Source organism: Affinundibacterium danionis, assembly GCF_042432465.1.
GTDB classification, from domain to species: Bacteria; Pseudomonadota; Gammaproteobacteria; order Burkholderiales; family Burkholderiaceae_D; genus Undibacterium; species Undibacterium danionis.
The window spans coordinates 1-326322 of the sequence record NZ_JBHLXJ010000015.1 but is presented as its reverse complement, the minus strand read 5'-3'; the positions used below and the strand labels follow the sequence as shown (position 1 = coordinate 326322).

The window sequence follows — 326322 nt, the reverse complement described above, 5'->3', positions numbered from 1 at the left end:
ACTCGTCGCTGGAAAACCAAAGATGATCGCTATCATTGCTTGTATGAGAAAGCTTCTTTCTTTGGCTTTCGCTATTTTAAAATCCAAGACCCCATTTAATCCCGAATTCGCTTGACGGACGAGACAGTATCTACATGGCTTCTTAGTGGCCACCCAACATGGTTACTTGCTGCTCGATCTAAAGTCTTCGAGTTTCGCAACCAATTCTTTCATATCGTTTGGAATTTCTGATATGTTGAATTCATCAATAATTTGTATATCTGTGAGATTCACAGATAGCTCGGTTTGAACTACTTCTCGAAGTCTACGTAAGACCGTTTTTCCTGGGCAGATTCCAAGACGCGAATCTAATGAAGCCCATTTTTGTTCAAATTCTTGAATTGCTTTTTTGCTCAATATGCTTGGGTCAATGCCTGAGCTTTTGTTAAAATTTATGCGCTTTGCGACATATTGCGATTGTGCGTCTATACGTTCATCTTCTGTAATATTTATGAGATATTCTTCAATTGTTTTTGTCTGACTAAGTGATTTACCTGTGCGCTTTGCTTTTTGATCAATTTGTTTTTGTAGTGTCCGTTGTAGCACTTGGGTATTTAACAGATAGTTTTCCATTTCTTTATGTCTAAGAATATGAGCATCTGTTAATTCATTTTTCAGTTCATTTCGGATTTTTTCTATTTCTTCTTCGCAGAAATAGTCTCTGTCATAGATGGCAAAAATCTTTAGATTTGCGTCTATTGTTTTTTTTGCGCCCCATGCAAACGATTTAATTTTCTCCCAAGATGTGAACCCACCTGATTCGAAGGCAGTAAGGTCGTTTCCCGTAGATAGATCGTCGTTTCCGAGTACCTTCGCGAATCGTCTAACGGTTTTGAAATCATCAAATCCTTCGACGAATACTATCTTCTTCGTTCGTGCGAGATGGGCTAAGGTAACGTTTTGAGCAGACCCTATTGCGGATAAGGCTAGCTGCATTCCTTCAACATCGCGTAATCTTTGAGCAGAATTCTTACCTTTTTGAATAAGTAATATTTCAGCGGGATCGGCTTCTCCAATTATTTCTACAGAATGAGTTGCTAACAAAACATCTGCGTCAAGTCCTCGTAATATCGAGAGTAGTTGCCGTTGTACGTCAGGATGCAAGTATATTTCGGGCTCATCAATCGCAAGCACTGTTGATTTCGAGGCTCGTGAAATATGTGTCAAGAGTTGACACCAGATTTGAAAGCCGAAACCAGACCAGAATATTTCTCTATCTATCCTGTTTTCGGCGACAAACATGCAAAGCTCAGACTCACGCAAACCTACTTTTACTTCTGGAGGCTTGATCTTCATGCCAGGCCATGAATTTGATACCATTTGCTCAAATAAGTCCCACCCATCTGAGAAATGATGCCAGTAATTTCTGAAGTGTCGGCTAGCGCGATGTGTGTTAAGCGCAGATTTAATAGTGTCTTCGTTTACGAATAATTCTCTATATTCTAACGGTCCAAGGACTGGGACAACCTGAATAGTTATTGGGAAGGCAGTTTTAAATCTGCTAACAGTTGTAATTGGTTGCCCCTCACATTCCCAAAACAGAGTGCATCCACCATCGTTAGGGAAAAAGAGTGATAATTTATTCTTGTTAGAAAATCTGAAATCAATCTGACTGTCCTCTGAGTTGTAATCAGTTGCTACATTCTCAAGCGAGATGCTTAACTGTGATAGAGAGATATGATGGCCAAAACCTAAACTGTTGTTAGGTAATGTTACTCGCTCTGCATTTTTGGAACGAGCTCGTTTGAGAGCCACTTCCAGAATTCGGAGTGCACTTATGATAGTTGATTTTCCCGCGTTGTTTGGCCCGACTAATATGTTGATGTCTTGTAGCGAAATTGTAAAATTCCGGAGAGATTTGAAGTTTGTGAATTTGATACTTATAAGTTTTACGTCGCTCACACCGCTTGCTCCCTTTGTATATAGCACCAGCCATCGTATATTCGAACAACAAAAAGAGCTTAACGTGATAATTAAGAAAAGACAATTTTTTCGATAATTTGAAAACTATAAAATATTTAATTGTGACTAATGCTGTTTAGCTTTTTAGTACACATAAATTGATAGATGAGTAGCTCATAAAAATATCAAGCCATGTAAAAAAGGGCGATCCAAAGTCGCCCTTCCCCCTTCAAACTCAAACCGGAAAAATCAGAACCGCACATTCCCCGGCGTACGAGGAAACGGAATCACATCGCGCACATTACCCACACCAGTGATGTAGGAAACAGCACGTTCAAAACCTAAACCAAAACCTGCGTGTGGCACTGTGCCGTAGCGGCGCAGGTCGCGGTACCAGTAGTACGGTTCTTTCGCTAAGCCGACTTCTTCCATGCGAGCGTCTAATACGTCTAAACGTTCTTCGCGTTGTGAGCCGCCGATGATTTCGCCTATGCCTGGGGCTAAGATGTCCATCGCTGCTACCGTTTTGCCGTCGTCGTTCATGCGCATGTAGAAAGACTTGATGTCCTTAGGATAGTTTTGCAGAACCACTGGGCCGTTGACGTGTTTTTCGGCGAGGTAGCGTTCGTGTTCGGATTGCAGATCGGTGCCCCATGACACTGGGTATTCGAATTTTTGACCGCAGTTTTGCAAGATGTTGACCGCTTCGGTGTAGTCCATACGCACGAATGGTTTGGCGATCATGTTTTCTAATTTGGCGATCACGCCTTTTTCCACGCGTTCTTCGAAGAAGGCCATATCATCAGCGCGTTCGTTCAAGACGGCGGTGAAGACATATTTCAACATCGCTTCGGCGAGGTCGGCATTCTGTTTGAGATCTGCGAAAGCGACTTCGGGTTCTATCATCCAGAACTCAGCCAAGTGACGGCTGGTGTTGGAGTTTTCTGCGCGGAAGGTTGGACCGAAAGTGTAGACCTTGGACAATGCCATGCAATAGGTTTCTACGTTCAATTGGCCAGACACTGTCAAGAAGGTTTCTTTACCGAAGAAATCTTTGCTGAAATCTGGCTTGCCTTCTGGTGTTTTGGGGAAGTTCATCATATCCAAAGTGGATACGCGGAACATTTCGCCAGCGCCTTCGCAATCGGATGCAGTCAAGATCGGTGTGTTGACCCAGAAGAAGTCTTGCTCATGGAAGAAGCGGTGGATGGCTTGCGCAATCGAGTGACGGGTACGTGCTACCGCGCCCATGATGTTAGTACGCGCGCGCAAGTGAGCGTTCTCACGTAAGAATTCCATGCTGTGCGGTTTGGGTTGAATCGGGTAGGTGTCTGGGTCTTCGACCAAGCCAAATACCTGCACGCTCTCAGCTTGCATCTCGAAACTTTGACCACCGCCTTGGGATGGCACGACCATACCGGTTGCTGCAAAGGAGGCGCCTGCGGTCAGGTGCAACACTTCGCTTTCGTAATTGCTTAATGTATTGGGCACGACGATTTGCAAAGTACCGAAGCAAGAGCCGTCGGTTAATGCCAAGAAGGACACGCCTGCTTTGGAATCACGGCGGGTGCGTACCCAACCTTGGACTGTGACACTGTTGTCGCTCGGGGCTTTACCATTGAGGACGTCTTTAACGCTGAAAGTTGCCATAAATTATTTCTCCATTTTTGATGCGAGAATTTCCCAAAAACTCATGTGAGGCGATGCGCATTGTTGGGGCACATGTTTGCTCCCTCATTTCTAATTGAAATTTTTAGAAATTCTCGAGTGGCGCACATGATAACGGTTTGTGATGCACCCGTAAAACCAATTTGCGCAAAAGCGCACGTGCTTTATATTTTTTCTGCCGTGATCGTCGGTGTTTTTGATGAATTTTTGAGCAATGTGCATAAAAAGTATTGCTCAAAAACTTAGTTGGAAGCCAGATTAAGGCATCATCATGAGGCGCGCAGGCAATCGACAATCTTCATACGAGAAGCGCGCCAAGCGGGAATAAATCCACCAATAAAGCCCATGCTTAAAGAAAAGATGAGAGTTTTGATAATGATTTCGCCGTTTAATTTGAATTGAAACGCAAGCTCGCTGAAGGTCTGAAAATTGGTGGTAGAAATATCTACCGCCTGCATCCAAGACGCTGCAAATAGGCCAATTAGACCACCGACTAGCGATAGTAATAAAGATTCAGAAAGAAAAGCGACTAACACAGCGCTGCGCCGGAAACCTAAGGCACGTAAGCTTCCGATTTCGCCAACGCGTTGCGCGACAGCCGCAAACATGGTGATCATCGCGCCGACTATGGCACCAATAGAAAAGATAACTGATAGACTCAAACCTAATATGCGTATGAATGTGGCGAGCGCTTCGCTTTGTTCTGCGTAGAATTGAATCTCCGGTTTGGCGTCAATTTGTAAGCGGGGATCGTTAGCAATCGCAGTTTGTAAAGCCGACGCTGCGTTCGCATCATTTAAGCGAAAAACGATAGTTGAGTAGGCATTGCGTCGAAAGGCTGCCATCATTTGTTCGTTGTCGCCCCAGATTTCGCTATCAAATCCTGTTTTGCCAGAGTCGAAGATTCCGACCACGACCCAGTCGCGCTGCGCAAAATGCAGGGTTTCTCCCAAACCGGTACCGCGAAAACCTTGCGACACCGAGCGTCCCGCGATAATTTCGGAAGTGCCAGGGCGGAACATGCGACCTTCTAACATCTTCACTTGTGGGCGTAACTCTAATCCTAAGGCGGAGGTGCCACGCAAAGTCACATTACTGGGCTTGCCATTACTACGCTTAGGTAAATTATTTAAAACAACCGGCTCTTTACTCAGCAGTGCCTTGCCTTCTCTATTTGTTGCGATGCCTGGCAGGCTTTCGATAATTGCGGCTTGATCTCTGGCGATACCGCTATTAATTTCTGCGCCTGAGCCTTTGCGTAACACTAAAATATTATCGGGTTGTCCGGTCGCGACTAAGGTTGCTCGTATGCCTTCACTCATCATCAAGACCACGGTGAATACAAAGATGACGAGCGCCATGCCGCCCGCGGTGAGCAGGGTGGTGACGCGGCGCACCCACAGGTTTCTGGCGACGTAGGAAAAGGGGATAGCTTTCATGCTACATGCCTTAATCCGTTGACGATGTCGATACGACTCATCTTCCATGCAGGCCACGCCGCCGCGACGACGCCGACTATGCTACTGGCGAGAATTTGCAATAGCATCGTGGTCTGTGATACGGCAAACACGGGAAACAAACTGCCAACCGATTTGGCGAATGCCGCAGCAATCGGTAGTGTGAGTAAAATGCCAGCTCCACCACCTAGTAAAGCAATCACTAGGCTTTCGCCAAACAATAGTTTCACGACGAAGCTGGGGGCAAAGCCTAATGCCTTGAGCGTGGCATATTCGGCTAAGCGCTCGCGTGCGGTCATGGTCATGGTGTTCGCCATTACCGCCATGATAATGATGATGATCACATAGCTGACAGCATTGACGGCAACCAAGATTGCCTCGCTCATAGACACGAAACCTAATTGAAATGCTTTTTCGGTCTCGCTTAACGTCTCTGCCAAGGAATTTTTAAATTGTGCATCGATACGCTCGGACACTAGAGGGGCGTTGTTAGGATCATCGATGCGCACTACATAGACGCCGACGTAATCGGCATTGCGCTTAAATCGCTTGCGATTTGATTCGGCTAATAATTGCCAGTGAAATAGAAATTGTGATTCATCGGTTTTTGCATCGACCCCATCCCAGATACCGCGTAAAGTGAAAGTCCAAGTGCCTGGGAAGATCGTGCCGCGTAAGGGAATTTGATCGCCAATTTTCCAGCCATATTGATTGGCCAGTTTGCGTCCTACGATAGCGCCTTGTCGGTCTAAGATGAAGGCTTTTTTCTCCTCATCTTTTAAAACATATTCGGGATAGAGCGCCAAATAACTGGCGGGTTCGACCGCGAATTGTGGGAAGAAATTACGCTCGGTAATATACACGCCACCAAACCAATTAGACCAACTGACGCCGGTCACACCTTCTACATTTCTGAGTCGGTCGGCGTAACTTAAAGGTAGTGGAAAGGTCAGTGAAATGGAATTGCGAGTGATCAATCTGACGCTAGAAGTACCATCCACGCCCGCATACCAAGCGTCAATAATGGTGCGTAACAGCCCATAGGCGCAAATGGCGACGATGAGTCCTACCATCGTTAAGATCGTGCGTAATTTATGCCGAAAAGCGTTCTTGAGTAGTAGGCGCAGGATGAACATAGCGTTTTGATTTCTTAATGTGAAGACGCCGTTGCTAACGCGTCGTCCGCAACCAATAGACCTTTTTCTAGATGCACTAAGCGTCTTGCCCGTGATGCTGCTTTGGGATCGTGAGTGACCATGATGATGGTTTTGCCTAAGCTGCGATGTAGTTCATCCAGTAAATTAAGAATTTCTTCGGCGGTGACTCTGTCTAAATCACCGGTTGGTTCATCGGCCACAATTAAAGTTGGATCAGTCACCAAAGCGCGTGCAATCGCAACGCGTTGTTGTTGACCGCCAGAGAGTTCGTTGGGGTAGTGATCCATGCGGTCGCTGAGTTTGACCATTTCCAATGCTGCGCTGACATGGGCGTGGCGCTGTTTCTTAGATAAATTGGTGAGTAGTAAAGGCAGCTCTACGTTTTCAAATGCCGTGAGTACCGGCATCAAATTGTAGAACTGAAAAATAAAGCCCACGTTCGCCGCACGCCAATCGGCTAACTGTCCTTCGCTGAGATTGGCGATATTGACGCCAGCGATTTCTATTGTGCCAGCCGTTGGTTTATCGATACCAGCAATGAGGTTAAGTAGGGTACTTTTACCAGAGCCACTGGGGCCCATCAGTGCTAAAAATTCGGCACTTTGGATATCCAGATCGACGCCTTCTAATACCGGAATGACTTGTCCTCCGCGGGTGTAAGATTTGTCCAAGCCACGTATGCGGATGATAGGCGTCGCATCTTTGTTGCTAGCGCTGTCGCCATGATTGTCTACAGAGGCGGTTACCATAGAATTATTTTCATTCATTGCAATCTGACTCATTTGCTGACAACGCTGATTTTTTTACCGGCTTCGAGTTTTTCGCTAGGCATCAAGACTAATTTATCACCTGATTGCAGGGCACCAGTGACTTCCTGATTGTCGCCAATTTTTCTCGCTAGATTCACGGCGATCATTTCTACCGTATCGTCTTTAATTTTAAAAACCACTTTCTTGCCACCACGATCGACCACGGTTTTAGGATTGATTGCTAATACCGGCTTTTGGTCGGCATCGCTGGCCGCTTGTGACAAGATCGTCACCTTGGCACTCATCTCCGGCAGGATGCGCGGATCGAGTTTTTCAAAACGAATTTTGGTCATGACTGTGGCTTTGGCTCTATCGACTGTGGGCACGATGCTGACCACGTTGCCGCGAAAGCGAGTATCCGGTAGGGCGTCTAAAGTGACTTCAACAGGTTGGCCGATTTTTGCTTTGGCGAGATTACTTTCCGAGACATCGGCTTCGACTTCTAAGGTGCTCATGTCGGCCATGGTGACGACCGCACCTTGACTGCCCGCTGCGCTGGAAAACGGCGTGATGATATCGCCGACGTTAGCATTTTTAACCAAGACCACGCCATCAAAAGGGGCGCGGATTTCGGTGAAATCTTGATTCACTTGTTGGACTTTCAGTTGAGCTTTAGCGACGGCGACGGCTGCTTGTGCAGAAATCATCGCTGCTTTCGCGGCATTGAAACGCTTGTTTGCAGCGTCTAACGCCTGACTAGAGATAAATCCTTGAGTGCTTAAACCTTGGCTACGTTTGAGATCGGATTCGGCATTCACGACTTCGACATTGGCTTGCGCTACGCCTGCTTCTGCTTGTCGTATGCTCGCTTGTACCGCCACTAGCGCAGCCTGTATATCGCTCGCATCTAGTTTAGCAATGATTTCACCTTGCTTGACCACGCTGCCTTCGCGCACATTGAGCCAGACTAATCTACCCGTCGCTTTGCTGGCGACTGCCGCTCTTCTTTGCGCGACCACATAGCCGGATGCTGTGAGCTGGGCATATTGTTGAGAGGGATAAGTGGTGATAACGGAGCTGGCTTGAACCTCTAATTTGTCAGGCTTGAGCAGCACACCTAGTATCACTGCAATAAGCAGAAGAATGACTATCCAGCGCCCATAAGCGCGTGATTTTTTTGCAGCGGGATTCGCGTTGCGATTGATCTTCAGTTGTTGTAACGAAGAGGTGTTGGAGTTGGGCGTGGTAGGCGTAGTCATTTTTTTTTGCACTTTAGCGTAGAGCATTCGTGATAGAAAATTTTAGTGTGCCAATTCTGAAGCTGCCAGTGGAAAATAGTCTGGAAACTATGACTCGCAATGAATCGCAATGAATCGCAATGACTCGCGCCCGCAACAAGAAAGCACAAAAAACAGAACTAGAAAATAGCACTGGAAAACAGAACTGAAAAACAGAAAAAATATAGCGCGACCAAATGAGTTGATTAAATCGACTGCAAACTTTACTACAAAAAGTCTAGATTTATGATGGGTTCTTCATGAAAAACAAAATTACTGAATAGACGAGGTACAATTTGTGTTATTTAAATGAATATCAAATGAGTATTTAATGTCCGTCTATTTCTAGGGTTTATGTTGGGACTTGGCGTCAAAGCGGCTGTTTTTCTTGTGAATTAAGGGGCGTTTATCTATGTTGTAGTGACGGCTTATTAAAACAATGCATGATACTGGCTGTGCATCTGATAGAGCCTCAGAGTGATTGTCAGCGTAGTTCAATGAAGTCAAAAAAAGCAAAAAATAGAAAACTGGGGGAAATATGAAACTAACTGCATCGGCTTTGCCGTTGCCATTTGGCGCGCAATATCTCAAATACACAGAACGAAGCCAAGTACGGCGTTGGCTATTGAATGGCTTGTCCTTGCTGGTGTTTATCGCCTATCTGATGTGGTCAAATTTGGTACAGGCGCAAACGATTTTAAATTCCGGTGCGACAGTGAATGTGACGATGACGCAGGGGCAATCGTTTTCACAAAATTTTGAAGGTACCGGTACCCAAGATAATGTCTATACCATTTCGGGGGCTTTGCCTCCGGGTATCGGCACAAGCACGATCCCAAAGCCGCCGCCAGCCACGAATGGGCACGAACTAATACTATCGGGTACGCCCACCTCGGCAGGTAGTTATTCTTTTACGGTGAATGTCAGCGCGACCTTTTTTTCTGTCCCAATACTGTATACCACCACGATTAATGTCACCGTTGTGTCGGCAGCGCCGGTCGCCAGTAATTCGACCAAAACAGTTGTGCAGAGTAGCAGTGGGAATAGCATCACGCCCGTTACCTCAGGTAGCGTGACCAGCATTTCGATTGCGAGTACACCATCGCACGGCGTGGCGAGTGTCAGTGGTTTGAATCTTATTTATACGCCCTCTAGCGGCTACCTTGGATCCGATACGATCAGTTATCAAGCGACCGGGCCTGGGGGGACTTCATCTATCGCGACCATTTCTATCAACGTCGTTGAACCACCGCCGAGTCTAGAGTCGGGCAATGTGCGCGTGAGTGCGAATACTACTTTGAATTTAATTACGCCTGCTATCACAGGCAATGCAACGAGTTTGAGTATTGTCGGCACACCCGCGCATGGTGTGGTGACTGTGAATGGATTGGATTTGTTTTACACGCCAAATAGAGATTATGTTGGCGCAGATCAAGTCAGTTTATATGTTGTGGGTGCGGCGGGCTCGTCTAATGTAGCGACGCTGAATATTCAAGTCTTAGATGATCTTCCTAAACTGACCAGCAGCGCTGTCACGGTCAATACCGATAGCAGCACTTATCCCATCACAATAACACCGACCGTGAGCGGGAACGTCAGTAGTATCGCGATTCAAACCCCTCCCTCGCATGGTGTAGCTACTGTGAGTGGACTGGGAATTCGTTATACGCCGCAACCAGGATATGTGGGTGTCGACACCTTGAGCGTGGTGGCGATCGGGGTCGGTGGGACTTCGGCGCCAGCCTCGATCACGATTAATGTCGTTGCCGTCGCCCCCGTTTTGAGCGCCACTAATGTACAAGTCGTAGCCAATAGCACCTCGAATCTCATTGCGCCCAAAATAGTAGGGCTAGCCACTCAGATTAATATAGTGAATGGCGTCAGCCACGGTAGCGTGGTGCAACGAGGGACAGATTTGTTGTATACGCCGACGGCAGCTTATGTCGGAAGCGATGCCTTGACCATTACTGCGAGTGGGCCAGGCGGTGTTTCGAATACGGTAACGATCGCGATTGAAGTACAAGCGATGAATGGCACTGTGAATAGCGTCGTCGTGCAGGCGAATAGCGCGGCGAATCCTTTGCCTGTGGCGGCTTTGGCTGGCGCGCTCAGCCTCAGTCTCAGCACGCCGGCGGCGCATGGCGTCGTGACTGTGAATGGGATGAGTTTGAGCTATGTACCTGCGACTAATTACGTGGGGAATGATAGCGTTAGCTATTCTGTACTAGGTAGTAATGGTAGTTTCGCTTCGGCTACGATTAATATTTCCGTTGTGGCAGCTGCACCAGTAGCAAAAAACATGAGCCTAACAGTGGAGACCGGACGTAGTGCCAGTGTTGATCTCGCCAGTTTGATTTCTGGACCTGTTTTTTCCGGGCTAACAATTAATTTGAATAGCCCGCCTGTACATGGTGCGGCAAGTCTGAATGAAACGCGAATCACTTATACGCCAGCGCCTGGTTATATTGGTCCTGATAGTTTGAGTTTTACCGCTACCGCAATTGGTGGCGTTTCTAATACTGCTCAATTAGTCATCACGGTCGTGCCGCGTCCTGATCCATCAAAAGATCCTGGCGTGTTGGCGGTGGTTAGTGCCAATGCGGCAGCCGTACGTCATTTTGAACAAACTCAGATCGAACACTTTAATGGCAGGATGTTGGAGTTGGCTTCCCAAGCTGGTAGTTCAAAAAATGAGGGGAACAAAGAGCGCAAAACAGAGTGCGGACCGCTTGCGATGTGGGTGTCGGGTATGAATAGTGTAGGTAGTTATCGCAGCGCGAATGGTTTGAAATATACGACTATGGGGTTTAGTGCAGGTGCGGATCGTTGCTTCGGTGGTGGTCAAACACATATTGGCTTTGGCCTTGGTTATGCGCGCGACCATAGCGAATTTGAGCGTAATCCTTCGTTTGTGACAGCAACGGCGAATTCCGCAGCAAGTTATCTGACGACACAATTATTTCCATCTATGCGTTTTTCGTTTATGTTGGGTGTGAATCAAATTGATGATCGTTTTGGTCGTCAAGATGGGAATGATTTGTCGCTCGCTTTCGGACAATGGAAAGGCACTCAGATGATTAGCTCAGGCGCGATTAGTAGCGACCTTAGTTTTAGTAAGATTATGGTGATACCGTATGTGCGTTTGGATATGACCAAATTGAAGTTGGATCCATTTTCAGAAACTGGCGCGGGTGCGTATCTTTTGCATTACCACGGACAGACGATGTTGAGTCAACGTAGCACTATCGGTTTTAATAGCGAGATGAAAGTTGCCACACCTTGGGGTGAATTGATCCCGCGTTTAAAGATGGAATATCAACGCGATTTTGCCCGTCGCGATAGTTTAAAAATAAATTATATTGATGCGCCTGATGCGATTTATCTGGTGCCTTCCAATGACATCGATAGACGTTTGCTGTTGCTCTCTTTAGGCGCGGATATGATGTGGAAGAATGGCATCGTCACGATTTTTAATTACACTCATAGTGACGCCAATGGTGGAAATAAAGCGAACCGTTTTAATGTACGCTTTTCTTACCAATACTAGAGCCTTGGGTGGCTTGATATGATGAAATGAGTTAGCTTCAAGGGATTAAATGTAGCTAACTCAGTTTTTCATCTTTTTGACTTGTCTATTGTCTGCTAGTTACTCAGCAGACCTGCTGGCGGCGCGCTTAATGTTTAAGTTCGCTGACTGAAACCACGCCATCGACTAAGGTTGAGGCAGTAAATAGCTGAGCGCAATCAACTTGATCGAAGCTGTAATGCTTGCCACAGAAGTCGCAATTAATATCGAGTTTGTCTAGCTCTGCGATCGCAGTTTTGACTTCGTCTTCGCCTAACATTTTCAGCATATTTCCCACTTTTTCACGCGTACAATTGCAGTGGAATTCTGGGTGTTGCAAATCAAAAACGCGCAAGGTTTCTTCCCAGAATAGACGAGTCATTAAGGTATTGATGTCGGTATCTAATAGCTCTTGCTGTTTCACGGTACTACCTAAAATGACGGCACGATTCCAAGCTTCAGTCTCATCTTCGACACTTGATTCAGTACCGCCTATCTTCGGCAATTTTTGCAGTAGTAAGCCTCGTGACACTTGGCTATCTGAGGCCAGCCACAGTTTAGTGTCTAGCTGCTCGGAACGCATCATATAATTCTCAATAACGGTTGCAATAGATTCACCGTCTAAAGGTACGATACCCTGATAGGCTTGTTGTCCCGGCAATTTGTCATTTGGATCTAAAGTAATGACAAAACGGCCTTGGCCATGGCGATGTACGAGATCACTTAAAGTCGCATCATCCGCAATCTCAACATCAGGAGCTAATTTAGCGGTTGCGCGCAAACGTAATTGCGCATCACATTCGACGACTAATAGTCGCACCGGACCATCGCCATGAATTTGCATGACCATGGTGCCATTGAATTTCAAATTAGCGCTGAGCAGTGCCGATGCTGCCAGCAATTCACCTAGAATGGTTTGCACGGCTTTAGGATAATCTTGGTGCGATAAAATTTCGCGCCAAGTATTGGGTAGCTCGACCAGCTCACCGCGTACTCCGGCATGCTCAAACATAAATTTTTGTAGATTGTCTTTCACTGTGTTTCCTTGTCTTTTTGTGATGTGCTATATCACGATTGGCTTACTGCTTATTCTTTGTCGATACGCTTTAATTGTGTTTTGTATTCTTGCGCACGGCGTACATAATTTCGGGTGTTGGCTTGCATCTGCGCGATGGCTTCATCGCTGAGCGTGCGAACTACTTTGGCGGGTGAACCAACGATCAACGAGTTATCAGGAAACTCTTTTCCCTCGGTCACCAGAGCGCCTGCACCGACTAAACAATTCTTTCCTATCTTGGCACCATTCAAAATCACCGCCTGTATGCCGATCAGACTACCTTCGCCGACGCTACAGCCGTGCAGCATCGCTTGATGGCCGACTGTTACATTCTTGCTGATGGTAAGAGGAAAACCGGGGTCAGTATGTAAAACGCAAGATTCTTGTAAGTTGCTGTTTTCACCAATATGAATTAATTCATTGTCACCACGAATCACGCTGCCGAACCAAACGCTGGCTAAGGCATCAATTTTTACTTTGCCTATAATTTGGGCGCTATCGGTGATGTAAGCACTGGGATCGATGTCAGGTGCGATGTCGCCTAATTGGTAGATTGCCATATTGCTTCCTATGAAACTTCTAAGAGGAGAGGCGTAAATGCCGTAAAATAGTGATCTTGAAATAAACCGACATTTTACCGCCCTCCGCATGATTTCACCGACCTCACCCGAATTTTCTTCTCAGGATAATCAGACTATCGATCACATCGAATTGCCATCTGAGGTGCGGCTAGCTGCCTTGGCGTGCTTAACCAAAGCCGATGCGCGCAGTAAAGCTGCCGCCGTACAAGCATTAAGGCAAGCCTATTTGGCACAACAATTAAGCCTTAATCTGAGTGTCCAATTGCTTGCGCCAACCGATATTCCTGGGCGCCCATTGAGGCCGGAATTGGTGCCGCCACTCGGTGTAAAACGTAGAGCAATGAATACCGTCGAAGGTCGCGCGACTCTAATTCACGCGTTGGCACATATAGAGTTTAATGCTATTAATCTCGCCTTAGATGCCGTGTGGCGTTTCCCTGATATGCCAGAAGCTTATTACAGCGACTGGCTGCAGGTCGCGCAAGAAGAGGCTTACCACTTTAGTTTGTTGGCTGATCATTTAGTCACATTAGGCTATGAATACGGCGACTTTCCTGCGCATAATAGCTTGTGGGAATTGGCCGAGCGGACTCAGGATGATGTGCTGTCGCGCATGGCGCTGGTGCCTCGCACCATGGAGGCTCGCGGGCTTGATGCCACGCCAGCCTTGCGCGCCAAGATTGCGCAAGCGGGCGATCAGGCTGCTGCCGAGATTTTGGATATTATTTTGCGCGATGAAATCGGGCACGTCGCGATAGGAAATCGGTGGTTTGCGTATCTGTGTGAGCAACGCCAATTAGAGCCTATTGCCTGTTTTGCGCAATTGGCCGCGCGGTTTAGAGCGCCAACTTTACGCGCACCATTTAATGTAGAAGCGCGTCTTGCTGCAGGATTTACGCCACAAGAATTGAACGCGATGAATATTAGTTAGTTTGTCTTGATCGTATGCTTGCACCGAAACGGAAGCATAAGTGGAACCGAAAGCAGAAGCAGAAAAGGATAATTAGAATGTCTCCACAAAAGAGTGCTTTTAGATTGTCAATTGGGTCGTCAGATGCCGTTCTGGTTACAGTGCCAAATACAGCTCCAAATACAGCCCCAAATACAGCGCTGAATCATAGGGCTTCTCAGATGATGGCATCTATAAAAAAAATCGGACGCAGGCTTTTTTTAATCACTGCTTTGGGCGCGACATTATTGACGCAAACTAGTTGTGGCTTATTTTCTAAACCGCCAGCGCCTGTGCCTGCCGTAGAACGAGTCTTGAAAAAGAAAGTCGTGATGACGGGATTTGCTGTCAATGTTGCTGCGCAAGTGCAAGATCTCGACGATATTGCCCAAGGCTTTCCGCGTGAAATGCTAAGTCGACTGGAGCGCAGCGGTAGCTACATTGTGCGTCAATCACCAAATCTATTGTCCTTCGACTTAAAGCAAACCGCACCCACTGCAAAAATGGTGCAGCAAGTGGCGGCTGAAAATGATGCGCAATTTGTGATTTCAGGTGAAATTAGAAATGCTGGTATCCGCAGCGATAAACAATTCTTCGGTTTGTGGGAGAGTCGGAGTCGTCATATTGAAGTTGAGTTTAGTATTTATGATGGCTTGAGTGGTGCTTTCTTAAGTCGTCATCTCTTATACCGTCCAGCCGAAGATGATGCAAAAGTAGGGCGCGATAAGCCGTTTGGGAGTGTGGCGTTTTATGCGACTAGTTTTGGTAAGGCGGTTGACGCTGTGATTGAAGAATCGGTTGCTTGGATACGTAAGGATTTGGCGCCATTTCCTCTCATGGCGAAGATTATTAAGATCAAAGATCAACAAATAATTTTTGATGCCGGTCTCAGTTCCAACATCATCGTCGGCGATCAGGCATTGGTGGTATCGGATTACGATCAGTTGCCGACTTTAGGTTTAAGTGCGCAACAAGCGCGTCCTCTACAGTACGGCATTCCACAAGCCAGCATGGGAAAAATTAAGATTGTGCAAGTGCAATTGCCATTTGCTGTCGGAGAATTAGTCGACGAGCAAAGCGGCAAAGCGGTACAAGTGAAGGTCGGTGATTTCGTGAGATTTGATACGGCTGGCTATTAGTTGTATTAGTTGTTATTGACCTCTAAGGAACCTTGAAAGCGGTAAGCTAAATCAGCATTGCTGGCCTCATTGGCAGCAAACAGCGTAGTCTGCAAAAAAATCGAAGAGCACAAGATTTATTGAAAAATAGATCTTGTGCTTTTTTGTTTTAAAAAGCGGGTCAAACAACAAAATGCTGCAATAGCGTATAATAATCGAACGATCGTTCTATTTTTATATTTAGGTCAACATTATGAAATCAAGCCAATCTGAATTCGTCTCCTTGCGCGGGTTAAATATGCACATACGTCATTGGGGAGATCCTGATGCACCTTTGTTATTCATGGTGCATGGCTGGATGGACGTGGCGGCTTCATTTCAATTTGTGGTTGATTGTTTGGCGCGCGATTGGCATGTGATTGCCCCTGATTGGCGCGGTTTTGGTTTGACTGAATACCCTAAGGTGGAGAGTTATTGGTTTCCTGACTATGTGGCTGACTTAGACGCGATTTTGCAGCACTATTCGCCAGATCAGCCTGTCAATTTGTTGGGACACAGCATGGGGGGGAATATTGCGATGATTTATGCAGGTGTTCGTCCCGAGCGTATCGCTAAACTGATTAATCTAGAAGGTTTTGGGATGCCAATGACGCAAGCTAAACAAGCACCAGGGCGCTATAAAAAATGGTTAGAAGAATTACGTGAAGTGCCGACTCTGCGTACTTATGCGAGTTTGGAAGAAGTGGCGGGGCGCTTGCAAAAAACGAATCCTCGCTTACCCAATGAGCGTGCAGCGTTTTTAGCGCAACATTGGTCTAAACAAAACTCTGATGGCGCGTGGGAATTATTAGCCGATCCAGCGCACAAAAATTCTAGTCCTATCTTGTATCACGTCGATGAAGTATTGGAATGCTGGCAAAACATCGCAGCACCTGTGTTGTGGGTTGAGGCTAATGATACCGATATCTGGCGCATGATAGGCTCGAAAGAACAGGCACGTATCGAGATCGACCGACGTATGAAATTTATTCCTTCAATGCGAACTGAAATCGTGATGGATGCTGGACATATGTTGCATCATGATCAGCCCGAAGTCTTAGCCGGATTGATAGAAAATTTCTTGGCAGAGTAGGGGCGCGTCGAGTTAGAAAATGAAAAGCATGAACTAAAAAGTTCATGCTTTTTTGTTTTTAATGCTTGAATTTTTTAATTTAAATCGCTTAACTGATTCTGGTGGGAAAAACAGTGTTTTGTAGGGGATCGTACAACATATTTTTAATGGCGTGAGTGAGTCACAAAACTTTATTGCTATACTGGGTAGCGTATGTTTAATGTTTCTTAATTCCTACCAAAATTTCATATAAAAATTATGGCTGATTTGATCCCGCTCATTAAAAATGGTGATAGCGCACACCGCGTCGATATCGTGATTGTTGCTGAAGGATATACCCAAGCTGAACGAGCTAAGTTTATTGCGGATGCCCAAGTCTTTTTGGATAGTTTTTTGGGGGACAGCAATGCGCGTCTCAATGCCCCATTTTCTAATTACAAAAAATTCTTTAACGCTTCAGCGCTATTCTTTGCTTCGGCTGAATCGGGTACCGATCAACCGAATAAATCGATTTCAGTTAATACCTATTTTAATTCTACTCAACATGGTGCCGATGGGCGTTTGCTGTACGGTGATACCTATGCGGTAGAAAATGAAGTGGCTAAAGTATTCGCAAGAAATGAGCGCGAACTGATTATTGTTTTGGTAAATACGCCTTTGTATGGTGGTGCTGGCGGAACCATTGCTTGGGCCTCGGCCGGGAATGCACTGGCTTCTGAGTTAGCGCTGCATGAGATTGGTCACAGTTACGCGGGCTTACAAGATGAGTATGTCGATGCCGAAGTCGCGAAATCTTTTCCTACCACTAATCAGAGTTTCTTAGACAGTCCGCATGTGACCGATTCCTTGAGTCGTATTCCTTGGAAAGACTGGATAGGTTATATGGATGAACTGGGTACTGTGGGTACTTACGAGGGCGGATATTATCGCGCCACAGGTATTTGGCGGGCGACGCAAAATTCTAAGATGTTATATCTGAATCAGCCATTTAGCGCACCAGAAAAAGAAGCGTTTGCCTTGCAATATTATTCCAATTTGGGTGACTATTTGACGGTCAGTAGTATTGCACCCGGCATTTATGCGGCCAATACACCGGATGCGAGTTTGTTCTCTTTTAATTGGAAATTCGATGGTAAGGATCTGCCTAAAGGCGGTGCAATTTATGACGCTTATGCCAATGGGGGGTATGCGGTCGGTAATAAGCTATCGGTGGTAACGACCGACAATACGGGATTGATTCGTAAAAATATCGCGCAGACTAGTCAGACCGAACAAATTAATATCACCAGTGCGCTTAAAGATAATAGCGCGTTGCTCAGCTACGCTGTGGCAAGTACTGATGCAGGCTCGATACTGCGATTTGGCGATGCTGACAATCAGATTACGATCAAAGACGCCAGTTTGCCGAATGTGTATTTAGATGGTGGTAAGGGTAATGATAGTTTGAAATTGGGCTTTAATTTAAATAGTGCGTCTAATTTTAAAATTCAGGAGATTGCGGGTAGCACCTTTACACTCAAGCAGCAGGATGGTTCTTTGCTCGCCACCTATCAGATCGAGAGCTTGAAATTTGATAATTTTATCGTCAATACCAAAGTCCACGCGAACGCGCAAACCATTAGTAAGTCAGCGTTAGATACCTTGCTCGATATTTACGTCGCTTATTTCAATCGAGTGCCGGATGCCGATGGTTTAAATTATTGGATTGATAGTTATAAGTCGGGTATGGGGCTTGCGAAAATCAGCGAAGCTTTCTTTTATGCTGCTGCAGAAAAATCTGCTCAGACGGGTTACACCTTAGATCTAAGTAATACCGATTTAATTAATAAAATCTATGTCAATGCCCTAGGCAGACATGACGGCGCTGACACCGCTGGACTTAATTATTGGTTGAATGATTTATCTACTGGCGTATTCACTCGCGGCTCTATGGTGCTAGCGATTGTGGCGGGTGCACATCAAGAAACGGGTGAGTGGAAATGGGTTGCCGATTTATTGGATAATAAAATTCAGGTCGCTCACAAATTTGCAGTGGATTGGGGTCTCAATTACAGCACACCCGAAGAGTCAATTCTTAAAACCATGCAGATCGCTTCTCTGGTGACACCGACCGATACGACGGCAGCCATTCAACTGATAGGTATTGCTGAAGGGCAAATTCAGTTTATGTAAGGCGAGCTATTTTGTTTTTGAGTAGAGCATTCGAATCGCGGTATTTCGTGGTCTATACATGCCGAATAGACTGAACTCTTAAAAAAACAGATCCAGATAAAAGCGGCATTAGATAAGACAAGATAGGCGCAGCGCAGAGAAAATAATAATTCTCTGCGCTTTTTTATTTGCGCTGGAACTTTTTGTCGGGTTCAAAGGAATAGTTATATGAAGTCACTATTTTAAAAAACGCACAAAGCATGGATGATTTAATTTCTGATGTCGAATTACTACGACAAATGCGTCAAGGCGATAAAGCGGCCTTTACTACATTGTATCGCCGTCACCATGCTGTTTTGTACCGCTATGCGATTCTGCGTTGTGGTTCACCCGGTATCGCCGCCGATATAGTGCAAGATGTTTTTGTGGGATTGTTGACTGAGCAGTTTAAATACGATGCATTGAAGGGACCGTTAGTTTACTTTTTATTCGGCGTTGCCCGCAATTTGGCGATGAAGCATGACAGTGCTCTGCAAAAAACGACGAATACGACTAGCACCAATAGTCTTCTTGATGATGAAGACGAGGATGAGGTGTTCGACACAATTTGTGACGATGCCGCACCTTTAGAACGTTTACTGCATAAGCAAATGGCCGAAGATTTGCGACAAGGAATTGCTTGCCTAGCACCACATTATCGTGATGTGTTGATACTGTATGAAATACATGACATGTCCTATCTAGAGATTGCGGATATCTGTCAGATCAACGTAGGCACCGTGCGTTCTCGTTTGTCGCGCGCCCGTCAGGCCTTGGCAGAGCGTTTAAGCTCGCATCGAGACAACATAGTGAGTGCCGCTCAACGCGCTTGAGTAGATAGATAAAACTGAATAATGAACGGAAATAGTAATGACAAATTTTGATGAAATTGAGCGAGTGTTAAGGCCGCATAAAGAGGCTCTGAAGACGGAGCTAGAAAGTTGGCAAACACCTTTGGCTGTAGAGCAGAACTTGCTCGCTGCCTTTGAACAGCAATTTCCTAAACGTCCTTGGTATCGACGTTGGCCAGTGCTTAATTGGGAGTTTGGAGGCGGTTTGTGTGCCGGTCTGTTGGTGTTGGTCTTGCTGCTCAATCAAACTTCACTATGGCAATTAATTCCCGGGCGAGAGCTAGCCTCAAGTGGAAGTCTGACGACTGGCTCGCAGATTAAGTCACAGTTCAACGGAGGAGACGGAGCGTACGACATGTATGAGGACATACCTTTCATGGCCTTGTACTCAGGAGAAGAAATTTTGCAACAAGACGAGATGCGCATTGTTCAAGCGCAGATTCCCAACGCGGTATTGGCGAGTATGGGGGTGACTGTGAATCCGGAAGTTGCCAATCAAAGTGCGAAAGCGGAGGTATTGATAGGAGCGAATGATGAATTTCTGGCGGTGAGATTTTTACCCAATTAGAGCAAATCTCGCAAGGGACTTAAGGGACTTTGGTAGTAGGTAACAAGATAGCGAAATAAACTCAGTGACATAAACTCAGTGATATAAACAAACCACAAGGATGATACGACCATGAAAAAGCAAATAATGAGCGCAGCAATTTTAACTGTCATGTTGACAGCCAATCTTCAATCCACTGTGCAGGCGGCGACTTATTCCGATACGCCGACAAGTAAAGTGGCTGTTGGAGAAACCACGATGGCAATGTTGAGCTTAGTCTCGGACGATCAAGATAAGGTGGCGGGGGATAGTCGAAAAATGGATATTGAACGTCAGGCCATTATTCGTCGATCGAACGGGCTGCCAGATGTGATTGTGAATAGCCCTGTCCATGGTATGAGCTTCTTCCGTGTTTCTGGTAAGGCGGTAAAAAATGCACCTTATACGGCTGAAGTGATTTCTGAAAGTCAGCAAAAACTAGGCGATGGCAATGTGATCTCCAATAAGACTAGCAGCTTAACCTATCGTGATAGTCAAGGACGGACTCGCGAAGAAATCCGCGACGCAAAAGGTGAGCTACGTGAAATCATTATTAATGATCCCGCAGAAGGTCATATTATTTTAAATCCTAAAACCAAAGTCGCGACTAAGTTAATGGGGCGCTCTACGATGGCATCCCGAATGGGGAGCGAATCACTAAAATTAGTGACAGAAAATATCTCTCGCTCTAAAGATGGCAAAGATGTGGTGGAATTGAAATTATCTGCCGGAGACGCTAAAGACGGCGAGCGTCATGTGATAGTACGTCGAGTAGAAAAGGCCAGTGGCGATGTTAAAGCGACTGATCAAGAGAAAACACTGACGGTGGATGTGCGCGGACCAGAACATGCTCGTCAGGCCGAAATCTTTATGTCGGGTTCTGCCATGTCAGGCGCGGGTGTGACTGGTCTTGTTAATGTGTTCGGTGATGCCAAATGGGCCAATAAGCGTCAAACTAAAACCTTGGGTAATAAAGATTTTGATGGTATTAAAGCCGAAGGTAAGCAAACGAGTTTTGAGATTCCTGCTGGTGAAATAGGCAATGCAAATCCTATCGTTGTGATGGATGAAACTTGGTTCTCACCTGATTTGCAAATCACAGTGTATTCAAAACACAGTGACCCACGCTCAGGTGACAAAGTTTATCGTTTGAATAATATCAAACGCGAAGAAGTCGCTGCTAATATGTTTTCTATCCCCGCCGACTACAAATTACGCGATATCGCTAAAGATATTAAAGATCTCAAGGAAATTAAGGATATCAAAGAAATCCGCGTGAAACGTGAGGATAAAAAAGAGAAAGAGTAATGAACTGAGCTTCAATAATTTGTTGGTAATGCAAGTGGCTGTTTATACCAACATCATATATAAATGGATAAGCCAGCCTATGCTAATTGATAGCGTAGGCTGGCTTTTTTATTGCTAAATTATCCGCTGCCGCAGCAAATCCGAGGTTAACTGTTAAACTCTACTTTTGTCTCGATTTTTGCAGGTAATTTTAGCGATGAATACACCAAAAACCTTGGGTTTTACCACCACCATTTTGCACAACGACCGTCAAAAAACGATAGAGCACGGTTCTCCTCATAAACCTATTCATACTTCCGTGACTTATGGCTACCAGAATGCGCGGGATCTGGCGGAAGTATTTCAAGGCAAACAATCTGGTTATCGTTATGGACGTCAGGGCAATCCTACCGTTTCAGCGTTGGAAGATAAGCTAACGAAAATGGAGCAGGGCCTTGCTAGTATTTGTTTCGCCACCGGTATGGCGGCAATAGGCGCGGTGTTTCAGGGTTTGCTGCGCCAAGGCGATCATCTGGTGTCTTCGCGGTTTTTGTTCGGCAATACCAATAGCGTATGGCAAACCTGTGCTGAGCAAGGCATGGAATTATCCTTGGTGGATGCCACCGATGTCGCCAATGTGGCTGTCGCCATTAAACCCAATACTCGTATGGTGTTTGTAGAAACCATCGCCAATCCACGCACGCAAATCGCCGATTTAAAGCGCATAGGTGATATATGTCGGGAGCGTGGCATCTTGTTCGTGGTCGACAATACGATGACCTCACCTTACTTGTTTCAACCGAAAGCTGTGGGAGCTGGTTTGGTGATTAACTCCTTGACCAAATCAATCGCGGGTCATGGCAATGTCTTGGGCGGCGCAATTACTGATACTGGCTTATTTGATTGGGCTAGCTATCCGCATATAGCAGCTAATTTCCGTAAGCAAGCACCAGCTCAGCAAGGTATGGCGCAATTGCGCGCTAAAGCTTTACGTGATTTTGGCGCGTCGTTGGCACCTGATGCTGCGCATCAAATCGCGGTCGGCGCTGAGACTTTAGCATTGCGTATGGAACGTGAGAGCTTGAATGCTCTAGCTCTGGCGCAGATGTTAGAAGCCGACCCTCGTGTCGCCGTGGTACATTATCCGGGCTTAGCTTCGCATCCTCAACATGCACTGGCGACTGAGTTGTTCCGTGCTTACGGTGCTTTATTTAGTTTTGAATTGAAGCCAGAAATTGATTGTTTTGATTATTTGAATCGCTTGAAGCTGGCGATCAATGCGACCCATTTGGGCGATACCCGTACTTTGGTGATCCCGGTAGCTCACACCATTTTCTTTGAAATGGGCGCGGAGCGTCGTGCCGAAATGGGAATTGCGGATTCTTTGATTCGGGTATCGGTAGGGATAGAAGATACTAGCGATTTATTACATGATTTTGCACAGGCATTAGGCTGATTCTTTCAAGCCCCCAACCCATTATCAGGAGTCTCATGTTTTCTAGCATTTTGTCACTCTCTTTAAAAATGACGCAACGCGATTGGCGCGCTGGAGAGCTGCGTTTTCTCCTAGTCGCTTTAATGGTGGCGGTGGCGTCCTTGTCGTCGGTTGGTTTTTTTGTCGACCGCTTGCGCAATGGTTTGAACCGCGATGCACATCAGGTTTTGGCTTCTGATTTATTAGTCAGCTCAGCACAAGCCTTGAATCCAGAATGGAAAAATAAGGCGCAGCACGCCGGCTTGCAAGTGGCGGAGACCGTGGTATTTCCTAGTATGGCCCTGTCTAGTGGGCAATCGAGTGTGCAACCGAGTGGACAATCGGGGGGAGCAGCGAGTGGCAATGAGATGGGTATGGCAAAGTTGGTGACCTTAAAAGCGGTTACTAATAATTATCCTTTGCGCGGTAAGTTGAAATTGAATCAAGCGGATAAAGAAGTCGCGACAGACGAAACACCAAAACGCGGCACAGCATGGATAGATCCTGCTTTGTTTGGTAGTTTAAAAGTCGCGATGGGAGATCCGATTACTTTGGGTGAACAGCAATTCACGGTAGCCGCCAGTATTGCTTCAGAACCTGATCGTGGCTCTGGCTTTTTGAGCTTCTCGCCACGCGTCATGATAGCCATGGACGATCTGGCAGCGACTAAATTAATTCAAGATGGTTCGCGTGTGACTTATCGTTTGTTATTGGCTGGTGATAAAGTAAGCATCAAAGAATTTCAAACTTTCTTAGAGCAAGAAATTAAAACAAAAAGCCTGAAAGGCGTGCGCTTGGAAACCATAGAAAGTGGTAACGAGCAAATGCGCACTACCTTAGACAGAGCAGAGCAATTTTTGTCTATGGTGAGTATGTTGTCTGCCATGTTGGCTGCGGTCGCAGTTGCGATGGCGGCTCGTCGTTTTATGCTTCGCCATATTGATGCTTGCGCCATGTTGCGTTGTCTTGGTTTGACGCAAAACCAAGTGACGGTGATGTATCTGTTTGAATTTTTAATGTTGGGTGTTGCCGGCAGTATTGCTGGTGTGGCTTTGGGTTTTGCTGGGCATTATGTGTTGTTGGAATGGCTGGGTAAATTAGTGACCAATGATTTGCCACCAGCGAGTTTTTTACCGGCTTTACAAGGATTGGCGATTGGTATTTTGTTGCTGATAGGTTTTGCCATGCCACCGATTTTGCAGCTACGCAATGTGCCGCATAACCGCGTTATACGACGTGAGCAAGACGCACCGCAGGCATTGACTTTGGCGACTTATGGTTTGGGCTTGGCGGTGTTTGTTGGTTTGTTGTTGTGGCAAACCGGTGATCTTAAAGTGGGATTGATGGTGGCGGCTGGATTTTTGATTGGCATGCTCAGTTTTGCTTTGGTCGCTAGGGTCTGCATCATGGGTTTAAAGCGTCTGCGTAATGTGTTTAATCATTCAGCATGGCGTTTTGCGATCACTGCATTGCAACGTCGTCCTGGCGCGACCGTGGTGCAAGTGGTGGCACTGTCTTTGGGGTTAATGGCCTTGCTGCTGTTGACTGTAGTACGTAGTGATTTGATCGCGGCTTGGAAGCAATCGACGCCAGCCGATGCGCCGAATCATTTTGTGATTAACATTCAGCCTGAGCAAAAAAACGAGATCGCTAAACGTTTAGAGAATTTTGCACAGCCAAAAATTTATCCCATGATACGTGGACGTTTAATTGAGGTGAACGGCAATGTTTTGAAGCCCGATAGTTATCAGGATGAGCGTGCAAATGGCTTGGTCGAGCGTGAATTTAATTTGTCCACGATGACGGATTTACCTTATTTGAATAAGATCGTCGCCGGTGAGTGGTATCAAGATACTAGCGCTACGGAACCAGAAGCCTCGGTGGAAGAAGGCTTAGCGAAAACTTTGAAACTCCAGCTAGGCGACAAGATGACGTTTGATATTGCCGGACAAAAAATGACGGCAAAGATTACCAGCTTGCGCAAATTAGATTGGGGTTCTATGCGAGTCAATTTCTTTGTGGTGATTAACCCCAAAGCGATGCAAAACATGCCGCAAACTTTCATCACGGCTTTCCGCGTGCCAGATACGAATAAACAGTTTGCCAATCAACTGACTTTGGATTTTCCTAACTTGACGGTGATGGATGTCGGTGCGATTTTGAAGCAGTTGCAGGACGTGTTGGATCAAGTCATTACGGCGGTTGAATTTTTGTTTTTATTCACCTTGGTTTCTGGCATCTTGGTTTTGTATGCCGCCTTAGCCGGATCGCAGGATTTGCGGATGCGTGAAGCCGCTTTGTTACGCGCATTGGGGGCAACCCGCCAACAACTGTCGCAAGCGCAGTGGATAGAGTTTTTATTGGTTGGTAGTGTTGCTGGCGCATTGGCTGCGAGCGGTGCTTCCGCTATCGGTTGGGCATTGGCGACTTATTCTTTCAAATTCGCTTGGAGTTTTTCATCGTTGGTGTGGGGCGCTGGTGTTGTGGTTGGCGCAGCCTGCGCTTTGATAGGCGGTTGGTTGGGTTTGCGTAATGTCTTGAAACAGCCGCCTTTACTGTCGCTGCGCAATAGTTAGATGGAATAGTGGAGCTGAATAACAGCACACTTACCAAGTGAAAATACTGAATAAATTGAACGAGTAAAACAGCCTTATGGAATTAGAAGAAGAGAAATCAAATCTCTACGCCTTGATCGGCGGTGCAGATAAATTACGTGAAATGGTGGATCGGTTTTATGATTTGATGCAATTGGAAGCGGAGTTTGCAGGCATCAACGCCATGCATCCACAGCCGAATGACAGCTCGCGTGACAAGTTGTTTTGGTTTTTATCCGGTTGGATGGGCGGGCCGAATTTGTACATAGAACAATTCGGACATCCCCGTTTGCGCGCCCGCCATTTGCCCTACAAAATCGGTGTGGCAGAACGTGATCAATGGTTACGATGCATGGCGTGGGCGATGCAAGATGTTGGGATTGAAGAAGGCTTACAAGAGCATCTGATGAGTTCTTTTTATCAAACGGCCGATTGGATGCGGAATACACCCGGATGATATAACTGAATATGAACTAAGACATATGAACTAAAAAAATGATTATCTATAAAGCTCAAATTCTATGACCACAACAGAAATTCTCCTACTAGCAAGTATTGCGTTCGTTGCACTACTCCAAATCTTTATCTTGTTGCGCAAGCAAAGCGGTGGAGATGCACAATTGCAAGCGTCGCAGATGCTATTGACCCAGTTACAAACATTGCAAACACAGTCACAACAAGCACAAGAACGAACAGAGCGTAGTTTGCGCGAGCAAGTGCAATCGACTGCGCAAGCGACGCGTCAGGAGTTGAGCGGGAATTTTACTCAATTTCAACAAACCCTAGCGGCCCAGCTCACTAGTGTCGCTACCTTGCAGAACAATCAAATTGATACTTTCTCACAGCAGTTGGTGAAACTCAATGAGACCAATGCGCAACAGTTAGAGCAAATGCGTCAGGCATTGACAGTGCAAGGCCAAACCGCACGCGAAGAACAAAGTTTAAGTTTGAAACGCTTCGCTGATACCTTGAATCAAACCTTGAGCAGTATGACCGAATCGAATGCCCAACGCATGTTGGAAATTCGTTCTACTTTAGAGCAAAAAATTCAGCAATTACAAGCGGACAATGCCGGTAAGTTAGAAGAAATGCGTAAGACCGTAGATGAAAAATTACATGCGACTTTGGAACAACGTCTAGGTGAATCTTTTAAACAGGTTTCAGATCGACTAGAAAAAGTACATCAAGGTTTGGGTGAAATGCAGCAGCTAGCCATCGGTGTCGGTGACTTAAAGCGCGTGCTGACCAATGTTAAAACGCGCGGTACTTGGGGTGAAGTGCAATTAGAGATGGTGTTGGAGCAAATGCTGACGCCAGAACAATATGCGAAAAACGTCGAGACCGTGCCGAATAGTGGCGAACGCGTTGAGTTTGCGATTAAATTGCCAGGCAAAGACGATGAGCGCGCACCAGTCTGGATGCCGATTGATGCCAAATTCCCGAAAGAACAATATGAGCGTCTACTCGAAGCAGCAGAGCGCGCCGATGCCGATGGCGTGGCGCAAGCGGGTAAGGAATTAGAGCGCATGATTCGCAACGAAGCGAAGACCATCGCAGAGAAATATTTGTCGCCACCCCTGACCACCGACTTTGCGATTCTTTTCTTACCAACAGAAGGTTTATATGCGGAAGTGATGCGTCGTCCTGGCTTAGCCGATGAATTACAACGCTTGCATCGCGTGACGATCTCCGGCCCGTCAACCTTATCCGCTTTGCTCAACAGCTTGCAAATGGGCTTCAGAACTTTAGTTTTAGAAAAACGTTCATCTGAAGTATGGCAAGTCTTAGGCGCGGTCAAAACTGAGTTTAGTAAATTCGGTGACGTGTTAACGGCCACCAAAAATGCTTTGGTCAAAGCCGCCGATAATATCGATAAAGCCGAAGTGCGCACTCGCCAAATGACACGCAAACTTAAACTGGTCGAAGCCTTACCGACCGATACTGCACAGAGTTTATTGGGATTGGACGAGGGAGGAGATGAGGGCGATGCGTGATGCATCGTTTTGCATCTCTTATGTTTCGTTAGTGTTTCGCTTGATCCTCGTTTGTACAAGGTGGGTAATGTGAGTGCGCATTACCCACTTATAAAAACACCCTCATTTCTATAATGCCGTTCTTTAAGTTAATAAGTTCAAAGAATGTCGTTCCCGCGAAGGCGGGAATCTAGTGTCGTAAAAGCCTAAAGACACTAGATCCCTGCCTACGCAGGGATGACACCTCAAATTTTTGAGCTTAACTGAACGGCATTACCTTCAGTTCTACGTCTTTTAGCCCCATAGCCCAGGCTTATTCACCATCAAATAAAACACTCCCAGCATCGCCACAAATGCGGGATAACCTAAGATTTTCCAATAGCGCGCATATTGCCAATAAAGGGCGGGCAATGCACTTTGCTCGACACTTGCAGAGTGCGCTAATCTTTGCATTTTGATTTGTAGCCAAACGACCGGTAGCCAACAGCATCCAGCGAATAGATAGAGTGCGATTGATACTAAGAGCCATGGAGAAGTGAGTGGCCAGCCTGCGAGATGCGCCAACAGTATCCCGCTAATCGGTTGAATGATGACTGCGGGCGTTGTGAAACTCCAATCGGCAATAACGACCAGTCGCGTCACCGTGGCGATTGCTTCTATGTTCTTGCTACGATTGATAAAGAAGAGATAAAAAGCAGACCCAAAGCCTGTGCCAACTAGTAGTACCGAAGAGATAATGTGTAAGGTTTTTACCAGTAAATAGGTGTTCATTTTGCGCTCGCTTTCAAAGTCGATGGTTGACCACCTGTATCTTTAGCGATCAGAACAAATAGGATCGCTAGGATGGGAAGATTTTTCAGTATCGGAGCAAAAGGATGGGCGAGAAATTCTGGTAAGCACAGAATAATGATGATTGAATAGATCAGTATTAAAACCATTTGCGCTAGCCACAATAATCGATTCGGATAGCACAGTGTGGCGATACCGAGTACCACATCGATGCAACTCGCCAGATACAAAGCGGTGTTCGCTAATGCACCATGCAAACCGACTTGAGCCAGTAGTTGCAGACTATCTTCTCGCGGATAAATCCAGAGTGAAATCACCGCAGTGCTGATCCACAGAAATGCCAGTACCAAACGAAATAGCAGATGAGACCAATCGCTAATTGCAACCGCCGCAAGTAGCGCTGCCTCGCGCTGATTGAACCAAGCATCAACACCGCGCGGTGCTTGTTGTAGAAAGTGGGTGAAGGGCTTGCTGTCGGCGACATTCCCTTGTTCCAACATACTTAAGGTTTCTGGTGCAAAGACTTTTTGTGGCAAATATTGCGCGAGTTTGGCGCTGATGCGCATGATGCTGATTGGTATTGGAACGAATAAAGCGGGCGCTAACTGCATCGCGTCACGGTAGTGCTGAAGCATAGCGCGGTAGCTCATCGCCACCGGTCCTACTGCGCAAATAATTTGATGTGGCAGTGCTGTGTTCGCCGCCAGCTGCGTTAGCCATGTGCATGCGCATAAACAGAGATCATCAATATGGACCGGTTGCAATGCTTGTTGACCCGCACCAGGTAAAGCGATCACAGGGAGGCTGGCGAGACGTCGAAATAGCTGACTACTAGCACCATCGATACCAACGATCAGCGATGGACGCAGTATCAGATGGGGCGTGTTTAATTGGCTCAAATAGTGATCCGCAGCATGCTTGGTTCGCAGATAGTCGCTGATAACATAAGAATCTGAATTACTGGATGCAGGCTTGACATCATCCGGCCCTAAGGCGGAGATTTGTACTATCGCTTTTACACCTATATTGTGCGCCGCTTGGAATAAGGCGATGGGTGCTGCTTGATGCAATGCCGAGAATGGCGCTTGCGTTGATTGTGTGAGAATGCCGACCGCATTAATCACGACATCGATCTTGCCTAGCGCGTGCAAACGTTTTTCCCAAATTTCAGGTCTGATATCTTGACTGTAATCGATCAATAATTCGCGCCGCTGTTCTGCCACATTGTCACTGAAATGATGAACGCCGTGAATTAGCGTATGGCCCGCTTGTTCTAAAGCTCGGCTGAGATGGCGGCCGATAAAACCATGTGCGCCGCAGAGTAGAATTTTCATAGTGGTTTCCTCGTGGGGAAGATGAGTGCCGATAAGAGCCGATGCGCTTAGATGCCTTTACGTGGATCAGCTGTGTCGTTCTCAATTACTGTTTTTTATCTGGGAGATGGCAGGCACCGTCTTTGCACGATTGGCTTTGTTGTTCGGCTCGCCGTGCAGCGCGGTCAGCGGCGATTTTGAATAGAAAACCGGAAAAGCGATTGGATAGACGGTAGCGATTGCGTGCGACATGTACGTAAGCCCAATCGAACAGTGGTTTGAGTAGAGGCAGCGCGGTTGGCGCGGTGATCCAGCCTAATCCTACTGCGCCATAGGCAAGTCGAAACACTTCGACACCTTTTGCCATGCTGCCATCAGGGCGCACCGCGTGAATGATGTCCATCATTTCTTTTTTGCTGGCAGGATAAGGGCTGTCATCAAAGTCTTCTGCCGATACATCAATGAAACGTAATAAGTCCTGATCGTTGCGTGCTCTGAGATTATCGATTTCTAATTTGCAGAGTGGGCATGATTCATCATAAAGCAGGGTAAGAGGATAGTTGTTCATGATATTTCCTTGGTGTGTGAGTCAGAATGAAGTTTTGTTGTCAAAGTTTTATAGCGTCAATTTCGCCACTGGTTCGTCGCTACTTTGTAATTTACTCATAGTCGATAATTTGCTTTGTTTCTGTAATTTCTGTCGTTACAGAAATATCTATTTAAAAAAACGCGCATCATCATTCCTGTTGATGCGCTTGTTTTTTATCTTACTTATCTTCTCCGCGCACAAACTGCTGCACCTTGGCACCCATTTTGAGTAATTTCATCAAGGTACTAGGTTCTAAGCGCAGCATCTCATCAGTCCAACTTGTGAGCGTTTTCATCAGCGCTAAAGTTTCTGCGATGCGGGCTTTGCTGGCGCGATCTTCTTGATTGATGTCGGGGCTATCTAAACAGGCTTGTAAAGTCGCAATGGTGGGGTTCAATTCACGTTCCTTGCGTTCGCGCACTACTGTGCGGAATAATTCCCAAACATCCAGCGATGTCTCAAAATGAGCGCGCCTATCTCCCATCACGTGCGCAATTTTTACCAAATTCCAGTTTTGTAATTCTTTCAGTGAGTTCGACACATTGGAGCGAGCCACGCCCAAGGTATCGGCAATTTCTTCTGCGGTGAGCGGTGTACCGACGATATAGAGCAGAGCATGAATCTGGCTAACGGTGCGATTCACGCCCCACATGGTGCCCATTTCGCCCCAGTGCAGGATAAATTTTTGTTTGACAGGTGTAAGTTCCATGTACGTAGTGTAGGTATTTCTCAAATTTCTGTCAAGACAGAAATTTATTTTGACCTCGGTTCATGCAAGCAGCACCTTAGTAGCACTGCTATTAAGTTAAGGACTGAAAACCCCTCAACGCCGAGACGCAAAGGCGCGGAGGCGCGCGGAGAAAACCTTGAAGCGTCCTAGCTTCTTCTCTTTTCGTTTTTTCGACGTCTCAGCGCCTCTGCGTTGAGGAGTTTTGTTCTTAACTTAATGGTAGTGCTTATTAGTGCTTACTAGTGCTTAGTATGTGTTGGCTAGATGGTTGATGAGAAAATTTTTTAACGAGCGCAAACGAGGTGATTTTTGATCCGTTACAAATTCTTTCAATTGTCGAATCTTTTTTGCATTGCAATCGAAATTTCGACTGTGTTATTCTTCGCACTTCTTTTTTTCAGCGAGTTCACTGTGGATAGTTATAGTAGTCGATCTTTTATTGACTTGATTCTGGCAAGCTAAACACAGTCTTCTGTTGCTACTTGCCAGTCCTTGGCAGGTAGATGAAAGCCGCTCCGGCTTTTTCTCTTCCCTTTTTTTGTACCTAAATTTTTTATTTAGTCATTTGGCTTTGTGCAGATTTGCTGCACTCGAAGTCGCTTGTCGTCGTAAAAAATAAGTCTGACTTATGTTACTCCAGCGTTTGCCTAGTTCCGGCATAGCACTGGTTCGGCGGTGGTATGACATAAGCGTAGGGAGTTTTTATGTTTGAATTATTTAACCCGCAAAAGTCACTACGTGTTTTGCAGGAAAAAGGCCCTAACCGTTGGGATTGGGCTTTATTGCCTATCGTGTTAGCGATCATTGTGGCGTTCGGCTTTGCGGCCATGCAGATGAGTCGCCCCTTTGTCGTTGGCGAATTGCAGACGATTTCACTTGAGCCTGTTTATTTGCCGTATTACTTATTGCGTACCATGCTGCGCATGTTTACGGCTTTGGCATGTTCGTTATTGTTTAGCTTCGTATTCGCGGCGATTGCCGTGAAGTATAAAGCGGCCGAGCGCGTCATGATTCCTTCTTTGGATATTTTACAGTCGGTACCGATTCTAGGCTTTCAAGCGATTGCGATTGCGCCTTTTATTGCCTTGTTTTCTGGTGACTTACTGGGCGTAGAGTGCGCCGCTATTTTCGCTATCTTCACCTCGCAAGCGTGGAATATGGCATTTAGTTTGTATCAATCTATGCGTAGTGTGCCGGCCGAACTGAGCGAGGCGGCTAGTATTTTTCATCTATCTGCATGGCAGCGATTTTGGCGTTTGGAATTGCCCTTTTCGATGCCAGGATTACTGTGGAATATGATGATGTCGATGTCGGGTGGTTGGTTTTTTTTGGTCGCGGCCGAAGCCATTTCTGTGGCTGGGCAAGATATTAAATTACCTGGCATAGGTTCTTATATCGCGGTGGCGATTGATGCCAAGAATGGCTGGGCAATTGCGTGGGCGATTTTGGCTATGTTGGGTGGGATCATCGTGTATGACCAATTATTCTTCCGCCCTTTATTGGCATGGGCAGACAAATTTCGTTTTGAAGAGTCACAAGGTGATACGGCACAGCAATCGTGGTTGTTGGATTGGTTGCGTAATAGTTCGTGGGTTCGTCATTGCTCTTCTGCGTTCTGGCGGCGACTGAGTATGGCTTTATCGTGGTTTGCATTATCTTATGATGGCCGCTCTCCACGTGCTCAGCAGCATCCTCGTTCAATGCTGTGGGGCAAGCTCTGGAATGCTGGATTGTTGTTGTGCGCGCTGTTGGTGAGCTACCGTTTAGTCGTTTTTATTCATAGTGATGTGGGATGGCGGGAAGTCGGTCATGTATTTGTACTTGGCATGATTACCTTGTTGCGGGTCATGGTTTTGATCGCATTGGCCTCATTAATTTGGGTGCCCTTGTCAGTTTGGATAGGTTTGCGTCCACGTTATTCGCAAAGAGTGCAGGCAGTGGCACAGTTTTTAGCCGCGTTTCCTGTGAATTTGATGTTTCCTGTCGTTGTGTTTGCGATGTTGAGTTGGGATTTGAGTCCTAATATTTGGCTCAGTCCTCTGATGGTGTTTGGTACGCAGTGGTACATCTTATTTAATGTCGTGTCGGGCGCGGCTGCCATTCCTAATGAGTTACGTTTGGCCGCTGATAACTTGGGTGTGAAGGGTTGGCTGAAATGGCGGCGCGTGTATTTGCCTGCTATTTTTCCTAGCTATATCACGGGGGCGATTACGGCTAGTGGTGGCTCTTGGAACGCGAGTATCGTGGCTGAATATGTGACCTGGGGAAAGACCACCTTAATTGCTGACGGCCTTGGTAGCTACATTAAACAAATGACAGAGGCCGGCGATTTTCATCGTATTGCCTTGGGTGTCAGTGTGATGTGTATTTTCGTGATGCTACTGAATCGTTTTTTCTGGCGCAAATTATATCTACTCGCTGATGAGCGAGGTTCTTGATATTTTCATTGCATATTTTCACCTTAAATTTTACCGAGCTTAGTGGATCACTTGGACTGCTGCTAGCAATAACACTAGCACTAACACTGGTAATAAGACGTAAGCTCGAGTGCAAATAGACACAGACCTTCAGTAGGAGTTAGTTATGACGCAGAAGCAATTAATCGAATTAAAAGGAGTTTCTAAGTCCTTTAAAGCAGCAGACGGTAGTGCACGTTTGATCTTGGATCAAGTTGATTTTAGTTTGCAAGAACGAGAGATCGTCGCGCTGTTAGGTAAATCAGGTTCAGGCAAATCGACATTATTAAGAATTATGGCGGGATTAATTTCTGCTGATAAAGGCCAAATGACTTATCGCGATCAGGCCATTTATGGCCCAGTTACTGGGATCGCGATGGTGTTTCAATCGTTTGCTTTGTTCCCTTGGTTAACCGTGCAACAAAATGTGGAGTTAGGTTTAGAGGCACAGGGCGTTCCTGCTGCCGAGCGTGAACAGCGCGCCGATGCGGTCCTGGAATTGATAGGATTGGCGGGATTCGGTGGTGCCTTACCGCGCGAATTGTCGGGCGGTATGAAGCAGAGGGTGGGCATTGCCCGGGCTTTGGTGACCAATCCTGATGTGCTATTGATGGACGAAGCGTTCTCTGCTTTGGATGTCTTGACGGGTGAAACATTACGCAATGATATGTTGGAGTTGTGGCAGCACGCCAAGATATCAACTAAGGGAATTTTGGTGGTGTCGCACAATATTGAAGAAGCGGTCATGATGGCTGATCGTGTGATTATCTTGGGTAATGATCCTGGGCGTGTGCGTTGTGAGGTGAAAATCGATTTGCCACGGCCACGCGATGTGGATTCTTTGGAAGTGCGCACTCTCATCGATGAGATTTATGGTTTGATGACGATGCGTCATACCCACGAAGCGGTGACAGGTGAAGGTGCTCATCATCTTGGATATCGTTTGCCGGATACCGATGTTAGTCGAATCGAAGGGGTACTCGATTTGCTGGCGGATACGCCATTTAATGGTCGCGCTGATTTGCCGCAATTGGCGGCGGAGACCGAGTTGTCTGATGAAGAATTATTCCCAACCTATGAGGCCTTGAGTTTGTTGGGCTTAGCGTTGGTGGAGAAAGGTGACATCAGTTTGACTCCGCTCGGGGCGCATTATGTGGCTGCCGATCAGGCGAATAAACAAGAACTGTTTGGCCAGCAATTATTGTTACACGTGCCTTTGGCTGCGCACATACGCCGCAATTTAGAAGCTGAGTTGAGCGGTAGTCTCGCCGAGGTACCTTTGCTGGAATTGTTAGAAGAGTTTATGAAAGAAGATGAAGCTAAACGCGTGTTGGAAATCGCGATTGAATGGGGACGCTATGGCGCTGTTTATGAATATGACTACCATACCGGTCGTTTGACTCTGCCTGCAATGGATGATGAAGATTGAATATTAGGGCCGGTGCTGCTCTGGTTCAGGTTAAGGCTTCGGCGTTCTAGCTAATCCAACGAGCTTGTTAGCCAATTATTTGCAGTGATCGGTGGCGGCTTGATAGGCGACCACGAATAGAGACAAAATACTTCCACCTTGACGCAGACAATCTGGTTTTGCCGCTCGATTGGCAGCGTCTTGAAATTTTTCGTATTTGCTGTTGGGCGTGGTAATGAGCGTTTTGTTATTCGCTTCGGCCATTTTTTGAATATCGGATTTGCTGGCCTCGTAAGCGGCACGCACTGCTGCGCTATTCGGCTTGCCGTTGGTCATCAGATTGGTCAGGTTGGTGCCACGATGTTCAGCACCTAGGGTGGCGTCTTTTGTCGTATTTTTTGTGGCAGGGGCTGCGAGTGGATCAGTGACATTTGACTCTGCTATGTCTTTGTCTGGCTCTTTGTTTGTGATGGTTAACGGTGGAGTAGTGGTCGCTATATTTGCTGTATCCGTTTGCCGTGTTTTTGCTTTGGCAGGATCACGCGTACTCGATTTAGCTTGGGCTGCTTTGTTGGTAGGTGAAGTCGCAGCGACTTGTTCCGAGTTCGCCTGGTTGACGATCTTTGATGGTGCGATCCAAGTCAGTATGAATTCTCTCGAATGCGTCAATCCATCGTTAAGCAATGTATGGGTAAATTGCTGATTAAATTGGGCAAGGAAAGTTAAAGAAATCAGTACCGCAGCACAGGAAGCGAAGGCGCGCTGTCCCTTGGTTTGTGCTTGCCAATTGCTTGAGCTAATGCGCAAAATATCAGACATGGTGAGATCGTTGTAAGGAAGACTAATTCAAAAGCATAGACGTAAATTCTTAAACGGGCAGATAGTAACATTGGGTACTATCGGATGCCACGCATAGTATCGTAATCTGGGTAAGGTGAAATTTTTACTTGCTTTTGAGTGCGCTAGGTAGAGGGAGTTTAGGCGGCATAAATCCGGTATTGGTTTTTACCTGATTTCTTGGCTTGATACATGGCTTCATCGGCTTGCGACATGAGTTCATTATGATCAAAGTCGGGTGTGCTACATAGTGTGATACCTACACTTGCTCCTATATGAATCGTATCGGCGTTTTCGAAAGACATGGATTGTGCCGCTGAGCTAACGATTTTATCAGCGATACTTTTGAGCTTATCTAATTGATCTATGTCTTTGAGTATCACAATAAATTCGTCGCCGCCGACTCTGGCGATAAAATCAGATTTTCTGACGATTTTGCTTAGTAGTTGGCTGAAATGGCATAGCACTTTATCGCCAACATCATGGCCGAATTGGTCATTCACTTCTTTAAAACCATCCAGATCTATCATCAATAGATAGAAACTGCCGAGTAGGCCGCCATGCATTTCGAAGTGTATCCTGGCCATGGCTTTTTCAAATCCTAGTCGATTCGCAATGCCAGTTAAGTGATCGGTAACGGCTAATTGCGTGACTGATTCTTCAATTTGTTTGCGCTCGGTGATGTCGTTGACTAGTCCTTGCAGCACGCCATTCTCGACTGCGCTGAGGACGAGGTTAATCCATTTTTTTTGTTTGGGGGCGCCGACTTCAATTAAGAAATCTTCGGAGGCGATTTGTTCTGCGTAAGTCGCATTTTCTAGCATCCCTTGTAAACGTAAAGCGTAGTCGCTTAAGTTATTGAGCAAGCTGTGTTTAATCTGCGTGGGCTCGGCATCAAGCCTAATGGCGAATAAACGGCTATAAGCGGGATTGGATGAGATGACTTCACCATTGGATTTGAGTAAAAAAATACCTGTCTCTGAATTTTCAAAAATGGCCTGGAATTTTTTTTCACCTATCTGATGCTGTATCCGTAATTCGCGTTCATCTTCCAATAAATTAAATAACTTAGAGAACAGCGTATTTACGTCTCTGACCAGTTGTCCGATTTCATCGCGTTCATTACCTGCAGGAAGTGGCAAGCTGGCGTTAGCATCCGGCGGTAAATGATGGAGTCGGTCTGAGATTGTTTTAATGGGACGTGTGATGAGAAACATGACCACAAAAACCACGGCACCGGCCATGATGAGGGCTTGCAGTAGCAGGAGATAGGTCGTGACGCTGGCTTTGTTATTGATTTGCCCGCGAATAAACGCTAGATCAGGCAATAGTTCTATTTGACATACTGCTTCTTTAGGGTTGAAAGGAGAGTAAATAGGGCGCTGAATAAAGAGTTTGGACTTGTCACCTAGACGCAGTAGGCCATGATCTTGTACTCGCTTATTTTTGTGTAATTCGGTGAGTGTTTGCTGTTCAGAATAAATTTTGACGCTGGCCACATCTTCATTTTTTAAGAGACCTTGTGCTACTTCTTTTGCTAGATTGGCGTCGAATAAATAGCACGCGATACTGACCGTACTTTCGACGGTGCTAAGCAAAGTATGCATGCGATTTTTGACCAATTCTTGCTCAGTATTCGCCTCCCAATAATAGGTAAAGGCAGCAAAGATGCCGCCGATAAACAGCGTAATGCCCAAAACGATCGCGCTACTGCGAACAACAATGCTGGTGCGAAGCAGATTGAGCATAATAGGATTGGGCTTAAATGGAAACGAGCATCACGAACGTAGCGGGTCAAACACGATTTTGACACGCTTATCGATTTTTTTCCGGTCTATGTAAGCGATGGCGCCAGGCCGGCTGATAACAATGTCCATCGCTTCTTCCTGATTAGCGACTTGTTTTGGTGGCGAGCCTTGACCTGAAAACATGAGTCTAGCCCAGTAAGAGCTGATTTCAGATAATTCTTTGTTTACCATTACATTATAAAAGTGGGCTTTTTCTGTGATGGGATTCTCTAAATCTAAAGGGATGGCGTTGATCCCTGACGCTAGTTTTCGATTGCGCCCCATATACACATTGATGACTTCATCTTTACTCATCTTCTCAATACCCGATTGTAAGTTGGCTATGACGACAAAATCGTTCCCAGCCGCAGCCGTACTGGCATAGGACGCCAGGTGCAATGCGGAGAGCAGGATGATTAATCGTCGTTGTCGGTGCATAGTATGAACGTCCAGTGTCGCTCAGTTAAAAATAAAGTTGAAAGTACAAGTGATGATATTGGCCTTGCCGTTCCATGTTGCTTGCGCTGCTCTGACTAATCCTCTTTGTGTAGCATCTAAATGATCAAATTGAACTTTGATATCGCTGCTATTGCTGAGGCTGTAACGCAGTCCGAGTGACTGCGTGCTTTGTTCACTGAGCGTGCTGCTTGATACGCTTTGTACGGCAGCATTTATCCGGTCAAATTGAGCATTTATACCACTCGGTAAGCTATTGCCTAAGGTTCGATAATCCATAGGTTTGGTTTTTGCTAGGGTGACATAGGGAGTCCATTCTTTATGGCGATAACCCACAGTAATAAAGGCACTCTGGTTAGAGTTAAATCCTAGCGATTCTGATTTGAGACGGCTATACATTAGTTGTGCTTGCAAAGGCCCTTGGTCGTACACTAGTCCAGCAGATAAATAGCGGACTCGTTTTTCTTTGAATGACAAATCGTGGGCAAGCTGTGGCAGGCTAGGATTGATGGCAATTAGTTGTGGTGAATTGAGTGCCGCAAATAAAGGTAATAGTGACAGTAATTCATTTTTGAATCTGAGATTAGTTAAGCCTACTCTTGCGAGCCAATGCTGAGATTGAAATTCTAAATGTCCGCCAAAAATCCTAGACCCTTTTAAAGAAAAGAAATTGTCTGGCGCATCGACTAGCACTTGCTCTTGCGCTTGTCCGCTAAAGAATTTTATTTTTGTTTGCGTCGTTTCCGTATTGAATTTATATACAGCGTCGGCGCCATCAATATAAGAAATAATCAGATTGCCAAAATAATCTACCGGCGGTCTTACCCATAAGTAAGAGTAGCCCACATTGCGAGAATCGGCCAAAGGATATACATCAAATCCCAATCGACCACCGCGTAAATCGAGATTGTCGCCGGGTGAGTATTTGACGAAGAGCCAGCTTAATTCGGGGCGAAACCCTCGATAGCTACGGCGCGCTACGACCTGCGCAGTTGCTTCCAGATTATCTATGATGGGGGCGGATAATTGCAGACCCAGTAGCGAGTCTAGCCCTAGGTCGATGCGGCGACTGGCACCGACTCCTGTGGTCTGTAACAAGTCTCGGATGTAGTCAAAATTTCGACTGGTATTGTAGGTGACGCCTAAGGTTCCAAAGCCGCTAAATTTGAAAGGCGTATCTTGGCTGGCTTTGGATTCAGTTTTAGATTCGGCTCTAGATTCGGCTTGGTTTTCAGTCTTAGCGCGAGCCGTAAATGAACCCGTAAGCCCTAAAAATAAGAGACTGGGAATGCATAGCCGTAGAAAAAAATCCTTCATAGGACCTCATTCTGAACTGAGTACTTAGTGATTGATAGCGTTTCGCCAATGAAGTGTCCAAGTGTCTCAATCCATATTACACAGGTGCAATACGGCTTGCAATCCCTAATTTCTTTGTCGTGATTGAATACGACAGAGTCATCGGTTTTACTGCTTTTTTACTGTTTTTGGGCTGCTTTTGGTGTGCTTTTGGTGTGCTTTGTTATAGCCCCTCGGCTGTCTTTTGGCACGCTTCGCGTTTAGATGTTAAGCCTGATTTTCATCACTCACTTGTAAGATCAGTTTGCCAAAATTTTTACCTTCAAACAGCATCATTAAGGCCTGGGGGAAATTCTCTAAACCTTGAACGATGTCTTCGCGGGTATGAAATTTACCTTCTGACATCCAGTTACTCATTGCCTGTACCGCTTCTGGATAGCGCTGTACGTAATCAAACACGACTATGCCTTCCATGCGGGCACGATTGACCAGTAGTGACAGGTAGTTAGCGGGGCCTTTAATTTCGGAGGTGTTGTTGTATTGTGAGATCGCACCGCAGATGATAATACGTGCTTTGCGGTTGATACGAGTGAGCACAATATCTAAAATCTCGCCCCCAACATTGTCGAAATAAACATCAATGCCATTTGGGCAGTGCTGTTTAAGGCCGTCTTTTACTGAGGTGTTTTTGTAGTCTATGCAAGCATCAAAACCTAATTCATTGACGACAAAATCGCACTTGTCTTGACCGCCTGCGATGCCGACCACACGGCAACCGAGTTGTTTAGCAACTTGTCCCACCGTTTGCCCGACCGCACCGGCCGCCCCAGATACCACGATGGTCTCGCCGGCTTTCGGCTGTCCTACATCCAACAAACCAAAGTAAGCCGTCATACCTGGCATGCCTAAGGCGTTTAAATATTTGGGGAGAGGGGCGAGCTTGGGATCAACTTTGTAAAATCCCGCATAGGGATTATCAGCCATACCTTGCCAATACTCTTGCACGCCAACACTGCCAGACACATAATCACCCACTTGAAAACGATCTGACTGTGATGCAATTATTTGACCAATACCGCCTGCGCGCATCACTTCGTTGATTTCTACTGGACGTATATAGGATTTGCCACCGTTCATCCAACCGCGCATGGCAGGATCAATTGAGAGATACAAGGTTTTAACTAGGATCTCGCCAGACTTTAATTCGGTGACTGCTTCTTCCGTTGATAACCAATCACTCTCTTTGGGAAAACCTACAGGACGGGAGGCTAAGCGTATTTGGTGATTAGTCAATGTAGCCAGTGGCGCAGGTGTAGAAATAGACATAGAAGCATCTCCAAAAGTAAACACGGTTGATCTCAGGACAGAAATCCTCAAGTGCGCTGACTATACATGAATAAGAACGACTGTGCTTTTATTTTGCATTCGCGATCATTCGCACATAAAAATGGCTTGAACATGAGACAATGTTTCTTTGGTTTAAGGACTTATGCGAAATCGTTCCAGCTAGGCGTGCCGACGAAGACAGTGCTTTAGCACGGGAAGTCGGCAGCAACGACGCTGAGGCGGTTTTGTGTAAGTCCGATGGTTTATGCCTTATTTGCTATTGTATAAACACCACAATTAAATTTTGACTGAATTTTATGCATCCAGAATACATCTTGACTTTATCTTGCCCGGATCAACGCGGCATTGTGCATAGCGTTTCCGGTTTTTTGGCGACTCACGGTTGCAATATTATTGACTCGGCGCAATACGGCGACGCCCATTCCCATTTGTTTTTCATGCGTGTGCATTTTTCTCTAGATGATGCAGGAATCAGTGATCAAAGTTTGCGCGCAGAGTTTGCGGAAGTCGCACAGAGTTGGAAAATGGAATGGCAATTGCATGATGCGCACCATAAGCCCGCCGTGGTGTTGATGGTGTCAAAGATAGGGCATTGTCTGAATGATTTATTATTCCGTTACAAAAGTGGATTATTGCCGGTTGAGATTAAGGCGATTATTTCCAATCACACGGATTTTTATCAATTAGCCGCTAGCTACAATATTCCTTTTCATCATTTACCTTTAGCGACAGGGGCGAGTGCGGAAGCAAAAGCTGCGCAGGAACGTAAAGTCTTGGAGGTGATAGACGGGCACCAAGCCGAATTGGTGGTGTTAGCCCGCTATATGCAGATACTCTCGAACGAGATGTGCCAGGCATTGAGTGGTCGTGCCATCAATATTCATCATTCATTTTTACCTAGCTTTAAAGGGGCGAAACCTTATTATCAGGCGCACGATCGCGGTGTGAAGTTGATCGGGGCGACCGCGCATTTTGTGACGGGCGACTTGGATGAAGGCCCTATCATCGAGCAAGATGTAGAGCGCGTGGATCATGCCATGGACCCAGAAAAACTGACTGCGATAGGACGTGATGTCGAATGTGTGGTTTTGGCGCGCGCTGTCAACTATTTCGTAGAGCATCGCATACTTTTAAACGGTCATAAAACCGTGGTATTTAAATAAAACTGAGTAGGCTTGTATGGGCTTCCATAGACTTTAGCAGATACCAAGGATTTAAATAAATTTACCTAAAACTTAGAAACAGCAATGGCACTTAAATCAACAATTTATAAAGCAGAACTGAACATTTCCGATATGGATCGTGGCTATTACGCCGATCATAGTTTAACTATTGCACGTCATCCTTCGGAAACCGACGAGCGCATGATGATGCGGGTGGTCGCATTTGCGATTCATGCATCTGAACGATTAGCGTTTGGCAAAGGTATTTCAGACACCGAAGAGCCCGATTTTTGGGAAAAAGATTACACCGATGCGATATTGTTATGGGGCGAAGTAGGGCAACCTGATGACCGTCGCTTACTTAAGGCATGTGGGCGTGCTGAGAAAGTAGTGGTGTATAGTTTTGCTCATGCTAGTAGCATCTGGTGGAAACAAATTAATAGTCGTCTAGATCGTGCTAAAAATTTGTGTGTAAAAAATATTGCTTCCGAAACCAGTCAAGAATTAGCCAAGATGGCGCAACGGACGATGCAGTTGCAGTGCACCATACAAGATGGGCAAATTTGGATGTCAGCGGGCGATCAATCGGTGCAGATTGATTTAGAGGTTTTTAAAGAGTTTGGCTGAGATCGTGGAGTTGTCGTAAATTAGTACGCATTTGCGCCTCTCTATTTCATTGTTATTCAAATCGTGCTTACAATGCGCTATAAGACATTAGGCATCGGACATCAGACTGCACTAGGCAAATGTATGAATGGAACTAAGTCAGACCTAGGCTGGTCTATTTTTGATAAAGTCGCCGTAATAAACAAATAAACAGATAAATACACAAATAAGTAAATAGCTTTACCACCTCAACGTGTGATGTGAATTCGCTAGCTTAGTTTGCTGATCGCATCACTTATCCTTACGGTTATACCGGATAGGCAGATAGATGAGACGCTACAGTATTTTTTTGAGTGCTGTGTTTTTTCGATTCTGCCTAGTCGTGCGTAGTCAATTTTCGTATTTCCTATTTCGATTCCTATTGTGTAGCGTACTTCTGTTTCTACAGAGCGGCACAGCGGCGTGGGCTGATTCCATTCAATCTCTACGTTTTAGTCATCTAACCCAAGAGCATGGTTTGCCCAGTAGCAGTGTCATGAGCATGCTGCAAGATAAGCAGGGCTTTATGTGGCTGGGAACGGCGAATGGCTTGGCTCGCTATGATGGCCGTCAAATTAAAACATTTGACTACGAAGAAAAAAATCCAACAACGATTAGTAATCCTTTAGTAACTGCTTTACTCGAAGACGATGATGCGGTGCTGTGGATAGGCACACGCTCAGGTTTTGACCGTCTTGATTTGCGTACCGAAACCGTGCAACGCCAAGCCATCCCGCAAGACTTAAGTCTGCAAAATCGACGTGTCAGTGGCATCGTGGCTGGCATTGATAAGAAATTGTGGATCGCTATGTACGGTGGTCTGTATTTATTTGATACTCAGACCCGTCAATTTACGCTTTGGAAGTCTAGCGACACCCGTTTGCAAGGGCGGATTTTTGCCTTGATTAGTGATGGCCGCGGTGGCGTTTGGCTAGGTCAGGGAAATCAAGTTGCGCATATTGATCAGCGAGCACAGTTGGATTTGGTTTTTAGTACGATGGACAATGTGACGGCTATGGAGAACAGTCCGGTTGATTTGCAAGTTCGTAGTTTGGCTTTTGATTCCCAGCAGAGATTGTGGGTGGGTATGGAGAGCGATTTACAAGTTTGGCACGTAGATCAAAAAACACCACGGCGTGATCCTTTGCGTCATCAGTTTGAATTGGACGCTATCGTGGTGCGCAGCATCGTACGAGATAGTGATGGTGCGATGTGGATAGGGCAAGGTGGGCAGAGTGGGATTAGTAAATGGGTCAATGGCACGACAAAGTTGACTCGCTATACTCATAGCCGAGCTATTCCTAGCAGCCTCAATTCGGGTGCAGTGCAAAGTATCATTCAAGATAGTAATGGTAGCTTGTGGATAGGAACCAGTGATGGTGGTGCAGCTCAGGCAGATTTACGCAGCAAACGTTTTAGTTTGTATTTAAATGAGTCGGTAGGCGATAAAAATTTAGCTTCACCGGTCGCGATGGCGATTAGTTTTATGTCAGATCATCAGGCGTGGGTCGGCACCTATAGTAATGGCTTAGTGCGTTTAAATCTCGATACCGGTGAGGTGAAAAAAATCCCGGAAAGCCAAATGCCATTGTCGAAAATTAAAACACAATTACTGGCGCCTGATGGCAAGCTTTGGGTTGGCGGTGATGGTGGGCTTTTTGTCTATGACAGCCAACGTCAGTTGACGCAAGAAATCGCATTGAATAATCAATTGGCCGCAGGTGCGTCGATTAGTTCCTTGGTAATCGATCAAAATGGTGATTTATGGGCGGGCAGCGCCTTGGGTTTATATCGTATTAAAAATGCTTTGGGACGTGATGTCGGTGCCGTGTATCCGGTTAAGAGTTATCGCAGCGATAGTCAGCTCGCTGGCGCACTGGGACATGATGTCGTTGATAGTTTGTTAGTCGATGACAAAGGCAAGCTCTGGGTAGGAACCAAAGGGGGATTGTACTTGTGGCAGCCGCTGACGGAGAATTTCCTCGCGGTGATACGTCCGGATAAACTAATACCGCACCCCGATAAATTGGCGATACAGGCCATGCGCCAAGATCGTCAAAAACGGATTTGGCTGGCGACCGAAATCGGGCTGTTCGACATGACCGAGTACCAAGGTGAATGGTATGTACGTTCATGGTCGCATGTAAAGAATATGCCGCAAGGCGGTTTCGATTCTGTACAAGATGCGGTAAATGGTGAGATATGGTTAGGTAACGATTTAGGCTTAACGCGTTTGGTTCCAGAACAAAACACCGCACGGTTTTATCCTGCACTAACACATTTTGGCGCAGGTATTAATTTTGGCGCTAGTGCGCGTGGCCCTGACGGTAGTTTGTATTTTGGGACCAAGGGCTTGATCCGATTTTTGCCTGAAGAGCTGCGTGATAATTTACGCGCTCCCAAAGTTGTTTTGAGTGACATTCTCATTTTTAATCGTTCATTGCATGCGCAGGGTGCGACAAAAAATACATCGAGTCCAAGTGAGAATAAAAAAGCCGACGACACCGAAAGCTATTGGCGTCAATTGCTAAACAAACTAAGTGGACGAAATCCTGAACAGACCAGTCTAGAAGAAATCGGTGTTTCAGGTGCCTTACATCTCGCGCGACACATCAAACTCACGCATAAACATGCGATGGTCAGTTTTCAGCTATCTGCATTACAGTATTTTAATCGCAATCAAAATCGCTATGCTTGGAAATTAGAAGGCTCAGATCTCGACTGGATTGATGGTCTAGGTGAGCAAGGAACCGCTACTTACACTAATTTAAATCCCGGTCATTATCAATTATTTGCCAGGGCGGCCAATCCTGATGGCGTATGGAGCGACAGTACATTGTTGTTAGAGGTCGAAGTGCTCCCGCCATTTTGGCGTACTTGGTGGTGGTACACCATGCTCATGTTGATAGCGAGTGCAGCGATTTTTATGATGTACCGTTTACGTATGAAAAGTTTTAACGCTAATCAAATTTATCTTGAGCAGGAAGTCGCGGCGCGTACTAGTGAAGCGGTAGAACAAAGAGAGATTGCGGAGCGGGCAAAACAAGATATTGCGCTGTTGAGTGCCATGGGGCGCGAGATTACCGCGAGTTTGGATTCCTCCATGATTCAACAAGTGTTGTATCAAAATGTGAGCAAATTGATAGGTTCCATGTCGTTTGGTATAGGTATGCTGGATTGGGATAAGCGGCAAATTGAATTTCGCTTTGTGGTCGCAGAGGGGAAGACCGTGACCGCTTACCAACGTAGTCTGGATGCGCAAGAACAACCCGCATCATGCTGTGTTTTGAGTGCCAAAGAAATTAAAATTGATGAGTATCCGATTGATAGTCGAGAGTTTGAGTCCTTCGACTTATTTTATCTGGATGGCAGTAAAGTACCGCCAGCAAGATCAGGCATCTTCGCTCCTATGATAGTGAAATCAAAAGTCATTGGTCTCTTATGTCTGCAAAGTGAACGCAGCCACGCATTTACTTCACGCGATCTCGATATTCTTCGAACCCTGGCTGCCTATGCCGCAATCGCTTTTGATAACGCCGAGGCCTATCAATATCTGCAAATGACCCAGGCCAAATTAGTGGAGCAAGAAAAACTGGCCGCCCTAGGTTCTCTAGTAGCAGGCGTGGCGCATGAATTGAATACACCGTTGGGTAACAGCTTACTGACTGCTAGCACCATGCAAGAAATGAGTAGTAAATTTTTGGCAGAAGTCGAGACCGGTAAAATGCGTCGTTCTAGCCTCGATGTATTTGCCCGCGCCACTGAAACCTCTAGCACGCTGCTAGTTCGTAATTTATCGACTGCATCGGATTTGATTACTAGTTTTAAGCAGATTGCGGTTGATCAAACTTCAGATCAACGGCGACAATTTAATTTAAGAACGGTGAGTGAAGAAATTGCCTTGACGATGTCGAATCGGATAAAACGAGAAGAACACGAATTGAAAATTGATATGCCCGAAGTGATATTGATGGATAGCTATCCTGGACCGTATGGGCAAGTGCTGAGCAATATGATCATGAATGCGATTATCCATGCATTTGATGGGCGCAAGCACGGTGTGATGAACTTGAAGGCAGAATTTATCAACGACAAACAGGTGCAGATTATATTTAGTGATAATGGGCGCGGCGTGAGTGAGTTGAATTTGAATAAAATATTCGATCCTTTTTTTACCACCCGTTTAGGGCAAGGTGGTAGTGGCCTCGGCCTACACATTTGTTACAACATCGTTAGTTCGGTATTGGGGGGAAGTATAGAGGTGCGCAGCACGGAAGGACGCGGCACCAGTTTTGACATCATCTTGCCTTTGACCGCGCCACAGCGCTAGGATCACTTCCATTAAGTTGAGGATATAAAATTGTAGGGCGGGTGAAACTCGCGCCGCCAGCCCACCGAGCACCTAAGCAGCGCGGGTTTCACCCGCCCTACGAGATAGCTTAACTTAATGGCAGTGAGCGTCAGGATGGGGGAAATAAAACCTATCTTTAAATATTCGGATAAAATTCATATCTATCTAAATTTTACCTATCAAGCCGCGATACCGCTCGCATCAAAATAACCCTCAAACAAAATAGAGCTCAAATAACGTTCGCCAGAGTCTGGTAAAACAACAACGATGGTTTTACCTGCATTCTCAGGTAATTTGGCTAAACGCACCGCAACTGCAGTCGCCGCACCACAAGAGATACCCGCTAAAATGCCTTCCTCTTTCGCCAAACGTTGGGCATATTCGACCGCTTCTTCATTGCTCACTTGTTCGATTAGATCGACTAAAGACAAATCTAAAACATCCGGTACAAAACCGGCACCAATACCCTGAATCTTATGCGGCGCTGGTTTGATCTCTTGACCGTTACGTTTTTGCGTTAACACCGGACTGGCGGTCGGTTCTACTGCAACGGTTTGAATAGCTTTACCTTGAACTTGTTTGATGTAACGAGATACGCCCGTAATGGTACCGCCGGTGCCTACGCCAGATACAAAGATATCGACTTGACCTTCAGTATCGGTCCAAATTTCTGGCCCCGTAGTCTTTTCATGAATCGCGGGATTGGCTGGATTTTTAAATTGTTGTAACAAGACATAACGCTCAGGATCACTGGCGCGAATTTCTTCTGCCTTAGCGATAGCGCCATTCATACCTTTGGCACCTTCCGTTAAAATCAATTTTGCACCATAAGCGACCAATAATTTGCGGCGCTCTATGCTCATTGTCTCAGGCATAGTTAAGGTTAAAGGAATACCTTTGGCCGCAGCGACAAAGGCCAGAGCGATACCGGTATTGCCACTAGTGGGTTCGATCAATTCTTTACCCGGCCCGAGTAAGCCTCGCGCTTCCGCATCTGCCACCATCGCCGCACCAATTCGACATTTCACCGAATAGGCAGGATTACGACCTTCAATCTTCGCCAACACAGTCGCCCCAGCACCGTCAGTAATACGGTTCAATTTCACTAAAGGCGTACGACCGATAGAGTCGGCATTATTTTGATAAATAGGCATAAATTCCTCTTTGTAAGAAGTATCCGAGAAGGATTGTGACGATAGCGTAATGGTACGCAAATTCAAAAGAATATAAGCTCATATTCTTATATGGATTTGTTGTGTTTGGAGTTGAATAAAGAAGGAGAGTGTAGTTTTTGCTCTATAAACGATGTTAAAGATTATTTGAATTATTACTAGAATTTGGCTTTTTGTGAGATATTATTATGTATTCATGTTTGGATAATTAAATCAGGGAGTCTATATGGCATCGAGTGATTTTCAAGTCTCAGGCAAAAATGCAAAAGCACTTTTTACGTTGAAGCTCCATCGAGGTGACGGGATGTGTCTCATAGCGATGAATTGGAAGGTAGGAAAGCCGCCAGACAATTTTGTCGGCTTTGCTATTGAATCAAGGGCACCTGGCACCGATGCTTTCTTTCCTTTAAATAATCGCCTCAGCTTCGAAAATGCGGGAAGTGGTGGTAGTAAACTTCAACTATCGACACTCATTTCACCGATTCAAAAATTCCGGTGGATACATTTTCCTAGAAACGCCAATTTATTAGGTGAATTCACTTATCGAGTGACGCCTGTTTTTATGGATGAGGATGATAGGCTTAGCCAAGGAACACCTCAGGAAGCTAACATCGAATTACGACGAGAAACCTATCAAGGGCAGTTAAATGTCACTTTCACGAGAGGTTTCGTTTCTTCCCAAGCTTTTGTGGATCGATTTGAGAAATTCGGTGAAATTCAAACGCTCATTCCCTCCAAGGCTAAGGAAGGATTAACCTTTAAAGCTACGCATCCTAAGAGAGAAGAGGCGCTTGCCTGGATGGGCTTTGAGGCCCGAGAAACTATTCTTGAACTACTCGACCAAGCCATCTTGGAAGGCGCTGAGGTGCGGGTTGTCGCTTATGATTTGAGCGAACCGGAAGTGGTTGGCAGATTGGTTAAGCTTAAAAAGAAACTGCGTATTATTATTGATGATAGTAAGGAGCATGGAGAAGACGATTCTGGAGAGACTCAATCAGCGGAACGTCTGCTAAAGTCGGCGGGCGCGGCGAACGTAAAGCGTCAACACATGAAGAGCTTACAGCACAATAAGATGATTATTGTTAATGGTCCTAAGACCAAGAAGGTGGTTTTTGGATCTACGAATTTGAGTTGGCGCGGTTTCTATATTCAGGCGAACAATGCGCTCGTTATAGAGGGGAAAAAACCAGTTACTCTGGCTCTTGCTGCATTCGATAATTATTATGATAAAGAAGCTACATTCCAAGATACCGATTCCGCTGAGATGATGGATCTTGGTTTGAAAAATATTGATGCTAAGGTAGCTTTTTCGCCACACTCTAAATCAAATAGTTTGCTGCAAGCTATCGGTGAAGACATTAGTTCAACTACGTCTAGTCTTTTTTATTCATTGGCGTTTTTGTCGATTACGCCTGGAATTATAAAAGAGACGATTCGGGATGTTTCAGCGAGAGCGGGTATCTTCGTCTACGGTATTGCGGACAAAAAAGTAGGAGGGATAGATCTGCAAATGCCAAATGGCAATATTGCCCCCGTCTTCTCTTCGGCACTTGATAAAAATATCCCACTTCCGTTCAGTAAAGAACCTACAGGAGGTGGAGGAAATCGCATGCACCATAAGTTCGTGGTGATTGACTTCGATAAGCCTAGCGCGCGTGTCTATCTCGGCTCTTACAATTTTTCTTCACCAGCGGATCAAAAAAATGGCGAAAATCTGGTAGTGATCCGTGACCGTCGCGTCGCGGTATCCTACACCGTTGAGGCTTTGCGATTATTTGATCATTATCACTTTCGTGTTGCCCAGAAAGAGGCAAAGCAGGCTAAAAAAATATTACAGCTTCGTAAGCCTCCTCGTCAGATTGGAGAGAAACCGTGGTTTGAGCAGAGCTACAGCGATCCTCGAAAAATCCGTGATCGTGAGTTGTTTGCTTAGATGAAGTGCTTATTCTTTAGTTTGTCATAAGAAGATGGGAAAAGGCTTTTACGATGAATTGTTTTGTTTGCTTCGAGTATCATCACTTGCGAAGAACTTTGTTTTGAATTAAAAGATTTTTAAAAAATGCCACAACCAGAAATCCTAATCCAACACCCTCTAATTATCCCCATGGCAACGCACGTTGCCTTAGCCGCATTTCTCTATGTCTTACTCACTATTGCACGTGCCCCGACAATCTGGGGCGTGGGTTGCCGCTCTGATGGTGGCAATCCGTGGGCGAAATTTGAGCCTCGTATTAGTGCTAACTTATCGAATCAGTTTGAATGGCCTTTGCTGTTTTATGCAGCATGTTTGTTGCTGGTTCAAGTACCTGTTATTTCGTATTCACTAGTCTTATCGTGGATTTTTGTTATGGGTAGAATGTTACATAGTTTGGTTCAAATATTGACTACCAATGTTCGGCTGCGGGGATTGATTTTTACTATAAATTTTCTTGCGGTTCTTGGGCTTTGGGGGACTATTGTTTCTCGTTCAGTCTGAGCTGTTTGCTTTACCTACAAAGTAATCAGTATTGTGCTTGCTATCGTTATCCACATGAACAACTCAGTTTGACGAAAAAACGGTGCGCACAACTCCCCTTTATTTAAGACTTGTTCTTAAGTATCTGTAGTGGCGACTAGCTACCATTTAGCCTATTCTATTTTACAGGCAGTAATTCAAACCGTTGCCGGGTATTTTTTTCTACGGCTTTACGCGAATACAGCAAAGGGAAGTAATCACCTTTGGCCCATGATTCTGCTAGATCTCGGTAGTGCGGGCTGCGTGGATCTCCCGATTGTCCGGGCGCGTTAATGGCGCGTGAATTATCCCAATTGCCTACATCGACCACGACGCGAAATGAAGGGCCATTTAGCTGCATAAAGTCTTGTAGGCGGTAGCTAGACTGATTGACCGTATTCGCGCTTCCGCCGCGTGGTAGATTGCCAATATCGAATTGAACGCTGGTATCGGCGTCAACCATCGCTGACATCGCATGTTTGAATGAGGTTTTTTGTAGCGCACCCCAACGCCAGTTTTTACTGTCTTTGCCTTGTAGGCGCTCTAAACCTTGATAGGCTATGCTTAAGCTGTTTAGCAGTAAGTTGTCACGTGTGGCACGCGCGATTTGTGCTGTGATTCCAAACTGAGCCGGAAATTTTTCAGTGCTGTCGAGATGTTGCAGCATGCGGGTCATGTCGGGCATGCTGGTGACTAATCCAGCCTGGCCTCCTAACATTATATTTTTGTAGGCAGGCGCTAGCGTTTGTGTCAGCCAGACTTGGAATAATGCGGCTGCGGCTGAATCGGCATGTTCGAAGTAATCCCAGTCTTTGAAAACTGCCAGCGCTTTTTGTTGCGTTGTATCTGCTGTATTCAAGCGATTCACTAGAGTCACTAAACGTTTTGCAGGCGATGAGAAAACATCATTTTGCAAACGCATAGAGTCTTCAATAGAGATTTTTTTATCTTGTCCTAAGACTTCGGCGATCCGTAAGTAGCGCGCTGGTAGCGGCCATTCAAAACCGAGTTTGCGTTCTTGTTGCGGATAGTCTTTGGGGAGATTCATCTCGTTGGCTGATGCGAACCAACCGGATTTTGGGTTGTAGCTAAATGGCAGCTTGTCACCGGATAAAAATCCCGACCATTCGTAGCGACCGTCGCCCGGCACAGGCATCAGCCCATCCCAGTTGGGACGTATTGGTGCCATCCCACCGGGAACCCAACCGATATTGCCTTTGGTATCGGCATAGACCTGATTTTCGGTCGGTGCCCCCCAGTGCAACATAGCTTTTTTAAATTGTGCAAAATTATGGGCACGCATGTAATCGACGCTGCCAAAGTAGGGAGCCATGCCTGCTTGTAACCATGCGGTGCGGACTGCAAAGGCACGATTTTTATCGGACTCGATATAGATGATTGGGCCATGCCGCGTAAAAGAGAGCGTAGCTTGATGTTCAGCTTGTCCTTTGACTTTAAAACTTTCACTACGTTGGATGAAGTTTTCCCATTTTCCTTGGTATTGATATTGCTGCGGATTGTTAGGATTGAGCTGGTACACATATAAGTCTTCCTGATCAATTGCCATAATCGTCAGGCCAAATGCAATGCTGCCATTGTGACCGATGGAGATACCTGGCAGGGCTGGCTCGCCAGCACCGATGACATTCAGGCCAGGGGCACTTAAATGGGTGATATACCGAAGTGAAGGCGTAGAATAGGCGCGGTGTGGATCATTCGCCATGATGGCGCGTCCTGTACTAGATTTGCTAGGAGCTATGACCCAGTTGTTACTGCCTTCTTGCGTTTCCTGATCCGCCACATAGTCTTGCATGCTGAATGTTGTCGGCAGAGTGGTTTGACTCACACGTTTGCTATTGGCATCAAATGTGACATTTTGGGTTGCCAGTGTAAATTGACGCAAAACATCGTCGGGGAGACAAGGATCTAAACCTTCAGGTACGGTGGTCTTCCAGCCATGACTTAAACTTTGTCTGACTTCATCGAGTGCCAGATTGTCAGTGCAGGCCAGTCTGGCACGCGCGACTTCCGAAGTCAGATTGCGGGTCAATCCATGACTACGTATCCGCACCACATCTTCGGCTTGCCATTTTGCAGGTTGATATTGCATGAATTTGAATTCTGGCGGCATTGCTTCAGGATTCTTGCTTAGGTAGTCAATATAGGCATTAATTCCCTCCACAAAACGCTTACTTAAAGCCTGTGCCTGGGCGCCATAGGCGGCCCATTCTTGTCGCATATCGCCTTGGTATAAGAAAGCTCGAGCGGCTTTATCTTGTTCCAAATAGGCAGGGCCAAACACTTCGGCGAGTTGTCCCAGACCGCGTCTACGCCATAAATCAATTTGGAATAAACGATCTCGGGCAACATTAAATCCTTGCGCAAAAAAGAGGTCGGCTTCGTTCTCTGCATAAATATGCGGGACGCCCCATTGATCAACCAAAATTTGCGCTCGGTTTTGTAATCCTGTTAGTTGCCAGCTTTGTTGGACACCTATTTTTGCAGGGCCATTTTGCGCACTGGATAGCTGCGGCGTCAATGTCAATAATAGCGAGAAACTTAAGCTTAGCTTGGCAATCGCCTTGATTTTGAATAGTTCTTTGCTCGCAGCTAGTGTGTGTGATCTTGGCATGATGTCTGTTCTTTTGCGCTTTGTTGCAATGCGTTAAGTGATTTTTTTGATGGTTGTTGAGTGCGGTGGATCAAGCGATGATTTGACTTTATTTAGGGAGTATAAGCGCAAATAAAATGATTTCACTCCTTGATTTATGCAGTTCGTCGCAAGAGCTTTGTTTTTGGCTAAGAGGGAGCGTAGCATCTGAGGCTGCTAAATGTTTCTCATGTATTTAACGCTGATTAAATACGATTGTTTTTCAAACCAAAATAAGACTGTACCAATCTGGCCGTTCTGGTCATGGAGAAGAGGGGAAAAATGGAACACACATTCGATAACAAGGCGGGTTTTCCCGCCGATGCGCCAAGTGCAAACTTTGTTCCGGTGGCCGCCAGTGAACGGATACAAGCCTTGGATGTAGTCAGGGGATTCGCCTTAATCGGCATCTTCTTTATGAACATCGAGTATTTCAATCGATCGTTTTTGGATTTTGGTACGGGCATACCACCTGGTGTGCAAGGCATTGATTGGCTCGCAACTTACTTCGTTAATTACTTTGTTGCGGGTAAGTTTTGGACGATCTTTTCGCTGCTGTTTGGTATGGGCTTTGCGGTAATGTTAAGCCGTGCTGAGGAGACTGATCGTCCCTTCATTAAGCCTTATATACGCCGCATTATCGCGCTGGCGATTTTTGGATTCTTGCATAATGTCATGCTGTGGTATGGCGATATTCTACTGAGCTACGCGTTCACTGCTGGCGGTTTGTTGATCGTCTTGTTTGGTCGTTGGAAGTGGATATTACTGAGCATTGCTGGCCTAGTTGGTTTTTGCTTCATTCCAGGCTTGAGTTCCTTCGGCACAGTGGTTGCAGGTATCGCCTATATGGGGTTGATTGGTTTGTTTATTCGTAATGAAAAACAGGTCACAGTGTTTGGCAAACAAATACCACTGTTTTCTGTTTTGTTTCTAGTTGCTGGAATTCTAGTGAGCTTTACTGCTTTGGCTTGTTGGCTGGTTCCTAGCATGAAAGAGGGACGTAGTCCTATGACGGCGATGGCGGTTGCATTCTTATCGATAGCGTTCTTATCGGCTTATTTTCATCAACCAGTGTCCGCGCGATTGTGGCGTGCGGGTGTCCTGATTTATTGCTTGCCGTTCTTGATTGGTACTGTCTTTGGCATCATCGCTTATCAACAACCTATCAAGAGCGTATTTAATTCACCTGAGGCGGTTCAGCTCGCAGCACAAAAAGCGAAAACCAAAGCTGAGGAAGAGCTAAGCAAGAAGGCGGGGAATTCTGAAGCTAAATCAGCATCGAAAGTAGAGGCTAAAAAGGACGATCCTAAAGTAGTCAAAACTGAGGACCAAAAGAAAATAGAACGCGATGCAGACTCGATTAACAATATTCAAGAGAATAAAAAGAAAATTGCTGAGGACGTTGAAGTACTAAGCCATGGCAGTTATCTGGATACGGTCAAGCAACGTTTTAATCGTCTGATGGACGGACCATTTAATCCAGCTGGTATGGCATTCGAAGCCATCGCCTTATTCTTACTTGGTTTGTGGTTTGTGCGTGCCAAGATTATTACCAAAGCGGCTGAGCATTTACCTTTGTTCCGTCAGATTGCGATTTTTGGTTTGCCTATCGGATGGGGGCTAAGCGTATTGGCGAGTAGCATTGCAGTGAGCCATGTATCGGGTGTCTCCGGTGATGGTTGGCAGTTGTCTCAGATGCTTTTGAACTTGGGTAATTTGCCAACTTGTCTGGCCTATCTCAGTATCGTGGTCTTGATGTTACATAGTAATTCTGTGTTTTCTAAAATTAAAGCGTTGGCACCTTTTGGACGCATGGCATTGACTAATTACTTAATGCAGTCGCTGGTGCAAGCGAGTTTCTTTTATGGTTGGGGATTAGGGCATTTTGGTCTAGGTCGCGCTCAGCAATTAGGTTTTGCCGTCTGTGTGATTTGCTTACAAGTTTTGTTCAGTCATTGGTGGTTGGCTCGTTTCCGTTACGGTCCTTTGGAATGGGTATGGCGTGTAGTGACTTACTGGCAAATTCCCGCGATGAGAATTAGTCAGCCAGCTATGCAAGCACAAATGGGGTAATAAATAATTTAATTACTGAGATTAACTGAGTTAGTTTTCTTAAGTATATTGGCTTTACCATTTTGTAAGGCATAATGATAAAAGCGCTTTGATGCAGATCGAAGCGCTTTTTCAATTGGAAATTGGTTTGCTTACTTGTTGAAGCGAGGAAAGAATATGCAAAACGACGAGATACACGTCAGTAGCGAAAATCATTTAGTACCAGCGGCCAGCCTCGCTGTGCCAACAGTACTAGCACCCGTCACAGAAAAAGAACGGATTGCGGTGCTTGATGTGATTCGTGGCTTTGCGCTCATCGGTATTTTCTTGATGAATATAGAGTTCTTTAATCGTGCAGTGGGTGAATTGGGGGAAGGCATGCCCGCAGGATTGACTGGATTAAACTGGTTGGCGAGTTATGTGATTGCGTATTTTGTTGCCGGAAAGTTTTGGACGATATTCTCGCTGTTGTTCGGTATGGGTTTTGCGCTGATGCTGACACGTACTGAGACTAAGGGGCAGAATTTTCTGCAACCTTATTTGCGTCGTTTGTTCGCCTTGGCAATCTTTGGTTTGCTGCACCATATTTTGATATGGCCAGGTGATATTTTATTTAGCTATGCTATCGCTGCTGCTGGTCTGCTATTGATCTTGTTTGGCAAATTACGTTGGATCTTTCTTGCTGCGCTCTTGCTAGTTTTATGCGCAATGATTCCCTTGCTTAATCAAGTCGGTGCTATCGCGATGGCTTTGACTTTACTGGCTGGCATCGCCTTTTTATTGCGTACTGAAACTACGGTGAAGTTTTTTGGAAAAAACCTACCTATCACCGCGGTGGTGCTTTGCATTATGGGTGGAATTACATTGTTATTGAGCTTAGGTGGATTTCTCATTCCGACCATGAAAATTTTACGTGGTGCAATTTTTTCAGCAGGATTTTTCTTTTTACTCGCATTCATATTGGCGCGTTCATTTCAACCCAAAGAAGATCGCCCTTGGAAAATAGGCAGTTTGTTGTACTGCACTTTGTTTATTTCTATGATTATTGGTGGCGCATTTGAGTATTGGGGGGGTAAGGAAATATCTACGGCGGTGAATAAGGCTAAGCCGAAAAGCGAACATGTCGTCGCTGCTTCCGCTACCTCCGCTACTGGGGATAGTTCACAGGCAGCAAGCGCCAGCATTCCCTTAGCGTCAAGTGAAACAGCTAAACGTAAAGCAGAGACAGCAGAGCAAAAGAAAAAGGAGCTGGAGCGAGAGAAAAAGAAAGAGGCTGATAATAAGTTGGAAGTAGAGATTCTAACTAAAGGAACTTATCTCCAAGCGATGCAATTCCGAGCCAAGGAGTTTGCTGAAAATTGGGCGAACGTGACGATTTTTAGTGTCTTGATCAATTGTATGTTTTTGATTGGCTTTTGGTTTGTGCGCTCTGGCATTATGGATAATACGCAAGCGCATCTGCCTTTGTTTAGAAAGCTAGCCTTGTTCGGTTTGCCTGTTGGAATAAGTTTGGGAATTGCGGGTAGTTTGATCACAACCGCGCCTGTTAAAGGATTGGAAAACGATCCGTTTACTTTGGCCACTGGGCTGCTGTATTTAGGAAATCTACCTGCCTGCTTAGGCTATGTTAGTGTTTTGGTGTTGATGTTTAATAGCGCGGGGGTACTGGCTAAAGTGAAGGTGCTGGCGCCGTATGGCCGTATGGCGCTCACCAATTATTTGTCGCAATCGATTATTTGCTCGGCAGTTTTTTATAGTTACGGTCTGGGTTACTACGGTATGCAGCGAGCGCATCAAGTGGTATTCGTTTTGATCGTCGTTATTTTGCAGTTGATGTTTAGCCACTGGTGGTTGAGTAAATTCCGTTACGGACCTATGGAATGGTTGTGGCGTGCGGTGACGTATTGGAAACTGCCTGCGTTTAAAGTTTAAGCTGCGTTTAAATTTAAATAAAGTAAAAAAGCAAAAGGGCTTATTTGAATCCAAATAAGCCCTTTTGCTATAGTTCCAGAGTAAAAAATATTTACAGAACTTTACGCAACCAATTCCCTATATCAATAATTTCTTGTGGCGATACCGAGTGTTGCATCCAGTAATCATGCCATTCAATGGAATAGCCGAGGCTGAGCAAGAGATCCCGTGACTGTTGTGCGCGTTGGATAGGAATCACAGGATCACTCGTTCCATGTACTAAAAAGATGGGGGTGTCTTGATTTGCAGCGTGACGCTCTGTAGCGACTTTCTCCGCCAAGGGCACATAGCCAGACAAGCCCATGATGCCTGCTAATTTTTGTGGATGACGTAAACCCGTTTGCAAACTCATGGCACAGCCTTGTGAAAAACCAGCCAGAATGATTTTGTCAGTGGGAATGCCACGTGCATTTTCACGCGCGATCAAGGCATTGATTTGTTGTTGCGATTGACGCAAGCCGGTTTCATCTTCGCGTTTATTAATGTCGGTACCAGCGGCAGCAATATCGTACCAAGCGCGCATGATATAGCCACCATTTAAGGTGACGGGAATTTGCGGCGCATTTGGGAAGACAAAGCGAATCGTTGGGCAATCGCTCAGATCGAGTTCTTTGACGATAGGTACAAAGTCATTGGCGTCTGCGCCCAAGCCATGCATCCAGATAACGGCGGCAGTTGGATTGGCACCACTTTCGATTTCTATGGTTTCTAAGAGTTGAGTCGTCATAATTCGCTATTCAATTGTCTATTCAGTCGTTTTTACGCGCAACGCGGATTTTGGTCGAAATACTTTACAGACTGCATCATGCGTCTCGACATAGGGACCACCAATCAAGTCTATGCAATAAGGAACTGCCGCAAAAATACCCGCGACTAGCTGCTTGCCTTCTGCATCTTTTAAACCTTCTAAAGTTTCTTTAATCGACTTTGGCTGACCGGGTAAATTTAAAATTAATGCCGCGTGGTCGGGCGTCTCGCGTATCACGGCAACTTGGCGCGATAGGATCGCGGTCGGCACAAATTGCAAACTGATCTGGCGCATTTGCTCACCAAAACCCGGCATTTCCTTGGTCGCTACCGCTAAGGTCGCTTCTGGTGTGACATCGCGTCGCGCTGGGCCTGTACCGCCCGTGGTGATCACTAAGTCACAGCGCGCGTTATCCACCAAGTCAATTAAAGCTTGTTCGATATAAGGTCGTTCATCGGGAATCAAGCGCGTTTCCATTTCCCATGCGGTACTCAGTGCGGCTCCGAACCAAGTTTGTAATGCAGGCAATCCTTGATCTTGATAGACGCCGCTGGAGGCACGGTCAGAAATTGAAACGAGTCCTATACGCAGTGGTCGATCCAAGTCGATGGAATGCGCTAAATTAGTTGTTGTCATCTTCCGAATCTTCGTCGTTTTCTGCATCTGCGTCTGATGCATGAGCGGCTTTGTTTTTGTTTTGAATTTCTTTCAGAATCTGAAAGATTTCGCGATAGGCTTTAGGTGGTTTGTTTTCCGCTTGCTCTTTACGTGCATTGCGAATCAAGGTGCGCAAATGCTGTACGTCGAGATCGGGATTTTCCTCCAATAGCTCGGTGAGGGCTTCGTCTTTTGCCAGCAATTTTTCGCGTTTGCGTTCGAGTGAATGCATGGCGGCCGTTTCGGATTTGGAAGCACCTTTCCAGCTATCGATGGTTTTCTGAATCAGTGCAACTTCTTCTTCATCCAAAGTACGCATTTTTTTGCCGACGAATTGCATTTGACGGCGGCGACCTTCGTGGTTGGTAATCGTTTGACATTCGAGAATGGCATCACGCACATCTTCAGGCATTGGAACACGTTTAACTCGATCGCGCGGTGCATCAACTAATTCTTGTCCAAGTTTCTGTAGCGCCGTCATTTGGCGTTTGAGCTCGGATTTGGATGGACGGTCGTATTCTGGTTCAAACTCGTTGGACTGATAGCCGCAAGAGCCTCGATTCGGATTTGGCATTGGTAAATCTTCTATAAACTTATTGAGGAGGGTAGGAACAGGTCATTACTGACCCATCCCCCCCTAAGAACCGTGCTTGCGACTTTCATCGCACACGGCTCAAGCCTATTATAAAATTTCCTAAAAAGGAAACGCTATATTACGAAGTTCCCTATAAGGGAACCGGCTTTACTACTTTCAAACTCTTGCTATGCACTTGGGCATGGCAGTTGGGATGCAATAATACTCGATTCCCTAGGGCATCAGAACCTCCATGCACACGATATTCTATGTGATGGTCATGCCAGCCTGTTGCTTTGGTCATCTTGCACTTGCATACAGCACAAAGTCCGCCCTGATCAATGTACATACGAATAAATTGCTTTTTGTGACGCATATTTTCCAACATACGTTCTTGTTGCAACTGTTCGCCATACATTTCCCATTCGGGGTCAAAAGGGTTATACGCCCCTTTAATTTTCTTATGCCGCTTAATCTCTGTACCCGACAACTGATACAGATCTTTTAGTCCTTTACTGCCATCTTCGTTTACTACAGGAACTGCAAACATCCAATTTCGTTCGCCAACTGTATGGAAATATTTTTCCTTGATCCAGTCAATGTTCTTATTCGAATGTCGCCGTTTTGACCACCGCCATAGAGCCTTAAATATTAAGTTCTCTACACGGCTGTACGTTGCCTTGGCTACTACAGGGCTGTGATATTGCGCCCAACCTCGTAGTATTGGATTAAGCAAGTCTATCAACTCTTCCTGCTTAATCTCTTTATGTGTACTGATTATTTCCTTCACTTTGCGATAAAACGTTTGCACGTTTTTCTTGCTCGGTTTGATGAGTAGTTTTCCCTGATATTTTCGGAAATTCCACCCCAGAAAATCAAAGCCTTGATCTATGTGAACAATGCGCGTCTTTTCCTCAGAAAGTCGTAATCCTCGAACTGCAAGGAAATTTTCTATCCAAGGCTTAATTTCGTTTTCCAGTACCTCTTTCGAGCTTCCTGTAATAACAAAATCATCCGCATACCGAACTACATTTACTTTTAGCTTACTAGTTACCGTCACACCCAACTTTTTACCTAAGTAACTAGTCAGGCCTGACTCCAAACCATTCAGTGTCACATTCGCCAATGTGGGAGAAATAATTCCCCCTTGCGGCGTACCAGCTTCTGTCTCCTGAAACTGACTTTGATAAATCAAGCCAGACTTTAACCATTTTTGAAGAACTGATTTATCCATAGGGACATTCTCAGTCAACCATCCATGATTAATGTTATCGAAACAGCCTGCTATATCTGCTTCCAATACCCAAGGAGCCGAAGTTTTCTTGGATAAAGAGACAAATAGTTGGGACATTGCATCTGCTGTTGAACGATTGCTCCTGAATCCATAAGAATTCGGATCGCTCGTCGATTCAGATACAGGTTCCAACGCTAACAAAAATAAAGCCTGCATAGCCCGATCTCGCATAGTGGGTATCCCTAAGGGGCGTTTTTTCCCATTTGCTTTCGGTATATAGATTCTTCGCAAGGGCAAAGGTCTATATCCACGCTGCTGCATCCTGCTAACTGCTAACCATTTCGTTTCAGGTGACTCCCACAGCTCACCATCTACACCTGCCGTGCGTTTACCTTGATTTTCAGTAACACGCTTCACCGCCAACAACTTCGCGGATAGCGTGCGGGTCAACATTCGTTGCAGGGCTTTCACCTTGCGCCATTTGCCTTCCCGTGTTGCCTTCGCAATTCGTATCTGCATCCCTTTCACATTCCGTTCAACCCGACGCCAACTTACATCGTGCCAGTCTTGCGGTACATGAGAGAGCGCAGACACATCCGTATGGATATGCACTTTCATGCTGCTTTCCTCCTTGTAAATTGAAATTAGAACTTCAATTTCCCAAGTGAAAACTCATAACGCTCCTTGTGGGAGCGTCCATAGCTCCCACAAGTAAAAATATCCGTTCGGTAAGTACCATATCTTGATACTTACCCTTCATCTCATCCAAGACAAAGGGTTGGTCAGCCGTCTTGCGACGATAGACCAGATAGAAGTCTGCCCGCTTTCGCGTGGAATGATGTTTCAATCCCTATCCGAATCATTACAACTCGGCATTCGCTTTCTCTATCCTCCCATGCCCACACCGCCTACAGTGTTCCTTACGGTTCACCTGCCCGACTACAACAACTTGGGCGACGATTTGGGTTTTCCACGTTCCTTACTTATCACACGACTGGGTTAGGGTCTGTCTTTTCTCCGATGGTCTGATGACGACGTATCCTGAGTCGCTAACAGGATATCCGACCATGCACCTTTTGGTTAATGCCTAACAGCAGTTTTGGCATATCCATAGTTACGAAGTTTAACGACAATTCACATATGTTACCCATACCAGCCAGCCTAGCCTCTCAACCCCGTCACTGCTAGGAGTTTCCATGTTTTACCTCACGATAAAGCATGCCCATCACTGGGGAGATACATTGTCAGGAGAGCTTCACACGCCGCCGTTACCAGCAACGCATGTCTCCGTAGGCTACTGTTAGCCGTATAACAGGTTCACTATTCAACAAGTCTTGCAACTGGCTGAATCGAACAATGATAAATAAAGCTTTTGCCCCTTTTTTTAATCACGAAGGGCATCGTGTCGCACAACGACTGCTATGATACTCTCTTTATCCTTTCAGCTAAAGAAACAGAAGCTATGTCTAAACCAGTTTTTACCCATACTCAGGATCAATTTAAACAAATTACCCAGGATATGTTGCGCATTGCTCGTGACAAAGGGGCAACAGATGCAGCGGTAGAAGTCAGTGAAGGTGGTGGTTTGTCGATTAGTGTGCGTAAAGGCAAAGTCGAAACGATAGAGCAGAATCGTGACAAAGGCATAGGAATCACGGTTTATGTCGGTAAGAAGCGCGGAAATGCCAGCACTTCTGATTTTTCTGCTAAGTCTTTGCAAGATACGGTTGAGGCCGCTTATAACATCGCTCGCTTTACGGCCGAAGATGATTGCGCTGGTTTGCCAGATGCCGAGATGTTAGAAATGCATCCGCAAGATTTGAAATTATTCCATCCTTGGTTAGTCACCGCGGAAGAGGCTATCGATCTAGCATGCCGCACCGAAGCTGCAGCTTACGCGGTGGATAAACGCATTACGAATTGTGAAGGCGCTAGCGTGCATGCTCAGCAGTCGCATTTTGTGGCAGCTAACTCTCGTGGTTTTGTGGGCGGTTATCCGTTTTCCCGTCACACGATTTCGGTGGCGCCGATCGCGGGCAAAGGTTCTAAGATGCAGCGTGACGACTGGTATAGCTCGCATCGTAATCATAAAAAAATCGCCACGCCAGAAGCAATTGGTGGCTACGCAGCAGAACGTGCATTGGCACGTTTGAATGCTCGTACGATTGACACTCGTAAGTGTCCGGTTTTATTCGAAGCACCTTTGGCGGCAGGTTTGTTGGGGGCTTTTGTACAAGCCGTTTCTGGTGGCGCTTTGTATCGCAAATCGAGCTTCTTACTCGATACCTTAGGAAAGCAAATTTTCCCGAATCATATTCAAGTTTTAGAAGATCCGCACGTATTAGGCGCGGTGGGCTCTTCACCATTCGATGATGAGGGAGTCAAAACTTTAAAGCGTGATGTGGTAACGAATGGCGTATTGAACGGCTATTTCTTGTCGACTTATTCGGCGCGTAAATTAGGTATGCAAACAACCGGTAATGCGGGTGGTTCTCATAATCTAAATCTGACTTCAAACTTGACTAAGCGCAGTGATCATTTTGCGCAAATGTTAAAGAAAATGGGAACCGGTTTGTTAGTGACTGAATTGATGGGGCAGGGCGTGAATTATGTGACGGGCGATTATTCCCGTGGCGCTTCTGGCTTTTGGGTGGAGAACGGTGTGATTCAATATCCGGTTGAGGAAATCACGATTGCGGGCAATATGCGTGACATGTTTCAGCAAATAGTCGCGGTTGGGAATGATACTTTGACGCGTGGCACTAAGACTACCGGTTCGATTTTGATAGAAAGTATGACAGTTGCTGGTAGTTAGTTGGCGTACTGAGTATTGGTAGCGTGATTTATTTGAGTTTGTCCCGGGCTTTAGCCTTTAGCCTTTCTTTATCTTTTAAACCTAAACTTAAAAAACGGAGATTGCATGGAACGTCGTTCATTTTTAAAAAAAGCAGCGGTTGGCAGTGTTGCGGGTGCTACAGGTGCAATGACTGCCCCAAGTCTGGCTGCCGAGTTACCGACGCTCAACTGGCGTTTGGCATCGAGTTTTCCTAAAAACCTCGATACCATTTATGGCGCAGCAGAGACATTTTGCCATCGTATTAAAGAATTGACCGACGGGAAGTTCAACATTCGTCCTTACGCGGCGCCTGAAATCGTCCCATTTAATGCTGTTTTAGATGCAGTGAAAGACGGTACGGTTGAAATCGGGCATACCGCCTCTTACTACTATTACGGTAAAGACGCGACATTCGCTTTTGATTGCGCAGTGCCATTTGGTATGACTTCCCGTCAGCAAACTGCCTGGATGATGCATGGCAATGGTATGAAGTTGATGCGTGAATTTTTTGCTGAGCACAATGTAGTGAATTTCTTAGGTGGTAATACTGGTACGCAAATGGGCGGTTGGTTTCGTAAAGAAATTAAAAGTCCAGAGGATCTCAAAGGTTTGAAATTTCGTGTAGGCGGTTTTGCAGGTAAAGTCTTGGCAAAATTAGGCACGATTCCAGTCCAAGTTGCTGGTGGTGAGATTTATACCTCCCTAGAAAAAGGGGCGATTGATGCCGCCGAATGGGTAGGGCCTTACGATGATGAAAAGCTAGGCTTTAATAAAGTCGCTAAGGTTTATCATTATCCAGGTTGGTGGGAAGGTGGCGCCCAGCTTTCTTTTTATGTTGGTAAAAAGGAGTGGGATAAATTGCCTAAGCTGTATCAAGCCGCCATTGAAACTGCGAGCTTAGAGGCACACATTAATATGCAGGCTAAGTATGACGCACGCAATCCATCAGCCTTAGCTCGTCTAATACAAGATAAAACCATTTTGAAACCTTTTCCGCAGTCAGTGATGGAAGCTTGCTTTAATGCTGCGCAAGAGACCTTTACGGAAGAGGCTGCTAAGAATCCTAAGTTTAATAAAGTGTATACCGATTGGGTGGCGTTCCGTAACAATCAAAGTCAATGGTTTAATGTGGCGGAACAATCATTTGCGCGTTTTAATATGGCGCGTAAGCTGAAGTAAGTTCGAGTCAATGATCGCCTATTTTTTTAATTTGCGTTGTAGGTCATGTCTTAATTTATTTGGTGAGCTATTTGGCTACTCATAGAACATGTGCAGGCGTTGCTTGGGTATCGCGCATTTCGTCTACACCACCTTCTTTTGGCAAATCAAACGACGATGCTGGTGTGTCATCGATAGGCGTACTGATGTCCAGTTGAATTTCTTCTTTTTTGGCTTCTACACTATCGGTTGATACCAATTGAGGGAACGCGATGATCAGGCCCACCATAATAATTTGTATTAGTACAAATGGTATCGCGCCCCAATAAATATCGCTGGTGCGTATCGCTTTGGGCGCGACGGAGCGTAAATAAAATAGTGCAAAGCCGAATGGCGGGTGCATAAACGAGGTTTGCATATTCACACCTAGCAGTACACCGAACCAGATCAAGTTAATCCCCAATTTTTCGGCAACGGGTCCCACCAAAGGTACCAAAATAAATGCCAATTCGAAGAAATCGAGGAAGAAGGCCAGTACGAAAAACAGAATGTTAACCACAATTAAAAAGCCGATTTGACCGCCCGGCAGACCGGTTAATAAATGCTCCACCCACAGGTCGCCGTTGATGCCGCGAAATACTAAGGAAAAGACGGTAGAACCAATCAGGATGAACATTACGAAACACGATAGGCGTGTGGTTGAGTCTAGTGCTTGCTTGGTCAATTTGAGATTGAGCCTGCCATTCAGTAAGGCCAGTAAAATCGCACCGCAGGCTCCCATGCCACCACCTTCAGTAGGGGTAGCGATGCCTAAGAAGATTGTTCCTAAAACTAAGAAAATTAAAGCGAGTGGAGGAATTAAAACGAAAACTACTTGTTCTGCCATGCGCGACAGTAAACCGATTTTAAATTTACGATTGATAAACGCGAGTACGAATGCGAAACCGATGCCTATCGTAGCGGAGTAAATACTGAGTGTGTCTGTGGCGATATCCGGATGTTTGCTTTGATAATAGCGGGCAAAGGCAAAGCTGGCGGCGCTTGCTGCGCACAACAATAAACTCAGTGAAATAACACCACTGTCGCCGTTGGCTTGACGTAAATTACGTGCTTCCATTGGCAGTGCAGGTACCCACTTGGGACGCACGATTGATAGCGTAAAAATGTAGAGAGCATACATCGCCGTTAATACTAATCCTGGCAAAAATGCGGCTTGATACATATCACCGACGGAGCGTCCCAATTGATCGGCCATGACAATCAATACCAAAGAGGGCGGAATGATTTGGGCTAAAGTACCTGAGGCTGCGATCACACCTGAAGCCACTTTTTTGTCGTAACCATACTTGAGCATAATTGGTAGCGAGATTAAGCCCATGGAGATGACCGAAGCCGCTACCACACCCGTAGTCGCTGCTAATAGTGCACCCACAAAAATCACAGCGTAGGCCACACCACCGCGTAATGGGCCAAATAATTGACCTATGGTGTCAAGCAAATCCTCGGCCATACCAGATCGTTCCAGTATCAAGCCCATGAATGTAAAGAAGGGGATGGCGAGTAGCGTGTCATTCGACATAATCCCGAAGATACGGCTAGGAATCGCCTGCATGAGTTCCGGTTTTAATAAGCCTAATTCTATGCCGATAAAACCGAAAACTAATCCATTGGCGGCTAATGCAAACGCAACTGGAAAGCCCGATAGTAGAAAAATCACTAGGGCGGCGAACATGATAGGCGCCATATTGGCAATCAGAAAGGCTGTCATCGCGGTCTCTTCTTTTATTGTATTTGATTGGCTTCTTTGATCGCCGCGATTTCATCTTCCGGCGTGACCACTTGCTTTTCAAAGGCACTCGCTTCGAGCAGCCCGCGCAGAAATCCTATGCGTTTGATTATTTCTGAAAAACCTTGCAGCAGTAAGAGCAAAAATCCCACCGGAATTAATAGCTTAGCTGGCCATACGATTAAGCCGCCGGCATTACTCGACATTTCTTGATTTTGTATTGAATGCCAGGCGTAAGGAACGCCCAAGTAGAGTATGAGTGCAGTGACGGGAAGGAGAAACAAGAGGAAGCCGAATAAGTCTATCCAGACTTGGGTGCGCTGAGAAAAGCGTCCTGTAATGACGTCGATCCGAACATGTTCATTGCGGCGCAAGGTATAAGGCGCGCCAAGTAGAAATACCGCAGCAAAGAGATACCATTGAATCTCTAACCAGCCATTTGAACTATTATTGAAACCATAGCGTACTAAGGCATTACCACTGCATATTAATACCGCTACTAATAATGCCCAGCCAACTGCCTGACCAATTAGCTCATTGAGTGCATCAATTTTTTTTGAAATAGATAGTAATGCCTGCATGTTTTGTCCCCATTGTAGGCGTTGTCGCTTGTTGGTTTTTTTATGTTAGTGATGAATACCTAAGGTGCATAGATCGGCCATGATTGCTTCAACTCATGTGCTTAGACCCATGCGGCTCGATTTATGCACCTCAATTTACGCACTTGCTAGTGCGTCGTTTTTGCTTCGTAATTAATTGATCAGTGTGCTAATTGAGGTTTAACGAGCAGCAATTTGTTCTCGTAATCGAGCAATTGCCAACCGCACTTGATTAGGTGCCGTGCCGCCAATGTGGTCACGAGCTGCAACTGAGCCTTCTAGCGTCAGGACTTGGAAGACGTCAGCTTCAATCAATCCTGAGAAAGCTTGTAAATCACTGAGACTCATATCACTTAAGTCGCAGGCTTTCTCAACACAAGTGCGCACTGCTAGGGCGACTGCTTCATGCGCATCGCGGAATGGTAAACCTTTTTTCACCAGATAATCGGCCAAATCGGTGGCAGTCGCATAGCCCTGTAATGCTGCGGCGCGCATCGCTTCCGGTTTTACCGTGATGCCAGTCGCCATATCGGCAAAAATGCGCAGGGTATCAATGACGGTATCAGCGGTATCGAATAAGGGTTCTTTGTCTTCTTGATTGTCTTTGTTATAGGCTAATGGCTGGCCTTTCATCAAAGTGAGTAAAGCAATCAAATTACCATTAACGCGCCCCGTTTTCCCACGTGCTAGTTCAGGCACATCTGGGTTTTTCTTTTGCGGCATGATAGACGAACCTGTGCAGAAACGATCCGCAATATCGATAAAGCCTACACGTGGGCTCATCCAAATAATGAGTTCTTCTGACATACGCGAGATGTGCGTCATGATCAGTGAAGCTGCTGCACAAAACTCGATAGCGAAATCGCGATCCGACACTGCATCCAATGAGTTATGGCAAACATCGTCAAAACCTAAAGTGCGAGCCACACGTTGACGATCAATCGGGAACGTGGTGCCAGCCAAGGCGGCTGCACCAAGCGGCAGCCGATTAACGCGTTTGCGGCAATCTGCTAAACGCTCTGCGTCGCGACCAAACATTTCTACATAGGCCAAAATGTGGTGACCGAAGGTGATTGGTTGCGCCACTTGCATGTGCGTGAAACCTGGCAATATTGTGTCGCTGTGTTTTTCTGCTAAATCCAACAAGGCCAAACGGAAGGCTGCCAATAATTCTAAAATGGTGTCAATCGCGGCGCGCATATATAGGCGGATGTCGGTCGCGACTTGATCGTTACGTGAGCGACCTGTATGCAAGCGTTTGCCTGCATCGCCGACTAACTCTGTCAGACGTTTTTCTATGTTTAGATGGACATCTTCTAAATCCAATAACCACTCGAATTTGCCCGCTTCAATTTCCGCACTAATCTGCGCCATGCCACGTTGAATGTCGGCGTAGTCTTGGCTGGAAATAATATTCTGCGCTTCTAACATTTCCGCATGCGCTAACGATCCTTGTATATCAAAAGCAGCCATACGATTGTCAAAAAATACCGAAGCGGTGTAACGTTTCACCAAATCAGAGACAGGTTCTGAGAAGCGTGCTGACCAAGCCTCGCTTTTTTTGGAAAATTGTGATGTCATAGTGAAATAAATTAAGATAAAAAGTGAAACTACAGAGTAAAAACATAAACTTAAATGCAAAATAAAGCGCAAAGCAAAACGCAAAGTAAAAGTGCCGACAACAAGCATTTAATTTCACCACTGTCGCCATGGGCGCTTTTGGCGCACTTATGTACTTAATTGTTTGCTAAATTATTTAATTCATTAGCTGCGTAGCGAATTGCCAAAATTTTGTGATTTTGTCTTAGTCCGCGAGTTGTTGCGATGTCTTGTTTGCCAGTGTTACTTTGTAGTGTAAAAACGCCGCAGATTATACCGCGAGTCGCTTCTGCTTAAACGATTTTTGCTGATTTTTGCCTTAAGTTCGTTCAAGTTGATGTGATTTGTTTTGTTTTTATCGGCGCTGAGTTTGTTTTGTAGATGTTAATTATATGCGCCAAATGCGTGTCCGATTTTATATGGAGTGTGATGAATAAGCCCATAGTGCCAACTAAGCAGGAACGGCCGCAGGAAATTTTGATTCCAGATTACTGTAACTTAGGTATTTTGATTCGCGTTTTGGTCGCGGTGAATCTCCTCGTTTTGCTAGCTCTGTTAGCACGTGGTCAAGGTTTTGCTTTGAATTTCCAAGATTTTATTGATACTTCTATGCTAATCGAGCTGATTAGCTTGTTATCTCTGAGTATTTTGTGTGGATTTCGGCGCTTACTAGAAAAACAAAGTGCCGCGAATTGGATGCAGCGAGTCGTGTGCGGGGCAATACCCGCTATCGTTTGTTTTTTTGTTTTGACTCTGCTGATGGATATAGACTGGTTTGCCTTTAGCTTTCCGAATATACATCTGGGTTTGTCTATGCTCTTGTGCTTTTTAATGGGGCTGGGTTTTCAACATTACTTTGAACTCCGTACGCGAGCTTTCTCACCTGCTTTAGGTGAGGCACGTTTACAAGCTTTGCAAGCACGAATTCGGCCACATTTCTTGTTTAACAGTCTTAACGCAGTATTGTCTCTAATTCGGGCCGATCCGCGCCGCGCAGAAAATGCATTGGAAGATCTGGCTGATCTATTTCGAGTGCTCATGCGAGACACGAGAGATATGAGTACCTTACAAGAGGAAATTACGTTGTGCCAACAATATCTGGCGATAGAAAAAATTCGTTTGGGCGACAGATTGTCTATCGAATGGCAATTAAATAATTTAAGCACACTCGATCTTAGTAATACAAAAGTTCCCTCTCTGCTACTGCAGCCTTTATTGGAAAACGCCGTGCATTACGGCGTAGAGCCCGTGACCAATCCAGCGCCTATCCAGGTGTTCGTGCAAAAAAGCTTGGATAAAATTGAAATTAAAGTAATAAACGACTATCATCCCCATGCGCAATTGCCTTCTGGAAATCACATGGCTTTGGAGAATATTCGTCAAAGATTAACGCTGCTCTACGATATTGAAGCGCAGCTGCACCATGAGATTGTCGACGCTCGATTTGAAGTGAAATTATTATTTCCAGAAAGAACTTAAATGTGACGACCATGAATCGACCCACTATTTTAATTGTTGACGACGAAGCGCCAGCTAGGGCGCGTATGACAACCTTGATTTCTGATATCCAAGATACTTGCCCTTGTGAATTGGTAGGTGAGGCAGCGGACGGACAGACGGCGTTGGATACCTTAGTCGATAAGCAACCCGATATAGTTTTACTCGATGTGCAGATGCCAGGTATGAATGGCATAGAATTGGCTCAGCATATTGCGCATGCCAAGTTGCCTCATCCACCTTCCGTGATTTTTGTTACTGCCTACGATGATTACGCATTAAAGGCATTTGAAGTACATGCGATGGACTACTTGCTCAAACCGGTACGTGCTACACGACTAGATGAGGCGTTGCGCCGGGTTTTGCAACTACGCGCGCAGACAGCGGTCCAGCCTATGCAGGCAATTTCGGGGCAGGGGCAAACCAGTTTTTCAGATGCATTAAAGCCGATTGCAAAAACACGCCAAAATTTTTCTGTATTAGAAAAAAATCGGGTGTTATTGATTCCTATCCGCGACGTGCTTTTTTTAAAAGCGGAGCAAAAATATGTCACGATACAAACCAGAACACGAGCCTATTTAACCGAGGAATCTTTGGTGTCGATAGAAGCCGAGTTGGGTGAAGTCTTCGTGCGCGCGCATAGAAATGCTTTGGTGGCACGTGATGCGATAGTCGGGGTTGAGCGTGCAGTTCAGACGATTGATGTTGAGCAAGAAGGGGAGAAGAGTTCCGATTCCTGGCAAGTGATCGTGAGAGATTCGTCGGAACGATTACCTATTTCCCGCAGACAATGGCCAGTCATTAAGGCGATCGTGAGGTAGGCTTGAGTGACTTGAGATGTGGGCTTGGCTGAGTTAGAGCTTGCTCAAGTACGGAATAAGCGCGAAATAAGCACTGATCAAGCGCACCCGTCGCCTCATTGAGTTTGTAAGTATAGAGATACATTAGTCAGATAGAGCTAGATGCGAACATGGAAGCGAGGGCAACATGCAAGCGGAGTTAAGTTCGGGTGACGAGTTGAGCATCCAAGAAAGCCGGGACAAGATACGCATCAATCAGATGGGTGTGAAACTCTTGTACGGCATAGCCTTGGTTGGTATGACCATCTGCCTGCTGGCACTTATTTTCAATTCCTATTTTAGTCGAGGTCAAGGGAATGGCGGCGCGGTTGCGGGTGTTTTTGTGACTGGGAGTATTCTCTTTTTGTTACGCCAGCAAAAAGTGAAATTTGCCTTGATTGCCATCTTATGGGGTTTTGCCCTAATTCCTATTTGTTTTGGGTTCTGGACTTTTGGTTTCAGTGCGCCGGGGATTATTTGTGTCCCTATCTCGGTGATGGCTGCCAGTTGGGCTTTATCCTTGCGTCACGCGGTCGTCATGACTTTGAGTGCCTGTGGTGCCTGCATTGTTTTTTATCTCCTCATTTCACGTGGCTTGTTGCATCCGGTTGAGCCCAACTTGTTGGTGCGCATGATTATTTTGGTTGGGCTAATTGTTGTTGCTTTTTTATTGGGTTTGGTCGGGGTAAGAATTTTGCGGGTCGAATTTGACCGAGTACGCGATTTGGCGAGATCCTTGGAAATCAAAGCTCAGGCATTAAGTCAATCTGAGGCCTCATTTTCTGCCTTGTTTTTGTCTAACCCATTACCATCAATTTCTGGAGATAGTGACGGTCATGTTTTAGGTGTGAATCACGCTTTTATCAGTGGTTTTGGTTTTTCGCGAGAGCAGCTGTTAGGGCGTACGGTAGCTAGTTTGAATATCTTCGAAGATGAGGCAGAACGGCGCATTATTGCGCGCCAGACTTTGGGTAAAGGTATCGTTGGTTATCCAGTGGCAATGCGTTTGGCGCATGGAGAAATTCGTCAATTTCTGGTTAGTACGGCGGCTTTTGAGTCCACTGCTGGCTGGCGTTTTGTGGCACTATTCTTAGACCAAACAGATCGCTTATCGGCAGAAAAAGCCCAGCATGTTTTGAACGCTGAATTGGAACAACGGGTTGCAACACGCACTGCTGAGTTAAGTGAGGCTCTGATCAGTTTGAAATGTACTCAGAGTGATTTGGTGCAGTCTGAGAAGTTAGCTTCGCTAGGCTCTATGGTGGCGGGTATCGCGCATGAGTTAAATACGCCAGTGGGAAATGCTTTGATGGTTGCCAGCACTTTGGCAGATCAGCAAGCGTTATTTGAGACTGGCTTGGAGCATAGTTTGTCACGCTCTTCGCTGAATCATTTTTTACTTTCAGTGCGTGAGTCCGCCGATATTTTAGACAGAAATCTGCGCCGTACTGCTGATTTGATTAATAGTTTTAAGCAGGTGGCCGTAGATCAGACGAGTGAGCAAAGGCGAAAATTTAATTTGTATGAGGTGGCTCATGAAGTCTTGGTGACCTTAAATCCCAGTCTGCGCAAGACCACACATCATTTGACCAATGAAGTGCCGCTCGATATTCAACTAGATAGTTTCCCTGGTCCTTTGGAACAAGTTCTGATGAATCTGACGACCAATGCACTGCGTCATGCTTTTGAGGGGCGACAAGAAGGACAAATGCGTTTGAGCGCGGCCTTGTTGCCTAATCAGTGGGTGCGCATCGTTTTCTCAGACAATGGGCTGGGAATTTCTGAGCAACATTTGCAGAAAATATTTGATCCCTTCTTTACCACCAAACTCGGGCAGGGCGGTTCAGGCTTAGGTTTAAGCATAGTCTACAACATCGTAACAGCCATGTTGGGCGGAAGAATCGAGGTGGCCAGTGAGCTTGGGAAGGGCACAACATTTACTCTAGAGATTCCGCTCACCGCCAGCGTGGAGCCAGCGGTTAATTTGGCCAATTAAGCTTTGCTTAAAGAAGGAAACGCGGACTGCTTAGCAAGCTGCGTGATTGACGGTAACCACATGAATTGCTAATCCACCCAACGAGGTTTCTTTGTACTTGGCTTGCATGTCATAGCCTGTAACGCGCATGGTTTCGATGACTTGATCGAGACTGACATGATGCGTGCCGTCGCTCTTTAAGGCTAATGATGCCGCCGTAATCGCTTTCACCGCGCCCATGCCATTGCGTTCGATACAAGGAATTTGCACCAAGCCACCAATCGGGTCGCAAGTCATGCCTAGATGATGCTCAATGCCGATTTCAGCAGCTGATTCGATTTGTTCATTGCTACCACCTAGCGCCGCCGTCAAGCCTGCCGCTGCCATGGCGCACGCAACACCGACTTCACCCTGACAACCAATTTCTGCGCCAGAGATCGAGGCGTTTTTCTTACACAGCATACCGATTGCCGCTGCGACTAACATGAAATCACGAATTCCTTTGACGGGATCGCTAGGGTGACAATCTTGTGAATAGTATTTGATGATGGCTGGAATAATCCCTGCTGCACCGTTGGTTGGTGCCGTGACGACACGACCGCCAGCGGCATTTTCTTCATTGACTGCCATCGCATACAAACTCACTTTATGCATGCCATCGTGCGGCAAACTATTGTGTGTTTCATTGGCGGTGAGCCAGAGTTTTGCAGCTCTACGTTGTACATGCAAACCACCTGGTAACTCGCCAGTGATTTTCAAACCGCGCTGTATGCAAGAGTTCATCACATCCCAGATTTTGTCTAGGCCTGCATCTAGCTCGACTTCGCTACAATGACTCAGTTCGTTTGCACGCAATAAAGCTGCCAACGATAATCCAGTTGCTTTACCATGCGCCAGTAATTCAGCCATGGTGCCAAATGGATAGGGAACACTCACGGATGGTGTGCTTACCGTATTTGCGTTGTTGTTCAGTTCTTCTTCGGTGTAGATGAAGCCGCCGCCAGTTGAATAAAATGTTTGGTTATGGGTACTACCATCCTGACGAGTGAGGGTGAAGCTTAATCCGTTTGGGTGACCTGGCAATACTTCCTTTTTGTGCCACAGTACATCGTCCAGAATATCGAAGTCGACTTTGACTTGACCTAACAAGTGCATGACGCCCGATTGGGCTAGTTCTGCTAGTTTAGCTTCGACGGTATCGGGAGCGACGTCTTGCGGCGTTTCTCCCATCAAGCCAAGTAGTACCGCTTTGTCAGTGGCATGACCCAGACCTGTTAATGCAAGTGAACCATATAGAGCCACTTGCACTTTGCGTGCTTGATCTAAGTTTGGACATTCCAGCAAAAAACGACGCGCTGCAATCATCGGACCAACAGTATGAGAGCTCGATGGGCCAACACCAATTTTAAACAGATCAAACACACGCATATCCATGCCAATATTCCTTATTTTGAGACCATAGTAGTCAAGCTTTTATCGATGAAACGATCTCTAATTAGAACAAACCACATGATGCCGTTTACTCTAATTAATTGGCGATTTTCACGTTCTTTAACATGTCCGTTACCAATGCAGGGAGATCGATTTCTGCCTTCCAGCCCCAATCTTGATAAGCGGCCTCATCATTCAAACTTTGTGGCCAACTTGCCGCGATTGCCTGGCGGCTATCCGGGGCGTAGTGTACCTGAAAGTTTGGTAGGTTTTTAGTGATTTCACTTGTGAGTTCTTGTGGGTTAAAGCTCATACCACTGACGTTATAAGACGAACGGATTTTGATGTTTTCGGTAGGTGCTTCCATCAAACTAATCGTCGCACGAATCGCATCAGGCATGTAGATCATTGGCAGTGATTGTTGCGCTTCGAGGAAGCATGAATAGACTTCGCCCTTCAAGGCAGAATGGAAAATTGCGATCGCATAATCGGTCGTGCCGCCACCTGGAGGCGACTTGTAGCTGATGATGCCAGGGTAGCGAATACTGCGCACATCAACATTATATTTCTGGAAGTAATATTCACACAGGCGTTCACCAGCTAACTTGCTGATGCCATAAATAGTGTTCGGGTCCATCACCGTGTATTGCGGCGTGTTAACAGCTTCGGTGTTAGGACCGAAAGCGGCGATGGAGGATGGCCAGAAAACTTTGAGTGGTTTGCCCGCTTCACCGCGAATACGTGCTAGTTCGAGAATATTCAACAAGCCATCCATGTTCAATGTCCAGGCTTTCAATGGCGCTTTTTCACCGGTAGCAGACAATAGAGCTGCTAGTTGATAGACTTGGGTGATGTTGTACTTGTCGTGAATTTCGGCAAGGCGATCGGCGTTTAACACATCAACTACTTCATAGATTTTTGCGCCGTACAAACTGGTAGGACTAATGTCCGCAGCAATCACGTTTTCCGCGCCATGTTTAGCGGCTAAAGCATCGACTAATTCGCTACCGATTTGGCCGTTTGCACCGATAACTAAAATTCTTTCCATTTTATTTCCTTACTATTCTTACTATTCGATTGACTGTTTTATTGCCGCAGAGATGTAGCAGTGATTTTTAGAGATTTACTTAATTAAACCCAACTCACGACCTGCTTGCGCAAACGCGGCGAGTGCAGTTTGCAATTGTTCTTTGGTGTGTGCCGCCGATAATTGCACGCGGACACGCGCTTGTCCCATCGGTACAACTGGATAAAAGAAACCAGTAACAAAAACGCCGAGTTCGTACATGCGCGCGGCAAATTTTTGTGCGACTGGTGCATCAAATAACATCACCGGCACCACCGGGTGTGTACCAGGCTTGATGGTGAACCCAAGCGCTTGGATTTCTTGACGGAAGAAAGCCGTGTTTTCATGCAGACGATCACGCAATTCAGTCGACTTCGATAAGCGTTCTAATACTGCTAAGGACGCACCAGCAATGGAGGGAGCCAGCGTATTCGAGAACAGGTATGGACGTGATTTTTGACGCAAGGTATCAATGACTTCTTTACGCGCAGCGGTAAAACCGCCCATCGCACCACCCAAAGCTTTACCTAAGGTACCAGTAATAATATCGATGCGACCCATGACGTTGTGATGTTCATGCGTACCACGACCGGTTTTACCAAGGAAGCCAGATGCGTGGCATTCGTCGATCATTACTAAGGCATCATATTTGTCTGCCAGATCGCAAATCTTATCGAGCTGGGCAATTGTGCCGTCCATGGAGAACGCGCCATCAGTGACGATGATGCGATGGCGTTTATCGGCTGCCGCTTGTAATTGTTTTTCCAGATCCGCCATATCATTGTGGGTATAACGGAAACGTGCCGCTTTACACAAACGTATACCATCAATGATGGAAGCGTGGTTCAAGGCATCAGAAATGATCGCATCGTTTTCATCGAACAAAGGTTCGAATACACCGCCATTCGCATCAAATGCTGCTGCATACAAAATCGTGTCTTCCATTCCCAGAAAATCTGCAATCGCACGTTCAAGTTGTTTGTGTACAGTTTGCGTACCGCAGATGAAACGCACCGACGATAAGCCATAACCGTATTGCTCGGTGGCTTTGATCGATGCTTGCACAGTTGCTTCATCACCCGATAAGCCCAGATAGTTATTTGCACACAGATTGATGAGCTGACGACCGTCATCGCATTGCACCAAGGAACCTTGACGCGATGAAATCACACGTTCTGGTTTGTACAAGCCTTGTTCACGCAAGCTATCCAGATTGCTGGCTAAACCTGTAAAAAATGAATTCTTCTTGGCGCTCATGTTTGTCTCCTGAAAGGAAGGGGGCTTCTGGTATGATGGAAAAATTGGAATTTTCGTGTTCAATCTCACCTATATTGAAAATTCCAAAAATCTACTGATTTATTTAAATATTCAATATATCGAACTAAAATTCAATATAACGAATATTATCTATGCTAATTTGATTTTGCAAGCGAAACTATGAAAAAAGTGATTGCACCTGTGACAACCCCTGCAACGCCGCCTGAAGTTGGCGCCACCTTACAGCGTTTACGGCTGGATCGAGGCTTAACTTTGGAAGACTTATCTCGTACCGCGGGCGTATCGAAGTCCATGCTATCGCAGATTGAAAGAGAAAAAGCGAATCCCACCATTGCCGTGGCTTGGCGCTTGGCGAATGCGCTGGGCATAGGGATAGCTGAATTGCTAACGGCAGAAGTCCCCAAAGTAGATTTAATTCGTATGTTGGAGCCGCATGAAACACCGACTTTGCCCGGCGAGCATGCAGGCTATGTCTTAAAAATACTTGGCCCCATGGAGTTGGCCGGACGCTTTGAGTGGTATGAGTTGGTACTGGCGGCCGGCGGCGCATTGATTTCGAATGCCCACGATCCGGGTACCTCGGAGCATCTCACTTTAATTAGCGGCAGCATAGAAGTGGAAGTCGATGGTCACAAGAAAAAACTTAAAATCGGCGGCACCGCACGCTACGAAGCAGATCGCTCGCACGCTATACGCAACATCGGCAAGACCGAAGCTAAAGCCTTGATGGTGGTGATTCATCGCTAATCTTGGGTGCGCTTAATGTATTCCAATAAGTTTTTCCAATAAGTTTTTTCAATAAGTTATTCCAATAAGTTGTCCTAATGTGCCGCTAGTAGGGCGCTAATTTTTCGCTACCTGGTAATGCCGAAATGATTTCTCTTGCAGTTGCTTCGAGTTGACGGAAATCATCAGAAATTACGCCTAGCCAATCAATGTAACGTTGGATTTGGCGGCGTGTTGAGTAGATGTGGATAGAATCTCTCCCCATCAAAGAGGAAACCATTTGAGCCGCTTCGATTGCCTTTGTAGGAAAATCATCAGGACGTATTTCACTTAGCTGCGGTATGAGCGGCGCCATTAAATATAATTCGGCTAAATAGCCATACGACCATGCTCGGCTATTATTCTCTTGGCTTGTAATGGCGTTCTTAATTCTTACTTCTGCCATCAACCAAAATGCCAGTAAATCATGTGGTGCGACAGTTTTTATCGGCGTGGCGTCGGGCACAGAACTGAGTAGCAGAGTCAGTGATAAATATTGTACTTGCGCCCAGACACTGTCTTTATCTAATTGATCCGCTTTCCAATAACGCTCCCTAGCGAGATCCAAATCATGTAGCACTTGATTCTTGTCTTCTTCGCTCGCGTTGTGCCAATCAGATAGGGCGTGGAAGCGTAATTGGGCTTCCCGTTTTTGTGTGCTGGCCAATTGTCCTTGTATCTGGGCTTCTTGATCTGGATTACTATCAATTAAGCTGAGTAATCTTTGTTTGGCGTTAACGATTTGTTTTTTCGCCGCATTTAAATTGTCGGCAAATACGCCAGCCGTGTTTCTCTCTGCCCGTCGGCTTTGTGCCATATACATATGCAATACACGGTCAGCATTACGTAGTGCGGCATCAATAGCGCGATTGGCCTGCGCGATACTGGCTTCTAGTAATTGTTGATCGAAGTCGGGTGGGAGTGAGGTATAAGCGGTGATGCTAGCCCAGTCGTGGGTTTCTTGAAAGAAGGAATGCAGACGCCGACGTAAGCCAACTAAAAGTTTGCGCGGATCTTCACCCCATAGCAGACCTGAATATAAGTCTTGTACCATGGTGACTGAACCACCAAATGAGAGCGGAAATTGGCTAGCAATCACCATGGGAATACCTGCATCGTGTAGTGCATGCGCGATGCTGGCGCCGACACCTGCAACACTCCCTACATTCCCGCCGTTACAGCTAGCCAGCGTGACCACGGCAGGGCGATTGAAATTACCCGGTTCTGATTGATGCGGCGTACGCAAAATGGTCGCCAGACGTTCACCCGAAACCACTTCGCGACCATTTTCAGCATTGTCAGAATGAAAGGCTAAACCAAAGCGTTGGTCATACTCAGTATCGAGACTCACGCCGTGCGCGAGGATATGAATGTGAGTGTAATTGCCAGACGCGCAGGCTTGTTCCAACGCTTGTACGCTGGCGTTGCTGATGACACCTAAATGCTCCGCGACTACTCGGGCGCGCTCTTCGCTGGACATATCATCCGCAAGTGCTAGCCATGGTGTAATTGCTTGCCGTAATGCGAGTAAATGGGCTTGTGCTGGTACGGCTTCTAGACCGGGAGGCGATGCGAATACAAAAAGAATTTTTGGGCGCTTAGGCCAAATTAAGCATTCTTCAGGAACGCGGCGGGTTTCGCGCGTGATACATATCGGTGCCTGAGGTTGTAAGGATAAATATTGTCCGGCACCGGGAAAGCCACTAGGTGCTAAGGCGAGTTCGAAAGGCAGTAGTGCTAATTCTGACGACGATAAAATCAACCGTAAATGCGTCACGTTGTCTGCCGTGTTTTGGGTGTCAGTGCAGTGACGATTGAGGTTGGCCGTCAGCCCCGGAATTTTAGCAAATAAATCACCCATCATGCGGGCGGTATCGCTTAACTGAAACCCGCGCGACTCTTGGCTCAGAATATAGCTCAAGGCCCGCAAGCGATACATCATCTGATTATGTTCCGAGGGTATCTGAAACGAGACGGCCGAATGATTTTCGCAAAGCGCCAAATAGTCGGTCAGTGGGGAGAGCAACTGATTGTGTGCGGGTCCATGACGTAGTAGTTCTAAAGTTATCGTGCGCATGTAGTTGCTCCTTAAGCCATTCCTTCGTTTTATATCAGTTACTTCTCAATTGACTGTTAGCGACGGCCTTAAAGCCCGTACTCGCCACATGTCTCAATTCACCCATGACGCCATTGCCGTCGTCTACGATAGCAACCACGGTACAAAATTTGGAAATCAATCCAGGTGTTGCGTCGAGTTTTGCCATCGTTCCGTTTTTCAAGATGTCAAACAGTGCTTTGAATTTTTCTGGGCTTTGACGGGTTTCTGGTTCTATTTTTATTAGACGTGCCCAGGTACCACTATTGAAATAATAGCCGTTCCCTTTTTGTCGTTTTAAGGCGCGCTCGAGGTGGGTGTGACCTGCCACTAAAAAATCGATATTGCCTTGGATTTCTTTATCCAAACTGGTGAACGTATCGTCGCTGGCGGTCGGATCGAAGCTACGATCTTTGTCTAATTTGTCCAGCGCTTCACGTAGCACTTCGGAGGCCGGTTTATTTTTGAGCCAGTTGATAAAAGCGCCGACGCCACCGAGTTGTTCAGATTGCTGACCTTGTACTAGTTGTAAAGGATTAACGCCTTCTAATGTCTGTTGTTCAACCGCTAGCAACATATTGCTTGCGTCGTTATTGGAACTAGCGGCACTAGCTCCATTAGTTGGAAACTGACGACTGATCAGCGCCTGAGTTAAGCCCGTGGTGTTGGCGGCGGCACTTCCAGCAATAGGTGCACTTTCTCGCTCCTCTCCTAACATACCGCGTGGTTTGGAAATCTTCGTTTGTAGCCAGGACCCCGCGGCGCTGGCCAATCCAAGCACACTGTCGAGATTGCTTAATTGTTTGGGATCGCAAGCGAGTAGCGTAGGGACTACGCCTTCCGCTTCAGGTTTGAGTAGATCGACAAAAGGGTAATTCCGTTTCACCGGATTCATAACGTCGATCACCATTTTTGAACCCGCATTGGGAATCCAATTGTCAACTGGACGACCAAACTGATAGTCGCGGCTTATTTGTCTTAGCTTCTCAAAGTCAGCGGGATTCCATGCGTCGACTTCATTGCCGTGTACGCACAACACAGATTTATTACCAACGTTCGCCAAGACGCCTGAGCCATCAAATACCATGCTAAGTCGGGCACGCGAAGGTTCATGGTTGTCGGTCAAAATTTCTATCAATCGTTCGCGTACCCAAGGTAGCGTCAATTCCAAATCGTGATTGCCTAGATTGATGATGAGCTTACGGTTAGCGGTGTTTAGGAAGTTTTTGAGCTCGCTAAAAATTGGGCTGAAAGTTGGATCGTGTAAGGCAATTCGTTCCAGTTTTTTGAGCGCGCCATCCGGATCAAAATGTCTAGAAGGTGCTTCCGCCAAAAAGTCGATAAAGTCGCCATTGATCACTAAGCCGATTTGCTTATCGCTGTCGAGTTGCGTCAAATGTTGAATGAGCCAAATCATCTCTGCCTGAGAACCAAAAATCTGGAAGCCCGGTTCGCCACCAAAATGGAGATCTGAGACGATGTACAGTTGATCGAATTGTAGTGTCGGTTTCATGCTTACCTTTCAAATGTAGGACTTAGGCAAAATTACCCCCAGCTTCGTTGTTGCCGCCATTAGCTAAACTAAGGTGCTCAAGCACTGTCTTCGTCGGCACGCCTAGCTGGGACAATTTTGCCTAAGTCCTAACCTATTAACGTCATGCAAATTGGCTGAAGTCATCTCGGCTAGAAGTATTGTAAATAATTTACTTTCTTGCTAGTGCTATTTTATATTTTTGATTAGAGTGTTGTCTTTTAATCGTAAAAATATTAATAATTAAGTATTTGCAATACTAAAATAGTATTCTTGCAAAGTTGTTCTTTTTTTTACTTCGATAGTTCGGATGAACTTTTTTAAAATTTCATCTTTATATTTTGATTGACGCCACGATGAACGGAGATTGTTATGAGTAGAATTGCCTCGCCTATAGACCAAATTGCCCAGCACTACGAGGTGCTTGTGATCGGATCTGGTTATGGTGGCGGTATCGCTGCTTCGCGTATGGCACGGGCGGGTCGGCGTGTTGCATTGTTAGAGCGCGGCAAAGAAATTCTCCCTGGCGATTATCCAAATACTCTGGTTAAAGCGGCAGAACAGTTTCAATTGCATGAACCCAATGGTCATATAGGTTCACGTACTGGTTTGTTTGATTTTCACGTGAACGCACAACAAAATGTGCTGGTAGGTTGCGGCTTGGGCGGTACCTCTTTGATCAATGCCAATGTCTCATTAGAAGCCAAGCCTTACGTATTTGATGATACTCGTTGGCCACTGTCTATTCGTGAGCATCGGGATACTTTGTTGAAAGACGGTTACGCTCGTGCGCGTGAAATGCTCAAGCCGAACCCGTATCCAGAGAATGGCGCGGCGTTGACGAAAACGGCTGCGCACCAACAATCTGCCAATAAAATGGGGCAGGCGAAAGAGTTTTATCGCACGCCAATCAATGTCAATTTTGAGACGCTTCCTAATAATAAAAATCATGTCGGGGTTGAACAACTTCCTTGCAATAATTGTGGCGATTGCGTTTCTGGCTGCAATAACAAAGCAAAAAACACGACTTTGATGAACTACCTGCCTGATGCGTGGAATCATGGCGCTGAGATTTTTTGTCAGGCTGCGGTGAGTCATATAGAAAAAGCGGCAGATGGCTGGCTTGTTCACTACCAGTACGTTGGCACGGGGCGTGAAAAATTTGATGCACCGACGCAGTTCGTCAAAGCGGACATCGTCATCGTTTCGGCGGGTACTTTGGGATCAACCGAAATTATGCTGCGTTCTCAACAAAAAGGTCTGCTGCTATCTGATCAATTAGGGCTGCACTTTAGCGGTAATGGCGATATTTTAGGCTTTGGTTTTAATACCACACAAAAAATTAATGGTATAGGTTTTGGCGACAACCAGCCTCCCAATAAGCCTGCGGACCGTTTGCCAGTCGGGCCTTGTATCACCTCGGTGATTGATATGCGCGATCAAGCTAAATACGAACATCGCATGGTAATCGAAGAAGGTTCTATTCCAGGCGCGATTGGTAAGCTCATGCTGCCTATGCTATCGACTACCGCAGATTTGATGGGCAAAAATGATGCGCGTAGTTTTATGGATCGCGCAAAACAAAAAGTACGTGCATGGACTAGTTTGTGGCGTGGGCCCTATACAGGTGCGATTCAAAACACTCAGACCTATTTGATCATGAGTCATGACGACTCTAAAGGTCGGATGGTTCTCGACGCAAAGAATCAACTAAGAATCGATTGGCCTGGCGTCGGCACCGCCGAAAATGTCGAAGTTGGTAATACCCGTTTGAATGCCGCAACGAAGGCGCTGGATGGTATCTACGTCCCCAATCCTATCTGGAGTGATTTATTTAAACATGCCATCGTCTCAGTCCATCCTTTGGGGGGCTGTGTTATGGGCGAAGACGCAACGCAAGCTGTGGTCAATCATAAAGGCCAAGTGTTTTCAGGTAAGAGTGGCACTGCGGTGTATGAGAATTTATATGTGACCGATGGCTCGGTAATCCCGACTTCTTTGGCGGTCAATCCTTTACTCACTATCTCGGCTATCTCAGAGCGTGCAATGCAATTACTGGCGCAAGACCGCGGTTGGACGATAGATTACACCTTGCCATCGGCGCCAAAACGACCAGTGGTGGAAGATAAGTTGGGCATACAGTTTACCGAGACTATGACCGGATATTTTTCCACGGCCTTTACTCAAGCAGCGAGTACGAATTTGCCCGTGTATGAGCAAGCTTATCAACGTGGTAAAGCGGATGATTCCACCATGAGTTTCACCGTCACAGTGGATTCAGATGACCTAGAAAAACTGATTAGTGATCCTAAACATCCCGCAACGATGGCAGGTACTTTAACAGCACCCGCGTTATCTTCAAAACCTATGACGGTGACGCATGGTGTGTTCAATTTGTTTGAGGTTTATCCAGAACAAGTCGGTGTGCGACATATGAATTACAACATGCGCGCGATTGCTGAAGATGGCAGTAATTACTATTTCAGCGCTTTTAAGTCCGTTCCTAGTGATCATAGTCCATTCAAAATCTGGCATGACACCAGCACTCTATACGTCACGGTTTATCGAGGTAGCGATAAAACTGGCGAAGTGCTTGGCTCGGGGGTGTTGCATATACAGCCTACCGACTTCGTCAAACAAATGACGACCATGAAAGTGTCAAACGCTAAGAGTGAACAAGAACGAATAGCGGCGGTTGCCCGTTTTGGCAAATACTTTGCTGGCGTTTTGTGGGAAAACTACGGTGGCATTTTGGCTGGCAAACATGATGAGAAACCCTGAGTGCTGATTGAATATTTTTTGCCCAATAACTTTTTTCGGAGTCAGCATGTCATTGTCAGAACTGAAAAGTATTGCTGCGGGATTGGAATCGCGCCTCTTGGGATTGCAGCAAAGAGCCAAGACGGCGTTGGATAAATTAAAAACCGATGTATACGCCGATCTTTCAGAAGGCCGCGCTCAACAGGCGGCCATACTCGATCTATTAAAAAGGGCTCATCAGCAAGCGCAGAGGGCAATGCTACCCAATGCCAAACGCGAAAAAAATGAATTGCCATGGGAATTAGTGCACGGCCTAAGCGCCTTGGGTTTATTAAATGGGGCTAAGCCTCTACCCAAAACGCCAGAGGAATTCGCCACTATCGTTCGCTCCGATGGTACTTTGCTTGGATGTCGGCAATGGGAATTGCTCGATCCGCGTTGGGCAGAAGCCTTGGTGGAATGGTTAGAGCATTGGACCTGCCGTGCTCCTTTTGTGAGCAATCCCGTCGTACTGCGAGTACCCAATCAACTGCGGCTAGCCATCGTGGGCGATTGGGGTACCGGACCATTCGAAGTCAATGCAGCCTCTAGTAAAATCGCCAACTTAGTAGCGAAAGCCAAGCCTGATTTTAGTATTCATTTAGGGGATGTCTATTACGCGGGAACCAATGAGCAAGAACAAAACAATATGCGTGACTGGCCACAAGGCATGCGCGGTAGTTTTACTTTGAATTCAAATCATGAAATGTACAACGGTGCGTTCGGCTATTTTGCAGAGCTCGCGCGTAATTTTCCTTTGCAAAATGGGTGTAGTTATTTTGCCTTGGAAAATGATGATTGGTTGGTGATAGGTTTAGACACTGCTTACTTTTCTCCATGTGCGTCTATGTATATGGATGGTGTGCTCGACGCAGGACAACTAGCGTGGTTAGCCCAATTACCTAAGGATAAACGACTGTTGGTGTTGAGCCATCACGAGGGGTATTCTGCGCTAGGTGATGGTAAGACTGCTTTATATCAGCAAGTCGAACAGGCTTTGGGACGTGAACCAGATTACTGGTATTGGGGCCATTTACACAATGGTATCTGCTACCAAACGATAGGTAATTTCCGCGGACGTTGTGTCGGGCACGGTGCAATTCCTTACGGCGTTGCAAGCGAATTTCAAGGCGATGAACGTGTGGTTTGGTACGAAACCGAATTGGCAGGTGATTTTAATTATCCTGAACGTGTGTTGAACGGTTATGCCCTAATAAGTTTGGACGGCGCGGGTTTAAGTGAAACGCTGTTAGGTGAAGATGGCAGTGTGCGCTGGAAGTCATAGATCAACAGAAAATCCTAAGCGGATTCAAAAAAATTTATAAAAATCAGTCGGTATTTTAATCAAGGATGTTTTATGACGACGTCAGTGACGAACGATGCAAGAAACTATCAGGAACGTGTGATACCGTTTAATGCAGGCGATGGCTTTCCGCTTAATTTAATCAATGTCCGCCACGCTTCAGAAGCTCCCACCAAAGGTCCGGTTTTATTAGTACATGGCGCGGGCGTGAGAGCGAATATCTTTCGTGCCCCGGTTGAGACGAATATAGTTGATGCGTTAGTCGCAGAAGGTTATGACGTTTGGTTAGAAAACTGGCGCGCCAGTATCGATTTCCCAGAAAATGAATGGACGCTTGATCAGGCGGCGTTATACGATCATCCGTATGCGGTGAAGAAGATCATTGCGGAAACGGGTGTAGAGAGTATCAAGGCGATTATCCATTGTCAGGGATCAACCAGTTTTATGATGTCGGCAGTCGCAGGCTTGGTGCCAGAAGTAAATGTGATAGTGAGCAATGCTGTGTCCTTGCATCCTATTGTTCCTTCATGGTCGGCGTTTAAACTCAATTGGATGCTGCCTATGGTGGCGGCGATGACCAAGTACCTCAATCCACATTGGGGGATTGAGGCGCCTACGGTTCCCGCAAAATTCATTTCTGCACTGATTAGCCTCACCCATCATGAATGTGATAAGCCAGTCTGTAAGCAAGTGAGTTTTACCTATGGCAGCGGTTTTCCAGCCTTATGGAGCCACGAAAATTTAAATGAGGCGACTCATGGTGATTGGTTGGTTCATGAGTTTGCTGCGGTACCGCTGACTTTTTTCAAACAAATCACACGCTGTGTTCGCGCAGGACATCTTTTGTCTGCACAAAATTTCCCCGATTTACCGACTAGCTTTGTCGCTCAAGCACCTAAAACAAAAGCGCGGTTTGCGTTTTTTGCAGGCGCTGATAATTTATGTTTTTTACCTGATAGCCAGATCAAAACGCATGCTTACTTTGATGGCTTACAAAGTAATTATCATAGCCTGCATGTGTTACCCAACTACGGTCATCTTGATGTGTTTATAGGACAGCATGCCGCGCGCGATACTTTCCCCTTAATTCTCGCTGAATTAGATAAAAATTAAAAAAACTAGGAGCTATTTATGTTTGGTATTCCAAAACGCATTAAAGACTACATAGGCCGATTTGCTCTCGTCGATGGTATTCCATTTAAGTTACCAGTTGGTGCTGTGAATTCACCTGCCTTGATGGCGGTTTTTCCTATCGACGCGGAGAAAGCCAAAGATTTTTTGCCTGCAGGTATACATCCCATGCGCCTGTGGACTAAGGGATTGTTGGTGGTCACAGTGATTGATTATCGTGAAACGCCGATTGGCAAATACATAGAATACAGTATCGCAATCGCTTGTACGCATGGCGCTAAACCTGCACCACGATTGTTGCCAGCGATTTTTATGAAATGGTTTAACACGGGGCAGTACGTCGTTGATTTGCCGGTATCTTCAGAAGTATCTGTGAAAGGTGGTAAAGGTATTTGGGGTATGCCTAAACACCAAGGTCATTTGAATTTTAAAATCGACGAGCGTACCGTTAGCAGTCAATACGACTTGGATGGAAAATTGGTAACCTATGTAGAAATCGACAAACCAGCTAACACTTCGTGGCCGATCAAGATGCAAGCGTCGAATTATTGTTCGTTTCGCGGTATGTTGATGAAATCGGATATTTTTCTCAATACGAATTTTGGTTTCAATTTATTTAGTAAGGCCAAAGCGCGATTTGTGATTGGAGACCATCCTCGTTTGCAAGCGATGAAAGAACTAAATATTGGCCCAGCGATGGCGACAATTTATTTGCCATCGATTACGGCGATTTTGGATGATCGCATTGAAAGTTGGTTTCTTACTTTTGATCAATTACCTAAGAAAGCACCTGAGGGTTTTGAATCCGTTATTAATCTGACTCAAAGTGAAGCTTGGTTATCACCGCCAGACGCTCCTATTCCACCACAATAAAAATAGAGACAATTTATGGCTTTAGCACATATTCCGCAGGGCGCCGCTGGTGATCAGGTCTTGCCAGTTACCCGAGCCTTATTGCTTCCAGGTGGTGGTTTGCGTTTATCTTATGCCGCTGGTGTATTAACAGAGATTTTCGCTCGTGATTTGCGATTTCAGTTAATGGATGGAACCTCTGGAGGCTCGCTAAATTTAGCGATGTTGCTGTCCGGCTTACACGTTGAGGAAATATGCGAGCGTTGGCGAAGCCTGAAAATGCGTCATACGATTTCCTTAATGCCGCTCTTGAATTACCTATGGCCACCGCAATTTGTCGCGGCCAGTTCAGCCAAAGGTTTCAGACAAAAAGTGTATCCCCATCTCGGTATCGACTTTGAAAAAATCCGCGCAGCATCTGGCGTGCAGGGAAGTTTTAATGTCTGTAATTTTGGCAAAAAAATGAATCAACTGATCTTGCATCAAGATATGACTGAAGATTTTTTGTTGGCAGGCATGTCTTTGCCCGGTACTTTGCCACCAGTGACGATCAATGATGAAGTTTTCCTGGATTCTGGTTTTATTCAAGACGTCAATTTGCTGGATGCCGTCAAACGTGGTGCCAATGAACTATGGTTGATTTGGATTATGGGTAATATCAAACAGTACAGGAAAAATCCGATCAACTTATACGTGCAAATGTTAGAAATGAGCGCTAATGGCGCTTTGATTAAAGAGCTACTGCAAATTAAAGAAATCAATACCCGCATCGCCAACGGCGAAACCGTGTATGGACACAGTAAGCCAATTACCTTGCACATGATAAAGCCCGCGCAGCCGTTGCCGCTAGATACGGCGCTATATACAGGTAGCATCACACATACCCAATTAATCAGTATGGGGAAAGCAGACGCTAGGCGTTACTTTGATCAGTTCGAAGCACAAGGGCTGGCTTTCGAGCCTGAGATTCTTAGTATGAGCGTATAGCTGAGACTATCTGGTATGTCGCTTGTTCTGGCGCACATTCTGGATGATACTAGTGGGTGATTGTAATCTAGCCATTGAAAATTCGTCCTAAGTTTCGCAATAATTCGGTTATCGCCGAAATTTCTGCTGCATTGCAAGATATAATTAAGGGAAATTCCTACTTCCCTTATTTATCTTCACTTTATCTCTCATTCATCATCATGCATTACCTGTCTACCCGTGGTTACGCAGCATCTACTGATTCATCTGTTCAATTTTCTGAAATCTTATTAGGTGGTTTAGCGCCTGATGGTGGTTTGTACTTGCCTAAGGCTTACCCACAAGTTACGTCTGAAGAATTGAATGCTTGGCGCTCATTGAGTTATGCCGATTTGGCCTTCGAAGTCTTGCGCAAGTTTGCGACCGATATTCCAGAAGCCGATTTGAAAGCGATTACGGCCAAGACCTACACGGCAGAAGTCTATAAAAATGCACGTAAGGATGAGTCGGCTCAGGCGATTACACCTTTGCGTACTTTAGAAGAAAAAAATGGTAAGAAGCTGGTTTTGCAAGCTTTGTCGAATGGTCCAACCTTGGCATTTAAAGATATGGCGATGCAATTGCTGGGCAATTTGTTTGAGTATGCGTTGGCTAAAAATAATGCGGAGTTGAATATTTTTGGCGCGACTTCGGGTGATACTGGCAGTGCCGCTGAGTATGCTATGCGGGGCAAAAAGGGCATTCGTGTTTTTATGCTGTCACCACATAAAAAAATGAGTGCATTTCAGACAGCTCAAATGTTCAGTTTGCAAGACCCGAATATTTTCAACATCGCAGTAGACGGCGTATTTGATGATTGTCAGGATATGGTGAAAGCCGTATCGAATGACTTGGAATTTAAAAATCGTCAAAAAATTGGTACCGTTAATTCGATTAACTGGGCACGCGTGGTGGCGCAGGTGGTGTATTACTTCCGTGGTTATTTGGCCGCGACTACTAGCAATGATCAACAAGTATCTTTCACCGTGCCATCGGGTAACTTTGGTAATATCTGTGCCGGTCATATCGCGCGCATGATGGGTTTGCCGATTGCGCAATTGGTGGTGGCAACTAATGAGAACGATGTACTTGATGAGTTTTTCCGCACCGGTATATACCGCGTCCGTAAATCGGCTGAGACTTATCACACTACTAGTCCTTCCATGGATATTTCTAAGGCATCCAACTTTGAACGCTTTGTTTACGATTTGTTAGATGGCGATACGGCTCGCGTCAAAGCGCTATTTAAGAAAGTAGAAACAGAAGGGGGCTTTGATCTGTCTGGCGCGTCTGGCAGCGACGGCGATGAGTTTAATAAAATCGCCCAATTTGGTTTTGCTTCTGGTAAGTCGGTCCATGCAGATCGTTTGCAAACCATACGTCGAGTTGAAAAGGAGTATGGCATTACTGTCGATACCCATACCGCCGATGGCATTAAAGTTGCACTCGAACATTTACAAGACAATGTCACGATGATCGTATTGGAAACCGCCTTGCCAGCAAAATTCAATGAAACCATACAAGAAGCATTGGGAAGAGATGCTGAGCGTCCGTCGGGCTTTGAGAATATCGAGAGTTTGCCGCAACGTTTTGAGGTAATGGGAACCGATGTGGCAACGATGAAAGCCTTCATCGTTCAGCATACAGGGCTGTAAAAGGGCTGTAAATACGACATGATTCACAAGACGGATAGTTGACATGGCCACTATCCGTTTTTTTATTTTTATCCTGATTCGTCATATTGGTTATGACAGCAAATCGAATTTAATCAGTAGGTTCGCTATCGACCAAGTTATGCGATGCCATCGCTAGAGGAATGGTGAAATAAAACACCGAGCCTAGCCCTTCGGTGGAAGTAAATCCTATCTCGCCCCGCATTCTTTGCACCATTTCTTTGGCAATCGATAAACCCAGACCTGTCCCTCCCTTTTTGCGAGTGCTGCTGCTATCGACTTGAGAAAATTTCTTAAATAATTTGGCTTGTGCCTCTTGGGGAATGCCTTCGCCATAGTCCTGCACAGAGATTCTTAAATGCGTCGCTAATGGTTCTAGACGTATTTCAACTTTTCCCTGCGCTTTCGAGTATTTCGCCGCATTCGATAATAAATTCGAGAGTATCTGTTGCAAGCGTAGTGGATCAACCATGACCCTACAATTGGGCAGCGTATCAAGAACGAGAATCTCTACTTGGTGTTGTTTTGCAAAGCCGGAGTTACTTTCAAGTGCTTCTTTGATTAAAGGCATCAGTGCGTAGGCCTGAATGTCGAAGGACATTTGACCTGCGACTAACTTATTCATGTCGAGTATGTCGTTGATGATCAGTGCTAACTGCTGTCCGTTTTGAAGTGCAATTCGTATCATCCTACCCAAAGAATCCGGCAGGCTACCAAATACACCGCCCTCGATTAATTTTAACGATCCTATGATTGAAGTTAAGGGCGTGCGCAATTCATGACTGACGATGGAGACGAAATCGCTTTGCATTTGTTCTAATCGTTTTCTTTCGCTGATATCGCGAATCACGATAATTAATTCTGTTTCTTCTTTTTGTTCGGTGGCAGAAATACTAAATTCAATATGGATGGTATTGCCTTGCTGATCGACGACACTACTTTCAAGCCTGAGACAGGGGATTTGGCTGGCGCCGTAATCCCTTACGTCCCGCACGTAGTCATCAATTTCTTGTGCAATTTTTAGTGACTTATAGTGCTCATCGTTGAGACTTTGGCTGAGAATATCACTGTTATCGCTCAAGTCACCAAGGTGCCCAATGCCGCTAAGTAATTGAAGAAAATTCGTGTAACGGAACTCAGCGACTTGTGTCGCACTGAGCTTCCAAATTGCAATTGCCGCAGGATTGATAGAGCGTAAGTCACCATTTAATGTCGTGCTCACTATGCCTTCCGCAACATTGTCTAGTATGGTCTGCGTGTATTCGGCGCTACTATGCAATTGTCGTTCTGCGGCGATGCGACGGCTGATGTCTACTGCTTGAAGAATCCAATATTTTTTCCCTAGTTGCTCAGGCGCGATTAAGCTAATACTGAGTTGACATGACACCAAACGTCCTGTCCGGTGGCGCAAATCTAACTCGAACTGTAGGTGGGCTTGGCCTTGAGCTATCCAACGTTGTTGCAAGTTATCTATACCGAGTTTGCTGGACAATCGATGTGGTGGAACATGTAGCAAGGAATGATCATCGTAACCCAAGATGTCGCACAACATAGGATTGACGCTAATCCATTTGCCATTTTCATCTATCAATGCCATACCTTGAGGCGCTGCATTGAATACACTTAGAAACCGTTGTTGACTTTCATTCAAAGCAAAGTAAGTTTGCGTCTGGCGATGATAGGCAGCAAAAATACGGACGAGTAAGAATCCCATGAACGTAGCGAATAACCATCCTGCGGTTCTTTGTAAGTTACTGAATATATTTCCCGTTTCCTCATCTTGTAAGCTGGTGTAGAGCACTACATCACGGCCTGGGAAATTCAATTTCGTGATAACGCCATTGTTATTTTCTAATTTGTCACCACGGTTGTTCGCCTTGACTAAGGTGCCGACGTTCAGACCGGTGCTAGGCGCTAGATTGCTATAAAGGCTAACGGACGCCTCGCCATGGTCCAGATCAATGAGTGCAAAATTAAGACCCAGTGCTTGTGCTCTTTGCTTGGCTGACTGGAAGATCTGATCGGCATCGAGGATGCTGGTAATCAGCCCCCAGTAGGAGGTGTCTTCTAAGAAGACGGGAACTCGATAGGCGAGGGCTAAACCGCCTTGTTTTAATTGAAATGGCCCTACCAGTGCCGGTCGTTTGCTTGAGATGATCTTGTTGATGACAGGCCATTGTTCCGGCACATCAGGAAAATACAGTCCGATGACCGATTCATTTCCCTGAATTGGAAAAATATGTTGTATCCGATTGCCGGGTGCTAATGTGATGTTGCGGATACCTCGTTCGTTTTTTTTTAGCTGTCCCAACCAAGGATTGATCTCTTGAATTTGGTAGTTACCATTTTTTGCCTGTATGAATGCAACCAAGCCTGAAGCTAGGTGAATCGTGGCATTTAGTTCTGATTCAATAATGGCTCTGATTTCACCAGAATAGCTACTCAGTTTTTGTTGACGTATGCTGGCTTGACGACGTTGACCTTCAAAAATAATGAGTTCAGTGGCGATACCCGTGCCTAAGAAAACGATTAGAGGCAATAGCCGTCCTAATAGGCGGCGTCCCACCGATTCGTGGTCAAGAAAATGAAAAGTGGGAATTGGCATTCTTCGGTATCCCTTTGGGATCGTAATCAGTTCGCTGTGGCTTTTCTGATTCTACTTGGAATTAGGACTATTGACATGAGATTTAGCCCTTGCGCTCGCGCTCGACTTTGTTTTACTTCGCTCATTTGTCGGACTAAGCCCCGTTTTGTGCAGTTTGTCTCAAAGCGCTGCTGCTCATAAAGGCTTTCATTTAAGCTTGTCTCATCAAATTAACTGTCACGGCTTATGGAAACTTAATGAGATTTGCTGTGGCTTCTAGCAATTTATCGATACTTGTCGAGACTTATTGAGACTTAGTTATGAGGGGACACATCATGTTAGACATTATTCAGGTCGTAAAAAAATTCGGTAAAGCGGTTGCGGTGGATGATCTTAGCTTGAGCCTGTCGCGTGGCGTGGTCGGTTTGATTGGTCATAACGGTGCTGGTAAAACCTCCTTAATGCAAATGATCGCTACCTTAACCAAACCCACCAGTGGTCAGATCATTTTTCAAGGCGTGGATATTGTGAAATCGCCAGATGCGATTCGCCAACGCCTTGGTTATTTGCCGCAAGATTTTGGTGTTTATCCTAATCTTAGTGCGCTGGAGTTTATGCAATACTTTGCCGCCTTAAAAGCAGTACGTGATCCTGATCGTATCCGGCATTTATTAGAGTTGGTTAATTTGACCGAGCATGCACACCGTTCTGCTGCTACATTTTCTGGTGGTATGCGCCGACGTCTGGGGATCGCGCAAGCCTTGTTGAATGATCCTGATATTTTGATTGTGGATGAACCGACAGCTGGACTTGATCCAGAAGAGCGCCTGCGTTTTCGTAATTTGTTGGCGGAATTGGGACAGGAAAAATTAGTGCTCATGTCAACTCATATCGTGTCTGATGTTGAGAGTGTCGCGAGTGAGTTAGCTATAATGCGTGCGGGTAAATTGATAGGCTTTGGTACGCCAGAGTCTATGATAGCGCAAGCCCATGGACAGATTTGGAGTGTGCAATTAAGTAATGATGAGTATGAAAATTTGCGCCATCAAGTACAGGTACTGCATGCGCAACGACAAGGCGACATCATGCATGTGCGGATCGCACATCCACACTCTCCACATGCACGAGCTCAAATGGTCGTGCCTAATTTGGAAGACGCTTTGATGGCACAACGCTACTCTCTGCAAGAGGTGGCATGATGCGCGATACTTCATCACTCCTTGTCACCAGAGCCGTCGCTGCAACGGGTTCTATTGCATCCAATACTTCCAATGCCAGTCGGAAAATGAATTTCATCTCGCATCTGCATTTGATCCGTGTCTTATGTGCTAATGAAGTGCGCTTGCGTATGCGCCGTATCAGTAGTTTGCTGGCAGTCATCGCGATGATAGTCATTAGTTGGAGCATGATCGTTGATCCAAAAACGGGATCAAGTCTAATGTCGATTAATCATGCTCGTGTGCTCTACACCAGTTCAGCACTGGCCATGGGTAGTGCGAGTTTGCTGAGTTTTGTCTTAGCCGCGATTAGTTTTTATTTGGTACGCGGACGTATTATCGAGGACATACGTAGTGGTATCGGTGCTGTGATTGCTTCGACACCCGTCAGTAATACTTTGTTTTTATTCAGTCGCTGGCTGGGTGGTGTGGCGTATATCTTGTTGTTGATTATGGTGGCCATGTGTTCAGTGATGTTGTTACAAGTGCTACGTGGAGATGGGACGGTACAAGTTTTGATTTATCTGCAGACCTATTTGTTGGTTCTCGTACCGATGATTTTTTCTGCGGTTGGTGCGGCTATCTTGTTTGATAGTACGCCGTTTTTGATGGGTAAGGCTGGCGACGTGCTGTACTTTTTTGTATGGATTTTTCAAATTTCTTTGGTGTCAAAAATTGATGATCTGAGTGGTGGTTTTTCGTATTGGCTTATGTGGGACTTTAGCGGTTTGGTGACCACAATATTTACTTTGAAAACACATTTGATGACTAATAGTTTTTCTTTGGGAGCCAGTAGTTTTGATCCAGCTATTACGCCGATTACTTTGCCAGCGATGATGTGGACCACGGATATGATTCTGACGCGCCTTGGGAGTGCTGTGATTGCTTTGAGTGTTGTTGGTTTAGCGATCCCTTTGTTTCACCGCTTCTCACCTGATAAAGTGAAAGCATCACATGCAAAAAAACGTCGTTCTCCCTTAGAGATGTTGAATGTCTGGAGTCGTCCTTTGGCCAAGCAGGTGCATCCATTATTTTTATGGTCGGCTAAAGCTTCCGGAATGTTGGGGCAGGTCATGAGCGAGGTGGCTTTGAGCTTGGTCAGTGCACCGTTTTCTATTTTGGTGCTGATTTTGGTCATCAGTATCTCTGCGTTGATTAACTTATCTGCTTTGCCCGGTTTGGGTTTGTTTGCGGTGGCCTATTGGGGCGTGATGATGAGTGATGTCAGCACCCGCGATTATCAATCTGCGATGGAGTCGATGACGGCAGCGGGGCGTGGTGGTGCTGATTGGCGTTACATTAGACATTTTATGGCGAGCGTTACTTTGGGCTTAATGTTCGTGGGAGTGATCATATTTCGTTTAAGTTTTATTTCTCCGGTGCAGGCATTGGCTTTATTCGTCGGCATTTTGAGTATGAGTGCCGCCGCCAATTTTTTAGGAAAAACTTCTAATACGCCTAAAACCTTTATGTCTTTGTATCTGTTCACTTTATATTTGTCGACGCAAGCACCTAAAGTGCCAGTAATCGATATTTTTGGACTAAATGCTGCAGCCACTATGACGAATATTCTGCAGCAATTTGGCGTCGCTTTAGTCGTTGGTGTCGCAGGATTGTTTTATCACCGTTGGAAACTCTCGTAAAAATGAAACTTTGTTGGCGCAAGGGCGAAGTGGAGGAGAGTCGAGCAGAGTAGGGCATAGTGAAGTAAATATCGTAAAATGCAATTAATTTTAATGTTATAAGAACATTGTCTAAAAAGGTCGATGTTTGCTCACTATGTTTGAACTTCGTAAAACACCTAGAATTAATGTGACTTGGCGCGGCACAATCAACATGGACAATGCAAAACTTGTGCCTATAAAAATTATTAATGTCGGTAGCAGTGGTTTTTTGTTTTTGTGCCCTAAAGCTTTAATGGCCGATCGGGAGTATTCCTTAAGTGTGGAAATTCCAAACATCGATAAATCCTCGAGCATGCAGTATCAGGTGGACTGTGTTGTGGTACTAACGCACAGCGTCTTGAGTGGGGAACAATTCAGAATAGGTGTGAAATTCGTGAGCATCTCTAGTATGCACCGTGATTTAATCAATGCCTGGGTGTCCTTGGCCAGTAAGTTTGATCCTGATTAAGATTCTAGAGTCAAGTAAGTAATCTATCCGCCAGCTGATAGCCAGTTGAAAGCCAGCAGATGCAGGCTTTTCCTTGTCCCTATCCCGTATAAACGTTAAAATGGCCATGTTTTGGTGCTCGCGGACATAATCATGTCGGCGGTTAAACGGGAAACACCATGCAATTGCATACGTGTGCTGCCCCCGCAACGGTGTACAAACGTCTGATCTTAATTGAGATCATGTAGCTATCTTGTTAATCACTGTGCTTTGCATGGGAAGGTGTGATGGTGAGGTTTGTCAGCCCGGATACCGGCCAAGACAAGTGAAGTATGACGAACGGGAAGGTTCGGCTATGAATTCTTGGCATTGGTTTTCAAACAAAGCACGTAGTTAATATCAAGCAGACTGAGTGCAAGCTCAGCTTCCACCACTTTCCATACTTTGTATTCAAGCAGCCAACGGGGACGTCGGCAGCTTGCAACTAGCTTGGGCAATGAGCAAGCATCTCACGCCCGACTTATTTTTTTGAATTTATCATGATCCAACAATCCAAACCCCTTGTGCTCAGCCTCGCTGTGGCATCTTGCTTCATTTCCGCCCCGACTTTTGCAGGTGCTGACAATAGTAGTGATAATGCGGTAGCAGACGTATTGATTACTGCCACACGTCAAGTACAGGCTGCCAAAGATGTGCTGGCCGATAACGTCGTGATCAACGCAGAACAAATCATGAAATCCGGTGCGACCAGTATCGTCGATTTGTTGCAACAACAGCGTGGTATTGAAATTTCTCGTACTGGCGGTGCCGGCTCCGTGTCATCTATCTTTATCCGCGGCGCTGCTAACGCGCAAAGCGTGGTATTTGTGGATGGCGTGCGTATCGGCTCTTCCACTTTAGGCGGTGCGACTTGGAGCAGCATTCCTTTAAGTCAAATCGAACGTATCGAGATCGTCTATGGTCCTTTGTCCAGCTTGTATGGTGCGGATGCGATGGGTGGTGTAATTCAATTATTCACCAAAAAATCCGGCCCTAAGGCACGTACTAGTCTAAGTTTTGGTGTAGGTAGCGAAGGCTTGCGTAAATGGGAAGCGGGTGTTTTTGGTTCCTCAGAAAATGATTTTCAGTATGGATTTAATACTGCCAGAGAAAGCACTGACGGTTTCTCGGCATCCAAGCCAGGTGCAGGTACTTATACCTACAATCCAGACCGTGACGGTTATACGCAAAAAAGTTTCAATGGTAATTTGTCTTGGAAAATCGCGACAGATGTTAACGTCGGCGTGAACTTCGTTCAAAGCACCTTGGACGTGGATTTTGATGCAGGCTTAGGTTACCGAGATCGTGGTCAGCAAAAATTCGATAATATGGTGAGCTTCATTAGAACCAAGTTAGCGAGCAATTGGAATTCCAGTTTGCAATTTGCCCGTACGAATGATCGCGTATTTAGTGATGCATCCTATGGCAAGAGCCAGGCCGATACGAAGCAGAGCGGCTGGACTTGGCAGAACGATGTGAGCTTGGGCAAAGACGTTTTGCAATTTATCGTTGAAGATAGAAAAGAAGATGTGCGCACGGATACCAAGGGTCTTGGCGGCAAGCGTGATACTAGATCTTTTGCTGTCGCCTATGTTTTGAAATCCGATGCGCATCAAGCTAGCCTTAGTGCGCGTCAAGATGATAGTAGCCAATACGGCAAGCATAATACCGGTAGCCTTGCGTATGGCTATCATTTGAGTGATGTATTACGTGTGAACGCCAGCTATGGCACGAGTTTCCGCGCACCGACTTTTAATGAATTGTATTACCCAGGCTATGGTGTCGCATCGAACAAACCTGAAGTCGGCAAAAACGCTGAAATCGGTTTGTATTACGATGACGCGGTGACGCAGATCAGTGCCGTCTACTACGATAATAAAATCACCGATTTACTGGTCAACACCAGTCCTTGTCCAGTTGAAAAAGCGACTCATTTGTATGGATGTGCATTCAATGTGAATAAGGCGCGTTTGTCCGGTTTTACAGTCGGTGCATCAACTAAAGTTGCCCAATTCAATTTGCGTGCAACGGTCGACATTCAAGATCCTAAAGATGAAACGACAGGCAAGCGTTTGGCGCGTCGTGCTAAACAGCATGCGAGTTTCGGTATCGACTATCGCATGTCTGATCTGAGCTTGGGTTTAGAAACTGTTTTGTCGAATGAGCGTTTTGATGATGCGGCAAACAAAATCCGTTTAGCCGGTTATGGCATTGTGAATTTGGTCGCGACTTATCAGGTGGCAGCAAACTGGTCGATATTGGGGCGTTGGAATAACATCGCGAATAAAGACTACGAGCTCGCGAAAAATTATCGTACCCCAGGTTCAAATTTCTACTTGGGTTTGAATTACGGATTTAAGTAATAAATCAAACCAGCGAGTGCTCGTGCCTATAACAGGCTTATGACGTGCTCGCTGATCGCTTGGATAAATCGGCCTGTCATGATAAGTACGTAAAAGTAGATCTACATTAAATAGGGTTGCGATGGCAATTGCAAACGCACAGAAACGTGCCGTGTCTTTGTTAGTGGGAATGGGCTTGCTGTCACTAGCAAGTTTGATTTTTGCTTGTCTGATAGGTTCGGTGACTTTATCACTGACAGAATTATGGCAGGCGCTTGCTGATTTGATACAGGGGCAAAACAGTACACTCGCAAGTAGTGTGCTTGATCTGCGTTTGTCGCGCGCGCTTTCCGGTTTTGTGACCGGAGCCAGTTTGGCGCTAGCAGGCGTCTTGATGCAAGCTCTATTACGAAATCCTCTGGCAGATCCTTATGTGCTAGGACTCTCAGGCGGCGCATCCGTAGGCGCTTTGGCGACTATCTTATTTTTTGGATTGGGTATTTGGGTTGATGTAGCTGCATTTGGTGGTGCGACTGCGGTAGCGGTTTTATTGTTTGTCCTCGCCTATCGTGATTTGCGTGGTTCCGGTAGTTCCGAGGGAAGTGCACCTTTGTTGCTTTTGACGGGCGTTATCGTGGCTGCCGGGTGCAGCGCTTTGGTGACTTTATTTTTATCAATCGCACCAGATAGTAGTTTGCGTGGCATGGTGTTTTGGATGATAGGTGATCTGTCGAATACTCAACCGCGCTATCTATCTTGGATAATTTTGCTACTGGTGCTTGGCATGGTGATGAAACACGCCAGATCGATTAATGTCGCCGCCATGCATGCGGATAATGCGTCAACCTTGGGCATACACATCGGGCGCTTACGACAGTTACTTTTTGTGTGTGCCGCTTTGTTGACAGCGAGTGCAGTGAGCTCTGCTGGTAGTATTGGTTTTGTGGGTTTGATTATTCCTCATGCTTGTAGATTTGCTTTGGGGCCAGACCATCGTTTATTGGTGCCAGTTGCTAGTTTGGCTGGCGGAACTTTTCTGGTGATTGCGGATGCCTTAGCGCGTACCGTGGTCGCGCCGCATCAATTGCCGGTTGGTGTGATCACTGCATTAATCGGTGTGCCTGTATTTTTGATGCAATTGCATCAGTTGCGGAGACCACGATGAGTTCGCAAGCGCTATTGAAGACACAAGCTTTGACTTTGAAGGCTGGTGAGAAACTCTTATTAGCCGATCTGGATTGGCAAGTGCTTGCAGGCGAATGTTGGTGCGTGATTGGGCGTAATGGTGCTGGTAAAAGTAGCTTGTTGCGATGTCTCGCTCGATTGCGTGATAGTCAAGGTGGATGCATACAGTTAAATGGAAAAGACCTACCAAGCTGGGGTATAGAAGCGCTGGCACGCGAACGGTCTTTTTTGTCGCAATCACGAGTGGATGCTTTTGCTTATCGAGTGATCGAAACAGTGCTAAGTGCGCGCCATCCCTATCACGACACGCATTATTGGGAGTCAACACAAGACCATGCAATTGCTATACAAGCTTTGCGTTTATTGGATGTCGAGGAGTTGGCGCAACGTGATGTGCGCAGCTTATCTGGCGGTGAGAGGCAAAGAGTCGCCATCGCCGCTTTGCTAGCGCAAGATGCACGATTGATGTTGCTGGATGAACCTGCCAATGCGCTTGATCTGAGTCATCAAGTCAGCGTGATGCGCTTGTTAGCAGATGAATGCGTGGGAAAAAATAAAGCAGTGATTATGGTCAGTCATGATCTGAATTTATCCTACGGTATCGCAACGCATGCCTTATTAATGATGCCGGGCGGTGAATATCTCTCTGGCGCTAAAGAGCAAGTGATGACAGCACAGAATTTGAGCCTCTGTCTTGGACATCCTATAGAGAGTTTTGTGCATGGCGAACAAACTTTATTTTTGCCTAGCGTCAAGTAACACAAGTTGAGTAGCGCAGGTTGAGTAGCGCAGGTTGAGTAGCGCGGTGTCGATTTGAAACGAACATAGACAACGTAAAAATGAAGAATGGTGGCAGAATTCAGGAGTGATTTGTATGGCAGGTAAGCTAGTTTCAACAGGAAGTTTTGCACCGATAGTCATGGTGTCAGCGATCGCGTCTGGTCAGGGCAAAACAACGGTGACCGCCGCTTTAGCACGTCATTTACGTAATCAAGGAAAACGCGTTCGTGTTTTTAAAACGGGCGCGGACTTTATCGATCCTATGGTTTTAGCACAAGCCTGTGGTACGCCTGTATTGTCTTTGGATTTGTGGTTGTTAGGCTTGCCAGCTTGTCGTCGTTTGTTGGCGCAAGCGGCGGCCGAGTCCGACATTGTTTTGATCGAAGGTGTCATGGGTTTATATGATGGCACGCCATCGTCAGCAGATTTGGCGAATGCATTTGGAGTGCCTGTCATGGCGGTCGTTGACGCCTCTTCGATGGCGCAGACTTTAGGGGCGGTGGTACTGGGTCTGCGTGATTATGGCCCGGTCAAGATGGCTGGTGTAATTGCTAATCGCGTTGCTTCTGCTGGACATCTGCAAATGATACAGAGTGCTTTGGGGGAAATTCCTTTGCTGGCTAGTTTGCCGCGTCAGGAGAAAGTTCTGCCCGAACGACATTTAGGTTTGGTGTTGCCCGACGAAGTCGCCAACATCGATGAGTTACTCGATGAGTTGGCGGCTCAAGTGCAATTGCAAGAAGATATATGGACGAACTTGTTACCGAGTCATTTCAAGGAAGAAGAACTGCAAGCGCTGAATTCACCTGAGCTACCACGTTTGTTGGAGCATAAAGTCATTGCGATTGCGCGTGATGCTGCATTTGCTTTTCTTTATCCGGCAAATGTCACTTGTTTGCAAGAGATGGGCGCGAGCTTGGTCTATTTTTCGCCCTTAGCCGATGAAGCAATACCTGAACAGGCCGATGCGGTGTATCTACCAGGTGGTTACCCCGAATTGCATGGAAAAATTCTCAATGAGGCGCAACGATGGACTACCTCGATACGCGCTTTTCATGCTGCCCAAAAGCCCATATATGCCGAGTGTGGTGGGATGTTGAGTCTGGTAGAAAGCTTAAGCGACACCACGGATCAAACGTGGGCATTAGCCGGATTATTGCCCGGTAAAATCACCATGCAAAAGCGACTTGCGGCTCTCGGTATGCAGTCGATGAATACGCCATCAGGTGAGTTGCGTGGACATACTTTTCATTACTCTAAATTTGAAACCAGTTTCCCTGTCGCGGATTGGACTATCCGTCAGCGCGACCAACAACAGGGTGAAGCTATTTATCGCAAACAAGGCTTACACGCGTCGTATTTTCATGCTTACTTTCCGTCCAATCCAGTCGCTAGTGCCGCTTTCTTTTTGCCGCAACTGTAACAACATCAATTTCAAGTGATATCAGCATGAAAATTCAAACTCTGATGGTGCAAGGTACGACTTCGGATGCGGGTAAAAGTACCGTGGTTGCAGCGCTTTGTCGTTTGCTGCAACGTGAAGCTTGTCGTGTAGTGCCAATGAAGCCGCAAAATATGGCACTCAATAGCGCCGTGACTGAAGATGGTGGCGAAATAGGTCGAGCTCAAGCGCTGCAAGCGCAGGCCGCAGGCTTGGTGCCACATACAGACATGAATCCGATTTTGATTAAGCCCTCATCAGATACCGGTGCGCAAATTATTGTTCATGGCAAAGTGCGGGCGGATATGGATGCCCGTGATTATGACCAATATAAAACGGTGGCGATGTCAGCGGTGTTGGAATCATATGCCCGTTTGCAAGCGCAATACGAGAGCATCATTGTAGAAGGTGCGGGTAGTCCGGCAGAAGTGAATCTGCGAGCACGAGATATCGCCAATATGGGATTTGCTGAAGCCGTGGATTGCCCCGTTATTTTGGTGGCGGACATTGATCGAGGTGGTGTGTTTGCCCATTTTTTAGGGACTTTGGCTTGTCTGTCAGAGTCTGAGCAAAATCGGATTATTGGCTTTGTCATTAATCGCTTTCGTGGCGATATTAGTTTGTTGGAGCCGGGTTTGAAATGGCTAGAGCAGAAAACAGCTAAGCCTGTGCTGGCCGTTTTGCCTTACTTGCACGGACTGATGTTAGACGCAGAAGATGCGATACAAGTGAAGCAAAGTAGCACAGGTAAATTTCGTGTGATTGTGCCAGCGATTCCCCGCATCGCCAATCATACCGATTTCGATGCATTACGGGCGCACCCCGATGTTGATCTGCAATTCATAGGACCGGATCATCCGATTCCTGCTGCCGATCTGATTATTCTGCCGGGCAGTAAAAACACCCGCAATGATCTGGATTTTTTGAAACAACGTGGTTGGCAGCAAGTTTTAGAAAAACATCTGCGTTACGGCGGAAAAGTAATAGGCATTTGCGGTGGTTATCAAATGCTGGGTCAAATCGTCAGTGACCCACATGGCGTGGAAGGTAAGGCCGGCGAATCCGAAGGTTTAGGCTTGCTTGATATTACAACTGAGCTCACAAAAGAAAAACGCTTACAGCAAGTGCAAGGCGTATGTGCGTTTGGTGATATCCCTGCTGCGCGGGTTAGTGGCTACGAAATTCATATGGGTGTGACTTATGCCAGTAGTGACACATTGCCTGCGTTTATTATGAGTGAAGGCGAAAAGAGAGAGGAAGAAGGCACGCGCTCTCCAGATGATCTGATTTTAGGAACGTACTTACACGGCCTATTTGATCATCCAGAGGCCTGCCAGGCAATACTGAAATGGGCAGGTTTGCAAAGTGATGTGACTGTTGATTTGAATGCCTTGCGCGAACAGAGTATTAATCGGGTGGCGGATGCTTGCATCCCTCTATTGCAAGCTTTACGTCAATTGCCCTGATCCTCAATTCCCGTTGGTCTAGACTTGGTTTTTTCATTTTGTAATGATATGGCCTTGCCTGTTGTCATCCATCGCAATTTTTTCAGGACAAGGTATAATCCGCGCCTTAATTATTTACCCTAATTATTTGCCTTGATTCTTCGCTCCCAGGTTTCGACCACATTCATTTAAGTCTGGTAAGCGTAGTTAAATCTCATGATGCGTCGAGCTTAGGTGCTTTGTGCCAAAGGCACAGTAGTTCGTAGCGAGCGATAGATAAATGTGCGGCTAGAGTGCTTGTTTTTTGCTTTAAGTTTCATTTTTTGCTTACTTTGTTGCATTCTCATTAGGTTTTGTATCAAAGTGTTTCCTTTAGGGTATCGTGCTGAACTTTCTTGGGAAACCCTAAGTCGAAGCACCATCATTAATCATTTTTGGTATTTATATGTCTTTAGCATCAACTCAATTTCGTTTAGCTTCAATTCCTCTGGCGCTTATGTTGGCGTATGGTTCAAGTGCTATGGCACAGCAAACTACTACGGAAGTGGAGGCGAAACCAAAGCAGGCAGTGCCAGCAAAACCTGCAACGCCTGCGAAAACTGCAACGCCAGCAGCACAAGCAGCACCTGCAGCTCCAACGGCAGTACAAAAAGTTGAAATCAGCGGTGCCAAAGGTTACGACGAACGTCGTCAAGATACCGCCAGCAAGATCGTCGTTACTCAAGAAGATATCGTTCGCTATGGCGACACCAATATTGGCGATGTATTGAAGCGTCTGCCAGGTGTGACTATCGGTGGGGTACAAGGCCGTGGTGGTGCGATTCGCATGCGTGGCTTGGGCGCTGGTTATACTCAAATTATGTTGAACGGCGAACCTAGCCCTCCAGGATTCTCGCTCGATTCTTTGTCGCCAGATAATATTGAACGCATCGAAGTGATACGCGCAGCGACCGCTGAACTGAGTACGCAATCGATTGCTGGTGCAATTAATATTGTATTGAAAAAAGCGATCGTTACGGCACAACGTGAGTTGAAATTAGGTGCGAGTGAAGAAAATGGCCATTATGGTGCGAATGCTAGTTTGCAGCTGTCCGATAAGGTCGGCAAAATGTCTTATTCAGTCTCGGGAAATTTAACCCATGGCGAGTTTGGTCGTCCCGATAGCAGCACTGAGGTGCGTACCGATGTTGATCCAAATAAAAGTTATGCGCACGCAAGTAAAACAGAGAGCCAAGGGAAATTTCAATCAATTGGCATCTCACCGCGCATAAACTGGATGTTGGAAAATGGTGATGTCTTAACCTCACAGAGTTTTTTAAATGTGAATCGTTTTACGAATCGTAATGTGCAGTCGACCGTCACCAATAAGACGAATGACTATTTAATTTTGAATGAGACTTCAAATAATTCTTCCGATAGTACCTCGATCAGAACTAATCTCAATTATGTGCGTAAGCTAGCTGATAGTGCGAAATTGGATATGCGTTTTGGTGCCAACTATAACCAACGTGAAGGTGAAAACGATTCATTAGGAACGTCGATTGGTCAAACGCTTAATCGTACTTATCGCTCAGAAAGCACCGATAATGGATTCACTTACGGTGGTAAGTATACTGCACCATTTGTAGAAGATCATGCCTTGGCGGCAGGTTGGGATGGTGGCTTTAGTAAGCGCAGTGACTCATCAAAACGCAATGATGTACTGACTGGTAACGGGCCAATCAGAGCAAATAATACGGATGAAACTTACAGCGCTGACGTAAATCGCTTAGCCCTGTTCGTGCAGGATGAATGGAATTATTCCAAAGCCCTGTCTATTTACGCTGGTGTTCGTTGGGAAGGCATCGACACGACAAGTGCAGGAAGCGCTTACAAGGAAATTAAAAATCGTTCTAGTGTCTTAAGTCCGATTTTGCAGACACTGTATAAGATCCCTGGAAGTAAGAATGATCAGGTGCGATTGGGCATTACCCGTACTTACAAAGCGCCCGATACGGGACGATTGATTCCTCGCCTTTTCATCAGTTCGAATAACACGGAAACTAGCCCTGACAGTCAAGGTAATCCGAATTTGAAACCGGAATTGGCGTGGGGATTAGACGCCGGTTTTGAGCATTATTTAACTGACGGCGGAATTTTGAGCGTGAATTTCTTTATGCGCAGAATAGAGGACTTTACACTGACTACGATTGAAAAATATATCAATCAAAATGGTGAGTCTCGCTTCGTCTCTATGCCGACGAACTCTGGTTCTGCAAGTACACGTGGAGTAGAGTTTGATGCTAAATTCCCTTTACGCACATTAATCGATGACGCACCAGCAATTGATTTCCGCGCGAACTTGGCATTTAACTCATCCAAAATCAGTTCTGTGCCAGGACCGAATAATCGTCTGGACTCACAAACGCCAGTCAGTGCCAACTTTGGTATTGATTATAAATCGGACGCGTTGCCTTTGACCGTGGGTGGTAATTTGAGTTTTCAAAACGCAGGTCTGGTGCGTATATCAGGGAATCTAACTAACTACGGTATTCCTAAACGCGTTTTGGATGTGTATGCATTATGGAAATTTGATAATAAGACTAATTTACGCGTCGCTTTAGGCAATGCTTTGCATCAGGATAATATCTCCTCTAGCACTTATACTGATGCATCCGGCTCTTTGGTTCGTACTAGCAAATCACCAACTAACGTGGCGGTGCGTGTGAACTTGGAACACAAATTCTAAGTTGGAAACAAGTTCTAAGCTAAGCTAATAATAATGCCGCAGGAGAGACTAGCTCTGTTCTGCGGCATTTTTTGTTTTGACTCATTACGCAAAATGAGTGCTTGTCATTTATTCCCACGCGCGCGACACATAGGCGGTAAATGTTGCTTCTCTACGGTAGTGCGGTTTGAACCTTTAATGACCATCTTCTCTGGTGCTTCTGCATCTGCGCATACCCATGTGACGGGTACTACGGGCGCGTCTTCGATGACCGCCGGACGTAAAGTTAAAATGCGGCCTTTCAATGCGCCATTGGCTCGATTGCCGAAAGTGATGTGGATTGCGCCGTTTTCTACCGCGACGCTTTTTACTAGATTACTGACGATTTTATCGGGCACTGGGATGCCGGCGGCAGCGTTATCGACTGGCATAATTTGCTCGGTTTTCCACGCTATTGCTATCGGCGTCTTCGCCACTTCCGTTAATGGCATGGTAGATTCAATTTGTTCTCGGATGATTTTGAAGAAATAAGAAGGCAGCGCAATCGCAGCTAAGATCGCAATGATGGCGACGGCTACCATCACTTCTAGTAAAGAGAATCCAAGAATTTTTTTCATATTGTTTAGCTCGGTGTTTAGTCTGCGCACTAAAGAGTAGAAGAGTAGCTGCGATTCTAACAAGGAATTAACACCAGCAACAGAATTGTTTCTAGGATGCCGCAGCGCCTTTGAAGTGCTGGCGTTTGAGTCGGTTCCAGAGATTTTTGTCTATAGAGTTTTCGCTTAAGTGGACTATCCATCCGAGTGTGATGCCTTTATCATAGCGTTTTTCCAACCTCACAATAAGAGCAAGAGACATGAAAAAAATGAATACCGTTGTATTGATTAGCGCGCTGTATTTGATCTCAACTGCTACCTTGGCTCAGCAAATTACTCCCACCAGCGCAGTGACAGCAAAGAAAACCTTTACTATCGAAGTCGAGGCGCAGCGCACCGCTGCTAAAGATCAGGCTAGAACGAATACCTGCTGGAATTTCGCGACGGCGTCTTTTATGGAGAGTGAAGTCGTGCGTTTGGGCGGCAAATTGATTGAATTGTCTGAAGTATTTGGTGTGCGCCACGCTTATCCACTGAAAGCAGATGCTTATTTGCGCGTCCAGGGTAAAGCTACGTTTTGGGAAGGTGGTAATAATCACGACGCCATGGAAATGTTACGTCTTTACGGTGCGGTTCCTAAAGTCAATTTCACAGGTTTGAAAGAAGGCGAAACTCGTCTTGATCATGCAGAGTTGGCGTTGACGTCAAAAGCTTTTCTGGATGCGGTGATTAAAGGTGGTCGCCCAAGTAAATCTTGGCGCGCCGCGTTTAATGGCATTTTAGATGCGTACATCGGGAAACCACCTGAAAATTTTGTATTCGAAGGCAAGGTATACACACCGCAATCTTTCCGCGATCAGGTGTTAAAGTTAAAACCGGAAGACTATGTAGAAGTGACAAGCTTTAGCCACCACCCATTTTATCAACGTATGCGCCTAGAGATCCCAGACAATTGGTCGCACGATAGCCGTTATTTGAACGTACCGTTAGCAGATATGGAACGGATTATGACCAATGCTTTGACTAAGGGTTTTACTATTTCTTGGGGCGGCGATACCAGTGAAAAAGGCTTTAATGTCAAAGAAGGCTATGCGATGTTAGAAGACGAGAGCGGTGAAGTGACGCAGGCCGCTCGTCAAGAAGCTTTTGATGATTGGCGTAGTACCGACGATCACAGTATGCATATCGTCGGATTGAGCAAAGATGAAAAAGGTAATCAATTTTTCTTAACCAAGAATAGTTATGGTCGTAGTAGTGGTCCCTTCGAAGGCCATCTGCACATGAGTAAAAATTACGTCAAGATGAAGACGATTTATTTCATGGTTCACAAAGATGCTATTCCTGCGGACATTCGTAGTAAAGCTGGGATCAAGTAACTACTAAAAACTACTAAAAACCCGCACCGAAGAGCTGTATCGGCGCGGGTTTTATTTCGCACAAAGCCGTATTTTTCCTATGCGCCTTCCTCATCTTGACGCGATAACTCAAATCGCTCTTGCGTTGCCGCTTCATCGCGTTCGCCAAATGCATAGTTGGCCTCTAGCCACATGACATTAATAATACCAAAAGCCAGCGCCAGTCCTATCCCTAATATCCAGTTGAAATACCACATATAAACTCCTAATTTAAATTAATAAGCAGAGTGCTGATGCTCTACGATGTGCTGCTCATCAATCTTGCCTCGCATGACGCGGTAGATCCAAGCGGTATACATCATGATGATCGGTAAGAAGATCACGACCACCCAAAACATAATACCCAGACTCTTGTGGCTAGCGACGACATCCCACGCCGTCAAACTGCTGTTCGGATTGATAGACGACGGCATCACAAACGGAAACATGGACAAGCCTGCCGTCAGAATGATGGCCGTGACAGCAATTCCACTGGCGATAAATGCACTGACAGCGTGACGGTGTATTGTGAGAAAGACGCTGGCGAGTACGGCGCTGAAGGCAATAGTGGGTACGCACCATAACCAAGACCAATGCGAATAGTTATCTAGCCATGCACCATTCGCACGGCTGACTATTTTTGCGACAGGCATAAATGCGGAGTTGGTATCCGGCATACTCAGAATGCGGAATCCTTCTACCTGTTTGGCAATCACTAAACCACTAACCGCAAAGCAAATGACAGTCACACCCGCTGCAATGATCAAACTATGCCTAGCACGCTGTGCCAATGCACCGTTGGTTTTAGTGATCAAAAATGCCGCGCCATGCATACACAGCATCGCCACGCTCAAGACTCCTGCCAGTAAGCCAAATGGATTAAGCAATTCTATGAGGCCACCTTGATAAGCAAGTCGCATATCGCCATCGTAGTAGAACGGCACGCCGAGCAATAAATTACCAAAGGCAATGCCAAAAATCAGTGGCGGTACAAAGCCACCTACAAACAACAGCCAATCCCAAGTTGCGCGCCAACGAGTGTCTGCAATTTTGCTACGGTAATCAAAACCCACAGGGCGAAAGAATAGTGAAAATAAGAGTAGCATCAAGGCCACATAAAAACCCGAAAACGCCGCTGCGTAAGCCAGCGGCCAAGCTGCAAATAAAGCGCCGCCTGCGGCGATGAACCAGGTTTGATTGCCTTCCCAAGTTGGCCCTATGCTATTGAGCATAATGCGTCTTTCCACATCATTTTTTCCTATGATGGGTAAAAGCATACCGACGCCAAAATCGAAGCCATCCATTAAAGCAAATCCAATTAGCAGTACCGCAACGAAGCCCCACCAGATAATTTTGAGTGTTTCATAGTCAAACATACGATGTCCTTTTTTTAAAATTCAACTTTAGTATAGGCTTAACCTCTAGCCTCAGAAATAGGATCGCTGCCATTGAGTTAAGGATATAAAATTGTAGGGCGGGTGCAACCCGCGCCGCCAGCCTATCGAGTTCCTGAGCAGCGCGGGTTGCACCCGCCCTACGAGGTCGTTTAACTTAATGTCATAGAGATTTAGGATCAGCATTTCGCGCTAGCTCAAAATGATATTTCCCAGTATGCAAAGCGCTAGGTCCAAGCCGCGCATATTTGAACATCAAATACAGCTCCACAATTAAGAGCAGTGTGTAGAAAATCACAAAGCCACTTAAACTAAAATTCAGATCATTCACGGTACGCGTTGAGGCCGAAAGATGAGTGGGTAAAACGCCAGCGATCGTCCACGGTTGTCTGCCGTATTCAGCAACAAACCACCCAGTTTCTATCGCAACCCAAGGTAGGGGAATACTAAATAGCGCTAATTTAAGTAGCCAACGATGTTTGGCTAAACGACGACGAATCAAGAAGTAAAATGACACACTAAAAATGAATAAGAATAAAATTCCTAATCCCACCATCAAGCGAAATCCCAAGAATAATGGCGCCACTTTGGGGATGGAGTCGTTGGCCGCTTTGGTGATTTGTTCTGGCGTAGCGTCTACCACATTGTTCGTGTATTTTTTGAGTAGCAAGCCATAACCTAGGTCGGGCTTTAAGATGTTGAATTCGGCGCGCGCTTGTTCTAAAGCCTCACCTTTTAGCGTGCCAGCCGATGTACCTGCTTTTAGTTGGGTCAGCTTATCGTAGGCTTGCATGCCATTGATGATGCGTAGGCGATTTTCTTGTTTCAGATCTTTGATGCCGGTGACTTGGGTATCGGTAGAACGGGTCGCGATGATGCCCATCAGATAGGGGATTTTGACGGCATAGTCGGTATGTTCTTTTTCATCATTGGGCAGGCCGATGACAGTGAACGGGGCAGGTGCGGGTTCGGTATGCCATTCCGCTTCAATCGCCGCGAGTTTGACTTTATTCACCTCACCTGCGGTATAGCCAGATTCATCACCTAAAACGATGACCGAAAGAGTGGAGGCTAAACCAAATGCTGCTGCGATGGCAAAAGAGCGAATCGCAAATGCCGTGTCGCGTGCTTTGAGTAGGTAGTAAGAGGAAACGCCTAAGACAAATAAAGATGCCGCGACATAGCCCGAGGCAACGGTGTGAACGAACTTGACTTGAGCGACGGGATTGAAAATAACCTGCGTCATACTGACTAATTCCATGCGCATAGTTTCATAATTAAATTCTGCACCGACGGGATTATTCATCCAGCCGTTCGCGATTAAAATCCAAAGCGCTGATAAATTGGAACCGAGTGCGACTAAGAAAGTGACGCCAAGATGGGCTTGTTTGGATAAACGATTCCAGCCGAAGAACATCAGTCCGACGAAGCTTGATTCTAAGAAGAAAGCCATCATGCCCTCAATCGCTAAAGGCGTGCCGAAGATGTCGCCTACATAATGCGAGTAGTAAGACCAGTTGGTGCCAAATTGAAACTCTAAAGTGATGCCGGTGGTCACGCCCATCGCAAAATTAATGGCAAATAGCTTGCCCCAGAACTTAGTCATATCGCGATAAATCTCACGCCCTGTCATGACGTAGACTGATTCCATAATTACCAGTATCCACGATAAGCCGAGTGTCAGAGGGACAAATAAAAAGTGATACATCGCGGTAATCGCGAACTGTAGGCGTGATAGGTTGACGACTTCTTCTATCGGATTCATGGTATTCCTTGGTGTAATTTAAAAGGAGATCACGGAGTTTTTGGGGGAGCAGGTTGTGTTGACGAGGACAGCAGGTGTTGTTCCACCACGGGTGTCGGCAAGCGCATTTTCTTGGTGCTAGGCTGTGAGAAAAATAGCTTCCACAAAACAAAAATAGCCAGCACTTTCAGACAAAGAATCAGACTGATTTCCAACCACAGTGGAAGCCCAGTCGAGGTCTGTCTGTGCTTCGCTGTGTGAGCGATTTTTCTTAAGAGGGCTAGCATGGTCGTCTCATCGCTTTACGATTTGTTGTCTTGTTCGGCATCATCGCTGGCACCAAAACGAAACTTGTCGCGAATATCAAGCAGCTTGCCCACTTTCGAGCCCATCTTCATTAACGAAGCCAAGGTCTCTGGCGATAAACGTTGCACGTCGTCGAACCATGACGTTGATAGTTCAATTAACTGGTACATTTCACGCATACGTTCTTGCGCTAGCTTGTCTTCTTCGGACGCTGGATTCTCTAATAAAGCATCACGCAGCATTGACAAGGTTGGTTCGATTTCGCGACGACGGCGTTCTTCGAGTAAGGCTTTGAAAATATCCCAGATATCTTTGGGCGGCTCAAAATACTCACGTCGGTCACCCGGCTTGTGCATCAATTTCACTAGGCGCCAGGCTTGTAACTCCTTGAGTCCCATACTGACATTCGAGCGTGAGAAGGAGAGATGTTCTGCAATCTCGTCGGCATTTAAAGGTTTGCCCAAGACATAGAGCAGGGCATACATTTGTCCGACGGTGCGATTAATTCCCCAACGGCTACCCATTTCGCCGAAATGCAAAATGAAGCGTTGTGTGAGTGGGCTTAAGCTATCCATAGTTTCCCTTGATTTTGATTTGCTGGTGTTGTTGGTGTCGATGTTGTTTCTATTGATGTTGCTGGAATTCCCGAATTTTCACGAATTAATGAAATTATAGAAGGTTTAAAAAATCTCTGCTGGCGACGCCTCAAAATGGGATTCGGGACTGGGACTGATGAGTCAGATTGCGGTTATCAGGCTTATAATTCCGCATGCTATTTTTTGTCGCGACATCATTACTTTTGAAAGCTTAACTATGTCTAAAACAGCCTTGGTGGATGCCAATTACCGTTTTATTGCAGCGTATAACGAGGTCAATGCCAGAATTACTCAAAGGCAGCAAGCGCTGGCTTTGTACGTCACCTTGGTGGTGAGTTTATTGGCGGCGCTGGTCGCTTTGAAATCTGGCGAAGCGCGTGGTGAAGTGCCAGTGGAATGGCTGATGCTGGGCTTTCCCGTCGCCTCTTTAAGCTTGGCTTTTTTGAATTACAAGGCAGAGCGCGCCATCACTAATTTGCGCCGCTTTTTATCGGCTTTAGAACAATTGGGTGATGCGCATGAGAGTTTGCCCAGTTATAACACCCATCAAAAATGGGCAATCGGTGCCAATAAGGCACGGCGTTTTCATGACTATGCGTCTGCCGTCTTGGTTGCCGGTGGTAATTTGATCGGCCTCGGTGCTGTGGTAAAAATTTATCCACATCGAGTTGCCGACAGCTCTCTTGCTTTATGGCTGTCAATCTTGATTGCAGTCGCAGCTGTGTTAGCGATTTTGCTCAGTCCACAATGGGGATTTACGCCGGAGTTGGATGACATTCAAAAACGAGATAACTAAGTGGCTCAAGATTTTCTGAATTGGGCAAACGCAGCTACCAGCTTGTAGCCAAACACGTTGAATAAAAGCCCAGCCATGACGATCAGTGCGCCGAGGATTTGGGTTTGGTTTAAGGCTTCACCTAGAAGTATCCATGCTGAAGATAAACCCACCACTGGTACTAATAAGGTCATCGGTGCCACCACATGAGTGGGCAGGGTGGTGAGTAATTTCCCCCACAGCGTGTAGCCAATCAAACTGGCCGCACCGGATAAGTAGAGTATCGCTAACATGGAATTGAAGTCGATGTTGCGCAGGCTGCTTAGCACCACCGCGCTACCATCGATCAAACAAGACATGAGTACAAAAGGAATGATGGGAAGTAAGGCACTCCATGCCACCAGATTAAGTATGCCAACTTGCCCCATTTTTTTACTGATGATATTGCCGCATGCCCAAGATAGTGCTGCGCATAGCGTGAGTACAAATCCTGCCAGACTGACCTGACTTGCGCTCGCGTGAACACCTATGCTGGCACTGCCAAGTAAGGCCAATCCCACACTGGCCAGCAGCATGCCGAGTACATTGCTGGTTTTGAGTTTGTCGCCGAACACTAAGGCAGATAATCCTACCGTAAAGAATGCCTGGGCTTGTAATACCAAGGACGCTAATCCAGCAGGCATGCCAACGGCAATCGCAGAAAATAGAAAAGCAAATTGCGCAAAACTAATGGTTGCTGCATAGGCGATTAACCACTTGAGCTCAACTTTGGGGCGAGCTAAAAAGAAGATAGCCGGAAAAGCGACAAAGACAAAGCGCAAAGCCCCCAATAGCAAAGGTGGTATGCCTTTCAAGCCGACTTTAATCACGACAAAATTCATACCCCATAAAACAATGACGATCAGGGCGGTGAGTAAATGGCGAGGACTAAGTTGGGTTTGGCTCATAGTGATGGTAGGGCAAAAGTAGGCTGATATGGTGGATCAAACGAAGACTGAGATAGTCTAGCTGCATAGGTGCAAAGTGGGCTAAATTTTTCTATCGCATCTATTTTTTTCTGTGCTTATTTAGCCAGATTTTGTTGGCGCTTTGGTGCTTGGATGATTAGGGATTTTTGTGCGTCCCTAACGCAAGTGAGCTGGGATCATTTCTAGACCTTTGATGAAGGCTGTATGCGCTTCAGCCACTACAGGTTTCCAAATACGTGTGGTGCTGGCTGGATCCTTGTCTAGATAATTTCCGTTTTTCCTATTCTGTGCGGGACGAATGGGACGTGGTGTAAAACCACCGCCACAGTTAGGGCAAACATTGTGCAGAACCTGCTCGACGCAGTTGGTGCAGAATGTGCATTCGTAAGAGCAGATTTGGGCGTCTAAAGCATCTGGTGCTAAATCTTTGTTGCAGTGCTCGCAGTTGGGGCGTAGTGCTAACATGATGGCATCCTACTTTTGTGGGTAGGCGACAAGCTTAACATAGACTAAAACGAAGCGTGTTTTGGAGCCAACAGCGCTAGTAGAGCAGTTAGTGTATTCGGTGGTTTGTCCCGCTACGGTAGAATGGATTCATTTTAGAATTCGTACGAAATCAGTTTGAAATCGGTTCAACATTCGCCCTAAATATAAGAAAGTAATCTGACGCTATGTGGATAGACAGCCATTGCCATCTCGACGCCATTGAGTTCGGGACTCAAGCTTTACATTTAGCTGATGAGGCGGCGCGTATGGGCGTCTCTGCGATTGTGATACCTGCCGTGCATCAATCAAATTTTGCTAAAGTTCAACAACTCGCCGCGCAAAGAGCAGATTGTTTTTTTGCGTTGGGCATACATCCTATGTATGTCCCGACTTCGGCGGAGCAAGACCTGCAATTTTTGCGAGAAGAAATCGCTCGTTTGCTCAACGATACTGTGGCTGGTAAGCGTTTAGTCGCGGTCGGTGAAATTGGTTTAGATTTTTTTGTGCCTGCGCTATGTGAATCACCACTGAAAGAGAAGCAAGAGTATTTTTATAGCGAACAATTGAAAATCGCGCGAGATTTTGGTTTGCCTGTACTGTTACATGTGCGAAAATCACAAGATAAAATATTAAAATTTTTGCGACGTATCCCGGTTCAAGGCGGCATTGCACATGCTTTCAATGGCAGTGTGCAGCAAGCGCAGCATTTCATTGATCTGGGATTTAAATTGGGCTTTGGTGGCGCTATGACTTTTACCCGTGCTTTACAAATTCGGCGTCTCGCCACTGATTTACCCTTGTCCAGCATCGTATTAGAAACCGATGCGCCAGACATCGCGCCCCGCTGGTGTCATCCGGGTATCAATACGCCGGGTGAGTTGGTACAAATTGGCCACGAATTTGCCAGTTTGCGACTACTCACGTTATCCGAAGCCGCACAACAAACGAGTGCGAATGTTTTATCTGTCTTGCCACGCATGGCGGGGCAGGTCGTTTTGAGTTAGGAAATTGTGCGACTGGCGCTGATCGGTTTTGCGGTTGGAGTAGCGCTGTTACAGCAACAGGCTCAATTGCTACCGTCATGGGCGTATTTAATTGTTCCACTCTTCTTTTTGTCGCTGCTAACTTTGTCTTCGCGGCCTAGTCTGCTATCTGGCTTGCTGCGTCTGCCGCTGCTGAAAGCAGGCTTACCAATATTCTTTGCCGTGTCACTGGGGTTTGCTTGGTCAGGGCTTTATGCGCATTACTATTTAAGCGAACAACTACCTTCAGCGTTAGAAAATCGCGATCTGCAAATTACTGGTGTCATCGACAATTTACCCAACCGCGTGCCGCAGGGTGTGCGGTTTAATTTTTTGGTGGAGAAGTATCATATCAATGGCGATTTGATAGCTAAGGATGTGGCTGTATTAGATAAACTCCCTACCAAACTGAGTTTGGCTTGGTTTGACCAGCCGTCGAATCCTAATGCGGCAACTGAGCTGCGACCTGGACAGCGCTGGCAATTAACCGTGCGTTTAAAGCGACCTCATGGTAATGCTAATCCCTATGGCTTCGATTACGAGGTTTGGTTGTTGGAGCAGGGCATACGTGCAACTGGCTCTGTGCGCAATATCAACGTGAGCGCTACAGAAATTACGACATCGGCTTCACACCCAGTGCAACAAGAGTTTGTTTGGAGCCTGCACAATCTGAACCAACGCGCACGTTATCATTTGCGCGAAAAAATTATGTCTACATTAGGCGAGGCGACTTATGCAGGCGTAATTGTCGCCTTGGTGATTGGCGATCAAAGAGATATTGCGCAAAGTGATTGGCAGATTTTTAATCGTACTGGGATCGGACATTTAATTTCGATTTCTGGTTTGCATATCACGATGATCGCGGGCATTTTTGCTTCGCTGATGTATTACCTGTGGCGGCATTCTTTTTTTACACAAGCGCAATTACCCTTGCGTTCACCTGCACCCAAAGTGGCCGCACTCGCTGGTGTGGTCGCGGCTTTCTTCTACGTTGCGTTGGCCGGTTTTGGTGTGCCAGCACAGCGCACGCTTTGGATGTTGAGCGTGGTCGCCATCGCCGTTTGGAGTGGGCGCACCGCTAGTATTAGTCATATTTTGTGCATCGCATTGGGGCTGGTATTGTTGCTTGATCCGTGGGCCGTATTGTCTCCGGGTTTTTATTTGTCGTTTGCTGCAGTGGCTGTTTTGCTTTTTGTTTCTTTGGGTCGTTACACTTTCTCTATAGAGACAAAGGATGATTTGCGAGCTATGAATAAATGGCAAATCAGATGGCATGCGATTAAAGAAAAATTGCATCTCGCTGGTCGCGCTCAATATGCAGTGACGATGGGATTAGTCCCTCTAAGTTTGCTCTTATTCGCGCAGGTTTCGCTAATCAGTCCGATTGCGAATGCGATCGCTATTCCTCTAGTGAGTTTTGTGGTGACGCCTTTGGCTTTGTTGGGAAGTATTTTGCCTGCACCATTTTCTGATTATTTATTGGCCTCGGCACATGGATTAATCAACTTACTGGCGCAATTCTTAACTATTTTGAGCAGAAACGCTTGGGCAGTTTGGAGCGCACCTATTCCATCATGGTGGACGTTCACGTTAGCGATGGCGGGGATATGTTGGTTGTTGATGCCGCGTGGATGGCCTGTGCGTTTGCTGGGCTTGATCTGTTGTTTACCTTTGTTATTGCAGCCGGTCAGCGCCCCTGAATTTGGTCATATGCGAGCGACCGTGTTTGATGTAGGGCAGGGAAGTGCGGTGCTGATTGAGACCGCTAAACATCGTATGCTGTACGATACGGGGCCAGGCTTGTCAGCGGAAACTAATACGGGAACTCGCGTATTGCTCCCTTATTTTCAAGCACGCGGCATTCATCAACTCGATCAGTTAATGATTAGCCATAGTGATAATGACCATTCCGGTGGTGCGTTAAGTTTGATGCAAAATCTGGATATACCGCAAGTCACTTCATCTCTAGTTTCTACCCATGCTATCGTCTTAGCCAGTAGTCAACACCAGCGCTGTCAGGCCGGACAATCGTGGAATTGGGATGGAGTAGAATTTGAAATCTTGCATCCTGTACCAGTGATTTATACCAGTAGCAAGTGGAAGAGCAATGCACTCAGTTGTACTTTAAAAATTTCAACCAAAACACACAGCTTATTATTAGCTGGCGATGTCGAAGCAATACAAGAAGACGAATTAGTCAATAGTATTGCACCTAAGTTGAAAGCCGACGTTTTACTGGCGCCGCATCACGGCAGTGGTACGTCGTCCACCACTCCATTCTTACTCGCAGTCAAACCTGAACTCGCTTTGTTTCAAGTTGGCTATCTAAATCGTTATCAACATCCTAAACCTGAAGTAATGCAACGTTATTTGGATTTTGGAATAAAGCCTCTAAGGACGGACACAAGCGGTGCAATCACATTACAATTTGGCAGCGCTATCAAAGTCAACAACACGGCGGATGAGTATCGCAAAGACCATGCGCGATATTGGTACGGCCAATAAGGCGTAAGCGTCGCGTCATTTTTGATGAGTCACACTCAACTTTATTGTGAAGCTGTATTTATGTCCAAACCCATAGTTCATTTTTGTCACGGCAATAGTTTTCCCGCCGGGACTTATCGTCAGATGTTTGAGCAATTGCAGCCGCATTATGAAATTCATGCTTTAGACATGCATGGGCATAATCCCGATTATCCTGTGACCGCTAATTGGCCTTTTTTGGTACAAGAATTAATTGATACTTTGCAGAAAAATTACCAAGAGCCAGTGATTTTACTGGGGCATTCCTTGGGCGGTATTTTGTCCTTGATGGCAGCGAGTCGCAGACCTGATCTGGTGCGTTGCGTGTTGATGATTGATTCGCCTGTGGTTACAGGTTGGCGTTCACTCTTTGTGAAAACCTTCCGCGCTTTAGGTCTTCTGGAAAAATATTCACCCGCACAATTTTCAGTCAAACGTCGCATGCTTTGGCGCGATAAGCAAGAAGCCTTCGAACATTTTTCGTCGAAAGAGAAGTTCGCGATCTGGCCCCCCGAAGTCCTCCAAGATTATATCGATGCAGGTACGCAAGCGCATCCTGAAGGCATCAGTTTAAAATTTACCCGTGAAATAGAAACCGCAATTTACCTTACCTTACCCAGTAATTTGGGACCTATTGCGCGTCGTGGTTTACGTGTGCCTATAGGTTTTGTGGGCGGCACAGAATCAGTAGAGTGTCGTCAAGGCGGCTTGGCCGCGACACGTAAAATGTGTGCTGAGTATTTTGTGCAACTCCCAGCAGGTCACCTGCTGCCTATGGAAATGCCAGAGAAGACGGCACAAGCATGTCACGCGATGCTACAAAGATTGTTAGCAAAGTGATTGATGGAGTTGTAGAGGGAATTCTCTCTATGTCATGCGTTCGATAGAAATATTCGCGTAAAATAAACTAGGGTGCACCGCGCGCACCGATTCGGTCGGCAAAAGTGTCGAATGTGATGGTGCGCATGGCGCAAGCTAGCACTATCGTTTTCCTACTTTTTGCTTAATATTTTTCTGAATAAACAGGATCTTCCATTTGACTATGCGTACAGCCCTTACTACTTTTATCTCTTTGCTCGCCGTGGCTGCTCAAGCGCAAGCACAAGACTTTTTTCCGTCTATGCAAGAGTACCAAAAAGTGCAGACGCAAGGCCGCACTAGTGTGACGCTCGATGTGGAAAATGACAGTTTATTGTTAAATCGAGATGATGGTTTTTATACCAGTGGCAATCATATAATCGTGCGCAATATTTTTGCGACTCCACGACAAAGCATCACCTATGCTTGGCACGTCGGGCAAGATTTGTACACGGCATCGGATATTAAATTACGACCTGAACAGATTAATAAATTTGATCATCCATATGCCGCCTGGTTGTATGCCGGTATGTTTAAAGAGGTTCAAAATTCAGATGGCAGTGCAACGAAAGTTGGCTTGGATCTCGGTTGCTTAGGACCTTGTGCTGGAGGGGAATGGACGCAAACAAACTTGCATAGACTGTTTAATCAGCCTTTACCTCAAGCATGGAACACTCAATTAAAACAAGAATGGGGCGCGGTACTTCATGCAGAAGTTAGCCCTGCTTCGTGGAAGTTGAGTGCAGATTCGGATTTGGGCAGTCGATTTAAAGCACGCGTCGGTAATATTTTTACGGATGCGAAGGCTGAGGTGACATGGCGTTATGGACGATTAAATAGCAGTGTCGATACGCCAGGTAGCTTTATTTTTAGTCGCGCAGAATTAAAAATAGTTGGCTATAACGCGAGTTTGCAAGGTGGATATTTTCGTGATCAAAAGTTAGTCGTTAAGCCTAATCGCACGGTGCCTGAGATTGAATTCGGTTACCAATATAGCGGCGATACTTGGGGATTTTATGCTTCGGTTGTGCGTCGCGGCTCTGAAATAAAAGAATTGTCGAATGCGAAAGGTGCGCAGAATTTCGCTAAATTGCAAGTCAGGTATGCGATGTAGGTTTAGCTCCGTAGTTTAGTTCTGTAAGTGCACAAGGGCGCTGCGCAATGCTTGTCGCGCTCTATGCACAGAAACCATTAAATTATTTTTAGTAATACCGAGTTCTTCACAAATTTCTGCACTCTCTAGCTCCATGCAATCAGATAAAGTAAAGGCACGAGCGCTTTTAGATGGCAAGTCGTGCAAGGCGATCTCTAGTTGAGTAAAGAAATTTTTTTGCTCTAATTCCACAAGAGGATTGGATGGCGAGCACAAGCTACTCTGGGTAATGCCATAACGAATTTTAGAAAAACTTTCTTGTTCCGCGTACATGTTTGGCGTATCCGATAAATCTTCCTCAGACCAATTGCTGGTATAGCTTGCGCTGCGCAGTTTTCGACGAAAATCATCAATGATTTTGAATTTTAAAATACTGATCACATAGGTCGATAACGAGGATTTGCCAGCGTAACGGTCAGGATGTTCTAAAACAGCCAAGAGCGTTTCTTGTACTGTGTCTTCGGCGACAGCTTCATCACTAATTCTTTGCCTAGCAAAACGTAAGAGTTGCGGCCGTAAGGCTATTAATTGTTGATGTACGTTGAGGCTGATAGCCGAAGTAAGATGCTTGGACATGGTGATTTCAAAGTACGATATGCATAGGTGTTCTTGCTGATCATGCGTCTCGTCAGCAAGAACACGATTCGGTTTTAGAGAGTTATTTACTGACGATAGGGCGTTGCATAGGCGCGAGTTTGGCGACTAATCGGTTGGATATGGACGAAGGAATATCATTCTTTTCCATGGCCATCTGCAGGTCTTCCGCTAAGGCATTGAAGTGGGCATTGCTGATTCCCATGCCTTGATGAGATTCGTACATGTCGCGACCTTTGTATTGGCATGGGCCACCAGCTAGCTCACAAAATTGAGCAACGAGTAGTTCAGAAAATTCTTCTTTTTTGATTTTGGAAAAGAAGTGTGCGATGCGTTGATCCGCCAAAATCATAGGAACAAAGTCATTGACGATTTTGGTGATACCTTCTTTTTTACCTAAGCCTTGATAAATACTGTCGTCTTTGTCGATGGTTTGGGCATTTGCCGAGAAACAGGCGCACAATGCAAATCCTGCAATGGTCAAAAATTTTGCCAAGCTAGATTGAAGTAAGTTTTTCATGATCGGTTCTTTCTGTAAATTAGATGAAGTGCTTAGTAGTAAAAATGATGAAAGCAAAAAGTTTCGAAATTAAAATCCAGCTTGCAGCGAGAGGTACCAGCCACGCTGTGTCTTAGGATTGAAAATAGTGATATCGCCCAATTGCACGTAGGCGGCGGTGACTGAGAAATTCTTGGTGGGGAAGTAAGCGACAAAAACGTCTGACAAATCTTTCTCGTTATCGACGCCCAGATTGCGCGGCTTCATTCGGTATTCAGCACCGACCACTAATTTGCGATTGATCAGGTAAGCGATAGAGCCTTCTAATTGCGCTTGGTATTGGTCTTTTTTGTCACCGCCAAAACCGAGTAATCCCATTTGATTCGCTTTAGTCGCACGTAATGTGCCGTTCACTAATAGGCTTTGCGCCAAATAAATCTTGGTTGCGGACACGTAGTAGTCAACACCGCGATCGTCTTTCCCGCCCAATTGCTTCACGCTCGTTACACCTAGCGCGCCCAAACCACCGATGCGTGCATCACGTTTGTATTGCACGCCGGCGGCAATCTGCGGCATCCAGCCGGCTTGATCATAGACTGCATCGCCAGCTAATTTGACTTTAATACCGAAAATGTCTTGCTGTAAATTGAGCGCGTTTAAAGGCGCGAGGCTGCCAGTGAATTCTTGTTTAGCGAGTGAAAACTCAACACGATCCGCGATCCCAATCGCAGCACCATAGGTTTTTAAACTGTAGTCTTGTGTATTGGCCTGCGTGTAATGGATGTTTGCGCCATAGCTGTCACGTGTGCCGTAGCCAGTAATCAAAGCCCAAGGCGTTAAGCCACCGCCACCTGCACCTTCAACTTGACTGACGCCACCGGTCGCAGTCAACTTACCCATATCTGGGGTGAGTGAATCTTGAGCATGCGCAATTTGAAAGCCTAAACCTAAACTGGCGAGGAGGATGAGTTTGCTGGTTTTGTGTTTAGTGTTCTTAGTGCAGCGTGAAATACCGCCAAAAATAAAATGAGACATGGTGACTCCCTAGGTTGTGCTTATTGATAATGTTGCGCTGTGGTGCGAATACATAGTTAGGCAGACAATGCTTATTAATTCGAATTGCGCAAGCAATTGCGATTAACTAATGATTGCTGTTATTGACTTATACGAAGGGCGTTCCAGAACGGAAGCAACTATTTTCAGAAAAAGTGAAATTTTTTTGAAAATAATCAAATGTGGAATTTATTAATAGATGATGAGAGCGAGGAATTAAAAAAATCCCTACCTTCCAAGTTAGAAAGTAGGGATGTCTTGGTGAGTACTTATAAAGGTTTTATGGTCTTTGTTAGACCGTTTTCAGCCAATTGCCTTTAAATAAAATCGGTCCACTAGGTTTTTCAGGATTACCCGAACCACCTTTCGGCTCTAATGAAATCGCCAGAAGTTGCGGGGTATCGTTAGCGACGCCTTCTGGTAAATTAATTCGCAGAATTTCACCGCTTTTATCTGTCGTATTGGCTCCATTGCCTACGTTACTGGCCTGATCGACCAGACCCAAAGATCGTACCTTACCTTCTTTCGAGATGGACCAAAGTTCTAAACTCTGGTTGCTTGCTACTTGTGGTCGGTTGACGAAACGTAGTAAGACCTGACGACGTTTGCTATCACTGGAAATGATGGCGATGGGTTGGGCTTTCTCATCGGATAAAGTCGCGACATACATCTCGGCTGGCAGACCGTTGTCTTGCGGTTTGAGGACAAATAATGCGACTAAGATGAGAGCGGCACTCGCGATCATGCTAAGGCCGCGCCAAAATTTCAACTCATGTAGAAATTGAAAGACTGCTTTTTGACTTCGCTCTGCGCCGAGTTTGAGTTGCTTTTCTATATTGTTCCAGACCTGCGCCTGTGGCACTTTGGCTGTGGAAAATTCCATCATCGGCATTAAATGAGCCTGCCATTCTCTGACGATTTGTTGTAGGTGGGGATCGGTTTGTAACCAGGTATTAAAACGACGGCGTGCGCCGCCACGCAAGGTGCCGAGTACAAATTCGGCGGCTAACTTATGTTGTAGATGTTGGTTATGCTGGATGTTCATGCCAACGCTCCTTTACTTAAGCAGACTTTGAGTTTTTCGAGTCCACGACGTATCCAGCTTTTGACGGTGCCCATAGGAAGCTGCATTTGTTCTGCCACTTCGCTGTGAGATAAATCGTGGAAATACGCCAAACTCATGGCTTGTCTGTGTAGACCTTCCAAGCGCGACATGCAACGCGCTAGAGACGCGGCGTCTTGACTGAGTTCTAAGGCTTGTATAGGCGTTGCATCTTGGCTTTCCATTGCTTGCCAGACTTCGGTTTCGAATGTATCGGTATCGTAGCTGAAATTGAGGTGTTGGCCATTATTTAATTTTCGCAACAAATCAAAAGCACGGTTGCGCACTATCGTCGTCATCCATGTCATCGGTGATGCCAGACTGGCTTGATAACTGGAGGCGTTGTTCCAAATGTTGACGAAGCTTTCTTGCAAGACTTCTTCTGCCAATTCGCGTTGCTGCAAAATACGCATGACAAATCCAAACAGTTTTGGCGAGCTCACTTCATAGAGAGAGCGGAAGGCTTGAGCGTCTTGCTTGGCGACTGCTAGCAGCCAAAGATGCATTTGCGCTGGATCGAGCGCTTTGGAGGGGGTGGATGAATTTGCCAAGAGAATTCCTTTTTTTTGCCTAAGTGAGTTGATTACCAATGTGTACAAACGAATGGTGCTAAAGGGTAGGTTAGCGGTTTGTGTAAACTTATACGGCGAAGAAGGAGAATCGGATGCAAAAAGTTGAATTCAAATTATTCGTAAGATTTTATAAGATGTATAGGATGTTATAAGGGCGTTTATTTATAGTGTCGCCAAGATGTGACGATTTAAACTAATTTTTCTGGGTCATTGTGGCGGGTGTGAACCTAAATAAGCTTGAGGCTTCGCGTAAGGTCAAAGCTAAAAGTATCAAGTAGCCGCTCGATTCAAGACGCCTGCTGCAGGGCGCGCCACCAGCCGCCTGTCAGTACAAAGCGAGGGAAGTTAATCCATTGCTCCACAAGCAGGCGTGACACTGCATTCCACGCACTCGTGAATGGAATCGACGCTTGCGGCTCTTGTTTGTGTCCTATTCCTTGTAATGCAATAGAGAGTCCCATCGTCGCCAAAGAAAGCAGCGCAAATACATAGTCGCCATTGACTAGGCTATTGATCAAATAAAGATTGGCGCAGATAAATCCGGGCACGAGCACGATATGCATGACTAAATTAAGGCGTGAACGATGAAATTCGGTATAGCCTTCCCATTGCCATTGAATTAATTTGAGCATGACCTTATTCCTTTTTATGTTTTGGTTTTGCGTTTGAGTTTGTGTTTGCGGTTAAGTCCACATTCACATTCGTTCATTATTTTTACATGAATGACAGCGTACATCGAGCCTCAATTGGACAAAGCACACGGCTAATTTTAAATAACGTGACTAAATATCCAATAGTCACGAGACTCGCCTCGGACAATACGGTATTTTCTTAAATGCCCTTCGAGATGGAAACCGCATTTTTCTAAGACGCGTCGAGAGTTGATATTATTGTCTAAAACGGTGGCTTGCACTCGCTGAAATTGTCCATGTTGATGTGCCCACTGCGTGAGTGCACTACAAGCTACCGTGGCAATACCTTTGCCCCAAAATGCTGGATTTAAATCATAGGCGATTTCCACGCTTCGGTTTGGCTCTGAGATAGTATGAAAGCCGATAGTACCTATTAATTGATCATCGTGTTTGTTGGCGATCGCGAATTTGATCTGCGCACTGGGATGTGACCAATCAGGTCGGTGAATAAATTGTTGCAAGTCGGCAGGTGAAGTGACATTCCAACTGGTGCGTTGACGAATTTCGTCTAGCCGTAAATAGTCGAACCAAGTCGGTAAATCTGCCGCACACAAAGGGCGTAGTGTGACAGCAATTGCTGCACCGTCTGGTAGATGTAGTGCTGGCAAGGTTCTGTGATCAAACAACTGTTCTAACTTGGATGTGGAAGGTAAAAAGCTGCCAAGCGAATAGTGGATAAATGAGGACATGTCTGATTTCTTCGGAAGTGACTAAGCAGGGAGTTAGCTTGTAATAAGATTGTGCTTAATATTATTCATAACTAAAAATTGTACCTGTCTGGTTTGTATTGATGCGTTTGGAAGCGCCTAGTTTCCCGCTTTAGGTAAAATTGACGCTCAAATTATGCATTATTTTAATTGTCTTTAAAGAAATTTTTACTTGGCTTCGAGTAGAAAAAATCTCCTGACTCATGTGTCATCAAGGGCGCCATGAGGTATAATTCGAATTTCCCGCTTGTGCCGTTGGGCACCTTCTGCAATGACTAAGTTCGTATTCGTTACTGGGGGCGTCGTCTCCTCTCTAGGCAAAGGCATCGCTGCTGCCTCACTCGCTGCTATTCTTGAATCACGCGGCCTCAAAGTTACCATGCTCAAACTCGATCCCTATATCAATGTGGACCCGGGTACCATGAGCCCATTCCAACACGGTGAAGTGTTCGTTACAGATGACGGCGCTGAGACGGATCTGGATTTGGGTCACTACGAGCGTTTCATCTCTGCGAAGATGAAAAAAGTGAATAACTTCACCACCGGTCAAATTTATGAGTCAGTGATTCGTAAAGAACGTCGCGGTGAATATTTGGGCAAAACTGTTCAAGTTATTCCACACATTACGAATGAAATCCAAGAATACATTCATCGTGGCGCGGCTGGTTTTGACGTCGCTTTGGTCGAGATCGGTGGTACGGTTGGTGATATTGAATCCTTACCTTTCTTGGAAGCGGCTCGCCAATTGAGTTTGCGTTCAGGTAAGAATTCTGCAGCCTTCGTACATTTGACTTTGGTTCCTTATTTGGCGTCTGCTGGTGAGTTGAAAACCAAGCCAACCCAACACAGCGTACAAAAATTGCGTGAAATCGGTATCTTCCCAGATGCTTTATTGTGCCGTGCTGATCGTCGTATTCCGGATGATGAACGTGCCAAGATTTCTTTGTTCTCCAATGTGGCTGAAGAGGCCGTGATCTCAGTATGGGATGCGGACACAATCTACAAGATTCCACAAATGTTGCATGATCAAGGCTTAGACAAGATCATCTGCGATAAATTAGCATTGACACCAAAACCAGCGGATTTGGCGATGTGGGATAAGCTTATCTACGCTTTAGAAAATCCGAAAGAAGAAGTCACGATCGGCATGGTAGGAAAGTATGTCGATTTGACCGAGTCTTACAAATCGTTAACAGAAGCATTGCGTCATGCTGGCATTCATACCGAAAGCCGCGTGAATATCGAGTACGTTGATTCCGAAGAAATCGAAGCGCATGGCACCAAAGCCTTGGAAAAATACGATGCGATTCTGGTTCCAGGTGGCTTCGGTAAACGTGGCGTAGAAGGCAAAATTTTGGCAGCACGTTATGCACGTGAAAACAAGATTCCTTACCTCGGCATTTGCTTAGGTATGCAAGTCGCCTTGATTGAATATGCACGCAATAAAGCGGGCTTGGCGATGGCGAACTCGACTGAGTTTGATCTCGAAACAGAACAACCTGTGGTTGCTTTGATCAATGAATGGCAAAGCCACGATGGTAAAGTCGAATTGCGTGATGAAAACTCTGACCTCGGCGGTACCATGCGTTTAGGTGCACAGACCTGCGCGGTTCAACCAAATACTTTGGCATCCGATATTTATGGTAACGTCGTGACTGAACGTCACCGCCATCGTTATGAAGCAAATAATCATTACTTAAAACGTGTCGAAGATGCGGGCTTGGTTGTATCTGCGCGTACACCGACCGAAGATTTATGTGAAATTATTGAATTGCCGAAGAGCGTGCATCCATTCTATTTAGGTGTGCAATATCATCCTGAATTCAAATCGACACCACGCGATGGTCATCCATTATTCACCGCATTTGCAAAAGCGGCCTTGGCACACAAAGCAGCAACAAAAGCTGCTTTGGTGAACAATCAAGCGCAAGCATAAGGAGTTTGACCATGAAATTATGTGGATTTGACGTCGGTCTGGATCAGCCTTTCTTTTTGATTGCAGGTCCTTGCGTGATTGAGTCGCATCAAATGGCGATGGATACTGCAAGGGCATTGAAAGAGATTACGAGTGAGCTCGGTATTCCTTTCATTTATAAATCGTCCTTCGATAAAGCCAATCGTTCTTCCGGTACGTCGTTCCGTGGCTTAGGCATGGAAAAGGGCTTGGAGATTTTGGCGGATGTGAAGAAGCAATTGAATGTGCCTGTGCTGACTGATATTCATGAGATCGATGAAATCAAACCTGTTGCAGCGGTTGTCGATGTCTTGCAAACGCCAGCATTTTTGTGTCGTCAAACCGACTTCATTCAAGCTTGTGCGCAATCGGGCAAACCAGTGAATATCAAAAAAGGCCAATTTTTAGCACCACACGACATGATCAATGTGATCGCAAAAGCGCGCTTGGCGGCAAAGCAAGCTGGCTTGCCAGAAGATAATTTCATGGCTTGCGAACGCGGCGTGTCCTTTGGTTATAACAATCTCGTATCCGATATGCGTTCATTAGCCATCATGCGCGAAACCAATTGCCCAGTCGTATTTGATGCAACGCATTCTGTACAGTTGCCTGGTGGTCAAGGTACTTCGTCTGGTGGTCAACGTGAATTCGTGCCGGTATTGGCGCGTGCTGCAGTAGCGGTGGGTATCTCGGGTTTGTTCATGGAGACACATCCAAATCCTGCGCAAGCTATGTCTGATGGCCCGAATGCAGTCCCACTCGGACGCATGAAAGAATTGCTCGCAACCTTATTAGATTTAGATCGCATCGTTAAGAAAAACGGATTTTTAGAATCTAGTTTTAATTAAGATGAAATGCCTCGCCAAGTCAAATAGCTTTGCGGGGCAAATTTTTATCATCGGTTTCAATGTATGAATGGATGATGATCGCTGCAAAACCATACATGTGTTTTGAAGAAGAGACTCGATGCAGACCAAACGAAATACTCGAATTGTGTGCGCAGTTTCTACAAGATTAGACCCAATTGTTTGTGATGCGTCGCATCAGACTTGAAATCAATATTTTTGTCATTTGATTGTTTAGGAGAATTTGCATGAGTGCTATCGTTGATATTATCGGTCGTGAAGTAATTGATTCACGCGGCAATCCAACTGTGGAATGTGATGTGTTGTTGGAATCTGGCGTAATGGGTCGTGCTGCTGTGCCTTCAGGTGCATCAACAGGCTCTCGTGAAGCGATCGAATTGCGCGATGGTGATAAGTCCCGTTATATGGGCAAGGGCGTTTTAAAAGCCTGTGAAAACATCAATACCGAAATCGCAGAAGCGATCATGGGTTTAGATGCGAACGAACAAGCATTCTTGGATCGTACCTTGATCGACTTGGACGGTACAGAAAACAAAGCACGCTTAGGTGCAAACGCGATGTTGGCAGTGTCAATGGCAGTAGCAAAAGCGGCAGCAGAAGAAGCCGGGTTGCCTTTGTACCGTTATTTCGGTGGCTCAGGCGCAATGCAATTGCCCGTACCAATGATGAACGTGATCAACGGCGGTGCGCATGCGGATAATAATTTGGACTTGCAAGAGTTCATGATCATCCCAGTTGGCGCGCCAACTTTCCGTGAAGCGATACGCTACGGTGCTGAAGTATTCCATAGTTTGAAAAAAATCTTGCATGACAAAGGCTTGACGACAGCAGTTGGTGACGAAGGCGGTTTCGCACCTTCCGTAGAAAATCATGAAGAAGCAATTAAGTTGATCATTCAAGCGATTGAAGCGGCCGGTTACACACCAGGTACACAAATCGCCTTGGGCTTAGATTGCGCCGCGAGCGAATTCTACAAAGATGGTAAATACCATTTGGAAGGCGAAGGCTTGACTTTGTCTTCTACCGATTTCACTAACTTGTTAGCGACTTGGTGCGATAAATATCCTATCATCTCTATCGAAGACGGTATGGCTGAAGGCGATTGGGAAGGTTGGGCGATTCTGACTGAAAAACTCGGTAAGAAAGTACAGATCGTTGGTGACGACTTGTTCGTCACTAATACCAAGATTTTGAAAGAAGGCATACAAAAAGGTATCGCAAATTCTATCCTGATCAAGATCAACCAAATCGGTACTTTGACAGAAACCTTTGCTGCCATCGAAATGGCAAAGCGTGCTGGTTACACTGCCGTGATTTCACATCGTTCTGGTGAAACAGAAGACAGCACGATTGCTGACATCGCAGTCGGTACGAATGCGTTGCAAATCAAAACTGGCTCGATGTCTCGCTCTGATCGTATGGCGAAATACAATCAGTTGTTGCGTATCGAAGAAGATTTGGGCGAAATCGCTAGCTACCCAGGTCGTGATGCGTTCTACAATTTGAAGTAATAGCGTCGAGTAGCTTGAATTGTCATACCGGGTTTGACCCGGTATCCATGTAATTAGCGTCATGAGTAAAAAAAACATGGATGCCGAATCAAGTCCGGCATGACGCTAGAGCAGTAGTTTGTTCTATAGAAGTTATCGATATACTTTCTAAAAGCTGGTCTAAATTTTCTTTGAATTATTTCTCCGACCTAAGATCACATGCGTCTAATCACCATCGCATTACTAGCTCTGTTAGTCCTGATCCAGTATCCGCTGTGGTTAGGTAAAGGCGGCTGGCTGCGTGTTGGTGAATTAGATAAACAAGTGACCGCAGCGCGGGTGAAAAATGAAGGTCTAAAAGAGCGCAACGCTAAATTAGACTCCGAGGTACAAGACTTAAAAAACGGTACAGCCGCAGTCGAAGAACGCGCCCGATTTGAATTAGGGATGATCAAAAAAGACGAAATTTTTGTCCAGATTTTGGACGAAGGTAGTCAGGTCGAAAGTAAACCACAAGTCATCAAACCTGCTGCCAAGAAAAATTGATCAAATTTATTCTTTGTCTTGTCCGTAATATCTCAAGTCCTAGGACTTATTAAATAATTTAAAATGCCTGAGTTGGATGAACTCTAGTATGTAATTGAGTCTAGAGTTCCCATCACATTCTAGGGAAACAAAATGCCCTATGCTCTACATTAAAGGCGTTCAATTACTAATCATCGTAAGCACAGTTTGCACCGAAAAAAACGTCAAGAGGTTGGTCGATTTTTGTGATCCATTCGAATATTTGACACCTCGCTGGATTGATACTTTTGCCCATTTGTTTATACAGTATGTCTCACTAGTATATTGAAAAATAGCTAGTGTTCATGCGGCCTGCAAGCGTAAAAAAATTGTCTTTTTTGGGGTGTTCGGGTATCTTTTTAAAATGAAAATTAAATCATGTTAGCGCAAATTCTATGACGACACGCAGGCTTGTCATATTTGACCTTGATGAGACTTTAGTTCATGCGACTGAAACGAAATTATCGTATGAGCCCGATTTCGTGGTTGAGCCTTATTTCGTTTATTTGAGACCCTATGTCCATGAGCTTTTATCGTTTACTGCGAATCGTTTTGATGTTGCAGTCTGGTCTTCATCAAGCACAAAATATGTGATGGAGGTTACAAAGCAAATATTCGGCGAAAAGTACCCACTCAAATTTGCTTGGTCAGTCGAGAAATGTGTTCAAAAGGTCGATACGAAGACAAATGGCTATGTTTACATCAAAGATTTACGGAAAGTTCAAAGCCAAGGTTATATCGTAGAGAATATTACGATTGTTGACGATAGTCCCGAGAAAATAGTACGGCAACCTAGAAACCACTTGCTTGTGAAATCCTACCAGGGAGAATGTGATGACGTTGGCTTGATTGCGGTGCGAGAGACTCTTGAAACGTTGAGTTTGCTGTGATGCTAAGAAGGATACTACGCTAAGATGGCATTCGAAAATGACACGACAATTCGGGCAAAGTTAAAGCTTACTGATTTGCGTTCGCGTATTTCAATTGAACGTTGAGCTTAAAAAAAATAAAATGATGTCTCCACCTAACATGACTAATGACACGATCATTGCACCGATTATCTGAAGAATCCGTAAAAGATTTGCTCTTATGGGGCCGCTGCAGAGTTGGTTTCCTGTCTCAGAGTCAATCGCTCGGCACATGTATTCACTAAGCTCGTTAGGGGCGTTTACCTAAATCAATAATTTTCGCCCTTGCCATGGCCGGATTGGGATACTGAGGATGGAGCGATAAAGCTTTTTGATAAGCGAGTATCGCTTTATTTTTCAGTCCGATTTCTGCATAAAATTCACCCGAGCTATCATCTAAGTTGACATCGTCGGGATGCAGCTCTACTGCGCATACAAGGCTTTATATTCCAACTTTAACGCCTAAAAGTGTTTTTCACTTGATAGGCCGTGTTATTCAAATTTGAGTGTTGGGGCGCGGATTGATGAAAATTGAAATGACTTACCTGCAGATCATTTTAGGTCTTTATGTTTAGATAGCTTCTCACATAAATTCTTTAGATTTGGCGAGTCCTAGTAACTTCTCAAACGCAATCTCCACCTCAGCCACGCTAGGCGGTGAGCCTTTATCACCTAGATTGATGATTTTGTCCGACCAATTTCCCTCTGTTTTCCAGCGTGGTGAATCGCAGTAAATTTCTATGGTGGGTGTCTCGTACGCGGCTGCGATGTGAACTAAGCCCGTGTCAACGCCTATCACTAAGGCCGCTTTTTGCGCTAATACGGTGGCTTCTTGCATCGATAGTTTGGGTAAAACTTGTGCGTTACCCATGTGTTCTGCCATTGCTTCGGCTTCACGTTTTTCGGCTTCGCTCCCCCACGGTAGTAAGATGGGCCAGCCGGTGACTTGTAGGTCGCGTGCGGTACTGATCCAATTGTTGCGTGACCATTTTTTTGATTCTCCAGCAGTGCCATGAAAGAACACGATGTAAGGCGATGTGGGCATCCAAGTCGGGTGTAAATCGAGTTTTTGCAAACCAAAACTCGCTGGCGTATTGACTTGGTAATTCAATGCAGCAGCCGCTACTAAACGACCACGTAAAACCGCATGGGTGCGACGATCAACCGGAATACTCACATCATGAAAAATTCTGGAAATGCCTTCATAACCTGAGCCTTCCGTACCATTGGCTAAGCCGACTTTTTTACCATTGGCTGATTTACGCGCCATGCCCATGATGATGCCGGTTTTCAGCAAACCTTGTGTATCAAAAATAAAGTCGTAAGCTTCTTCACGCAAGCTGCGATAAAAATGTTTGATCTCAGCACGTGTTTCTTTATTGCCCAAACTTTTACGCCAACGTCGTTGCGCGTAGGCGATGACCTTATTCACCTTGGGTTGAAGTTTGACCAGATTCACATAGGCTTCTTCCACCACCCAATCAATTTGTGCGTCGGGGTAATACGCCTTGATGTCATCGACCATGGGCATGTTATGGAGTACATCGCCTAAAGAAGAAACACGGATGAGAAGAATTTTCACTTTGTTAGTCCATAGGATTCTGTGAATTCTCCCTTCTCCCGCAGGCGGGAGAAGGGGCGGGTGAGTCAAAGCATGCTTTGACGGTAGTTTTGCTAAGCGTATTGCCTGACTTTATCGGTCAACTGAATCGCCCTTATCCTACTCCTCTCCCGCTTGCGGGAGAGGGAATATTGCGGCTAGTTCGTCGCTTGGTACAGCAAATGATTTAGTACGGCAAAACTGCATCCGGTTTCACCGCCAGAATCGCCGCTTTTAACGCAGCCTGAATTCGTACCAAAGCTTCCGGCGTCTCTGCTTCAAAACGCATGACGATGACTGGCGTGGTGTTCGATGAGCGCGCTAATCCAAAGCCGTCCGGATATTCAACACGTAAACCATCGATATCTATGATTTCGGTCGCGCCAGGGAAATGGGCATTTTTTTGCATCTCAGCGATGATCGCAAAATTTTCGCCTTCACTTAATTTGACTTGTAACTCTGGCGTGCTGCTTGATTGCGGTAAATCTTTGAGTGTGGTGGTCATATCGGCGACTTTGCTCAGGATTTCCAATAAGCGTGCGCCTGCATACAAGCCATCATCGAAGCCATACCAGCGGTCTTTAAAGAACACATGGCCACTCATTTCGCCACCGAGCGGTGAGCCGGTTTCTTTGAGTTTGGCTTTGACCAGCGAGTGACCAGTTTTCCACATTAAGGGTTGGCCACCATGTGACCTAATCCAGCTAGACAAATGACGCGTGCATTTCACGTCATATAAAATTTGTGCACCTTTATTGCGACTTAATACATCGGCGGCGAATAACATCAATTGGCGATCTGGGTAAATGATGTGACCATCTTTGGTGACGACGCCAAGTCGATCGCCATCACCGTCAAACGCGAGACCAATTTCTGCGTCAGAATTTTGTAAGCAACGAATCAGATCTTGCAGGTTTTCCGGATGCGCAGGATCGGGATGGTGATTCGGGAAATTGCCATCGACCTCGCAGAATAACTCAGTCACTTCGCAACCCATCGCACGGTATAAGTCACCTGCGAATGCGCCTGCGACACCATTGCCGCAGTCCACCGCAATCTTGATTTTGCGTGTGAGCTTGACGTCGCTGACGATGCGTTCTAAATATGCCGCTTTGATGTCGTGAGTGCTGTAACTACCTTCGCCAACTGCGAAGTCTTTGGCGACGATACGGTCATACAAGGCGAGTATGGTATCGCCATAAATCGCTTCGCCTGCTAACACCATTTTGAAGCCGTTGTAATCAGGCGGATTATGACTACCTGTGACCATGATGCCGGAAGTCGCACCCAATACATTGGTACCAAAATACACCATCGGTGTCGCGACCACGCCAAGGTCAATTACGTTGATGCCAGTCGCTTGCAAGCCCATTGCTAAGGCAGCCGCTAATGACGGACCCGATAAGCGTCCATCACGACCGATGACGACAGTCTTCTCACCTTTGGCAAGCGCGGCACTACCGAAGGCTTGTCCAATCGCGTAGGCAACATCGGCATCTAAAGTCTTATCGATGATGCCGCGGATATCGTAGGCTTTAAAAATACTTTTGGAAAGTAGGGACATAATATTCTCAATAAAAAAAGCAAATTCTTTTAGAAGTTTCGTTGCAGAGCTGCTTACTGAAAAACTCTGCGTTCTGTATTCTCAATATTTTATTAACGCGTTCAAGTTAAACTTTACTTTCATTGGTGTCATTCCCGCGAAGAGCCTGCCCTCGAATGTAGGAGTCGGGGGCGGGAATCCAGCGGCGTAAAATTGAAAGTCGCTGGATCCCTGCCTACGCAGGGATGACACTTCGATATTTTGAGTCTAACCGGACCGAGCCTGTACTTACCACACACTTCGCGTCTAAGCTTTGTTCTTCAACTGCCAAATAAAATCTTCAATGCCGCACTGTGGTTGATATTCAACGACTAATCGTTGGATCAAACTGCGAATTTTTTCATAATCAAAATGCTGGCAAGCTTGTTCTAATTCTTCTAATGCGGCTTGGAGTTCTTCCCAAGCTAATTCGGCTTCTTGTGCACGCATGATGAGTGGATGCGTGGTGCGTTCTACATTGTCGCCAATCAGCAATTCTTCATAGAGTTTTTCACCTGGGCGTAAACCGACTTCACGGATTTCTATGCTGCCTTCTGGGTGTTCAGCGGATTTCACTTCCAAACCACACAAATGCACCATGCGGCGTGCTAAATCGATTATGCGGACCGGTTCCCCCATATCGAGCACAAATACGTCACCACCTTGCCCCATCGCACCTGCTTGCAGAACTAATTGAGCTGCTTCGGGGATAGTCATGAAGTAGCGCGTGATTTCTGCATGCGTCAAAGTAATGGGGCCGCCTTGCATAATTTGTTTGCGGAATAGGGGAACCACTGAACCAGAGGAGCCTAGTACATTACCAAAGCGCACCATACAAAATCGTGTGCCAGATTGACGACGTGCGTTGGCTTGCAAGATAAGTTCGGCCAAGCGTTTAGTCGCGCCCATCACATTGGTCGGGCGCACGGCTTTGTCTGTCGAGATTAAGACGAATTGTTTAACGCCTGCATCGATTGCTGCTTGCGCTAATTTGTAGGTGCCAAATACGTTATTGCGTATGCCTTCGATGGGATTATGTTCGACTAGCGGCACATGTTTATAGGCAGCGGCGTGATATACCGTATCAATCTGAAAGCCACGGAAAATTTTGTCTAGCTTGGCGCTATCGTGTATCGCTCCTAAAAAAGGTTTGATCTCGCAGTTCAATTGCAATTGATCGCGTAAGGCGCTTAATTCTTGCTCTATCGAATATAGCGAAAATTCTGACATTTCTAAGAGCATTAAGCTGTTGGGCTTTTGGCGCAAAATTTGGCGACATAGTTCCGAACCGATAGAGCCGCCGGCGCCACTCACTAAAACATTTTTATTGGTAATACAGGTGGCTAGTAATGCTTCATCTGGTTCCACTTGATCGCGTCCTAGCAAGTCTTCAATTTCGACATCGCGAATATCTTGCACACGTAATTCGCCATTGATTAAACTTTTGATCGACGGTGTGACTTTGACGCGTACTTTATAAGTTTCTAATTGATCGAGAATTTGTTTTTGTTTGGCTTTTGAAACGCTAGGTAAAGCAAGCAAGACTTCTTTGATGCCAAAGTGTTTCACTAGTTGAGGAATTTGTTCAACCGCATAGACTTTGATACCCGCAATGGATGAACCATGCATGGAACGATTGTCGTCAATGAAGGCGATGCAATCGAGTTCGTGTCCTGCGCGCAAAGCATTAGCGAGCTGCATGCCAGCCGTACCCGCACCATAAATGGCGATTTTGGTTGCGTTAGGATTGCGGCGTAAACCACCGAGATAAGCACGTGCCGCTAAGCGGCTGGCACCGACGTAAAGTATCGCGCCCGACCAGTAAGTAATAAATACCGCTCGTGAGATAGCATTTAGCTGCAACATAAAGTTTAGAAATGCTAATGCCAATACAGACAGTGTTACCCCAATCACGATCACGCTAACCATCTTGTGATCGATATAGCGGATCACTGCGCGATATAAACCGATTTTGATAAAGATGGGAATTGCAAATAAAGGCACGGCGCTAATGAGCCAGGCGTAGTGCTTGAGTAATTCAAGATTGATGGTGTCATAACGCAAAAAGATCGCCAAAACAAACGCCAGCGGCAAAAAAATAGCATCGACTAGGCCAGCAATAATTTGCTTATGAATACGCGGAAGATTAATTAGGGTATGCATCATGATGAGGGCGATTCAAATGGTTGGTGTTGTATTACCTATCAATGTGTAACGCCATCACGTTTAATCACTTTAAAGAAAGTGCGAAACAAAATTTGAATATCTAATACCAGCGACTGATGTTGTAAATAATAAGCATCCAACTCAACTTTTTGCGGAATCGGCAATTCATCGCGACCATTGATTTGCGCCCAGCCAGTTAAACCAGGAACGATAGTGTGAACTTGTTTCTCGGTGCGTAAGGCAATCAGATCGTCTTGATTGTAGAGTGCAGGGCGCGGGCCGACAAAACTCATATCACCCTTAATAATGCTCCACAATTGCGGTAACTCATCTAAGCTGGATTTGCGTAAAAAAGAGCCAACTGGCGTTAAGTATTGATCCGGATTGCTTAATAGATGGGTTGCTACCGCCGGTGTGTCAATTAACATCGAACGAAATTTCGGCATTTTAAAAATCTTATTGTAACGACCAACACGGTCAGACCAATAGATAATCGGGCCCTTTGATGTGAAACTCACCATCAGTGAAACAATGATGAAGGGCAGCAGCAAAATAATGGCTGCGATGAAGGCAAGGATCAAGTCGGCTAGACGTTTCATAAATTCGAATTCTCGGTTTCTATTTTTATTTATTGTTGGTCGATATTAAACTGGCAGCGCTCTCGCTTAAGCCTTGTTGCACTGAATATGGTGGATTCCACTGCATATGTGTACGCGCTTTACTACTGTCGACACGTAAAGACTGACATAAGCGATCGGCGATATTTTTTTTGCCGATCAAGTTAGCAGCCAGGCGTATCAATCCAGCGGGGAAAGGGAGTAAACGCGAGCGCACATTCAAGGCTTTGGCTGCTTCTTGTAAGAGTTCCGTGGTCGACATGTCTTTGCCATCGGAAATTAAAAAGACTTGGTTAAATGCGCGAGGATTTTGTACGCAGTGCAAAATGAAGTCGCATAAATTTTTAACGAAGACAAAACTGCGTTGATTGTGGATGCTGCCTAATGGTAATGGAATTTGCTTCTTTACCCAGATCAGTAAACTCAAAAAGTTTGCGGCGACACCTTTGCCATAAACCAAAGGCGGGCGAATAATTGTGATTGTCATACCAGTACGTTGGCCAAGCTCTATTAAGGCGGCTTCCGCTTCTTGTTTGGAAATTCCATACGGATCGCTGGCTTGTGGCTTATCGTTCTCTGTAAATGCTTGCTCTGCTTCTGTCATTTCACCATTTACTTTGACAGAACTAAGGTAGATGAATTGACTAACGCCTGCCGCCGCTGCTTGTTCCGCTAAGCGCAGAGTGCCGTATAAATTGACTTCACGAAAAGCCGCTAGTGGGTCTGTTTCGGTATCGTTCATGACGTGCACTCGCGCAGCACAATGGATCACCGTGTGTACTTGAGGCAGATGCGCTTGCCAATCGGTATTGCGGCCTATGCTGTCGATAATCGGAGCTTGAACGTCCGATGCGGCATTTTTATTTCTTACTGGGCAAATGACTTTACGATCTTGCGTTAAGGCCATTTGTAATAAGTGCGATCCGACAAAGCCGGTTGCGCCAGTGATGAGAATTTTATCTTTCATGCGGCGATCAAGTTTGGGAACGGCGAGCACTCTTCCCTGAATAGACCGCATTCAGGCGTAGATAGCGACGCAGTAAGAACTTAGAAAAACTGTGAAAGAACCAGAGTGCATGACGAGAAAAGACATTGCGGTTCTTATGTGCCGCGGTGTGAATCGCTTTTAGATCTGGGTAATAATGTACGGCTTGTTGATGATAGCGGCGCGCACGGTAGCAAATATCGACATCTTCAAAGTACATAAAATAACTAGGGTCAAAGCCTCCCAGCGCCTGATACAACTCAGGCTTAAATGCCAAAAAAGCGCCTGATGCCCATTCCACAGGCGTATCGTGCGCCGCAGCAGCGATCCTGTCTTTATCGTAAGTCTCGCTAAAAGTATTCACTAGCGGCATTTTGACGATAGATAACATGCCAGGAAAATGACGGATATTTTTATCCGGTAGGCTCATCGCCTGATCTCGATATAAGTTCAGCGTGGCGATCGCATGATCCGACTGCTGCATTTTTTCTGTCAGCGCAAATACGGTTTCGGGCGTGACGGTAATGTCAGGATTCATGACGAGAAAAATATCATTCGCTTGAAAACCGATTTTTCTTTGTATTAGATCGAATAAATAATTATTGTTCTCGCCAAAACCTAAACCGGCATCGTCGTCGGTGTAGAAAATTTGATGTTTTGAGCAATATGCTTTTAAATCTGGAGAAGGTTTATTGTCCTTGATCCAGAGAGTGAGACGAGTTTGATTCTTCTGTGAAGGCAGCAAGCCACCTAGTGAGCTGTTGATCAACAGCTTTTCATGATCATGACTGATAATGGCGACATGAATCATGTACTTGCTTTCATATTGATGGGAGAGGCTGTAAGTGGGTTAATACGAATGTAAAATTTTTATTTTTAGTCATTCTCTAAGATTGTTAGATACTCGTGCAAATGTTTTAGTCTGCTGCCAATGCGTGAGTATAATTATCTTGCTCGTCAAATTTATTTTTTTTAAACAGTAATAAGACTATTATTATAAGCGAAACGCTTATGGGGGAAGTGATCCTCGAATTCTTGGGTCATTGACTGTCCATGATTTAAGGGCGGATGCTGGTGTTTAATAAATTCTTTTTCAGAATGCTTGATCTAGAACCTAGCTTAATTGGTATTTCTTTTAAGACCATCCCGGATTCCTTTGAATGTCATTTTTGTTTGTAACCAACGATTGTTTTCCAAAAGTAACGTAAGAAAAAAACGGATGAATAATCCTTTTTTTAGGCGACTGGCCCAGACTTTGGAGACATAGGGTTTGCGGCAAAAGATCAACGTATTTCGAAAGTTGTAATATTTTCGTAGTGGCGAAGTCTTGAAATAGTGCAACGAAAATAGGCGTTTGGGCGGCGCTTCCGACATTGCATGCCCCATTTCTACTGCTGTGCAGCCAAATAAGCGGTAATTTCTATAGCGTACCCTAAAGCACCAGTCATTGTCAGTCAGGTCGATAAATAAATTCTCGTCATAGCTTAACTCGTCCTGCCATACTTTAAGCGGGATCAACATGCCAGACGTAATTAATACATCACACTCAATTAATGGGATAGAGGAATCAATAGGATGAATGACCTTGATATTTCCGCTTTCTTCTTTGAAAAAAGGGAAATAGGTCTTTGGATCTTCCCTACGGTCGAAAAAACGTGGGCCAATTGCGCCTAAGCGTGTACCTTGCTGCAGAAGTATTTGCACATGATCTAATAGTACCTGTATATAATTTTCTGGTGGCTGGCTATCTTGATCAAATGTGGCCACATAGTCAGCCCCTTTCTCTAATGCAAGTTGAAAGCCGCGATTCAGAGCATAGCCAAGACCATAATTTTTGCCTAAAATAATTCGCACGCAATTTGTCAATCCACTGTTTTCTATTGTTTCACAGCCACCATTGTCAATCAAAAAAACGCTATCGACTTGCTGGCTTAAATTGAGTAACAATGCGTCGAGGATGTATTTTTCAGGATAATACCCAACGATCACAGCTGAAATGTGCATAGATGTCTTTGATGTGAGTGGAGTTCTAATGTTTGGGTGCATTGATATATGTGCCAATAGTCAGTTGGTAAATCCTATATTTAAATATGGTGGGTCAAGTGCCTAATGCGCGTTTTCCAGCAAAATGCAAAAGTACCCAGTCTATATAAACACGAATTACCCAAGCAATTGCTGCGCCATACAGACCAAAATGTTGGGTGAAGACATACATGATGGCGATATAAATAAATAATTCGGCGATATGAAATTGAGCAGTGATTTTCGTTTTTCCCATGGAATGCAATAGAGTATAGGGGACTAACGCAATTCCGTTTATAAATGTTCCCAGTATCAAAATGAAGGCGATGATGCTGGCACTCTCTGCAAATTCGCGTGAAATCCAAAGTGAGAGAACCGGAAAGACCAGTATGGCTGCCAAAATACATAAACTAGCCATTATTTTTACCATGCGTCGGTAATTTATTTGGTAGACATCGACTAACTGTGTTGTGATTTTGCTTGATGTGAAAATGGGGAGCAGCGCGCCACAGATAGCGGTAGGTACCATTAGAACTCGCATCAAACCTTCTTGAGGGATTGCATAAACACTGAGCTTATCAGCTCCTAACATCGCGCTGATAAAAAAGCGGTCTCCAAAAACCATTAGCGGGCTAACGATGCCAGTGACAGTAACCCAAAAACCAAAGGAAAAAAGCTGAGCAAATTTTCCCTTCAGCGGCCACACTGCATTGCTATTACTATCTGTTTTTGCGAGGGGTGCTATGAAGTACGCTCGCAGTTGAACGATGCAAGCGATCATGATCACTGCTCGGGCAGACACCAAATAGAACGCGATTTTTGATAAGCTCACACCGTGGAAATGTATGGCAATTGCCGGCAATGCAAACATGCAAAGACCAAGTAGTGTTTTATAGAGATTGGATTCTTTAAATTGCCCTAAGCCTTCCATTGCGCCACGCAAACCACTTGTGAGGGTTGCTGGAATAACTCCGATAGCTGTGATTTGTAGAGCAAATTTGGTGTTTTCTTGCCATGCCGGGCTAATTTTTAACCAACTTTCTGCCAGTTTCGGGGAAAATACAAAAATGATCCCACAACCAAGTAGACCGGTTATCAGTGTCAATAGCAGGCCGGCTTTTAAGACCTCTGCAATGCTCGTGGATAAATTCTTATCACTTTCAGAAAGTATTTTGCTTACCTCGTAAGTCAAGGCTCGACCAGTGCCAAAATCAAATAGACTAAAGTAACCGATGAGAGCCCAGATTAAAGTCAATACGCCAAAACCTTCTACACCTAGTTGTTGTAAGGTGTATGGAATACAGACCGCAGCCCCGAGTAAAGGGGAACCACTTCCAATCAGATTCCAAATCGTGTTTTTTCTGAGAGACATATCAGCGAGCGGTGTCCGACAATCGTGCGGATGCCATGGCTTGTAAGCAGCTTTGTAAAGCACGATCCCAATTTTGAATGTCGATACCAAATTCTTGCCTCAACTTGTTTTTGTCGAGACAGGAGTTTTTCGGTCGCTGTGCCGGCGTTGGATAGGCTGAGCTTGGAATCCCTTGTATCTTAGGCAGCGCGGTGTTCAATAAACCGAGTTGGGCTGCGTGAGCGACGATATGCTGACTAAATTCGCACCAATTGGTAAATCCTTCCGGCGTTAAATGGTAGATGCCTTGATGGGCCTGCCACCACACGCTTGCGCTTTGTGCTTGTTGCAGTTGTAGCAGAATTTGCTTAACGACATCGCTTAAGAATAAAGTCGAACTAGGCGTGCCCCATTGATCGTGAACGATGTTGAGTTCAGTTTTTTCTTTTGCTAGACGCAAAATCGTCAATAAAAAGTTTTTACCGAAATCGGAATAAACCCAACTGGTCCGAAATATTAAGTGCGAGCATCCGCTATCGACTATCGCCTTTTCGCCCGCCAGTTTGCTGGCACCGTAAATATTGAGCGGGGCGCACGCATCGTCTTCCGTATAAGGCGTATTTTCACCATTGGCATCTGATTTCTTCCCATCAAACACGTAGTCAGTGGAAAAATGAATTAAACCTATGCCTAAATGTTTAGCTTCTCGCGCCAAAATGCGAGGTGCTTCCCCATTCACGCGATAGGCGAGTTCGCTTTCGCTTTCTGCTAGATCGACCGCGGTGTAGGCGGCGGGATTGATAATCAGATCTGGTTGACACTGTTGGATATAGGGAGCGATAGAGGCGCTATCCGATAAGTCTAGCTCTGCACGCTGTGGCGTAATGAGCTCAGCTACATCCTGTAATGTTTTCACCAAACTGCGACCAAGTTGACCACTGGTACCCGTCAACAGAATTTTCATGCGAAAACCTCGGCATCGGCTAATAATTTTCCTAGCAGATCTTTGCCCGATAGAGAAGGCGTAGCATTTTCTATTCCTTCTAACGGCCAATTGATTGCCAAGGCAGGGTCATTCCACAGCAAGCAGCGCTCATGTTCTGGCGCCCAGTAATCGGTCGTTTTGTAGAGAAATTCCGCATAGTCGCTGGTAACGATAAAACCATGCGCAAAGCCAGGCGGTATCCACATTTGACGTGAATTACTCGCGGATAAAATCGCCGAGGTCCATTTGCCAAAGTTAGGTGAGCTGCGACGCACGTCAACCGCCACATCGAATACTTCACCTGCAATCACGCGTACTAATTTTCCTTGCGCCTGTTGAATTTGATAGTGCAGTCCACGTAACACGCCTTTGGCCGAACGAGAATGATTATCTTGTACGAAATCGGTTTGAACCCCAGTGCAAGCCGCAAACGATTTGGCGTTAAAACTTTCGTAGAAAAAGCCACGTTCATCGCCAAACACTTTAGGTTCTAAAATGAGGACTTCTGGTAAATCGGTTTGAATAATATTCATGAAATCTGTTTAAAAACTTTTTTGATTGAGTAAGCGCAATAAATATTGGCCGTATTCGTTTTTCTTTAAGGGCTGTGCCAAGTTCTCTAATTGGACTGCGTCGATGTAGCCCTTGCGGAATCCAATTTCTTCCGGACAGGCGACTTTTAAGCCCTGACGTTTTTCTATCGTAGCGATGAATTGCCCTGCTTCCAAGAGTGAGTCATGCGTGCCGGTATCCAGCCATGCCATGCCACGTCCCATCAATTCCACTTTGAGTTGACCTTGTTGCAGGTAGACGTTATTCACATCGGTAATTTCTAACTCACCACGCGCTGATGGCTTGATATTGGCAGCGATATCGCAGATCTGTTGATCGTAAAAATATAAACCAGTGACAGCGTAGTTCGACTTTGGTTTGAGTGGCTTTTCTTCTATGCTCAAGGCATTACGCTGGTCGTCAAAGTCAACCACGCCATAGCGCTCAGGATCATGCACGTGATAGGCAAAAACGGTAGCGCCGTCTTGATTGCTATCTGCGCTACGCAGCATGGCTTCGAACTCATGTCCGTAGTAAATGTTGTCACCCAGGATCAAAGCAGAGGGCGAGTTACCGACAAATTCTTTACCAATAATGAAGGCTTGTGCCAAGCCATCTGGTGAGGGTTGCACTGCATAATTGAGGTTGATGCCCCATTGCGAGCCATCACCAAGTAGCTCTTGAAAACGCGGGGTATCTTGGGGTGTCGAGATAATTAGAATGTCGCGCATACCCGCTAACATCAAGGATGTCAGCGGATAGTAAATCATAGGTTTGTCGTAGATCGGTAATAATTGTTTAGAGACCGATTTGGTGACTGGATATAGGCGTGTGCCTGAGCCGCCTGCCAGAATAATGCCTTTGCGTTGAGCCATTGTCATTCCTTGTTCTTATCTTATTTTGTAATGATTAGGTTTTTTCTTGGTATTGCAAATCGATCCAGTTTTTATATTCACCAGATAATACCTGTTCAGTCCAAGCATCGTTGGCTAAGTACCAGCTCACGGTTTTGCGCAGACCGGTTTCAAATGACTCCGCAGGCTTCCAACCGAGTTCGCGTTCGATTTTGCGTGCATCAATCGCATAGCGTTTATCGTGGCCGGGTCTATCTTTTACATGGCGAATTTGATCGCGGTAGCTGCCACTGACTTTGGGCTGCAATTCGTCGAGTAAATCACAAATGCTGTGAACCACATTCATATTGGTTTTTTCATTCCAGCCGCCGATATTATAGGTCTCTCCTGGGCGACCGGCTTCCAAGACGCGGCGGATTGCAGCGCAATGATCGCTGACATAGAGCCAGTCACGTACTTGGCTACCATCGCCGTAAATAGGTAAATCTTTACCAGCCCGAGCATTCGTGATGACCAGTGGGATTAGCTTTTCTGGGAAGTGCAGTGGACCATAATTATTCGAGCAATTGCTGGTCAGTGTAGGTAGACCATAGGTGTGATGGTAAGCTCGTACTAAATGATCAGAGGCGGCTTTAGAGGCTGAATACGGGCTATTGGGTGCATAGGCCGTGGTCTCGGTGAAAGGCGGATCATTTGCCTCCAAGCTGCCATAGACTTCATCCGTCGAAACATGTAAAAAACGGAAGGCATTTTTTTCTTGCTCGGGCAATGCTTGCCAATATGCTCGGACTGATTCTAAAAGACTAAAAGTGCCGTTGACATTGGTTTCAATAAACGCCGCTGGGCCGTGAATTGAGCGATCGACATGGCTTTCTGCCGCAAAATGGACAACAGCTCGTGGTTGGTGTTCTTGTAATAAACCGCGCAATACCTCACGATTATTGATATCGGCATGAACAAAAATGTGACGAGCGTCATTTTTTAAGCTGGCAAGATTATTTAAATTGCCAGCATAGGTGAGTTTATCAACATTGATAATTGCTTCGTCGCTTTGTGCTAACCAATTTAAAACAAAATTCGCACCTATAAAACCAGCGCCACCTGTGACTAATATCATGTTGAAACCCGTTCTTGTTGATGTTTTCAATGAAAGTCCGCAATTTTACGCCACTTGGCCTGAAATTCGGCGCAGTCCTCAGGCTTTTTTGTCGTAAAAGTAATTAAATGTGTTGTCTATCGGTAATTTTTTGTCTCTAGCTTTGTGTAAGTAATGTGGGCAAGAAAGGTAAACAAATAAGGTGATTTTGAATTTTTTAGCTAAAAAAAGCATTTTTGCTCTTGAATTGCGTAATAACCACCTCATTTGTATGGGAAATGCTTGATTTTTATGGAGATTGTTAATGCAAGAGCAAGATAAACCAGTAGAAAATACTGAAACAATAGCAACTTCAATTGATATTGAAGCCTCGTCAACTAGTTCCGAGCAAAATCAGGCTGAGCCTGAAGTATTGATGGAGCCAGGTGTTTCAGCTGAGACTTTGGCGCAATTAGAAGCAAAAGTGTTGGAATTGCAGGACGCTTTCATGCGAGCTAAGGCCGAAGGTGAGAACATTCGCCGTCGCGCTCAAGAAGATATCTCAAAAGCACATAAATTTGCCATCGAAAGTTTTGCGGAATCCTTGGTGCCGGTTAAAGATAGCTTAGAGATGGGTCTAAAAGTTGAGACGCAAACGGTGGAGTCAATCAAAGAAGGCGTGGAAATGACGTTGAAACAATTAAATTCCGCGTTTGAAAAGAATCGCTTGCTGGAAATTAACCCTCAGCAAGGCGATAAGCTTGACCCAACTAAACATCAAGCCGTGTCTATGGTGCCAGCAGAGCAAGAAGCTAATACGATAGTTGCAGTATTGCAAAAAGGTTATACGATCGCGGATCGTTTGCTGCGTCCCGCTTTGGTAACCGTTGCACAGGCTAAATAAGTCAAAGTATGAAGTAAGTATATTGACTTACTTAATTTAATTGGCACGAGTGATGTTGCCAAGTTTAGATTTAAAGATCCAAGTAAAACAAAAACTAAGGCGAACAACAAAAAACAGCAAAAAATGCGTAGAAAAGCATAAAAATGCATGAAAGACGCCTTGAAATTGCAATTTTTTACCAAACATCGGAAACAGAAGGGCGCAAGATCGATAATTTCGATAAGTGCCGTTAGTTTAGATTTGGTTTTGGATTCATTTGAAATTATTTAAATATATAAATTTTTTAGGATAGGGAAAATATCATGGGAAAAATGATCGGTATTGATTTAGGTACAACTAACTCTTGCGTTGCAGTGATGGAAGGTGGCCAGCCAAAAGTAATTGAAAATGCTGAAGGCGCCCGCACCACGCCATCGATCATTGCTTATCAAGAAGATGGCGAAATTCTCGTTGGTGCTTCTGCGAAGCGTCAAGCTGTCACTAATCCAAAAAATACTTTATACGCAGTCAAACGTTTGATCGGTCGTAAGTTCGATGAAAAAGAAGTGCAAAAAGATATTAGCTTGATGCCTTTCACGATTTCCAAAGCAGATAACGGTGATGCGTGGGTGTCTGTGCGCGATAAGAAATTCGCACCGCCACAAATCTCTGCAGAAGTTTTGCGTAAAATGAAAAAGACTGCTGAGGACTACCTCGGTGAAGAAGTGACTGAAGCGGTTATTACTGTTCCAGCTTACTTTAACGATGCACAACGTCAAGCAACTAAAGATGCAGGTCGTATCGCTGGTTTGGACGTAAAACGTATCATCAACGAACCAACTGCAGCGGCATTGGCTTTCGGTCTCGACAAAAAAGAAAAAGGTGATCGCAAGATTGCGGTGTACGACTTGGGCGGTGGTACGTTCGACGTGTCCATCATTGAAATCGCTGACGTAGACGGTGAAATGCAATTCGAAGTATTGTCGACTAACGGCGATACTTTCTTGGGCGGTGAAGACTTCGACCAACGCGTGATCGATTACATCATTGATGAATTCAAGAAAATCAATGGTTTGGATTTGTCCAAAGATCCTATCGCGTTGCAACGTATTAAAGCATCTGCAGAACGCGCGAAGATTGAATTGTCTAGCTCACAGCAAACAGAAATCAATGAGCCATATATCGCGATGGCAAACGGCGCACCTGTACACTTGAACTTAAAAATCACCCGCGCAAAGTTGGAAGCTTTGGTTGAAGAGTTGATTCAAAAAACGATCGAGCCATGCCGTTTGGCGATCAAGGATGCCGGCGTAAAAACCTCTGACATCGATGACGTCATCTTGGTTGGTGGTATGACTCGTATGCCGAAAGTACAAGAACTGGTTAAAGAATACTTCGGTAAAGAACCACGTAAAGATGTGAATCCAGATGAAGCGGTTGCGGTTGGTGCAGCGATTCAAGGTTCTGTCTTGTCTGGCGATCGTAAAGACGTGTTGTTGTTGGACGTCACACCATTGTCTTTGGGTATTGAGACTTTGGGCGGCGTGATGACGAAGATGATTCAAAAGAACACGACGATTCCAACCAAGTTCAGCCAAGTGTTTTCTACTGCGGATGATAATCAACCAGCGGTGACGATTAAAGTGTTCCAAGGTGAGCGCGAAATCGCTGCACGTAACAAAGGCTTGGGCGAATTCAATTTGGAAGGTATTCCACCAGCAGCTCGCGGTACACCACAAATTGAAGTGACATTCGATATCGATGCGAACGGTATTTTGCACGTTGGCGCGAAAGACAAAGCAACTGGTAAAGAGAACAAGATCACCATTAAGGCAAACTCAGGTTTGACTGAAGAAGAAATTCAAAAAATGGTGAAAGATGCGGAATTGAATGCGGAAGAAGACAAAAAAGTCAAAGAATTGGCTGAGTCTCGCAATCAAGGTGATGCATTGGTTCACTCCACCAAGAAAGCCTTGGCCGAACACGGTGATAAGTTAGAAGCTGGTGAGAAAGAGAAAATCGAAGCAGCAATCAAAGAGTTGGAAGATGTCTTGAAATCAGGCGATAAAACTGAGATCGACACCAAGCTCGGTAACTTGTCGACAGCATCTCAGAAGTTAGGTGAAAAAGTGTACGCAGATATGCAAGCACAACAAGCGGCAGCTGGCGGTGCAGCAGGTGCGGCACCAGGTGCAGATGCTAAACCACAAGATGATGACGTAGTCGATGCTGACTTTAAAGAAGTGAAAGACAGCAAGTAATCTAGCGGAAAGTAAGTCAAAACCTCTAAAAACAGAGGTTCGGAGACACAGAGGTTCACAGAGAAAAACAGACGCTTTAATTGTTTTTCTTTGTGCCTCTGTGTCTCTGTGTTGAGAGGTTTAGAAGCTTGATAAACGCAATACTCTAATGAAAACAAGGTGTAATCGAGATGGCGAAGCGTGATTTTTACGAAATTCTGGGTGTAGCGAAAAATGCCTCAGAAGATGAAATCAAAAAAGCTTATCGTAAGATGGCGATGAAGTATCATCCGGATCGCAATCCGGATAGTAAGACAGCGGAAGAAAAATTTAAAGAGGCGAAAGAAGCCTACGAAATGCTTTCTGATTCGCAAAAACGCGAAGCTTATGATCGCTATGGTCACGCTGGTGTCGATCCTAATATGGGCGGCGGCGGTGGACACGGTGCCGGATTTGCGGATGCATTCGGCGACATTTTTGGCGATATTTTCGGCGGTGGTCGTGGTCGTAGTTCTGGCCCACAAGTTTATCGAGGCGCTGATTTGCGCTACAACTTGGAAATCACTTTAGAGCAAGCTGCGAATGGTTTTGATACCACCATCCGTGTACCAAGTTATGACGAATGTGACACTTGCCACGGTTCCGGTGCGAAACCAGGTACTTCACCAGTTACATGTACGACTTGTGGTGGTCATGGTCAGGTGCGTATGCAACAAGGATTGTTTAGTATTCAGCAAACTTGTCCTAAGTGTCACGGCACAGGCAAGATGATTACCGACCCTTGCAATCCATGTAACGGCACTGGCCGTATCAAACGCAATAAGACCTTGGAAGTGAAGATTCCCGCAGGTATCGATAACGGTATGCGGATTCGTTCATCTGGTAATGGTGAGCCGGGTATTAATGGCGGCCCACCCGGCGATCTGTATGTAGAAATCCATATCAAGCAGCATTCAGTATTCCAACGAGAAGGTGATGATTTGCATTGTGAGATTCCAATCTCCTTTGTCAAAGCAGCCTTGGGTGGGGATATCGAAGTGCCGACCTTAAGTGGTAAAGCCAGTTTTACGATTCCTGAAGGGACACAATCGGGTAAGACTTTCCGCTTGCGTAGCAAAGGCGTGAAGGGTGTGCGCTCTGGTTATGCGGGTGATTTATTCTGTCACGTGGTGATAGAAACGCCGGTAAAACTAACCGAGAAACAAAAAGATTTGTTGCGTAGTTTCGAGCAACTGACTACGGAAGGTGGTTCTAAGCACAGTCCTCAAAGCAAATCGTGGATGGATAAAGTGAAGAAGTTCTTCGAGTAAGATTAGATATGATGAACTTCAGTTGAGGAAAAAAGCGCAGATAAATTTTTATCGGCGCTTTTTTTTGTGCCTTGTTTGAGAGAAGTCTTCTACGTCAGTACAAGGTATTTTTGATGATGAGGTGATTCATCCAATTACCTTGTTTTCGTAAGGCTAAATTCGATGACTAGCTCTAAAAAAGGTAAAATGTCGCTGGTAAAAATAGCGAAGGAGCAATATGAGAGAAGTCATACGTGGAAGTGTTACCCCAGACCAGTTATTCGAGAATAATCGTAGCTGGGCAGCTGAGATCCGTAGTCGGGACGCTAATTTTTTCAAAAAGCTCGCTGAGCAACAAAGTCCTGAATATCTTTGGATAGGCTGTGCAGATAGTCGAGTTCCTGCCAACGAGTTGCTGGGTTTGTTACCTGGTGAATTGTTCGTACATCGCAATATCGCCAATTTAGTTGTGCATTCAGATTTGAACTGTTTATCAGTATTACAATTCGCAGTCGATGTGTTGAAGGTAAAACATATCATCGTTTGCGGCCATTATGGTTGCGGCGGTGTACATGCAGCACTGACTGGGCGTCGAGTTGGACTGGCTGATAATTGGCTACGCCATGTACAGGATGTTCATCAGAAGCATGAAAAATATTTGGGCGAAGTGCTGCCAGAAAAAGAACGTGTTGATCGCCTGTGTGAATTGAATGTGATAGAACAAGTGGTGAATGTCTGTCAAACCACAATTATCCAAGATGCTTGGGAACGTGGGCAATCAGTTGAAATTCATGGCTGGGTATATGGGATTCAAGACGGTTTATTAAATGAGCTGGGTATGTCGATAAATTCAGCAGAAAAGTTGGCGCCGCATTTAGAACGTAGTTTGGCGCGTTATCAATAAGCGCAATAGTTTCCGCTGCTATACTTGCTTAGTTTGCGAGAATGGCGAAAAAAAAGTGAAATAAGGTTTCCCTTATTTCACTTTTTTTATTGAATGCTAACTATAGAAAATCAATTACCGATTCTCAATTGCTTAAGCAATCCAGCGCGAAATTGATTGGCGCTCTCTTCATTAGGAATCTCGCCTGCCAATTGTTCGATTAATCCACGCAGATTGGTGGCTTTGTCGAAGTAATCGTCGCACACGATTTCAGCGATGGGTCCGATATAAACAGTCAAAGCACTTTGCACGATTTTCTTGGTTTCTGCATTAATGCTAAAACCAGCAGCAGGGGACGCAACAGGCGCCGCTGCAGCAGTGGGTGCGGCTCTTTGTATGACATCACTGGTAACACCTGATAACTTGCCTGCAGCTTGCATCAGTGTTTCGAAAATGGTCTGGTTAGACAATCCATCGCGACTGCTAGCGATTTTGATAGACTCATCAAAACGTAATCTGGCGCTTTGCATATTGCTTAGACTACTGAGTGCATCCTGACCGCGTTGACCGCGACACAAAATTGAAGCGATATCACCATTATCTAAAAAAACTTGCGCCATACGATTATTATCGCTGACTAGAAAAATGGTACCTGTGCGTCTTTGTTCACAGAGTTTTTTGATATCTTCGATGATTTCAAAAAATGGACTAAAACTTTGTTGGTTCATGATTCAATTCCTTAATCCGAACAATTATTCAGCACTCTTTTTGCGTAAGCGATCCATCGCCATTTGTATGCTGATACCCATACGTTCTATGGCCGATGCCAAAGCACCAATTTCATCGCTACGTTTTGTTTGTGGGATTTCGACATCAAATTTACCGCTGCTCAATTCGGCCGCGATGGCTGTCAATTCATTGATAGGGCGAGTCAATTGTTTACCGACGAAATAAGCAATACCGAAGACCAACGCAATTGTGATCAAAATCAAATAGCGCGCTTCAGCTTCCATTTTTTTGATTGAGGCATAAGCTTCATCGTAGTCTTGCTCAACGATCAAAGTCCAACCTTGCGGCAATTTACGTTTGAAAGTCAGCATGTTTTTGTCTGAGTCTTTGTACTGAACTGGGCGATCGCTCGCGCTGTCCATACCTAAAGCAGGGTGATTGCTGAAGTCTTGCAATGCTGTTTTCACTTTTTCTGAGCGGCCATGCGCAATCACTTTATTGCTAGGATCGAGCAAGATGGCATAGCCTGTTTCACCGAGTTTAGTATCCATAACCGCTTTGGAGACGTCTGTTAAGTTCATCACCATAACGATGATGCCAGCTAGTTCACCATGTGACTTGCGAATAGGTTCTGCTAATACGTAAGAAGGTTTGCCCGTTGTTTTGCTAAGCAGGACTTCACGTGCGATTGGCGCACCTTTCAGAATCGACTGCACATAACCACGTTCACCATAGTACGTCGTCGGTTTGTCGTCGCTACGGCCAACGTTTTCACCATTGAGACCGATGGTCAGCGAGAGAAAAGAATATTCATAAGTTTCAGTGAGTGACTTTAAAATTGGATTTTGTTTTTCTGCTTGCATCGACGTCATATCATCGATACGACCAATTTGACGCAGGGCGCGGATGTTAGTGTTATCCCAAGCTACGATACCTGTTTCGATCGTGTTAGCTGTGGCGATCATGGTGGAGGCAATATGTGCATCCATGTCACTGCGCGCTTGTTTTCCATTGACGTACCATAAGGTAATGAGGGGAATCAGTGTCACGAGTAATAGAACTAACAAAAGTTTTTGAAAGATATTGAGACCGGCTTGAGGTTTTTTCATGATGGTATTTTCAGAGTAACTAAATAGTGCCAAAAACGTTGATAGTTCAACGTAATCGAATTGGGGTTATTGCGAGAAGTTTTGTAAGATTTAAGGTTGAATAAACTTGTGTTCATAGAAGGGCTTTAGTTCTATAAGACAACATAAAGTTCATTCTTTATTCAAGGAATAAGTGCCTTAACAGTAGTTGCTAAGCGCAGATAAGCGTTTAGCTAGTTGCGCTTGTCATTGATCTCAATGAACGCTTATCGCAACTGCGAAGTGCAAAATAAATAGGCAGTTTATTTTTTGAAAGTGGCGCAATATACCAGCTTGAGGGTTTTTTTCAAGCAATATTTTGCATGAATTTGCATTAAGAATAATAAATAAGCTCGATTATGTAAATTTGGTATTTAAAAGCCTATTGATTAGAGTATTTTTAAATATTTACTATTTTAAATACTCTATATTTTTTTAATTGATACATATACTCATCTCAGCTCGAAATTATTTTCAAAAAAAGTGAAAAAAGTGACGCTATATGTCTCACTGTTTCAAGCATAATTGCGCACCACTTTTGATTCACATTTTATGCAAACTAATTCCCCGCCGACCGCGCATCCTCTTCCACTTATTTCAGCTAACACACGCATCAATGGCTTAGATACTTTGCGCGCTTGTGCAATTTTATTGGTCTTGATGTACCACTACCAAGTTTTTGTTAGTCATGAGCCTAGCTTTGGTTTTTTGAGTGAAATAGGTTGGGTCGGTGTTGATCTATTTTTTGTTTTAAGTGGCTATTTGATCGGTAATCAAATATTTGCGGGACTAAAAAGTGAGCAAGGTTTTTCGCTGAAGACTTTTTATATACGCCGCGCCTTGCGAACACTGCCTAATTTTTATGTGGTACTGGCGATTTATTTCTTGTTTCCCGCAGAAGCGGGCGGCAAAGCAGTTACACCTCTGTGGAAATTCTTAACATTCACCCAGAATTTTGATTTGAAGCCTGGATCGGCGTTTTCTCATGCTTGGTCTTTGAGTATCGAAGAGCAGTTTTATATTGCCTTGCCGTTGTTTGCTATGGTGAGCATCGCATTTCTTAAATCGGTGCGTGTCATGTGGCTGATACTATTTGGCGCCATGGCAATGGCAGCGTGCACACGTTATTTTATGTGGCAGAAAGTGGGTGATGACTATACGCAGTACTACCTACATATTTATTACTCAACTTGGTGCCGTTTTGATGAGTTACTGCCGGGCGTCGCATTAGCTTTACTGAAAAATTTTCATCCGCAGTTGTGGACGCGTTCGCTTAAATATGGTCACTATAGTTTCTTAAGTGGGCTGCTAGTTAGCGGTGTCGCCATGTATCTATTTACTTTCTATAGCTATGTGGATGGAGACGGTTTTCAGTGGTTTACGACCAGCTTTGGTTATACCTTATTGTCCACTGGATTCGCTTTGTTGACGTGGGCTGGACTCAGCCCGAATTCTTATTTATATCGCTGGCGCATCCCCGGTGCATCGGTTTTAGCGCTGTGGTCGTATGCGCTCTATTTACTGCATAAACCTTTAATGAATGTCTTGATTCGTCCATTGGAAAGCTGGGGCATATCTGTTAAATCTTGGCTTGGTATCAGCGTGATGTTTGCGCTCAGCCTGCTTGGAACTTACGTCTTATATCGTCTAGTGGAAACGCCCTTTATGCGTTTACGTGATCGTTATTTCCCCTACAAGTGAAGTAATAATTCTTTGCCTAGTTTCGCTTTAGGAAAACCATTGAACCGATTGCTTTGATGGTTTGACCCGTATTTTGATTCGAAACGACGGTGGCGATCTGGAATACTAAAAGCCCATGTCTTTTTAGATTCCACCTATGTCCTACAGCGTTGTTTGGTTCAAACGCGATTTGCGCTTGCATGATCATGCCGCTTTGTTTGAGGCGGCTTCACGCGGTCCTATCCTTTGCTTATATGATGTCGAACCAGCGTTGTGGCGGCAAGCGGATGCAGCGCGCCAGCATTTTGAATTCATCCTAGAGAGTTTGCGTGATCTCTATGTGGAATTGAAACAGCACGGAGGTCGTTTGCATGTCGTGACTGGCGATATATTGGAAGTTTTACAGGCTTTGCATGAACGAGCGCCTTTTCACAGTTTGTATGCGCATGAAGAAACCGGTAATGCTTGGACTTATCAACGTGATTTGGCGGTTGGACGATGGTGTCGTACTCAACAAATTAATTGGCTAGAGTTCCGACAATTTGGCGTGGTGCGGCGTTTGGCTGATCGTGATCATTGGAAGGCGAGTTGGGACGCTCACGTTGAGCAAAATTGCTTGCCTGTACCGGCACAATTGCAGTTCGTGGATATGCCGTGGCAAGATACGTTGCCGCCTTCTGCTGATCGACTTCATTTGCACCAAGCTGATACGCCACGTCGGCAGCGCGGTGGGCGTCAAGCTGGTCTTGCTGTATTGTCGTCTTTCTTACTTGAACGCAGTGCCTATTATCGAGGTGGAATTTCTTCCCCCTTATCAGCGCCTGATGCTTGTTCTAGGCTGTCACCCTATTTAACGTTTGGCTGTTTAAGCTTGCGTGAAGTCGTGCATGCGACAGTGCAGCGTATGGAACAACTGCATGAGGATGCTGTCATGTCGCAGCATCCGTCGGCGGCGCGTATGAAGCAGGGCTTAAATGCTTTTATCAGCCGACTATATTGGCATTGCCACTTCATTCAAAAATTGGAATCAGAACCCGAGATTGAATATCAAAATATGCATCGCGGATACGATGGCTTGCGTGAGCAGGATTGGAATGAAGCACATTTTCAAGCATTTATTCAAGGTCGTACAGGTTGGCCTATGGTCGATGCTTGTATCGCCATGTTACGTGAGACAGGTTGGATTAATTTTCGTATGCGTGCCATGTTGGTATCGGTCGCCTCCTATCCGCTGTGGTTAGATTGGCGGCGCGTTGGCACTTGGTTAGCGAGTCAATTTATCGACTATGAGCCGGGGATACATTGGAGCCAAATGCAAATGCAAGCAGGTACTACAGGCATCAATGTGCCACGCGTTTATAACCCAATTAAACAAGCGCATGATCATGATCCGAAAGGCATCTTTGTGCGACGCTGGTTGCCGGCGATGCGTAAAGTACCTGATTTGTTTTTGTTTGAACCTTGGACCATGCCTGCAGATGTCCAAGCTGCATGCGGCATACAGCTTGGACGAGAAATTCCTATTCCCGTAGTTGATCTAGATGTCGCGACACGAGAAGCAAAAGCAAAACTATTTGCAGTGCGTGGACAAGCGGAAGTGAGGGCAGCGAAGTCAGCCGTAGTCAAGAAACACGGATCACGTAATACACGTAGCGCAGGAAGTACGAAGCGCGCAGGAAATTCGACTAAACGAGTGAAACAGCAAGACACTAGAGCGACCAGCGATATCGAGCAAGTTCCTCAACTGGGGTTTGATTTCTAATTTCTCATTTTGAAAATCGGGTTCCAAGAAATCTGGTTCAAAAATCCCGATTCTTCTGATCACGCGATTTAAATCGCATTACCTCGTCGCTGCGCAAAGCTTGGTGTTTTGTTTTACGACCAGTCACCCGGCTACGCCACATTTTGAAGCTCGATGCTTTCATCGACTGACGCATTAGTCGAATCACTGCACTTTCGTTCAAGCCGAATTGACGTTGGATGGCGTCGAAAGTGGTGCGATCTTCCCACGCCATTTGTATCACTCTATCGATGGTAGCTTGATCCATAGCCGCTTGATCCATTGTTGACATCATGGTTTAGGCTTTCTTTGCCCATGCCATGCACCAGCCTTTTGCTGAGACTTGTTTATTACCTAAGGCGGCACAATTTGCCCATGCATCTGTTGCTTTGCCTTGATACAGCATGCAGTTGACGCAGTTTTTTCCAGCGGCATACGCAGGAAATTTTTTCGTGTCCACTTTGCTTGCGTCATGTTTATAGCCAAGGGCAACTGAACCGGGCGCTGCTTCATCGACGCGATTTGCTTGGGCGTTGACCTTGAGTGCGGCTCCCAAACCTAAGGCAGCAGGAACGGCTTGAATTAAAAATTGACGACGTGATTTCATCATGAATTCCTTTTTAGATAATGTAATTAATTGATTTGATTCTCGGTACTGCTTAGTTGATCAAACTTAGCGATCAATTTTTTTCGCCAATTGGCATGCGCCAAAGTGGTCGAAACTTCAGAAAGACGTGGTACAAATTATTTAACAAAGCAATTGCCCAGCGCCTTTCGAGTAAGGGTGTGATCCAGCCAAGGGCAGGTAATTGTTGCCACATCACAATAAACGCAGCCGCTCCTGATACAAGTTGTCCCGTTTCATCACGTGCGTGCAACTTGTTGAGTGCTTGTTGTCGATTGAGTTGTGTTCCTAGCTCGATTTCTTCGCAGCGGCTTGCATCTACCCATTCAATTTTGTCAGCGCCTCGCCATGTTTGGTAGGTGGCGATTTCTTTCGCACACAAGGGACATGCACCATCGAAATAAACGGTGCAAATTGGCTTTGCTGTCTGTTTTTCGTGGTGCGTATTTATTTGTGTTGGCGCGGTTTTCGTTGCTGTCATTGTTGTCGCTGCTACGTTGCGTGAGATTTTTGATAATGAATTATTGGTTCATGCTGTTTGATATAGAGTATTCCAAAACGGAAATGATGTCCAATAAGTGAACCGTTAAAACTTGTGTTATTATGATTTTATTCGGTTCAATAGCGGTTCTTTTCCGGTGTTCTGTCATTTCTTGAATCAGTTTTTTTACGATCAATTTGCTAAAAAAGTGGGTGAACGATGAATAATCAAACAGTAAAGTCGGCCGCCAATGAGGCGAATGCCACTTATCGCAGTGGTGCTGCGGCACGTTTATCAGGTGTTCCTGTGGAGACCTTGCGCGTGTGGGAGCGGCGCTATGGCGTGACAGACCCAAGTCGCTCAGAACGTGGTCAGCGGCAGTATTCATTTGAGGATGTGCGGCGTTTGGGTCTGATAAAGCAATTGGTTGATGCCGGTAATTCGATTGGTGCAGTGGCGCATCTTGATTTGCAACAGTTACTGGCGATGTTAAGCGCGGTGGCAAATTTGCCTGCGGCACAGTCGCAAGTTCAACTCAGTAATGGCATGTTGAGAATTGCGTTGGTAGGCGTGATGTTGCGCCAATCTTTGATTAATCTAGATCCAGAACAAAGTAAATTGAGCTTAGTGCAAACTGCCTTCAATCTGAAGCAGGCACCGATGCAGTTGAAGGATGTCAAAGTCGATGTGATGGTGGTTGAGCAAGGCGAATTGACTGCACCAGAGGAACAAATTCCACTCTTAGGATCGGCTCAACAAGCTTGTCAGGCAACAGCGGTACTTATTCTGTATCGATTCGCTTCTAGTGACGCGATTCGCCAGTTGCGACTTGCGGGTTTTCATGTTGCCCGCATTCCCTCAGATATGCTGGAAATAGATCATCTATGCCGCGTCGCGATGGCGCGCGCACTCACGCTTGTGGAGCAGCAAGGGCGTATGGGACGCGTGAAGAAAAATGGTGCTCGACCTGCCGATGCCGCGCGAAATAAGAAAAGCAATGTAATCCCAGCACGGTTGCTCGATGATGAACATCTAACGCATATCGCCAAATTCGCCACAAGTATTCATTGCGAATGTCCACGTCATTTAGTCGATTTGCTGCAAATGCTGACCAGTTTTGAGCGTTACAGCGCGCAATGTGAGAACCGCAATGAAGACGACGCTAGCCTACACCGTGACTTGCATTACACGGCGGCGCATGCACGTTCTGCGTTAGAGCAAGCCTTAGTGCGTGTAGCGCAGGCAGAAGGCATTCAGTATTGAAATTGAATATTCTCGAGAAAGCGCGCCATGAAAATGCGTAAAAAATCGGATCTGCCAAGCAAATTGTGCGAAGGCTGTGGATTATCTTTTGCTTGGCGTAAGAAGTGGGAAAAAGACTGGGCTTCAGTCAAGTATTGCTCTGAGCGTTGTCGTCGAGCACGGCCTAGCGTATCGGTGAAAAAATCGATGGATGTTCTCGCAATTGCTTCGGTAAAGCATATATGAAAAAACTAGTTGTTTATTGGTTTCGAAATGATCTTCGGGTTGAGGATAATCCGGCGTTGAATGCTGCTTGTGCATACGCGCAGCACACTGGAGCGCAATTGCTTCCGCTGTTTTGTCACACCTCTGCGCAAGGCACTTTGCATGTCGAACAAACGCAGTGGGGTTTTGCGCGTTTATCGGCTCATCGTCGATATTTTTTGCGCGATAGTTTGTTAGATTTACGCGAGCAGTTGCAGCAGTTTGGATTTGAATTGATGGAATTGGAAGGAGAACTAAGCGCGCAATCAGCATTTTTGGCGGCACTAGCGCAAACCTATACGCTTCAGACCATCTTTTGCGAAGATATCGCGGCACCAGAAGAGCGCGCGCAGGTAGATGCTGTGCGGGCATTGAAGATTGATGTGCAGGCGGTATGGCAATCGACAATGTACGATCCAACATCGTTCGACTTCGACATAGCGCAGATGCCAGATCAGTTCACGGCATTTCGACACAAGATAGAACACGCGGCTTATCCGATACGCCAAGTAGTGACATGTGCACTCTCTGCATCGTTCGCATTGCGTGACGCCACATTAGAAAAATTTTCTGTGCATCTGAGTAAGCAAAGCCAGACTCAACTTGACGCCCTTGATGATGTTGATACTCAAGTCATGCATGATATTCACGATGTGCGCAGTTCGTTCCCCTATTTCTTGCCCGAGTTTCGCGGCGGCAGTCGCGCTGCACATGCGCATCTAAAAAACTACTACTCTTCTGATTTACCACATTCTTATAAACAAACACGTAATCAATTACAGGGTACGCGCTTTTCGACCAAGTTTTCGCCATGGCTGGCGAGTGGTGCGCTTTCGGCACCGCAAGTAATGGCTGCATTGCGCGAGTTTGAAGCGGAGAAAGGACAAAGCGACAGCACCTACTGGATTTGGTTTGAATTGCTGTGGCGTGATTATTTTCGCTATTTGCATTGCAAGTACGGCGTGCGGCTGTATCGCGCCAGCGGTTTATCAAAACTACCCGTCGATTTGCCTGCTTTTGATGCGCAAAAATTTCAAGCGTGGACGCAATCGATGACGGGTGAGTCTTTGATTGATGCTGCCATGCGTGAGCTGACCAGTACTGGGTATTTATCGAATCGCCTGCGTCAGCAAGTCATCAGTTATTGGCTGCATGAGTTAGGTGGTGATTGGCGCGTTGCTGCTGCTTGGTTTGAATCGCAATTGCTTGATTACGATGTGTACAGCAACCAAGGAAATTGCTTGTACTTGGCGGGTTTTGGAACCGATCCTCGCGGCTATTTAGGCGGGCGTTGGTTTGATCCGAAGAAGCAAGCAAAACAGCATGATGCAGACGGAAGTTATCGAACACTTTGGAACTCACGGTAAACCAAATCATGAACAACAATCAGCAGCCAGCGCATACCTTGCGCCTGATCTTAGGCGATCAGTTAAATTCACAACACAGTTGGTTTGCGCATCAGCAAGACGATGTGTTGTACGTGATGATGGAGGTGCGTCAAGAGACGGATTATGTGCTGCATCATGCGCAAAAGATCATCGCGATCTTTGCTGGTATGCGCGAATTTGCGCGCCGTTTGCAGTTGGCAGGACATCGTGTGCATTACTTGACGATAGATGATCCAGATAATCTACATGCGATTCCCGCGAATATTGAGAAACTGGCACAAATGGTGCATGCGCAAGAATTTCAATATCAGGCGCCGGATGAGTATCGCTTGGATCAGCAATTACAAGCATTTGCGCAAACTACCGCATTGCGTTGCTATATGTTTGATAGCGAACATTTTCTAACGCAAAGAGAAGAAGCGGGCAAGATTTTTGAAGGCCGCAAAAAATGGTTGATGGAACATTTCTATCGACAAATGCGCGTCAAATATCAAGTGCTGATGACGGGGCAAGATCCCACTGGTGGTGCATGGAATTTTGATCACGATAATCGTAAAGCATGGCCAGGATTGCCGTGGGAACCAGAAGATTTTCGACCACGCCACGATCACAGTGCCTTGTGGGCGACGATACAAAATGCAGGCGTGAAAAGTTTTGGCGAGCCGAACGCCAACGCATTTGCATGGCCTTTACACCGTGACGAAGCCTTGACGCAATCGCAGGCCTTCGTGCGTTTGGCATTGCCACATTTTGGTGATTTTCAAGATGCGATGAGTAGCAAGGCATGGCGTTTATTTCACTCGTTGTTGTCGTTCGCATTAAACGTCAAGATGCTAAGCCCGCGCGAGGTGATTGCCGCGGTAGAAGCCGCGTACTCACGTGGCGAAGTATCGATTGCCGCCGCCGAGGGATACATTCGACAAATCCTCGGTTGGAGGGAATATGTGCGTGGCGTGTATTGGCATTTTATGCCCGATTATGCGCAAGAAAATGTATTTGATCATCAAGCCGAATTGCCGACGTGGTTTTGGACGGGCAAGACCAAGATGCGCTGCTTATCGCATGCGATTGGACAATCCTTACAGCAAGCGCATGCACATCACATTCAACGCCTGATGGTGATCGGCAATTTTTCGCTGCTAGCAGGTTTGCGTCCACAGCGTGTTCATGAATGGTATCTCGGCGTGTATATCGATGCATTTGAGTGGGTGGAATTGCCGAATACTTTGGGCATGAGTCAATACGCTGATGGTGGTGTGTTAGCGACTAAGCCCTATGTATCGAGCGCTGCTTACATTGATCGCATGAGCGATTATTGCAAGGGCTGTCATTACGATAAAAAGCAGCGCACCACCGAAAATGCTTGCCCGTTCAATGCGCTATATTGGGATTTTTTCTCGCGTAATGAAAAACAATTAGCGAGCAATCCACGCATCGGTATGGTGTATCCGCAGTTAAGAAAAATGAGTGCAGAAGCACGGCAGGATTTGAGCGAACGAGCGATTTATTTGCGTCAGAATTTAGATGCGCTGTGACTTTAAAAAGTGAGGTAAAAATGCATTCTCCTAATCAAGCGCAATCACAGGCAAGAGATCGCCCAGTTCAACTCAATCCCAAAAAGCTTTTGCTGACGAAATGGACAGCGGTAAAGGTCATCGCCAAGCAAAAACATTTTTTGGTCAGTCGTGTGCTGCAACCTGAAGACTTGAGTTTACCGATTACTGAAATCGAGATGGAAGCAGTTTATTCGGGTAATAAACAAATCATTGCTTGGCGAGAATTACAAGATGCCGAACGATGGAAGCAAGGTTGGCTGTGATGTGTTCTACAAACTCCTTCCCCTTCAAGGGGAAGGTTGGGATGGGGATGGGGATGGGTTTCAATGAGCGATTGACAAATTTCCTGTTCAAATCAAACCCATCCTGACCCTAGCTTGCCCCTTGAACGGGCGGAATTCCAAGTAAGAATCCCCAAATAATTTAGTTTTTATTTCGACAGAGGTCCACCCCATGCAATGTCACTCCTTCCCAGAACAATTCCGTGCATGCGTGATCGGTGCGTGCGGAGCAATCGGTGCAGCATTTGTCAGCGCCTTGCAGCACAATCCGCGCTGTGCCGACGTGGTTGCACTTCATCGAAACTCGGTTCCGCCAATCGATTTAACTGATGAAGTTAGCATACAAAGCGCGGCAGAACAGATCAAAGCACAAGGGCCGTTTCATTTGATTATTCACGCCGCTGGTATTTTGCATCAGCAGGAATTCATGCCCGAGAAAAAATTAGCGGACTTGAACATGGCGCAAATGCAAGCGACCTTTATGGTGAATACTTTTGGTCCAGCAATCGTTCTGCGACATTTTTCCAAGCTGCTCGATAAACAGCGAGGCGTGTTCGCACTGCTTTCGGCGAAGGTAGGCAGCATAGAAGACAATCGCCTCGGTGGCTGGTATAGCTATCGCGCATCGAAAGCGGCATTGAATATGATGATCAAAACTGCTGCCATAGAAATTAAACGAACCCAGCCCAACGCGATCGTCTTTGCGCTGCATCCGGGCACAGTCAACTCGGCATTATCACAGCCTTTTCGTGGTGCAGAGATTGGTCGACCTGCCGAGCAAGCAGCGCAAGAAATGTTAGAGGTGATTGATCGCTTACAAGCAGACGATCATGGGAGTTTTTTGAGTTATAAAGGAGAACGCTTGCCGTGGTAATTACTGGCTTGAAAAGTTAGAATGCGCTTACCATACTGTAATCCCACTGTAACCTCTAATTAATTCATTTTGATTCATTTAATCAAGAAAGTGAGTAGCGCATGCAAAAAATGACGATTCAACTGTGGCTGAAACGGAGCTTGTCTTTAGCGCTCATTCAGTTGCTGCTTGCCTGTGCTGCGATAGACCCGAATCACATACTCACGCGCGGATTCGGAAATAATGCCCCTGCGGCTGGCGTCGCGCTAGATAGCGACACCAAGCAACGTGCTTATGATTTTGTATGGAACCGCGTCAATGAGGCTTATGTTGATCCGAACTTGAATGGTGTGGATTGGAAAAAAGTTGGTGAAGAATATCAACCTCGTATTTTTAGCGCCCCAAGTGATGAAGCATTTTGGAAGAGTTTAGACAACATGGTGGGCGAACTGGGTGACGCGCATACCCGTGTGCTCTCAGCAAAACAATATGCTTATTTTAAAGAGAAGGCCGCTTACACCATTGGCTTAGGTGTCGCAGAATTGCAAGGCGAAGTGATTGTGACGGGCGTTGCGAAAGATTCCTCCGCTGAGAAAGCAGGCATCACTAAAGGTAATCGTCTATTAAAAATTGAAGGCGTCGATGCAAATGATTGGTGGCGCTTGCAGTTGAGTAAGGTGCGTAAAAATTCGTCTGAACGAGCGCAAGCCAAGTCAGTGAAACGCATATTGAATAGCGGTGACTTGGATGCTCCAACCGACAGCATCGCTCTACAAATAGAACGGAATGATGGCAGCACTGTGGATGTCGTTTTACAACGCACCCAATTGCCAGTTAGCGATAGTCTCAACGGGAAAATGTTGGATGAACAGATTGGCTATATCCGTATGAGTAGTTTTGATGCCAGCTTAGGCAAACAAATCGAAGCCAATTATGACAAAGTGCGCGAGGCCAAAGGTTTAATCATTGATTTACGTGGAAACGGTGGCGGCTCACTCGGTGTTTCTCTCGGCATGATGAATCAATTAGTGCAAGGAACCGTGCCGATTGGTAAACGCATTACGCGCAGCGGCAAACCGCCGGCTTTGTTTTTTGGATTAATTAGCACCGGCAAATTAGAGCTTGAATTGCGCGGAGTGAAAAATCCTTATCTTGGCTCCGTGGTCGTTTTGGTCGATGGCGACAGCGCAAGCGCGAGCGAATTTCTCGCCAGCAGCTTGCAAGCCATAGGCCGCGCCAAAGTCTTAGGTGAAACAAGCTGCGGCTGCTTGCTCGGCTATATGGGCTATGCCAATGTGCCAGGTGGCGGTGCTCTGGCGTATAGCGAAATTGACTTCGCCCCCGTTAATGGCAAACGCATAGAACGCGTCGGCGTGATCCCTGATCAACAAGTGATTTTGAACAAGATGGATTTGCGTGCAAACAAAGATGCAGGCTTAGAAGCAGCAATTCAAACTTTAAAAAACATGCAGCAAGACAGCGTCGTCAAATTGGTAAGTGCTATCGAGTAAATTGAACCAAGTGTCTTAGTACAAGCACTATCGGAAACTCCCTTCTCCCGCAAGCGGCGAGGTTGCAAATTCGGGGGCAGGGGATGAGGGCGCTTCAGCAAATGCAAACGTATTCAAGCGAGTAAACTTTAATTGCCAGCGCAGCAAAAACAAATCAATCCTCAAAACTAGCCAACTGCTGACGCTGGCGATTCACTACCAAACGCGTAACATCCGGTCGAGAATAATGTCCAGCAACATCAAAATTCTGCCGCTCGCGTCGTACTTGATTTCTATCCAAAGTCGCAATCAATAAACACTCTTGATCAATTACGGGTTCAACAACCCAACTACCATCCGGCGCAGCGATACACGAACCACCATTCGCCAAGACATCGGGGCAACGCGCCAGAATGAGATCCAGATGCGGAGTAGCCGCCGGAAAATCCTGCTTGCGCATTAAACCCGATACGGCAACACTAAAACTTCTGCCTTCCTTCGCAATAAAGCGAGTTAGGTCTTCGGTATTGCGCAAATTGCCAGGCCAAATCCCCACATGCAAATCTTCCCCTTGTGCATACAAAGCGGCACGCGATAAAGGCATCCAGTTTTCCCAACAATTCAAACCACCTACAGTAAAACCATCCAGCGCATGCGTACGCAAACCATGTCCATCACCCGCCGCCCACGTCAGGCGCTCTTCGTAAGTCGGCATCAATTTTCTATGCACCGAGCCAATCACACCATCAGCGCCGATATACACGCAAGAGCAATACACGCTGTAACCCGTGCGATCTTTCGGACGCTCCAAACAACCGAGCATGATCGCGATCTGATACTGTTTCGCCGCCGCACAAAATGCATCAAGATCACCCGCCTCAATATCCACGCCTTGCGCCACATAATGCGCATGCAAATCCTTTTGCACCTCATCATTAAAACGTGCGCCATCTGTTAGATCTAACCAAAACGGATAGCCGGGTAATAAAGTCTCACCAAAACAAACCAAGCGAGCACCTTGTTGTGCGGCTTGCCGCACGTAATCAAGCATCTTGGCGGTGGTGGCGATGCGGTTGAGCCAGACAGGGGCGATTTGGGCTAGGGCGACGGTGATTTTGTCTTGGTGATTGGTGATCATGAGAATGTTTGTGAGATAGAGTGGAAGGAGAATGTTGAATGGTGAAAGTCTCAATCTAAATTTAATCTTGATAGCCAGCTTCGCGGTGATGCCGAATCGCTAGAACAAGAATCACATCATCGATTTCTTCAAAACTGTATAGCCCAACATAGCCAGTATTGCCGCGTGAAATCACTAACTCGCGTAATTCATTTTTTATTGGGCGACCAATCAGTGGATGATGCTCCAGTAGCGAAATAGCTTCTTGAATTAAATCGACGGTTTGTAAAGCGACGTTCGGATCACCGTCGAATAAGAAATCAACGAGTCGTTCGAGATCATCAAGCGCCCGTTGTGAATAAATTATGCGCGCCATGGTTTGGCAGTGAGTTTTGTAGGCTCGACAGTTTTTTTCTTACTCGCCGCGTCCATTTTTTTCTGAATACGGTCACGCAAGTGTTGATGCACCTCATCCGCCGCATAGCCCAATCCTGACTTCAAAGTTGCAGCACGTGCGGCCTCTGCATCATTGATCAATGCAGCTTGTTTTTCTGCCGCGAGCGTCGCTTTACGAATCGCTTCCACCATAAAGGCATGTGGCGTGACACCCAAATCCATCGCAGCAGCACTCGCTTTCTGCTTGAGTTCGTCGGGTAGTTTGAGTGATGTCGTGGACATAGCAAGCCTCGGTGCTTTGAAAAATAGTAGGTAACACTAAAGTAGCACCTTTTGTTTTGATTAGCAATGTAGTTTTTTATTGCATTACTTGGATGTAAGATATTTCTGTTTTCCATCACTATCTCTTGGACATGCCCGTTGGGAGAATCCAAGCTTATGTTGATGTTGGGAATATAGCTGTCGAATGTAATAGGTTTACTCTGCTCTGATGCGTCTAGTGTGCGAGGCTCGTAATATTAAAGAAACTAATTGTTTATTTTTTTATGTTCGGGTATCTTGGTATTTTGAGAAAGTCATATTGGACATCATGAGTAAAGGCTTCCCTACTTACAGTAAAGCTGCACAAAAAGGCGACCGTGGAGTCGATTTGGTATCGCGCGTAATCAACGAGGAATTTGGTTGGCTATTTAAAAGAAATCATCAGGAGCATGATTTTGGTATTGATGCGCAAGTGGATATTATTCTTGAAGATGGAACTGTAACCGGTCAGATGATTGCCCTACAGATAAAATATGGCAAGTCATTCTTTGAAGAAAAGAACCAATGGGGATACATTTTTCGAGGCGATATTAAGCACTTTAATTATCTCGTAAATTATCCAGCGCCCGTTCTTATTGCCATTTGTCATCCTAGCTCAAAAGATATTTACTGGGTTGTTTTTAGTCCAGAAATCACGTCGAGAGCTGGTGAGAATTGGAAAATTACTATTCCGTTTGAAAATAAACTAAATGGATCAAAAAAAACAATTTTAGACTTATTGCCGCCACCTTCAAATATTCTTGAAGAAGTTCAGCATTACTGGGATGTTAACGAAGTACTTGTAACTTCGGAGCACTTTCACTTTATTATTGATCGTGATGACGTGCGGGCACTAAATACTTCGCCTATCCGGAGCTTTTTTGATCGAATAAAAGGCACGAGAGAAATTGCTGCACACTGCCAAGGGAAAGTGGAAATTAGTTTTTACGGATATGATGAAGATATTCGCGAGCTTTACGAAATTTCCGAAATGCGAAGATATGTCCCGATCTTGGTTGAAGCACTTCCAGAGTTATTTTTCTTTGCTTATACTGGAGAACGTGCTGCAACTCTGAAAACGATAGCACTATGTTTGACAAACGTAGAAATTCATTCAAGAAAGCCTGATCCAAACAATAAGATACGCGTAGAATTTACTACTATAGAAATTGCAGAATTTCTTGAGAGTCATTTCCCTGGACTAAATGAAATGACCGTATGGTTGAATATGCCACTGGAAGAGAATAGGCGTATTTCAGACGAAGTATTATGTGCTCTTGGACTCAAAGAACTGTCAAAAGATACCTAACAATTTTTTCTGGCGCTGGATAAGCCGTCGATCTACTCAGTTTTCTTTACAGTTTCTGATTATTTCGAGTTATTTGGATTTTCAGATGTGCATCCAAGGATTCAATAACTGAACCCCGGTCGATTTAAAATCATCCACGTTTCGCGTCACAACCGTCATGCCGTGCACCAATGCTGTGGCAGCGATCAAGCCGTCTCGAATGGGTTGTGGGTTGGGTACGTGGAGTTGCGCGCTGCGTCTTGCAACCGCTGTATCGATGGGGAGGATGCGATTGGCGAATGCTGGCAGCACGTGATTATTTAGCCATGATCTCAACGTGGCACCTTGCAACGAGCCGCGGCGTTCAACTAAGAGCACGCCGATTTCTAATTCTTGTATCGTGATGACGGACAGATATAAATCGCTAGTGTTGACGCTATCAGCCCACTTGGCAACATGCTCATCTGCTTTTCCAAGTCGAATTTTTCGTAACTCGGATACTACATTTGTGTCGAGGATGAACATTAAGCAAAGTCCTCAGATCGAGCAAGCTCACGCCTGGTCGGAATTTCAAATTCTATGTCTTCAACACCTGGCATTGCCAATAAGTCGGCAATTTTTTGCTGACCTTCCGTGAGGCGTTGGTAATCTTTTATGCTCAATAGAACGTGTGCTGGCGATCCACGGTCAGTGATAAATACGGGACCATTATTCGCAGCTTTTTTGGCTTCGCTCGCGTGTTGATTAAATTCACGACTTGAGAAGGTTGTAATTGTCATGGCAGCACCTCGCTTAAGGGTATGTAGGTATGTTACTACAAGTGATTTTGTCGTACAAGCAAAGAAAGCTGCGCGTTAGACGATTGCTCGCAAGAGGTTTAAAAACAATGCTCAGGCGCAGGAAAACTCTTATCCTTCACAGCCGCCACATACGCCTTAATCGCCGCATCAATATTGGTTTGACCGTCCATAAAATTCTTCACAAAACGCGCTTTGCGACCTGGGAAGACGCCGAGTAAATCGTGCATGACTAAAACTTGGCCGGAGCAATCGGGGCCTGCGCCTATGCCGATTGTGGGGATGTGTAAGAGATCGGTGACTTCTTTGGCTAATCCTGCGGGGATGGCTTCTAAGACTAATAAGCTCGCTCCGGCTTCTTGTAATAATTGCGCCTCGGCTTTGAGTAAGTCGGCGGCGGCGGTGGTTTTGCCTTGGACTTTGTAGCCACCTAATTGATGAACCGACTGTGGCGTCAAGCCTAGGTGGGCGCAGACGGGGATGGCGCGTTCGGTCAGGAATTTGATGATGGGGGCGATCCATGTACCGCCTTCGACTTTGACCATCTGTGCGCCAGCTTGTATCAATTGCACTGCGTTGTTAAATGCAGATTCAGGTGTGGCGTAGGTGCCGAATGGCATGTCGGCGATGATGAAGGCTTTGTCGTTGCCGCGTGCAACGGCGGCGGTGTGGTAGGCGACGTCATTGTTGGTGACGGGTAGGGTGGAGCTGTGACCTTGGCACACCATACCGAGCGAATCACCGATCAATAAAATCTCTACCCCGCATCGATCCATCATGGCAGCAAAGCTGGCATCGTAGCAGGTCAACATGGTGATCTTTTCGCCTTGCTCGCGCAGGGTGTTGAGTGTCGTGATGGTGACCGCTTTGCGGTCTTGTAAGTATTCAGCCACGATGTTTCCTTTGGTGTGAAGTTGATTGACTTTGAAGCCTAACTTCTAAAAATAAAATACACAGCGCCGACTAAGCATAATCCGGCCCACACGTAGTCTAACTTAAACGGCTGATTCATATAGATCATCGAAAAAGGAACAAAGACTAAGAGCGTTAAGACTTCTTGCAGAATTTTGAGTTGCGCCAAACTGTACTGAGTGTAACCGATACGATTCGCGGGGACTTGGAGTAAGTATTCAAAAAGGGCGATGCCCCAGCTAACAAATGCTGCAATATACCAAGCCTTGCTATTGAGATTTTTAAGGTGGCCATACCATGCAAAAGTCATAAAGACATTCGACAGGATTAAGAGACCAGTAGTTTGAACGATGACAGGAATTTGCATGGGCTGAGTTCGCTTAGGCTAAAGAACGCTAGAGTTTTCGTATGCCTTGATCCGCCACTGCTGGGGCAAATTGATGGGCTGCACCTTTGCCTGGGATCTGAACGAATGGATCGAGTTGTAGCAGTGGAATTAATACGAAGGCGCGTTCTGTCATGCGTGGATGTGGCACGTTTAAGTGCGGCACGTCGATGATTTGTTGACCATAAAGCAGCAAGTCGAGATCTAAGGTGCGTGGCGCGTTGCGATACGGACGTTCACGCCCGCACGACAATTCTAGGGCTTGCAAATGTTCAAGCAGGGCGAGCGCCTCTAGTTCGGTGTTGACTGCAACCACGGCATTGATATAGTCATCGCCGCTGGAGTCGATGGGAGCTGTGATAAACAGTGACGAGGCTTGCTCGAATTGTGTTTGCGGCAAACTACGGAGCTTCGCAATTGCATATTCAACCATCGCGCGTGCATCGCCGAGGTTGGCACCGATCCCGATGTAGGCAGTGATGGTCATACTGATATTCTGTAATTTATTCAGTAGTTTATTCCGTCGGCGCTGCTTTAGGCTTACCGCCGGATTGACGATGCGGGCTGCGTCGTGGGCGGCGTTTTTTTGCAGGTGCGCTCTCGGCTGATTTTGCTTTTGGTTTGATACTTAAAAGGCGCACACGTTCTTGTTCGTCGCCATTGATAAAGTCAGTCCACCATTCGCCAAGCTCGGCATCGATTTCGCCAGATGCACAACGCAGTAACAAGAAATCATAGCCAGCGCGCAGGCGATTATTCTCTAATAATTTGTAAGGCGCTTTACCTATGCGTTTTTCAAAGCGTGGTTGCATCGCCCAGATGTCGCGCATATCGGTGCCGATTTTACGCTGTAGAGCGAGCGCGTCGGTTTGGGTGTTCAAGACATCGTCAGCCGCCAAGTGCAATGCGGGGATAGGGAGTTCGCCAGAGACTTTGTAGGCTTCCCATTTTTCTAATACTTGATGCCAGAGTAATGAGGCAAATAAAAATCCTGGTGAAACGGTTTTGCCTTGCTGTACGCGTTCGTCGGTATTCGCAAGCGCTAAGGTGACGAAGCGTTCACCTAATGGTTGTTCCAACACAACATCGAGCAATGGCATTAAGCCGTGGTGCAAGCCTTCTTTGCGTAATTGCTGCAAACAAGCCATCGCATGACCGCTCATTAAGAGTTTGAGCATTTCGTCGAAGACGCGCGCGCTTGGAACATTGTTGATGAGTGGTGCCATCACTTTGATCGGCGCACGTGTATCGTCGTCAATTGTGAATTTGAGTTTGGCAGCGAAGCGAACCACGCGCAGCATGCGCACTGGATCTTCACGATAACGTAATTCTGGTACCCCGATGATGCGCAAAGTCTTTTTGCGAATATCGGCAATGCCACCGTGGTAATCCAATACCGTTTGGCTGGCGGGGTCGTAATACATAGCATTGATGGTGAAATCACGTCTTACCGCATCTTCGTGTTGTTCGCCAAACGTGTTGTCGCGCAACACGCGGCCGTGTTCGTCTTTGGGCGCTTCATGCTTGGCAGCGCCGCGGAAGGTGGTGACTTCAATCAGATCTTGTCCAAACATCACATGCACAATTTGAAAGCGACGACCAATGATGAAAGCACGGCGGAACAGGCGTTTAACTTGCTCGGGCGTAGCGTTAGTCGCGACGTCAAAATCTTTTGGTTTGACGCCAAGCAAGAGATCACGCACCGCACCGCCGACGATAAAGGCTTTGTATCCGTTGTCCTGCAAAGTCTGCGTGATGCGTATCGCGTTATTCGATACCAAGGCAGGGTCAATGCCATGTTCTTTCGCACTCAAGACTTTTGGCTTGTTTTTCTTCGCGCTGGCTTTGCCTTGATCGAGGGTGTCGTCAGGATTCTTAACGCCTAAGATTTTGCGGATAAATTTCTTAATCATGCTTCGTGCTTGTTGTCGTTACTGTTAATGTTGTTGCGCAAATAATTGCAGCGTCGGCCAGTCATTGGCTTGCGCATGGGCTAGTAAGAGTTGATTTGGATTGGTCGCGATCGGGTGCGTCACGATAGAGAGCAAAGGAATATCATTTTGAGAATCGCTGTAAAAATAACTCTTAGTAAAGTCGCTCAGTTGCTTGCCTTGCTGCGCCAGCCAAGCGTGTAAATGCGTGACTTTGCCGGGGCCAGAGGTCGGCACACCGCGCAGTTTACCAGTCAAATTGCCTTGTTCATCGAAATGTGGTTCTGCCGCCAATAAATGTTCGACGCCCAGCGCTTGTGCGATCGGTTGTGTCACGAAGCGATTAGTAGCGGTAATGATCGCGATTAAGTCGTTTTGCTCTTGATGTTGTTTGAGTAAATCAAACGCCGCTGGCAGTAGGGCAGGGTCGATGACTTCTTGCATGAATTGTGCATGATAGTCATTCAGTTGTTGACGTGAAAATTGCGCCAAAGTGCCTAGTGCAAATTCCAAATACTCGACTGGATCTAAAGTGCCAGCTTGGTATTGTGCAAAGAATTCTGCATTGCGACGACCGAATTCATCCGCATCAACAGCACCGACGCGGCATAAAAATTGGCCCCATTCGTAATCAGAGTCGATTGGTAATAAGGTGTGGTCTAAATCAAAAAGGGCGATGTTTTGCATAGATAGTTTTACTCACAAGCATTGGTCATGGGCGGATTGCTTAAATAGTTATTCCGCATGATCTCTTTGCAATAATTCACGTAATAAAGGTAGCGTAATCGGGCGCTTGGTTTCTAAGGAATAGTGATCCAGTTCGCCTAACATCGATGTTAATGAACGCATATCGCGGCGATAGTGCGTAATCAGATAGGGTAACACGCCATGCGCTAATCCTATGCCTTTTGCCTGAGCGGCGCGTTCTAAAGCATCGATCTTATCTTCATCCGATAATCCGATGACTTGATAAACTAAGCCCCAACCAAGACGGGTGCGCAAATCATCCCGCACATTCAAAATCATCGGTGGATGATTGCCTGCTGCAACAAAGAAAGCACCGTTTGCACGGGCTTCATTAAATAAAGCAAAAGCGTCGATTTGTGCCGCACCTGATAATTGATCACAATCGTCCAGCAAATAGAGATCAATTTCGGGGCTATACCAAAATTGCTCTTCAGGCGCGTCGGCGCTGATATAGCGTGTGTGTGGATCTTGTGCAATCGCATGCAGTAAATGGGTTTTGCCTGCACCCGGTTCACCCCATAAATACACGGAGCGTTCGCCATATTGACTGGCGGTACGCTCGGAGAATAAGCACAGTATTTGCGCTAATTCTGCATTTTGCCCGACCACAAACGTATCTAAAGACGGAAGGCTTTCCGCATCTAGATCAAGTAAAAGCTGTCTCATTGTCATGAAAATCGTCAAAAAAACCTGTTATTGCATCATTTAAGATTGACGATAAAAGGAACTATTTAAGTAAGAAAGTCGCAAGTTTTTCGCTGCAACCGAAATAACGGCAGAAGCCGGTAATGCGACCAGAATACCGATGAAGCCAAATAATTGGCCGAATGCCATTAAGGCAAAAATCACTGTTAGTGGATGCAGACCTATCCGTTCTCCCACTAATTTTGGCGTCAAAATAAAGGATTCTAAGGCTTGGCCGACACCATACACGATACCAACCGCGACTAAGCCATGCAAATCATTAAATTGTAAAACTGCGCTGACCAAGGCTAAAAATAAGCCTAAACCATAACCGAGGTAGGGGATAAACACCAATAATCCCGTCAAAATTCCAACTGGCAATGCCAAATCAAAACCAGCGATCGCGAGTCCTAAGGAGTAGTAAATCGCCAAAATCACCATCACCATGATTTGACCGCGCAAGTATTGTGCGAGCAATTCATCGACTTCTTTAAACCAAGTTTGCGTTTGTTTTAACCAGCGACGTGGGATGAAATTGCGCAGCCGTCCAATTAAGGCGTGCCAATCTACTAAAAGGTAAAACAAAACGATAGGGATCAAAATAAAGTTGGCCAGCATGCCCAAAACCGCGGTACCGCCAACGCGTATCGAGGACAGCACGGCTTTACCAATCACGTCACCGCTGCTGGCTAAATGATCGCTGATAATCGCTTTGATACCTTCGCTATCGATAGTGGCTTGTATCCCGAAGTCATGCAAAATCGGACCAACTAAAGTGTTAAAGCGATTTAGAAATTGTGGAATTTGATTATGTAACAGTGGAATTTGTTTTTGTAAAATCGGCACCATGATCAAGACGATAGCCAAAATACAAGCCACCACCAACAAAATCATCAGAGTCGCCGCAATCGGGCGAGGTAGGTGAATTCCTTTGATTTTGATTTTGCAGAGTTTATCGAGCCAAGGGTTGAGCACATAAGCCAAGATCGCCGCCACGATAAATGGCATCAAAATCGGGCCGAGTAAAGATAGCAAAAGAATAAAGGCGAGCGCGACACTCAGCCATGTAATAGTTTGCTTTTGATTGCTGGTCAGATTAAAGGGCATAGTCTTTTCTTGGCCTATCAAATGTTGAAACCGCGAGTTGAAACCGCTAGTTTGCCTAAAAACTAGGTAAAACCTAGGTCAATTTGTTAAAATAGCGGTTTTGGATGTGCTGAAAATCGTTTTTTCTTAAAATTAAGTGGGAAATTACGCTTAACTAATGAAGTTGAACATTCGAGTTTCTGGCAATTCCGCTATTTTACCGCCTCAAGCCCCTACTGACGAATATCCTATGAGCACAAATACTCCTGTTTCTCTTTCTTATGCCGACGCTGGTGTCGATATGGTTGCTGGCGATGCGCTGGTTGATGCGATTAAACCGTTTGCAAAACGTACTATGCGTGAAGGCGTCATGGCTGGCATCGGTGGTTTTGGTGCGATGTTTGAAGTCAGCAAAAAGTACAAAGAGCCTGTGTTGGTTTCTGGTACAGATGGTGTTGGTACCAAACTGAAATTGGCTTTTCATCTGAATCGTCATGACACTGTCGGTGTTGATTTGGTCGCTATGAGTGTTAATGACATCTTGGTACAAGGTGCAGAACCTTTATTCTTCCTTGATTACTTTGCTTGTGGCAAATTGGATGTGGCAACTGCTACCGACGTGATCAAAGGCATTGCATTTGGTTGTGAACAAGCAGGTTGCGCTTTGATCGGTGGTGAAACGGCGGAAATGCCTTCTATGTATCCTGAAGGCGAATACGATTTGGCAGGTTTCGCGGTGGGTGCGGTTGAAAAAACCAAGATTATTGACGGCAGTAAAATTGTCCCTGGTGACGTGATTTTGGGCTTGGCTTCTTCTGGTATTCATTCCAATGGTTTCTCTTTGGTGCGCAAAATCATCGAAGTCGCGAATCCTGATTTAAACGCGGATTTCCATGGCCGTAGTTTGGCAGACGCCTTGATCGCGCCAACTCGTATTTACGTCAAACCTTTATTGGCTTTGATGGCAAGCATGGAAGTTAAAGGCATGGCGCATATCACTGGCGGCGGTTTGGTAGAAAACGTACCACGCGTATTGGGCGATAAGTTGACAGCAATCTTAGATAGCAAATCTTGGGAAATGCCACCATTATTTAAATGGTTGCAACAACACGGTGGCGTAGCGGATGCAGAAATGCATCGCGTATTCAACTGCGGTATCGGTATGGTCGTGATCGTTGCGGCAGATCAAGCGGATGCCGCGATGGCGCAATTGGCTGCGGCCGGTGAAACTGTATTTAAGATTGGCTCTATTCGTGCTCGTGAAGGCGATGAACATCAGACTATCGTGGTGTAATGTAGGTCACGCTTCGTTTTAAATTTGCTATAAATAAAAACGCACTTCGATAGTGCGTTTTTTTATGGCCATTTGTTTTTGTTTACCGTTAATTTAGGGATGTAAAATTTCCCATAAATTATCCCAATCCTCAGATTTGAACGTGCCTTCGCGTTTTAAGCTAATTTGCCCATTGGCGGAAATAACAAAGTGGCTAGGGTCGCTGCTAATGGTGCCGAATCCATCCAGAGTCTCGGCATTGCCGCGCCAAATCAGCGGAAATTGCTGATTCTTAGGCACACTAGCTGCGACTATTTTGGTGTACATCTCAAAGTCAGCTTTGGTTTTATCAATATTGATGCCGATTAAGACGAAATTTTTAGCTGAATTGTCACGATAAAATTCACGCATTAGTTTTAAATCTCTAGCACACACGGTGCAGCCGCCACTATAAAAACTGACCAAGATGGTTTTGCCCGCATAGTCTTTTAAATCAATTTTTCTTCCCAAGTAATCAGCGCCACTCAGTGTTAATTTGGGGCTGGCTTTGACTTGCTGTGCCGCAGCCGGAAAGCTCGTTGTGGTATATGCGGCGAAACAAAGAAGCAAGCTCAGACAGGCTGGTAGAAAGGGTGTTCGGATTGATGTCTGCATCATACGACTCGCTAAAAGTTAATATTAAGGATAGGTTGTGCTTTGACGTGATTGTGGCTTAACTTAGTTTTAGTCGAATGAGTGCAGATAAACTTACAGATTTCGTTGAAAAAAAGCCCGGATGTTGAATCCGGGCTTTAAGTTAAGCGTTTGTAACTTTGGTGTATGACTTAATTATTCCAGTTTTGTACCTAAGTCTGCTAAGTCTGTTTTTTTACTTACGAATGCGATTGTTTCTCCAAGGATGAGGATCTGGATCAATAATGGTGCCATTGATTTGGAACGGTGCCGCCGGTACAGCAATGCCACTTGGGGCGCAAGTTCCAGACTTACTGTAACTTGCGGCGTTAGCCAACAAGCGTTCGCTTAATGAGCCTAATTCGTGTTCTAGATCATCTGTCGCTGGACAGGTCGGAGCAAAACCATTGACATATCCACCTTTGCCCGCATCGTTGATGCCGTCAAATTCAATGGCAAAATAGGCTGTCCCACAGTTATCTGTTTGTGAGAATCCATAGGGTTTGCCGCAGGTAGTGCCGCCGATAGTGATAACTTGAACGAAAGGTGATAGACCGTTGATAATCGATTCGCTGGCTGAACAAGTGCGGGCGCTGGTTAAAACAAAGACTCGCGATAAATTCAGTTGTGGTAAGTCTTGCCCAGAGCGGGATTTATTGGTAAAGAAGAACTTGCTATCAGCAGTCCAGTCGCTGTGTTTATCGTTGTATTGCAATTGTTCAAAAACACGACCTTGTGCTTTGCTACCTGCGATCATGGAAGCAACTTCGTTAGCGATATAAATATAACCACCGCCGTTGTAACGTAAATCAATCACTAGGTCGTCGATTCCTTGTTGTTTGAAGTTGCGTAAGCTATTGACCAAAGGGTCGGATGCCGTGGCGATATGATCGGTGAACACGAGGTAACCTAAACGGCGACTCTCCGCAGTGGTAATGATTTTGCTTTGGAGAACAGGCTGAGTTACAACTGTCGCTGCTTTCATCTCGACTATGCGTGTGGCGCTGGCGCCGACATCTTTGATTTCAAATCGCGTCGTTGTTTGTGAGCTGGTCGGGTATAGTGCTGCGACTTGAGCGTCGTAGCCGACTTGGCCTATTGGTGTACCATTTAGTCCAACGATCTGAGCGCCGCGCTTAATTTGTTGTAGATCGGCTGGGGAGTTAGGTTGCACATAAGTGACACGTAACTGATTATTTTGGTTGACTAGTTTGTAGCCAAAACTAACATCTTCACCAGCTTCAAAGTAGCCATCTATTTCATCTTTGGGCGCGGTAAAACTGAAGCGATCATTTTTTTTGACTAGGAGTGCATCAAAATATAATTGTGGTGTGCTGTAGTTGGCGGGAGGTACATCAACGATCTGCTTGTACCATAGATATACGTCGTTCAAATGTGCTCTGACCCAATTTTTTTCTACTGATGGCGTGCAAACGTTAGCGTAGACCGAAGGCGCACCTATCGTACTTCCTGTCGGTGTGCCTGTGCCGCTATTGTTCCCATTGCTTCCATTATTGCCGTTGCCATTGCCAGCAACTGAGCAAAGCGCACTGTTTGTGGAGCATAGATCGGCACTCGAAGAGTTACTACTTCCACCACCACCGCAGCTACTTAACAAGCCCGCAAGTAGTAAGCTGCTAAAAAGAGAGGTGGCTTTTCTGAGCTGGTATGTCATCGTCTTTACCTATATTGATTTTTTTTGTTTGTACGGGTTTGTCTGAAAAAAAACACTGAGTTTCTTCGAATCGTATTCGCATTTTATTCATGGTTTATAGGAGCTACTGTCGTGGAGCAGTATAATCCATGTTTTACGCAATGGTGTTGTTTGGTGCCTAAAAACATAATAAATTGAGCATTAAATTTATCCCGAATTCTATGGTAGAGACATATGACGCAAACACGTTGCTCTTGGGCGAATCCTGCCAACCCGCTTTACTTACACTATCACGATCACGAATGGGGCGTGCCTTGTCACGATGATTTAATTCTATTTGAGATGTTGAATCTCGAGGGCGCGCAGGCTGGATTGAGCTGGGAAACCGTGCTGAACAAACGAGAAAATTATCGTCTTGCCTTCGATCAGTGGGATGCGCAAAAGATTGCTAAGTATGATGATGCAAAGATCGAGACCTTAATGCAAAACGCGGGCATTATTCGTAATCGCCTGAAGATCCAAGCGACGATTACTAATGCTAAATCGTACTTGGCACTACGCAAAGAATTTGGCAGTCTCGATGCCTATTTATGGGCGCATGTGAATGGACGTCCAATTGTCAATCGTGGTGAGCGCATCATCACGACAGAACTGTCAGATCGAATTTCTAAAGACCTCAAAAAGCGTGGTTTTAAATTTGTTGGTTCTACCATTATCTACGCCTATATGCAGGCGATAGGTATGGTCAATGATCATGCGCCGGACTGTGCCTGGCGCACTCTTGTGTCAAAAGTAAAATAAACGATGGCAAAAAGAAATACCCAAGCAGTCACCGCTGCTCCTCAACATCCTGACGTGTTCGTTTCTGAATTTCGTGGTGTGCGCTCTTTACATTTGGCTAGTGCGATAAATAGTGATGTCAGCTGCGCGCCGATACAAGGCTCAATGCGGCTAGCCGTGCCAGATCAAATTGAACTTGAGTATGTGCAGCAAATGAATGTGTGGATGCTATTTAATATGCAGCCAAAGCACATAGTGCAACTTGGATTGGGGGCAGCAGCTTTGACAAAATTTTGTTACCAGAATTTTCCGGATGCCTTGGTCACTGCAATTGATTTAAATCCCAAAGTCATTGCAATGTGCCGCGCTCAATTTAAACTGCCTGAGGATGATGAGCGTTTGCGCGTAATTGAAATGGATGCTTTTGATTTTGTTCGCAATCCGACCCGGCGCGGCAAGATCGACGTGATACAAGTTGACTTGTATGACGCGGAAGCTGAAGGACCCGTGCTGGATAGCCCTGAGTTTTATCAGGCCTGCGCAGATTGTTTAAATGATGAGGGTATGTTGACCGTCAATTTATTTGCGAATGATGAGCAAAGAGCAAAAAATATCGCAGCGATGCAGTCTTGTTTTGATGTCGTGGTCTGGCTGCCAGAGGTGCATGATGCGAACGTTGTGGCAATAGCTTTTAAGTCCGCGCCCATGATCGATTTTGAGCAGCTGTACCAAAGAGCCGCAATCTTACGTGTTAATTACAAATTGCAAGCACCGCTCTGGGTGAACGGTTTGAAAGCGTGGATGCAGCTCGAAGATTAAGTTGAGCTTGGCCGCTCTTGTTCGCTCTTGGGTGCTATCTCGCTCAATATTATGCTTGTAAAATAACTTGGTTGCGGCCTTTGTGTTTGGCTTGGTACAAAGCGCTGTCGGCGCGATTCATGACTGCATCTAAATCTTCCAAGTACTCTAAATTTTGCTGCATTTTGCTAACACCTATACTGATGGTGAGTCGTAATTTGCCAGCGCGAGTATTAAATTCGTGCTGCTCAAATTTAGCGCGTAATCGCTCTGCAAGATCCACCGCTTGGTCAGCTTGCTCACTATCCCAGATGATAATAAACTCTTCGCCACCTAGTCGCGCTGAAATATCGCTGGGACGTAATTCTTGCATCAGTTTTTGACCTGTCTGTACCAAAATTTCATCTCCGACCGCATGTCCGTATTGATCATTGATGTTCTTAAAGTAGTCAATGTCTATCATAGCAAGACTGATTTGATGTGGCCTTTGGTCAAGCTTAGATCGTCCGGCAATCCTAGCGAATCGTGTTTGCAAACCACGACGATTTAACAGGCCGGTGAGGGCATCATATTCTGCGAGTGCCAAAATTTCTCTTCTTAATGCATCGCTGATCAGTAAAAAAATACTGAGTCCATGCGATACCAGTAATAAGATAAAAATCATGATCCAAGCGGCATTCGCTTGGTAAGCTAAACTTTTTGAACCAGCAATCGAAGGAATGACAGCATATGCCCGACTCGCGCTGATAATGACCGTCAACAAGGAGACTAATGAGCCGAACAGCAACGGAAAACCGCCTTCTCGTTTGTATTCTAGGTAGAGTGCCGATAGTGCAAAACAATGTAGGAGGGCGCTGATAGCTAATATAAAACTAAGTGACGGCCACAAAGCGGTGCCAAATTTAATCAGACAAACCGATGTGATGCTAGCTGTAAGCGTGATTAGAGTGATGATGCTAAGTTTAAGCCTTGCACCTAGGTAGCTACGAGTACCTAGAACAAATAAACTGCTTGCAATAAGTGCTCCAAGATGACCGATAAGAACCGAATTAGCATCGCCAATTACACTTGAGAGTAGCACTTTTGCTTCTTGCGAAAATGAGATTGCAAAAAAACTGCCGACCCAATACCAGAGGCCGTAACGCCCCCGAGCTTGCCATGCGCCACCCAGCATGACTAAGGCTAGTAGTAAGGCGATGTATTGATAGACATTTAATAAAGTGTAGACGTGTAGTTCGTCTGGTGCGTAGCGCATAAGTTGAAATGGTTATAGGGCTTACATAAAACTGAAACCGGCGTTCTGCCGTTCGTCTCGTCGTTGTTATGGTTGGGAGGCGGGTCTAGCACCGGCATCGTCTTCAGCTTGACACTTTGCCTGTGTAATTTTGTTTTAGCCCCGAGTAAAATATGAATTTCTGCATTGCAATATATCATAGGCCAACACCAGGATCGTGCAATTTACTTGACTTGACGCTAATGAATTTGTGAATTTTTGTTGAGATAATTCCTAGATCCTTGCGGAACTTATTTTTTTAAAAAGACTCATAATCAGCACAAAGTGCTAGCAATGAGCCAGAATAAATCGTCATGAGCTAAAGTCGTGTTTGAGGGCAGGATAGTGTAGGGCAGCTTTTAATTTGCTTGATCTAGTATTTTTAAACCAATAATTTTTAATCCAATAATGAATGATGGGATAGCTATGAATTTCAAGCCACGTTGTAAAGTTTTAGTGTCAATCTTGTTCGCGTCGAGCGCCTTATTAAGTAGCTCGATTTGGGCGCAGAAAGCCACCGTCAGCGATAAGTCGGTAGCTGCAGCAGCAACCAAAGTTGCAACTAACGTAGCAATCAAGCCAGAAATGAAAGCGACTTTGGATCGCATTTCAGCAGAATCTATGCGTGGTCATTTGACATTTTTGGCATCAGACTTACTAGAGGGACGCGATACGCCATCACGTGGTTTGGATTTGGCGGCTGAATATATCGCTGCGCAATTTCGCATCATAGGCTTGGAGCCAGCGGGTAATGAGGGCTATTTTCAGACTGCGGATTGGAATGTGTTGAAGAAAGAATTGCGTCGCCGCCCAGGTGCACCAGTACCTCCACCGGAAGCTGAGCCTACCTCACCAACGATAGTGCGCAATGTGGTCGGTGTGTTGCGTGGCTCTGATCCTATGTTAAAAGATACTTATGTGTTGGTAACTGCGCATTATGATCATATCGGTATCAAAGCGAATGCCGAGGGCGATAAAATTTTTAATGGCGCCAATGATGATGCGAGCGGCACAGTGTCTGTGATTGAGCTCGCGAAAGCCTTTGCGGGAATGAAGGAGCGCCCAAAGCGTAGTATCGTTTTTATGACTTTCTTTGGTGAAGAAAAAGGTCTAGTTGGTTCACGCTATTATGGAAAGAATCCTATTTTTCCGATAGAGAAAACGGTAGCAGGTATCAATATTGAACAAGTTGGTCGTACCGATGATTCAGAAGGTACGCAAGTGGCATCAGTGGGTGTCACAGGTTTTGACTTCTCTGAAGTCGGTGCCATCATCAAACAAGCGGGCGATAAAACGGGGATCAATGTGTGGAAGCATCCAGTCAATAGCGATAAATATTTTGGTGCTAGCGATAATCAAGCCTTGGCCGATCAAGGGATTCCAGCGCACACCATCAGCGTTGCCTATGGTTTCCCTGATTATCACGGTTTAGGTGATGAAGCGAATAAAATTGATTACGACAATATGGCAAAAGTGGATAGAGCAGTTGCATTAGCGATTGAACATATCGCCAATAGTAAAGATGCACCTAAATGGGATGAGAAAAATCCTAAGGCAGCTAAATACTTGGAAGCATGGAAGCAACGTAACGCAAGCAAATAAATTTACGGAACTGTTATTAGATTTATTGATCGAAAACGACCTGAGTGTGTTACTGCTCAGGTCGTTTTTTTATATGAGTGAAAATTGATCGAGTGTATTTGGATGGTATTTGGTTCGTACACAGTTTTTAACCTTAGTTTCAAAACAATTAAAAAGAAAAATGAAATCCACAAAAATCTCACTGCTCGCATTTGGTGTTGTACTTGCCAGCTCTACTACTTCATACGCTGCAGAGAAATCTAAAGCGTCTGACTGGCCACAAGCACGCTTCGAGCAAAATAATTATCAAACCACGAGTACGGTCGCTGATGTAGCACAGTTCATGAGTGAGTTGCAAAAGAAGGATAAATCTTTAAGTCGATATCAGCCTAAAAAAGCGCCGCTCAGCACAGAGACTGGGCAGCCATTAAATGCCTGGCGTCTCGCCGCAACTGGCAAAGATCCTTTGCGCGTTTACATCAACGCGGGTATTCATGCGGGTGAGGTAGAGGGTAAAGACGCGATGCAAATTATTCTGCGTGAGCTGGTGCAGGGTAAATACCCCGAAATTCGTCAAGCGATAGAAATTGTGACGCTCCCGACTTACAACGCAGACGGTGCTGATGCACAAGATCCGTTAAATCGCCGCCATCAACCTAATCCAGCGGGTGGCGTCGGGCCTCGTGAAAATGCGTTTGGAATAGATTTGAATCGCGACATGATGAAAGCGGCTGCTGCAAACACACGTTGGATGCTGGCGATGTACCAAGATTTTCAGCCTGCAGCTGTATTCGATTTACACACGACCAATGGTAGCTATCACGGTTTCCACATCACTTATGAACCAGCGTGGGCAACCGGTGGTGATGCTCTGCTGCAGGGACTTAATCGTAAGATGTTGACCGATGTGCGTGCAAGCATGCTGCCGCGTGGCATGCCGACCTATGATTACGGTAATTTCCGCTATAACAAAGATAAGCAGATTGATGGTTGGGAATCGGCATTTTCTACTCCTAACTTAGTTAGTAATTATCCGACCTTGCAATATGCTTTAGGCGTCTTGGTTGAGACTTATGTGTATCGCAGCTACAAAGAGCGCATAGAGGATAATCGCTTGTATGTAGTGGAATTATTGCGTTGGTTGGCGGCGAATAAGGAGCAAGTTAAACGCGAGCAACTCGCCGCAAAAACACGTTGGGCGGATCAGTGGAAAAACAATGAGGCACGCTTGCCTTTACGCACTGAAATGACTTTGGCGGAGAACTATACTTTTGAGGTAGTTGATCCTATCAAAGACGCCAATGGTCAAATCATAGGCGAGAAATCACGCACTAAAATGGAATTGCCAGCCTATGTCGCTTTCAAAGCGGTCGATGAAATCCGTGTGCCGCAAGGTTATTTGGTCGATCCAGCTTATGCCGAAAAATTACGTCCAATTTTGGAGGCGCATGGCTTGAAAGTGTTGCCCGGATCAGCGCGGCCTAAAGATCAGGCTTTGATGTATTTTCACGAAACGGAACGCAATATCGCCAAAGATACTTTCCAGGGCGTTTTTACTGCGCAAATTAAAGGACAGTGGAAAGAGCAAATGCCAGAAAAACGTGCTGGTTATGCGTGGACTAAAGAGACATTAGATAAAGCGCTGTATGTGCCTTTGAATCAGCCTCTGGGGCGCTTGGGATTTTATTTGCTTGATCCACGTAGCGGTGATGGATTGGTGTATTGGGGTTATTTGCATGCCTATTTTGCGCGGGGTAAAGGCATGTGGGGTGAGCCGCCGCGCCAACCGATTTTGGCGGTCGGTAGTGCAGCGGCCAATTACACCTCAGAGAGTGGCGTAGGAAAACCAGAGCGGGTGCAGGAGTAGTGTGTAAAATTAAAACCTCTCAATACAGAGACACGGAGGTGTAGAGAAAATTAGGAGAAAGCCGAAAAAAACGATGAATTGGGTTTTCTCTTTATACTCTGAGTCTCCGTGTTGAAAGAATTGTTTTGTTGTTCTTGGTCTCGTATTAGGTAATCATTTATTCCATGCCTTTGACGCGCTAATTTGCATAAGACAATTGACACTTTATTACTCAATAAAATGTGAAAAAAAGTGCCGCCGGCGAAAAACCACTCGCTGTTTCAGGTTATAATCGCGGCACTTGATCGGGAGAGAGCAGTCGCCAGAAGTACAGACTGCCGCCGAAGGGGCTAATACCCAACAAACTCTCAGGCAAAAGGACCGATCAGCGGGGTGGTGAAAACTCCCCTACTCTGGAGAGCGGTAGCAGTGCAAAAAGATTTCGCGCTGAACTACCCACCGAAGGTGCGACGAGAAACAATGATCGGTGAAATGATCGATAGCTTCTCGTAATCTCTCAGGTACCAGGACAGAGGGGTAAAACGAAGCAACAGCGATGCGGATAATCAGTTCGTATGCGGTTTCGTCCCTTTTTTATGTCCAATCTTGGTACTGAGGCACTCACATGACGCAAGCAACTCTAAAAGTAACTCCCTTGAACGCAGCACACCGTGCAGCCGGCGCGAAGATGGTTGATTTCGGCGGTTGGGACATGCCAGTTAATTATGGCTCCCAAATCGAAGAACATCATGCTGTGCGTACTGATGTCGGTATGTTCGACGTTTCCCACATGTGCGTAGTTGACCTCAAAGGCGAGAACGTACGCAGCTTCTTGCGCGGTTTGGTCGCCAATAATGTCGACAAATTGCAAGTCCCAGGCAAAGCGCTGTACTCAGCGATGTTAAAACCTGAAGGCACCGTGATCGATGACTTGATCATCTACTTCATGAACGAATCTTGGTTCCGCTTGGTGGTGAATGCAGGTACTGCAGAAAAAGACGTAGCGTGGATGAATGCCCACAACACCGCGACGAACGCTGGTATCACGATCACACAACGCCGTGACGGTGCCAATGCTTATGGCTTGATCGCTGTTCAAGGTCCAAATGCCCGTGCAAAAGCATGGGAAGTTTTGCCAGAAACCAAAGCGGCTAGTGCTGAAATCAAACCATTTAACGCAGTTATCGTGGAAAACACGTCCTTCGGTGAAGTGATGGTGGCACGTACAGGTTACACAGGCGAAGACGGTTTTGAAATCGCCGTTTCCGCTGAACGCATTACCGACTTGTGGAATGCCTTGGCAGCAGCTGGCGTAAAACCAGCAGGCCTTGGTGCTCGCGATACATTGCGCCTCGAAGCGGGTATGAATTTGTATGGCCAAGACATGGATGAAACAGTGAATCCATTGAATGCTGGCTTGGCTTGGACCATCGATTTGGTCGCAGAGCGTGATTTCGTCGGCAAAAAAGCATTGCAAGAACAAGGGCAAACACAACAATTCCTAGGCTTGATCTTGCGTGAAAAAGGCGGCATCTTGCGTGCACATCAAAAGGTCGTGACACCGCAAGGCGAAGGCGAAATTACCAGCGGTACTTTCAGCCCAACCATGCAAGAAGCCATCGCCTTGGCACGTCTGCCTATGGGAGTAGCGATTGGTGACACAGTGCATGTGCAGATTCGCGACAAACAATTAGCAGCAACCGTAGTGAAATTGCCATTTGTGCGTAATGGTAAGGTTTTGGTAGCGTAATGTATTCGCCAAAGAGGCACAGAGTACATAGAGATTTTTGAATTTGTCATTCCTGCGAAAGCGGGAATCCAGTGACGTAACAAGCAGAGACTCTGGATTCCTGCCTTCGCAGGAATGACATGAAAAGAAGTTTAGGCCTCTCTGCGCCCTCGCGGCAAAGATTTTATTTTTAGACATAATCAATTCAAATTTTTTTGGAGAACAACATGGCAATTCCAGCAGATCGCAAATACACAGAATCCCACGAATGGGTACGCGTAGAAGCAGACGGTACAGTGTCCGTCGGCATTACTGATTTCGCACAAGATGCATTGGGCGATATCGTTTTCGTGGACTTGCCAAAAGTTGGTGCTAGCTTAGCTGCTGGTAAAGATTGCTGCGTGATCGAATCTGTAAAAGCAGCTGGCGACGTTTACGCACCAGTGGCTGGTGAAGTTGTTGCAGTAAATGACGCAGTTGTTGATGAGCCAGCATCGATCAATTCTGGCGCATTTGACGCTTGGTTGTTCAAATTGAAGCCAGCCAATGCAGCAGATGTTGATGCACTTTTAAGCGCAGAAGCATACGCGAAAAATATCGGTTAAGTTGTTTCGAACCCCTCTCCCGCAAGCGGGAGAGGGACAGGGGTGAGGGCGGCGTTTATTTGCGGATCTTCCATTAATGTGAAGCACATGCCGTTTGATTCGATGAGCATCTCGTAAAGAATTTATCTTTCCCGAATCTCCCTCACCCTAACCCTCTCCCGCTTGCGGGAGAGGGAACTAAGTCAGAGTCACAGAAGACTGCTGTCCTCATTGTTGAATTTTGTTTTCTACACTTCCAAATACCATGACACGTACTAGCCTTTCCCAACTTGAGGCACATGATGCCTTTATCGCCCGTCATATCGGCCCATCTGAAGCAGAACAAGCTGCTATGCTCAAAGTGTTGGGCTATGCGGATCGCACGGCTTTGATCGATGCGCTCGTTCCAGCGAATATTCGTCGTAAAGACGTTTTGCCATTGGCGCAATTCACAGAAGCGAAATCTGAAACTGAAGCTTTAGCGACTTTGAAAGCCTTAGCGAGCAAGAATAAAGTGCTCAAGTCTTTCATTGGTCAGGGTTACTACAACACGCACACACCAGGCGTGATTTTGCGTAACATTTTTGAAAACCCAGCGTGGTACACGGCTTACACGCCATACCAACCAGAAATTTCTCAAGGTCGCTTAGAGGCGATTTTGAACTTCCAACAAGTCATCATGGATATGACAGGCATGGACATCGCGAATGCGTCTATGCTTGACGAAGGTACCGCCGCTGCCGAAGCGATGACTTTGATCCAACGTGTTGGTAAATCGAACTCAAACGTGTTCTACGTCGCGCATGACGTCTTGCCTCAAACACGTGAAATCATCGAAACACGCGCCAAACCTTTGGGCATCGAAGTACGTACCTTGACCGCCAACGAAGCCTTAGAAAACGACTGCTTCGGCGTACTCTTGCAATACCCAAGTGTCGATGGCGAAATCCGTGATTACCGCGAATTCGCCGCCGCCGTGCATGCAAAAGGCGCGATGGTGATCGCTGCTGCAGACTTGTTGGCATTGACTTTGATCGAAGCACCAGGTACTTGGGGTGCAGACGTGGTCGTTGGTAACAGCCAACGATTTGGTGTGCCGCTTGGTTTTGGTGGCCCACACGCAGGTTACATGGGCACGAAAGATGCATTCAAACGTTCGATGCCAGGTCGCTTGGTCGGTGTCACAGTCGATGCGCAAGGCAAACAAGCTTACCGTTTGGCATTGCAAACACGTGAACAACATATCCGCCGTGAAAAAGCGACATCGAATATTTGTACAGCACAAGTATTGTTGGCAGTGATCGCGTCGATGTACGCGGTGTATCACGGCCCAGCAGGCTTGAAACAAATTGCTGAACGCACACATCGTTTGACTGGCACCTTGGCTGCTGGTTTAAAACAAATGGGCGTTGCGATTGCAAACAGCACTTTCTTCGACACCTTGACCATCAACGTAGCAGATGCAGCAGCAGTACACGCAGCGGCACAAGCAGCGGGTTACAACTTGCGTGAAATTAGCGCGACACAAGTTGGTGTATCGCTCGACGAAACAGCAACACGTGCTGACGTCGAAGCTCTGTGGACTATCCTCGGTCAAGGCAAAGCAGCACCAGCGTTCGACGCGACTGAAGCAAGTGTTGCAGATGCCTTCCCAGCAGCATTGGCACGTACAACAAGCTACTTGACGCACCCAACTTTCAATCGCTATCACGCAGAACACGAAATGTTGCGTTACTTGCGTAGCTTGGCAGATAAAGATTTGGCTTTGGATCGCACCATGATCCCGCTCGGTTCTTGCACGATGAAGTTGAATGCAACTTCCGAAATGATTCCAGTGACATGGCCAGAATTCTCGAACATCCATCCATTCGCACCAAACGATCAAACTGTTGGTTATCGCGAAATGATCGATCAACTCGAAGCGATGTTGTGCGCGGCAACGGGTTACGATGCGGTGTCCTTGCAACCAAACGCCGGTTCACAAGGTGAATACGCTGGTTTGTTGATCATTCAGGCTTACCATCAATCGCGTGGCGATCATCACCGCAACATCGTGTTGATTCCATCGTCTGCACACGGAACTAACCCAGCATCTGCTTCGATGGTTGGCATGGAAGTTGTCGTCGTTGCGTGCGATGCAAACGGTAACGTAGACTTGGTAGACCTCAAAGCCAAAGCAGAAAAACACAGCGCCAACTTGGCAGCGGCGATGGTGACTTATCCATCGACCCACGGCGTTTTCGAAGAAGGCATCCGCGAATTGTGCGACATCATCCACGCACACGGTGGCCAAGTGTATGTTGACGGCGCGAACATGAACGCCTTGGTTGGCGTTGCAGCACCAGGTAAGTTTGGCGGCGACGTTAGTCACTTGAACTTGCACAAAACATTCTGTATTCCACACGGTGGTGGCGGACCAGGCGTAGGCCCAGTTGCAGTTGGCGCGCACCTCGCACCATTCTTGCCAAATCAACGTTCCAATGGCTATGTACGTGGCGAGAAGGGTATCTCTGCGGTCAGCGCAGCACCATTCGGTTCAGCATCGATCTTGCCGATCTCTTGGATGTACATCGCCATGATGGGCGCAGAAGGTTTGAAAGCGGCGACAGAAACAGCGATCTTGGCAGCGAACTACATTGCGAAACGTTTGGCACCACATTACCCAGTGCTGTACACAGGTCACGATGGCTTGGTAGCGCATGAATGTATTTTGGATTTGCGTCCATTGACTGATGCGACTGGCATCTCCAACGAAGACGTCGCAAAACGTTTGATGGACTTCGGCTTCCACGCACCTACGATGAGCTTCCCAGTGCCTGGCACGTTGATGATTGAGCCAACCGAGAGTGAATCTCAAGCGGAATTGGATCGCTTCATCGACGCCATGATCACGATTCGCGAAGAAATCGCAAAAGTGGCCAGCGGTGAATTCGACGCCAAAGACAATCCACTGAAGAACGCGCCACACACAGCAGAAGTCTTGGTCGCCAACGAATGGAACCACGCCTACAGCCGCGAAGTAGCAGCCTTCCCAGTACCATCTTTGCGTAAGCAAAAATACTGGGTACCAGTCGGCCGCGCAGACAACGTCTACGGCGACCGCAACTTGTTCTGTGCTTGCGTTCCTATGAGCGATTACGAGTAATATAGCTTTTGAAGTGAGTGGCTTCAAAGTCGGTACCCTCACATAGCCCAAAACGCTATGTGAGTTTGCAAAAATAAAGGACATGCAAATCGCATGTCCTTTTTTTATTTATTGAAGGTTGATCGCGTCAATGCGATTTGTACCCCTAATATATAAAACGCCACGATCCGAAATAGCAAGCGATCCACCGAAAGGATGTTCCCAAACAACTTGACGGGTTTTAATGTCAATAGCCAGTGTGATATTAGTGGAGCTGATGAATGCCAGATTATCGCTTACTACCATGTTTCTATAGTCGCGAGAAAAATTGTCTGAAGCCAGTGCGCTTGCCATCCACAATAGACTACCATTTTGCGCAGAACGTGCCTCGAGCACCGTGCCGTTGGCATTTAGAATATAGACCACATCCTTTGCATAGGCTGGAGCGCCAGAAATATTGCCTGTGACATTCCATGCGCGGGTTTGCTTGTTAAGATCAAATGCTTGCAGTCCATTACCAACCACATACGCCATATTTTTTTCAGAGAGAACCGGACTTGCACCGCCATAGCCGGCCCAAGAAAAATCAGGATTTTTGATCGTGTAGGCCAGCTTGCCATCAATTTTGTTCACCGCATGTAAGCTTCCGGACAGATAGGTGTAGGCAAAATTAGCATCCACTGCAGGTGACCAAGTGTCGTATTGCGGTAGGCCAACGTTCCATATGATTTTTTGCTCAGTTATACTATATTTACTCATTCCACCGTAGTAACCGCTTTCGGTAAAAACCTCATTGCCGTAAACGGTAGGTGCAAGGTAGGCACTCCACTGTGAGCTCATAGCAATCTTATTGAGTAAAGTGCCATTGGTCTGATCGAATACCCAGAAAAATGTATCTTCGTGACCAGTTGACGTCGCAAAAACTTTGCCTGATCCTGCTGCTGGCGCGTTGACTTTAGAAAGTGTCCCCATCGGCGTTTGCCACAAAATTTGTCCGTTAGTCTCGTTCAATGCAGTTAATGTATAGGCGCCACTTGGATAGGTGGCGCTTGTTTTAGTGAGGAAGACTGCACCATTTTCAATACTAATATCCGATAGGTAGCCTCCACCAGCTGGTGTCCAGCTCCAGCGACGTGAGAAATTGCTTGGATAAAAGCTTGCGGGTACATAATTGGTGTGTGCAGCATTGCCTTGGAATGTGCTCCAGTTACCGACCAGAGGCAAGGTCTTCAAAGGAGTTAGATTAGTATTTGAAAGCACCGTAATCTTTAAAGGGATTTGACGTGGCGATCCGTTGAATGGCCATTTGCAGTCTATAGGGTCGTCAGCGCATGTTCGTACTTCAAGTGTGCTGGTATAAATCCCTGCCTTCAATGCTGGGCTGGTTTCTAAGTTTGCGATGGTTTTAGTGTTTGATACTTTGTTGATGCTTTTTAACGTTGAGTTGCGGCCGGAGTCATAAATGCCTAAGTTAATAGCCGTATTACTAGCGCTTGGAGATTCAGCGGAAATGCTGAATTGCTTAGTCTCTCCTTCGTAAAAAGTAAAATCTAATACAATAGGATTACTGTTAATGTTTAAAGTAACTCCAGCAGTTTTCGAATTGAGCGTAAATTTATAGGGAACTAACCAAGGTGAGCCCGCCAGAGGTTGGTTACAATAATTCGGATCATCGACGCAAAGTCTAACCTCAAATTGACCCGAATATGAGCCCGGCTGCAGGTTAGGTTTTAGCAAAAAGTTGGCGCTATATTCTTGATTTGGTTTGTATTGAAATCCTATATTGGATGAGGAATTAGTAAGATTATTTTTATCGATGATGCCTATATTGAACGATTCAGGAAGGTCTTGACCCAATTTTGCGCTGATCCTGATAGGGAGAATATCGCCTTGGGTGCTATTTAGGTCAATACTTTGAGGCGATATGGTTATACGCGGAGTTGTTATTACTTTGGGCTTAACCGTGATTTTGTATGGTAAAGACCAAGGTGAGCCAGGAAAGGGCGTATTACAAACCTTAGGGTCATCTTCGCAAAGACGTACTTGTATATTCGAGTTATAAACCCCTGGTTTTAGTCCAGGGTTGCTATTCAATGTCACTCGGTATTGCATTTGCGTGATTGCCGAGATATTAGTGTAGGGGGTAATGACACCAACGTTATCTATGACGGCCACGTTGAAAGTTTTGGCGAATGTCTTGGTTGCCGTTCCTACCACATTAACTGGTAAGCTTTCACCTTCATAGACGGTAATATCTACTTGTGCTGGATTAAATGTGAGCCAGTCCCCAGCGGAGCTATTCCCAGAAGAACTATTATTTCCCCCGGAGTTTGATGTGCTTCCGCTAGGAGCATTGTTAGAGCTACCACCTCCGCCGCATCCCGACAGTAAAATTGCACAGATTAAAGTGCTAGAAACTTGTTTGAGTAATTTCATAAAATAGCTATTTTGTGTTGAAAATTTTGAAGCCGTATTATGCAGTAGAAATAATCACAAGAAGATGACAAAACTCTTAATGTGAATCAATTAATTTAGACTTTTAGTCGCTGTCAGCGTTGGAGTAAATCATTCCTAAATTGGGTGTCTTTGCTTTGCATTTGACCGAGATGGAGTGAATTGCGTTAGTTTTTATATTGAATGCTCAATCCCGCTAAGCCTTACACCTATTCGCCAGTCCGATGGCCTGCTTTGTCTCCCTTATAAATAAAGGCTCTCATGATGGGAGTCGTTTTTATTTCTTTTAACTGTAGTAAGGCTAATGATTATTTCTTTCTGGAATTAATTCATTAAATAACTACAGAACTCCAAATTTAGTTCTCCATAAATATATTTAATTTATTTAAATTTTGCCACCTGCTCAATACAGCTAAATTTTCTCTGTATTTGATTAAATCCTGCCGAAATAGCTCATGGCATGCAAATATTTTATCGATATTAAACAAATATATTAATAAGATTGATTTGTCTTTGGTGCTTTAGTCAGTCATTAAAGGAGGAAGTGACGGCGGGGCGATCAGCGATTTTTTAGATTCAACGAGTATTTTTAACGAATAGTTCGTTTGCTATCTAGGATTGCATCGCAGAGGACAAGAGAAACGCAAATGCGAGTCTAGATCTCATTGGATATCTCATTTGCGCTTGCCACAGGGCAGCTTGGTTCGTACATTTTTTGTGCGAGCAATTGGCTAGCTCATAATTAAAATAAAGGAGTCAACAAAAATGTCGATGAACCGAAATACCGTGATCGTGGCAGCGTTGCTTGCTGCTAGTGTGACAAACATGGCAAATGCCAGTGTTGTCAATAGAGGGGAGAAGTTAGAACGAACTCAAACCAGTGATGGGCATGGGCACACTTCCAAGCAATTGAAACAAGCACCGCGTCCACATGAGCCTCTAGCCTTGCCGCCAAGTGCTGAGCAGGTAAAATTTAATCTACCTGTCAGTAAACGTGATTTACAAGCATACCAAGCATCAAATAAAAATACTGCTGCATCTAAATCCAATCCATTGATGGCACCAGCACCAACGCCAGCTTGCAAAGATATGACGACGATGGCGAGTTATAGTGGTGCAGCGCTGGTCAACTATTTAGTGTCATTGCCTGATCCTGAATGTACCTACGGCTTATTTTCTCTGACCGCGGCACAAGGCACAGGTATTTACTCAGCGAGTAATCTGAATGCAGTGGCATCGCGTTTTGCACAAGAAGCGACTAACTATAACGCCAGCAATATTGCGTTGGTGAATTTAACTTTGTATTTGCGCGCTGGCTATTATCTCGCCAGTGGAAATACTATCCCCGCACCATCGTCTTCTGTCATGACCAGTTTGCGTGCGCCGATCAAGCAACTGATTGATGGCAATGTTTTATATGCCTCCAATGCTGCTTGGAGCAATACTGCCAGTGAAGTGTTTAAGCTGATCACGAATCTGAATGATGAAGCCTACTATTTACCCAGCGTAAAGAATGTGTTTGTTCGCTTCACGAACACAGCGTCCAACCCAAATGCATCGAATGGCTTGTTGCAATCATCGGCGGCGGGCGCTTTTACGGGAGCCTTAACCGTGATGTTCTATGCGCATGATAGAGCCAATGCAACCTCGATTATTCAGGATATCTCCTATCCCACAGCCTTAAATAATTTTGTGGTCAATAATAAAGCAGCATTGCTTAATACCAGTAGCACGTATCAGTTAAATGACGCGGAGAATGAAGCTTTTCGTTTTATGAAATACGCGGCTTTGTTGCCAAGTGTGAAGCCTATGGTAAAAAATCAATTAGCAACATCGAGCATGACAGGTGCTGATAGCGATCTATGGTTGAATGCCGCATCCGCGGTTGAGTATTACGACAGCGCCAATTGTGCAGAGTACGGTACCTGCAATTACAAAACGCAGCTCGCCAATATCGTATTGAAAACCAGCTATACCTGTAGCCCGACTATTAAGATTCGCGCGCAGGATATGACGACCGCGCAATTGCAAGATTCTTGCACTATTTTGGGTGCGGAAGAAGGCTATTTCCATACGATGCTGGTCTCGAATCAACAGCCAGTTGCCAATGACAATAATAAGTCTTTGGAGCTGGTCGTGTTTGACGACTATACCAACTACAGCAAATATGCAGGCGTATTGTTTGGCATTGCGACTGACAATGGCGGTATGTATCTGGAAGGTAATCCAGCCGATGTCAACAATCAGGCACGCTTTATCGCACATGAAGCGTCATGGTTGCGTCCTGCTTTTTCCGTCTGGAATTTGGAGCACGAATATGTGCATTATCTCGATGGACGTTTTGACATGGCAGGGGACTTTAACGCAGGCGTGGAGAAACCGACGATCTGGTGGATAGAAGGTGTAGCGGAGTATTTGTCACATAAAAATAATTACCAAGAAGCGATAGATGCTGCCAAAGTAGGTACTTATAAACTCAGTACCATCTTCGGTAATACTTACTCGATGTCTGATTATGTAGCGCGTGCCTATCGCTGGGGTTATATGGCAGTACGCTTTATGAATGAAAAACATCGCAGTGACGTCGATGCGATCGTGGATAAATTCCGCGTCGGTGATTACGCCGGATACCAAACCTATATGGCAAATATCGGAACTAAGTACGATGCCGAGTTTGCCGCTTGGGTACAAAGTGCCACGGTAGCAGGTGAGCCACCTTTGCCTACTTCACCCGTAGTGAGCTTGCCAGCATGTAGCTCGACTTCACAATTAGGCAAAAATTGCTCGATCAGAAATTTGTCTTCTAGCACTCAAGCTTACGCTTACATCATGGTGCCTGCAGGTACAAAAAACATGAAGCTCTACACCAATGGTGGAACTGGTGATGTGGATTTGTATGTGAAGAAAGGCAGTTACCCAACGACTAGCTCGTACGATGCCGCTTCTTTAAAAGCAGGCAACAACGAAAATGTTTTGTTTGCGTCTCCTACTGCGAATACTTGGTATTACATCGTATTGAAAGCCAAGCAGCCATTTAGCAGCGTCAATCTCAACGCTAGCTATGAATAAGTTTCCCTAGGTAGTTCGTCATTAATTAATTTGCTTGGACTCTGGTTGGCAAATTATGCGATGATTTTTCCGGGTGTGTCGTATGGCATGCCCGGGTTTTTGATGAGGAAGTTGAGGTGATAGAACTAGGAATAAAGATAAGAACAGGAGAATATATTTACATTCCTCAAAAAAACTGATTAAATTTTGTGCATAAGTATTGCCTTGTGGAAAAATATTCTTTAAAATGACGCCTGTTTCCATGTGGCAATTATGCAGCTTTGATTTCGCACTAATGTACTCATGGGCTTATTTCAATCTCTTTCCTGTGATCCTACTATGAAAAAAATCTTATTGGCAGTTGCTTTGTTGAGTTCTGTTTTTGCTGCAAATGCGGCTGACGTACCTGTCGTTGAAAAACAAACATGCGAAAAAGCGGTTTACCCAAAATCTTCTTTGATGAATGAAGAAACAGGTACTGTCATGTTGTCCATTTTGGTTGGCGCTGACGGTAACGTGGTTGATTCTAAAGTTGAACAATCTAGCGGTTCTAAGACTCTCGATAAAGCAGCGGTTAAGATTTATTCTTCCTGCAAATTCAAGCCAGCGACTAAAGATGGCAAAGCACAACAAGCTTGGGCAAAATTAGAGCACGTTTGGAGCTTGTCATAATCTGCAGTAGCATGATTTAAGTAATTTCAAAAAACGCCAGTTTAGACTGGCGTTTTTTATTGGAAGTAGCATTCGCAATCAGTAAGGCAAGTTCCAGCGTCGATATAAAAAGCTGATTACAAATAAAGGTCCGATCAAGAGAAAACGCAAATCTTCAAAAAAGGAAGGTTTTTTACCTTCGATCTTGTGGCCTATAAATTGAAAAATCCAAGCGATTACGAATACGATGATGGCAACTCGTAACACTAATTCTTGTGGCATCCACCATAGCACGCCCAACATCAGCGTCGCCATCAAGCACATCCCAAGTGCGAATCCCACTGACAAACTAAAATAATAGAGCAGGGCTAAGATACTACCCGCGACAGCAAGCAGCGGATGCAGCGCCCACAATAAGGCTAAGACCGTCCACATAATCACCGGTACGCAAATGAAATGAATGATTTCATTGTGGGGATGGCGGTGGCTCTCGGCATACTTATCGAGTAGTTGTAAGACTTTGCGTTGGTCTTGTACTTGCTCTGATGCAGGCAATGGTTGAGTATTCATTAGGTCTCCAAAGCTGCTCTTACGGCAGATGGTTGTTGGTTTGGATATCTTAGTGCATGCTCGTACCAAATGCTGCGCGGCGATAAACTAAAACAACAGATGAATTCCTCTAATTGGCTATAACAATGAGTATAGCGATGGGTTTGGCGATGGATATAGCGTCTTGCCAATCGTTCCCGTACAAATAGTAATCGGGGCGTGCGGTTTTATTTTGTTGATTGTTCGCAGCGATAAAAATAGACTACTAATGCAGTCGACAAACATTTGCTACAGAATCTAGTTTGCTATCTCTATAAATCGGCACGACGAACCTATACGCGAGACCAGTATGTTTAAAAAAATCAGAATGCCGAATACCTTTGTGCTGCTATTCACGCTACTAGCAATCTTGGCGATAGCAACTTGGTTTGTGCCTGGAGGTAAGTACGAAACGCATCTGGTGAATGGTAAGACCTTGATTGACCCCGCGTCGTTTCATTACGTTGCCAGTAATCCGCAAGGGCCGGTTGCCCTTATGATGGCACCGATTAAAGGTTTTGTTGAAGCTGCTTTAATCATAGGCTTCGTGCTAATCGTGGGCGGAGCCTTCGCTGTTTTACAAAAGACGCAAGCTATCGATTCCATGATTAAGTCAGTGGCGCAAGCACATACGCGTTCTGCTTTCGTGCGAGTTATGATCATTCCGGTGTTTGTTACTTTATTTTCTTTAGGTGGCGCTAGCTTTGGCATGGCGGAAGAAGCAATTCCTTTTGTGATGATTTTTATTCCTTTGGCGCTGGCCTTGGGGTACGACTCTATCGTTGGTGTTTCGATTCCTTTTGTCGGTTCCCAGGTCGGGTTTGCTGCCGCATTTTTGAACCCGTTTAATGTGGGTATCGCACAGGGTATCGCAGGTGTTCCAGTTTTTTCTGGGATAGGCTTTCGTTTAGTGATTTGGTTTCTTGCGACCGCTTGTACCATCATATTTTTGATGTGGTATGCCGCGCGTATCAAGAAAAATCCACAGCTAAGTCCGACCTATATGATTGATCAAATTAGGCGGCAGCAACAAGCCAGTGACGACTTATCAGAATTTAAAGGATTAACCAGAACGCATAAATTGGTGTTGTGGATGTTTGTCGCTACCTTAGCTGTGATGGTATTTGGCGTAGTCAAGTACGAATGGTTTATCAATGAAATCGCAGCGTTGTTTTTGTTCATGGCAATCGCGGTTGGTGTCGTCGGCAAGCTGAGTACCGATGAATTTGTCGACGCCTTTATCCAAGGTGCGAAAGATCTGATGACGACAGCATTGGTGATTGCTTTAGCGCGTGGCACGATGATATTGGCACGTGATGCCAACATCATCGATACCATGTTGTTTCACTTAATGCCGCTAGTTGAATCTGCCAATCCGGTATTCGCGGCGCACAAAATGTTCTTGATTCAATCAGTGATTAATTTCTTTATACATTCAGGCAGCGGACAAGCTGCGTTGACCATGCCTATCATGGCACCATTATCGGATCTAGTCGGTGTATCGCGCCAAACGGCAGTGCTAGCATTTCAATTGGGTGAGTTCACAACGCCTATGATTCCGACTTCAGGTATTACCGTTGGTGTCTTGGCGTTAGCACGTATTCCTTGGATCACGTGGGCGAAATGGATGATCCCATTGCAATTGATTTATTTTGTTTTAGCTCTGGTGATGCTGGCAATTGCTTGTCAGTTCAGTTGGTGATTGGAACTAAAAACGCCCTGAGAAAATGAATCGAACCACAAAAAATATTCAGGGCGTTTTGGCTTACTATGGAAACAAATTATTTGAGTGGATTACTTTGCGCGCTAATTTGAAATTGACTGCGCTGATACCCTAAGGTTTCTGCTTTATCCAAAATGGATTTTTGAATCTCGGAATCAAGATGTGGCGTGCGCGAGAGTATCCAAGCATATTTCCGACTGGGTTCTCCCACTAAAACCCATTGATAGTTTGGGTCCAAATCGAGTATCCAATAATTGCCATAGAACGGACGGAAAAAACTGACCCGAAGTTTGGCGTTATTACTGTTCTCGACTAATTTCGCAATGCCATTCGCTTGTTCTATGCTGCCATCTTTGGTACGGCAGCGGTTGATGACACGGATATCCTTATCGTCTAATTGGTATTCGGCCAGAGTATCGGCGATGCACATAGATTGAAAACTATTGGGAATAAACGCGACCTGATACCACTTTCCTAGATATCGATTTAACTCCACTTGTTTCACCGTTTCCATCGCGGCATAATTTTCGTTGCATGCCGTTAGTAAGCTGGCGCTGGCCACGATACAAGCCACTATCAGTTTAATTCGTAAACGAGATGTTGATGCTGTTTGCAATAATGTCTTCATTTGAGTGATGTCCTGACGATGTCTTTTAATTAGTTTATCTATCGCGCAATTTATCACAAGCCGAGGAGGTCGTTTGCAGTTTTGTCTTTGTCGCTGATTTACACAATGTTCGGTAATGATCGAAAATGTTCGGCAATGTTCGGCAATGTTCGGCAATGTTCGGCAATGTTAGGGAATGTTCGGCAATGTTAGGGAATGTTAGGCAATGATAAATATAGTCTAAGTAGGTGGTGGCACAAAAATATTTTTATACAGTTGAGGAGCAGATTGAGGAGGCTACATTAGATAGCTCAAAATAAAAAAAGGCTGACTAAAAAGTCAGCCCGAAGAGGGAGATAAATCGAAAAAATTACTGTGTTTGCAGCATGCTATTGATAACGACGGCCGTGTTGGGCACATTCTCCATTCCACCACGGGTGCTAACTGCTACGTCTTTGATTTTATCAACAACATCGAGGCCGCTAATGACTTTACCAAATACGGCATAACCGCCGCCACTGGTATCGAGCGACACATTGTCAACTACATTGATGAAGAATTGCGAGGTCGCAGAATCTAAAACGTTGGTACGTGCCATAGCGATCGTGCCACGAGTATTACTTAAGCCTGTACCAACTTCCAATTTGATCGCAGCCTGTGTCGCTGGTTGCGCTAAATCTGCAGTGAAGCCACCACCTTGAATCATAAAATTACTGATGACACGGTGAAAAATCTTGTTCACGTAAAAACCGGATTCTGCATAATTCAAGAAATTATCAACCGTGATCGGTGCTTTGGCAGGATTAAGTTCCATTACCACTGTGCCCATGTTGGTGACCATGGTGACTTGGGGTTGCACCGCGAGCGGAATGGTCACATTGCTTGCGTAAATCGAATTACCAGAACCGTCAGTGACGACAACAGGCACGGTACCTACACCGACTATTTTGCAGCTAAATGTTTTTTGAGTTGCCGTGCTACCCGTTAGCTCTGTGATCTTTAAGCAACCTGGATGCGAAAAATTGATACCAAGATCTAAGTTCTGACCTTTAACCGTGATTGTGCTGAGTTTGCGATAAACCAATTGGTCACTGGTAACTTCAGAGATACTGACTTTTTTTGCAGGCGTGGTGTTGGAATCAGAGCTAGAGCCACCGCCACATGCAGTGAGTAGAACGACGGTGCTGGCTAAAATAATAGGTAATTTCAAAAGATTCTCCGAGCTTTAGAGTGGAAGTGAAAGTATAAAGAGCAAGGTCAAGAAAGATAAGGTAATCCTGTCCTAATTTTGTAGCAAGTTGTATGAATTTGTATCAGCGCTTTGGCGATCCTGACATTTTTTTAGGATGTACTAATGCCTCGCGCGCATGAAATTTCTGTAAAGATTTGCTGATTTTTTTTATCAACAAGTCATTTTTACCTTTTACCAAGGCGAAGCGTATCCCATCTTTTAATATCGGTACCGGTAATACGCTAAATTCTTGTTCGGAAGCGGCGGGCGAGGGGGCGTCGTTGTAAAGCTTGATGGCGTTGACGATTTTCTCAACTTCTTTCGCATCCATCGAGGAGCTGGCAAAAATCATTGCATCAATTCTTTTACTCAGTAACTTTTTTAAACGTGGCGCATAGGCATCAATATCATCGTCCGTCGCAAATAATTTTCCTTTTTGCGCATCAAATTCCCCGCCATATTTCGAACCACGCACGATGCCTATCGTTTTGCCTTTAAGGTCGCTGAGTTTTGAGAATTCGAAACGACTATCGGAACGCGTCACTAACCATAGATAACGATACATTGCTGGCTCTGTAAAACTAAAGATGGCGTCGCGATCAGGTGTTTGACTTAATCCGAAAATTAAAGCTTGACCTCCTGTGGCCAGCTTGACTGCACGGTTCCAAGGATAAATCTGCAATTCAAATCTGATATTGATATCCTTTTCGATAAAGGAAAAAATCTTGGTGAATGGCTCTCCGATGGGAATGATTTCACCTTTCTCGTTTTTATTTTCGCCAAATAAAAGTGGTACTTTAGTTTGTGCATAGGCTGAACTATTGCAAATTAACAGTAAGCAAATGCAATAGAAGAAACGAGAACATAATTGGAGTAAGGGCAGGTGAAATGCCTGACGATAAACGTCAAAGCCAGCACGGGACCGTGCTTTGAAATAGCTAGTTGCACGCAGTTTACCAAGAAAGATTCTAGCAGGTGCTACACCTATGTCGCCTAGCGAAAAAAAGGATGGCAAAATCCCTGACGTAGGTAATAGTTTTCTAACTCGTGATTCTTGGTAAGGCATTGTGCTTAGATAGTCATTTGTGTTTCCATAATTCAATTATAGTGCCTTGCAGCTAGAAGGGATACGCTTATTCCATCTGAACTTTCCTATCGACTAACTTTTTTGGTGATTTTTTGGAATGTTAAAGACTTAAATTAGTCCCTCAAAAAGTATAATTTGGACCATGTCGCCAGCGTTGATATCACTGCTTTCATCCGGTAAGACGATCATGCAATTCGCTTCTGACATGGAGCGTAAAATGCCAGAACCTTGCGAACCGGTTACGCACACTTCTAATTTTCCTTCTGCATTTTTGGTGACGATGCCACGCTGATATTCGGTACGGCCTTTACGTTTTCGTATCGCTTTTTTTGATATGGCGGGAATGCTAATGAGCGATGCGGTATGAGCACCCATTAATGTTTGCAATGCTTGACGTACGAAAAAATAGAAGGTCACCATCACCGCAACCGGGTTGCCGGGTAAGCCAAATAAATACGCACTGTGATTTTGGGATCTTATTTTTCCAAAAGCCATAGGGCGCCCGGGGCGCATTCCTAAAGTCCAAAATTCGACTTCACCTAGTTTTGACATGATTTGCTTGGTGTAGTCTGCTGTGCCAACCGAAACGCCACCCGAGGTGATAATTGCATCGGCCTGTTCACAGGCGCGGCGTAGCGCTTGCTCTAATTGTTCGGGATCGTCAGCGACGACACCCATATCGATCATTTCACAGCCTAGGCTTTGTAACATGCCATATATCGTGTAACGATTGCTGTCATACACACTACCAGCGTCCAATGATTCTCCTAGCGAGCGTAGCTCGTCCCCAGTTGAGAAATAGGCGATTTTAACTTTACGTTTGACTTCGATTTGCGCTAATCCTAAGGATGCCAATAATCCTAGATCCGCTGGCGTGATACGTTTTCCTTTGCTTAATGCGATTTTGCCCAAACTCAAATCTTCGCCACGAAGACGGCGATTGTCACCTGCTCGCAAGCGATGGGTCGAAAAACGAATTTGGTCTGAGTTTGAGTTCTCAGTTGGCATGCGCTCGGTGAGCTCTTGTGGCACCACCGTATCGCAGTTATTTGGCATGACCGCACCGGTCATAATGCGGATGCATTCACCGCGCTGCACTTGCCCTAGAAATGGGTGACCCGCAAGGGCTTGGCCTACGACCGTTAAGCTCAGATCGCCATTGGTGTGCAAGGACTCGCCATTAAACGCAAAACCATCCATGGCGGAATTGTCATGTGCCGGAACATCAATCGGGGATGCGATGTCTTGCGCCAAGATTCTCTCAAAGGCAGACAGTAAGTTGACGTATTCAGATTCTTGAACAGGTTGGATAAAAGCTTGAATAATTTGCTGCGCTTGATCGACACTTAATGCATGCGCTTGGTAGTTATGCTGTTGTTGCAGAATATTTTGCAAAGAGTGGTCAATTTGCGTCGGTGTCTGGTGCGGTGTCTGCATGATATAAAGGTTTAGTCTGCAAAATTTTGATTGTAGTGCCGTAACTCTTCCAAAGTATTGATATTCCTAAAGCTTGCTGCATCTTTAAACGGCACTTCTATCATTTGCAAACTGTCATACCAAGTGGTGATTTTACGTCCACCATTTTCTAAAAAGGAGAGTAGGTGTGGAGCCAATCCGCCTTCCATTAATGCAAATACTGGTTGTGCACGCATATGCGGCGATTCTGATTCATTGTCGAGCGCTTTGACTACCGCCAGTTGAGCCTGATTGGCGATTAATGCTAACGCCAAATTTTCTACTAAATTATTGGGGAGAAAAGGCGAATCACAGGGGACACAAACTAGATAAGGCGTTTCACAGCGTAATAAACCTGCGTGTAAGCCTGCTAAGGGGCCAGCGAAATCCTTGATCTCGTCGCTGACAACGGGATACCCAAATGTGGCATAGCGTTCTAGGTCTTGATTCGCATTAATGATGATCGTGCCTACTTGCGGCTGTAGACCACGCAAGACATGGGTGAGCATAGGCTCACTTTGTAATAATTGTAGGCCTTTTTGCACTTGCCCCATGCGCGTGGCGCGACCGCCTGCGAGAACCAAACCTGTAATTTGCTGTGAGGGAATCATATGTTTGCCACAAAGACGTTAACCACCAATATACGACATTTCAATTTTTTTTCTTTGCGATAGATCGGTTTGTTGAAGGCGTAATTCTGAATAATGATCGTCCCTTGCTTGCCAGACCTTGGTGATCGTTTGACTTAATTTTTGATCGACTTGTTCTTCTGGTGACTGTCGCAGTAGAGCGCGTAAATCATATCCTTCGCTCGCAAATAAACAGGTATAAAGTTTGCCCTGAGTTGATAACCGTGCGCGACTACAACTATGACAGAAGGCTTGACTGACGCTAGAGATAAAACCAATCTCGCCTTGTTCATCACTATGTCGCCAGCGTGTGGCCGTTTCGCTGGGACTGCGTGGATCTAAGGGACTCAGTGACATGCCAGCTAGGCGTAATTTCTCTATGATGTCTGCGCTGGGCAATACTTCGTCAAGTTTCCAACCATTAGAAGCACCGACATCCATGTATTCGATAAATCGAAGTAGGTGTCCGCTGGATTTGAAATACCGTGCCATCGGAATGATTTCTTGATCGTTGGTACCTGCTTTTACGACCATATTGATTTTGATATTGTTGAATCCGGCTGCACTGGCTGCCTGAATTCCTTCTAGTACCTCGTTGACTGGAAAATCGACATCGTTCATACGTTTGAATATCGTGTCATCTAATGCGTCCAGTGATACCGTGATGCGATTTAATCCTGCTTTTTTAAGCGCCTGAGCTTTACGTGCCAATAAAGCGCCATTGGTAGTCAGAGCTAAGTCTATCTTCTCTCCGTCCACGGTGCGTAAAGTGCTGAGCATCGCAACCAGATCTTCGATGTTTTTTCTCAATAGCGGTTCGCCACCGGTTAAACGAATTTTACGAACGCCCTGAGCGACGAATATTTGAGCAATACGCAGTATCTCTTCGAAACTTAATAAATCGCTGTGCGGTAAATATGGGTAATCTTTATTAAAAATTTCCTTAGGCATGCAGTAGGTGCAGCGGAAATTACAACGATCTGTCACCGAAATGCGTAAGTCTTGCAATGGGCGTTGGCGTGCGTCGAGTAACGCCGCTCCTGCCACTCGTTCTGGTGCCGTGAATGAACTCAGATTCAAACGATTGGTCGTGGGTATGATAGGAATGATTTTTTTTGACATCACTCTTTATTTGTAGGTATAGAGGTATTGATTGTTGATGAATACTCACAGAGTAAATTTGATCGTACTACAAATATGCCGGACGCACAGAGCATATAGAATTCATGATAAGAACAGTAAGAAAAAAACCGGCGAATAAATCAACCGGTTTTTTTATTTTGCTACAAGCTAGAAGCTTAAAAACACTAAAATGGCGCTAAAAATAATTGATTAGCACCGTTATGATTTAGTATCAGTGCTTGGTTTCCACCATCACCAATGGCTCTTCTGCGACTGGTGCAACAGGCTTGCGCTCACGCCCCAGACGTACGACGGGTGCATCACTGGCGGCCGTATTGTGAGCGGCTTCTTGAGCTGCTTTTAATTTGGCTGGGTCAGTAGCTGCGAGCACCAAACCTGCGTTTGCTAGGATGGAGTTCAAATCCTCTACCGGAGCTGCTTTAGTAGCCACTGGTATTGGCGCAGGCTCGCTGGCTTGTACTTCAACTGCTGCCACTGTCGCAGCAGATACTACTGGCTCAGTGACGGATTCAGTTGCGGGCTCAGCGACAGACACGGCTACAGTTTCAACCGCTGCTGTAGTTGCAAGTGCAGGCATTGGTTCAGCAACTAAAGCTGCTGAAGCTGTCTGTGCCACAGGGGTAATGTCCGCCGCCTTTGTAACATCGTCGTTGGATAAGGTATCCACCACATCTGCTATCGTGCTTGCGACATTACTTTGAATCGCTTCGGTAGTAGAGACGATTTCGTTGATTGCGGGGGCATCGCTGATAATTGCTGGTGTCACTGGTGTCGCTGGTGCTGTGGCAACTGCTTGCAGTTCGACTGACGCTGTCTCTACTGCGCCGTGAATTGGTTCATTCACTATTGCCGTCGATGCAGGTGTTTCCGTTACAGCGACTTCAATTGACGCAGGTGCTAAATCGAAGCTTGCTTGTACTGGCGTTGTATCGATAACTGCCGTTGTCGCTGTCGCTGCTGGAGCCAGTTCTGTGTTGGCGCTATTAGCATTGTTGAGTAAGTCAACTACAGGAATGAAAGCAGGCGCTGTCTCGACTTTAGTTTCACCATTGTTTTCACTTGTGCCAGAAATAGCCTCATTGTTATCTGTGCCTGTACGATCACGACGATTGCGGTTGCGACCACCACGACGACGACGACGGCTTTCTTCCGCTTGATGGCCTTGGTCATTTTGTTCTGCACCGGTCTCCATGCCAACCGCCAGTGTAGTTACAGCATCATTCGATTCCACTTTTGCTTTATTGAGTGTTGGCGCTGTATTGACTTGGGTTGTGTTTGCAGGAGCGATAGCGTTCAGTTCTTCTGCCTTGACCTCTGCCGTGCTATTGCCATTCTCTTTGCGATTTTCGCGTTGACGTTGCTGACGTTCACGACGTGGTTCTTGTGCGTCTTTTTCTTCGCGCGGTGGACGGGCTTGCTTTGCTTGGCGTGATTGCGTGTTTGCTTCGTTCGCAACAGATTTATTTACGTCTTTTGCCGTATTGCTTGGTGCGCTCGTTGCATTTGCTGGACGATCTTCTGCATCCGCACCATTGCCGTTGCGGCCATTACGATTGTTTCCATTGCGGCCACGATTGCGTTGGCGATTGCGATCACCTTGTTTGTCGCGACCATGTTTTGGTTTTTCTTCCACTACGGGCGCTTTGCTTTCGCTAGCGCCGAAAATACTACTGAAGAATTTTGCGATGCCCGCAAATAAGCCGCCACTGGATGCTTGTTGTACTGGTGTCGAAACAGGCGCAGGTTTGCGTTCTACAATCGGCGCAGTATCTGGTGTAATACTTTTCACAACTGCTTCTTGACGTGGTTTGACGTCATCTTTTTGGCGCTTGTTGTAACCGATATCGGTATCCGCTTGTTCCGCCATAGCGTAGCTGACATGGGCTTCTTCCAAACGAGGATCGTCATGTTTCAAACGATCGAGTTTGTAATGTGGTGTTTCCAAATGTTTATTTGGAATCAAGATTGCTGTCACGCGGTGACGGTTTTCGATCTTCAGAATTTCGCCACGCTTTTCATTCAACAAGAAAGCTGCCACATCGACTGGTACTTGAACGTGGATTGCTGCTGAATTTTCCTTCATCGCTTCTTCTTGGATGATGCGTAAGACTTGCAAAGCGGAGGATTCTGTATCGCGGATGTGACCAGTGCCGTTACAACGTGGGCAAGTCACATGGCTGCCTTCAGACAGAGAAGGGCGCAGACGTTGACGCGATAATTCCATCAAACCAAAACGGGAAATTTTGCCCATTTGTACGCGAGCGCGGTCATAGCGCAATGCGTCTTTTAAGCGGGTTTCCACTTCGCGCTGGTTCTTGGCGTTCTCCATGTCGATGAAATCGATCACGATCAAACCACCCAAGTCACGCAAACGCAATTGACGTGCCACTTCTTCCGCAGCTTCGCAGTTGGTGTTGAATGCAGTTGTTTCGATATCGCCGCCGCGAGTTGCACGCGCGGAGTTAACGTCAACAGATACCAAGGCTTCCGTATGGTCAATCACAATCGCGCCGCCAGATGGTAAAGGCACGGTGCGTGAGTAGGCGGTTTCGATTTGATGTTCGATTTGAAAGCGTGAGAACAGCGGCACATCGTCGCTATAGCGTTTCACACGGTGCACCATATCGGGCATCACGTGGCTCATAAACTGCTGTGCTTGTTCGTAGATATCGTCGGTGTCGATCAGAATTTCGCCGATGTCCGGTTGGAAATAATCGCGGATCGCGCGGATCACTAAAGAGGATTCTTGATAGATCAAGAATGCGCCTTGTGCCGACTTACCAGCGCCATCAATTGCGCGCCAGAGTTGCATCAGGTAGTTTAAATCCCATTGCAATTCATCCACATTGCGACCGATACCAGCGGTACGAGCAATCACGGACATACCTTGTGGCAAATCCAATTTATCCATGGTTTCGCGCAATTCTTGACGATCTTCACCTTCAACACGGCGGGAAACACCACCACCACGTGGGTTGTTCGGCATCAAGACCAAATAGCGGCCAGCCAAAGAAATGAAGGACGTTAAAGCCGCGCCTTTATTACCGCGTTCTTCTTTTTCTACTTGAACGATGATTTCTTGACCTTCGCGTAATGCATCTTTAATCGATGAATTACGAACGTCGATACCTTCTTTGAAATAGCTGCGTGCGACTTCTTTGAATGGCAAAAAGCCGTGGCGTTCTTCGCCATAATTGACGAAACAGGCTTCTAAGGAAGGTTCAATGCGGGTGATGACCCCTTTGTAGATATTCGATTTACGGAGTTCGCGTCCAGTGGTTTCGATATCGATGTCAATCAGCTTTTGCCCATTAACAATCGCTACGCGCAACTCTTCTTGCTGCGTAGCATTAAACAGCATACGTTTCATATTTTTCTCCATGGCACTAAAGCCATATTTCACAATTGCTAGCTTGGCTGAGCAATTATGTCGTGCTTACATTGGATGTATGCGGGAGCGGAGAGTTTGAGGGGGCGGGAAATGCCACTGGCACAAAGAAATGTAAAAACAGCCGAACAAGTGATCAGCATGACGCTGGAATCATTTTCGGATGTTCGTTCAATCTTTTGTGCGCTTGGCGCGGATGGTTTTTACCTTGGGCGAGTGCACATGTCTCCGAGTATTCTGGCTTGCATTACGCCATCCTTAGAGGCGAAACAGAGTTACATCAAGCTAATAATTCTTCAGGCGATGCGCAACTTACTACAATAAATAGTGTCAAAGCGTAGGCAGTTTAAATTAACTACATCACGTATGACGAAATCGACCGGTATTTCTAAAACCATCAACCAGCAAGCCAGCGAATTTATGTCAATTCGCGTCTCTTGCCAGACTTATCCTTATATTTCAAACTTTCTGATCCAAATCGCTTTGCATTAATCCGATTGCCACAATTGGTTGCAACCTTGATCTGCGAAAAACGATGTGCATACACATCTTTTCTATCGAATTTGCAAAATGGCGAGGCCGATAGACACGCCCCTGTGTAGAATAGTCGTCTTTCTTACACATGCTGAAGCTTTATGAGCTCAAGCTTCAGGGATTATATATTCAAAATGAAGGACTTAGCGATAAAAATGGGGGCAAATTCTCAAAAACCATCGAAAAAAGATGATGGGCAGACCGCCTCCCAAACTTTTGCACAAGTGCAACTCATTACTATCACCGAAGAGGATGCGGGTCAGCGTATCGACAACTTTTTGTTGCGTATCTGCAAAGGCGTGCCAAAAAGTCATATTTATCGAATTTTGCGATCCGGCGAAGTGAGAGTTAACAAAGGTCGAATTGATCAGCTATACCGTTTAAAAGAAGGAGATATTGTACGTGTTCCGCCGACACGTATTGCAGAGAAAGACACGACGCATGTTCCGGGAGCGGAATTTGCAATTGTGTTTGAAGATAGTCATTTGTTGATTATTGATAAACCTGCAGGTGTTGCGGTGCATGGCGGTTCTGGTGTTAGTTTTGGTGTGATAGAACAATTGCGTGCTGCAAGGCCGGATGCCAAATTTTTGGAATTGGTACATCGCCTAGATCGCGAAACCTCAGGATTACTCTTGTTAGCCAAGAAACGTTCAGCCTTAGTTAATTTGCATGAGCAAATGCGCGATGGCGAAACCGATAAGCGTTACCTGACTTTGGTGGCTGGTGGTTGGAAAAATCAAAGACAGCATATTAAATTGCCATTGCATAAATATACGACAGCGGATGGCGAGCGCCGTGTCCGTGTACAAGCCGATGGTATGGAATCGCATACCGTATTTACCTTGAAGAAAAAATTTACTGATTTTGCTTTATTAGAAGCGGAACTAAAAACTGGTCGCACCCATCAGATTCGGGTGCATTTATCCGCCAGTGGTTTCGCCATTGCTGGTGATGATAAATATGGTGATTTTGCCTTGAACCGTGCGCTGTTGAAGGTAACAGAGAGCCGCGGCGCGTTGAAACGCATGTTTTTGCATGCCCATCAAATCACATTTACGCATCCTGAAACGGGCAAGCAAATGACGCTAAACGCGCCATTACCGAAGGAATGTGAAAAATTTTTGCAAAGTTTGAGCTGACGTGGGGCCAAAAGCTTAACTAAAAATCTCGGACTTATTGATAGAGAAATACAAGGAAATATGGCAAAAAGATTATTTGATTTTATTGTGTTTGATTGGGATGGTACTTTGATGGATAGCACGACCACCATCGTTAAGAGCATCCAGGCAGCGGCAAAAGATCTTTCTTTGCCGATCCCGGACGAGGGGGCTGCGGCTCATGTGATAGGCTTGTCTTTAGGCGACGCCATGCAGGCGGTTATGCCCAATGTTGATCCTAAGTATTATCCTAAAATGGCCGAGCGATATCGTTACCATTACTTGTTACGGGATCATGAATTGCCTCTGTTTCCCGGCGTGCGCGACATGCTCGCCGATTTGGCGCATCAAGGTTATTTTTTGGCGGTGGCAACAGGTAAAGGGCGCGTCGGTTTAAATCGGGCAATGAATAGTGCGAATGTGCTGGCCATGTTTGATGCCACTCGCTGTGCTGATGAAACTTTTTCCAAGCCTCATCCTGCCATGCTGCAAGAGCTGACTCGCGAGTTAGGGCAAGACATGCAGCGTACCTTGATGATAGGCGATACCACCCACGATTTGCTGATGGCCGCTAATGCTGGTGCTGCCTCAGTGGCGGTGGAGTACGGTGCGCATGACGCTCGTACTTTGGCCAGTTTGGCACCTTTATATTCTGCAAAAAATGTTTTTGAGCTACATCAATGGCTCACCGAAAATGCTTGAGGTAGTAATGACGAATATCTTTATATGTAATTCAGATGAGTTGGAAGAAGGCGGAAAAGGTATACGTTTTCCATTGATAGCAGGTGGTGATGAAGCAACTGGATTTGTCGTACGTTACGATGGTACTGCTCATGGCTACCTGAATCGTTGCGCTCATGTGCCGGTTGAATTGGATTGGACACCCGGTGAGTTTTTTGAAGGTAGTGGCTTATATATTATGTGCGCAACGCACGGCGCGATTTATGTACCAGAAACTGGTCATTGTACTGGCGGACCTTGTCGCGGTGGACGGCTACGTAAAATGCAAGTGACCGAGGTGGATGGCAAAATTTATTGGCAGCCTGATGATTACTTAGCCGCGCCAGCTGGTAGCGCAGCACTTCCTAGCTGATCTGATAATTTTGATTTTTTTAATCTTCAAAATCGTTTAGATAGTTAAAATTGTCTTTGTTTTCGCGAATGACTGACCTATATTAAAGCCGTAACTGGTTCAAAAGAGGAGGTCAATATACATAAATATTTTTGTATTTCAGACAAATGGAATTTGAGCTCCGGTGTTTATTCTTTACCGGTTATGTGTGAAGTAGAAAGTCCTTCAAATTGCGATCAAGTACCGAGTGAATCTACCTCGGTTTAGAGGCTTCTAATAAGTCTCAATGTGATAAAAACGATGGTTTCGACCATCGTTTTTCATTTCTGCTTACAATGTATTGGTTTATTTGTTTTCGCGCGCCTCTTTTCTTGGTTTTGTAATTGGATAAGGAAAATTTATTAAATTTTCTTGCGTGAAATCAAGAAAAAAAATCGTATGTCCGTTATTATGTTTTTTCCTATTATCTAGCTTGGTGCCCAGATTCTTCATGCATTTAGCATTATCCCAATTTTGTGATGTGCAGTTCTCCCGTTTTTCTCGTTTTTTGAAACGCGAAAAATGTCTGTGCTTTCATTGTGGAGAAAGTATGCGTAAAGATCGCGCTTTGATGGCGACATTTCAACAACAGCAACATCCTGTTTGTTGTCATGGTTGTTTGGCGGTTTTGCATGCGATTGAAAAGAATCATTTGGTCCAAGATTATTTGCGTTCAAAAGTCGATAGCCAACAAGGTAAAGACGGCGCATGAGTCATCATCCTCATTCATCTGCGGAAGCATTGCCTGCGATTACTCCAGATTCCTTGCAAACTGAGCTGCTGAGTGTTGCAGGAATTCGTTGTGCTGCCTGTATCCAATTGATTGAGTTTCGTGTCTCGCAATTGCCTGGCGTAGATTCCTTTCGCATTAATCCGATTTCTCAAAAAGCTCAATTGCGGTGGCATGCTTCGCAAATTAGCCTGAAAAAAATAGTACAAGCGATTATTGATTTGGGTTATGCAGCATTCCCAGCGAACCAATCTTTAAGCGAATATCAAGCAAAAGAAAAGAAATTGGCACTGTGGCGTTTGTTCGTCGCAGGCTTCGCGATGATGCAAGTCATGATGTATGCATTTCCGGCTTATCTCGTACCGGTTCCTTCACTCGATGGCGATTTGACTCCGGATTTGGATCGCTTGCTAAAAATTGCTAGTTTGATTATTACGATACCGGTCATCAGTTTTTCTTCGATTCCTTTTTTTAAAGGTGCATGGCGTGATTTGAAACATCGCCATATCGGTATGGATGTACCTGTAGCGCTCGGTATTTTGCTTAGTTTTGTCGCTAGTTGTTGGGCGACATTTTCGGGTGGCGCGGTGTATTTTGATTCCGTGATTATGTTTGTTTTTTTGTTGTTGGGCGCCCGCTTTATAGAGGATGGTGTTAAACGAAAAACCTCGGCCGCACTTTCTGTATTGACCCAAATTCATCCCACTTTGGCGCAGAAAATTTTGTCCTATCCCTCACGCGAACGTATGTACGAGTGCCGTGCTGATGAGATAGTGGTAGGCGACTATCTGCTGGTACCACCTGGTGAGCAAATTCCTTGTGATGGCGTGGTGGTCGAAGGTAATAGTGCCTGTGACGAGGCGTTGATGACGGGGGAAGCATATCCCGTTAATAAATCGCCAGGAAGTAAGCTCATTGCTGGCTCAGTCAATTTGCATAGTGCTTTGGTGGTGCAAGCTGAACGGGTAGGTAGTCAAACCCAATTGGCTAGCCTGATTGCGATGATGGAGTCTGCTACTTTAGAGAAGCCGCGTTTAGTTCAATTAGCGGATAAGCACGCCAGTCGCTTCTTAATGGTAATTTTAATCGTGGCTTTGCTGGCAGGCATAGTGTGGTGGACTATCGCACCAGATCGGGCATTGTGGATTGCGGTAAGCGTCATTGTGGTTACCTGTCCTTGCGCCTTGTCTTTAGCGACACCTGGCGTAATGTCTGCGGCGATTGGGCAATTGGCTAAATTCGGTATGTTAGTCACTCGTGGCAGCGCAATAGAAAATTTAGCGAATGTGACACATATTGTTTTTGATAAAACTGGCACATTAACGTTTGGCAAGTTGAAAGTTCTACAGCTAGATTTCCCATTTGTGCATGATGCAAAAAAAATTGCGAGCTATAAAAATTTAATAGCCCTGATGGCAAATATGTCTCTGCATCCAGTATCAAAAGCGATTGCGGACTATTTGACGGCGACTCAGGCGCAGCAAATAGTGGGAGAAGAGGGAGATAAACATTTGACGGAGTTGACCGGTAATCCAAAGGTGGAGAATCATGTCGAACACTCTGGGTCAGGTATCGAGATACATGCGAATGGCCGGATTTATCGCTTGGGGCAATTGAACTATGTGAAAGAATTGAACGCTAGTACATGGGTAATTCCATCTGCCTATGCCAATAAAACAGTCACCGTTTTTGGCGATGAGGAACAGATATTGGCTTGTTTTGTTCTGGAAGATAAGTTGCGTGATGAAGCGGTGACAGCGATCGCCGAATTACAAAAGATGGGTAAGAAAATTGTTTTACTCTCGGGTGATAGACAAGAAGTTGTCGCTGATATCGCGGCTCAATGCCATATCTCGGATTACCATGCAGGACTTAGTCCCGCCCAAAAACATCAATATATTCAAGAGTTGCAAGCGCAAGCTGCGGTCGTGGCAATGGTCGGTGACGGCATGAATGACGGTCCCGCACTTTCTTTGGCTAACGTATCGGTTGCGATGGGGCAGGGCGCTCCGATTTCACAAACGCGCAGTGATTGCTTATTGATGTCGAACCGATTAAGTGATTTGAGCTTTAGTTTGAAACTGTCGAACCAGTCGTTTAGCTTGATACGCCAAAATCTGGGTTGGGCCTTACTTTATAATGTGATCGCGATACCAGCCGCGGTGATGGGCTATCTTGAGCCTTGGCATGCTGCATTGGGTATGTCTTTGAGTTCGCTATTAGTTGTTTTGAATGGCTTGCGTGTATTGACGATGCGACCGCCAGATTACGATTTGCCTATGTCGTGATGTTGCTGGTGCTTGGTGCTGATGCATGTTGTTGCTCAGATCAATGCTATTGATCTGGAGCCCTAGCTTTGTATGCAAGTCAATTCTGAAGAAAAGCAGAGAAAGAGATTATGGAGATTTTGTATTTGTTGGTACCTGTCAGTGTTGTTTTGGTGTTTGCTATCGGAGGTGTTTTCTGGTGGGCATTACATCATAGACAATTTGAAGATTTGGACGAACCTGGGCGCAGCATTATCGACGACAAGGATAGTTGAAATAAGATAGTTGAGATCGTATGGCTGAGATCATTCGTTGCTAGCGGTCATCTTGAGATGTCGTGCCAAATCTTGGTAAGAGTTGTCGTTGTAGTCTGGCAGTAGGTATTTTGTAGCATGTTCGGCTTGAGTGAAATTACGTGCTATCGCGCGTTGATAGGCCGGATCGTAGTGTTTTAAGAGTAGTTCTTCAATCAGCTTTTTTATTTGATTTTCTTCTGCCAAGGCAGACCACTTTCGAATTTGCTCTTTGCCGTGAATTTGACTTAAACAGTCGAGTTGGGTTTTTAATAGTTGCGTATCGTAAACGAAATGCCGATAGTCTTCACTTAGCAGCGCGATTCTCTGCTCAAGTGCTAGCTGTAATTGTAGGCAGGGCGCCGAACGGATACTAGCCATCATGGCATCTGGCACTCTTAAGTTACCGATTTTTTTGCTTTCAGCTTCGACATAGATGGGTTGGTTTAAATTAAATTGAGATAAAGCCTGCCAGATATGTGTTTCAAAAGATTTTTGTGATGGCTGCTCGTCAGTCGGCAGTTTGCCTAGGACAGAACCACGGTGAAGTGCTAGTTGTTCTAGGTCTATGACTTGCGCATCTTGTTTCTTCAGTGCTTGGATTAAACGGCTTTTGCCAGTCCCTGTTTCGCCGCACAATACCTGCCAATTTGCCTGCGCCGCCAATTTAGGCAAGCTTTGGTTGACGTAGCGTCGGAAGTCTTTATAGCCGCCGTCTAATTGTTGCGCCTGCCAGCCTATTTTGCCGAAAATATGCGTCATAGCACCGCTACGATTCCCGCCACGCCAGCAATAAATGAGCGGATGCCAGTCCTTAGATTTATTCAGAAATTGCTGCTCAATATGCAGGCCAATATTTTTTGCTACCAGCGCCGCGCCGACTTTTTTTGCTTCAAAGGGACTGACTTGTTTGTAGAGAGTACCGACTCGTATTCTTTCTTCGTCGTTGAGTACAGGGCAGTTAATTGCTCCAGGAATGTGATCTTCTGCAAACTCGCCGGGACTGCGCACATCGATAATGCAGTCAAAATCAGATAAGTTCTGGTAGGCTTGTTCAAAGCTGATTAATACAGATGACTTCATTTTTTAAGCAATTTTTGTAGTGGTTGCCACACGTTTTCCATCATGGTGGGATGGGCGTGTGCCGTTAAGTGAATGCGATCTGGCTGAAATAATTCAGGCTTATCCGCTACACCTTTCAGAAAGAATGGCACCAAAGCTGAATTGGTTTCCTTGGCTAATTTGGCATACATAGAAAAGAATTTTTCTGTATAGGCTTTGCCATAGTTGGGCGGGATTTGCATCGCAACTAATAATGGTTTTGCTTTGCTTTCTTTGACCATAATCAGCATATCTCGGAAGTTTTGTTCTGAAACATTTAGATCCAAACCGCGCAGCGCATCATTGCCGCCGAGTTCAATAATGACTATGGATGGTTGATGAATTTTGAGTAGTGCGCCTAGCCGTGTTTTGCCGCCACTGCTGGTTTCTCCGCTAATACTGGCGTTGATCACTTGCATCGGTATTTTTTTGTCTTGCAACCGCTTTTCTAGAAGTGTGACCCAGCCCGTATTGCGCGCCAATCCATATTCAGCCGATAAACTATCACCGAGCACGAGTATGGTTTTTGGTGCAGAATGCGCATAGGGTGAAAATAAGCTCAGGAAAAAAGCAGATACGATTAAACTGAAAATATTCAGTGTTTTTATAAAATTTAAGCGCATAAATTCAACATGAACCTTTCTAGCAAAGCCAAGATTTCAACGACAGTTTCCGTCACCACGCAGGCAAATCCATATGCCATACAGGTGAAAAATTTGAGCAAGCGAGTTGCTGATGCGACCGGTGAACTAACTATCCTACATAATATAGAGTTTACTGCGGAAGCGGGTGAGACCTTGGCGATAGTGGGAGCATCAGGTTCCGGCAAATCTACTTTACTAGGTATTTTGGCTGGACTGGATACACCGACTGAAGGCACTGTTATATTGGGCGGCACGGATATTTTTTCTTTAGATGAAGATGGTCGTGCTTTGCTGCGTAAGAATCAGTTAGGTTTTGTGTTCCAGTCATTTCAATTGCTGATGCATTTGAATGCTTTGGAAAACGTCATGTTACCTCTGGAGTTACGCGGCGATAAAGACGCGAAAAGCAAGGCCGAGGCAATGTTGGCGAAAGTGGGCTTGGCTAGTCGTCTAAAGCATTATCCTAAGTTTCTTTCCGGCGGTGAGCAGCAAAGGGTAGCCTTAGCAAGAGCGTTTGTTACGGAGCCACCTTTATTGTTTGCTGATGAACCCACTGGCAGCTTGGACGCAGCGACTGGCGAATCGGTCATTCAATTGATGTTTGAATTAAATCGTGAACGGGGCTCCACGTTGGTATTAGTGACGCATGACCTATCGATAGCCGCACGTTGTGGCCGCACTTTGTCAATTGCTGCTGGTCGCCTGATGTAGAAGCTTGGTTGGATTGCGTGATGTTGGAGTGATCAAAAATCATGCCTTACATCTGAAAAAAATGGCTCGATTAGACTTTCAAGCGAGCCATTTTTTTGTGCTTTATTAGAAGCGATAAGTGATCACCGAGAAGATGGTGACGGGTGTTCTTTGCTGTAAGAACAGATTCTTACTAGAATCGCCCAACATATGACGTGCCGATACACCGGTCGATAAAGACCAGCTAGGGTCAATATTCCAATTCCAGCTCGTGCCTAAGCGTAGCTCAGTACGTGGTGTGTAATTCGATAAATTCAGACTGTTTGTGTTTTGAATGTACTTGTTATCGATCTGATTCCATAAATTACCACCTACATAATTTTGATTGCCCCAGTTGACGCTGAAAACGGTGGTAAGACGATGTTTTTTATTGAAAATACTGGTCGCCTTTGCGCCCACGCTTAATTGCGCGCCACGCTCATTTCCATTGCTATAGTTAAGTGAAGAGGTGAGTGCGTAGTTCGGCGTCAGTCGGTAGTTGAGATAGGCACCAGTCGTTAGTGTGGAGTTCGCAATTTTAGGAGTCTTGAAATTATCTCGAATGTAGTCGTTGCGATTGAGGTCAATATAGTCTTGCGGTGTTTCTAAATTGAAGTGAACACCATACTCTAGCTTGTCCGAATTGGAGAAGTTCAGGCTGGTTAGACTATTGTTGCTCAGATATAGCCCACGCTTCGTTTGTTTATTGGTGCTGTCAAATGCTGAAGTCATACCTACCGACTTGAAGCTCGTGACACCTACTAATTGCTTTGTGCCATCGGTATTTTTTACTGAGGTGAACTGATCTACTCCCAAATTTTGGGCCTGTGCGCTCAGTGAAATACCTAACGATGCACTTAATGAAGCATACAAAATTGTAAAACCAGCTAATTTCTTCATAATAGTGACTTTTTAAATATGCATCCAAGCGAGCGCTGCGATTCCTATACCTGCCGTGGCTACTGCGTAAGAGCCGTACTCCAGCCATTTTTTCTTAGTCAGTAATGCTATCGCCGCCAATGAAATTGCAATTTGAACTGCGGTCATAGATTGCGCCCAACGGTGATGCTGATGTAAGGCTGCCTCTGATGAAGCTTCTAATTCTACTACCTGTTTCTCAAAAGCTTCCGCTTCTTTCTTGAGATTTTCTTTCTCTTTTTTGTAACGTTCTATGTCAGATTTGTATTTTTCTGCTTCAACCCCAGGTATAGACAAGGCGAGTTCAGCTAAGTTCTGTTTATTTGACTTGGCTTGATAATGGTTCCAACTGTTGGCCGCATCCGTTTTTGTAATTGCGGCGCTGTTCTTTAACATAGCTGCTTGGTTTTGCGTAGCACCGCCTTCATAGCCAATTAAGGCGCCAACAGTAGCCATGATCGCGGTCATTACCGCGATTTTGCTGGAAAAGTTGTCATTGCTGTGTGCTGCGTGCTCGAGTTCATGGTCATGTGGGCCGTGAACGTGAAATCCGTGTCCTGACATTTTTATCCTATTTTCTTATGTAAGTAACAATTGCATAGTGTAACTGATTTGATTCTGCGACAAAATATTCCCGACTCCTTTCTTGCCAAATGACGGGATCGATTTTTGGGAAAAAAGCATCGCATTCATATTCTTGTTGGATTTCAGTCACAATCAGTTGCTGCGCAAACGCTAAAGCTTGTTGATAAATTTCTGCACCACCGATGACAAATGCATTTTGATTTGCCACTAAGGCCAAGCCATCTTCTAAGGACGTGACGGCATCGACCCCTTCATGTTGCCAATTTTGATTGCGGGTAATGACGATATTGCGACGTTTGGGGAGTGGTCGCCCAATCGAGTCAAAAGTCTTTCTGCCCATCAGAATAGGATGACCGGATGTGCTGCGCTTGAAGTGCGCTAAATCCTCTGGCAAATGCCACGGCAATTGATTATTGATGCCTATGCCATGCTTTTTATCGGTCGCAACGATGATGCTTAAATTGGGTATTGGTTCTGACATATTCTTGTAGAGATTCTATTTTTTTAAACCGCAACTGGTGCTTTGATATGCGGATGAAATTCATAATTCTCAATTTGAAAATCTTCAAATCGGTAATCGAAAATGGAGTCGGGTTTGCGTAAAATTTTCAAACTTGGTAGTGGGAAGCTGGTACGTGAAAGTTGCTCTTTGACTTGGTCTAAATGATTACTGTACAAGTGACAATCCCCACCGGTCCAAATGAAATCGCCGACTTCAAGACCAGTTTGTTGCGCCACCATATGGGTCAATAATGCGTAAGAGGCGATGTTGAAGGGGACGCCTAGGAAAATATCTGCACTACGTTGATATAGCTGACAAGACAGGCGGCCATTGGCAACATAGAATTGGAAGAATGCGTGACAGGGCGGCAGTTTCATCTGTGGAATATCGGCCACATTCCAAGCTGATACAATCAAACGACGTGAGTCTGGATTGGTTTTGATCTGTTCAATCAACTGTGCGATTTGATCTACATGGCCGCCATCAGGTAAGGGCCAACTGCGCCACTGAGAACCATACACGGGGCCCAAATTACCATTTTCGTCTGCCCATTCATCCCAGATTGAGACGCCATTGTCCTTTAGATATTTGGTGTTAGTAGAGCCTGCTAAAAACCAGATCAATTCATGAATTATGGATTTTAAATGTAGTTTCTTGGTGGTGACCAAAGGAAAACCCTTGCTCAAATCGAAGCGCATTTGATAACCAAAAACCGATAAGGTTCCTGTCCCTGTGCGGTCAGTTTTGACATTGCCATGCTGTTGCACGTAGCGCATAAAATCGAGATATTGTTGCATTTTTGGCTTTAAGTGATCGTTAAATCGATTGAATTATAGGTTGATAAATGAGTTATGTCGCATTCTGCGGTATCTGGTTTTACTTTTATTGATGTACTTTTAAGATGAAAATAAAACAGCCTCGTCACTCAAAATGGCAAGGCTGTATTATCTTAGAGTCGGCGCTTAGTATACTTAGTATAGCAGCTCGGCACACTTACTTAATAAGTAGTGCGCCGCTTAATGGTGTTGTTTATGCTGGTAAATTTTCTTCGTGATTGTCTTGGCTACCGGGGGCAACTAAGGGAATAGTCATTTCAAAGCGGGCGCCTTGATTAGGCTCGCTGGTTACTCTAATATCACCGCCCAAGACATTGGTAATAATATTAAATGTAATACTCAGACCCAGACCGCTGCCACCTTTACCAAATTTGGTGGTGAAAAACGGTTCGAAAATTCGTTTGATGATGCTGGGAGGAATGCCTTTGCCAGAGTCTTCAAAAACAATCAACACCATATCACCCTGACGTCTTGCCATACAACGCATATAACCTTGACTCATGCCGTCCAAGCCATGCACTACGGCATTGTTGACCAGATTGCTAAATACCTGACCAAGTGGCCCCGGATAGCTGTCCAGTTCGATATCATCAGGAATGTCGAGCTCAAGATTGAACGGGGTTTTTCTGAGGCTGGAATGGAGTAGGGCTGCCAGTTCTTGGAACACCACGACTAGGGTGAATTTACGACGCTGTGCGCTAGATTGATCAACTGCAACTTGTTTGAAATCGCCGACTAATTGAGCCGCTTGTTGCAAGCCGCGCATGAGTAATTTACTTGATTCTGTCGCAGCATCGACATAGTGCGACAAATCCGAGCGACGCATAGTGCCATCGGTCATGGCCTTGCCAATCAGCCGAGTTTCGTCACTTAGTGTGCTAGCAACCAATAAGCAATTGCCGAGCGGGGTATTGAGCTCATGCGCGACACCAGCAACCATAGACCCTAGCGCCGCCATACGTTCTATCCTGGCCAATTCATTTTGTGCACTATTGACACTTGCCAATGCGGCTTCTAGGTGATGGTTGGCGTTCTCTAACTCTTGCGTGCGTTGTCTGACTTTGGATTCTAGCGTGCCAGAATATTCTAGTAACTGCTGGTTTTTGATTTCTAATTCTTTGAACGATCTTTGTAGCGCTTGGCGGGTGGCTTCTAAACTCACCGCCAAATGTCCGATTTCGTCTTTACGATCAAATGCGATGACTTCGTTAAGTTCGCCATTGGCCAGTAAATCGGATTTTTCAATTAACTGTTTGATCGGTAACACTAAGCGCCATTGCAAGACGACAAAGATACACACCACCGACAATAAAAAGGAAGTCGCTGTGACAAAAATCGCGCGATAGAAGTTGGCGGTGATTTCGCCACGCATAATGTCTTCGGCGAAGGTCAATTGGACTTCCCCTATGACTTGTTCGCCATGCATAATCGGTTCGGATCTGGTACGAAATGCGCCTTTTTGACTGGCTCTGCGTGATGTAGTGATAAAAGTTTTTTTATCTGGCAGCGTGATGACGTTGATCTCAGACACATTGGGATTGGAAAATACCACTTCACTCGATAAGTTGGCGATTTCTGGTGTGATTTGCCAAACCGGTTCGCTCAGAATCACAGCGAGAATTGCTGCCGACCGTTTATGGTCGTCTTCGAGCTTTTTTAAACTGTCAGCCTCGATCGTGCGCAGTTGACTGGGGATTAATACAATGGAGGTCACCAACAAGCCGAAAAAAACTGCAAGGACAACAGCCAGTCGTAGTGTGATGCGACTAAAAATTGAGGAAATAAAAGTAGGTGTTTTCATCAATTCACCTTGTTCTTTTGTTCGCATGGAGTCAGCAACATACATCGTCTTTCGTTTTTACTCGCTGCTAACTGTTGGCATCGGCATAGCGCTAAATCAAACCTATTTCGAGGCGAATTTAAGTCGTGAGCAAGTCAGTAGTGGTTACAGGAATGCAGTGTAATTTCACTTTATGTTTATAAAGAGAAATTGTTTCTGATGGTAGAAGGTTTTATTACTTTGCACAAGTGAGCGAGCCTCACTTGTGCATAATCAAATCATACTGAGTGAAAAAACAGACAACTCAGCTAATTTGAGGCAAAAACTATACGATTATTTAAATAATTGAAAACAAATAGGAACGATACTAGGTGTCCAGCTTATCCGTTTATATTAGCTCTTAATGGTTTTCACGAGCGTGGTTGATGGTGTATTTAGGAATTTCTATCGTGATATCTTGTTCACCGAGTTTTACTTGGCAAGACAAACGCGACGTTGCTTCCAGGCCCCAGGCTGCGTCGAGCAAGTCTTCTTCATCATCTGTTGATTCATTCAGAGAATTAAATCCTTGACGCACCACCACATGGCAGGTCGTGCAGGCGCATGACATTTCGCATGCGTGTTCAATTTCGACTTCATTTTCGACTAAGGCTTCGCACAAAGATTTACCTTCTTCAACCTCAATCGTTTTCCCTGATGGGCAGAGTTGAGCGTGTGGCAGGATAGTAATGATAGGCATAATATTTTTTCTTGAAAATTATTCAAACTCGTTCAGGTTTTTGCCTGCAAGTGCGCTGCGTACACTTTGATCCATGCGACGCGCAGCAAATTCTTCAGTGCCATCTGCAAGCGCAGTAATAGCGGTTTTGATCGCTTCGTGGTCATCGCCTTGCTTGCTTAGACGTAGATTTTCGACCAAGGCTTCTATTTGTTGTAATTCATCAGCACTTAACAACTGCTTATCGCTAGCTAATGCGGATTCAATCGCCAACAATAAACGATCTGCTTCAACTTGCTCTTCGCGTAAAGCGCGAGCTTGCATATCACTTCCAGAAGAGCTGAATGAGTCTTGCAACATGCGCGCAATTTCATCGTCGCCCAGACCATACGAGGGTTTTACAACGATGGAAGATTCAACACCAGAACGCATTTCTCGCGCTGAGACTGATAACAGACCATCAGCATCGACTTGATAGGTAATGCGGATACGCGCCGCACCCGCCGCCATAGGGGGAATGCCGCGCAATTCGAATTTAGCTAAAGAGCGGCAATCGCTGACTAGTTCGCGTTCCCCTTGTACCACGTGAATTGCGAGTGCAGTTTGACCATCTTTAAATGTGGTGAATTCTTGCGCGCGTGCACAAGGAATCGTGGAATTTCTAGGAATGACCTTTTCCGACAAACCACCCATGGTTTCGATGCCGAGCGACAAAGGAATCACATCCAGCAATAACCAGTCATCACCAGCGGCCCGATTGCCTGCCAATAAGTTGGCTTGAATCGCAGCACCCAATGCGACCACTTTATCTGGATCGATATTGGCCAGTGGCGTCGTTTGGAAAAATTCACCTACCGCTTTGCGTACATGCGGCATACGGGTCGCACCACCAACTAAAACCACGCCATCGATATCATCGACCGTTAGCTTGGCATCGCGTAATACTTTGCGGCAAGGCGTGATCGTCTTGATGACGAGATTTTCGGTAATGTCGGCAAAGATATTTTTCGTGATTTGCAGATGCACTACATCGCCCGTCGATAATTTGGCGTCGATATAGGTGGATGTTTGTGTGGACAAAATTTCTTTGGCTTCACGTGCTTTGACCATCAATACGCGGGTGTCGGCGTCATTCAATAATGATAGGCCGGCTTCCTGCAAAATCCAGCAAAATAAACGATGATCAAAATCGTCGCCACCTAAGGCGGAATCGCCACCGGTGGACAATACTTCGAACACACCTTTACTCATGCGTAAAATCGAAATATCGAAAGTGCCGCCACCCAAATCATAGACGGCGTACACGCCTTCCGAACCATTGTCCAGGCCGTATGCGATTGCGGCCGCCGTTGGTTCATTCAGCAAACGTAATACATTTAAACCAGCCAGTTTCGCGGCATCTTTAGTGGCCTGACGTTGCGCGTCATCGAAGTAAGCCGGAACCGTAATGACAGCACCGACCAAATCGTCACCTAAGGCATCTTCTGCTTGCTGGCGCAAGGTGGCGAGAATTTGCGCAGAAACTTCTACTGGACTTTTGATACCGGCAACGGTTTTCAACTGCACCATACCAGGTTCATCGTGAAAATCGTAAGGCAGGTTTTCAGCATGCGCGATATCTTTTAAACCGCGCCCCATAAAACGCTTCACGGAAACGATGGTGTTTTTAGGATCGGTTGTTTGTTCTGCTTGCGCCTTGAAGCCAATGTGCGCATGGCCATTCGGTAAATATCTGACCACCGATGGTAATAATGAGCGACCTTCCTCATCGTTGAGAATTTCAGGAATACTATTGCGAACAGTCGCAACTAAGGAGTTGGTCGTTCCCAAATCAATACCCACTGCCAAGCGATGTTGATGCGGGGCGGTGGACATGCCGGGTTCTGAAATTTGCAGTAATGCCATAATTTTGTCGTGAGGAAGACGCTGAGCGTCATCGGTTTTATTAGTCTGAGGCTTGCTTAAAATCGGCTATCGCAAAGAATTGCGATAAATGACTTAGTCATCACTTAGTCATCAAATGCTGCAATATCGGCCAAGAATTTCTCTAAAAATAAACAAGCGCGAATGTCCTGTGCCGCTAACTGATAATCGCCATCCGCAATCGCCGCACCAGCACGCGCTGTTTGTGCTTTTAAGCCTGCTTGAACTTCTTTTTCCAATTGCATCATGGCGGCCATATCTTTACTTTGGCGCGCATCATCAAATGCTTCGCGCCATTCCATTTGCTGCATTAAAAAACTGGCAGGCATGCTGGTGTTAGATTCAGTTTGTAAATCCACGCCATGCAAATAGCAGAGATAGGTCGCACGTTTAAGTGGATCTCTCAAGGTTTGATACGCTTCATTGGCCTGCGTCGCCCATTGCATGGCGACGCGCTTTTCTGCATCACCAGCCTGAACAAACTTGTCGGGATGCACGGTAGATTGTACTTCACGATAGGCAGCATCGAGTTGGGCACGGTCAAGTTCAAAACTGGTCGGCAAATTGAACAGAGCGAAATGATTTTGCATGGTCATGAATGTCGTGAAATCTGCTTAAATACGGAAGCTCTCACCACAACCGCATTCGTCTTTGACGTTGGGATTGTAGAATTTGAAGCCTTCATTTAAGCCTTCGCGGGCGAAGTCTAATTCAGTACCATCGATGTAAGGCAAACTTTTTGGATCGACAAATACTTTCACACCGTGCGACTCGAAGATTTGATCTTCGTTGCCCATCTCATCGACATATTCTAATTTATACGCCATGCCAGAACATCCGGTGGTGCGAACGCCGAAGCGTAAGCCTATGCCTTTACCGCGACGCTCCATATAACGGATGACGTGTTTTGCTGCTTTTTCTGTCAGAGTAATCGCCATGATCTATCCACATTGCGCTAAAGCTGCGCGAAAAATAAGTTGAATAAAATTATTCAGCGCTATGTTTGTTTTTGTAATCGAGTACGGCTGCCTTGATCGCATCTTCTGCCAAAATTGAGCAGTGAATTTTGACCGGTGGTAAGGCTAATTCTTCCGCGATTTCGGTGTTCTTAATGCTCAATGCTTGGTCTAAAGTTTTGCCTTTGACCCATTCTGTCACCAAGGAAGAGGACGCAATCGCAGAGCCGCAACCATAAGTTTTGAACTTGGCGTCTTGAATCACACCATCTGCACCGACTTTAATCTGTAATTTCATCACGTCGCCGCAAGCAGGTGCACCAACCATGCCGGTACCAACGGAGTCATCACCTTTTTCAAATGCGCCTACATTGCGTGGATTCTCGTAGTGATCCAATACTTTTTCTGAATATGCCATGATAAAAATTCCTTTTTAAATTATTCGATTAGTGGGCGGCCCATTGAATTGTAGAGATGTCTATGCCGTCTTTGTACATATCCCAAAGCGGAGACAATTCACGCAATTTGCCGACTTTGGATTTCAATAGTTCTATCGTGAAATCGATGTCTTCTTCGGTGGTAAAGCGACCAATAGTGAAACGAATCGAGCTGTGCGCTAATTCATCGCTGCGACCTAAAGCACGCAAAACATAGGATGGTTCCAAGCTTGCAGAAGTACAAGCAGAGCCTGAAGAGACCGCAATGTCTTTAATCGCCATGATCAAGGATTCACCTTCAACATAATTGAAACTCACGTTCAAGTTATGCGGAACGCGATGATCCATGTCACCATTAATGTAAGTTTCCTCGATTTCGCCCAGGCCCTTGGCTAAGCGATCGCGCATGGCACGAATGTGTGCCAATTCGCTCGCCATTTCTTCTTTTGCAATACGGAACGCCTCGCCCATGCCAGCGATCTGGTGCGTCGGTAATGTGCCAGAGCGCAAGCCGCGTTCGTGGCCGCCACCGTGCATTTGTGCTTCCAAACGGACGCGTGGCTTGCGGCGTACATACAATGCACCAACGCCTTTTGGTCCATACGATTTGTGAGCGGAGAAAGACACTAAATCGACTTTGACTTTTTCCAAATCGATCTCTACTTTACCGGTTGCTTGTGCTGCATCGGAATGGAAGATAATGCCTTTTTCGCGGCACAATTCGCCGATTTCGGCGATAGGTTGAATCACGCCGATTTCATTGTTAACCCACATGACTGAGACCAAAATCGTATCTGGGCGAATCGCTTCTTTAAGCTGTTCGATGGTGATTAAGCCATTGTCTTGTGGTTGCAAATAAGTCGCTTCGAAACCCTGACGTTCAAGTTCACGTACCGTATCTAACACCGCTTTGTGTTCAGTCTTAACGGTAATGATGTGCTTGCCTTTACCTTTGTAAAACTGTGCCGCACCTTTCAACGCCAGATTATTACTTTCAGTAGCGCCTGAGGTCCAAATAATTTCACGTGGATCAGCATTGACCAAGGCCGCTACATGATTACGCGCTGTTTCTACCGCTGCTTCGGCATCCCAGCCATACGCGTGGCTGCGTGACGCAGGATTACCAAATTGCGCACGCAGATAAGGAATCATCACATCCGCGACGCGTGGATCGACTGGCGTCGTCGCTGAGTAATCCATGTAAATAGGGAAGTGCGGTGCTTTGAGCGTATCGATCAAAGTTTTCGTTAGAGGTACAGATGCTTGTGTGTTTGCAGCAGTCATTCAAAACTCCAAATTTTAGGAAATAGTGCGTTCGGCGTGGCCGTGGCGAACGATAACAACAGGTTTGTCTTGGGCTTTTTGCTTTTGTTGATTGACCAAGTCTTGTAAAGAAACGGAGTCGAGATAATCGACCATTTTGGCATTCAGGTTTGCCCACAAATCATGAGTCATGCAGTGAATGCCATTGTCATGATCGCTACCGTGGCAATTGCCTTTGCTGCCGCATTGCGTCGCATCGAGTGGCTCATCGACGGCAATAATGATGTCGGCAACGGTAACGTTCTGCGCTTTGCGTGCCAAATGATAGCCGCCACCTGGTCCACGTACCGATTCAACGATTTCATGGCGACGTAGCTTGCCGAACAATTGCTCAAGATAGGATAAGGAAATATCTTGGCGCTGGCTGATGCCTGCCAACGTGACTGGTCCATTGTCTTGACGTAAGGCAAGATCGATCATGGCTGTTACAGCAAATCGGCCTTTAGTAGTGAGACGCATGAGTCAATACTCCAAACTTGTTGAAATTTGTCGGAATTGCGCTTTGAATAAACTTTAATCCCGAGCATTTGACTCAAGTATAGCAAACTTGAGTAATCTTGTCAGGTACTGCCTATTTTTGCTGGATTGGCGCATGGCCTAGGGATGAGAGGGCGAATTGATCAATTCGCCCTTTGTGGAGATAGCTTTAGAAGTCAAATTGTCCCGAGATTTTATAAGTACGCGGTGCGCCTGGGAATAAATAGCCCCCCAAACTTTGCGTTACATCACGCCAATAGAATTTATTAAAAGCATTATTAATATCAAAGCGGAAGGTGCTGACTACGCCTTGAATTTGGGTGGTGTAGCGCGCTCCGAGATTGACGACGTTAAATGCAGGCACGCTGACTTTATTGTCAGGGCTAAAAGCTTTACTGCCAGAGTATTGCCAAGATGCGGTTAAGTGCGTACCAGACCAAGCAGTAGGAGCGTAATCGGTGTAAATCGTCGATTTGAAATTGGGTACATTGGTCACTCGTTTGCCTTCTATGCTGGCGTCTCCCGTATTGTTTTGACGTGCATTCAAGGCGGTGGCACTTAATCCTAACATCCAATTGCTTGCTAGATTGCCTTGCGCTGCGATTTCAAGGCCGCGATGTTCTGCTTCGCCAGCACTCACAAACATGTTTGCTGCGTTCGTGTACTCGAGTGGTTTCGTGATGCGGAAAATGGCTGCTGAAACATTCAAATCGCGATCTATCGCCGATTTGACGCCGAATTCGATTTGCTTGGATTTGCCTGCATCGAGCATTCTGTTCTCGTTGCTGGTGCCGATAGGGGCTACGCCGCCGTGTTCCAGTCCTTCGCTCAGGCTCAGATAGGTGTTGGTTGTTGGTGTCGCTTTATAGACCAGTGATACATTCGGTAAATTGTATGACTGACTAAAGTTTGGACTGCCCAACTGTGCTCTATCGACATCGAGGTGACGCAGGCCAAGGTGTAAGTCAAACTCTTGATTAAGTTTGATGATATCTTGAATGAAGGCGGACAACTCTTTGTCGGTACGGCGCAATAAGACTGGACCGGGTTTGCCGCTTGATGGCGAAACTGCCACAGGATGGAAAAGATTACTGCTGCCTGCGTAGTCATATACGTAGTCGCCGTAAGAATCGCGACGTTGTGAGTGATTCACGCCGAAAGCGATTCGGTGTTGTAGTTCGCCAGTGGCGAATTTGCCGCTGACGATGGCTTGAATACCGTGCAGTTTTTTTGATTCACCAGGACTTTGGTAATCGTAGACATCATAGTCGCCGTTCGCGCAATAGCCGGGATACAGTTCTTTGGCGCTGCAGCCGTACGGGAATGCGGTGAAATCGTCGCGCTTAAATTCGTGTAAATTAGCAGCGACTTCAGTCGTCCAATCTTGATTGATTTGGTATTCAAATCGCAGACCGAGATTGCTGTTTTTTGTGTTGACTGGTTTGACCCATTTTTGGCCGTTCAACATCATGTCGGCTTGAATGCCGCGTGGTAGTTCTGTGCCGTCAAATAATTGAAAGCCTGGAACCGAAATTTGCGACTTATGTTGATAGTCAGCGTCGATTTGAAAAAGTGCCTGTGGACTGAGTCGCCAATCAAGCGCGATGCTTGCAAATTGACGTTCGCCATCAGCACCTTTGACATATGAGCGTAGCTTTTCAATCGCGGCATTGATACGATAACCAAACTGTTTATCATCCGATTTGCCACCTAGATCAACGGTGCCATACAAAGTGCCACGTTCGCTCGCTTCCAATGTTGTTGAGCGCACTAATGAGTTTGTGGGGCGTTTTGTGACGTAATTAATGATGCCGCCGGGTGTGGTGAAGCCAGACTGCAAACCACTGATGCCTTTGAGAATTTCGAGCCGCTCTTTATTTTCTAATGGGATTGAAGCGTCACCAGGAATGGCGAACCCGTCTTTGCGATAGCTGGAGGAATTATCTAAGGTAAAGCCGCGAATAGAAAACTGCTCTGCATAGCCAACCGCATTATAGGCATCGCTAACGCTGGCGTCGAATTTCATCGCGTCGCTAGTTTGGCGTACGCGCAAATCTTGTAATTGGCTGGCGGAAAAAACATTCAATGTTGCTGGCGTGTCTTGTAGCGTATTTGCAATAAATCCACTCGCTTTGCTAGTGTCAACTTTGTTGTTGCGACTGGCGCTGACAACAACTTCTTGTAATGTTTGCTCTTGGCTTTGCGCGGACGCGTTACTGCCAACTGCAAGCAATTGTGTAATGGCGATGGTGATGAGACTAAAACGGAAACATGGATTTGACATGATCTACTCTTCTACTTGGTTGTGTCTGGGCGAGCCAAGCAAAAGAGGGCGGATGAGCGGAGTCATCTTGCGCTTCCCTTCGCTGGCATTATCCAGATCAGGTTCAAGGGACTATCTCACCCGTACATCGTCGTACAGGACCCCTAGCGAAGGCGAGACTTTAACATAAAACCGCTTTGAGGGTTTTGTGGAGGAGTATTTATTGCGCTAGAGTGAAAATGAAAAAAGCCCTGTATTTCTACAAGGCTTTTTATTTGGCTCCCCGACCTGGACTCGAACCAGGGACCTGCGGATTAACAGTCCGTCGCTCTACCGACTGAGCTATCAGGGAATAGAAGAATAAACTTCTAAAACTTTACTTCAGCAACGATGAAGTTGCTGATCTTGCGAATTCTGTGGCTCCCCGACCTGGACTCGAACCAGGGACCTGCGGATTAACAGTCCGTCGCTCTACCGACTGAGCTATCAGGGAACAGAGACAAACATTATAGGGAGCTTTCCTATTCTTGTCAAAAGTTTTTAGGTGGGTAGCGCATTTTTATGGGGGAAAGTTTTATCTGGTCTCGATTGATATGCTGAGATTTTTCTTTTGCTTCTTTCTTCTACATACCAGCTAATTGTGCCATCGAATACGCACGTATAAACTACGGTTACAGGAATACTGATAATATATACAGCTTGAAATTGTTTGTTTTAAGCTTAGCGTTTGTTTATGCGTAAAGACGAAGCATTTCTATAGCAGAGATGTAAATCCGGATCGAATCCATGTTGGGATAATAGAATTGGTTTAATTATGAGTGAGTTGCAGTCAGTTCCTTCCAGCGATAATGAAGCGAAATTTGTGAGCTTTCCAGATTCGCCGTATCAGCTATGTCAAATATTTCCACCAGCGGGTGATCAGCCGACGGCAATCGCGCAGTTGGTGGAGGGGATACAAGATGGTTTATTTTTTCAGACTTTACTTGGCGTGACAGGCTCGGGTAAGACTTACACGATGGCGAATGTGATTGCGCGTACCGGACGCCCAGCCATTATTTTTGCGCCAAACAAGACTTTAGCCGCCCAGCTCTACAGCGAGTTCAAAGAATTTTTTCCGCGCAATGCCGTCGAGTATTTTGTCAGCTACTACGATTACTACCAGCCGGAAGCTTACGTGCCTCAGCGTGATTTATTTATTGAGAAAGATTCCGCGATCAATGAACACATTGAGCAAATGCGCTTATCCTGCACCAAATCATTGATGGAGCGACGCGATGTGATTATCGTGGCGACCGTCTCTGCGATTTACGGTATTGGCAATCCCAATGAATATCACAAAATGATTTTGACCTTGCGTGCTAAGGATAAATTAAGTCAACGCGATGTGATTGCGCGTTTGATTCAGATGCAATACACGCGAAATGAAGTGGATTTTGGACGAGGCACTTTCCGTGTGCGCGGAGACACGATTGATATTTTTCCAGCGGAGCATGCTGAACTCGCGGTGCGTTTAGAAATGTTTGATGATGAAGTAGAGAGTATCGCGTTGTTTGATCCTTTGACTGGGCGCGTCAAGCAAAAAATTCCGCGCTTTACTGTGTATCCGGGTTCGCATTATGTGACGCCGCGTGAAACGGTTTTGCGGGCGATCGAAACTATTAAAGAGGAGTTGCGCGAACGCTTGGATTTCTACCGTCGCGAAAACAAATTGATTGAAGAGCAGCGCATAGAGCAGCGTACGCGGTTTGACCTAGAGATGATGGCGGAAATCGGTTTTACCAAAGGCATTGAAAATTATTCGCGCCACTTAAGTGGTGCAAAACCAGGTGAGCCTCCACCGACTTTGGTTGATTATTTACCTGCCGATGCACTGATGTTTCTTGATGAGTCACACGTACTCACAGGCCAATTAAGTGCGATGTATAACGGCGATCGTTCACGTAAAACCAACTTGGTCGATTACGGATTCCGCTTGCCGTCGGCCTTGGATAATCGACCGCTCAAATTTGAAGAATTTGAGAGCAAGATGCGGCAAACTGTGTTTGTGTCCGCGACGCCGGCAGAATACGAAAAGCAACATTCAGATCAAGTGGTGGAACAAGTGGTTCGCCCAACAGGCTTGGTCGACCCTCGTATTGAAGTTCGTCCTGCATTGACGCAGGTAGATGACTTAATGAATGAAATCACAGAACGTGTGAAGCAAAATGAACGTGTGTTAGTGACGACATTGACGAAGCGAATGTCAGAACAGTTAACCGAATTTTTGGGTGACAACGGTGTTAAAGTACGTTACTTGCACAGCGATATCGATACGGTTGAACGCGTAGAGATTTTGCGTGATTTACGACTTGGTGCGTTTGATGTGTTAGTGGGAATTAACTTGTTGCGAGAAGGTTTGGATTTGCCTGAGGTTTCTTTAGTGGCGATTTTGGATGCTGATAAAGAAGGCTTTCTGCGCTCAGAGCGGAGCTTGATCCAGACGATAGGACGTGCAGCCCGAAATCTCAATGGTACGGCGATTTTATATGCAGATCGAGTTACTGATTCTATGCGTCGAGCGATCGATGAAACTGAGCGTCGTCGTGCTAAACAGATTGCATTTAATACCGCGAACAATATTACGCCGGCAAGCATCAATAAAAAGATTAAAGATATTATTGATGGAGTATATAACCCGCAAGAAGCCCGCGATGATTTGATGGTGGCGCAAGAGCAAGCCAAGTACGAGGCGATGAGCGAGAAGCAAATTAGTAAAGAGATTAAGCGTCTAGAAAAACTAATGCTAGATCATGCGAAGAATCTCGAGTTTGAGCAAGCGGCTAAAGTACGAGATCAATTGGCGATCTTGAAAGAGCAATTATTTGGTGCTGGTGGGCATGATAATGTGACTTCAATTTTGGGGCGTTAATCAGCCAATATTTTTACTAAATTGCGAAGAATAAAAAAGCCGGATTAGTCCGGCTTTTTTACTAATTAAAACGACATGTAATGTCGATTTAACCTTCAGCGATTCGCTTCGAAATATGCGCTAAGGCTTCTTCAACCTGATCAATCAAAATTAGACACAAATCGCCTTCACCTAAAGTGGCAAGTGCAGTGTCGATCGCGATAAATTCACCATTAATTTCTTTGATATCCGTCGTACGTTTTGCGTTCTCCAAACCAGAGCGTAAGAGGGCGACGACTTCACCATCGGCACGACCACGTTGGCATTGATCTTGATACAAAATAACTTGATCAAAGGCGTTGCCGAGAATTTCGGTTTGTTGGCGAATGTCTTGATCACGACGGTCGCCCGCACCGCTAATCACGACGGAGCGGCGATTGCCTGGCATGCTTTCGACCGCTTGAACTAAGGCGGTAATCGCATCAGGATTGTGACCATAGTCAGCAATCAAAGTCGCACCGCGATAATTGAATACGTTAAAGCGTCCTGGCGCATTGTCGCTATCATTCATAAAGGACTTTAAGCCTTTGCGAATCGCATCCCAGCTAATGTTGGTTGCCCAGGCCGCAGCAACCGACGCCATCACGTTCTCAACTTGAAAGCCTATCGTACCATTGCGCGTGATCGGAATCTCAGACAAAGGAATTCGTTGAACTAATTTGCCCTCGACCGCGACTAGCTCGCCATTTTCTATGAATACGACGCGATGCCCTTGGACGCGATGTGCTGCCATGATCGCCAATTGGCTATCGGCCGCAAAGAACGTAACGGCTCCAGTGCAATTATTTGCCATGCCTGCGACGATAGGGTCGGCCGCATTTAGGACTGCTACCCCGTTGTCCGCGACGTTTTGAACAATCACTCGCTTTAATACTGCCAGATCTTCGACCGTGGTGATGTAGTTTAAGCCTAAATGGTCGCCAGAGCCGATATTGGTAACGACCGCGACTTTGCAGCGATCATAGGCGAGACCTTCTCGCAAGACACCGCCACGTGCGGTTTCAAATACCGCAGCATCGACATCAGGGTGTGATAAAACATTGCGAGCGCTACGCGGGCCGCTGCAATCGCCGCTATCAATTTGGCGACCTTCTACATAGACACCATCGGTATTGGTCATACCTGTACGTAGGCCGCTGACCGTCAATAAATGCGCAATTAAACGCACAGTGGTTGTTTTACCATTGGTACCCGTGACGGCAATAATAGGGATTCGTCCATCGTCGCCGTCTGCAAACATGGCAGAAACAATTGCCTCGCCGACCGCGCGACCTTTACCAAAGGATGGAGAGAGATGCATACGTAAGCCGGGCGCCGCATTGACTTCTACCACGCCACCATTTTGATCTTCGATTGGTTTTAAGACGCTATCGCAGACCACATCCACGCCGCAAATATCTAAACCCACCATCTGCGCCGCAGCGACTGCGCGGGCCGCAACTTCTGGATGTACATCGTCGGTGACGTCAGTGGCCGAACCGCCAGTAGAGAGATTGGCGTTGTTGCGTAACACCACTCGCGTGCCTTTGGATGGGACAGTGTCTGCGGTATAGCCTTGTTTAGCAAGACTTGCGAGCGCGATATCATCAAAGCGAATTTTGGTTAATGAAGTCGCATGACCACTACCTCGACGCGGATCTTTATTCACTTGTTCAACTAATTCACGTACAGAATGTGTGCCATCGCCGACTACTTGTGGTGGGTCGCGACGTGCTGCCGCAACCAATTTGTTGCCGATCACGAGTAAGCGGAAATCATTGCCAGGTAAATAGCGTTCTACCAAAATATCATCGCGGAATTCACTCGCGGCGATATAGCCCGCCTCTAATTGCTCACGGGTGGTCACGTTGACGGTAACGCCTTTGCCTTGATTGCCATCTTTGGGTTTAACCACCACAGGAAGACCAATTTCTTGGGCGATTTTCCACGCGTCTTCCATATCGATTGCAGTGCGTCCCAGTGGTACTGGTACACCAGCGGCATCAAGTAATTTTTTAGTCAGCTCTTTATCTTGAGCGATGGCTTCAGCGATGGCGCTGGTGCCGTCCATTTCTGCCGCTTGTATCTTGCGCTGTTTGCTCCCCCAGCCGAACGCAACCAAACTGCCACTGGTTAGGCGGCGATAAGGAATATTGCGCGCCACTGCGGCGTAGACGATAGAGCCAGTTGATGGGCCTAAACGTAATTCTTCATCAAGATCGCGCAATTGATTCAATGCTGCGGCTAAATCAAAACTAGTGTTGTCTAGCGCCGCTTTGCATAATTGTTCGGCCAACTCAAAAGCCAAGCGACCAACATCTTCTTCAGAGTATTCAACTACGACTTGAAAAATTCCCTCTTCAAGCGTTTGTGTCGAGCGGCTGAAGGTGACTGGGCAGCCTGCTTGTGCTTGTAAAGCCAGAGTTGCTAATTCAAATACGCGTGCCAAGGGGATCGCATCATCATGTCCAGTTGCTTGAAGCGGTCCAATGTCAGGGAAAAGGGCGCGCAGTCTCGCTTCAAAATTGGGTAGTTCGTTGATCGATAATTCCTCCGGTGAGCAGCGTACTATCGCTTCAACCGCGGTGTGGTGACTCCAGAGGTTAGGGCCACGTAAAGCCCTGATTCGTGAAACTTCCATAAACCTTTATCCTATCTACGGCGCAAACGCCAAAATGTCGATTATGTTGGTATTGTTTCGTCGCTGATTTTTTTCGAGCGACACTTACCATGATTTAGTATTGTTTTTTCGGCGGATTTGAATCGAAATTGCGCAATGCTGCTACGATTAAATCAGGTTCTATATCCATCGCCCAAGCGGCTGCAATCGCTGCCATAATTGCTTCAGGCTGTTCCGCTTTGCTAGCTTTCAAAGATGAGAGTGCGAGTAACTTAATCTCGTCTTTACCCGTTGCCAGCACGATTTGTTGGTCGCGTAAGAACACGGCGCGTTTGTTGTTCGCCAAATGCTTGTTCAATGCAGGATTTTGTTCGGATTTGGCAAAGTAAATAAGATCGCCGTCAGATAACTCGCCCAACTCTTCGGCGACGTCGATTTCAGCATTAATAACGGCGCAGCCTTGTGGCAGGATTACGTCAATTTGCGTCCGCATGACTTTGAACATTTGCTCGCGGTCTGTCAGGTAAAAATCAGCTAGATCTTCTACGCCGTTTAGATCAGTGACCACGCCTATCATGCATTTGTCATAGGCTAGGCCGTCAGCCAAGATCCGTTTGGCATTGGTTTCGAACACTGCGCTTTGAACGTTTCGGTTGAGGAGTAGTCGTTGGCCTGCATCCCACGATGTGCAGTCGGTCTTAACGACCTGGCGCTGATCTAGATACAAACCGTCTGCGCAAGCAACACCGGAATATTTGCCGCTGATGCTTAACATGCTGGAGATTAGGCGAGAAATCAGGCTGGTACCTTGACTGCCAGCAACGCCGACGATAGGGATGCGACCGTTATCAACGGGACCAAACAAATGTTTGATGATGGCAGAGCCTATGTCGCGTGGTTTGCCAACGGCGGGTTTCAAATGAGATAGCAAGCCCGGGCTGGCGTTGACTTCAATAATCGCACCGCGTTGTTGTTCTAATGGTTGAGAAATATCTTCGCATACCAGATCGATGCCTGCGATATCTAAGCCAATGATGCGCGTTGCTAGAGCGGCGATGCGGGCAATATCGGGATGAACTTCGTCTGTAACATCAATGGCAACATTGCCGTTGTGTTGTATCAAAACTTTTTGCGCTTCGGTTGGCACTGATGCTGCGTCCATGCCTTGACGCTTCAACTCTAAAATAATTTCAGCACTTTCATCGGGTTTGATCAAACCAAGAGGAAAGTCCTCTGTTTCACCGCGTCGCGGATCAATGTTAATTTGCTGTGCAACCAATTCTTTGATCGTCGATTTTCCATCGCCAACAATCCAAAGCGATTCACCTTTGGCGGCTGCAACCAATTCATTACCAACGACTAATAAGCGATGTTCGTTACCGGTAATGTAGCGTTCTACAATAACGCTTTTGCTATCACCTTTGCGAGCCGCTAATTCATACGCCGCGATAACTTCGGGTTCGGTCATGAGATTTAAAGTCACACCGCGACCATGATTGCCATCGTAAGGTTTGATGACTACGGGTAATCCTATATCTTGCGCTTCTTCCCAAGCTTCAGCTGCGCTTCTTCCCAAGCTGCCTTCTGGTACTGGAACACCGCAGGCTTTTAATAGTGACTTGGTCATGTCTTTGTCGCTGGCGATGCTTTCTGCAATGGCACTGGTGCGATCTGTTTCTGCTGTCCAGATGCGACGTTGCGCAATGCCGTGGCCCAGTTGTACTAGGTTGCCTTCGGTGAGGCGAATAGATGGAATATTGCGATCAGTCGCTGCGTCAACGATATGTGCGGTACTTGGACCTAGGCATAAGGAGTCAACCATGTCGCGTAATTTGAGAAGTTCTGCATCGAAGTCATAGGCAGTGTTTTCGATGAGTGCTATTAAAAGATCTCGCCCCATGCTGAGAGCGGCACGTCCGACTTGCTCTTGTCGCGTGCGAAAGGCCATCTTATACACGCCTTCGACACAGGTGGAGCGAGTTTGACCAAATCCGGTACGCATCCCCGCCATGTTTTGTAGCTCTAAGACTACATGCTCTAAAATGTGACCGACCCAAGTACCTTCTTTAAGCCGCTCTAGAAAACCACCTATCTCACCGACGCCACAGCGATGTTGCAATAGGCCAGGGAGCCGCTCTGTCAGGCGTTCATATAAACCAGGGAGTTTATTGGAGGGGAGTTCTTCGAATTCCCCTATATCTAGCCAAACTTCGATGACGGGGCGATAAGTCCAAATATTCGGTCCGCGCAAATGAGAAATACGCAGCGGAGTGATGTCTTTCTTTTTTGTAGTCATGAATGTCAATTTTTTATTGAATAATGAAATCACTATTCGCTTTACTATTTTTGGAAATGTGTATGCCCAAGATCAGGTAATAACGTTAGGTAACTCAGCTTAGCTGACAAGCCTTTGGTTGACGGTGTTAAATTAAGCAAATTGAAAATTATCTCACCAAGGCTTGCTGGTATACTTCATAGCTAATACGTTCTTACCCAATGCGAAAGTAGACATTTTCCATGATCTTGTTTCTCTTTCGACAGAATACCGTAATTTGCTGTTTCAGTCATATCGCATCACACATTCTCCCAAAGATTTATAGAAATTTGTCTATGATTAGTGTGCTGATTTATATGTGAATAACAAAAGAATGCGGTTTTTTTAATTTTTTCGCGCGTTTTCCATTTGTGCCAGAAAGCGTCTTTCGGGAGTTTGTTTGACGATGACAACAACATCACCACCAACATTAAGTATGGCTAGCCCAATGAATAATTTGCCTCAGGTATGGGCGCAAGAGTTAACTTTACAATTAAAGCAAGATGAAATTGTATTGAGTGCCGTTGAGACGGATTTGGATGCAAGCTTGAGGTTTGAGCGGGGTTTGATCGTCGTTACCAATCAACGCTTGTTGTCAAAAGCGCCTAATGAGCAAAACTGGTTGTCCTGGTCTTACACGCACGGCATACAAATGCGCCATCACGACCACGCCGGGGTGGGGCATTTGGAATTGCTGGACGAGGCGCGTTTGTTGGCGCATTGGCGTTTTACTTTAGGACAGAATTTATTAGTCATCCGTTTGATGGATAGCTTTCGTGAGCAATTGGAAGCGCATCTGACCGGTAAAACGCCTGAACGTGTTGAGCAAAATATTTGTCCTAGTTGTAAGGCTGTCTTAGAACCGGAACAAGAAGAGTGTCCGGTATGTACCAAGGTCATACATACGCCACCATCCACTTGGACTTTGTTCCGCTTGTGGCGTTTCGCTCGGCCTTACAAAGTGTCATTGGCGATTGGTTTTACCTTAATGCTGCTGGGTACCGCGGCGCATATGATTCCACGTTATTTAACTAAGCCACTCACCGACGAGGTCTTGATTCCCTATCAAAACGGTCAACATGTGGAACCTGCCTTGGTTGCTACTTACATAGGTGGATTATTTGGCGCCGCTGTATTGGCGTGGTTATTAAGCTGGGGTAAAACGTATATATTAGCCTTGGTTTCTGAGCGGATAGGTGCGGATTTGCGCACGGCGACTTACGAACATTTATTGAAACTTTCCTTGGAATATTTTGGCAGCAAACGTACTGGTGATTTGATGTCGCGTATCGGTAGTGAAAGTGATCGGATTTGCGTTTATCTGTCTCTGCATTTGCTCGACTTTGCGACCGATGTTCTGATGTTTCTCATGACTGCTGCATTCTTATTGCATATTGATACCAAGTTAGCCTTGGTCACTTTATTGCCCTTGCCCTTGATTGCTTGGGCTATCCATCTGGTGCGTGATCGCTTGCGTACTGGCTTTGAAAAAATTGATAGGGTTTGGGGTGAAGTGACCAACGTGCTTGCGGACACGATTCCAGGTATTCGTGTGGTGAAAGCCTTCGCGCAAGAGCAGCGTGAAGCGACACGCTTCCGTGATGCGAATAAGCATAATTTGGCGGTCAACGATAAACTTAATAAAGTGTGGTCTTTGTTTTCACCAATTGTTTCTTTCTTGACCGATATTGGTATTTTGGTCGTGTGGGGTTTTGGTATTTGGCAGGTGTCGCATAATGAAATTACCGTTGGTGCTTTGGTCTCTGCGGTCGCATTCATTAGTAATTTCTATGGTCGTATCGATTCCATGAGTCGCATCGTCTCAGTAACTCAAAAATCGGCTTCAGCGGCAAAACGTATCTTTGATATTCTGGATCATGTGTCCAGTGTGCCGGAGCCACAAAATCCAGTCAAAATCAAAGAAGTAAAAGGTCAAATTGAATTGCGCGAAGTCGGCTTCCGTTATGGTAATCGGGCAGTCAATCGTGGCGTGAGTTTGAATATCCAACCTGGTGAAATGATAGGCTTGGTTGGACATAGTGGTTCGGGTAAAAGCACTTTGGTGAATTTGATTTGTCGCTTCTATGATGTGGCTGAAGGTGCAATTTTGCTCGATGGTGTTGATATCCGTTCGTTTGCGGTAGCTGATTACCGCAGCAATATCGGTCTCGTATTACAAGAGCCTTTCTTGTTCTTCGGTACGATTGCAGACAATATTGCTTACGGCAAGCCACACGCCACACGGGAAGAGATTATCGCTGCCGCGCGCGCCGCTCACGCGCATGAATTTATTTTGCGCTTGCCTCAGGGTTACGATTCTATGGTCGGCGAACGTGGTCAAGGTTTGTCCGGTGGTGAACGTCAAAGGATTTCAATTGCGCGTGCCTTATTGATTGATCCACGAATTTTGATTATGGACGAGGCGACTTCATCAGTGGATTCAGAGACCGAAAAAGAAATCCAAAAAGCGTTGGATAATTTGGTCAAAGGCCGCACCACGATAGCGATTGCGCATCGTCTTTCAACTTTGCATAAAGCGGATCGTTTGGTTGTATTAGACCGAGGTGAAGTAGTCGAGGTTGGTAGTCATGATGATTTGATGGCCAAACAGGGCGCTTATTTTAAATTGTATGAAGCGCAGGCTCGTAACGCCGCAGCGTTGGCAGTCGGAGGAGAATAAAGTGACGACCCAATTTCAATTAAGACGTAATAGTTTTCAGCAGTTAGTATTAATCGATGTTGACGGTGCCGAGCATATTGATGTGCGTCCGGTACGCGCTTTTCCGATTCAGTCGCCGGACGCAGGGATTTCATTAGTTAAAGAAAATGGTGCAGAGGTGGCGTGGATAGATCATTTATCGGATTTGCCTGCGGCTGTGCGTGAATTGATTGCTGAGGAATTAGAAGGTCGTGAATTCATGCCGGAAATTTCCAAAATAGTTAGTGTCACCAGTTTTGCTACGCCTTGTACTTGGCATGTAAAAACAGATCGCGGCGACACTCAATTCGTGTTGAAGGGCGATGAAGATATTCGTCGGATTGGCAAGGAATCCTTATTAATTGCAGATAATCATGGCATACATTTTCTGATCAGGAATATGTTTGATATCGATAAGCATAGTCGCAAAATTTTGGATCGGTTTTTGTAAGCTTGCTGAATATGATTGCTCCAATCTGCGTTTGGGTTGGAGTTGATTTAGTTAAATGCCAAGGTGTAGTACTTGACCTCTTTGCCATCGTTCCAAGGTAAAACGGCACTGATTTGAAATCCCATTTTCAGTAATAAGTTTTCAGATGCGATATTGTGGAGTGAGGTAATCGCAACGAGTTGGTCGAGTCGAAGCGTATTTTTTGCCAATTCAATGATTGCTTGTCCAGCTTCGAATGCATATCCCTGACCTGCAAATTCGGGCAAGTAGGCGTAGCCAATATCAATATTGTCTAATTCTGGACGTTTAACTAAGCCACACAATCCGATTGCCTGTCCATCTGCTTTTCTTTCTACCAAATACAGACTAAACCCCATTTTTTCTTGTACCTCTTGATGGCCAGTTTGTATGGCTTGCTTAGCATCTTCTAGTGTGCGTATACCTTTATCGCGGATATTCTGGATAAAGCTCGGTTCATTGACGAGTCGCAAGTAAAATGCTGCATCATTGTCATCCATGGTGCGTAGTAGCAAGCGAGCGCTGCTCGTTATAACTTGTGAGGACAATTTGGTCTCCAGTTTGACTTTATGAATCTTGTGCTATTAGTGTGCTATTAGTGCGATCGGAGCTATTGGTACGAACGATAGGAATGCTCAAGGTACAATTTAGCATACAGATTATTTTACGATCGACTTCCTTAACTATAGATATAATAAACGATTATGAAATTAGCGACACTTAAAGATGGAACGCGTGATGGACAATTGATTGTAGTCTCGCGCGATTTGAAAACTGCGCAGATTGCAGATGGCATTGCTGCTACTTTGCAGCACGCCTTAGATGATTGGAATTTTATTGCACCTCAGTTGAATGAAGTGTACGAACGTTTGAACGCTGGCAGAGGCATTAATAGTTTCGATTTTGAACCGCAAAAATGCATGGCGCCGTTGCCACGAGCCTATCAATGGGCTGATGGTTCTTCCTATGTCAATCATGTGGAATTAGTGCGTAAAGCGCGAAATGCAGAGATGCCTGAAAGTTTTTGGCATGACCCTTTAATGTATCAAGGTGGTAGTGATGATTTTATTGGCCCTATGGATGACATCGCTTTATTGTCGGAAGAGTGGGGCATAGATTTTGAAAGTGAAATCGCAGTCGTGACCGGCGATGTACCTATGGGGGTTAAGGTGTAGCATGCGCAAGAGCATATTCGTCTGCTGATGTTGGTTAATGATGTCTCTTTGCGTAATTTAATTCCTGCAGAATTGGCAAAAGGTTTTGGATTTTTTCAATCTAAACCTGCTTCTAGCTTTTCTCCAGTGGCTGTTACGCCTGATGAGTTGGGTGATGCTTGGAAAGATGGCAAAGTACATCTGGCACTGCGTTCAACCTGGAACGACACGCTGGTCGGACAGCCGAATGCAGGTGTCGATATGGTGTTTTCTTTCCCGCAGTTAATTACTCATTTGTGCAAGACGCGCAATGCGCGCGCAGGCACGATCATAGGCTCAGGCACAGTATCAAACAAAGACCCGAGGAAGGGGTATAGCTGCATTGCAGAAAAGCGCGCTTTAGAAATGATTGCCAGTGGCGCAGCAACTACGGAATTTATGAAATTTGGCGATAAGATACGTATTGAGATGCTGGATAAAAACGGCAAATCAATTTTTGGTGCGATTGAACAAAGCGTGGTCGAATACACTAAAAACTAAAGATTCGAGGGTTTTGGCTAGCAAATTTGATTTTTTCTAGGCATTCATAGTCCGAGTCTATATACTATTCAAGTTATATAAACTGAGTAAAGTTAATTTTTATCATATAAAGAAGTGGCACGTTATTCCGATAAAGAGCTACATCGATAAAAAACTTTACTCTGACTTTAGGATCGTGCATGAATCTCCATCAATTGCGTTTCGTTCGCGAAGCGGTCAGACAGAATTTCAATCTTACCGAAGCGGCTAAGGCCTTATTCACATCACAACCGGGTGTTTCCAAGGCAATTATTGAATTGGAAGAAGAGTTAGGCGTTGATATTTTTGCTCGGCATGGCAAACGTATTCGTGGTCTAACCGAGCCTGGTCGCGCAGTGCTGAAATCAGTCGAAATGATTATGCAGGAAATCGACGGCTTAAAACGCATAGGCAAGGAGTTTGCGGCGCAGGATAGTGGTAGTTTTACGATTGCCACCACGCATACACAAGCACGTTATGCCTTGCCAAAATTGGTGCAAGCTTTCATGCAGAAATATCCTAAAGTGCGTTTGTCTCTGTTGCAAGGTAGCCCGAAACAAATTGCCGAAATGGTGATGCGCGACCAAGCTGATATTGCGATTGCTACCGAGGCGATTACTAGCGTTGATGGACTGGTATCTATGCCATGCTATCAATGGGAGCATGTGGTGGTGGTAGCCCCCGATCATCCTTTGCTAAAGTTAAAGGCGATTACTTTAGAAGATATCGCTAAATATCCACTGATTACTTACGATGCAGCGTTCGCTGGACGTAGCAAAATTGATCATGCGTTCGAGGTGCGTCACCTAAAGCCAGATGTTTTGCTGGAAGCGATTGATGCTGACGTGATTAAGACTTATGTCGAGCTAGGTATGGGCGTAGGAATTATCGCCGGCATGGCTTTTGACACTGAGCGAGATCAGAATTTGCGAGCGATCTCGGTCGGACATTTATTTGGTATGAATGTGTCGAGGGTAGCGGTCAGACAAGGTGCTTATCTGCGAACCTATATGTACACTTTTATTGAAATGCTCTCACCAGCGATGAACCGAAAATTGATCGATCAAGTCATGCAAGGTGGCAAAGATAGCTACGACCTTTAATGCTAAGCGGATACTGCGCTGGTGCTGAATTTAGCACTGATCAGTGAATAGAATAATGAAATTTACCCCGAAAGAATGAAATGAAGCGTGAAGCACTAGCTGATTATTATGCGCAATGCGCTGAGAGCTTTGATGAGAAGTATCAAGAACCTGATTTAGAAGAAGACGCCTATGCGGCGGCGGAACATATCGCGGAAGCTTTGGCGGATCGTGATGTGCTTGAGCTTGGCTGTGGTACCGGATTTTGGACTCAGCATATAGCAGAATCCGCTAACTCAGTATTGGCGACTGATATCAATGAGGCGATGCTCGATCTGGCACAAGATCATGATTATCCAGAGGATAAAGTGAATTTCGCGATTGCGGACTGGCACGATTTGCAGTTACCTGCCGATCAAAAATTTAATGCTTGTTTTGCCGCTGGAATGTGGTCACATATTCGACGCGACGAGTACGATTCGGCATTTAAGAATATTCGTAAAGCCATAGGTTCGGGCGGCTTGCTGGTATTGATTGACGATAATGTGGTTGAGGATTTTACGCCGCCAACGGCGCGTACCGATAGTGATGGCAATACTTATCAAATTCGTCAATTACCTGATGGCACCCGATTGGAAGTGATTAAAAACTTCCCCACTGATAGTTATTTAAAGAAAAAATTTGCGACGATTGCGCGTGATATTCGTGTTAGCCGTAATGAATTTTTTTGGATGTTGACTTGTGTATTGAAATAAGGATTGTTGTACCAATGACCCTGCAAATCTGTACTGAAAAAATTAGAAATAAATTAGGCCAAGACAGCAGTTTGAATGCGCGGCTTAAGTTTGATTGTGGTGACGAAGGCGTGATATTTGTCGATGCGATTGTGCGTCCGCATGTCGTTGATAATCAGAGCAGAGACGCTGATTGCACAGTTAGTTTATCGCTTGACGATTTAACTGCCTTATTGGCGGGGGAATTAAATCCTGTGAATGGATTTATGAGTGGCAAACTGAAACTTGCTGGCGATATGAGTATCGCGATGCGTTTGCAAAAAGTCGTTTGAGTGCAGGTATCCTTGAGTTATCACTACCTGCCGTGAGCCAAAAAAATCAATCTGCAAATCAATTAAATCAGAACCCTGAGCCGTTCAAGATTTGTCTGCCGCAATACGACAAAGCATTTCTGTGTGCGGCGGATGATAGCCTGTTGAGCGCAGCTTTAAAACAAGGCGTGGTGCTAGCAAATTCATGTAGAAATGGGACTTGCAGAACTTGCTTATGTCGTCTGCAAAGTGGGCAAATTGAGTATCTGATTGAATGGCCGGGACTTAGTTTTGATGAGAAAGCTGATGGTTATATTCTGCCCTGTGTAGCAAAACCTGTGAGTGATCTCGTATTGCTTGATTGGGTCTTGCATCGGGATTGAGCGTCAATTCTGAAAAAAAATAAGCGATAGCTACTAGGGTTTAGTTTAATAAAAGTTATCGGTTTTGGCTTATAGCTTAGATGGTTTCGATGACTCAGATGACTTAGGGTATTTGTGTATTTTCACATGAAGTCTTGAGGCCAGTCGTTTTATTCCAGCACGGGCTATTGGTGTTCGATTGCGGTGCAGGAGTTCCTTCCGGATTAATTTTAGCGATGCTGGTATCCCACGCTTTGACGCCATTTTGATCAAGATGCAGGCGTACCGCCCAGCCTAAGGTTTGAGCTTCATTATCTAAAGCGTCCATCATAAAATTACCGATGCTATAAATGATAGGTTTGCCTTTGTAGGTTTCTGTGTCTTGAATAACGTGCGGATGCCCGCCGATCACGGCATCTGCGCCTGCATCTATCATGATGCGAGCTAATTGACGCTGACGTTGGTTGGCGGTCATTTCGTTTTCCCAGCCCCAATGCATGAACGGAATCACGATATCGGCCTTGTATTGCTGGCGTGCGGCGTTAATGTCTCTCACGACTTGCTCATCTTCACTCCATGCGACGCCTGCTTTATGGATGTTGGCTTCAAAGCTGCGCGGCATAAATTCGTTGTAGCCGAGTAGGGCGATGCGCATGCCATTTTTTTCTATGATGTGCGGGCGATGCGCTTCACTGAGATTATTTCCGCCACCAAAGTACGCCATCTTTTGTTCTTTTAGTAGCGCTAACATTTCACTAAATGCCGTTGGGCCGTAATCGCCAGAATGATTGTTGGCTAATGATATGGCATCAAAGTGTTTTTTCAGTACAGGAATGACGCGTGGATGAGCGCGAAAGGTGAAATTTTTCTCCGCCGCTTTTCCGGTAGTAGCAACGACACATTCTAAGTTAGCGATGCGGATATCGGCACTGGCGAATATTTTTTCGAACGCAGCAAATGGATCTTCTCCTTGTTCAATCGCTTTGCCGGGCAAATCGTCTAAGACGACATCGCCTACAAATAAAATGCTGACTTGTTTAGATCTCTGCACGGAGGTCTCGGATGTTTGTGCCAAGGTGGCTGTGATCGCACCAAGGGAACAATAAAATACTATGGAGATCAGATTTTTAACGATGTTCTTCATTTTTGAGCCCGGCCTAAAAAGCACTGATATTGCATTTCACGTTCTACTTCACCCGCATATAAATGATTCAAGGGGGTTAGTGCCTTCATTTTTTTGCTAATAAGAATAGGTTTGCGATAGATGGCCTGATGTATGGGTGTATCCAGTTCGCGTCCTTGCAAGTAGGCATAGAGTTTGATGTAGTCAATTTTGCTGTTTGTACCGACCATTACCGCTTTGAAACTGAAGCGACCACCAATGTCGTGCATGGGCGCAAGATACGGATCTTGAAGAAACGAAGTATCAATTGTCTGTGTAGTACCGGCATAGCTGACCTTGCAATGCAATATCGGTGATGTATGAGAGTCGTCGGCTGAAGCGGATGATTGCAAGCCAAAGCATAAAAGTAGTGTTTGGAAGATAGTAATAATCTCTCTACCAGATTTTTGAAGGGTTTGCATGTTTTCTAGCGAAGTAGGCAAATGCGCTAGTGTAGATTTGTAAGGGTAAAAAAACCAGTCTCTTTAGTTACTTAGTGGTGCAAAGAGAAGCGCAAAGAAATGAGCAAAGAAATGTTAAGCGCGATCATGCGCCGAGATAGTCGATACATTTAAATCTTCTGCGGATTAAAAATGTCCTTAAAACACGGCTAAAACACCACGAAATTTCTTACATTCAATTTAAAATTTACTTTCTTCAGAAATTGTGAGTATAATCGGGGTCATCGTTGAGATTCTAGGTAGTAGTGCAGTATCAGTCTGTCATTTCTTGCTTGGTTGAAACGATTTATCGGGCATCTGCCCACATTAACTGAAATAGGAAATTGTAATGGCAACAGGTATTGTAAAATGGTTTAATGATTCTAAAGGTTTTGGCTTCATTACTCCTGACGAAGGCGGCGAAGATTTGTTCGCACATTTCTCAGCAATCGTTTCTCAAGGCTTCAAGTCTTTGAAAGAAAACCAACGTGTTTCTTTCGACGTGACTACTGGCCCTAAAGGCAAACAAGCTTCTAACATCCAAGCGATCTAATTTGATCGCTTTGATGACTTGTTAAAGTCTGTCTAAAAAACCCGACCTCTGGTCGGGTTTTTTTTCGCCTGTACTTTATGGATTTTAGTAAGTAAAAAATTCGCATTAAGATCTGTGTCCAAGTTTCATGTCAAAGTTGTGGCTTAAGTTGTGATCTAAGTTGTTACATAAATCATTGCTCAGTAGATATTTTTTGTTGGATTGTTGAATATACCTTCACTAGCGCTGTAAAGATAACTATACTTCTTTTGAGTTAGATCAATATTGATTTGAGGCAACTACCTTATGTTTATGAGTTGTCAATCCAGCTCCTTTTTCAACCAAAAATCCAGTCGGAGACCATTTTATGTTTAATGTCACAATCAAATTCAGATTGATTGCAACCATGATGTTTATGGGGCTTATGCTCGCCATTGGCGGTGCGATGGGTATTATTGGTGTACGTAATAGCAACTCAACGATTAATGAGTTATTCACGAACCAAATGCCCTCACTCGATGCATTGAGCGATTCTCGCATTTCTTTGCTGCGTGCCAGAACGGCAATTGACCGCTCTATTGCTCATCCTGAGGCCAGCGACCATGCAGAAAATGTCAAACGTATCGAAGGATTCTTAAAGGATTCAGAAGATCGTTGGAAGTCATATACAGCGCTGCCTGCTGATGGTGAAGAAAAGCGTTTAACGACTGAAGTGCAGGCCGCAAAAGATAAGTTTTATAAAGAAGGCTTCAATCCCATGTTTGACGCAGTCAAAGCTGGGAATAAAGACGAAGCTGATCGGATCAATATGAATGTATTGGCACCATTGTTTCGTATTTATTCTGACAAAATGACTGCCTTGAATGATTTTCAGTTGAAAGCAGCAGAAGGAATGCTGAAGGAAAATCAGGCTGCATTTAAGATTTTTATGTGGGTTGATATTCTTGGTGTACTGGCAGGATTAATCGCAGTCACTATCTCCGCGTATTTCTTATTGACCGCGATTTCGCATCCATTGCAGTTCCTCCTGCAACAATTTGATGCGATTGGTAATGGTGATTTGTCGCAACAAATTAAAGCGAAGTCGAATGATGAAATGGGCCAATTACTGACGGGTTTAGAAAACATGCGTCAGAATTTGGTGCAAACCGTGACTACTGTACGTCAAGGTAGTTCGTCTATAGCGGTATCGTCCGAAGAAATCGCGAGTGGCAATATGGATCTGTCTTCGCGCACAGAAAATCAAGCGGCCAGCTTGGAAGAGACCGCTTCTTCTATGGAAGAGTTAACCTCCACTGTCCAGCAAAATGCGGATAATGCACGTCAGGCAAATACGCTTGCGTTGAAAGCTTCAAGCGTGGCGAGCAAAGGTGGTCAAGTGGTCGGTGATGTGGTGCACACAATGAATTCGATCAAAGATAGTTCTAAAAAAATTGTCGACATTATTGGAGTGATTGACGGTATCGCATTTCAAACCAATATTTTGGCCTTGAATGCCGCGGTGGAAGCCGCCCGTGCGGGCGAGCAAGGGCGAGGCTTTGCGGTCGTTGCTTCCGAAGTGCGCAGCTTGGCGCAACGTTCCGCTAGTGCGGCGAAAGAAATTAAAGAGTTGATCAATGATTCTGTGAATAAGGTTGATACAGGTTCGCGATTGGTTGATGACGCCGGACAGACTATGGATGAAATTGTCGTGTCAATCAAAGGTGTGGCAGATATTATGGCCGAGATTACCGCAGCCAGTGTTGAACAAAGTGATGGCATCGCCCAAGTGAATATCGCGATCTCAAAAATGGATGAAGCCGTTCAACAGAATGCCGCACTGGTGGAAGAAGCCGCTGCCGCTGCTGGAAGTATGCAAGATCAGGCTAATAACTTGAATCAAGCGGTCAGTATTTTCAAACTTAATGCCAATGATCGTCCTCAGCAACAAGTCTCAGAGTCCGCAGTCGTTAGCGCGCCTAAACCAGCAGCGCGCCAACCTGTGGTGAAAAAAGCGCCGGTTAAATCAATCGCGAATGATAATAGCACTTCATCTAGAGCGAGCAAGTCGGCTCAGTCAGATCAAGATTGGGAAGAGTTTTAAACCTGTCGGGTAGCGGCTTAAGCAAAAATCTAGACAGAAATTTAGCTGTGGAATTTTGCTGAAAAATCTAAGTTGGAATTTGTAATAGGCGCTAAAGCAAAAAACGGTCAAAAAAAGCAGGCAAATTAAAATGCCTGCTTTTTTTACGCCAAACTTATATGAAGTCTTTTATCGACCGCTTATTTTTTGATAGTGTCGAATTGACGATCAATTAGACTTTAGGCTGCCAGTAATTAGGTTTGCTATAAGATGCTCTTAAAAAATCGACGAAGGCGCGAATGCGTAATGGTAGGTGACGACGTTGCGCGAAGATCGCATAAATATCATTGCCAGGTGCATTGAATTCATCAAGAACGGTGACTAGTTTTCCGGTTTCAATTTCACTACCGACTTCCCACATAGAGCGCCATGCGAGGCCTTTACCAGAGAGTGCCCAGTCATGTAAAACTGCGCCGTCATTGCACACCATATTGCCTTCCACTTTGCGCAGTACATTTTTCCCATTTTCACGGAAAGTCCAACCACGCTGGCTGCCGTCACTACTGAACGTCAGGCAATTGTGCTGGTGCAGGTCATCTAGCGTGACGGGGCGGCCATGTCGCTTGAGGTAGTCTGGAGAGGCCACGACTACCCGTTTGTTATCGGCCAATTTAACACCAATCAGATTGGAGTCTGTTAGTGCGGCAATGCGTATTGCGACGTCCACACCTTCTCCAATTAAATCGACCACTCTGTCGTTCAGATTGAGCGTAAGTTTGACTTCTTTGTGTTCCGCTAAAAAATTCGGAATCAATGGCGCCACATGTTGTCGGCCAAAACCTGCGGGTGCTGAGATAGTTAATTGACCGCTAGCTTTTGCGCTACGTTCAGACACTGAAGTCTCAGCTTCTTCCAATTCCGCAAGTATGCGTTGGCAGTCTTCTAAAAAAGCCGCACCTTCTATAGTTAAAGCAATTTTTCGAGTCGTGCGTTGTAAAAGTTTAACGTCGAGTCTTTCCTCTAATGCATCCAGGCGCCTGCCTATCATGGCGGGGGCGACCCCCTCAGCGCGTGCAGCCGCTGACAAACTGCCTCGTGTTGCTACCTCAGCAAAAGTCGAAATCTGTTTAAATTGATCCATGTATATCTCCAGCAGAGTGATTTTTAGTGCTATCTCCGCGCTATTTTTTTTGAAAGCACTGTTTTATATAGATTTGAACGATTTTGGTGATCATTTTTTGTTCGACACACCTATATCGCTTGAGTTTGAAATAGCTTTCATCTTTTGATAAATAGTAACTAATTATTTACATATATTTGGCCACTTGCAACTAAAATGCAAAAATACTGTGATAAAACGAGGCATTATGTATACAAGAATGTTGAATATACTTGGATTCAAGTATTCAATTTCTTCTTTATTGGCTATGTTTTTTTTATTTTATTAAATAAATTTTGAATAAATGAATAAATTATTCATTTCTACTGCTAGAAATAAAGCTTTAAGAATAAATTGTGCGCTGCAATGATTGAACCGATTTTTTACGTATTTTTTGATAATTTTTTTGAGTGAGGTAGCAATGTCACAAATTACTTTACCTGAGGGTATAAAAATTACTGGTGCGATCAAGCCAGAGTTTGAGCAAATTTTAACGACAGAAGCTTTGCAACTGGTGTGCAAATTGAGCCGTCAGTTCGAAAATCGTCGTCAAGAGCTACTGGCCTTACGTGTAGCGAGAGCGGCTCGCATGGATGCTGGCGAGCGACCAGATTTTCTTGCCGAAACTGCGCACATTCGTAATGGTGATTGGACGATTGCACCGATCCCCAAAGCCTTGGAATGCCGTCGTGTTGAAATCACCGGTCCCGTTGAACGTAAGATGATTATCAATGCCTTGAATTCTGGCGCTGATAGTTATATGACGGATTTTGAAGATTCCAATACACCCAATTGGGATAATCAAATCATAGGACAGATCAATTTACGTGATGCCGTGCGTCGTACGATTAGTCTTGAACAAAATGGTAAGAGTTATCAATTGAATGACAAGATCGCGACTTTGGTTGTGCGACCACGCGGTTGGCATTTGGATGAAAAACACGTGTTGGTCGATGGACAACGAGTATCTGGCGGCATCTTTGATTTTGCTTTGTTCATGTTCCATAACGCCAAGGAGCAAATTGCACGTGGTGCTGGGCCATTCTTCTATTTGCCTAAGATGGAGTCGCATCTAGAAGCACGCTTGTGGAATGATATTTTTGTAATGACACAAAATGAACTTGGCTTACCACAAGGGACGATTAAAGCCACCGTGCTAATTGAAACCATCGTCGCGGCTTTTGAGATGGATGAAATTTTGTATGAGCTGCGTGAGCATAGTTCTGGTTTGAACGCAGGCCGTTGGGATTATATTTTTTCTTGCATCAAGAAGTTTAAAAGCGACGCAGATTTTTGTCTGGCGGATCGTGCCAAAGTAACGATGACTGCGCCATTCATGCGTTCTTATGCCTTGCTATTATTGAAGACTTGCCACCAACGTAATGCACCAGCAATTGGCGGGATGGCAGCTTTAATTCCAATTAAAAACAATCCAGAAAAGAACGAGCTCGCGATGGCGGGTGTGCGTAACGATAAGGCGCGTGATGCGACCGATGGTTACGATGGTGGTTGGGTGGCGCATCCAGGTTTGGTTGATTTGGCGATGGCAGAATTTAAGAAAGTGTTAGGCGATGCACCAAATCAAATTACGAAAAAACGTCCTGACGTTGTTGTGAGTGCGCAAGACTTGCTTAACTTCCAACCAGAAACACCGATCACCGAACCAGGATTGCGTTACAATATTAATGTTGGTATTCATTATCTTGGCGCATGGCTAGCGGGTAATGGTTGTGTGCCAATTCATAACTTGATGGAAGACGCAGCAACTGCCGAAATTAGTCGTTCGCAAGTGTGGCAATGGATACGTTCTGCAAAAGGCGTGTTAGAAGATGGTCGTAAAATTACGGTACCAATGGTGCGCGAGATGATTGTGGAAGAATTAGTGAAGGTGAAGCAGTCAGTCGGTGACGGTGAGACTTACGACAGAGCCGCGCAGATTTTCGAAGAAATGTCGACTTCGACAGAGTTTGCAGAATTTTTGACTTTGCCTTTGTATGAAGAAATTTAAGTAGTGATGTGAGGAGACTGCGCCGACAAGATTGGTTAGATTCTAGTACGGTGCTGTAAATTGGCAGAATCAATGGGAGGTCGGTAATTGTCACAAGCGCTCAGATTACTCAGATTGATTCAATTACCCAACAAAAAGGCGAGCCTAGTTCATATTAGGCTCGCTTTTAATTTTAAAAGGCAGTACTAGGTCTACTCGGTTGGCGGTACATAACCTTGCGCCGCATCTGCGCCGTCACCAAAGAAATGTTTTTCCATTTGTGTTGCCAAATACTTGCGGGCACGAGTGTCTGCCAGATTCAAACGGTTTTCATTGACCAACATGGTTTGATGTTTCAACCAAGCAGCCCAAGCTTCTTTGGAAACATTTTCAAAAATCTTTTTACCCAATTCACCTGGATAAGTTGGTAAGTCTAAGCCTTCAGCTTCTTTATCTAATTTAATGCAGTGGACCATGCGGGCCATAATTACTACTCCTTCAATGATTCAAATTCTAGGGGGTAAGCCTTGATTATACGTTTGATTCTTAAATCAGGTTGCCAAGCATGTTTATAGTTGCTTGATTAAGACCAAGGATTTACGCTGCCAGTTGTACATTTTTTGTCTGTCTTTCGGCAAATCGTCGACCGTCGCTTGGACAAAACCGCGTTTCAAGAACCAATGAGCAGTGCGTGTCGTCAACACAAACAGAGAGTGAAAACCCGCACGACGCGCACGTTTTTCCATGTGTTTTAAAATGCGCTCGCCATCTCCTTGGCTTTGTACGTCGGGATTGACGGTTAAGCACGCCATTTCGCCCATTTTGTCGAAAGGGAAGGGGTAAAGCGCTGCGCAACCAAAGATTACGCCGTCATGTTCGATGACCGAGAAGTAATTAATTTCACGTTCAATTAATTCACGTCCGCGTTTGACCAAGGTGCCATCTGCTTCAAGCGGTTCGATCAATTTAATAATGCCACCCACATCTTCAATTGTCGCTTCTCGCAAGCTTTCGAGGTTTTCGGTAGAAACCATGGTGCCGACGCCATCATGCGTGAACAATTCAAGCAGGGCTGAGCCATCAATTTTATAGGGCACGATATGAATACGTGGCACGCCTCCACGTGAAGCTTTGACTGCGTGTTCTAGATAGAAACTTGAATCGGAAGGTAAATATTGTTTTTCTAACTCTATCTCCGCTTGTTTGTACGATAATTCACGAATCTCATCACCATCTTGATCGACCATCATCGGTGTCTCGGAGATAAAGATGAGTTTATCCGCACGCAAAGCCGTTGCTGCCGAGACGGCAACATCTTCCATCGTCAAATTAAATGCTTCGCCTGTTGGCGAAAACCCCAGTGGTGATAACAACACCAAACTGCCAGCATCCAAGATGCGGTCGATGGTGTCATAGGCCACTTTACGGGTTGTTCCCGTCAGCTGAAAATCAACCCCATCGACGATTCCGATCGGTTTGGCTGTAACAAAATTGCCAGAAATAATCCGTATCGCAGAGTGTGCCATGGGCGTATTTGGCAAACCTTGGCTGAATGCTGCTTCAATATCTAAGCGCAATTCGCCTGCGGCTTCTTTTGAGCACTCAAGCGCAGCGGTATCGGTAATTCGTATGCCGTTATGAAAACGACCTTCGACATTACGCAGTGCCAACTGCTCGGCGACCTGTGGACGTGAGCCATGCACGATCACGATTTTGATTCCAAGAGCGTGCAGTAGCGACAAATCCTGCGCCAAAACAGGCAGGGCGCCAGCCACCACGAGTTCTCCCGGAAAGGCAACCACAAAGGTCTTTCCACGGAAGGCATGAATATACGGTGCGACTGAGCGCAGCCAATGAACGAATTGAACAGAATTTTCCATGGACGGATTATAATCGCGTCCGCTATGTCTGATAATAAAACTCCCCAAAAATCACCAAAAAAAATGCCTGTAGACTTGAAGGCTTTGCGTGACAGCCTGCGTCAAGCGGCACAACAACAAGTCAAACCCGCTGGATTTCCTAAAAAGGATAAGCAAGCCAAGTCTGCTGCACCCCAAAGTCATTCAGGAAGTGGTGTTAAAAACACTAGTCAGTCAGGAAATTCGTCGTCGCAGCCAGCCACGCATAAGCATCAGCAAGCGAAGTCTGCACAAGCAAAGAAGTCAGAGACTCGACCAGAGCCTAGTCTGCCATTTCGCAATCCGCCACCGGTAATTACTTATCCGGAAGAATTACCTGTCTCGGGCAGACGTGATGAAATCGCCGAAGCGCTTAAAAAACATCAAGTCATCATTGTTTGCGGCGAAACAGGTTCGGGTAAAACCACGCAGTTGCCGAAGATTTGCTTGGAGTTGGGGCGTGGACAAAAGGGTTTGATCGGACATACACAACCGCGTCGTATCGCGGCATCATCGACTGCAAAACGCATCGCGCAGGAATTGAATTCACCGCTAGGCGAACATGTCGGGTTTAAAGTCCGATTCACCGATACTCTGACCAAGGGCGCATCCGTCAAACTGATGACCGACGGTATCTTGCTGGCAGAAACCCAGACCGATCCACTGTTACGTCAATACGACACTGTCATCATCGATGAAGCGCATGAACGCAGTTTGAATATCGATTTCTTGCTCGGCTATCTCAAACAAATTCTGCCCAAACGCCGCGATCTTAAAGTTATCATTACTTCAGCGACGATCGATGCGCAACGCTTCGCCAATCATTTTGGTGAGCACGGTAAAGCGGCACCGGTTATTGAAGTATCAGGCCGTTTGTATCCAGTGGAAGTGCGCTATCGTCCGATACAAGCCGATGAAAAAGATAAAGAACGTGATCTGATGGTGGCGATCACCGATGCAGTTGATGAATTATGTCGATTAGGCTCGGGCGACGTTTTGGTGTTTTTGCCGGGTGAACGTGAAATTCGCGATGCCGCCGAAGCGCTGCGTAAACATCATCCACCGCATGTAGAAATTCTGCCTTTGTTTGCCCGACTGTCGGCGCAAGAACAAGAACGTGTGTTTAAAATTTCCAATGCTCGGCGTATCGTGTTAGCGACCAATGTGGCGGAAACCTCGCTGACCGTGCCAGGCATACGCTATGTGGTCGATGCAGGTTTGGCACGTGTCAAACGCTATAGTTATCGTAATAAAGTCGAGCAATTACAAGTCGAATCGATTGCACAATCTGCCGCCAATCAGCGCGCGGGTCGATGTGGTCGTGTGGCTGCAGGTGTGTGTATTCGACTGTATGACGAGCAAGAGTTCAAACAACGTGCCGCGTTCACCGAACCCGAAATTTTGCGTTCATCATTGGCATCGGTCATTTTGCGAATGAAGTCTTTACGCCTGACGGATGTTGAAACTTTCCCATTCATCGAACCACCTTTGGGACGCGCTATCGCCGACGGTTACCAACTCTTGCAAGAGCTGGGCGCGATGGATGACAGCAATCAGCTAACTGCGGTTGGTAAAGAACTCGCTAAGTTGCCACTTGATCCGCGCGTAGGGCGGATGATTTTGGCGGCACGTGATAATCAAGCGTTGAGCGAAGTCTTGATTATTGCTGCGGCTTTATCGGTGCAAGATCCGCGTGATAGACCGATGGATGCACAAAGCGCAGCCGATCTAGCGCACAAAAAATTTGCGGATGAAAAGTCAGAATTCACGTCTTATCTCAAAATATGGAAATGGTTTGAAGACGCGATTGAACACAAAAAAACCAATCGTCAATTACAAGACAATTGCCGCAGCAATTTCTTAAGCCAAATGCGTTTGCGCGAATGGCGCGAAGTGCATTCGCAATTACTAACCATCGTCAAAGAGCAGGGGTGGCGCGTCAATGAGGCGCCAGCCACTTATGAGCAATTACATCTTTCCTTGTTGACGGGTTTGCTAGGCAATATCGGTTTTAAATCGGAAGAAGATGCACATTATTTAGGCGCACGCGGCATCAAGTTTTATGTTTGGCCAGGTTCTTACTTGGCGAAAAAGGCCGGTAAATGGATCATGGCCGCTGAATTAGTCGATACCACACGTTTGTACGGTCGCTGCCTCGCACAGATACCACCAGAGTGGCTAGAAAAAGTCGGTGGGCATTTACTTAAAAAATCTTACGGTGAACCACGTTGGGAAAAACGTACAGGACAAGTCTCTGGCTTTGAACGCGCGACTTTGTATGGCTTGGTGGTGTACAGCCAAAGACGCATACAATACGGTTTAACGCATCCCAAAGAAGCTCGTGAGATTTTTATTCGCGATGCACTAGTCGAAGGTGATTTCGATACGCGTGCACCGTTCTTAGCATTCAATCAAAAACTGATACGTGAGATTGAAAACATCGAACACAAATCACGTCGACAAGACGTGTTAGTCGATGATCATTTGATCGCCGCGTTCTACGATAAACATCTACCAGCCGATGTCTACAACGCGGTCTTGTTTGAGCAATGGCATAAAGAAGCGACAAAGGGAAATCCTAAATTACTCTACTTGAATAAAGACGAGTTGATGCGGCATGAAGCGGCGGGCGTTACCACCGACTTCTTTCCTAAGCTCATGCAAGTTTCCGGTGTGGGTTTGCAACTGTCGTATCACTTCGAGCCGGGTAGTCCGCGTGATGGTGTGACACTATGGATTCCTTTGTTCTCCTTAAATCAAGTTTCCGCCGAGCGTTGCGAATGGTTAGTGCCAGGCATGCTCAAAGAAAAAGTACAGCTATTACTCAAATCACTGCCACAAAAAATCCGCCGTCATTGCGTTCCTTTACCAGATTACGCAGCAGGATTTTGTGAGCGTAATGAATTCGGTAAAGGCAATTTCTTAGAAACCTTGATCGCCGACATTCGTGAACAAAAAGGTTTGCAATGCCTGAGCACGGATTTTAAATTTGAACAATTGCCCGCGCATCTGACGATGAATTTTAAAATCATCGACGAACACGGACGCCAATTAGAAATGGGGCGCAATCTAGCCACGCTACGCGCCGAATTCGGCTCACAAGCGCGTGAGAGTTTTCAAAAGATTGCCAGTGCCGATAAATTGGCGCTATTAGACAACGGTAATAAGTCGAGTAAGGAATCCGACCTTAACCGTCATTCCCGCGAAAGCGGGAATCCATTGTCGTCAAGTTCAGCAAACACTGCAAGCAAATCAGAAACAAAAGCCCCAGCTATCCAACAAGAAAACCTAAAGGAAAATCTAACTGCGTGGACCTTCGACGAACTCCCAGAACTACTCGAAGTCCAACAAGGCAAGCAAACCTTAATCGGTTACCCAGCCTTAGTCGATAAACAAACGCATTGCCACATCGAAGTCTTCGACGACCCTGACGAAGCTGCACGCGTACATCACGTGGGCTTACGTCGTTTGTTCGCCTTGCAGATGAAAGAGCAAGTCAAGTTCTTAGAAAAAAATATCCCAGGCTTGCAGCAAATGGGCATGCAATTTATGTCGCTAGGTTCACAGGAAGAGTTGCGCGAACAAATCGTCACGACAGCCTTAGATCGTGCTTTCATGCAGTCGCCACTACCGAAAAATTCTGGCGAGTTTAATAAACGGCGCGATGAAGGCAAAGCCAGACTCAATCTACTAGCCAACGAAATCGCGCGTTTAGCAGGCTTAATTTTGGCGGAATATTACAGCCTACCGAAGAAGCTACAAGGCCTCAAAGCCCACGCGCAAGCGGCAGCCGACATGCAACAACAATTGCAAAACCTAGTCACCAAACGCTTCATCGCCGAAGTCGATTTCGCCCAGTTAGCGCATTATCCACGTTACCTCAAAGCGATCACGGTGCGCATGGATAAACTCCGCGCCGATCCTGCACGTGATGCGAAGCTGATGGCAGAGTGGAACATCGTCGCGCAGCCATGGCAACGTACGCCGCGTCGATCCGGTGTGGATGCGGATCCTAAGTTGATTGAGTTTCGTTGGTTGTTAGAGGAGTTGCGGGTGTCTTTGTTTGCGCAGGAGTTGAAGACGCCTATGCCGGTGTCGGTTAAGAGATTGCAGAAGGTTTGGGAGAGTTTGTTGAGGTGAACTTAATGAAGGAATTTTATGACTATTCCAGAAAATAGCATAGACAATTTTTGTGCTTGCTTTATTGATTTACTAGGACAAAAAAAAGCACTGCAGGGACAAAACATTTTGCCAAAAGAAAAGAATTGTGCAGATTTTGAAAAATTTAAACAGTCATATTTAAAATCAATTGACCCTATTATTCGGTTGCAAAATAGTGCAAGCGTTTTATTGAGATCAAGAATAGATGAGTTCGGTATAAAAGAATTTTTGACCGAAGAAGATGTTTTAATTTACGAAAAAATGCATGCCCAACCGAAACAGCAACGGTGGTCAGATGGTTTGGTTTTGTATCATTCTCTAGCACAAGGGCAATCGGAGTGCCCTATGAACGCCATTAAAGGAATTTTTATTGCTGCTGGAATTATGTGCTTTGCCGGCCTATCTTACGGTGAACCTATTCGTGGCGGCTTAGAGGTTTCGTGGGGAGTCGAACTTCATGAAAGAGAGCTATACGGTGCCATCGTTGCAAATAGCTATGAACTTGAAACAAAGGCAGGATATCCACGAATAGTGATTGGTCATCATGCCGTTGAGTATTTAAGAGCGTTGAGTAAACATAGATCAGAAAGTAAGTTAGATGATTATCAAATTCAATTGGCAAATAGCTGTTTGAAATTAATTGCTGTTGATGAAGATGGACTTTTTATTTTAGATTATTTGTGCCCTGACTTTATAAGCAACTTCGATTTCGATCTTATGAATGACTTTTACAACGATTCTATTAAATTTATTGATCGATCATACGAAGAATTTATTGTGAATGAAGATACCAAGTTGAGTGAGAGATACGCTTGGCTCAAGCGCTATTTCGAGAGAAATTCTACTAGCTTTGAAAAGAAAACTAAGTAGCTAAGTGATTAGGGAAATTTTTTTGTCCACTCAAGAACAGTCAATTTTATTCGCGCGCAAGTCACCGATTTTTATCCATGTATTTACCCGCAAACATGCTCATCGTTCACAGGTCGGTGGTAGACCGACAGCTACTAACTTTCTTTGCTTCGCCAAAGAAAGTAAGCAAAGAAAGGCGACCACGCTGCCACTGGCCTTCGGCTTCCCAATTGAGCAAGACAAAAAATGGGAAAGCTTCGAAACTCGCCTGCGGCTCAAACAACGAAGCTTTCTTTATCCATTTTCTGTCCTGCACAATTGGCAGTGTCAGAAGTGGATGAAGTTCAAAAGCAAAGTCAAAAGCAACGGCAACACCAAAACAATCAGGATCGACGGACGCACATTTTTCTAATACTGGTTGCAGGTCGTTGTTTTTGTTTTGGTTTTGGGCTCTGTTTTTGACTTTGACCTCCCCCCGTTTGAGACGATGTAATTTGTGCTTCACAGAAAATGGATAAGAAAGTGTTGTTGTCTGAGCGAAGCGAGTTTCAACACTTTCCCATTTTTTGTGATGCACAAATTATGCTGAAGCGTAGCGTAAGCACCCGCAGGGCGAGTCTACGGTCGCCTTTTTTGGATTACCTTTTTTGGCGAAGCAAAAAAGGTAATTGGCTGTCGGGCCACACCCGACCTGTGAACGTCATCAACGCGAGCTAGTAATTTCAGCTTAGTCTATATGAACTTCACTTTTACTTTTAACGTACCCCAAGACGTTTTGTATTGCTCACAGATCGTGCTCTTTGTGGGCTACTTGCTGGTGCGGCATCACTATTGACTTTAAACACGCTGACCAATTGTGTTAAGTGATCTGCCTGTTCTTGCATGGCTGCGGCTGCTGCGGCAGCTTGTTCTACTAACGCAGCATTTTGCTGGGTGACGTTGTCCATTTCGGCGATTGCTTGATTGACTTGTTCGATTCCGGTGGTTTGTTCATCTGAGGCAGCGGTAATCTCGGCCATGATGTTGGTGACGTGTTGTATGCTCTCGACGATTTCTTTCATAGTGCCACCCGCTTGATCTACTAGCGATGAGCCATGTCGTACATTTTCTACTGAGTTATTGATTAACTCTTTAATCTCTTTGGCGGCGCTGGCGGAACGTTGTGCCAGACTCCTGACTTCGGACGCGACGACGGCGAAGCCCCGGCCTTGTTCTCCTGCGCGCGCTGCTTCTACTGCGGCGTTGAGTGCCAAAATATTGGTTTGAAATGCGATGCCGTCAATGACAGAAATAATATCGACAATTTTTTGCGAGGAGGCGTTGATAGTGCCCATGGTGGCCACGACTTCTGAAACTACCGCGCCCCCTTTGATTGCGATGCTGGAGGCTGACATCGCTAGTTGATTGGCTTGTTGTGCACTATCGGCGTTTTGTTTTACCGTGTTGGTTAGCTCTACCATGGAGGCTGCGGTTTCTTCCAAGGAGCTCGCTTGTGATTCCGTGCGTGATGATAGATCCATATTGCCTGAGGCGATCTCTTTGGAGGAAACCAAGATTGCATCAGTGCTGTGGCGTACCTGACTAATAATTTGGCTAATGCTATCGCGCATTGTTTGTATTGAGTGCAGGAGACTGCTCTTATCATTCCTATCGAGATCAATGTCAATCGTTAGATCGCCGCCAGCGATGTGGCTGGTAATGTCTGCCGCATAATTGGGTTCGCCGCCTAGTTGTTTGAGTAAACCGCGCGCCACGATAAAGCCAAAGCTAAACAAAATCAGGCCTAATAAAATCGCACCGGCAGCTACTTTGACGAGTTGCTTGTAAATGGTGGCATCAACGGTGTCGATATAGACACCCGATCCTATAACCCATCCCCAAGGACTAAAGCCTTTGACGTAAGATACTTTTTGTACTGGTTGTTCATTGCCTGGTTTGGCCCACATATAAAATACGTAGCCCGCACCTTGTGCTTTGACGACCTGCACAAATTCGTTAAACAGAAATTTACCGTTTGGGTCTTTGTTGCTTGATAAGTCAGTGCCGTCTAATGCAGGTTTGATTGGGTGCATGACCATGTAGGGACGCATATCATTGATCCAAAGGTAGTCACCATCGCCGTATCGTAGGCTCTTGACCGCACTCATTGCCGCTAGTTTGGCATCGGCTTCACTGATTTTCGATTGCGTCGCTAAACTGTAATAATGCGCAACCAAAGTATGGGCAGTCTCTACCGTTTGTTTGACGCTATTTTTGCGCTCGTCAAGTATTAAAGCACGTTCAGAAAAAAGAAATGAGGTTGTCAGTACGACGATGCCGATAATAGCGCTGAGTATCAATAAGCCCAGACGTTTTGCGATGTTGATATTGTGTAGGCTAGAGAATGTGAACATGTGGGTCTCCTTTGTTATTGCGCGTTATTGCATTTAGTTGTTCTTAATTGCAGTAGCTCAGAGTACCTTGCGAGCAAAACTAGATATTCGCTGGGTCTCGTTATTTTTGCAGGGATGTTGACGTTACATGTCGATAGCGACTCACACAGGATACACCTGAGTAAACATTTTCAACAGGAAATTATTGGCGCTGCGTGTCTTTTGTTACACGGCGGTTTTGGCGGCGTTTGTTATTTGCGTGTGGGGGCGAGAATACCCAAAGATGAGACTAAACTCGGAGAACAATTACCAGTTTGTCTTATTTCGGTTGGCTGCCCAAAGTGCATTACTACCTAGCGCATCGAGATGTACTTCATCGGTGGTCATGAAAATAAAATTACTACCTACACGACCACGATAGACGGTTTTTGCGTTTGCGATTTTTCTGGTCGCGGCGGCGAAGTTCCATGCGTCTTGCATCGTGCATGTTACCGTTTTGCTGGTGAATGATGGATGTTGCTGGGCTAGTCCCCATTTTTTTGCAAGTTTGGCGTGTTTGCAGAGTGCTGCTGGAACTGAGTCATTTGCCCATGCCCAGGTGAATGTGCCTGCGACTTCGTCGTAACTGCCGATAGTTTGAAAATGTGCGGTACCAGTTTGATCTTTATCGAATTTGAACATGATGACGCCAGCGCTGAGGTCTGCCGTCCAGCCTTTTTCTTTACCGTGTTTCCAACTGCTAGCGTGTTGGCGATGTTGTGCCACCATTTCTTCAAATGCCGTTGTGATGAAGCTCGCGCTGCTTTCCGCAGTAGCACTTGAAGTTGACCGCCCAAAAATACGGTTCAAGAATTGAGTGAATTTATTCATGAGGCTGATAAAAAAGTCAATTAAATCAAATGTTTATGTCTTGGCAATGGATTTGATTTAAGAAAGTTGCATTATAGCATCCTAAATTTTTCGTGGAATTTTGCTTGTTTTGGGTTTGTTTTTGAAGGCGGTACTCAAAGAGGAGAGCGTATATTTTTGACCGTGTTTCGAGGCAGCGTGAGCTTCTCAGCGATGATGTCGTGAGTGTCGTTCAGCTTTATTTGAAGATAGACTGATCGCTAGTTTGGTTTTTGAAACTGACTAGCGATCTGTTTTAAAATTTCAATCTGAAATTTGCTTTATTTAGTCCATGTACGGCAAACATGATAAGGCTAGCGTAAAGTAAAGCCGCCAACATGCCAGCGCTGCCTTCGAATGATCGCAAAGGCGAGCGTAAGCCGCTTAGGCTGAGTAGGGATTCGATCACGAATGGTAATAAGTAGCAGATCAAAGGATTGATTGCAGCAGGTTTGACTAGGCGCATCCACGCTTCTACGCGTTTGAGATCGATCAGCCAGTATAAAAAGCTAAATATGCTAATGCAAATTGCCGCAGAGTAGAAACACCACGATGGCGTCGCGTATATTTTAGAAATTTTAAATTCAGGTCTTAATAGCGCAGCGGTGGCGATCAATGCGAGAGTCAGTCCCATCGCGCGTAAGAATCGATTAGCTTGCGACAGCCGTTCATCTTCTTCAAAGAAAATTAAACTGCAAAGTAGACCACATAGCACGATAGAACTGTGCGCCGCGTGGGCATCCCAACTTAAGACAAATTGCAATAAGCGACTATTCTGTGCCGCTGCAACTATAGATGTTTGATGCGTCAATATATAGATGGCTGTACAAATGGCGATCGACAACAATAGTAAAGCCTGTTTGCCTTGGCAGAGCTGATATATGACGCAAGAAATCAAGTATGCCCATCCGATCAGGCCTAGAATGCCCCACCAATGCGGCAACATACTTTGGTTGCCATCGACACCACCGCGATAATTTAATGCAAGGAAGATCAGCATTATCACGCCTGTGCTGGTCAGCACATAATTCAAGACGGACTGTTTGAATTGGTAGACGCCCCAGATCAGCATAAACGCGATGTACGAGAGCAAAGCCCATAATTGAATTGGTATGGACATGGAGGCTTGATGATAGCCCTCTTCGGCATTCACCATAAAAACTCCCATAATGATCAATGCTAAAGCGCGCATGAGGGTATGTAAATTAAGCTTAAATCGAGTTTCGCCTTTGCTGATGCGATGATTGATTCCAAATGGAATCGACATGCCAACAATAAATAAGAATGCGGGGAATACGATATCTGGAAAACTCATGGCATCTGCCGAGGCGGGCATGTGTTTGAGCCATGCTGAAATGCCCGTCACACTGGCGAGTTCATTGACGATAATCATCATCAGAAAAGTGATACCGCGAAATGCATCAATAGAAATGATTCTTTGATTCTTAAGACGATTAATAGGTGTTAACATAAAAAGCGAACTTTCTGAAAGCTATTCTGAGAGCTAAACAAGTTGAAACGAGGTCGTGACTATTGCTGGATATGCGGGTCGATGGGAGAGCGACTGAGAGTCATCCATCTGTCGAATAATGCCGTCTGGAAATTTACGCTGCTTAATTGGAAACAGCAATGCATAGAACTACTTTGAGACATAGGTAAATTTACTTACTCCGAAGAATAGACATTTCAATTGAAATTGAATTAAGGCACACTGCGCTGCATGGCATGTTTGTTGTGCTTGATCGTCGATCACGCTTAATGTTCGCCGTTGCGGACTACGTTAAATTACTTTTTTTGCTTTAAGTTATCTTCAATGACTACTTTATGGATAGTGTAAATTTCAAACTTTGGTGTCGTAGTGTTGGTCGCAGTTTTTGCCGTTATTGGATGTACCTTATGGCGACGCTATTGTGCTGTATCTCACTGCATGCACGGGCGGTAGAGTTGAATATTTGGGTGATGTCCACCACCGCGCAGCCTCAGCAAGATATGCGTGAAATATTGCGCCCGTATTTAGCCTTGAATCCCAACTTAAGGGTCAACGTCACGGTGCTCAATTGGGAAAGTGCGTGGGCAAGAATTAGCGCTGCGGCAGAATCTGGACAAGGACCTGATTTGCTCGAGCTGGGTAGTACGTGGGTCGCGGCTATTTCGGCCAAAGATGCGTTAGAACCGATTAGTCAGTCACAGCAAAATGAGGTCGGTGGTGAAGCTGCGTTTTTCCCTGCATCGTGGGTAACGACGCATAGACACAATCAGGGCAAGGTCTATGCGATCCCTTGGTACGCGGGAGCACGGGTTGCGTTTTATCGTACCGATTTGTTTAAACGGGCGGGCATTAATCCTAGCGATGCATTTGCCAACTGGAGTAGTTTTAAGCAGGCGATGCAGAAGATTAATGGCATCAATTTTGAAGGGAAAAAAGTCGCCGCTTTGGGCTATCCCGGTAAAAGTGATTCAGATATTTTGCATAATCTAGCGCCTTGGATCTGGAATGCCGGCGGTGATTTTCTCAGTCCGGATCGTAAATCGGCCAGCATAAATTCTCCAGAAACCTTGCAAGCTATCAGTTATTACACCAGTTTTGCCGATGAAGGCTTGGTGCCTCGCTCTGCATTGGAAAAAGATTCTGTGCAAATTGAATCGGGATTTTTTGCCAATCAATATGCCGTGATCTTCAGTGGGCCTTGGGTTTTAAAAATGTTGAATACACCGAAAGCGAAGGGCGGGCAATTGGAAACCGCGACGGCGAAAAATTTTGCTGTGGCATCTTATCCCGCAGGTATCAAGGGTAATCAAACTTTCTTTTCAGGTTCAGATTTGGCGTTGATGAAATCATCCAAAAACAAAGATGAAGCATGGAAATTATTAAAGTATTTGGTATCACGTCCAGCGCAGGTTAAATTTAGTCAATTGTCAGGTATGTTACCGGCGCGCCTAGATGCAGCGAACGATCCTTCCTTGTTGCGAGAGCCGCATTATGCGGAATTTATTCAGCAAGTAAAATTAGGGCGACACTATCCAGTGGTAGCCGCTTGGGGACAATTAGAGACGGTGTTTCGTAGTCACATCGCTAAAATCGTCACATCCATAAATGCCATGAATACCTTAGATGCTGCGGATAGCGCGCAAAGAAAGGGACAAAAAGATATGCATAGCGCGCTCGCGATTAAGCGAAATCTTGAGCAAGCGTCCAATCAGGCAAATGCTATTCTGGCCAATGAACGTTGAACATGGTTGGGTTCACATCGTTGGGTTCACATGGTCGGGTTCAATTACATAGGAGTGTGAGTGTTAGCAAGTGTATGAGGCCATTCTATTGCCATAAACTTGGCGGAATATCGCGTAGTTTGGCGGCTAACTCCATGCTGGTGCGAACGTTTAATTTTTGACAGATATGCAGGCGATGTGCTTCCACTGTCTTGGGGCTGATCGCCAGATGATCTGCGATCTGCTTGCCTAAATAGCCTGCGACGATTTCGGTGAGAACCATACGTTCTCTTTGAGTTAATTCTGCAATTTCTTTCAGCAAGTCGGCTTGGGTTAAATAGTTGCTGCGCGCGGCTTCGTCCGTGGCCAATGCTCGACTGATGGCATCGAGCAGACTGCGGTGGTCGGCGGGTTTTTCTAGAAAATCAACGGCACCTTGTTTTAGGACGCGCACGACTAAGGGGATATCACCGTGTCCACTCAGAAAAACTACTGGCGGCAGATAACTGTTATGGAGTTTACTGCGCCGTATTAATTCATCGAATAATTCCAAACCATTGGTTTCAGGAATACGAACATCGATTAGCAGACAATTAAATTGATCAGGGCTAACGCTGTCTAAAAAATCTTTGGCTCGCTCGAACTCACGCGTACCCCAATCTCGTGTTTCCAAGAGCATCACCAGTGAGCCGCGCACACTTGGGTCGTCGTCAATGATGGCGATCTGTGGCGTTTTATGCTGGGTGCCGCGCTGAGTATCATTCTGCGTATCGTGCTGAGGAAACGGGACTGCTGCGCTGGTTTTGTCTGTCGATATCATAAATTTACCGTGGAAGTAGCTTGCATTATGGTGGAGGGCGCTGCTTGTATTGAATTTGGTGAAGTAATGGGGACTGCGGTATTTAGTGTTTTGGTCGATGAGGTACTTTGTGCATTTAATGGCAGGCGAAAGCTAAATGTTGCGCCACCATTCGTATTATTTTCAGCCCAGATTTTGCCACCATGATTTTCGACTACGGTTCTACAGACAGCTAGGCCTAATCCCATGCCTTCCGACTTGGTGGTATAGAACGCTTGAAATAATTTGTCGATTTCAAATATGCCTGTGCCTTGGTCAGTGATGCTGATGGTGACGTAAAGAGGATCTTGTGTAACGACGATTTTGAGTTGCGCTTCCATCCTAGCAGAAGCAGGGGTATTAGTAGTATCTGAAAACTCCATGGCTTCTAAGGCATTGCGTAAAAGGTTAAACAAAACCTGTTTTAACATGACAGCATCACAGTTAAGCAGTAGCTCTTGAATGTTGGAATCTAACTGTATTTGTATTTGTTGACGTTTGGCCTGAACTTCTACCAGTTCTATCGACTCGTTGATCAGATGAGGTAGTGAATACGGCTCGTGCGGTGCTGCACTTTTCTGTATCAGGCTGCGCATACTACGCATAATTTTTCCAGCGCGACGTGATTCCTCCCCCATTTTTTCTATAGCTTGCCGGATTTTGGCTGACTGTATTTGTTCTGTCTGGAGTAGGCATTCGGCAGCAGCCGCATAGTTGGCAATGGCTGCTAAGGGTTGATTGAGTTCATGCGCCATGCCGGAGGCAAATTCCGCCAAACTAGAGAGACGTGCGGTATGTTGTATTAGTTCATCACGCTCACGCACGGCTTGATGCGTGGCTTGGCGTTCTTTTATCCAGCGCCGTAGTACGCGTAATAGCCAGATGATCAGTAAGCCAAACAGCAGTACCGCAAAGGCCAAGGAAAATAACAAGGTATCAAAATTCTGAGTTGCACGTATGCTGGTTTTTAGCGATAAACCGGTATTGGCAGGTCCAAAATCAAGTCGATTAATTTCCTTACTGTGCGAAATAATGCCACCTTCGCTGGGGGACAATTGCTTATCATTTTTATCGACCAGACTGAGGTCGTATCGCTGCACAAACCACCAAGGCACTTCTTGAGTCAACAATTTATCCAAGTCATAGGTGACTAATATGGTGCTTTCATTCATCGCCTCATTCGGGTTGGGAATTGCCAACACCCACAGCGGCGCGAATTGCTCTATGACTTTGCTATAGGCGATATTTTTAAGATCGCGGCTTTGGCTAATCGCCTCTTTTACCAGCGGGTCATTGAGTGGCGGTAAATTGCTAGGGCGTTGTTCATAGTCAGGTAAGCCCATGATGCGTTGCTGACGTTGATCGATGAATTCGACGGCCAATATCGCATGATTTTCTTTGACTAAATTATCGACTCTGTGCAGAAATTCTTCGCGCGAACTGGTGGAAGTAAAATTTAAATCCAGTGCCCAGTTTTGCAGCATGACTTGATGCGCTTCTAACTTATTGGTAATGAATTGTTCCATCCACAGTAGGTCAAGTGAGGACTGGCGAGCCGTGGCTGCTCGTTTTTCTGCGTACCATAACCAACCTAGTGTACTCGACACAAACAGCCCAACCGTGAGGAATAGCATCATGCCTATCCAGGTCCAGCGATTGTTGAATAAACTAGGTCTTGCAAATCGCATTTTTCTCTCGGTCTTTTTGATGGCTACTTGGGTGCTTGGTTGATGAATATTTTGTTGAAAAGATGAGTCCATTAATGTAGCGCGTTCTTAGTCATTCGTGAGTTGGTTCCAGCAGAAAATAATGGATGTGCTTTGATGGATGTTGTTTCTTGAGGTAAGTGCCGCCATGTGCATACTTGTCGAAAAAGTGAATAGAAAAAAACGGCAAACTTCTAAACGAAATTTGCCGTGTAAAGCCAGTTCGACATACAGTCTCAGTTCTTTTTAAAACTGGTGTAACTTATCCAGTTTTCTTGCTGGTGCAGTGGGGGAGACTCAGCAATGGAACTAATTGGTACAACGTCCTGGGGGAAACTTTTTCCAAATTTTTTCCTTATATTGGAAGTTATTGGTATTTGACTCATTGTTAGCTAACGTCGTTGTTACATAACTTCATTGTAATCAGCGATTTAGTAATTGATCGTTGCACGTATGCCGAACATTCTTGGTGGGTTGTAGCTGTTAAAAGTATAGCCACCCGCATTACCTTGCCCCATCCAGTTTTTGACGATGTTATTACTCAAATTGGTGCCCCACAATTCCACATTCCATTTGTCATCATGGCCTGCTAATTTCAATGCTGCGCTCCAATTCGTATATGCGTCTTGGTAATCGCCAATCACAGGATTATTTAAATTACGGACGGAGAAGTACATACGACTCTGATAGCGCATCCCGATAGAAGGCGTCAGCATCCAGCCATTGCTCAATTCGATATCATGCGAGTAGTTGATTGCATAAGAATATTTCGGTGCCATCGGGAGTTGATTGCCGACCACATTACGGATTGCGCGACCGCGTTTGCTAGGATCCGATCCTAGATAAAGCGGGGCGCATGGTTCCGCACCAAATTCTTGACGATATCCACACATCCAATTGTCATCATAAGTTGGATAAGAAGTGACTTTGGAATCTAGTACTGAAGCGTAACCAGATAAAGTGCCACCAACCCAAGGACGTGCTTTGTACTCGATTTCTAAGCCTTGGATTCTTGAGTTACCAATATTTTCTGTTTTCCAAGCGGTCACTACATCACAAGTTGGATTCCAATCTGGGCAAGTTTCATCCGCGCGTAATTTTCTTTGACCCACTGCATTCATGCCAGTGACATGCATGTCGTTATATTTGGTGTGGAAATAGACTACGCTTAAATCTAACTTATTATCAAAGTGGCGACCTTTATAACCAACTTCAAAATTCGTGGTGAGCTCAGGTTGATATTCGAGGTAGCTGTATTTTTGTTTGCTGCCATCGGTACAAGTTCCGCCACCACAAGTATCAAATTTGTCCCCGAAGCCACCTGGACGATAACCGGTCGCAGCCGAGGCAAAGACCATCGTTGTTTTGTCGATGTCATATTGCAGACCGAGGCGATAAGTTGGTTTTGACCAGCTTGCTTTATGGGTATTGACGACAGGCTCAGGGAATACGCCTACGCCAGCAAATGGTCCCATGCCCGAAGTGAGGTCGGTGCCGTTATGCGGTGTGCCAGTACCTAGCGCTTTAGGCGTATATAGGCCGTTGTAATACCATGGCGTATCGGCGCTCCATAAGCCGGCGCTAACACCGCCAAGATCCTCGCGACTATCTTTGCTCATACGGAAACCTGCCGTCGCTGACAATCTGTCTGCTAATTTGATATCAGCTTGTGCAAACAGCGCTTTGGAATGGACTTGACGATCAGGTTGAGCATAATATTGGCCTTGTGGCATGCCCCAAGGTGCTGCAATCAAATTGTCTTGGGCGAAGTTGATAGCGTTTTTTTCGGACATATTGAAGATACCAGCCACATAGCGCCATTGATCAAAATTTTGTTTGATCTGAATTTCATTGACTAGCGAACGGTAATTGGAGTCTAGTGTGTAACTGGCCCAGTCTAATGCATGCTGCGCTCCCCAATTGCCCCAAGGTTCCATGACCCCGACATCCGAAGCGAGGAAAGTTTGACCGCCATCATCATCGTGATTTTGAGCTCGTTTTTGTACCGCGTAAGCGACTTTATAGCCGAGTTCAGTTTGTGGTGAGAGTTTCCACACCAGATTGCTGCGATAGGTGTCTATGCTCATGTCCAGTTTGCCAGGGACATTGATTTTGGCATACCACTGGCCTTGTGGACCGCACGCGAAACGAGTGCCTGCTGCCATTTTGCAGTCTTTTAAGCCAACTTCACCTGCGCCTGAATTTTGATAGTGTTCAAAGCCACCTGTCCATTCCCAATCTTTATGAATCGCCCAGCGCGCAGTCAGGCGGGTGGCCCATTGATTGGAATTAGAGTAGTAATCTTTAGGCGATAACACACGATTTAAACGTTGATCCACATCCGGCTTGCCGTCTGGCGTGAAGTTGGCACCGCCGTGGCCATCGGACAATAAAACACCACGATCACTTAAATCACGTTCTTGTTTGATATAGCCATCGCGTTTATCCATCATCACTGCGGCACGCAAGGCGAAGCTATCACTGATGCCGAAGTTGTAGACCGAGCGAATTTCTTTACCATTGTAATTGGCGAGATTGAGTGAGCTCCAACCGTAGTTGGTTTTGAATTCAGGTTTGGCGGGCAGAATATTGACCACACCCGCGGTTGAGTTGCGTCCGAATAAAGTACCTTGCGCGCCACGTAAAACTTCTACCTGATCCAGATCGAACATTAAGGCCAGTGAGCCTTGTGGTCGCGGGGAATAAATACCATCGATGTGGATACCGACCGCAGGATCACCAATTTCAGTAAAGTTAGTTGAGGTGACACCACGTATGGAAACCAATACGCCAGAATCACCACTGGATAAACCAAATTGTACGTTGGGAACGGTGCCGCTGAGGTTGAGTAACTCTTTGACGTTAGCCCGTATTAAGTCTTCGGCTTTGAGTGCGGTGACAGCAACGGGTGTTTTAAGTAAAGAAGTTGCTTGGCGCGTGGCACTGACGATGATTTCGGGAATGACTTCCTTTTTGTTGTCTTCCGTTTTATTGGTGCTGGTTTGCGGGTTGGTGGCTTTCTGAGCATCGGCTTGAAAACCTAACATCGAGCATGCACCAGCGATGGCCAGATGCATAATCTTTCGTGTCGTCCTGATATGGGGCATTTTTTGCTCTCTCAAAAGTAAAATCAACGTATCGTAAATATCGAGCCAATTGAATTCCCCATTGCGCCCGATGTGAAGCTCATTGCTGATTGCTGCGTTGATGCAGCATGTTGTTGGCAATGAGGCTAGTCGTAGTTTTATCTTTGTAGAGATTCGCTGCAATTCAGAAATTTACTCTTGTAACTAAGTGAATTTACTTAGGTCTGAATTGGCTTAAGGCGTGTTGTTGCACTGTAGTTGCACTGTATCTATATTGAACTTACTTTTGTCATACGATTAGCGCAGCACAGATAAATCGGCGGGTGGTTCATCACCCGCTAGCACGCCAGCACCGCCACTCAATCCTTCGCCTTTTCGTATTAGATAATCGGTGTGTTCATACACATTGGGGCAACCCGTTTCCGCAATTAAGGTTTTAACGATGGCAACTTTCCAGGCATCGACGCCCGCCGCTTGAAATTGGCAACTTAAGTAGCCCGCATCGAGCGCATTGTATTCGACGATTAAGCCCGGTAAACGATCTTCTTCCGCGTTGATCAGTCTTTGCGGCTTACCTGATTGAGTTGTGAGTGGTAAATGTTTGGCGAGGGCAGCTTGAATTCGGCGCTTAAACATTGCGTGATCCACTGCTTCAGCCTCATCAAAACTCCAAACTCGGGCGCGAATTTGTGATCTGGGGCTCCAGCCAGCGCGTGCTAGAAACTGTCCAGAAGAGGAGCGAACCAAAGCAGTTGCGCCCAATTTCATTTTTTCATGAAATTTCCCATCGACTCGTTCTATGGCGGACAAGTAGATCCACGGATCGCCTGCTAGCAAACTTTTTTCTTTACCTTGTTTGATGGTGATGATGAGCATGAGTTTCCTTTGGGTAAATCGTGTTGGACGAACGTGGCTTGAGGCTTGCATCATCAGTATACACGGTGGCTTGTACCTACTTGTGCCAGTTTGTGTTTGTTTGACGTGCTGGCTTGCAGGAGGCGTAGCAGGTTTTAGCGACTATTGAAGGAACGAGCTAAGGTCGATTTTTCTTCATATATTTTGACGTGTAGGAGTACGTTAATTTTACGCGTAAGCGCAGCGATTTTTGACGCGTGTATTTGTGTGTTGATGCATATTTATCTTTGCCTGTAGTTACATTCAAGGGGTTTTTATGGTTCTCGTGTGTTTGTTAATTGGCATATAAGTTGCTAGCAAGTTGATTATAGGTTCCATCAATTGTTCTGTTTTTTAATGTAAAAAGGGAGCATTTTAATGACAATATCAATACTGAACGCTTCTGCGCAAACCAATCCATCCGCACCTGAAGCAGTCGTCAATACGGTAGCTCCAGCGCTGCAAAGCTCAAATGAACGTCGTGAACTTTTCTTATTTATCTCCGTTTATCTGACGGGATTTGAACGCGTGGAGTTGGAAGGAACTGGCAGGGTTGATGAATATTTTTCCACCATTTGCCAAGAATCCGATGCTGAGAATTTGAATTTTTTCTTTGCCGAAGTCGTGTCAATTCAACTTCAGGCGCAAGGAAACGAGGATCAATTGTTGGCGCTGATTGCATCAAATCTCATGCCAAATTCTAGCTATCAAGCCTTGGCTAAAAACATGATTTACATGTGGTACACCGGGCAATGGGCGCCCACTGTAAATAACTCTAATGCCAACCTACAACAAGTACGCAATGTGAGCGCCAATGCGTATATACAAGGCTTAATGTGGACTGCGGCGCAGACTCACCCGCCCGGTGCGAAGCAACCGGGATATGGATCTTGGGCTCATATGCCTCTGCAAGATTGATCTTAGTTGATGGCTATAAGTAGCGATCGGTAGCGAAATGTGGTGTTCGCTGTTGTGCTTATTTCGTCGAACCGATTTGGTCGCGAAATGGGTGAATCTACATGAAGAGGGAAAGTGATGACGCATAACTACGATGTCGTAATTGTTGGCAGTGGTATTGCCGGTGCCGTGATGGCGAAAACGCTGACACAGGCGGGTAAAACGGTATTGATGTTAGAGGCAGGCTTAGAAGCAGGAATGGCCTTAGACCCCGAGCTTGCCTATCAAAACTACCAGCGCTATTTGCAAACTTTTTACAGTAAAGCGAATAAGGCAACCAATGGACCGTATCCAGATATTAAGGATGCGGAGTCGCCCGATGTATTAGAAATTCAGGCCAAGACGCCCTATGACACTGGCTATTTAGTGCAGATGGGCCCTTTACCATTTGCTAGCGATTGTCTACGTGGCGCAGGTGGAACGACCTTGCATTGGTTAGGTAATGTGCCGCGTATGTTGCCGAATGATTTTCGTATGAAAACCTTATACGGGCAAGGTGTCGATTGGCCTATTAGCTATGATGATTTGAAACCTTATTACGAAATGGCAGAGAACGAAATTGGCGTTGCTGGTGATGTCGCGGCGCAGGTCGGTCCTGATATGACGCGTGCCAATTACGGTGAGCATTATGTGTTTCCTATGCAGAAAATTCCTCAGAGTTTTCAGGATCAGGTATGGATGAAACATACTCAAGATCTCATTGTCTATTTAGAAGGGAAATCCTATGCGGTAAGTTGCGTCAGCATGCCGCAAGGACGCAACTCTATTCCCAATCTTCACTATCATTACGCGTCCGTGCAATGGGATAGCGCAAAACAAAAACTAATATTGCCAGTGACCAAAAACAAGTATCAAGTAGTAGGCTCAATTTGGAGTCCATACACGGGAGAACGTTGTGAAGGGAATGCCAGTTGTGTGCCGATTTGTCCAGTTCAGGCGAAATATAACGCACTGAAAACACTCAAAAAATCAGACATGAGTAAGTTGGAAATCAGAACTCAGGCCGTCGCTTCGGAATTAATGTTAGACCCGCACAGCAGAGAAATTTGCGGCATCGTGTATAAGAAATATACCCACGGCGATGCGCCGCAATATCACACTGAAGTAGCACAAGGAAAGATCTACGTTTTAGCTGCCAGTGCTTTAGAAAACGCGAAGCTCTTGCTCGCTTCGAATGTTGCTAATTCCAGTGATCAAGTGGGGCGCAATTTGATGGATCATTTGGTCTTATTGACCTGGGGATTGTTTCCAGAAAAAGTGTTTCCTTATCGCGGGCCTGGTTGTACGACCTATATTCCGACTTTTCGTGATGGTGATTTCCGTAAAGATTTTGCTGCATGGATTTCACCTTTGGACAATTGGGGTTGGTCGTGGCCGACTTATGCACCTGCGACGGATGTTAGTAATGCTTTGGCAAAGAATATTTTTGGTAAAAAATTGCGGCAAACTATCAACGATATCGTGCCGCGCCAAGCCTTACTGCATTTCGAATGCGAACAGGCACCAGAGCCAAGCAATCGCATGACCATAGATCCCAAATACAAGGATCAACTCGATAATTATCGTCCCGTGATTCACTACGATGCATCGACTTATATGCGGAAATCATTCAAGGCGGCTAAGCAGGTATCGGATCAGATTTTTGCCGCGAATAAGATACAAGATTTCACAGAATACAATCCCGATGAAGCCGACTTTGTAAATTGGGAAGGGCGAGGATATACCTTCCGTGGCGCTGGTCATATCGTCGGTACTCATCGCATGGGACATGATGCGGTCAGCTCTGTGGTGAAACCTAGTCAGCAGTGTTGGGATCACCCCAATCTCTATTTGGTCGGGTGCGGCAATATGCCAACTTTAGGAACCTCCAATCCTACCTTAACTATGACGGCATTGACCTTTATGGCAGCCGAAAATATTCTCAAACAATTAGCGGAGTGAGCCATGACGCAATCTATTCTTCAACTTATTAGTGCTCACACTGATGCTCACTCCCGTGGCAGTGGGCGCCGTCGTCATCAGTTGTTGCAATTGGATTTGCCGACAGGGCAAGCCGGTTCGATTAATACCATCGCGTCCTTGCGACATCATTTGCAAACCGCGATTGAACTAGAGCATTCGACTATTCCACCTTATCTGTGCGCACTGTATTCGATCGATGCACAGAGCAATGAATTTGCTTATCGAACGATACAAAGTGTCGTGATGGAAGAAATGCTGCATATGATTTTGGCGGCGAATATTTTGAATGCTATAGGCGGTTCGCCAGCGATCAACAAGCCCAAATTTATCCCAGAGTATCCCAGTTATCTGCCACACAGTAATGATGCTTTTTTGGTGCCTTTGCAGAAGTTTTCTCCAGCATGCTTGCAAGTCTTCTTGCAAATAGAGCAGCCAGCCGTCGCATGTGCACCGCCAGAAGCCCATCATTACGCCACCATTGGACAATTTTATGCCGCGATCAAACAAGCCTTATGTCATCTAGATAGCGTTACACCTGGCGGGATTTTTACCGGTGAGGCTGGTCGTCAAATAACACCCGAACATTATTACGGTGGCGGTGGGCAGCTTATTAGCGTACATAATTTAGAGGATGCGATTTTAGCGATTAATGAAATCATAGGCCAAGGTGAGGGGATGAACGGCTCCATTATCGACACTGATCATGTTTTGTTCGGCGAGCAAATCGAATATGCACATTATTTCAAATATATGGAAATCCTACATGAGCGCCGATACTTACCGACTGATAGTGCCCAATTGCCGCCCACTGGACCTGTGGTGCAAGTGAATTGGAGTGCGGTCTCCGATATGCAAGATAATCCTAAGATGAGTGATTACAAAAAAGGCTCAGATCTCTGGCAAAAAACCTATGAATTTAATTACTCCTATATGCAGTTATTGAATCAGCTTCATAGCGCATGCAACGGCGAGCCACCAGCGCTGATGCAGGCTATCCCGGTTATGTATGACTTGAAATATAAAGCACTGGAATTAATGCAAATACCAACCGCCAATGGCAAGATGGCTGGCCCTAGCTTTGAGTATGTGCCAATCTAAGTTTGCAGCGCATGGTTTGCCTGAACTGAACGCCAGCGTAAACAGAAAACGCATCGGAAAACGCATCGGAAAGCGAGTCGGTTAAAAATTTATCTTGTTATTTTAAATGTAATGATTACTATGGTCGATGCAAATTATCTTTACTGATTTTTTTTAGGAGCATCGCATGTCGATTCAAGTAAATTGGTCACAAATTACCAGTCTGGCACCGAAGGCGCTGCCCGCTTATCAACAAGCTTTTGTGAATGCACAAGTTGCGCTGGATCGTCACGGCGTTAGCGTTAATCCCTTGCGAGTTGCTCATTTTATGGCGCAGGTATTACACGAAAGTGGGGCCTTGACCGTACAGTTTGAGAACTTAAATTATAGTGCGGCACGTTTGGTAGAAGTTTGGCCCAGTCGGTTTAAGCCAAAAGGTGCGCTTGATCCAGCGCAATACGCAATGAATCCACAGGCCTTGGCAAACCAAGTTTACGGTGGCCGTATGAATAACACGGCACCAGGTGACGGGTATAAATATCGGGGACGTGGCTTACTGCAATTGACCGGAAAAGACAGCTATGCCGAGGCAACTAGCATAGTCAGAAAATCTAATCCTGCATGTCCTGACTTTGTTGCCGATCCTGATCAGGTTGTGAATAGTCTATGGTGTGTCGAAGTCGCGGCAGCCGAATGGGAGGCTAAGGGCTGCAATCCACTGGCCGATCAAGACAATGTACAAGCCGTGACTTTGAAAATTAATGGCGGCACGATAGGATTAAGTGAGAGAGCCGCTTGGCTCGCACGTTGTAAAACCGTTTGGCATGCCTAATTGCGTTGATCGATGATTTGGGCTGCTAAGATGCCGCTGCGAACAGCGGCCTCAAGCGTCGCAGGATACTCACCTGCCGTGTAATCTCCAGCAATAAACACCCCCGGAAATACCGTGCGATTCTCTGGACGATCTAGGTTTGGCGTACAGGCGAATGTCGCACGTTTCTCCGTGATGATCTGTGTCCATTTTGGAGTCATCAATTCCGGCATTTGTAGTTGTTCTGCGAGTTGTTTTGCAATTGCCTGTGTGAGTGTTGAATGATCATTTTGGTTTGCCTCGTTCGACGCGCTCACAACCACCGCCAGTAAGCCGGATTGTGTTACATCAAGCTGGCCACGATCAAAGACAAATTGACCCCAGTGTGCGATTGTTGGATTGTCTGCCAAAGCAAAAAAAGCACGTTCTAATCTCACCTCTGGCGCATATTGCAAATAGCAAGTAGTGATCGCTTCATAGCTAAATTCGGGAAAGCTTGGTGCTTCTGAATCGTTGGAATAAGCATTGCCGATATCAGCAAGCAGGCGTTGACATTGGGTCGCATTAGTCGCAATGACAATGCTATCAAATTCTTTTTCTGTCCCTGGGCACTCGTCCAAAATCCAAGTGCCATGAGCGCTTGAACGTAAGGTTTTAATACGGAGACCAGTGAGCACCTGTCCATTGTGCTGCTGTAGATAATCCGCTGCAGCATCAGGTAGTAAGCGGCTCAAATCGATACGAGGAATTAACATATCTGAGGCAGCACGTTGCGCACCTAAGCTATCGCGTAACACGTTCAAAAAAACCTGAGCCGAAGCGCGCTCCGGGGGCGTATTTAAAGCGGCGATACACAGCGGAGTCCACATTAATCGACACAAGCGTTCGGTTTGCTCGTAACGTTCCAAGAGCTCGCTGACGCTGCAATCTTGATGCAATCGCCAATCTATCCAGCGGGCGGTGGTAGAAAAACGCGCTAAAGCCATCTTGTCAGCGCGATCTAAACCTTTTGCATTGATCAGTGCGAAAAGTAAATGTAAGGGCGCTGGGAATTTGGGGGCAATGAATTGCATGCCTGTTTGCTGCGGGTACACCATTTGTAAAGGCAGACGCAGCAAGGCTGATTTGAGATCTATTTTTAGTAGGCGCATTAAATCTAGGCAAGCTGTATAGGCACCGAGCATGATGTGCTGGCCGTTGTCTAGCTGTTGTCCGTTAATCTCCACCGCGCGTGCGCGCCCACCCAGACGTTTGGCGGCTTCTATCAAAGTGACTTGGTGCCCTTGCTGCTGGCAAAGCTTGACTGCCGCAGCGCAGCCAGCCCAGCCAGCTCCGATGACGGCGACACGTTTTGGTGTTGATCCCTTGCGCAACTTAATCATGATTAGCTAGGATTAGCCACGAATATAAGTCTTCCACGCCAACCAAAGCTTGCGGATAGGTGTCAGTGAAATTCTTTGTTTGAGTACCTGAAATTGATCCTGCTGAATCTCAACTAATAAAGCTCGATATATGGCGGCCATAATTAAGCCTGTGCGTTGCGCGCGTCTGTCTTCCTCAGGCAATAAGGTAAAGGCTTCATCGTATAATTTTTGTGTGCGTTCGTACTGAAACTGCATGAGTTTAGTGAATTGTTCGCTATGCTTGGCATTAAGAATGTCGCTGGCAGGCACATTAAATTGTTGTAGCTCGTTGACTGGCAGGTAGATTCTGCCTTTGCGCGCATCTTCACCCACATCACGAATGATATTGGTCATTTGAAATGCCAATCCCAATTTCTCAGCAAATTGTTTGGTTTGAGGATTTTTAATGCCAAAAATACTTGCTGATAAAATGCCCACTACACCAGCCGCATGCCAGCAGTATTTTTGTAGCGCGATGAAATCCAGATAGCGATTTTGATTGAGATCCATCTCCATACCATCGATGATTGCCAGCAAATGGGCACCTTCTAATTGATAGGTGCTCATGTGAGGCAATAGGGCGGTGGTGACGGGATGGCTAGGGGCTTGATTTAACATGGCTTGAACCTCTTTACGCCACCATCCGAGTTTGCTACGAGCAACGGCTTCGTCCGTGCAATTATCGACTACATCATCAACTTCGCGGCAAAACGCGTACAGTGCAGTGATTGCACGGCGTTTTTCCTGTGGTAAAAAAAGGAAACTGTAATAAAAACTAGAACCGCTCTGGGCGGCTTTTTCTTGGCAATATTCGTCTGGAGACATGCGAAAACGGAGCTGATTAGATTCTTGGGCACTTATTTCAAATGAAATAAAGTGGACATTAGGCGTAATCCTAACCGACTAGCGCAGATCGCACAAACCATGACGAAATGTCGCGGTAGTCTTTTCTTACAATATATAGACAAAAAATTGCCGCAGGCATGTTGTACAATGCGAGCTTATTTTCATGTGTTCAAGCTGAGATAATGTCGAAATCTGGCTTAGGCCGCTTTAAAGGTAGAGTGATCTTGATTAAATTGGATAAGAAATTAGTGATAGTCGGTTCTGCATTGCTGGCAGCGCTGGTCGGATGCGGTGGTTTTGTCTACACAACAGTTGGCGGCACAGTCAAAGGTTTGACAACTGACGGCAAAAGCACATTAGTGTTAGTTGATGAAGCAGGATACAATACTACTTTAACTGCGGACGGTACTTTTTCTTTTAAAGTAGCCAGTAACGCTGCTTATAACATCTCTGTCTACACTCAACCAAATCCAGTCAATTGTGTTGTCTCCAATGGCAGCGGCAAAATGACTGGCGAAGCACCAGTGAGTAATATTAGCGTCAATTGCTCGCCGAATATCCCGTTAAGTGGTGTATTGACTGGACTTGATAGTACGAAGACTTTGCAGTTGGCGGTAAATGATGTTCAACAAACGGCAATTACTGCAAATGGTGCTTTTGACCTGCAAACTTATGTAGTGAATAAAAAAGCCTATGAAGTGAAAGTATCGATTCCTCCCGCAGCACAAGTTTGTACTGTTCAGAATGGCAAAGGTACAGCTGACATCAATAATCTAGCTGCTGCAAAAAATATTGCGATTGATTGTATTGCCGGTGTTCCAGTCGGTGGCACTCTGGCTGGCTTAAAAGTCGGTACCGTATTAGGTCTTACCAATAATGGTACGGACGTGCGAAATATGTTGGCGGATGGTACGTTCACGTTTAATTTTAGTTTGTTAGATGGCGCCGCATATGATGTACAAGTATCTACTCAGCCAACGGGACAAAAATGTACTGTGACTAACGGCACAGGTAAGGCGAGCTCTGCTGCGCCTGATGCGTCACAAAAAATTTCCGTCACTTGTGTCGCGACCTAATGGTAAGTTAAGTGCCAGAGATACATCGATTGAAACTAAAAAGCCAGGAAGATCCTGGCTTTTTATTGATTGCGAAAGTTAGATAAATTCACAAACACTCGAGTCGCCCCGCTTGATTGAAGTAAAAAATATCTTCGTGTTTAAATCCCCATTGGCCGCCTTTGAGTCGAACAAATGGTTCGAAGCTAAAAAAATCGACTTCGGACAGTGCTAGATGATTATTGGCTTGTATGAATTGGCGTAATTCTCTTTGGTTTTCTAAACTGTGCCCTACATTGCTACGAAAATCCAAATTTACAAATCCACTTTCTCGAATGCGTACATTCGTCCATTGAAATAATTGGTGAAAACTCACTTCAGGTCTCAACCATTGCATCATTTCTTCATGGAGTTGTGCGAGAAAACGCAATCCATTTCGATACTCTAAGGTTTTGGGTTGTTCGACGTAGGAGCCGAATTCAAACGCGAATGTGCGCGAATAGTCGCCCCAAATACCGTCTTTTTCGGGGCTGAGATCAATACTGATTAAATTTTTCCCACCTAATTTTTCTGAACTAGCTTGATATTGCTTGCCAGAGATAGATAAGCAACTACGATTGCCCGCTAACACTAAGGCTGGACAGTCGTAATACCAAGTATTGGGGAAGCCGGATTGGCATAGCAAGTCATGCGCCTTCTGCGCAATGCTTTGTTCACTATCATCTGTAGTTAAGAGTGCTGGCAGACGCGCCATTGCCGATTTTGCGGCATCTTGTACCTGGCGATAGTGGAAGATCTGATCGAAGCTAGGCATAATTTAATCTTAATATGACTTCTTTGCTATTCTACACTTACATGAGCTATCACTAGCGCATGCGCAAAGATGTTGTGGACTACATTTTTAAAGCGCGCCAGATCATAATTGGTGCGTCCCATTTGCTGATTTTAGGGCGCTGGTAAAAGACATTGGCATTCACTTGCTCGATTTTTTCTAAGATACGAAGTCCCCCTTGAACCACCATCCGCAATTCGTAGCCGAAGCGACCGGGTATGCGGCGGCACAAAGGACTACCATCAACCATCATTTGACGTGCGCGCTCGACTTGAAATTGCATTAAATTTCGCCACGCAAGCGAATTGTGCAGTTGGTCGTTGTTTGTGATGTCGTCTGAGCTAAGGCCGAAGCGAAATAGATCTTCTTGTGGAAGATAGATTCTTTGTTTTTGAATGTCGATCGCGACATCTTGCCAGAAATTGATGAGTTGTAGGGCGCTGCAAATTTGATCGGAATAATGAATATTCTCTGCTGAATCAGCGTCAAATAGCGCCAACATAATGCGGCCAACTGGATTGGCAGAGCGCTGACAGTAATTTAGCAGGCTGCTGAAATCCGCGTAACGTTTGGTATTTACATCTTGTTTGAACGCAGATAATAAGTCTGAGAAAGCGTGGATGGGGAGTTGGTGGCGGTGAATGACCTCGGCCAAGTCTTGAAAAAGCGCTTGTTGAGTTGGTTTGCCTTGAGCAATTAGTTGTAATTGATACTCATAATTTTGTAAAGCCGAAAGACGTTGTTCTTCGTTCGCATCACCTTCGTCTGCGATATCGTCGGCACTTCGTGCAAAGGCATAAATAGTACGTATGGCGGGGCGCAGATGAGCAGGAATCAACCAAGATGCAACCGGAAAATTTTCATAATGATTGATTGTCATAATGGTATTTGAAAATAAATGACTCGAAAGTCATTGGCTTTTAAAAGATTCATCATTATAATTACTTACCCGCGAGTCAGTAATTTAATTGCGCCTAATTTTTTAAATTAAGAATATTTTTTGTAATTCCAAAGCAAGATATCAGGTCTCTAGGTAAGATTTTAATTTGAATTGTGGAAGGGTTTTAAACTTAATCCGCAATTAGCTTGTGTAGTTCGTCACAAGCCTGCAATTCAAAAAAATGTAAAACTGCTTAAAATTTCCCCGAGTGCGACGCAAACGCGTTGTACTGTATGCGTTGTGCCGGAATAGTAAAGGAAAATCCCGTGTCAAATTCTCCATTGATCTCTACTTCTGTCTTGAAATCATCAAGTCAATCGCGTTTGTTACTCTCGCTGTTGTCAGTCTTAGGTCTAGTAACAATATTGAGTTTAAGTGCTTGCAGTAAAAAAGTTGAAAAAACGGAAGATGTGCGCCCAGTTCGCGCATTGCAAGCCGTAATGGAAGGTAGTGAGATTGCGACTGAATTTTCTGGTGAAGTACGTCCTCGTATCGAGTCCCGCTTAGGATTTCGCGTACCTGGAAAAATTGTCGCACGTAAGGTTGATGTCGGTACGATGGTTAAACGTGGACAAGTCTTAATGCAGCTAGATCCGCAAGATTTGCTCTTAGGGCAGGCGCAAGCAAAAGCCGGATTGAGCGCGGCAGAAAGCAATCGTGATTTGGCTAAAGCAGAATTAAAACGCTATCAGGAATTGCGTGAAAAAAACTTCGTCGCTCAGGCGGTTCTTGATGCGAAAGAGACTGCTTATAGAGCGGCGCAAGCCAGTTTTGATCAGGCTAAAGCAGGTCTATCGAATCAATCGAACCAAGCTTCATATGCAAGTTTGGTAGCTGATGTAGATGGTGTGGTGACAGGTATAGATGCGGAAGTAGGGCAGGTCGTTGCAGCAGGTTCGCCTGTTGTGCGCGTTGCTAAAACGGGTGAGTTGGATGTAGTGGTTGGTATTCCTGAAGATAAGATAAATAATATACGCCACATGTCCGATGTCAAAGTGCGTATGTGGGCCAATCAAGGTGAAGTGATTGCAGCCAAACTTCGCGAGTTGTCGCCGATAGCTGATCCCGTCACTCGTACATTTACAGCGAAAGTCGCTTTGTCTCCGGACGCAAAAGATGTGCGTTTAGGAATGACTGCGATGGTGTCGTTTGGTATGAAAAATCCACAAGCCATGGTGCGCCTGCCTTTGACGGCTTTGCTGCAAGAAAAAAATGTGAATTCGGTATGGGTGGTTGAATCGGGCGCCGTAAAATTGGTGCCGGTGCAGTTGGGTGGTACAGCGGGTGAGGATGTGTTGATTGCAAGCGGTTTAAAGTCCGGGCAAATGATCGTAACTGCTGGTGTGAATTTGCTCAAAAGCGGACAAAAAGTCAAAATTCTTGGTGTTGAAACAGCTACTGATGCAAGTAATCCTGCCGTGGTAGCGGCGAATGCTAGCGGAGTTGCTAAATGAGTCAAGTCAATCAGCAAACTCCGGGCGAAAAGTCCGAACAAAAATCAGGGGGATTTAATTTATCCCGCTGGGCGCTTGAGCATATTCCATTAACCCGCTATTTAATGGTGGCTTTGCTGTTGGGCGGGATTTTTAGTTTTGGACGTTTGGGGCAAGATGAAGATCCACCATTCACCTTTAGAGCGATGGTGGTGCGTGCAGTTTGGCCAGGTGCTACCGCATTGCAGATGGCAGATCAGGTCACTGATAAGTTAGAGAAAAAATTACAAGAAGCGCCGTACGTCGATAAGATTCGTAGTTATTCCAAGCCAGGTGAAACGCTGATTATTTTGCAGTTGCGTGAGTCAACACCGCCTAAAGAAACCTCTCAAACGTGGTATCAAGTCCGTAAGAAAATTGGTGACATCAAAGGCACTTTGCCAGCAGGTGTCGTCGGTCCTTTCTTTAATGATGAATTTGGTGACACTTACGGCTCTATTTTTGCGATTTCTGCCGATGGTTTTACCTACGAAGAAATGCGCGAATATGCAGACTTCGTGCGTCAACAATTTTTGCGAATTCCCAAAGTCGCTAAAGTCGAAATGTTTGGCGTGCAAGAAGAGAAAATTAATATCGAATTTTCTCAGAAAAAGTTCTCGCAATTAGGTGTGCCATTTGAAACCGTGGTCTCACAGATTAATTCCCAAAATACAATCGAAGGTACTGGCGTATTGACGACGTCTGCGAGCAATTTGCAGGTGCGTATTTCGGGTGCTTTGACCACTGTCAAAGATCTAGAGAACTTGCAGTTGCGTGCCAATGGAACGACTTTCCGTCTCGGTGATTTTGCGACGGTAAAACGTGAGTACAAAAATCCACCCGTCGATAAAATGCGCTTCAATGGTAAGGAAGTCATTGGTCTCGGTATTTCTATGGAGAAGGGTGGCAATATTATTGAGCTAGGTAAGCATTTACAGACTGAAGTTGCCACCATCAAATCGCAATTACCGGTTGGCATAAATCTAGATCGTGTTTCCGACCAGCCGAAAATCGTTGCGTCTTCGGTAGGTGAGTTTGTTAATACTTTGATAGAAGCGGTCGTGATTGTGTTGGCGGTCAGTTTCCTTTCATTGGGCTTGCATACTAAGCCATGGCGACTCGATGTTTGGCCAGGTTTGGTCGTTGGCTTGACAATTCCCTTGGTGCTGGCAGTGACTTTCTTATTCATGCGTATGTTGAACATTGACTTGCATAAGATCTCGCTAGGTGCCTTGATTATTGCTTTGGGGCTGCTGGTTGATGACGCCATTATTGCGGTCGAAATGATGGTACGAAAAATGGAGGAGGGTTTTTCGCGTTTTGATGCGGCGACCTTCGCCTATACTTCTACAGCGATGCCGATGTTGACCGGTACCTTGATTACTGCTGCTGGCTTCTTGCCTATCGGTTTAGCGGAATCCGCTGCTGGTGAATATACATTCTCGATGTTCTCGGTGAATGCTTTGGCCTTGCTGATTTCATGGTTGGCGGCGGTATTGTTTACGCCTTATCTTGGTTACCTTTTATTGAAGGTGAAACCACATGCTGGCGCGGATGGTCATCATGAGTTATTCGATACACCGTTCTATACACGTTTCCGTGCACTGGTTAATTGGTGTGTGACTTGGCGTAAGACGACGATTGCGATTACTCTGGCAGTTTTTGGTCTCGGTGTATTTGGTTTTAAATTCATTGAGCAACAATTCTTCCCTGATTCTAGTCGTCCAGAATTAATGGTGGAGTTGTGGTTGCCAGAAGGTTCTTCTTTTGCGGCGACAGAAGCGCAAGCGAAGAAATTTGAAGCCTTTATTCAAAAGCAGCAGGGCGTGGAAAGTGTGACCAGCTATGTTGGTACCGGTAGTCCGCGATTCTATTTGCCTTTGGATCAAATTTTCCCGCAAACCAACGTCACACAAATCGTGGTGTTGCCAAAAGATTTAAAAGCGCGCGAAGCATTACGTTTGAAAATTACACAGGCATTTAAAGAAGATTTTCCTGAAGTGCGTGGTCGCGTAAAACTTTTGTCAAATGGTCCTCCGGTGCCATATCCGGTTCAGTTCCGTGTGACCGGTTTGGAAGTGGAAAAAGTGCGTGAAATTGCTGATCGCGTTAAAGCGGTGATGCATGCTAACCCGAATGCAATTGGTGTCAACGATAACTGGAACGAGTCGGTAAAAGTCGTACGTATCGATATGGATCAAGATAAGTTGCGTGCACTAGGAATTACTTCTCAAACCGTGATGCGTGCTGCGAATACGATCTTGACGGGTACGTCGGTGGGACAGTTCAGAGAGTCGAATAAGTTGATCGATATCGTAGTTCGTCAACCTGTCGATGAGCGTTCCACGGTGCAAGCTTTGAGCAATGCAAACATCCCTACACCGAGTGGTAAGACCGTACCTTTATCGCAAGTGGCACGTATCAACTTAGCATGGGAGCCAGGTGTGGTGTGGCGCGAAGGCCGAGAATGGGCTGTTACGGTGCAGTCAGATGTCGTGGATGGCATTCAAGGGCCTACCGTGTCTTCGCAAATCAATCCTAAGCTAGATGCGATCAGAGCGAGTTTGCTTCCTGGTTATAAAATCGAATTGGCAGGTGCGGCAGCTGATAGCGGTAAAGCGCAAGAGTCAATCGCTGCGAATGTGCCTCTGGTCATTTTTATTATCTTTACTTTGTTGATGTTGCAGTTGCATAGTTTCTCACGTGCTGTCCTAGTGTTTTTGACTGGTCCTCTGGGCGTGGCGGGTGCGGCGATGGCATTGTTGATACTGCAAAGACCATTTGGTTTTGTTGCGCAATTAGGTGTGATTGCTTTGTTTGGTATGATTATTCGTAATTCTGTTATCTTGATTGATCAGATTGAGCAAGATAGGGAAGCGGGTGTTCCCGCTTGGGATGCTATCGTCGAGGCTGCGGTGCGTCGTTTCCGACCGATTATATTGACGGCAGCGGCCGCAGTTTTGGCTATGATACCTTTGTCGCGTTCTGTGTTCTGGGGGCCAATGGCGGTGGCGATTATGGGTGGTTTGATCATTGCAACTGCATTGACTCTGCTATTCTTGCCCGCCTTGTATGCGGCTTGGTTCAGAATTAAGAAAGCGTAAATGCAAGGGTTTGCTTTGAATGCTCTTTGAGTGTTCTTTGAATGTTTGTCGAATGTTGTATCGTATGTGTTGTGCTTAGAAAAGAACGGCTGTAAATCTGCTAATTCTCTGGTATTAGTAAAAAATATTAATGAGAATTTCGGGCTAAAAGTAACGAAAATAAGTTTTATAGCAGTTCTTTCTAATTCGATTACAAAAAATACGAGACAAGCGGTATAAAAATCCAGTAGAATAGTCGGCTGAAGTTGAAATGCCACAATGATAGTTATGGGCGACGATGCAATTTAAGTCGCCCTTTGCTTTTTATTGTTAGGTGTGCTCATCCCGCGAGGATGGCGAAATTGGTAGACGCACCAGGTTTAGGTCCTGACGCCAGCAATGGTGTGGGGGTTCGAGTCCCCCTCCTCGCACCACAGACTCTTTATATTTGGACGATTTTCATGGCAACTGCAGTCGAAACTTTAGAAAAATTAGAACGCCGTATTACGCTCACATTCCCGATTTCAGAAATGCAACCGGAAATTGAGAAGCGTTTGAAAGTACGTGCTCGTACAGCAAAAGCGCCTGGCTTCCGCCCAGGTAAAGTGCCGATGAAAATGGTGGCAGCGCAGTATGGCTACCAAGTCGAAACTGAAGTTCTTAACGAAAAAGTCGGTATTGCTTTCAGCGAAGCAGTTAAAGAAAATAACTTGCGCGTTGCGGGCTATCCACGCATCGAACCTAAGAAGAGCTATTCTGAAAACTACTTTACATTTGATGCTACTTTTGAAGTCTACCCAGAAGTCGTTGTAGGTGATTTGTCTGGCGTTGAGGTTACTCAAGTTAAAACTGATGTAACTGAAGCTGAAATCGACAAGACTGTCGATATATTGCGCAAACAACGTGTGCATTTCCACGTTAAAGGTGAGCAAAGCGCACATGGCGACGGTGGTGCTGATCAGTCAGCACAAACCGGCGACCGCGCCACAGTTGATTTCGTTGGTACTATCGACGGCGTTGAATTCGCTGGCGGTAAAGCAGAAGCATTTGCTTTCGTCTTGGGCGAAGGTCGCATGTTGCCAGAATTTGAAGCAGCAACTTTAGGTTTAAAAGTTGGTGATTCCAAAGTGTTCCCATTGGCTTTCCCAGAAGACTATCATAGCAAAGAAGTAGCAGGTAAAACAGCGGAGTTCACCGTTACTTTGACTAAGTTAGAATGGGCACATTTGCCAGCGGTTGATGCTGAATTTGCGAAAATGTTGGGTGTAGAAGATGGTGATCTGACAAAAATGCGCAACGACATCAAGGATAACCTTGAGCGTGAAGTTAAAGGCCGTGTCAAAGCAAAGGCCAAAGACAGCGTCATGGATGCATTGGTGAAGGCGGTTGAATTTGATGCACCAGCAGTATTGATTGAGCAAGATGCAGAGCGTTTAGCTGAAATGACACGTCAAGATATGGCGCAGCGCGGTATGAACGTTCAAGGCGTCCCATTCCCGACGGAATTGTTTACAGCACAAGCAGAGCGTCGCGTACGTTTGGGTTTGATTTTGGCTGAGTTGGTTAAGGCTAACCAATTGCAAGCAACGGCTGACCAAATCAAGGCCCAGGTTGAAGATTTCGCGCAGAGTTATGAAGATCCACAGCAAGTAGTTAAGTACTACTACAGTGATCGTAATCGCTTAGCAGAAGTTGAAGCCCTTGTATTAGAAGAAAACGTCGTTAACTATGTCCTCGGTAAGGCAAAAGTGAATGAATCAATTTTGCCGTTTGACGAATTGATGGGTAATAACCCAGCACAATAAGATAGGATAATTCATGACAGGCATCATTCATAACTCTGGTTTAGAAACAAATATGCTTGGCATGGTGCCAATGGTTGTTGAGCAAAGTGGGCGTGGAGAACGTGCTTACGATATTTATTCCCGCTTGCTCAAAGAACGTGTGATTTTTCTGGTCGGTCCAGTGAATGATCAGGCAGCAAATTTGATCGTGGCACAGTTGTTGTTTTTAGAAAGTGAAAATCCAGATAAGGATATTTCGCTTTATATTAACTCTCCAGGTGGTTCGGTATCTGCAGGTATGGCGATTTTTGATACCATGCAGTTTATTAAACCTGATGTATCAACTTTATGTACCGGTTTAGCTGCGTCTATGGGCGCATTTCTGTTGGCTGCTGGTGCTAAAGGAAAGCGTTTTTCATTACCGAATTCTCGCATCATGATTCATCAGCCTTTAGGTGGTGCGCAAGGTCAGGCATCTGATATAGAAATTCAAGCACGTGAAATTTTGTATTTGCGTGAACGTTTGAACGGTATTTTGGCTGAAAAAACTGGTCAAAGCATTGAGCAAATTGCGAAAGATACCGATCGTGATAACTTTATGTCTGCAGACGCTGCAGCGGAATATGGTTTGATCGACAAAGTATTAACTCATCGTAGTTAAACTTTTTTGTACTTCAGAAGTGAATTTGAAACGCCCGCAACCTTCAGGTGCGGGCGTTTTTATTTAGCCGCGGTGTTTCGCTTTGATTTGTAATTGAATTTAGTCTCTGTAAAATAATTTGCTTTGCCTAGTTTCAGCGATTTTTGCAGTAATATAACGGGCATCGTCTACTTCGTTTAAATTAATAAAAAGCATTATGTCAGATAAAAAAAGCACTGCTGGTGAAAAATTACTTTACTGCTCATTTTGCGGTAAGAGTCAACATGAAGTGAAAAAGCTGATCGCTGGGCCATCTGTCTTCATTTGTGATGAATGCATTGATTTGTGTAACGATATTATTCGTGATGAGATCAATGCGCTGGAGCCGATTAGTGCCGCAAAAAGTGATTTGCCTACGCCAGTAGAGATTACTGAGTTATTAGATCAATATGTCATTGGTCAAGAAAAAGCGAAGCGTATTTTGGCGGTCGCAGTCTACAATCACTATAAGCGACTCAAACACTTGGGTAAGAAGGATGATGTCGAGCTGGCCAAGAGTAATATCTTGTTGGTTGGTCCTACTGGTTCGGGTAAAACTTTGTTGGCGCAAACCTTAGCGCGCATGTTGAACGTACCGTTTGTGATCGCCGATGCGACGACTTTGACTGAGGCTGGTTATGTTGGTGAAGACGTAGAAAACATCATTCAAAAGTTGCTGCAAAATTGTAATTACGAAGTTGAGCGCGCCCAAAAAGGCATTGTTTATATCGACGAAATCGATAAGATCTCACGTAAGGCAGAAAACCCTTCGATTACCCGCGACGTGTCGGGCGAGGGGGTGCAGCAGGCTTTGTTGAAATTGATTGAGGGTACGATGGCGTCCGTGCCTCCACAAGGTGGTCGTAAACATCCTAATCAAGATTTCATTCAAATCGATACCACCAACATTATGTTTATTTGCGGCGGTGCATTTGATGGATTGGCGAAAATTATTTCTGATCGCTCTGAGAAGAGCGGTATTGGTTTCGCCGCGAGTGTGAAAAGCGAAAGTCAAAAAAGCGCTAGCCAGGTTATTCTCGATGCAGAGCCACAGGATTTGATTAAATTCGGCATTATCCCTGAGTTGGTTGGTCGTTTGCCCGTGATTGCGACTTTGATGGAATTAGATGAAGCGGCTTTGATTCAGATTTTAGTCGAACCAAAGAATGCTTTAATTAAACAATATGCCAAATTGTTAGAGATGGAAGGCTGTGAGCTAGAGATCAGACCTTCCGCTTTACAAGCCATCGCGAAAAAAGCAATTGCTCGTAAAACAGGTGCCCGCGGTTTGCGCTCCATTCTTGAGCATGCGTTGCTAGACATTATGTTCGAGCTGCCGAGTGAGAAAAATGTCGCGAAGGTGGTTATTGATGAAAACACCATTACTAATGGTGCGAAACCATTGTTGATTTATAACGAGCAAGCTAAAGTTGCAGGTGCGTAAGATTAATCTTCCTAGGACTAAAGTTGTAATTCAGTGGTTTTATTAAAATTCCCACTGTCTTTTTGCGAATCACTGTTTTTTTGTCGGTGATTCGTAAAAATAAACGGTACAATTTATCCAAACAATAGAGATTTTTAGCTTCAATCGAAAAGCTACCCGGAGACTTCTCTGTGTGGCTTTTTTTATTGTTTTTTTTCGGATGACGGGCTTGAGTTTTAGCCTAGTGCGCCAATCTAGTTACTGTAATTTTTTTAAAGGTGCGCCATGACAACTTCCACAATTACTGAACGTACAGAGTTACCCTTATTGCCATTGCGCGATGTCGTGGTATTCCCTCACATGGTGATCCCATTGTTTGTTGGTCGTCCAAAATCGATCAAGGCTCTGGAAGCCGCGATGGAGCAGGGCAAGAGTATTATGTTGGCGGCACAAAAAGCTGCCGCAAAAGACGAGCCGTCAGCTGAAGATATTTATGAAATTGGTTGTATTGCGAACATTTTGCAAATGCTGAAATTGCCAGATGGCACGGTCAAAGTATTGGTCGAAGGTACGCAACGCGCTCGTATTCATAGTATTGCAGATTCTGAGTCTCATTTTATTGCTGATTTGACACCAGTTGCCTTAGATGAGGGAGATGATTCCGAAGTCGAAGCAATGCGTCGCGCTATCGTGCAGCAATTTGATCAATATGTAAAACTCAATAAAAAAATCCCGCCAGAAATTTTGGCTTCCTTGTCTGGAATAGATGATGCAGGTCGTTTGGCAGATACCATTGCGGCTCATCTGCCTTTGAAGCTGGAACAGAAGCAAGTGATTCTGGAAATTTTCAGTGTAGCTAAGCGTCTTGAACATTTGCTTGGTCAACTTGAAGGTGAATTGGATATTCTCCAAGTTGAAAAGCGTATCCGTGGTCGAGTGAAGCGTCAGATGGAAAAATCTCAACGCGAATACTATTTGAATGAGCAGGTAAAAGCGATTCAAAAAGAACTCGGTGAAGGCGAAGAGGGCGCCGATATTGATGAGCTAGAGAAAAAAATCACTGCAGCTAAGATGCCGAAAGAAGCACGCGACAAAGCGATGAATGAGTTGAAGAAACTCAAGATGATGTCGCCCATGTCGGCAGAGGCGACGGTTGTGCGGAACTATATTGATACCATTGTGAATTTGCCTTGGAAGAAAAAATCCAAGGTGAATAATGATTTAAGCAATGCAGAAAAAGTGTTGAGCGATGATCACTATGGTTTGGATAAAGTCAAAGAGCGTATTTTGGAATATCTCGCGGTTCAGCAACGTGTTGATAAATTAAAGGCACCGATTTTGTGCTTAGTTGGCCCTCCTGGTGTGGGTAAGACGTCGCTTGGTCAATCTATAGCACGCGCAACAAATCGTAAGTTTGTTCGTATGGCCTTGGGTGGTGTTCGTGATGAAGCAGAGATCCGTGGTCATCGTCGTACGTACATTGGCTCTATGCCAGGAAAAATTTTGCAAAGCTTATCAAAAGTTGGCGTCCGTAATCCTTTATTTTTGTTGGACGAAGTGGATAAGATGGGCGCGGATTTTCGCGGTGATCCTTCCTCTGCTTTGTTGGAGGTTTTAGATCCAGAACAAAATCACACGTTCTCCGACCACTACATCGAGGTCGATTTTGATCTGTCCGATGTGATGTTTGTGGCTACCTCTAACTCCTATAATATTCCAGCTCCTTTGTTGGATAGGATGGAAGTGATTCGTTTGTCGGGTTATACCGAAGACGAGAAAGCGAGTATCGCGCAACGTTATTTGTTACCAAAACAAATTAAAAATAACGGTTTGAAAGAAGAAGAGATTTCAGTTTCTGAATCCGCAATTCGCGACATTATTCGTTACTACACTAGGGAAGCGGGTGTTCGATCTCTTGAACGTGAAATCTCTAAGATTTGCCGTAAAGTGGTGAAGATGTTGTTGCTCAAGAAGAGCGAGAAAAAAGCCACGATTACTTCGAAAAATCTGGACAAATTCTTGGGTGTTCGTCGTTATGATTTTGGTGTTGCAACCAAAGAAAATCAGGTAGGTCAAGTCGTTGGTTTGGCTTGGACTGAAGTTGGTGGTGATTTGTTGACGATAGAGGCAGTTTCTATGCCAGGTAAAGGTGGGACAATACGTACCGGCACGCTGGGTGATGTTATGAAAGAGTCGATCGAAGCTGCTCGCACCGTAGTTCGTAGTCGTGCTGCGCGCTTAGGTATTAAAGCAGATTTGTTTGAAAAAACGGATGTGCATATTCATGTACCCGAAGGTGCAACACCAAAAGATGGCCCATCTGCTGGTATCGCGATGACAACGGCGATGGTGTCTATTTTTACGGGCATTCCAGTGCGTGCTGATGTGGCGATGACAGGTGAAATAACACTGCGCGGTGAGGTGTTACCTATCGGTGGTTTGAAAGAGAAGCTACTGGCGGCGCATCGCGGTGGGATTAAAACGGTTTTGATTCCAGAGGAAAATGCAAAAGACCTCACGGAAATTCCTGATAATGTCAAAAACAAACTGGAGATTATTCCGGTTCGTTGGATTGATAAAGTCTTAGAGATCGCTTTAGAACGTCAACCTGTGCCATTAACAGAGGAGGAAATGGCGGTGCCTGCGGTGGCTAAAGCAGATGCGGCGGCAGATACCTCTACAATTACGCACTAGACTAAATTGGTATTGCTATCGCTTCAAAATTGAATGCGTAAATAAGAAAAATGCCCGATGAGATCGGGCATTTTTCTTGAAAGGTTTCTTTGTGAAATACGATACTTTGAGGGGGGGAATTTAATCGCTCTGGCTGCGAGAAGGCTCCATAAGTTTAGATATGACGTGTACCTGAGGTTTGCTGGCATCAATCATATTATTGTTGAAGTTTCGTATTACTGCCAGCAAATCACCAGCTTCGCATTAGTCCTACCGCTAAGCCTTCCAGCGCAAAATCGGGTTCATTCTCGCTTACGATGATGGGTGAAAAATCAGGATTTTCTGGGAGTAATTCAATTCCACTAGATGTTTTCATGTAACGTTTTACGGTGACTTCCTCGCCAATACGTGCGACGACAATTTGTCCATTTCTAGCAGTATCCGCTTTTTTTACTGCTAGTAAGTCACCATCCATGATGCCAATGTCACGCATTGAAAGGCCTCGCACTCTCAGTAGAAAATCAGGTTTTGCAGAGAATAAAGAAGGATCTACTTGATAAGTAGCTTCGACGTGTTGAGTCGCTAAAATTGGAGAGCCAGCTGCGACTCGGCCTACTAGAGGTAGACTGAGTTGCATTAGAGCGGGATGCGGGAGTGCTAATTGTGCTCCCATCATAGAATTAGATAACTCAGATTCTCGCAAGCGTATTCCGCGAGAAGTGCCGGCTGCTATTTCAATCACGCCTTTGCGCGCTAGCGCCTGCAAATGCTCTTCTGCCGCATTGGTTGATTTAAAGCCGAGTTCGTTGGCAATTTCGGCACGAGTCGGAGGGAAGCCTGTATTTTGAATAGCATCTTTAATCAGGTTGAGAATTTGTTCTTGGCGCGCGGTAAGCTTTAGCATGATAGTCTTGGCTGAATCTGGGTGGTGACTTAGTTTGGCTGTATATATAAACAGACTGTATTTTTATACAGTAAATGACTGAATGCAAGTTATTTTGTGTTTGTTTTGCATTTAATTTGTTAATTTGCAGCAAAACAGATCTCTAGATAGATGTGTTGATTCATGAAGTTGAGGGTGAAAATGACCTTCAACTCAATGGTTAAGGCTACTTTCTTGATTATGAAGCAAAAATGCGTTATCATCGTGGGCTGTCCTCTTCCTGCACTCGTCTTGACGCCGAGGCAGGCTTTATTTTTGTCCACAAGGAGAAATTATGCGTCATTATGAAATCGTATTTATCGTACATCCCGATCAAAGCGAGCAAGTGCCTGCAATGATCGAACGTTACAAAGCTACTGTAACAACACGTGGTGGCCAAGTGCACCGCGTTGAAGATTGGGGCCGTCGTCAATTGGCTTACATGATTCAAAAATTGGCTAAAGCTCACTATGTTTGCATGAACATTGAGTGCGATGCTGAAACTTTGCTCGAATTGGAAACAGCATTCAAATTTAATGATGCGGTTTTGCGTCACTTGACAGTGAAAATGAAAAAAGCAGAAACAGCTCCTTCTCCAATGATGAAGTCTGTGCAGAAAGAAGATTCTGCTAAGGCACAACGCGTTGAAGCGCCAGCAGCTTAATAATTTTGACAAGAGCGTGTAAGAACTGTAAATATGTTTAAGAGCTTGTGAATCAACTTAAAGTCGTTGCCGCCGTAGTAGAAAAATCGGTGTTGCGTTATACCCCAGCGGGAATCCCTATCGCAACAGCTACTTTGGTACATGACTCTAAGCAAGAGCAAGCAGGCGGCCAGCGCCAAGTTGAGTTTGAAATCCCAGCTATTGCAGCAGGTGAAATTTCAAAACGATTCTTGGAGATAGAGTTAGGTGCAGCGATATTATTTACAGGATTCTTAGCACGTAAGAACCGCAACAGCAAAAGTATCGTTTTCCATGTGACTGAATTTGAAGTTGCGGAAAACGAAACAAATTTACTAGATTAGGAGCCAAAAATGGCATTCGGTAAAAAATTTGATAAAAGCAAATTGAAACAAAAGCGTCAGCAACAAAATCCTTTGTTCAAGCGTAAAAAATTCTGCCGCTTCTCAGCAGGTCATGTAGCTGCAGTTGACTACAAAGACATCGATACATTGAAAGATTTCATCCAAGAAAACGGCAAAATTATGCCTGCACGTTTGACTGGTACTAAAGCTTTGTATCAACGTCAAGTTGACACAGCAGTGAAGCGCGCACGCTATTTAGCGTTGTTGCCATACACTGATTTGCACACAGCGTAATTCATCGAATAACGCAGACAGAAATTAGGAGAAAAATATGCAAGTTATTTTGATGGATAAAGTTGTTAATTTGGGCAACTTGGGCGACGTAGTTCGTGTTAAAGACGGTTACGCTCGTAACTTTTTGATCCCACAACGTATCGCTCGTCGTGCAACTGCAGCAGCGATCGCTGAGTTCGAAGCGAAACGTGCTGAGTTGGAAAAAGCAGCTGCAGCTAAATTGGCTGAAGCGCAAGCGCAAGGCGAAAAATTGAACGGTTTGACAGTTCAAATTTCTCAAAAAGCAGGTGTTGATGGTCGTTTGTTTGGTTCCGTAACCAACTTCGACATCGCTGAAGCGTTGACAAAACAAGGTTTTGCAGTTGAAAAAGCGCAGGTGCGTTTGCCAACTGGTCCTTTGAAAACAACGGGTGATCACTCTGTATCAGTGGCATTGCATACTGATGTAGTAGTTGATGTCATCGTTGCTGTATTGGGCGAGCAAGCATAAGCTGTCGTTTTTTGATAGCAAAGAAAAGCCGGGAATTCCCGGCTTTTTTTATGGGGTCAGCCATAGTTCGCAGGAGTTAAGTTGAATTTGTGGTTCCAATTAAAGAACCGAATCAAAAATTATAAAAATGATTTGTGCATCTGGTATTTGCATGAAACTTTCGTGGTTTTTGCTTAATCATTTCAGATGTTACTCCTATTTTTGAGTAAGAATAAAAAGGTATAATGCGCACCATGAAACCGCCTTCAGATCCTCAGTTAGACTCAATCCGCGTACCGCCACATTCCATCGAAGCTGAACAGTCAGTTTTGGGTGGTTTGCTGCTCGATAACGCCGCTTGGGATAGGATCGCCGACTTTATCAGTGAGGATGATTTCTATCGCTTTGATCATCGCCTTATTTTTCAATGCATCGTTAAACTGGTTAACTCCTCACGTCCTGCTGACGTGATTACCGTTTTTGACGCTTTAAATGCGTCAGGAAAAGCGGAAGATGCTGGCGGGCTGACTTATCTAAATGCGCTAGCGCAAAATACACCTTCAGCCGCAAACATCCGTCGTTATGCTGAAATTGTTCGGGATCGAGGTGTGTTGCGTAAGTTGATTACGGTTGCCGATGAAATTTCTGGTCAGGCGTTTAATCCGCAAGGCAAAGAAGTGAAACAAATGTTGGATGAAGCTGAAGCCAAGATTTTTGCTATTGCGGAAGAGGGGGCTCGTGGGGCGCAAGGTTTTCATGCCATCCAACCTTTGTTAACGCAAGTTGTCGAGCGTATTGATGAGCTGTATAACCGCGATCACACTAGCGATATTACCGGTGTGCCAACTGGCTTTGTCGATCTGGATCGTATGACCTCTGGCTTGCAGCCAGGTGATTTGATTATTGTCGCGGGACGTCCTTCTATGGGTAAAACCGCGTTTTCCATTAATATTGGCGAGAATGTCGCGATTGATAGTGGACTTCCTGTTGCTGTGTTTTCTATGGAAATGGGTGGTGCACAGTTAGCCATGCGTATGCTGGGCTCGGTGGGTAAGTTGGACCAACATCGCTTACGTACTGGTCGTTTGATTGATGAAGACTGGCCACGTTTAACGCATGCAATCCAAAAAATGAATGAGGCGCAGTTTTATATCGATGAAACGCCCGCCTTGAGTTCCATAGAATTACGCGCACGCTCTCGTCGTTTATCGCGTCAGTGTGGCAAATTGGGTCTAATTATTATCGACTATTTGCAATTAATGTCAGGTAATACTGGTGGCGAGAATCGCGCTACTGAAATTTCCGAGATTTCTCGTAGTTTGAAGGGCTTAGCGAAAGAGTTAGGCTGTCCTGTGATTGCTTTATCGCAGTTAAATCGCTCCCTTGAGCAACGTCCCAATAAGCGTCCGGTAATGTCAGATTTACGTGAATCTGGTGCAATTGAGCAGGATGCTGACGTCATTTTATTTATTTACCGTGATCAAGTGTACAACCCGGATTCGCCTGACAAGGGTACTGCTGAAATTATTATTGGTAAACAGCGTAACGGTCCCATTGGTAGTGTGCGTTTGACATTTTTGGGTGAATATACCAAGTTTGATAATTACACTGGTTCTTTAGCGATATACGGTGATAGTGAATAGTTTTTTGTAGCGTGTTTGTTTTCGTTTTTTGTTTTACCACTAAGTCAGATGATCCCTGCAATTGCTGTGAGATAGCGGGGACTTAAATTAAAAAATTTCTATTCTAGGGAAATAAAAATGTTTGGACGATTAATGCCCACTGAGGGTAAATTTTTTGAGCTTTTTAATCAGCACGCTGAGTTGTGTGTGAAAGGCTCCAAGGAAATGGTCGCATTGATGACTAATTTTGATGACCTTGAAATTCGTGTGCATGCGATTGAAGGCATTGAGAAGCAAGCTGATGCGGTGACTTACACAGCCATCGAATTGTTGCACAAAACTTTTATCACACCGATAGACCGTGATGATATCCATAAATTGATCACTAAAATGGATGACATCCTTGATTTGTTGGAGGATGCAGCACAGACGATTTCTTTGTACGATATTCGTGAAATTACCCCTGAAGCAAAACGCTTAGCTGAGCTGTGCTTAGCATGTGCTTTAAAAGTAAAAGAAGCAGTTGCGCTGTTGCATAATATGGACAATTCTCGTCAGATTCTCACTATCTGCGAAGAGATTGACCGTCTGGAGTCCGATGCTGATCACGTGATGCGTGCTGCTATGTCGAAGTTATTCCGCGACGAACCTGATGTACGTAATCTGATTAAATTGAAGGCGATTTACGAAATTCTTGAAACCGTGACTGATCGTTGCGAGGACGTGGCAAATATCATTGAAGGCATTATTGTTGAAAACGCTTAATTAAGGTTTTCAATCTTCAATTAATTGTTTTTTCGTAATAGAGAAAACTCACGAGAGAATTTACTCCTATGTCTAATTTGCACATGAGTCTATATGTCATCATTTTATTGGTGGCATTAGCGTTAATGTTTGATTTTATGAACGGCTTTCATGATGCTGCGAATGCTATTGCAACCGTAGTATCAACCGGCGTATTAAAGCCTAGTCAAGCGGTAGCAATGGCTGCGCTATTTAATGTATTAGCTTTTTTTGTGTTTAACTTGTCGGTCGCTAAAACTATTGGGAAGGGCACGATAGACCCCACCATCATTGATCACTATGTGATTTTTGGTGCTTTGGTGGGAGCTATTTTTTGGAATTTAGTGACTTGGTATTTTGGCATTCCATCCTCATCATCACACGCATTAATCGGCGGTTTAATTGGCGCTGCAGTTGCAAAAGAAGGTACTGGTGCATTGATTGCTGCGGGGCTTTATAAAATTATTTTATTCATTGTTTTGTCCCCAATGCTGGGTTTTGTTTTGGGTTCTTTGATGATGTTGATTGTTTCATGGCTTTTCGTGAAATCGACACCTTTGAAAGTGGATAAATGGTTTAGGCGTTTGCAGTTGGTGTCTGCCTCGGTATTTAGTTTAGGACATGGTGGTAACGATGCACAAAAAACTATGGGTATTATTTGGATGTTGTTGATTGCAGCTGGTTACTCACAGCCTAATGATACGGCGCCTCCAACTTGGGTAGTCTATTCCTGTTACGCAGCAATCGGAGCCGGGACTTTATTCGGTGGCTGGCGTATCGTCAAAACCATGGGACAGAAGATCACTAAACTAAAGCCTGTTGGCGGATTTTGCGCTGAAACAGGCGGTGCAGCTACCTTGATTATGGCAACGGTATTCGGCATTCCAGTATCGACTACGCACACCATTACTGGTGCTATTGTTGGTGTTGGTTCTTCGCAAAAAATGTCTGCCGTACGCTGGGGTGTTGCTGGGAATATTGTTTGGGCATGGATTTTGACCATTCCAGCATCTGCATTTGTTGCTGCGATTGCTTGGTGGATTGGTACTAAAATACTCTGATAGCAATATGCCCTTTTGAGGGAAAAGCCAAAATATTGTTCTGGTTAGATCAATGATAAACCCCGTTTTTTAAGAACGGGGTTTTTTTATTGTGCAATGAGATTATGCGTGCGTGAATATTTAGCAGTAAGTGAATCCTTTAGCTAATTTTCCGCATAGGCCGCAAGAGCATTAAATAATCGGTACAGTCGCATCAAGTATCTTAAATATAGCAAAGTCGGTGAAGTTTCTTCGCATCGATAAATTGCGCCCAATAATTTCTCTGCGTTGCATGTATAACGCTTTGCCTTTATTGCTTAATCGAGATGCGTGTAGTTGTAGTGCGGCTATTTCGATTTTTTTTCTTAGCGGACATGGTGCTTTTGGAGGGTAATTAATACATTGTTTTGCATCGGATTTATATTCGTGAAAGCCATGCCGGTTTATGGCCGAATAGATGAGCATTCAGCCATTTAGACCGCGATGCACTGTCGGCGAAATAGCCCGCATCGGGCCCTATAGCGCGCATTTCAAAAACAAAGCGGGGGGGGGCAGTTAATAAGATCTCGCTCAAGGTCGCCATTATGGACATTCATTCATGTCACGTGGGTATCAGTGATGTGCGAAGGTACGATATCAACGGTGCGATGATTGAGACAGTGTTTTAGTTGGTTTGCTATCACGAACCATACAAGTCATATTAGGATAGTGTGAACTGACTTTTATTTTTATCGTTGGTGGATCTTCGTCGCAGTCTTAACGAAAAAGTGATTTTTTCATATGCCAAGCGGTCGGCGTTGGTCGCGATATGGCATTCTCCGAGATATTAAAATTCTCGTACTTATTGAGGCCTTTTCTTGTGGTGCAATAGTTAAGCCAAACGATTGTTCTCGCTTTTTTCGTGCAAGAGGGGTATATGAGTTTATTTTAAAAACTAATTGTATCTATAGCCAAATTTACTTTGAATTTCCCCTAAACATGACCAAGTCACTTTGCTTATGTTCTCTTCCGAATCTAACTCGTTCTGTTGAATTTGTACTTTTGCGAATTCTGATTTAATTAAGGGGCGCCACACTTCATCAATCTCATTTTCTAACATATGCCGAGCTGAATTCTTTTCGGCATATATTGGTTTTCCCGCAAATCGACGTTCCATTAAATCCTTTATTATTTTTTCTATTGTCGCAAGGCTGTCTTTGTATAGTTGTACATGCAGCATTTCGTGTTCGAGTATCGTATTGTATGAACAACTTCCCTCCTTAAATTCGCTGCCAACGAAAACTTTAATCGGGAGATAGATGAGTTGAATTTTTATTTTTGCAGCAAAGCATTCTCCTTCTTTTGTTTTATCCTCCCAAATTGGTCCATTGATATCAATTACTGTTCGCGACTCTAACGAGGTGAGTCCAACGACGAAATCACCCGCCAATGAGCTTAGGCTTTTTGTATTTAGATTTTTACTCGTGTATTGACTGCTTACTTGGACGCCTTGTTCGCCCGTATTAATAGAAATCTCAGTTTTTTCACTTGTCGATTCACAGCGATTTAGAGTACTTTTGTTATTGTCAGCTAATGCAAGTGAAGCTGGAAAGCAAAGAAAAAATGAACAGTAGAACAAAATCCTGGAAATCATAGCGCGGCGCTCCAAATTGGCGTAGAAACGTTTGTAAGTAGCAGCTCTACATTTGTTTGAATAGATGTACGAAACTTCTGCTGACTTCTAGTTTCTCCGTCAAACCTTTAATTTGTACTAGATGGCGGCCACGCATATCACGTACGACACCAGAGATGGCCTTAGAGTTAACCAAGGTAGATCGATGAATTTGCCAGAATAATTGCGGGTCTAATTCTTCTGCTAAATCGCGTACTGGTTTGCGGATTAAGGCTTCATAGCTTGCAGTTTGTACCCGTGTGTATTTTTCATCTGACTGAAAAAACAAAATATCTTCTACCGGAATCAAACGTAGTTCTTGTCCGATAGACGCTTGTATCCATTGCAGATAATTGGCTTTGGGCGCTATGCCTAGTTGCTTAGCTAATTGCGCGAGCATGTTGCTCATGTCATTAGGTTCGGTCGCTGTCGTTAGGCGAGCTTTAAGACGCTCAACTGTCTTGCTCAGACGCTCTGTGTCGGCAGGTTTTAAGACATAATCAACAGCGCCTTGGTCAAACGCTTCAACGGCGTATTGGTCATAGGCAGTGATGAATACTATATGTGCTTTGGTTCCAATTTCTTTGGCCGCTTCAAGCCCAGTTTTTGCGGGCATGCGAATATCTAGAAAAGCCAAATCTGGTTTGTGTAACTCGACCATTTGGATCGCCTCTTCACCATTTTTGGCTTCACCTAAAATCTCTAATTCTGGCCAGACTTGTTCAAGTCGTGAACGAAGTTGGTCACGCATCAGTCTTTCATCGTCGGCGATAATTGCGGTTGGCATTATTGTTTTCTCGTCTTATAAAATAAATGGATAGTGAGGCACTTAAATTGCGTAATGGAAAATTAATCGCTTACTTGGCAAGCTCGTAAGGAATCTCAATAGTAACGCAGACACCACTTGGTTGGTTAGGTGAAATTATAATTTGAGCTTTATCTTTATAAATTAATTTTAAGCGTTCGCGAATATTTTGCAAACCAAGTCCAGTGCCATTGCTGGGAACTGCGCCAAACCCCAAACCATCATCGCGTACCGTTACCGATAAACGATTTTGAAGTACTTCAGCGCGAAATTGTAAAGTGCCGCCTTCCGCTTTTACCTCTAATCCATGTTTGATTGCATTCTCAACTAAAGACTGCAACATCATAGGAGGGAAGGATGCGTTGCGTAGACTATCGGGCATAATAAAATCGATCGTTAAGCGTTCTTCCATACGCATTTTTAATAATTCTAAATAGGCTTTAACCATATCGGCTTCACGGCCAAGATTGGTTTTGGCGGCGTTCTCGCGCATTTGAGGTAAAACTGCTCGCAAATAGGCGATTAGGCTGCGTTGCATTTTGGCTGCGCGAGGTGGATCAGTTTCTATTAAATATTCGACCGATGCTAAAGTGTTAAATAGAAAATGAGGTTCTACTTGTGCCTGCATCATTTGCATTTGAGCTTCGCTCACTTGACGTAATAATGCTTCGCGCTCTGCGCTCGCGTTGGCTGCTTTTGTTTTTTCTTCTGCTCGTACTTTGCCGCCGAGCAGTGCTTTCATCCCAAATAAACCGAAAACTAATAGCAATACAAAGTTTTGAAACCAACGAGACGATTTTGTTTTTTCTTCGTCACTAGCTTCGGCTGCTGCATCGGCTTTAGCTCTATTCATTTCGTCGCGAATTTCTCGCGCTAATTCTTTCGGTAGTTTGATGTGAACGTCATCTTTGCCAAAGGTGATCCCCGGTAATTCACTTTCTTTATTATTGGTAGGCAAGCTGGCAACAGCTGACTCAATTTTGTCATTTAATTTCTCTTGGCTTTCATCGACGGTTTTCCAACCGCTACCATCAATATCGACGCGTTTGTTGCTCGACATTTTCTCTGGTGTTTTGATACGAATTCCCGTATTGTCAATTTCAAATTTGGGCTCGTCTATAGGCTTATTCGTGCTTGATGCAGCAGATTTCTTGGGGCTAACTTTGACTTTTTTGACTTGCTTAGTTTCTTCTGTTGAGAAAAAAGTATTTTGAATAATGTCAGCGGATGCCAATAATAAGATCGCGAAAAGGAAGAACTTCCACCACGATAATTTGCTCACCCACGTAGCAGTTTTGTCAAAGGCCTTGCTTAATTCAATGAGAGTGTTCGTTAAGACGATTTTGCTGGTCTCAATGGTTTGAGGATCTATCGTAAATTTGCTCATAAAAATTCTTTTGTCTTGTTGTGCTCCTGTTGCCTCTTGCCTTATCTATTTCTTCATAATTTGCTGGAAAACTAATTGGGCAAATCCCTTGTGAAGCTGATAGTGTCGGTTAGAAGGTGCAAGGTAGCTGATGTTGTGACTTTAGCTGAATTGCCTTCAACAAAGTTGAGGAATGCGATAGTTCGCAAAATCTCAGGTATAGAGTGACGCATATGGGGTTTTTTTGCGCTATTTGCTTTGATACTGGACATGGGCATTGGACGCTTAGCAAACTTAGCGGGATGTTTTATGCTGGGAAGTGGGTCTGTTTTGTAGTCTGTCGGTCACGACGTGAATGAGGTCGCATCCGATAGAGAATAAAATCTGTACGAGACTAGCTTGCGCGTTTTTCTAACCAACTGCGCAAATCATCTTTGCTCAGTGGTCGTGCGTACAGATAACCTTGAGCGAGATGGCAGCCGAAAGACATCAGCGTTTCAGCCTGACATTCGGTTTCTACGCCTTCGGCGATGACTTTTATATTGAGACTCTTACTTAATTGCACAATCATTTTCGCAATACTGCCTTCATCTGAAGATTCGTTGATTTCATTAACAAAGGCGCGATCAATTTTGAGTTTATCAACATTGAGTTTTTGCAAATGGCTTAATGATGAAAATCCTGTGCCAAAGTCATCAATCGATACTTGAACCCCTAAATGCTTAATGTGGAGCAGGGTTTTGATCAGTAGTTCGGGATCAGTCATTGCCATTGATTCTGTGATTTCAAGTTCAACACAATTGGCCAGCGCTTGGCTATCCTTGAGTGCAAGTTCCAAACTTTGCAAAAACAAAGGGTGCGAGAATTGGGCTTGTGAGACATTGATGGCCATCTTGAAATTGGTGAAGCCTAACTTATGGAGTTCAACTAGCTCAAAGCAGGCACTACGTAATACCCATTCACCAATGTCAACAATGAGCCCTGAGTATTCTGCAATGGGGATGAACTGATCAGGTGGGACAAAGGTGCCATCTTCAGTTTTCCACCTCAACAGCGCTTCGGCACCGACCGCCGATTTGGTACGCATATCAATTTGCGGTTGGTAGACGACAAACAGGCGTTCATTTTCGAAGGCTGCACGTAAGGCGTGCATCATGCGCACGCGTTCTCGAATCTCTACTCCCATATCGACCGTAAAGTAGCTATAAGAAGCGCGTTGGTGGGCTTTGGCGCGTTTGAGCGCGATATTGGTGTCTTTTAATGCGTCTGAGCTTCCACCATCATAATTTTCCAGTCGAACTAAGCCTATAGTGGTTGAAAGTTGCACGTCTTGATTGTCAACATCGAATGGTAGGTGAAAAATTTCAAAAATATTTTCAGGTGATACAAGTTTTTCGTTGCCCAGTAAGGCAAAGGTGTCACCGCCGACACGAGCTAAGTGGCAGGCTGTACCAAAATGATTTAAAAGACGTTTTGCAACAGAACACAACAACATATCACCGAATTGATGTCCCAATGCGTCATTGGTTTCAGCAAAATGGTCAATGTCAACTAGCGATAAAACGACCCCTTTTTTATTGCTTGATTGCAGTGTTTCGTTTAAAGTTTGTAAGAGTTTTAAGCGATTTGCCAAGCCTGTCAGTGGATCAAAATAGGCGTATTTATGCAAACGTGAAGTGAGCATGACGTTGTTAAGGCCAACCGAAATATTGCTACAAAATACGTCGATTAGACGTTTGTCCATGGCACTCACGCCGATTTGTAAGAACACATAAATATCTTTTTGTGCGACATTCTCAAAGCGCAGCAGTGTCTCTGATGGACCAAATATGTTCTGGCGTGAGGTGATAGATCGTTGTATCAGTTGGCGTATATTGTCAGCTTCCAAACGGTCTAACATTTGGTCGTTCAAGCTACTAAATGAGGGGCTGGTCGCGATGACTAAGAGTTCGGAGATGGAGTTGATAACTTGAACGTCGTCTAAGGGGCCGCAAACAAATCCTTCGATATTTTGATTGAATAATTTAGAAATTTGATGCAGTACGCCGGCTGAGAAATTTTGTAAACCTTTGAGTGACATCAACTCAGTGCTAGCGTTAACGATTAGCTCTAATCCGCGCTGATTGGCAGTAATAGAGCAGATTTGCTCGTAGGAGCGAATCGCCGAAGTTACTGTGGTGTAGAGTTTGGTTCGGGTTAATTCAGATTTGGTTTTGTAGTCATTAATATCGTAGTCGCGAATTGCATCGATCTCTGGTGCGTAGCCGGGTTGTCCAGTTCTGAGGATAATGCGCACATCATTTAGACCCAGATTTTTTCTAACATAATTGACTAAATTGAGCCCAGCATCTTCTTGTTCCATCACTACGTCTAACAAGATCACTGCAATATCTGACTCTTTCGCAAGAATTTCGCGTGCCTCATTGGCGGAGTAGGCGTGAAGGAAACTAAGTGATCTGTTTTGTATTTCTAAGTTGCCAAGCGCGAACATGGTCGCAGAATGAACATCTGGATCATCATCGATGATCATGATGCGCCAAGTGAGCTTGGGCGTAGTAATGTCGGTTGCGTGTTCTGAACCAATTTCATCCAGAAAAACCAGCGCATCGTCGTTATGATGATTTAATTCACTCATCGATGTTCATGCTCCGGTGGAGATGTCATTAATTTATTCGCTGAATTGGCTTTCAATAGCTTCACTATTGAGGTGCGTTCAGGCTGTTAATCGGCGGTTACTTATATTTTTTAATTATTGTAGTGCTGCTATTTGATATGAACTCATGATGAGTCTTGCACCAGTATAAAACAAGACAATGCAAATAAACTGTTGGTTTGGTGCAAATATTCAGTTTTAGATCGTTTTTTTATTGGAACCCGTGTTCTTCACTTGGTTTGATTCCTGAAGAATTAGGACAAGGCTGATAAAATGGTTCAGATTCTTCCACTTTTAAAACGAAAAATATGTCAGGCAATACTTTAGGTACTTTGTTTACTGTGACTACATTCGGTGAGTCGCACGGCCCAGCAATTGGATGTGTCATTGATGGATGTCCTCCTGGAATGACATTGTCGGAGACCGATATTCAACCTGAACTGGATAGGCGTAAGCCAGGCACCTCGCGTCATGTGACTCAGCGTCAAGAGGCTGATACCGTAGAAATATTATCTGGTATATATGAAGGAAAGACGACCGGCACCCCAATTGCATTGTTGATTCGCAATGAGGATCAGCGTAGTAAGGACTATGGAAATATAGTAGACACCTTTCGGCCAGGGCATGCTGATTTCACGTACTGGAATAAATATGGCATCCGTGATCCACGAGGCGGCGGGCGCTCTTCTGCTCGATTGACGGCGCCTGTGGTTGGCGCGGGCGCGATAGCTAAAAAATGGTTACAGGAACAGTATGGCACGCGTTTCCATGGTGGTATGACCCAGCTGGGCGAAATCGAAATCCCTTTTTCATCTTGGGATTTCACAGCTCAAAATCCATTTTTTGCACCGACAGAAGACGCGCAATTAATCGCTAAACTAGAAGCCTATATGGATGATCTGCGTAAAGATGGTGATTCAATCGGCGCACGCATCGATGTAGTTGCCAGTAACGTGCCGGTAGGTTTGGGTGAGCCGATTTACGATAAATTGGATGCTGAAATTGCCTATGCCATGATGGGTATTAATGCGGTAAAAGGCGTGGAGATTGGTGCTGGATTTGCTTGTGTAGCGCAGCGCGGTTCTGAACATGGTGATGAATTAACTGAATCGGGCTTTGCGACTAACAATGCGGGCGGCGTCTTGGGCGGAATTTCGACGGGGCAGGACATCCGTGTTTCAATGGCGATTAAACCCACTTCGTCTATACGTACTCCAAAACGTTCGATTGATAAGCAAGGTAATCCTGTCATGGTAGAAACCTTCGGCCGTCATGACCCTTGTGTTGGTATTCGCGCAACGCCTATCGCAGAGGCCATGTTAGCCTTGGTGTTAATGGATCATGCATTGCGCCATCGTGCTCAATGCGCGGATGTCACTTAAATTTGTTTGGATAATCCATTCGTTTTGAGATGAGAGAGATTTTTCAAGTTGATCTACGGGCGTGGTAAATTTCTCTCAATTTCCTCTGAATAAAAATTGGTGATTTGTCTGCTTGATGCGACTTTCCAAGTTTAAATTTCGATTTTCCATAAAATGTAAAATTTAATTTGGCTGTGTTGAAGTTAAAAAAGCCAATTTGTGCAGTTTTGCATTGCACAAATGTGGCATAATCGAAAGCTGATTTTTAGCTTTACGAATTCTTTTAATTTCAGGCAATCATTATGGCCAAGACGCTTTACGACAAACTTTGGGAATCCCACGTAGTTCACACGGAGGAGGATGGCACCTCAATCTTATATATTGATCGTCATCTTTTACATGAAGTCACCAGCCCACAGGCTTTTGAGGGACTCAAGCTGGCAGGCCGTCAACCTTGGCGTGTCTCCGCCAATTTAGTGGTTGCGGACCACAATGTGCCAACCACTAATCGTCGAGGCGGTATCGACGATCCTATCTCACGTCTGCAAGTAGAAACGCTAGATGCTAATGCGAAAGAGTATGGCCTAACTTACTTTTCGATGAATGATTTGCGTCAGGGAATCGTGCATGTCATCGGCCCAGAGCAGGGCGCGACTTTGCCCGGTATGACCGTAGTTTGTGGTGATTCACATACCTCCACGCATGGTGCCTTTGCATGTCTGGCACATGGCATCGGCACTTCTGAAGTTGAGCATGTGCTTGCTACTCAAACCTTACTCGCAAAAAAATCTAAATCTATGCTGATACGCGTTGATGGCGACACGCCATCGGGTGTCACTGCGAAAGACATAGTCTTGGCGATTATCGGGAAGATAGGCACCGCTGGTGGTACCGGGTATGCGATTGAATTCGCAGGTTCTGCTATCGAGCGCCTTTCAATGGAAGGACGTATGACAGTCTGCAATATGGCCATTGAAGCCGGTGCGCGGGCGGGCATGATTGCGGTTGATCAAACCACGATTGATTATGTTAAAGGTCGTCCTTTTAGTCCAGCGGGGAAGGATTGGGACAATGCTGTTAGTTATTGGAATACATTGCATTCAGACCAAGGAGCGCTATTTGATGCGGTCGTAAGTTTAAATGCAGAAGACATACAGCCACAAGTTACGTGGGGAACCTCACCTGAGATGGTCGTGGCGATTGATGGTCAAACACCTGATCCAAAAAATGAGACAGATGCGGTGAAGCGCGATGCGATAGAAAAAGCATTGGCTTACATGGATTTGCGCCCGAATACTGCGATTAGCTCGATACAGATTGATAAAGTATTTATTGGATCTTGTACCAATTCACGCATTGAAGATTTGCGTGCCGCAGCTAAAGTTGTCTCTGGTAAAACACGTGCCGCTAATGTCAAATTGGCGATGGTTGTACCGGGATCTGGTTTGGTGAAAAAACAAGCGGAACAAGAAGGTTTAGATAAGATTTTTACCGCAGCTGGTTTTGAGTGGCGTGAACCTGGTTGCTCTATGTGTTTGGCTATGAACGCGGATCGCTTAGAGCCAGGTGAGCGTTGTGCTTCAACCTCTAATCGTAATTTTGAAGGTCGTCAGGGGCAAGGTGGACGCACCCATTTAGTATCACCCGAAATGGCCGCTGCTGCCGGTATTGCTGGGCATTTTGTTGATGTACGAAGCTTTGCTTAATTGAATTAAAGGAAAACGAAAATGAAAAAAATCACACTTCTTTTTACTTTGATGATGATGTTCGCTCTGGCTGGATGTAATACAGTTCAGGGTTTTGGTAAAGACGTTAAAAAAGCGGGCGAGGCAGTTGAGAACGCTGGGAAGAAATAGACATGGAAAAGTTTGCTTTTTTGGATGGTTTAGTCGCACCTTTAGATCGTGCTAATGTCGATACCGATGCCATTATTCCTAAGCAGTTTTTGAAGTCGATTCAACGTACTGGATTTGGCCCAAATCTATTTGATGAGTGGCGTTACCTAGATCACGGTGAGCCAGGCATGGATCACAGTAAAAGAACGCCGAATCCAGAGTTTGTTTTGAACCAGCCTCGTTATCAATCGGCGTCAATCTTATTGACTCGTAAGAATTTTGGTTGTGGTTCTTCTCGTGAGCACGCGCCGTGGGCGCTTGAACAGTATGGGTTTCGCGCAATAATCGCACCTAGTTTTGCCGATATTTTCTTTAATAATTGTTTTAAGAATGGTCTGCTGCCGATCGTATTAAGTGAAGAAGTGGTGGACTATCTGTTTAATCAGGTTCGTCAGCACGAAGGTTTGCATTTGCAAGTTGACTTAGTTTCACAAACAGTGAGTTTAAAAACGACAGGTGAGAGCTTTTCGTTCAATGCCGATGAATTCCGAAAATATTGTTTGTTGAATGGCTTGGATGATATCGGCTTAACCTTAGTGCATGCGGAAAAAATTCGTGAATTTGAGCAGCGACATATCGCGGCGCGACCTTGGTTAGCTGCCGTTATTTAAGCTAGGTATTTAAGCCACGTATTTAAGCTAAGTTATTGGCTCAGCTTAGTATTGCTTCTTAGTTCTTTTACTTACTTGTTTATTTATTTAATTTACCTCATTCAAATATCAGCATGAAGATTGCAATTTTGCCGGGTGACGGCATCGGCCCGGAAATCGTCGAACAGGCGGTTAAAGTTTTGAAAAATTTGGGCGAATCCTTTGAAATGGAATTTGCTCCAGTCGGTGGTGCTGGCTATGAAGCTGCAGGACATCCGCTGCCAGAAGCAACTCTTAAATTAGCGCAAGATGCTGATGCGGTTTTGTTTGGTGCGGTTGGCGATTGGAAGTATGACACTCTGGATCGCCCACTACGCCCAGAGCAGGCGATATTAGGTTTGCGTAAGAATTTGAATTTGTTTGCCAATCTGCGACCTGCAATTTTGTATCCGGAATTGGCGGGCGCTTCTACTTTGAAACCAGAGGTGGTTTCGGGTTTAGATATTTTGATTATTCGCGAACTAACGGGTGATATTTATTTTGGACAGCCACGTGGGGTGCGCGAATGTCCTGATGGTCCATTTAAAGGGCAACGCGAAGGATTTGACACCATGCGCTACGCAGAAGGTGAGATTCGTAGGATCGCTCATGTCGCTTTTCAAGCAGCTCAGAAGCGCGATAAACGATTGACTAGCGTTGATAAAGCTAACGTATTAGAGACTTTTCAGTTCTGGAAAGACATTGTAATTGATGTCCATAAAGAGTATCCCGATGTCGCTTTGGATCACATGTATGTTGATAATGCTGCGATGCAGTTAGTACGTGCGCCGAAGAAGTTTGACGTGATGGTAACGGGGAATATGTTTGGTGATATTTTGTCAGATGCTGCGGCAATGTTAACGGGTTCTATCGGTATGCTGCCTTCTGCGTCGCTCGACGTAAACAATAAAGGCTTGTATGAGCCCTCACATGGTTCTGCACCCGATATCGCTGGAAAAGGTATTGCGAATCCTCTGGCGACGATATTGTCAGCTGCCATGATGCTGCGTTATTCCTTAGGAAGAGTCGAGCAAGCAGATCGTATTGAAACTGCCGTAAAAACAGTGTTAACGCAAGGTTTGCGTACACCAGATATTTTTGAGGAAGGCTGTACCAAAGTGGGCACATCAGAAATGGGTGATGCTGTCGTAAAGGCTTTGGCTTAGTTTGGTTTAGTTTAATTTAGCGAGATTTTTTTGTTGACAGGGAGACCTGTAATTTTTAGGGAAAGATGATGAAACTAGTTGGCTTGGTCGGTTGGCGTGGAATGGTTGGCTCAGTCCTCATGCAGCGTATGCAAGAAGAAGGGGATTTTGCTCATATTGAACCCGTGTTTTTTTCAACTTCAAACACCGGTGGCGCAGCGCCAGCGATGGCGAAGAATGAAAAAACATTGAAAGACGCAAATGATATTGATGCATTGAAGAAGTGCGACATTATTATTACCTGCCAAGGTGGTGATTACACGTCTGAAATTTTCCCGAAACTACGGGCAGCGGGATGGAATGGGTACTGGATTGATGCGGCCTCAACATTGCGTATGGAAAACGATGCCATTATCGTTTTGGATCCGGTGAATTTAGATGTTATTAAGAGCGCTTTGAATCGTGGCGTGAAAAATTATGTGGGTGGCAATTGCACGGTTTCTTGTATGCTGATGGGTTTGGGCGGATTGTTCCAGCATGGTTTGGTGGAATGGATGTCGTCCATGACTTATCAAGCGGCGTCTGGTGGTGGTGCACAGCACATGCGTGAATTGCTGACGCAATTTGGTTCGATCAATGCAGAGGTAAAAGCTCTACTGGATGATCCTGCTGCCGCAATCTTGGAAATTGATCGTAAAGTATTGGCGAAGCAGCATAATTTCAGTGCTGATGAAACGAAACAGTTTGGCGTTCCTTTGGCTGGTAATTTGATTCCTTGGATTGATAAGGATTTAAATAATGGAGTCTCCAAAGAAGAGTGGAAAGCGGGTGCCGAAACCAATAAGATATTAGGTTTGGGCGAGGCGTTTGGTTCTAAAGCGATTCCGGTCGATGGTTTGTGCGTACGTATTGGTGCAATGCGCTGTCATTCTCAAGCTTTAACGATTAAATTGACCAAAGATGTACCTTTGGATGAGATCACTGATATGCTGGCTAATAATAATCCTTGGGCAAAAGTCGTACCCAATACACGTGAAGACTCAATGCGTGATTTGACTCCAGCTGCGGTAACGGGAGGTTTGACCATTCCGGTTGGACGTTTACGTAAGATGCAGATGGGTGGCGATTATTTATCTGCATTTACAGTGGGCGATCAATTGTTGTGGGGTGCCGCCGAGCCTTTGCGTAGAATGCTGCGCATTTTAATTGAAGAGTGAATGAATTGAAATTGTAACAAAGCATGAAAAGGGATGATATTTCATCCCTTTTTCTTTATTATTTCGTATTTTTTGCTTCTAATTGTCTAGCGGTAACAACGAATTGGGCGGGAAATTGTCATTTCTCCTCTTAATGTATTTACCATATCTAGAATTCACGTTAAGCTTGCGCGACAAGTTAGGTAATGTTATCTTGAATCAACATATCTTTCGGTAGTGCAAGTTTGTCAAATTAGTTGATAAATTTGTATTCAATAAATTTCCCAGGAAATGTTCTAAAAATGCATAATTACAAACGCTTACCGATGAGCTTTTTGAGCTCTAAAGTGCTTAAAGCAGCGGCTTTTTCTTCATTGCTCGTCTTCTCAAATGCATATGCAACCGGTCTAGGGAAGTTAACGGTTTTATCTTCACTCGGGCAACCACTGCGTGCGGAAATTGAAATAACTTCACCAAACAAAGAAGAAATAGCGTCTCTTGTGCCGAAAGTCGCTTCAATTGAGGCTTTTCGTCAGGCAAATATAGAATTTAATCCTGCTTTGCTGTCATTGCGTTTTGCTGTGGAGCAACGAGGTAATAACTACATCATTCGCGTGACATCAACCCAAGCTATGAATGAGCCGTGGATTGATTTTCTGTTGGAAATGAATGCTAGTAATGGGAAATTGCTGCGTGAATATACGTTTTTATTAGATCCAGCTGAATTAAGTACTGCTCAGGCGGCGCAAGTCGTGAATCCGGGCGCAGCTTCCGGTACAAGTAGCAAGCCAGTGAATAGCCTAAGTCCATCACAGGCACAAGCTTTACAAAAAGATTCGGTTCCAAGTGGCAGAACTGGAGCAAAAAAAAACGCACAATCAAATCCCGCATCAACTAATTTTTCCAATGGTAGTGCTCGCCAATATCAAGTAAAGCCTGGCGATACTTTAATGAAAATTGCCGCGGGTAATCTGAATGGTGTTTCCTTAGATGAAATGCTAGTGAGCATTTATCGTGCAAATCCTGAGGCATTTGTTGGCGAAAATATGAATCGCCTGAAGGCTGGACAGATTCTTAATATCCCTGATGCTGATACGGTAAAAGCTAATAGTGTGCCGAATGCGCGAGCTATTGTTCAGGCTCATTCTGCTGATTTCAATACTTATAGAAATAAGATTGCTGGGCAAGTTCTGTCTGCGCCTGCGGAAAGAGTTGCTCAGAAAAAGCAAGCGGCGAGTGGTTCCATTACAACCAAAGTGAAAGAAACGCCGACCGCTACAAGTGAGTCTTTGGATAAATTGAAGTTGTCCAAAGTACAGGCAAATGGCAAAAATGCGACGGCTCCGGCTAAAGGCATGACGGAAGAAGACAAGATTGCCAAAGATAAGGCACTGTCTGATGCCAATGCAAGAGTTAAAGAATTAGAGAAAAATGTAAGCGAGTTGAATAAACTGCTGGCTGTCCCTAATAAGAATTTGGCAAAGCAATCAGCATCTGAAAGCAAAGCAGCAGAAGCGAAGAGTGCGGCCTCTGAGGCTAAAGCTTCCGCTACCGCCGTTCCCCCTGTTGCGCCGGTCGCTTCTGCACCCGTAGCAGCGTCTGCAGCCAGTGCTGCTTCACTCGAAAAGAGTGCTGCCAGCGTAGCCGAGCATGCTGCAAGTGCATCTTCACCTGTGGCATCAGTTACAACTAAGCCTGAGTCTGCATCCGCCTCTGCGCCTGCGTCTAAGCCAAAGCGCCCGACGCCACCACCTCCACCACCAGTAGTAGAGGAAACTAGTTGGTTTGATACTAAGTACTTAATTGCAGCTGGTTTGTTAGCAGCGTTAGGTGGTGCAATTGGATTGTATGCGTCTAAGAAGAAAAAAGTTGCTCATCAGTTTGAAGATAGTATTTTGACTGGTTCAAGCTTAAAAGCGAATTCTATGTTTGGTTCGACTGGTGGACAAAGTGTTGATACCAACAATAGCGTATTCAATTCGAATTTTGCGCCTTCAGCAAGTCAGTTGGATGCGAATGAAGTTGATCCAGTGGCAGAGGCAGATGTTTATATCGCTTATGGTAGGGATTCTCAAGCCGAAGAGATTTTGAAAGAGGCATTACGTACACAGCCAGATCGTCATGCGGTACGTTTGAAATTGTTGGAAATTTACTTTGGGCGTAAAGATCTTCGTTCATTTGAACTTTATTCGGGTGAATTGTACGGAATGACTCGAGGTGAAGGTGAAGATTGGGCGCAAGCGGCTTCTATGGGTATCTCTTTAGACCCGAATAATCCTTTATATGCGGGTGCGACTGCTCAAGTCGATGCTTACGCTTCCAGTAGTTTGGGATTGCCAACGCAACCGCTAGAAGATATTGAGCCTGAAGTATCTTTAGATAATTCTTTGTCAGAAGACATGCTTGATTCCATTAGTATCATTGATACTGCACATGCCTTATCCGACGAGCCTTTGGGCGGAGCTGATAAATCTAAGTCTGATTTAGATTTGTCGTCCTCAATTGTGGATGATGGTGGCTTGGATTTTGATTTGGGTATTTCTGCGGATCTTTCACAAGATGCACCTGCCATTGAAGATGAGTTTCCGGTGACCTTGCCAGAAAGTCCTGTATCTCAGTTAAAAGTACCTGAGGAAGAGGCGATTCCAAGTATTGACTTCGGTTCTATAGATTTTGATTTGGGCGGAGACGATGTGGCAGCAAAACCAGCGGCGCCAGAGCTGGATAAGGGATTGGATCTTGATTCTTTTGGACTAGAACTCGATATGCCAAAACCGGTGGTTGTGGATCAAGTGGCAGACGTCGTTGCACCTGTCGAAGAATCCATGGATATTGGTTCTTTGGACTTTGACATGGGAGATGAGCCAGTAGTTGCAACGCCAGTGGCTTCAGTGCCTGCACCTGAGCTCGACCACAATTTGTTAAGTGTGGATCAAGATTTGGGTATTGCTGCTTCAGATAATATGCTTGATGTTGGAAGTTTGGAAGAGTCGTCGCCTTACAATGCAGAAATGGCGACTAAGCTTGATCTCGCGGTTGCGTATCAAGAAATTGGCGACAAAGAGGGTGCGCGCGAATTGCTTGATGAGGTTATTAAAGGTGGTTCGACTGAGCAAGTCGAGCGGGCTAAGCAGATGTTAGAGGCCTTGGCTTAAGCGTCTATTGCCGATCTAAATGGGCGCTAACGTTTTGTTAGCGCCCATTTTTTATTTGATGATTTAGTAAATTAATGACCATAAAAAGAATAGTCCTTGGGATTGAATACGATGGCAGTCCTTATCAGGGATGGCAAACGCAACCTCATGGTCGTACAGTGCAGGACGTGTTAGAGGCCGCCTTAAAACGATTTGCCAAGTATGAAATTTTAACCGTTTGCGCTGGAAGAACTGATGCTGGTGTTCATGCGGTAGAGCAGGTGGTTCACTTTGACACCGAGCTTGAGCGAGAAATGTATTCGTGGGTCAATGGTGTTAATAGTTTTTTGCCCTCGAACATTGTTGTGCGTTGGGCTAAAGCTTTGACTTTAGATTCTGATAACCAGGCGTTTTTTCACTCTCGTTTTAGCGCATTTTCGCGCACTTATCACTACCTACTCTACAATAATCCGGTTCGCTCGTCGCTTTGGGCTGGGCGTGCTGGTTGGTTTTTTCGCCCTCTAAATCTTGATTTGATGCAAAACGCGGCCCAGTATTTATTGGGTGAGCAGGATTTTACAGTTTTTCGTGCCGCTGCTTGTCAAGCAAAGTCGCCCGTTAAGCATATATATGAGGTAAAACTTCGGCAACAGGGAGATTTAATTGTCTTTACCTTACGTGCAAACGCTTTCTTGCACCATATGGTGAGAAATATTGTCGGCTCTTTGATTTTTGTTGGTACTGAGCGCAGAGAGCCTGAGTGGATAAAGATGTTGATTGAAAGCAAAGATCGAAGTTTATCTGCGCCGACTTTTATGCCAGACGGCTTATATTTGGCCAGAGTTGAGTACGACCCTATCTGGGGATTGCCTCTGCAAATAGATGAAAATTTGCCGTATACTTTAAAACTGGTTTGATTTCCCATATTTTTACTTGAGCGCGCTGCTTGACCTAATATTTGACCTTACCGTTAGCCTTTTAGCGCACTCGACTTAGTTAAATAGGGCAATCCAGTCGGAAATCCGGTAAAATGTTGTTTTTGCATAACCCAATTATTAGGCGCTCGCCTGGGGCAATTGCCCAGATCGTAGCGCCTTTTTTTGTACATAGTGTTCTGAGTATCTAATGAAAAATATCCGTAATTTCTCTATCATCGCTCACATTGATCATGGTAAATCTACTCTGGCAGACCGAATTATTCAGCTCTGTGGCGGCTTATCTGATCGTGAAATGGAATCGCAAGTGCTTGATTCTATGGATATTGAGCGTGAACGTGGAATTACAATTAAAGCGCAAACTGCCGCTTTGAACTATAAAGCCTTGGATGGCCAGATTTATAATCTTAATCTTATTGACACCCCAGGACACGTCGACTTTAGTTATGAAGTAAGTCGCTCTTTGTCCGCCTGCGAGGGCGCACTGTTGGTAGTGGATGCGTCACAAGGTGTAGAGGCTCAAACGGTTGCCAATTGCTACACCGCCATTGAGTTGGGCGTAGAAGTAGTGCCTGTATTGAATAAAATCGATTTGCCGTCGGCCGATCCAGATAATGCCTCGCAAGAAATCGAAGAAGTGATAGGCATAGATGCCAGTGATGCGGTGCATTGCTCAGCCAAAACAGGTCTTGGTGTGCGCGATATTCTCGAGTCATTGATTGCTAAAGTCCCATCACCAAAAGGTGATCCAGACGCGCCTTTGCAAGCCTTAATTATCGACTCATGGTTTGATAATTATGTTGGCGTTGTCATGCTGGTGCGTATCGTCAACGGTACTTTGCGCCCTAAAGATAAAATTTTATTTATGGCGACTGAGGCGCAGCATTTGGTTGAAAGCGTGGGTGTTTTTACCCCTAAATCCTTATCTCGCGCAGAGCTATCGGCTGGGCAGGTCGGTTTTATTATTGCTGGTATTAAAGAGTTAAAAGCAGCCAAAGTAGGCGATACGATTACCACCGTCGCGAAGCCTGCTGCAGAACCACTACCTGGATTTAAAGAAGTGCAACCACAAGTGTTTGCAGGTTTATTCCCGGTTGAAGCAAACCAATACGATGCTCTACGAGACTCTCTGGAAAAGTTGAAACTCAACGATGCTGCTTTAATGTATGAACCTGAAGTGTCGCAAGCTTTAGGTTTTGGATTTAGATGTGGCTTCTTGGGCTTATTGCATATGGAGATTGTGCAAGAGCGCTTGGAGCGTGAATTTGACATGGATCTCATTACGACTGCGCCGACCGTGGTGTATGAAGTAGTGTTGGGAGATGGGACTATTTTAATGGTCGACAATCCTTCAAAAATGCCTGATCCATCAAAAATTGAAGAGATTCGCGAGCCTATCGTTACAGTCAATCTGTACATGCCACAAGAGTATGTCGGCTCGGTTATTACCCTCTGTACCTCAAAGCGTGGCGTTCAGCTCGACATGAGCTACCATGGTCGTCAGGTTAAATTGACGTATGAAATTCCTATGGCGGAAATTGTTTTAGACTTTTTTGATCGCTTGAAATCAACATCGCGTGGTTACGCATCGATGGATTATGAGTTTAAAGAATACCGTGCGGCTGATGTGGTCAAAGTTGATATGTTGATTAATAGCGAAAAGGTTGATGCATTAGCGATTATTGTGCATAGAGCGAATGCGCATTATCGTGGACGTGCCGTCGCAGCAAAAATGCGCGAATTAATTCCACGTCAAATGTTTGATGTTGCCATTCAAGCTGCCATCGGTGCCAATATTATTTCTCGTGAAAACGTCAAAGCGCTGCGTAAAAATGTTTTGGCAAAATGTTATGGCGGCGATATTTCTCGTAAGCGTAAATTGCTAGAAAAACAAAAGGCAGGTAAAAAACGTATGAAACAAGTCGGTTCTGTGGAGATCCCACAAGAAGCATTCTTGGCGATCTTGCAAGTGGAGGAAAAATGAGTTTCCAATCCTTAGTAGGAAATTTCGCATTAATCCTGTTTATTCTCTTAGTTATTACGGGCGTTATTTGGGCTTTAGATCTGCTTGTTTTATCTCGACAACGTAAACAGAAAGCAGAACTAGCTCTGCAGGCATTTGACGCGCAGGCCAATCCTGATGCCGAGACCCGAGCAAATCTGCAAGCGAAGTTACTCAGGCAACCTATGTGGATCGAGTATTCAGGCAGTTTTTTTCCTGTTATTGCTTTGGTATTTGTCCTAAGATCGTTTTTATTTGAGCCGTTTAAAATTCCTTCTGGCTCGATGTTGCCGACTTTATTTGTTGGTGATTTTATCTTAGTGAATAAATTTACATACGGGATTCGTTTGCCTATCATCGATAAGAAAATTATTTCGGTGAATGAGCCACAGCGTGGCGATGTTATGGTGTTCAAATATCCGAAAGATACCACTCAAAATTATATTAAGCGTATTGTTGGTACGCCAGGCGATCTTGTTCAGTACAAGAATAAAAAACTGACGGTCAATGGAGTAGAAGCGAAATATACGGGACAGACTGATTTTCTTCATGCTGGTGCTGATTTAAGTTACTCCAAGCAATTTGAAGAGCAGTTTCCAGGCATACAGCATAGAATTTTGAATGATGAGGATAAATCATCCGCGGTGTATTTATACGAGCCAGCCGATTTTCCGTTTGCAAATCAATGTACCTATGATGATCAAGGTTTCACTTGTCGTGTTCCTCAAGGCCATTATTTTATGATGGGCGATAATCGCGATAACAGCCAAGATAGTCGTTATTGGGGATTCGTCCCTGATCAAAATATTGTCGGAAAAGCTTTTTTTATTTGGATGAATACGAGTGACTTAAAACGAGTCGGTAGTTTTAAATAAAATGGAGAAGATGATGTCTATGCAAAATGTAAATGGTATCAAGAGAAGCTCTGGTATGTCTTTGGTGGGTTTAATTTTTGTATTGGCGATACTCAGCTTAATTGCGATATTGGCTGCAAAAGTTACACCTACCGTAATCGAGTATTTTGGGATTAAAAAGGCGATTCAAACAGCCAAAATGGCAGGTTCCTCTGTCAAAGATATTCAGGTAGCTTTCGACAAGCAAGCTGATGTCGGTTATATCGATTCCATCAAAGGCCGAGATTTGATTATTGAGAAAAGTGAAACTGGCTTTGAGGTTAGTTTTTCTTATTCCAAAACAATTCCTTTGGTTGGCCCAGCTAGTTTATTGCTCGAATATCAGGGAACTACGGCGAAAAGCGCTCCTGTTCAGAAGAAATAAAATTGGAAACATAGGAGAAGTTACGCGTTTATGAACGAACAATTGCTGCAAAAACGTTTGGGGCACCAATTTAATGATGTTGCACTTTTGCAGCAAGCATTGACTCACCGTAGTCATAGTGTTTCACATAATGAGCGTTTAGAGTTTCTTGGTGACTCGATTCTTAACTGTGTTGTCGCCTCTATTCTCTATGATACTTTTCAGAATATCGATGAGGGTGATTTATCGCGGGTGCGAGCTAACTTGGTTAAGCAACAGTCACTCTTTGAAATCGCGCAAAAAATGGAGTTGTCACAATTTTTGCGATTGGGTGAAGGTGAGCTTAAATCTGGTGGTTTTAGGCGACCATCCATCTTGGCGGACACCTTAGAAGCTCTATTCGGCGCGATTTTTTTGGATGCAGGATTTGATGCTGCACGTAATGTGATTCGTTCGTTGTATGAGCCGATATTGGTTTCGGTCGATCCGACGACTTTAGGTAAAGACGCTAAAACTTTATTGCAAGAATTTTTGCAAAGTAAAAAAATCGCTTTGCCCCAGTACAATGTGGTGGCAACTCATGGTGCGGCACACAATCAGGAATTTGAGATTGAGTGTTTGGTTCCAAAATTAGAAATTCAAGTCTTTGGTACGGGTGGTAGTCGTCGCGCTGGCGAGCAGGCGGCAGCTAAGTTGGCGCTAGAGACCGCTTTAAGTCTACTATCAAAAACTCCGAGTGGTAAAAAAAGTAAACCTCGTACTTCGCAAATGAAGTTAGCTGGAATCGCAACAATTCAATCCAGTAATAAGTCGACTGACGAGGCCGTAAGTAATCAATCCAATCAGGATGTGGCTGTTGCTAAGGAAACCCAATTGTCCTTAGATGTGTCAATGCCAGAAACAAAACATAAAGTAAATTAAGATGAATGTTAATTCAGATACTGACGAATTTCGTTGCGGTTATATCGCGATAGTAGGGCGCCCCAATGTGGGTAAATCTACGCTGATGAACGCGCTGATTGGTGCGAAAGTTAGTATCACGTCTCGTAAGGCGCAGACCACACGTCATCGTATTACTGGGATTCAAACTAAAGAGCAAGCGCAGTATATCTACGTTGATACTCCGGGCTTTCAAACACGTCATTCCAATCCTTTAAATCGTACCTTAAATCGTACCGTTACCAATACATTAATGGCGTCGGATGTGATTTTGTTCATCATCGAAGCCGGTACTTTTGGTCCGGCTGATCAGCAAGTTGTGGACTTGCTGCCCAAGAATGTTCCATGTATCTTGGTGATAAATAAATCTGATCGAGTCAAAGACAAAGCGATTTTGATGCCCTTCGCACAGAAGGTGATGGCCTTGTTTCCATTCGCAGCGGTCGTGCCTGTGTCTGCAACACTTAAATTTCAGCTTGATAGCTTAGAGCAAGAAACTAAAAAATATTTGCCACTCAATCCACCAGTGTTTGGTGAAGACGATATCACTGATCGTAGTGAGAAATTTCTTGCGACCGAAATCGTTCGTGAGAAGCTGTTTCGTTTTGTCGGTGATGAATTGCCTTACACCAGTACCGTCTTGATAGAAAAATTTGAACAAGAAGGTAATTTGCGTCGTATTTTTGTCGCGATTTTAGTTGATCGTGATGGCCATAAATCCATGGTGATTGGAAATAAAGGTGCGCGTTTGAAAGAGATTTCCACTCAATCCAGACAAGATATGGAAAAGCTTTTTGGCGGCCCAGTCTATCTTGAGATATGGATTAAAGTGAAATCTGGTTGGGCCGACAATGAAGCTGGCTTGAGAGCCTATGGCTACGAGTAGATATGGTTTTCAACATTTAAAAATGATGGCGATTGGAGAAAGAGCAAATTCTTGTGCTTGATATTCCGAAACGACGCACGCGTAATACCACTGGAACCAATGATCACAACATTGGTTCTAATACTGCGAATACCTTACCTATCGTGCCGTCTTTATTGCACCCCAAAAAGACCGCAAAAGAAATACGTATCCTGCATCAGCCGGGCTTCGTTCTCCATTCTTATCCTTACAAAGAAACCAGTTTAATTGTCGATGTATTTAGCCGCAACTATGGACGCGTTTCTCTGGTGGCAAAGGGAGCTAAGCGACCGACCTCGGCCTTGCGCAGCGTATTGCAGACTTTTCAGCCTTTGAATATCTCCTGGACGGGGAAATCCGAAATCAGAACTTTAACTACTGCAGAGTGGGTTGGTGGCATGTTACCGCTAGAAAAATCGGCTCTCTTATGCGGTTTTTATTTGAACGAATTACTCGTCAAGTTTTTGCTGCGTGATGAGGCGAATACCGTCTTATTTGATCTTTATGTGTCTACGCTCAATCAATTAGCGCACAATGAAAATGCTGCCATCGTGCTGCGTAAGTTTGAGCTTATACTTTTGCAGCAGGCAGGCTTTATTGGTGATCTGACTTACTGCGTTCATTCCAGAGCACGTATTCTCAGTGATCGTTATTATGTGATTGACCCGACGCTTGGAGTGCGTCCCGCAATTCCTGCTGAAGATATGCCACAAGTTTTAGGAAAAACATTGTTTGATATGTCGGCTGGTGATTATCTTGATCCAGCGACTCAGTTACAAAGCAAGCAGTTGATGCGCTATCTACTTAGTTTTCATTTACATGGCGTTCCTTTAAATACTCGTCAAATTTTAATTGATTTACAAAAGTTATGAACATACACGGACAGACTCAACTCATCGATTTGGGTATTAATATCGACCATGTCGCGACCGTACGCAATGCGCGCGGTACGATTTATCCTGAACCTTTGCAAGCGGCCTTGTTGGCAGAGCAGGCCGGCGCGGATTGTATTACTTTGCATTTGCGCGAAGATCGCCGTCATATTAAAGATAAAGATGTGGAGGAGATTCGACCACGTCTATTGACGCGAATGAATTTAGAAGCGGCGGTCACGCAAGAGATGATCGACTTTGCTTGTCGTATTAAACCGCATGATGTTTGCTTGGTTCCTGAGCGCCGCGAAGAAGTCACAACCGAAGGTGGTTTGGATGTGGTGCGCTTTTATCCTCAAGTAGAAGCAGCGACCAAGCAGTTGCAAAGTGAAGGAATACGCGTAAGTTTGTTCATCGATGCCGATCAGCAACAAATACAAGCCGCATATAACTTAGGTGCGCCCGTTATTGAATTGCATACGGGGCGTTATGCCGATGCGGTAAATGCTGTAGAACAAGCGCAAGAGTTGGAGCGAATTAAAGCGGGTGTGAACTTTGCGCAAAGTTTGGGGTTAAAGGTGAATGCAGGTCATGGTTTGCACTACACCAATACGCAAGCAATCGCTGCTATTCATGGTATTTCTGAATTAAATATCGGCCACGCGATCGTCGCACAGGCGATTTTTGTTGGTTGGCATAAGGCCATCTCGGATATGAAAGCCTTGATGGTGAAGGCAAGACTGGACGCCAAATGATTTTTGGAATCGGTACTGATATCGTGAAGATTTCGCGTATTCAGTCCGCGTTAGAGAATAAGCGTGAACGTTTCCCCGAGAAAATTTTAGGCGCCGATGAATTGCTTGTATACCAGGAGCGCTTCGCGCAATCACAGCGTCGTGCCACGCTTTATCTTGCCACTCGTTTCGCAGCTAAGGAAGCTTTTGCCAAAGCGATAGGGCTGGGTGTGCGACATCCCATGAATTGGCATTCTTTGCAAATTATCAGTGGTGAATTGGGACGTCCCGAATTGCAGTGGCAAGGTGATCTGGCATTGTGGATGCAAGAGCGTGGTTTGTCTGCTCACGTTTCTTTATCCGACGAGGACGATTTCGCCGTGGCCTATGTGATTATTGAGAAAAATATCAAAGCAGCAGAGTTAAGTGCTCATTATGGCGAAACTTAAAGAAACCTCAGAAACACCCGCAGCAGTTTTAGAATTGGTCGCCGCGCTGCCGAATTTGCCTGGAGTTTATCGCTATTTCGATGATAGCGATCAAGTGCTTTATGTAGGTAAAGCCCGTGATTTAAAAAAGCGCGTATCGAGTTATTTTCAAAAAAATTTAAGTAGCCCACGCATTGCCATGATGGTGGCAAAAATCGCTCGCTTGGAAACGACGGTGACGCGTAGTGAAGCCGAAGCTTTGATCTTAGAAAACAATTTGATCAAGGCATTAAAGCCACGTTACAACATTTTGTTCCGTGATGATAAATCCTATCCTTACCTCAAAATCACCAACGAAAAAACACCGCGCATGACTTATTTTCGGGGTGGTATTGATAAGAAGCACCAATATTTTGGACCATTTCCTTCTGCTTGGGCCGTGAAGGAATCAATGCAGTTGTTGCAGAAAATTTTTTTGTTGCGTAGCTGCGAAGACAGCGTTTTTGCAAATCGCACTCGACCTTGTTTATTGCATCAGATTCAGCGTTGTAGTGCGCCGTGCGTTGATTTTATTTCGGATCAGGATTACCAAGCTGACGTAGAGAATGCGTCTAATTTTTTGCGCGGACGTCAAACAGAAGTTCAAGCTAAACTTGAGCAAAAGATGCTAGGTTTTGCGCAAAATTTAGAGTTTGAAAAAGCCGCCATCGTGCGTAATCAAATGAGTGCTTTGTCCAAGGTTTTGCATCAGCAAAGTATGGAATTAGCGGGCGATGCGGATATCGATATTATTGCAGTAGTGGTAGATGGCGGGCGTGCCTGCGTTAATTTGGCAATGGTGCGAGGTGGACGGCATTTAGGTGATCGTTCCTACTTTCCCACCCATTTAGAGTTGGCGCAGAATGTTGTTCATGATGCGATAGAGGTGGAAGTCATAACGGCCTTCATCGCGCAGCATTATATTGACCAATTTATTCCTGCGCAGTTAATACTGAATGTCGAGATTGATGCACCTGAGTTATTATTGGCCTTGATGGAGCAGTGCGGTCATCGTATTCATCTGAGTTTTCAGCCACAAGAGCAGAAGAGAGCTTGGTTGGTAATGGCAGTGAAAGGCGCACGCTTGGCGTTGGCGCGCGCATTGTCAGAGCAAGGCGCGCAGCAAATACGTACTAAGGCCTTAATCGACGCGCTTGAAATGGATGTGCAGGACATAGATCAATTCCGTATTGAATGTTTTGATATCAGTCATACGCAAGGTGAAGCTACTCAAGCTTCTTGCGTGGTGTTTCATCATCATGCAATGCAAAATGCCGAGTATCGACGCTTTAATATTAAAGATATTACACCCGGCGATGATTACGCTGCGATGCGTCAGGTGATTTATCGTCGCTTCGAGAAGTTCGCGCATACGCAAGAGAAATCCGATGATTTCACTGCGATAATGCCCGACATCGTTTTGATTGATGGCGGTAAAGGGCAAGTCGAAGTGGCGCGTCAGGTATTCGAAGAGTTGGGTTTGGATACCAGTTTAATTGTCGGCGTGGCGAAAGGCGAGGGGCGTAAAGTTGGTTTGGAAACTTTGGTTTTCGTCGATGGTCGTGCGTCGAAAGAATTAGGTAAGGAATCCGCTGCTTTGATGTTGATCGCGCAGGTACGTGATGAGGCACATCGCTTTGCTATCACTGGTATGCGCGCCAAGCGAGCAAAAGCAAGACAAAAATCTAAATTGGAAGAAATTGATGGCGTTGGTCCTAAACGTCGCCAAAAATTACTTACTCGTTTTGGTGGTATCAAAGGAGTAGAGGACGCAAGCGTAGAAGATTTGATGGCGGTCGATGGAATTTCTCGTACCTTAGCAGAAGAGATTTATCAAAGATTGCGTTAGGAAAAAAATCTCATCAAAGATCCGTTGCTTTCGGTGGATTTGGTGAAATTTATTTTCTATGGCTGGTTGATGCAAAATATAATGTATAGAAATTCTTCGCTATAAAAAATATGCCATTTAATTTCCCCATTTTATTGACTTGGTTGCGCGTTGCATTAATTCCGCTGGTGGTTGGTGTGTTTTATTTGCCCAATACGATGTTGACTCCGATTGAAAAAAATCTCGCGGCTACGATTATTTTTATTGTTGCGGCCGTAACGGATTGGTTTGATGGTTTTTTAGCGCGACGCTGGAACCAAACTTCTGCGTTTGGTGCCTTTTTAGATCCTGTTGCAGATAAATTGATGGTAGCAGGTGCCTTATTGGTACTGGTTGAATGGAATCGTGTGAATGCAGTTATTGCGTTCATTATCATAGGACGTGAAATCACGATATCTGCACTACGTGAATGGATGGCGCAAATCGGTGCTTCTAAATCGGTGGCGGTGAGCTCTCTCGGAAAAATTAAAACAGCAGCGCAAATGGTTGCGATTCCCATGCTACTGTTTTATGGTGAAGCGTTTGGAGTGATTGACACAATTTTGTGGGGACGCGTTCTTCTTTTGATTGCTGCCGTACTCACGGTCTGGTCCATGTTTTATTATTTGCAAAAGGCATGGCCGCTAATAAAAGAAAAAGCAGGCAATCTTCTAGATCAATAATCTTGACAACTTTTGCAGGTGCTATATAATGCACGGCTGTTGTCGCAGCGCGGGAATAGCTCAGTTGGTAGAGCGCAACCTTGCCAAGGTTGAGGTCGAGAGTTCGAGACTCTTTTCCCGCTCCAAGTTTTATTCGGCAATGATGTTTAGTAGTGCAATGCGGGAATAGCTCAGTTGGTAGAGCGCAACCTTGCCAAGGTTGAGGTCGAGAGTTCGAGACTCTTTTCCCGCTCCAAATTCCGAAGGGAAGCACAGCTTCCCTTTTTTGTTCGAAAGTTGTTCCGCTTTTTGTTTTTGATGACTTAAGAGTCGACGTTCAAGCAAAATAGCAACCCTAGGCGGGGTAGCAAAGTGGTTATGCAGCGGCCTGCAAAGCCGTAGACGCCGGTTCGATCCCGACCCCCGCCTCCAAGAATTTTGATAGTTAAGTTTCGAACTATCATTAAGTAACAAGCTAGCAAATTGCTAGATGCAAGTTGAGTGCCCGAGTGGTGAAACTGGTAGACACATCGGACTTAAAATCCGCCGCTTTCCGTAAAAGGGGCGTGCCGGTTCAATTCCGGCCTCGGGCACCATTAGTATGTTTTAAGAAATCCGGCTTATGCGCCTTCTTAAAAAAAATTAAAAACCCGCACTTCGCCAAGAAGTGCGGGTTTTTTTTGTATCTGTTAAACTGAATTTTTCCTTTGAGAGTTGATATGGAAGCGACAAAAGTAATTGAGTTTGAGCGCCCTCAGATGGATGTGGGGAGTAGTTGTGTTGCATCGGCTTGGGCGCGTGTGCCGGATGTGCCAACTTCTGACGAAAAAGTGCAATTAAAGAAGAAAATTGCTGACTTGCTGACGGAAAAAAAGGCCGTCTTGGTTGCGCATTATTATGTGGACTCTGATTTACAGGATCTTGCTGAAGAAACAGGTGGTTGCGTTTCTGACTCCTTGGAAATGGCGCGTTTTGGGCGAGATCATGCAGCAAAGACCTTGGTTGTTGCTGGTGTGAAGTTCATGGGTGAGACGGCCAAAATTCTTAGTCCTGAAAAAACGATATTAATGCCAGATTTAGATGCTACCTGTTCATTGGATCTTGGTTGCGATCCTGATGAATTCGCTGCTTTTTGTGATGCGCATCCTGATCGCACTGTCGTGGTGTATGCAAATACGAGTGCTGCAGTGAAGGCGCGAGCTGATTGGATGGTGACGTCGAGCGTCGGTTTGGATATCGTGGCGCATTTGCATACGCAAGGAAAGAAAATTCTGTGGGCGCCTGATAAACATTTGGGGAGCTATATCCAAAAACAGACTGGCGCTGATATGTTGTTGTGGCAGGGCTCGTGCCTCGTTCATGATGAGTTTAAGGGTATCGAGTTAGAAATTTTGAAGGAGTCTCACCCTGCTGCAAAAATTTTGGTGCATCCGGAATCTCCGGCGGCGGTAGTTGCTTTGGCGGATGTGGTCGGATCTACTTCGCAATTAATTAACGCGGTAAGAACTTTGGATGCGCAAGAGTTTATCGTTGCGACTGATAATGGGATTTTGCATAAGATGCAAATGGCTGCGCCAAACAAGAAATTTATTGTAGCGCCAACGGCGGGTAATAGTGCGACTTGTAAGAGTTGTGCGCATTGTCCATGGATGGCGATGAATGGCTTGCGTAATCTTTTGCATGTGTTGGAAACTGGTGAAAATCAAATTCAGGTTGATCCTGATATCGGACGAAGGGCAAAGTTGTCAATTGATCGTATGTTGGATTTTGCGGCGGCTCGAAAAACGAATATAAAAGCGAGTGGTGATTTGGCGCAGGATGGAAAGTTGTTTTCTGGTATTGGGCCAGCATAAGGGATGTGTAAGGGATGTTATGAGTGTTCAAAATACAAATTTACAAAATGCATTTGCTCCTTTTGATGCGGATTTGTCGAAAGCATTAAGTGCGAGTGTCGAACTTGCTTTGCTGGAGGATGTTGGAAGCGGTGACTTGACTGGCGAGCTGGTGCCTGCCGATGCGCGAGTTGTAGCGCATGTTGTGGTGCGTGAAGAGGCTGTGTTGTGTGGTGCGCCTTGGTTTGATGCCGTAATGTTTGCGCTTGATAGTTCGATTGTGATTGACTGGTATTATGCGGAGGGTGCGCTTATGGAGGTGGACTCCATCGTGTGTAAAATCCACGCGCCAGCCCGTAGTTTGCTGACAGCGGAACGCAGTGCGCTCAATTTTATGCAATTGTTGTCAGGTGTGGCGACGGCTACTCGTCGCTATGTGAAATTAATTGAAGGTACATCTGCTGCTATATTAGATACGCGGAAAACTTTACCTAGTATGCGTTTGGCGCAAAAGTATGCAGTGCGTGTTGGTGGTGGTAAGAATCAGCGATTGGCTTTGTATGATGGGATTTTGATTAAAGAAAATCACATTGCGGCGGCGGGCGGTATTGTTCCCGCATTGTTGGCTGCTGAAGAGCTTATTGCTAAGTCTGAGCGAAAAATTAGTGTGCAAATTGAGGTTGAGTCACTGGGAGGGTTGCGTCAAGCATTAGATGCTGGTGCGATCTCGATCTTGCTGGATAATTTTGATACCTCAATGATGCGCGAAGCTGTGACGATAAATTCTGGTCGTGCATTGTTGGAGGCGTCAGGTGGAGTTGATTTGACGACGGTGCGTGCTATAGCCGAGACTGGTGTTGATCGTATTTCAATTGGTGCTCTGACTAAGGATGTTCGTGCGGTTGATTTTTCTTTGCGAGTTCTAGCGTAATTGATAGTTGATCTTAGTGTTAAAAGCGCTCTCATTGTGGAGCGTTTTTTTATGTGGAATTTGAAACGGATTATTTGATTTATTCAGTATGGCGAAATAAGGCTTGCCAAATCTGAGTAAGGCTTGCTATAGTTCGCCTCCCGCAGAAATGCGGGTGTGAAATAAGAGAAGTGCAGGCGGTAAAGCGTTGATTTTCCTGAGATTTAAATCGAGTAGTAAGAAACGATTTAAATCAAAACAAAAAACAGGGGGTTGACGAGAAGTTAGAAGTGCTGCATAATCTCGTTTCTCTGCTGCTGACGAACACAACGCTTTGAAGCAAAAGCAGAAAAGAATTGAAGATCTTTAACAATTAACAGTCAATAAATGTGGGCACTTGATAGTGATAGCGACTAACTGCAGTCTGTATAAGGTGCGTAGTTAGGAAACTTAAAATATATCA

The 326322-nt window shown here is 45.3% G+C and carries 266 protein-coding genes, 7 tRNA genes, 1 pseudogene and 4 riboswitches; of the genes and pseudogenes, 144 read left to right on the top strand and 130 right to left on the bottom strand.

Annotation, left to right across the window (positions count from 1 at the left end; all coding sequences use genetic code 11):
- Positions 1–162 precede the first annotated feature (162 nt).
- The 6 genes from ACFFJH_RS14675 to ACFFJH_RS14650 form a co-directional block, all read right to left on the bottom strand.
- Positions 163–1941 carry an ATP-dependent nuclease gene (locus ACFFJH_RS14675; RefSeq protein WP_390213629.1) on the bottom strand — a complete coding sequence of 593 codons (1779 nt, stop codon included), beginning with the start codon at positions 1939–1941 and terminating at the stop codon, positions 163–165.
- 249 nt (positions 1942–2190) lie between these two features.
- Entirely contained in the window at positions 2191–3591 is a 1401-nt protein-coding gene (gene asnS / locus ACFFJH_RS14670) for an asparagine--tRNA ligase (RefSeq protein ID WP_390213627.1), read from the bottom strand.
- Positions 3592–3878: 287 nt separating this feature from the next.
- Positions 3879–5048, bottom strand: coding sequence for an ABC transporter permease (locus ACFFJH_RS14665; protein WP_390213625.1), 1170 nt, complete (start codon positions 5046–5048; stop codon positions 3879–3881).
- On the bottom strand, positions 5045–6202 hold the full coding sequence (locus ACFFJH_RS14660) for an ABC transporter permease (RefSeq protein WP_390213624.1): 1158 nt from the start codon (positions 6200–6202) through the stop codon (positions 5045–5047). Before ACFFJH_RS14660 ends, ACFFJH_RS14665 begins: the two co-directional genes overlap by 4 nt.
- Before the next feature lie 14 nt (positions 6203–6216).
- Positions 6217–6972 carry an ABC transporter ATP-binding protein gene (locus ACFFJH_RS14655; protein ID WP_390213640.1) on the bottom strand — a complete coding sequence of 252 codons (756 nt, stop codon included), beginning with the start codon at positions 6970–6972 and terminating at the stop codon, positions 6217–6219.
- Between the two features lie 29 nt (positions 6973–7001).
- Complete coding sequence (locus ACFFJH_RS14650; RefSeq protein WP_390213623.1) at positions 7002–8231, bottom strand: efflux RND transporter periplasmic adaptor subunit; 1230 nt, start codon at positions 8229–8231, stop codon at positions 7002–7004.
- A 556-nt stretch (positions 8232–8787) separates the two neighbouring features.
- On the opposite strand from ACFFJH_RS14650, the gene ACFFJH_RS14645 reads away from it, so the two are divergent.
- Positions 8788–11796 carry an autotransporter family protein gene (locus ACFFJH_RS14645; protein ID WP_390213622.1) on the top strand — a complete coding sequence of 1003 codons (3009 nt, stop codon included), beginning with the start codon at positions 8788–8790 and terminating at the stop codon, positions 11794–11796.
- Between the two features lie 127 nt (positions 11797–11923).
- Here ACFFJH_RS14645 and hslO read toward each other — a convergent pair whose 3' ends face one another.
- Together hslO and ACFFJH_RS14635 are read right to left on the bottom strand one after the other, a co-directional pair.
- The gene (hslO, locus tag ACFFJH_RS14640) at positions 11924–12850 is read right to left on the bottom strand and encodes an Hsp33 family molecular chaperone HslO (RefSeq protein WP_390213621.1); all 927 of its coding nucleotides are present in this window, start codon (positions 12848–12850) and stop codon (positions 11924–11926) included.
- Between the two features lie 50 nt (positions 12851–12900).
- Positions 12901–13431, bottom strand: a complete 531-nt coding sequence (locus ACFFJH_RS14635) for a gamma carbonic anhydrase family protein (protein ID WP_390213620.1) — start codon at positions 13429–13431, stop codon at positions 12901–12903.
- Positions 13432–13519: 88 nt separating this feature from the next.
- On the opposite strand from ACFFJH_RS14635, the gene ACFFJH_RS14630 reads away from it, so the two are divergent.
- The 11 genes from ACFFJH_RS14630 (at position 13520) to ACFFJH_RS14580 (ending at position 27606) form a co-directional block, all read left to right on the top strand.
- Complete coding sequence (locus tag ACFFJH_RS14630) at positions 13520–14383, top strand: ferritin-like domain-containing protein (protein ID WP_390213619.1); 864 nt, start codon at positions 13520–13522, stop codon at positions 14381–14383.
- Between the two features lie 200 nt (positions 14384–14583).
- On the top strand, positions 14584–15540 hold the full coding sequence (locus ACFFJH_RS14625) for a flagella assembly protein FlgT middle domain-containing protein (RefSeq protein ID WP_390213617.1): 957 nt from the start codon (positions 14584–14586) through the stop codon (positions 15538–15540).
- A 232-nt stretch (positions 15541–15772) separates the two neighbouring features.
- Entirely contained in the window at positions 15773–16651 is an 879-nt protein-coding gene (locus tag ACFFJH_RS14620; RefSeq protein ID WP_390213615.1) for an alpha/beta fold hydrolase, read from the top strand.
- Positions 16652–16888: 237 nt separating this feature from the next.
- Positions 16889–18802 (top strand): M64 family metallopeptidase, encoded by a 1914-nt coding sequence (locus tag ACFFJH_RS14615; RefSeq protein WP_390213613.1) that lies wholly within the window; start codon positions 16889–16891, stop codon positions 18800–18802.
- A 239-nt stretch (positions 18803–19041) separates the two neighbouring features.
- Entirely contained in the window at positions 19042–19653 is a 612-nt protein-coding gene (locus ACFFJH_RS14610; protein WP_390213611.1) for an RNA polymerase sigma factor, read from the top strand.
- 37 nt (positions 19654–19690) lie between these two features.
- Positions 19691–20239, top strand: a complete 549-nt coding sequence (locus tag ACFFJH_RS14605) for a hypothetical protein (RefSeq protein WP_390213610.1) — start codon at positions 19691–19693, stop codon at positions 20237–20239.
- Between the two features lie 111 nt (positions 20240–20350).
- Positions 20351–21565 (top strand): hypothetical protein, encoded by a 1215-nt coding sequence (locus tag ACFFJH_RS14600; protein WP_390213608.1) that lies wholly within the window; start codon positions 20351–20353, stop codon positions 21563–21565.
- A gap of 196 nt (positions 21566–21761) precedes the next feature.
- Positions 21762–23000, top strand: a complete 1239-nt coding sequence (locus ACFFJH_RS14595; RefSeq protein WP_390213606.1) for a cystathionine gamma-synthase family protein — start codon at positions 21762–21764, stop codon at positions 22998–23000.
- 35 nt (positions 23001–23035) lie between these two features.
- Positions 23036–25594, top strand: coding sequence for an ABC transporter permease (locus tag ACFFJH_RS14590; RefSeq protein WP_390213604.1), 2559 nt, complete (start codon positions 23036–23038; stop codon positions 25592–25594).
- Between the two features lie 76 nt (positions 25595–25670).
- Positions 25671–26069, top strand: a complete 399-nt coding sequence (locus tag ACFFJH_RS14585; protein WP_390213603.1) for a group II truncated hemoglobin — start codon at positions 25671–25673, stop codon at positions 26067–26069.
- Positions 26070–26133: 64 nt separating this feature from the next.
- On the top strand, positions 26134–27606 hold the full coding sequence (locus tag ACFFJH_RS14580; protein ID WP_390213602.1) for a DNA recombination protein RmuC: 1473 nt from the start codon (positions 26134–26136) through the stop codon (positions 27604–27606).
- A 273-nt stretch (positions 27607–27879) separates the two neighbouring features.
- Here the strand turns inward: ACFFJH_RS14580 and ACFFJH_RS14575 are convergent, their stop codons facing one another.
- From ACFFJH_RS14575 to ACFFJH_RS14560, 4 genes are all read right to left on the bottom strand, one after another.
- The gene (locus ACFFJH_RS14575) at positions 27880–28356 is read right to left on the bottom strand and encodes a DUF2269 family protein (protein ID WP_390213601.1); all 477 of its coding nucleotides are present in this window, start codon (positions 28354–28356) and stop codon (positions 27880–27882) included.
- A complete protein-coding gene (locus tag ACFFJH_RS14570) occupies positions 28353–29708 on the bottom strand; it encodes an SDR family oxidoreductase (protein ID WP_390213600.1) in 1356 nt (451 codons plus the stop codon). Before ACFFJH_RS14570 ends, ACFFJH_RS14575 begins: the two co-directional genes overlap by 4 nt.
- 85 nt (positions 29709–29793) lie before the next feature.
- A complete protein-coding gene (locus ACFFJH_RS14565; RefSeq protein WP_390213599.1) occupies positions 29794–30255 on the bottom strand; it encodes a thiol-disulfide oxidoreductase DCC family protein in 462 nt (153 codons plus the stop codon).
- Between the two features lie 199 nt (positions 30256–30454).
- Positions 30455–30985, bottom strand: coding sequence for a GbsR/MarR family transcriptional regulator (locus ACFFJH_RS14560; RefSeq protein ID WP_390213597.1), 531 nt, complete (start codon positions 30983–30985; stop codon positions 30455–30457).
- 725 nt (positions 30986–31710) lie between these two features.
- On the opposite strand from ACFFJH_RS14560, the gene ACFFJH_RS14555 reads away from it, so the two are divergent.
- Positions 31711–33444: an ABC transporter permease gene (locus ACFFJH_RS14555; RefSeq protein WP_390213596.1), complete on the top strand. Its 1734-nt coding sequence runs from the start codon at positions 31711–31713 to the stop codon at positions 33442–33444.
- A gap of 145 nt (positions 33445–33589) precedes the next feature.
- Positions 33590–34891, top strand: coding sequence for an ABC transporter ATP-binding protein (locus tag ACFFJH_RS14550; protein WP_390213595.1), 1302 nt, complete (start codon positions 33590–33592; stop codon positions 34889–34891).
- A 75-nt stretch (positions 34892–34966) separates the two neighbouring features.
- Here ACFFJH_RS14550 and ACFFJH_RS14545 read toward each other — a convergent pair whose 3' ends face one another.
- The 5 genes from ACFFJH_RS14545 to ACFFJH_RS14525 all read right to left on the bottom strand — a co-directional run bounded on the left by ACFFJH_RS14545 (position 34967) and on the right by ACFFJH_RS14525 (position 40572).
- On the bottom strand, positions 34967–35689 hold the full coding sequence (locus ACFFJH_RS14545) for a hypothetical protein (protein ID WP_390213594.1): 723 nt from the start codon (positions 35687–35689) through the stop codon (positions 34967–34969).
- 158 nt (positions 35690–35847) lie between these two features.
- A complete protein-coding gene (locus tag ACFFJH_RS14540; protein WP_390213593.1) occupies positions 35848–37455 on the bottom strand; it encodes a sensor domain-containing diguanylate cyclase in 1608 nt (535 codons plus the stop codon).
- A 30-nt stretch (positions 37456–37485) separates the two neighbouring features.
- Entirely contained in the window at positions 37486–37932 is a 447-nt protein-coding gene (locus ACFFJH_RS14535) for a type 2 periplasmic-binding domain-containing protein (RefSeq protein WP_390213591.1), read from the bottom strand.
- 21 nt (positions 37933–37953) lie between these two features.
- Positions 37954–39267 carry a hypothetical protein gene (locus ACFFJH_RS14530; protein WP_390213590.1) on the bottom strand — a complete coding sequence of 438 codons (1314 nt, stop codon included), beginning with the start codon at positions 39265–39267 and terminating at the stop codon, positions 37954–37956.
- Positions 39268–39513: 246 nt separating this feature from the next.
- Positions 39514–40572 carry an NADP-dependent oxidoreductase gene (locus ACFFJH_RS14525; RefSeq protein ID WP_390213588.1) on the bottom strand — a complete coding sequence of 353 codons (1059 nt, stop codon included), beginning with the start codon at positions 40570–40572 and terminating at the stop codon, positions 39514–39516.
- Positions 40573–40889: 317 nt separating this feature from the next.
- Between ACFFJH_RS14525 and purU the strand changes: the two genes are divergently transcribed.
- From purU to ACFFJH_RS14510, 3 genes are all read left to right on the top strand, one after another.
- Entirely contained in the window at positions 40890–41756 is an 867-nt protein-coding gene (gene purU, locus ACFFJH_RS14520) for a formyltetrahydrofolate deformylase (RefSeq protein WP_390213586.1), read from the top strand.
- Positions 41757–41840: 84 nt separating this feature from the next.
- Complete coding sequence (locus ACFFJH_RS14515) at positions 41841–42383, top strand: YaeQ family protein (RefSeq protein WP_390213585.1); 543 nt, start codon at positions 41841–41843, stop codon at positions 42381–42383.
- Positions 42384–42690: 307 nt separating this feature from the next.
- The gene (locus tag ACFFJH_RS14510) at positions 42691–46731 is read left to right on the top strand and encodes a two-component regulator propeller domain-containing protein (RefSeq protein ID WP_390213584.1); all 4041 of its coding nucleotides are present in this window, start codon (positions 42691–42693) and stop codon (positions 46729–46731) included.
- Positions 46732–46931: 200 nt separating this feature from the next.
- On the opposite strand, the gene cysK is transcribed toward ACFFJH_RS14510, so the two are convergent.
- Positions 46932–47906 carry a cysteine synthase A gene (cysK, locus tag ACFFJH_RS14505; RefSeq protein ID WP_390213583.1) on the bottom strand — a complete coding sequence of 325 codons (975 nt, stop codon included), beginning with the start codon at positions 47904–47906 and terminating at the stop codon, positions 46932–46934.
- A gap of 244 nt (positions 47907–48150) precedes the next feature.
- Here cysK and ACFFJH_RS14500 point away from each other — a divergent pair, with 244 nt between their 5' ends.
- Together ACFFJH_RS14500 and ACFFJH_RS14495 are read left to right on the top strand one after the other, a co-directional pair.
- Entirely contained in the window at positions 48151–49857 is a 1707-nt protein-coding gene (locus ACFFJH_RS14500; RefSeq protein WP_390213582.1) for a phospholipase D-like domain-containing protein, read from the top strand.
- 126 nt (positions 49858–49983) lie between these two features.
- Positions 49984–50400: an MAPEG family protein gene (locus ACFFJH_RS14495; protein WP_390213580.1), complete on the top strand. Its 417-nt coding sequence runs from the start codon at positions 49984–49986 to the stop codon at positions 50398–50400.
- Between the two features lie 157 nt (positions 50401–50557).
- Here ACFFJH_RS14495 and ACFFJH_RS14490 read toward each other — a convergent pair whose 3' ends face one another.
- Positions 50558–53050 (bottom strand): penicillin acylase family protein, encoded by a 2493-nt coding sequence (locus ACFFJH_RS14490; protein ID WP_390213579.1) that lies wholly within the window; start codon positions 53048–53050, stop codon positions 50558–50560.
- 300 nt (positions 53051–53350) lie between these two features.
- On the opposite strand from ACFFJH_RS14490, the gene ACFFJH_RS14485 reads away from it, so the two are divergent.
- Both ACFFJH_RS14485 and ACFFJH_RS14480 read left to right on the top strand, forming a co-directional pair.
- Positions 53351–55141, top strand: a complete 1791-nt coding sequence (locus ACFFJH_RS14485; protein WP_390213578.1) for a DUF418 domain-containing protein — start codon at positions 53351–53353, stop codon at positions 55139–55141.
- A gap of 156 nt (positions 55142–55297) precedes the next feature.
- Positions 55298–57052 carry a DUF418 domain-containing protein gene (locus ACFFJH_RS14480; protein WP_390213577.1) on the top strand — a complete coding sequence of 585 codons (1755 nt, stop codon included), beginning with the start codon at positions 55298–55300 and terminating at the stop codon, positions 57050–57052.
- A 91-nt stretch (positions 57053–57143) separates the two neighbouring features.
- On the opposite strand, the gene ACFFJH_RS14475 is transcribed toward ACFFJH_RS14480, so the two are convergent.
- The 4 genes from ACFFJH_RS14475 to ltrA form a co-directional block, all read right to left on the bottom strand.
- Complete coding sequence (locus ACFFJH_RS14475) at positions 57144–57818, bottom strand: alpha/beta hydrolase (protein ID WP_390213576.1); 675 nt, start codon at positions 57816–57818, stop codon at positions 57144–57146.
- An 18-nt stretch (positions 57819–57836) separates the two neighbouring features.
- A complete protein-coding gene (gene mog / locus ACFFJH_RS14470) occupies positions 57837–58475 on the bottom strand; it encodes a molybdopterin adenylyltransferase (protein ID WP_390213575.1) in 639 nt (212 codons plus the stop codon).
- A complete protein-coding gene (yjgA, locus tag ACFFJH_RS14465; protein ID WP_390213574.1) occupies positions 58462–59070 on the bottom strand; it encodes a ribosome biogenesis factor YjgA in 609 nt (202 codons plus the stop codon). Before yjgA ends, mog begins: the two co-directional genes overlap by 14 nt.
- A gap of 151 nt (positions 59071–59221) precedes the next feature.
- Positions 59222–60922 carry a group II intron reverse transcriptase/maturase gene (ltrA, locus tag ACFFJH_RS14460; protein WP_390213573.1) on the bottom strand — a complete coding sequence of 567 codons (1701 nt, stop codon included), beginning with the start codon at positions 60920–60922 and terminating at the stop codon, positions 59222–59224.
- A 160-nt stretch (positions 60923–61082) separates the two neighbouring features.
- Between ltrA and ACFFJH_RS14455 the strand changes: the two genes are divergently transcribed.
- The 3 genes from ACFFJH_RS14455 to ACFFJH_RS14445 all read left to right on the top strand — a co-directional run bounded on the left by ACFFJH_RS14455 (position 61083) and on the right by ACFFJH_RS14445 (position 64319).
- Positions 61083–61307, top strand: coding sequence for a hypothetical protein (locus tag ACFFJH_RS14455; protein ID WP_390213572.1), 225 nt, complete (start codon positions 61083–61085; stop codon positions 61305–61307).
- Positions 61308–61766: 459 nt separating this feature from the next.
- A complete protein-coding gene (gene pmbA / locus ACFFJH_RS14450; RefSeq protein ID WP_390213570.1) occupies positions 61767–63119 on the top strand; it encodes a metalloprotease PmbA in 1353 nt (450 codons plus the stop codon).
- Between the two features lie 105 nt (positions 63120–63224).
- Positions 63225–64319 carry a TRAP transporter substrate-binding protein gene (locus ACFFJH_RS14445; RefSeq protein WP_390213569.1) on the top strand — a complete coding sequence of 365 codons (1095 nt, stop codon included), beginning with the start codon at positions 63225–63227 and terminating at the stop codon, positions 64317–64319.
- 79 nt (positions 64320–64398) lie between these two features.
- Here ACFFJH_RS14445 and ACFFJH_RS14440 read toward each other — a convergent pair whose 3' ends face one another.
- The 3 genes from ACFFJH_RS14440 to argH all read right to left on the bottom strand — a co-directional run bounded on the left by ACFFJH_RS14440 (position 64399) and on the right by argH (position 68264).
- Complete coding sequence (locus ACFFJH_RS14440; protein ID WP_390213568.1) at positions 64399–66066, bottom strand: TRAP transporter large permease; 1668 nt, start codon at positions 66064–66066, stop codon at positions 64399–64401.
- Between the two features lie 14 nt (positions 66067–66080).
- Positions 66081–66665 (bottom strand): TRAP transporter small permease subunit, encoded by a 585-nt coding sequence (locus ACFFJH_RS14435; protein ID WP_390213567.1) that lies wholly within the window; start codon positions 66663–66665, stop codon positions 66081–66083.
- Positions 66666–66863: 198 nt separating this feature from the next.
- The gene (gene argH / locus ACFFJH_RS14430; protein WP_390213565.1) at positions 66864–68264 is read right to left on the bottom strand and encodes an argininosuccinate lyase; all 1401 of its coding nucleotides are present in this window, start codon (positions 68262–68264) and stop codon (positions 66864–66866) included.
- A 447-nt stretch (positions 68265–68711) separates the two neighbouring features.
- Between argH and ACFFJH_RS14425 the strand changes: the two genes are divergently transcribed.
- From ACFFJH_RS14425 to ACFFJH_RS14415, 3 genes are all read left to right on the top strand, one after another.
- The gene (locus ACFFJH_RS14425) at positions 68712–69761 is read left to right on the top strand and encodes a sensor histidine kinase (RefSeq protein WP_390213564.1); all 1050 of its coding nucleotides are present in this window, start codon (positions 68712–68714) and stop codon (positions 69759–69761) included.
- 11 nt (positions 69762–69772) lie between these two features.
- Positions 69773–70600: a LytR/AlgR family response regulator transcription factor gene (locus ACFFJH_RS14420; RefSeq protein ID WP_390213563.1), complete on the top strand. Its 828-nt coding sequence runs from the start codon at positions 69773–69775 to the stop codon at positions 70598–70600.
- A gap of 166 nt (positions 70601–70766) precedes the next feature.
- Entirely contained in the window at positions 70767–72614 is a 1848-nt protein-coding gene (locus ACFFJH_RS14415) for a sensor histidine kinase (protein ID WP_390213562.1), read from the top strand.
- Positions 72615–72644: 30 nt separating this feature from the next.
- On the opposite strand, the gene ACFFJH_RS14410 is transcribed toward ACFFJH_RS14415, so the two are convergent.
- From ACFFJH_RS14410 to kbl, 3 genes are all read right to left on the bottom strand, one after another.
- The gene (locus ACFFJH_RS14410; protein WP_390213561.1) at positions 72645–74027 is read right to left on the bottom strand and encodes an L-serine ammonia-lyase; all 1383 of its coding nucleotides are present in this window, start codon (positions 74025–74027) and stop codon (positions 72645–72647) included.
- A 94-nt stretch (positions 74028–74121) separates the two neighbouring features.
- Entirely contained in the window at positions 74122–75072 is a 951-nt protein-coding gene (locus tag ACFFJH_RS14405) for an NAD-dependent epimerase/dehydratase family protein (RefSeq protein WP_390213560.1), read from the bottom strand.
- A 75-nt stretch (positions 75073–75147) separates the two neighbouring features.
- Positions 75148–76347 carry a glycine C-acetyltransferase gene (kbl, locus tag ACFFJH_RS14400; protein WP_390213558.1) on the bottom strand — a complete coding sequence of 400 codons (1200 nt, stop codon included), beginning with the start codon at positions 76345–76347 and terminating at the stop codon, positions 75148–75150.
- 180 nt (positions 76348–76527) lie between these two features.
- Here kbl and ACFFJH_RS14395 point away from each other — a divergent pair, with 180 nt between their 5' ends.
- Positions 76528–77115: a helix-turn-helix domain-containing protein gene (locus ACFFJH_RS14395; protein WP_390213557.1), complete on the top strand. Its 588-nt coding sequence runs from the start codon at positions 76528–76530 to the stop codon at positions 77113–77115.
- 85 nt (positions 77116–77200) lie between these two features.
- Here ACFFJH_RS14395 and ACFFJH_RS14390 read toward each other — a convergent pair whose 3' ends face one another.
- Together ACFFJH_RS14390 and ACFFJH_RS14385 are read right to left on the bottom strand one after the other, a co-directional pair.
- Complete coding sequence (locus ACFFJH_RS14390; protein WP_390213556.1) at positions 77201–79210, bottom strand: CHAT domain-containing protein; 2010 nt, start codon at positions 79208–79210, stop codon at positions 77201–77203.
- Positions 79211–79244: 34 nt separating this feature from the next.
- Positions 79245–80741, bottom strand: a complete 1497-nt coding sequence (locus ACFFJH_RS14385) for a metallophosphoesterase (RefSeq protein WP_390213555.1) — start codon at positions 80739–80741, stop codon at positions 79245–79247.
- A gap of 390 nt (positions 80742–81131) precedes the next feature.
- Here ACFFJH_RS14385 and ACFFJH_RS14380 point away from each other — a divergent pair, with 390 nt between their 5' ends.
- The 6 genes from ACFFJH_RS14380 to thrC all read left to right on the top strand — a co-directional run bounded on the left by ACFFJH_RS14380 (position 81132) and on the right by thrC (position 89504).
- Entirely contained in the window at positions 81132–83540 is a 2409-nt protein-coding gene (locus tag ACFFJH_RS14380; protein WP_390213554.1) for a GMC oxidoreductase, read from the top strand.
- A 46-nt stretch (positions 83541–83586) separates the two neighbouring features.
- Positions 83587–84843, top strand: coding sequence for a metallophosphoesterase family protein (locus ACFFJH_RS14375; RefSeq protein ID WP_390213553.1), 1257 nt, complete (start codon positions 83587–83589; stop codon positions 84841–84843).
- Between the two features lie 72 nt (positions 84844–84915).
- The gene (locus ACFFJH_RS14370) at positions 84916–85974 is read left to right on the top strand and encodes an alpha/beta hydrolase family protein (RefSeq protein ID WP_390213552.1); all 1059 of its coding nucleotides are present in this window, start codon (positions 84916–84918) and stop codon (positions 85972–85974) included.
- Positions 85975–85992: 18 nt separating this feature from the next.
- The gene (locus ACFFJH_RS14365) at positions 85993–86865 is read left to right on the top strand and encodes an acetoacetate decarboxylase family protein (RefSeq protein ID WP_390213551.1); all 873 of its coding nucleotides are present in this window, start codon (positions 85993–85995) and stop codon (positions 86863–86865) included.
- 15 nt (positions 86866–86880) lie between these two features.
- Positions 86881–87831: a patatin-like phospholipase family protein gene (locus tag ACFFJH_RS14360; protein WP_390213550.1), complete on the top strand. Its 951-nt coding sequence runs from the start codon at positions 86881–86883 to the stop codon at positions 87829–87831.
- A gap of 200 nt (positions 87832–88031) precedes the next feature.
- On the top strand, positions 88032–89504 hold the full coding sequence (gene thrC, locus ACFFJH_RS14355) for a threonine synthase (protein WP_390213639.1): 1473 nt from the start codon (positions 88032–88034) through the stop codon (positions 89502–89504).
- A gap of 109 nt (positions 89505–89613) precedes the next feature.
- On the opposite strand, the gene ACFFJH_RS14350 is transcribed toward thrC, so the two are convergent.
- Positions 89614–92127, bottom strand: coding sequence for an ATP-binding protein (locus tag ACFFJH_RS14350; protein WP_390213549.1), 2514 nt, complete (start codon positions 92125–92127; stop codon positions 89614–89616).
- Positions 92128–92441: 314 nt separating this feature from the next.
- Between ACFFJH_RS14350 and ACFFJH_RS14345 the strand changes: the two genes are divergently transcribed.
- The 9 genes from ACFFJH_RS14345 (at position 92442) to ACFFJH_RS14305 (ending at position 105395) form a co-directional block, all read left to right on the top strand.
- A complete protein-coding gene (locus tag ACFFJH_RS14345; protein WP_390213547.1) occupies positions 92442–93305 on the top strand; it encodes an ABC transporter ATP-binding protein in 864 nt (287 codons plus the stop codon).
- Positions 93302–94966: a hypothetical protein gene (locus ACFFJH_RS14340; protein ID WP_390213546.1), complete on the top strand. Its 1665-nt coding sequence runs from the start codon at positions 93302–93304 to the stop codon at positions 94964–94966. The genes ACFFJH_RS14345 and ACFFJH_RS14340 overlap by 4 nt, the downstream gene beginning before the upstream one ends.
- Before the next feature lie 136 nt (positions 94967–95102).
- Positions 95103–95456, top strand: a complete 354-nt coding sequence (locus ACFFJH_RS14335) for a PilZ domain-containing protein (protein ID WP_390213545.1) — start codon at positions 95103–95105, stop codon at positions 95454–95456.
- Between the two features lie 95 nt (positions 95457–95551).
- A riboswitch (cobalamin riboswitch) is annotated at positions 95552–95770 on the top strand.
- Between the two features lie 204 nt (positions 95771–95974).
- On the top strand, positions 95975–97837 hold the full coding sequence (locus ACFFJH_RS14330; RefSeq protein ID WP_390213544.1) for a TonB-dependent receptor domain-containing protein: 1863 nt from the start codon (positions 95975–95977) through the stop codon (positions 97835–97837).
- Between the two features lie 121 nt (positions 97838–97958).
- Entirely contained in the window at positions 97959–98981 is a 1023-nt protein-coding gene (locus tag ACFFJH_RS14325; RefSeq protein ID WP_390213543.1) for a FecCD family ABC transporter permease, read from the top strand.
- Positions 98978–99760, top strand: coding sequence for an ABC transporter ATP-binding protein (locus ACFFJH_RS14320; protein WP_390213542.1), 783 nt, complete (start codon positions 98978–98980; stop codon positions 99758–99760). Before ACFFJH_RS14325 ends, ACFFJH_RS14320 begins: the two co-directional genes overlap by 4 nt.
- Before the next feature lie 115 nt (positions 99761–99875).
- Positions 99876–101204 carry a cobyrinate a,c-diamide synthase gene (locus ACFFJH_RS14315; protein WP_390213541.1) on the top strand — a complete coding sequence of 443 codons (1329 nt, stop codon included), beginning with the start codon at positions 99876–99878 and terminating at the stop codon, positions 101202–101204.
- A 26-nt stretch (positions 101205–101230) separates the two neighbouring features.
- The gene (locus ACFFJH_RS14310) at positions 101231–102688 is read left to right on the top strand and encodes a cobyric acid synthase (protein WP_390213540.1); all 1458 of its coding nucleotides are present in this window, start codon (positions 101231–101233) and stop codon (positions 102686–102688) included.
- 424 nt (positions 102689–103112) lie between these two features.
- On the top strand, positions 103113–105395 hold the full coding sequence (locus tag ACFFJH_RS14305) for a TonB-dependent receptor plug domain-containing protein (protein WP_390213539.1): 2283 nt from the start codon (positions 103113–103115) through the stop codon (positions 105393–105395).
- A gap of 104 nt (positions 105396–105499) precedes the next feature.
- On the opposite strand, the gene ACFFJH_RS14300 is transcribed toward ACFFJH_RS14305, so the two are convergent.
- A complete protein-coding gene (locus ACFFJH_RS14300) occupies positions 105500–105991 on the bottom strand; it encodes a pilin (protein WP_390213538.1) in 492 nt (163 codons plus the stop codon).
- 239 nt (positions 105992–106230) lie between these two features.
- Between ACFFJH_RS14300 and ACFFJH_RS14295 the strand changes: the two genes are divergently transcribed.
- Positions 106231–107346 (top strand): C1 family peptidase, encoded by a 1116-nt coding sequence (locus ACFFJH_RS14295; protein ID WP_390213537.1) that lies wholly within the window; start codon positions 106231–106233, stop codon positions 107344–107346.
- 77 nt (positions 107347–107423) lie between these two features.
- Here ACFFJH_RS14295 and cydX read toward each other — a convergent pair whose 3' ends face one another.
- From cydX to ACFFJH_RS14270, 5 genes are all read right to left on the bottom strand, one after another.
- Positions 107424–107582 (bottom strand): cytochrome bd-I oxidase subunit CydX, encoded by a 159-nt coding sequence (cydX, locus tag ACFFJH_RS14290; protein WP_390213536.1) that lies wholly within the window; start codon positions 107580–107582, stop codon positions 107424–107426.
- 18 nt (positions 107583–107600) lie between these two features.
- A complete protein-coding gene (cydB, locus tag ACFFJH_RS14285; protein ID WP_390213535.1) occupies positions 107601–108740 on the bottom strand; it encodes a cytochrome d ubiquinol oxidase subunit II in 1140 nt (379 codons plus the stop codon).
- Positions 108741–108921: 181 nt separating this feature from the next.
- Complete coding sequence (locus ACFFJH_RS14280) at positions 108922–110523, bottom strand: cytochrome ubiquinol oxidase subunit I (protein WP_390213533.1); 1602 nt, start codon at positions 110521–110523, stop codon at positions 108922–108924.
- Positions 110524–110552: 29 nt separating this feature from the next.
- The gene (gene cydP / locus ACFFJH_RS14275; protein ID WP_390213532.1) at positions 110553–110789 is read right to left on the bottom strand and encodes a cytochrome oxidase putative small subunit CydP; all 237 of its coding nucleotides are present in this window, start codon (positions 110787–110789) and stop codon (positions 110553–110555) included.
- Positions 110790–110804: 15 nt separating this feature from the next.
- Entirely contained in the window at positions 110805–111383 is a 579-nt protein-coding gene (locus ACFFJH_RS14270) for a GbsR/MarR family transcriptional regulator (RefSeq protein WP_390213531.1), read from the bottom strand.
- Positions 111384–111621: 238 nt separating this feature from the next.
- Between ACFFJH_RS14270 and ACFFJH_RS14265 the strand changes: the two genes are divergently transcribed.
- Positions 111622–112200 (top strand): hypothetical protein, encoded by a 579-nt coding sequence (locus ACFFJH_RS14265; protein WP_390213529.1) that lies wholly within the window; start codon positions 111622–111624, stop codon positions 112198–112200.
- 5 nt (positions 112201–112205) lie between these two features.
- On the opposite strand, the gene ACFFJH_RS14260 is transcribed toward ACFFJH_RS14265, so the two are convergent.
- A complete protein-coding gene (locus tag ACFFJH_RS14260) occupies positions 112206–113126 on the bottom strand; it encodes an EamA family transporter (protein WP_390213528.1) in 921 nt (306 codons plus the stop codon).
- A gap of 177 nt (positions 113127–113303) precedes the next feature.
- A complete protein-coding gene (locus tag ACFFJH_RS14255; RefSeq protein WP_390213527.1) occupies positions 113304–113612 on the bottom strand; it encodes a DUF1272 domain-containing protein in 309 nt (102 codons plus the stop codon).
- A gap of 206 nt (positions 113613–113818) precedes the next feature.
- On the opposite strand from ACFFJH_RS14255, the gene ACFFJH_RS14250 reads away from it, so the two are divergent.
- The 4 genes from ACFFJH_RS14250 to ACFFJH_RS14235 all read left to right on the top strand — a co-directional run bounded on the left by ACFFJH_RS14250 (position 113819) and on the right by ACFFJH_RS14235 (position 119150).
- On the top strand, positions 113819–114637 hold the full coding sequence (locus ACFFJH_RS14250; protein ID WP_390213526.1) for a TatD family hydrolase: 819 nt from the start codon (positions 113819–113821) through the stop codon (positions 114635–114637).
- A gap of 6 nt (positions 114638–114643) precedes the next feature.
- The gene (locus tag ACFFJH_RS14245; protein ID WP_390213525.1) at positions 114644–117160 is read left to right on the top strand and encodes a DNA internalization-related competence protein ComEC/Rec2; all 2517 of its coding nucleotides are present in this window, start codon (positions 114644–114646) and stop codon (positions 117158–117160) included.
- 60 nt (positions 117161–117220) lie between these two features.
- A complete protein-coding gene (locus tag ACFFJH_RS14240) occupies positions 117221–118018 on the top strand; it encodes an alpha/beta fold hydrolase (RefSeq protein WP_390213524.1) in 798 nt (265 codons plus the stop codon).
- A 202-nt stretch (positions 118019–118220) separates the two neighbouring features.
- A complete protein-coding gene (locus tag ACFFJH_RS14235) occupies positions 118221–119150 on the top strand; it encodes a lipid A-modifier LpxR family protein (protein WP_390213523.1) in 930 nt (309 codons plus the stop codon).
- Between the two features lie 15 nt (positions 119151–119165).
- Here ACFFJH_RS14235 and ACFFJH_RS14230 read toward each other — a convergent pair whose 3' ends face one another.
- The 7 genes from ACFFJH_RS14230 to ACFFJH_RS14200 form a co-directional block, all read right to left on the bottom strand.
- Positions 119166–119765 (bottom strand): sigma-70 family RNA polymerase sigma factor, encoded by a 600-nt coding sequence (locus ACFFJH_RS14230; RefSeq protein ID WP_390213522.1) that lies wholly within the window; start codon positions 119763–119765, stop codon positions 119166–119168.
- Positions 119766–119847: 82 nt separating this feature from the next.
- Positions 119848–120303 (bottom strand): group I truncated hemoglobin, encoded by a 456-nt coding sequence (locus tag ACFFJH_RS14225; protein WP_390213521.1) that lies wholly within the window; start codon positions 120301–120303, stop codon positions 119848–119850.
- A gap of 69 nt (positions 120304–120372) precedes the next feature.
- Positions 120373–121182 (bottom strand): DUF3034 family protein, encoded by an 810-nt coding sequence (locus ACFFJH_RS14220; RefSeq protein WP_390213638.1) that lies wholly within the window; start codon positions 121180–121182, stop codon positions 120373–120375.
- A 445-nt stretch (positions 121183–121627) separates the two neighbouring features.
- Positions 121628–122380: an anti-sigma factor gene (locus ACFFJH_RS14215; protein ID WP_390213520.1), complete on the bottom strand. Its 753-nt coding sequence runs from the start codon at positions 122378–122380 to the stop codon at positions 121628–121630.
- Entirely contained in the window at positions 122377–122988 is a 612-nt protein-coding gene (locus tag ACFFJH_RS14210) for a sigma-70 family RNA polymerase sigma factor (RefSeq protein WP_390213519.1), read from the bottom strand. Before ACFFJH_RS14210 ends, ACFFJH_RS14215 begins: the two co-directional genes overlap by 4 nt.
- 308 nt (positions 122989–123296) lie before the next feature.
- A complete protein-coding gene (locus tag ACFFJH_RS14205) occupies positions 123297–123641 on the bottom strand; it encodes a terminase (protein WP_390213518.1) in 345 nt (114 codons plus the stop codon).
- Between the two features lie 137 nt (positions 123642–123778).
- Positions 123779–124390 carry a GNAT family N-acetyltransferase gene (locus ACFFJH_RS14200; RefSeq protein ID WP_390213517.1) on the bottom strand — a complete coding sequence of 204 codons (612 nt, stop codon included), beginning with the start codon at positions 124388–124390 and terminating at the stop codon, positions 123779–123781.
- 289 nt (positions 124391–124679) lie between these two features.
- Here ACFFJH_RS14200 and ACFFJH_RS14195 point away from each other — a divergent pair, with 289 nt between their 5' ends.
- From ACFFJH_RS14195 to ACFFJH_RS14175, 5 genes are all read left to right on the top strand, one after another.
- Complete coding sequence (locus tag ACFFJH_RS14195) at positions 124680–126344, top strand: CTP synthase (protein ID WP_390213516.1); 1665 nt, start codon at positions 124680–124682, stop codon at positions 126342–126344.
- A gap of 11 nt (positions 126345–126355) precedes the next feature.
- Positions 126356–127210 carry a 3-deoxy-8-phosphooctulonate synthase gene (gene kdsA, locus ACFFJH_RS14190; RefSeq protein WP_390213515.1) on the top strand — a complete coding sequence of 285 codons (855 nt, stop codon included), beginning with the start codon at positions 126356–126358 and terminating at the stop codon, positions 127208–127210.
- 245 nt (positions 127211–127455) lie between these two features.
- Positions 127456–128739, top strand: a complete 1284-nt coding sequence (gene eno / locus ACFFJH_RS14185; protein ID WP_189346543.1) for a phosphopyruvate hydratase — start codon at positions 127456–127458, stop codon at positions 128737–128739.
- A gap of 198 nt (positions 128740–128937) precedes the next feature.
- The gene (gene ftsB, locus ACFFJH_RS14180) at positions 128938–129264 is read left to right on the top strand and encodes a cell division protein FtsB (RefSeq protein WP_390213514.1); all 327 of its coding nucleotides are present in this window, start codon (positions 128938–128940) and stop codon (positions 129262–129264) included.
- Between the two features lie 413 nt (positions 129265–129677).
- Positions 129678–130172 carry an HAD family hydrolase gene (locus ACFFJH_RS14175; RefSeq protein WP_390213512.1) on the top strand — a complete coding sequence of 165 codons (495 nt, stop codon included), beginning with the start codon at positions 129678–129680 and terminating at the stop codon, positions 130170–130172.
- Between the two features lie 601 nt (positions 130173–130773).
- On the opposite strand, the gene waaC is transcribed toward ACFFJH_RS14175, so the two are convergent.
- The 12 genes from waaC to rfbB all read right to left on the bottom strand — a co-directional run bounded on the left by waaC (position 130774) and on the right by rfbB (position 144021).
- Positions 130774–131772 (bottom strand): lipopolysaccharide heptosyltransferase I, encoded by a 999-nt coding sequence (gene waaC / locus ACFFJH_RS14170; protein WP_390213511.1) that lies wholly within the window; start codon positions 131770–131772, stop codon positions 130774–130776.
- A 205-nt stretch (positions 131773–131977) separates the two neighbouring features.
- Positions 131978–133354: a phosphomannomutase/phosphoglucomutase gene (locus ACFFJH_RS14165; RefSeq protein WP_390213510.1), complete on the bottom strand. Its 1377-nt coding sequence runs from the start codon at positions 133352–133354 to the stop codon at positions 131978–131980.
- A gap of 285 nt (positions 133355–133639) precedes the next feature.
- A complete protein-coding gene (locus tag ACFFJH_RS14160) occupies positions 133640–135538 on the bottom strand; it encodes a polysaccharide biosynthesis protein (RefSeq protein ID WP_390213509.1) in 1899 nt (632 codons plus the stop codon).
- Between the two features lie 38 nt (positions 135539–135576).
- Positions 135577–136137 (bottom strand): sugar transferase, encoded by a 561-nt coding sequence (locus ACFFJH_RS14155; RefSeq protein ID WP_390213508.1) that lies wholly within the window; start codon positions 136135–136137, stop codon positions 135577–135579.
- A gap of 25 nt (positions 136138–136162) precedes the next feature.
- Complete coding sequence (locus ACFFJH_RS14150; RefSeq protein ID WP_390213507.1) at positions 136163–137122, bottom strand: UDP-glucose 4-epimerase family protein; 960 nt, start codon at positions 137120–137122, stop codon at positions 136163–136165.
- Positions 137123–137129: 7 nt separating this feature from the next.
- Positions 137130–137951, bottom strand: a complete 822-nt coding sequence (locus ACFFJH_RS14145; protein ID WP_390213506.1) for a glycosyltransferase — start codon at positions 137949–137951, stop codon at positions 137130–137132.
- A gap of 308 nt (positions 137952–138259) precedes the next feature.
- A complete protein-coding gene (locus ACFFJH_RS14140) occupies positions 138260–139144 on the bottom strand; it encodes a glycosyltransferase family 2 protein (RefSeq protein ID WP_390213505.1) in 885 nt (294 codons plus the stop codon).
- 94 nt (positions 139145–139238) lie between these two features.
- A complete protein-coding gene (locus ACFFJH_RS14135; RefSeq protein ID WP_390213503.1) occupies positions 139239–140597 on the bottom strand; it encodes a flippase in 1359 nt (452 codons plus the stop codon).
- The gene (gene rfbD, locus ACFFJH_RS14130; protein WP_390213502.1) at positions 140536–141477 is read right to left on the bottom strand and encodes a dTDP-4-dehydrorhamnose reductase; all 942 of its coding nucleotides are present in this window, start codon (positions 141475–141477) and stop codon (positions 140536–140538) included. The genes ACFFJH_RS14135 and rfbD overlap by 62 nt, the downstream gene beginning before the upstream one ends.
- Entirely contained in the window at positions 141474–142031 is a 558-nt protein-coding gene (gene rfbC / locus ACFFJH_RS14125) for a dTDP-4-dehydrorhamnose 3,5-epimerase (RefSeq protein WP_390213501.1), read from the bottom strand. The genes rfbD and rfbC overlap by 4 nt, the downstream gene beginning before the upstream one ends.
- Before the next feature lie 9 nt (positions 142032–142040).
- The gene (gene rfbA, locus ACFFJH_RS14120) at positions 142041–142931 is read right to left on the bottom strand and encodes a glucose-1-phosphate thymidylyltransferase RfbA (RefSeq protein ID WP_390213499.1); all 891 of its coding nucleotides are present in this window, start codon (positions 142929–142931) and stop codon (positions 142041–142043) included.
- 28 nt (positions 142932–142959) lie between these two features.
- The gene (rfbB, locus tag ACFFJH_RS14115) at positions 142960–144021 is read right to left on the bottom strand and encodes a dTDP-glucose 4,6-dehydratase (protein ID WP_390213498.1); all 1062 of its coding nucleotides are present in this window, start codon (positions 144019–144021) and stop codon (positions 142960–142962) included.
- A gap of 283 nt (positions 144022–144304) precedes the next feature.
- Here rfbB and grpE point away from each other — a divergent pair, with 283 nt between their 5' ends.
- The 4 genes from grpE (at position 144305) to can (ending at position 149295) form a co-directional block, all read left to right on the top strand.
- Positions 144305–144883 carry a nucleotide exchange factor GrpE gene (gene grpE, locus ACFFJH_RS14110; protein WP_390213496.1) on the top strand — a complete coding sequence of 193 codons (579 nt, stop codon included), beginning with the start codon at positions 144305–144307 and terminating at the stop codon, positions 144881–144883.
- 302 nt (positions 144884–145185) lie between these two features.
- On the top strand, positions 145186–147123 hold the full coding sequence (gene dnaK, locus ACFFJH_RS14105; protein WP_390213495.1) for a molecular chaperone DnaK: 1938 nt from the start codon (positions 145186–145188) through the stop codon (positions 147121–147123).
- 170 nt (positions 147124–147293) lie between these two features.
- Positions 147294–148412 (top strand): molecular chaperone DnaJ, encoded by a 1119-nt coding sequence (gene dnaJ, locus ACFFJH_RS14100; protein ID WP_390213494.1) that lies wholly within the window; start codon positions 147294–147296, stop codon positions 148410–148412.
- Positions 148413–148629: 217 nt separating this feature from the next.
- Complete coding sequence (can, locus tag ACFFJH_RS14095; RefSeq protein ID WP_390213493.1) at positions 148630–149295, top strand: carbonate dehydratase; 666 nt, start codon at positions 148630–148632, stop codon at positions 149293–149295.
- Positions 149296–149405: 110 nt separating this feature from the next.
- Here the strand turns inward: can and ACFFJH_RS14090 are convergent, their stop codons facing one another.
- Both ACFFJH_RS14090 and ACFFJH_RS14085 read right to left on the bottom strand, forming a co-directional pair.
- Positions 149406–150002 (bottom strand): DUF8082 domain-containing protein, encoded by a 597-nt coding sequence (locus tag ACFFJH_RS14090; RefSeq protein WP_390213492.1) that lies wholly within the window; start codon positions 150000–150002, stop codon positions 149406–149408.
- 24 nt (positions 150003–150026) lie between these two features.
- Positions 150027–151112: a HAMP domain-containing protein gene (locus ACFFJH_RS14085; RefSeq protein WP_390213491.1), complete on the bottom strand. Its 1086-nt coding sequence runs from the start codon at positions 151110–151112 to the stop codon at positions 150027–150029.
- A 570-nt stretch (positions 151113–151682) separates the two neighbouring features.
- Here ACFFJH_RS14085 and ACFFJH_RS14080 point away from each other — a divergent pair.
- Both ACFFJH_RS14080 and ACFFJH_RS14075 read left to right on the top strand, forming a co-directional pair.
- Positions 151683–152831, top strand: a complete 1149-nt coding sequence (locus tag ACFFJH_RS14080; protein ID WP_390213490.1) for an acyltransferase family protein — start codon at positions 151683–151685, stop codon at positions 152829–152831.
- Positions 152832–152967: 136 nt separating this feature from the next.
- A complete protein-coding gene (locus ACFFJH_RS14075) occupies positions 152968–154572 on the top strand; it encodes an FAD-binding domain-containing protein (protein WP_390213489.1) in 1605 nt (534 codons plus the stop codon).
- A gap of 37 nt (positions 154573–154609) precedes the next feature.
- Here the strand turns inward: ACFFJH_RS14075 and ACFFJH_RS14070 are convergent, their stop codons facing one another.
- The 3 genes from ACFFJH_RS14070 to ACFFJH_RS14060 all read right to left on the bottom strand — a co-directional run bounded on the left by ACFFJH_RS14070 (position 154610) and on the right by ACFFJH_RS14060 (position 155696).
- Positions 154610–154885, bottom strand: a complete 276-nt coding sequence (locus ACFFJH_RS14070) for a TIGR03643 family protein (protein WP_390213488.1) — start codon at positions 154883–154885, stop codon at positions 154610–154612.
- A gap of 3 nt (positions 154886–154888) precedes the next feature.
- Positions 154889–155200 carry a high-potential iron-sulfur protein gene (locus tag ACFFJH_RS14065; protein ID WP_212675338.1) on the bottom strand — a complete coding sequence of 104 codons (312 nt, stop codon included), beginning with the start codon at positions 155198–155200 and terminating at the stop codon, positions 154889–154891.
- Between the two features lie 70 nt (positions 155201–155270).
- The gene (locus tag ACFFJH_RS14060; protein ID WP_390213487.1) at positions 155271–155696 is read right to left on the bottom strand and encodes a thiol-disulfide oxidoreductase DCC family protein; all 426 of its coding nucleotides are present in this window, start codon (positions 155694–155696) and stop codon (positions 155271–155273) included.
- Positions 155697–155915: 219 nt separating this feature from the next.
- On the opposite strand from ACFFJH_RS14060, the gene ACFFJH_RS14055 reads away from it, so the two are divergent.
- The 7 genes from ACFFJH_RS14055 (at position 155916) to ACFFJH_RS14025 (ending at position 162791) form a co-directional block, all read left to right on the top strand.
- Positions 155916–156959, top strand: coding sequence for a MerR family transcriptional regulator (locus ACFFJH_RS14055; RefSeq protein ID WP_390213486.1), 1044 nt, complete (start codon positions 155916–155918; stop codon positions 156957–156959).
- A 27-nt stretch (positions 156960–156986) separates the two neighbouring features.
- The gene (locus ACFFJH_RS14050) at positions 156987–157184 is read left to right on the top strand and encodes a DUF2256 domain-containing protein (protein ID WP_390213484.1); all 198 of its coding nucleotides are present in this window, start codon (positions 156987–156989) and stop codon (positions 157182–157184) included.
- Positions 157181–158569, top strand: coding sequence for a DASH family cryptochrome (locus tag ACFFJH_RS14045; RefSeq protein ID WP_390213483.1), 1389 nt, complete (start codon positions 157181–157183; stop codon positions 158567–158569). Before ACFFJH_RS14050 ends, ACFFJH_RS14045 begins: the two co-directional genes overlap by 4 nt.
- A gap of 8 nt (positions 158570–158577) precedes the next feature.
- Positions 158578–160125, top strand: a complete 1548-nt coding sequence (locus ACFFJH_RS14040) for a cryptochrome/photolyase family protein (RefSeq protein ID WP_390213482.1) — start codon at positions 158578–158580, stop codon at positions 160123–160125.
- Positions 160126–160145: 20 nt separating this feature from the next.
- Positions 160146–160409: a TIGR02450 family Trp-rich protein gene (locus ACFFJH_RS14035; RefSeq protein WP_390213481.1), complete on the top strand. Its 264-nt coding sequence runs from the start codon at positions 160146–160148 to the stop codon at positions 160407–160409.
- A gap of 190 nt (positions 160410–160599) precedes the next feature.
- The gene (locus ACFFJH_RS14030) at positions 160600–161301 is read left to right on the top strand and encodes an SDR family NAD(P)-dependent oxidoreductase (protein WP_390213480.1); all 702 of its coding nucleotides are present in this window, start codon (positions 160600–160602) and stop codon (positions 161299–161301) included.
- A 101-nt stretch (positions 161302–161402) separates the two neighbouring features.
- Entirely contained in the window at positions 161403–162791 is a 1389-nt protein-coding gene (locus tag ACFFJH_RS14025; RefSeq protein ID WP_390213479.1) for a S41 family peptidase, read from the top strand.
- 154 nt (positions 162792–162945) lie between these two features.
- Here the strand turns inward: ACFFJH_RS14025 and ACFFJH_RS14020 are convergent, their stop codons facing one another.
- From ACFFJH_RS14020 to ACFFJH_RS14010, 3 genes are all read right to left on the bottom strand, one after another.
- Entirely contained in the window at positions 162946–163908 is a 963-nt protein-coding gene (locus ACFFJH_RS14020) for a carbon-nitrogen hydrolase family protein (RefSeq protein WP_390213477.1), read from the bottom strand.
- 61 nt (positions 163909–163969) lie between these two features.
- Entirely contained in the window at positions 163970–164263 is a 294-nt protein-coding gene (locus ACFFJH_RS14015) for a type II toxin-antitoxin system RelE/ParE family toxin (RefSeq protein ID WP_390213476.1), read from the bottom strand.
- Entirely contained in the window at positions 164251–164565 is a 315-nt protein-coding gene (locus ACFFJH_RS14010) for a CopG family ribbon-helix-helix protein (RefSeq protein ID WP_390213475.1), read from the bottom strand. Before ACFFJH_RS14010 ends, ACFFJH_RS14015 begins: the two co-directional genes overlap by 13 nt.
- Before the next feature lie 307 nt (positions 164566–164872).
- Between ACFFJH_RS14010 and ACFFJH_RS14005 the strand changes: the two genes are divergently transcribed.
- The gene (locus ACFFJH_RS14005; protein WP_390213474.1) at positions 164873–165892 is read left to right on the top strand and encodes a DUF4365 domain-containing protein; all 1020 of its coding nucleotides are present in this window, start codon (positions 164873–164875) and stop codon (positions 165890–165892) included.
- Between the two features lie 81 nt (positions 165893–165973).
- On the opposite strand, the gene ACFFJH_RS14000 is transcribed toward ACFFJH_RS14005, so the two are convergent.
- The 9 genes from ACFFJH_RS14000 to ACFFJH_RS13960 form a co-directional block, all read right to left on the bottom strand.
- Positions 165974–166396 (bottom strand): type II toxin-antitoxin system VapC family toxin, encoded by a 423-nt coding sequence (locus ACFFJH_RS14000; protein WP_390213473.1) that lies wholly within the window; start codon positions 166394–166396, stop codon positions 165974–165976.
- Positions 166396–166650, bottom strand: coding sequence for a type II toxin-antitoxin system Phd/YefM family antitoxin (locus tag ACFFJH_RS13995; RefSeq protein ID WP_390213472.1), 255 nt, complete (start codon positions 166648–166650; stop codon positions 166396–166398). Before ACFFJH_RS13995 ends, ACFFJH_RS14000 begins: the two co-directional genes overlap by 1 nt.
- 98 nt (positions 166651–166748) lie before the next feature.
- Positions 166749–167561, bottom strand: a complete 813-nt coding sequence (panB, locus tag ACFFJH_RS13990; protein WP_390213471.1) for a 3-methyl-2-oxobutanoate hydroxymethyltransferase — start codon at positions 167559–167561, stop codon at positions 166749–166751.
- Between the two features lie 38 nt (positions 167562–167599).
- Entirely contained in the window at positions 167600–167947 is a 348-nt protein-coding gene (locus ACFFJH_RS13985; RefSeq protein WP_212684303.1) for a DMT family protein, read from the bottom strand.
- Between the two features lie 28 nt (positions 167948–167975).
- Positions 167976–168452 (bottom strand): 2-amino-4-hydroxy-6-hydroxymethyldihydropteridine diphosphokinase, encoded by a 477-nt coding sequence (folK, locus tag ACFFJH_RS13980; protein ID WP_390213469.1) that lies wholly within the window; start codon positions 168450–168452, stop codon positions 167976–167978.
- A gap of 28 nt (positions 168453–168480) precedes the next feature.
- Positions 168481–169878 (bottom strand): polynucleotide adenylyltransferase PcnB, encoded by a 1398-nt coding sequence (gene pcnB / locus ACFFJH_RS13975; RefSeq protein ID WP_390213468.1) that lies wholly within the window; start codon positions 169876–169878, stop codon positions 168481–168483.
- A gap of 24 nt (positions 169879–169902) precedes the next feature.
- Entirely contained in the window at positions 169903–170583 is a 681-nt protein-coding gene (locus ACFFJH_RS13970) for a histidinol-phosphatase (RefSeq protein WP_390213466.1), read from the bottom strand.
- A gap of 48 nt (positions 170584–170631) precedes the next feature.
- Positions 170632–171309, bottom strand: a complete 678-nt coding sequence (hda, locus tag ACFFJH_RS13965) for a DnaA regulatory inactivator Hda (RefSeq protein ID WP_390213636.1) — start codon at positions 171307–171309, stop codon at positions 170632–170634.
- A gap of 39 nt (positions 171310–171348) precedes the next feature.
- On the bottom strand, positions 171349–172434 hold the full coding sequence (locus ACFFJH_RS13960) for an AI-2E family transporter (protein ID WP_390213465.1): 1086 nt from the start codon (positions 172432–172434) through the stop codon (positions 171349–171351).
- Between the two features lie 229 nt (positions 172435–172663).
- Here ACFFJH_RS13960 and purM point away from each other — a divergent pair, with 229 nt between their 5' ends.
- On the top strand, positions 172664–173707 hold the full coding sequence (purM, locus tag ACFFJH_RS13955; protein WP_390213464.1) for a phosphoribosylformylglycinamidine cyclo-ligase: 1044 nt from the start codon (positions 172664–172666) through the stop codon (positions 173705–173707).
- Positions 173708–173800: 93 nt separating this feature from the next.
- Here purM and ACFFJH_RS13950 read toward each other — a convergent pair whose 3' ends face one another.
- Together ACFFJH_RS13950 and ACFFJH_RS13945 are read right to left on the bottom strand one after the other, a co-directional pair.
- A complete protein-coding gene (locus ACFFJH_RS13950; protein WP_390213463.1) occupies positions 173801–174343 on the bottom strand; it encodes a peroxiredoxin family protein in 543 nt (180 codons plus the stop codon).
- A 211-nt stretch (positions 174344–174554) separates the two neighbouring features.
- Positions 174555–176033 carry a S41 family peptidase gene (locus ACFFJH_RS13945; protein WP_390213461.1) on the bottom strand — a complete coding sequence of 493 codons (1479 nt, stop codon included), beginning with the start codon at positions 176031–176033 and terminating at the stop codon, positions 174555–174557.
- A 213-nt stretch (positions 176034–176246) separates the two neighbouring features.
- On the opposite strand from ACFFJH_RS13945, the gene ACFFJH_RS13940 reads away from it, so the two are divergent.
- Both ACFFJH_RS13940 and ACFFJH_RS13935 read left to right on the top strand, forming a co-directional pair.
- Positions 176247–176813: a DNA-3-methyladenine glycosylase I gene (locus tag ACFFJH_RS13940; protein WP_390213459.1), complete on the top strand. Its 567-nt coding sequence runs from the start codon at positions 176247–176249 to the stop codon at positions 176811–176813.
- Positions 176814–176816: 3 nt separating this feature from the next.
- The gene (locus tag ACFFJH_RS13935) at positions 176817–177611 is read left to right on the top strand and encodes a spermine/spermidine synthase domain-containing protein (RefSeq protein WP_390213458.1); all 795 of its coding nucleotides are present in this window, start codon (positions 176817–176819) and stop codon (positions 177609–177611) included.
- A 49-nt stretch (positions 177612–177660) separates the two neighbouring features.
- On the opposite strand, the gene ACFFJH_RS13930 is transcribed toward ACFFJH_RS13935, so the two are convergent.
- Positions 177661–178845, bottom strand: a complete 1185-nt coding sequence (locus ACFFJH_RS13930; protein WP_390213457.1) for a GGDEF domain-containing protein — start codon at positions 178843–178845, stop codon at positions 177661–177663.
- 444 nt (positions 178846–179289) lie between these two features.
- Between ACFFJH_RS13930 and ACFFJH_RS13925 the strand changes: the two genes are divergently transcribed.
- The 5 genes from ACFFJH_RS13925 to gcvP all read left to right on the top strand — a co-directional run bounded on the left by ACFFJH_RS13925 (position 179290) and on the right by gcvP (position 187748).
- A complete protein-coding gene (locus ACFFJH_RS13925) occupies positions 179290–180465 on the top strand; it encodes a M28 family peptidase (RefSeq protein WP_390213456.1) in 1176 nt (391 codons plus the stop codon).
- A gap of 160 nt (positions 180466–180625) precedes the next feature.
- Entirely contained in the window at positions 180626–182311 is a 1686-nt protein-coding gene (locus ACFFJH_RS13920; protein ID WP_390213454.1) for a M14 family zinc carboxypeptidase, read from the top strand.
- A 275-nt stretch (positions 182312–182586) separates the two neighbouring features.
- Positions 182587–182684, top strand: a riboswitch (glycine riboswitch).
- A gap of 9 nt (positions 182685–182693) precedes the next feature.
- Positions 182694–182833: riboswitch (glycine riboswitch) on the top strand.
- An 82-nt stretch (positions 182834–182915) separates the two neighbouring features.
- The gene (gcvT, locus tag ACFFJH_RS13915; RefSeq protein WP_390213453.1) at positions 182916–184040 is read left to right on the top strand and encodes a glycine cleavage system aminomethyltransferase GcvT; all 1125 of its coding nucleotides are present in this window, start codon (positions 182916–182918) and stop codon (positions 184038–184040) included.
- 206 nt (positions 184041–184246) lie between these two features.
- A complete protein-coding gene (gcvH, locus tag ACFFJH_RS13910) occupies positions 184247–184624 on the top strand; it encodes a glycine cleavage system protein GcvH (protein WP_390213452.1) in 378 nt (125 codons plus the stop codon).
- A 244-nt stretch (positions 184625–184868) separates the two neighbouring features.
- The gene (gene gcvP / locus ACFFJH_RS13905; RefSeq protein ID WP_390213451.1) at positions 184869–187748 is read left to right on the top strand and encodes an aminomethyl-transferring glycine dehydrogenase; all 2880 of its coding nucleotides are present in this window, start codon (positions 184869–184871) and stop codon (positions 187746–187748) included.
- 108 nt (positions 187749–187856) lie between these two features.
- On the opposite strand, the gene ACFFJH_RS13900 is transcribed toward gcvP, so the two are convergent.
- Complete coding sequence (locus ACFFJH_RS13900; RefSeq protein WP_390213450.1) at positions 187857–190163, bottom strand: outer membrane protein assembly factor BamB family protein; 2307 nt, start codon at positions 190161–190163, stop codon at positions 187857–187859.
- Between the two features lie 783 nt (positions 190164–190946).
- On the opposite strand from ACFFJH_RS13900, the gene ACFFJH_RS13895 reads away from it, so the two are divergent.
- Positions 190947–193250 (top strand): M9 family metallopeptidase, encoded by a 2304-nt coding sequence (locus ACFFJH_RS13895; RefSeq protein ID WP_390213449.1) that lies wholly within the window; start codon positions 190947–190949, stop codon positions 193248–193250.
- Between the two features lie 318 nt (positions 193251–193568).
- Positions 193569–193901, top strand: coding sequence for an energy transducer TonB (locus tag ACFFJH_RS13890; RefSeq protein ID WP_390213448.1), 333 nt, complete (start codon positions 193569–193571; stop codon positions 193899–193901).
- A 78-nt stretch (positions 193902–193979) separates the two neighbouring features.
- On the opposite strand, the gene ACFFJH_RS13885 is transcribed toward ACFFJH_RS13890, so the two are convergent.
- Positions 193980–194450, bottom strand: a complete 471-nt coding sequence (locus ACFFJH_RS13885; RefSeq protein ID WP_390213446.1) for an Mpo1 family 2-hydroxy fatty acid dioxygenase — start codon at positions 194448–194450, stop codon at positions 193980–193982.
- A gap of 328 nt (positions 194451–194778) precedes the next feature.
- Between ACFFJH_RS13885 and ACFFJH_RS13880 the strand changes: the two genes are divergently transcribed.
- A complete protein-coding gene (locus ACFFJH_RS13880) occupies positions 194779–196170 on the top strand; it encodes a YfcC family protein (RefSeq protein ID WP_390213444.1) in 1392 nt (463 codons plus the stop codon).
- 79 nt (positions 196171–196249) lie between these two features.
- On the opposite strand, the gene ACFFJH_RS13875 is transcribed toward ACFFJH_RS13880, so the two are convergent.
- From ACFFJH_RS13875 to ACFFJH_RS13845, 7 genes are all read right to left on the bottom strand, one after another.
- Complete coding sequence (locus ACFFJH_RS13875; RefSeq protein WP_390213443.1) at positions 196250–196819, bottom strand: lipocalin family protein; 570 nt, start codon at positions 196817–196819, stop codon at positions 196250–196252.
- 349 nt (positions 196820–197168) lie between these two features.
- Positions 197169–198008: a peptidylprolyl isomerase gene (locus ACFFJH_RS13870; protein ID WP_390213442.1), complete on the bottom strand. Its 840-nt coding sequence runs from the start codon at positions 198006–198008 to the stop codon at positions 197169–197171.
- Between the two features lie 103 nt (positions 198009–198111).
- Positions 198112–199095 (bottom strand): substrate-binding periplasmic protein, encoded by a 984-nt coding sequence (locus ACFFJH_RS13865; RefSeq protein ID WP_390213441.1) that lies wholly within the window; start codon positions 199093–199095, stop codon positions 198112–198114.
- 129 nt (positions 199096–199224) lie between these two features.
- A complete protein-coding gene (gene moeA / locus ACFFJH_RS13860; protein WP_390213440.1) occupies positions 199225–200553 on the bottom strand; it encodes a molybdopterin molybdotransferase MoeA in 1329 nt (442 codons plus the stop codon).
- A gap of 11 nt (positions 200554–200564) precedes the next feature.
- On the bottom strand, positions 200565–201182 hold the full coding sequence (mobA, locus tag ACFFJH_RS13855) for a molybdenum cofactor guanylyltransferase MobA (RefSeq protein WP_390213439.1): 618 nt from the start codon (positions 201180–201182) through the stop codon (positions 200565–200567).
- An 18-nt stretch (positions 201183–201200) separates the two neighbouring features.
- Positions 201201–202322, bottom strand: a complete 1122-nt coding sequence (moaA, locus tag ACFFJH_RS13850) for a GTP 3',8-cyclase MoaA (protein WP_390213438.1) — start codon at positions 202320–202322, stop codon at positions 201201–201203.
- 232 nt (positions 202323–202554) lie between these two features.
- Positions 202555–205713 carry a ribonuclease E/G gene (locus tag ACFFJH_RS13845; protein ID WP_390213437.1) on the bottom strand — a complete coding sequence of 1053 codons (3159 nt, stop codon included), beginning with the start codon at positions 205711–205713 and terminating at the stop codon, positions 202555–202557.
- A gap of 57 nt (positions 205714–205770) precedes the next feature.
- On the opposite strand from ACFFJH_RS13845, the gene ACFFJH_RS13840 reads away from it, so the two are divergent.
- The 7 genes from ACFFJH_RS13840 to ccoS all read left to right on the top strand — a co-directional run bounded on the left by ACFFJH_RS13840 (position 205771) and on the right by ccoS (position 211808).
- Positions 205771–206055 (top strand): hypothetical protein, encoded by a 285-nt coding sequence (locus ACFFJH_RS13840; protein ID WP_390213436.1) that lies wholly within the window; start codon positions 205771–205773, stop codon positions 206053–206055.
- A gap of 344 nt (positions 206056–206399) precedes the next feature.
- The gene (locus ACFFJH_RS13835) at positions 206400–207407 is read left to right on the top strand and encodes an RluA family pseudouridine synthase (protein WP_390213435.1); all 1008 of its coding nucleotides are present in this window, start codon (positions 206400–206402) and stop codon (positions 207405–207407) included.
- A gap of 60 nt (positions 207408–207467) precedes the next feature.
- Positions 207468–208127: an HAD-IA family hydrolase gene (locus ACFFJH_RS13830; RefSeq protein WP_390213434.1), complete on the top strand. Its 660-nt coding sequence runs from the start codon at positions 207468–207470 to the stop codon at positions 208125–208127.
- Between the two features lie 7 nt (positions 208128–208134).
- Positions 208135–208518: a Rieske (2Fe-2S) protein gene (locus ACFFJH_RS13825; RefSeq protein WP_390213433.1), complete on the top strand. Its 384-nt coding sequence runs from the start codon at positions 208135–208137 to the stop codon at positions 208516–208518.
- A 469-nt stretch (positions 208519–208987) separates the two neighbouring features.
- Positions 208988–209248, top strand: a complete 261-nt coding sequence (locus ACFFJH_RS13820) for a heavy metal translocating P-type ATPase metal-binding domain-containing protein (RefSeq protein WP_390213432.1) — start codon at positions 208988–208990, stop codon at positions 209246–209248.
- Complete coding sequence (locus tag ACFFJH_RS13815) at positions 209245–211554, top strand: heavy metal translocating P-type ATPase (RefSeq protein ID WP_390213431.1); 2310 nt, start codon at positions 209245–209247, stop codon at positions 211552–211554. The genes ACFFJH_RS13820 and ACFFJH_RS13815 overlap by 4 nt, the downstream gene beginning before the upstream one ends.
- Positions 211555–211664: 110 nt before the next feature.
- Positions 211665–211808, top strand: coding sequence for a cbb3-type cytochrome oxidase assembly protein CcoS (ccoS, locus tag ACFFJH_RS13810; RefSeq protein WP_390213430.1), 144 nt, complete (start codon positions 211665–211667; stop codon positions 211806–211808).
- 30 nt (positions 211809–211838) lie between these two features.
- Here the strand turns inward: ccoS and mnmH are convergent, their stop codons facing one another.
- The gene (gene mnmH, locus ACFFJH_RS13805; RefSeq protein WP_390213429.1) at positions 211839–212909 is read right to left on the bottom strand and encodes a tRNA 2-selenouridine(34) synthase MnmH; all 1071 of its coding nucleotides are present in this window, start codon (positions 212907–212909) and stop codon (positions 211839–211841) included.
- Complete coding sequence (locus ACFFJH_RS13800; protein WP_390213428.1) at positions 212906–213550, bottom strand: arylesterase; 645 nt, start codon at positions 213548–213550, stop codon at positions 212906–212908. Before ACFFJH_RS13800 ends, mnmH begins: the two co-directional genes overlap by 4 nt.
- 9 nt (positions 213551–213559) lie before the next feature.
- Between ACFFJH_RS13800 and ACFFJH_RS13795 the strand changes: the two genes are divergently transcribed.
- Positions 213560–214282, top strand: coding sequence for an ABC transporter ATP-binding protein (locus ACFFJH_RS13795; protein WP_390213427.1), 723 nt, complete (start codon positions 213560–213562; stop codon positions 214280–214282).
- A 105-nt stretch (positions 214283–214387) separates the two neighbouring features.
- Here the strand turns inward: ACFFJH_RS13795 and ACFFJH_RS13790 are convergent, their stop codons facing one another.
- The 15 genes from ACFFJH_RS13790 to ACFFJH_RS13720 form a co-directional block, all read right to left on the bottom strand.
- Positions 214388–215200, bottom strand: coding sequence for a MipA/OmpV family protein (locus tag ACFFJH_RS13790; RefSeq protein ID WP_390213426.1), 813 nt, complete (start codon positions 215198–215200; stop codon positions 214388–214390).
- Between the two features lie 12 nt (positions 215201–215212).
- Positions 215213–215782, bottom strand: coding sequence for a DUF4337 domain-containing protein (locus ACFFJH_RS13785; protein ID WP_390213425.1), 570 nt, complete (start codon positions 215780–215782; stop codon positions 215213–215215).
- 7 nt (positions 215783–215789) lie between these two features.
- Positions 215790–216284: a dihydrofolate reductase gene (locus ACFFJH_RS13780; protein WP_390213424.1), complete on the bottom strand. Its 495-nt coding sequence runs from the start codon at positions 216282–216284 to the stop codon at positions 215790–215792.
- Positions 216285–216307: 23 nt separating this feature from the next.
- Positions 216308–217102: a thymidylate synthase gene (locus tag ACFFJH_RS13775; protein ID WP_390213422.1), complete on the bottom strand. Its 795-nt coding sequence runs from the start codon at positions 217100–217102 to the stop codon at positions 216308–216310.
- Positions 217103–217334: 232 nt separating this feature from the next.
- Complete coding sequence (locus ACFFJH_RS13770) at positions 217335–218942, bottom strand: sensor histidine kinase (protein WP_390213421.1); 1608 nt, start codon at positions 218940–218942, stop codon at positions 217335–217337.
- Between the two features lie 379 nt (positions 218943–219321).
- Entirely contained in the window at positions 219322–219660 is a 339-nt protein-coding gene (gene fdx, locus ACFFJH_RS13765; RefSeq protein WP_390213419.1) for an ISC system 2Fe-2S type ferredoxin, read from the bottom strand.
- 18 nt (positions 219661–219678) lie between these two features.
- On the bottom strand, positions 219679–221544 hold the full coding sequence (gene hscA, locus ACFFJH_RS13760) for a Fe-S protein assembly chaperone HscA (protein ID WP_390213418.1): 1866 nt from the start codon (positions 221542–221544) through the stop codon (positions 219679–219681).
- A gap of 104 nt (positions 221545–221648) precedes the next feature.
- A complete protein-coding gene (hscB, locus tag ACFFJH_RS13755; protein WP_390213635.1) occupies positions 221649–222152 on the bottom strand; it encodes a Fe-S protein assembly co-chaperone HscB in 504 nt (167 codons plus the stop codon).
- Between the two features lie 24 nt (positions 222153–222176).
- Positions 222177–222500, bottom strand: a complete 324-nt coding sequence (gene iscA / locus ACFFJH_RS13750; RefSeq protein WP_189346602.1) for an iron-sulfur cluster assembly protein IscA — start codon at positions 222498–222500, stop codon at positions 222177–222179.
- A 49-nt stretch (positions 222501–222549) separates the two neighbouring features.
- On the bottom strand, positions 222550–222936 hold the full coding sequence (gene iscU / locus ACFFJH_RS13745; protein WP_189346603.1) for a Fe-S cluster assembly scaffold IscU: 387 nt from the start codon (positions 222934–222936) through the stop codon (positions 222550–222552).
- Between the two features lie 28 nt (positions 222937–222964).
- The gene (locus ACFFJH_RS13740; protein ID WP_390213417.1) at positions 222965–224239 is read right to left on the bottom strand and encodes an IscS subfamily cysteine desulfurase; all 1275 of its coding nucleotides are present in this window, start codon (positions 224237–224239) and stop codon (positions 222965–222967) included.
- A 15-nt stretch (positions 224240–224254) separates the two neighbouring features.
- Positions 224255–224737 carry a Fe-S cluster assembly transcriptional regulator IscR gene (gene iscR / locus ACFFJH_RS13735; protein ID WP_212674083.1) on the bottom strand — a complete coding sequence of 161 codons (483 nt, stop codon included), beginning with the start codon at positions 224735–224737 and terminating at the stop codon, positions 224255–224257.
- A gap of 187 nt (positions 224738–224924) precedes the next feature.
- A complete protein-coding gene (locus tag ACFFJH_RS13730; RefSeq protein WP_390213416.1) occupies positions 224925–227039 on the bottom strand; it encodes a TonB-dependent siderophore receptor in 2115 nt (704 codons plus the stop codon).
- Between the two features lie 57 nt (positions 227040–227096).
- A riboswitch (TPP riboswitch) is annotated at positions 227097–227194 on the bottom strand.
- Positions 227195–227294: 100 nt separating this feature from the next.
- Positions 227295–227370, bottom strand: a tRNA-Asn gene (locus tag ACFFJH_RS13725).
- 65 nt (positions 227371–227435) lie between these two features.
- Positions 227436–227511, bottom strand: a tRNA-Asn gene (locus ACFFJH_RS13720).
- Between the two features lie 321 nt (positions 227512–227832).
- Between ACFFJH_RS13720 and uvrB the strand changes: the two genes are divergently transcribed.
- The gene (uvrB, locus tag ACFFJH_RS13715) at positions 227833–229926 is read left to right on the top strand and encodes an excinuclease ABC subunit UvrB (protein WP_390213415.1); all 2094 of its coding nucleotides are present in this window, start codon (positions 227833–227835) and stop codon (positions 229924–229926) included.
- A gap of 88 nt (positions 229927–230014) precedes the next feature.
- Here the strand turns inward: uvrB and cphA are convergent, their stop codons facing one another.
- Together cphA and ACFFJH_RS13705 are read right to left on the bottom strand one after the other, a co-directional pair.
- The gene (cphA, locus tag ACFFJH_RS13710) at positions 230015–232585 is read right to left on the bottom strand and encodes a cyanophycin synthetase (RefSeq protein ID WP_390213414.1); all 2571 of its coding nucleotides are present in this window, start codon (positions 232583–232585) and stop codon (positions 230015–230017) included.
- A gap of 94 nt (positions 232586–232679) precedes the next feature.
- Positions 232680–234860, bottom strand: coding sequence for a cyanophycin synthetase (locus tag ACFFJH_RS13705; RefSeq protein WP_390213413.1), 2181 nt, complete (start codon positions 234858–234860; stop codon positions 232680–232682).
- A gap of 424 nt (positions 234861–235284) precedes the next feature.
- Here ACFFJH_RS13705 and ACFFJH_RS13700 point away from each other — a divergent pair, with 424 nt between their 5' ends.
- Together ACFFJH_RS13700 and ACFFJH_RS13695 are read left to right on the top strand one after the other, a co-directional pair.
- The gene (locus ACFFJH_RS13700; protein ID WP_390213412.1) at positions 235285–237558 is read left to right on the top strand and encodes a cyanophycin metabolism-associated ABC transporter; all 2274 of its coding nucleotides are present in this window, start codon (positions 235285–235287) and stop codon (positions 237556–237558) included.
- Position 237559: 1 nt separating this feature from the next.
- A complete protein-coding gene (locus ACFFJH_RS13695) occupies positions 237560–238027 on the top strand; it encodes a cyanophycin metabolism-associated DUF1854 family protein (protein ID WP_390213411.1) in 468 nt (155 codons plus the stop codon).
- Between the two features lie 47 nt (positions 238028–238074).
- On the opposite strand, the gene ACFFJH_RS13690 is transcribed toward ACFFJH_RS13695, so the two are convergent.
- On the bottom strand, positions 238075–238593 hold the full coding sequence (locus ACFFJH_RS13690; protein ID WP_390213410.1) for a GNAT family N-acetyltransferase: 519 nt from the start codon (positions 238591–238593) through the stop codon (positions 238075–238077).
- Positions 238594–238749: 156 nt separating this feature from the next.
- On the opposite strand from ACFFJH_RS13690, the pseudogene ACFFJH_RS13685 reads away from it, so the two are divergent.
- The 5 genes and pseudogenes from ACFFJH_RS13685 (at position 238750) to ACFFJH_RS13665 (ending at position 242267) form a co-directional block, all read left to right on the top strand.
- Positions 238750–239739 (top strand): annotated as a pseudogene (locus ACFFJH_RS13685) (fumarylacetoacetate hydrolase family protein).
- A gap of 179 nt (positions 239740–239918) precedes the next feature.
- Positions 239919–240860 (top strand): CysB family HTH-type transcriptional regulator, encoded by a 942-nt coding sequence (locus ACFFJH_RS13680; protein ID WP_390213409.1) that lies wholly within the window; start codon positions 239919–239921, stop codon positions 240858–240860.
- A gap of 80 nt (positions 240861–240940) precedes the next feature.
- Positions 240941–241594, top strand: coding sequence for a class I SAM-dependent methyltransferase (locus ACFFJH_RS13675; RefSeq protein WP_390213408.1), 654 nt, complete (start codon positions 240941–240943; stop codon positions 241592–241594).
- A 14-nt stretch (positions 241595–241608) separates the two neighbouring features.
- Positions 241609–241905: an SCP2 sterol-binding domain-containing protein gene (locus ACFFJH_RS13670; RefSeq protein WP_390213407.1), complete on the top strand. Its 297-nt coding sequence runs from the start codon at positions 241609–241611 to the stop codon at positions 241903–241905.
- 89 nt (positions 241906–241994) lie between these two features.
- Positions 241995–242267 carry a 2Fe-2S iron-sulfur cluster-binding protein gene (locus tag ACFFJH_RS13665; protein ID WP_390213633.1) on the top strand — a complete coding sequence of 91 codons (273 nt, stop codon included), beginning with the start codon at positions 241995–241997 and terminating at the stop codon, positions 242265–242267.
- Between the two features lie 103 nt (positions 242268–242370).
- On the opposite strand, the gene ACFFJH_RS13660 is transcribed toward ACFFJH_RS13665, so the two are convergent.
- Positions 242371–243390, bottom strand: coding sequence for a CapA family protein (locus tag ACFFJH_RS13660; protein ID WP_390213406.1), 1020 nt, complete (start codon positions 243388–243390; stop codon positions 242371–242373).
- Positions 243387–243830 (bottom strand): hypothetical protein, encoded by a 444-nt coding sequence (locus ACFFJH_RS13655; RefSeq protein WP_390213405.1) that lies wholly within the window; start codon positions 243828–243830, stop codon positions 243387–243389. Before ACFFJH_RS13655 ends, ACFFJH_RS13660 begins: the two co-directional genes overlap by 4 nt.
- A 367-nt stretch (positions 243831–244197) precedes the next feature.
- Here ACFFJH_RS13655 and ACFFJH_RS13650 point away from each other — a divergent pair, with 367 nt between their 5' ends.
- Both ACFFJH_RS13650 and ACFFJH_RS13645 read left to right on the top strand, forming a co-directional pair.
- Positions 244198–244401, top strand: a complete 204-nt coding sequence (locus tag ACFFJH_RS13650; RefSeq protein WP_186916917.1) for a cold-shock protein — start codon at positions 244198–244200, stop codon at positions 244399–244401.
- A 346-nt stretch (positions 244402–244747) separates the two neighbouring features.
- Positions 244748–246463, top strand: a complete 1716-nt coding sequence (locus ACFFJH_RS13645) for a methyl-accepting chemotaxis protein (RefSeq protein ID WP_390213404.1) — start codon at positions 244748–244750, stop codon at positions 246461–246463.
- Between the two features lie 211 nt (positions 246464–246674).
- Here the strand turns inward: ACFFJH_RS13645 and ACFFJH_RS13640 are convergent, their stop codons facing one another.
- The gene (locus tag ACFFJH_RS13640) at positions 246675–247583 is read right to left on the bottom strand and encodes a LysR family transcriptional regulator (protein ID WP_390213403.1); all 909 of its coding nucleotides are present in this window, start codon (positions 247581–247583) and stop codon (positions 246675–246677) included.
- A 439-nt stretch (positions 247584–248022) separates the two neighbouring features.
- Here ACFFJH_RS13640 and aceB point away from each other — a divergent pair, with 439 nt between their 5' ends.
- Entirely contained in the window at positions 248023–249609 is a 1587-nt protein-coding gene (aceB, locus tag ACFFJH_RS13635; RefSeq protein WP_390213402.1) for a malate synthase A, read from the top strand.
- A 191-nt stretch (positions 249610–249800) separates the two neighbouring features.
- Here aceB and ACFFJH_RS13630 read toward each other — a convergent pair whose 3' ends face one another.
- Both ACFFJH_RS13630 and argA read right to left on the bottom strand, forming a co-directional pair.
- Complete coding sequence (locus ACFFJH_RS13630) at positions 249801–250073, bottom strand: oxidative damage protection protein (protein WP_390213400.1); 273 nt, start codon at positions 250071–250073, stop codon at positions 249801–249803.
- A gap of 84 nt (positions 250074–250157) precedes the next feature.
- A complete protein-coding gene (gene argA, locus ACFFJH_RS13625; protein ID WP_390213399.1) occupies positions 250158–251468 on the bottom strand; it encodes an amino-acid N-acetyltransferase in 1311 nt (436 codons plus the stop codon).
- A 63-nt stretch (positions 251469–251531) separates the two neighbouring features.
- Between argA and hrpA the strand changes: the two genes are divergently transcribed.
- The gene (hrpA, locus tag ACFFJH_RS13620) at positions 251532–255626 is read left to right on the top strand and encodes an ATP-dependent RNA helicase HrpA (protein ID WP_446697468.1); all 4095 of its coding nucleotides are present in this window, start codon (positions 251532–251534) and stop codon (positions 255624–255626) included.
- Between the two features lie 18 nt (positions 255627–255644).
- Positions 255645–256517: a hypothetical protein gene (locus tag ACFFJH_RS13615; protein ID WP_390213395.1), complete on the top strand. Its 873-nt coding sequence runs from the start codon at positions 255645–255647 to the stop codon at positions 256515–256517.
- 106 nt (positions 256518–256623) lie between these two features.
- Here the strand turns inward: ACFFJH_RS13615 and ACFFJH_RS13610 are convergent, their stop codons facing one another.
- From ACFFJH_RS13610 to ACFFJH_RS13595, 4 genes are all read right to left on the bottom strand, one after another.
- The gene (locus ACFFJH_RS13610) at positions 256624–257073 is read right to left on the bottom strand and encodes a hypothetical protein (RefSeq protein ID WP_390213394.1); all 450 of its coding nucleotides are present in this window, start codon (positions 257071–257073) and stop codon (positions 256624–256626) included.
- 178 nt (positions 257074–257251) lie between these two features.
- The gene (locus ACFFJH_RS13605; RefSeq protein WP_390213393.1) at positions 257252–258889 is read right to left on the bottom strand and encodes a methyl-accepting chemotaxis protein; all 1638 of its coding nucleotides are present in this window, start codon (positions 258887–258889) and stop codon (positions 257252–257254) included.
- 285 nt (positions 258890–259174) lie between these two features.
- Complete coding sequence (locus tag ACFFJH_RS13600; RefSeq protein ID WP_390213392.1) at positions 259175–259738, bottom strand: DUF6882 domain-containing protein; 564 nt, start codon at positions 259736–259738, stop codon at positions 259175–259177.
- Between the two features lie 274 nt (positions 259739–260012).
- Complete coding sequence (locus ACFFJH_RS13595) at positions 260013–261227, bottom strand: DUF5009 domain-containing protein (RefSeq protein ID WP_390213390.1); 1215 nt, start codon at positions 261225–261227, stop codon at positions 260013–260015.
- Between the two features lie 353 nt (positions 261228–261580).
- Here ACFFJH_RS13595 and ACFFJH_RS13590 point away from each other — a divergent pair, with 353 nt between their 5' ends.
- On the top strand, positions 261581–262987 hold the full coding sequence (locus tag ACFFJH_RS13590; protein WP_390213389.1) for a sugar ABC transporter substrate-binding protein: 1407 nt from the start codon (positions 261581–261583) through the stop codon (positions 262985–262987).
- A gap of 85 nt (positions 262988–263072) precedes the next feature.
- On the opposite strand, the gene ACFFJH_RS13585 is transcribed toward ACFFJH_RS13590, so the two are convergent.
- The 4 genes from ACFFJH_RS13585 to ACFFJH_RS13570 form a co-directional block, all read right to left on the bottom strand.
- A complete protein-coding gene (locus ACFFJH_RS13585) occupies positions 263073–263786 on the bottom strand; it encodes a response regulator transcription factor (RefSeq protein WP_390213388.1) in 714 nt (237 codons plus the stop codon).
- Complete coding sequence (locus ACFFJH_RS13580; protein WP_390213387.1) at positions 263783–265564, bottom strand: sensor histidine kinase; 1782 nt, start codon at positions 265562–265564, stop codon at positions 263783–263785. Before ACFFJH_RS13580 ends, ACFFJH_RS13585 begins: the two co-directional genes overlap by 4 nt.
- A gap of 377 nt (positions 265565–265941) precedes the next feature.
- The gene (locus ACFFJH_RS13575; protein ID WP_390213386.1) at positions 265942–268587 is read right to left on the bottom strand and encodes a TonB-dependent receptor; all 2646 of its coding nucleotides are present in this window, start codon (positions 268585–268587) and stop codon (positions 265942–265944) included.
- Positions 268588–268893: 306 nt separating this feature from the next.
- Positions 268894–269472 (bottom strand): SAM-dependent methyltransferase, encoded by a 579-nt coding sequence (locus tag ACFFJH_RS13570; protein ID WP_390213385.1) that lies wholly within the window; start codon positions 269470–269472, stop codon positions 268894–268896.
- Between the two features lie 396 nt (positions 269473–269868).
- Between ACFFJH_RS13570 and ACFFJH_RS13565 the strand changes: the two genes are divergently transcribed.
- The 4 genes from ACFFJH_RS13565 (at position 269869) to ACFFJH_RS13550 (ending at position 274318) form a co-directional block, all read left to right on the top strand.
- Complete coding sequence (locus ACFFJH_RS13565) at positions 269869–270408, top strand: hypothetical protein (RefSeq protein WP_390213384.1); 540 nt, start codon at positions 269869–269871, stop codon at positions 270406–270408.
- 117 nt (positions 270409–270525) lie between these two features.
- The gene (locus ACFFJH_RS13560; RefSeq protein ID WP_390213383.1) at positions 270526–272388 is read left to right on the top strand and encodes a GMC family oxidoreductase; all 1863 of its coding nucleotides are present in this window, start codon (positions 270526–270528) and stop codon (positions 272386–272388) included.
- A gap of 3 nt (positions 272389–272391) precedes the next feature.
- The gene (locus ACFFJH_RS13555) at positions 272392–273507 is read left to right on the top strand and encodes a ferritin-like domain-containing protein (protein WP_390213382.1); all 1116 of its coding nucleotides are present in this window, start codon (positions 272392–272394) and stop codon (positions 273505–273507) included.
- A 166-nt stretch (positions 273508–273673) separates the two neighbouring features.
- Positions 273674–274318 (top strand): glycoside hydrolase family 19 protein, encoded by a 645-nt coding sequence (locus ACFFJH_RS13550; protein WP_390213381.1) that lies wholly within the window; start codon positions 273674–273676, stop codon positions 274316–274318.
- Here the strand turns inward: ACFFJH_RS13550 and hpnE are convergent.
- Both hpnE and hpnD read right to left on the bottom strand, forming a co-directional pair.
- Positions 274315–275679, bottom strand: a complete 1365-nt coding sequence (gene hpnE, locus ACFFJH_RS13545) for a hydroxysqualene dehydroxylase HpnE (protein ID WP_390213380.1) — start codon at positions 275677–275679, stop codon at positions 274315–274317. The two genes, ACFFJH_RS13550 and hpnE, sit on opposite strands and share 4 nt — an antisense overlap.
- 12 nt (positions 275680–275691) lie before the next feature.
- Entirely contained in the window at positions 275692–276525 is an 834-nt protein-coding gene (gene hpnD / locus ACFFJH_RS13540; protein WP_390213378.1) for a presqualene diphosphate synthase HpnD, read from the bottom strand.
- A 203-nt stretch (positions 276526–276728) separates the two neighbouring features.
- Here hpnD and ACFFJH_RS13535 point away from each other — a divergent pair, with 203 nt between their 5' ends.
- The gene (locus tag ACFFJH_RS13535; protein ID WP_390213377.1) at positions 276729–277622 is read left to right on the top strand and encodes a hypothetical protein; all 894 of its coding nucleotides are present in this window, start codon (positions 276729–276731) and stop codon (positions 277620–277622) included.
- Positions 277623–277710: 88 nt separating this feature from the next.
- On the opposite strand, the gene ACFFJH_RS13530 is transcribed toward ACFFJH_RS13535, so the two are convergent.
- Together ACFFJH_RS13530 and hpnC are read right to left on the bottom strand one after the other, a co-directional pair.
- The gene (locus ACFFJH_RS13530) at positions 277711–278415 is read right to left on the bottom strand and encodes a M24 family metallopeptidase (protein ID WP_390213375.1); all 705 of its coding nucleotides are present in this window, start codon (positions 278413–278415) and stop codon (positions 277711–277713) included.
- Between the two features lie 79 nt (positions 278416–278494).
- Positions 278495–279313, bottom strand: coding sequence for a squalene synthase HpnC (gene hpnC, locus ACFFJH_RS13525; RefSeq protein ID WP_390213374.1), 819 nt, complete (start codon positions 279311–279313; stop codon positions 278495–278497).
- 326 nt (positions 279314–279639) lie between these two features.
- On the opposite strand from hpnC, the gene ACFFJH_RS13520 reads away from it, so the two are divergent.
- The 7 genes from ACFFJH_RS13520 (at position 279640) to lon (ending at position 290508) form a co-directional block, all read left to right on the top strand.
- Positions 279640–280827: an efflux RND transporter periplasmic adaptor subunit gene (locus tag ACFFJH_RS13520; protein WP_390213373.1), complete on the top strand. Its 1188-nt coding sequence runs from the start codon at positions 279640–279642 to the stop codon at positions 280825–280827.
- Entirely contained in the window at positions 280824–283949 is a 3126-nt protein-coding gene (locus ACFFJH_RS13515; RefSeq protein ID WP_390213372.1) for an efflux RND transporter permease subunit, read from the top strand. The genes ACFFJH_RS13520 and ACFFJH_RS13515 overlap by 4 nt, the downstream gene beginning before the upstream one ends.
- A gap of 326 nt (positions 283950–284275) precedes the next feature.
- Positions 284276–284362: transfer RNA gene (locus ACFFJH_RS13510), tRNA-Leu, on the top strand.
- A gap of 27 nt (positions 284363–284389) precedes the next feature.
- Positions 284390–285733 (top strand): trigger factor, encoded by a 1344-nt coding sequence (gene tig / locus ACFFJH_RS13505; protein WP_390213371.1) that lies wholly within the window; start codon positions 284390–284392, stop codon positions 285731–285733.
- A 13-nt stretch (positions 285734–285746) separates the two neighbouring features.
- Entirely contained in the window at positions 285747–286373 is a 627-nt protein-coding gene (gene clpP / locus ACFFJH_RS13500) for an ATP-dependent Clp endopeptidase proteolytic subunit ClpP (RefSeq protein ID WP_390213370.1), read from the top strand.
- A 196-nt stretch (positions 286374–286569) separates the two neighbouring features.
- Positions 286570–287835, top strand: a complete 1266-nt coding sequence (gene clpX / locus ACFFJH_RS13495; RefSeq protein ID WP_390213369.1) for an ATP-dependent Clp protease ATP-binding subunit ClpX — start codon at positions 286570–286572, stop codon at positions 287833–287835.
- Between the two features lie 264 nt (positions 287836–288099).
- Entirely contained in the window at positions 288100–290508 is a 2409-nt protein-coding gene (lon, locus tag ACFFJH_RS13490; protein WP_390213368.1) for an endopeptidase La, read from the top strand.
- A 229-nt stretch (positions 290509–290737) separates the two neighbouring features.
- Here lon and lexA read toward each other — a convergent pair whose 3' ends face one another.
- Positions 290738–291391 (bottom strand): transcriptional repressor LexA, encoded by a 654-nt coding sequence (lexA, locus tag ACFFJH_RS13485; RefSeq protein WP_390213367.1) that lies wholly within the window; start codon positions 291389–291391, stop codon positions 290738–290740.
- A 313-nt stretch (positions 291392–291704) separates the two neighbouring features.
- Between lexA and rpsF the strand changes: the two genes are divergently transcribed.
- The 7 genes from rpsF to ACFFJH_RS13450 all read left to right on the top strand — a co-directional run bounded on the left by rpsF (position 291705) and on the right by ACFFJH_RS13450 (position 296664).
- Positions 291705–292073: a 30S ribosomal protein S6 gene (gene rpsF, locus ACFFJH_RS13480; protein ID WP_186917837.1), complete on the top strand. Its 369-nt coding sequence runs from the start codon at positions 291705–291707 to the stop codon at positions 292071–292073.
- Between the two features lie 47 nt (positions 292074–292120).
- Entirely contained in the window at positions 292121–292435 is a 315-nt protein-coding gene (gene priB / locus ACFFJH_RS13475) for a primosomal replication protein N (RefSeq protein ID WP_390213366.1), read from the top strand.
- Between the two features lie 9 nt (positions 292436–292444).
- Entirely contained in the window at positions 292445–292729 is a 285-nt protein-coding gene (gene rpsR, locus ACFFJH_RS13470; RefSeq protein ID WP_186889822.1) for a 30S ribosomal protein S18, read from the top strand.
- Positions 292730–292766: 37 nt separating this feature from the next.
- Complete coding sequence (gene rplI / locus ACFFJH_RS13465) at positions 292767–293219, top strand: 50S ribosomal protein L9 (protein ID WP_390213365.1); 453 nt, start codon at positions 292767–292769, stop codon at positions 293217–293219.
- A 233-nt stretch (positions 293220–293452) separates the two neighbouring features.
- A complete protein-coding gene (locus tag ACFFJH_RS13460; protein WP_390213364.1) occupies positions 293453–294841 on the top strand; it encodes a replicative DNA helicase in 1389 nt (462 codons plus the stop codon).
- A gap of 117 nt (positions 294842–294958) precedes the next feature.
- A complete protein-coding gene (locus tag ACFFJH_RS13455; RefSeq protein WP_390213363.1) occupies positions 294959–295585 on the top strand; it encodes a DUF47 domain-containing protein in 627 nt (208 codons plus the stop codon).
- 68 nt (positions 295586–295653) lie between these two features.
- Entirely contained in the window at positions 295654–296664 is a 1011-nt protein-coding gene (locus ACFFJH_RS13450) for an inorganic phosphate transporter (RefSeq protein WP_390213361.1), read from the top strand.
- Between the two features lie 913 nt (positions 296665–297577).
- Here ACFFJH_RS13450 and ACFFJH_RS13445 read toward each other — a convergent pair.
- The 4 genes from ACFFJH_RS13445 to ACFFJH_RS13430 form a co-directional block, all read right to left on the bottom strand.
- Positions 297578–298276, bottom strand: coding sequence for a hypothetical protein (locus tag ACFFJH_RS13445; RefSeq protein WP_390213360.1), 699 nt, complete (start codon positions 298274–298276; stop codon positions 297578–297580).
- A 46-nt stretch (positions 298277–298322) separates the two neighbouring features.
- Positions 298323–299081 carry a LytR/AlgR family response regulator transcription factor gene (locus ACFFJH_RS13440; RefSeq protein WP_390213358.1) on the bottom strand — a complete coding sequence of 253 codons (759 nt, stop codon included), beginning with the start codon at positions 299079–299081 and terminating at the stop codon, positions 298323–298325.
- Positions 299082–299151: 70 nt separating this feature from the next.
- A complete protein-coding gene (locus tag ACFFJH_RS13435; protein WP_390213357.1) occupies positions 299152–300486 on the bottom strand; it encodes a sensor histidine kinase in 1335 nt (444 codons plus the stop codon).
- Positions 300487–300859: 373 nt separating this feature from the next.
- Positions 300860–303100 carry a bifunctional diguanylate cyclase/phosphodiesterase gene (locus tag ACFFJH_RS13430; RefSeq protein ID WP_390213355.1) on the bottom strand — a complete coding sequence of 747 codons (2241 nt, stop codon included), beginning with the start codon at positions 303098–303100 and terminating at the stop codon, positions 300860–300862.
- A 326-nt stretch (positions 303101–303426) separates the two neighbouring features.
- Here ACFFJH_RS13430 and aroC point away from each other — a divergent pair, with 326 nt between their 5' ends.
- From aroC to nadC, 24 genes are all read left to right on the top strand, one after another.
- Positions 303427–304500, top strand: a complete 1074-nt coding sequence (aroC, locus tag ACFFJH_RS13425; protein ID WP_390213353.1) for a chorismate synthase — start codon at positions 303427–303429, stop codon at positions 304498–304500.
- Positions 304501–304781: 281 nt separating this feature from the next.
- The gene (leuC, locus tag ACFFJH_RS13420; RefSeq protein WP_390213351.1) at positions 304782–306185 is read left to right on the top strand and encodes a 3-isopropylmalate dehydratase large subunit; all 1404 of its coding nucleotides are present in this window, start codon (positions 304782–304784) and stop codon (positions 306183–306185) included.
- Positions 306186–306206: 21 nt separating this feature from the next.
- Entirely contained in the window at positions 306207–306335 is a 129-nt protein-coding gene (locus ACFFJH_RS13415; RefSeq protein WP_390213350.1) for an entericidin A/B family lipoprotein, read from the top strand.
- A gap of 2 nt (positions 306336–306337) precedes the next feature.
- Positions 306338–306985 carry a 3-isopropylmalate dehydratase small subunit gene (gene leuD, locus ACFFJH_RS13410; protein ID WP_390213349.1) on the top strand — a complete coding sequence of 216 codons (648 nt, stop codon included), beginning with the start codon at positions 306338–306340 and terminating at the stop codon, positions 306983–306985.
- Between the two features lie 113 nt (positions 306986–307098).
- Positions 307099–308169, top strand: a complete 1071-nt coding sequence (gene leuB / locus ACFFJH_RS13405; RefSeq protein WP_390213348.1) for a 3-isopropylmalate dehydrogenase — start codon at positions 307099–307101, stop codon at positions 308167–308169.
- 68 nt (positions 308170–308237) lie between these two features.
- Positions 308238–309365, top strand: a complete 1128-nt coding sequence (gene asd, locus ACFFJH_RS13400; protein WP_390213632.1) for an aspartate-semialdehyde dehydrogenase — start codon at positions 308238–308240, stop codon at positions 309363–309365.
- Positions 309366–309646: 281 nt separating this feature from the next.
- Positions 309647–312499: a motility hub landmark protein FimV gene (locus ACFFJH_RS13395; RefSeq protein WP_390213347.1), complete on the top strand. Its 2853-nt coding sequence runs from the start codon at positions 309647–309649 to the stop codon at positions 312497–312499.
- A 74-nt stretch (positions 312500–312573) separates the two neighbouring features.
- Entirely contained in the window at positions 312574–313395 is an 822-nt protein-coding gene (truA, locus tag ACFFJH_RS13390; protein ID WP_390213346.1) for a tRNA pseudouridine(38-40) synthase TruA, read from the top strand.
- 208 nt (positions 313396–313603) lie between these two features.
- Positions 313604–315397: a translation elongation factor 4 gene (lepA, locus tag ACFFJH_RS13385; protein WP_390213345.1), complete on the top strand. Its 1794-nt coding sequence runs from the start codon at positions 313604–313606 to the stop codon at positions 315395–315397.
- Positions 315394–316290: a signal peptidase I gene (gene lepB, locus ACFFJH_RS13380; RefSeq protein WP_390213343.1), complete on the top strand. Its 897-nt coding sequence runs from the start codon at positions 315394–315396 to the stop codon at positions 316288–316290. The genes lepA and lepB overlap by 4 nt, the downstream gene beginning before the upstream one ends.
- A 19-nt stretch (positions 316291–316309) precedes the next feature.
- Complete coding sequence (locus ACFFJH_RS13375; RefSeq protein WP_390213341.1) at positions 316310–316693, top strand: DUF4845 domain-containing protein; 384 nt, start codon at positions 316310–316312, stop codon at positions 316691–316693.
- Between the two features lie 30 nt (positions 316694–316723).
- The gene (gene rnc / locus ACFFJH_RS13370) at positions 316724–317593 is read left to right on the top strand and encodes a ribonuclease III (protein ID WP_390213339.1); all 870 of its coding nucleotides are present in this window, start codon (positions 316724–316726) and stop codon (positions 317591–317593) included.
- Position 317594: 1 nt separating this feature from the next.
- Positions 317595–318497, top strand: coding sequence for a GTPase Era (gene era / locus ACFFJH_RS13365; RefSeq protein ID WP_390213337.1), 903 nt, complete (start codon positions 317595–317597; stop codon positions 318495–318497).
- Positions 318498–318637: 140 nt separating this feature from the next.
- Positions 318638–319387, top strand: a complete 750-nt coding sequence (recO, locus tag ACFFJH_RS13360; RefSeq protein ID WP_390213631.1) for a DNA repair protein RecO — start codon at positions 318638–318640, stop codon at positions 319385–319387.
- Positions 319384–320142: a pyridoxine 5'-phosphate synthase gene (gene pdxJ, locus ACFFJH_RS13355; RefSeq protein ID WP_390213336.1), complete on the top strand. Its 759-nt coding sequence runs from the start codon at positions 319384–319386 to the stop codon at positions 320140–320142. The genes recO and pdxJ overlap by 4 nt, the downstream gene beginning before the upstream one ends.
- Positions 320139–320570 carry a holo-ACP synthase gene (gene acpS / locus ACFFJH_RS13350; RefSeq protein WP_390213335.1) on the top strand — a complete coding sequence of 144 codons (432 nt, stop codon included), beginning with the start codon at positions 320139–320141 and terminating at the stop codon, positions 320568–320570. Before pdxJ ends, acpS begins: the two co-directional genes overlap by 4 nt.
- Entirely contained in the window at positions 320557–322437 is a 1881-nt protein-coding gene (uvrC, locus tag ACFFJH_RS13345; RefSeq protein ID WP_390213334.1) for an excinuclease ABC subunit UvrC, read from the top strand. Before acpS ends, uvrC begins: the two co-directional genes overlap by 14 nt.
- Before the next feature lie 110 nt (positions 322438–322547).
- Positions 322548–323138: a CDP-diacylglycerol--glycerol-3-phosphate 3-phosphatidyltransferase gene (gene pgsA / locus ACFFJH_RS13340; RefSeq protein ID WP_390213333.1), complete on the top strand. Its 591-nt coding sequence runs from the start codon at positions 322548–322550 to the stop codon at positions 323136–323138.
- A gap of 49 nt (positions 323139–323187) precedes the next feature.
- Positions 323188–323263: transfer RNA gene (locus ACFFJH_RS13335), tRNA-Gly, on the top strand.
- A 34-nt stretch (positions 323264–323297) separates the two neighbouring features.
- Positions 323298–323373: transfer RNA gene (locus ACFFJH_RS13330), tRNA-Gly, on the top strand.
- A 102-nt stretch (positions 323374–323475) separates the two neighbouring features.
- Positions 323476–323549, top strand: a tRNA-Cys gene (locus tag ACFFJH_RS13325).
- Positions 323550–323620: 71 nt separating this feature from the next.
- Positions 323621–323713: transfer RNA gene (locus ACFFJH_RS13320), tRNA-Leu, on the top strand.
- A 123-nt stretch (positions 323714–323836) separates the two neighbouring features.
- Positions 323837–324970: a quinolinate synthase NadA gene (gene nadA / locus ACFFJH_RS13315; RefSeq protein WP_390213332.1), complete on the top strand. Its 1134-nt coding sequence runs from the start codon at positions 323837–323839 to the stop codon at positions 324968–324970.
- Between the two features lie 19 nt (positions 324971–324989).
- Positions 324990–325880, top strand: a complete 891-nt coding sequence (gene nadC / locus ACFFJH_RS13310) for a carboxylating nicotinate-nucleotide diphosphorylase (RefSeq protein ID WP_390213330.1) — start codon at positions 324990–324992, stop codon at positions 325878–325880.
- The last annotated feature ends 442 nt before the right edge of the window (positions 325881–326322 follow it).

Coding starts and splice junctions, on each gene's coding strand:
- ACFFJH_RS14205 (WP_390213518.1), bottom strand. CDS start 123,641: ATGCTCAAATTAATTCAATGGCAATGGGAAGGCTATACCGAATTTCAT.
- ACFFJH_RS13935 (WP_390213458.1), top strand. CDS start 176,817: ATGGCAAAAAGAAATACCCAAGCAGTCACCGCTGCTCCTCAACATCCT.
- lepB (WP_390213343.1), top strand. CDS start 315,394: ATGAGTTTCCAATCCTTAGTAGGAAATTTCGCATTAATCCTGTTTATT.
- ACFFJH_RS14410 (WP_390213561.1), bottom strand. CDS start 74,027: ATGGATATGCGTGTGTTTGATCTGTTTAAAATTGGTGTTGGCCCATCG.
- ACFFJH_RS14225 (WP_390213521.1), bottom strand. CDS start 120,303: ATGAAAAACTTACTTCAATCTAGCTTGGCAAAATTTTTGACCATTGCA.
- ACFFJH_RS13865 (WP_390213441.1), bottom strand. CDS start 199,095: ATGCCTTACCAAGAATCACGAGTTAGAAAACTATTACCTACGTCAGGG.
- ACFFJH_RS14560 (WP_390213597.1), bottom strand. CDS start 30,985: ATGGAACTTACACCTGTCAAACAAAAATTTATCCTGCACTGGGGCGAA.
- ACFFJH_RS14240 (WP_390213524.1), top strand. CDS start 117,221: ATGTCCAAACCCATAGTTCATTTTTGTCACGGCAATAGTTTTCCCGCC.
- ACFFJH_RS14250 (WP_390213526.1), top strand. CDS start 113,819: ATGTGGATAGACAGCCATTGCCATCTCGACGCCATTGAGTTCGGGACT.
- ACFFJH_RS13920 (WP_390213454.1), top strand. CDS start 180,626: ATGAAATCCACAAAAATCTCACTGCTCGCATTTGGTGTTGTACTTGCC.
- ACFFJH_RS14255 (WP_390213527.1), bottom strand. CDS start 113,612: ATGTTAGCACTACGCCCCAACTGCGAGCACTGCAACAAAGATTTAGCA.
- clpP (WP_390213370.1), top strand. CDS start 285,747: ATGACAGGCATCATTCATAACTCTGGTTTAGAAACAAATATGCTTGGC.
- ACFFJH_RS14340 (WP_390213546.1), top strand. CDS start 93,302: ATGATGCGCGATACTTCATCACTCCTTGTCACCAGAGCCGTCGCTGCA.
- ACFFJH_RS14605 (WP_390213610.1), top strand. CDS start 19,691: ATGACAAATTTTGATGAAATTGAGCGAGTGTTAAGGCCGCATAAAGAG.
- ACFFJH_RS14475 (WP_390213576.1), bottom strand. CDS start 57,818: ATGACGACTCAACTCTTAGAAACCATAGAAATCGAAAGTGGTGCCAAT.
- ACFFJH_RS13590 (WP_390213389.1), top strand. CDS start 261,581: ATGGATAGTGTAAATTTCAAACTTTGGTGTCGTAGTGTTGGTCGCAGT.
- ACFFJH_RS14310 (WP_390213540.1), top strand. CDS start 101,231: ATGAAAATTCAAACTCTGATGGTGCAAGGTACGACTTCGGATGCGGGT.
- ACFFJH_RS14015 (WP_390213476.1), bottom strand. CDS start 164,263: ATGGCGCGCATAATTTATTCACAACGGGCGCTTGATGATCTCGAACGA.
- ACFFJH_RS13800 (WP_390213428.1), bottom strand. CDS start 213,550: ATGCGCTTAAATTTTATAAAAACACTGAATATTTTCAGTTTAATCGTA.
- ACFFJH_RS13960 (WP_390213465.1), bottom strand. CDS start 172,434: ATGCCCTTTAATCTGACCAGCAATCAAAAGCAAACTATTACATGGCTG.
- ACFFJH_RS13530 (WP_390213375.1), bottom strand. CDS start 278,415: ATGCCTAGCTTCGATCAGATCTTCCACTATCGCCAGGTACAAGATGCC.
- aroC (WP_390213353.1), top strand. CDS start 303,427: ATGTCAGGCAATACTTTAGGTACTTTGTTTACTGTGACTACATTCGGT.
- ACFFJH_RS13705 (WP_390213413.1), bottom strand. CDS start 234,860: ATGACTACAAAAAAGAAAGACATCACTCCGCTGCGTATTTCTCATTTG.
- ACFFJH_RS13675 (WP_390213408.1), top strand. CDS start 240,941: ATGAAGCGTGAAGCACTAGCTGATTATTATGCGCAATGCGCTGAGAGC.
- ACFFJH_RS13790 (WP_390213426.1), bottom strand. CDS start 215,200: ATGAAGAAATTAGCTGGTTTTACAATTTTGTATGCTTCATTAAGTGCA.
- ACFFJH_RS14320 (WP_390213542.1), top strand. CDS start 98,978: ATGAGTTCGCAAGCGCTATTGAAGACACAAGCTTTGACTTTGAAGGCT.
- ACFFJH_RS14070 (WP_390213488.1), bottom strand. CDS start 154,885: ATGATGTCAACAATGGATCAAGCGGCTATGGATCAAGCTACCATCGAT.
- ACFFJH_RS14395 (WP_390213557.1), top strand. CDS start 76,528: ATGAAAAAAGTGATTGCACCTGTGACAACCCCTGCAACGCCGCCTGAA.
- eno (WP_189346543.1), top strand. CDS start 127,456: ATGAGTGCTATCGTTGATATTATCGGTCGTGAAGTAATTGATTCACGC.
- leuB (WP_390213348.1), top strand. CDS start 307,099: ATGAAGATTGCAATTTTGCCGGGTGACGGCATCGGCCCGGAAATCGTC.
- asnS (WP_390213627.1), bottom strand. CDS start 3,591: ATGGCAACTTTCAGCGTTAAAGACGTCCTCAATGGTAAAGCCCCGAGC.
- nadA (WP_390213332.1), top strand. CDS start 323,837: ATGGAAGCGACAAAAGTAATTGAGTTTGAGCGCCCTCAGATGGATGTG.
- ACFFJH_RS13895 (WP_390213449.1), top strand. CDS start 190,947: ATGTCGATGAACCGAAATACCGTGATCGTGGCAGCGTTGCTTGCTGCT.
- ACFFJH_RS14350 (WP_390213549.1), bottom strand. CDS start 92,127: ATGCCAATTCCCACTTTTCATTTTCTTGACCACGAATCGGTGGGACGC.
- ACFFJH_RS14080 (WP_390213490.1), top strand. CDS start 151,683: ATGCAAACTAATTCCCCGCCGACCGCGCATCCTCTTCCACTTATTTCA.
- ACFFJH_RS13440 (WP_390213358.1), bottom strand. CDS start 299,081: ATGCCAACCGCAATTATCGCCGACGATGAAAGACTGATGCGTGACCAA.
- acpS (WP_390213335.1), top strand. CDS start 320,139: ATGATTTTTGGAATCGGTACTGATATCGTGAAGATTTCGCGTATTCAG.
- ACFFJH_RS13560 (WP_390213383.1), top strand. CDS start 270,526: ATGACGCATAACTACGATGTCGTAATTGTTGGCAGTGGTATTGCCGGT.
- ACFFJH_RS13670 (WP_390213407.1), top strand. CDS start 241,609: ATGACCCTGCAAATCTGTACTGAAAAAATTAGAAATAAATTAGGCCAA.
- hpnE (WP_390213380.1), bottom strand. CDS start 275,679: ATGATTAAGTTGCGCAAGGGATCAACACCAAAACGTGTCGCCGTCATC.
- ACFFJH_RS14660 (WP_390213624.1), bottom strand. CDS start 6,202: ATGTTCATCCTGCGCCTACTACTCAAGAACGCTTTTCGGCATAAATTA.
- ACFFJH_RS13985 (WP_212684303.1), bottom strand. CDS start 167,947: ATGCAAATTCCTGTCATCGTTCAAACTACTGGTCTCTTAATCCTGTCG.
- rfbC (WP_390213501.1), bottom strand. CDS start 142,031: ATGAATATTATTCAAACCGATTTACCAGAAGTCCTCATTTTAGAACCT.
- ACFFJH_RS14150 (WP_390213507.1), bottom strand. CDS start 137,122: ATGAAAGATAAAATTCTCATCACTGGCGCAACCGGCTTTGTCGGATCG.
- hscB (WP_390213635.1), bottom strand. CDS start 222,152: ATGCAAAATCATTTCGCTCTGTTCAATTTGCCGACCAGTTTTGAACTT.
- ACFFJH_RS14620 (WP_390213615.1), top strand. CDS start 15,773: ATGAAATCAAGCCAATCTGAATTCGTCTCCTTGCGCGGGTTAAATATG.
- folK (WP_390213469.1), bottom strand. CDS start 168,452: ATGACCATCACTGCCTACATCGGGATCGGTGCCAACCTCGGCGATGCA.
- ACFFJH_RS14495 (WP_390213580.1), top strand. CDS start 49,984: ATGCCACAACCAGAAATCCTAATCCAACACCCTCTAATTATCCCCATG.
- ACFFJH_RS13890 (WP_390213448.1), top strand. CDS start 193,569: ATGAAAAAAATCTTATTGGCAGTTGCTTTGTTGAGTTCTGTTTTTGCT.
- ACFFJH_RS14040 (WP_390213482.1), top strand. CDS start 158,578: ATGAACAACAATCAGCAGCCAGCGCATACCTTGCGCCTGATCTTAGGC.
- ACFFJH_RS14525 (WP_390213588.1), bottom strand. CDS start 40,572: ATGTCTATTTCTACACCTGCGCCACTGGCTACATTGACTAATCACCAA.
- ACFFJH_RS14195 (WP_390213516.1), top strand. CDS start 124,680: ATGACTAAGTTCGTATTCGTTACTGGGGGCGTCGTCTCCTCTCTAGGC.
- hda (WP_390213636.1), bottom strand. CDS start 171,309: ATGAGACAGCTTTTACTTGATCTAGATGCGGAAAGCCTTCCGTCTTTA.
- ACFFJH_RS14650 (WP_390213623.1), bottom strand. CDS start 8,231: ATGACTACGCCTACCACGCCCAACTCCAACACCTCTTCGTTACAACAA.
- ACFFJH_RS14065 (WP_212675338.1), bottom strand. CDS start 155,200: ATGATGAAATCACGTCGTCAATTTTTAATTCAAGCCGTTCCTGCTGCC.
- ACFFJH_RS14005 (WP_390213474.1), top strand. CDS start 164,873: ATGAGTAAAGGCTTCCCTACTTACAGTAAAGCTGCACAAAAAGGCGAC.
- ACFFJH_RS13730 (WP_390213416.1), bottom strand. CDS start 227,039: ATGTCAAATCCATGTTTCCGTTTTAGTCTCATCACCATCGCCATTACA.
- ACFFJH_RS14215 (WP_390213520.1), bottom strand. CDS start 122,380: ATGAACATCCAGCATAACCAACATCTACAACATAAGTTAGCCGCCGAA.
- ACFFJH_RS14635 (WP_390213620.1), bottom strand. CDS start 13,431: ATGGCAATCTACCAATTAGGCGACATCGCACCTGACATCGATCCCAGT.
- ACFFJH_RS14435 (WP_390213567.1), bottom strand. CDS start 66,665: ATGCAGGCATTACTATCTATTTCAAAAAAAATTGATGCACTCAATGAG.
- ACFFJH_RS14330 (WP_390213544.1), top strand. CDS start 95,975: ATGATCCAACAATCCAAACCCCTTGTGCTCAGCCTCGCTGTGGCATCT.
- ACFFJH_RS13785 (WP_390213425.1), bottom strand. CDS start 215,782: ATGTCAGGACACGGATTTCACGTTCACGGCCCACATGACCATGAACTC.
- purM (WP_390213464.1), top strand. CDS start 172,664: ATGAGCACAAATACTCCTGTTTCTCTTTCTTATGCCGACGCTGGTGTC.
- ACFFJH_RS13445 (WP_390213360.1), bottom strand. CDS start 298,276: ATGATTTCCAGGATTTTGTTCTACTGTTCATTTTTTCTTTGCTTTCCA.
- ACFFJH_RS13630 (WP_390213400.1), bottom strand. CDS start 250,073: ATGGCCCGCATGGTCCACTGCATTAAATTAGATAAAGAAGCTGAAGGC.
- ACFFJH_RS14030 (WP_390213480.1), top strand. CDS start 160,600: ATGCAATGTCACTCCTTCCCAGAACAATTCCGTGCATGCGTGATCGGT.
- nadC (WP_390213330.1), top strand. CDS start 324,990: ATGAGTGTTCAAAATACAAATTTACAAAATGCATTTGCTCCTTTTGAT.
- can (WP_390213493.1), top strand. CDS start 148,630: ATGAGAGAAGTCATACGTGGAAGTGTTACCCCAGACCAGTTATTCGAG.
- ACFFJH_RS14390 (WP_390213556.1), bottom strand. CDS start 79,210: ATGCGCACGATAACTTTAGAACTACTACGTCATGGACCCGCACACAAT.
- grpE (WP_390213496.1), top strand. CDS start 144,305: ATGCAAGAGCAAGATAAACCAGTAGAAAATACTGAAACAATAGCAACT.
- rpsF (WP_186917837.1), top strand. CDS start 291,705: ATGCGTCATTATGAAATCGTATTTATCGTACATCCCGATCAAAGCGAG.
- ACFFJH_RS13815 (WP_390213431.1), top strand. CDS start 209,245: ATGAGTCATCATCCTCATTCATCTGCGGAAGCATTGCCTGCGATTACT.
- ACFFJH_RS14010 (WP_390213475.1), bottom strand. CDS start 164,565: ATGTCCACGACATCACTCAAACTACCCGACGAACTCAAGCAGAAAGCG.
- lexA (WP_390213367.1), bottom strand. CDS start 291,391: ATGCTAAAGCTTACCGCGCGCCAAGAACAAATTCTCAACCTGATTAAA.
- ACFFJH_RS13880 (WP_390213444.1), top strand. CDS start 194,779: ATGTTTAAAAAAATCAGAATGCCGAATACCTTTGTGCTGCTATTCACG.
- ACFFJH_RS14020 (WP_390213477.1), bottom strand. CDS start 163,908: ATGATCACCAATCACCAAGACAAAATCACCGTCGCCCTAGCCCAAATC.
- lepA (WP_390213345.1), top strand. CDS start 313,604: ATGAAAAATATCCGTAATTTCTCTATCATCGCTCACATTGATCATGGT.
- ACFFJH_RS13650 (WP_186916917.1), top strand. CDS start 244,198: ATGGCAACAGGTATTGTAAAATGGTTTAATGATTCTAAAGGTTTTGGC.
- ACFFJH_RS14365 (WP_390213551.1), top strand. CDS start 85,993: ATGTTTGGTATTCCAAAACGCATTAAAGACTACATAGGCCGATTTGCT.
- iscR (WP_212674083.1), bottom strand. CDS start 224,737: ATGCGTCTCACTACTAAAGGCCGATTTGCTGTAACAGCCATGATCGAT.
- ACFFJH_RS14510 (WP_390213584.1), top strand. CDS start 42,691: ATGAGACGCTACAGTATTTTTTTGAGTGCTGTGTTTTTTCGATTCTGC.
- ACFFJH_RS14060 (WP_390213487.1), bottom strand. CDS start 155,696: ATGACAGCAACGAAAACCGCGCCAACACAAATAAATACGCACCACGAA.
- ACFFJH_RS14405 (WP_390213560.1), bottom strand. CDS start 75,072: ATGGAAAGAATTTTAGTTATCGGTGCAAACGGCCAAATCGGTAGCGAA.
- ACFFJH_RS14665 (WP_390213625.1), bottom strand. CDS start 5,048: ATGAAAGCTATCCCCTTTTCCTACGTCGCCAGAAACCTGTGGGTGCGC.
- ACFFJH_RS14045 (WP_390213483.1), top strand. CDS start 157,181: ATGAAAAAACTAGTTGTTTATTGGTTTCGAAATGATCTTCGGGTTGAG.
- ACFFJH_RS14265 (WP_390213529.1), top strand. CDS start 111,622: ATGTCTAAAACAGCCTTGGTGGATGCCAATTACCGTTTTATTGCAGCG.
- moeA (WP_390213440.1), bottom strand. CDS start 200,553: ATGCAGACACCGCACCAGACACCGACGCAAATTGACCACTCTTTGCAA.
- rfbA (WP_390213499.1), bottom strand. CDS start 142,931: ATGACAATGGCTCAACGCAAAGGCATTATTCTGGCAGGCGGCTCAGGC.
- ACFFJH_RS14545 (WP_390213594.1), bottom strand. CDS start 35,689: ATGTCTGATATTTTGCGCATTAGCTCAAGCAATTGGCAAGCACAAACC.
- ftsB (WP_390213514.1), top strand. CDS start 128,938: ATGCGTCTAATCACCATCGCATTACTAGCTCTGTTAGTCCTGATCCAG.
- ACFFJH_RS14295 (WP_390213537.1), top strand. CDS start 106,231: ATGAAAAAAATGAATACCGTTGTATTGATTAGCGCGCTGTATTTGATC.
- hpnC (WP_390213374.1), bottom strand. CDS start 279,313: ATGACAATCAATCATTATGAAAATTTTCCGGTTGCATCTTGGTTGATT.
- pcnB (WP_390213468.1), bottom strand. CDS start 169,878: ATGATTAAGAAATTTATCCGCAAAATCTTAGGCGTTAAGAATCCTGAC.
- ACFFJH_RS14305 (WP_390213539.1), top strand. CDS start 103,113: ATGTCTTTAGCATCAACTCAATTTCGTTTAGCTTCAATTCCTCTGGCG.
- ACFFJH_RS13825 (WP_390213433.1), top strand. CDS start 208,135: ATGACGAATATCTTTATATGTAATTCAGATGAGTTGGAAGAAGGCGGA.
- ACFFJH_RS14230 (WP_390213522.1), bottom strand. CDS start 119,765: ATGTCCAAGCATCTTACTTCGGCTATCAGCCTCAACGTACATCAACAA.
- ACFFJH_RS13680 (WP_390213409.1), top strand. CDS start 239,919: ATGAATCTCCATCAATTGCGTTTCGTTCGCGAAGCGGTCAGACAGAAT.
- kbl (WP_390213558.1), bottom strand. CDS start 76,347: ATGAGCGCCAAGAAGAATTCATTTTTTACAGGTTTAGCCAGCAATCTG.
- ACFFJH_RS14425 (WP_390213564.1), top strand. CDS start 68,712: ATGAATAAGCCCATAGTGCCAACTAAGCAGGAACGGCCGCAGGAAATT.
- ACFFJH_RS13885 (WP_390213446.1), bottom strand. CDS start 194,450: ATGAATACTCAACCATTGCCTGCATCAGAGCAAGTACAAGACCAACGC.
- ACFFJH_RS13900 (WP_390213450.1), bottom strand. CDS start 190,163: ATGAAATTACTCAAACAAGTTTCTAGCACTTTAATCTGTGCAATTTTA.
- dnaJ (WP_390213494.1), top strand. CDS start 147,294: ATGGCGAAGCGTGATTTTTACGAAATTCTGGGTGTAGCGAAAAATGCC.
- ACFFJH_RS13660 (WP_390213406.1), bottom strand. CDS start 243,390: ATGAAGAACATCGTTAAAAATCTGATCTCCATAGTATTTTATTGTTCC.
- ACFFJH_RS14315 (WP_390213541.1), top strand. CDS start 99,876: ATGGCAGGTAAGCTAGTTTCAACAGGAAGTTTTGCACCGATAGTCATG.
- ACFFJH_RS13375 (WP_390213341.1), top strand. CDS start 316,310: ATGCAAAATGTAAATGGTATCAAGAGAAGCTCTGGTATGTCTTTGGTG.
- ACFFJH_RS14530 (WP_390213590.1), bottom strand. CDS start 39,267: ATGAAGGATTTTTTTCTACGGCTATGCATTCCCAGTCTCTTATTTTTA.
- argH (WP_390213565.1), bottom strand. CDS start 68,264: ATGACATCACAATTTTCCAAAAAAAGCGAGGCTTGGTCAGCACGCTTC.
- ACFFJH_RS14590 (WP_390213604.1), top strand. CDS start 23,036: ATGTTTTCTAGCATTTTGTCACTCTCTTTAAAAATGACGCAACGCGAT.
- ACFFJH_RS14325 (WP_390213543.1), top strand. CDS start 97,959: ATGGCAATTGCAAACGCACAGAAACGTGCCGTGTCTTTGTTAGTGGGA.
- ACFFJH_RS13970 (WP_390213466.1), bottom strand. CDS start 170,583: ATGCAAAACATCGCCCTTTTTGATTTAGACCACACCTTATTACCAATC.
- ACFFJH_RS13875 (WP_390213443.1), bottom strand. CDS start 196,819: ATGAAGACATTATTGCAAACAGCATCAACATCTCGTTTACGAATTAAA.
- ACFFJH_RS14360 (WP_390213550.1), top strand. CDS start 86,881: ATGGCTTTAGCACATATTCCGCAGGGCGCCGCTGGTGATCAGGTCTTG.
- ACFFJH_RS14270 (WP_390213531.1), bottom strand. CDS start 111,383: ATGGATAGCTTAAGCCCACTCACACAACGCTTCATTTTGCATTTCGGC.
- yjgA (WP_390213574.1), bottom strand. CDS start 59,070: ATGCCAAATCCGAATCGAGGCTCTTGCGGCTATCAGTCCAACGAGTTT.
- truA (WP_390213346.1), top strand. CDS start 312,574: ATGACCATAAAAAGAATAGTCCTTGGGATTGAATACGATGGCAGTCCT.
- rplI (WP_390213365.1), top strand. CDS start 292,767: ATGCAAGTTATTTTGATGGATAAAGTTGTTAATTTGGGCAACTTGGGC.
- iscA (WP_189346602.1), bottom strand. CDS start 222,500: ATGGCGATTACTCTGACAGAAAAAGCAGCAAAACACGTCATCCGTTAT.
- ACFFJH_RS13580 (WP_390213387.1), bottom strand. CDS start 265,564: ATGGACTCATCTTTTCAACAAAATATTCATCAACCAAGCACCCAAGTA.
- clpX (WP_390213369.1), top strand. CDS start 286,570: ATGTCAGATAAAAAAAGCACTGCTGGTGAAAAATTACTTTACTGCTCA.
- ACFFJH_RS14540 (WP_390213593.1), bottom strand. CDS start 37,455: ATGCTCAATCTGCTTCGCACCAGCATTGTTGTTCGCAGTAGCGCGATC.
- tig (WP_390213371.1), top strand. CDS start 284,390: ATGGCAACTGCAGTCGAAACTTTAGAAAAATTAGAACGCCGTATTACG.
- ACFFJH_RS13830 (WP_390213434.1), top strand. CDS start 207,468: ATGGCAAAAAGATTATTTGATTTTATTGTGTTTGATTGGGATGGTACT.
- ACFFJH_RS14165 (WP_390213510.1), bottom strand. CDS start 133,354: ATGTCCCTACTTTCCAAAAGTATTTTTAAAGCCTACGATATCCGCGGC.
- ccoS (WP_390213430.1), top strand. CDS start 211,665: ATGGAGATTTTGTATTTGTTGGTACCTGTCAGTGTTGTTTTGGTGTTT.
- uvrB (WP_390213415.1), top strand. CDS start 227,833: ATGAGTGAGTTGCAGTCAGTTCCTTCCAGCGATAATGAAGCGAAATTT.
- moaA (WP_390213438.1), bottom strand. CDS start 202,322: ATGTCAAAAAAAATCATTCCTATCATACCCACGACCAATCGTTTGAAT.
- ACFFJH_RS13740 (WP_390213417.1), bottom strand. CDS start 224,239: ATGACTGCTGCAAACACACAAGCATCTGTACCTCTAACGAAAACTTTG.
- ACFFJH_RS13550 (WP_390213381.1), top strand. CDS start 273,674: ATGTCGATTCAAGTAAATTGGTCACAAATTACCAGTCTGGCACCGAAG.
- dnaK (WP_390213495.1), top strand. CDS start 145,186: ATGGGAAAAATGATCGGTATTGATTTAGGTACAACTAACTCTTGCGTT.
- ACFFJH_RS14490 (WP_390213579.1), bottom strand. CDS start 53,050: ATGCCAAGATCACACACACTAGCTGCGAGCAAAGAACTATTCAAAATC.
- leuD (WP_390213349.1), top strand. CDS start 306,338: ATGGAAAAGTTTGCTTTTTTGGATGGTTTAGTCGCACCTTTAGATCGT.
- ltrA (WP_390213573.1), bottom strand. CDS start 60,922: ATGAAAGTGCATATCCATACGGATGTGTCTGCGCTCTCTCATGTACCG.
- ACFFJH_RS14500 (WP_390213582.1), top strand. CDS start 48,151: ATGGCATCGAGTGATTTTCAAGTCTCAGGCAAAAATGCAAAAGCACTT.
- rpsR (WP_186889822.1), top strand. CDS start 292,445: ATGGCATTCGGTAAAAAATTTGATAAAAGCAAATTGAAACAAAAGCGT.
- ACFFJH_RS13950 (WP_390213463.1), bottom strand. CDS start 174,343: ATGATGCAGACATCAATCCGAACACCCTTTCTACCAGCCTGTCTGAGC.
- ACFFJH_RS14380 (WP_390213554.1), top strand. CDS start 81,132: ATGAGTAGAATTGCCTCGCCTATAGACCAAATTGCCCAGCACTACGAG.
- ACFFJH_RS14260 (WP_390213528.1), bottom strand. CDS start 113,126: ATGAGCCAAACCCAACTTAGTCCTCGCCATTTACTCACCGCCCTGATC.
- leuC (WP_390213351.1), top strand. CDS start 304,782: ATGGCCAAGACGCTTTACGACAAACTTTGGGAATCCCACGTAGTTCAC.
- gcvP (WP_390213451.1), top strand. CDS start 184,869: ATGACACGTACTAGCCTTTCCCAACTTGAGGCACATGATGCCTTTATC.
- ACFFJH_RS13450 (WP_390213361.1), top strand. CDS start 295,654: ATGTCTAATTTGCACATGAGTCTATATGTCATCATTTTATTGGTGGCA.
- ACFFJH_RS14615 (WP_390213613.1), top strand. CDS start 16,889: ATGGCTGATTTGATCCCGCTCATTAAAAATGGTGATAGCGCACACCGC.
- ACFFJH_RS14370 (WP_390213552.1), top strand. CDS start 84,916: ATGACGACGTCAGTGACGAACGATGCAAGAAACTATCAGGAACGTGTG.
- hpnD (WP_390213378.1), bottom strand. CDS start 276,525: ATGTCTCCAGACGAATATTGCCAAGAAAAAGCCGCCCAGAGCGGTTCT.
- ACFFJH_RS14485 (WP_390213578.1), top strand. CDS start 53,351: ATGGAACACACATTCGATAACAAGGCGGGTTTTCCCGCCGATGCGCCA.
- ACFFJH_RS14200 (WP_390213517.1), bottom strand. CDS start 124,390: ATGTCCTCATTTATCCACTATTCGCTTGGCAGCTTTTTACCTTCCACA.
- ACFFJH_RS13795 (WP_390213427.1), top strand. CDS start 213,560: ATGAACCTTTCTAGCAAAGCCAAGATTTCAACGACAGTTTCCGTCACC.
- ACFFJH_RS13570 (WP_390213385.1), bottom strand. CDS start 269,472: ATGCTCATCATCACCATCAAACAAGGTAAAGAAAAAAGTTTGCTAGCA.
- cydP (WP_390213532.1), bottom strand. CDS start 110,789: ATGCTAGCCCTCTTAAGAAAAATCGCTCACACAGCGAAGCACAGACAG.
- ACFFJH_RS14345 (WP_390213547.1), top strand. CDS start 92,442: ATGTTAGACATTATTCAGGTCGTAAAAAAATTCGGTAAAGCGGTTGCG.
- cydX (WP_390213536.1), bottom strand. CDS start 107,582: ATGTGGTATTTCAACTGGATATTAGGGATAGGACTGGCGCTGGCTTTT.
- ACFFJH_RS13615 (WP_390213395.1), top strand. CDS start 255,645: ATGACTATTCCAGAAAATAGCATAGACAATTTTTGTGCTTGCTTTATT.
- ACFFJH_RS14420 (WP_390213563.1), top strand. CDS start 69,773: ATGAATCGACCCACTATTTTAATTGTTGACGACGAAGCGCCAGCTAGG.
- cydB (WP_390213535.1), bottom strand. CDS start 108,740: ATGTTTGACTATGAAACACTCAAAATTATCTGGTGGGGCTTCGTTGCG.
- ACFFJH_RS13835 (WP_390213435.1), top strand. CDS start 206,400: ATGAAGGACTTAGCGATAAAAATGGGGGCAAATTCTCAAAAACCATCG.
- ACFFJH_RS14160 (WP_390213509.1), bottom strand. CDS start 135,538: ATGATGCATACCCTAATTAATCTTCCGCGTATTCATAAGCAAATTATT.
- cphA (WP_390213414.1), bottom strand. CDS start 232,585: ATGGAAGTTTCACGAATCAGGGCTTTACGTGGCCCTAACCTCTGGAGT.
- aceB (WP_390213402.1), top strand. CDS start 248,023: ATGTCACAAATTACTTTACCTGAGGGTATAAAAATTACTGGTGCGATC.
- ACFFJH_RS14085 (WP_390213491.1), bottom strand. CDS start 151,112: ATGAAAAAACCTCAAGCCGGTCTCAATATCTTTCAAAAACTTTTGTTA.
- hrpA (WP_446697468.1), top strand. CDS start 251,532: ATGCCTGTAGACTTGAAGGCTTTGCGTGACAGCCTGCGTCAAGCGGCA.
- ACFFJH_RS14025 (WP_390213479.1), top strand. CDS start 161,403: ATGCAAAAAATGACGATTCAACTGTGGCTGAAACGGAGCTTGTCTTTA.
- ACFFJH_RS13780 (WP_390213424.1), bottom strand. CDS start 216,284: ATGTCAGAACCAATACCCAATTTAAGCATCATCGTTGCGACCGATAAA.
- ACFFJH_RS13840 (WP_390213436.1), top strand. CDS start 205,771: ATGTCGTGCTTACATTGGATGTATGCGGGAGCGGAGAGTTTGAGGGGG.
- ACFFJH_RS14655 (WP_390213640.1), bottom strand. CDS start 6,972: ATGGTAACCGCCTCTGTAGACAATCATGGCGACAGCGCTAGCAACAAA.
- ACFFJH_RS14575 (WP_390213601.1), bottom strand. CDS start 28,356: ATGAACACCTATTTACTGGTAAAAACCTTACACATTATCTCTTCGGTA.
- ACFFJH_RS13995 (WP_390213472.1), bottom strand. CDS start 166,650: ATGACAATTACAACCTTCTCAAGTCGTGAATTTAATCAACACGCGAGC.
- ACFFJH_RS14570 (WP_390213600.1), bottom strand. CDS start 29,708: ATGAAAATTCTACTCTGCGGCGCACATGGTTTTATCGGCCGCCATCTC.
- ACFFJH_RS14535 (WP_390213591.1), bottom strand. CDS start 37,932: ATGCACCGACAACGACGATTAATCATCCTGCTCTCCGCATTGCACCTG.
- ACFFJH_RS14580 (WP_390213602.1), top strand. CDS start 26,134: ATGACCACAACAGAAATTCTCCTACTAGCAAGTATTGCGTTCGTTGCA.
- ACFFJH_RS13395 (WP_390213347.1), top strand. CDS start 309,647: ATGCATAATTACAAACGCTTACCGATGAGCTTTTTGAGCTCTAAAGTG.
- pgsA (WP_390213333.1), top strand. CDS start 322,548: ATGCCATTTAATTTCCCCATTTTATTGACTTGGTTGCGCGTTGCATTA.
- ACFFJH_RS14155 (WP_390213508.1), bottom strand. CDS start 136,137: ATGAAACGTCTAGCCGACTTGATCCTTGCCTTCATCGCAGCCATTATT.
- ACFFJH_RS13605 (WP_390213393.1), bottom strand. CDS start 258,889: ATGTTCACATTCTCTAGCCTACACAATATCAACATCGCAAAACGTCTG.
- ACFFJH_RS13940 (WP_390213459.1), top strand. CDS start 176,247: ATGACGCAAACACGTTGCTCTTGGGCGAATCCTGCCAACCCGCTTTAC.
- ACFFJH_RS13565 (WP_390213384.1), top strand. CDS start 269,869: ATGACAATATCAATACTGAACGCTTCTGCGCAAACCAATCCATCCGCA.
- hscA (WP_390213418.1), bottom strand. CDS start 221,544: ATGGCATTACTGCAAATTTCAGAACCCGGCATGTCCACCGCCCCGCAT.
- ACFFJH_RS14630 (WP_390213619.1), top strand. CDS start 13,520: ATGATTTCACCGACCTCACCCGAATTTTCTTCTCAGGATAATCAGACT.
- ACFFJH_RS14090 (WP_390213492.1), bottom strand. CDS start 150,002: ATGAACCAACAAAGTTTTAGTCCATTTTTTGAAATCATCGAAGATATC.
- ACFFJH_RS14515 (WP_390213585.1), top strand. CDS start 41,841: ATGGCACTTAAATCAACAATTTATAAAGCAGAACTGAACATTTCCGAT.
- ACFFJH_RS13460 (WP_390213364.1), top strand. CDS start 293,453: ATGAAACCGCCTTCAGATCCTCAGTTAGACTCAATCCGCGTACCGCCA.
- mobA (WP_390213439.1), bottom strand. CDS start 201,182: ATGATTCCCTCACAGCAAATTACAGGTTTGGTTCTCGCAGGCGGTCGC.
- purU (WP_390213586.1), top strand. CDS start 40,890: ATGCATCCAGAATACATCTTGACTTTATCTTGCCCGGATCAACGCGGC.
- ACFFJH_RS14375 (WP_390213553.1), top strand. CDS start 83,587: ATGTCATTGTCAGAACTGAAAAGTATTGCTGCGGGATTGGAATCGCGC.
- gcvH (WP_390213452.1), top strand. CDS start 184,247: ATGGCAATTCCAGCAGATCGCAAATACACAGAATCCCACGAATGGGTA.
- ACFFJH_RS13575 (WP_390213386.1), bottom strand. CDS start 268,587: ATGCATCTGGCCATCGCTGGTGCATGCTCGATGTTAGGTTTTCAAGCC.
- ACFFJH_RS13585 (WP_390213388.1), bottom strand. CDS start 263,786: ATGATATCGACAGACAAAACCAGCGCAGCAGTCCCGTTTCCTCAGCAC.
- ACFFJH_RS14035 (WP_390213481.1), top strand. CDS start 160,146: ATGCATTCTCCTAATCAAGCGCAATCACAGGCAAGAGATCGCCCAGTT.
- ACFFJH_RS13430 (WP_390213355.1), bottom strand. CDS start 303,100: ATGAGTGAATTAAATCATCATAACGACGATGCGCTGGTTTTTCTGGAT.
- ACFFJH_RS13770 (WP_390213421.1), bottom strand. CDS start 218,942: ATGAAAACACCTACTTTTATTTCCTCAATTTTTAGTCGCATCACACTA.
- ACFFJH_RS14555 (WP_390213596.1), top strand. CDS start 31,711: ATGTTTGAATTATTTAACCCGCAAAAGTCACTACGTGTTTTGCAGGAA.
- ACFFJH_RS13930 (WP_390213457.1), bottom strand. CDS start 178,845: ATGCGCTACGCACCAGACGAACTACACGTCTACACTTTATTAAATGTC.
- ACFFJH_RS14220 (WP_390213638.1), bottom strand. CDS start 121,182: ATGGGTAAGTTGACTGCGACCGGTGGCGTCAGTCAAGTTGAAGGTGCA.
- ACFFJH_RS13435 (WP_390213357.1), bottom strand. CDS start 300,486: ATGAGCAAATTTACGATAGATCCTCAAACCATTGAGACCAGCAAAATC.
- ACFFJH_RS14050 (WP_390213484.1), top strand. CDS start 156,987: ATGAAAATGCGTAAAAAATCGGATCTGCCAAGCAAATTGTGCGAAGGC.
- ACFFJH_RS14565 (WP_390213599.1), bottom strand. CDS start 30,255: ATGAACAACTATCCTCTTACCCTGCTTTATGATGAATCATGCCCACTC.
- ACFFJH_RS13595 (WP_390213390.1), bottom strand. CDS start 261,227: ATGTTAACACCTATTAATCGTCTTAAGAATCAAAGAATCATTTCTATT.
- lon (WP_390213368.1), top strand. CDS start 288,100: ATGACAACTTCCACAATTACTGAACGTACAGAGTTACCCTTATTGCCA.
- ACFFJH_RS14480 (WP_390213577.1), top strand. CDS start 55,298: ATGCAAAACGACGAGATACACGTCAGTAGCGAAAATCATTTAGTACCA.
- ACFFJH_RS14235 (WP_390213523.1), top strand. CDS start 118,221: ATGCGTACAGCCCTTACTACTTTTATCTCTTTGCTCGCCGTGGCTGCT.
- ACFFJH_RS14625 (WP_390213617.1), top strand. CDS start 14,584: ATGATGGCATCTATAAAAAAAATCGGACGCAGGCTTTTTTTAATCACT.
- ACFFJH_RS13820 (WP_390213432.1), top strand. CDS start 208,988: ATGCATTTAGCATTATCCCAATTTTGTGATGTGCAGTTCTCCCGTTTT.
- argA (WP_390213399.1), bottom strand. CDS start 251,468: ATGGAAAATTCTGTTCAATTCGTTCATTGGCTGCGCTCAGTCGCACCG.
- iscU (WP_189346603.1), bottom strand. CDS start 222,936: ATGGCATATTCAGAAAAAGTATTGGATCACTACGAGAATCCACGCAAT.
- gcvT (WP_390213453.1), top strand. CDS start 182,916: ATGACGCAAGCAACTCTAAAAGTAACTCCCTTGAACGCAGCACACCGT.
- uvrC (WP_390213334.1), top strand. CDS start 320,557: ATGGCGAAACTTAAAGAAACCTCAGAAACACCCGCAGCAGTTTTAGAA.
- ACFFJH_RS13455 (WP_390213363.1), top strand. CDS start 294,959: ATGTTTGGACGATTAATGCCCACTGAGGGTAAATTTTTTGAGCTTTTT.
- ACFFJH_RS14645 (WP_390213622.1), top strand. CDS start 8,788: ATGAAACTAACTGCATCGGCTTTGCCGTTGCCATTTGGCGCGCAATAT.
- ACFFJH_RS13925 (WP_390213456.1), top strand. CDS start 179,290: ATGAATTTCAAGCCACGTTGTAAAGTTTTAGTGTCAATCTTGTTCGCG.
- ACFFJH_RS14300 (WP_390213538.1), bottom strand. CDS start 105,991: ATGAAAAAAATTCTTGGATTCTCTTTACTAGAAGTGATGGTAGCCGTC.
- ACFFJH_RS14145 (WP_390213506.1), bottom strand. CDS start 137,951: ATGATTCATGTCGCCATTATCAGTCATGATCATGAAAAGCTGTTGATC.
- ACFFJH_RS14075 (WP_390213489.1), top strand. CDS start 152,968: ATGTCCTACAGCGTTGTTTGGTTCAAACGCGATTTGCGCTTGCATGAT.
- ACFFJH_RS14175 (WP_390213512.1), top strand. CDS start 129,678: ATGACGACACGCAGGCTTGTCATATTTGACCTTGATGAGACTTTAGTT.
- ACFFJH_RS14055 (WP_390213486.1), top strand. CDS start 155,916: ATGAATAATCAAACAGTAAAGTCGGCCGCCAATGAGGCGAATGCCACT.
- ACFFJH_RS14385 (WP_390213555.1), bottom strand. CDS start 80,741: ATGAAACCGACACTACAATTCGATCAACTGTACATCGTCTCAGATCTC.
- ACFFJH_RS13845 (WP_390213437.1), bottom strand. CDS start 205,713: ATGAAACGTATGCTGTTTAATGCTACGCAGCAAGAAGAGTTGCGCGTA.
- rnc (WP_390213339.1), top strand. CDS start 316,724: ATGAACGAACAATTGCTGCAAAAACGTTTGGGGCACCAATTTAATGAT.
- ACFFJH_RS13600 (WP_390213392.1), bottom strand. CDS start 259,738: ATGAATAAATTCACTCAATTCTTGAACCGTATTTTTGGGCGGTCAACT.
- cysK (WP_390213583.1), bottom strand. CDS start 47,906: ATGCCTATTTATCAAAATAATGCCGACTCTATCGGTCGTACGCCTTTA.
- rfbD (WP_390213502.1), bottom strand. CDS start 141,477: ATGAAAATTCTGTTGACGGGTACCAGTGGTCAACTTGGTCGCAGTTTG.
- ACFFJH_RS14415 (WP_390213562.1), top strand. CDS start 70,767: ATGCAAGCGGAGTTAAGTTCGGGTGACGAGTTGAGCATCCAAGAAAGC.
- asd (WP_390213632.1), top strand. CDS start 308,238: ATGAAACTAGTTGGCTTGGTCGGTTGGCGTGGAATGGTTGGCTCAGTC.
- ACFFJH_RS14335 (WP_390213545.1), top strand. CDS start 95,103: ATGTTTGAACTTCGTAAAACACCTAGAATTAATGTGACTTGGCGCGGC.
- ACFFJH_RS13655 (WP_390213405.1), bottom strand. CDS start 243,830: ATGCAAACCCTTCAAAAATCTGGTAGAGAGATTATTACTATCTTCCAA.
- ACFFJH_RS14600 (WP_390213608.1), top strand. CDS start 20,351: ATGAAAAAGCAAATAATGAGCGCAGCAATTTTAACTGTCATGTTGACA.
- fdx (WP_390213419.1), bottom strand. CDS start 219,660: ATGCCTATCATTACTATCCTGCCACACGCTCAACTCTGCCCATCAGGG.
- ACFFJH_RS13945 (WP_390213461.1), bottom strand. CDS start 176,033: ATGACATACCAGCTCAGAAAAGCCACCTCTCTTTTTAGCAGCTTACTA.
- mnmH (WP_390213429.1), bottom strand. CDS start 212,909: ATGAAGTCATCTGTATTAATCAGCTTTGAACAAGCCTACCAGAACTTA.
- mog (WP_390213575.1), bottom strand. CDS start 58,475: ATGACAACAACTAATTTAGCGCATTCCATCGACTTGGATCGACCACTG.
- ACFFJH_RS14585 (WP_390213603.1), top strand. CDS start 25,671: ATGGAATTAGAAGAAGAGAAATCAAATCTCTACGCCTTGATCGGCGGT.
- rfbB (WP_390213498.1), bottom strand. CDS start 144,021: ATGATATTAGTCACAGGTGGCGCTGGTTTTATAGGTGCGAATTTTGTT.
- ACFFJH_RS14550 (WP_390213595.1), top strand. CDS start 33,590: ATGACGCAGAAGCAATTAATCGAATTAAAAGGAGTTTCTAAGTCCTTT.
- ACFFJH_RS14610 (WP_390213611.1), top strand. CDS start 19,042: ATGGATGATTTAATTTCTGATGTCGAATTACTACGACAAATGCGTCAA.
- ACFFJH_RS13775 (WP_390213422.1), bottom strand. CDS start 217,102: ATGCAACAATATCTCGATTTTATGCGCTACGTGCAACAGCATGGCAAT.
- thrC (WP_390213639.1), top strand. CDS start 88,032: ATGCATTACCTGTCTACCCGTGGTTACGCAGCATCTACTGATTCATCT.
- ACFFJH_RS14445 (WP_390213569.1), top strand. CDS start 63,225: ATGGAACGTCGTTCATTTTTAAAAAAAGCAGCGGTTGGCAGTGTTGCG.
- ACFFJH_RS13415 (WP_390213350.1), top strand. CDS start 306,207: ATGAAAAAAATCACACTTCTTTTTACTTTGATGATGATGTTCGCTCTG.
- ACFFJH_RS13645 (WP_390213404.1), top strand. CDS start 244,748: ATGTTTAATGTCACAATCAAATTCAGATTGATTGCAACCATGATGTTT.
- ACFFJH_RS13640 (WP_390213403.1), bottom strand. CDS start 247,583: ATGGATCAATTTAAACAGATTTCGACTTTTGCTGAGGTAGCAACACGA.
- ACFFJH_RS13515 (WP_390213372.1), top strand. CDS start 280,824: ATGAGTCAAGTCAATCAGCAAACTCCGGGCGAAAAGTCCGAACAAAAA.
- ACFFJH_RS13555 (WP_390213382.1), top strand. CDS start 272,392: ATGACGCAATCTATTCTTCAACTTATTAGTGCTCACACTGATGCTCAC.
- pmbA (WP_390213570.1), top strand. CDS start 61,767: ATGTCTAAACCAGTTTTTACCCATACTCAGGATCAATTTAAACAAATT.
- ACFFJH_RS13700 (WP_390213412.1), top strand. CDS start 235,285: ATGACAACAACATCACCACCAACATTAAGTATGGCTAGCCCAATGAAT.
- ACFFJH_RS14280 (WP_390213533.1), bottom strand. CDS start 110,523: ATGAATCCGATAGAAGAAGTCGTCAACCTATCACGCCTACAGTTCGCG.
- ACFFJH_RS14595 (WP_390213606.1), top strand. CDS start 21,762: ATGAATACACCAAAAACCTTGGGTTTTACCACCACCATTTTGCACAAC.
- ACFFJH_RS14440 (WP_390213568.1), bottom strand. CDS start 66,066: ATGACAGCCTTTCTGATTGCCAATATGGCGCCTATCATGTTCGCCGCC.
- kdsA (WP_390213515.1), top strand. CDS start 126,356: ATGAAATTATGTGGATTTGACGTCGGTCTGGATCAGCCTTTCTTTTTG.
- pdxJ (WP_390213336.1), top strand. CDS start 319,384: ATGAACATACACGGACAGACTCAACTCATCGATTTGGGTATTAATATC.
- era (WP_390213337.1), top strand. CDS start 317,595: ATGAATGTTAATTCAGATACTGACGAATTTCGTTGCGGTTATATCGCG.
- ACFFJH_RS14000 (WP_390213473.1), bottom strand. CDS start 166,396: ATGTTCATCCTCGACACAAATGTAGTATCCGAGTTACGAAAAATTCGA.
- ACFFJH_RS14140 (WP_390213505.1), bottom strand. CDS start 139,144: ATGCACATTTCAGCTGTGATCGTTGGGTATTATCCTGAAAAATACATC.
- ACFFJH_RS13535 (WP_390213377.1), top strand. CDS start 276,729: ATGTCGAAATCTGGCTTAGGCCGCTTTAAAGGTAGAGTGATCTTGATT.